This is a genomic window from Burkholderia cepacia (genome assembly GCF_001718835.1).
Lineage (GTDB): Bacteria > Pseudomonadota > Gammaproteobacteria > Burkholderiales > Burkholderiaceae > Burkholderia > Burkholderia cepacia_F.
This window is the reverse complement of the sequence record NZ_CP013444.1, coordinates 2,240,793-2,702,165: the sequence shown is the minus strand read 5'-3', so window position 1 is coordinate 2,702,165 and position 461,373 is coordinate 2,240,793. Positions and strand designations below refer to the sequence as shown.

402 protein-coding genes and 19 pseudogenes (2 of these 421 running past the window's edge) are annotated in these 461,373 nt (G+C 65.4%); 229 read left to right on the top strand and 192 right to left on the bottom strand.

Annotation, left to right across the window (positions count from 1 at the left end):
• From WT26_RS31895 to WT26_RS31870, 6 genes and pseudogenes are all read left to right on the top strand, one after another.
• Nucleotides 1-734, top strand: partial view of a choline ABC transporter substrate-binding protein gene (locus WT26_RS31895; RefSeq protein WP_069274806.1) — the 3' portion only. 220 nt of this gene lie to the left of the window's left edge; the window shows 734 of its 954 coding nt (coding positions 221-954); its start codon lies beyond the left edge, outside the window; its stop codon occupies nt 732-734.
• 79 nt (nt 735-813) lie between these two features.
• Nucleotides 814-1,743: a 3-keto-5-aminohexanoate cleavage protein gene (locus WT26_RS31890; protein ID WP_059904867.1), complete on the top strand. Its 930-nt coding sequence runs from the start codon at nt 814-816 to the stop codon at nt 1,741-1,743.
• A gap of 78 nt (nt 1,744-1,821) precedes the next feature.
• A complete protein-coding gene (locus WT26_RS31885; protein ID WP_069274805.1) occupies nt 1,822-2,787 on the top strand; it encodes an L-carnitine dehydrogenase in 966 nt (321 codons plus the stop codon).
• A gap of 2 nt (nt 2,788-2,789) precedes the next feature.
• Nucleotides 2,790-3,270: pseudogene (locus WT26_RS31880) on the top strand (thioesterase family protein).
• A gap of 15 nt (nt 3,271-3,285) precedes the next feature.
• Nucleotides 3,286-4,221: an alpha/beta hydrolase gene (locus WT26_RS31875; RefSeq protein WP_069274804.1), complete on the top strand. Its 936-nt coding sequence runs from the start codon at nt 3,286-3,288 to the stop codon at nt 4,219-4,221.
• 22 nt (nt 4,222-4,243) lie between these two features.
• Nucleotides 4,244-5,431: a TauD/TfdA family dioxygenase gene (locus WT26_RS31870; protein ID WP_069274803.1), complete on the top strand. Its 1,188-nt coding sequence runs from the start codon at nt 4,244-4,246 to the stop codon at nt 5,429-5,431.
• Between the two features lie 163 nt (nt 5,432-5,594).
• Here the strand turns inward: WT26_RS31870 and WT26_RS31865 are convergent, their stop codons facing one another.
• Both WT26_RS31865 and WT26_RS31860 read right to left on the bottom strand, forming a co-directional pair.
• The gene (locus WT26_RS31865; protein WP_069274802.1) at nt 5,595-5,897 is read right to left on the bottom strand and encodes a DUF4148 domain-containing protein; all 303 of its coding nucleotides are present in this window, start codon (nt 5,895-5,897) and stop codon (nt 5,595-5,597) included.
• Between the two features lie 319 nt (nt 5,898-6,216).
• Complete coding sequence (locus WT26_RS31860; protein WP_069274801.1) at nt 6,217-6,507, bottom strand: DUF3331 domain-containing protein; 291 nt, start codon at nt 6,505-6,507, stop codon at nt 6,217-6,219.
• A gap of 593 nt (nt 6,508-7,100) precedes the next feature.
• Here WT26_RS31860 and WT26_RS31855 point away from each other — a divergent pair.
• From WT26_RS31855 to WT26_RS31815, 9 genes are all read left to right on the top strand, one after another.
• Complete coding sequence (locus WT26_RS31855) at nt 7,101-7,865, top strand: SDR family oxidoreductase (RefSeq protein ID WP_069274800.1); 765 nt, start codon at nt 7,101-7,103, stop codon at nt 7,863-7,865.
• A 53-nt stretch (nt 7,866-7,918) separates the two neighbouring features.
• Nucleotides 7,919-8,761: an ureidoglycolate lyase gene (locus WT26_RS31850; protein WP_069274799.1), complete on the top strand. Its 843-nt coding sequence runs from the start codon at nt 7,919-7,921 to the stop codon at nt 8,759-8,761.
• Between the two features lie 23 nt (nt 8,762-8,784).
• Complete coding sequence (locus tag WT26_RS31845) at nt 8,785-10,062, top strand: L-fuconate dehydratase (protein ID WP_069274798.1); 1,278 nt, start codon at nt 8,785-8,787, stop codon at nt 10,060-10,062.
• 39 nt (nt 10,063-10,101) lie between these two features.
• Nucleotides 10,102-10,878 (top strand): SDR family oxidoreductase, encoded by a 777-nt coding sequence (locus WT26_RS31840; protein ID WP_059666599.1) that lies wholly within the window; start codon nt 10,102-10,104, stop codon nt 10,876-10,878.
• Between the two features lie 12 nt (nt 10,879-10,890).
• Nucleotides 10,891-12,429 carry a sugar ABC transporter ATP-binding protein gene (locus WT26_RS31835; RefSeq protein WP_069274797.1) on the top strand — a complete coding sequence of 513 codons (1,539 nt, stop codon included), beginning with the start codon at nt 10,891-10,893 and terminating at the stop codon, nt 12,427-12,429.
• Nucleotides 12,430-12,450: 21 nt separating this feature from the next.
• Nucleotides 12,451-13,488 (top strand): ABC transporter permease, encoded by a 1,038-nt coding sequence (locus tag WT26_RS31830; protein WP_069275217.1) that lies wholly within the window; start codon nt 12,451-12,453, stop codon nt 13,486-13,488.
• A gap of 39 nt (nt 13,489-13,527) precedes the next feature.
• Nucleotides 13,528-14,469: an ABC transporter substrate-binding protein gene (locus WT26_RS31825; protein WP_069274796.1), complete on the top strand. Its 942-nt coding sequence runs from the start codon at nt 13,528-13,530 to the stop codon at nt 14,467-14,469.
• 32 nt (nt 14,470-14,501) lie between these two features.
• Nucleotides 14,502-15,374 carry an amidohydrolase family protein gene (locus tag WT26_RS31820; protein WP_069274795.1) on the top strand — a complete coding sequence of 291 codons (873 nt, stop codon included), beginning with the start codon at nt 14,502-14,504 and terminating at the stop codon, nt 15,372-15,374.
• Nucleotides 15,375-15,485: 111 nt separating this feature from the next.
• Complete coding sequence (locus tag WT26_RS31815; RefSeq protein ID WP_069274794.1) at nt 15,486-16,244, top strand: FadR/GntR family transcriptional regulator; 759 nt, start codon at nt 15,486-15,488, stop codon at nt 16,242-16,244.
• Between the two features lie 27 nt (nt 16,245-16,271).
• Here WT26_RS31815 and WT26_RS31810 read toward each other — a convergent pair whose 3' ends face one another.
• Nucleotides 16,272-17,513 carry an NAD(P)/FAD-dependent oxidoreductase gene (locus WT26_RS31810; RefSeq protein ID WP_069274793.1) on the bottom strand — a complete coding sequence of 414 codons (1,242 nt, stop codon included), beginning with the start codon at nt 17,511-17,513 and terminating at the stop codon, nt 16,272-16,274.
• Nucleotides 17,514-17,800: 287 nt separating this feature from the next.
• On the opposite strand from WT26_RS31810, the pseudogene WT26_RS36810 reads away from it, so the two are divergent.
• From WT26_RS36810 to WT26_RS31800, 3 genes and pseudogenes are all read left to right on the top strand, one after another.
• A pseudogene (locus WT26_RS36810) lies at nt 17,801-18,340 on the top strand (contractile injection system protein, VgrG/Pvc8 family); the annotation flags it as partial.
• Nucleotides 18,341-18,342: 2 nt separating this feature from the next.
• Nucleotides 18,343-18,477 (top strand): annotated as a pseudogene (locus WT26_RS31805) (ATP-binding protein); the annotation flags it as partial.
• A 90-nt stretch (nt 18,478-18,567) separates the two neighbouring features.
• Nucleotides 18,568-19,146 carry a hypothetical protein gene (locus WT26_RS31800; protein WP_069271582.1) on the top strand — a complete coding sequence of 193 codons (579 nt, stop codon included), beginning with the start codon at nt 18,568-18,570 and terminating at the stop codon, nt 19,144-19,146.
• A 125-nt stretch (nt 19,147-19,271) separates the two neighbouring features.
• On the opposite strand, the gene WT26_RS31795 is transcribed toward WT26_RS31800, so the two are convergent.
• Together WT26_RS31795 and ampC are read right to left on the bottom strand one after the other, a co-directional pair.
• Nucleotides 19,272-19,985 (bottom strand): hypothetical protein, encoded by a 714-nt coding sequence (locus WT26_RS31795; protein WP_060016061.1) that lies wholly within the window; start codon nt 19,983-19,985, stop codon nt 19,272-19,274.
• A gap of 48 nt (nt 19,986-20,033) precedes the next feature.
• The gene (gene ampC / locus WT26_RS31790; protein ID WP_069271581.1) at nt 20,034-21,209 is read right to left on the bottom strand and encodes a class C beta-lactamase; all 1,176 of its coding nucleotides are present in this window, start codon (nt 21,207-21,209) and stop codon (nt 20,034-20,036) included.
• Nucleotides 21,210-21,718: 509 nt separating this feature from the next.
• Here ampC and WT26_RS31785 point away from each other — a divergent pair.
• The 4 genes from WT26_RS31785 to WT26_RS31770 all read left to right on the top strand — a co-directional run bounded on the left by WT26_RS31785 (nt 21,719) and on the right by WT26_RS31770 (nt 24,939).
• Nucleotides 21,719-22,417 carry a YfiR family protein gene (locus WT26_RS31785; RefSeq protein ID WP_069274792.1) on the top strand — a complete coding sequence of 233 codons (699 nt, stop codon included), beginning with the start codon at nt 21,719-21,721 and terminating at the stop codon, nt 22,415-22,417.
• Complete coding sequence (locus WT26_RS31780; RefSeq protein WP_069274791.1) at nt 22,414-23,682, top strand: diguanylate cyclase domain-containing protein; 1,269 nt, start codon at nt 22,414-22,416, stop codon at nt 23,680-23,682. The genes WT26_RS31785 and WT26_RS31780 overlap by 4 nt, the downstream gene beginning before the upstream one ends.
• A gap of 87 nt (nt 23,683-23,769) precedes the next feature.
• Nucleotides 23,770-24,279: an OmpA family protein gene (locus tag WT26_RS31775; RefSeq protein WP_069274790.1), complete on the top strand. Its 510-nt coding sequence runs from the start codon at nt 23,770-23,772 to the stop codon at nt 24,277-24,279.
• Nucleotides 24,280-24,480: 201 nt separating this feature from the next.
• Nucleotides 24,481-24,939, top strand: coding sequence for a DUF6623 family protein (locus WT26_RS31770; protein WP_010089873.1), 459 nt, complete (start codon nt 24,481-24,483; stop codon nt 24,937-24,939).
• A 39-nt stretch (nt 24,940-24,978) separates the two neighbouring features.
• On the opposite strand, the gene WT26_RS31765 is transcribed toward WT26_RS31770, so the two are convergent.
• The 4 genes from WT26_RS31765 to WT26_RS31750 all read right to left on the bottom strand — a co-directional run bounded on the left by WT26_RS31765 (nt 24,979) and on the right by WT26_RS31750 (nt 27,667).
• Nucleotides 24,979-25,608, bottom strand: coding sequence for a hypothetical protein (locus WT26_RS31765; RefSeq protein ID WP_069271579.1), 630 nt, complete (start codon nt 25,606-25,608; stop codon nt 24,979-24,981).
• Between the two features lie 298 nt (nt 25,609-25,906).
• Nucleotides 25,907-26,446, bottom strand: a complete 540-nt coding sequence (locus WT26_RS31760; RefSeq protein ID WP_042588437.1) for a hypothetical protein — start codon at nt 26,444-26,446, stop codon at nt 25,907-25,909.
• A 16-nt stretch (nt 26,447-26,462) separates the two neighbouring features.
• Complete coding sequence (locus tag WT26_RS31755) at nt 26,463-27,065, bottom strand: hypothetical protein (protein WP_231130496.1); 603 nt, start codon at nt 27,063-27,065, stop codon at nt 26,463-26,465.
• Nucleotides 27,062-27,667 (bottom strand): hypothetical protein, encoded by a 606-nt coding sequence (locus WT26_RS31750; protein ID WP_059718921.1) that lies wholly within the window; start codon nt 27,665-27,667, stop codon nt 27,062-27,064. Before WT26_RS31750 ends, WT26_RS31755 begins: the two co-directional genes overlap by 4 nt.
• An 866-nt stretch (nt 27,668-28,533) precedes the next feature.
• On the opposite strand from WT26_RS31750, the gene WT26_RS31745 reads away from it, so the two are divergent.
• From WT26_RS31745 to WT26_RS31720, 6 genes are all read left to right on the top strand, one after another.
• Entirely contained in the window at nt 28,534-29,652 is a 1,119-nt protein-coding gene (locus WT26_RS31745; protein WP_027789675.1) for a branched-chain amino acid ABC transporter substrate-binding protein, read from the top strand.
• Nucleotides 29,653-29,823: 171 nt separating this feature from the next.
• On the top strand, nt 29,824-30,750 hold the full coding sequence (gene livH / locus WT26_RS31740; protein WP_027789674.1) for a high-affinity branched-chain amino acid ABC transporter permease LivH: 927 nt from the start codon (nt 29,824-29,826) through the stop codon (nt 30,748-30,750).
• 11 nt (nt 30,751-30,761) lie between these two features.
• Nucleotides 30,762-32,033, top strand: a complete 1,272-nt coding sequence (locus WT26_RS31735; protein WP_059525370.1) for a high-affinity branched-chain amino acid ABC transporter permease LivM — start codon at nt 30,762-30,764, stop codon at nt 32,031-32,033.
• Nucleotides 32,030-32,803: a high-affinity branched-chain amino acid ABC transporter ATP-binding protein LivG gene (livG, locus tag WT26_RS31730; protein ID WP_027789672.1), complete on the top strand. Its 774-nt coding sequence runs from the start codon at nt 32,030-32,032 to the stop codon at nt 32,801-32,803. Before WT26_RS31735 ends, livG begins: the two co-directional genes overlap by 4 nt.
• Nucleotides 32,803-33,504, top strand: a complete 702-nt coding sequence (locus WT26_RS31725; protein WP_011694813.1) for an ABC transporter ATP-binding protein — start codon at nt 32,803-32,805, stop codon at nt 33,502-33,504. The genes livG and WT26_RS31725 overlap by 1 nt, the downstream gene beginning before the upstream one ends.
• Nucleotides 33,505-34,416: 912 nt before the next feature.
• Nucleotides 34,417-36,120, top strand: a complete 1,704-nt coding sequence (locus WT26_RS31720) for an ATP-binding cassette domain-containing protein (protein WP_069271578.1) — start codon at nt 34,417-34,419, stop codon at nt 36,118-36,120.
• A 12-nt stretch (nt 36,121-36,132) separates the two neighbouring features.
• Here the strand turns inward: WT26_RS31720 and WT26_RS31715 are convergent, their stop codons facing one another.
• Nucleotides 36,133-36,960, bottom strand: coding sequence for a hypothetical protein (locus WT26_RS31715; RefSeq protein WP_060142276.1), 828 nt, complete (start codon nt 36,958-36,960; stop codon nt 36,133-36,135).
• Between the two features lie 76 nt (nt 36,961-37,036).
• Complete coding sequence (locus tag WT26_RS31710) at nt 37,037-37,510, bottom strand: MarR family winged helix-turn-helix transcriptional regulator (RefSeq protein ID WP_059588948.1); 474 nt, start codon at nt 37,508-37,510, stop codon at nt 37,037-37,039.
• Nucleotides 37,511-37,606: 96 nt separating this feature from the next.
• Here WT26_RS31710 and WT26_RS31705 point away from each other — a divergent pair, with 96 nt between their 5' ends.
• Complete coding sequence (locus tag WT26_RS31705; protein ID WP_059626506.1) at nt 37,607-37,975, top strand: antibiotic biosynthesis monooxygenase family protein; 369 nt, start codon at nt 37,607-37,609, stop codon at nt 37,973-37,975.
• Between the two features lie 4 nt (nt 37,976-37,979).
• Here WT26_RS31705 and WT26_RS31700 read toward each other — a convergent pair whose 3' ends face one another.
• The 7 genes from WT26_RS31700 to WT26_RS31665 all read right to left on the bottom strand — a co-directional run bounded on the left by WT26_RS31700 (nt 37,980) and on the right by WT26_RS31665 (nt 44,437).
• Nucleotides 37,980-38,612, bottom strand: a complete 633-nt coding sequence (locus WT26_RS31700) for a LysE family translocator (protein ID WP_069274789.1) — start codon at nt 38,610-38,612, stop codon at nt 37,980-37,982.
• Nucleotides 38,613-38,713: 101 nt separating this feature from the next.
• Nucleotides 38,714-39,511, bottom strand: coding sequence for a LysR substrate-binding domain-containing protein (locus WT26_RS38200; RefSeq protein ID WP_059953368.1), 798 nt, complete (start codon nt 39,509-39,511; stop codon nt 38,714-38,716).
• Nucleotides 39,512-39,531: 20 nt separating this feature from the next.
• Entirely contained in the window at nt 39,532-39,927 is a 396-nt protein-coding gene (locus WT26_RS38700) for an MFS transporter (RefSeq protein ID WP_069271576.1), read from the bottom strand.
• Between the two features lie 180 nt (nt 39,928-40,107).
• On the bottom strand, nt 40,108-40,695 hold the full coding sequence (locus WT26_RS31685) for a hypothetical protein (protein ID WP_231130495.1): 588 nt from the start codon (nt 40,693-40,695) through the stop codon (nt 40,108-40,110).
• A 905-nt stretch (nt 40,696-41,600) separates the two neighbouring features.
• The gene (locus WT26_RS31675) at nt 41,601-42,095 is read right to left on the bottom strand and encodes an SRPBCC family protein (RefSeq protein ID WP_069274787.1); all 495 of its coding nucleotides are present in this window, start codon (nt 42,093-42,095) and stop codon (nt 41,601-41,603) included.
• 59 nt (nt 42,096-42,154) lie between these two features.
• A complete protein-coding gene (locus WT26_RS31670; RefSeq protein ID WP_069274786.1) occupies nt 42,155-42,454 on the bottom strand; it encodes a 2Fe-2S iron-sulfur cluster-binding protein in 300 nt (99 codons plus the stop codon).
• Between the two features lie 78 nt (nt 42,455-42,532).
• Nucleotides 42,533-44,437: a sigma-54-dependent Fis family transcriptional regulator gene (locus tag WT26_RS31665; protein WP_069274785.1), complete on the bottom strand. Its 1,905-nt coding sequence runs from the start codon at nt 44,435-44,437 to the stop codon at nt 42,533-42,535.
• A gap of 246 nt (nt 44,438-44,683) precedes the next feature.
• Between WT26_RS31665 and WT26_RS31660 the strand changes: the two genes are divergently transcribed.
• Together WT26_RS31660 and WT26_RS31655 are read left to right on the top strand one after the other, a co-directional pair.
• Nucleotides 44,684-44,911 (top strand): DUF2964 domain-containing protein, encoded by a 228-nt coding sequence (locus WT26_RS31660; protein WP_069274784.1) that lies wholly within the window; start codon nt 44,684-44,686, stop codon nt 44,909-44,911.
• A 240-nt stretch (nt 44,912-45,151) separates the two neighbouring features.
• Entirely contained in the window at nt 45,152-45,439 is a 288-nt protein-coding gene (locus WT26_RS31655) for a DUF1488 domain-containing protein (RefSeq protein ID WP_069275216.1), read from the top strand.
• A gap of 172 nt (nt 45,440-45,611) precedes the next feature.
• Here WT26_RS31655 and WT26_RS31650 read toward each other — a convergent pair whose 3' ends face one another.
• Entirely contained in the window at nt 45,612-46,913 is a 1,302-nt protein-coding gene (locus tag WT26_RS31650) for an NCS2 family permease (RefSeq protein WP_059525437.1), read from the bottom strand.
• 701 nt (nt 46,914-47,614) lie between these two features.
• Between WT26_RS31650 and WT26_RS31645 the strand changes: the two genes are divergently transcribed.
• Complete coding sequence (locus tag WT26_RS31645) at nt 47,615-47,893, top strand: hypothetical protein (RefSeq protein WP_069274783.1); 279 nt, start codon at nt 47,615-47,617, stop codon at nt 47,891-47,893.
• 139 nt (nt 47,894-48,032) lie between these two features.
• Here the strand turns inward: WT26_RS31645 and WT26_RS31640 are convergent, their stop codons facing one another.
• From WT26_RS31640 to WT26_RS31585, 12 genes are all read right to left on the bottom strand, one after another.
• Nucleotides 48,033-48,407 carry a DUF2917 domain-containing protein gene (locus tag WT26_RS31640; protein ID WP_069275215.1) on the bottom strand — a complete coding sequence of 125 codons (375 nt, stop codon included), beginning with the start codon at nt 48,405-48,407 and terminating at the stop codon, nt 48,033-48,035.
• Between the two features lie 252 nt (nt 48,408-48,659).
• Nucleotides 48,660-48,947, bottom strand: coding sequence for a hypothetical protein (locus tag WT26_RS31635; RefSeq protein ID WP_069274782.1), 288 nt, complete (start codon nt 48,945-48,947; stop codon nt 48,660-48,662).
• A gap of 70 nt (nt 48,948-49,017) precedes the next feature.
• The gene (locus WT26_RS31630) at nt 49,018-49,923 is read right to left on the bottom strand and encodes a metal-dependent hydrolase (RefSeq protein WP_069274781.1); all 906 of its coding nucleotides are present in this window, start codon (nt 49,921-49,923) and stop codon (nt 49,018-49,020) included.
• Nucleotides 49,924-49,953: 30 nt separating this feature from the next.
• Nucleotides 49,954-51,741 (bottom strand): SDR family oxidoreductase, encoded by a 1,788-nt coding sequence (locus tag WT26_RS31625; protein WP_069274780.1) that lies wholly within the window; start codon nt 51,739-51,741, stop codon nt 49,954-49,956.
• Between the two features lie 45 nt (nt 51,742-51,786).
• Nucleotides 51,787-52,683 carry a M24 family metallopeptidase gene (locus WT26_RS31620; RefSeq protein ID WP_069275214.1) on the bottom strand — a complete coding sequence of 299 codons (897 nt, stop codon included), beginning with the start codon at nt 52,681-52,683 and terminating at the stop codon, nt 51,787-51,789.
• A 220-nt stretch (nt 52,684-52,903) separates the two neighbouring features.
• Nucleotides 52,904-53,575: an MlaC/ttg2D family ABC transporter substrate-binding protein gene (locus WT26_RS31615; protein WP_069271573.1), complete on the bottom strand. Its 672-nt coding sequence runs from the start codon at nt 53,573-53,575 to the stop codon at nt 52,904-52,906.
• A 69-nt stretch (nt 53,576-53,644) separates the two neighbouring features.
• The gene (locus WT26_RS31610; RefSeq protein WP_069271572.1) at nt 53,645-55,246 is read right to left on the bottom strand and encodes a GMC oxidoreductase; all 1,602 of its coding nucleotides are present in this window, start codon (nt 55,244-55,246) and stop codon (nt 53,645-53,647) included.
• Nucleotides 55,243-56,775 carry a patatin-like phospholipase family protein gene (locus tag WT26_RS31605; protein ID WP_230461668.1) on the bottom strand — a complete coding sequence of 511 codons (1,533 nt, stop codon included), beginning with the start codon at nt 56,773-56,775 and terminating at the stop codon, nt 55,243-55,245. The genes WT26_RS31610 and WT26_RS31605 overlap by 4 nt, the downstream gene beginning before the upstream one ends.
• A 41-nt stretch (nt 56,776-56,816) precedes the next feature.
• Complete coding sequence (locus WT26_RS31600; RefSeq protein WP_059718960.1) at nt 56,817-57,197, bottom strand: hypothetical protein; 381 nt, start codon at nt 57,195-57,197, stop codon at nt 56,817-56,819.
• A 2-nt stretch (nt 57,198-57,199) separates the two neighbouring features.
• Nucleotides 57,200-57,688, bottom strand: coding sequence for a DUF1772 domain-containing protein (locus tag WT26_RS31595; protein WP_059534809.1), 489 nt, complete (start codon nt 57,686-57,688; stop codon nt 57,200-57,202).
• Complete coding sequence (locus WT26_RS31590; RefSeq protein WP_230461667.1) at nt 57,685-58,569, bottom strand: acetoacetate decarboxylase family protein; 885 nt, start codon at nt 58,567-58,569, stop codon at nt 57,685-57,687. Before WT26_RS31590 ends, WT26_RS31595 begins: the two co-directional genes overlap by 4 nt.
• A 26-nt stretch (nt 58,570-58,595) precedes the next feature.
• Nucleotides 58,596-59,615, bottom strand: coding sequence for an esterase/lipase family protein (locus WT26_RS31585; protein ID WP_080485795.1), 1,020 nt, complete (start codon nt 59,613-59,615; stop codon nt 58,596-58,598).
• A gap of 155 nt (nt 59,616-59,770) precedes the next feature.
• Between WT26_RS31585 and WT26_RS31580 the strand changes: the two genes are divergently transcribed.
• Together WT26_RS31580 and WT26_RS31575 are read left to right on the top strand one after the other, a co-directional pair.
• The gene (locus WT26_RS31580; RefSeq protein WP_059953351.1) at nt 59,771-60,868 is read left to right on the top strand and encodes a DUF6765 family protein; all 1,098 of its coding nucleotides are present in this window, start codon (nt 59,771-59,773) and stop codon (nt 60,866-60,868) included.
• Nucleotides 60,869-61,153: 285 nt separating this feature from the next.
• Nucleotides 61,154-62,431 (top strand): haloacid dehalogenase-like hydrolase, encoded by a 1,278-nt coding sequence (locus WT26_RS31575; protein WP_059666638.1) that lies wholly within the window; start codon nt 61,154-61,156, stop codon nt 62,429-62,431.
• 28 nt (nt 62,432-62,459) lie between these two features.
• On the opposite strand, the gene WT26_RS31570 is transcribed toward WT26_RS31575, so the two are convergent.
• The 3 genes from WT26_RS31570 to WT26_RS31560 all read right to left on the bottom strand — a co-directional run bounded on the left by WT26_RS31570 (nt 62,460) and on the right by WT26_RS31560 (nt 65,978).
• Nucleotides 62,460-63,233: a slipin family protein gene (locus tag WT26_RS31570; protein ID WP_069274779.1), complete on the bottom strand. Its 774-nt coding sequence runs from the start codon at nt 63,231-63,233 to the stop codon at nt 62,460-62,462.
• Entirely contained in the window at nt 63,230-64,780 is a 1,551-nt protein-coding gene (locus tag WT26_RS31565) for an NfeD family protein (RefSeq protein ID WP_069274778.1), read from the bottom strand. The genes WT26_RS31570 and WT26_RS31565 overlap by 4 nt, the downstream gene beginning before the upstream one ends.
• 163 nt (nt 64,781-64,943) lie before the next feature.
• Entirely contained in the window at nt 64,944-65,978 is a 1,035-nt protein-coding gene (locus tag WT26_RS31560; RefSeq protein ID WP_069274777.1) for an AraC family transcriptional regulator, read from the bottom strand.
• A 137-nt stretch (nt 65,979-66,115) separates the two neighbouring features.
• On the opposite strand from WT26_RS31560, the gene WT26_RS31555 reads away from it, so the two are divergent.
• The 6 genes from WT26_RS31555 (at nt 66,116) to WT26_RS31530 (ending at nt 73,552) form a co-directional block, all read left to right on the top strand.
• Complete coding sequence (locus WT26_RS31555; RefSeq protein WP_059525827.1) at nt 66,116-67,249, top strand: acyl-CoA dehydrogenase family protein; 1,134 nt, start codon at nt 66,116-66,118, stop codon at nt 67,247-67,249.
• A 124-nt stretch (nt 67,250-67,373) separates the two neighbouring features.
• A complete protein-coding gene (locus WT26_RS31550; protein ID WP_059525456.1) occupies nt 67,374-69,080 on the top strand; it encodes an AMP-binding protein in 1,707 nt (568 codons plus the stop codon).
• Between the two features lie 99 nt (nt 69,081-69,179).
• On the top strand, nt 69,180-70,709 hold the full coding sequence (locus WT26_RS31545; RefSeq protein ID WP_069274776.1) for a CoA-acylating methylmalonate-semialdehyde dehydrogenase: 1,530 nt from the start codon (nt 69,180-69,182) through the stop codon (nt 70,707-70,709).
• Between the two features lie 13 nt (nt 70,710-70,722).
• The gene (gene mmsB, locus WT26_RS31540; protein ID WP_069274775.1) at nt 70,723-71,625 is read left to right on the top strand and encodes a 3-hydroxyisobutyrate dehydrogenase; all 903 of its coding nucleotides are present in this window, start codon (nt 70,723-70,725) and stop codon (nt 71,623-71,625) included.
• On the top strand, nt 71,625-72,416 hold the full coding sequence (locus WT26_RS31535) for an enoyl-CoA hydratase (protein ID WP_059525464.1): 792 nt from the start codon (nt 71,625-71,627) through the stop codon (nt 72,414-72,416). The genes mmsB and WT26_RS31535 overlap by 1 nt, the downstream gene beginning before the upstream one ends.
• A complete protein-coding gene (locus WT26_RS31530; RefSeq protein WP_069274774.1) occupies nt 72,413-73,552 on the top strand; it encodes an enoyl-CoA hydratase/isomerase family protein in 1,140 nt (379 codons plus the stop codon). The genes WT26_RS31535 and WT26_RS31530 overlap by 4 nt, the downstream gene beginning before the upstream one ends.
• A gap of 9 nt (nt 73,553-73,561) precedes the next feature.
• Here WT26_RS31530 and WT26_RS31525 read toward each other — a convergent pair whose 3' ends face one another.
• Nucleotides 73,562-74,467 carry a LysR family transcriptional regulator gene (locus WT26_RS31525; protein ID WP_069275213.1) on the bottom strand — a complete coding sequence of 302 codons (906 nt, stop codon included), beginning with the start codon at nt 74,465-74,467 and terminating at the stop codon, nt 73,562-73,564.
• A 121-nt stretch (nt 74,468-74,588) separates the two neighbouring features.
• Here WT26_RS31525 and WT26_RS31520 point away from each other — a divergent pair, with 121 nt between their 5' ends.
• Nucleotides 74,589-76,115, top strand: a complete 1,527-nt coding sequence (locus WT26_RS31520) for an MFS transporter (RefSeq protein WP_069274773.1) — start codon at nt 74,589-74,591, stop codon at nt 76,113-76,115.
• 43 nt (nt 76,116-76,158) lie between these two features.
• Here WT26_RS31520 and WT26_RS31515 read toward each other — a convergent pair whose 3' ends face one another.
• From WT26_RS31515 to WT26_RS31495, 5 genes are all read right to left on the bottom strand, one after another.
• Nucleotides 76,159-77,544 (bottom strand): efflux transporter outer membrane subunit, encoded by a 1,386-nt coding sequence (locus WT26_RS31515; RefSeq protein ID WP_069274772.1) that lies wholly within the window; start codon nt 77,542-77,544, stop codon nt 76,159-76,161.
• A 5-nt stretch (nt 77,545-77,549) separates the two neighbouring features.
• The gene (locus tag WT26_RS31510) at nt 77,550-79,589 is read right to left on the bottom strand and encodes a MacB family efflux pump subunit (protein ID WP_069274771.1); all 2,040 of its coding nucleotides are present in this window, start codon (nt 79,587-79,589) and stop codon (nt 77,550-77,552) included.
• Between the two features lie 2 nt (nt 79,590-79,591).
• Nucleotides 79,592-80,782 carry a macrolide transporter subunit MacA gene (gene macA / locus WT26_RS31505; protein ID WP_069274770.1) on the bottom strand — a complete coding sequence of 397 codons (1,191 nt, stop codon included), beginning with the start codon at nt 80,780-80,782 and terminating at the stop codon, nt 79,592-79,594.
• Nucleotides 80,783-80,936: 154 nt separating this feature from the next.
• Nucleotides 80,937-81,518 carry an HD domain-containing protein gene (locus tag WT26_RS31500; RefSeq protein ID WP_069274769.1) on the bottom strand — a complete coding sequence of 194 codons (582 nt, stop codon included), beginning with the start codon at nt 81,516-81,518 and terminating at the stop codon, nt 80,937-80,939.
• A gap of 100 nt (nt 81,519-81,618) precedes the next feature.
• Nucleotides 81,619-82,176: a helix-turn-helix domain-containing protein gene (locus tag WT26_RS31495; protein WP_069274768.1), complete on the bottom strand. Its 558-nt coding sequence runs from the start codon at nt 82,174-82,176 to the stop codon at nt 81,619-81,621.
• A gap of 256 nt (nt 82,177-82,432) precedes the next feature.
• Between WT26_RS31495 and WT26_RS31490 the strand changes: the two genes are divergently transcribed.
• Together WT26_RS31490 and WT26_RS31485 are read left to right on the top strand one after the other, a co-directional pair.
• Nucleotides 82,433-83,164, top strand: coding sequence for a ribonuclease T2 (locus tag WT26_RS31490; protein WP_069274767.1), 732 nt, complete (start codon nt 82,433-82,435; stop codon nt 83,162-83,164).
• A gap of 332 nt (nt 83,165-83,496) precedes the next feature.
• Entirely contained in the window at nt 83,497-83,913 is a 417-nt protein-coding gene (locus tag WT26_RS31485) for a fascin domain-containing protein (RefSeq protein WP_045563786.1), read from the top strand.
• A 163-nt stretch (nt 83,914-84,076) separates the two neighbouring features.
• On the opposite strand, the pseudogene WT26_RS36800 reads toward WT26_RS31485, so the two are convergent.
• Nucleotides 84,077-84,420 (bottom strand): annotated as a pseudogene (locus tag WT26_RS36800) (isochorismatase family protein); the annotation flags it as partial.
• Nucleotides 84,421-84,789: 369 nt separating this feature from the next.
• On the opposite strand from WT26_RS36800, the gene WT26_RS31480 reads away from it, so the two are divergent.
• From WT26_RS31480 to WT26_RS31455, 5 genes are all read left to right on the top strand, one after another.
• The gene (locus tag WT26_RS31480; RefSeq protein WP_155123273.1) at nt 84,790-85,539 is read left to right on the top strand and encodes a hypothetical protein; all 750 of its coding nucleotides are present in this window, start codon (nt 84,790-84,792) and stop codon (nt 85,537-85,539) included.
• Nucleotides 85,540-86,236: 697 nt separating this feature from the next.
• Nucleotides 86,237-86,959, top strand: coding sequence for a hypothetical protein (locus tag WT26_RS31470; RefSeq protein WP_069274766.1), 723 nt, complete (start codon nt 86,237-86,239; stop codon nt 86,957-86,959).
• Nucleotides 86,960-87,209: 250 nt separating this feature from the next.
• Nucleotides 87,210-88,148, top strand: a complete 939-nt coding sequence (locus WT26_RS31465; protein WP_069271560.1) for a S1C family serine protease — start codon at nt 87,210-87,212, stop codon at nt 88,146-88,148.
• Nucleotides 88,149-88,167: 19 nt separating this feature from the next.
• Nucleotides 88,168-88,836, top strand: coding sequence for a response regulator transcription factor (locus WT26_RS31460; protein WP_069271559.1), 669 nt, complete (start codon nt 88,168-88,170; stop codon nt 88,834-88,836).
• Nucleotides 88,837-88,982: 146 nt separating this feature from the next.
• Entirely contained in the window at nt 88,983-90,614 is a 1,632-nt protein-coding gene (locus WT26_RS31455) for a hypothetical protein (RefSeq protein WP_069271558.1), read from the top strand.
• A 127-nt stretch (nt 90,615-90,741) separates the two neighbouring features.
• Here the strand turns inward: WT26_RS31455 and WT26_RS31450 are convergent, their stop codons facing one another.
• Complete coding sequence (locus WT26_RS31450) at nt 90,742-91,656, bottom strand: glutaminase (protein ID WP_059525536.1); 915 nt, start codon at nt 91,654-91,656, stop codon at nt 90,742-90,744.
• A gap of 223 nt (nt 91,657-91,879) precedes the next feature.
• Between WT26_RS31450 and WT26_RS31445 the strand changes: the two genes are divergently transcribed.
• From WT26_RS31445 to WT26_RS31435, 3 genes are all read left to right on the top strand, one after another.
• Nucleotides 91,880-92,599: a response regulator gene (locus WT26_RS31445; RefSeq protein WP_069274765.1), complete on the top strand. Its 720-nt coding sequence runs from the start codon at nt 91,880-91,882 to the stop codon at nt 92,597-92,599.
• A gap of 282 nt (nt 92,600-92,881) precedes the next feature.
• A complete protein-coding gene (locus tag WT26_RS31440; RefSeq protein WP_059957868.1) occupies nt 92,882-93,238 on the top strand; it encodes a hypothetical protein in 357 nt (118 codons plus the stop codon).
• A gap of 5 nt (nt 93,239-93,243) precedes the next feature.
• The gene (locus tag WT26_RS31435; protein WP_059803331.1) at nt 93,244-93,624 is read left to right on the top strand and encodes a hypothetical protein; all 381 of its coding nucleotides are present in this window, start codon (nt 93,244-93,246) and stop codon (nt 93,622-93,624) included.
• Between the two features lie 185 nt (nt 93,625-93,809).
• Here the strand turns inward: WT26_RS31435 and WT26_RS36790 are convergent, their stop codons facing one another.
• Complete coding sequence (locus WT26_RS36790; protein WP_080426150.1) at nt 93,810-94,214, bottom strand: lipocalin family protein; 405 nt, start codon at nt 94,212-94,214, stop codon at nt 93,810-93,812.
• A gap of 574 nt (nt 94,215-94,788) precedes the next feature.
• Between WT26_RS36790 and WT26_RS31430 the strand changes: the two genes are divergently transcribed.
• Nucleotides 94,789-95,919 carry an ATP-binding protein gene (locus tag WT26_RS31430; protein ID WP_069274764.1) on the top strand — a complete coding sequence of 377 codons (1,131 nt, stop codon included), beginning with the start codon at nt 94,789-94,791 and terminating at the stop codon, nt 95,917-95,919.
• Nucleotides 95,920-95,955: 36 nt separating this feature from the next.
• Here WT26_RS31430 and WT26_RS31425 read toward each other — a convergent pair whose 3' ends face one another.
• The gene (locus WT26_RS31425; RefSeq protein WP_069274763.1) at nt 95,956-98,346 is read right to left on the bottom strand and encodes a patatin-like phospholipase family protein; all 2,391 of its coding nucleotides are present in this window, start codon (nt 98,344-98,346) and stop codon (nt 95,956-95,958) included.
• A gap of 258 nt (nt 98,347-98,604) precedes the next feature.
• Between WT26_RS31425 and WT26_RS31420 the strand changes: the two genes are divergently transcribed.
• From WT26_RS31420 to WT26_RS31405, 4 genes and pseudogenes are all read left to right on the top strand, one after another.
• Nucleotides 98,605-99,639, top strand: a complete 1,035-nt coding sequence (locus tag WT26_RS31420; protein ID WP_069274762.1) for a rod shape-determining protein — start codon at nt 98,605-98,607, stop codon at nt 99,637-99,639.
• A 752-nt stretch (nt 99,640-100,391) separates the two neighbouring features.
• Nucleotides 100,392-105,169, top strand: a pseudogene (locus tag WT26_RS31415) (autotransporter outer membrane beta-barrel domain-containing protein).
• A gap of 169 nt (nt 105,170-105,338) precedes the next feature.
• Complete coding sequence (locus WT26_RS31410; protein ID WP_069275212.1) at nt 105,339-107,561, top strand: amylo-alpha-1,6-glucosidase; 2,223 nt, start codon at nt 105,339-105,341, stop codon at nt 107,559-107,561.
• A 106-nt stretch (nt 107,562-107,667) separates the two neighbouring features.
• Nucleotides 107,668-107,919, top strand: coding sequence for a hypothetical protein (locus tag WT26_RS31405; protein WP_069274761.1), 252 nt, complete (start codon nt 107,668-107,670; stop codon nt 107,917-107,919).
• Nucleotides 107,920-108,426: 507 nt separating this feature from the next.
• On the opposite strand, the gene penR is transcribed toward WT26_RS31405, so the two are convergent.
• Nucleotides 108,427-109,317, bottom strand: a complete 891-nt coding sequence (gene penR / locus WT26_RS31400) for a beta-lactamase transcriptional regulator PenR (protein WP_069274760.1) — start codon at nt 109,315-109,317, stop codon at nt 108,427-108,429.
• A gap of 114 nt (nt 109,318-109,431) precedes the next feature.
• On the opposite strand from penR, the gene blaPEN-bcc reads away from it, so the two are divergent.
• Nucleotides 109,432-110,325, top strand: coding sequence for a PEN family class A beta-lactamase, Bcc-type (gene blaPEN-bcc, locus WT26_RS31395; protein ID WP_069274759.1), 894 nt, complete (start codon nt 109,432-109,434; stop codon nt 110,323-110,325).
• Between the two features lie 801 nt (nt 110,326-111,126).
• Here the strand turns inward: blaPEN-bcc and WT26_RS31390 are convergent.
• The 3 genes and pseudogenes from WT26_RS31390 to WT26_RS31380 form a co-directional block, all read right to left on the bottom strand.
• Nucleotides 111,127-112,498: pseudogene (locus WT26_RS31390) on the bottom strand (ATP-binding protein).
• Nucleotides 112,495-113,157 carry a response regulator gene (locus tag WT26_RS31385; RefSeq protein WP_021159887.1) on the bottom strand — a complete coding sequence of 221 codons (663 nt, stop codon included), beginning with the start codon at nt 113,155-113,157 and terminating at the stop codon, nt 112,495-112,497. Before WT26_RS31385 ends, WT26_RS31390 begins: the two are co-directional and overlap by 4 nt.
• Nucleotides 113,158-113,250: 93 nt before the next feature.
• A complete protein-coding gene (locus tag WT26_RS31380; RefSeq protein ID WP_060020247.1) occupies nt 113,251-114,297 on the bottom strand; it encodes a PDDEXK nuclease domain-containing protein in 1,047 nt (348 codons plus the stop codon).
• A 245-nt stretch (nt 114,298-114,542) separates the two neighbouring features.
• Between WT26_RS31380 and WT26_RS31375 the strand changes: the two genes are divergently transcribed.
• The 5 genes from WT26_RS31375 to WT26_RS31355 all read left to right on the top strand — a co-directional run bounded on the left by WT26_RS31375 (nt 114,543) and on the right by WT26_RS31355 (nt 118,692).
• Entirely contained in the window at nt 114,543-114,896 is a 354-nt protein-coding gene (locus tag WT26_RS31375; protein ID WP_069274758.1) for a YgiW/YdeI family stress tolerance OB fold protein, read from the top strand.
• A 55-nt stretch (nt 114,897-114,951) separates the two neighbouring features.
• Nucleotides 114,952-115,812, top strand: a complete 861-nt coding sequence (locus tag WT26_RS31370; RefSeq protein ID WP_011354378.1) for a MurR/RpiR family transcriptional regulator — start codon at nt 114,952-114,954, stop codon at nt 115,810-115,812.
• A 125-nt stretch (nt 115,813-115,937) separates the two neighbouring features.
• The gene (locus tag WT26_RS31365; RefSeq protein ID WP_069274757.1) at nt 115,938-116,798 is read left to right on the top strand and encodes an isocitrate lyase/PEP mutase family protein; all 861 of its coding nucleotides are present in this window, start codon (nt 115,938-115,940) and stop codon (nt 116,796-116,798) included.
• A 332-nt stretch (nt 116,799-117,130) separates the two neighbouring features.
• Complete coding sequence (locus WT26_RS31360; protein ID WP_069274756.1) at nt 117,131-117,397, top strand: YodC family protein; 267 nt, start codon at nt 117,131-117,133, stop codon at nt 117,395-117,397.
• A gap of 116 nt (nt 117,398-117,513) precedes the next feature.
• A complete protein-coding gene (locus WT26_RS31355; RefSeq protein ID WP_069274755.1) occupies nt 117,514-118,692 on the top strand; it encodes a cytochrome P450 in 1,179 nt (392 codons plus the stop codon).
• Between the two features lie 21 nt (nt 118,693-118,713).
• Here the strand turns inward: WT26_RS31355 and WT26_RS31350 are convergent, their stop codons facing one another.
• Together WT26_RS31350 and WT26_RS31345 are read right to left on the bottom strand one after the other, a co-directional pair.
• Nucleotides 118,714-119,040, bottom strand: a complete 327-nt coding sequence (locus tag WT26_RS31350; protein ID WP_069275211.1) for a superinfection immunity protein — start codon at nt 119,038-119,040, stop codon at nt 118,714-118,716.
• A 90-nt stretch (nt 119,041-119,130) separates the two neighbouring features.
• A complete protein-coding gene (locus WT26_RS31345; protein ID WP_069274754.1) occupies nt 119,131-119,550 on the bottom strand; it encodes a rhodanese-like domain-containing protein in 420 nt (139 codons plus the stop codon).
• Between the two features lie 106 nt (nt 119,551-119,656).
• Here WT26_RS31345 and ftrA point away from each other — a divergent pair, with 106 nt between their 5' ends.
• Nucleotides 119,657-120,625: a transcriptional regulator FtrA gene (ftrA, locus tag WT26_RS31340; RefSeq protein WP_069274753.1), complete on the top strand. Its 969-nt coding sequence runs from the start codon at nt 119,657-119,659 to the stop codon at nt 120,623-120,625.
• Nucleotides 120,626-120,634: 9 nt separating this feature from the next.
• Here the strand turns inward: ftrA and WT26_RS31335 are convergent, their stop codons facing one another.
• Nucleotides 120,635-121,489: a DUF1460 domain-containing protein gene (locus WT26_RS31335; protein ID WP_069271551.1), complete on the bottom strand. Its 855-nt coding sequence runs from the start codon at nt 121,487-121,489 to the stop codon at nt 120,635-120,637.
• Nucleotides 121,490-121,710: 221 nt separating this feature from the next.
• Between WT26_RS31335 and WT26_RS31330 the strand changes: the two genes are divergently transcribed.
• From WT26_RS31330 to WT26_RS31310, 5 genes are all read left to right on the top strand, one after another.
• Entirely contained in the window at nt 121,711-122,844 is a 1,134-nt protein-coding gene (locus tag WT26_RS31330; RefSeq protein WP_257786180.1) for an NAD(P)H-dependent flavin oxidoreductase, read from the top strand.
• Nucleotides 122,845-122,926: 82 nt separating this feature from the next.
• Nucleotides 122,927-124,381: a M20 family metallopeptidase gene (locus WT26_RS31325; protein WP_059525586.1), complete on the top strand. Its 1,455-nt coding sequence runs from the start codon at nt 122,927-122,929 to the stop codon at nt 124,379-124,381.
• A gap of 40 nt (nt 124,382-124,421) precedes the next feature.
• The gene (locus tag WT26_RS31320) at nt 124,422-125,531 is read left to right on the top strand and encodes a malate/lactate/ureidoglycolate dehydrogenase (RefSeq protein ID WP_059663055.1); all 1,110 of its coding nucleotides are present in this window, start codon (nt 124,422-124,424) and stop codon (nt 125,529-125,531) included.
• Complete coding sequence (locus tag WT26_RS31315; RefSeq protein WP_069275209.1) at nt 125,528-125,932, top strand: TfoX/Sxy family protein; 405 nt, start codon at nt 125,528-125,530, stop codon at nt 125,930-125,932. Before WT26_RS31320 ends, WT26_RS31315 begins: the two co-directional genes overlap by 4 nt.
• Nucleotides 125,933-126,043: 111 nt before the next feature.
• Nucleotides 126,044-126,622 carry an NnrU family protein gene (locus tag WT26_RS31310; protein WP_069274752.1) on the top strand — a complete coding sequence of 193 codons (579 nt, stop codon included), beginning with the start codon at nt 126,044-126,046 and terminating at the stop codon, nt 126,620-126,622.
• Between the two features lie 54 nt (nt 126,623-126,676).
• Here WT26_RS31310 and WT26_RS31305 read toward each other — a convergent pair whose 3' ends face one another.
• The 4 genes from WT26_RS31305 to WT26_RS31290 all read right to left on the bottom strand — a co-directional run bounded on the left by WT26_RS31305 (nt 126,677) and on the right by WT26_RS31290 (nt 129,968).
• On the bottom strand, nt 126,677-127,414 hold the full coding sequence (locus WT26_RS31305) for a sulfite exporter TauE/SafE family protein (RefSeq protein WP_069274751.1): 738 nt from the start codon (nt 127,412-127,414) through the stop codon (nt 126,677-126,679).
• A 151-nt stretch (nt 127,415-127,565) separates the two neighbouring features.
• Entirely contained in the window at nt 127,566-128,174 is a 609-nt protein-coding gene (locus tag WT26_RS31300) for a DUF488 family protein (protein ID WP_069271548.1), read from the bottom strand.
• Nucleotides 128,171-128,398, bottom strand: a complete 228-nt coding sequence (locus WT26_RS31295; protein ID WP_060198861.1) for a DUF2945 domain-containing protein — start codon at nt 128,396-128,398, stop codon at nt 128,171-128,173. The genes WT26_RS31300 and WT26_RS31295 overlap by 4 nt, the downstream gene beginning before the upstream one ends.
• 31 nt (nt 128,399-128,429) lie before the next feature.
• Nucleotides 128,430-129,968: an FAD-dependent oxidoreductase gene (locus WT26_RS31290; protein ID WP_069274750.1), complete on the bottom strand. Its 1,539-nt coding sequence runs from the start codon at nt 129,966-129,968 to the stop codon at nt 128,430-128,432.
• A 168-nt stretch (nt 129,969-130,136) separates the two neighbouring features.
• On the opposite strand from WT26_RS31290, the gene WT26_RS31285 reads away from it, so the two are divergent.
• Nucleotides 130,137-130,535: a LysR substrate-binding domain-containing protein gene (locus WT26_RS31285; RefSeq protein ID WP_157650993.1), complete on the top strand. Its 399-nt coding sequence runs from the start codon at nt 130,137-130,139 to the stop codon at nt 130,533-130,535.
• An 87-nt stretch (nt 130,536-130,622) separates the two neighbouring features.
• Here WT26_RS31285 and WT26_RS31280 read toward each other — a convergent pair whose 3' ends face one another.
• From WT26_RS31280 to WT26_RS37830, 3 genes are all read right to left on the bottom strand, one after another.
• Entirely contained in the window at nt 130,623-132,656 is a 2,034-nt protein-coding gene (locus WT26_RS31280; RefSeq protein ID WP_230461666.1) for a hypothetical protein, read from the bottom strand.
• A 169-nt stretch (nt 132,657-132,825) separates the two neighbouring features.
• On the bottom strand, nt 132,826-133,080 hold the full coding sequence (locus tag WT26_RS31275; protein ID WP_230461665.1) for a hypothetical protein: 255 nt from the start codon (nt 133,078-133,080) through the stop codon (nt 132,826-132,828).
• A 339-nt stretch (nt 133,081-133,419) separates the two neighbouring features.
• The gene (locus WT26_RS37830) at nt 133,420-133,665 is read right to left on the bottom strand and encodes a hypothetical protein (protein ID WP_155123269.1); all 246 of its coding nucleotides are present in this window, start codon (nt 133,663-133,665) and stop codon (nt 133,420-133,422) included.
• Nucleotides 133,666-133,818: 153 nt separating this feature from the next.
• Here WT26_RS37830 and WT26_RS31270 point away from each other — a divergent pair, with 153 nt between their 5' ends.
• The 4 genes from WT26_RS31270 (at nt 133,819) to WT26_RS31255 (ending at nt 138,542) form a co-directional block, all read left to right on the top strand.
• Complete coding sequence (locus tag WT26_RS31270; protein ID WP_069271545.1) at nt 133,819-135,054, top strand: peptidoglycan DD-metalloendopeptidase family protein; 1,236 nt, start codon at nt 133,819-133,821, stop codon at nt 135,052-135,054.
• A 138-nt stretch (nt 135,055-135,192) separates the two neighbouring features.
• Nucleotides 135,193-136,482, top strand: coding sequence for an NAD(P)/FAD-dependent oxidoreductase (locus tag WT26_RS31265; RefSeq protein ID WP_069274749.1), 1,290 nt, complete (start codon nt 135,193-135,195; stop codon nt 136,480-136,482).
• Between the two features lie 16 nt (nt 136,483-136,498).
• Nucleotides 136,499-137,056, top strand: a complete 558-nt coding sequence (locus WT26_RS31260; protein ID WP_021163465.1) for a helix-turn-helix domain-containing protein — start codon at nt 136,499-136,501, stop codon at nt 137,054-137,056.
• Nucleotides 137,057-137,195: 139 nt separating this feature from the next.
• On the top strand, nt 137,196-138,542 hold the full coding sequence (locus WT26_RS31255) for a glutamine synthetase family protein (protein WP_069274748.1): 1,347 nt from the start codon (nt 137,196-137,198) through the stop codon (nt 138,540-138,542).
• 18 nt (nt 138,543-138,560) lie between these two features.
• On the opposite strand, the gene murI is transcribed toward WT26_RS31255, so the two are convergent.
• The 5 genes from murI to WT26_RS31230 all read right to left on the bottom strand — a co-directional run bounded on the left by murI (nt 138,561) and on the right by WT26_RS31230 (nt 142,109).
• Nucleotides 138,561-139,382, bottom strand: coding sequence for a glutamate racemase (gene murI, locus WT26_RS31250; RefSeq protein WP_069271544.1), 822 nt, complete (start codon nt 139,380-139,382; stop codon nt 138,561-138,563).
• A 6-nt stretch (nt 139,383-139,388) separates the two neighbouring features.
• Nucleotides 139,389-139,778, bottom strand: a complete 390-nt coding sequence (locus WT26_RS31245; RefSeq protein ID WP_069275208.1) for a lysozyme inhibitor LprI family protein — start codon at nt 139,776-139,778, stop codon at nt 139,389-139,391.
• 50 nt (nt 139,779-139,828) lie between these two features.
• Entirely contained in the window at nt 139,829-140,584 is a 756-nt protein-coding gene (locus WT26_RS31240; protein ID WP_069274747.1) for an N-acetylmuramoyl-L-alanine amidase family protein, read from the bottom strand.
• A 209-nt stretch (nt 140,585-140,793) separates the two neighbouring features.
• Nucleotides 140,794-141,585, bottom strand: coding sequence for a lysozyme inhibitor LprI family protein (locus tag WT26_RS31235; protein ID WP_069274746.1), 792 nt, complete (start codon nt 141,583-141,585; stop codon nt 140,794-140,796).
• Between the two features lie 71 nt (nt 141,586-141,656).
• Entirely contained in the window at nt 141,657-142,109 is a 453-nt protein-coding gene (locus WT26_RS31230) for a type II toxin-antitoxin system RatA family toxin (protein ID WP_069274745.1), read from the bottom strand.
• A gap of 185 nt (nt 142,110-142,294) precedes the next feature.
• Between WT26_RS31230 and WT26_RS31225 the strand changes: the two genes are divergently transcribed.
• The 3 genes from WT26_RS31225 to WT26_RS31215 all read left to right on the top strand — a co-directional run bounded on the left by WT26_RS31225 (nt 142,295) and on the right by WT26_RS31215 (nt 145,282).
• Nucleotides 142,295-143,335: a bifunctional nicotinamide-nucleotide adenylyltransferase/Nudix hydroxylase gene (locus tag WT26_RS31225; protein WP_059728964.1), complete on the top strand. Its 1,041-nt coding sequence runs from the start codon at nt 142,295-142,297 to the stop codon at nt 143,333-143,335.
• Between the two features lie 74 nt (nt 143,336-143,409).
• Nucleotides 143,410-144,843 (top strand): nicotinate phosphoribosyltransferase, encoded by a 1,434-nt coding sequence (locus tag WT26_RS31220; protein WP_069274744.1) that lies wholly within the window; start codon nt 143,410-143,412, stop codon nt 144,841-144,843.
• Nucleotides 144,844-144,922: 79 nt separating this feature from the next.
• Entirely contained in the window at nt 144,923-145,282 is a 360-nt protein-coding gene (locus WT26_RS31215; RefSeq protein WP_042588352.1) for a glyoxalase superfamily protein, read from the top strand.
• On the opposite strand, the gene WT26_RS31210 is transcribed toward WT26_RS31215, so the two are convergent.
• A complete protein-coding gene (locus tag WT26_RS31210; protein ID WP_069274743.1) occupies nt 145,277-146,761 on the bottom strand; it encodes a PLP-dependent aminotransferase family protein in 1,485 nt (494 codons plus the stop codon). The two genes, WT26_RS31215 and WT26_RS31210, sit on opposite strands and share 6 nt — an antisense overlap.
• A 126-nt stretch (nt 146,762-146,887) precedes the next feature.
• Between WT26_RS31210 and WT26_RS31205 the strand changes: the two genes are divergently transcribed.
• Complete coding sequence (locus tag WT26_RS31205; protein ID WP_069274742.1) at nt 146,888-147,775, top strand: DMT family transporter; 888 nt, start codon at nt 146,888-146,890, stop codon at nt 147,773-147,775.
• A gap of 118 nt (nt 147,776-147,893) precedes the next feature.
• On the opposite strand, the gene WT26_RS31200 is transcribed toward WT26_RS31205, so the two are convergent.
• From WT26_RS31200 to WT26_RS31165, 8 genes are all read right to left on the bottom strand, one after another.
• Nucleotides 147,894-148,511 carry a hypothetical protein gene (locus tag WT26_RS31200; protein WP_059534699.1) on the bottom strand — a complete coding sequence of 206 codons (618 nt, stop codon included), beginning with the start codon at nt 148,509-148,511 and terminating at the stop codon, nt 147,894-147,896.
• 65 nt (nt 148,512-148,576) lie between these two features.
• The gene (locus tag WT26_RS31195; RefSeq protein ID WP_042588349.1) at nt 148,577-149,194 is read right to left on the bottom strand and encodes a hypothetical protein; all 618 of its coding nucleotides are present in this window, start codon (nt 149,192-149,194) and stop codon (nt 148,577-148,579) included.
• 122 nt (nt 149,195-149,316) lie between these two features.
• Nucleotides 149,317-149,937 carry a hypothetical protein gene (locus tag WT26_RS31190; RefSeq protein WP_059772215.1) on the bottom strand — a complete coding sequence of 207 codons (621 nt, stop codon included), beginning with the start codon at nt 149,935-149,937 and terminating at the stop codon, nt 149,317-149,319.
• On the bottom strand, nt 149,934-150,476 hold the full coding sequence (locus tag WT26_RS31185) for a hypothetical protein (protein ID WP_069271541.1): 543 nt from the start codon (nt 150,474-150,476) through the stop codon (nt 149,934-149,936). The genes WT26_RS31190 and WT26_RS31185 overlap by 4 nt, the downstream gene beginning before the upstream one ends.
• 65 nt (nt 150,477-150,541) lie before the next feature.
• Nucleotides 150,542-151,669, bottom strand: coding sequence for a PHB depolymerase family esterase (locus WT26_RS31180; protein WP_059718637.1), 1,128 nt, complete (start codon nt 151,667-151,669; stop codon nt 150,542-150,544).
• A 150-nt stretch (nt 151,670-151,819) separates the two neighbouring features.
• Nucleotides 151,820-152,266 carry a lysozyme gene (locus tag WT26_RS31175; RefSeq protein ID WP_042588345.1) on the bottom strand — a complete coding sequence of 149 codons (447 nt, stop codon included), beginning with the start codon at nt 152,264-152,266 and terminating at the stop codon, nt 151,820-151,822.
• Nucleotides 152,250-153,098: a DUF2589 domain-containing protein gene (locus WT26_RS38695; RefSeq protein WP_230461664.1), complete on the bottom strand. Its 849-nt coding sequence runs from the start codon at nt 153,096-153,098 to the stop codon at nt 152,250-152,252. Before WT26_RS38695 ends, WT26_RS31175 begins: the two co-directional genes overlap by 17 nt.
• An 18-nt stretch (nt 153,099-153,116) precedes the next feature.
• Complete coding sequence (locus WT26_RS31165; RefSeq protein ID WP_059851631.1) at nt 153,117-153,815, bottom strand: DUF2589 domain-containing protein; 699 nt, start codon at nt 153,813-153,815, stop codon at nt 153,117-153,119.
• A gap of 266 nt (nt 153,816-154,081) precedes the next feature.
• Between WT26_RS31165 and WT26_RS31160 the strand changes: the two genes are divergently transcribed.
• On the top strand, nt 154,082-154,768 hold the full coding sequence (locus tag WT26_RS31160; RefSeq protein ID WP_042588343.1) for a helix-turn-helix transcriptional regulator: 687 nt from the start codon (nt 154,082-154,084) through the stop codon (nt 154,766-154,768).
• On the opposite strand, the gene WT26_RS31155 is transcribed toward WT26_RS31160, so the two are convergent.
• The 4 genes from WT26_RS31155 to lysA all read right to left on the bottom strand — a co-directional run bounded on the left by WT26_RS31155 (nt 154,740) and on the right by lysA (nt 158,558).
• Complete coding sequence (locus WT26_RS31155; protein WP_059851629.1) at nt 154,740-155,612, bottom strand: DUF4239 domain-containing protein; 873 nt, start codon at nt 155,610-155,612, stop codon at nt 154,740-154,742. The two genes, WT26_RS31160 and WT26_RS31155, sit on opposite strands and share 29 nt — an antisense overlap.
• A 4-nt stretch (nt 155,613-155,616) precedes the next feature.
• Complete coding sequence (locus tag WT26_RS31150) at nt 155,617-156,669, bottom strand: hypothetical protein (RefSeq protein WP_155123267.1); 1,053 nt, start codon at nt 156,667-156,669, stop codon at nt 155,617-155,619.
• A gap of 1 nt (nt 156,670) precedes the next feature.
• Nucleotides 156,671-156,991: a hypothetical protein gene (locus WT26_RS31145; RefSeq protein WP_069271540.1), complete on the bottom strand. Its 321-nt coding sequence runs from the start codon at nt 156,989-156,991 to the stop codon at nt 156,671-156,673.
• 328 nt (nt 156,992-157,319) lie between these two features.
• Nucleotides 157,320-158,558, bottom strand: a complete 1,239-nt coding sequence (gene lysA, locus WT26_RS31140; protein WP_069274741.1) for a diaminopimelate decarboxylase — start codon at nt 158,556-158,558, stop codon at nt 157,320-157,322.
• A 109-nt stretch (nt 158,559-158,667) separates the two neighbouring features.
• Between lysA and WT26_RS31135 the strand changes: the two genes are divergently transcribed.
• Complete coding sequence (locus WT26_RS31135) at nt 158,668-159,597, top strand: LysR family transcriptional regulator (RefSeq protein ID WP_069274740.1); 930 nt, start codon at nt 158,668-158,670, stop codon at nt 159,595-159,597.
• Between the two features lie 49 nt (nt 159,598-159,646).
• The gene (locus WT26_RS31130) at nt 159,647-160,246 is read left to right on the top strand and encodes a GNAT family N-acetyltransferase (protein WP_069274739.1); all 600 of its coding nucleotides are present in this window, start codon (nt 159,647-159,649) and stop codon (nt 160,244-160,246) included.
• Nucleotides 160,247-160,335: 89 nt separating this feature from the next.
• Here the strand turns inward: WT26_RS31130 and WT26_RS31125 are convergent, their stop codons facing one another.
• Together WT26_RS31125 and WT26_RS31120 are read right to left on the bottom strand one after the other, a co-directional pair.
• Complete coding sequence (locus WT26_RS31125; RefSeq protein WP_069274738.1) at nt 160,336-160,932, bottom strand: DUF4142 domain-containing protein; 597 nt, start codon at nt 160,930-160,932, stop codon at nt 160,336-160,338.
• Nucleotides 160,933-161,154: 222 nt separating this feature from the next.
• A complete protein-coding gene (locus WT26_RS31120; protein WP_069274737.1) occupies nt 161,155-161,778 on the bottom strand; it encodes an HAD hydrolase-like protein in 624 nt (207 codons plus the stop codon).
• Nucleotides 161,779-161,966: 188 nt separating this feature from the next.
• Here WT26_RS31120 and WT26_RS31115 point away from each other — a divergent pair, with 188 nt between their 5' ends.
• From WT26_RS31115 to arsB, 6 genes are all read left to right on the top strand, one after another.
• A complete protein-coding gene (locus WT26_RS31115; RefSeq protein WP_069274736.1) occupies nt 161,967-162,914 on the top strand; it encodes an aldo/keto reductase in 948 nt (315 codons plus the stop codon).
• A 174-nt stretch (nt 162,915-163,088) separates the two neighbouring features.
• Nucleotides 163,089-164,021 carry a LysR family transcriptional regulator gene (locus tag WT26_RS31110; RefSeq protein WP_069274735.1) on the top strand — a complete coding sequence of 311 codons (933 nt, stop codon included), beginning with the start codon at nt 163,089-163,091 and terminating at the stop codon, nt 164,019-164,021.
• Nucleotides 164,018-165,298 carry a C4-dicarboxylate transporter DctA gene (gene dctA, locus WT26_RS31105; RefSeq protein WP_069274734.1) on the top strand — a complete coding sequence of 427 codons (1,281 nt, stop codon included), beginning with the start codon at nt 164,018-164,020 and terminating at the stop codon, nt 165,296-165,298. Before WT26_RS31110 ends, dctA begins: the two co-directional genes overlap by 4 nt.
• Nucleotides 165,299-165,358: 60 nt before the next feature.
• Nucleotides 165,359-165,694, top strand: coding sequence for an ArsR/SmtB family transcription factor (locus WT26_RS31100; RefSeq protein ID WP_010093897.1), 336 nt, complete (start codon nt 165,359-165,361; stop codon nt 165,692-165,694).
• Complete coding sequence (locus tag WT26_RS31095; protein WP_059538071.1) at nt 165,691-166,185, top strand: arsenate reductase ArsC; 495 nt, start codon at nt 165,691-165,693, stop codon at nt 166,183-166,185. Before WT26_RS31100 ends, WT26_RS31095 begins: the two co-directional genes overlap by 4 nt.
• A 27-nt stretch (nt 166,186-166,212) precedes the next feature.
• Complete coding sequence (gene arsB, locus WT26_RS31090) at nt 166,213-167,283, top strand: ACR3 family arsenite efflux transporter (RefSeq protein ID WP_069274733.1); 1,071 nt, start codon at nt 166,213-166,215, stop codon at nt 167,281-167,283.
• 46 nt (nt 167,284-167,329) lie between these two features.
• On the opposite strand, the gene WT26_RS31085 is transcribed toward arsB, so the two are convergent.
• The 3 genes from WT26_RS31085 to WT26_RS31075 all read right to left on the bottom strand — a co-directional run bounded on the left by WT26_RS31085 (nt 167,330) and on the right by WT26_RS31075 (nt 170,005).
• A complete protein-coding gene (locus tag WT26_RS31085) occupies nt 167,330-167,782 on the bottom strand; it encodes a DUF805 domain-containing protein (protein ID WP_069271536.1) in 453 nt (150 codons plus the stop codon).
• Nucleotides 167,783-167,852: 70 nt separating this feature from the next.
• Nucleotides 167,853-168,644 (bottom strand): substrate-binding domain-containing protein, encoded by a 792-nt coding sequence (locus tag WT26_RS31080; protein WP_069274732.1) that lies wholly within the window; start codon nt 168,642-168,644, stop codon nt 167,853-167,855.
• A 71-nt stretch (nt 168,645-168,715) separates the two neighbouring features.
• Complete coding sequence (locus WT26_RS31075) at nt 168,716-170,005, bottom strand: MFS transporter (protein WP_069274731.1); 1,290 nt, start codon at nt 170,003-170,005, stop codon at nt 168,716-168,718.
• A 191-nt stretch (nt 170,006-170,196) separates the two neighbouring features.
• On the opposite strand from WT26_RS31075, the gene WT26_RS31070 reads away from it, so the two are divergent.
• The 8 genes and pseudogenes from WT26_RS31070 (at nt 170,197) to WT26_RS31035 (ending at nt 176,698) form a co-directional block, all read left to right on the top strand.
• The gene (locus WT26_RS31070; protein ID WP_069274730.1) at nt 170,197-171,171 is read left to right on the top strand and encodes a chromate resistance protein ChrB domain-containing protein; all 975 of its coding nucleotides are present in this window, start codon (nt 170,197-170,199) and stop codon (nt 171,169-171,171) included.
• Nucleotides 171,171-172,349 carry a chromate transporter gene (locus tag WT26_RS31065; protein ID WP_069274729.1) on the top strand — a complete coding sequence of 393 codons (1,179 nt, stop codon included), beginning with the start codon at nt 171,171-171,173 and terminating at the stop codon, nt 172,347-172,349. Before WT26_RS31070 ends, WT26_RS31065 begins: the two co-directional genes overlap by 1 nt.
• Nucleotides 172,350-172,495: 146 nt before the next feature.
• Entirely contained in the window at nt 172,496-173,764 is a 1,269-nt protein-coding gene (locus tag WT26_RS31060) for an MFS transporter (protein ID WP_059953640.1), read from the top strand.
• A 23-nt stretch (nt 173,765-173,787) separates the two neighbouring features.
• On the top strand, nt 173,788-174,828 hold the full coding sequence (locus WT26_RS31055) for a hypothetical protein (RefSeq protein WP_088509975.1): 1,041 nt from the start codon (nt 173,788-173,790) through the stop codon (nt 174,826-174,828).
• A 56-nt stretch (nt 174,829-174,884) separates the two neighbouring features.
• A pseudogene (locus tag WT26_RS31050) lies at nt 174,885-175,097 on the top strand (TIGR03118 family protein); the annotation flags it as partial.
• A gap of 61 nt (nt 175,098-175,158) precedes the next feature.
• Nucleotides 175,159-176,001, top strand: coding sequence for a Fic family protein (locus WT26_RS31045; protein WP_069274728.1), 843 nt, complete (start codon nt 175,159-175,161; stop codon nt 175,999-176,001).
• Nucleotides 175,974-176,417, top strand: a complete 444-nt coding sequence (locus WT26_RS31040; RefSeq protein WP_069274727.1) for a GNAT family N-acetyltransferase — start codon at nt 175,974-175,976, stop codon at nt 176,415-176,417. The genes WT26_RS31045 and WT26_RS31040 overlap by 28 nt, the downstream gene beginning before the upstream one ends.
• 62 nt (nt 176,418-176,479) lie before the next feature.
• The gene (locus WT26_RS31035) at nt 176,480-176,698 is read left to right on the top strand and encodes a DUF1653 domain-containing protein (RefSeq protein ID WP_048989428.1); all 219 of its coding nucleotides are present in this window, start codon (nt 176,480-176,482) and stop codon (nt 176,696-176,698) included.
• Nucleotides 176,699-176,725: 27 nt separating this feature from the next.
• On the opposite strand, the gene atpC is transcribed toward WT26_RS31035, so the two are convergent.
• Both atpC and atpG read right to left on the bottom strand, forming a co-directional pair.
• The gene (gene atpC, locus WT26_RS31030) at nt 176,726-177,181 is read right to left on the bottom strand and encodes an ATP synthase F1 subunit epsilon (RefSeq protein WP_059589812.1); all 456 of its coding nucleotides are present in this window, start codon (nt 177,179-177,181) and stop codon (nt 176,726-176,728) included.
• Between the two features lie 21 nt (nt 177,182-177,202).
• Complete coding sequence (gene atpG / locus WT26_RS31025) at nt 177,203-178,069, bottom strand: ATP synthase F1 subunit gamma (protein ID WP_042588322.1); 867 nt, start codon at nt 178,067-178,069, stop codon at nt 177,203-177,205.
• 160 nt (nt 178,070-178,229) lie between these two features.
• Between atpG and WT26_RS31020 the strand changes: the two genes are divergently transcribed.
• From WT26_RS31020 to WT26_RS31010, 3 genes are read left to right on the top strand one after another with little or no spacing between them, the layout of a single operon-like run.
• Nucleotides 178,230-179,240 (top strand): phosphate acetyltransferase, encoded by a 1,011-nt coding sequence (locus WT26_RS31020; RefSeq protein ID WP_081333783.1) that lies wholly within the window; start codon nt 178,230-178,232, stop codon nt 179,238-179,240.
• Nucleotides 179,237-180,424 (top strand): acetate/propionate family kinase, encoded by a 1,188-nt coding sequence (locus WT26_RS31015; RefSeq protein WP_069274725.1) that lies wholly within the window; start codon nt 179,237-179,239, stop codon nt 180,422-180,424. Before WT26_RS31020 ends, WT26_RS31015 begins: the two co-directional genes overlap by 4 nt.
• 27 nt (nt 180,425-180,451) lie before the next feature.
• On the top strand, nt 180,452-181,573 hold the full coding sequence (locus WT26_RS31010; protein ID WP_060153991.1) for an alpha/beta fold hydrolase: 1,122 nt from the start codon (nt 180,452-180,454) through the stop codon (nt 181,571-181,573).
• Nucleotides 181,574-181,863: 290 nt separating this feature from the next.
• On the opposite strand, the gene WT26_RS31005 is transcribed toward WT26_RS31010, so the two are convergent.
• Both WT26_RS31005 and WT26_RS31000 read right to left on the bottom strand, forming a co-directional pair.
• On the bottom strand, nt 181,864-183,075 hold the full coding sequence (locus tag WT26_RS31005) for a winged helix-turn-helix domain-containing protein (protein WP_069274724.1): 1,212 nt from the start codon (nt 183,073-183,075) through the stop codon (nt 181,864-181,866).
• Nucleotides 183,076-183,420: 345 nt separating this feature from the next.
• Nucleotides 183,421-184,809, bottom strand: a complete 1,389-nt coding sequence (locus WT26_RS31000; RefSeq protein ID WP_069274723.1) for an MFS transporter — start codon at nt 184,807-184,809, stop codon at nt 183,421-183,423.
• Nucleotides 184,810-185,053: 244 nt separating this feature from the next.
• On the opposite strand from WT26_RS31000, the gene WT26_RS30995 reads away from it, so the two are divergent.
• On the top strand, nt 185,054-185,662 hold the full coding sequence (locus tag WT26_RS30995) for a TetR/AcrR family transcriptional regulator (protein WP_069274722.1): 609 nt from the start codon (nt 185,054-185,056) through the stop codon (nt 185,660-185,662).
• Nucleotides 185,663-185,829: 167 nt separating this feature from the next.
• Nucleotides 185,830-187,500 carry an alpha,alpha-trehalase TreA gene (treA, locus tag WT26_RS30990; protein ID WP_069274721.1) on the top strand — a complete coding sequence of 557 codons (1,671 nt, stop codon included), beginning with the start codon at nt 185,830-185,832 and terminating at the stop codon, nt 187,498-187,500.
• A 97-nt stretch (nt 187,501-187,597) separates the two neighbouring features.
• Here the strand turns inward: treA and WT26_RS30985 are convergent, their stop codons facing one another.
• A complete protein-coding gene (locus WT26_RS30985; RefSeq protein ID WP_069274720.1) occupies nt 187,598-189,037 on the bottom strand; it encodes a carbohydrate porin in 1,440 nt (479 codons plus the stop codon).
• A gap of 70 nt (nt 189,038-189,107) precedes the next feature.
• Nucleotides 189,108-189,377 (bottom strand): hypothetical protein, encoded by a 270-nt coding sequence (locus WT26_RS30980; RefSeq protein WP_069274719.1) that lies wholly within the window; start codon nt 189,375-189,377, stop codon nt 189,108-189,110.
• A gap of 1,076 nt (nt 189,378-190,453) precedes the next feature.
• Here WT26_RS30980 and WT26_RS38190 point away from each other — a divergent pair.
• Both WT26_RS38190 and WT26_RS30975 read left to right on the top strand, forming a co-directional pair.
• A complete protein-coding gene (locus tag WT26_RS38190; RefSeq protein WP_196774811.1) occupies nt 190,454-190,591 on the top strand; it encodes a hypothetical protein in 138 nt (45 codons plus the stop codon).
• Nucleotides 190,592-190,703: 112 nt separating this feature from the next.
• The gene (locus WT26_RS30975) at nt 190,704-192,350 is read left to right on the top strand and encodes an Nramp family divalent metal transporter (RefSeq protein ID WP_069275207.1); all 1,647 of its coding nucleotides are present in this window, start codon (nt 190,704-190,706) and stop codon (nt 192,348-192,350) included.
• Nucleotides 192,351-192,363: 13 nt separating this feature from the next.
• Here WT26_RS30975 and WT26_RS30970 read toward each other — a convergent pair whose 3' ends face one another.
• Nucleotides 192,364-193,269 carry a helix-turn-helix transcriptional regulator gene (locus tag WT26_RS30970; protein ID WP_069275206.1) on the bottom strand — a complete coding sequence of 302 codons (906 nt, stop codon included), beginning with the start codon at nt 193,267-193,269 and terminating at the stop codon, nt 192,364-192,366.
• A gap of 288 nt (nt 193,270-193,557) precedes the next feature.
• Here WT26_RS30970 and WT26_RS30965 point away from each other — a divergent pair, with 288 nt between their 5' ends.
• The 15 genes from WT26_RS30965 (at nt 193,558) to asnB (ending at nt 209,879) form a co-directional block, all read left to right on the top strand.
• On the top strand, nt 193,558-194,391 hold the full coding sequence (locus WT26_RS30965) for an autoinducer binding domain-containing protein (protein ID WP_069275205.1): 834 nt from the start codon (nt 193,558-193,560) through the stop codon (nt 194,389-194,391).
• Between the two features lie 269 nt (nt 194,392-194,660).
• Entirely contained in the window at nt 194,661-196,847 is a 2,187-nt protein-coding gene (sctV, locus tag WT26_RS30960) for a type III secretion system export apparatus subunit SctV (protein WP_059635537.1), read from the top strand.
• Nucleotides 196,844-197,122: a type III secretion system export apparatus subunit SctS gene (gene sctS, locus WT26_RS30955; RefSeq protein ID WP_010093947.1), complete on the top strand. Its 279-nt coding sequence runs from the start codon at nt 196,844-196,846 to the stop codon at nt 197,120-197,122. The genes sctV and sctS overlap by 4 nt, the downstream gene beginning before the upstream one ends.
• Nucleotides 197,122-199,161, top strand: a complete 2,040-nt coding sequence (gene sctC, locus WT26_RS30950) for a type III secretion system outer membrane ring subunit SctC (protein WP_069271527.1) — start codon at nt 197,122-197,124, stop codon at nt 199,159-199,161. Before sctS ends, sctC begins: the two co-directional genes overlap by 1 nt.
• Nucleotides 199,142-200,446, top strand: a complete 1,305-nt coding sequence (gene sctD, locus WT26_RS30945) for a type III secretion system inner membrane ring subunit SctD (protein ID WP_059913249.1) — start codon at nt 199,142-199,144, stop codon at nt 200,444-200,446. The genes sctC and sctD overlap by 20 nt, the downstream gene beginning before the upstream one ends.
• A 142-nt stretch (nt 200,447-200,588) precedes the next feature.
• Nucleotides 200,589-200,798, top strand: coding sequence for a hypothetical protein (locus WT26_RS30940; RefSeq protein WP_042588308.1), 210 nt, complete (start codon nt 200,589-200,591; stop codon nt 200,796-200,798).
• Between the two features lie 112 nt (nt 200,799-200,910).
• Nucleotides 200,911-201,387, top strand: coding sequence for a hypothetical protein (locus tag WT26_RS30935; protein ID WP_059718558.1), 477 nt, complete (start codon nt 200,911-200,913; stop codon nt 201,385-201,387).
• Between the two features lie 67 nt (nt 201,388-201,454).
• A complete protein-coding gene (gene sctJ / locus WT26_RS30930) occupies nt 201,455-202,336 on the top strand; it encodes a type III secretion system inner membrane ring lipoprotein SctJ (RefSeq protein ID WP_059626437.1) in 882 nt (293 codons plus the stop codon).
• Nucleotides 202,333-203,124, top strand: coding sequence for a SctK family type III secretion system sorting platform protein (locus WT26_RS30925; RefSeq protein WP_230461661.1), 792 nt, complete (start codon nt 202,333-202,335; stop codon nt 203,122-203,124). Before sctJ ends, WT26_RS30925 begins: the two co-directional genes overlap by 4 nt.
• Nucleotides 203,106-203,735 (top strand): type III secretion system stator protein SctL, encoded by a 630-nt coding sequence (gene sctL, locus WT26_RS30920; protein WP_059806397.1) that lies wholly within the window; start codon nt 203,106-203,108, stop codon nt 203,733-203,735. Before WT26_RS30925 ends, sctL begins: the two co-directional genes overlap by 19 nt.
• The gene (gene sctN / locus WT26_RS30915) at nt 203,732-205,108 is read left to right on the top strand and encodes a type III secretion system ATPase SctN (protein WP_069271526.1); all 1,377 of its coding nucleotides are present in this window, start codon (nt 203,732-203,734) and stop codon (nt 205,106-205,108) included. Before sctL ends, sctN begins: the two co-directional genes overlap by 4 nt.
• Nucleotides 205,101-205,769 (top strand): hypothetical protein, encoded by a 669-nt coding sequence (locus tag WT26_RS30910; protein WP_069271525.1) that lies wholly within the window; start codon nt 205,101-205,103, stop codon nt 205,767-205,769. Before sctN ends, WT26_RS30910 begins: the two co-directional genes overlap by 8 nt.
• The gene (gene sctT, locus WT26_RS30905; RefSeq protein ID WP_059955071.1) at nt 205,763-206,572 is read left to right on the top strand and encodes a type III secretion system export apparatus subunit SctT; all 810 of its coding nucleotides are present in this window, start codon (nt 205,763-205,765) and stop codon (nt 206,570-206,572) included. Before WT26_RS30910 ends, sctT begins: the two co-directional genes overlap by 7 nt.
• Nucleotides 206,573-206,582: 10 nt before the next feature.
• Nucleotides 206,583-207,614, top strand: a complete 1,032-nt coding sequence (locus WT26_RS30900) for an EscU/YscU/HrcU family type III secretion system export apparatus switch protein (RefSeq protein WP_059869404.1) — start codon at nt 206,583-206,585, stop codon at nt 207,612-207,614.
• A gap of 297 nt (nt 207,615-207,911) precedes the next feature.
• Nucleotides 207,912-209,879, top strand: coding sequence for an asparagine synthase (glutamine-hydrolyzing) (gene asnB / locus WT26_RS30895; protein ID WP_069274718.1), 1,968 nt, complete (start codon nt 207,912-207,914; stop codon nt 209,877-209,879).
• 45 nt (nt 209,880-209,924) lie between these two features.
• Here the strand turns inward: asnB and WT26_RS30890 are convergent, their stop codons facing one another.
• From WT26_RS30890 to WT26_RS30870, 5 genes are all read right to left on the bottom strand, one after another.
• Nucleotides 209,925-221,459, bottom strand: coding sequence for an LWXIA domain-containing protein (locus WT26_RS30890; protein WP_069271523.1), 11,535 nt, complete (start codon nt 221,457-221,459; stop codon nt 209,925-209,927).
• 208 nt (nt 221,460-221,667) lie between these two features.
• Nucleotides 221,668-222,408 carry a lytic transglycosylase domain-containing protein gene (locus WT26_RS30885; RefSeq protein ID WP_059851565.1) on the bottom strand — a complete coding sequence of 247 codons (741 nt, stop codon included), beginning with the start codon at nt 222,406-222,408 and terminating at the stop codon, nt 221,668-221,670.
• Nucleotides 222,405-223,079, bottom strand: coding sequence for a type III secretion system export apparatus subunit SctR (gene sctR / locus WT26_RS30880; protein ID WP_069271522.1), 675 nt, complete (start codon nt 223,077-223,079; stop codon nt 222,405-222,407). The genes WT26_RS30885 and sctR overlap by 4 nt, the downstream gene beginning before the upstream one ends.
• A 3-nt stretch (nt 223,080-223,082) precedes the next feature.
• Complete coding sequence (sctQ, locus tag WT26_RS30875; protein ID WP_059814221.1) at nt 223,083-224,231, bottom strand: type III secretion system cytoplasmic ring protein SctQ; 1,149 nt, start codon at nt 224,229-224,231, stop codon at nt 223,083-223,085.
• Nucleotides 224,232-224,475: 244 nt separating this feature from the next.
• Nucleotides 224,476-224,874 (bottom strand): winged helix-turn-helix domain-containing protein, encoded by a 399-nt coding sequence (locus tag WT26_RS30870; RefSeq protein WP_069274717.1) that lies wholly within the window; start codon nt 224,872-224,874, stop codon nt 224,476-224,478.
• A gap of 413 nt (nt 224,875-225,287) precedes the next feature.
• Here WT26_RS30870 and WT26_RS30865 point away from each other — a divergent pair, with 413 nt between their 5' ends.
• Nucleotides 225,288-226,490, top strand: coding sequence for a Fic family protein (locus WT26_RS30865; protein ID WP_069274716.1), 1,203 nt, complete (start codon nt 225,288-225,290; stop codon nt 226,488-226,490).
• A gap of 147 nt (nt 226,491-226,637) precedes the next feature.
• Here the strand turns inward: WT26_RS30865 and WT26_RS30860 are convergent, their stop codons facing one another.
• Both WT26_RS30860 and WT26_RS30855 read right to left on the bottom strand, forming a co-directional pair.
• Nucleotides 226,638-228,845 (bottom strand): xanthine dehydrogenase family protein molybdopterin-binding subunit, encoded by a 2,208-nt coding sequence (locus WT26_RS30860; RefSeq protein WP_069274715.1) that lies wholly within the window; start codon nt 228,843-228,845, stop codon nt 226,638-226,640.
• Between the two features lie 2 nt (nt 228,846-228,847).
• The gene (locus tag WT26_RS30855; protein ID WP_021162969.1) at nt 228,848-229,309 is read right to left on the bottom strand and encodes a (2Fe-2S)-binding protein; all 462 of its coding nucleotides are present in this window, start codon (nt 229,307-229,309) and stop codon (nt 228,848-228,850) included.
• Between the two features lie 181 nt (nt 229,310-229,490).
• Here WT26_RS30855 and WT26_RS30850 point away from each other — a divergent pair, with 181 nt between their 5' ends.
• The 7 genes from WT26_RS30850 (at nt 229,491) to WT26_RS30820 (ending at nt 240,189) form a co-directional block, all read left to right on the top strand.
• Nucleotides 229,491-230,414, top strand: a complete 924-nt coding sequence (locus WT26_RS30850; protein ID WP_069274714.1) for an AraC family transcriptional regulator — start codon at nt 229,491-229,493, stop codon at nt 230,412-230,414.
• Nucleotides 230,415-230,727: 313 nt separating this feature from the next.
• Nucleotides 230,728-232,383: a sialidase family protein gene (locus WT26_RS30845; RefSeq protein ID WP_155123265.1), complete on the top strand. Its 1,656-nt coding sequence runs from the start codon at nt 230,728-230,730 to the stop codon at nt 232,381-232,383.
• Nucleotides 232,384-232,720: 337 nt separating this feature from the next.
• Nucleotides 232,721-235,492 (top strand): type VI secretion system Vgr family protein, encoded by a 2,772-nt coding sequence (locus tag WT26_RS30840; protein WP_069271521.1) that lies wholly within the window; start codon nt 232,721-232,723, stop codon nt 235,490-235,492.
• Between the two features lie 2 nt (nt 235,493-235,494).
• Nucleotides 235,495-236,982 (top strand): hypothetical protein, encoded by a 1,488-nt coding sequence (locus WT26_RS30835; RefSeq protein ID WP_155123264.1) that lies wholly within the window; start codon nt 235,495-235,497, stop codon nt 236,980-236,982.
• A 37-nt stretch (nt 236,983-237,019) separates the two neighbouring features.
• The gene (locus tag WT26_RS30830) at nt 237,020-238,090 is read left to right on the top strand and encodes an Imm72 family immunity protein (RefSeq protein ID WP_069271519.1); all 1,071 of its coding nucleotides are present in this window, start codon (nt 237,020-237,022) and stop codon (nt 238,088-238,090) included.
• Between the two features lie 49 nt (nt 238,091-238,139).
• Entirely contained in the window at nt 238,140-239,216 is a 1,077-nt protein-coding gene (locus WT26_RS30825; protein WP_069271518.1) for an Imm72 family immunity protein, read from the top strand.
• 49 nt (nt 239,217-239,265) lie between these two features.
• Nucleotides 239,266-240,189 (top strand): Imm72 family immunity protein, encoded by a 924-nt coding sequence (locus WT26_RS30820; protein ID WP_069271517.1) that lies wholly within the window; start codon nt 239,266-239,268, stop codon nt 240,187-240,189.
• 574 nt (nt 240,190-240,763) lie between these two features.
• Here WT26_RS30820 and WT26_RS30815 read toward each other — a convergent pair.
• Nucleotides 240,764-242,650 carry an SAM-dependent methyltransferase gene (locus WT26_RS30815; RefSeq protein ID WP_069271904.1) on the bottom strand — a complete coding sequence of 629 codons (1,887 nt, stop codon included), beginning with the start codon at nt 242,648-242,650 and terminating at the stop codon, nt 240,764-240,766.
• 213 nt (nt 242,651-242,863) lie between these two features.
• On the opposite strand from WT26_RS30815, the gene WT26_RS30810 reads away from it, so the two are divergent.
• Nucleotides 242,864-243,385: a hypothetical protein gene (locus tag WT26_RS30810; protein WP_059656586.1), complete on the top strand. Its 522-nt coding sequence runs from the start codon at nt 242,864-242,866 to the stop codon at nt 243,383-243,385.
• Nucleotides 243,386-243,445: 60 nt separating this feature from the next.
• On the opposite strand, the gene acs is transcribed toward WT26_RS30810, so the two are convergent.
• From acs to WT26_RS30785, 5 genes are all read right to left on the bottom strand, one after another.
• Complete coding sequence (acs, locus tag WT26_RS30805; RefSeq protein ID WP_059806441.1) at nt 243,446-245,506, bottom strand: acetate--CoA ligase; 2,061 nt, start codon at nt 245,504-245,506, stop codon at nt 243,446-243,448.
• A gap of 207 nt (nt 245,507-245,713) precedes the next feature.
• On the bottom strand, nt 245,714-246,292 hold the full coding sequence (locus tag WT26_RS30800; RefSeq protein ID WP_010089794.1) for an acetate uptake transporter: 579 nt from the start codon (nt 246,290-246,292) through the stop codon (nt 245,714-245,716).
• Between the two features lie 218 nt (nt 246,293-246,510).
• The gene (locus WT26_RS30795; RefSeq protein ID WP_069274713.1) at nt 246,511-248,088 is read right to left on the bottom strand and encodes an efflux transporter outer membrane subunit; all 1,578 of its coding nucleotides are present in this window, start codon (nt 248,086-248,088) and stop codon (nt 246,511-246,513) included.
• Nucleotides 248,085-249,263 carry an efflux RND transporter periplasmic adaptor subunit gene (locus tag WT26_RS30790; protein ID WP_069271515.1) on the bottom strand — a complete coding sequence of 393 codons (1,179 nt, stop codon included), beginning with the start codon at nt 249,261-249,263 and terminating at the stop codon, nt 248,085-248,087. The genes WT26_RS30795 and WT26_RS30790 overlap by 4 nt, the downstream gene beginning before the upstream one ends.
• An 18-nt stretch (nt 249,264-249,281) precedes the next feature.
• Nucleotides 249,282-252,428, bottom strand: a complete 3,147-nt coding sequence (locus WT26_RS30785) for an efflux RND transporter permease subunit (RefSeq protein ID WP_069271514.1) — start codon at nt 252,426-252,428, stop codon at nt 249,282-249,284.
• A gap of 103 nt (nt 252,429-252,531) precedes the next feature.
• Between WT26_RS30785 and WT26_RS30780 the strand changes: the two genes are divergently transcribed.
• A complete protein-coding gene (locus WT26_RS30780) occupies nt 252,532-253,182 on the top strand; it encodes a TetR/AcrR family transcriptional regulator (RefSeq protein WP_230461660.1) in 651 nt (216 codons plus the stop codon).
• 28 nt (nt 253,183-253,210) lie between these two features.
• On the opposite strand, the gene WT26_RS30775 is transcribed toward WT26_RS30780, so the two are convergent.
• Nucleotides 253,211-253,699 carry a hypothetical protein gene (locus tag WT26_RS30775; protein WP_069274712.1) on the bottom strand — a complete coding sequence of 163 codons (489 nt, stop codon included), beginning with the start codon at nt 253,697-253,699 and terminating at the stop codon, nt 253,211-253,213.
• Nucleotides 253,700-253,965: 266 nt separating this feature from the next.
• Between WT26_RS30775 and WT26_RS30770 the strand changes: the two genes are divergently transcribed.
• A complete protein-coding gene (locus WT26_RS30770; RefSeq protein WP_069274711.1) occupies nt 253,966-254,862 on the top strand; it encodes a patatin-like phospholipase family protein in 897 nt (298 codons plus the stop codon).
• 175 nt (nt 254,863-255,037) lie between these two features.
• Nucleotides 255,038-255,718: a response regulator transcription factor gene (locus WT26_RS30765; RefSeq protein WP_069274710.1), complete on the top strand. Its 681-nt coding sequence runs from the start codon at nt 255,038-255,040 to the stop codon at nt 255,716-255,718.
• 66 nt (nt 255,719-255,784) lie between these two features.
• On the opposite strand, the gene WT26_RS30760 is transcribed toward WT26_RS30765, so the two are convergent.
• Nucleotides 255,785-257,338 (bottom strand): methyl-accepting chemotaxis protein, encoded by a 1,554-nt coding sequence (locus tag WT26_RS30760; protein ID WP_069274709.1) that lies wholly within the window; start codon nt 257,336-257,338, stop codon nt 255,785-255,787.
• A gap of 123 nt (nt 257,339-257,461) precedes the next feature.
• Here WT26_RS30760 and WT26_RS37825 point away from each other — a divergent pair, with 123 nt between their 5' ends.
• Nucleotides 257,462-257,659 carry a hypothetical protein gene (locus WT26_RS37825; protein WP_155123263.1) on the top strand — a complete coding sequence of 66 codons (198 nt, stop codon included), beginning with the start codon at nt 257,462-257,464 and terminating at the stop codon, nt 257,657-257,659.
• A gap of 8 nt (nt 257,660-257,667) precedes the next feature.
• Here WT26_RS37825 and WT26_RS38185 read toward each other — a convergent pair whose 3' ends face one another.
• The 3 genes from WT26_RS38185 to WT26_RS30750 all read right to left on the bottom strand — a co-directional run bounded on the left by WT26_RS38185 (nt 257,668) and on the right by WT26_RS30750 (nt 259,322).
• Complete coding sequence (locus WT26_RS38185; RefSeq protein ID WP_196774810.1) at nt 257,668-257,817, bottom strand: hypothetical protein; 150 nt, start codon at nt 257,815-257,817, stop codon at nt 257,668-257,670.
• Between the two features lie 92 nt (nt 257,818-257,909).
• Nucleotides 257,910-258,512 carry a nucleotidyltransferase family protein gene (locus WT26_RS30755; RefSeq protein WP_069274708.1) on the bottom strand — a complete coding sequence of 201 codons (603 nt, stop codon included), beginning with the start codon at nt 258,510-258,512 and terminating at the stop codon, nt 257,910-257,912.
• Nucleotides 258,513-258,641: 129 nt separating this feature from the next.
• Nucleotides 258,642-259,322, bottom strand: coding sequence for a M15 family metallopeptidase (locus WT26_RS30750; RefSeq protein ID WP_231130492.1), 681 nt, complete (start codon nt 259,320-259,322; stop codon nt 258,642-258,644).
• A gap of 187 nt (nt 259,323-259,509) precedes the next feature.
• On the opposite strand from WT26_RS30750, the gene WT26_RS30745 reads away from it, so the two are divergent.
• From WT26_RS30745 to WT26_RS30740, 4 genes are all read left to right on the top strand, one after another.
• Nucleotides 259,510-259,932, top strand: coding sequence for an ACT domain-containing protein (locus tag WT26_RS30745; RefSeq protein WP_010089446.1), 423 nt, complete (start codon nt 259,510-259,512; stop codon nt 259,930-259,932).
• A 321-nt stretch (nt 259,933-260,253) separates the two neighbouring features.
• Nucleotides 260,254-260,607: a PAAR domain-containing protein gene (locus tag WT26_RS39210; RefSeq protein ID WP_080485793.1), complete on the top strand. Its 354-nt coding sequence runs from the start codon at nt 260,254-260,256 to the stop codon at nt 260,605-260,607.
• Nucleotides 260,591-260,779 (top strand): hypothetical protein, encoded by a 189-nt coding sequence (locus WT26_RS37820; RefSeq protein ID WP_155123262.1) that lies wholly within the window; start codon nt 260,591-260,593, stop codon nt 260,777-260,779. The genes WT26_RS39210 and WT26_RS37820 overlap by 17 nt, the downstream gene beginning before the upstream one ends.
• A gap of 77 nt (nt 260,780-260,856) precedes the next feature.
• Complete coding sequence (locus tag WT26_RS30740; protein ID WP_059801632.1) at nt 260,857-261,084, top strand: hypothetical protein; 228 nt, start codon at nt 260,857-260,859, stop codon at nt 261,082-261,084.
• Nucleotides 261,085-261,335: 251 nt separating this feature from the next.
• Here the strand turns inward: WT26_RS30740 and WT26_RS30735 are convergent, their stop codons facing one another.
• The 5 genes from WT26_RS30735 to WT26_RS30715 form a co-directional block, all read right to left on the bottom strand.
• Nucleotides 261,336-261,731, bottom strand: coding sequence for a type II toxin-antitoxin system VapC family toxin (locus tag WT26_RS30735; RefSeq protein ID WP_059663276.1), 396 nt, complete (start codon nt 261,729-261,731; stop codon nt 261,336-261,338).
• A complete protein-coding gene (locus WT26_RS30730; protein WP_011659184.1) occupies nt 261,728-261,967 on the bottom strand; it encodes a type II toxin-antitoxin system Phd/YefM family antitoxin in 240 nt (79 codons plus the stop codon). Before WT26_RS30730 ends, WT26_RS30735 begins: the two co-directional genes overlap by 4 nt.
• Before the next feature lie 91 nt (nt 261,968-262,058).
• A complete protein-coding gene (locus WT26_RS30725) occupies nt 262,059-262,742 on the bottom strand; it encodes a Fe2+-dependent dioxygenase (protein WP_059525718.1) in 684 nt (227 codons plus the stop codon).
• A complete protein-coding gene (locus WT26_RS30720; RefSeq protein ID WP_059525720.1) occupies nt 262,739-263,506 on the bottom strand; it encodes a tetratricopeptide repeat protein in 768 nt (255 codons plus the stop codon). The genes WT26_RS30725 and WT26_RS30720 overlap by 4 nt, the downstream gene beginning before the upstream one ends.
• A 3-nt stretch (nt 263,507-263,509) precedes the next feature.
• Nucleotides 263,510-265,747 carry a TonB-dependent receptor gene (locus WT26_RS30715; RefSeq protein WP_069274707.1) on the bottom strand — a complete coding sequence of 746 codons (2,238 nt, stop codon included), beginning with the start codon at nt 265,745-265,747 and terminating at the stop codon, nt 263,510-263,512.
• 309 nt (nt 265,748-266,056) lie between these two features.
• On the opposite strand from WT26_RS30715, the gene WT26_RS30710 reads away from it, so the two are divergent.
• Both WT26_RS30710 and WT26_RS30705 read left to right on the top strand, forming a co-directional pair.
• A complete protein-coding gene (locus WT26_RS30710; RefSeq protein ID WP_069274706.1) occupies nt 266,057-266,296 on the top strand; it encodes a FitA-like ribbon-helix-helix domain-containing protein in 240 nt (79 codons plus the stop codon).
• Entirely contained in the window at nt 266,293-266,712 is a 420-nt protein-coding gene (locus WT26_RS30705; RefSeq protein ID WP_069274705.1) for a type II toxin-antitoxin system VapC family toxin, read from the top strand. Before WT26_RS30710 ends, WT26_RS30705 begins: the two co-directional genes overlap by 4 nt.
• Nucleotides 266,713-266,722: 10 nt before the next feature.
• Here the strand turns inward: WT26_RS30705 and WT26_RS30700 are convergent, their stop codons facing one another.
• From WT26_RS30700 to WT26_RS30680, 5 genes are all read right to left on the bottom strand, one after another.
• On the bottom strand, nt 266,723-267,040 hold the full coding sequence (locus tag WT26_RS30700) for a hypothetical protein (protein ID WP_059477386.1): 318 nt from the start codon (nt 267,038-267,040) through the stop codon (nt 266,723-266,725).
• Nucleotides 267,041-267,189: 149 nt separating this feature from the next.
• A complete protein-coding gene (locus WT26_RS30695; protein ID WP_069274704.1) occupies nt 267,190-268,485 on the bottom strand; it encodes an aspartate carbamoyltransferase in 1,296 nt (431 codons plus the stop codon).
• Between the two features lie 114 nt (nt 268,486-268,599).
• Nucleotides 268,600-269,172: a permease gene (locus WT26_RS30690; protein ID WP_069275203.1), complete on the bottom strand. Its 573-nt coding sequence runs from the start codon at nt 269,170-269,172 to the stop codon at nt 268,600-268,602.
• A gap of 189 nt (nt 269,173-269,361) precedes the next feature.
• Entirely contained in the window at nt 269,362-270,303 is a 942-nt protein-coding gene (locus WT26_RS30685; protein ID WP_069275202.1) for a DMT family transporter, read from the bottom strand.
• Nucleotides 270,304-270,389: 86 nt separating this feature from the next.
• Nucleotides 270,390-271,190, bottom strand: a complete 801-nt coding sequence (locus tag WT26_RS30680) for an AraC family transcriptional regulator (protein ID WP_069274703.1) — start codon at nt 271,188-271,190, stop codon at nt 270,390-270,392.
• A gap of 170 nt (nt 271,191-271,360) precedes the next feature.
• On the opposite strand from WT26_RS30680, the gene WT26_RS30675 reads away from it, so the two are divergent.
• Both WT26_RS30675 and WT26_RS30670 read left to right on the top strand, forming a co-directional pair.
• A complete protein-coding gene (locus WT26_RS30675; protein WP_069274702.1) occupies nt 271,361-272,194 on the top strand; it encodes a molybdenum cofactor biosynthesis F family protein in 834 nt (277 codons plus the stop codon).
• On the top strand, nt 272,191-272,994 hold the full coding sequence (locus tag WT26_RS30670; protein ID WP_069274701.1) for an SDR family oxidoreductase: 804 nt from the start codon (nt 272,191-272,193) through the stop codon (nt 272,992-272,994). The genes WT26_RS30675 and WT26_RS30670 overlap by 4 nt, the downstream gene beginning before the upstream one ends.
• Before the next feature lie 17 nt (nt 272,995-273,011).
• Here WT26_RS30670 and WT26_RS30665 read toward each other — a convergent pair whose 3' ends face one another.
• On the bottom strand, nt 273,012-273,686 hold the full coding sequence (locus WT26_RS30665; protein ID WP_069274700.1) for a dihydrodipicolinate reductase C-terminal domain-containing protein: 675 nt from the start codon (nt 273,684-273,686) through the stop codon (nt 273,012-273,014).
• 216 nt (nt 273,687-273,902) lie between these two features.
• On the opposite strand from WT26_RS30665, the gene WT26_RS30660 reads away from it, so the two are divergent.
• The 6 genes from WT26_RS30660 to WT26_RS30640 all read left to right on the top strand — a co-directional run bounded on the left by WT26_RS30660 (nt 273,903) and on the right by WT26_RS30640 (nt 279,177).
• Entirely contained in the window at nt 273,903-274,616 is a 714-nt protein-coding gene (locus WT26_RS30660) for an SDR family NAD(P)-dependent oxidoreductase (RefSeq protein WP_069274699.1), read from the top strand.
• A 113-nt stretch (nt 274,617-274,729) separates the two neighbouring features.
• Nucleotides 274,730-275,431, top strand: coding sequence for a two-component system response regulator CreB (creB, locus tag WT26_RS30655; RefSeq protein ID WP_069274698.1), 702 nt, complete (start codon nt 274,730-274,732; stop codon nt 275,429-275,431).
• Between the two features lie 16 nt (nt 275,432-275,447).
• Entirely contained in the window at nt 275,448-276,902 is a 1,455-nt protein-coding gene (gene creC, locus WT26_RS30650; protein ID WP_069274697.1) for a two-component system sensor histidine kinase CreC, read from the top strand.
• 103 nt (nt 276,903-277,005) lie between these two features.
• Entirely contained in the window at nt 277,006-278,409 is a 1,404-nt protein-coding gene (creD, locus tag WT26_RS30645) for a cell envelope integrity protein CreD (protein ID WP_069274696.1), read from the top strand.
• 100 nt (nt 278,410-278,509) lie between these two features.
• Nucleotides 278,510-278,707, top strand: a complete 198-nt coding sequence (locus WT26_RS36770) for an oxidoreductase-like domain-containing protein (RefSeq protein WP_081333782.1) — start codon at nt 278,510-278,512, stop codon at nt 278,705-278,707.
• Nucleotides 278,708-278,856: 149 nt separating this feature from the next.
• A complete protein-coding gene (locus WT26_RS30640) occupies nt 278,857-279,177 on the top strand; it encodes a DUF7660 family protein (protein ID WP_069274695.1) in 321 nt (106 codons plus the stop codon).
• Nucleotides 279,178-279,268: 91 nt separating this feature from the next.
• Here WT26_RS30640 and WT26_RS30635 read toward each other — a convergent pair whose 3' ends face one another.
• Nucleotides 279,269-280,168, bottom strand: a complete 900-nt coding sequence (locus WT26_RS30635; protein ID WP_069274694.1) for a LysR family transcriptional regulator — start codon at nt 280,166-280,168, stop codon at nt 279,269-279,271.
• A gap of 98 nt (nt 280,169-280,266) precedes the next feature.
• Here WT26_RS30635 and WT26_RS30630 point away from each other — a divergent pair, with 98 nt between their 5' ends.
• Both WT26_RS30630 and WT26_RS30625 read left to right on the top strand, forming a co-directional pair.
• Nucleotides 280,267-281,247 carry an NAD-dependent epimerase/dehydratase family protein gene (locus tag WT26_RS30630; protein WP_069274693.1) on the top strand — a complete coding sequence of 327 codons (981 nt, stop codon included), beginning with the start codon at nt 280,267-280,269 and terminating at the stop codon, nt 281,245-281,247.
• A gap of 354 nt (nt 281,248-281,601) precedes the next feature.
• Complete coding sequence (locus tag WT26_RS30625; RefSeq protein ID WP_231130491.1) at nt 281,602-282,849, top strand: RtcB family protein; 1,248 nt, start codon at nt 281,602-281,604, stop codon at nt 282,847-282,849.
• Nucleotides 282,850-282,876: 27 nt separating this feature from the next.
• On the opposite strand, the gene WT26_RS30620 is transcribed toward WT26_RS30625, so the two are convergent.
• Nucleotides 282,877-283,668 carry an SDR family NAD(P)-dependent oxidoreductase gene (locus WT26_RS30620; RefSeq protein ID WP_069274692.1) on the bottom strand — a complete coding sequence of 264 codons (792 nt, stop codon included), beginning with the start codon at nt 283,666-283,668 and terminating at the stop codon, nt 282,877-282,879.
• Between the two features lie 391 nt (nt 283,669-284,059).
• On the opposite strand from WT26_RS30620, the gene WT26_RS36765 reads away from it, so the two are divergent.
• From WT26_RS36765 to WT26_RS30545, 17 genes are all read left to right on the top strand, one after another.
• Complete coding sequence (locus WT26_RS36765; protein WP_080432148.1) at nt 284,060-284,524, top strand: immunity 26/phosphotriesterase HocA family protein; 465 nt, start codon at nt 284,060-284,062, stop codon at nt 284,522-284,524.
• 377 nt (nt 284,525-284,901) lie between these two features.
• Entirely contained in the window at nt 284,902-285,312 is a 411-nt protein-coding gene (locus tag WT26_RS37815; RefSeq protein WP_155123261.1) for a hypothetical protein, read from the top strand.
• Complete coding sequence (locus tag WT26_RS30615; RefSeq protein ID WP_230461780.1) at nt 285,288-286,592, top strand: IS4 family transposase; 1,305 nt, start codon at nt 285,288-285,290, stop codon at nt 286,590-286,592. Before WT26_RS37815 ends, WT26_RS30615 begins: the two co-directional genes overlap by 25 nt.
• Nucleotides 286,593-286,606: 14 nt before the next feature.
• On the top strand, nt 286,607-286,828 hold the full coding sequence (locus WT26_RS30610; RefSeq protein ID WP_069271503.1) for a hypothetical protein: 222 nt from the start codon (nt 286,607-286,609) through the stop codon (nt 286,826-286,828).
• Between the two features lie 142 nt (nt 286,829-286,970).
• Entirely contained in the window at nt 286,971-287,255 is a 285-nt protein-coding gene (locus WT26_RS30605; RefSeq protein ID WP_060313434.1) for a hypothetical protein, read from the top strand.
• A 48-nt stretch (nt 287,256-287,303) separates the two neighbouring features.
• On the top strand, nt 287,304-288,179 hold the full coding sequence (locus WT26_RS30600; protein WP_069274691.1) for a neutral zinc metallopeptidase: 876 nt from the start codon (nt 287,304-287,306) through the stop codon (nt 288,177-288,179).
• Nucleotides 288,180-288,352: 173 nt separating this feature from the next.
• Nucleotides 288,353-289,084, top strand: coding sequence for a helix-turn-helix transcriptional regulator (locus tag WT26_RS30595; RefSeq protein WP_069275201.1), 732 nt, complete (start codon nt 288,353-288,355; stop codon nt 289,082-289,084).
• Nucleotides 289,085-289,135: 51 nt separating this feature from the next.
• Complete coding sequence (locus WT26_RS30590; protein ID WP_069274690.1) at nt 289,136-289,798, top strand: hypothetical protein; 663 nt, start codon at nt 289,136-289,138, stop codon at nt 289,796-289,798.
• A gap of 159 nt (nt 289,799-289,957) precedes the next feature.
• The gene (locus tag WT26_RS30585; protein WP_069274689.1) at nt 289,958-291,460 is read left to right on the top strand and encodes an aldehyde dehydrogenase family protein; all 1,503 of its coding nucleotides are present in this window, start codon (nt 289,958-289,960) and stop codon (nt 291,458-291,460) included.
• A 44-nt stretch (nt 291,461-291,504) separates the two neighbouring features.
• A complete protein-coding gene (locus WT26_RS30580) occupies nt 291,505-292,845 on the top strand; it encodes an aspartate aminotransferase family protein (RefSeq protein ID WP_059525778.1) in 1,341 nt (446 codons plus the stop codon).
• Nucleotides 292,846-292,966: 121 nt separating this feature from the next.
• Nucleotides 292,967-294,469, top strand: a complete 1,503-nt coding sequence (locus tag WT26_RS30575) for an APC family permease (protein ID WP_069274688.1) — start codon at nt 292,967-292,969, stop codon at nt 294,467-294,469.
• Complete coding sequence (locus WT26_RS30570) at nt 294,466-295,053, top strand: DUF3156 family protein (protein ID WP_069274687.1); 588 nt, start codon at nt 294,466-294,468, stop codon at nt 295,051-295,053. Before WT26_RS30575 ends, WT26_RS30570 begins: the two co-directional genes overlap by 4 nt.
• Before the next feature lie 71 nt (nt 295,054-295,124).
• Nucleotides 295,125-296,093 carry a helix-turn-helix domain-containing protein gene (locus WT26_RS30565; RefSeq protein WP_069275200.1) on the top strand — a complete coding sequence of 323 codons (969 nt, stop codon included), beginning with the start codon at nt 295,125-295,127 and terminating at the stop codon, nt 296,091-296,093.
• A gap of 127 nt (nt 296,094-296,220) precedes the next feature.
• On the top strand, nt 296,221-297,438 hold the full coding sequence (locus tag WT26_RS30560) for a porin (protein ID WP_069274686.1): 1,218 nt from the start codon (nt 296,221-296,223) through the stop codon (nt 297,436-297,438).
• A gap of 154 nt (nt 297,439-297,592) precedes the next feature.
• Nucleotides 297,593-298,831, top strand: a complete 1,239-nt coding sequence (locus WT26_RS30555) for an ABC transporter substrate-binding protein (RefSeq protein WP_069274685.1) — start codon at nt 297,593-297,595, stop codon at nt 298,829-298,831.
• A 34-nt stretch (nt 298,832-298,865) separates the two neighbouring features.
• Nucleotides 298,866-299,735, top strand: coding sequence for a carbohydrate ABC transporter permease (locus WT26_RS30550; RefSeq protein ID WP_059525788.1), 870 nt, complete (start codon nt 298,866-298,868; stop codon nt 299,733-299,735).
• Complete coding sequence (locus WT26_RS30545) at nt 299,732-300,592, top strand: carbohydrate ABC transporter permease (RefSeq protein WP_059729079.1); 861 nt, start codon at nt 299,732-299,734, stop codon at nt 300,590-300,592. Before WT26_RS30550 ends, WT26_RS30545 begins: the two co-directional genes overlap by 4 nt.
• A gap of 94 nt (nt 300,593-300,686) precedes the next feature.
• On the opposite strand, the gene WT26_RS30540 is transcribed toward WT26_RS30545, so the two are convergent.
• Nucleotides 300,687-301,721, bottom strand: a complete 1,035-nt coding sequence (locus WT26_RS30540) for a LacI family DNA-binding transcriptional regulator (RefSeq protein ID WP_069275199.1) — start codon at nt 301,719-301,721, stop codon at nt 300,687-300,689.
• 3 nt (nt 301,722-301,724) lie between these two features.
• On the opposite strand from WT26_RS30540, the gene WT26_RS30535 reads away from it, so the two are divergent.
• A complete protein-coding gene (locus WT26_RS30535; RefSeq protein WP_155774709.1) occupies nt 301,725-302,603 on the top strand; it encodes a phosphatidylinositol-specific phospholipase C in 879 nt (292 codons plus the stop codon).
• Between the two features lie 23 nt (nt 302,604-302,626).
• On the opposite strand, the gene WT26_RS30530 is transcribed toward WT26_RS30535, so the two are convergent.
• Nucleotides 302,627-304,552: a potassium transporter Kup gene (locus tag WT26_RS30530; protein ID WP_060087898.1), complete on the bottom strand. Its 1,926-nt coding sequence runs from the start codon at nt 304,550-304,552 to the stop codon at nt 302,627-302,629.
• A gap of 202 nt (nt 304,553-304,754) precedes the next feature.
• Entirely contained in the window at nt 304,755-305,624 is an 870-nt protein-coding gene (locus WT26_RS30525; protein WP_069271499.1) for a hypothetical protein, read from the bottom strand.
• A gap of 83 nt (nt 305,625-305,707) precedes the next feature.
• Here WT26_RS30525 and WT26_RS30520 point away from each other — a divergent pair, with 83 nt between their 5' ends.
• Nucleotides 305,708-306,280, top strand: coding sequence for a GNAT family N-acetyltransferase (locus tag WT26_RS30520; RefSeq protein WP_069274683.1), 573 nt, complete (start codon nt 305,708-305,710; stop codon nt 306,278-306,280).
• Here the strand turns inward: WT26_RS30520 and WT26_RS30515 are convergent.
• The 7 genes from WT26_RS30515 to WT26_RS30485 all read right to left on the bottom strand — a co-directional run bounded on the left by WT26_RS30515 (nt 306,253) and on the right by WT26_RS30485 (nt 312,451).
• The gene (locus tag WT26_RS30515; protein WP_069274682.1) at nt 306,253-307,314 is read right to left on the bottom strand and encodes an alkene reductase; all 1,062 of its coding nucleotides are present in this window, start codon (nt 307,312-307,314) and stop codon (nt 306,253-306,255) included. The genes WT26_RS30520 and WT26_RS30515 overlap by 28 nt on opposite strands.
• A gap of 45 nt (nt 307,315-307,359) precedes the next feature.
• Nucleotides 307,360-307,668, bottom strand: a complete 309-nt coding sequence (locus WT26_RS30510; RefSeq protein ID WP_027789442.1) for an ArsR/SmtB family transcription factor — start codon at nt 307,666-307,668, stop codon at nt 307,360-307,362.
• Nucleotides 307,669-307,914: 246 nt separating this feature from the next.
• A complete protein-coding gene (locus WT26_RS30505) occupies nt 307,915-308,370 on the bottom strand; it encodes a hypothetical protein (protein ID WP_060156560.1) in 456 nt (151 codons plus the stop codon).
• A gap of 59 nt (nt 308,371-308,429) precedes the next feature.
• Nucleotides 308,430-309,491 carry an ABC transporter ATP-binding protein gene (locus WT26_RS30500; RefSeq protein WP_059739095.1) on the bottom strand — a complete coding sequence of 354 codons (1,062 nt, stop codon included), beginning with the start codon at nt 309,489-309,491 and terminating at the stop codon, nt 308,430-308,432.
• Nucleotides 309,488-310,432, bottom strand: a complete 945-nt coding sequence (locus WT26_RS30495; protein ID WP_059589581.1) for an ABC transporter permease — start codon at nt 310,430-310,432, stop codon at nt 309,488-309,490. Before WT26_RS30495 ends, WT26_RS30500 begins: the two co-directional genes overlap by 4 nt.
• 86 nt (nt 310,433-310,518) lie before the next feature.
• Complete coding sequence (locus WT26_RS30490) at nt 310,519-311,343, bottom strand: ABC transporter permease (RefSeq protein WP_060156558.1); 825 nt, start codon at nt 311,341-311,343, stop codon at nt 310,519-310,521.
• A gap of 106 nt (nt 311,344-311,449) precedes the next feature.
• On the bottom strand, nt 311,450-312,451 hold the full coding sequence (locus WT26_RS30485) for an ABC transporter substrate-binding protein (protein ID WP_230461779.1): 1,002 nt from the start codon (nt 312,449-312,451) through the stop codon (nt 311,450-311,452).
• A 439-nt stretch (nt 312,452-312,890) separates the two neighbouring features.
• Between WT26_RS30485 and WT26_RS30480 the strand changes: the two genes are divergently transcribed.
• From WT26_RS30480 to WT26_RS30465, 4 genes are read left to right on the top strand one after another with little or no spacing between them, the layout of a single operon-like run.
• Complete coding sequence (locus tag WT26_RS30480; RefSeq protein WP_059531807.1) at nt 312,891-313,883, top strand: ABC transporter substrate-binding protein; 993 nt, start codon at nt 312,891-312,893, stop codon at nt 313,881-313,883.
• Nucleotides 313,880-315,592 (top strand): ABC transporter permease, encoded by a 1,713-nt coding sequence (locus WT26_RS30475; RefSeq protein WP_080485792.1) that lies wholly within the window; start codon nt 313,880-313,882, stop codon nt 315,590-315,592. Before WT26_RS30480 ends, WT26_RS30475 begins: the two co-directional genes overlap by 4 nt.
• On the top strand, nt 315,580-316,602 hold the full coding sequence (locus tag WT26_RS30470) for an ABC transporter ATP-binding protein (protein WP_059531809.1): 1,023 nt from the start codon (nt 315,580-315,582) through the stop codon (nt 316,600-316,602). The genes WT26_RS30475 and WT26_RS30470 overlap by 13 nt, the downstream gene beginning before the upstream one ends.
• The gene (locus WT26_RS30465) at nt 316,599-317,393 is read left to right on the top strand and encodes a phosphodiesterase (RefSeq protein WP_060020420.1); all 795 of its coding nucleotides are present in this window, start codon (nt 316,599-316,601) and stop codon (nt 317,391-317,393) included. Before WT26_RS30470 ends, WT26_RS30465 begins: the two co-directional genes overlap by 4 nt.
• A gap of 106 nt (nt 317,394-317,499) precedes the next feature.
• Here the strand turns inward: WT26_RS30465 and WT26_RS38965 are convergent, their stop codons facing one another.
• The 4 genes from WT26_RS38965 to WT26_RS30445 all read right to left on the bottom strand — a co-directional run bounded on the left by WT26_RS38965 (nt 317,500) and on the right by WT26_RS30445 (nt 321,422).
• Entirely contained in the window at nt 317,500-318,795 is a 1,296-nt protein-coding gene (locus tag WT26_RS38965) for an IclR family transcriptional regulator (protein ID WP_335622468.1), read from the bottom strand.
• Nucleotides 318,796-318,948: 153 nt separating this feature from the next.
• Nucleotides 318,949-319,758 (bottom strand): GntR family transcriptional regulator, encoded by an 810-nt coding sequence (locus tag WT26_RS30455; protein WP_080485791.1) that lies wholly within the window; start codon nt 319,756-319,758, stop codon nt 318,949-318,951.
• 40 nt (nt 319,759-319,798) lie between these two features.
• The gene (gene murQ / locus WT26_RS30450) at nt 319,799-320,704 is read right to left on the bottom strand and encodes an N-acetylmuramic acid 6-phosphate etherase (protein WP_059886598.1); all 906 of its coding nucleotides are present in this window, start codon (nt 320,702-320,704) and stop codon (nt 319,799-319,801) included.
• Nucleotides 320,705-320,918: 214 nt separating this feature from the next.
• Nucleotides 320,919-321,422 carry a GNAT family N-acetyltransferase gene (locus WT26_RS30445; RefSeq protein ID WP_335622467.1) on the bottom strand — a complete coding sequence of 168 codons (504 nt, stop codon included), beginning with the start codon at nt 321,420-321,422 and terminating at the stop codon, nt 320,919-320,921.
• Between the two features lie 111 nt (nt 321,423-321,533).
• Here WT26_RS30445 and WT26_RS30440 point away from each other — a divergent pair, with 111 nt between their 5' ends.
• Together WT26_RS30440 and WT26_RS30435 are read left to right on the top strand one after the other, a co-directional pair.
• Entirely contained in the window at nt 321,534-322,184 is a 651-nt protein-coding gene (locus WT26_RS30440) for a GntR family transcriptional regulator (protein ID WP_042588253.1), read from the top strand.
• Nucleotides 322,181-323,428 carry a dicarboxylate/amino acid:cation symporter gene (locus tag WT26_RS30435; RefSeq protein WP_059589477.1) on the top strand — a complete coding sequence of 416 codons (1,248 nt, stop codon included), beginning with the start codon at nt 322,181-322,183 and terminating at the stop codon, nt 323,426-323,428. The genes WT26_RS30440 and WT26_RS30435 overlap by 4 nt, the downstream gene beginning before the upstream one ends.
• A 487-nt stretch (nt 323,429-323,915) precedes the next feature.
• On the opposite strand, the gene WT26_RS30430 is transcribed toward WT26_RS30435, so the two are convergent.
• Entirely contained in the window at nt 323,916-324,191 is a 276-nt protein-coding gene (locus WT26_RS30430) for a DUF4148 domain-containing protein (protein ID WP_059772404.1), read from the bottom strand.
• A gap of 59 nt (nt 324,192-324,250) precedes the next feature.
• Nucleotides 324,251-324,595: a DUF4148 domain-containing protein gene (locus WT26_RS30425; protein ID WP_059589472.1), complete on the bottom strand. Its 345-nt coding sequence runs from the start codon at nt 324,593-324,595 to the stop codon at nt 324,251-324,253.
• 201 nt (nt 324,596-324,796) lie between these two features.
• Between WT26_RS30425 and WT26_RS30420 the strand changes: the two genes are divergently transcribed.
• On the top strand, nt 324,797-325,333 hold the full coding sequence (locus WT26_RS30420) for a sigma-70 family RNA polymerase sigma factor (protein WP_069271495.1): 537 nt from the start codon (nt 324,797-324,799) through the stop codon (nt 325,331-325,333).
• Nucleotides 325,333-326,118, top strand: coding sequence for an anti-sigma factor family protein (locus WT26_RS30415; protein WP_069271494.1), 786 nt, complete (start codon nt 325,333-325,335; stop codon nt 326,116-326,118). The genes WT26_RS30420 and WT26_RS30415 overlap by 1 nt, the downstream gene beginning before the upstream one ends.
• Nucleotides 326,119-326,212: 94 nt before the next feature.
• Here WT26_RS30415 and WT26_RS30410 read toward each other — a convergent pair whose 3' ends face one another.
• The 4 genes from WT26_RS30410 to WT26_RS30395 all read right to left on the bottom strand — a co-directional run bounded on the left by WT26_RS30410 (nt 326,213) and on the right by WT26_RS30395 (nt 329,480).
• Nucleotides 326,213-326,554 carry a cupredoxin domain-containing protein gene (locus WT26_RS30410; RefSeq protein ID WP_069274681.1) on the bottom strand — a complete coding sequence of 114 codons (342 nt, stop codon included), beginning with the start codon at nt 326,552-326,554 and terminating at the stop codon, nt 326,213-326,215.
• A 17-nt stretch (nt 326,555-326,571) separates the two neighbouring features.
• Complete coding sequence (locus WT26_RS30405) at nt 326,572-327,516, bottom strand: metallophosphoesterase family protein (protein ID WP_069274680.1); 945 nt, start codon at nt 327,514-327,516, stop codon at nt 326,572-326,574.
• Between the two features lie 225 nt (nt 327,517-327,741).
• Nucleotides 327,742-328,131 carry a DUF3331 domain-containing protein gene (locus WT26_RS30400; RefSeq protein ID WP_069274679.1) on the bottom strand — a complete coding sequence of 130 codons (390 nt, stop codon included), beginning with the start codon at nt 328,129-328,131 and terminating at the stop codon, nt 327,742-327,744.
• A gap of 47 nt (nt 328,132-328,178) precedes the next feature.
• On the bottom strand, nt 328,179-329,480 hold the full coding sequence (locus WT26_RS30395; protein WP_069274678.1) for an NAD(P)/FAD-dependent oxidoreductase: 1,302 nt from the start codon (nt 329,478-329,480) through the stop codon (nt 328,179-328,181).
• 145 nt (nt 329,481-329,625) lie between these two features.
• Here WT26_RS30395 and WT26_RS30390 point away from each other — a divergent pair, with 145 nt between their 5' ends.
• Together WT26_RS30390 and WT26_RS30380 are read left to right on the top strand one after the other, a co-directional pair.
• Complete coding sequence (locus tag WT26_RS30390) at nt 329,626-330,297, top strand: TetR/AcrR family transcriptional regulator (protein ID WP_069275198.1); 672 nt, start codon at nt 329,626-329,628, stop codon at nt 330,295-330,297.
• A 455-nt stretch (nt 330,298-330,752) separates the two neighbouring features.
• Nucleotides 330,753-331,829, top strand: coding sequence for a DUF3466 family protein (locus WT26_RS30380; RefSeq protein ID WP_069271491.1), 1,077 nt, complete (start codon nt 330,753-330,755; stop codon nt 331,827-331,829).
• Nucleotides 331,830-331,880: 51 nt separating this feature from the next.
• Here the strand turns inward: WT26_RS30380 and soxR are convergent, their stop codons facing one another.
• Nucleotides 331,881-332,351, bottom strand: a complete 471-nt coding sequence (soxR, locus tag WT26_RS30375; RefSeq protein WP_069274677.1) for a redox-sensitive transcriptional activator SoxR — start codon at nt 332,349-332,351, stop codon at nt 331,881-331,883.
• A gap of 79 nt (nt 332,352-332,430) precedes the next feature.
• Between soxR and WT26_RS30370 the strand changes: the two genes are divergently transcribed.
• From WT26_RS30370 to WT26_RS30360, 3 genes are read left to right on the top strand one after another with little or no spacing between them, the layout of a single operon-like run.
• Nucleotides 332,431-333,624, top strand: a complete 1,194-nt coding sequence (locus WT26_RS30370) for an efflux RND transporter periplasmic adaptor subunit (RefSeq protein ID WP_069274676.1) — start codon at nt 332,431-332,433, stop codon at nt 333,622-333,624.
• A gap of 14 nt (nt 333,625-333,638) precedes the next feature.
• Nucleotides 333,639-336,812, top strand: coding sequence for an efflux RND transporter permease subunit (locus WT26_RS30365; protein WP_069274675.1), 3,174 nt, complete (start codon nt 333,639-333,641; stop codon nt 336,810-336,812).
• Nucleotides 336,809-338,269: an efflux transporter outer membrane subunit gene (locus WT26_RS30360; protein WP_069274674.1), complete on the top strand. Its 1,461-nt coding sequence runs from the start codon at nt 336,809-336,811 to the stop codon at nt 338,267-338,269. The genes WT26_RS30365 and WT26_RS30360 overlap by 4 nt, the downstream gene beginning before the upstream one ends.
• A gap of 182 nt (nt 338,270-338,451) precedes the next feature.
• Here the strand turns inward: WT26_RS30360 and WT26_RS30350 are convergent, their stop codons facing one another.
• Nucleotides 338,452-338,931 carry a nuclear transport factor 2 family protein gene (locus WT26_RS30350; protein WP_069274673.1) on the bottom strand — a complete coding sequence of 160 codons (480 nt, stop codon included), beginning with the start codon at nt 338,929-338,931 and terminating at the stop codon, nt 338,452-338,454.
• A gap of 272 nt (nt 338,932-339,203) precedes the next feature.
• Here WT26_RS30350 and WT26_RS30345 point away from each other — a divergent pair, with 272 nt between their 5' ends.
• Nucleotides 339,204-339,590, top strand: coding sequence for a winged helix-turn-helix transcriptional regulator (locus WT26_RS30345; protein WP_069274672.1), 387 nt, complete (start codon nt 339,204-339,206; stop codon nt 339,588-339,590).
• Nucleotides 339,591-339,666: 76 nt separating this feature from the next.
• Here WT26_RS30345 and WT26_RS36755 read toward each other — a convergent pair whose 3' ends face one another.
• Complete coding sequence (locus WT26_RS36755; protein WP_081333781.1) at nt 339,667-340,041, bottom strand: YXWGXW repeat-containing protein; 375 nt, start codon at nt 340,039-340,041, stop codon at nt 339,667-339,669.
• Between the two features lie 591 nt (nt 340,042-340,632).
• Between WT26_RS36755 and WT26_RS30340 the strand changes: the two genes are divergently transcribed.
• Nucleotides 340,633-341,754, top strand: a complete 1,122-nt coding sequence (locus tag WT26_RS30340) for a porin (RefSeq protein ID WP_069274671.1) — start codon at nt 340,633-340,635, stop codon at nt 341,752-341,754.
• Nucleotides 341,755-341,921: 167 nt separating this feature from the next.
• Here the strand turns inward: WT26_RS30340 and WT26_RS30335 are convergent, their stop codons facing one another.
• Nucleotides 341,922-342,320: a GreA/GreB family elongation factor gene (locus tag WT26_RS30335; protein WP_069274670.1), complete on the bottom strand. Its 399-nt coding sequence runs from the start codon at nt 342,318-342,320 to the stop codon at nt 341,922-341,924.
• A gap of 514 nt (nt 342,321-342,834) precedes the next feature.
• On the opposite strand from WT26_RS30335, the gene WT26_RS30330 reads away from it, so the two are divergent.
• Entirely contained in the window at nt 342,835-343,161 is a 327-nt protein-coding gene (locus WT26_RS30330) for a DUF4148 domain-containing protein (protein ID WP_069274669.1), read from the top strand.
• Nucleotides 343,162-343,322: 161 nt separating this feature from the next.
• Here the strand turns inward: WT26_RS30330 and WT26_RS30325 are convergent, their stop codons facing one another.
• A complete protein-coding gene (locus WT26_RS30325; protein WP_069274668.1) occupies nt 343,323-343,784 on the bottom strand; it encodes a CBS domain-containing protein in 462 nt (153 codons plus the stop codon).
• Between the two features lie 176 nt (nt 343,785-343,960).
• Here WT26_RS30325 and ribA point away from each other — a divergent pair, with 176 nt between their 5' ends.
• The 6 genes and pseudogenes from ribA (at nt 343,961) to WT26_RS30290 (ending at nt 350,468) form a co-directional block, all read left to right on the top strand.
• The gene (ribA, locus tag WT26_RS30320; RefSeq protein WP_059522380.1) at nt 343,961-344,611 is read left to right on the top strand and encodes a GTP cyclohydrolase II; all 651 of its coding nucleotides are present in this window, start codon (nt 343,961-343,963) and stop codon (nt 344,609-344,611) included.
• Nucleotides 344,612-344,833: 222 nt separating this feature from the next.
• Nucleotides 344,834-346,108, top strand: a complete 1,275-nt coding sequence (locus WT26_RS30315) for a tyrosine-type recombinase/integrase (RefSeq protein WP_069271896.1) — start codon at nt 344,834-344,836, stop codon at nt 346,106-346,108.
• Between the two features lie 322 nt (nt 346,109-346,430).
• Nucleotides 346,431-346,793, top strand: coding sequence for a helix-turn-helix transcriptional regulator (locus tag WT26_RS38960; RefSeq protein ID WP_335622466.1), 363 nt, complete (start codon nt 346,431-346,433; stop codon nt 346,791-346,793).
• Between the two features lie 982 nt (nt 346,794-347,775).
• Nucleotides 347,776-348,120 (top strand): hypothetical protein, encoded by a 345-nt coding sequence (locus WT26_RS30305; RefSeq protein ID WP_155123259.1) that lies wholly within the window; start codon nt 347,776-347,778, stop codon nt 348,118-348,120.
• A 169-nt stretch (nt 348,121-348,289) separates the two neighbouring features.
• Nucleotides 348,290-349,151, top strand: a pseudogene (locus tag WT26_RS37810) (DDE-type integrase/transposase/recombinase); the annotation flags it as partial.
• A gap of 57 nt (nt 349,152-349,208) precedes the next feature.
• Nucleotides 349,209-350,468 (top strand): annotated as a pseudogene (locus WT26_RS30290) (IS256 family transposase).
• Between the two features lie 100 nt (nt 350,469-350,568).
• On the opposite strand, the gene WT26_RS36740 reads toward WT26_RS30290, so the two are convergent.
• Nucleotides 350,569-351,252 (bottom strand): TetR/AcrR family transcriptional regulator, encoded by a 684-nt coding sequence (locus WT26_RS36740; protein WP_080485788.1) that lies wholly within the window; start codon nt 351,250-351,252, stop codon nt 350,569-350,571.
• 767 nt (nt 351,253-352,019) lie between these two features.
• On the opposite strand from WT26_RS36740, the pseudogene WT26_RS39205 reads away from it, so the two are divergent.
• From WT26_RS39205 to WT26_RS30275, 4 genes and pseudogenes are all read left to right on the top strand, one after another.
• Nucleotides 352,020-352,142 (top strand): annotated as a pseudogene (locus WT26_RS39205) (ESPR domain-containing protein); the annotation flags it as partial.
• 582 nt (nt 352,143-352,724) lie between these two features.
• Nucleotides 352,725-358,064, top strand: a complete 5,340-nt coding sequence (locus WT26_RS37805) for a YadA-like family protein (protein WP_420480957.1) — start codon at nt 352,725-352,727, stop codon at nt 358,062-358,064.
• Between the two features lie 593 nt (nt 358,065-358,657).
• Nucleotides 358,658-358,957 (top strand): H-NS family nucleoid-associated regulatory protein, encoded by a 300-nt coding sequence (locus WT26_RS36720; protein WP_080485786.1) that lies wholly within the window; start codon nt 358,658-358,660, stop codon nt 358,955-358,957.
• A gap of 502 nt (nt 358,958-359,459) precedes the next feature.
• A pseudogene (locus tag WT26_RS30275) lies at nt 359,460-359,985 on the top strand (integrase core domain-containing protein); the annotation flags it as partial.
• A gap of 24 nt (nt 359,986-360,009) precedes the next feature.
• On the opposite strand, the gene WT26_RS36715 reads toward WT26_RS30275, so the two are convergent.
• From WT26_RS36715 to WT26_RS36700, 4 genes are all read right to left on the bottom strand, one after another.
• Nucleotides 360,010-360,459, bottom strand: a complete 450-nt coding sequence (locus WT26_RS36715; RefSeq protein ID WP_080485785.1) for a hypothetical protein — start codon at nt 360,457-360,459, stop codon at nt 360,010-360,012.
• Nucleotides 360,460-360,561: 102 nt separating this feature from the next.
• The gene (locus WT26_RS36710; protein WP_080485784.1) at nt 360,562-361,818 is read right to left on the bottom strand and encodes an ATP-binding protein; all 1,257 of its coding nucleotides are present in this window, start codon (nt 361,816-361,818) and stop codon (nt 360,562-360,564) included.
• Nucleotides 361,802-362,527, bottom strand: a complete 726-nt coding sequence (locus tag WT26_RS36705; protein WP_080485783.1) for a response regulator — start codon at nt 362,525-362,527, stop codon at nt 361,802-361,804. Before WT26_RS36705 ends, WT26_RS36710 begins: the two co-directional genes overlap by 17 nt.
• A 305-nt stretch (nt 362,528-362,832) precedes the next feature.
• Nucleotides 362,833-363,951 carry a porin gene (locus WT26_RS36700; protein ID WP_080485782.1) on the bottom strand — a complete coding sequence of 373 codons (1,119 nt, stop codon included), beginning with the start codon at nt 363,949-363,951 and terminating at the stop codon, nt 362,833-362,835.
• A 646-nt stretch (nt 363,952-364,597) separates the two neighbouring features.
• Between WT26_RS36700 and WT26_RS37800 the strand changes: the two genes are divergently transcribed.
• Nucleotides 364,598-364,759: a hypothetical protein gene (locus WT26_RS37800; protein ID WP_155123258.1), complete on the top strand. Its 162-nt coding sequence runs from the start codon at nt 364,598-364,600 to the stop codon at nt 364,757-364,759.
• A 305-nt stretch (nt 364,760-365,064) separates the two neighbouring features.
• Here WT26_RS37800 and WT26_RS39200 read toward each other — a convergent pair.
• From WT26_RS39200 to WT26_RS30255, 4 genes and pseudogenes are all read right to left on the bottom strand, one after another.
• Nucleotides 365,065-365,181: pseudogene (locus WT26_RS39200) on the bottom strand (IS66 family insertion sequence element accessory protein TnpB); the annotation flags it as partial.
• 214 nt (nt 365,182-365,395) lie between these two features.
• Nucleotides 365,396-368,497: an efflux RND transporter permease subunit gene (locus WT26_RS30265; protein WP_069271481.1), complete on the bottom strand. Its 3,102-nt coding sequence runs from the start codon at nt 368,495-368,497 to the stop codon at nt 365,396-365,398.
• On the bottom strand, nt 368,494-369,621 hold the full coding sequence (locus tag WT26_RS30260; RefSeq protein WP_069271480.1) for an efflux RND transporter periplasmic adaptor subunit: 1,128 nt from the start codon (nt 369,619-369,621) through the stop codon (nt 368,494-368,496). Before WT26_RS30260 ends, WT26_RS30265 begins: the two co-directional genes overlap by 4 nt.
• Before the next feature lie 26 nt (nt 369,622-369,647).
• Complete coding sequence (locus tag WT26_RS30255) at nt 369,648-371,123, bottom strand: efflux transporter outer membrane subunit (protein ID WP_069271479.1); 1,476 nt, start codon at nt 371,121-371,123, stop codon at nt 369,648-369,650.
• Nucleotides 371,124-371,292: 169 nt separating this feature from the next.
• Here WT26_RS30255 and WT26_RS30250 point away from each other — a divergent pair, with 169 nt between their 5' ends.
• The 6 genes from WT26_RS30250 to WT26_RS37790 all read left to right on the top strand — a co-directional run bounded on the left by WT26_RS30250 (nt 371,293) and on the right by WT26_RS37790 (nt 377,263).
• Nucleotides 371,293-371,979 carry a response regulator transcription factor gene (locus WT26_RS30250; RefSeq protein ID WP_060293156.1) on the top strand — a complete coding sequence of 229 codons (687 nt, stop codon included), beginning with the start codon at nt 371,293-371,295 and terminating at the stop codon, nt 371,977-371,979.
• Between the two features lie 3 nt (nt 371,980-371,982).
• Nucleotides 371,983-373,083, top strand: a complete 1,101-nt coding sequence (locus WT26_RS30245) for a HAMP domain-containing sensor histidine kinase (RefSeq protein WP_069271478.1) — start codon at nt 371,983-371,985, stop codon at nt 373,081-373,083.
• 649 nt (nt 373,084-373,732) lie between these two features.
• Complete coding sequence (locus tag WT26_RS36695; protein ID WP_080485781.1) at nt 373,733-374,494, top strand: response regulator; 762 nt, start codon at nt 373,733-373,735, stop codon at nt 374,492-374,494.
• A gap of 126 nt (nt 374,495-374,620) precedes the next feature.
• A complete protein-coding gene (locus tag WT26_RS36690) occupies nt 374,621-375,439 on the top strand; it encodes a MipA/OmpV family protein (protein WP_080485780.1) in 819 nt (272 codons plus the stop codon).
• A gap of 237 nt (nt 375,440-375,676) precedes the next feature.
• Nucleotides 375,677-376,606, top strand: coding sequence for an SDR family NAD(P)-dependent oxidoreductase (locus WT26_RS36685; protein ID WP_080485779.1), 930 nt, complete (start codon nt 375,677-375,679; stop codon nt 376,604-376,606).
• A 282-nt stretch (nt 376,607-376,888) separates the two neighbouring features.
• On the top strand, nt 376,889-377,263 hold the full coding sequence (locus tag WT26_RS37790; RefSeq protein WP_155123257.1) for a hypothetical protein: 375 nt from the start codon (nt 376,889-376,891) through the stop codon (nt 377,261-377,263).
• A gap of 127 nt (nt 377,264-377,390) precedes the next feature.
• Here WT26_RS37790 and WT26_RS30240 read toward each other — a convergent pair whose 3' ends face one another.
• Both WT26_RS30240 and WT26_RS30235 read right to left on the bottom strand, forming a co-directional pair.
• Nucleotides 377,391-378,698 (bottom strand): ATP-binding protein, encoded by a 1,308-nt coding sequence (locus WT26_RS30240; protein WP_069271477.1) that lies wholly within the window; start codon nt 378,696-378,698, stop codon nt 377,391-377,393.
• The gene (locus WT26_RS30235; RefSeq protein WP_069271476.1) at nt 378,698-379,423 is read right to left on the bottom strand and encodes a response regulator; all 726 of its coding nucleotides are present in this window, start codon (nt 379,421-379,423) and stop codon (nt 378,698-378,700) included. The genes WT26_RS30240 and WT26_RS30235 overlap by 1 nt, the downstream gene beginning before the upstream one ends.
• A gap of 406 nt (nt 379,424-379,829) precedes the next feature.
• Between WT26_RS30235 and WT26_RS30230 the strand changes: the two genes are divergently transcribed.
• The 3 genes from WT26_RS30230 to WT26_RS30220 are packed head-to-tail and all read left to right on the top strand — an operon-like array spanning nt 379,830 to nt 385,540.
• The gene (locus WT26_RS30230) at nt 379,830-380,942 is read left to right on the top strand and encodes an efflux RND transporter periplasmic adaptor subunit (protein ID WP_069271475.1); all 1,113 of its coding nucleotides are present in this window, start codon (nt 379,830-379,832) and stop codon (nt 380,940-380,942) included.
• A 9-nt stretch (nt 380,943-380,951) separates the two neighbouring features.
• Entirely contained in the window at nt 380,952-384,128 is a 3,177-nt protein-coding gene (locus tag WT26_RS30225; RefSeq protein ID WP_069271474.1) for an efflux RND transporter permease subunit, read from the top strand.
• Nucleotides 384,125-385,540: an efflux transporter outer membrane subunit gene (locus tag WT26_RS30220; RefSeq protein ID WP_069271473.1), complete on the top strand. Its 1,416-nt coding sequence runs from the start codon at nt 384,125-384,127 to the stop codon at nt 385,538-385,540. Before WT26_RS30225 ends, WT26_RS30220 begins: the two co-directional genes overlap by 4 nt.
• A 1,116-nt stretch (nt 385,541-386,656) precedes the next feature.
• Here the strand turns inward: WT26_RS30220 and WT26_RS36680 are convergent.
• On the bottom strand, nt 386,657-387,280 hold the full coding sequence (locus WT26_RS36680) for a TetR family transcriptional regulator (protein ID WP_080485778.1): 624 nt from the start codon (nt 387,278-387,280) through the stop codon (nt 386,657-386,659).
• A gap of 1,039 nt (nt 387,281-388,319) precedes the next feature.
• Nucleotides 388,320-389,792, bottom strand: coding sequence for an ISNCY family transposase (locus WT26_RS30215; RefSeq protein WP_069271472.1), 1,473 nt, complete (start codon nt 389,790-389,792; stop codon nt 388,320-388,322).
• A gap of 124 nt (nt 389,793-389,916) precedes the next feature.
• Between WT26_RS30215 and WT26_RS30210 the strand changes: the two are divergent.
• From WT26_RS30210 to WT26_RS30205, 3 genes and pseudogenes are all read left to right on the top strand, one after another.
• Nucleotides 389,917-391,038: pseudogene (locus tag WT26_RS30210) on the top strand (diguanylate cyclase); the annotation flags it as partial.
• Between the two features lie 250 nt (nt 391,039-391,288).
• Complete coding sequence (locus tag WT26_RS36675) at nt 391,289-391,573, top strand: RcnB family protein (protein WP_080485777.1); 285 nt, start codon at nt 391,289-391,291, stop codon at nt 391,571-391,573.
• Nucleotides 391,574-392,067: 494 nt separating this feature from the next.
• Complete coding sequence (locus WT26_RS30205; protein ID WP_059807745.1) at nt 392,068-393,090, top strand: IS30 family transposase; 1,023 nt, start codon at nt 392,068-392,070, stop codon at nt 393,088-393,090.
• Nucleotides 393,091-393,126: 36 nt separating this feature from the next.
• Here the strand turns inward: WT26_RS30205 and WT26_RS36670 are convergent.
• Nucleotides 393,127-393,972 (bottom strand): annotated as a pseudogene (locus WT26_RS36670) (LysR substrate-binding domain-containing protein); the annotation flags it as partial.
• 162 nt (nt 393,973-394,134) lie between these two features.
• Between WT26_RS36670 and WT26_RS30195 the strand changes: the two are divergent.
• The 5 genes from WT26_RS30195 (at nt 394,135) to WT26_RS30175 (ending at nt 398,507) form a co-directional block, all read left to right on the top strand.
• Entirely contained in the window at nt 394,135-394,986 is an 852-nt protein-coding gene (locus WT26_RS30195) for an ABC transporter permease (protein ID WP_069271470.1), read from the top strand.
• Nucleotides 394,987-394,993: 7 nt separating this feature from the next.
• Nucleotides 394,994-396,037, top strand: a complete 1,044-nt coding sequence (locus tag WT26_RS30190) for an ABC transporter ATP-binding protein (protein WP_069271469.1) — start codon at nt 394,994-394,996, stop codon at nt 396,035-396,037.
• A 26-nt stretch (nt 396,038-396,063) separates the two neighbouring features.
• Nucleotides 396,064-397,152 carry an extracellular solute-binding protein gene (locus WT26_RS30185; RefSeq protein WP_069271468.1) on the top strand — a complete coding sequence of 363 codons (1,089 nt, stop codon included), beginning with the start codon at nt 396,064-396,066 and terminating at the stop codon, nt 397,150-397,152.
• 10 nt (nt 397,153-397,162) lie between these two features.
• Nucleotides 397,163-397,993: an ABC transporter permease gene (locus WT26_RS30180; RefSeq protein WP_069271467.1), complete on the top strand. Its 831-nt coding sequence runs from the start codon at nt 397,163-397,165 to the stop codon at nt 397,991-397,993.
• Between the two features lie 61 nt (nt 397,994-398,054).
• Nucleotides 398,055-398,507 (top strand): lysine decarboxylase, encoded by a 453-nt coding sequence (locus WT26_RS30175; protein WP_155123303.1) that lies wholly within the window; start codon nt 398,055-398,057, stop codon nt 398,505-398,507.
• Here WT26_RS30175 and WT26_RS39195 read toward each other — a convergent pair.
• The 3 genes from WT26_RS39195 to WT26_RS30170 all read right to left on the bottom strand — a co-directional run bounded on the left by WT26_RS39195 (nt 398,425) and on the right by WT26_RS30170 (nt 399,500).
• Nucleotides 398,425-398,715, bottom strand: coding sequence for an integrase core domain-containing protein (locus tag WT26_RS39195; RefSeq protein ID WP_155123256.1), 291 nt, complete (start codon nt 398,713-398,715; stop codon nt 398,425-398,427). The two genes, WT26_RS30175 and WT26_RS39195, sit on opposite strands and share 83 nt — an antisense overlap.
• A gap of 192 nt (nt 398,716-398,907) precedes the next feature.
• Nucleotides 398,908-399,243, bottom strand: a complete 336-nt coding sequence (locus WT26_RS38685) for a hypothetical protein (protein ID WP_155123255.1) — start codon at nt 399,241-399,243, stop codon at nt 398,908-398,910.
• Nucleotides 399,243-399,500 carry a transposase gene (locus tag WT26_RS30170; RefSeq protein WP_080485776.1) on the bottom strand — a complete coding sequence of 86 codons (258 nt, stop codon included), beginning with the start codon at nt 399,498-399,500 and terminating at the stop codon, nt 399,243-399,245. The genes WT26_RS38685 and WT26_RS30170 overlap by 1 nt, the downstream gene beginning before the upstream one ends.
• Nucleotides 399,501-400,011: 511 nt before the next feature.
• On the opposite strand from WT26_RS30170, the gene bamA reads away from it, so the two are divergent.
• Nucleotides 400,012-402,324 carry an outer membrane protein assembly factor BamA gene (gene bamA, locus WT26_RS30165; protein ID WP_080485775.1) on the top strand — a complete coding sequence of 771 codons (2,313 nt, stop codon included), beginning with the start codon at nt 400,012-400,014 and terminating at the stop codon, nt 402,322-402,324.
• Between the two features lie 735 nt (nt 402,325-403,059).
• The gene (locus tag WT26_RS30160) at nt 403,060-403,551 is read left to right on the top strand and encodes a hypothetical protein (protein ID WP_069271464.1); all 492 of its coding nucleotides are present in this window, start codon (nt 403,060-403,062) and stop codon (nt 403,549-403,551) included.
• A gap of 330 nt (nt 403,552-403,881) precedes the next feature.
• Here the strand turns inward: WT26_RS30160 and WT26_RS36660 are convergent, their stop codons facing one another.
• Complete coding sequence (locus tag WT26_RS36660; RefSeq protein WP_080485773.1) at nt 403,882-404,529, bottom strand: LysE family translocator; 648 nt, start codon at nt 404,527-404,529, stop codon at nt 403,882-403,884.
• A gap of 293 nt (nt 404,530-404,822) precedes the next feature.
• Between WT26_RS36660 and WT26_RS37775 the strand changes: the two are divergent.
• Nucleotides 404,823-405,530: pseudogene (locus WT26_RS37775) on the top strand (IS66 family transposase); the annotation flags it as partial.
• Between the two features lie 118 nt (nt 405,531-405,648).
• Nucleotides 405,649-405,936: an IS66 family transposase gene (locus WT26_RS30150; RefSeq protein ID WP_196222170.1), complete on the top strand. Its 288-nt coding sequence runs from the start codon at nt 405,649-405,651 to the stop codon at nt 405,934-405,936.
• 141 nt (nt 405,937-406,077) lie between these two features.
• Here WT26_RS30150 and WT26_RS36650 read toward each other — a convergent pair whose 3' ends face one another.
• From WT26_RS36650 to WT26_RS30135, 3 genes and pseudogenes are all read right to left on the bottom strand, one after another.
• Nucleotides 406,078-406,347, bottom strand: coding sequence for a DinB family protein (locus WT26_RS36650; protein WP_080485771.1), 270 nt, complete (start codon nt 406,345-406,347; stop codon nt 406,078-406,080).
• A 20-nt stretch (nt 406,348-406,367) separates the two neighbouring features.
• Nucleotides 406,368-407,509, bottom strand: a pseudogene (locus WT26_RS30145) (IS3 family transposase).
• Nucleotides 407,510-407,587: 78 nt separating this feature from the next.
• Complete coding sequence (locus tag WT26_RS30135; RefSeq protein WP_069271461.1) at nt 407,588-407,890, bottom strand: DinB family protein; 303 nt, start codon at nt 407,888-407,890, stop codon at nt 407,588-407,590.
• Nucleotides 407,891-408,030: 140 nt separating this feature from the next.
• Here WT26_RS30135 and WT26_RS38680 point away from each other — a divergent pair, with 140 nt between their 5' ends.
• The gene (locus WT26_RS38680) at nt 408,031-408,447 is read left to right on the top strand and encodes a TetR/AcrR family transcriptional regulator (RefSeq protein ID WP_230461654.1); all 417 of its coding nucleotides are present in this window, start codon (nt 408,031-408,033) and stop codon (nt 408,445-408,447) included.
• A gap of 149 nt (nt 408,448-408,596) precedes the next feature.
• Here the strand turns inward: WT26_RS38680 and WT26_RS39190 are convergent.
• Both WT26_RS39190 and WT26_RS37770 read right to left on the bottom strand, forming a co-directional pair.
• Nucleotides 408,597-408,920: pseudogene (locus WT26_RS39190) on the bottom strand (EamA family transporter); the annotation flags it as partial.
• A 322-nt stretch (nt 408,921-409,242) separates the two neighbouring features.
• Complete coding sequence (locus WT26_RS37770) at nt 409,243-409,440, bottom strand: hypothetical protein (RefSeq protein WP_155123253.1); 198 nt, start codon at nt 409,438-409,440, stop codon at nt 409,243-409,245.
• A gap of 521 nt (nt 409,441-409,961) precedes the next feature.
• Between WT26_RS37770 and WT26_RS30120 the strand changes: the two genes are divergently transcribed.
• Entirely contained in the window at nt 409,962-411,353 is a 1,392-nt protein-coding gene (locus tag WT26_RS30120) for a sigma-54 dependent transcriptional regulator (RefSeq protein WP_059530461.1), read from the top strand.
• Between the two features lie 24 nt (nt 411,354-411,377).
• Here the strand turns inward: WT26_RS30120 and WT26_RS30115 are convergent.
• A pseudogene (locus WT26_RS30115) lies at nt 411,378-411,611 on the bottom strand (glycoside hydrolase family 2 protein); the annotation flags it as partial.
• A 1,152-nt stretch (nt 411,612-412,763) separates the two neighbouring features.
• Between WT26_RS30115 and WT26_RS30110 the strand changes: the two are divergent.
• Nucleotides 412,764-413,039 carry a DUF883 family protein gene (locus WT26_RS30110; protein WP_080485769.1) on the top strand — a complete coding sequence of 92 codons (276 nt, stop codon included), beginning with the start codon at nt 412,764-412,766 and terminating at the stop codon, nt 413,037-413,039.
• Nucleotides 413,040-413,309: 270 nt separating this feature from the next.
• Here the strand turns inward: WT26_RS30110 and WT26_RS30105 are convergent, their stop codons facing one another.
• The 8 genes and pseudogenes from WT26_RS30105 to WT26_RS30070 all read right to left on the bottom strand — a co-directional run bounded on the left by WT26_RS30105 (nt 413,310) and on the right by WT26_RS30070 (nt 425,808).
• Nucleotides 413,310-414,476 (bottom strand): polysaccharide biosynthesis/export family protein, encoded by a 1,167-nt coding sequence (locus WT26_RS30105; RefSeq protein ID WP_069271457.1) that lies wholly within the window; start codon nt 414,474-414,476, stop codon nt 413,310-413,312.
• A 922-nt stretch (nt 414,477-415,398) separates the two neighbouring features.
• Nucleotides 415,399-416,958, bottom strand: coding sequence for a DHA2 family efflux MFS transporter permease subunit (locus WT26_RS30100; protein WP_069274663.1), 1,560 nt, complete (start codon nt 416,956-416,958; stop codon nt 415,399-415,401).
• A 28-nt stretch (nt 416,959-416,986) separates the two neighbouring features.
• Complete coding sequence (locus WT26_RS30095; RefSeq protein WP_059526464.1) at nt 416,987-418,201, bottom strand: efflux RND transporter periplasmic adaptor subunit; 1,215 nt, start codon at nt 418,199-418,201, stop codon at nt 416,987-416,989.
• Between the two features lie 52 nt (nt 418,202-418,253).
• Nucleotides 418,254-419,741 (bottom strand): efflux transporter outer membrane subunit, encoded by a 1,488-nt coding sequence (locus WT26_RS30090; protein WP_069274662.1) that lies wholly within the window; start codon nt 419,739-419,741, stop codon nt 418,254-418,256.
• 62 nt (nt 419,742-419,803) lie between these two features.
• Entirely contained in the window at nt 419,804-420,319 is a 516-nt protein-coding gene (locus WT26_RS30085) for a MarR family winged helix-turn-helix transcriptional regulator (protein WP_069274661.1), read from the bottom strand.
• 1,290 nt (nt 420,320-421,609) lie between these two features.
• Nucleotides 421,610-423,919: an LPS-assembly protein LptD gene (locus WT26_RS30080; protein WP_155123252.1), complete on the bottom strand. Its 2,310-nt coding sequence runs from the start codon at nt 423,917-423,919 to the stop codon at nt 421,610-421,612.
• 64 nt (nt 423,920-423,983) lie between these two features.
• On the bottom strand, nt 423,984-424,379 hold the full coding sequence (locus WT26_RS30075; protein WP_069271451.1) for a hypothetical protein: 396 nt from the start codon (nt 424,377-424,379) through the stop codon (nt 423,984-423,986).
• A gap of 315 nt (nt 424,380-424,694) precedes the next feature.
• A pseudogene (locus WT26_RS30070) lies at nt 424,695-425,808 on the bottom strand (porin).
• Nucleotides 425,809-426,726: 918 nt separating this feature from the next.
• On the opposite strand from WT26_RS30070, the gene WT26_RS30065 reads away from it, so the two are divergent.
• Nucleotides 426,727-427,218, top strand: coding sequence for a GNAT family N-acetyltransferase (locus tag WT26_RS30065; RefSeq protein WP_230461653.1), 492 nt, complete (start codon nt 426,727-426,729; stop codon nt 427,216-427,218).
• A 31-nt stretch (nt 427,219-427,249) separates the two neighbouring features.
• Here the strand turns inward: WT26_RS30065 and WT26_RS30060 are convergent, their stop codons facing one another.
• Entirely contained in the window at nt 427,250-428,128 is an 879-nt protein-coding gene (locus WT26_RS30060) for a LysR substrate-binding domain-containing protein (RefSeq protein WP_069271450.1), read from the bottom strand.
• A 125-nt stretch (nt 428,129-428,253) separates the two neighbouring features.
• Here WT26_RS30060 and argH point away from each other — a divergent pair, with 125 nt between their 5' ends.
• The 7 genes from argH to WT26_RS30025 all read left to right on the top strand — a co-directional run bounded on the left by argH (nt 428,254) and on the right by WT26_RS30025 (nt 435,457).
• Nucleotides 428,254-429,687 carry an argininosuccinate lyase gene (argH, locus tag WT26_RS30055; protein ID WP_069271449.1) on the top strand — a complete coding sequence of 478 codons (1,434 nt, stop codon included), beginning with the start codon at nt 428,254-428,256 and terminating at the stop codon, nt 429,685-429,687.
• Complete coding sequence (locus tag WT26_RS30050) at nt 429,681-430,574, top strand: amino acid ABC transporter permease (RefSeq protein WP_069271448.1); 894 nt, start codon at nt 429,681-429,683, stop codon at nt 430,572-430,574. Before argH ends, WT26_RS30050 begins: the two co-directional genes overlap by 7 nt.
• Nucleotides 430,571-431,374 (top strand): amino acid ABC transporter ATP-binding protein, encoded by an 804-nt coding sequence (locus WT26_RS30045; protein WP_069271447.1) that lies wholly within the window; start codon nt 430,571-430,573, stop codon nt 431,372-431,374. Before WT26_RS30050 ends, WT26_RS30045 begins: the two co-directional genes overlap by 4 nt.
• 82 nt (nt 431,375-431,456) lie before the next feature.
• The gene (locus WT26_RS30040) at nt 431,457-432,290 is read left to right on the top strand and encodes an ABC transporter substrate-binding protein (RefSeq protein WP_080430818.1); all 834 of its coding nucleotides are present in this window, start codon (nt 431,457-431,459) and stop codon (nt 432,288-432,290) included.
• Between the two features lie 7 nt (nt 432,291-432,297).
• Nucleotides 432,298-433,170 carry a polysaccharide deacetylase family protein gene (locus WT26_RS30035; protein WP_069271446.1) on the top strand — a complete coding sequence of 291 codons (873 nt, stop codon included), beginning with the start codon at nt 432,298-432,300 and terminating at the stop codon, nt 433,168-433,170.
• A complete protein-coding gene (locus WT26_RS30030; protein WP_069271445.1) occupies nt 433,167-434,075 on the top strand; it encodes a polysaccharide deacetylase family protein in 909 nt (302 codons plus the stop codon). The genes WT26_RS30035 and WT26_RS30030 overlap by 4 nt, the downstream gene beginning before the upstream one ends.
• Nucleotides 434,072-435,457: an MmgE/PrpD family protein gene (locus WT26_RS30025; protein WP_069271893.1), complete on the top strand. Its 1,386-nt coding sequence runs from the start codon at nt 434,072-434,074 to the stop codon at nt 435,455-435,457. Before WT26_RS30030 ends, WT26_RS30025 begins: the two co-directional genes overlap by 4 nt.
• A gap of 223 nt (nt 435,458-435,680) precedes the next feature.
• Here the strand turns inward: WT26_RS30025 and WT26_RS30020 are convergent, their stop codons facing one another.
• The 5 genes from WT26_RS30020 to WT26_RS30000 form a co-directional block, all read right to left on the bottom strand.
• The gene (locus WT26_RS30020) at nt 435,681-436,712 is read right to left on the bottom strand and encodes an ABC transporter ATP-binding protein (protein ID WP_069274660.1); all 1,032 of its coding nucleotides are present in this window, start codon (nt 436,710-436,712) and stop codon (nt 435,681-435,683) included.
• Nucleotides 436,713-436,725: 13 nt separating this feature from the next.
• The gene (locus WT26_RS30015; RefSeq protein WP_059527385.1) at nt 436,726-437,616 is read right to left on the bottom strand and encodes an ABC transporter permease; all 891 of its coding nucleotides are present in this window, start codon (nt 437,614-437,616) and stop codon (nt 436,726-436,728) included.
• Nucleotides 437,617-437,626: 10 nt separating this feature from the next.
• Nucleotides 437,627-438,451: an ABC transporter permease gene (locus tag WT26_RS30010; RefSeq protein WP_059527382.1), complete on the bottom strand. Its 825-nt coding sequence runs from the start codon at nt 438,449-438,451 to the stop codon at nt 437,627-437,629.
• 18 nt (nt 438,452-438,469) lie between these two features.
• Nucleotides 438,470-439,474, bottom strand: coding sequence for an ABC transporter substrate-binding protein (locus WT26_RS30005; protein ID WP_069274659.1), 1,005 nt, complete (start codon nt 439,472-439,474; stop codon nt 438,470-438,472).
• Nucleotides 439,475-440,611: 1,137 nt separating this feature from the next.
• A complete protein-coding gene (locus WT26_RS30000; RefSeq protein WP_069271440.1) occupies nt 440,612-441,430 on the bottom strand; it encodes a response regulator transcription factor in 819 nt (272 codons plus the stop codon).
• 176 nt (nt 441,431-441,606) lie between these two features.
• Here WT26_RS30000 and WT26_RS29995 point away from each other — a divergent pair, with 176 nt between their 5' ends.
• Both WT26_RS29995 and WT26_RS29990 read left to right on the top strand, forming a co-directional pair.
• The gene (locus WT26_RS29995) at nt 441,607-442,452 is read left to right on the top strand and encodes a carbon-nitrogen hydrolase family protein (protein WP_069271439.1); all 846 of its coding nucleotides are present in this window, start codon (nt 441,607-441,609) and stop codon (nt 442,450-442,452) included.
• Nucleotides 442,453-442,582: 130 nt separating this feature from the next.
• Nucleotides 442,583-443,923, top strand: coding sequence for an APC family permease (locus tag WT26_RS29990; RefSeq protein WP_069271438.1), 1,341 nt, complete (start codon nt 442,583-442,585; stop codon nt 443,921-443,923).
• 376 nt (nt 443,924-444,299) lie between these two features.
• On the opposite strand, the gene WT26_RS29985 is transcribed toward WT26_RS29990, so the two are convergent.
• Nucleotides 444,300-445,607, bottom strand: a complete 1,308-nt coding sequence (locus WT26_RS29985; protein WP_069271437.1) for an MFS transporter — start codon at nt 445,605-445,607, stop codon at nt 444,300-444,302.
• 402 nt (nt 445,608-446,009) lie between these two features.
• Here WT26_RS29985 and WT26_RS29980 point away from each other — a divergent pair, with 402 nt between their 5' ends.
• Nucleotides 446,010-446,453 carry a MarR family winged helix-turn-helix transcriptional regulator gene (locus tag WT26_RS29980; RefSeq protein ID WP_010099627.1) on the top strand — a complete coding sequence of 148 codons (444 nt, stop codon included), beginning with the start codon at nt 446,010-446,012 and terminating at the stop codon, nt 446,451-446,453.
• 22 nt (nt 446,454-446,475) lie between these two features.
• Here the strand turns inward: WT26_RS29980 and WT26_RS29975 are convergent, their stop codons facing one another.
• The 5 genes from WT26_RS29975 to WT26_RS29955 form a co-directional block, all read right to left on the bottom strand.
• Nucleotides 446,476-448,758 carry a xanthine dehydrogenase family protein molybdopterin-binding subunit gene (locus WT26_RS29975; protein ID WP_069271436.1) on the bottom strand — a complete coding sequence of 761 codons (2,283 nt, stop codon included), beginning with the start codon at nt 448,756-448,758 and terminating at the stop codon, nt 446,476-446,478.
• Nucleotides 448,759-448,891: 133 nt separating this feature from the next.
• Nucleotides 448,892-449,539: an isochorismatase family protein gene (locus WT26_RS29970; protein WP_060050325.1), complete on the bottom strand. Its 648-nt coding sequence runs from the start codon at nt 449,537-449,539 to the stop codon at nt 448,892-448,894.
• Nucleotides 449,540-449,555: 16 nt separating this feature from the next.
• Nucleotides 449,556-450,596: a 2,5-dihydroxypyridine 5,6-dioxygenase gene (locus WT26_RS29965; RefSeq protein WP_069271435.1), complete on the bottom strand. Its 1,041-nt coding sequence runs from the start codon at nt 450,594-450,596 to the stop codon at nt 449,556-449,558.
• A 32-nt stretch (nt 450,597-450,628) separates the two neighbouring features.
• Nucleotides 450,629-451,459 carry an alpha/beta fold hydrolase gene (locus tag WT26_RS29960; RefSeq protein ID WP_069271434.1) on the bottom strand — a complete coding sequence of 277 codons (831 nt, stop codon included), beginning with the start codon at nt 451,457-451,459 and terminating at the stop codon, nt 450,629-450,631.
• 30 nt (nt 451,460-451,489) lie between these two features.
• Complete coding sequence (locus tag WT26_RS29955; RefSeq protein WP_059910810.1) at nt 451,490-452,242, bottom strand: Asp/Glu racemase; 753 nt, start codon at nt 452,240-452,242, stop codon at nt 451,490-451,492.
• Between the two features lie 288 nt (nt 452,243-452,530).
• Between WT26_RS29955 and WT26_RS29950 the strand changes: the two genes are divergently transcribed.
• The 3 genes from WT26_RS29950 (at nt 452,531) to WT26_RS29940 (ending at nt 456,782) form a co-directional block, all read left to right on the top strand.
• Nucleotides 452,531-453,688 (top strand): FAD-dependent monooxygenase, encoded by a 1,158-nt coding sequence (locus tag WT26_RS29950; RefSeq protein WP_059860380.1) that lies wholly within the window; start codon nt 452,531-452,533, stop codon nt 453,686-453,688.
• Nucleotides 453,689-453,814: 126 nt separating this feature from the next.
• Nucleotides 453,815-454,318: a (2Fe-2S)-binding protein gene (locus WT26_RS29945; protein ID WP_059771135.1), complete on the top strand. Its 504-nt coding sequence runs from the start codon at nt 453,815-453,817 to the stop codon at nt 454,316-454,318.
• Nucleotides 454,308-456,782, top strand: coding sequence for a cytochrome c (locus WT26_RS29940; protein ID WP_069271433.1), 2,475 nt, complete (start codon nt 454,308-454,310; stop codon nt 456,780-456,782). Before WT26_RS29945 ends, WT26_RS29940 begins: the two co-directional genes overlap by 11 nt.
• Before the next feature lie 78 nt (nt 456,783-456,860).
• Here the strand turns inward: WT26_RS29940 and WT26_RS29935 are convergent, their stop codons facing one another.
• The 4 genes from WT26_RS29935 to WT26_RS29920 form a co-directional block, all read right to left on the bottom strand.
• Entirely contained in the window at nt 456,861-458,003 is a 1,143-nt protein-coding gene (locus tag WT26_RS29935) for a trypsin-like serine peptidase (RefSeq protein ID WP_230461652.1), read from the bottom strand.
• A gap of 572 nt (nt 458,004-458,575) precedes the next feature.
• Complete coding sequence (locus WT26_RS29930) at nt 458,576-460,048, bottom strand: alginate export family protein (protein WP_080485767.1); 1,473 nt, start codon at nt 460,046-460,048, stop codon at nt 458,576-458,578.
• Nucleotides 460,048-460,959 (bottom strand): VOC family protein, encoded by a 912-nt coding sequence (locus WT26_RS29925; RefSeq protein ID WP_069274658.1) that lies wholly within the window; start codon nt 460,957-460,959, stop codon nt 460,048-460,050. The genes WT26_RS29930 and WT26_RS29925 overlap by 1 nt, the downstream gene beginning before the upstream one ends.
• Nucleotides 460,960-461,013: 54 nt before the next feature.
• A protein-coding gene (locus WT26_RS29920; protein ID WP_177309694.1) for a DoxX family protein crosses the window boundary here: on the bottom strand, nt 461,014-461,373 show its 3' portion. Its footprint extends 105 nt past the window's final position; only the last 360 of its 465 coding nucleotides appear in the window; its start codon lies off the right edge, out of view — the gene reads right to left on this strand; its stop codon occupies nt 461,014-461,016.

The window sequence follows — 461,373 nt, the reverse complement described above, 5'->3', positions numbered from 1 at the left end:
TCGCAGGTCTCAAGAGCAAGCAGCTCGACGTGTCGCTCGGCTACTGGTGGCCCGTGCAGCAGAAGCAGCTCCAGCCGTTCCTCGACAGCAAGTCGATCAACGTCGTCGAACCGCCGAACCTGGCGGGCGCGAAGGCGACGCTCGCGGTGCCGAGCTACGAATACCAGGCCGGCCTGAAGACCTTCGAGGACATCGCGAAGCACCGTGCCGAACTCGACGGCAAGATCTACGGGATCGAGCCGGGCAGCAGCGCGAACGCGACGATCCAGAAGATGATCGACACGAACCAGTACGGGCTCGGCGGCTTCAAGCTCGTCGAATCGAGCGAGGCCGGGATGCTGGTGACGGTCGAGCGCGCGATCCGCGAGAAGAAGTGGGTCGTGTTCCTCGGCTGGGAACCGCATCCGATGAACATCCAGCTGAGCATGAACTACCTGTCCGGCGGCGACGCGGCGTTCGGGCCGAATTACGGCGAAGCGCGCGTGTACACGCTGACGGCGCCCGACTTCATCGCGCGCTGCCCGAACGCGGGCAAGCTCGTCACGAACCTGCGCTTCTCGACGCAGCTCGAGAACCAGCTGATGCAGTCGGTGATGAACAAGACGAAGCCGGCCGACGCCGCGAAGGCGTACCTGAAGAAGAACCCGCAGGTGCTCGATCCGTGGCTCGCGGGCGTCAAGACGTTCGACGGCAAGGACGGGCTGCCGGCCGTGAAGGCGTATCTCGGCCTGTGACGGCCCGCGCGCCGCGCGCGGCGCGCCCTGACGAAACACCCGCAATGCGACACAACCCGAGTCAAGCGAGGCAACCAGCATGAACCACGAAGTCATCATCACCTGCGCCGTCACCGGCGCGGGCGATACGGTCGGCAAGCATCCGGCGATTCCGGTCACGCCGAAGGAGATCGCGGCCGCCGCGATCGAGGCCGCGAAGGCCGGCGCGACGGTTGCGCACTGCCACGTGCGCGATCCGCAGACGGGGCGCGGCAGCCGCGACCCGAACCTGTACCGCGAGGTGGTCGACCGGATCCGCTCGGCCGACGTCGACGTGATCATCAACCTGACGGCCGGCATGGGCGGCGATCTCGAGATCGGCCCGGGCGAGGACCCGATGCGTTTCGGCAAGGGCACCGACCTGGTCGGCGGCCTCACGCGCCTCGCGCATGTCGAGGAGCTGCTGCCCGAAATCTGCACGCTCGACTGCGGCACGCTGAATTTCGGCGACGGCGACTACATCTACGTGTCGACGCCCGCGCAATTGCGCGCCGGCGCGAAGCGCATCCAGGAACTCGGCGTGAAGCCGGAGCTGGAAATCTTCGACACGGGCCATCTCTGGTTCGCGAAGCAACTGTTGAAGGAAGGGCTGCTCGACGATCCGCCGCTGTTCCAGCTGTGCCTCGGCATTCCGTGGGGCGCGCCGGCCGATACGGGCACGATGAAGGCGATGGTCGACAACCTGCCGCCGGGTGCGCACTGGGCGGGCTTCGGGATCGGCCGCATGCAGATGCCGATGGTCGCGCAGGCGATGCTGCTCGGCGGCCACGTGCGCGTCGGCCTCGAAGACAACATCTGGCTCGATCGCGGCGTGCATGCGACCAACGGCACGCTCGTCGAGCGCGCGCGAGAGATCGTCGAACGGCTCGGCGGCCGTGTGCTGACGCCGGCCGAAGGCCGCCGCAAGCTCGGCTTGCCCGCGCGGGGCGAGCGTCCGCTCGAACGCCGAGCGGTCGTCGAGTTCGCCTGACCTTTCCATTGCAGGACGGCGGCGGCTTCGACGCGAAGCCCGCCGTCTCACTTCACCCGATTTCAAGGATGCGTTGACATGGCTGTGAAGACCGACATCAAGACGTTCGCCGCCATCGGCACCGGCGTGATCGGCAGCGGATGGATTTCCCGCGCGCTCGCGCACGGTCTCGACGTGGTCGTCTGGGACCCCGCGCCGGGCGCGGAGGAACGGCTGCGCGCGAACGTCGCGAACGCGTGGCCCGCGCTCGAGCGCGTCGGCCTCGAGCCCGGCGCCGATCCCGCGCGGCTGCGCTTCGTGGAGACGATCGAGGCGTGCGTCGCCGATGCCGATTTCATCCAGGAAAGCGCGCCCGAGCGCGAGGCGCTGAAGCTCGAACTGCACGAGCAGATCAGCCGCGCGGCGAAACCCGACGCGATCATCGCGTCGTCGACGTCGGGCCTGCTGCCGACGGATTTCTACGCGCGGGCGACGCATCCGGAGCGCTGCGTGGTCGGCCACCCGTTCAATCCCGTCTACCTGCTGCCGCTCGTCGAGGTGCTCGGCGGCGCGCGCACGTCGACGGAAGCGGTCGAAGGCGCGATGGAGATCTATCGCAAGCTCGGCATGCGGCCGTTGCACGTGCGCAAGGAAGTGCCGGGCTTCATCGCGGACCGGCTGCTCGAAGCGTTGTGGCGCGAGGCGCTGCACCTCGTCAACGAAGGCGTCGCGACGACCGGCGAGATCGACGACGCGATCCGCTTCGGCGCGGGCATCCGCTGGTCGTTCATGGGCACCTTCCTGACCTACACGCTCGCCGGTGGCGACGCGGGCATGCGACACTTCATGCAGCAGTTCGGCCCCGCGCTCGAACTGCCGTGGACGAAACTGGTCGCGCCCACGCTCACCGATGCGCTGATCGACAGCGTCGTCGAAGGCACGACCGAACAGCAGGGCACGCGCAGCATCAAGGAACTCGAGCGCTATCGCGACGAGTGCATCACCGAGGTGCTGAAGTCGATCGCCGCGGTGAAGGCGCGGCACGGGATGCGATTCGAGGACTAGATATGACGGATACTCCGCTGACGATATACCGCGACGTGGTGCGGCCCGAATGGGTCGACTACAACGGCCACCTGCGCGATGCGTTCTACCTGCTGATCTTCAGCTTCGCGACCGATGCGCTGCTGGATCGCATCGGCCTCGACGATGCGTCGCGAGCGGGGCCGCTCGGTCTACACGCTCGAAGCGCACGTGAACTACCTGCACGAGATCAAGGAGGGCACGCAGGTGCGTGTCGATGCGCGCGTGCTGGCGCATGACGCGAAGCGGCTGCACCTGTATCTCGAGCTGTTCGCGGACGGGCATGAGGATGCGGTATCGGCGAGCGAGCAGATGCTGCTGCACGTCGATACGCGCGACGGCGCGAAATCGGCGCCGTTCGACGACGACGTGGCCGCGCAGCTCGCCGCGCTGCATGCGTTGCAGCGCGAGTGCGCGGCTCCTGCGTATGCGGGCCGCGTGATCGGCTTGCCGCCACACCGCTAGCGCGGCGCGCGAACGATGCTCGAACCGGAAATCGCGGCGTTCGTCGCCGCCGTCGACGCGTGGTATCCGGCCGACGCGGCCGTACGCTCGCCGGCCGAGCAGCGCCGCCTCTACGACCGCTTCGCGGCCGAGTGGACGCCGGCCGCGCTGCCGCCGGGAATCGTGCAGGACGACGGCGCGTGGCGCGCGCCGGACGGCCGTGTCATTGCACTGCGCCGCTACCGGCACGCGCACGCGGCGCCGCGCGGCACGGTGCTGTTCTTTCACGGCGGCGGCTTCGTCGTCGGCTCGCTCGACAGTCATGCGCTGATCACCGCGCACCTGGCGGCCGATACGGGGCTCGACGTGATCGCGGTCGACTACCGGCTGGCGCCCGAGCATCGCGCGCCGGCCGCGCTCGACGATTGCGTTGCCGTCGTCCGCGCGGCGCTCGCGGAACGGCTGCCGTTCGGGCCGTGCGCGCATCCGCTGACGCTCGCGGGCGACAGCGCGGGCGGCATGCTCGCGGCGGCCGTCGCGGCAGCGCTGCGTGATGCGGGGGAGGAGGGCATCGACGGCATCGCGCTCGTCTATCCGATGCTCGGGTTCGAACCGCAATCGCCCGCGCGCGAAACGGAAGCGCACGCGCCGATGCTGACGCTCGACGACGTCCATCGCTATCGCGCGCTGTACTGGAGCGGCCAGCTGGACGGCCGGTCGGACGTGGCCGCGCCGCTCGACGCCGCGCGTTTCGACGGCCTGCCGCCCGTCCTCGCGATCGGCGCGGAACACGATCCGCTGCGCGACGATGCGCGCGTGTACGTCGAACGGATTCGCGCGGCCGGCGGTGCCGCGCACTACTGGATGGGAGAGGGGCTGGTGCACGGCTGCTGGCGCGCGCTCGGAACGAGCCCGCAGGCGGCGCGGATGCACCGGACGGTCGGCGATTTCCTGCGCGCGCCGTGCGCGTAGCGTTCGATTCGAGGAGGCAACGATGCAGGCAGCGCAACAGCGTATCGAGGACTGGCGGACGTTTTCCACCGACGTGACGATCGCGGCCGCGACGCTCGGCGACGGGCTGGTGAGCGTCGCGTGGAGCGACACGCGACGATCGCCGTTTCATTTCGACTGGCTGCGCGACACCTGTTCGTGTCCGGCCTGCGTGCATGCGCAGACCCGCGAGCAGGTGTTCGAGATCGTCGATGCGCCCGACGCGCTCGCGGTGCGCGGCGTGCAGGTGGGCCGCGACGGCGCGCTGCACGTCGAATGGCGCGACGGCCACCGCAGCGCGTGGCCGCCCGGCTGGCTCCGGGCGCACGCCTACGACGACGCGTCGCGCGCCGAGCGTCACGCGGCGCAGGGGCGCCATGTATGGAGCGGCGACGATCCGGACGCGATCGCGGGATTCGCGTGGCGCGACGTGATGCACGACGACGCGGCGCTGCGCGCGTGGCTCGGCGCGCTCCAGCGCACCGGGCTGACGCTCGTCGAAGGCGTGCCGGCCGAGCGCGGGCGCGTCGACGCGATCGCGCGCCGCATCGGCCTGATCCGCGAGAGCAATTTCGGTGTGCTGTTCGACGTCGAATCGAAGCCGCGCCCGGACAGCAATGCGTATACGTCGCTGAACCTGCCGCCGCATACCGATCTGCCGACCCGCGAGCTGCAGCCGGGCGTCCAGTTCCTGCATTGCCTGGCGAACGATGCGACCGGCGGCGACAGCGTGTTCCTCGACGGCTTCGCGCTCGCCGACGCACTGCGCGACGCATATCCGGACGATTTCGCTCTGCTCGCGTCGACGCCGTTCGAGTTCTGGAACAAGAGTGCGAACAGCGACTATCGCTGCTCGGCGCCGGTGATCGGGCTCGATGCGCGCGGCAACGTGACCGAGGTGCGCGTCGCGAACTTCCTGCGCGGGCCGCTCGATGCGCCTGCCGCGTCGATGCCGGCGATCTACCGTGCGTACCGGCGGTTCCTTGCGCTTGCGCGCGAGCCGCGCTTTCGCGTGCAGCGCCGGCTGCGGGCGGGCGACATGTGGGCGTTCGACAACCGGCGCGTGCTGCATGCGCGCACCGAGTTCGATCCGTCAACCGGCCGCCGGCATCTGCAGGGCTGCTACGTCGATCGCGACGAATTGCTGTCGCGGTGGCGGGTGCTGTCGCGCGCGGCGACGCCCACGGCATGAGCGGTCGCGCCGGCGAAAAAGCGCCCGGACGCAAGGCGCCCGGGCGAAGCCACCCGCTGCCGGGCGGCGGAGGTATGTCGTTCACAAAAAAGACGAGCCCTGTTCGAGGGCTCGTCCGGATGCGGATCGCGCGACGCGCGGCGCCCGCCGGGGGCGCATCGGCTTACTGGCCGAAGAAGATCGAGTCGCGAGCGTTCGACGACGTTGCGGCGGCCGGGCTGCCTGCGCGGACGACCGGCGCGGCTTGCGCGCCGTAGCCGCTGGTGTCGGCACCATGAACACGCGCTTCGGCGCTCTGGATGTCGTTCGGGTAGTACGGGCTCGACAGGCCCGGCTTGTAGCCTGCCTTCTCGAGCTGGACCAGCTCGTCGCGCACTTGCGCGCGGGTCACGGTGCTTTGGGCGAATGCGCCGAACGAAGCGGACAGGGCGGCAGCGGCAACGACTGCGGAAACGAGCGATTTCATGATGACCTCCGGTGTTTTATTGAGTTCGCTCTCGACACCATGTCTTAAGCGATTGATCAAATCTTAGTCATCGGAAGGTTCAGGGTAAACGCTGATTTTGACGATAGATTGTTTCCTGGGCGGTAAAAATAAAGCGTCGAACTACGCTTTCAATGAGCTTTCGTTTCAAACGGCGCAACAAGCATGACGAAAACGCGCGCCGGCGGCGCCATGCGCCGCACCGCGCAATCATTACATTGTTCGATGTAACGATAATGCGCGTCCGCGGGACAGACAAACGAGGGAAATGGATCGGCGCTTCCAACGCCGGATCGGGGCGTTACTTGCCGCCGGCCAGCGCGAGCACTTCGGCGGCGGAGATCATCGCGGCCGCGTTCGCGGGCGCGGGGCGTTCGGCCGGGCGGAAGACTTCGTCGCCGCGCTGGATGACCTGGCGCGACAGCGCGCATGTGCCGGTGCGTTGCGCGAAGCGGCGGCGCCAGCGCTGCTCACCGTAGTGACAGCGGCCGGGCTCGACCCAGCGGACGACGAGCAGCGTATCGGAACGTTCGAGGATTTCGACGTGGACGTCGGCGGGATCGAGCACAGGCAGGGATTTGGAGGCCTTCATTTTGCCGTTTCCTAAAGCTCGTGCGGTTCGGCCGTGGCAGTGGATGTCACTACCCGATGGCGAATCCGTAGCGGTTTCCATGAGTGGTGCGCTAAATGTAAGCGTCTGTGACCGGAAAAAACATCCTGTCTGGCTCAAATTACCTTTTGCCGATTTAGAAACAATCCACGCTTATTTTCTTGGAAAACCATAGACAAAAACGCCCCGGACCTGAAGTCCGGGGCGGAAAAAGCGGGTTGCGCCGCCGCGTCTGCTCGCTCAGACGCGGGCGGAGCCGCGCAGGACGGAGTGCCCGCGACGATCGTCGGCGGGCGGAAAAGCGCGGCGTCGCCGGCAGCGCGACCCGGCATCGGCATGATCGCGCGGCGCGCCCGTTGCGACGCTGACGCCAACATGACGTTTCTGACAGGTTGACGCGGCGGGCCGCTGCGAATAAGGCGAATGCCCGCCGAAATCCCCATTTCCGTCCCCGGGAAAACACTGAATCCCATTTCCGTGACAAATCGCCGATCGCTTCCTATGATTGGTTGGACCTTTAGTCCTTTGTGCCAATCAGCCGGCCGCGCTGCCGGCCTCCATCGGGAGAGTCGCTCATGAGATTGCAGGGCAAACGCGCGCTGGTGACGGCGGCCGGGCAGGGTATCGGCCGCGCGACCGCGCTGCGGTTCGCGAGCGAGGGCGCCGACGTGCTGGCGACGGATATCGACGAGGCGTCGCTGGCGCGGCTCGCGGCCGACGCGCAGGGCGCGGGCGGCGCGCTGGCGACGCAGCGGCTCGACGTGACGAGCGCGCGCGACGTGGCCGGGCTGGCGGCCGCGCAAGCCCCGTTCGACGTGCTGTTCAACTGCGCGGGCTATGTCCACCACGGCTCGATCCTCGACTGCGACGAGGACGCATGGGCGTTCTCGCTGAACCTGAACGTCACGTCGATGTACCGCCTGATTCGCGCGCTGCTGCCCGCGATGCTCGACGCGGGCGGCGCGTCGATCGTCAACATGGCGTCGGCCGCGTCGAGCGTGAAGGGCGTGCCGAACCGCTTCGTCTACGGGACGACCAAGGCGGCCGTGATCGGCCTGACCAAGGCGGTGGCCGCCGATTTCGTCGAGCGCGGCATCCGCTGCAACGCGATCTGCCCGGGCACGATCGAATCGCCGTCGCTCGAGCAGCGGATCGCCGACCAGGCGCGCATGCGCGACGTGTCGGCCGACGAGGTGCGCGCAGCGTTCATCGCGCGCCAGCCGATCGGCCGCATCGGCACCGCGGACGAAGTGGCCGCGCTCGCGCTGTACCTCGCGTCCGACGAAGCGTCGTTCACGACCGGCGCGATCCATTTGATCGACGGCGGCTGGTCGAACTGACCGTGTCTAACTGACCGCACGTCGCAACCTTCACCTTCCTCATACCCGACGACATGAAACTGCTCCGATACGGCGCGAAGCACCATGAAAAACCGGGCCTGCTCGATGCGCAAGGCCACATCCGCGACCTGTCGGGCGTGATCGACGATCTCGCCGGCGATGCGCTGGCGCCCGCGTCGCTCGCGCGCCTCGCGGGCATCGACCCGGCGACGCTGCCGCTCGTCGGCGGCGCGCCGCGGCTCGGCGCGTGCGTCGGCCGCGTCGGCAAGTTCATCTGCATCGGGCTCAACTATTCCGACCACGCGGCCGAATCGGGGATGGAAGTGCCGAAGGAGCCCGTCGTGTTCGGCAAGTGGACGAGCGCGATCTCGGGGCCGAACGACGACGTCGAGATTCCGCGCGGCTCGGAGAAGACCGACTGGGAGGTCGAGCTCGGCGTGGTGATCGGCCAGGGCGGTCGTTATATCGCGGAAGCCGACGCGCTGTCGCACGTGGCGGGCTACTGCGTCGTGAACGACGTGTCGGAGCGTGAATTCCAGCTCGAGCGCGGCGGCACGTGGGACAAGGGCAAGGGCAACGACACGTTCGGCCCGCTCGGCCCATGGCTCGTGACGGCCGACGAAGTGCCCGATCCGCATGCACTGCGGCTGTGGCTCGACGTCGACGGCCATCGCTACCAGAACGGCACGACCGCGACGATGGTGTTCCGCGTGCCGCACCTGATCAGCTACCTGAGCCGCTTCATGAGCCTGCAGCCGGGCGACGTGATCTCGACCGGCACGCCGCCGGGCGTCGGCCTCGGGCAGAAGCCGCCCGTCTATCTGCGCGCCGGGCAGGTGATCACGCTCGGTATCGACGGGCTCGGCGAGCAACGCCAGCGCACCGTGCAGGCCTGATTCCCTTTCGCGGACGATTCGTCATGCCTATCATTCGATCGATGCGCGTCCTCGACGTGCGCTTCCCGACCTCGCGCCAGCTCGACGGCTCCGATGCGATGAACCCGGACCCCGATTATTCGGCCGCGTACGTCGTACTCGAAACCGACCGCGACGGGCTCGAAGGTCACGGCCTCACGTTCACCATCGGGCGCGGCAACGAGATCTGCTGCGCGGCGATCGACGCGATGCGTCACCTCGTCGTCGGCCTCGACCTCGACTGGATTCGCGCGGACATGGGCCGTTTCTGGCGGCACGTCACGTCGGACAGCCAGCTGCGCTGGATCGGCCCCGACAAGGGAGCGATTCATCTGGCGACGGGGGCCGTCGTCAACGCGGTGTGGGATCTGTGGGCGAAAGCCGAACGCAAGCCGCTATGGCGGCTCGTTGCCGACCTGTCGCCGGAGGCGTTCGTGCGCGCGATCGACTTCCGCTACCTGCGCGACTGCCTCACCGAGGACGAGGCGCTCGCGATCCTGCGGCGGCAGGCGCCGGCCAGGGCGGAACGCATCGCCACGCTGGAGCGGGAGGGGTACCCGTGCTACACGACGTCGGCCGGCTGGCTCGGCTACAGCGACGACAAGCTGCGGCGGCTGTGCCGCGAAGCCGTCGAAGCCGGGTTTGACCACGTGAAGCTGAAGGTCGGCGCGAACCTGGAAGACGATATTCGCCGCGTGACGATCGCGCGCGAAGTGATCGGCCCGGACCGCAAGCTGATGATCGATGCGAACCAGGTGTGGGAAGTGGACGAGGCGATCGACTGGGTGCGCGAACTGGCGTTCGCGCGGCCGTGGTTCATCGAGGAGCCGACGAGCCCCGACGATGTCGAAGGGCATCGCACGATCCGCGAAGCGATCGCGCCCGTGCAGGTCGCGACCGGCGAGATGTGCCAGAACCGCGTGCTGTTCAAGCAGTTCATCGCGCGCGGCGCGATCGATGTCGTGCAGATCGACGCGTGCCGGCTCGGCGGCGTGAACGAGATTCTCGCGGTGATGCTGATGGCCGCGAAGTACGGGTTGCCGGTGTGCCCGCATGCGGGCGGCGTCGGGCTGTGCGAATACGTGCAGCATCTGTCGATGATCGACTACGTGTGCATTTCCGGCACGAAGGAAGGGCGCGTGACCGAATACGTCGATCACCTGCACGAACATTTCGTCGAACCGTGCGTCGTGCGCGGCGCCGCCTACATGCCGCCGACGGCACCCGGTTTCTCGATCGAGATGAAGCCCGAATCGCTGGAGCAATACCGGTTCCGGGGCTGACGCGGCACGCGGCGACAACATGAACGACGGAGACGCGAAGTGGATTTGAATCTGCAACACAAGGTCGTGATCGTGACCGGCGGCGCGTCGGGCATCGGTGCCGCGATCTCGATGCGGCTTGCCGAAGAAGGCGCGATTCCGGTGGTGTTCGCGCGCCACGCGCCCGACGACGCGTTCTGGCGCGCGCTCGTGCAGAAGCAGCCGCAGGCCGCGTGCGTGTCGGTCGAGTTGCAGGACGACGCGCAATGCCGCGACGCGGTTGCGCAGACCGTCGCGCGCTTCGGTCGTCTCGACGGCCTCGTCAACAACGCGGGCGTCAACGACGGCGTCGGGCTCGATGCCGGCCGCGATGCGTTCGTCGCGTCGCTCGAGCGCAACCTGATCCACTACTACGCGATGGCGCACTACTGCGTGCCGCACCTGAAGGCGACGCGCGGCGCGATCGTCAACGTCTCGTCGAAGACGGCCGTGACCGGCCAGGGCAACACGAGCGGCTATTGCGCATCGAAGGGCGCGCAACTCGCGCTGACGCGCGAATGGGCCGTCGCGTTGCGCGACGACGGCGTGCGCGTGAACGCGGTGATTCCGGCCGAGGTGATGACGCCGCTTTACCGGAACTGGCTCGCCGGTTTCGACGACCCCGACGCGAAGCTGGCGGGCATCGCGGGCAAGGTGCCGCTCGGCAAGCGCTTCACGACGGCCGACGAGATCGCCGACACGGCCGTCTTCCTGCTGTCGGCACGCGCATCGCACACGACGGGCCAGTGGCTGTTCGTCGACGGCGGCTATACGCATCTCGACCGTGCGATCAGCTGAGGGCAGCGCGCCATGCAACCCGACCCGAACCAGACTGCCGTGCCGCCGCTGATCGCATTGACCGGCATCGGCAAGCGCTTCCCGGGCGTGCAGGCGCTCGACGATTGCCGTTTCGACCTGCGTGCCGGCGAAGTGCATGCGCTGATGGGCGAGAACGGCGCCGGCAAGTCGACGCTGATGAAGATCCTCGCGGGCGTGTACCCGCGCGACGACGGCGAGATCCGGATGGACGGCCGTGCGGTGGAGATCGCCGATCCGCGCGCCGCGCAGGCGCTCGGGATCGGCATCATCCATCAGGAACTGAACCTGATGAACCACCTGAGCGTCGCGCAGAACATCTTCATCGGCCGCGAGCCGCGCGGGCGCTTCGGCATGTTCGTCGACGAAGACAAGCTGAATCGCGACGCCGCCGCGATCTTCCAGCGGATGCGGCTCGATCTCGACCCGCGCACGCCGGTCGGCCGGCTGACGGTCGCGAAGCAGCAGATGGTCGAGATCGCGAAGGCGCTGTCGTTCGACTCGCGCGTGCTGATCATGGACGAGCCGACCGCCGCGCTCAACAACGCGGAGATCGCGGAGCTGTTCCGCATCATCCGTGACCTGCGCGCGAACGGCGTCGGCATCGTCTACATCTCGCACAAGATGGACGAGCTGCGCCAGATCGCCGATCGCGTGACCGTGATGCGCGACGGCAAGTACGTCGCGACCGTGCCGATGGCGGATACGTCGATGGATACGATCATCTCGATGATGGTCGGCCGCCAGCTCGCGACGGAATTCCGCACGCCGCCCGATACGTCCGCGAACGACGTCGCGCTCGAAGTGCGCGGGCTGTCGCGCGGCCGTGCGATCCGCGACGTCGGCTTCACGCTGCGGCGCGGCGAGATCCTCGGCTTCGCCGGGCTGATGGGCGCGGGCCGCACCGAGGTCGCGCGCGCGGTGTTCGGCGCGGACCCGGTCGATGCCGGCGAGATCCGCGTGCACGGCAAGACCGTGACGATCCGCACGCCGGCCGATGCGGTGAAGCACGGCATCGGCTACCTGTCCGAGGATCGCAAGCACTTCGGGCTCGCGGTCGGGATGGACGTGCAGAACAATATCGCGATGTCGAGCATGCGCCGTTTCGTGCGCCGCGGCGTGTTCCTCGACGCGCGCGCGATGCGCGACGCCGCGCATGCGTACGTACGGCAGCTCGCGATCCGCACGCCGTCGGTCGCGCAGCCCGCGCGCCTTTTGTCGGGCGGCAACCAGCAGAAGATCGTGATCGCGAAGTGGCTGCTGCGCGACTGCGACATCCTGTTCTTCGACGAGCCGACGCGCGGCATCGACGTCGGCGCGAAGAGCGAGATCTACAAGCTGCTCGACGCGCTGGCCGCCGACGGCAAGGCGATCGTGATGATCTCGTCGGAACTGCCCGAGGTGCTGCGCATGAGCCACCGGATCCTCGTGATGTGCGAGGGGCGCGTGACCGGCGAACTGCGCGCGGCCGACGCCACGCAGGAAAAGATCATGCAGCTCGCGACGCAGCGCGAGTCGACCGTCATCCCCTGAATCCGACGCTGACCGATGACCATGTCCAACGATACGCATCCCGTTCCTCCGATCGCCTCCGGCGACGCGCCGGCCGGCGCGTCCGGCTTGCGCGCACGCTTTTTCAACCCCGCCGCGCGCCAGAAGCTGCTCGCGTTCGCGAGCCTCGTGCTGCTGATCGTGTTCTTCAGCTTCGCGTCGCCGAACTTCCTCGAAGTCGACAACCTCGTCACGATCCTGCAGGCCACCGCCGTAAACGGCGTGCTGGCGGTCGCGTGTACCTACGTGATCATCACGTCGGGCATCGACCTGTCGGTCGGCACGCTGATGACGTTCTGCGCGGTGATGGCCGGCGTCGTGCTCACCTATTGGGGGATGCCGCTGCCGGTCGGGATCGTCGCCGCGCTCGGCTTCGGCGCGCTGTCGGGTTGCGTGTCGGGCTTCGTGATCGCGAAGATGAAGGTGCCGCCGTTCATCGCGACGCTCGGCATGATGATGCTGCTCAAGGGGCTGTCGCTGGTGATCTCGGGCACGCGGCCGATCTACTTCAACGACACGCCGGGCTTCGCGTCGATCGCGCAGGATTCGCTGATCGGCAACCTGATTCCGGCGCTGCCGATCCCGAACGCGGTGCTGATCCTGTTCCTCGTCGCGATCGGCGCATCGATCGTGCTGAACCGCACGATCTTCGGCCGTTACACGTTCGCGCTCGGCAGCAACGAGGAGGCGCTGCGGCTGTCCGGCGTGAACGTCGACGCATGGAAGATCGCCGTCTACACGTTCAGCGGCGCGGTGTGCGGGATCGCCGGGCTGCTGATCGCGTCGCGACTGAACTCCGCGCAGCCGGCGCTCGGGCAGGGCTACGAGCTCGATGCGATCGCGGCCGTCGTGATCGGCGGCACGTCGCTGTCGGGCGGCGCGGGCAGCATCGTCGGCACCATCATCGGCGCGTTCATCATGAGCGTGCTGACCAACGGCCTGCGCATCATGTCGGTCGCGCAGGAATGGCAGACGGTCGTGACGGGCGTGATCATCATCCTGGCCGTCTACGTCGACATCCTGCGCCGGCGGCGCCGTTGACCCGACGCGCAATACCGCAATACGACAAGGAGACGCGAAGTGATCAGGAGCAAGGTGTTGAATGCGATCGTCGGGCTGACGTTCGCCGTCGGCGTCACGGCCGGTGCGCGTGCGCAGGAAACCTACATCCCGCTGATCTCGAAGGGCTTCCAGCATCAGTTCTGGCAGGCCGTGAAATCGGGCGCGACGCAGGCCGCGAAGGACTACAAGGTGAAGGTGACGTTCGAAGGGCCGGAAACCGAGGCGATGGTCGACAAGCAGATCGACATGCTGTCGGCCGCGATCGCGAAGAAGCCGGCCGCGCTCGGCTTCGCGGCGCTCGACAGCAAGGCCGCGCTGCCGCTCCTGAAGAAGGCGCAGGCCGAGAAGATCCCGGTGATCGCGTTCGACTCGGGCGTCGACAGCGACATCCCGGTGACGACGGCCGCGACCAACAACAAGGCCGCCGCCGCGCTGGCCGCCGACAAGCTCGCCGCGCTGATCGGCGACGAAGGCGAAGTGGCCGTGGTCGCGCACGACCAGACGAGCCGCACCGGCATCGACCGCCGCGACGGTTTTCTCGAGCGGATGAAGTCCGCCTATCCGAAGATTCGCGTCGTGACCGTGCAGTACGGCGAAGGCGACCAGCTGAAATCGACCGAGGTGACGAAGTCGATCCTGCAGGCGTACCCGAAGCTCAAGGGGCTGTTCGGCACCAACGAAGGCTCGGCGATCGGCGTGGTCAACGGCGTGCGTGAAATGAAGCGCAAGGTCGTGATCGTCGGCTACGATTCGGGCAAGCAGCAGAAGGACGCGATCCGCAGCGGGCTGATGGCCGGCGCGATCACGCAGAACCCGATCGGGATCGGCTACAAGACGGTCGAGGCGGCCGTGAAGGCGATCAAGGGCGAGAAGCTGCCGAAGGTCATCGATACCGGTTTCTACTGGTACGACAAGACCAATATCGACGATCCGAAGATCGCGGCGGTGCTGTATGACTGAGCGGGACCGATAGGGAGCACACCGATATCGCCATGACCGACTTGCGCATCGATGCTCATCAACACTTCTGGCGTTATCGCGCGGCCGACTATCCGTGGATCTGCGCGGGCATGAACGCGCTCGCCCGCGATCGCCTGCCGGACGAACTGCATCCGCTCCTGCACGCGCACGCGCTGGACCGGTCGATCGCGGTGCAGGCGCGCGCCGGGCGCGACGAGACCGCGTTCCTGCTCGATCTCGCCCGCGACGACGCGCACATCGCGGCGGTGGTCGGCTGGGAGGATATCGGTTCCCCGCGGCTCGCGGACCACGTGGCCGAGTGGGGCCGGGACAAGCTGCTCGGTTTTCGGCATCAGGTCCAGGATGAAGGCGACGTCGCCGCGTTCGTCTCCCGGCCCGCGTTCGAGCGCGGCGTCGCGTGGCTGCAGGCGAACGGGTACGTGTACGACGTGCTCGTGTTCGAGCGCCAGTTGCCGGACGTGCAGGCGTTCTGCGCACGGCACGACGCGCACTGGCTCGTGCTCGATCACGCCGGCAAGCCCGCGCTGGCCGAATTCGAGCGCGACGAATCGGCGCTCGGGCGCTGGCGTGCCGCGTTGCGCGAGCTGGGCGCGCTGCCGCACGTCGCGTGCAAGCTGTCGGGACTGGTGACGGAGGCGGACTGGGCGCAGGGCCTGAGGCCGCAGGACTTCAGCCGGATCGAGCGTTGCCTCGACGCGGCGCTCGACGCGTTCGGCCCGCAGCGGCTGATGTTCGGTTCGGACTGGCCGGTGTGCCTGCTGGCCGCGTCGTATGACCAGGTCGTCGCGCTGGTCGAGCGATGGGCGGCGACGCGCTTGTCGGAGCCCGAGCGGTGCGCGGTGTGGGGCGGCACGGCGGCGCGTTGCTACGGGGTGGCGGTGTGACGCGCGGCCTCGATGCCGGCATATAGAATTACAGAATTACGATAGCGTTTGCGGCCCGGGAATGTGTCCCTGCCGCTCCGCTCCACCCAAACCGACGACCCGCTTCAGCGTATGTCCATCCAGCCGATCCAGAACCGCCGCCTGTACCAGCAGATCGCCGACAAGCTCAGTGCGATGATCGAGTCCGGCGATTTTCCGCCGGGCAGCTACCTGCCGCCCGAGCGCGAACTGGCCGAACAGTTCGGCGTATCGCGCACGTCGGTGCGTGAAGCGCTGATCGCGCTCGAAGTGAGCGGGCTCGTCAGCGTGCGCGTCGGCGACGGCGTGAAGGTCCGTCATCCCGAAGCGGCCGGGCTGCCGCCCGAACGGAGCGCGCCGCCCGGCGCGCTCGCGGTGATCGAGATCGATCCGGAACTCGGCATCGCACTCGATCTCGATACCGAAATCCCGCCGTTCGCACTGTTGCAGGCGCGCCGGCTGATCGAGCCGGAGGCTGCGGCGCTGGCCGCGACGCACGGGTCGGACGCGCAGCTCGCCGGCATCCACGAGGCGTTCCTGCGCAACCAGGAAGACAACCGCAGCGGCTCGCTCACGCATCCGGGCGACCGGCTGTTTCATATCCGCATCGCGGAAGCGAGCGACAACGCCGCGTATGCGCTGATGATCAAGCAGTTGCTCGCGCACAAGTACGACCTGATGTTCCAGCGGCTGCAGTCGCTGTACATGCCGAACGACATGCCGCACCGGTCGGAACTGGAGCACCGCGCGATCCTCGACGCGATCCGCGCGCGCGATCCGGACGCCGCGCGCCGCGCGATGGCCGAGCATCTGGATTCGGTGATCCGCATCTTCGGGCGAGCCTGCGATTGAGCCTGACGCGGCGCTGCCGCGCGCCGTTCAGAAGCGATCCGCGCGATACGGCGCCGGATCGGTGAACGGCGCTTCGCCCGTCATCATCTCGGCCAGCAGGCGGCCCGTGACGGGCCCGAGCGTCAGCCCGTGATGGTTGTGCCCGAACGCGAACCACAGCCCGCGATGCGCGGGCGCGGGGCCGATCACCGGGCGCATGTCGGGCGTGCACGGCCGGAAGCCGAGCCACGGTTGCGGGTCGAGCCGCTCGCCGAAACCGAACACGGGGCGCGCGACGCGTTCCGCCCGTTCGAGCTGCACGCCGGTCGGCGGCACGCGGCGGCGCGCGATCTCGACGCCGGTCGTCAGCCGCAGCCCGCGCTTCATCGGTGCGATCACGTACCCGTATTCGCGATCGACGATCGGCGCCGACGGCACGCCGCGCGCGGACGGCGCGTAGTGCATGTGATAACCGCGCTTCTCGCGCAGCGGGATCTTGTAGCCGAACTTGCCGAACACCGTGTCGGACCACGGGCCGAGCGCGACGACGACAGCCGGCGCGGCGGCCGTGCCGTCGTGCGTGTTGACTTGCCAGCCGGGCGAGCGTGCGTCGAGGCTCGCGGCGTCGCCGGTCAGCAGCGTGCCGCCGCCTTGCACGAACAGGTGTGCATACGCTTTGACGAGCGCGGCCGGATCGACGACGCTTTTCGGATCGAGCCAGTGCAACGCGCCGCAGAAGCCGGGTGCGAGGCTCGGTTCGTGCGCGAGCAGCGCGGCGGCATCGAGCGGCGTGATGCCGAGCCCGTGGCGGCGCGCGGTGAGCTGCGCGTCGGCAATGCCGCGCTCGAATGCGGCCGGCGTGCGGAATGCTTCGAGCCAGCCGTTCGCGCGCACCAGCGCGTGGGCGCCCGCGCGCGCGATCAGCGCGTCGTGCTCGACGATGCAGCGCTCGATCAGCGGCAGCATGTCGCGTGACGCCGCCGCGTGGCGCAGCGGCGCCGATTCCCACCAGAAACGCGCGAGCCACGGCGCGAACGCGGGCAGCGACGTGCTGTGCCAGTAGAGATCGGTCGAGCGGTTCAGCGCGTAGCGCATCAGCGTGAACGGGCTGCGCGGGAACGGATACGGCTCGACCGACGAGCGCTCGATCAGCCCCGCGTTGCCGAAGCTCGTGCCTTCGCCGGGCGCGCCGCGATCGACGAGGGCGACCTTGCGCCCGCGATCCTGCAGGTGCAGTGCGACGGAGACGCCGACGATGCCGGCGCCGAGAACGATGACGTCGAAGTCCATCGATGTTTGCTGAAGCGAGTGGTCGGAAGACGGGGGGCGAAGAGCCCGTGTGGCGATCAAGCATACCCGGGACCGGGGCGGAGGGCCAAGTGTGCCCGATAGCGGATGCCGATACTGTTTCTTCATACAGTTGTCGGCCGGCGGCCCCGATGTTCTAATGGGCCGCCATTTTTCCTGCCTGCCCACCGCCATGTCGTTGTTCGAGCCCGTCACGCTGACCACCGCCCGCCTGAACCTGCGGCCGCTTCAGGAGGATGACGCACACGCATAAAAACGAAAGGCTAACAATGAACGTGCAGAACCTGGCTGCCGCATTGCGCGGCGGCCTGATTCAGCAGGACCGGTTGTTGAAGCTCGACACGCCGCTGGGACCGAACGCCCTGGTCGTGCAACGGGCGGTCGGTCATTCGACGATCGGTCGGGACTACATTTTTACGCTGGATGTCGTGTCGCTTGACAGCACGATCGAGCTGAAGGAGCTCATCGCCCAGCCCGTTACCCTCTGGATCCAGCAGGCAAGCGGCGGCTATCGCTCAATCCACGGCTATGTCCATACCGCGCGTCGGTTGGGCGCCGATGGCAGTCTCACAACGTATCAGATCACGCTGCAAGCGTGGATGCACGTACTGAAGTTTCGACGGGATCAAAGAATCTGGACCGACAAGGCGGTCGAGGACATCGTGTCCGATGTGTTGAACCAGCATCCCGAGGCTCGAGGCCGGTTTCGATTCACGCTATCTCAGCCGTTGCCGAATCGCTCGTACACCCGGCAAAGCGAGACGGACTGGAACTTCATGCACCGCCTGTTCGAGAGCGAGGGGCTGTTCGGATAACGGCCGCGATGCTCGACAGGCTGCTGCATCACGCGCACATCGTGCAAATCAGCGGTGAGAGCTACCGCTTGAAGGACAAGCGCAAAGCAGGACAAACGAGCACGCGGGCGGGCGCGAAGGCAGCCGCGTGACAGGAGCCCGGGTGGGCCAGTTTTACTTCGGCGATTCGCCGGAAAGTGGGTCCGATTTAAATCGGCGTTGACAATGAGGAAAACAACGACATGAAAGCACATCGCTTCACAGGCACATTGATGCCTTTATCCCTGCTTCTATTTTGTGCCGGTGCAGCCCATGCGACGGCAGACGAGGTATCGCACATGAGCGACGTCGTCTACAAGACGTCGGTTTCGTTTTGCTCGTACGTTGCGGCAACGGAGAAGGGCACGTGCCAAAACGACATGATTGCTGCTGGGAGTCGTGTGGTCGCAGCCTTTGGTGGTCTGCCGCCATCTTCCGCCGGGCGAATCCAAGAAGCTGCGTACAGAAAACTGCCAGTGGCGGAGCAGAAGGGGTTCGCGCTGGTTTCGTCAGCCCCGATAGACAAGGACGATGATCTGGCCGGCCTCGCCGGCATGGTTCGTATGTGTGACGTATACGAGTCGGAGCCGGCGTCCCGTGCGCGCCACCATGCGTTCCTGAAGCAACAGGCGCCGGATGTGGCGCCGCGAGTTGATGCCTTGCTTGCCGCTACGTCGACAGAGGAGCGTCAGCGCGTTAGCGTTGGCGTGTGGCAGATCCTCGCGGTGCAGGGACCGGAAATGGCCGCGAGCGCGTGCGCGCAACTCGGCAGCGCACCCTGACCGGCGGGGCGCGCCTCGGTTCGAGTTTATACACGACCTGCTGGAAGGCGAAATTTCAGGGGAAGCTCAATAGCCGTCTTCATCGATGAGTGACAGCGGGCCGGCACAATCCAGACAACGCCGCATCACGACTTGCTGTAATAGATCTTGACCGCGTATCGATAATCCCGCCCTTGCGCCGCGCACCATTCGGGAAACGAGCCGACCGGATTCCGTGACCACGCTTGCCAGTCCGCTACGAGTTGGGCGAAATGGTCCACTTCCGACGCGAGGCGAGCGAACGCGGCGGCATCCGGCGCATCGGCGATGAGGCGCCTTGCGCGATCCAGACTTTCAAGCACGTGATCGACGCTGCCGATGAAGCGCGACTCGTCGAGATGATGGGTCGCGAAGTCGACGGAGTCGAGCGCATGCCCGATCAGCATTTTCCGGACCGGCGCGTCGTCGGGGCACATCGCGAGCGCGCCGGCCAGCAGTGCATCGTCGCGCTCGAGGATGCCAAGCCACCGGACCGGCAGGTTCGCATCCGGCTCCTCGTGCATCCACGTCTGCAACGTCGGCAGCAGGAATCGGGCCGTCAGCGGTTGCGCGAGGAACTGATGCGCTTCCGAAGTCCGCGCATTGGCCTCGAGGATGTCGATGGCGGCGCGCCGGGCCGTCGTGCTGTCAAACGAGCGCGAAGCGTCGAGAAAGCGTTCGAGCGCGGCGAATGCATATCGACGCAGCCCTTGCTCGCGGAAGCGGCAATAGTCCGCGAGCGGCTTCAGTTCGGGGCGTGCATCGAACGCTTCCGCCAGCTTCAAGAGCCCTTCGAAATTGTGCTGGTTCCAGTAGTACACGGCGGCAAACGTCGAGAAGAAACGGGACAGTATATTCGGGGTGTGCGCTTATCGACCGTCAAGGCCAAGCGACGTCAGGATCCGGTACGCGGCCGTGACCCGTTCCTCGTTCGGGTAGTGCCGGTTGGCCAGGATGACGATGCCCATGTGCCGGGCAGGAACGAAAGCCACGTATGCGCCAAACCCGTCGGTCGAACCGGTCTTGTTGATCCAGACCTGCTGCTGAGGCGCTCGAGGGGGCTTGATCTCCTCGACCGGCATTGCATTGAGTGCCATCGACAAGGAATTGCCTTCGGTCAGCGTCTTCAATGCGACCGGATACGGATACTGCTCCCAGATCAGGTCCTGGGTCATCGGACCTGCGTTGAAGTAGCCGGTGTGCGTGTCGGTGATTGCCTGCTGAAGCGGTTTGTCCAGCTTGACTTCGCCCATGTTGGCTTGCACGAAACGAAGCAGGTCGGCGGCGGTCGTCTTGATCCCGTACGTCTTCGAAGACAACACGTCGGTGGTCATCCTGGTCGGCGCGCCGTCCTTTGTATAGCCTTGTGCGTAATCGGCCATACGCGAGCGCGGCACGTCGACGTAGCTGCTCTTCATCCCCAGCGGCGATAGCAGATGACGGGACAACGGCACGGCGAAGTCCTGCTGCCCCATGCTGGTCGCCGTAATCAGGCCAAGCGTCCCGATGCTCACGTTGGAATAGGTTCGATAGGCGCCCGGCGAGTAGGTGGGTCGCCAGTCCTTCAGATACCGCATCAACTGATCTTCGTTCCGGATGTTGCCTGGAACCTGCAAAGGCACTCCGCCAGGCGTGTGTGTGCCGAGTTCAACGAGGGTGACGTTGCCGAACGGGCTGCCTTGCAGGTTCGGCAGGTACTTTCCGGCCTTGTCCGTCATCGAAAGATGGCCGGTGACTTGCGCCCAGGATGCAAGCGTTGCGGTGAACGTCTTGCTGACGGACCCGATCTCGAACAGCGTATCGCGCGTGACGGGCCGCCGGGATTGCCGCGATGCGACGCCGTAGTTGAAAACGTACGTCTGCCCGTCTGCAACGATTCCTACTGCCATCCCCGGGATGCCGTATTTCGCCATGATCGGCAAGACGACGCTGTCCGATACGCTCTTGACGGTGTCCTGACGATCATTGGCCGCGTAGCCGATGGTTGCCGTTGCACACGTGGAAAATAATGCGGCCGCCATGATGCGCTTGATCCCGTGCTTCATATTTTTTGGATTCCTTTGGATTGCTGCCAGGTTGGAAATTGCGCGACGGCTTGCCAAATTCACGATGCCGTATGGGGAAAATCTGGAAAGCCGTTATCTTGCATCCCTGCTGATGCCGGTTTCTGATTCAACGAACTCCTGAGGCATGCGGCGGATGGGTGATTGTCATGTGGGGAGTGCACGACGACAAGCGAGGATATTTTGTTGGAGACAAAAGAAATTCTTGCTCGTGCGTCCCGAGGCGCGGAACGCCAGATACGGGCGTCCAATCCGCTGAACAATTCGCCGACGTCTGGACCGGGTCGACGGCGGGTCCGGCATTCGCCTGTATAAATCGCGCACCGCACTTGTTCAACGTGCTATCCGACGCTTGGGGCGGGTGTTTCTCACTGGTCGTCCGCGCGACTTTGTACCTAAGATGAAGCAATCGTGCGCGTGATACGGTGCCTGCTCGCGCACGGAGGGAGGCGGGAGGCAGCGCCGGAGCGACGCCAGCGGATGTTGCCATCATGGATGCGAAAGTGTGCGCGGCGGCTGCCGGTTTTGCGACGGCAACGACGCCAACGTGCGCGGCGGCGATCGCCGCGCGGAAGACGGGCCGGCCCGGCCGTGCCGCTTCGCTGCGCCGCCAAGCGTTGCTCACGGTGGCTTGCGTGCTGGGCGCGGCGCCCGCCGTACTCGCCGGGGCTCCCGCCGGTGCGGACGATTCGGCCGACACCGTGCGCATCGTCGCCGCCGCGAGCCGCGCCGATCCCGCCATTCCGACACTCGACGCCGCCGTGCGTCAGGTCGTGCTCGGCATCGTCAGCTTCACGCGCTGGCCGACCATGCCCGTTCGTCTGCACCTGTGCGTCACCGGCCGTCCCGACTATGCGCGCGGCCTGACGGATACGCTGCAGGCCGGCTCGACGCTGCTCGACGTGCAGCACGTCCGCTTCGACGATCCGTCGCTCGGCATCGCGTGCGACGTCGTGTATCTCGGCACCTTGAACAACGACGAGAGAACGCGCGTCAGGAGCGCGCTGGCCGGCCATCCGGTCCTGACGATCGCGGAGCACGATCCGTCCTGCACCGCGGGCGGCATGTTCTGTCTCAATGTCGATGGCGAGCGCGTGTCGTTCGACATCAATCTCGATGCGGTGGCGCGCAGCGGCGTACGCGTGCACCCGAACGTGCTCAACCTTGCGCGGCGGCCGGTGACGCCATGACACGGTCCGCGCTCCCCGTTTCCCCTTCGCGCATGCCGCGACCCACGCTGCAAAGCGTGCTGCGCCGCGCGCACCTGCGCCTCGCGTTCGTCGCCGTCGCGATGGCGGCCGTGTCGTTGATCGTGGTCGCCGTGATCGCATTGCGTGCGTATGCCGGCAACAACCTGAACCTGCTGGCCCGCTCGCTCGGTTATACGGTCGAGGCGGCGCTCGTGTTCGGCGATCGCGTCGCGGCGAACGAGGCGATCGGGATGATCGCGAGCGAGGAAGACGTCGCGCAGGTCGTCGTCACCGACAGCAACGGCCAGCCGTTCGCGACGTGGCAGTTGCCGGCCGGCAACGGGATCGCGCGGCTCGAGCGCATCGTGGCCGACGTCGCGCTGCCTGGGCCGGTGACCATTCCGGTCGTGCACGACGGCATCGTCGTCGGGCAGGTCGTCGTGCGCGGCCGCGGGCACCAGTTCTTCGGCTTCCTGCTCGGCGGCATCGGCGGCATTCTCGGCTGCCTGGCCGTCAGTGTGTTCGGCGCCTACGTGAGCTCGAAACGCCTGCTGCGCAATATCGTCGCGCCGCTGCGTGCGCTTGCCGGCGTCGCGCACGCGGTGCGGCGCGAGCGGGCATTCGCGCGGCGCGTCGAGCCGGCGGCGATCGCGGAACTGAACGAGCTCGGCGACGACTTCAATGCGCTGCTCGACGAATTCGAAGACTGGCAGAACACGCTGCGCGACGAAAACGCGTCGCTCGAACACAAGGCGACGCACGATGCGCTCACCGGGCTGCCCAATCGCGCGCAGTTCGAGTCGCGCCTGGCGCGCGCGCTCGGCGACGCGAATGCGACGGGCCAGCGGGTCGCGATCCTGTATCTCGACTGCGACCGCTTCAAGGAGATCAACGATTGTCTCGGTCACGATGCCGGCGACGCGGTGCTGATCGGCGTCGCGTCGCGGCTGCGCACGCAGGTGCGCGAGACCGATCTGGTCGCCCGCCTCGGCGGCGACGAATTTGCGGTGATGCTGGCGGCAGTGCCCGAAGCGGACAGTGTCGTCCGGATCGCCGACGAGATATTGTCCGGCATGGCGCCGTCGATCGAGCTGTCCGACGGCCGCAGGGTGGCCACCATGATGAGTGCCGGCGTAGCGCTGTATCCCGACCACGCGTCGGACGCGAGCGGTTTGCTGCGCGCGGCGGATGCGGCGATGTACCGGGCCAAGCGCGCCCGGCCGGGGTCGTGGCAGTTGGCTGAAGGGGTCGCCGGGCCGGCTTGAGGGTTATCGCGTCGTGCAGAGGGCGGGGTTGTCGCAGCGGTTTGAAACCGTGCGTGCATGGCGGGCGCGTTTTAAGGGGATGCGATGATGGAAAACCCGTTTCCTGTGAGCATTGGGCGGATGTGCATCGGCGGCGCGCTGCTGCTGTGCATGGTGCTGGGCGGTTGCAAGACGCCGCCGCTTCATCGCGGGCTGACGCAGACGCAGGTCACGGCGCTCAAGTCGGCCGGTTTCCAGGAAACCCAGCAGGGTTTCGAATTCGGTTCGACCGGACCGATCCTGTTCGATTTCGATCGCTACAACCTCAAGCCCGATGTGCGGCGGATCGTCGAGCGGATCGGACGCACGCTCCATTCGGCCGGGATCAACGGGGTGCGGGTCTATGGTTACTCGGACGACGAGGGGGCGGATGCATATAACGTGGAATTGTCCAGGCGTCGTGCCGAGGTGGTGGCGATCGAGCTCGTCGATATCGGGCTCGATCCGAAGCGCATCGCGGTCGTCGGGAAAGGGAAGCTCGACCCGGTGGGCGACAACCGGACACCGGCGGGCCGCGCGCAGAACCGGCGGGCGGCCATCGTGGTTTCGCCGAGGTGAGGTTTTAATATGGCGTTCGGTGATGATATTAAATCGATAATTTCGAATCGCGTAATTGTTTCGGAATGGCGATAAAAGATTTCGGCAAAAATAATGCCTGAAACATTGAATTTTTGATTCGGGAAAATGCTGACTGTATTGGCTGTGCGTAGCCACTACTGTTTATCTCAATTAAATGAATACAAGACGAGGTGACACGACATGGCTCTTCATGCGAGTTGGATTCACGGTAACGCGCTGACAGTCGAGAACCCGGGCAGCCTTGACCGCGTCGGGCATTTCGGCTGGGGCGCAGACATGGCGATAAAGCCCGGCCAAAGCAGCTGGTTTCACATTCCGCTAGCCACGCCCGTTATCGTCGGCGATGTGCGCTCGAAGGTGCAGCGCCTGTTTCTCATGTTCTCGGCCACCTCTGGCAGCATCCGCAATGTCCATATCTACGACGGCTCGGGCAAGGTGCAGGAATTCAACAACCTGCTGCTGTCGGGCGAGCACCGGACTGAACTCGATAATGCGAATACGTTCGATCTGGCAGCGCCACACACCGTCGTGTGGGGGATGGGCGTATCGTTTTTCTTTGTGGCCGACATCGGCTTCGACACGCCGATCCCTGACGCGCGGTTGATCGTCTCGTCTGCCGGCGGCGACTTTTTCGTCTGAGCAGGACCGGCCGTCGTAGAACGTGCGCCGCGCGAGTCATCACCACCGGAGATCGCACGACGATCGCGGCGTCCCCGCACCACCCGTCGCCGTGCAGCGCGTGCCGGCACCGTTGTCGTAGAACGCGCGCGTCTCGGGCTGCGGCACCGACGGGTCGTACGGATTCGGCACGCCGGGGAGCCCGTGCGCGCGGCCGTATGGACGCATCGGCATGCGCGGGTACGGCGGCGGGAACATCGGCGTCGCGTGCAGACCGGTGCCGTACGGCGTCCCGTTGGCCTTCAGATACGCATCCCAATTGAGCGTGCGCCGTTCATGCTCGGGCACGCGGCGGCCGAGACCGTCCGCGCCGGGTGTGATGCGGTTCGCGGGCCAGTGCGAATCGCCGGCGCGCTTGTCCGGCGCACGGGGCACGAGGCGGCCGCCGGACATCCGAAGCTCGCGGGTATCGTTCGTCTCGAACGGGCCGCGCGTCGTGGACGCGGCGTAGCGCCCGGCGTGCGCGTCGCGCGGGACGCGCACGCCGTTCGCCGCGCGCCGCTCGGCACGGAACACGTTTGTGCCGGCCACGTCCCGGTTGGGGACGTCCTGGCTCCACGCGCAGGCAGTCATGGCGAACAGCGCACCGGCGAGCGCAGCGGCGGGAACGAAGCGAAAGGCGTGATTCATGGGCGATGCAAGGCAAGCGACATGCGTTGAAAGAAACGGGCAGATCGCTGGCTGGCGGCAGGCGCGCATCGCGGCGGGGGCTGGCTGGACTGCGGAAACGGGCGCACATTATTTCATAAAAATAAAAGTGAGCTTTCTAATCAACGCCTTGGGTTGACCTGCACGCAAACTTGCCTTTTTAAGTCCTCTTCTCCGCCATCGCTACCGCACTCCGATTTCGCTTATGTGCTTTTCCTTGGCTGGTCGGTGATTTTTCCGCGCAATGCAGCGAAAGCAGTTTCAACCGTGTTCGTCGCTGTCAGCGCATAAGCGACGCTCCGGTCGCGTAGTCAAACCGATAAATATCGTGATTGAAATCGATGGCCTCGATACAGTCGGGCAGCAAGCGGACGCGTTCGGTGAAGATGTCTGCACCGGATGCCGACCACATGACATTACCCTGCAGCGACAGGCGCGCAATCTCGAGTTCCCCGTGCGAGATCAGGGTCGCCCGGTCGCTTTCCCAGTAAATGCCGAAGCAGGTCGCGATATCGACGCAGGTCGACCAGACCAGCGGGTGCGGTGAACTCAACGACAGGCAGGCGACATGATTGCCTACCGCCAGGTACAGCTTGTCGTCGATCGCGACAGCCGAACGCGCATGTACTGCCGTGCATCCGCCATCCGCACCGACGACCGCAACGCGACATCCATTCAGCTCGACTCCATGAACGGAAGACGGTCCGTAGTTCCCAAGAAGTAATTCGAGAGGATAGGCGCGAATATTGTCTTGCGATCGGAATGTATAAGTCGGCTCATTCACGATCGTGACTACGCCAAATTGTGTGTCGAGTTGCATGCCAAGTGCCGCCCTGCTATTGGATCTTGGCCTCGGCGTTCGCCACGCGCCGGCCTGCGGCGGCGAACTCGGGGTCATCGAACAGCTGGCGCAGCAGGCTCTGGAAGATCGCAGACGCCTGATTGAGTCCGTCCGCCGCGGCGAGCATGCCGATGAAGTGCGTATCCCACTGCGCATTCGCGCGCAATGCCTTGTCGTAGACGATCGATTGATCGCGTCGGATGACGAACCGTCCGCCCAGTTCAGCCTGACCGTCGGATACCCGGACGTCCGTCAACGTCGCATCCAGCGTGGCCAGTGCGTTCGCATCGTAGTGTCCGGCCGTCGTCAGCTCGGTACGGATGGCCTCGTTCAGATAGTCCGACCAGGAACCGTTGCCGGGCGCGGCGTAACGCATCGACCGGACCTGGGCCTGTATGCCGGCCGGGTCGGGGCCGGTCGTCACGCGAAAGCGCGCGTCCCGCGGCAGCCTGGCTAGCGTCATCTGGTTGGCGACGCTCGCCTGATAATGCGGCACCGGCTGCGTGACGCAGCCGCCCAAAGCCAGCGTGACGGCCAGAACTGCCGGCGCGGCGAGCGCGCCGACGACGCTCCGGCATGCAATCCGGACCGGCATCACTGCGCGAGATCCGACGATTGATCGATTTCCTCGAGGCTCTTCGCGACGATCTGCCGGATCATCGTGCTCGATGCATCCTGCAGGGTCATCGATTTCAGCCCCTCGGGCCCGGACGCATTGCCGATCGTCGTGTAGATCGCATGCTTGACGACCTTGGTCACGGCGTCGTGCCCGGGTGCGGCATAGGTGGCCGTGCAGACGTAGCCGTCGGTGACCATCGTGCCGACGAGGCCGAACGTGAGGCCGGTGCCGAACCCCTGGGCGCTCGCGTTTTCGGTCTGTGGCAGGTTGTTGATCGTGATTGACAGCTTGCGGCCGGACGCGACCGGCTCATACGACACCTGGCTGAACAGGCCAGATTGCGACACCTGCTCGTACACGCGCGGCTTGAAGGCCTCGGTGGCGCGTGCATTGGGAACGCCCTTGGTCTGGAATTCGACCAGCAGCTGGACGGGTTGCGGGCTGGCCGGCTTCTTCAGGTCGGAGTAGTGCGGCTCCCCGAGCGACGAATCCACGTAGGAATGCATCGACATGCAGGCGGACAGCGACAGCGCAAGGCAGAACGTGCCGGCAACGGTCATCAGGCGTTTGGTATTGAACATAAAGGTCTCGTGTTTCTATTGTTGTCAGCGAGCGAGCTCGCACCCCGGAATGCGCCGATCGAGCAGGGGCGCGCCGATGCAAGAATCGACCACGCCACGAGATGGCGTCTTGTAGTTAACGGTGGGCGTCGGGGGTTCTTTAGCGGACGGATACGGAGTGCCGATCGAGGCTGCGCCGCGCGCGTCGGGAGTCGGCCGGGCTGCGGTTTCAAATCATTTCAATAAAACAACAAATATCTTTCTAAACAACGCCTTCGGTCTGCAAATCGTATGGCTGCCGGTCCGGCCCCGATTCCCGGAAATGGTGCGTCACACGCCTGCCGTTCGGTTGTCCTGTCCGCCCGATATCTCCCTTTAAATCACGTCCCCGCGCGGTCGAATGCCACGGATTCCCGAACGCCTTGCCCCGCCTCGCTGAACGGCGAAATCCCGCTCGCTGTCGCAACCCGATTGCACTCCACGCAAGCGTGCCCTTTTAAATACGGTTGCTCCCTCATCGCTACCGCGCCCCGTTTTCGCCTACGTGTTTTCCCTCGGTCGACCGGCATTTTTGACAGACGATTTAAAAACGCCCATATAATTTCGACTGCCTTGCCAACGGCTGTCGGACCACCCCTCCGGTCAAGCGGTTTGGCAAGCGGGGCAGGCGAAACGCTTGCGCAATGCAAGACGCATCACGATGTCTTTCCGAACCAGACGTCCCCTTCGGGGACTGCAAGAGCCGGGCCCCGCTACGCAACATTCCGCCGGAGTTCCGTCTTCTATGTGTCTCGGGCGTGTCCCATGTCCTCGCCCCGGGTGCTGTTCGATTGCGCAAGTCATGCCGCCTTTGCCCGTATGACTAAACAACATCGAGGAGCTCCTAGATGACGCTGTCCCGTCTTACGTCCATTTCCGTCGCCGCCGTGCTGTTCGCCGCCGGCGCCGCCACCGCGCAAGCGGAAACCGTGAAGATCGCCATCGCTGGTCCGATGAGCGGCTCGGTCGCCCAATACGGCGACATGGTGAAGGCCGGCGCGCTGACCGCGATCGAGCAGGTCAACGCAGCAGGCGGCGCGGGCGGCAACAAGTTCGAAGTGGTGATGATGGACGACGCATGCGAACCGAAGCAGGCCGTCGCCGTCGCCAACAAGATCGTCAGCCAGAAGATCAAGTACGTGATCGGCCACGTGTGCTCGGGGTCGACGATTCCGGCCTCCGACATCTACGAGAACGAAGGCATCGTGATGGTCACGCCGTCGGCTACCGCACCGCAGCTGACGGAAGGCAAGAAGCGTCACTTCATCTTCCGCACGATCGGCCGTGACGACCAGCAGGGCCCGGCCGCCGCGCACTTCATCATCAACAACGTGAAGCCGAAGAAGGTCGCGGTGCTGCACGACAAGCAGTCGTACGGCCAGGGCATCGCATCGTCGGTGAAGAAGGACCTCGAAGCCGCGAAGATCCCGGTCGTGCTGTTCGAAGGCATCAACGCCGGCGATTCGGACTACTCGGCGATCATCACGAAGCTGAAGTCGCAAGGCGTCGATTTCGTCTACTTCGGCGGCTACCACCCGGAAATGGGCCTGCTGCTGCGCCAGGCGCGCGAGCAGGGCGTGAAGGCCACGTTCATGGGGCCTGAAGGCGTGGGCAACAAGGACGTGACGGCGATCGCCGGCCCGGCCTCGGAAGGCATGCTCGTCACGCTGCCGGCCGACTTCTCGGCCGATCCGGCCAACGCGGCGCTCGTGAAGGCGTTCGCGGACAAGAAGCGCGATCCGAACGGCCCGTTCCAGATGCCGTCGTACGCCGCGGTGAAGATCATCGCCGACGCGATCGCCGGCGCGAAGACGACCGACCCGACCAAGGTCGCCGCGTACATGCACAAGACGACGTTCGACACGCCGATCGGCAAGGTCGCGTATGACGCGCAGGGCGACCTGAAGGCGTTCAAGTTCGTCGTGTACACGTGGCACAAGGACGCGACGAAGACCGCCGCCAAGTAATACGGAGTACCCGCCCACGCATCCGCCCTGTCCGAAACCCGGACGGGGCGGGTGCGTATTTGGCCGCGCGAGCGGCCATCGGGCGGCTCGTGACGACACCGTGCGTTGCCCGCAGCCCCGCCGCGATCCGGCGGCGGCGCCCGGCGCGGCGCTACCGGGAGCTTCCCGCACATGACTGACTTCTTTCCGCAATTCGCCCAGCAGCTGGTCAACGGCCTGACGCTGGGTGCGATCTATGCGTTGATCGCCATCGGCTATTCGATGGTCTACGGCATCATCGGCATGATCAACTTCGCCCACGGCGAGATCTACATGATCGGCGCATACGTGGGCCTCGTGACCCTCACGGCCATCGGCATCTCCGCCGGTTATCCGCTGCCGCTCGTGCTCGGCGCCGCACTGATCGTGTCGGTGATCGTCACCGGGCTGTACGGTTTCGCGGTCGAGCGCGTCGCGTATCGGCCGCTGCGCGGCGGCCCGCGCCTCGTGCCGCTGATCTCCGCGATCGGCATGTCGATCTTCCTGCAGAACTACGTGCAGATCGGCCAGGGCGCGCGCGACGTGTCCGTGCCGGTGCTGATCTCCGGCGCGTTCGACATTCATCTCGGCGGCGACTTCGACGTGACGATCCCGTATGCACGCCTGCTGATCGTCTGCGTGACGGTCGTGCTGATGATCGCGCTCACGCTGTTCATCTCGCATTCGCGGATGGGCCGTGCCTGCCGCGCGTGCGCCGAGGACATGAAGATGGCGAACCTGCTCGGCATCGACACGAACCGCGTGATCTCGTTTACGTTCGTGCTCGGCGCGATGCTGGCGGCCGTCGGCGGCGTGCTGATCGGGCTGACGATCGGCAAGCTCAACCCGTATATCGGCTTCGTCGCAGGTATCAAGGCGTTCACCGCCGCGGTGCTCGGCGGGATCGGCAGCATCCCGGGCGCGATGCTCGGCGGCGTGCTGCTGGGCCTCGCTGAAACCTTCGCCGCAGGCTACATGCCGGCCGAGTACAAGGACGTCGTTGCGTTCGGCCTGCTCGTGCTGATCCTGCTCTTCCGCCCGACCGGCCTGCTAGGCAAGTCGGACATCGAAAAGGTTTGAGGGAGACGCAGATGAGTACAGTCATTTCCGTTCGCCGCCCGGCCGCCGACGCCTCGATCGGCCAGGCGCTGAAAAATGCCGTGGCCGCCGCGTTCCTGACGGCGATCCTCACGATTCCGGTGCTCGGGCTGCAACTGAAGCTCGACGGCTATCAGGTGGTGCTCACGCCGCACTGGCGGCCGGTGTGGATCGCGGTCGCGGCCGTGTTCCTGTTCCAGCTGTTCAAGCCGTGGCTCGTGCGCGCGAAATCGGCGGTGAAGCTGCCGGCGATGCCCGCGATGGGCGCGCGGCAGCAGCGCGCGGTCGTATGGGGGCTGCTCGCGGTCGGGCTCGTGTGGCCGTTCTTCGGCTCGCGCGGCGCGGTGGACGTTGCAACGCTCGCGCTGATCTACGTGATCCTCGGCCTCGGGCTGAACATCGTGGTCGGTTTCGCGGGGCTGCTGGATCTCGGTTATGTCGGGTTCTACGCGGTCGGCGGCTATACGTACGCGATGCTGAACCAGTACTTCGGGCTGTCGTTCTGGGAGTGCCTGCCGCTCGCCGCGATCGCGGCCGCGACGTTCGGCTTCCTGCTCGGCTTCCCGGTGCTGCGGCTGCGCGGCGACTATCTCGCGATCGTCACGCTCGGCTTCGGCGAAATCATCCGCCTGCTCGCGAACAACCTGACGAGCCTCACGGGCGGCCCGGACGGTATCTCGGGCATCCCGAAGCCGACCGTGTTCGGCTACGAGATGGCGCGCAGCGCGAGCGTCGAAGGCGCGAAGACGTTCCACGAACTGATCGGGCTGGAATACAGCGGCGACCACGTGGTGATCTTCCTGTACCTGCTCGCGCTCGTGCTCGTCGGCTTCACGCTGTTCGTCACGAGCCGCCTGATCCGCATGCCGATGGGCCGTGCGTGGGAAGCGCTGCGCGACGACGAGATCGCGTGCCGTTCGCTGGGCCTGAACCCGACGCGCATCAAGCTGTCGGCGTTCACGCTCGGCGCGGCGTTCGCGGGCATCGGCGGCGCGTTCTTCGCGGCGCGCCAGGGTCTCGTGAATCCCGAATCGTTCACCTTCATCGAATCGGCGCTGATCCTCGCGATCGTCGTGCTCGGCGGGATGGGCTCGCAGCTCGGCGTGATTCTCGCGGCGATCCTGCTGACCGTGCTGCCGGAAGTCGCGCGCGGCTTCGCCGAGTACCGGATGCTGATCTTCGGTCTGGTGATGGTGTTGATGATGATGTGGCGTCCGCAGGGCCTGTTGCCCGCGAGCCGTCCCCACGTGGAGCTGCCGCAATGAGCGCACATGCAGAACTGTTGAAGGTTGCCGGGCTGCAGATGCGCTTCGGCGGGTTGCTCGCGGTGGACGGGATCGATTTCGACGTGCGCCGCGACGAAGTGTTCGCGATCATCGGGCCGAACGGCGCGGGCAAGACCACGGTGTTCAACTGCGTCGGCGGCTTCTACAAGCCGACCGGCGGCGACGTCGTGCTCGACGGCCACGCGATCGCGGGGCTGCCGAGCCACAAGATCGCGTTGAAGGGCCTCGTGCGGACGTTCCAGAACATTCGCCTGTTCAAGTCGCTGACCGTCGTCGAGAACCTGCTGGTCGCGCAGCATCGCAAGGTGAAGGCGGGGTTGCTGCCGGGCCTCTTCTCGACGCCCGCGTATCGCCGCGCCGAGAAGGAAGCGCTCGAGCGCGCGGCGGTGTGGCTCGACCGGATGGGGCTGACGTCGGTCGCCAACCGGCCGGCCGGCACGCTGTCGTACGGGCACCAGCGGCGCCTGGAGATCGCGCGCTGCATGATCACCGAGCCGCGCCTGCTGATGCTCGACGAGCCGGCGGCCGGCCTCAACCCGCAGGAGAAGGTCGAACTGCAGCACCTGATCGACAAGCTGCGCCGCGAGTTCGGCGTGTCGGTGCTGCTGATCGAACACGACATGAGCCTCGTGATGGGCGTGTCCGACCGCATCCTCGTGATGGAGCACGGCCGGCCGATCGTGATCGGCACGCCGGAAGCGGTCCGCAACGACCCGCGCGTGATCAAGGCGTATCTGGGGGAAGAGTGATGCTGAAGCTGGAACAGGTCCATACGCACTACGGCGCGGTCGAGGCGCTCGCGGGCGTGTCGATCGAGGTGAACAAGGGCGAGATCGTCACGCTGATCGGCAGCAACGGCGCCGGCAAGACGACGCTGATGATGACGGTATGCGGCACGCCGCGCGCCTCGTCGGGCCGCGTGCTGTTCGAGGGCAACGACATCACCGCGATGTCGACGCATCAGATCATGCGGCAGGGGATGGCGATCTCGCCGGAAGGGCGGCGCGTGTTCCCGAGCCTGACGGTGCTCGAGAACCTGAAGATGGGCGGCTTCTTCGCGAGCCGTCACGAGATCGACGACGGCATCGAGCACGTGTTCAAGCTGTTTCCGCGCCTGAAGGAGCGCGCGACGCAGCGGGCCGGCACGATGTCGGGCGGCGAGCAGCAGATGCTGGCGATCGGCCGTGCGCTGATGAGCAAGCCGCGCCTGCTGCTGCTCGACGAGCCGACGCTCGGCCTCGCGCCGCTCGTGATCGCGCAGATCTTCGACATCATCAGGACGATCCGCGACGAGGGCGTCACGGTGTTCCTCGTCGAGCAGAACGCGAACAAGGCGCTCGGTGTGGCCGATCGCGGCTACGTGCTCGAAACGGGGCGCGTGGTGCTTGCCGATACGGGCGCGAACCTGCTCGCGAACGACCGGATCAAGCAGGCGTACCTCGGCGGTTGACGAAGGAAGCCGCCGGCCTGCAACGGGCCGGCGGCCTGGCCGGGGTGTTTGCTTGAGCAATCTTGCTGGCGGCGCGTCGGCACGGCGCTCCATTGCGCGCGTCATCGAACGAGGTGTCGATTGCACGCGCCGTTTCCGATCACTGTCAGATCGAGCATCGAACCTATCCACTGCTTGCGCGCCTGCGCGTTCACGCCGGTCGAGCGTGCGCCGGCGGTGGCGATCCCGGCGACGAAGCTGTGCTTTCTCGCGCATGCGAATGGTCTTGCCGAATCGGGCTTTCCCGGTGACGGCAGACTCATGCTGAACGGGCATGGCGGCGATGCGCTCTATCTGGCGCAGCCGCCGTTTGGCGTGCTCGTCGATGCGGCGTCGAGTCTGCGGTTCGGGCGTGTCTGGAGCGCGGCGCGCGATCTCGCGATCCATTACCGGGTGCCTGTGTGGGCCGTGCGTGCGCAGGCCCGGGCCGAGGTGTCCCGCCATCTGGGAGCGCCTGCGGTCCAACCGGCGTTGGGGGCTGTCGTGCCGCCCGGAGCGCCGCGACCCATGACAGACCTGAACGGAGATATCATGCGCAGGCTATTGTTGAGGCTCAAGCCGGCGCGGCGGTACCAGATCGCGGCGACAAGCGTGATCATCGACGACGCGCTCGTGCAGACTGCAAATGCGCGTCCCGTGATGCCGTTTCTGACCCAACCCATTGTGAAACACGCACTGACCGCCCGAATCGACGAGATGTTCCGAGCTGGGCTTTCCGGACGGCCTGGTAGAGATCACCCGCATTTACGCGGCCGAAATGTTCGTTCGAACGCTGAAAGATCCGACTCATGCGACGCGCGATCGCCCTGTATCCGATGCGCAGGCCGGACCGGGGAACGCGCAGCTGGCGGTGGACGTTTCAAGAGGAATGCAATGCCCTTCGTAACGGAACTGCTCGATGACTACGTCACGGCCTACCGGATCACGGTCAGCCGCTATCCCCGGCTGCCGGTGCATTTCATCCTCGCTACGTTGTTCATGGCGCTCGTTGCGACGTTGTACACACTCGTGCCGTATCTGTTGCGACAGGCGACCAATGCGCTGTCGCTCGGCGCGGTGCACGGCTATGCCGCGTCGGCGGTCGTGCTGACGGGCGCGTACGGCGTGACGTGGACAATCGCCCACGCGTGCGAGTGGCTGAAGCACATGATTTCGGCGGCGGTTCTCGCGCGATGCGACGCGGCGTTTCATCACGCGATCTACGCGCGGTTGATCCGGGTCGACTATGCCCGGCTGACGGAAATCGACCCCGGCACGCTGGTATCGATCGTCGCGCGCAGCAGGGACGCGTTCAGCGCAATTTCGTTGACACTGTTCTGGATCATTGCGCCGACGTTGTTCCAGCTGGTGCTTTCGGGTGCCGTGCTGTGGCAAGTGGCGAACGGAGCATTCGCGCTCGCATTCGTCGGCGCGATGTTCGCCCTGTTCGTGGTGACATGGGGCATCGCGAACAAGAGCAAGGGCGCGCACGCCGAGGTCTTCAGCGCGGCCGACATGCTGTCGAGCCATCTCGTCGAGAAGCTGGGTTTCATGCTCGACATCAAGCTCAATAACGCATACGTGCGCGAGGATGCGGCGCTGCACCGGATTCTCGGCGTCTACACGGCCAAGCTGACCCGCGGCAACGCCCGCCTGTCGTTGCTGCTCGCCGTGCAAACGGTGTGCACCGGGCTGCTGCTGACGGTGTTCACCGTGGTCACGGCGGTCGAAGTGACGCGCTCGACGTTTCAGGTTGGCGACTTCGTGATGATCGTCGGCTATATCGTCGCGCTGACGATGCCGTTTTCGAGTCTCGCCGCTTCGCTGTCCGACCTGCGCCGCAACCACATCGCATTGCGCGACGGCTTCGGCCTGCTGGATCTTCCGGCCGAGCGAACGGATACGCGGGCATCGTTCGATCGTTCGAGATCCGAAGTGTATCGTCTCGAACACGTCGACGTTGCGTGGCGCGGGCGGACGATGCTGCGCGACGTGAACATGAAAATCGATCGGGGCGAACTGGTCGTCCTGATGGGACCGTCCGGCGGCGGAAAATCCAGCCTGGCGAACCTGATGCTGGGTCTCGCGAAGCCGGCGCACGGCACGGTGACGTTATACGGTGCAAACGTGTGCGACGTGGCGGTCGGCGACATCGCGAGCGAAGTGGCCGTTGCGCCGCAATCGCCGCTGATCCTGACCGGAACGTTGCGTGACAACCTCGCCTACGGCTGCGACGACGCGCCGCCCGATTCGGCGCTGCGCGAGCTGGTCGACATGCTGGAGCTGCACGAGCTCGGCAATGGCAGCGACGGTGACGCGCTGGACCGGCCGCTCGGCATCCAGGGCAGGGCGCTGTCGGGGGGCGAGCGCCAGCGCATCGCATTGGGGCGCGCGCTCGCAAGGCGCCCGTCCGTCGTGATTCTCGACGAGCCGACGTCGTCGCTCGACGGCGCCCGCGAAGCGCGGATTTTCGCCCGCCTCCGGCAACACGTGCCGACGCTGGTCGTCATTACGCACCATCACTCGCTGTTGAAGGTCGCCGACCGGGCCTATCGCCTCGAGGGCGGCACGGTCCGCGAATTCGTTCCGCTGTCGTGAGCCGGATGCGCGTCAATGACAGAGAATGTGCAACGCCGCCGCATCGTCCCGCGATTTCATCTCGGGATTGACGTAGTTTTCCTCGTGGTGTCGCAACCGTGCAAACAACGCCGGTAGGCCGTTGCGCGACACGAAGTCGATGACGTCGCGCTGATCGACCAGACCGTAGTATTCCCAAGCACGCGATACGCCGTCGGTCCCCAGCAGCACCTGGCATGGCGCGGCGAAGGTCTGCCGCACGTGAGTTCCGTTCGCTGCGCTGTCGGGATTGAGCGTCAGCGCGGTCGTATTCCGGTTGTGCTGTTGCTCGATGCGGCGCTCGCGCTGACGCGCCAGTTGTTCGCCGGAGAATCCCGAACGCGGCCGCCATTGAAGCCGCGACGCGTTCGACCGGAAGTCGTCGACCGCGGGCGTCGGCTCGCCGGTGCGGCCCGCGCCGAACAATGCGAAGCAGTCAGCGTACTGGTGAATGTCCGCGACGACCTGGTCGCCGGAGCGTTGCAGCTCGACGATCGTGCACGCCGCGGCCGGATAGGCCCACAGCGGCGTATCCGGGGACAACGCCAGATAACGTTGGCGCAAATCCTCCAGCACGGGGCGAAGACGGGCGGCGTCGAATTCCCGTTTGCTCAGCTCGCGGGCGAGGAACGCGGAGAGTTCGGCCGCGAACCAATGCGCATCGGAGCGATCGTCGAACGTGGTGAACGGGTGGTCCGTCAGGAACGAAGCGCCGTCGATCGCCCATGCGTTGAAGCGGTCGCCGCACTGTACGTGACCGAGGACATCTTCGGACGCGATGCACGCGCATGGGTCGGAAAGCGTGGAAAGAATTCGGTACATGTCGAGTATCGGTATGCCGTCATGGAAGGGGGCCGCGCCGTGCAGCGCCGCCGATGCGCGTTGCGTCGCTATGGCACTAGGTGGATTCGCCGCCGTCGGTCTCGTCCAGATTCCTGCGCAGTCCGGCGATGACGCGCCGCGTTGCCTCGAGATCGTCCGCTGACAACCCGTCCGACAGGCGGTTCACCCATGCGGCCTGCAGGCCCATCGCCGCGTCGAACGCCCGCTTGCCGCTGTCGGTCAGTACGACGAGCTGCGCACGCCGATGGTGCGGGTTCACTTCGAAGCGCACCAGTCCTTCCGCTTCCAGATCATTGACGATGCGCTGCACATTCTGACGGTTCGCGCCGAGATCGCGCGCGATCCATGCAACCGGCTGCGGCTGCCCGGCGCCGGCGATCGCGCCGAGAATCTGCCAGCGCGCGCTCGTCAGCCCGAGCCCGGCGACCAGTCGGTCGCCGGAAGCCAGCATCCGGCTGTTGAGCCGGAAGAAATCGAGAATGAAACCGGTCAGGATCTCGCCCGCCGGCGTTCGTTTCGTCTTTTTCATCTGTCACCATCGATCCAAATTGACATCATGGTGTCAATGATCTATACCTGTGCCATGTCGAATTGACATCATGCAACCAAATTGATGGAGCCGATCATGCCACAGTTTCGCCCGCTCGATCCCGCGTTTCCGATCGACCGCCAGCTCGCCGAGGAGGCCGCGCCGGTCGTTCTCGTGAACGTCTTCACGCTGGAACCGGAGGATGAACAGGCGTTCCTGCGGGTCTGGCAGGACGATGCCGCGTTCATGAAGCGGCAGCCGGGTTTCATCTCGACGCAACTGCATCGCGCGGTCGGCGAGCGTCCGACGTATCTGAACTACGCGGTGTGGGAGTCCACCGCGCACTTTCGCGCGGCATTCACGGATCCGGCGTTCCGGGCGAAGCTGTCCGCGTATCCGGCGTCGGCGGTCGCGTCGCCGCACCTGTTCCGGAAGGTGGCGGTGGAGGGAATCTGCGTCGCGTGAGCGCTCAGGCCTGCCGGGCTGCGAGCAGCCGGATTCCCAGCCCGACGAACAGCAGCCCGCTGGCGCGCTTGAGCGCACGCACCGCGCGGCTCATGCCGAAGCCGCGATGGAACCGGCGCACGCCGGCCGAATAGACGCCGTGGACGAGCATCACCATGCACGCGATCGTCGCGTACATCACGACGAACTGCAGCGCGAGCGGGCGGTCGTGCACGATGAACTGCGGCATGAACGCCGACAGGAAGATCATCGTCTTCGGATTGCTGCCCGACACGAACAGCGCTTCGCGGAACAGCTTGTTCCGGTCCGGCATCTCGTGCGGCTGCAGGCCGTTGCGCGCATCGGCGCCGGTACGCGGGCTGCGCAATTGCCGGATGCCCAGCACCATCAGATACAGCGCGCCGACGATCTTCATCGCGACGAACAGCGGCGGCATCGCGGCGAGCACCGCACCGACGCCGAGCGCGACGAGCACGACCACGAACAGTTGCGCGACGAGATTGCCCGCGATCGTCGCGGCCGTGCCGTGCGTGCCGTAGCGCACCGTGTTGCGGATGACGAGCAGCACGTTCGGCCCCGGCGACAGCGTCGTGGCGAGATAGGCTGCGGCAAACAGCATCCAGGTCTGAAAGGACATGCGGCGCTCCGTGAAGTCGATACCGCGCGTGTAGATGCAGGGATGATGCCACGCCGGCGCCGAAGCCGCGCGGCACTGCCCCGCATCGCCGCGATGCGCGTTCAGTGTTCCGCGCAGACGGCGCGCAACGCGTGATCCAGGAACTCCAGCGTCGCGCCCACCTTCGGCAAGCGTTCCCGGTGACGCGCCCAGATCAGGCTGACGGGCAATCCCGCCGTCGCGCATGAAGGCAGCACATCCACCAGCTCGCCGCTGCGCAGCGCGTCGCGGATCATCCAGGTCGCGAGCTGCGCGATCCCGTAACCGGCCTTCACCGCCTGGAGCTGCGCTTCGCCGCTGCCGACGACGATCCGGCCGTTCATCGGTCGGCGTTCGATTTGCCCGTTCGGCCGGGCCATGACCCACGGACTCACGCTGCCGTCCGCGCGGCCGTAGGTCACGCAATCGTGGCGCTCGAGATTCGCCGCCTCGCGAATCGCCGGACGCTGCTGCAGATGGCGCGGCGCCGCACAGAAGATCACGCGGTCCCGGTCGATGGCCCGATGCGCGAGCACGCCGAAAAGGAATTCGACGCTGCCGATCCGCACCGCGACGTCGATGCCTTCCTCGACCGGATCGACGAAGCGGTCGGTGAACGACGCATGCAGCTTCAGGCGCGGATGACGCTCGGCGAAATCGAGCAGCAGCACGAACACGGCGGTTGCGCCGGCCGGATGGCGATCGACGTAGCGTCCGCCGAGCCAGTTGCCCGCGAGCCCGACCGCGCCGAAGCCCATCAGCCACCAGCCGACCCGCGCGGGCGGCACGTGTGCGACGCGTTCCAGCAGATCGGCGAGACAGGTGCAGGCCGTGAACATCGCGGTGAACACGACGACCGACAACGCGACGTTCGCGATCACGCGCTGATCGCCGAGGATGCTCAGCTGCGCCGCGATGCGCAGGCTTTCGGGCCGCGGGCGGGCATGAAGGCGGCGACGAGTGCGGTCATCAGGAGCGACTGCATCGCGAGTCCGGCGAACGCGCCGCACCAGCCGATCGCATGCGTGTTGGCGGCGGCGAAGACGAGCATGATCGCGATGAACGGGCGCTTGCGCTCGACGTGCGACAAGGCTGCGGTCAGGAACGGGCCGAACAGCATCACCGTGAACGCGAACAGCGTAACGAGTTGCCCGGCGGTTGAGATCGAAATGCGGAGGTCGCGCGCGAGCGCGGGAAGCAAGCCGACGATCAGGAATTCGGTGGTGACGATGACGAATGCGGAAATCGCCGGCAGCGCGGTGGACAGGGGGCGGGGCGGAGCAGCGAGGTCGGGCATGGGATACGGGCTCGTGAGGCGGGAGGGCCTCACAGCGTATTCACTGTCCCGAGTCTTATCTCGGGTGAATGTTCATCGCTGCGTTGACGGCGGGGAAACAATCGCACAAGCCGGCGCGCGGCTTGTGCGACAACGGGATGCGTACTGCTGCGGGCAGTGCGCATCCCCCGGTGTCGGCGATCAATAGGCCGCGACCTCTTCGGTGTTGTGACGCTCAACGGCCTTCCTGGATTTCGCCAGCGCCGTGATGAACAACATGGTGGCGATTCCGCCGGCAATCAGTGCCGGGTAGGCTGCGAGGATCTGGAACAACGAATACTTCCAGCTCAACGGGCGCCCGACGCCCAGCATGGCCGCGTAGAACCACGAGACTGCGGAAACCACGCCCAGGAAAATCGCAACCATGCGTCGTTCAAAGGAAAGCTTCAGCAGGGAGCCCGCTTTCTCCAGTGCCGGGAGGACCGTGGAGTGCAGAGCGATGCCGTTGAAAGTCAGCAAGGCGACGATGGCAATCTTGGCCTGCAGCTTGGGATTGTGGAGATACGTGAGCCCCTGGGTCCGCATATCGAACGCAACGATCGCAATGCCGGTGACCCAAAGCACCATCAGCGCCAACGAGATGGTGCGCTGCAGGCTGGGCAGGTGGACCTGGGCAAGATCGGCGGGCGCATCAGAATCCAAAAGCCGTTTGACCATCGCAATGTCACTGGTCAGCACGAGACCAATCGAGACACAGCAGGCGATGAGATGAACAAAGACGATTCCCATCCGTACAAATTCCATTTTCTGTCCTTTTCCTTTCGCGAGTTGCGCAAAGTTGATTTATGCCGATCGAAAGTCGGGTTGAGTCTCCCAAATATATTGGTAGGAGTGCGATGCAAATATCATGATTCGACCATGTCCCACCCTGTCACGCGGGCTTCGTCCGGAATGACAGGAACGACTCGGCGAGCCTGCTACGGCGCGTCGGGTTCGATTGGTCTACATGTTGTCGAATCGATACTCAGTGCGAGTTCGACCGCTTGAACAAGTCCATACGGCGTGCGGACTTGCAGTGTCGGATGGCGGGCCATCCAGGTATCCGGCATGCGAGATATGCAGAATGAAACATCGCCCAACTGCCGGATGCCGCCGGACGACCTACAAAATTTACGGTAGGTGGCCTCGACGAATCAACCCAACTTGTTACGAAATGCAAAGGCGGTTACGGGCGAGAAACGAGGGCGGCGAAGGGACCGACCCGGGCGCGGTTCCCACGATCAGGAGTGCAGCGTAGTGTCGCCATTTCGATCGGGGCGCCGATCGGTGAATCGCTCCTTTTACATTTCCACGGAAAATGCTGAAGGGGTCGCAGGCAACAATGCACGTCGCGAAATTTTCATATGTGGAATGGAGCCATTTCGGCTGATCAAAGCATAGTCATACTTTCGTTTTTACAGCCATTGGTAATAACAATCCCGGTAGCTGACCATGCGGTCGCGCGTTTTCCGGTGGAACGCGGGATTTTCCCGAATGAATGCGCCGTGCGCGTCGCGATCGACGCGCGGCAGGCGTTGCTCGACGTCATCGAGAATCTCGATGACGCACTTGCCGCAGAGTTGACTGATGAAAGGCGTGATCCAGTCCGGGGGATTAGGCCGTGAGTCTTTCGATTTGCCGCCGCCGTCCGAACCTCACGCGTGCTTCGTCAGGTATTTCGCGATCAGCGTCATCTGCGCGGCCCAGCCCTGATCGTTCATCTCGCGCGCCTTCGCGCGGCGTTCGGCGAACAGCTGGTCGAACCCGGCCTCGGTAATCGTCAGCAGCGTGCCGTCCGGCCTCGCGTCGAGCGTGAACGTGATCAGCGTCATCGGCTCGCTCGAATAATCGATGCCCGGATTGATCGCGAACGGATGCCAGCGAAAGGAGAACAGTTGCTTCGGCTCGACGCGATCGACGACGATTTCGAACACGGTGCCCGCATAGGGCTCCTGCGCCTTCGCGACGTCCGCGTCGACGGTCGTCGGCGTGATCCGTCCAAACAGCCGCTGGCCGGCGACGAACGGCCCGTCGAAGGAGACGCCGAACCACTGGCCGAATTCGCCGGAATTGCTGACGGCTTCCCACACGCGCTCCAGCGGCGCGGACAATACGGCCTGTTTTTCGATGCGATCGGTTTGCTGGGTCATGACGACCTCCAAGGGGGTGTGAAGCGTTGCCGTTGCGCACGGATCGCGCGCCGCGCACGTCAGGCCATGACCGCGTCGGGCACGTCGAGCACGAGGTCCGACGTCGCGACGGCCACGCACGGCAGCGTATAGCCGTTGGCCTTTTCCTCGCGGCTCAGCCCCGGCCATTCGATCGTGTAGCGTACGCTGCCGCTGACGATCCGGCAAAGGCAGCTTCGGCACGTGCCGTTGCGGCACGAACGCGGCAGCGACACGCGCGCGAACGCGGCGGCTTCGAGCAGCGTGAGCGAATCGGGCGCATCGAAGGTCGCGCCGAGCGGCTCGATGCGTACGAGGGGAGGACGTTCGGAATCGGTCATGTCGGAAGAAAACGGCGGATCACAACGGCAAGCCGCCAAGCATACCCGATGCCGTCCGCGCGTTCGCCGCGTTCGTCGTCAATGCCGGCGCAGGTGCCGGTATACGGTATTGCGGGCGAGGCCGAGCTCGCGCGCGGCCGCCGACACGTTGCCGCCATGCCGCGCGAGCGCGGCATCGATCACCGCCGTCTGGTGGTCCTGCAGCGTCGCCGCTTGACGCAGCGGTTTCGCCGGCGTTGCCGATGCCTCCGGCGCGTCGTGCGCCGCGTCGCAGTCGAGCCAGAAATCGTCGGGCAAATGGGCGAGCGTGATTTCGTCTTCGTCCTCGGCCAGCATGCCGGCCGTGCGCAGCACGTTGGTCATCTGGCGCAGGTTGCCGGGCCAGCGGTGGCGCGTGAACGCGTCGAGCACGTCGGCCGCGATGCGGCGCGGCATCGGTTCGCTGCGCGCGAGCCGCGCGAGAATCCGCTCGACGAGCGCGGGCAGGTCGGTGCGTGCCGCGAGCGCCGGCAGCGTGACCGCGAGCCCGTTGATCCGGTAGAACAGGTCTTCGCGGAACGTGCCTTCCGCGATCATCGCGCGCAGGTCGCGATGGGTCGCGCAGACCACGCGCACGTCGACCGGCACCGCGCGCGCGCCGCCGAGCGGCATCACCGCGCGTTCCTGCAGCACGCGCATCAGCCGGACCTGTTGTGCGAGCGGCATGTCGCCGATTTCGTCGAGAAACAGCGTGCCGCCATCGGCCTGCACGATCTTGCCGGGGCTGCCGCGCTTGCGTGCGCCGGTGAATGCGCCGTCCTCATAACCGAACAGCTCGGCCTCGATCAGCGAATCGGGCAGCGCGGCGCAGTTGACCGCGACGAACGGGCCGTCCGCGCGTGGCGATGCCTGGTGCAGTGCACGGGCGAGCCATTCCTTGCCGGTGCCGGTCTGGCCGAGGATCAACAGCGGCAGGTCGCGCCCGCGGATCTTCGCGACGCGTTCGAGCACGGCGGCCATGCGTGCGTCGCCCGTGTCGAGCGTCGCGAACGTGATCGCATCGGGATCGGTCGCGGGGGCGCGTGCGACGGACGGCGCGGCTGGCGTGACGGCGACGGCCGTTTTCTGTGCGTCGGCGAATTCGCAGCGCGCCAGCACGCGTACGCCGGTCGACAGCGTCAGCCGGAACGTCGCGCCCGGCGCGCGGGCAGCCTGCTGCGCGAGCAGGCCGAACGACATGCCGAACAGCGCATCGCAACCCTGGTGCCGCAGCGCGTCGAACGACGCGCCGAGCTGGAATTGCGCGCTGCGGTTCGCGGCGATCAGCCCGCCGTCGGGGCCGAAGGCGACGAGCCCGGCGAACAGCGAATCGACGCATTCCTCGTGCGCATGAAAGCGCAGCCGCAGCGCTTCCGCGCACTGGTTCGCGAACAGGTGGTTCTCGATCAGTTGCGCGGACATCCGCACGAGCGCGAGCGTGTGCGGGCTCGAGCCGCGCGGATCGCCGCTGACGTCGAGCGTGCCGAGCGTGCGGCCGAACGGGTCGAAGATCGGCGCGCACGAGCAGGTGAGGATGTGGTTGGCGAGCAGGAAGTGTTCGTCGCCGTGCACGGCGACGGCCTGGCCCGACGCGAGCGCGGTGCCGATCGCGTTGGTGCCGCGTGCGCCTTCCGCCCACGAGACGCCCGTGCACAGCGCGACGCGGTTGGCTTTCTCGATGAAGTCCGCGTCGCCGATGCTGTGCAGGATGACGCCGTCCGCGTCGGTCAGCACCACGAGACTTTGCGTGTCGGCGATTTGCGCGTGGAGGTTCTCCATGACCGGGCGGGCGTGCGTGTAGAGCGAGTGATGGGTCGAGATCAGTTCGCGCAGCGCGATGCGCGACAGCGGCGAGAAATCGGGACGTTCGTGCGCGCGCAGGCCGACCGCGGTCGAACGCGCATGCGCCTGCGCGAGCAGGTCGGTGCGACCCGCGGTGGCGGGCAGCACGAAAGGTTGCGGCATGACTTGTCTCCAGTGACCGGAGGGGGCGCGGTGGCGCGCGCTCCGATCTCATGCTGATCTGCAGCCGCCGGCGGGGTGCGTTCCCCGCTCGCGCGACGTCCGGCGCAGGCCGGCCACGCAGGAACGCTCCATCATACAAGCGCCGCGCGAGATGCGCGACTGCGGGCAAATTCTGCTTGTTTTTAAGCGGGCGCATGCAATCATGAAATTGGATCACGCCGCGCTTTGTTCCGCATTGCAACATGCATGCGACGCGACATGCATCCGTTCGGGAGACGCATCATGGTTCGGACGGAACTGAGAGTCGTGCTGGCGGCCATCGCCACATTCATCATGCTGGGCGGCATTGCCGTGGCGATCCACGGCCTGCTCTTCGATATCCAGGACGCGCTGCTCTACGGCGCGGCGGCGATCGGGCTGGGCGTCGCGACGACCGCGGTCGCGCTCAACGTGTGGCCGAAAGATCCCCATTGATGCCGGACCTGATTCGGCTCGCCCGGCGCGGGATTGACCAGACGAAAACCGCGGCGGAACGCCGCGCGCGCAAAATTTGCCTCCTGCGCCAAACCGTCTAAAGTGGAAAGCAACCGGCATGCATTGTCCGCGCCAAACGCCGCGGCCCGTGTCGTTGCCGGCGAGCCCGCGTACATTTCGTCCGGCCGGTGGCGGACGACGGACGCGGTCATTCGTTTTCTACCGGTCGAGGCGGGTCCCATGCAAATCCATTTCACGAACGAGAAGCCCGAGTATTCGGGGCGCGACCTCATGCTTGCGTTCACGGCGTTGGTCAATGGCGAGCGCGTCCAATGCCACATCACCGCGGAGGCGATGGAAGACCACTTCGGCGCGGCATCCCCGCGTTTCGAGGACATGGTCGGCGCATTCGACCAGCACCGCGACCGTATCGAGGCGGCTGCACGGCGCCTGCTGTCGGAGACGCGCGCGCAATGCGTGACGCTGCGCAGCGGCTACGTCCGCTTCTACGAGGCCAACTGCCGCTGAACGCCGAGCGCGTGTCGAGCGGGCGCCGCTGAGCGCAGCGGGCCCGGTCGCCGTCGAGTCCGCGCGCGCCGGAGGTTTGCCGTCGCCGTCTCGCGTCCACCCGATGCCCGCGCACCAATGAAAACGCCACTCGAAAGTGGCGTTTTTCGTTATGCGGCGGGTTGCGCGACGCTCATTCGCTGCCGAGATAGAAGAAGCGGAACAGGAACACGGCCGCGATGATCCACACGATCGGCTTGACCGAGCGGGCTTGGCCCGTCAGCAGCTTGAGGCCGCCGTATGCGATGAAACCGAACGCGACGCCGTTCGCGATCGAGTACGTGAACGGCATCAGCAGCGCGGTGAGCGCGGCCGGCACGGCTTCCGTCGCATCGTCCCACGGCACCTCGACCATCTCGCGCAGCATCAGGCACGACACGTACAGCAGCGCGGGTGCCGTTGCGTAGCCCGGCACGACGCCGGCGAGCGGCGCGATGAACAGGCACGCGAGGAACAGCACGGCGACGGTGATCGCCGTCACGCCCGTGCGGCCGCCGGCCTGCACGCCCGACGCGCTTTCGATATACGCGGTGGTCGACGACGTGCCGAGCACCGAGCCCGCGACGATCGCGGTGCTGTCGGCGAGCAGCGCCTTGTTCAGGCGGTTCATCTTGCCTTCGACGAGCAGGCCCGCGCGGTTCGCGACGCCCATCAGCGTGCCGGTCGCGTCGAACAGCTCGACGAGGAAGAACACGAGGATCACGTTGATGATGCCGGTCGACAGCGCGGCGCCGATGTCGAGCTTGAACAGCGTCGCGTCGATCGACGGCGGCGCGGAGAACACGCCGTGGAACTGGTTGCCGCCGAAGAAGAACGACAGGATCGTCACGCCGATGATGCCGATCAGGATCGCGCCGCGCACGCGCAGGTGGTCGAGCGTGACGATCGTGAAGAAGCCGACGATCGCGAGGATCGTGGTCGGCTTGTGCAGGTCGCCGAGCGTGACGAGCGTGGCCGGGCTGCCGACGATCACGCCCGAGGTCTTCAGCGAGATGATGCCGAGGAACAGGCCGATGCCGGCGGTGATCGAGATGCGCAGCGATTTCGGGATGCCGTTGACGATCGCCTCGCGCACGCGGAACAGCGTGACGAGCAGGAACAGGCAGCCGGAGATGAACACCGCGCCGAGCGCGGCCTGCCACGTGAAGCCCATTCCCTTGACGACCGTATACGCGAAATACGCGTTCAGGCCCATGCCGGGCGCGCACGCGATCGGGTAGTTCGCGTACAGCCCCATGATGATCGACGCCAGCGCCGCGACGAGGCAGGTCGCGACGAACACGGATTCCTTCGGCATGCCGGCATCGCCGAGGATCGCGGGGTTGACGAAGATGATGTAAGCCATCGTCAGGAACGTGGTGACGCCCGCGAGTATTTCGGTGCGGAAGTCGGTGCCGGCTTCAGCGAAGCCGAAATACCGCTTGATGGATTCCATGAAGGCGTTTCTCCGGTCGGGTTGTCGTGTTGCTTGTTACGTTGATTTTTTGTAGCGGCGCAGCCAGCCGGGCGCGGCGGGCTTACTGTAACCAGCCACTATTGGCCGGCTATCGGCGGATTGTAATAGCGCGGATAGCTCGGACGATATAGTGGCGGGGCGCGATCAGCGGCTGGCCGGGCACGGGCGGTCGGCGGGGCCGGCTGCGGGAAGGCGCGCATTTTACCGGTTCGGACGGGAAAGGGCGGCGAAACCGGACGAAACGGGACAAAACGAGGGGGGAGCGGCGCCGACGTGCGGGCGAAACGGAGCGTGCGCATGCTGCACGCGAACTGTGCATGCGCCGCCTCGTGTGCATGTGTGGCGACGCGAGTGCACGGGTGAATCGATTCGTCAGTCAAGCGCCGAGCGGGCATCGGGCTATCGTGCGCCGAAGCCGTCCCGTCCGCAACTGTCATCGCGTATTGCAATGCGGACTGTGGTTTCTGTGTAAAAGATTGCAAGACCCCATCGCATAAACCGGCAAGTCTTTCTAGGATAGATACACCGCGCATGCGCACCGGGCCGATGGTCGTTGACGCGGGGAGTCGGCGGCCCGTGGCGCGCCTGGTGGTAAAGCACGGCGGCCGTTGCGCACGCGGGCGCCGGGCGGCCGATTGCGATTGCCCGATGCGGGTTCGTCCGTAATCACGGAGGTCAGCATGTTGAACTGGATCAGCCGTTGGGCGATGCGACACGCCCCCACGCCGGAAAAAACCGCAGCGTCGATGCTCGTGACGGCGCGCATGGAACTGTTCGCTGCCGAACAGCGCGTCATCGACGCGAAATTACAAGCGGATTACTGGCGCACACGTGTGTCATTCCTCGAGGAGGTGCAGAAGCAGGGCATCGATCCGTGGGTGAGCGCGCAGCCGTCGCAACGACCTGAAATCGAATCCAGTCCGCGCGGCACGGGCCCGCGTCTCGCCGCCAGCACCTGATGGTCGCGCGCGGCGCGCGATCGCTCGCGGCACGCACCGGCGTGCCGCGTCATTCGATGCGCACCTGCGATGGGTTGAGCCGCAGGCGCGCACGTTTCCTCACGTCGCTCATGTTGGATCGCGCGTGACGACGGCCGCATCATTCCCGACTTCGCCAGGGCCCGCGCAGCATGCGCCGCATCTGCGCGAGCGCGCGTTGCAGCCGCTCGCCGCGCTTCACGTACGCGGTCGTGATCGATGCTTCGGCCGGGCGGGCGCCGTCGGTGCTCAGCCAGATGCGTTCGCCGCGCGGGATGCGCAGCACGTCGCCGGGGCGTATCCAGTAATCGTCGACGCTGCCCAGCCGCGTGACCCACAGCGTCGCGTCGTGCACGCGGATCTCGGCATCGTCCGGCGCGCGCCACGTCAGCGTCCTGCGCGGCGCGACCGCGAACTGCATCACGACCCGCGGCAATGCGATCGCATCGGTGCGGCACCGATCGGGACGAACAACCAGCCGGCTTGCTTGGTCCATCGTCATCTCCATCCGTTGAGCCGGACAGGATGACGCGTACCCAAACAAAAAAGGCCTCATCCGAATCCGGCGAGGCCTTGTGACATGCAGTGCTGCTCTGGATGCTAATGCACAAGCGCCTCCGGTGATCGCCACGTATGGGCGTTCACTCGGTGATTGATCGCGATGGCGATTGGCTTGAACGTAGGCATGCGAACGAGTTTGTCGTGGCAGCGCGGCAATGTCAACGGAAATTTTCGAGACAGGCGCGGGTCACGCGTCGCGTTGCGCGAGGCCGTTCACGAGCAGCTCGGACAGCAGGCCCGTCATCCCTTCCGGGTGCGTGGACGCGCGCGCCTTCAGCTGTTCGACGAGTTCCGCGTTGAGCTTGCATGCGAACGGCACGAGGCCTTGTTCCTGGTCGAGCTTGCGCTGCGCGCGGCGGTCGAGCTTGGCGGCGTCTTCGGCACCCTTGCCGAAACGCGCGGAGCTCGACTGCTTCATCGCGTGCGTCAGCTTGAGCGCCTTGTTCTTTTCGAGATCGGTTTTCTTCATGGCCATCGCGGCACCTCCGGGAAATTGAAGCCGCGATTGTACGCATTTCGGCGCGGGCCGCGCGCGCCGCCGCGCGTCACGCGCCCTTCGTCGTGCCCCAGTTGCCGCCGTGCGCGGCCGCCTGCGCGGCCGGCGAGCGGGCGAGGTAGGCGAGCGCCTGTTCGGTCGAGCCTTCGTGGTGCGGCGTATAGCCGGGCTTGAAATAGCGCAGCGCCGCGCCGATCACCTTCCAGAACGACGGCAGGTGCCCGCGCCGCGAGCCTTGCCACCACGCGAGCACGAAACCCGGGTAGCGGCCGGCGTCCGGGTCGCGCCGGTACATGAACTTCGCGCCCGTCGTGATGTAGTAGAGCAGCAGCAGGATCACGAACGCCATGTGCACGCAGCGCTCCGGATAGGTGCCGCCCATGTGCCGGTAGATGTCGAACGCGACCGTGCGGTGCTCGACCTCCTCCGCGCCGTGCCAGCGCAGCAGGTCGACCATCGTCGGGTCGGCTTTCCCCGCGTCGAGCCCGTGCGCGTTGAGCACCCAGTTGCCGAGATAGCCGAAGAAATGCTCGAGCGACGCGATCACCGCGAGCTGCTGCCGCAGCCAGAAACGCGTGTGGCCGATCTTCAGCCCGAGCGGCTGTTCGCCGAGCACGCGCGTGAACAGCCGGTTGAGCTTTTGCGTGAACGGCTTCGTGTCGATCCCGTGCCGGTCGTAGTAGTGCTTCAGCACGCCGCCGTGCGAACGCGAATGCACGGCCTCCTGCCGCAGGAAGCCTTCGGCCTCGTCGCGCAGGCGCGCGTCGGTGATCAGCGGCAGCGCCTTGTTGTACACGCGGCAGAACCACAGCTCGCCTTCCGGGAACAGCAGGTTCAGCGTGTTGATGATGTGCGTGCTGCCCGGGTCGTTCGGCACCCAGGTGATCGGCGTGTCGCTGAAGTCGAACTTCACGTGCCGGGCCTTGATCTTGTGATAGTCGGCGGTATCGGTCATCCTTGTCTCCCTGTGCGGCGTCGTGCGCCGTCAATGCGATGCCATGCTGACGCGGGCGATCATCCGGCCGAGCCACGGCATGAAGCGGCCGACGAAGCGCATCGCGTGCGCCTCGCCGCCGACGGCGACGACGGGGCGGTTGCGCAGCACGCCGTCGACCATCGCCTGCGCGACGGTTTCGGGTTTCAGGCCGCGCATCTGGTACAGCTTCGTCGCGCGCTTGCGCAGCCGCGCTTCGTCCTGTGCATTGGCGCCCGCGTATTGCGTCGACGCCATGATTCCCGTCTCCGCGAAGCCGGGGCACACGGCCGTCACGCCGATGCCTTTTCCCGCGAGCTCCGCGCGCATGCATTCGCTGAGCATCAACACGGCGGCCTTCGTCGTCGCATACGCGGGCAGGTCGCGCGACGGCCCGAACGCGGCGGCCGACGCGGTGTTGACGATGTGCCCGCCGGTGCCGCGCGCGGCCATCTGCTGCGCGAACAGCCGCGAGCCGTGGATCACGCCCCACAGGTTCACGTGCAGGATGCGCTCCCAGTGCCGCGTGCTCGTGTCGAGGATGCCGCCGGCCATGCCGATGCCCGCGTTGTTGATCACCACGTCCGCGCCGCCGAGTTCGCCGCCGACCCATGTCGCGAGCGCTTCCATTTCGTCGGCGGACCCGACGTCGACGCGTTTCGCATGCGCCTGCGCGCCGGTCAGCCCGATCAGCAGCGCGGTGCGTTCGGCGCTCGCGAGATCGATGTCGCACGCGACGATCGTCGCGCCTTCGCGCGCGAACGCGAGCGCCGCGCAGCGGCCGATGCCGCTGCCCGCGCCGGTGACGACCGCGACCTTGCCGCTGAAGCGGCCGCTCGTTGCGCGGCGGCGCGCGTTCGCGAGCGCGGGCGGCTCGTTGCCTGATTCGACCGCGTCGATCAGTTGCCCGGCCAGATCCGCGAAGCGCGCCGGATCGGCGAGCGGCAGCCAGTGGCCGGCCGCGACCTCACGGCGGTAGTACTGCGGCACCCAGCGCGACAGGTGCTCGGACAGCGCGGGGCTCACGTACTTGTCGCCGAGCGGCACGATCGTCTGCACCGGTGCATGCGCATGGCGTTCGCGCGGTGCGAACAGGCAGCGAATGAAGTTCGCGCGATAGAGGCGCACGCCGCGCGCGCCGTCGTCGGCTTGCGTCGGGCGCGGCGCGACGGGCGTTTTTTCGAGCCGGCGCAGCAGGCGCGGCCACGCGCGGCCGAGCCACAGCCGCCAGCCGAGCTCCGGGATGAACGGCAGGTGGAACAGGTACACGTACCACGAGCGCACGAGCTGGCCGCCGAGCCTGGCGAGCGACGCGGGCGTCGGGTGCAGCACGCGTTCGCGCAGCCAGAAACCGACATGGTCGAGGCACGGCCCCGAGCACGACGTGTACGACGCGATGCGGCCGGAAAGGCGCGGATCGGTGACGAATTCCCAGCCCTGGATCGAGCCCCAGTCATGCGCGACCAGATGCACGGCGCGACCGGGGCAGAGCGCGTCGATCACCGCGACGAAATCGTCGGTCAGCTTCGCGAGGTGGTAGTCGGCCGTGCGCTTCGGCACGCCGGACAGGCCCGCGCCGCGCACGTCGTACGCGATCACGTAGTGCTTGCGCGCGAGCAGCGGCGCGACGTGCTGCCAGACGCTGCTGTCGTCGGGATAACCGTGCACGAGCACGACCGGCGAGCGGGCCGGGTCGCCCCAGGTCCTGACCGCGAGCGTCAGGTCGCCGGAGGCGACCGCCGTTTCGCTATGAACCGATTCGAACAGGGCCAGCGGCGCTTCGTCGGAAAGAGGCTGCATCGTGAGTCCGTCGTTCAGGGAGTCGGAAGGAAAGGCGGGTTCGCGTCAGGCGGCGGCCGGCACGGTCGCGACGGCCTGCGCACGCTCGGCCAGGCGGCGCTGCCAGCGGCGCACGTGCGGCAGGTCTTCGTCGAGCCAGTACGCGTCGTCTTCGGTGATCACGAGCAGCTCTTCGAATTTCGCGCCGACGCCGGCGAAGCCGAGATGCGGCTCGACGGCCCACAGGCCCGGCACGGGTGCATGCTCGGAGCGGCGGTCGATCGACCACAGCGGCGACCAGCCTTGCTGTTTCGCCGCGCGCCCCTGGTCGAGCAGCAGGTTGCGCGTCGCGTTCAGCCCGAAGCGCGCGACGAAGCGCGGCTTCGACAGCTTGTGGATCTTCGCGACGCGATGCGCGAGCACCTTGAACGGATAGGCCTTGTGGCGCGGCTCGACGCCCTGGCGGCGGCACAGCGCGTCGACTTCCTGCGCGACCTCGGCCATCGGCCGGCGCGCCTTCACGAGCCGCACGATCAGGTCGCGATGGTCCATCAGGTCGTCCTGCAACTGCTCGAGGATCGGGTTCTGGCCGAGGCAGTGCGCGTAGCCGACGTCGGCCACGATGCCGTCGAGCACCGGCGCGACGTCGAGGATCACCGGCATGTCGGTTTCGAGCTGCCGGTTGCTCGGGAAGAACGCGAGATTGAAGCCGCCCATGTGCTTGAGGCCCGAGAAGCCCTGGAAGGCGGTGCGGTCGCCGAACCACGCGAACGGCTTGTGCAGCCAGTCGTGCACGCCGTTGTCCTGCAGCCATTCGGTCAGCAGGCGCGCGGCTTCCTTTTCGGTGATGCCGGGGTAGAGCATCGCGCCGACGGTCTCGACACAGCGGTAGGCAAGCTGCTGGACCGCGCGGAATTGCGGCAGCTCGTCGAGGTGGACTTCCGGCAGGGGATGGTCGGTCATCGTGGCGTCTCCGGTTTCGTGCAAGCGTGTCGTCGCTGATCCGGAACGCGCCCGCCGGGCGTCGTCGCCGCCGCCGCCGGGTTATTCAGTCAGCATTTAATGTGTCATTGATTGATGTAACGATCATAGACGGTTTCGCCGGACGCGCCAGCCCCTGGAGATGAGGATTTCTCCCAATGGAGCGGGGAATTGGAGGGGGTGCTCTAGGCTAGGCCCTGGGTCACTGCCACGATCGCGGCGACACGGAGAGCCGCTTGTTCTGCTCGGCAAGCGCCTGGATCAGCCCGTCGACGCCCTTCTGCTGGATGATCTCGTTGAACTGGTGCCGGTAGATCTGCACGAGCCACACGCCCATCACGTTCAGGTCGTACACGCGCCAGCCCGTCGGCGAGCGGTAGAGGCGGTAGTTGATTTCGACGGGTTCGCCGTTGTAGACGGCCACCGTCCTGACGACGGTGTCGGTCGCGTCGGCCGGCGCGTGGGACGGCGGATACCGGAATTCCAGGTTGGGCGTCACGAGTCCGAGCGCGCCCGAATACGTGTGGATCAGCAATTGCTCGAACTGTTTCGTGATCGCGTCCTGTTGCTCGGGCGTCGTCTTTTTCCAGGACGGGCCCATCGCCAGTCGGGTCGTGCGGCGCAGATCCGTGTACGGAAGGATGTTGCGATTGACGATCTCCATGATTCGCGCGGTGTCGTTCGGCGCGATCGCGCGGGCGCGCATTTCCTGCTGGATCTCGCGGGTGACGGTCTGGATCAGCGACTGTGCGGCGGACTGATCGTCGATATGAACGTCGGCCGTTTCGCAACACGCCGGTGTTGACCAGGCAACCAGTGGCGCGGCCAGAACCAATGCCGTGGCGAACGTGATGATTCGTGCATGATTCGACATGTTTGATCCGACGAGTGGCTCACCTGCTTGAGCATACTAAAAATGTCGTCGCCGGATGTGTTCGTGAAATCAAGCTTTGCTCGCGGCGAGCAGCCGGGCGACATTGCGCTCGGCCAGTGCGGCGATCGTGCGCGAAGGATTCAGTCCCAGCGCACGCGGGATCGTCGCACCGTCCATCACGTACAACCCGTCGTAGCCGAATACTTTTCCGTCCGCGTCCACCACGCCGTCCGCGCGCGTCAGCCCCATGTTGCAGCCGCCGAGCGGATGCGGCGTGATCAGCTTGTGGAAGGCGCTCCACGTCGGCGGGACGAACGGTTCGCCGCCGGTGGCGGCCGACAGGCGCCGGTGGACGTCGACCATCGCGTCGACGACAGGCTTCGATCGCGCATACGACCAGTCGAGCCGCAGCTCGCGGCGCCATGGGGCAAGCCAGCTGCGACCGAGACGCATGCGTCCGTCCCCCGGATCGATCGCCTGGCCGAACCACGGCATCATGTTGTCGACCGGGTCATCGCAATCGAAATGGCGCGCAAAGGCCCGCCAGAACGTTCGCATGACCCTGCCATGCGAACGCTGCAGGCGGCTGCGCACGAAGTCGTGCGCGAGATCGGGCACGCCGCCGTCCTCCACGAACAGCGCCTGACCATTGGCGGCGCTCCGGTCGAGCAGGTCGATCGCGGCGGAAATGGTGACGCCGTGCGACGGCGAGATCTTGCGGCGGTTGTAGAAGGTGGGGGTGACGAAGTCGCCGTTGAAGGCCCAGCCCCAGCCGAGCCGAGGCGACAGATTCGGCAGCGTGCGATGCTCGTCACGGCAGCGGAGCAGCAATTCGGTGCTGCCGATCGAGCCGGCGCCAACGATCACCTTGGCCGCCGTGGCGGTGCCGGGTGCGCAACTGCCGGCGGCGGGATCGATGACGTCGAAATGCACGCGCCATCCCTGGTCGAGCGGCTCGAGTTTTTGCACCACGTGCAGCGGCAGGATTCTTGCGCCGTGGCGCTCGGCCACGGCCAGGTAGTTGAGGTCGAGCGTATTCTTCGCCGACACCTGGCATCCGATGTCGCAATTGCCGCAGTGCACGCACGTGCCTTGCGTGACGCCGTGGACGTTGACGTACTTGACTGAATGCCGGTCGTCGCGCGCATCGGGCAAGGACGGATCGTAGGTCGGCGAGAAGGACACCGCGAGCGGCAGCTTGCGAAAGCGATCGCCCCAGCCGCAGGCGTCGGCGGCATCGCGCAGCAAGCGGGTGCGTTCGCTGATCTGGTTGTCGGGCACCTCCTGGACCGACAGCATCCAGCCCACACGCTCGTAGTAAGGCTTGAGCGCGTCGTAGGTGATCTCCGGCGGCCAGCCTCGGTCGAAGACGTCGGGTTTGGCCTCGACCGAGACGTTCGCATAAATCAGGGAGCCGCCACCTACGCCCGCGGCCGCGACCACCGACATATTGGAAAACACGCGCAGGTCGGCCCAGCCGTGGAATCGTTGCGGGTGCAACTGGTTCCAGAGCCACGGGTCGGACTCGTCTCGCGGATACGTATCGGGCGTCCAGCGGTGACCGCGCTCCAGCACCAGCACGCTGCGTCCGGCCTCCGCGAGACGGCAGGCCGCCACCGCCGCGCCGAAGCCGCTCCCGATGACGATGACGTCGTATTCCATCGCGCTCATGACGGCGATCTCCTGACATAGGTGCGCCACAGTTCCGATGCGAAAAACCGGAAGAACCGCCAGATCGCATTCGCCGCCCGACCCGACGTCCTGGCGTTCGTCGCATGCACCGTGCCCATCAGCCGCACGAGCTCGGGCACGCCGAGATGCAGCACGCCGGCGCCGACCACCTTGCCGCTCGCGTCGCAGCCCTCGTGCAGCGTCGTATAGAGCGTCGTCGTCTCGCTCCACATCCTGAACGGGCTGCCGATGCGCACATGTTTCTTGCCCGCGAGGTAGTACGAGCGGCCTTCATGGCGAAAGCCGATCTCGTAGACCATATAGGTCAGCCGCGGATCGCCGCTCGGCGTAAACAGGCCGAAAACACCGGACTCCGAAGGCATCGCGGCGCCCAGCGGCGCGAAGTCGATGTGGCCCGTCAGGCCGCCCACGTGCCGGGGATCGTCGATGAAGGCCGCGATATCCTCGATGTGGATCGTCGCGTGCAGGGTCAGCACGAACGCACGGCCATCGCGTTCGCCTGCTTGCGGGTCCGTCGCGCCGAGGCAAAAGCCGCCCGCCATCGTCTCGCGGAAGCCGAGGCCCACGCCCGGCTCGCGCATCGCGGATGCCGTCGGGTCCAGCGGCGCCGACGTACCCGCGCGCAGCGTGCGCCGCGCGTCGCGGTAGCCCATGTCGATCAGCGTCGCGGCATCGATCCGGCCGCGGTAGAAATCCGGATCGAGCGGCAGCGGCACCTCCGGCTTGATCACGTGCACGACGATCGGCTGGTCGTGACCGAACACGGTCTCGCCCCGCGCGATGCGTCGATTGATGTCGGCAATCATGGCCAGCTCCCCGTTCAGCGCGCCCACGGCGCTCATTTCGATCATGTGCACGTACTGGTTGAACGCGCCGTTGTGGTAGGCGGGCGTGTCGCCGATGCACCAGACGAGCCACAGTTCGCGCGCGCCGCGCTCGACGCAGCTCATCAGGTTGGCGTCCTTGATCCACACCGCGTCGGTCCAGGTCTTGCCGTCGGCCATCACGGCCGGCATGAAGATGGGCAGCGACGCGGCCGCGACCAGACGCTGCAGGTCGAGGTTCGGGTGCGGGATCGGCACCACGGTCTTGTCGTCGAAGCAGCAGACGCTGAACGAGCCGTCGATGCCGACGGCCGCGCGGATGCGGTCGACGGCGATTCCGAGCGCCGGATACACGTGCTCCGTCAGACCCGACGCGCTGCCCAGCGCGCTCATGTCGGCCACATGCAGATATTCGGTCACGGGCCTGAGCGCGGCGAACGCCTTGACGGGCAACGCGCGCCAACGCGCGCAGAGTTCGTCCGGCAGCACGCCGGACAGCAGCGCGGACAGGTTGATCGTGCCGCCCGACGCGCCGTCGGCGTGACTGAATCGCAGGCCTTCGTCGAACAATGCCTTGATCGCGCCGGCCTGATAGGCGACGCGCATGCCGCCGCCCGCCAGCACCAGCGCGCGCCGGGCCATCGGATCGTCGGCGGCGATCGGGGGACGATGCGCGGGGCTCATGACGACCTTCCGCGAATGAACGTGCGCGAGCGCTTCACCGGTCATCCCCCTCTGCGTCGCAAGTCGAGATAGAGCAGGCCGCTGGCGCCGTCGAATGCCGCCACCAGCAGCGCCGCGTAAACGAATACGCCGTGCATCACGCCCCAGGCCACGAACGCCGCCGCAAGCAGCTTCTGGCATGCGCCCCACAGCAGCACCACGGAAAGCGCTCCCGTGGCGCGCTGCGCATGCAGCAGGCTGCCCCCGAACAGCACCATGAACATTCCCACTGTCGCAAACAATTGAGCCCCGAGTCCATCGGGCGGCGCGGCCGCGATGAGCGCCGCCAGCACGGCCGGTACGAGCACCTGGGCCGCGCCGGTCAGCACGGTGATGGCGGCGATCGCGGTCGTCATTCGGCGCTCGACGCTCAGGACGTCCATCGTCACCTCAGCGCGGAATAGCGGGAGCGATTGGCCCAGCGGGCGAAATACCAGGCCAGCGCGGACCACTGAATGCACCATAGCGCGACGCGCAGCCGATTGAGCCGCATCCAGTCGTCCAGCACCTGCCGCAGTCTCGCCGCATCCTTGATGTGGCCGGCCAGTTCGGCATTGAGCGGGAAGATCCACTCGAGCGTGACGAACGTGGCGACGAGCACGCCGAGCAGCACCACGATCGGCACCCAGCGCGTGGGCTGACGCCATTCGGCCACCAGCATCACGCTGCCGCTCGCGAGCATCAGCTTCGTCATGACCGTGAAGAACGCGGTGGCCGCCGTAACCTGGGGAACGAACTGCAGGTAGTAGTTGTCGGTCGTGAGCTGCGGTGCGACGGGAAACGAGAACAGCACGAGCGAGGCGCCCGTGCCCAGGTAAATCGACGCGCACAGCAGCAGGAACGCGTGGTTGGCGATCAGCAGGCGGCCGCTCATGGCGCGGATTCCCAGTCGGCCGGGCGGGCCGGCGGTGCGAGCCATTGCTGCGACGGGGCGAGCGGGTAGGTGGTCTCGAGGCCCGGCATCGGCTGTGCAGGCGGCTCGGCCTCGGTCACGAACCAGCATTCGAAATAGTCGTCGAGCACACCCGCCGTGGACGGGAAGAACCCGGTGGCGATCGGCGTCGGATCGATATCCAGCGTCTTCAGCCATGCCATCCGCGGGTGGTCGCCGATGAACAGGCGTGCCGAGCCGGGTGTGAACAGCGAGAAGCCGAGCTTGCCCTTGAAATAGATGTAGGACTTCATGAGCATGCCGCGAAAGCAGCAGTAATTGACTGCGCCCGTGCTGACCGGCAGCCATGCCGATTTCGGCTTCGTCACGTCGATGCGCATCATCATCTGGCCGTCGAGGTCGTACTGGCTGCTCACCCAGCGCTCGCCGATCACGAAGTCGAGATTGGCCTGATGCTTGGGCATGCCCCAGATGCCGCGGCCGCCCTTCACCGAAATATCGGTCGACACGGGCAGGTCCACGACGTATTGCCCGGTGCCGAAGGGCTTCATCAGCAGGCCCGGCAACAGGCGCGGGGGCGGGCGCCGGCCGTGCGTGCACGCGATGGCGATCGAGTACTCGACGTAGCGGCCGATGTTGGTGACGACATAGTCGATCACCGTCACGACGAGCAAGCCGCGGCGCCAGAGCTGAAACGGATGCACCTCGTTGCCCGGAATCACGCGGCGCGCCGCGTCGAGATCGATCGAGAACACCGCCATCAGCGCCGGCGACGTGTCGGAGGCGACCGGCATCCGGAACGGGATGTCGTCGACCAGCGCATGGCGGCCCGCGAGCCGCGTCTGTCGCATCGGGATAGCCATCGCCGGCCTCCTTGGTTTGCCGTGAGTCAGTGACGCGCAGCCAGCGCCGCCAGCATGACGGGAAATACGTCTCGCGCGGCGTGCTTTCCAATGAAGACGTCGAGGTGGCCGTAGCCGCCCAGCACGTGAAGCTCGTGATAGTTCGGCCGGTGCCGCTCGAACCAGTCGAACGTGGCCTGCTGGCTCTGCCACTTGAAGCAGTCGTTGAGCTCGCCGGCGATAAACGCGAAGCGCGCCTGCGTCCGCGGCGGCTGCGCCGTCGGGTCGGCCTGCAGCCCGGGCAGCTTCGACACCAGGTGGCCGGCGTCCAGGCACCGGGTCATCTGCCGGAAGAACGAGATCGGGACCTTCGCGAATTCCTGCCGGATCCAGTCGTGCACCGCGTCGCTGAGGTTTTCGTGGCGCCACAGCACGGGAAAGCCGGTGCCGTAGGTGAAACTGGAAAAGCGGCAGACGCCGTTTGTGCATTCGTGGTGCGTGAGCAGCACGAGGGCCTTGAGCAGGTTCGGCACGACGCCGGTGGCGTGCTCGCCCCATCGAGGGTCGAGGTAGTCGGTCATCGCGCCGACGACGGGCAGCGCGTAGCGCCCCTTGAGATGCGAGATCGTCGAGACCTGCGGATGCAGCGACACGGCGTTGGACACGATGGTGTCGACTTGCGGAACGAGGCCGCCCACCGCGGACAACATGAAACTGGTCGAGCCCTGGCAGTGCACCACCGCCTTGATCGAGGGCGCGCCCGTCAGTTCGACGACCTTGCGCACCGCGGCCGGGTGGTCGTACAGGGCCGCGTCGTCCAGCGTCCACTCGCATGGCGGAAGATCGATGCTGGCCCGCCAGTTTTCCAGCCAGACGTCGTAGCCCTCGTCGATCAACGCATCGACGAAAGTCGTGTTGTTAGGTGGACGAAAGATATTGGCGCGAACGCCGGCGCCGTGAACCAGGAGGACAGGGGGCTTCGTCGGCCGGCCGGCGCCGAGGACGTGAACGAGGTTGCACCCGTGGCCGTCGTCAGCGCGAAAAGCAACCACTTCTTCTCTCGGCATGGGAGCCCCCTTCTTACTTCTTATCTGGACAGCATTGTCCATATATTTGACAATGTCAAACGCGCCGTGTAGTGCCTCGATCGGTGCCTCGATTCACGCACGCGACCGTGCCGGCGTGTTCACTCGTGCTTGTCGTCTCCGTCCCGGAGGACCGCATGCAAATCGACTTCCATCACGCCGTCACCTACGTGGCCGCCCGGCTCGGCGGAATGCCGCACGATCAGGCGAGCACGGTGGCCCACGCCGCCCAATACGTCGACGACGCAACCTGCGACGGCCCGTTGCAGTTCGACAGCGGCGAGCGCTACGTGCGGGTCACGTCCTCGCACAAGATGCAGGACATCACGAAGAACGCCGAAGCGGCGGACAACCGGCTGGTCTGGCTGCCGTTCCACTTTCTGCCCGGCAATGCCGCGCCGCCGCCGGGCTGCACGCCCGAAGAGGCTTTTCAGCATCGGCTGATATGCAAGCCGGATAGCGAAATCGCGCGCGCGATGGTCGCGGACTGCATCCGTCACCGCGACCTGCCGTTTGCGCTGCACCGGTTCGGCGTCGCGCTGCATACCTACGTCGATACCTGGGCGCACCAGCAGTTCGTCGGCGGCTTGTGTGATCTCAACGACCTCGCGGATGTCGGTGTCGACGACGATCCCGCCTACAACGGTTCCCACGCCTATGCCGAGATGACGGGCCTCAAGCAGAAGCTGGCGGAATTCCTCGCCGACTTCCTTCCCGTGGGGCACGCGGCGGCCACCACGTTTCCCGACATCCCGTTCATTCGATGGCACTTCACGCGCAAGAACGGCGAAACGGTGCAGCGCGACAACCCGGCCGACTTCCTTGCCGCCGCGGGCGGCGCCTTCAATATGGTGCGGCGCTACGTCGCCGGTGACGAGAAGTTGGCGGACGTGGCGCTGCCACCCGCTGACGCCGCCGCGATCGACAGTTTGCTGCGCGGCACTCAGGAGATCGATGGCGAAGCGCGGCACCAAACCTGGATTGCCGCGATCGCGAAAGGAACGTTCTCGTTCGGCGCGGCGCAGATCACCTACGCCAGCCAGGGCCCGACCTCGTGGAAGATGCTCGCCCTCGGCAAGGACCCGCAGGACCCCGAAGCTGAAGAAGACGAGACTTTCACATTCACGCCGGGCTTTCTCACTTCCAACTGGAAACGCTTCCACGACGCGGTGCAATACCAGCGGCTGTTCGTGTTGCACGACCTGCTGCCGCGCTTCGGCTTGTGCGCTTCCTGATTGACGCCGGCTTTCGAAATTTCGGCTTCCGTGTTCAATGCGCCGGAGTGTTGACTCATGTGCGCCGCCGGATCGTGGCGCACACGTGTCGTTTCGGATCAACTCGACGTCGCGTCGTGACGAGACGCTGTCAAATTGCCGAAATAATTTCGTCACATCATTCGCCCCCGATTCGAAGCCGCCCCGGCTTCGCCGGGCCGATGAGCCGCCGTGCGCCGCGATGCGCGCCGCGCGACGCGCAGGGTAGCGACCGGATCCGAATCGTCACTTCCACGGAGAGAGACCATGCAACGCCGCCAGTTCATGAACACCCTTGCCGCGGCGACCGCTGCGACGTCGCTGATGCTCAAGGCCGGCACCGCCGACGCAAAGAGCGCAACCGCGCCGGACGCGCTGGACCCGGGCCGCTGGTCGCCGTTCAACGCCGCGCGCCTGCAGGCGGTGCTCGACCAGCATGGCGTCGCGAGCGCACGCTACGATGAGAAGCGCCGCCCGTACGCGGTGTTCGACTGGGACAACACGTGCATCATGAACGACTGTGAAGAGGCGTTGCTGATGTACCAGATCAACCATCTGCAATACAGGCTGACGCCGGACGAATTCGTCGCCGTGATGTGGAAGGACGTGCCGAAGGGCGCGTTCATGAAGGACTACACGACGGTCGACGGCAAGCCGGTGACGATGGAGGATCTCGCCGCCGACGTCGAATCCGACTACCGCTGGCTCTACGCGAACTACCAGGGTTTCGGCGGCAGCAAGAGCCTCGACGAGATTCGCGAGACCGACCAGTTCAAGGATTTCCGCGCGAAGCTGTACTTCATGTACGACGCGATCTGCGACACGCATCCGCTCGAAGTCGGCTACAAGTGGATCATCTATTTCTACAAGAACATGACGACCGCCGAGCTGCAGGCGATGGCGGAAGCGTCGGACAACTACGGGATCGGCGACGCGCTGCGCAAGGTCCGCTACGAAAGCCCGAAGACGCTGCCGGGCAAGGCCGGCGTCGTGGCCGACACGCATTTCCACGGCATTCGCATCCATGAGGAAATCCGCGCGGTGATGCACACGCTGCGCGCGAACGGCATCGACGTGTACGTGAGTACCGCGTCGCTCGACGATGTGGTGCGCGTGTTCGCCGGCCATCCGAACTACGGCTACGGCGTGCCGCCGGAGAACGTGATCGGCCTGCGCCTCGACATGCAGGACGGCAGGTACACGAGCACCTATCCGGCCGGCTGGCATTTCAACTGGGGGCCCGGCAAGACGGTGGGCATCCGCAACGTGCTCGAATCGAAGAAGGGCTACGGCCCGCTGCTGGTGTTCGGCGACAGCGACGGCGACGCGTGGATGCTGCGCGACTTCAAGGACACCGCGGCCGGCGTGATCGTCAACCGGATGAAGAAGGGCGAGATCGGCGCGGACAGCAAGCTCGCGGCCGGGCAGATCGGCCAGCCGGACGCACGCTTCCTGCTGCAGGGCCGCGACGAGCACACGGGCCTGATGATTCCCGACGAGAAGTCGATCAAGTACGGCAAGAGCGAGCGCAAGCTGCTGGCTTGAAGCGCGGCGGGCGCGGAGCGCCTTGCGCTCAGCGCTCGCGCGGCGGCCCGAAGCGCTCGAGCAAGGAACTCAGCAGGTCGACCGGCAGCGGAAACACGATCGTCGAGTTCTTGTCCGCGGCGATCGTCGTCAGCGTCTGCAAATAGCGCAGCTGCATCGCCTGCGGCTGCAGCGCGAGCCGCTGCGCGGCCTGCAGCAGTTTCTCCGACGCCTGCAGTTCGCCCTCCGCATGAATCACCTTCGCGCGCCGCTCGCGTTCGGCCTCGGCCTGCCGCGCGATCGCGCGGATCATCGTCTCGTTCAGGTCGACGTGCTTGATCTCGACGGTCGATACCTTGATCCCCCATGCGTCGGTCTGCGCGTCGAGCGTTTTCTGGATGTCGGCGTTCAGCTGCTCGCGCTCGGCGAGCAGCGCGTCGAGTTCGTGCTTGCCGAGCACCGCGCGCAGCGTCGTCTGCGCGAGCTGGCTCGTCGCCTCGAAGAAGCGCGCGACCTGGATCACGGCCTTCTCCGGATCGACCACGCGGAAATACACGACCGCATTGACCTTCACCGACACGTTGTCGCGCGTGATCACGTCCTGCGCGGGCACGTCGAACACGACGGTGCGCAGGTCGATCCGCACGACCTGCTGGACGATCGGGATGATCAGCACGAGCCCCGGCCCCTTCACCTTCCAGAAGCGGCCGAGCATGAACACCACGCCGCGCTCGTACTCGCGGAAGATGCGGATCGACGACGCGACGAGCACGACGACGAAGACGATCAGGACGCTGCTGAAGCCGAACGTATAGCCAATCATTGTTGTTCTCCCTTTACGACCGAAGTCGGCGGCGTGTCATAGAGCGGGGCGACGGTGAGCAGCAGCCCGTGGCGCCCGGTGACGCGCACGCGGCAGCCGGCGGCGAGCGGCGCGCTGCTGGCCACGCGCCAGCGCTCGCCGTGTACGCGCGCCCAGCCCGCGGCGGACGGTTCGGGGCCGCCGGCCGTTTGCGGCTGGTCGGGCACGAGGCCGTCGTCGAGCACTTCGCCGATGCTGCCGACCATCGCCTCGGCACCCGTCACGACCGGGCGCCGCCGCACGCGCAGCGCCACGCTCGACACGCCCGCGACGAGCAGCCCGCCGCCGAGCGCGAGGCTCGCGATCACGGGCCACGGAATCCCGTAGCCGGGCACGTCGGTGTCGATCAGCATCAGCGCGCCGATCGTGAACGACACGATCCCGCCGAAACCGAGCACGCCGAAGGTCGGCAGGAACGCCTCGGCGACCAGGCAGCCGAGGCCGAGCAGCACGAGGCCGAGGCCCGCGTAGCTGATCGGCAGCAACTGCATCGCGAACAGCCCGACCAGCAGGCAGATCGTGCCGGCGACGCCCGGCAGCACGAAGCCGGGGTTCGCGAACTCGAAGAAGAGGCCGTAGATGCCGATCGTCAACAGGATCAGCGCGACGTTCGGATCGGCGATGATCGCGAGGAAGCGGCTGCGCCAGTCGGGTTCGACGATGACGAGCGGTGCATGCGCGGTCGCGAGATGCCGCGCGCCCGCGGACGTCGTCACGGTGCGGCCGTCGAGCTGGCGCGCGAGGTCGGCCGGATCTTGCGCGATCAGGTCGACGACGTGCTGCGCACGCGCCTCGCTGGCCGACAGGCTGACGGCTTCGCGCACCGCGCGCTCGCCCCATTCGGCATTGCGCCCGCGCAACTGCGCGAGGCCGCGGATGTAGGCGGACGCGTCCTGCATCGCCTTGCGGATCTCGGTCGATTGCGTGTCGCTGGGCAGCGTGCCCGATGCGCCTGACGCGCCCGACGCGGGCGACGCTCCTCCTCCGCCGGTCGGCGACGGCGGGGTGCCCCCGGGCGCCCCGCCGATGCCGAACTGCACCGGCGACGCCGCGCCGAGATTGGTGCCGGGCGCCATCGCCGCGAAGTGGCTGGCATAGACGATGTAGGTGCCCGCGCTGGCGGCCCGCGCGCCGCCCGGCGCGACGAACGCGGCGACCGGCACGGGCGAGCCGAGGATCGCCTTGATGATCTGCCGCATCGACGTGTCGAGGCCGCCGGGCGTATCGAGCTGCAGGATCGCGAGCGGCGCGTGCTGGCGTGCCGCACGGTCGAGCGAGCGCACGATGAAATCGGCGCTGGCCGGCCCGATCGCGCCGTTGATCGGGATCACGATGATGGGGGGATGGGCCGCGGGCACGTTCGCGGCGCGCGGCGCCGCGGCGACGGCGCACACGACGAGCAGCGCCGCGAACAGTGCGGCGCGCGCGACCCGCGCGGACAGCGGGTGGTGGGAATGTCGGCCCGACGCGTCGGGCGTCGGCAGATGCCAATGGCGTTGGAAGCGCATCGACCGTCCGGACGGCGCGCGGCTGCGCGCCGTCCGGCCCGCAGGAAGGGCGCTGGCCCGATGCTTAAAGATTAGGCGGTTTCGGCGGAAAGCGCGATGGCGGGGCCGGAGTGGCGCTCGCCGCTCGCCGCTCACCGCTCGCCACTGGCCGTGCGCCACGAAATCAGCGCGCGTCGGCCCCGCGCGCGAGCACTTCGTCGCGATAGTCGGCCGGGCTGCGCCCGCTCCATTTGCGGAACGCGCGGTAGAACGCGCTCGGTTCCGCGAAACCGGTTGCAGCCGCGACGTCGGCGATCGTGCGCGCGGGGTCGGCCAGCGCCTCGAACGCGAGGTCGCGCCGCAGCGTGTCCTTGATCGACTGGTACGCGTGGCCTTCCTGGTGCAGCTTGCGGCGCAGCGTGGCCTCGGCCACGTGCAGCCGCGCGGCCATCCCGCCCGCGCCCGGCCACGCGGCGGGCGGCATCCCGCGCAGCACCGCGCGCACGCGCTGCGCGAGCGCGTTCGGGTTGCGGTACTTGACGATGAAGCTGGCCGGCGCGTTGCGCAGGAACGTCTTCAGCGACTTCGCGTTCTGCACGACCGGCAGCGTCGCGAATTCGGGATCGAAATCGACATACGAATCGGGTTCGTTGAAACGCATGTCGTCGCAGAACATCGACGGGTATTCGTGGTCGGCGGGCGGCGTATCGCAGCGGAAGCTCGCATGCAGCAGCGGGATGCGCCGCCCGATCAGCCAGCAGGTGAGCCCGTAGACGATGATGAAATAGGTCGCGTACGTGAACATCGCCGGCGTCGCGCCGTTGTTGCGGTGCACGAAGCGCAGCCGCACGCGCTGCGGGTTCGCGTCGAGCTCGGCGTGCAGGTCGTCGAGCACGCAGTGCATGAAATTCACCGCGCGCGCCATCGCGTGCAGGCCGTCGCGCGCGGTGAGCGCCGCCTGGCTCATCGCGATGAAGCTGCCGCTGCGCATCGGGTGGCGATCCTGCCCGAAAAACTCGTCGTCGAGCGTGCGCGCGATCGCGTTCCACAGCGCGCCGTATTGCTGCGCGGACACGCGTGCGCGCGGCTGCCCGAGCAGCGCCGGGGCGATGCCGGCCTGCGCGAGCAGCGGTTCGGCCGCGACGCCGCGCCGGGTCGCGAGCGCGACGCTGTAAGCGACGAGACTGATCGCGACGGTTCCCTTGTCTTCCTGCTTCATCCGTGCCGCCGGTATGGCAAAAACGCTCAGTGTAAATGAGCGGCGCGAGCATCGAACAGTCGCGCGTGCTTGCCTACACTTGTTGCATCGAAACGCAAGGACGGTCGCGCCCGGCGGCCGCGGGAGACAGCAGCACCATGGACGAGCTTTACACCGAAGACCAGCGGATGATCCGCGATGCCGCGCGCGCCTTTGCCACCGAGATGCTGGCGCCGAACGCGGCACAGTGGGACCACGACGCGCACCTGCCCGACGCGATCGTCGCGCAGCTCGGCGAACTCGGCCTGCTCGGGATGATCGTGCCGCAGGAGCTGGGCGGCTCGTATACGGACTACGTGGCCTATGCGCTGGCGATGGAAGAAGTCGCCGCCGGCGACGCCGCGTGCGCGACGATGATGAGCGTGCACAACTCGGTCGGCTGCGGGCCGATCCTCGGGTTCGGCACGCCCGCGCAGAAGGATCGCTGGCTGGCCGACATGGCGGCGGGCCGCGTGATCGGCGCATTCTGCCTGACCGAGCCGCAGGCCGGCTCCGAGGCGAACAACCTGCGCACGCGTGCGGAGCTGCGCGACGGCAAATGGGTGCTGAACGGCGCGAAGCAGTTCGTGACCAACGGCCAGCGCGCCGGCGTGGCGATCGTTTTTGCCATGACCGACCCGGAAGCCGGCAAGCGCGGCCTCTCCGCATTCCTGGTGCCGACCGACACGCCGGGCTTCATCGTCGGCAAGCCCGAGAAGAAGATGGGCATCCGGGCATCGGATACGTGCCCGATCACGTTCGAGAACTGCGCGATTCCGGAAGAGAACCTGCTCGGCAATCGCGGCGAAGGCTTGAAGATCGCTTTGTCGAATCTCGAGGGCGGCCGCATCGGCATCGCCGCGCAGGCACTCGGCATCGCGCGCGCCGCGTTCGACAAGGCGCGTCGTTATGCGGGCGAGCGCGTGCAGTTCGGCAAGCCGATCGCCGAGCATCAGGCGATCCAGCAGAAGCTCGCCGACATGGCCGTGCAGATCAACGCCGCGCGCCTGCTCGTGCATCACGCGGCGAAGCTGCGCACGGCCGGCTTGCCGTGCCTGTCGGAAGCATCGCAGGCGAAGCTGTTCGCGTCCGAGATGGCCGAGCGCGTGTGTTCGGACGCGATCCAGATCCACGGCGGCTACGGCTACCTGGCCGATTACGAAGTCGAGCGCCACTATCGCGACGCGCGCATCACGCAGATTTACGAAGGCACCAGCGAAGTGCAGCGGATGGTGATCGCGCGGCAGCTTTGAGCGCCGCGCCGGTTGCCCGGTGACAGCAGCCAGCCCCAGAGACCGAAAAATGGCCGGGGCATCGCGAAGCGCGGGGGCTTGTGAGTCCGTCGCGCCGCGCAACATGGAGACAGGAGACGAAACGATGACGGTACAGGCATTCCTGAACGCACGCGACTTTCTGCTGCGCTATCGCACCGACTACGAAACCGCGTACCGCGATTTCGAATGGCCGGTGCTCGACGCGTTCAACTGGGCGCTCGACTACTTCGACCCGATGGCGCGCGGCAACGACCAGCCCGCGCTGTGGATCGTCGACGCGGCCACCGGCACGGGCGATCCGTATTCGTTCGCGCAGATGTCCGAGCGTTCGTCGCGCGTCGCGAACTGGCTGCGCTCGATCGGCGTCGTCCGCGGCGACCGCATCCTGCTGATGCTGCCGAACCGGGTCGAGCTGTGGGACGCGATGCTCGCCGCGATGAAGCTGGGCGCGATCGTCCTGCCTGCCACCACGCAACTGTCGCCCGACGACGTGCGCGACCGCGTGCAGATCGGCGGCGCGAAATACGCGATCGTCGACGAGCACGAAACCGCGAAATTCGACCAGCCCGACCTCGGCCTCGCGCAGAAGATCGTCGCCGGCGCGCCGCGCGCGGGCTGGCTCGCGATGAACGACGGCTATGCGGCGAGCGCCGAATTCGCGCCGGACGCCGTCACGCACGCGAACGATCCGATGCTGCTGTACTTCACGTCGGGCACGACGTCGAAGCCGAAACTCGTCGAGCATACGCACCGCACCTATCCGGTCGGGCACCTGTCGACGATGTACTGGGTCGGCCTGCAGCCGGGCGACATCCACTGGAACATCAGCTCGCCGGGCTGGGCGAAGCACGCGTGGAGCTGCTTCTTCGCGCCGTGGAACGCGCAGGCCTGCGTGTTCGCATTCAACTACGCGCGCTTCGAGCCGAAGGTCGTGCTCGATGCGCTCGTCAAATACCAGGTGACGACGCTGTGCGCGCCGCCGACCGTGTGGCGCATGCTCGTGCAGCAGCCGCTCGCGTCGTTCGACGTGAAGCTGCGCGAGATCGTCGGCGCGGGCGAGCCGCTGAATCCCGAGATCATCGAGCGCGTGAAGAAGGCGTGGGGCATCGCGATTCGCGACGGCTACGGCCAGACCGAGACGACCTGCCTGATCGGCAACTCGCCGGGACAGCCGGTGGTCGCGGGCTCGATGGGCCGGCCGCTGCCCGGCTACCGGATCACGCTGCTCGACCCGGACGGCGCGCCCGTGACCGAAGGCGAGGTCGCGCTGCCGATCGGCGCCGACGTCACGCGCCCGGTCGGCCTGATGAAAGGCTATGCGAACAACCCCGATGCAACCGCCTACGCGATGCGCGACGGCCACTACCGCACGTCGGACATCGCAATGCGCCGCGACGACGGTTATTACGTGTACGTCGGCCGCGCGGACGACGTGTTCAAGTCGTCCGACTACCGGCTGAGCCCGTTCGAACTGGAAAGCGTGCTGATCGAGCATCCGGCGATCGCGGAAGCGGCCGTCGTGCCGAGCCCCGACCCCGTGCGGCTGTCGGTGCCGAAGACCTTCATCACGCTGCGGCAGGGCTACGAGGAAAGTCCCGAGCTCGCGCTGGAGATCTTTCGTTTCTCGCGCGAGAAGCTCGCGCCTTACAAGCGCATCCGCCGCCTGCAGTTCGCCGATCTGCCGAAGACGATCTCGGGGAAGATCCGCCGCGTCGAGCTGCGCCGCCGCGAGATCGAGCGGGGCGACGACGCGAGCGCGCGCATGCCCGGCGAATACTGGGAAGAAGATTTTGCCGCCGAACTGAAATGACGTGACCGCGGGCCGCGCGCGTCGCGCGGCCCGCCGATGCATCGAACCGGCCGCCCGCGCGCTGCGTCGCGCGGCGGCACTCCCAAGGAGAATCAAGCGATGAACGCGAATCCGACGCCCCACGCGGGGCAAGACGTGCCGACGGTCAAGCTGCTGATCGACGGCGAATTCGTCGAATCGAAGACGCACGAGTGGCGTGACATCGTCAACCCGGCGACGCAACAGGTGCTCGCGCGCGTGCCGTTCGCGACCGTCGCGGAAGTCGACGCGGCCGTGCAGGCCGCGCACGCCGCGTATGCGACGTGGAAGAACACGCCGATCGCCGCGCGCATGCGCATCATGCTGAAGTTCCAGGATCTCGTGCGCACGAACCAGCAGCGCATCGCGAAGACGCTGACGGCCGAGCAGGGCAAGACGATTCCCGATGCAGAAGGCGACATCTTCCGCGGCCTCGAAGTCGTCGAGCACGCGTGCTCGATCGGTTCGCTGCAGCTCGGCGAATTCGCGGAGAACGTCGCGGGCGGCGTCGACACCTACACGCTGCGCCAGCCGCTCGGCGTGTGCGCGGGCATCACGCCGTTCAACTTCCCCGCGATGATTCCGCTGTGGATGTTCCCGATGGCGATCGTCTGCGGCAACACGTTCGTGCTGAAGCCGTCCGAGCAGGATCCGATGTCGACGATGGAGCTCGTCGAGCTCGCAATCGAGGCCGGTGTACCGAAAGGGGTACTGAACGTCGTGCACGGCGGCAAGGAAGTCGTCGACGCGATCTGCACGCATCCGCTCGTGAAGGCGATCTCGTTCGTCGGCTCGACCACCGTCGGCACGCACGTGTACAACCTCGGCAGCGCGCACGGCAAGCGCGTGCAGTCGATGATGGGCGCGAAGAACCATGCGGTGGTGCTGCCCGATGCGAACCGCGAGCAGACGATCAATGCGCTCGTCGGCGCCGGCTTCGGCGCGGCCGGGCAGCGCTGCATGGCGACGTCGGTCGCGGTGCTGGTTGGCGAAGCGCGCGACTGGCTGCCCGATCTCGTCGCCAAGGCGAAGCTGTTGAAGGTGAATGCGGGCGCGGAAGCCGGCACCGACGTCGGCCCGGTCGTGTCGAAGGCCGCGAAGGAGCGCATCCTGTCGCTGATCGAAGCGGGTGTGAACGAAGGCGCGAAGCTCGAGCTGGACGGCCGCGACGTGAAGGTGGCCGGTTACGAAAGCGGCAACTTCATCGGCCCGACGATCTTCTCGGGCGTGAAGACGGACATGTCGATCTACACGCATGAAATCTTCGGCCCGGTGCTCGTCGTGCTCGAAGCCGGCACGCTCGACGAAGCGATCGCGCTCGTCAACGCGAACCCGTTCGGCAACGGCGTGGGCCTGTTCACGCAGAGCGGCGCGGCGGCGCGCAAGTTCCAGAGCGAGATCGACATCGGCCAGGTCGGCATCAACATCCCGATCCCGGTGCCGGTGCCGTTCTTCAGCTTCACGGGCTCGCGCGGCTCGAAGCTCGGCGATCTCGGCCCGTACGGCAAGCAGGTCGTGCAGTTCTACACGCAGACCAAGACGGTCACCGCGCGCTGGTTCGACGACGACACGACGGCCGGCCCGGTGAATACGACGATCCGTTTGCACTGACAAGGGGCTGAACATGAAAATCGGTTTTATCGGCCTCGGCCACATGGGCGCGCCGATGGCGCTGAACCTGCTGAAAGCCGGCCACGACGTGCACGCGTTCGACCTGAGCGCCGACGCGTTGCGCGCACTGCAGGATGCCGGCGCACAGGTGGCCGGCTCGCCGCGCGACGCGGCCGCGCGCGGCGCGGCGTTCGTCATCACGATGCTGCCGGCCGCCCCGCACGTGCGCTCGGTGCTGTCCGGCGAGAACGGCGTGCTCGCCGGCCTCGGCGCGGGCGCGACCGTGATCGATTCGAGCACGATCGACCCGGCGAGCGCACAGGCGTTCGGCGCGCTCGTGCGCGAGCACGGCGGCGCGTTCGTCGATGCACCCGTGTCGGGCGGCACCGGCGGCGCGGCGGCGGGCACGCTGACCTTCATGGTCGGCGGCAGCGACGCGGACTTCGAGCGCGTGAAGCCCGTGCTCGCGGGCATGGGCAAGAACATCGTCCACTGCGGCGCGACGGGCATGGGGCAGGTCGCGAAGGTCTGCAACAACCTCGTGCTCGGCATCTCGATGGCGGCGGTGTCGGAGGCGATGTCGCTCGGCGTCGCGCTCGGCATCGACCCGAAGGTGCTGGCCGGCATCGTCAACACGTCGACGGGCCGCTGCTGGAGCTCGGACACCTACAACCCGTATCCGGGCGTGATCGACACCGCGCCGTCTTCGCGCGGTTACTCGGGCGGCTTCGGCACCGACCTGATGCTGAAGGATCTCGGTCTCGCGAACGACGCCGCGAAGCAGGCGCGCCAGCCGGTCTATCTCGGCGCGCTCGCGCAGCAGCTGTACCAGACGATGAGCAGCCGTGGCGACGGCCAGCTCGATTTCTCGGCGGTGATCCGCCTGTACCAACCGGCCACGAAGAAGGACGCGTGATGATCGAACTGGACTACGTCGGCGACGGCGCGATCGCGTGCGCGACGCTCAAGCGTCCGCCCGCGAACGCCTTTACCGCCGACGGGCTGCGGCAACTGCAGGACACCGTCGCCGAACTGAATGCGAACCCGCGCGTGCGCGCGCTGGTGATCACGGGCGATGGCCCGAAATTCTTCAGCGCGGGTGCCGACCTCAACACCTTCGCCGAAGGCGACCGCGCGGTCGCGCGCGCGATGGCGTCGCGTTTCGGCGCGGCGTTCGAGGCACTGCACGACGCACGTGTCGTGACGATCGCGGCGATCAACGGCTACGCGATGGGCGGCGGCCTCGAATGCGCGCTCGCGTGCGACCTGCGGATCGCCGAGACCCATGCGCAGATGGCGCTGCCCGAGCCGTCGGTCGGCCTGCTGCCGTGCGGGCTCGGCACGCAGACGCTGCCCTGGCTCGTCGGCGAAGGCTGGGCGAAGAAGATCATCCTGACCGGCGCGCGTGTCGACGCGGCCACCGCGCTGCGCATCGGCCTCGTCGAGGACGTCGTGGAGACGGGCGCGTCGCGCGATGCCGCGCTGGCGCTCGCGCACAACGTCGTGCGGCAGAGCCCGCACGCGGTCGCGTACAGCAAGGAGCTGATCGGCCTCGCGCGCCGCGGCGTGCCGCGCGGCGCGGCGCTCGCGGTCGAGCGCGAACGCTTCGTCGACCTGTTCGATACCAGCGATCCGCGCGAAGGCGTGGCCGCGTTCCTCGGCAAGCGTGCGCCGCAGTGGCACACCGATGGGGAGGGGCAACGATGAGCACGCCGGTCACGAATCACGACGCGTTCGCCGACGCCGCGCCCGAGGTGCTGTTCCGCGTGGTGAATCGCGTGGCGCTGATCACGCTGAACCGGCCGGCCGCGCTCAACGCGCTGTCGTACGCGATGATCGGCGAGCTGGCCGCGCTGCTCGAGCGCTGCCGCCACGACGACCAGATCGTCGCGGTCGTGCTGCGCGGGGCGGGCGAGAAGGGCTTCTGCGCGGGCGGCGACGTGCGCGCGCTCTACAAGATGGTCGCGCAGCGCGAAACCTGGCTGCCGTTCTTCGTCGACGAATACCGGCTCGACTACGCGATCCATACGTTCCCGAAGCCGGTGGTCGCGCTGATGGACGGCGTGACGATGGGCGGCGGGATGGGCCTTGCGCAGGGCGCCGCGTTGCGCGTCGCGACCGAGCGCAGCAAGATCGCGATGCCGGAAACGCGCATCGGCCTCGTGCCCGATGTCGGCGCGACGCATTTCCTGTCGCGCATGCCGGTCGAACTCGAGCTGTACGTCGGGCTGACCGGCGCGATGCTGTCGGGTGCCGACGCGCTGACCGCGAAGCTCGCGGATCTGTGCGTGCCGTCCGCATGGCTCGACACGTTCGAGACGCGCATCGAGAACCTCAAATGGGACGGCGACGTGCTCGCCGCGCTGCGCCGGGTGTTCGAGCCGCCGTGCAACGTGGTGCCGCATGCGGCGCTCGACGGCCAGATGCCGTGGATCGTGCGTCACTTCGACAAGCGCTCGACCGTCGAGCGGATCGTCGCGACGCTGAAGCAGGAACTCGCGCGCGACGAACTGTCGCGCGAGCACCGTCAATGGCTGCAGGCGACGCTCGATGCGCTCACCGGCCATTCGCCGACGATGCTGTACGTGACACGCGAGGCGCTGCTGCGCGGCCGCCAGATGACGCTCGCCGAATCGTTCCGGATGGAGCTCGGCATCGTCGCGCGAGCGATCGAGGAAGGCGACTTCTGCGAAGGCGTACGCGCGCATCTCGTCGACAAGGATCGCAAGCCGCGCTGGGCGCCCGCGTCGCTCGTCGAGCTGCGCGCCGAACGCGTGCGGCATTTCCTCACGTCGCCGTGGAAGCTGTTCGCGCATCCGCTCGTCGAGCTGGGCAACGCGTAAACACCGACCCTAGTCGGTGAACAGCGGCACGAGCGCGTCGACGAGCGCGTCGATCACGCAGCGCGTCTTGCGCGGCAGGTAGCGGGTCCGGGGCCAGACGACGTTGATCTCGCCCTGGTCGACGAAACAGCGTTCCCGCAGGACGACGAGTTCGCCGCGGCGCACGTATTGCGCGAGCAGCCAGCTCGGCAGCCAGGCGATCCCGAACCCCGCTGCGCCGGCCGCCGCGATCGCCTGCACGTCGTCGAAACTGAGCTGATGCCGGACGTCGACGCGCACCGCGCGTCCGTCCGCATCGCGCACTTCCCACGGCCGCGGCACGCCGCCGCGCGAATAAGCGATCGTCCGGTGCTGCGCGAGCGCGTCGAGCGTCGCCGGCGTGCCGTAGCGCGCGAGATACGACGGCGCGGCGCCGAGGCTCCCGTATTGCGTGCCGAGCCGCCGCACCGCGAGGCTCGTGCTGTCCGCGAGCGTGCCGATCCGCACCGCGAGGTCGATGCCTTCCTCGACGAGATCGACGAAACGGTCGGTGATCGACAGGTCGATCTGCAGATGCGGATAGGTATGGGCGAGCTCCGTCAGGATCGGCGCGACGCAGTGGTGCCCGAACGCGAGCGGCACGCTCAGGCGCAGCTTGCCGCGCGGCTCGTTGCGGCCGCAGTCGAGGTCGGCCTCCGCCGCTTCCAGTTCCGCCAGCGCGCGCACGCAGCGGTCGTAGTACGCCTGGCCGTCGTCGGTCAGGCTCTGGCTGCGCGTCGTGCGCTGCAGCAGCCGCGCACCGAGCCGCTTCTCGAGCCGCGCGACCGCCTTGCCGACGGCCGAACGCGTCATGTCGAGCCGCTCCGCCGCGAGCGCGAAGCTGCCGGCCTCGACCACCTGCACGAACACCGCTACCCCTTCCAGTCTGTCATCCATCGGATCGCTCGTTTGATTGGTGCCTTGCATTCCCGGGTCATGCGAATTGCATGAGTCAATGGGGAGTGAGGTTCCCAATATAGTACCGACTCCCGTTCATTACGCGACGCCACGACTCCCCATGACGCTATCCGACTCCCGCAGGAATGCGGTCGCGCTCGCGGCCGTCTGTCTCACGTCGCTGATGTTCGGCCTCGAAATCTCGAGCGTGCCGGTGATCCTGCCGACGCTCGAACACGTGCTGCATGGCGATTTCAACGGCATGCAGTGGATCATGAACGCGTACACGATCGCGTGCACGACCGTGCTGATGGCGGCCGGCACGCTCGCCGACCGGTTCGGCCGCAAGCGCATGTATGTCGCCAGCACGCTGCTGTTCGGCGCGACGTCGCTGCTGTGCGGGCTCGCGCCGAACGTGCCGGTGCTGGTCGCGGGCCGGCTGCTGCAGGGCGCCAGCGGCGGCGCGATGCTGATCTGCCAGATAGCCGTGCTGTCGCACCAGTTCCGCGAGGGCCGCGAGCGCGGCCGCGCGTTCGGGATCTGGGGGATCGTGTTCGGCATCGGGCTCGGCTTCGGGCCGATCGTCGGCGGCGCGATCGTCGCGCTGGCGAACTGGCCGTGGGTGTTTCTCGTCCATGCGCCGCTCGCGGCCGTCGCGCTCGCGCTGATCGGCGGCGCGGTGCAGGAGTCGCGCGATCCGCACGCGGGCAGCCTCGACGTGGCGGGCATCGTCACGCTGTCGCTCGCGGTGCTGGGCCTCGCCTTCTACATCACGCAAAGCGCCGCGATCGGCCTGACCAGCGCGACCGGGCTCGCGGTGCTCGGCGCGACCGCGCTCGCGCTGGCCGGCTTCGTCGTCGCCGAGCGCTGCAGCGCGCGGCCGATGTTCGACTTCTCGGTGTTCCGGATCCGCGCGTTCACCGGCGCGATCTTCGGCTCGATGGGGATGAACTTCAGCTTCTGGCCGTTCATGATCTACCTGCCGATCTGGTTCCAGGTCGCGCTCGGCTACGACAGCGTGACGGCCGGCCTCGCGTTGCTCGCGTACACGCTGCCGACGCTGGTCGCGCCGCCGTTCGGCGAACGGCTCGCGCTGCGCTACGGGCCGGGCGTCGTGATCCCGGGCGGCCTGTTCACGATTGCCGCCGGTTTTGCGCTGATGCGGATCGGCAGCGCGGCCGACCACGCGAGCTGGATGACGATGCTGCCCGGCTGCGTGATCGCCGGCATCGGGCTCGGGCTCACGAACACGCCGGTGACCAACACGACGACGGGGGCGGTGCCGAGCGCGCGGGCCGGGATGGCGTCGGGCATCGACATGAGTGCGCGGATGATCTCGCTCGCACTGAATATCGCGGCGATGGGCTTCGTGCTGGTCGCGGGGATCGTCGCGAGCCTGAAGGGCGGTGTCGCGGGCACGATCGGCGACGGGGCGCTGCGCCGGCTCGCGCAGGAGATCGCGGCCGGCCGCGTGGACGGATGGCGTGCGCTGGCCCAAGCCGACCCGACCGGCGCGGCCTTGCATGCGGCGCTCGTACACGGGTTCGGCTGGGTGATGGTGTACGGCGCGGCCGGCGTGGCCGTGCTCGCGACGGCGAGCGCGGTGGCGTTCGCGCCGGCGCGGCGGCGGGCAGCGGTGGCGGAGTGACGGGCGCGGGCGGCGCGGCCGTCGCATCGCGACCGACGACTTGCTACGCGCCGCCGCCGAGCGCGCGGTACAGCGTCATCTGGTTGTCGAGCCGGTCCAGCCGCGTCTGTTCGTCGGCGCTTTGCGCGTCGCGCAGCCGCTGCTGCTGGTCGAGCCACGGTTGCACGGCGGTCGCGCCGGCCGCGAACTGCGCGGCGGCCAGCGTTTCCGCGCGCCGCGCCTGCGCCAGCGCCAGCGCGCGCTGTTCGGCCTCGCGTTCGAGCTGGACGCGCGCCGACAGCGCGTTCTCGACTTCCGCGAGTGCCGTGTAGAGCTTCTGCCGGAACCCGACGACGGCTTCCTCGTACTGCGTCTTCGACACCTTGATCTGCAGCTGCATCGTGTTCCACTGGATGAACGGCAGGGCCAGGCCGAGCCCGAGCGTGCCGACCGGATTCGCGAGCACGCGCTCGAGGCTCGTGCTCGACGTGCCGGCCGCGCCCGTCAGCGTGAAGGTCGGGTAGAAACTGGTACGTGTCGCGTCGACCTGCGCGAGCGATTCGCGCAGCCTGAATTCCGCCGCGCGCAAGTCGGGGCGCCGGCCGAGCAGGCTGGCCGGCAGGCCGGCCGCCACTTCCGGCGGCGGCGCGTCGGGGAGCGCCGGCGGTTCGGCCGCAAGCTGTTGCGGCGGCCGGTCGAACAGGATCGCGAGGGCGTGACGGTTCTCGGTACGCTGCTGGATCAGGCGTGTCTGCGCGGCCCGTTGCGTGGCGAGGCTCTGTTCGGCCTGCGCCAGGTCGAGCCCGGAAGTCGCGCCGGCCGCGTGGCGCGAGCGCACCAGCGCGACCGTGCGCGCCGCATACGCGATGTTCGCGTCGCCGAGCGCGATCTGCCGGTTCAGAAAGCCGATCCGCCAGTACAGCGACGCGGTCGTGCCGATCAGCGACAGCCGCGCGGCCTCGAGATCGGCGGCCGTCGCGTCGGCTTCCCAGCGCGCGGCGTCGCGCAGCGCGGCCAGCCGGCCCCACAGGTCGAGCTCGTAGCTCAGCGCGCCGGTGACGCCGCTCGCGCGGCCCATCTGGTGCGTATCGAGCGTGCGCGACACGGCACCGTTCGCGCCGAGCGTCACGTTGGGCGTCAGGTTCGTGTTCGCGAGCCCGGCTTGCAGTTGCGCGCGGTACACGCGGATCGCCGCGATCGCGAGATCGTTGTTGGCGCGCAGCGCGTCGTCGATCAGCGCGTCGAGTTGCGGATCGCCGAAGCTGCGCCACCAGTCCGCCGGCGCGGCGGGCGCGTTGGGCGCGTCCGGCGGCACGGGCGATTCCCAGTGGGCCGGCATCGCGACCGGCGGCGGCGGCCGGTCGCGCGTGGCCGCGCAGCCGGCGATGAGCGCGGCGGCGCAGGCGAGCGCGCCCAGGCGGCGGATCGGGTAGGGCAGGGTCTTGGTCATTTTTGTCAGTCGCGCGCGAGCGCATCGATCGGATCGAGCCGCGATGCATTGCGCGCGGGCATGAAGCCGAATATCACACCGGTGAGCGTCGAGCAGACGAACGCGGTCACGATCGCGCCGGCCGAGAACACCATCTTCCACTGCGCGACGAACATCGAGAACAGCACGCCGAGCCCGAACGACAGCGCGATGCCGATCGTGCCGCCGAGCAGGCAGACCAGCACGGCCTCGACGAGAAACTGCTGCAGGATGTCGGACTGGCGCGCGCCGACCGCCATCCGGATGCCGATTTCGCGCGTGCGCTCGGTGACCGACACCAGCATGATGTTCATCACGCCGATCCCGCCGACGACGAGCGAGATCACGGCGATCAACGACAGCAGCAGCGTCAGCGACTGGCCGGTCTTCTCGACGGTCTTCACGACGCTGTCCATGTTGTACGTGAAGAAGTCCTTGCGGCCGTGGCGCTGGGTGATCAGCTTCGTCAGGCTCTGCTCGGCGGCCTGGCTCGGCTGCCCGTCGCGCACGCGCACGGTGATGCTGTCGAGATAACGCTGCCCGAAGAGGCGCCCGCTCGCGGTCGTATACGGCACCCACACGTTCAGGCTCTTCACGCTGCCGAACGCGCTTTTCTTGTCCGCCGTCACGCCGATCACCACGCACGGCACGTTGTCGACCAGGATCACTTCGCCGATCGGGTTGCGCGTCGCGCCGAACAGCTTGCGGCGCGTGTTCTGGTCGATCACGGCCACCTGCACCTGACGGCGCACCGCGTCCTCGTCGAACGCGACGCCCAGCGCCAGCTTCATCCCGCGCGCCTGGAAGAAGCGGTCGCCGACGCCGCTCACGAGTGCGTTCACGTCGACATTGCGGTAGCGCAGCAGCAGCGTGCGCGACGTTTCGGGCGTCGCGCTGTCGACGTACGGCTGCTCGGCGAGCGCGGCGACATCGGCCGGCACGAGCGTCTGGATCGCATCGGCGCGGCTGTCGCCCCAGTCGGTGCCCGGGTAGATGTTGATCGTGTTCGTGCCGATGCTGCCGATCTCGTCGAGCATGTAGCGCTTCGCGCCTTCGCCGATCGCGACGATCGACACGACCGACGTGATGCCGATGATGATGCCGAGCATCGTCAGCAGCGTGCGCAGCCGGTGCGACACGAGTGCGATCCATGCCATCCGGCAGGCCTCGGCGAAGCGGCCGGAGCCGGCCGACAGGCGGCGCGCGGGCCGCGCGGGTCGTGCAGGTTGTCCGGCGTCGACGGCGAGCGCCGGATCGGCGCCGGCGTGCGCGAGCAGCACGGGCGTCGCGTGCCACGCGGTATCCGGCTCCGCCGCCGTTTCGGCGGCCGCGGCGTAGTGCGGGTTCGAGCGGTCGGCGACGATCTCGCCGTCGCTGATCTCGATGATGCGGCGCGCGTGGCGCGCGACGGCCTTGTCGTGCGTGACGATGACGATCGTATGGCCGAGCGCGTTCAGCTCGTGCAGGATGCGGATCACGTCCTGGCCGCTTTTCGTGTCGAGCGCGCCGGTCGGTTCGTCGGCGAGGATCACGTGGCCGCCGTTCATCAGCGCGCGCGCAATGCTTACGCGCTGCTGCTGGCCGCCGGACAGTTGCCCGGGGCGATGGTGCGCGCGATCCGCGAGCCCGAGGCGCGCGAGCAGGCGCTGCGCGCGTGCGCGGCGTTCGGCCGGCGCGCTGCCTGCGTAGATCGCCGGCATCTCCAGGTTCGCGACCGCGCTCAGGTGCGGCAGCAGGTGATAGCGCTGGAACACGAAGCCGAAGTGCTCGCGGCGCAGTTGCGCGAGCTCGTCGCTGTCGAGCATGTGCGTGTCGCGCCCGCCGACCGTATAGGTGCCTTCGCTCGGGTGGTCGAGGCAGCCGAGGATGTTCATCAGCGTCGACTTCCCGGAGCCCGACGCGCCGACGATCGCGACGATCTCGCCCGCGTGGATCGACAGGTTGACGTTGTTCAGCACGACGACGTCCTTGTCGCCGGCCGGAAAGCGCCGCGTGACGTCGGTCAGCTGCAGCAGCGGCCGCGTCATCGTCACGCCCCCGTCGCCGACGCGGCTTGGGAGTCGGCGTCGGCGTCGCCGATCACGACGCGTTCGCCGTCCTTCAGGCCGGACAGCACCTCGACGCGCACGTTGTTGTTGATGCCGATGCGGACGTTGCGCGTTTCCGTGCTGCCGTCGGCGCGTAGCACGCGCACCGCGTAGGTGCCGTCCTTGCGTTTCTCGCCGAGCGCGGCGGCCGGAATGCTGAGCGCATTGCGCGCGTCGCCGAGCACGATGTTGACCTGCGCGGTCATCGAGATGCGCAGCCGGTGCTCGGGATTCGGCACTTCGAACAGCGCGTTGTAGAACACCGCGGAATTCGGTTTCGCGCCGCCGCCTCCACCGCCGCCGAGCCCGGCCTGCGATTCGAGGAAGTTCTGCGGCGCCGGTTCGATCGCACGCAGCTTGCCGTAGTGGCGCTTGTCCGGCTCGCCCAGGATCGTGAAATACGCGGTCTGGCCGGCGTTGACACGAATCACGTCGGCTTCCGAGACCTGCGCCTTCACGGTCATCGTGTCGAGATCCGCGAGCTTCAGGATCACCGGCGCCTGCTGTTGCGCGATCACGGTCTGGCCTTCCTGCGTGACGATCGCGACGACCTGGCCGTCGATCGGCGCGACGATGCGCGTGTAGCCGAGGTTGGCCTGCGCGGTCTCGATCTGGATGCGGGCCGAGCGGATCTGCGCGGCGAGCGACGCGAGCGTCGCCCGCTGCACGTCGAGCGTCGCGCGCGCGGCTTCGAACGACTCGCGCGATGTCGCGTCGTCGGGCAGCATGGCCTGCTGGCGCCGGAACGCGAGTTCCGCCTGCGTGAGTTGCGCGGCGGTCGATTGCTGCTGCGCGCGCAGGCTTTCTTCGCTGGCGCGTGCCTGGCGCAGCGCGTTCTGCGAGATGACCGGATCGATTTCCGCGAGCCATTGCCCCTTCTCGACCTTGTCGCCGAGCTTGACCTTCAGCGACTTCAACTGCCCCGAGACTTGCGCGCCGACGTCGACCTGCCTGAATGCCTGCAGCGCACCGGTGGCCAGCACCGCGTTTTCGAGATCGCCGCGCGAGACGGGCGCGCTCAGGTAGCGCGGATGCCGGTCGGGCGAGAGGTAGTGGAGCGACAGGCCGCCGGCGATCGCGACGACGACAATACTGGCCAGCGCGATGCGCCAGCGGCGACGGTTCTGTTTCATGTGGACACGGCGAAGATGAATCGGGCGTCGGCGACGCGTGCGGCCGATCGGGCGCCCATGATAAGCGAATTCATCTGAGGAAATCGTGCCGAACTGTGCGCGATTGTGGGTAATCGTTACCGCGCCGCGGCGGCCTGCGCCCGCCGCTGCCCGATCACGCGTGCCGCCCGCCCGCGTCGATCCGGCGTTGCGTGTCGGCGTCGACGATGTCGCGGATCGCGCTGAACAGCGGTGCGGCGTCGGTATAGCGGCGGCCATAGCCGAGATTGAACGCGTAGTCGAAATCGGGCGGATTGCTGCCCTGGGTGTGCTGCAGGATCGTCTCCAGCTTGTCGAGCGCCTTGACGGCCTTCGCTTCGGGCGACGCGGCCGCGTCGTATTCATCCCACAGTGCGACGATTTCGTCGCGCCGCGCGGGATCGAGCGACGCGGTCAGCGTCAGCAGGTCGTCGCGTTCGTGCGCGCGCTTGTCGGGGTGCGCGGCCTGTTCGATCGCCGGGATGTCGCCGTGCAGCGCCTCGCCGAGATCGTGGACGACGCACAGCTTCAGCAGCTTCAGCGTGTCGATGCCGGGCAGCGCATCGGCGAATACGAGTGCCATCAGGCACAGCCGCCAGCTGTGTTCGGCGGTGCTTTCCGCGCGCCCGGCCGACGTGTAGCCGCTGCGCAGCACATCCTTCAGGCGTTCGGCTTCGCGCAGGAACGCGAGCCGCGCGTGGATCGTGTCGGGAGTCATCGGTGAGGTCCGCAAGGTTCGCAAGGTCCGGGTTGGGAGCCGTCAAGCTTAGGCCGGACGCCGGCGCGCCGTCCACGCATGAAATATGCGCGGGGTCGTACTACAGCGTTTCCACGAGCCGCGCGGCCGTCCCGTCCGACAACGTCATCCGTGTCCACCGGCACATGCTGCCGCGGATCGGCACGACGCGCGACGCATTCGCGCCGGTCTCGAATTCGACGCTCGGCGGCCCCGCGCGATCATGCCAGCCGAGCGTATCGAGCGCGGCTTCCATGCGGACGATTTCCGGCGTCGCGTAGCGCCACAGCGACGTGCCGAGCATCGTCGGCAGCGGTTTCGCGAACTCGGCGGCGCGCAACGACGAGCACGCCAGCAGCCGGTGCGTGAGGTCGCACACGAGATGCATGCGGCCGGGATGGTCGCAGATGAGCCGCGCAAGCGCGTGATCGCCCGCGGAATCGAGGCGCGCGGCGAGCAGCCGTTCGGCCGTCGCGCGCTCGCCGGGCGACATCTGTTGCAGGCCGGCTTCCCAGCGCGAGATCGTCGATTGCGCCACGCCGAACAGTTCCGCCGCGTGGCTCTGCTTCACGCGGTGCAGCGCACGCCAGCGCTTGAGTTGCGGGCCGAGCGGCGGCGTTTGAAGCGGCGAGTCGGTCATGTGGGGGCTCCGGTTGCGTCCGTCGCGAACGGTCAGGGGAGGGGGAGTCCGCGTTGCGCGGTCAATAGTGGCTTTCAGCGGCTTTCAGCGGCTTTCGCCCTCGGAGCCGACGATTCTGGCGCAAGTGCCGGGCCTTGTCGAACTGCGGCGCGGCATTCATATTCGTGCCATGTTGTTGCGGCAACAATCGCAGGCAGACGTACGACAATCTCGCGGCGCATCCCGCGACCGCATGCCTTTTCCGAGGAAACACGCCATGCTCAAGACGCTCGCCCGCGCCGCGACCGCGCTCGCTGTTACTGCCGCCTCGATGCACGCCGCCGCGCAGACCAGCTACGACTACCTGTTGCTCGCCGCATCGTGGGAGCCCGGCTTCTGTGCGTCGCACGACACGCCCGAATGCACGAACCTCGCCGGCTCGTATGCGGCGACGAGCCTGTCGCTGCATGGCCTGTGGCCGAACCGCTATGACGGCAACCAGCCGTTCTACTGCGGCGTGCCGCAGAACGACATCGACCTCGACAACGCGCACCAGTGGTGCAGCATGGACGCCTATCCGATCAGCAGCGCGACCCGCAACACGCTGTCGACGTACATGCCGGGCGTCGCGTCGTGCCTCGACAAGCACGAATGGTTCAAGCACGGCACCTGCTCGAACTCGGCGACGCCCGATGCGTACTGGAACCAGGCGTCCGGCATGATCAGCCGGCTCGGCAATACGTCGTTCAACGCGTTCCTGCAGGCGAACGCGGGCAAGACGGTTACGCGCAACCAGTTGCTGTCGGCGTTCGAAGGCGCGTTCGGCAGCAACACGCGCAGCGCGGTGTCGCTGAAGTGCACGAAGACGAACGGCGTCAGCTATTTCACCGAGGCGTGGATCGCGGTGAAGACGAATGCGACCGCGCAGTTCCCGAGCGCCGCGTCGCTCGTGACCGACGGCAATACGCAGGGCACGTGCCCGACCTCGGGTGTGTATATCGCGAAGTAGGCGAGGTGGGCGGCGCGGGCCGGCGGCCGGCGCCGCGCCCCGTCGGCCGGCGGATGCGAACGGCCGGATCGTTCGGTCAGGCCGAGCGACGAAATTCCGCTGGATAAATGGCTGAATTATTCGAATTAATTAAACGGTGCCATTATTCAGTAATGGAAAAACATCGATGCTGTCGATCAACTTTATTTGATTTTACGGTTTCATATTTGAAAATCAGGTTTTGTAAGCTATTCTCGAATGGCTCGAATCAGGCTGGTTCGAGCCAGGCAGGGCGGTTCAATCCGATGCAGGAAAATCCGACGTGTTGAAGCCAACTTTGACAGGAGTGGATCATGTCTTCTTCGGGCTATATCGCAATTGCATTGCAGGCAGACGATGGGCTGTATCTGAGCCGCATCAATCGGGGCAGTGAAAATCCGATCGAGGCGGCAAAGAAGGAAATCGATGTTTTTTCGAAATTCCGGGTGGTGACCGTCGGTCCGCAGCAGATCGCGCTGCTCGCCGATAACGGCCTTTACCTGAGCCGGATCAATCGCGGCGCGACCAATCCGATCGAGGCCGCCAAGCAGAACGTCGACGTGTTCTGCTTGTTTACCGTGTCGAACGTGGGGCCGAACAAGATCACGCTGCGCGCCGACAACGGGCTGTACCTGAGCCGGATCAATCGCGGCAGCATCAATCCGATCGAAGCGGCCAAGGAGCGGCCGGACGTCTTCTGCGAGTTCGCCGTCACGACGTTCTTCGAGTAAGCACCGGCCTGCATGGAGCCCGGCGGCGATTCTGTCGCACGGCTCCATGAACAGCTTGCCGACGTTGCGCGGCGGACTGGTCGATCGGTTCGTCGCGCATCCTCCCGCCCATCGTGGCGAATCCACAGCTGAATGCGGGCGTTGTGTCCGAACTGCGGCAATAATACGCGTCCGACGACTGTACGACACCGGTCGATGCAATGCCGACCATGATTAGCGAATCGACACCTTGTGCGGAAAGTCGTGCCTCTAGGTCAGTGCCAAAGAACACGCTGGCGCGATGCGCGATGATGAGCGGCTCATTGACCTGCTGGCCTAACTCAGACGATGTCGAGGAGTCGACAAAGAGACTCAGTCGTTTGATTCCCTGCCCGTTCTTGTTCAATGGGCTGACTTCCAGATAGTCCGGACTGAACCGGAGGTTGGTGAAATAAACGCCGACACCTTTGGCCCGCGCTGCGTCGCATAGTTGCGCGTATTGGCAAGCGAGGCCTGAGCGATTGCTGGAGCCGGCGAACTCATGCTGATGCCGCTCTCCTTTATGTCGACACGCGGTTCATATTCACAACCTGAGAACGTCGAACGCAGCGAAGCATCCTGTTGCCAAAACGACGCTTCGCTACCGCGGAAATAGTACTTCATGCCGTCAGGCGGATGTCCAAAGGTCAGTTCCTCACGCTGCAATCGATCATCGGGCTGCGAACCGACGGTGAGGTTGGGCCTACTGCAGAAATGGGGCGTTGCCCCATACCATAGTTCATCGCTCGTTTGCACAATTCGAATACGCACAGCGTAGGTACGTACACACGGAGCGTCACATTGACGTAACGATTTGAAGGCGTTCGTTCAGGTTAAACCTTGACACGGGAGATCGAAATGGCAGAGACATCGAAAGAGCGTATGCACGGCCTTTATGGCAAGGCCAACCCACAGTTCCCGGTTGGACTGAAGGATTTGAGGGCGTACGTGAAGACAGGGGCAGCGCTGCCACCTGCGCCACTATCTGTAGATGACTACAGCGAAGTGACAAACTGGCCGATGGACGGCAACAACCAATATGGCGATTGCACCATGGCTGCGGCAGCCCATTCGATTCAGGCGTGGAACGCGGTGGTCAATCGAACCGATCCGGTGCCGAGCGAACCCGCGGTTGTTACCGAGTACCTGAAATTGACCCACGGATTGGATTCAGGGTTGGTCGAGGCAAATGTATTGAAGACGTGGCGCAGTGCCGGACTGTGGGGAAACAAGATTGTCGGCTATGCCCCGGTCAACGTGCACGACTTGAACCAGATCAAGCAGGCAGTCCATCTTTTCGGCCTTGCTTATGTCGGGATGCAGGTCCCGGCGAATGCAGAAACGCAGTTCGACGATGGGGAGGCGTGGACTCTGGCTCCCGGGTGGCAGTCGCAACGTATCGTGGGTGGGCATGCCGTCCCCATCGTCGGTTACGACGAGACCTATTTCTACGTCATCACCTGGGGTGCCGTGCAGAAAATGGCGTACGACTGGTGGCAAACCTATGGGGATGAAGCGTGGGCGATCCTGCCGCAGGAGTTCAAGGAAGCCGGTGGCTACGACAACCTGAATTTGCCACAGCTCATGGCTGATCTGCACAACGTCTAGAGGGCTGAATCGACCATGCGAAGCCCAAAATCGAGGCGTGGTGAAAGCACATTGCTACGCCTAGGTGACGTGTCAGTGCGATGGCTGGAGGGCCGTTGAGCCTGCTTTTCATCGCGACGGCTTTCGCGTGCAATCGGTCAGGGCTTCGGGCTGGCCGAGGCTCAAAAGTCCTCTCTCATTTTGTGAAACAGGTCACCGGCCGATTCATGCGTGTTCACCGCGTTGATGATGTCGGTAGGAGAAACCAGGACAGGTTCAGTTGCGTGCCGGAATCGCCGACGCATACGCGAAACGACGGGGCTTTGACGGGAGAGCGGGGGCTCGGCGTCGCGTCAACGGAGGCCGCCGGAACGCAATTTCCCGTGTCTGCCGGAACCGATGGGATGGTGCTCGGGCTTGCGCCAGAGGCCGCCGGCAAGCTCGCAGCGGCAAGCATAATTGGTGCGGCGGTGGAGCCAAGGCGCTTCATGCATGCCCCCGATGAGTTCCATTGGACAAGGCGGCCGCTTGTGAGTTGTGAGTTCGATGATGTGTGGTGAGCGCTGCCATCACTGTTGCAGTGAGCCCGATGCGCGAAGGTACTGCCTTGAGCAGGTACTCGCGGGACGTGTTCTGCGACGCGCATTTGGCCTGCGCCTCGATATTCGTTTTACCTATCAATGATGCGGCTGATAGCTGAGCGGAAGTGAGATTGACCATGAGCACTTATGCGCAAAAATGGAACGTGGCAACGCCGCACGGGCGAATCCTGGCGGTCATCGTCACAGTGTTGGCTGTTTCTCTGCTAGTCACGATAGCGTTCTTAATCTGGCCATCGGCCATTGAGAAGAATATCGGGAACGATGAGATATTCAAGTTGACATATCAGTTTTTTCTAATCGTTGTGCTCGGTGGTGCACTGTCGTTCGGATTCAGCCTACTTCAGTATGAACGAACGGTCCGCGAAACGGAGCGAGCATTGCAGAGCCAGATTTTGCGTGAGGTGGTCCAAGCCTACAACGCTGCTAAGAAAGTCAGGCGGCTACTTCGAGCGAAGGCTGTCCAATGCACTGATCAAGCTGCCAGCAGTTTTATTATCTGTCAGGAGTCTTACGATAAGCAGATGCAAGTACTTGTGGACATCCAGCTTGATTTCGAAGCATTCAAAATTCGTGTCGAGAATAATCCTAGGATTTTCCCGTCAGATTCCGGTCTGGCAGAGGTTATGAATTCCATTGAGCAGTACCTAGGCAATGTTGTCGGCGAATATGAGGAATACTCCTGGTCGTTTGGCGGGCAGTCGCCTACCCGACCGCTGACATCCCTCCAACACCTCCATGAGTTCGTGATGAAGTTTAAAAGGGGCGGGGCGTTCGACATGGAGTTCAAGAAACCATTTCACAAGGTAGTCGGCGCTCTACAAGACCTCATTATCAAATGAAGGGGCCGACCGCCGGACGATCGCTTTTGGGAAGCATGTATGGTCGCTCCGGATCGACTTCGGCCGCTCGCATGGCGCGGATGCCGCCCATGTGCAAACGGCCCAACATGCAGGCTACCCATCAGGGTGGTGCGCGTGCGTCGCGCGCCTGTCATCGTGAATCCACTCGTCTGCGCTTGCCTGCCCGTCGTCTCGGGCAGGGCGGCCGAGCGAGACATCGATTCACGCAGCACATGGCAGGAGTCGTCACATGGAAACCCCAACCCCCAGCGGAAATCTGCTGCAGGATCTTTCCGCCAACCTGGCGGCCATCGCCGAGCGCGTTGGCCGGAGTGTCGTCGCGGTGCACGGCCGGCACCGCTTTCCGTCCAGTGGAGTAATCTGGCAACCGGGCGTGGTGGTCACGGCGGCGCATACGCTCAGGTACGAAGAAGGTATTGAAGTCAGCCTGGCCGATGGCCGCACCGTGGCGGCCGTCTTCGCCGGACGGGATCCCGGCACCGACCTGGCCGTGCTGAGGATGGGCGACGTGGCGTCGAGCCCGGTCGAGACCGGCGACGCGCGTTCGCTCAAGGCCGGCCATCTGGTGCTCGCGGTGGCGCGCGTGGACCGGTTCGGCGCCAGCGCGGATTTCGGCGTCGTGGGCACGGCAGGCGGTCCATGGCGGACCTGGCGAGGCGGCCAGTTCGATGCTTTCGTGCGACTGGATGGCGGACTGCGCCCCGGTTTCTCCGGTGCAGCTTTGACGGATATGCAGGGGCGGGTGATGGGGCTGTGCACGTCGGCGCTCGCGCCTGGCGCGGGCATGCTGATTCCGGCCTCGATCGTGGCGCGCGTGTGCGACGAGTTGTCGAGAAAGGGGCGTGTCTCGCGCGGCTACCTTGGCGTGGGCACCCAGACGGTGAACCTGCCGCAGGCATGGGTGACGAAACTGAATCTGGCTTCCGGGCGCGGGCTGCTGGTGGTGTCGCTTGCGGCGGGCGGGCCTGCGGAGCAGGCCGGGGTGCTGATCGGAGACGTGCTGATCGAACTGGACGGCCAGCCGTGCCGCGACATGGACGACGTGCATGCCGCACTTGGCGGCGAGCGCATCGGACAGTCGTTGAAGATCGGGCTGATCCGCGGCGGCGAGCGCAGCGAGTGCACGGTCACGGTGGGCGAACGCCCGCAACGGAATTCATGCTGCTGAGAATCGTGTAAGGCGTCGCATGCCGAATGCCGGGATGACACCGATGAGTCCGCTCAGGGTCGCCGTCGTCGCCGCCTCGTCGCAGGCGCGCGCAAGCCTGCAGGCGCTCGTCGATGCCACGCCGACGCTGGATTTCGCGGGAAGCGCGGCCGACGCCGCGGCGATAGCCGACCGTTTTGCCGGCGAATCGCCGGATGTGGTCCTGGTCGAGCTGGAGCCGCAGGCCGGCGACTGGCCGATGTCGGGAGCGGACCGTCATCCCGCGGTGCCGGCGCTCGTCCTGCTCACGGACGACGCGGACGGCGACTGGATCCATGACGCGCCGGCGGGCGGCGCCACCGCGCTGCTGCCGCGCGGCGCGACGCCCGGCGAAATCACCGCCGCGATCGAGGCCGTGGCCGCGGGCCTTTGCGTGCTGTCCCCGGAGACCCTCGCCCGGCTGCTGGCGGAGCGCAAGGCGCCTCGCCAGACGGCATCCGCGGCGCTGGTCGAAATGCTCACCCCACGCGAGATCGAAGTGCTGACGATGCTTGCCGAAGGGCTCGGCAACAAGGAGATCGCGCGCCAACTCGACATATCGGACAACACGGTGAAGTTTCACCTGTCGTCCATTTTCGGCAAGCTCGGCGCGAGCAGCCGCACCGAGGCCGTCATGCAGGGGATGCGGCACGGTCTCATCATGGTGTAGCCGGTCATCAGGCCGATGCTGGCCTGCGCGTTTGATCCGTGCGTGAGCATGTGAACGATCTCAGGGTTTCCGAGCGTGTTGGCGGTTACCGGCGTTGACTAGAAACAAAAGAGTCTCGTCACACCCTTCGCCCTGCGGAGGAGGTCATGATGAATCACAAGCAGCGAATCAGCGCATGCGTGCTCGCGATCCTCGCAGCCGCTCCCGTGCTCGCCCAGCACGAAGACCACGTCGCTGGGCAGCCGCAGGGCGGGAAGTTCGGCACGGTGAAGTTCCCGACTTCATGCAGCGCGGCGGCACAAGTCCAGTTCGAGCAGGCATTGGCGATGCTGCATTCGTTCTTTTACCCTGCGACGCTCAAGGCGTTCGAGGCCGTGATCAAGACCGATCCGCAATGTGCGATCGCGTATTGGGGCCTTGCGATGGCCCAGCCTCCCAATCCGCTGGTTCCGCCTTTCGACGAGGCGGCGCTCAAGCGCGGATCGGATGCGGTGGAGAAAGGCCTCGCGCTGGGCCCCAAGACCGAACGGGAGCGTGACTGGCTGCTCGCGGCCGAGGCGTTTTACAAAGATTACGACAAGATCCCCCAAAGTCAGCGCACGTCGGCATACGAGCACGCCATGGCGCGCTTGACGCAGAAATATCCCGGCGATTCGGAGGCCGCGATCTTCTACGCGCTCGCACTCAACGAGGCCGCGCCGCCCAGCGACAAAACGTACGCCAATCAACTCAAGGCGGCGGCGATCCTGGAGAAGATCTACCGTGAGCAGCCCGACCATCCCGGCATTGCGCATTACCTGATCCACAGCTACGACTATTCACCGCTCGCGCAGCGTGGATTACCGTTTGCCGACAAATACGCGCAGATCGCGCCGGCCGCGCCGCACGCCGTGCATATGCCTTCGCACATCTACTCGATGCTCGGCATGTGGGCCGCGTCCGTCAGATCGAACGAAGCGGCGCTGAAGGTGATGCGCGAAGAAGCCGCCAGGAGCTGGCCGGGCGCCACCCACCCGTCGGCGCCCCATTCATGGGACTTCATGGAGTATGCGTATCTGCAGCTGGGCCAGGACGCACGCGCAAGGCAGGTCCGCGACGACGCCGATGCCGCCACGAAATTTCCGTTCGACCGACTGGTGACCTATACCGGGCTGGAAGCCATCCCGGCACGCTATGCGCTCGAGCGCGGCGCCTGGCAAGAAGCGGCTGCGCTGGAGCCGCGCGGCAGTCGCTGGCCGCAGGCCGAGGCAATCACGTACTTTGCCCGCGCGCTGGGCTGCGCTCGCGGCGGCAAGGCGGACATGGCGCAGACGAACATCGACATGCTCACGCAGTTGCGCGCGAAACTCGAACAGTCAGGCCAGCCTTACTGGGCCGAGCAGGTCCAGGTTCAGATCCTGGCCGCTTCGGCGTGGCTGGCTCATGCCCAGGGCAAGGACGACGACGCGCTGAAGCAGATGCGCGCCGCGGCCGACCTGGAGGACGGGAGTGAGAAGAATGTTGCGATGGAGAATCGGCTTTACCCGATGCGCGAACAACTGGGCGAGATGTTGCTTGATCTGAAGCGGCCCGCCGATGCGTTGAAGGAATATGAAGCATCGATGCAAGCGACTCCCAACCGCTTGCGCGGACTGTATGGTGCGGCGACGGCGGCGGATCTGGCGCAGGAGAGACAGAAGGCGAAGCTTTACTATGGAAAGCTCGTTGTGCTCACGCGAGACGCGGACACCAATCGGCCGGAGGTTCGTCAGGCGAAGCTGTATCTTGATCAGCATTGAGGTGATCGGTGCCGACCGATGCACATTGGAAGCTGCCGAAGGGCGAATTTTCCGTTGCGCTTGCCGACGCGCGCCGCTATCGACCCGCCGCCGTTGCGCCGGATCAGTCGCGCTTGACTTCCGCACTTCAAAAAATCGACCGCCCCGAATAGGTCGTCAACCATTCCAAAGCCAACGTCCCCGCCAACGAGTTCCCATTGGCATCGAGCCCCGGCGCCCACACACAAACCGCCATCTCCCCCGGCAGCACCGCAACGATCCCGCCACCGACGCCACTCTTCGCCGGCAACCCGACGCGATACACGAAATCCCCCGCCGCATCGTAGGTGCCGCAGGTCAGCATCAACGCCGACAGCCGCTTGGCGGAACTCGAGTCGACGATCCGCTCGCCGGTCACCGGCGCGACACCGCCATTCGCGAGAAACAGCGCCGCGCTGGCCAGCTCGACGCAGTTCATCGTGATCGCGCACTGTCGGCAATACGCATCGATCACCGTGTCGGGCGGCATCTGCATGTTGCCGAAGCTCGCCATGAAGTGCGCCATCGCGCGGTTGCGCTCCGCGTGCTGCAGCTCCGACTGCGCGACGCGCGAATCGTAGTCGATGTCGTTCGTGCCGATCAGACGCCGCACGAATTCGACGAGCGCCGTCTCGGCCTTCACGAAACGGCGGCACAGCACGTCGGTGACGACCAGCGCCCCCGCATTGATGAACGGGTTGCGCGGCTTGCCGCGCTCGCTCTCGAGCTGGACCAGCGAGTTGAACGCGTTGCCGGACGGCTCGCGGCCGACCCGTTCCCACAGGTCATCGCCCAGCAGCTGGAACGCGAGCGTGCACGCGAACAGCTTCGAGATGCTCTGGATCGAGAAGCGCTCGTATGCGTCGCCGACCGTGCAAACGTTTCCGTCGAGTGTCACGACGGCCATCCCGAACTTGTCGGCGGGCACTTTCGCGAGCTCGGGAATGTAATCGGCGACCCGTCCCTGGCCGATCCAGGGGGCGAGTTCGGTGTGGATGCGTTCGAGGATGGTTTGGTAATTCATGGCGTGAGGCGAGGGCGGCGCGGCGCCCGGATTCAGGCGAGCCCGTATGGAACCGTCCCGGCGCCGATTCGTCAAGCGCCATGCGCCGCCGGTCGGCCTTTGCGCCCTCATTTTTCGAAACAAGAAGGTGCGCATCCGGCAGGCGCAGTATCATGCGGTACGTTTCGGCTGCCGAACCTTGTCCGTTCCTGCGCCGCTTCCCTGTTGAACCGATTGTGTGCCCATGTCTTTTCGCATCCTGCTCGTCGAAGACGACACCCGCCTGTCCACGCTGATCGCCGGCTACCTGCGCAAGAACGACTATGAAGTCGACACTGTGCTGCATGGTGACGCCGCGGTGCCGGCGATCCTGTCCATTCGTCCCGATCTCGTCATTCTCGACGTGAACCTGCCGGGCAAGGACGGCTTCGAGATCTGCCGCGAGGCGCGCAAGCAGTACGACGGCGTCATCATCATGGTGACGGCCCGCGACGAGCCGTTCGACGAGCTGCTCGGCCTGGAATTCGGCGCGGACGATTACGTGCACAAGCCGGTCGAGCCGCGCATCCTGCTCGCGCGGATCAAGGCCCAGCTGCGCCGTGCGCCCGCGCGCGCGGCCGACAGCTCGGCCCCGCAGCCCGAGCGCTACGCGTTCGGCAAGTTCTCGATCGACCGCACCGACCGCTCCGTCGTGCTGCCCGACGGCAGCACGCCCGACCTGACGTCGGCGGAATTCGACCTGCTGTGGGCGCTCGTGTGCCATGCGGGCGAAGTCGTCAGCCGCGACGACCTGATGCTGCAGTTGCGCGGCGTCGAATTCGACGGCCTCGACCGCACGATCGACGGGCGCATCTCGAAGCTGCGCCGCAAGCTGCGCGACGACGCGAGCAACCCGCAGCGGATCAAGACGATCCGCAGCAAGGGCTACCAGTTCAGCAAGCACGCGTGGGGAGGGGACGAGTAAATGTGCATAAGTTGTTGATTGTTAATATATTGTGTTGTGTGTCAGTTGGGGGCAGCAACATAGCGGTTAAAAAGGGCTATGAAGAAGTCAGGCTATTTGGGATCCCTTTTGGCGGAATTTGACGCCTGAAGCGCGAGACGCCTACATCGGAAATCGTAGTGCGGCTGCGCTTTCGTATATGTCGGAAGAGGAATGGGGCGATTGGTGCATTCAGTACGTAAGAACGATCCCGAGTACAAGCAGTGTCACGGTCTTTAATATTTTTGGCGAGCCAAGCTATCGATGAAGCTGAAAGAAGCCATGATTGCCATGGTCCTTATGCTCGTCGCCTGCTATATCGGGGCGGGCGCACCTCCGCTGGAGTTGCTTCTTAAGCCGTCCGTCGTGTTGGATGGCTTGGCGTTGAAGTCGGGTACTTGGCACTACAGGAATCGCGAGGACTATGCCGCGCCCGCGTCAGAATTTCTGGCAAGCCGATTTTATACACTGATCATTGCAACGTTGTGCGCGGTGTGTGGTGTAGCGGTGGCTACGGTACGTGTGACGTGGAAGCGCTTAGCTTTTCTTATCGCAGTGGCGGTAGCGCTTCAGTTTGTTTTCTGCTACGCCAAAATGCGGGCCTTCTATTTTCCGTGGTGAGGGCTATGTCGATTCGAAAGACCGTTGCCCTCCTTGTGGCTGCCGCACTCTCGTGTTTTATCGGATACGCCGTGATTGTGTCGACACTGCTGCACGTGGAAACACTGAGGCAGTTGGATCGGCTTGTCAGTTTTGGCTACTTGAGTTTCGTTGACAGCTTAGAAATTGGCGATGCAGACGGCCCCGCAGACTTTTTTTTCGGTGGCGTCGGACTTGTTTTGCTTGGCAGTCTCCTGCTGACGAAAATTCCAAGCGTCGAACGAATCGCGCGGGGCGTTGCGTGTGCACTGTTTCTGTTCCTGGCCTCCTGTCTTGTCTACGCGTGCCTGCATTCGCGAGTTGGCGAGGTGCCCGACTATCTCCGCTCCGCGCCTACAGCGAAGTAGGCGGGGCTATCAAGAAATTCTGGAGTGTGTGATTGACATGTCCGGTCGCGGCAATGAATAGCGGGTATGCGTGCCATTGCTACCGGTGACGGTCGGGGGGCGATCCGGAGCGGGCGTTCGGGGCACGACCAACTCAGCGTTTCTTGCTGAAGGTATACCGCTCGCTCCGAGAGTATCGGTGATCTTTACGGTTTAACCCGATGATCCGTGAATTCATAATCGGCCATGCAATCGACCGAAGGGTCTCGCTCAATAGCCGAAAGATGAACCGTATCGTTATCTGTAAAAGTGTAGGTGTAGACATCGGGTGTAGGAACGCCCTCCGTAATGAGTGAAATCTTGTCGCCCTTTGTTTCCCACTGGCCCCGCTCCTCATTCAAAAGCTGAGTCTTTTCAGGATTTTTGTAGAATGCAATTTCGAACTTGCCGTCCAATGATCTTTTCATAGTCCACGACATATAGGAACATTTTCCATCCTTGTCCCTCTGACCCTGCCAGTTACCAACCAAACGATCATCGAGGGCCGAAGCGAGATTGGATGCGGAGAGAAGAACTGCAGCAAGCAAGAAATTTCGATTTATGAGTTTCATAGTGAATTTCAATACATAGGGCGATCACACCGGCTCTACGGCAACTGGGCGTGAAACTTGAGAGGGCGACTGAACGATCTCTCTCGGAGAGTCGCTGAAGTCTGAATGTCCGACCGACGCTTCTGGCGAACGACGCTTCCCGGCCAACTCCCTGGGGAGGAGACTGAGTATCGTACTCACCCCGTGCGGCGCCACTGATCAAGAGGACTGGAGGCTGTTTGTTCCTGGCAGTGGCGGAAGGCACTCGGCGATCGAAGGCGGCCGAGCCGATCCCGAATCGCCGCTCTGATCAGTGAAAAAAGCCCGCGCAGCGCGCGCGGCCGAAAGCTCGCACAGTTCCCATAAAACACATCTGGCGAGGTACTACCTCGACGATATGACCGACACGCCAGTCGGGGTAAACTCGCGCTTTTGAATGGGTGCGCAAAAGTGCACCAATCCATCGCTAAGTGATTGATTGTGTTTCTTTATTTTTACAGAAAGCATGCGTGGGACTGACGCTGCGCGGGCCGGCGCGGCTGCCCATCCGGCGCGGGCCGGCCGCGTCCGCCCCACCCGATAGCCGAGACCCGCGATGATCAAACGACCCGCCGCGCATCCCGATGCGCCCCGCCTGTCGCCGCTGCGCTACGTCAAATGGCGCTGGCTGCATTTCCGCCGCGCGTGGACCGATACGCGCGCCGACCGCATTCCGAGCTGGTCGCGCCTTTACGTACGCACCTACCTGCATCTGCTCGGCCTCGTGCTGCTGACCGCGCTCGTGCCGGCGCTTGCGCTATGCGTCGAATTGTCGCCGCAGGTCGTGTGGCATGCGTTCGATTCGCTGCCCGGCGACATCTGGATCGTGCTCGCGTTCGTGTTCGCCGCACCCGCGCTCGCGGCGTACCGGTGGATGCGGCCGGTGTGGTCGGATCTCGTGATGGTGCGCGAGCGCGCGATCGACTTCACCGGCGGGCGCTTCAACACGCGCGCGCGCGAATCGCACAGCGTGATCATCGGCCCGCTCGCGCGGACGCTGAATGCGCTCGCGATGCGGATGGAACGGCTGATCGCCGCGCAGCGCGACCTGACGAACGGCATTTCGCACGAGCTGCGCACGCCGCTCGCACGCGTGCGTTTCGCGCTGGAAATGCTGCGCGAGCCGGGTTCCGCGGCCGAATACCAGAGCGCGCTCGAGAGCATCGCGCAGGACGTGACCGAGCTCGAGGAACTGATCGACATGAGCCTGACGTTCGCGCGGCTCGAATACAGCTCGCTGCAGTCGAACCTCGAGCCGACGGCACTGGCCGCATGGCTCGAGCATCAGGTCAACGACGCCGCGCTGCTGTATCCGGAGCGTGCGATCGAGTCGCGCATCGCGATCGCGTCGGACCTGCGGGTGAGGATGGACCGGCGGCTGATGTCGTACGCGATCCGCAACCTGCTGCGCAACGCGAGCAAGTACGCGCGTTCGCGCATCGTGGTCGGCATCGCGATCGACCACGGCAACATCGGGATCTTCGTCGAGGACGACGGCCCCGGCGTGCCGGAGAGCGAGCGCGAGCGGATCTTCGACGCATTCGTGCGCCTCGACCGCCGCACCGGCGGCTACGGCCTCGGCCTGTCGATCACGCGGCAGGTGCTCCATGCGCACAACGGCCGGATCGCGGTCGTCGATCCGGTCGAGCTCGGCGGCGCACGCTTCGAGATCAGCTGGCCCGCGTGACCGGCGCCCGCCGCCGGCCGCCGGCCGCGCGGCGCATCAATACGTACGGCCGAGCTGCAGGTAGAAGTTGCGGCGGCCGCCCGGCGCGAGCGCCACGCCGATGTAGACGGGCCCGAACGCGGTCGACAGGCTCGTGAAGAACGTATAGCTCTGCTTGAGCGCGCCGCCGCCGATCCTCGCGCCGCCCGCCCACACGTTGCCGACCTCCGCGCTCGCACCGATGAAGAGCGCCTTGACGGGCGACGAACTGAACGTCGCCAGCTGGTTCATGTAGGTCATCTGCCCGTAGACGAGCGAATCGCCGTTCAGCTGGTCGGCCGCATACGCGGACAGGTGCTGGAAGCCGCCGAGCGTGAAGTTGAACGCGTTGATCAGGTTGGTGCCGCCGATGCTCTTGCCGCCTTCGATCGTCGCGCTGACGCTGTGGCGGCCGAACTGCTGCGCCACCATCGCCTTGCCGTAGATCTCGGTGTAGGGCGCGTCGGTGGTCCTGGTATCGACCGTATCCGACGACGCGCCGTTGCGCGACACCAGCGAGCGCTCGACGCGGAACTCGGTGAAATAGCCCTTGCGCGGGAACAGCGGATCGTCGAGCTGGTCGATGACGAGCCGCGCACGGGCCGACAGCGCGTCCGCGGAGTAGCTGGGGAACAGCAGCGCCGTCTGACCGGTCACGTCGGGGTCGAGCAGCTGCAGCGGCAGGTTGTAGGTGGGCGAACCGTGGCTGTGCGTATACGCGAGGCCGATCCGGAAATCGCCGAGCCGCGCGATCGGCAGGCCGAAATCGAGCCCGGCGCGCGCGGTCTGCATCAGGTACTGCGTGATCTTCACGTTGCCGCTGTCGTCGTACAGGTTCGCGTAGCGGCGCTGGTATTCCGCGTAGGGCGACAGATAGACGCCGTACGCCATCGACAGCGGCTGGCGGAATTCGACGCGCGCCGATTGCAGGTCGCTGCCGATCGTCGTGTCCGCGCGGAACTCGAGCCCCGATTCGGTGAGCCACGGGCGCCGGTAGCCGACGTGCAGGCGGAAGCCGCCTTCGTCGGTCGAGCTGCTCGACATGCCGAGCCCGAACAGCAGGAAATTCGGCCCCCAGTATTTTTCGCGCGCGTCGATCTCGAGCACGTTCTCGTCGCCGTGGCTCACGATCTGCTGCGTGACGCTCTCGAAGTTGCCGCCCGTCGTGAGCCCGAGCAGATCCTGGCTGACGGTGTTCGGATCGTACGTGTCGCCCGGCTTCACGTGCAGCGCGTTGCTGACGACCCGCTTCGGCACGCCGCCGGAGGTCTTGATCTCGATCCGGGTGATCCGGATCGGCGGCGGCAGCGGCTGCGCGTGCGCGGAGCGGTACGCCGCATATTGTTCCGGCGTGAGTGCGAAGCGCTGCAGCTTCGGCAGCGCCGCAGTCGCGGCGGCCGCGCCGGCGGCGATCGCCTGCTTCGCATTCTGGAAGTCGGTGAACGCGAGCGAGCCGAGGTCCGGCGTGAGCAGCACGTCCTGCGCGCCGAGCTGCTTGCGCTGGGCGGTCACGTTCTGGCGGATCAGGATGCCGACCATCTGCTGCATCACGTCGGCAGGCGACGCAAGCGCGTCGAGCGGCCGCAGTTGCGAGCCGATGTCGACCGCGATCACGACGTTCGCGCCCATCTGCCGCGCGGTGTCGACGGGCAGGTTGCTGACGAGCCCGCCGTCCACCAGCGCGCGCCCGTTGATCTCGGCCGGCGCGAACAGGCCCGGCATCGCCATGCTCGCGCGGATCGCGAGCGGCAGCGAGCCGTGGTCGAGCACCACCATCTGGCCCGTCTGCAGGTCGGTCGCGACCGCGCGGTACGGGATCGGCAGGCGGTCGAACGGCTGGTTGGTCGGCACGGCGGCCGTCCAGTTCGCGAGCAGCGCCTGCAGCCGGTTGCCCTGCACGAGGCCGACCGGCGCCTTCACGCCCTTGCCGCTGAAGCCGAGCGTCGCGCCGTTCGCGTACAGCCGCTCGTCCTCGCGGCGGCTCTGCGGCAGGTCCGCGCGGTCCGTCACGTCGAACGCGATATCCGCGAGATTGACCTCCGACAGCCGTTTCTGCATCTCGCTGGCGGCCATGCCGCTCGCATACAGGCCGCCGACCACGGCACCCATGCTGGTGCCCGCGATGCAGTCGATCGGGATGCGGTTGTCCTCCAGCACCTTCAGGATCCCGAGATGTGCATAGCCGCGCGCGCCGCCGCCGGACAGCACGAGGCCGACCGCCGGCCGGCCATCGGGGCCGCCATCGGGACGGCAGGCGTGCGAAGTATTCGGGAGCGCGGCGGCGTCAGGCGCAGCGGACGCGCCGGCGGCCGGCGCGGGTTGCGCGATGGCGGCGCAGCACCACAGGGCGGCGAGCATCGGGCCGAGGCGGCGCACCTCCCGCCAGCGGTAAGAATCGGGCGCTGTCATCGTGATAAGCAGGCGTGATCGGGCGTCTGAGGCCTGCCGGGAGCAGGCAAGACCGAGAGATTACCGTGTTTTGCGGGGTCGGAGCGAGGGCCCGAACCCGTTACCGGATGCCGTCGGCGCGCCGCAAACGATATCGTCGCGAAAAAATCACGAGAATTGTCTAAAGTGCCGGCATAATTTGCCGCTAAGTCGGGGATGGGCCGGCACGCGCCGTGCGTCGCCGGAAACGTTTTTTTCCCCGCTCGTAAAGGTTTGCTCATGTCGACACCGCTGTTCGGAAAGTTGTTTGCGCAACCCGTTGCGATCGACCCTGGAACGGCGAGTACGCGGATTTATACGCACGAACGCGGCGTGGTGCTGAACCAGCCGTCGGTCGTCTGCTTCCGCAAGGCCGGCGCGACCGACGCGCGGCCGACGCTCGAGGCCGTCGGCGAGCGCGCGAAGGCGCTGCTCGGCCGCGAACCGGGGCATCTCGAAGCCGTGCGGCCGATGCGGCATGGCGTGATCGCCGACGCGCACGCGGCCGAGCAGATGATCCGCAGCTTCATCGACATGTCGCGGACGCGGTCGCGTTTCGGCCGCCGCGTCGAGGTCACGCTGTGCGTGCCGTCCGATGCGACGGCCGTCGAGCGGCATGCATTGTCCGAGGCGGCGCTCGCGGCGGGCGCGGCGAGCGTCACGCTGGTCGACGAGGCGCTCGCCGCCGCGTTCGGCGCGGGGCTGCCGGTGACCGAGCCGGTCGGCTCGATGGTCGTCGATATCGGCGGCGGGACGACGGAAGTCGCGGTGATCGCGCTCGGCGGCATCGTCTACCGTGAGGCGATTCGCGTCGGCGGCAACCAGTTCGACGCGGCGATCGTCAACCATGTCCGCAACCTGTATGGCGTGCTGCTCGGCGAGCAGACCGCCGAGCACGTGAAGAAGACGATCGGCACCGCGAGCGCCGGCGTGCCGCGCGAAACGATGCGGGTGGTGGGGCGCAGCGCCGTCGACGGCCTGCCGCGCACGATCGAGCTCAGCAACCACGACGTCGCCGATGCGCTCGCCGCGCCGCTGAACGCGGTGGTGAGCGCGGTCAAGCGCACGCTCGAGAACGCGCCGGCCGAGCTCGTGACCGACATCGCGAATCGCGGCGTGGTGCTGACGGGCGGCGGCGCGCTGCTCGCGAACCTCGGCAAGCGGCTGCGCGACGAGACCGGGCTTGCGGCGCGGGTCGCCGATGATCCGCTGACCTGCGCGGTCCGCGGCGCGGCGGCGGCGATGGGCCGCGTGCCGATGCGCGCCGCGGCCTGACGCGCGGCGCGTTCCGCTTCCTTTCTTTCTTCCTTCCGTTCTTTCCGCGCGGCCCGGCTTCCGGTGCTCGCGCCGCCGGCGTCGGCCGGCGATCTCCATCTCTCGTCCACCGGCTTCCCGCCGCTTCCTGAATCCGTGTCGGCCATCGCGACAGCAGATTCCATGCCATCCGATTCAAGCGAATCGAAAGCGGAAATGATCCAGATCAAATTGAACGAATGTAATGGATTTTGATGCGGTGCATCGTGATGTTTATTCTGGAGGTATTTAATAATTCGATGGGCATTGATTTCTTGCACTGCAAGAATTCAGAAAATAGTTCAATCAATCGAGTTTTGAAATTCTTCCATTTTCCTGTTGAAGCCGGGGCGCAGCGCCGAGCAAGGCCTATAGGTACGGGGAAATCATGTGCGGGAAAATACCGACGTATTCTAATTTTCACGCCGATAACGACATATCGTTTGGCAAATCGGGCCTCTTTGATATACCTTGTCTGACAATTAGCAGGCAGTCATCAAATCAACCAGAACGTCGCTGCCAGAGGGCCACCAACATGTCATTCGGCTAACACCGTTTCTCGCGTTTACGGGCTGATTTTCCGCATTGCAACCTGAATGAATCCGACTCCATTCCGGAGCATCGGAGGGGCCTCGTTCGTCCTGCGTTTTCGCTTGCCGCGGTAGCCCGCAGTTTTCGTTTCGCGCCGTCGATTCGTTTCGTGCCGTCCGTTTCCGACTGAGGGAGAGAAAAGCATGAGCAGCGTGCGTTCGAGAAAAACCAGAGAGCCGTTTCCGCGATTCCTGCTGCCGACCGGCGTCGGCCTCGCGCTCATGGGCGCGGGCATCATTCCGGCGCATGCGACCTGTTCCACGGCAGGCACGACGGTGACCTGCTCCGGGGTCGCCAACCCGCTTGCGCCGAGCTATGCGAACAGCGCGAACAACATCCAGGCCACCGTCAATCCCGGCGCGAGCGTCGGCGTGCTGCTCGGCGTCGGCGGCACCGCGATGTCGCTGACGGGCAACAACAACTCGCTGACCAACAACGGCACGATCGACCCGTCCGCGCTCGGCTCCGGGCTCGGCGTGCTGTCGAGCGGTGCGGTGATCGGCAATGCATCGGCGAGCGTCAACACCCGCGTCACCAACAACGGCACGATGAACGGCTCGACCGGCGTGGCGATCAGCGGCGTGACGGGCATGGCGCTGTCGGTCCAGAACGGCACGGGCGGTACGTCGACGATCAACAACACCGGCACGATCGGCTCGAACCCGCTGGTCGGCGCGACCCTCGCCGGCGCGGACGCGCCCGTGGTGGCCGCGTACGGCGGCGCCACGGTCAACATGACGAACAGCGGGACGATCAACGGCCGCGTGTCGCTCGGCTCGAACGGCACGCCCGGGGAGGGCAATACGTTTACCAACTCGGGCACGATCAACGGCGGCGTGTCGATGGGCGCGAACAGCACCAACACGTTCAATGCCGTGACGGGCTCGTCGGTCAATACGGCGGGCGGCACCGGCGGCGCGTTCAACATCACGATCGGCCCGAACACGATCAACGTGGCGGCGACGGGCACGGTCGACGGCGGCGCGGGCGGCAACAACACGCTCAACCTGCAGCAGGGCACCGGCGCGAACGGCACGATCGCGGTCAACAACTACGTCAACTTCAATCACGTCGACGTCCAGAGCGGCAACTGGACGATCAACGGCGCGTCGACCGCTCAAGACACGACGCTGGCGGGCGGCGTCGCGATCATCGGCAACAACGCGTCGCTCGGCACCGGTAGCGTCACGGCCAGCGGCGGCGCGCTGCAGGCGGGTGCCGCCGGGCTCGACGTCGGCAACACCGTGACCCTCGGCGCGGGCGGGCTGACGGTGCAGGGCGCGACCGGGCTCACGCTGTCGGGCGCGGTGACGGGCGGTGGCGCGCTGACGAAGAACGACGGCGGCACGCTGGCGTTGACCGGCGCGAACAGCTACACGGGCGGCACGAACCTGAACGGCGGCGGCCTGGTGGTCGGCAACAATACATCGCTCGGCACCGGCACGTGAACGTGAATGCGCCGGCGTCGCTCGACGCGAGCGCCAACGTGACGCTCGGCAACGCGGTCAATCTCGCCAACAGCTCGACGCTGACGCTCGGCGGCAGCAACGCGCTCACGCTGAGCGGCGGCATTGCCGGCGCGGGCGGTCTCGTGAAGAACGGCGCGGCGACGCTGACGCTGACGGGCACGAACACCTACACGGGCGGCACGACGATCAATGGCGGCACGCTGGCGATCGGCGCGGGCGGCAGCCTGTCGGCGACCGGCACGGTGAACCTGGCCAACGCGGGCGCCGTGTTCGACATCGCCGCAGGCGGCGCGCAGACGATCGGCGCGTTGACCGGCGCGGCCGGCACGAACGTGAACCTCGGCGGCAACACGCTGACGCTGGGCGGCAACGGCAGCGCGACGTACAACGGCGCGATCGGCGGCACCGGCGGCCTGACGCTGGCCGGCACCGGCACGCAGACGCTGAACGGCGCGAGCACCTACACGGGCGGCACGAACCTGAACGGCGGCACCCTGATACTCGGCAACAACGCGGCGCTCGGCACGGGCGCGCTGAACGTCGGCGGCGCGGCGACGCTCGACACGAACGCGAGCCTGTCGGTCAACAACGCGGTCAACCTCGGCACTGGCGCGACGCTGACGCTCGGCGGCAGCAATGCCCTCGGGCTGGGCGGCCCGATTTCCGGCGCGGGCGGCCTCGTGAAGAACGGCGCGGCGACCACGACGCTGACCGGTGCGAACACCTACACGGGCGGCACGACGATCAACGGCGGCACGCTGGCGCTCGGCGCCGGCGGCAGCCTGGCGTCGACCGGCGCGGTGAACCTGGCCAACGCGGGCGCGGCGCTCGACCTGAGCGCCGCGACGGGCGCGCAGACGATCGGCGCGCTGTCGGGCGTCGCGGGGACGAACGTCAACATGGGCGGCAACGGGCTGACGCTGGGCGGGACCGCCAGCGGCACCTTCGGCGGCACGATCGGCGGCACCGGCAGCCTGACGCTGGCCGGCACCGGCACGCAGACGCTGACCGGCGCGAACGTGTACACGGGCGGCACGAACCTGAACGGCGGCAGCAGCGTGGTGCTCGGCAACAACTCGGCGCTCGGCACGGGCGCGTTGAACGTCGGCGGCGCGGCGACGCTCGATACGACCACGAGCATGACGCTCGGCAACGCGGTCAACCTCGGCACGGGGGCGTCGCTGACGCTCGGCGGCAGCAACGCGCTCACGCTGAGCGGCACGATTTCCGGCGCGGGCGGTCTCGTGAAGAACGGCGCGGCGACGACGACGCTGACGGGCGCGAACACCTACACCGGCGGCACGACGATCAATGCCGGCACGCTCGCGCTCGGCGCGGGCGGCAGCCTGGCGTCGACGGGCGCGGTGAACCTCGCCGGCACGGGCGCGACGTTCGACGTGAGCGGCGCGACGGGCGCGCAGACGATCGGCGCGCTGACCGGCGTGGCCGGCACGAACGTGAACCTCGGCGCGAATGCGCTGACGCTGAACGGCAACGGCGCCGCGTTCGGCGGCACGATCGGCGGCACGGGCGGCGTCACGGTGGCGAGCGGCACGCAGGTGCTGACCGGCAGCAACACGTATACGGGCGGCACCACGATCGCGGCCGGCGGCGCGCTGCAACTCGGCAACGGCGGCACGTCGGGCAGCGTCGCGGGCGACATCACCAACAACGGCGCGCTGATCGTCAATCAGTCCGGCAACGTGACGATCGCGAGCGTGCTGTCCGGCGCGGGCTCGCTGACGCAGGCCGGCAGCGGGCAACTGACGCTCACCGGCACGAGCACGCTGTCCGGGCCCACGACGGTCGGGGCCGGCACGCTGGCCGTCAACGGCTCGCTGGCCGCATCGACCGTCACCGTGCAGAACGGCGCGACGGTCACGGGCACCGGCACGATCGGCGGCCTCGTCGTCGCGAGCGGCGGCACAGCGTCGCTGTCGCAGCCGGGGCAGGCGCTGAACGTGGGCGGCAACGTCACGTTCCAGCCGGGCTCGACGTTCCAGGTCGCGGCTTCGCCGCAGCAAAGCGGCAGCCTCGCGGCCGGCGGCACGGCGACGCTGAACGGCGGCACCGTGCAGGTGCTCGCGAGCCAGGCGTCGTACCAGGCAGGTACGCAGTACACGATCATGAGCGCGGGCGGCGGCGTCCAGGGGCAGTTCGCGGGCGTGAGCTCGACCTATGCGTTCGTCACGCCGACGCTCAGCTACGACCCGAATCACGTGTACCTGCAGCTGTCGTCGAACGGCACGTCGTTCATGTCGGTCGCGACCACGCCGAACGAGGTGGCGGTCGCCCAGGCGATCGGCTCGCTGAAGGCCGGCAATGCGGTGTACGACTCGGTGCTCGTCGCGGACGCGCCCACCGCGCGCACCGCGTTCCGGCAACTCGACGGCGAGTTCTACGCGAGCGCGAAGAGCATGCTGCTGCTCGACAGCCGCTATGTGCGCGACGCGGTGACCGATCGCGTCCGCCAGGGCCTCGCGCCCGGGTCGGGCCCGCTCGCCGCGCTGTCGTCGGGCGGCGCCGCGCTGTGCGGCGACACGGGCGCCGCCGCGGCGCGCGACAACGCGCTGCCGCCCGAGCGGCGGCTCGGCTCGCACGCCGGCTGCGTCAGCAACGTGCCGTATCGGCCGGTCGTGTGGGGGCAGGCGTTCGGCGGCCGCAGCCGGCTCACCGGCGACGGCAACGCGTCGACGATCAACCGCAGCATGACGGGCTTCATCGCCGGTGCCGACATGGCGCTCAACGACCGCACGCGCGTCGGCCTCGCGGCCAGCGTCACGCACGGCTCGCTCGACAACGCCCAGAGTTCGTCGGCGTCGGTGAACAGCTACTACCTGTCGCTGTACGGCGGCGCGCAGTACGGTGCGCTCGGCGTGCGCGGCGGCGCGTCGTACACGTGGTACCGGATCAACGCCGACCGCCATCCGTCGTACGCGGGCTTCAGCGACAGCAACTCGGCCAGGTACGACGCGAACACCGCGCAGGTGTTCGGCGAAGTCGGCTACGCGCTGCCGGTCGGGCCCGTGGCGATCGAACCGTTCGCGGGCCTCGCGTACGTGAACCTGCATACCGACGGTTATACGGAAACGGGTGGCGCGGCCGCACTGCGCGCCGGCGGCGAGACGACCCACGTCGGCTTCTCGACCCTCGGCGTGCGCGCGGCGTCGCAGCTCGGCGTGCTCGCGAAGGGCACGTTGACCGCGCGCGGGACGGTCGGCTGGCGGCATGCGTTCGGCAACGTGCGGCCGTCGTCGGCGTTCACGTTCGCGAACGGCGGCACGTCGTTCCAGGTGTCGGGCGTGCCGATTGCTCGCGACAGCGCCGTGCTCGAGCTCGGGCTCGATGCGAGTGTCACGAAGAACCTGACGCTCGGCCTCACGTACAGCGGCCAGTACGGCAGCGGCGTGCGCGACAACGCCATTCTCGGCAACATCCTGTGGAAATTCTGACCCTGCGCTGACCCGCGCCTGGCGCGGCGTCGCGGGAGCGCGGCCCCGCACGGCATCGACGCCGTGCGGGGCCGCGGTTCGTGTGTCGCTGCGAACGCGGCGCAATCTGGCCTATCCTGTGCGGAACGAGCGACGCGCGCTGCGCGTGCTGCCCAACACAGGAGCATCGATGCCGAATCACGCCGACGAGACAACGACGCGCGCGCCGCAAGTCGCGCCTGTGCCCCCGACCCCCGCGTCGGGCCCCGCATTCATCGCGCCCGAAGCCGATCCGCAGGCACTGGCGCGCAACAACCAGTACGTGCTGAAATCCGGCAACGCGTTCGTGGTCGGCGATGCGCTCGGCGACATCGGCGGCCATGACGACGGCCTGTTCGTCGACGACATGCGCGTGCTGTCGACGTGGCGGCTGACGTTCGGCGGCCGCGCGCCGTCGCTGCTGTCGGGCGCGACGAGCGCCGACAACGCGTCGTTCACCGCCCACCTGACGAACCGCCCGCTGCCGCCGCTCGGCGGCCACGAAACGCCCGAGGGCGTGATCCACATCGAGCGGATGCGCGTGCTCGCGGGCGACGTGCTTTACGAAGCGCTGACGCTGACGAACTACGGCTCGAGCGAGGCCGAGGTGCCGCTGTCGCTGTCGTTCGCGGCCGATTTCAAGGACATGTTCGAGGTGCGCGGCACGCACCGCGCGCGCCGCGGCACGATCGCGCAGCCGCGCGTCGACGCGGGCGCGGTGCGGCTGCGCTATGACGGCCTCGACAGCGTCGAGCGCAACGTGACCGTGCACTTCTCGCCGGCGCCCGACGCGCTGTCGGTCGATCGTGCCGATTACACGCTGACGATCGCCGCGCAGGCGTGCGTGTCGATCTACCTGACCGTCGATGCGACCGTCGGCGCGGCGCGCGGCGAGACGCCCGGGTGCGGCCGCGTCGCGCTGCGCACCGCGCTCGTCGGCGTGCACCGCGAAATGCGCGCGCGGCGCGAATCGATGGCGCGCGTGAACACCGGCAATCCGCTGTTCGACGCGTGGCTCGACCGTTCGCTCGCGGATCTCGGGCTGCTCACGACGCAGCTCGACACGGGGCCGTACCCGTATGCGGGCATTCCGTGGTTCTCGACGCCGTTCGGCCGCGACGCGGTCATCACGTCGTTGCAGATGCTCTGGCTGCAGCCGTCGCTCGCGCGCGGCGTGCTACGGTTCCTGGCCGAGCACCAGGCGCGCGAGACGTCCGCGTTCCGCGATGCGGAGCCCGGCAAGATCATGCACGAGTTCCGCCGCAGCGAGATGGCCGCGACGGGCGAGGTGCCGTTCGCGCTGTACTACGGCGGTGTCGATACGACGCCGCTGTTCATCGTGCTCGCGGGCGCGTATGTCGAACGCACCGGCGACGATGCGTTGATCGACGAACTCTGGCCCGCGCTCGAGCGCGCCGCGCAATGGGTGATCGACAAGTGCGACCGCAATCCTTACGGACTGCTCGATTATCAGCGCACGTCGGAGCGCGGTCTCGCGAACCAGGGCTGGAAGGACAGCCACGATTCGGTGTTCCATGCGGACGGACGCTTTCCGGACGGGCCGATCGCGCTCGTCGAAGTGCAGGGGTATGCGTGCGCGGCGCTCGATGCGATGTCGATGTGCTCGCACCGGCGCGGCCACGCGGCCGACGCCACGCGTTATGCATTGCGCGCGAAGACGCTGCGCGAGCAGGTCGACGCGCTGTTCTGGATGCCGGAAGGCGATTTCTACGGCATCGCGCTCGACGGTCATGGCGACCTGTGCCGCGTGTTCGCATCGAACGCGGGCCACCTGCTCGCGTTCGGGCTGCCCGACGCCGAGCGCGGCGCGGCGGTGGCCGGCGTGCTCGGCTCGGCGCTGTTCCAGACGGGCTGGGGCATCCGCACGCTGGCCGCCGGCCAGCCGCGCTTCAACCCGATGGCGTATCACAACGGCTCGGTGTGGCCGCACGACAATGCGCTGATCGCGCGCGGGCTCGCGCGCTACGGCGACAAGACGGCCGCGGTGAACCTGCTGCGCGCGCTGTTCGAGGCGGCGGTGAGTTTCGAGATGCGCCTGCCCGAGCTGTTCTGCGGGTTCCCGCGCCGGCGCGGCGAACCGCCGACCGCGTATCCGGTGGCCTGCCTGCCGCAAGCGTGGGCGGCGGGCGCGCCGTTCATGATGCTGCAGGCTTGCCTCGGCGTGAGCATCGACGCGTCGCGCCACGAGGTGCGCGTCGAGCGCCCGGCGCTGCCGGAAGGCGTCGACTGGCTGCGGATCGACGCGTTGCGCGTCGGTGACGAAACCGTGTCGCTCACGTTCCGCCGCGTCGACGGCCAGGTCGTCGCGTCGGCGGAGCAGCCGGGCCGCGTGAAGGTGGTCGCGGTGCTGTAGGGGACAGGCCGACCGCTGCGCGCGAACGTTGCGCGATGTCGCGCCACGTTCGCGCGACGCGGCATAGAATCGTGACATGACCCTTGAACGATGGCGGAGGTAGACGATGACGACCGACAACCGGCCCGACGACGGCGAGCACAAGCTCGAGAATCTGGAAGCGGCGGTCGACCACCTGCACAAGTCGATCGAATCGCAGAGCATCGCGGTCGGCGCGGCGAAGGGCATTCTGTTCAGCCTGATCGAAACGCTCGGTGCGCTGATCGGCGATCCCGACTTGCCCGAGCACGCGCGCTCGGGTTACGAGGCGCTGCGCGACAAGGCGAGCGAACTGCGCGGCTCGCTCGACAAGCACTGAGCCCATCCGCGGCGGCGCGCTCGCGCCGCCGCACTTCCATGCGGTTGCCCGCCGCGCTGCACAATCGTGCGCGCGCGACACAAAATGCCGTGCGCTCAATGAGTTAGGTGGCCGATGCGCAGGATATCCACAAGCTTGCCAACACAATCTGTGGAGAACGCACGCGCCGCCGGCGCGGCGCGCGGCGATCCAGTCACGCGTGCCTCATGCGTGCCGCCCGGGTGGTGTCGGATCGAATTCCCTGTTGCGTCAAATGCTTACGCGCCGCGTCAGCAGGATATCCACAGGCTTGCCAACATATTCTGTGGACAAGTTGCGAGCAATTGCATCGCCGAGGTTGGCAATGCGGGGCCGCCGCGCATTCGTCGCGGCGCCGCGCGGGCGAACTGCCCGATCCGTGCATCGCAACCGGAAATCGTGCGGGATCAATGAGTTAGGGGTCGGGTACCCAGGATATCCACATCCTTGCCAACACAAACTGTGGACAAAGCGGGCGCCGTCGCGCGATCACTCGACCGGCGCCGCGCCGGCCGCTTCGCTCGCGATCCAGTCGCGAAAGAGCGTCATGGCCGGCGTGAGCGGCTTCGACTTCAGCGAGGTGAGCCAGTAGCCGCCGGCGCGCACGTCGACGTCGAGCGGCCGCGCGAGCAGGCCGAGCTGCAGTTCGCGTACGAACATGCACGCCGGCGCGAGCGCGACGCCCGCGCCCTGCATCGCGGCCTCGACCATCAACCGCGACGAATCGAACACGGGCCCGTTGACCGCCCATGGCGCGAGCTGCGCGGCGTCGAACCAGCCGAGCCATTCGTCGGTGCGGTACGAGCGCAGCAGCGTTTCGTTCGCGAGATCGGCCGGTTGCGCGAGGCGCCGCGCGATGTCCGGCGCGCACAGCGCGGTGAGCGGCGCGTCGAGCAGGTGCTCGTTGCGCGTCGCCGGCCAGCTGCCTTCCCCGAAGCGGATCGCGAAGTCGAGGCCCTCGGCGGCGAGATCGACGACGTTGTTGTTGGTCCGCAGCCGCAGCTCGACGAACGGATGCGTATCGCCGAACTGCTTCAGGCGTGGCATTAGCCAGCCTATGGCAAAGGTGCCGACGACGCCGAGCGACAGCACCTCGTGGAAGCGCCCGCCGTCGAACTGCTTGAGCACCGTCTCGATGCGGCTGAACGCGTCGCTCAGCACGGGCAGCAGCGCGCGCCCCTCGTCGGTGAGCCCGAGGCCGCGCGGCAGCCGTGTGAACAGCGTGCAGCCGAGCCGCTCCTCGAGCGAGCGCACCTGCTGGCTGACCGCGGCCTGGGTCACGCTCAGCTCGAGGCCGGCGCGCGTGAAGTTCAGGTGGCGCGCCGACGATTCGAACGCGCGCAGGGCATTGAGCGGAAGATGAGGGCGGAGCTTGGTCATAAGAATTTCTTTCGTCAGCGCTCAATTATCGTTGCTTGTCAGACAAACGTAAAGCCGGGATATTGCGTGTCGCCGGGCCGGCATCCTGATCCCATCCATCACGAGACAACCGACATGACCTACTCATCGAAACGTCGAACCCTGTTGCTGGCCGCCGCGACGGCGCCGCTCGCGCTGACCCTGAGCGCGTGCGCGTCGCCGCTGGCGAATGCTTCCTCCATGGGGGCGGCGACCTCGCTCGCGGAACTCGAACGCGCCGCGGGCGGCCGCCTCGGCGTGCACGCGCTCGATACCGCGACCGGCCGGCGTGTGCAGCATCGCGCCGACGAGCGGTTTCCGTTCTGCAGCACGTTCAAGGCGATGCTGAGTGCGGCGGTGCTCGCGGAGTCCGTCGCGCGTCCGGCGCTGTTCACGCAGCGCGTGACGTACCGGCAGGCCGATCTCCTGGAGTGGTCGCCGGTGACGGAGAAGCACGTGGACACGGGCATGACGGTCGGCGAGCTGTGCGAGGCGACGGCCCAGTACAGCGACAACGCGGCCGCGAACCTGCTGATGAAGCTGCTCGGCGGCCCGTCGGCGGTGACGGCCTTCGCGCGTTCGATCGGCGACGACACGTTCAGGCTCGATCGATGGGAGACCGAACTGAATACCGCGCTGCCGGGCGACCTGCGCGACACGACGACGCCGGCCGCGATGGCCGCGAGCATGCGCGTGCTGATGCTCGGCGATGCGCTGCCGGCCGCGCAGCGTGCGCAGCTCGTTGCGTGGATGCGTGGCAACAAGGTGGGCGACAAGCGGCTCCGCGCGGGCGTGCCGGCCGGGTGGACGGTCGGCGACAAGACGGGCACCGGCGACTACGGGACGACCAACGACATCGGCGTGCTCTGGCCGCCCGCACGCGGGCCGATCGTGCTGACCGTGTACTACACGCAGGCGCGTGCCGATGCGAAGGGGAAGGACGACGTGATCGCGGCGGCGACGCGCATCGCGATCGCGGCGCTCGGTTGAGTGAAGCGCGACGCGGGGCGAGGCCGTGCCGCATGCGTGGCGCGCGTGCCGAAGTGTTGTGCGATCAACGACTTAGGTCACGCATGCTCAGGATATCCACATGCTTGCCAACAAAAATTGTGGACAAGCGGCCGGCTCAGGCCCGCGTGCGTGGCATGTCGTGTGAACGGGCGGCGAGCGCATCGCGTCGATGCGCCGCGTGCCTCATTCGCGACCGCGCGAGGAAAGTCTTTCGGATCAAGCGCTTGGTCGCGGTATGCGCAGGCTATCCACATGCTTGCCAACACAATCTGTGGACAAGCGGTCGGCTTGTGCGTGCCTCATTCGCGACAACGCAAGGAAAGCCTTTCGGATCAAGTGCTTGATCGGGGTATGCGCAGGCTATCCACATCGTTGCCAACAAAATCTGGGGAAAAGTCGGGCCGCACGCGATCGCGCGATCGCGTGGCGACGCACGGAGACGGCGTGCGTCGCGCCGCGGTGCCGCATCCGTGACGCGCAACGTGTTTCGCTGCGCGATCAACGGGTTAGCGCACGCGTGCGCAGGATATCCACAAGCTTGCCAACAAAATCTGTGGGTAAATGGCGCGATGCGGCGCGTGCGCCGGGCGCGGCATCGGCAGGCGCGGAACGGGCGTGGTGTGGGCGGCGAAACAATCGCACGCGGCGCGCCGCTGCCGCGCGCCCGCCCTGCATCACGCATGCCAAAGCCCGCCGGATCAAGGGCTTAGCGCGATGATGCGCAGGATATCCACAAGCTTGCCAACACAATCTGTGGAAAAGCCGGGCATCGCGACGGCTTCAGGCTGGTGCATTGAAGCGCACCGTGACGGTCAGCCCGCGCCCGCCGCGCGTCGTGCCGAGCGCGACCGTCGCGCGATGCTGTTCGGCGATCCGCTTGACGATCGACAGCCCGAGCCCGCTGCCCGACGACGTGACGGCCTGCGCGCCTTCGCCGCGATAGAAACGCTCCCACACGTCGGTGCGTTCTGCTTCCGGAATGCCGGGGCCATCGTCCGACACTTCGAGCACGGGCGTCGCACCGTCGACGCGCGCGCTCACGTCGATGCAGGCGCCGTCGCCCGCATAGCGGATCGCGTTGTCGACGAGGTTGTTCAGCAGCACGCGCAAGGTATCGGCGTTGCCGGCGACCGTGACGGGCGACGCGCCGATCGCGCCGAGATCGATCCGGTGCGCGTCGGCGACGCGCGTGCGGTCCGATACCACCGACCGGCACAGCGCGGCGAGATCGACGGGCGCCGACGCGGCCGTCTGCGCGTCCGGCTCGATGCGGGCGAGCGTCAGCAGTTGCTCGGCGAGGTGGCCGAGCCGCGTCGTGCCGGCGTGGATCTGCGCGAGGATGTGCTCGCGTTCCTCGGCGGACGACGCGCGCCGCAGCAACTGCGACTGGATCGACAACCCCATGATCGGCGTGCGCAATTCGTGCGCGGCATCGGCAATGAAGTGCCGTTGCAGCGTGAACGAGCGGTCGAGGCGCGCGAGCAGGTCGTTGATCGCTTCGGCGAGCGGACGGACTTCGTTCGGTATCGCGCCGACGTCGACCGGCTCGAGATTGTTCGCATTCCTGCGCTTGAGGCCGGATGCGATCGTGCGCAGCGGCCGCAACCCCGCGCCGATGCCGAACCACAGGCCGATCGCGAGCAGCGGCAGCATCGAGAACACGGGCCACAGCAGGTGCACGGCGATGCCCGCGATCGCTTCCCAGCGCGCATGGCGTGCCTGCGCGAGGCGGATCGTCGTGCCGCCGCGTTCGGTCACGTAGGTGCGCCACGGCTGGCCGCCCACGTCGACGCTCGCGATGCCTTTCTGCTCGGGCGGCGGCAGTTTCGAATCGCGATCGGTCGAATACACGAGCGTGCCGTTGCGCCAGACCTGCAGCAGCACCGCGTCGGGGTCGCCTCGCTTCGAAGCCGTGCTTGCCGTTGGCGTGGTTGCTGAACGACAGCTCGCCGTTCGGGCCGACGACGATCTGCCTCGACATGCTGCGCATCTGGTCGTCGAGCAGGTCGTCGAGCTCGCGCAGCGCGCCCCAGTAGGTGCCGGCACTTGCGACGAGGCCGATCACGCACGCGGCCGGAAGCAGCCACATCAGCAGGCGTCGCCGCAGCGACGCGTTGCGCCAGCGCGCGATCGCGTGTTGCATGCGCGTCATGCGCCGTCACCGATCCGGTAGCCGACGCCGCGCACCGTGCGGATCATGTCGTGGCCGAGTTTCTTGCGCAGGTTGTGGATGTGCACCTGCACGGCGTTGCTCTCGATTTCCTCGCCCCAGCTGTACAGCCGCTCCTCGAACTGCTCGCGCGAAATCACCGCGCCCGGGTCGCGCATCAGCTCGTGCAGCAGCACGAACTCCTTCGGCGACAGCGTGACTTCGTCGTCGCCGAGCCAGACGAGGTGCTTGACGGGGTCGAGCCGCAGCGGGCCGATCGCGAGGGTCGTCTGCGCGCGGCCCGCGTGGCGGCGGTTGACCGCGCGGATGCGGGCGAGCAGCTCGTCGAGCTCGAACGGCTTGACGAGATAGTCGTCGGCACCGCTGTCGAGGCCCGCGATGCGGTCGGGCACGCCGTCGCGCGCGGTGATGATGATCGCGGGCAGGTTTTCGTCGCGGCGGCGCAGCGCGGCGAGCACGGACAAACCGTCGCGGTTCGGCAGCCCGAGATCGAGCAGCAGCAGGCCGTAGCCGGTCGCGCGCAACGCGAGCGACGCGGCGTCGCCGTCCTTCACCCAGTCGACCGCGAAGCCTTCCTGTTTGAGGCCCTGTTCGAGCCCGCTGCCGATCAGCGGATCGTCCTCGACGAGCAGTACGCGCATGGATTCGTGTCTCTCCGTGAGGGCGCAAGGCCGCGCCCGATGCGCCCATGATAAGCGCGTGCGGCTTAGGGGGAGCTTAAGCGGGGCGCGCCGTCATTCGACTTCCGGCAGATCCGGACGCAATTCGGCTTCGATTCGGTCGATCGACGGCAACCCCGATTCGAGCGATTTCGGGATTTGTCGGAGGAGTTGATATTCGGCGACGCCCATCGGATTGGCCATGCCGCGCAGCGCATATTCGGCGACGAGGCGGTTCCTTTCCCGGCAAAGCAGCAGGCCGATCGTCGGTTGATCTTCCGGCGCTCTCAACTGGGCATCGACTGCGGACAGATAGAAGTTGAGCTGGCCGGCGTAGTCGGGCCGAAAGGGCGTCGCCTTGAGTTCGACCACGACGTAGCAGCGCAGCTTCAGGTGATAGAACAACAGGTCGATGAAGAATTCGTCGCCGCCGACCTCGAGCCGGTACTGGCGGCCGACGAACGCAAACCCGGCGCCGAGCTCGAGCAGGAACCGCGTGATGTGCCGGGTGAGCGCCTGTTCGATGTCGCGTTCCTGCGCGTCCTCGGTCAGGCCGAGAAAGTCGAAGACGTACGGGTCTTTCAGGGCTTCGCGCGCCAGATCGGATTGCGGTGGCGGCAGGCGTGCGTCGAAATTGGTCACCGCGCTGCCGGCACGAGTATGCGCCTGCGTGTCGATCTGCATCGCCAGCACGTTGCGCGACCAGCCGTGTTCGAGGGATTTGCCGGCGTACCAGTCTCGCGTGGCCGGATCCTTGAGCTTGTCCAGCAAGGTTACGACATGGGACCAGGGCAATTGTGCAACGGCCTGTTGCACAAATTCCGGCGCCGGCCACGCCTGTGCGAGCGCCCGCATGTATTTGAGGTTGCGCGGCGAAAATCCGCGCATGTCGGGAAAGGCGTCCTTCAAGTCGCGCGCGAGCTGGTCGATCACTTTCGCGCCCCATCCCCGCCGCTGCTGCCGTTCCAGGATGTCGCGACCGATCTGCCAGTACAGCGTGACAAGCTCGCGGTTCGCGCTTGCGGCGGCGCGTTGCCGTGCGTGCTCCACGCGTTGCTTGAGGTCGGTCAGCCAGCTTCGATAATCGTCGCCCCAAGGGCCGGCGGATAGGGTGTCGGTCATGTCACGCAAAGCGGCGGCGCGCTTCAATCAGGTCGGGACATTATCCCGGGGCGATCATCTTCGGGCAACGTGCCGTCAGCGATTGGTCTCCATGCCGATGCGCGGCCGCAGAGATTCGTACCAGTCCAATGCGTCTCCATGTCGCGTCGCCGTGACCTTCAGGTTTGCTTAATCTTACGGTCCGTAATCTGGGGCCGTCGCGTTCAACGGAGCGCGGCGTTACGCCAAGAAAAGGAAACGACATCATGAAGCAACTGGCCAGAATCCTGACGATCGCGCTCGCCGTGCTGCCCGCCGCCGTGTACGCGGAATACACCGGGCCGTCCACGCTGACCACGACGACCGTGAAGGAACTGCTCGCGAACGGCAAGGACGACCAGCACGTGCAGTTGCAGGGGCGCATCGTCAAGCATGCCGGCGGCGAGGACTACGAGTTCGCCGACGCGACGGGCACGATCCGCGTCGAGATCGACCCCAAGCTGTGGGCGGCCGGCCAGCCCGTCAGCGACAAGAACGAGGTGAAGCTGACCGGCGAGTTCGAGCGCAAGTGGTCGGGCCGCGTGAAGGTCGACGCCGACCGCATCGACGTGGTGCGCTGACGGGCGCGTGCGGGGCCGGTGATACCATGGACGACCGGTTCCCGTTCCCATCAAGATGGCCGCCAATTTCGACGAACTCGCGTCCCGGATCCGGGCGCAATTTTCCGAGCTGAGCCCGCAATTCCAGGCGGGCGCCGCCTTCCTGCTCGATCATCCCGACGAAGTCGCCACCTCGTCGATGCGCAAGGTCGCACAGCGCGCGCAGGTGCAGCCCGCGTCGCTCGTGCGGCTCGCGCAGCAATTCGGCTTCCCCGGCTGGAACGAGCTGCGCGACCTGTGTGTCGCGCGCGTGCGCACGCGCCCCGAGCCGCTCACGCAGCGGGCGCGCTCGCTCGTGCGGCCCGATGCGAAGGCGTCGCTCGCGCACGACCTGCTCGCCGCGCAACAACACAACCTGTCGGCCACCGCCGCGCAGAACGAGCACGCGCTCGCCGATGCCGCGAAACTGATCCGCAAGGCGTCGCACGTGCATGTCGCGGGGTTTCGGTCGTGCTACCCGGTTGCGTTCGGCTTCGTGTACGGCTACCGGCTGTTTCGCCCGACCGTGTCGCTGCTCAACGGCGTCGCCGGGTCGCTCGAAATGGAGCTGCGGACGATCGCGAAGCAGAGCGTGACCGTCGTCGTCAGCTTCGCCCCGTATTCGGCGGAAGCGACGCGCGTCGCGCAGGCCGCGAAGGCGCAGGGCAGCCGGATCGTCGCGATCACCGACAGCGCGGTATCGCCGATCGCGCTGCACGCGGATGCACAGCTGATCTTCACGCACGACAGCCCGTCGTTCTTCCCGTCGCTGGTGGCCGCGCATGCGATGGCCGAAGCGCTGGTCGCGCAGCTGCTGGCGCTCGAAGGCAGCGATGCGATCGCCGCGCTCGAGCGCACGGAAGCGGAGCTGCATGCGAAGGGCGCTTACGTCGTCTGATTCCGATGGATCGCGAAGCGCGGCCGTCCCCGTCCGCTTCGCGCACCCACATTTCAACGCAAGCCGTATCGTCGCCGCACGCCACGCGCGTATGCTGGGGCTTCCTCATTCCGACGGAGCCCTCGATGACCCATCCTGACCTTCAGTCCCGCCACGCGCACGCATTCCGTGCGCTGCATGCGCAGCCCGGCGCTTTCATCATCCCGAACCCGTGGGACGCCGGTACCGCGCGCCTGCTCGCGATGGCCGGTTTCGAGGCGCTCGCGACCACGAGTGCCGGCTATGCCTATGCGCGCGGCCTGCCGGACAACGCGGTCGGCCGCGACGCGATGCTGGCGCACATCGCCGAGATCGCCGCCGCGGGCGGCCTGCCCGTGAGCGCCGATCTCGAGAACGGCTTCGGCGATGCGCCCGACACGGTGGCCGAGACGATCCGGCTCGCGGCCGAGGCCGGCGCGGTCGGCGGGTCGATCGAGGATGCGACGGGCCGCGCCGACGCGCCGATCTATGCACACGAAGCGGCGGTCGAGCGCATCGCGGCGGCCGTCGGCGCGGCGCGTGCGCTGCCGTTTCCGTTCACGCTGACCGCGCGCTGCGAAAACTACCTGCACGGCCGCCACGACCTCGCCGACACGATCGCGCGGCTCGTTGCCTATCGCGACGCGGGCGCCGACGTGCTGTATGCGCCGGGCCTGGCCGATCCCGACGAGATCGCCGAGCTCACGCGCGCGGTCGATGCGCCGGTCAACGTCGTGATGGGGCTGCAGGGCGGGTTGCTGAGCGTCGACGCGCTGGCGGCGCTCGGCGTGAAGCGCGTGAGTGTCGGCGGCGCCCTGGCGCGGGCCGCGCTCGGCGCGTTCCTGCGCGCCGCGAAGGAAATGGCGCAGGACGGCACGTTTACGTTCGCGAATGCGGCGATTCCGTCGCGCCAGCTCGATCGTTGGTTCGCCGCGGAGAATAATCTGCCGCTTTCGTTCGAAAGCTGACGCCGAAATAAAGCATGGGATCGTTTCCAGCCGAAATTCCGATTGACGCTAATCAATCGCTGCGGCTTTCGATTAAATAACCGCTCGCGAACCGGGGGCGCTGAAATTCCGGCCCCCCGTCTTTTCGATCACTTTTTATAAGAAGATGCTGTAAATTCCCGCCGATCGTTCCGGGAAATCGACCGTCCGGCGGGCGTTTGCGGGATGCATTTTGTGTTTTTTTCGCACGCGGCAGTTGCCGGTTTTTATTGTGATTGATAGTCTTCGTGGCGACGTAAAAATACCGGCGGAAGTGTGCCGGATAATGAATATATAAATTTTCTGAGAGAGCGATGACGATCCGAGATATGCACCGTACCCGGTTTCGCGTCGGCGATGTCGTGACGCTGAAGACGGGCGGGCCGCGCATGACCGTAACCTATGCCGGGCCGGTCGTATTCGACGACGGCGACTGGCTGATCTGCCAGTGGTTCGACGAAAACGGCGAGTTCCGGCAGGAAATGTTCCCTCACGACACCGTGGTGCCGGAGCCGCGCGCGATTTCGGCCGGGCGTGTACGCATGCGCATGCAGTCGCATCGCTACCGGTCCGCCGCGTAACGCGCACCGGGGGCGGTTCGCACAGTCGGCGGGCCGGCGAGGGGGCGTCGCCGGCTGCATCGACATTTCACGCCGGGCCGAAACATGCGGCGCGCGGCCGGGTCGATACTGTCTGCATGAACCCGACCGATCCCATCGCAGCGGTTACGCACCGCGATCCCTATCCCTACTATGCGGCGCTCGTCGACGGGCCGCCGCTCGCGTTCGACGCCACGCTCGGCCTGTGGGTCGCGAGCCGCGCCGCGACCGTGAGCGCCGTGCTCGGCCATCCGGCCTGCCGCGTACGGCCGCTGGACGCGCCCGTGCCGCCCGCGCTGCGCGGCACGACGGCCGGCGCGCTGTTCGGCGAGCTGGTGCGCATGAACGACGGCGCGTTGCGGCACGACGTGCCGAAACGGGCGATGCAGGCGGCGCTCGCGTCGGTCGACGCGCTCGCGTTGCGCCGCCGCACGGCCACGCTCGCCGCGCAGCGCTTGCCGGCGCATGCGGCGCCCGATGCGCTGAACACGTGGTGCATGACGGTGCCCGTCTGCGCGGTAGCCGATCTGCTCGGCTTCGACGACGCGCGGCTCGACGACGTTGCCGCGTGGGTGGCCGACTTCGTCGCCGCGCTGTCGCCGCTGTCGACGGCGGCGCAACTGGCCGGTGCAAGCGCCGCGGCCGGGCGGCTGCTCGACCGGATGACGGAAATCGTCGCCGCGACGCGCGCGGACGACGGCAGCCTGGTCGCGGCGGTGCAATGCGCCGCAGGCGAGGCCGGCTGGCAGGCAAGCGGCGCGCTGGTCGCGAACCTCGTCGGGCTGCTGTCGCAGACATGCGAGGCGAGCGCCGCCTGGCTCGGCAATACGGTGGTCGCGTGGCTCGATCCGGCCAAGCGTCCCGCCGGCGAGCCTTGTGCGACGGACGATGCGACGCTCGACGCGTTCGTCGCGGAAGTCGGGCGCTTCGATTCACCGGTGCAGAACACGCGCCGTTTCGTCGCATCGCGCACGACGATCGAAGGCGTGACCGTCGAAGCCGGCGACGCGATCCTCGTCGTGCTCGCCGCGGCGAACCGCGACCCGGCCGTGCATCGCGATCCGCACCGTTTCGTGCCGGGCCGGCCGCCGGGGCCCGCGTTCGGCTTCGGCACGGGGCCGCATGGCTGCCCGGGCGAGCGGATCGCACGGGCGGTGACAGCGGGGGCGTTCGGGGCGCTGTTGCGCGGCGGCGGGTTGCCGCCGGGCGACGCGCCGGGCTGGCGCTACCGGGACTCGACCAACGTCAGGATGCCGACGTTCGAGCCGGCGCGATGAGGAAACGAAAGGGGACAGGGTTCAGCGGCAGCCTTGCTTTTCCGCCCATTGCTCCTGGGCGGCGACACGGCGCTGCACGCGCTCGACGAGACCGGTTGAAAAGGTCCGCATGCTGATGCCGCGACGCTTGGTGAGGATCGTCTGCGCGACATCGCTGCGCGGGTTCGGCTGGCAGGCCCAGTACAGCGTCATCAGCCAGCCGATGCCGGTCCACCCGAACAGCGCGTTGAACATTGCGACCGTCAGCTTGTCGTGCCGGCCGCGCCGGTCGGCAACGACCGCTGGCAGAAAATAGATCGCGATCGCGGCCACCGAACCGGCCACTTGAATCAGGACTGCGTTCTGCATGTTGCTGCTCCATCCGAACTGCAATGGAGCCGATTGTCGCGCTTTTTCCGTTGACGTGCAGACAATTGATTGTTGCGTTTTTGGATTCGATCAGTCGGCCGGATGATCCGCCGGGGCGGCTTCGTTACACAACGCGAAACCTTCGTCGCGCCAGCCCGTCACGCCGCCGATCATCAGCTTGACCGGCCGGCCGAGGCGCGCGAGCCGGATCGCCGCGCGCGCGGCGCCGTTGCAGTGCGGGCCCGCGCAGTAGACGACGAACAGCGTGCCGGCCGGATAACCGGCGAGCTTGCTCTCGACGATCTTGCGGTGCGGCAGGTTGCGCGCGCCGGGCACATGGCCGGCGGCGAACGGGGCGGGGCCGCGCACGTCCAGCAGCACGAAATCGGGCGCGCCCGATGCGAGTGCGTCGTGCACGTCCCAGCAATCGGTCTCGAAGCGCAGCGAGGCCTCGAAATGCGCGAGGGCGGCGGGGCTGTCGGCGGCGGGAACGTCGGTGACGTGGGACATGCGAGGTTTCTCCAGGTGGCGATGCGCGATGAACATGGGGCCAGTATCGCGGTTCGGCGGCCGTCGCGGCAGTGGCGCGATCGACAAGTTCCGGTAACATCGCGCCATGAAAAATCATCTCGTCGTCGCGCTCGCCTACGATCGCCTCTGCACCTTCGAATTCGGCTGCGTGGTCGAACTGTTCGCGCTCGAACGTCCCGAACTCGGCGTCGACTGGTATCGCTTCGCGGTCTGCGCGAGCGAGCCGGGGCCCGTGCGCGCGGCGGGCGGCATCACGGTCGCCGCGCCGTATCGGCTCGCGACGCTCGATCGCGCCGATACCATCGTGATTCCCGGCTGGCGCGATCCGGACGAACCGCCGCCGGCGCCGTTGCTGAAGAAACTGCGGGCCGCGCATCGCCGTGGCGCACGGCTTTGCTCGATCTGCTCGGGCGTGTTCGTGCTGGCCGCGGCCGGCGTGCTCGACGGCCTCACGGTGACGACCCACTGGCGCTATGCGGAGAAACTGCAGGCGCGCTATCCCGCGCTGCGCGTGAACCCCGATGCGCTTTACGTCGACGAAGGGCAGGTCGTCACGTCGGCCGGATCGGCGGCGGGGCTCGACATGCTGCTGCATCTCGTGCGCCGCGATCACGGCGGCGCGATCGCGAACCGGGTCGCGCAGCGCCTCGTGCTGCCGCCGCATCGCGACGGCGGCCAGGCGCAGTTCGTGCCGCGCCCGGTCGCGCCGGGCGGCACCGACCGGCTCGCGAAGCTGATCGACTGGATGCGCGCGCACGCGGCCGAGCCGCACACGCTCGCGTCGCTCGCCGCGCAGGCCGCGATGAGCACGCGCACGCTGCAGCGACAGTTCGCGGACGCGACGGGGATGTCGCCGCTCGCATGGCTGATCCGCGAACGCGTGAACGTCGCGAAGGACATGCTCGAAGCGCATCCCGCGCTGTCGCTCGCGCAGGTGGCCGCGCGTGCGGGGTTCGGTTCCGAAGAGTCGCTGCGCCGGCATTTCCGGCGCGTCGCGGCGACGAGCCCGGCCGCGTACCGGCGCGGGATGGATCGTGGCGTGACGGCGCGCTGACGCCGTCGCTCACGCGCGCGGCCGCAGCACCACGATGCCCGGCGTGTTCCTCACGTATTCGAGAAACGGCGAATCGACGACTTTCATGTTGGCCTTTTTCGACGACGCATTGCGCAGCATCGGCCCGTCGCGCGTTTCGACGAAGAAGCCGACGTGCGTGACGTCGAGGCCGTCCGCCTTCGCGTAGATGCCGATGAAGTCGCCGGTCCGAAGCCGGCTGACGACGTAGTCGTCGACGAACTCGCCCGGGATATGCACGACGTCGCGCTGGACGACCGGCAATCCCGGCAGATACGCGCCGCCGTCGGCTTTCCGGTTGAGCTGCTTCGTGACCGTGGCGGCGCGAGCGCTGATCGACGCGGTCACGTCGTCGGCCAGCACCTGCGGCCGGGCGGCCCAGTCGGTGAAGAAATGACGGCGCTGCCCGAAGCCGATGTCGCCGTTCACGTAGCGCGTGCGCACGAGCCGGCTCGCGTAATCGGTTCGCGTCGTCGCCGTCCTCGCGGCCTCGACATAGTCGAGATAGGTGAAGCAATCGAGTCCGCTGAAGTCGATCACCAGGCGTTCCGGCGTGGTTGCCGATCCCTCGAGCATGCCGTCGCGATAAGGTATGCCAATGAATTCGCGGGATAGCGCTTCGACGAGCCGGCCGGCATCGCCGTCCCGATGCGCCGCGCGTATCGCCAGCAACGCGTCCAGCTTGCCGGAGGTCGCTTCGTTCAGGTTCGCCAGCGCGGCTTGTTGCTGCGTCGTCGTTTCATCCGGTTGCGGCAAGGATGAGACGGACGTGTCACCGCCGCAGCCGGCCAAGGCCAGGGCGAGCACGAGCGGCGCCAGTTTTCCGAGAGTCTTTTCAATCGCCATGAGCGGGTTCGTTCCGAAAAAATGCGGTTCAACGGGAGCGGTCGCCGGATGCGGCCGGCGCTGCACGATATTGAATGGACGAACGAGCCGCAAGAAATCTCAACGAAATCTGAATTTTCCCGAGTGCCGCGCCGGCTTTGCGGGCTGCGCAAACCCGCCAGCGCCGATTTGCCCCCCGGCGTATCATCGTGCGTTCCTTGACCGCGATTCCGGTTTCACCCATGAACATCGTCGATTCCGCTGCTTCCGGCCACGACACGCGCACGGCGCTCGGCGCACCGCTGCCTTCCCCGCTGCCTTCCCGTTTGCCGCTGATCCAGGCCCCGATGGTCGGTTCGCTGAGCCCGCTCGCGATCGCCGTATGCGAGGCCGGCGGGCTCGGCTCGCTCGCCTGCGCGGCACTCGGCCCGCAGCAACTGCGCGACGAGATCGCGGCGATCCGCGCGCGCACGCCCGCACCGTTCAACGTGAACTTCTTCTGCCATACGCCGCCGGCGCCCGATGCCGCGGTCGACGCGCGCTGGCGCGCGGCGCTCGCCGGCTACTACGCGGAGGCCGGACTCGATCCGTCGACCGGGAAGGGCGGGCTCGGGCGCGCGCCGTTCGACGATGCGATGTGCGCGGTCGTCGAGGCGTTGCGGCCGGCCGTCGTGAGCTTTCACTTCGGGCTACCGGACGATCCGCTGCTCGATCGCGTGCGGCGCACGGGCGCGCAGGTCGTCTCGTCCGCGACGACCGTCGAGGAAGCGCGCTGGCTGGATGCGCGCGGCGTCGACGCGATCGTCGCGCAGGGCGCGGAGGCCGGCGGCCATCGCGGCATGTTCCTGACCGACGACATCCACGCGCAGCCGGGCCTGTTCGCGTTGCTGCCGCAGATCGTCGACGCGGTGCGTGCGCCGGTGATCGCCGCCGGCGCGATCGCCGACGGGCGCGGCATCGCGGCCGCGTTCGCGCTCGGCGCGCGCGCGGTGCAGATCGGCACCGGTTACCTGCTGACGCCGCAGGCCGGCCGCTCGGCGCAGCATCGCGCGGCAGTGCGCGCCGCGCGCGACGACGGCACGCGCATGACCAACCTGTACACGGGCCGACCCGCGCGCGGACTGCTGACGCGCTTCATGCGCGAACAGGGGCCGATGAGCGCGCTCGCGCCGGCGTTTCCGCTTGCGACGGCCGCGGTCGATCCGCTGCGCGGCGCGTTCGAGCGGCAGGGCCGCGACGACTTCTCGGTGCTGTGGTCGGGCGAGGCCGCGGCGCTCGCGCGTGAGGAGGATGCGGGCGAACTGACGCAGCGCCTTTGGCGCGATGCGCTGGCATGCGCGGCGGGGCTGCGCGACGCGTTTCCGCAGGCGCTCTGATCGACCGGGAAGGGGGCGCCGGCGCGGGAGCATCGGCGTATCATCTGGGTTTTCGTCAGCCCGATCCAGGCACCCCCACACCATGACCTCCGTCGACACTACCCCCGTCCTCGACCATGACAAGCTCGTTACCTTCATCGAGCGCAAGTGGAACGATGAAATCCTCCACGCACTGACCGACTACATCGCGATCCCGGCGAAGAGCCCTGCATTCGACCCCGACTGGGCGAAGCGCGGTTATCTCGAGCGCGTCGTCACCGATGCCGCGCAGTGGGCCGAGCGCCAGCCTGTGAAGGGCCTGAAGCTCGAAATCGTGCGCCTGCCGGGCCGCACGCCGGTGATCTTCTTCGAATCGCCCGCCACGCGCTCGGGCAGCACCGACACGATCCTGCTGTACGGCCACCTCGACAAGCAGCCCGAGTTCGACGGCTGGCGCGCGGACCTCGGCCCGTGGACGCCGAAGTACGAGAACGGCAAGCTGTACGGCCGCGGTGGCGCGGACGACGGCTACGCGATCTACGCGAGCCTCGCCGCGCTCGGCGCGCTCGACGAGCAGGGCATCGAGCGGCCGCGTTGCGTCGGCCTGATCGAGACCTGCGAGGAGTCGGGCAGCTACGACCTGCTGCCGTACGTCGACGCGCTGCGCGACCGGCTCGGCCAGGTGTCGCTCGTCGTGTGCCTCGATTCGGGCGCCGGCAACTACGACCAGATGTGGCTCACCACGTCGCTGCGCGGGCTGGTGTCCGGCGACCTGCAGGTCGAGGTGCTCGAGGAAGGCGTGCATTCGGGCGTGTTCGGCGGCATCGCGCCGTCGAGCTTCCGCGTGATGCGCCAGCTGTTCGAGCGCCTGGAAGATGCGAAGAACGGCAACCTGCTGCCGGGCGTGTTCCATTGCGAGATTCCCGACAGCCGCGTGCGCGAAGCGGCCGCGGCCGCCGAGATTCTCGGCGACGCCGTGTGGAAGGGGCTGCCGTGGGCCTGCGGCGCGGACGGCAAGCCGGTGCTGCCGACCACGACCGATCCGCGCGAGGCGCTGCTGAATTCGACGTGGCGCCCGTCGCTGTCGGTGACCGGCGCGGCCGGCATGCCGGCGCTCGCGGATGCGGGCAACGTGCTGCGTCCGCGCACCGCGTTCAAGCTGTCGCTGCGCCTGCCGCCGCTCGTCGACGCCGCGCAGGCCGTGCAGCAACTGAAGGAACTGCTCGAACTCGACCCGCCGTACAACGCGAAGGTCACGTTCAAGCCGGACGCGGGTGCCGCGACGGGCTGGAGCGCGCCGGACCTCGCGCCGTGGCTCGCGTCGTCGCTCGATGCCGCGTCGCGTCGCCACTTCGGCGCCGATTGCGCGTACATGGGCCTCGGCGGCACGATCCCGCTGATGAACGTGCTGCAGGAAGGTTTCCCGTCCGCCCAGTTCATGGTGTGCGGCGTGCTCGGGCCGAAGTCGAACGCACACGGCCCGAACGAGTTCCTGCACGTGCCGTACGCGAAGAAGCTGACGGCGGCGGTCGCGGACGTGATCGCGACCGCGCGCTGAGCGCCACGACTGCCCGACCCGACCTGACGGAACCTTGCCGATGACCGCCCTGCCGACGCCCGATACCGAACCGCTGCGCATGCGCGCCGAACCGCTGCATGCATTCGTCGCGGCACTCTGGGAACGGGCCGGCAGCAGCGAGCGGGAGGCGAGGCTCGTCGCCGATCACCTGGTCGGCGCGAATCTCGCGGGCCACGATTCGCACGGGATCGGGATGATCCCGAACTACGTCGCGTCGTGGCGGGAAGGGCAGTTGCAGCTGAACGGGCACGCGTCGATCGTCCGCGACGGCGGCGCGGTGCTGACGATCGACGGCGGGCGCGGCTTCGGCCAGGTGATCGCGTTCGAGGCGATGGTCGAAGGGATCGAGCGTGCGCGGCGCATGGGTATCTGCGCGATCGGGCTGCGCGACGTGCATCATCTCGGACGCATCGGGCACTGGGCCGAGCAGTGCGCTCGCTCGGGCCTCGTGTCGTTCCATTTCGTCAACGTGCCGGGCGACCTGCTGGTCGCGCCGCTGCACGGCACCGATCCGCGTTTCGGCACGAACCCGTTCTGCGCCGCGTATCCGCGTGCGGGCAGGCCGCCGCTGCTGCTCGATTTTGCGACGAGCGCGATCGCGTACGGCAAGACGCGCGTCGCGTACAACCAGGGCAAGCGCGTGCCGGCCGGGTCGCTGATCGACCATCGCGGCCAGCCGACCGACGATCCGGCCGTGATGCACGAACAGCCGTTCGGTGCGCTGCTGCCGTTCGGGCTGCACAAGGGGTACGCGCTGGCGGCGATGTGCGAGATATTCGGCGGTGCGCTCGTCGGCGGGCATACGACCTACGGCGACACGCTGCAGAAGACGAGCGCGATCGTCAACGGGATGCTGTCGGTGCTGATCGACCCGAAGGCATTCGATGCGGCCGATGCCGAGCGTGAAGCCGATGCGTTCGTCGCATGGGCCAAGGCATCGCCGCGGGCCGGGGATGCGCCGGTGCAGGTGCCCGGCGAACCGGAAGAGGCGAGCCGCGCGGCGCGCGGGGCCGGCGGCATTCCGGTCGACCGGGCGACGTGGCGGCAGATTCGCGCAAGCGCGGCCGCGGTCGGCTTCGACGACGCGGCGCTCGATACGTGGACGCAACGCTGCACGGAGCGCGCATGAGCTGGCAGTCGGAGAAGGCGCACGGCGAGGAGATCGCGTATCAGCTCGCGCCGCTCGGCAAGGTCGAGGTCGCGCGGTTCTTCAGCGGGGCGGCGATGCGGCTCGATGGCGTGATGTTCGGCTTCATGTCGCGCGGGTCGCTGTTCCTGCGTGTCGACGACGTGAACCGTCCGGCGTTCGTCGCGGCGGGGATGGGGCCGTTTTCCTATTCGGGACGCACGCGCACCGTCAATCTCGAGGGCTACTACGAAACGCCGGCCGACGTGCTCGAGGATGCGGGTGCGCTGTTCGACTGGTGCCGCAGTGCGTATCGCGCGGCGCTGCTGGCGAGGCCGCCGAAGCGCAAGACGAAGCGCGGGGCGGCGTCACGCGCGCGTCAAGTTTTCTGCGCGCCCGCTTAGGGCGTCGGCTTGCCGCAGCGCGCATGCTTCACAACGGCGGCCCCGGCGTTTATGATCGGCGCGTTTGTCCTGGCGCACGCTTCCCCACTCACGTCCAGACGGAGACAACCGATGCTCGTCCTGATTCTCGGTTTAGCGATCTTCCTCGGTGTGCACTCGATCCGGATCGTCGCGGACGGCTGGCGGTCGGCGACGATCGAGCGAATCGGCGAGAAAGGCTGGAAGGGCCCCTATTCGATCGCATCGATCATCGGCTTCGTGCTGATCGTCTGGGGTTACGGGCTCGCACGAGCCGACGCCAGCTTCCTGTGGGCGCCGCCGGTCGGTGTGCGCCACCTCACCGGCATGCTGACCGCGATCGCATTCGTGCTGATCGCCGCCTCCTACGTGCCCGGCAACCGCATCAAGACGCTCGTCGGCCATCCGATGGTGGCCGGCGTGGCGGTATGGGCGATCGCGCACCTGCTCGCGAACGGCACGCTGCACGCCGTCGTGCTGTTCGGCGCCTTCTTCGCGTGGTCGCTGGCCGACTTCCTGGCATCGCGTGCGCGCGACCGCCGCGAAGGCGTTCGCTATCCGGCGGGCAACACGTCCCGCAACGTGGTCACCCTTGCCGTCGGGCTCGTGGCGTGGGCCGTGTTCGCGCTGTTCCTGCACGGCTGGCTGATCGGGGTGCGGCCGTTCGGCTGAACGGGCGGAGCGCGGCGTACGCGGCGGGCGCTGCGTATGTCGCACCAGCGGCCGTCACAGCGGCCTGACGAACAGCCCGATGGTCAGCAATGCGCCGATGCAGACGATCCCGATCCGCAGCATGCGTTCGTTCACGCGATGCAGCGCCCACGTGCCGAGCAGCCCGCCGACGATCGCGCCGCCGCCGAGCGCGAGCGCCTTGCCCCAGTGCAGGTGCGGCGACGTCAGGAACAGCACGACGGCCGATGCGTTCATCACGCCCGCGAGCGCGTTTTTCGTCGACATCGCGTGACGCGGCGACAGGCCGGCCATCGTCAGCACGGCCATCATCAGGAAGCCGAGCCCACCGCCGAAGTAGCCGCCGTAGACCGCGATCGCGAACTGCGCGACGGCGGTCGTGACGGGGCCGAGATGGACCGTCTCCTCGCTCGGCTTGCGGAAGAAGCTGCCCCACGCGAATACGATCGTCGCGAACAGCACGAGCCACGGCACGAGGCGCGAGAAGATCGACGAAGGCGTCTTCAGCAGCAGCAGCCCGCCGAGCGCGCCGCCGACCACGCTGATCAGGAACAGCGCGCGAAACGGCAACTGGCCCGCGCCGCGCACATGATGGCGGCTCGCCCAGCCGGTCGTGACCTGCGCGGGAAACAGCGCGACCGTCGACGTGATGTTCGCCGAGAGCGGCGACATGCCCGACACGATCAGCGCGGGCAGCGTGACGAACGAGCCGCCGCCCGCGAGGGTGTTCTGCAGTCCGGCCCACAGGCCGGCGAGGATGACGAGCGTGAGCATCGATGCGGGAGCGGAAGGTTGGCCTGGGTGTCGGCGCGCGATGCGCGGCCGGGCGAGGCGGACGCGAGATGGTAATGCAGGATCGCGGACGCCGGAAGGCCCGGCTGCGGCGGGTTCGCGCGCGCGTCGTGCGGCCGGGCGCGCGCCGGGTTCATTCGGTTCGGCGCGAGCCCGCGTCCGGCGCCCCGATGTCGGCGTTGGCATCGGCGTTGGCATCGGCGTCGGCATCGGTGCGCGGATAGACGATCGTTCCGTCCGGTTGAACGGCGGCGCCCGGCGTGAGGCGTGCAGGCTCGACGCGGTTCGGCCCGATGATGTGGAAGACCGTCTCGCCGCGCGCGATCAGGTAGTCGGCGACGATGCGCCGATGACAGCGCCACCACACGGCTTCCGCGCACATTACGGCGCAGCGCCGCCGACGCCCTTGTTCGACCAGGTGATCGAGGCCCGCGCGAAATGCCGCGGACAGCGCGTAATCGGCGTAGCGATGGAAGCTGTCGTCGGTCCAGAAGCCGTTGACGTCGTCCGGCACGGCCCGCGACGGGCCGCGCAGGCCGCCGAGCGCGGCGACGTGCTCATAGGCGATGTCGAACGGCGCCAGCGCGACCGGCAGCGTCGCTTCGTTGAACTGCGGATTGGTGCGCGACCTCGGCATCTTCCTGACGTCCGCGAGCAGCGCGATGTCGGCGTCGTTCAGCAGGCCGATGAAGGCTTCGAGCGAGCGGTCGGAATGGCCGACCGTGAAGAACGGGAGCTTCATGCGTCGTCCTCGCCGGCGATGAGCGTGAGCACGCGGCCCCGATGCGCGGCGACGTGATCGGTCCGGTCGCTTTTTATTTCGTATTGCGGATCGTCCGGCGACGCATGATGCCGATGCCCCTTGTAATCGAAATCCTGCGTATGGATCGCGACGATCCTGCCCGTCACGCGACCGGCCTCGGAATTCCAGCGGACCCGGTCCCCCAGTTTGAACGTCGTCGCCATCGTGAGCGTCCTCCTGTCGTCCGGTTCGCGATCATGCCGGCGTCGCCTGCTCGAACGCGGCTTCCGCCTCGAGACTCGCCCGGTCGCGCCCGACGGTGGCGACCGCAAGCTGCTTGCCGTCGCGCCAGTAGGTGACCGTGCAGTCGTGCGCGGCCGGATCGCCGTCGACGTCGACGCGATCCCATTGCGCCGCGTGGCCGACGTAGTTGATCGCGACGTCGTAATGCTGGCTCCAGAAGAACGGCACCGCCGCGAAGCGCTGCCGCTCGCCGAGGATGTTGCGCGCGGCCGTCGCGCCCTGCCGCTCGGCGACGACCCAGTGCTCGACGCGAATGCGCTCGCCCGTCAGCGGATCGGGCCAGCGTGCGATGTCGCCGGCCGCGTAGACGTCCGGCGCGCTCGTCTGCAGGAACGCGTCGACCGTCACGCCGCGATCCGTCGCGAGGCCGGCGTCCTCGGCGAGCGCGAGGTCGGGGCGCACGCCGATTCCGGCCACGACCAGATCGGCGGGCAGCGCGACACCGGTCGACAAGGTCACGCGATCCACTTCGATCGCGGCGACCGTCGCCCCCAGATGAAACACGACGCCGTGCGCTTCATGCAGCGCCCGGACCATGTCGCCGAGCGCTTCGCCGAGCACGCGCGCCATCGGATGCGCATCGGGCGCGACGACCTGCACGTCGAGCCCGCGCGTGCGCAACGCGGCGGCCGCTTCGAGCCCGATGAAGCTCGCGCCGACCACGACGCAGCGGCGTGCGGCGCCAAGCTGCGCGATCAGCGCATTGCAGTCGGCCAGCGTGCGGAGCACCGCGACGTGCGCCAGCGTGGCGCCGGGGACCGTGAGGTGCACCGGTTCGGCGCCGGTGGCGAGCAGCAACGCGCCGTACTCGAGCTGACTGCCGTCCGACAAGGAGAGGGTTTTCCGGCCGGGCTCGAGACTGACCGCGCGCATGCCGCAGTGCATCGAGATGTCGTGATCCGCGTAGAACGTCGGAGGATGCAGCGGCAGCCAGTCGGCGTCGGCCGTGCCGGCGAGATAGTCTTTCGACAGGTTCGGCCGGTCGTACGGCATCGCGCGATCGGCGCTCAGCAGCGTAATGGGGCCCTGATACCCTTGCCGCCGCAACGTGCTGGCCGCCGCGTTACCGGCCGCGCCGCCGCCGACGATCACCACCGATTCGGGGTGCGCCGCCGACGACGTTGCCGACGAGATCGGCGCCTTCGCTGCCGGCTGCGCGTCGCGCACGAAGACCTTGTCGCCTTGCTGCTCGACGCGCCGGCATGTCAGGTCGGTCAGCGCCGGCGCGCCGAGCACCTCGCCGGTGCGGACGCTGAAGCACGCGTGATGCCATGGGCAGTGGATCGTGTCGCCCTCCAGCAGGCCGTCGGCGAGCGGCGCGCCGTAATGCGTGCAGGTCGCGCCGACTGCAAAGCACGTGCCTGCGCGGCGCACGAGCAGGACCGGCTCATCGCCGACGTGGCCTGCCACCATGCCGCCGTCCGGAATATCGGCCAGCGGCACGCCTTGAGCGAGATCGGGATCGCCGGGTGACGAAGCGTGTTCGGTCATGGCTGCGCTCCTCTCGGGTCGGGAACTCCAACATTATCAACCTCGATTCCGCGGCGGGAAAGACACAGTCACGAAGCGGGGCGGGGTGTTCGAGACCCGTTCGAGACCCAGGCGCGGGAAGCCGATTTTCCCTATCGGTGATGCCGTAGTGCATCACGGCGCATACCGTTGCGGTGTTCGTTCACGCGCGCCCGGTGCGCAGCAGCCGGAGATAGGCCGTGCATCACGACCGTCGGCGCGCTGGATGGCAGGCCATGGCGTTTCCTGGGCGCGGGCGGGCGCGTGATCACGCTGCGTGTGCAGGAGCGGCTGCGTGTCGACAGCGGCACGCTTGCGGTGGCGGCCGCGCTGCGCGGCGTCGGCTTTGCGATCGTCGTCGAGGCCGCGTGCCGCGGCCTGATCGAGCGCGGCGAGCTGGTGCCGATCGCGCTCGACAAGCCGGCCGCGCCGCTGGAGCTGTATGCCGCTTATCCGCAGCGCAGGCACCTGCCGGCAACGGTGCGGGCGTTTATCGATCATCTGACGGACGCGGCGGGCACGCTACACGTCGCGCGATCGGGCCAGTAGCAAGTCAAGCGAAACGCCCGCCTTGCGGCGGGCGTCCACCCTGTGAAGCGCTTTCGCGGGTCGCGTGCTCGCAGCAGGGGCGGCAGATTACTGCCACGCCGGCGCCGGCGTGATCTGCGTCGTATAGGCGGTTGCCGGCAGCAGCGTGAGGTTGGAAATCTTCTGCCCGCCGTAGGTTTCGGTCGACGAGCCGAACGTGACGCCCGTCACCGGCACGGCGACCGACCGCCCGTCGGAGCGCGACGCGCTGACGACGATCGACTTGCCGGGCGTGAGCGTCGCCGCGACGTTCGACGAGTTGTACACCATCCGCTGGTTCGCGAGCGTGCCGATCGTCAGCAGCGAAGGACTCTGGATCGGCAGGTTCTTGTAGTACGTGTTGTACTTCTTGAACGTCGCGTTCAGCAGGTCGCCCAGCAACGTGCTCGTGCCGCTGTACGCGCGCAGGTTCGACTGGTGGAACATCATCGGCCGGTTGTCGAACGTGAGCAGGTAGACGACGAGCTGGTCGGACACCTTGTCGAGCACCTGCGCGTAGGTGAGGTCATAGCCCCAGCGGGTCGGGTCGATCCCGTTCGCGCCATAGAAGTAGTTGTATTCGGCGACCCATTCCGCCGGCTGCGACACGTTGTAGAACAGCGCGGTCGCATAGCGCGGCACTTCGAAGATGCCCTGGTTCACGCAGTTGTACTTGCCCGCGTTGAATGCCGGCAGCGACCACGCCACGCCGTTGTTGTTGGTCGGGCAGCCGGCCGTGCCGACGGGCGGCGTCGGCTTCGAGCTGTCGGACACGAGCACCTGCGTGCCGAACGCGACGAGCGCGCCGAGCGTCGTCGGGTTGTACAGCCCCGAGATTTCCGGCGTGATGAGCGTCCACTTGCTGAAGTTCGTGAACCTGAACCTGTTCGAGACCTTCACGTTGTTCTGCATCTCGGTCTGGACTTGCGCAGCGGTCGTCGTAAACGGCGGATCCAGCAGTTCGTGGTCGTAAGTGTGGCTGACCCATTTGAAACTGCCCTGCTGCAAGGCCGTCTGCAGCGACAGCGAATCGATGCCGCCCGGCGGGTAGGGGCCCTGGCCGCCATACGCCGTGCTGTAGCCTTCGCCGTTGAATGCCAGCGTGAGCTTGACCGCGGACGCGTTCGCCGTCGTCAGGTTCAGGAGCGACTGCCAGGTCACGGCGTTGGCGAAGTCCGCGCCGGTGGTCCGGTATTCGCACGCGGTGAGGCCGGTCGACGGGTTCGTCGAACCGAGCGGGCACTGGCCGGGCGGGTTCGTGCTGGTCGTGGCGCCGGTCCTCACGTCGTACCACAGGCCGGTGTACGCGGATTGCGCGTACGGAAAGATTTCGTCGGGAATGCCGTTGTCGTCCACCTGCGGATCGACGTACACGTGACGGCTGCCGAGGAACAGGCCGCGCGTGAGCCAGTTCGCGATCCCGTAGGACAGCGTGATCGAGTGCGTCAGGTACTGGCTGTTGTCGAACATCAGCGACATCGTCTCGCGCGACGTGCTGTCGCCGGCCAGCGGCGTCGTGTTCGCGAACAGGCAGGTCGCGCCGATCGGGTAGGTCGTGCTGCCCGGGGCGGTGGCCTGCACGATCGGCGTGACGGTCGTGCCGGTCGGCAGCGGGCTGGCCGGGGATGCGAAATACGTCCATGCGTTCGCGATCGTCAGCGGGTTGCCCGAGGACGTGCCCGCGTTCATGTACGGGAACAGGCTCTGCCCCGTCGACGTCAGCGTCGACGACAGCGGCGTCGCGGTCGTGTCCTGGTAGTTGACGTACTGCAGGCAGCCGCTGTCGCTCGGCCACGTGTAGAAGCTCGCGAGCCGCACGTTGTACTTGAACTGGTAGCGCGCGAGCGTCTGCGCGAGCGCGCCGCCGGCGAACGGGTTCATGTAGCGGTAGTCGCTGATCGGCATGATGATGCCCTGGTACAGCGCGTGGTCGCCGTTTTCCAGCGGCGGCAGGGTCGGGTTGCTGGTGTCGTACGAGTAGACCGTGTACGGAATGCCCACGCGATCGAGGATCGACTGGGCGGCGGCCAGTTCGGGCGAGCTGCCGGCCTGCTGGCTCGCGACGATCAGGATCTTCAGGTCGATCTGGGCATCGCTCGGCACTGCATGGCAGACGCCGGCAGCCGCAAGAAGTCCTGCAGTGGCCGCACAGTGCGACAGCATCCCGAACCGGCTGGATAGGGTTCGCAAAACGCTCATGTCAAACCTCACGCGTCGTGTCCGATGGTTCGGACGAGTCCCCCGACAATCGAGAAAGGTGTGGCGTCTGTCGTTATTGATTCGAAGTCCGATTCTTCGGCGTCGACTTGTTGACGGTGTCGTCCGGATGCGGGCCCGATGGCGGATAGGCCGGCTTGCCCCAGCCTTCCTTTCCGGACGGGAGCTGGCCGTGACCGTGCGGTGGGGGCTTGCCGTCCGCGTAGGCGCTCGGCGGCGCGAGCGCGGCCGCCGCGACCAGCCCCGAGAAAACGCCGCAGAGCACGACGCCCGGCCAGCGCAACGGCCGTTTCGGTCCAAGGGTTTGCATGGTGTCCTCCCGACGCTGCCGGTGTCATGCGGCGCGTTTCATAAATGATCAGATGGGCGGCGCGGACGGGCCGGCATGTCGGGCCGGGCCGTTGCCGCGAACGCCGCGGCGTTCGGACCCGAGCGCTTCCGTGCAGGTCAGGTCTTGCGATCGGGCCTGACGAACAGGGACGGGAACGGGCGACTGCGGACCGATTGCGCATGCAGGCGGGGATGACCGCCCGGCATGCGTTCGCATCCGGTTGATCTGCAAAGCGAACTATGTGCCAACGGCCGGAAACCCTTCATTCCGTTGAAGTAACGTTACGTAATGAAAGCTGACCGGCTGAAAATGTTTCATTCATGATCGATTGCGCGGCGATCCGCCGGAAAGACGTTTCGCCCTTGCAACAAGGGAGCGGCCGTTCAGCGGCGAAGGGCAGCGAACCGCTCCGGCTCCGAGCGTCAAGCCGGCCTGCGTCGGACGGTTGTCTTGAACCCGCCGGTTTCCATGATCCCCGGTGCGGTCCAATTCAAGAAAGATGAATGGAAAAAGAATTTGTGAATTGTTCAGGAAATATGGAATTGCAATGAGGGTGTTTTGCAAAAAAATTCCAAAATGATCTTTTATATGATGTTTGCTAGAGTTGGGCTGGCGGTGCCATGCGTGGCAAAAAAGACAATCGCCAATAGCGAATGAATCTGAAATTTATTTCAATTTGTTGATTATCTGAAGGTCATCGATATGGGGAATTTGCATATGCGTAATTTCGCCGGTCGTCATGCATCGAAATCGATCAAATGCCTCATCGGAATTCAGCTCGTCGCAGCCTGCCTCGTCAACATCGTCCATGCGGCGCCCATCGAGGCGTCGTTGCAACGCTCGATCGAGCAGGCGCTTGAATCCCGATCGAGCGGAAAGTCGGCGCTGCCGGCCCAGACGGGCGGCAACCTGGTCGAGGTATTGAAAACGGATGAAGCTTCCGGGTGGGTATTTGGCGCTGCTACCCAAATCCTGCGCGAAGACGAATCCGCCGATCCCGTCACGAAGCTGTTCCTTGCGCGCAATGCCAATGGCCGATGGATCGCAGGTGTCGAGGGCAGCAGCAAGTTTGGAGAGTTACTCAACTCGGCGCCGTCAACGCTGCTCGCTGCCGACGAACGGAAAAACCTGGCGGTAAGGCGCTCATTCGCACCACGGTCGGCGGCATTGCCGCAGCCGGGCCTTGCGTTGCCGTGGCAACTGAATGCCGGATGGTATTGGACGGGCGGAGCGCACGGCTGGTCCGGACAAAGCAGGCCGTATAACTCCCTCGATTTCTCGGGCGGCAACGGTCGCGTGCTGGCGGCTCGGGACGGCTATCTTTACAAGAGCTGCGAGCGAAACGGCAGTGCAATCGTCAAGCTGGTTCACGACAACGGATACGCGACGACCTATTACCACATGGTCCAGTTGACCTCGCTCAATAGCGGCACGCGGGTCCGTCAGGGCGATTATCTCGGCAGCGTCGGAAACGGGCTGCCGTGCGGCGGACAAACGACGGGGCCGCATGTTCACTTCTCGCTGAGCAAGGACGGCAATGACGTTCCGATCAACGGGATCACGATCGGCGGCTGGCAATTTTTCGCGGGCGCCGAACCGTACGCCGGATACGCCGTTCGCAATCAGCGGCGCGTCTCCCCGCAGGCATGGCTCGTCAACTACGGGGGCGAAGATTCCGGCGGTCCGGTCGACCCGTCACCGCCCGTCAGTGCGCGTGTACAGGCGCCGAGTCAGGCGAATCTGCGCAGCGCGCCTTCTTTGTCGGCAGCGATTGTCGGTTCGGTCGAGAACGGCCGCACCGTGCAGCTCGCTTGCTACAAGTACGGCGACCCGGTGGAGGGCAACTGGGGCGTCACACGGCTTTGGTATCGGCTCGACTCGAATCAATGGATATCGGACGGATTTGTCTACACGGGCAGCAACGACCCGGTGGTGCCGGAATGCGTGAGCTAGCGAGGGTGCGCCGTCACGCATGAAGGTGTGCACGGCCGCCACGGTGCAAGGGGGCACGACAACCGCACGCTTGCCCCCGTGAAATTGTCATGCTAGTTTTTCATGAAATTTCTCGACAGGAATTTCACGGGAGTCCGCATGTTCGTGCAGTCCGACCGTCACGTCGCAAGCTACTACGCCGGTACGTACCCGGAGCCGATCCCGGTTCGCCCGGTGCTGGAGTCGCGTGTCGACGCCGACGTGCTCGTCGTCGGCGCGGGGTTCAGCGGGCTGCATACGGCGCTGCGCCTTGCGCTCGCCGGCAAGCGGGTCGTCATGCTCGAAGCGAGCCGCGTCGCGTGGGCGGCGTCGGGCCGCAACGGCGGGCAGGCGCTGCTCGGCTGGTCGTGCGACATGCAGCCGCTCGAGGATTCGCTCGGCCGCGACGGCGCGCGCCTGCTGTGGGACAGCATGCGCTGGGCCGCGACCGAGGTGCGGGAACTGCCCGGGCGGCACGGTTTCGACATCGACTATCGGCCCGGCAGCCTGTGGGCGGCGGTGCGGCCGCGCCGCGTCGCGATGCTCGCGCAGGCCCGCGACGAAGCGGCCGAGCGCTGGGGCTACGACCAACTGCGCGTGATCGAGCGGGCCGACATGCCGGAATGGATCGGCGGCTCGCGCTATCTCGCGGCGCTCTACGATCCGGAGGCCGGCCACCTGAACCCGCTGAAGCTCGCACTCGGCCTTGCCCGGACGATCGAGCGCGCGGGCGGCCGTATCTTCGAGCAGAGCCGTGTGCTCGACCTGAGCGAGACGGCCGGCGGCTACGTCGCGCGCACCGCCGCCGGCGAAGTGCGCGCGGACGTCCTCGTGCTGGCCTGCAACGCGTATGTCGACCGGCTCGATCGCGACCTCGCGCGCCGGCTGCTGCCGGTCGGCACGTACCAGGTCGCGACCGCGCCGCTCGCGCCCGACGTCGCGCGTTCGCTGCTGCCGCGGAACAGTTGCGTGATCGACAACCAGTTCGTGCCCGACTATTTCCGGCTGAGCCCCGACAACCGGCTGCTGTTCGGCGGCGGCTGCACGTATCTCGGCGGCATTCCGGCCGATATCGCGGCGGCCACGCGCCCGCACCTCGAACGCGTGTTTCCGCAACTGGCCGGCGTGCCGCTCGATTACGCGTGGGGCGGCCATATCGACATCAGCATGCGCCGCACGCCGGACATCGGCCGCCACGGGCAGCGTTTCTGGCTGCAGGGCTTCTCCGGGCACGGCGTGCTACCGACGCTCGCGGGCGCGCGCGCGGTGGCCGACGCCGTGCTCGGCGACGAACGCCTGCTTGCGCAGTACCAGCGCATCCGCAACCCGCGATTCCCCGGCGGCGACCGGCTCGCCGCGCCGCTGGAAGCGATCGGCAAGGCCTGGTACCGTCTGCGCGATACCGTTTGACTGCACGGAACCCACCATGAACGAACAGGAAGAGATAGAAAGCCTGGCGATCCTGATCCGCGACCTGCGCAAGCATCGCAAGGTCACGCTCAACGATCTCGCGGAACGGATCGGCCGCTCGGTCGGCTTTCTGTCGCAGGTCGAGCGCGGGCTGTCGCGCCCGACGGTCGCGGACCTCACCGCGATCGGCGAGGCGCTCGGCGTGCCGACCACCTATTTCTACAGCCTGAGCAAGCCGCGCAGCGTGCCCTGGGTCACGCGGCCAGACGAACGGCGCACCGTGTATTACGCGGCCGGCATTACCGACATCCTCGTGTCGCCGAACATGCGCTCGCGCTTCTCGATCCTCGAAAGCCATCTCGCGCCGGGCGCGAGCAGCGGCGAGCGGCCCGTCGACGACAGCGACGAGCAGGGCGGTTTCGTGCTCGAAGGAGAACTGACGATCTGGATCGACGGCGACGACACACCCGTCACGCTCGGCCCGAACGACGCATTCCAGCTCCCCGCGCACAAGCGCTTCCGTTATGCCAACCTGACCGACGCGCCGACGCGCGTGATCTGGGTATTCACCTGAGTCGTCGTCGCGGCGGCATGCCGCGTTCGAAGCAGATGGTTTGACGTACTGATCGATGGGGACGTGAGGCGCTGCACAGGCCGTTCGGCCCCGATTCGCCGCGACGCGGCATCGTCACACTCGAACGAAGGGACGAATCATGACTAACGTCGTTTCCGCGCTGGTCGGTGAGGTCCGCGCATTCCGGCAGGCGCACCCCGAGATCCGTTATGTCGACCTGATCTGCCTCGACCTGCCCGGGCATTTCTACGGCAAGCGCTATCCGATCGACGCGCTCGAAAAGGTCGCGTCGGGCTCGTTGCTGAAGCTGCCGCAGAATTGCGTGCTGCTCGGCACGCAGGGCGGCCTCTACAAGATCGGCGACTACTGCTTCAACGACGGCGACCCGGACGCGCCGCGCCGCCTGATTCCGGGCACGCTGAAGCCGGTGCGCTGGGAGCGGCAGCCGCTCGCGCAGATGCTGATCAGCTCCGACGGCACCGATTCGCCGATCGAGTTCGAGCCGCGCGAGGTGCTCGCGCGCGTGCTGCGGCGCTTCGCGGCGCGCGGCATCCGGCCGGTCGTCGCGTTCGAGCTCGAGTTCTACCTGTTCGCCGCGCAGCTCGCGGACGGGATGCCGCAATATCCGCGCGACCGCCTGAGCGACGATCGCGACGATCAGCCGAACATGCATATCGAGCGCCTGTCGCGTTTCTCCGACGTGCTGCACGAGATGGTCGAGGCGGCGTGCGAGCAGGGCGTCGATGCGACGGTGATCACGGCCGAGCTCGGTCCCGGCCAGTTCGAGATCAATTTCGGACACACCGACGATGCGTTGCGAGCGGCCGACTGGTCGGCGCTGTTCTGCCGCAGCACGCGCGGCGTCGCGTTGCAGCACGGCTATCGCGCGAGCTTCATGGGCAAGCCGTACCTGCATGCGCCGGGCAGCGGGATGCACGTGCACGTGAGCCTCTACGACGATGCCGGGCGCAACCTGCTGGCGGCGGACGGGCAGCGGCCGCTGCGGCACGCGGTGGCCGGATGCCTTGCGCTGCTGCCGCACTGCATGCCCGTGTTCGCACCGAATCACAACGCGTTCCGGCGTTACGGATCGATGGTGAATGCAGCGAGCCGCGCGAGCTGGGGCTTCGAGGATCGCGATGCGTGCATCCGGATTCCCGAGTCCGACGCGCGCAACCTGCGGATCGAGCACCGGCTCGCGAGCGCGGACGCGAATCCGTATCTGGTGCTCGCGGCGATCCTGACCGGGATGGAATACGGGCTCGACGCAGGCAAGGAGCCGATCGCGCCGCTCAACGAGGATCGCGGCAGCGGGATCGATTTCCCGAAGGAGATGCTGTCGGCCGTCGCGGCGATGCAGGATCATCCGGCCGTGCGCGAAGGGCTCGGCAGCGAGTTCGTGATGGTGTATTGCGAGAACAAGCGGCAGGAGCAGATCGATTTCATGAACGAGATCGGCGCGCGGGAGTATCGGTGGTTTCTGTGACGCGGGCCGGACGATCGGTCAGCTCGTCTCGATGTCGATGGCGGCCACCCGATGTCCGGCCAGCGCAAGTCCCTGAGCGAGTCTGGCCAAAGGCGCCCGTTGCTCTGCCGATGTCGCGGTCGAGCACAATTGCAGCGGAGCGTTGGCGGGATTCGCATCGTTGCGCAGCCGGAACTCGGCAAGCTGATGCTCGACCCGCCGCGCGATTGCGGTCGCGGTCTCGATCAGGCGGAACCGTGAACCGAAGATCCTTCGAATGCTCGGCATGAGCAACGCGTAATGCGTCGAGCCCAGCACGAGCGTATCCGCGCCTTCGTCGATCATCGGCGTCAGGTACGCTTCGAGCAGCGACTCGACGGCCGATCCCGTGGCTTCGCCTTGTTCGATGCTTTCCACGAGGCCATGCCCTGCCTGACACACGAAGCGGCACGCGTGATCGTTCTCTGCCAGCAGCGCCTGCAATCGTTGGCTGCGCAGCGTTGCGGCAGTCGCGAGCACGCCGACGACTTTTGAAACCGACGCCTGCACGGCGGGCTTGATCCCGGGCTCCACGCCGATGATCGGGATCGCGAACTGACTTCGGAGATGCGCGATTGCGTGCGTCGTTGCCGTATTGCATGCAATCACCAGCATTTTCGCGCCGTGCTGTACCAGCCAATCCGTGAGTGCCTGGCTGCGCGCCCTGATGAACGTATCGGACTTTTCGCCATAGGGTGCATACCTGGAGTCCGCGATATACAGGATGGCTTCGCCCGGAAGGCGCTGACGGATCGCCTCGACGACCGACAATCCGCCCAGGCCCGAATCGAATACGCCGATGGGGGCGACGCCGTTGTGCATGAAGCGTTACTGCCCGATCTTCGACGCCACGCACCCGGTGCTCGAACACTCGCGATCGCGCTCGCGCAGGAACGACAGCCGCGACTGCGTCATGTCGTTCGCGCATTCGAGGTTCACGTAATACCCGTCGTCGCGCGTGGTGCTGCACTTGTCGTCGCGCTGCTTCAGCCACGCGAGCTGGCCGGCCTTCAGCGCGGCCTGCTGGTCGCCGCTCAGCTGCTTGCGCAGGCGGCCGTATTCGTCGTTCAGGTCGCGATCGGACTGAGAGAACTGCGTGCTGGTGCAGTACACCTGGTCGAACGCGCTGCGCGGTTTCCCGCAGCCGGCCGCGTGCGCGGCGAACGGAACGGCAAGCGCGAGCAGTGCGCAGGCTGCGAGCAGATTCTTCTTTTTCATGGTGATGCTCCTGACTGGGTAAAAGCCGATGACGCACGTGCGCCGCGTCGTCATTCGGACGCGGTGCACGCGTCGATCCCGCCCGCGATCGCAGCGGACAGGCGCTGGATCGTGTCGTGCTGCGCGAGCCGCTTCTCTTCGTCCGGGTTGACGATCACGCCGGCCTCGACGAGCACGGCCGGAATCGGTGCGGTACGCAGCACGACGAGATCGTCGAAGCGGTGGATGCCGAGTGGCGGGTCGATCAGCGGGCGGTTCTCGCCGCGGATCGGCTGCGCGTGATACAGCGACGGCCGTTCGCCGGCCGCGACCAGCCGCTCGGCGATCGCCTTCGCGCAACGCAGGCTCTGTTCGTAATGCGGATTGCGTTCCGACACGAACACCGAGAAGCCGCGGAATTCGCGCTGCCGGCCGGCGTCGATGAACTGCTGCTGCATCGAGTCGTGATGGATCGACACGAACAGGTTTGCGTCGGGCGCCTGCGTCGAACGCTGGTCGAGCGCGATCTCGCGGCCGTCGGCCGACGTGCGCAGCACGCGGGCGCCGTCGTCGCTCAACCGCTTGGCAACGGCGCTCGACAGATCGAGGTTGTACAGGTATTCGACGCGGCCGCTCGCGCCGGTGGAGCCCGGGTGAGCCGGCGTATGGCCGGTGTCGATCACGATGTACGGAGCGTGTGCGCTGGCGGCCGGCGCGGCGTCTGCGGCGCGCAGCGCGAGCGGCATGCCGAGCAGGGCCGCGCAGGCGAGCACGCGCGCGGCGGCACGCGCGAACGGGCGAAGGCGTCGGATGGTTCGGTTCGTCATTGTTGTTGTCGCGTGAATGCGGCTGCGCTCGACGAAGCGGCGCGCGGCCGTCGGCCTGCATGATGCAGTCGGAATGTCGCGCGATTATAGCGGGTGGCGGCGGCGCCGCAATGACAAAACCGCGGGTGCAAGCCCGGCTGAAAGCGGGTTGTAAAACATGCGGCGGCGCGCGTTGCGCGAGCACGCGCCGCGTCGCCCTTCCGTTCCCGTCAGCGGTCGAACCGGAACGTCGACACGCTGTGCAGCGTCGCGTCGTCGGTGCCGACGAAGCCCTGCGTCCCCGCGACGGCCGAGCGCTGGCCGTTGCTCAGCACGGCCCAGTAGCATTCGCCGGCTGCCGAATAAAAGCCGGTTTTCGGATCGCTGATGCGGCACATGATCGTCGCGCTCATGCCGCGCCAGCCCGGGCCCGTGAAGCGCTCGACTTCCTGGGGCGTGCCGCGGCCGAACGTCGACATCCATTTGCCGTCGTCCTGCTTCACGAATCCCGCTTCCTTTTCCGCGACCGGCTCCAGCGCGCCGTCGACGATCTCGAATGCGATGAAATAGTTGCTGTTCGTCATGTTGCGGCCGACGATCGCGACGCAAGGGTCGCTGCCGCCTTCCGGGCACGGCTTTTTCACCTGCCGGTTCGCGAGGTATTCGAACGAGATGCCGAGCGCCGGGTCGCGATAGGTTTTCCAGCCTGCGTGTTTCACCTGCTTCAGCGCCGCCGTGCGGTCGCGGTATGCGGCGGCGATGCAGGCGGCATCGGCGCACGCATCGCGCTGCTTGAGCCACGCGCGCTGCGACAGGATCACCGCGCGCGGGTCGGCGGCGGCGTCGACGGTTGCATCGTAGGCGCTCGCCAGTGCGCTGTCGGCCGACATGAGTGCCTCGTCGGCGCAGATCAGGTGCTCGGTGCGCGTCTTCGAGGCGGAACAGTCGATGCCGGCGGCATGCGCGGAAAGCGTGAAGCTCATCGCGGCAACCGCGAGATAAAGATAACGGAAGCTGAACACGTACTCGTCCTCGTCATGGGGAAATCGGCGAACCGGATGGCGTTGAAGTGTCCGGCCGGTTTCCGCCCCTGTCAACGCGGCGCGGCCTCCGCTTCGGCCCAGCGCTTGAACGAATCGAGACGCCGGCGCGTCTGCACGAGATAGAACGCGCCGATCAGCGGTTCGAGCAGCCAGCGCAGCCAGGCCGGCTGGGCGCGGAAGTGGTACGTGAATTTCACCTCGGTCGTGCCGGGCGTGTGCTCGGTGAAGTTCCAGCTGCCGCTGAAGCGTTCGAGCACTTTCGGCCCGTCGACCATTTCGACGGCCGCGACCTGCGGCGGACGGTACGAGATGTAGCGCGACACCATCGTCGCGCCCGACTGGCTGCGGCAGAACGCGTCGACGCCGACGTCGGCCGTCATGCCGTCGAGCAGATAGGCATCGGTGAGGAAGCTGTCCCACACGAGCCGCCGCGCGTAATCCTGCGACCACGTGAAGAGGCGCCTGCGATCGACGCCGACGGTCCGGCTGACTGAGATCCTCATGATAGGGGGCGCGTCCGCGCAGGTTGGGATGGAGTCGAACGAGTGTAGCGCGCCAGTCTCGCGATTTCCGTCAGGCATCGTCAAGTCGAGCATGGGTTCGATTGACGCATCTCAAAAAAAGGCCTACGATCCGTTCCATGCCTTCGGGAAAGACCCGAAGCGTTTCAATCTCTTGAGGGAGCCTCATGAGTACGCAACAGAACCGGCGCTTCGACGCGCTCGTTTTCATTGGTCGTTTCCAGCCTCCGCATCGTGGTCACCTGAACGTGCTGAAGTCGGCACTGAGCCGGGCCGAGCGCGTGTGCGTGCTGATCGGGTCGACCGACAAGCCCCGCACCATCAAGGATCCGTTCTCGTTCGACGAGCGCCGCCAGATGCTGGCTTCGCTGCTCGACGCGTCCGAGCGCGACCGCGTGACGATCGCGCCGTTGCAGGATTCGACCTACAACGACGGCGACTGGGTGCGCTGGGTGCAAGACGCCGTCGCGTCCGCGCTCGGTGATATCGCACAGCGCAAGGTCGGGCTGATCGGCCACGAGAAGGACGCCACGTCGTATTACCTGCGGATGTTCCCGCAATGGGAGCTCGTCGATGTCGACGCGACGGAAGACATTTCCGCCACCGAGATCCGCGACCAGTATTTCGCCGAACGCCCCAACAGCTTCGTGCAGTGGGCCGTGCCGGAACCCGTGTTCGGCTGGCTCGAGCGTTTCCGCACGCAGCCGGAATTCGCGCAGCTGAAGTCGGAAGCCGAATTCATCGCCGCGTATCGCAAGGCGTGGGCGGCCGCCCCGTATCCGGTCACGTTCGTGACGGTCGACGCGGTGGTCGTGCACTCGGGCCATATCCTGCTGGTGCGCCGCCGCAGCGAACCGGGCCGCGGCCTGTGGGCGCTACCGGGCGGGTTCGTGAACCAGGACGAGCGGCTCGACGCGGCCTGCATCCGCGAGCTGCGCGAGGAGACCGGCCTGAAGCTGCCGGAACCCGTGCTGCGCGGCTCGATCAAGGATCGCCAGGTGTTCGATCACCCGACGCGCTCGTTGCGCGGCCGCACGATCACGCACGCGTGCCTGTTCAATTTCCCGACTGGCGAGCTGCCGCGCGTGAAGGGCAGCGACGACGCCGACAAGGCGCGCTGGGTGCCGCTGAACGAATTCGCGCAGATGCGCAACGTGATGTTCGAGGATCACTTCGACATCGCGTATCACTTCCTGGGGAAGCTGTGATCCGCTGATTCCCCGCATTCCGGTCCGCCGCGACAGACGCGGCGGCACTTCAACGGCCTAGAGGAGCTCTAGCCATGCAAAACGATCCCGGCGGCTTTGCCGCGGTTCTCGCCAATCCGATCCTCAACACGGATTCGTACAAGGCTTCCCACTTCCTGCAATATCCGCCCGACGCGCAGGCGATGTTCGCGTACGTCGAATCGCGTGGCGGCCGCTACGACCGCACGGTGTTCTTCGGTCTGCAGATGCTGCTGAAGGAATATCTGTGCAAGCCGATCACGCACACGATGATCGACGAGGCGCGCGATTTCTTCACGGTGCACGGCGAACCGTTCAACGAAGCGGGCTGGCGTCATATCGTCGAACGCTACGACGGTTATCTGCCGGTGAAGATCCGTGCGGTGCCGGAGGGTTCGGTCGTGCCGGTGCACAACGTGCTGATGACGGTCGAATGCGACGATCCGCAGGTGTTCTGGCTCGCGTCGTATCTCGAGACGATGCTGCTGCGCGTCTGGTATCCGGTGACGGTCGCGACGCGCAGCTGGCACCTGCGGCAGACGATCCGCCGCTTCCTCGAAAAGACCGACGACGATCTCGCGCAACTGCCGTTCAAGCTGCACGACTTCGGCGCGCGCGGCGTATCGAGCGCGGAGTCGGCCGCGATCGGCGGCGCGGCGCACCTCGTGAACTTCATGGGCTCGGACACGGTGCTCGGCGTGCTGGCCGCGAACCGCTTCTATCGCGAGCCGATGGCCGCGTATTCGGTGCCGGCGGCCGAACACAGCACGATCACGTCGTGGGGGCGCGAAGGCGAGGTCGACGCGTACCGGAACATGATTGCGCGCTTCGGTTTGCCCGGCGCGATCGTGTCGGTCGTGTCGGACTCCTACGATCTGTTCGCCGCACTCGACCTGTGGGGCGGCGAGCTTCGGCAGGCCGTGCTCGAGTCGGGCGCGACGCTGGTCGTGCGTCCCGATTCGGGCGACCCCGTGAAGATCGTGATGCAGACCGTGCGCGCGTTGGACGCGTCGTTCGGCTCGACCGTGAACGGCAAGGGGCGGCGTGTGCTGAACCGCGTGCGCGTGATCCAGGGCGATGGTGTCGACGCGAATTCGATCGAGGCGATCCTGGCCGCGCTCGACGACTCGGGTTACGCGGCCGGCAACGTGGTGTTCGGCATGGGCGGCGCGTTGCTGCAGCAGGTGAACCGCGATACGCAGCGCTTCGCGATGAAGTGCTCGGCGATCCGGCGCGGCGGCGAGTGGCACGACGTTCGCAAGGATCCGGTCACCGATCAGGGCAAGCGCTCGAAGAAGGGGCGGCTCACGCTGCTGCGCAATTACCGCACCGGCGAGTATCGGACGACGACGCTGCCGGTTGCGTGGGATGATCGTGCGGTCGAAAGCGAATGGGACGATGCGCTCGAGACGGTGTTCGATACGGGGCGGTTGCTGGTCGATGTGTCGCTGGCCGACGTGCGGGCGAGGGCGCACGCGGGGGAGGTGTGAGGTGAGGGGCGGGGCGGCCGGCGCGTTATCATGTCCACCCCCGCCACCGTCCCGTCCACTCCGTCACGAGGCCCGAACGATGCCGTTGCTTCACGCGATTCCCATCCTGCGCATCTTCTCGATCGAGAAGGCGTACTGCTTCTATCTGGACTACCTCGGATTCACGCTCGACTGGGAGCATCGCTTCGAACCGGGGCTGCCGCTTTACGCGCAGATCAAGCGCGATTCGGTGGTGCTGCATTTGAGCGAGCACCACGGCGACAGCACGCCCGGCTCGGCGACCTTCGTGCCGGTCAGCGACATCGACGCGCTGCATCGGGAACTGCTCGAGAAGAACTACACGTACGCGCGGCCCGGCGTCGAGACGCTCGACTGGGGCCGGCAGATGCAGATCACCGATCCGTTCGGGAACCGGCTCCGTTTCTGCGAGCTGTCATAGGTCACCGGTCGCGCGCGCACTGGCGCGCGCGTCAACTTTCGGCGCCGCCGTGCCTTCATCGCGCCGCGCCGCCTCCATCGCCCGCGCCAGCGCATCGAACACCGCCGGCCCCTTGCAGCGCGACACGTTGAAGCGCATGAACGAGGTCGCGCCGTGCGACGCACTGAACACGTTGCCAGGCGCGAGCACCACATCGTGATCGAGCGCATGGCGTGCGACACGCGCGGCGTCGAGCCCGTCGGGCAACTCCGCCCACACGAACAGGCCGCCGCGCGGCTCCGTCCAGATCCGGAGGCCCGCGCGCGCGAGGCGCCGGATCGTCTCGCCCATTGCATCCGCGAGACGCGCGCGCAGGCTGTCGAGATGGCGCCGGTACGTGCCGTCGACGAGCAGCCGGTGCACGACGTTCGCGCCGATCTGCGCATGGCCGAACGACGTCGCGAGCTTCAGGTCGATGAGCGCCTCGATCCATTCCGGGCGCGCGGCGACGTAGCCGCAGCGAACGGCGGCCGACAGCGTCTTCGAGAAGCTGCCGATCGACACGACGCGCGACAGCCCGTCGAAGGCCGCGAGGCGCGGCGCGGGCGTGCTCTCGAAATCCGCGAAGATGTCGTCCTCGACGATCAGCAGGCCGTGCTCGGCCGCGAGCGTCAGCAGGCGGTGCGCGACGGGCGGCGCGAGCGTCGCGCCGGTCGGGTTGTGCAGCGCCGCGTTGGTGATGTACAGGCGCGGCCGGTGCTCGGCCAGCACCTGCTCGAAGCGCGCGAGATCGGGCCCGTTCGGCGTGTACGGGACGCTGACGATCCGCGCGCGATGCGCGCGCAGCAGCGCCTGGAAGTTGAAGTAGCACGGATCGTCGAGCACGACCGTGTCGCCCGGCTCCAGCAGCAGGCGGCACACGAGATCGAGCGCATGCGTGCCGCCGTCGGTCAGCATGATCTGCGCGGGTTCCGCATGGACGCCGTGCTGCGCGAGCCGCCATGCGAGCTGCTGGCGCAGCGCGGGCAGGCCGAGCGGCGTCGCGTAATCGGTCAGCGCGTCGGATTCGTCGCGCGACACGGCGCGCAGCGCGCGGCGCAGGCTCTCGTCCGGCAGCCACGACGGCGGCAGCCATCCGCAGCCGGGCTTCACGGTCGTCGGCGCAGCCTCGAGCGACTGGCGCGACAGCCACAGCGGGTCGAGCTCGCGATCGAGACGCGGGCCGAGATCGGCGAGCGCGAGCGGCGGCGCGTGCCCCGACACGTAGAAGCCCGAGCCGCGCCGCGCGACGAGCACGCCTTCGCTCGCGAGCCGCTCGTATGCATCGACGACGGTCGATTTCGACATGCCCAGCCCGTCGGCCATCATCCGGATCGACGGTACGCGCGCACCGGGCATCAGCGCGCGGCTCGCGATCCGCGCGCGCAAGGTGTCCATCACGGTTTCCACGCGCGTGCGCGACGGCGCGGGCGGAACGGGAGACGGGGCGGAACGGTTCATGGCGAAGAATGAACTGTACGGACGGTTGTCCAGTACAGTTTGTCGAAATTGTATTGCGCTGTAGCTTACGCACTTTTCGCGGGCGGCGGATCATCGGTGATCCACTTTCCACGTTCAGGATTTCCCGTGCAAAAGACGACCGACGGATGGCTCAGCGGCCTGCTGGGCGTGATCATCTTCAGCGGCTCGCTGCCCGCGACGCGTATCGCGGTGCAGGGGCTCGACCCGCTGTTCCTCACGTTCGCGCGCGCGACGATCGCCGGCGCGCTCGGCCTGCTGCTGCTCGTCGTGCTGAAGCAGCGGCGGCCGACCCGAGCCGAGGCCGTGTCGCTGGCCATCGTCGCGCTCGGGGTCGTCGTCGGCTTTCCGTTGCTGACGGCGCTCGCGCTGAAGCACGTGACGTCCGCGCACGCGATCGTGTTCGTCGGGCTGCTGCCGCTCGCGACCGCGCTGTTCGGTGTGTGGCGCGGCGGCGAGCGGCCGCGGCTGCCGTTCTGGATCTTCTCGATCGTCGGCAGCGGTGCGGTGGCCGCGTTTGCGTTGCGCAACGGCGGCCAGGCATCGGTGGTCGGCGATGCGCTGATGCTGGCCGCGATCGTCGCATGCGGGCTGGGCTACGCGGAAGGCGCGCGCCTGTCGCGCCAGCTCGGCGGGTGGCAGGTGATCTCGTGGGCGCTCGTGCTGTCGCTGCCGCTGATGCTGCCGCTCACGTGGCTCACCTCGCCCGTGTCGTTCGACGGTGTCGATGCCGCCGCGTTGTGGGGGCTCGCGTACGTGTCGCTGTTCAGCATGCTGATCGGCTTCGTGTTCTGGTATCGCGGGCTCGCGCTCGGCGGGATCGCGGGTGTCGGCCAGTTGCAACTGCTGCAGCCGTTCTTCGGCCTGCTGCTGGCGGCCGGGCTGCTGCACGAGACGGTACCGCCGTCGATGATCGCAGTGACCGCGATCGTCGTCGGGTGCGTGGCCGGGGCGAAGTATTTCTCGCGGGGGATGCCGGTGCGGCGGGCGGGGTGACGCAAGCGTCGCTCCGCCTTCCACGCTTCGTACGCGCGTTCGACCTCCGCATCGCCGTCGACCATGAACGCCAAGCTCAGTGCGATGGCCAGCGCCGTCCCGCCGGCGCCGGCCAGGCTCAGCCCATCACGACGTTCGCGAGCTTGAACTGGTACGACGTCGCCGTCGTGCCGCCGCCGCCGCCCGTCATCACGATGTCGGCGCTCTTGATGCCGAGCAGCGACAGCTCGGTGTTGATGTCGGAGATCACCGCCGAGTTCATCACCGCACCTTGCTCGATCTGCGACGCGGTGCCGATCCACAGCGTCGGCTTGAACTCGAACACCGCCTTCTGCCCCGGCACGATGCCGGTCTTGCGCGCGAGCAGGCGGCTGTCCTTGAAGACCGACGCGGTGATCGCGCCCTGGCGCAGGTCATTGCGCAGCTGGATCTCGCGCGACGTCGGCGCCGGGCCGGCGAGCGCCAGCACGTTGCCCGACGTCGAGCGCGACACGCTGAACAGCTGACCGTTGTCCGCGCGCTTCTGCGGCATGTAGTTGCCGTCCGCGTCGCTCGCGGAAACGGTCGTCAGCAGCGGAAAGACGAACGGATGATTGTCGCCGCGCCCGCAGTTCGTGATCACCTTCCACGCGATCGCGAGCTCGTCGAAGTCGGTCGACACGTTCTTCTGGAAGATCACCACCTGGCTGTTGTTGACGTCGTTCGACAGATTGACGAAATTGAGCTTGATGTCCATGAGTCACCTTGATTCGGATGCCTGATTGAAAGCGGCCGGCGGAGCCCGCCGGCGCGCGTCGGGTGTTACGCCATCACGACGTTTTCGAGGCGGAACGTGAACGGCTGCGAGCGCGGGCCCGGGCCGCCGCCGGTCATCACGATGTCGGCGCTCGCGATGCCGAGCAGCGACAGTTCCGTGTTGATGTCGGAGATCACCGCCGAGTTCATCAGCGCGCCCTGCTCGATCTGCGACGCGACGCCGATCCACAGCGTCGGCTTGAACTGGAACACCGCCTTCTGGCCCGGCGCGATCGACGTCTTGCGCGCGAGCGCGCTGCCGTCCTTGTAGATCGTCGCGTTCACCGCGCCCGCCGGCAGGTCGTTGCGGACCTGCACCTCGCTGCTCGCGCCCGGGTCGCCGCCGAGCTGCAGCACGTCGCCCGAGCTGGAGCGCACGACCTGGAACACCTGGCCGTTGGCCGCGCTCTGCTGCGGCATGTGGTTGCCGTAGGCGTCGCTCGCGCTCACGCTCATCGTCATCGGGAACTTGAACGGATGGTTGTCGCCCTGTCCACAGTTGCGGATCACCTTCCACGCGATCGCGAGCTCGTCGAAATCGGTCGCGACGTTCTTCTGGAAAATCACGATGCTGGAGTTGTTCGCATCGTTCGAGCGGTTGATCAGGTTCAGTTGAATATCCACGTCGTTGCTCCTTGAGTTGAAAGACGGCAATCGGTTTGCCGCGCACCTTCCCACCGGCCTGGCCAGGAAGCCAGGCCGTCAAACCAGGCAAAAAACGGATCGCAGAAAAAACGCGCCGGACGCTACCGCCGCTCGACCTGCTCGAGCGCGAAGCCGAACGGCTGGGCATCGGCGCCAGTGCCGCCGCCCGTCATCACGATGTCCGCGGCGGCGACGCCCGCGAGCGGCAGCAGCGTGTTGGCGCTCGACAGCACCGCGGCGTCCAGCGCGTGGCTTTCCTGCACCTGCGACGCGACGGCGATCCACAGCGCGGGCGTGAAGCGGAACACGGCCTTCTGGCCCGGCGCGACCGCGTGCTTCGCGGCGATCAGCCGGCCCGCGCAGAACGCGTTGACGTTCACCGCGCCGCGCGTCAGGCGGTTCACGACTTCGACGTCGCCGCCCGCGGCGTCCGCGGTGTCCGGTGCGAGCCGACCGCGGCCGCTCGGCAGCGGGTCGATCGCGAAGCGCGCGCCCGCCGGCGCGGCGACGCGCGGCGAGAAGTTGCCGTGCTCGTCGCCGAGCGCGACCTCGATGTCGGTCGCGTACTCGAAAGGATGGAAGCAGTCGCGCCCGCAATAGCGGATCACCTTCCACGCGATCGCGAGTTCGTCGAAATCGGGCATCACGTCGCGCTGGAACAGCACCACCTCGCTGTTGCCGCAATCGTTCGAGCGGTTGATGAACCGGAGCCGGATGTTCATGACGTGTGCTCCGTCGCGCCCGCGTCGGGGTCGTCGCGCAGGTTGCGGTCGGCCCATTGCGCGAGGGCCGGCGCGATGCCCGCGGTCAGCGACGACACGTGCAGCGCGTGCGCGCGGGTCTGCGCGTGCAGGTCGCCGGCGAAGCGCCCGAGCGCCATCGCGGCGTCGCCGGGGCCGCGCGTGCGGCCGAGATCGTCGACGCATTGCGCGGCGGCGTCGGCGAGCGCGCCCGCGTGCTGCAGATGGCTCTGCATGAAGCGCGTCGCGAGGTCGGCATTCAGCGCGGCCAGCTCCTTGACCGCGGCGGCGGATTGCTTCAACCCGAAGCGCTCGACCTGGTCGCGCCACAGCGTGTTGGTGGCGGCCTGGCAGGCGTCGAGATAGTGATGTCCGGTCAGCAGCGCGGTGTGCGCGAACGCGCGCCACGCGGGACCGCGGGTCGCGCTGCCGGCGCCGGTCGTCTGCGCGACGACCTTGCCGAACAGCTCGAGCGCGCCGAGGTTCGCGCTTTCCCATTGGGCGATCAGCGAAGAAAACATGACGGGTCCTTGTCGTGTGAATCGTGCGAGGTTCGTGGAAGCGGCGGTCCGTGACGGCATGCGGCTCACGGGCGCGCGGCGCCGAGGCGCTGCACCATCTGCATCACGGCGGCCATCTGCGGCGCGTCGCGGCGATAGAAGCCGGGCCGGGTCGGCTCGGCGTTCGTATAGCCCCAGAAGTCCCAGCAGCCGAGCGGGTTCGCCGCCGACTTCGCGACCTGCGGATAGAGCACGATCAGCCGGTTCGTGTCGGCGATCTCGTTGTAGCCGGTGCCGCGGATCATCCGCTCGCCGACCGTCGCGACGTTCTGCACGCAGCCGTGGAACACGACGTGCACCGCGCACGTCTCGCGCTCGCACGCTGCCGGGACATACGCGTAGCCGGTGTCGTCGAGCGACGCGCGCCGCTGCGGGTCGAACGCGCGCTGGTCGAACGCGAGCAGCTTGCCGCCGGCCTGCGCGGCCGGTGGGTTGAGCGGCTTGTCGGGCGTTGCGTAGATCCAGCGGACGATGTCGTGCGCCTGCTCGAAGCCGCAGTTGTCGATGTACGGGCTCGCGTTCGCGCTGCACGCGGCATCGCCGGGGCGGCTCGTGACGAACGCGTGGCCGGCGTCGGGGTGGCGCCGGTACTGGAGGTTCGCGGCGCTCACCTGCGCGAGCTCGTAGAAGCGCACGGTCTGGTCGACGACGCGCGTCAGCACGACCGTGTCCTTCGCGCCGCTGAACACGTAGATGCGCTGGCGGCGCAGGTTCGCCGGATCGTCGATCTCGCCGCGCTGCGCGAACGTCCGCGCGTTGCGCCACGCGTCGGTCGCGGACGGCGCCGGGCCGACCGGCTGCATGCACAGCGTCATCGCGGCGATCGCCGGCTCGATCAGCTCGTTCGCGCCCGCGCAGTAGAACGGCCCGCCGGCGACGATGCCCGCGCCGATCAGCCGGCTCGAATACGCGACGTCGAACTGCGCCGCCATGAAGCCGCCGGACGACAGGCCGGACACCGACGTGCGCGTCAGGTCGGCGGCGTAAGCGGGCAGCGGCGCCGCGCCGGCCGCGCAGGCGGCTTGCGGCGCGACTGCCGCGACCGCCCCGGCGACGAGCGCGGCCGCGGCAACGGCGGCGCGCGCGGCGCGGGACAGGCGCGGAAGGGCGAAGCGGGGCGGCGCCGGGCGGCCGGGCCGGGGAGTGACGTTCATGCTGGGCTCCTGTGGTGACGAATCGTTGAGGTGCGGGGACGCGGCTTCGTAAGGCGACGGCTTCAGCTTAGGTGCGGCGCGCGGCGCGGTGAATGGCGCGAACGGCACGGTCGGCGACCCGTGACGATCGTTGCGCGCCGCATGTGCCGTTCACGACAGGAACAGCGCGCGTTCGGCCTGGCGGCGCCGCGTGAGGCCCGCGAGCGGCCGCCCGCCCGCCTTGTTCCAGACCAGGAACTGGTCGGCCGCGCGGGCCGGCGCGCCGGCGTTCAGGTAGCGCAGCAGCGTCGACGAGCGCAGGCGGCCCGAGCCGAGGTTGAAGACGAACGACATCAGCGCGTCGAACTGCTGCTGCGTGACCGGCACGCGCAGCAGCTTGCGCAGGCTCAGCTCGGCGCTGCGCAGGTCCTGCCGCAGCAGCGCGTCGGCTTCGGCCGGCGTGAGCGGGCGGGTGAAGCGCTCGTGCGGCAGGATCAGGTGGCCGTAGCCGATGGTCGGCTTGCCGACCGCATCGAGATACCGCGCGAGCCGCAGGCCCTCGAAGTGCTTGATCAGCTCGATGCCTTGCGTGCCGGTGCGTTCAGGCTGGTTCGCCATCGTGGTGCTCCTCGTTGCCGTGCCGTGCGCGCGGCACCAGGCGGTGCGTGTATTCGTCGATCACGCGCATGATCGCTTCGGGCGGCGCGAGCGCCGCGAACTGCATTTCGATGTCGATGTGCTCGGTGTCGCGGCGCCCCGCGTTGCCTTGCGCATCCTTGTTCGCCGTGCGCGGCGCGAGCGTCACGTAGAAGCGCCCGCGCTGGTCGTCGCCGGCGAAGCCGCCGGCCGGATGCGCCTCGGTGAAATCGCCGCGCACCGTCAGGTGCACGACCATCCGCTCGAGCGCGAGGCCGCGCGGCGTCGCGAGCGCGACGAGCGGCACCGGCATCGTGTGCTCGGCGTCGAGCGCGACCTGGACTTCGCGCGGCGCGAGCAGGCCGTCGTCGCGCCGGTCGAAGAACTGGTCGAGCACGGCCGTGTACTGATGCGCGAGCAGCTGATTCGCGGCCGCCGCGGCGTGCTGCATGCCGCGCGCGATCTCGTCGAGCGCGAGGCCGCGCGGCGGCGGGCGGTCGGCGTCCGCCGGCTCGCCGGGCGGCGGGGCGCACGCGTGGCCGTCCGACGCGCCGGATGCGGGACCGGGGGGCGTCCCCGGCGCCGCGTCGGGCAACGTGCCGGATGCCGCGCCGGACGACGACGCGCGGACGGCAGGCGCGGCTTCCGGCGCGGCGAACGGCGCGGCCGTCGCGCCCGGCTGCCCGCCCTGGGCGGCGCTCGCCGGTGACGGCGGCGGCCCGCCGGCGTCGGATGGCCCGCCCGCCGCCGCGTCGGCGGCCGGCCGGTCAGCGCGCGCGGCCGCGTTGCGCCGCCGTTTGAAGAGCCTGAACATGGCCGGACCCGGGCGCGCTTACGCGTGCTCGCCGGCCTGCGCGGGCGCGCCCGCCGCCGCTGCGCCGTCGCCCGACGCGCCCGTGCCCGCGCTCGACGTCTCGCCGATCAGCTTGCCGTCGGTCGGCGTCGCGGGCAGCGGCTTCACGTCCTTCGCCTTGTCCGCGGCGACGACCGGCTTGGTCGCCGCTTCGGTCAGGAAGTCGATCACGCGCATCAGCGCTTCGGGCGGCTGCTGGCGCTTGACCTGCGTGTGGATCGAGTATTTCGCGCGCGTGTCGGTGCTGCGCGTCTGCTCCGACTTGTGCGACACGCGGCCGGACAGGTTGACGCTGACGGGGCCCCAGCCGATCTTCGCCTTGAACTCGCCGCCGGCCTCGGTCGACGACGACGCCTTCTCCGACTGCGTGATCTCCATCTCGAAGTCGATCGTGCCTTCCTCGATCGCGATGATCGGGTGGACGATCGCGGCGAGCAGCGGGATGCGCATGGTCTTCTGCACGACGCCCTTCGATACGCCGCTTTCGTCGACGAGCGTTTCGTCGTAGTCGAACTGCACGGCCACCGCCTTGCCGCCCTGGATGCAGACCTGCATCAGGAAATCCGCATAACTCTTTGCGGCTTGCGTTTGCGCGCTGATCATCGCCTTTAATGGCCCGGCGATCATTTGGTCCATCGGTAAAGCGTTAATCACCGAACCAATGAAATTAGCGTCCATGAATAAACTCCTCTGCCTGTTGAAGACAACGGACATTCGCTGTCGTTAATCAAGTTAGGCAATGGGAAGTGTCCGGAGAAGATGACGGTCGTCACGCTCGATGCCCGGGGAAGACCGTTGTAATGGAATGAAATGCCGGAACCGGGCCGAATTAGGACATTCTTCCCGGATCGACGAGCCTAGTGCGCGGCGAAACAAACAGCGGTAAAAATCCGGCGGAAGGGAAGTAAAAAAACCTAAATCCCGCTTTCGAGGAAACCGCGCAAATGAACGTCCTGATGATCGACAGTCCGCCGTTGTTCGTGGCGGGCGTGGCAGACGTAATGTGTAAACGCGACATGAGCTGGCATGTGTGGTCCGCCCAGCGCCCCGAGGACGTTCGTCGCTTGCGCGACGCGCTGCTGCCCGACACGGTCGGCGCAGTCACGATCGAATGCGACGACCATGCACCGCCCACGATCTGGCCGAACGTGCTGCACGAGACGTTCGGCGCGACGCCGTGGCTGTGCGTCGTCGGCGGCGTGTGCCGCCGGACGATCGCCGACGCGCTGCTGGCCGGCGCCGCCGGCATCATCGACCGGCGCGCGAGCGCGGACGAGTTCGCGGACGCGCTCGCCCGGGTCGCGGCCGGCGCGATCTACGTGCCGGCGGGCGAAGGCGGGGCGGGGCACGCGCGCGCGGCCGGCGCGCCGGCCGGCGACGACCGCGCGTTCGAGCGGCTGACGCCGAGGCAGCGCGAGGTGCTGCGGCTGCTGGCCGAAGGCAAGTCGAACAAGCAGATCTGCCGCGTGCTGAACGTCGCGGAGGGCACGATCAAGAACCACCTGTATGCGCTGTTCCGGCAGATCGGCGTGAGCAACCGGACCGAGGCGGCCTTGTGGCTGTCGCGTCACGTGCCGGCCGATCCGTCCCCCGGCTATATGTTCACGCCCGCCTGCACCCCGCCAGGCTGACGTGCTCCGCCGGCCCCGGACCGGCCGGCGCGGCGTCCAGCGCCGCGCGCCGCGGGGCGGCCAGCGTGGCGCGCAGCCCGTCGAGCGCGTGCCGGATGGGCGTGGCGCGCACGCTCACCTCGCCGGCGAACGGCCGGTCCACCGCCAGCACGAAAAAGAACGCGAGCCCGAGCGTGACCGCCCAGATCGACACGAGACCGACATTGAAGCGCGTGCCGGGCAGCGCATACAGCAACAGCAGCGACAGGCTGCTCGACACCAGCATCACGGCCCAGAGCGTGCCCGGCATCGCGGACTCGAGATTCTGCAGGCGGGCCTGCCGGTACTTGACCATCTCGTTCGCGCGCGCCATCGCCTGCGCGAGCAGCACGCGTTCGCGCTCGTCGGTCGGCGTGACGCGATTGATCGCCGCGAACATCCGGTCGAACGCGGCTTCGGCGCGCGGGTCGGCACGGCCGTGCTGCTGCATCTGCGGCCACTCGTCGTCGACGACCCGCGCGAGGTAGTCGGCGAGCGCGCGGCGCGCGGGATCGGCGCCGGTGCCGGCGACGCGGAACGCGGCGAGGTCGCGCGACAGCTCGGTCGCGCAGGCGGCTTCGGCCGCGACGGTATCGGTCGCGGCCTGATAAGAACTCCACACCGACACGGCCGAGAACGCGACGAGCAGCGAGTTGATCGTCGTGACCGCCGACAGCATCGCGACGATCATGCCGCGCTGTTCGGCGTCGATTCGTGCGGGCAGCACGCGCCGGAACGCGGCATAGCCGAGCAGCGCGGCCGCGAGCGTCGCGGCCACGATCAGTGCACCCATCGCGGCGGCGGGAATGTTGTAGAGAAACAGCATGTCGCTACTCCTGATGGTCGTTGGGCGGCGTGGGGGAAAGCGGCGCGCCGTGCTGCGCGGGCGACGGATCGGCGGCGAGCATCGCGCGCGTGAACGCGGCAAGGCGCGCGCGGATCGCGTCGGCGGACGCGGACGTGTCGAGCGACTGCTGCAGGTCGAGCAGGCTCGCCGCGAGCTCGCCTTGCCAGTGCGCGCGCTCGCTGGCGGCGCGGGCGCGGGTGGCGACGAGCGTCGCATCGACGTCGGCCGAGCGGTCGCCCTGCACGAGGGTCTCGAGCGTGTCGACGAGCCGTTGCAGCACGCGGTGCACGGCCGTCGCGGAGAAGCCGCCGAGCATCGCGAGCGCCGGCCGGCCGAAGCTGTGCATGCTGCCCTGCGCAAAAAGCTGGGACGGCAGCATTTCGACGAGGATCAGCCCGGCGATCACGCCGAGGATCAGCCGCGCGCCGTACGACGCGTCGTACTTCGGGTCGTAGGTCGACGCGGCGACGTAGCGGTGTGCCTGGAACAGCGTCGCGAACGACGCGCCGAGCCCCGCGCAGCACAGCAGGAACAGCGTGTTCCACAGCAGCAGCGTGCCGTCGGACTGCAGGAAGCCGCGGTCGATGTTCTCGCTCGACACGTGCGGCGACAGGCTCGTCGCGATCACCGCGAACAGGAAGCCGAGCGCGGAGAAGGTCAGCAGCCGGATCAGCGGCACCGGGCCGAGCCATGCGAGCGGATGCGCGTTGCGGCGATGCAGGTCGAGCAGCGTGACGGCCTGCGGCGTGGCGGGCGCGACGAGCGCGGCGAGCTTGCGGTGGAGCGTCGCGAGCGCGCGCTGCTGCGCGGGGGCGAGCGGCGGGTCGGCCGGCGAGCGGCCGTTGGCGATCAGTGTCGCGAGCTGCGCGACGGCGTCCGGCTCGACGGGCAGCCCGTGATGCAGCGCGAAGCGCGCCATCGCCTCGCATTCGTCGCAAAGCTGCGCGGCGAGCCCGTCCGCCGCGCGCGGCGCGGGCGGCGGCACGGGCGGGCGGCGCCGGCCGTCGAGCCAGCGCGCGAAGCGGAACGCGTCCATTTCATTGCGCTCCGCCCGGGGCCGGCGCGTCGGCCGTGAATTCGCGGATCGCGACCCGCTCGCGGGCATCCGCGCCCGGATCGTGCATGCAGGCGGCCGGTGCGACGCGCGTCCGGCGCAGCCGCGTGCGGTCGACCTCGAACGCCGCGACCTGCCTGGCGGCGTGGCCGTCGTCGTGCGCGATGTATTGCAGCGACCGCGGCGCGGGGAACGCGACGTCGGTGGGCGGCACGAAGTCGATCAGGCAACGCGGCGCGTCGGGATGCGTGCGCTTGGCCGCGCAGTCGTGGCGCACGGAGATGACGCGGACGAGCTGTTTCATGGCGGGATTCCTTTGAGCGGCGTCGCGCGTCGTGCGCGGACCCGTGCTGGCACTTTGCGGGGCGCGCGTCGCGCGGGCAATGCGGCAGTCGTCATGGACCGCGGCGTGACGAACGGCCTATGGCGCCGTGCCGGATGCGCGGTTGACGTGGGCGGGCACGTGATGCACGTGCGCAGCGGATATCCCGAAATGAAATGAAGAGGAATGCGATCAATGAGGCTGATCGCTTACCGCGCGTGCGAATGGCGATAAGGGGAGGGGAGATCGGCCGCCGCATGTGTGCGGCAGCCGTTGCGATGCGATCTTGCGACGAGGTGGAACGATCCGCTTACGCGTCCAACTCCAGCGCGAGCAGCTCGGCGACCGTCTGCCGGCGGCGGATCAGCCGCGGCGTGCCGCGATCGACGAGCACTTCCGGCGCGAGCGGCCGGCTGTTGTAGTTCGAGGACATCGACGCGCCGTACGCGCCCGCGTCGTGCAGGAACAGCAGGTCGCCGATCTGCGGCTGCGCGAGCTTGCGGTGCGTGACCACGCCGCCTGCGTCCTGCGTAAACACGTCGCCCGATTCGCACAGCGGCCCCGCGATCGCGAGATCGACCAGCGGCCGGCCGGCCGGCAACGCGCCGTCGTGCGCGTGCACCGATACCGCGTGGTAGCTGCCGTACATCGACGGGCGCATCAGGTCGTTGAAGCCCGCGTCGATCAGCACGAAATCGTGCTTCGGCCGGCGGTTGACGGCCTGCACTTCGGTGACGAGCGTGCCGGCTTCGGCGACGAGGAAGCGGCCCGGTTCGATCTCGATGCGTACCGGGTGGCCGAGATGCCGTTCGATCCGCTTGCGCGCGGCGTCCCACTGGCTGAAGTAATGACCGACGTCGACACGCGGCTCGCCGTCGCGATACGGGATCGACAGGCCGCCGCCGGCCGAGATCGCGTCGATGTCATGGCCGAGCGACGTGACGAGATCGACCATCGCGTCGCACACCTGCGACAGGTGGCCGTAGTCGACGCCCGACCCGATATGCATGTGGATGCCGACCAGCTTCAGCCCGTACTGGCGCACGATCTCGATCGCGCGCGGCACGTCGTCGATCCAGATGCCGTGCTTGCTCTGCGGGCCGCCGGTGTTGGTCTTGTTGCTGTGGCCGTGGCCGAAACCGGGGTTGACGCGCAGCCACACCCGGTGGCCGGGCGCGTGCTCGCCGATGCGCGCGAGCATGTCGAGCGAACCGGCGTTGACGGTCACGCCGTGCTTGAGCACCGCCGCGAGCGTCGGGCGGTCGATCAGGTCGGCCGTGAACACGACGCCTTCCGGCTCGCCGGCCGGGCTGAACCCCGCCGCGAGGCTGCGCTCGATCTCGCCGAGCGACACGGCATCGACGCACGCGCCTTCCTCGCGCATCAGCTTCAGGATATGGACGTTCGAGTTCGCCTTCTGCGCATAGCGGATCACGTCGAACTGACGCAGTTGGGCGATACGGTCGCGGATGACGTCGGCGTCGTACACCCACAGCGGGGTGCCGTATTGCTGAGCGAGCGTCGCGAGTTGGCGGGAATCGAGGGACATGGCGGATGCATCGGGTCGAATGAACGGATAACGTGAATGATGCGCCTGTTTGTCTATGCAGTAAAATGCTCGTTTATCGAAATTCAATTCACGTTTGATATAGAAGAACATGCTCACGCACCGCCATATCGAGGTCTTTCGCGCGCTGATGGTCACCGGCAGCACGACGCGCGCGGCCGAGATGCTCTATACGTCGCAGCCGACGATCAGCCGCGAGCTCGCGCGCATGGAGCAGGTCGTCGGCTTCGCGCTGTTCGAGCGCGCGCATGGCCGGTTGCGGCCGACGATGGCCGCGCTCACGCTGTTCGACGACGTGCGGCTCGCGTATGTGGGGCTTGAACGCGTCGCGGCCACGGCCGCGCGCCTGCGCGAGTTTCGCGACGGTCAACTGTCGGTGATCGCGCTGCCGGCGTTCTCGCACGCGATCCTGCCGGGCGCGTGCCGGCGCTTTCATGCGGCGCATGCGGGCGTCAGCCTGTCGGTCGAAACGCAGGAATCGCCGATGCTCGAAGAGTGGCTGACCGCGCAGCGTTACGACCTCGGGCTGACCGAGCACGACGTCGCGCCGGCCGGCACCGTGCTCACGCCGCTGCTCGAAGCCGACGAAGTATGCGTGCTGCCCGACGGCCATCCGCTGCTCGCGCAGGATGCGATCGATCTGCTGGATCTCGCCGATCGCCCGTTCGTGAGCCTGTCGCTGAACGATCCGTACCGCGTCCTGATCGACGAGGCGTTTGCGCAGCTCGGCGTGGCGCCGCGCTCGGTCGTCGACACGCCGTCGGCCGTGTCGGTGTGCGCGTTCGTGCGGCAGGGGCTCGGCGTCGCGATCGTCAATCCGCTGACCGCGCTCGATTTCGTCGGGCGCGACCTGCACGTGCGGCCGCTCACACGCTCGTTTCCGTACCGCGTCAGCGTGATCGTGCCCGAGCACCGGCCGAAAAGCCTGCTCGTCGATGCGTTCGCCGATGCGCTGCGCGCCGAGGCGAAGGCGATCCGCGGCCGGCTCGCCGCGCATCTCGGCCGGCGTGCGGCCGTATGATGGATGTTTCGCCCTCTTTTCCCTCCGTAACACGACCCCGGGAATTCTCATGACCGCTTCACCCGTCCTGCCTGAACAGCCGACCCTTACCGGCGAACACGTCGAATTGCAGCCGCTGCACGCATCGCATGCGCCGGCGCTGCTGGCCGCCGCCGCCGACGGGCAGCTATGGAACCTGAAGGTCACGGTCGTGCCGGGCCCGGACACGATCGACGCGTATCTCGCGACTGCATTGCAGGGGCGCGCGGAGGGCACCATGATGCCTTTCGCGATCGTCGAGCGCGCGACCGGCCGGGTCGTCGGCAGCACGCGTTTCTGGAAGATCGATCGCAAGAACCGCAAGCTCGAGATCGGCCATACGTGGCTGAGCGAATCGGCGCAGCGCACGCGTGCGAACACCGAAGCGAAATGGTTGCTGCTGGGTCATGCGTTCGACGTGCTGCAGTGCGTGCGCGTGCAGTTCACGACCGACGAGCTGAACGAGACATCGCGCGCGGCGATCCTGCGGCTCGGTGCGAAGCAGGAAGGCATCGTGCGGCACGAACGGATCATGCCGGATGGCCGCAAGCGCAATTCGGTGCGCTTCAGCATCATCGACGACGAATGGCCGGAGGTGAAGGCGCGGCTGCAGGAGAGGCTCGCGCGGTAACGCGCGGCGAGGCCGCCGCCGGGAGAGGGGGCCGGCGGCGGCGAGACAGGGAAGCAGGCAGCCGCGCCGCGCGCGGCATGCCCGGCGCGTTACTGCGCCGATGCGAGGTGGTGGCGCTCCGCGAGCTTCTGCGCGTCGGCGTAATGCTTCTGCAGGATCGGCAGCGACTGGCGTGCGACTTCCTTCAGCTTCGTGTCGCGGCCCGATGCGATTTCGGCCTGGAAGGCCGAGATGGCCTTCTGCTGGCCGGCGAGCGCGACCTGTTCGATGTACGCCTTGTCGAACTCGGCACCGCGCAGGGTCTTGATGCTGTTCAGCACGGCCGTGTCGGGGTCGTTGGCGGGCACGTCGACGCCGCGCGGGCTCGCCGCGCGCATTGCCTGGATGATCTTTTCATCGTCGGTCGACACGCGTTGCGCGAACGCCTTGACCTGGCTGTCCGACGTGCGCGAATCGGCGATGCGTGCCGCGTCGTGCTGCGTCGACACCGTTTTCGTGCCGTCCGTGATGAACGCCTGGTCGGCTTCGTGGAGCCGCGGCGCGCCGGCCGACGGCGCGGTTTGTGCCGGTTCGGCCGGCTGGCCGGGTTGAGCCGGTTGTGCGGTTTGCGCGGTCGCCGTCACGGCGACGAGAAGCAGGCCAGCGGCAGACAAGGCAAGGCGCGAGACTTGGGGAAAGCGGTTCATGGGACCTCCTTTCAATCGGGGCTCTGGTTGAAAAACGGATCGGATGATCCGTCGCTGTGCGAGAGACCGGGCGCGCCCGGGCCGGATTCGACCGCCGCTCTGCCGCGGCGCCGGTCGAAGTGTTTCCCGGCCCGACTGATTCTAGGAGAGGGGTTTTCCCGCAGGTGCAACCGCGCTGTGGTTTGTGTAACGGTTGGTAAGACGATTGGACGCGTGCGCCGGTTACACGATGTCGAGCAGCGCGTCGAAGCGGGCCAGCAACGGCGTCGCGCAATGTGCCTGCAACGCGTCCGGCGCAGTGTAGCCCCACGCGACGCCCTGGAACGCGACGTTCGCGCGGCGCGCCGCGTCCGCGTCGCGGATCTCGTCGCCGACGTACAGCACGTCGGTGGTGCGCAGCCCCGCGTCGTGCGCGAGCGCGCGCAGCCGGCGCGACTTGCCGAACAGCGGAATGCCGCACGCGAAGTGCCCGACGTGACGGCACGCATGCGGGCCGAGCCGGTCGCGCACGATGTCCTCGGTGTTCGACGTGGCGATCGCGATGCGGATGCCGCGCGCGGCGAGCGTGTCGAAGGTCTCGGCGACGCCCGGAAACAGCGTCACGTCGGCGATGCGCGGCCGCATCAGGCGACGCATGTCGATCGTCACGCGCGGCACTTTCCACATCGGCACGTCGAGCGCGCGAATGATGTCGCGCGCCGACATCCCGCGCAGCGTGGCGACGAGCGTATCGTCGACGTCGCGAAAGCCGTGCATGCGCGACGCCTCCGACAGCGCCGCGAGAAAACTGTCGAGCGAATCGGCGAGCGTGCCGTCGAAGTCGAATGCGATGAGGCGGTAGGTCATGGCAGATAGTGCAACAGTGGCCGCGATTGTAGTCGGTTCGTCATTCCGTCATGCGCTTTGCGCGAAACATGCATACCTTATTGCGCGAATTCGCTTGGAGCCCGTGTCGCGCGTCCACTAGCATGACCGCTCCGATCGCGGCGGAGCGCGCCGCGAGATTTCTCGACAGGTATTCAAGGGGGCTCATCATGGCATTGCGTTCGCTCGGCACGTCTTCGATCCAGGTTTCGCCGCTCGCGTTCGGCGGCAACGTCTTCGGCTGGACCGTCGACGAGAACACGTCGTTTGCGCTGCTCGACGCGCTCGCCGACACCGGCATCAACTTCATCGACACGGCCGACGTCTATTCGGCCTGGGCTCCCGGCAACAGCGGTGGCGAGTCGGAAACGATCATCGGCAAGTGGCTCAAGCGCTCCGGCAAGCGCGAACAGGTCGTGATCTCGACCAAGGTCGGCCTGCTGGCCGCGCGCGCGGGGCTGGCGAAGGACAACATCCTGAAAGCCGCCGACGATTCGCTGCGCCGCCTGCAGACCGACTACATCGACCTGTATTTCTCGCACGCGGACCTCCCGGATTCCGCGCCGCTCGAGGAAACGCTCGGCGCCTACCAAACGCTGATCGACGCAGGCAAGGTGCGGATCATCGGTGCATCGAACTACAGCGGCGCACGCCTGCGCGAAGCCGCCGACATCAGCCGGCGCGACGGCCTGCCCGCGTACCAGGTCATCCAGCCCGAATACAACCTGTTCGATCGCGCGGACTACGAACGCGATCTCGAGCCGGCGGCAACGGAGCTGACGCTCGGTGTCGTCAATTACTACGCGCTCGCGAGCGGCTTCCTGTCGGGCAAGTACCGGTCGGTCGACGACCTGACGAAGAGCACGCGCGGCGAGCGCGTCGCGCGCTATCTCGAGGCGCGCGGGCTGCGAATTCTCGCCGCGCTCGACGCGGTGGCGGACAAGCACCGCGCCACGCCGACGGCCGTCGCGCTCGCCTGGCAGATCGCGCGGCCGACGATCACCGCGCCGATCGCGAGCGCGACGTCGCTCGAGCAGCTTCACGATCTCGGCGCGGCGATCCGGCTTGCGCTCGACGCGGACGACGTGAAGCGGCTCGACGAAGCCAGCGCGTACTGACCGGCGCGCGCGGCGTACTGTTGCATCTGTAATCGTTTCGTCAGCTTTCGTCGCGCCGGATAGCGGATGAACCCGCGCGATCCTGCGCGCGCATTTGCAGCGCCCGCGCACAGGCCCCAGAATAGCCGCACCTGGCCGCACCAAGCGGCATTCAGACCAGCATACGGGCAGCGCGTGGGCATCAACTTCGATCTTGCCGACTTGCAGGCTTTCCGGGCGGTGGTTCAGCTCGGCAGTTTCCGCAAGGCGGCGGACGCCATCAACATTTCGCAGCCGGCATTGAGCCGGCGCATCGAGAAGCTCGAGGAGGCGCTCGGCGTGCGGCTGTTCGAGCGCACCACGCGCCGCGTCACGCTGACGACGGTCGGTCGCGTGTTCGCGCAGAGCGCCGAACAACTGCTCGACGATCTCGACGCCGCCCTGCTCGGCATTCGCGACGTTTCATCGAGCCGCCTGGGCCACGTGACGATCGCATGCGTGCCGTCGGTCGCCTACTACTTCCTGCCGAACACGATCGCGCGTTTCCGCACCCGCTATCCAAAGATCCGCATCAAGCTGATCGACGCGAGCGCGAACGAGGTGCTCGACGCGGTGGTGAGCGGCGAGGCGGATTTCGGCGTGAGCTTCATCGGCAGCCAGGAGGCGGAGGTCGAGTTCACGACGCTGCTCGAGGAGCGCTTCGTCGCCGCGTGCCGGCGCGACCATCCGCTCGCCGCGAAGAAGCGCGTGACCTGGCGCGAGCTGTACGAATACGACTACGTGTCGGTGGACAAGACTTCCGGTAACCGCCTGCTGCTCGACCAGGCGCTTGCCGCCGTGGCCCCGCGTGTACCGAGCGTCTGCGAGGCGCGCCACGTGACGACGATGCTCGGGCTCGTCGAGGCGGGCCTCGGCGTTGCGGCGGTGCCGTCGATGGCGATGCCGCTGCCGACGCATCCGATCCTGACGAGCGTGCCGCTCGTCGAGCCGGTCGTCACGCGGCGCGTCGGCATCGTGCGGCGGCGCGGCCGCACGCTGACGCCGGCCGCGCAGGAATTCCTCCAGCACGTGATCGAGGACCGCAAGCCGGCCGCGGGCCCCAGGCGCGCGGCGGGGAAGCGCGCATGACGCTGCTGCGGCCGCTCAGGCTGCTGTACGTGCAGGTGCTGATCGGGATGGCGCTCGGTGTCGCGGTCGGGCACCTGTTTCCGCAGGCGGGCGTCGCGCTCAAGCCCCTCAGCGATGCGTTCGTCGCGCTCGTGCGGATGATGGTCGCGCCGATCGTGTTCTGCACGATCGTGACCGGCATCAATGCGCTCGGCGACGGCGCGCGCATCGGCCGCACGATCGTCCGGGCGCTGGCGCTCTTCTATGCGCTCACCGCGGCCGCGCTCGCCGTGGGGCTCGCGATCGCCTATGCCGCGCGGCCGGGCGACGGCCTGCATGTCGCGGCACGCCATCTCGATGCGTCGGCGCTCGCATCGTTCACGGCGCGCGCGCCGGCTGCTGGCGTCGCGTCGTTCCTGCTGCAGATCATCCCCGATACGCTCGTCGGCGCGTTCGCCGCCGGCGAGGTGCTGCCGGTGCTGCTGGTCGGCCTGCTGTTCGGCTTCGCGCTGGCCGCGACCGAAGGGCGCGACGGCATCGTGCATGCGTTCGTCGAGGGCATCGCGCGCGTGCTGTTCCGCATCCTCGCGCTCGTGATGCGGCTCGCGCCGCTCGGCGCATTCGGCGCGATGGCGTTCACGGTGGGCCGCTTCGGCATCGGTTCGGTCGGCTCGCTCGGCAAGCTGATCGTCGCGATGTATCTCGCGTGCGCGCTGTTCGTCACGCTGGTGCTCGCACCGCTCGCGCGACTGCACGGTTTCGCGCTGTGGCGGCTCTTGCGCTACATGCGCGAAGAATTGCTCATCGTGCTCGCGACGTCGTCCACGGAACCCGTCCTGCCGCGCCTGATCGTCAAGCTGGAGGCACTCGGCTGCGACAAGGGCATCGTGGGGCTCGTGCTGCCGGCGGGCTATTCGTTCAATCTGGACGGGACCGCGATCTATCTGACGCTCGCGGCATTGTTCATCGCCCAGGCGTGCGACGTGCCGCTCTCCGCCGCGCAGGTCGCGACGCTGCTCGCGGTGATGCTGATCACGTCGAAGGGCGCGGCGGGCGTGTCGGGCAGCGGGCTCGTCGCGCTGATCGCGACGCTGACGGTGGTGCCCGACCTGCCCGTCGCCGGCGTCGCACTGCTGGTCGGCATCGACCGCTTCATGTCCGAGGCCCGCGCGCTGACCAGCGTGATCAGCAATGCCTGCGCGGTCGTCGTCGTGTCGATCTGGCAGCGGGGCTGCGATCGCGAGCGGCTGCGCGACGTGCTCGAAGCGGGGACGCGGGAGCCGGTTCAGCGCGTTTAGCGGCTCGGGCAGCGCGCAGTACGGCTTCTCACGATTCGATATTTCGACTATTATCGAATAATGGAAACGAACCAGACCATTGCCGCGCTCGCGGCGCTCGCGCACGAATCCCGGCTCGCCATCTTCCGCGCACTGGTGCAGGCGGGGCCGCAAGGGCTGCCGGCCGGCCAGATTGCCACGCTGCTGGACGCGCCCCCGTCGTCGCTGTCGTTCCACTTGAAGGAGCTGGCGCATGCGCAGCTCGTCACCAGCCGCCAGGAGGGCCGCTTCGTGATCTATTGCGCGAACTTCGCGACGATGAACGGGCTGCTGGCGTACCTCACGGAAAACTGCTGCGGCGGCAATCCCTGCTCGCCGGCGGCCGCGTGTTCCACGACCGGCGAGCGTCGCCCATGACCACCAACGTACTGATCCTCTGCACCCACAACTCCGCGCGCAGCGTGCTCGCGGAAGGGATGCTCAATCACTGGGCCGCGAAGCTCGGCAAGGACGTGCGCGCGTACAGCGCCGGCAGTGCGCCGAGCGGGCGGCTCAATCCGTTCGCGCTCGACGCGCTGACGCGCGCGGGCGTCGACGTCGGCGGCTGCCGCAGCAAGAGCTGGGACGAATTCGTCGGCGACGGCGCGCCTGAAATGCGCATCGTCATCACGGTGTGCGACAGCGCGGCGGCGGAGACCTGCCCGTACTGGCCCGGCAGTCCCGTCAACGTGCATTGGGGCTACGCCGATCCGTCGAACGCGCCGGGCGGCGACGACGGCAAGCGGCTCGCGTTCGAGCTCACCCGCCAGGCGATCGGCTATCGCATGCTGCAGATGCTGATGCTGCCGCTCGATCGCATGGGCGATGCGGAACTCCGGACGGCCCTGGCCGACATCTCGCAAAACTGATCGGATACCTGAGCATCGAGCCGTCCCATGAACACGTCCAACGTCGCCCCGCCGGAAAGGGCAGTCGCCAAGCCTGGCATCAACTTCTTCGAGCGCTACCTGACCGTCTGGGTGGCGCTTTGCATCGTGCTCGGCATCGCGCTCGGCCAGGCGCTGCCTGACCTGTTCCAGCGCATAGCGCGCATGGAATACGCTCAGGTCAACCTCCCCGTCGGGCTGTTGATCTGGGTGATGATCGTGCCGATGCTCGTCAAGGTCGACTTCGGCGCGTTGCATGAGGTTCGCCAGCACGTGCGGGGGATCGGCGTCACGCTCGTCGTGAACTGGCTCGTCAAGCCGTTTTCGATGGCCTTGCTCGGCTGGCTGTTCATCCGGCAGCTGTTCGCGCCGATGCTGCCGGCCGACCAGATCGACAGCTACATCGCCGGCCTGATCCTGCTGGCCGCCGCGCCGTGCACGGCGATGGTGTTCGTATGGAGCCGGCTGACCGGCGGCGATCCGCTGTTCACGCTGTCGCAGGTCGCGCTGAACGACAGCATCATGGTGATCGCCTTCGCGCCGCTGGTCGGCCTGCTGCTGGGGATGTCCGCGATCACGGTGCCATGGGCGACGCTGCTCACGTCGGTCGTGCTCTACATCGTGATCCCGGTGATCCTCGCGCAGATCTGGCGCAAGCTGCTGCTTGCGAAAGGGCAGGCGGCGTTCGACCGCGCGATGGCGAGGGTCGGCCCCTGGTCGATCGCCGCGCTGCTGGCCACGCTGGTGCTGCTGTTCGCGTTCCAGGGCGAGGCGATCCTGAAGCAGCCGCTGGTGATCGCGCTGCTCGCGGTGCCGATCCTGATCCAGGTGTTCTTCAACGCAGCGCTCGCCTACGGGCTCAATCGCATCGTCGGCGAGAAACACAGCGTCGCGTGCCCGTCGGCGCTGATCGGCGCGTCCAATTTTTTCGAGCTGGCCGTGGCGGCCGCCATCAGCCTGTTCGGCTTCCACTCGGGCGCGGCGCTCGCGACCGTCGTCGGCGTGCTCATCGAGGTACCGGTCATGCTGCTCGTCGTGCGCGTGGTCAACCGTTCGAAGGGCTGGTACGAGCGGGCTTGAGCACCGAGGGCTTGGGCGCCGTGGTCATGCGATGCTGGCCGCACGCTCAGAGGCCGGCGGCGAGCAGATAGCGTGTCTGAACATACACGCCGAGCGCCCAGCGCGCGGTCACGACAGCGATCGCGAACAGGATCAGCGCGGCCGCGATCTTGACGAACCCGGACGGCGCGGGCGCCGGCCCGAACTGATTGTCCCAGCGGTGGCCGGACAGGAAGCACAGCACCGGCAGCACGATCACGCCGATGAGCGGAAACGCGAGCACCTTGACGGTCCAGCCGGGGAAGTTCAGGTCGCGCAGGCGTCGGGTCGACGCCGCGTAGAACGCGATGCCGAGCGCCGTGCCGAGCAGCGACACGATCCTGTTCAGCTCGGCGAGCCCGAGCTTCCCTTTCGCGGCGAAGCCGATGCAGGCGAACCCGGTCAGCAGCGACCATGCGATCAAGCCGAGCGACATCAAAAGCAGGTAGCTGCCTGCGCCGAGGCGAAGGTTCTTGGACATCCGGTGCGTGTGGTCGGTGAGCGGAGATCCGAGGACGATACCAGAATCGCGCGTCGCCGCGTCCGGCACTTCAGCGCGTCGTCACCGAATCGAGCCCGGTCGCGCGCACGACCGGCTGCGCCTGCGGCGACGCCAGATAGTCGAGCAGCTTCCTCGCGTTCTCCGGATGCGCGGCGCCGACGGGGATGCCGGCGGCGAAGCGCGTGACGGACTGCAGCGATTCGGGAATCTTGCCGACGTACGTGACGCCCGGCACCGGCAGCAGCTCGCTGACCTGCTGGAAGCCGATTTCGTAGTCGCCGTTCGCGACGACCGACGCCACCGGGATCTTCGGCACCATCGCCGCCTTCGGGCGAACCTGCGCATCGATGCCGAGCTTCCTGAACAACTCGCGTTCGATATACACGCCGCTCGCGCTGTCGGAGTAGGCGATCGATTTCGCGTGCAGCAGCGCGTCCTTCAGCCCGTCGACGGTGCCGATGTCCGGTTTCGGCGCGCCCGCGCGCACGACCATGCCGATGCGCGAATCGGCCAGCTCGACGCGGGATCCCGGGATGACCTTGCCTTGCTTGATCAGATCGTCCAGCGCGTAGCCGACCATGATCACGGCGTCGGCGGGCTCGCCGCGCGCGAGCCGGTTCGGAATCGCTTCGGGCGACTTGCCCATCGACGGGCCGCGGATCGTGTCGAGCGTGTCGCCGGTCGCGGCGGTGAAGCCGGGGCCGAGCTGCTGGTAGGCGGCGGTGAAGCCGCCCGAGCTCATCACGTGCAGTTCGGCGGCGCGGGCCTGGAGCGCGGTGGCGGCGAGCGCGGCGGCGGCGAGCCAGATTGCCGCGCGGCGGGTGAATGGTCGATGGTTCATCTTGCGGATTCCGGAAGTCGGGAGAAAGCGCGGCGCGCCGGCGCCGCGCGTGAGTGGGCAGCGGGGGCCGGTCACGCGGCGCGCAGCGCGTCGCGGCGGCGGCTGTACAGCAGCACCGTCGCGCCGAACGCGCACGCGGCGGCGAAGCTCATCCAGTAGCCGGGTGCGGCCTTGTCGCCCGTCATGTGAATGAGCCCGGTCGAGATGGCCGGCGTGAAGCCGCCGAACACGGCCGTCGCGAGGCTGTACGCGAGCGAGAAGCCCGCGACACGCACCTGCACCGGCATCACTTCGGTGAGCGCGACGACCATCGCACCGTTATAGATCCCGTACATGAACGAGAGCCAGAGCAGGACGAGCAGCATGTTGACGAACGACGGCGCGTGCGCGAGGAACGACAGCGCGGGGTACGCGGTCAGCACGTTCAGCGCGGTCATCGCGAGCAGCACCGGGCGGCGGCCGAAACGGTCGGACAGCGCACCGCCGATCGGCAGCCACACGAAGTTCGACACGCCCACGCAGAGCGTCACGAGCAGGCTGTCGGCGGTGCTCAGATGCAGCACGGTCTTGCCGAAGGTCGGCGCGTAGACGGTGATCAGGTAGAAGCTCGTGGTGGTCATCGCGACCAGCATCATGCCGGCGACCACGACGCCCCAGTTGCGCGCGAGCGTCGCGAACACCTCGCGCATCGACGGGCGATGGCGGCGCTGCGCATATTCTTCGGTTTCCTCCAGGTTGCGGCGCAGCATGAAGATGAACGGCACGATCAGGCAGCCGACGAGGAACGGCACGCGCCATCCCCACGCGGCGATGGTCGACGCGCTCAGCCACTGATTGAGCGCGAAGCCGAGGGCCGCCGCGATGACGATCGCCACCTGCTGGCTCGCCGATTGCCAGCTCGTGAAGAAGCCCTTGCGGCCGGGCGTCGCCAATTCGGCCAGATAGACCGACACGCCGCCCAGTTCCGCGCCCGCGGAGAAGCCCTGCAGCAGCCGGCCGGCGAGCACGGCGGCCGGCGCGAGCAGCCCGATCGTCGCGTAGCCCGGCACGAACGCGATCAGGATGGTGCCGCTCGCCATGATCGACAGCGTGACGATCAGGCCCTTGCGGCGGCCGACCTCGTCGATGTACGCGCCGAGCACGATCGCACCGAGCGGCCGCATCAGGAAGCCCGCGCCGAACACCGCGAAGGTCATCATCAGCGACGCGAATTCGCTCGTCGACGGGAAGAACACCGACGCGATCTGCGTGGCGTAGAAGCCGAACAGGAAGAAATCGAACTGCTCGAGAAAATTGCCGGCCGTGACGCGGAATACGGCCGCGGCCCTGGACGGGGAAGGGGTGGCCACGGAATGTGACATCGGGTTGTCTCCGGATATTTCATTGGATGACGTCCGGGTGGGGCCGGGACGAGGTGCTCATGGTGGTCCGGATCGGCGGCTGCGTGAAGTGCATTTTTTCGAAGGATTGATGCGTGTGGGCTATCAATCGGGCGGGCAAGCCGCTCAAAGTAAATTTGTAGATGTCGTAACGCGTGAGTAGCATTCACTACATGAAAGCTGTTTCCACATGGTCGCTGCTTGTTCTGACCCTCCCGACGGAAAACGCGACGGCCCGCATGCGGTTCTGGCGCGCGCTCAAGGCGAAAGGCTGTGCCGTGCTGCGCGACGGCATTTACCTGTTGCCGTACACGGAGGAGCGGGAACGCATGCTGCGCGAGCTCGCGGGTGCGATCGCCGAAAGCGGCGGCACCGCCCACCTGTTGCGTGCGCCGAGCCTCGACGCGTCGCAGGAAGGGGAATTCCGCGCGCTGTTCGATCGCGACGAGGAGTACGCCGCCTTCAACGGGGCGCTCGCGGACGCCCGCAAGACGCTTGCCGGGCAGTCCGCCACGGAACTGGCACGGCTGCTGCGCCGCCTGCGCAAGGATTTCGACGCGATCCGGGCGATCGACTATTTCCCGGGTGATTCGGCCACCCGCGCCGAAGTCGCTCTGCAGGATTTCGGTGCGCTGGTCGACACGGTGCTGTCGCCGGGCGAGCCGCATGCCGCGGACCGCGTCATTCGTCCGCTCGCGATCGGCGAGTACCAAGGACGCGCCTGGGCGACGCGACAGCGGATGTGGGTCGATCGCGTCGCCAGTGCGTGGCTGATCCGCCGATTCATCGACGCGCAAGCGCGCTTCATCTGGCTCGCGTCGCCGGCGGACTGCCCGGCTGACGCGCTGGGCTTCGATTTCGATGGCGCGACTTTTACGCACGTGGGCGAGCGCGTGACATTTGAAGTTCTGCTGGCCAGCTTCGGACTCGACAAGGATCCGGCATTGATGCGCGTCGGCGAGATCGTGCACGCGCTCGATGTGGGCGGTTCCGCCGCGCCTGAAGCAGCGGGCTTCGAGGCCGTGATGGCCGGCACGCGCCAACGCGCCGAAAGCGACGAACAATTGCTGGAGCAGATGGGCGCGGTGCTCGACGCGCTGTACGTGCACTTCGCATCGAATGGAAAGAGCGAAACCGGGGGACGTTGATGACCACGACGATTGCCACGAATGCGCCGACCTACTCGCTTGGCAAACTGGTCGCCTACATGCTGCGTCTCGGCACGTTCGGTTTCGGCGGACCGGTCGCGCTCGCAGGCTATATGCGTCGCGATCTGGTCGAGCGACGCGGCTGGATCACCGAGGCCGATTACAAGGAAGGGCTCACGCTGGCCCAGCTCGCACCGGGGCCGATGGCGGCCCAGCTCGCGATCTATCTCGGGTTCGTCCACTACCGCCTTCTCGGGGCGACACTCGTCGGCATCGCGTTCGTGCTGCCGTCGTTCCTGATGGTGCTCGCGCTCGGGTTCGCGTACGCGCATTTTGGCGGGCTGTCGTGGATGCAGGCCGTCTTCTACGGCGTCGGTGCCGCGGTGGTCGGCATCATCGCGATGAGCGCTTACAAGCTCACGACCAAGACAGTCGGCAACGACAGGCTCCTTTGGGCGATCTTCCTGACGCTGGCTGCCGTGACCTTAATCACGGAATCGGAAATCGCATGGCTCTTCATCGTCGCCGGGCTGATCGGCTGGTTCCGGCGCGCGCCGCCGAAATGGCTGCACAAGGGCGGGCTGAACGCGCTCGCCGGCGCGAACCTGCCGGCGGCAACCGGCCTGCTGAGCGGCATCGACCTGCCGCAGCTCGTCCAGATCGGTGCGTTCTTCATGAAGGCCGGCGCGTTCGTGTTCGGCTCCGGACTCGCGATCGTGCCGTTCCTCTATGGCGGCGTCGTTACCGAACATCACTGGCTGAACGACAAGCAGTTCGTGGATGCCGTTGCGGTCGCGATGATCACGCCGGGCCCGGTCGTGATCACCGTCGGCTTTATCGGGTACCTCGTGGCGGGCCTGCCTGGCGCATGCGTCGCCGCGCTCGGGACATTCCTGCCGTGTTACCTGTTCACGGTCATTCCCGCGCCCTACGTGAAGAAGTACGGGCACCGTCCGGGCGTCAAGGCATTCGTCGATGGCATTACGGCTGCAGCAGTCGGCGCGATCACGGGCTCCGTCCTCGTCATCGCGAAGCGGTCGATCGTCGACGTCCCGACCGCACTGCTCGCCGTCACGACCGTGCTGCTGCTGTGGCGCTTCAAGAAGCTTCAGGAACCGGTGATCGTGATCGCGGCGGCACTCTTCGGGCTGGTGGCTTACCCGTTGCTCCATCGTTGACGCGCATGGCCGGGAGGCGAGCATGACGTATCGGATGAAAGCCGTACAGCGCATTCGGACCGGATTTGGCGACGTGTCTGACGTCGAACTCGGACGCCACGACGAACATTGCGGCTTCTATGCGCTCCATGCGTGGTGCCGGCGCGATGCATGAGCCTGGCGGCCGCACGGCCATCCCGTTCGCGTTGCGACTCTCGCGCTGGCTGCTTCCCGCCGAGGTCGAGCATGCCGCGTGGCTCATCCTCGCGAGCCGCGGCTTGCGCGGCTTTTGCGACGGTTTCATCGCGGTGCTGCTCCCCGCGTACTTGCTCTCCCTTGGTTTCGCGCAAATCGACGTGGGGCTGATCAGCACCGCGACGTTGATGGGTTCGGCCGTCGCGACGATCGCGGTCGGCACAGTGGCCAGCCGCTTCCCGCACCGTCGGATGCTGACGCTCGCAGCGGCGCTGATGGCCGCGACCGGCATCGGCTTCGCCAGCCTGTCGACCTTGTGGCCGCTGCTCGTGGTGGCCTTCGTCGGCACGCTCAACCCGAGCTCCGGCGACGTCAGCCTGTTCCTGCCGCTCGAACAGGCGCGTCTTGCCGAATCGGCAACCGGCGACGCGCGGACCGCGCTGTTTGCCCGCTACAGCCTCGTCGGCGCGGTTTCGGCCGCATTGGGCGCGCTCGCGGCGGGCCTGCCGCCTTGGCTTGCTTCGCATGCCGGGGTGCCGCTGCTCGCCGCGATGCGCGCGATGTTCGTCGTGTACGCGTTGACCGGCGTGACGGTTTGCGTGCTGTACGGCCGGCTGCCCCACGCCGGAGCGCGTCCGGCGACGGCCGCGCCGCCGCTCGGGCCATCGCGGCGCATCGTCACGCGGCTTGCGCTGCTGTTCAGCGTCGATGCGTTCGCGGGCGGTCTTGTCGTCAACTCGCTGCTGTCGCTATGGCTGATGCTGCGTTTCGGTCTTTCACCCGGTGCGGCGGGCCGGTTCTTTTTCTGCGCGGGACTGCTCGCCGCAGGCTCGCAACTTTTGGCGGCGCCGCTATCGCGCAGGATCGGCCTGCTCAACACGATGGTGTTCACGCACATTCCGTCGAGCGTCTGCCTGATCGGCGCGGCGCTGGCGCCGACACTGCCGCTGACGTTGACGCTCCTGCTGATGCGCAGCGCGATGTCACAGATGGACGTGCCGACCCGAACCGCCTACGTGATGGCCGTCGTCACGCCGGCGGAGCGCCCGGCCGCGGCCAGCTTCACCTCCGTGCCGCGCAGCCTCGCGGCGGCGATCGCGCCGACGCTGGCCGGCGGCCTCTTCGGCCTCGGCTGGCTCGGCGCGCCGCTCGTTGCGTGCGGTGCGTTGAAGATTGCCTATGACCTGTCGTTGCTCGCTGCTTTTCGCCATATCGGGCTCCATGAAGGGGCGCGGCGATAGCGGCGTGGTCGCAGGAGGAAATCGTGAAACACCTTCGAAACCGGTGCGTCGTACTTCTGCTGCCGTTTGTGCTGTCCGCAGTACTCGGGGCGTCGGGCGTGCTCGTCCATCGCGTTTTCGCGGCCGGCGACCAAGCCTCGCTCGGCAGCCTGCCGTTGAAGCACGTCGCGGACATTCCGCTGCCCGGCCGCCCGACGCGGCTCGACTATGCGAGCCTGGACGCGCGCGGCAACCTGCTGTTCATCGCGCACCTCGGCGATGGGGAAGTCGTTGTCTTCGACACGCGTGCGTCACGCGTGACCGCGCAGATTGCGGACGTGTCTTCGGTGCACGGCGTCCTCGCCGTTCCGGAACTGTCGCGCGTATACGCATCCGCGACCGGCACCGACGAGATCGTCGCGATCGACGCCGCGACGCTGAAGATCGTCGCGCGCATGCCCGGAGGACACTACCCGGACGGGATGGCCTACGCCCCCGACGTGCGCAAGCTGTACGTCTCCGATGAATACGGGAAGACGGAAACCGTCATCGATGTCCGGAGCAATCGGCGCGTCGCCACGATTCCGCTCGACGGCGAGGTTGGCAATACGCAGTACGACCCGGTTTCGCGTCACATCTTCGTGAACGTCCAGACGCGCGGTCAGCTGGTCGAAATCGACCCCGCGACCGATCGCGTCGTCGGCCGCTTCGATTTGCCGGGCGCCAAAGGCAATCACGGCCTGTTGATCGATGCGCGCGACAGTCTCGCGTTCATCGCGTGCGAAGGTAACGACAAGCTGATCGTGTTCGATTTGCATACGAAGCAGGTTGTCCGGTCATTCGATGTCGGAGCCGATCCGGACGTGCTGGCGCTGGATCCGGGGCCGGGCACGCTTTACGTCGCGGGTGAGGCCGGCACGGTTTCGATGTTCCGCGTGCAGGGCGCCAACGTGGCCAGGATCGGCGAAGGCCGCGTCGGACCCAATGCGCATGTCGTCGCGGTCGACTCGACTACGCACCGCTCGTATTTCCCGCTGAAACGGGTCGACGGGGGGCCGGTGCTGCGCATTTTCGAACCTCGATAAGTCGGTGGTGACGGCGGCCGATTTGCGAGGCGACGATTTGTCGGAGCAGGAAATGCGGCGACGGCATGATCCACGCGTTCGATGCGACTTCCGGGATCGTGCTCGGGACCCTCGAGCAAGGTGACGGCGGCGCGATCGTCGAGCCGGGGCTGTGGGGCATGGCATTCGGCAATGGCCTCGACAGTCAGCCCGCCAACACGCTGTTCTTCGCCGCGGGGCCAAACGGCGAGGCCGACGGCCTCTACGGTCGCATCGACGTCGGTCCATGATCGCGAGCGTGTCCGCCGGGAGATATACTGGCTGACGTCAAACGCGGTTCCGGAACGCCTGATGTCCAGCCAGTCCGCCACGCTCCTGAAATTCCTGAAATCGATCGACGCCGACAAGGCGACGCTCGATGCCGCGCGTCCGCTGTCGCAGCAGGCGGTTGCGTCGTTGCGCGACACGCTCGTGCGGGAATGGGCCGGTCAGGCAAGCGTGATCGAGGGCGGCGCCCCGACGCCGCGCGAGACGCGGGCCGTGCTCGAATGCATCACGATCGACGGGACGACCCTGCGTGAACATCTCGACGCGACGCATCATCGCGACGCAATCGGCTATGTCGAAGACATCGTGTCGAAGCGCGAGGCGCTGTCCGAGCGGCAGATCCGCAATCTTCACCGGCTGGTGCTGAACCGGATCGGCGACGGCGACGTGCGGCGCTACCGCCACGAGAACGTCGCGATCGCGGGCGCGAGCACGGTGCCGCCCGGCTTCCTGGACCTGCCCGCCGACATGGCGGCGCTGATCGGCTGGTATCGCGAGGCCGGCGCGATGCATCCGGTCATGCGTGCGGCCGAACTGCATGCGCGGCTCCTGAAGATCCATCCGTTCGTCGACGGCAACGGCCGGACCGCGCGGCTGCTGCTCGCTTTCGAACTGATGAAGGACGGCTATCCGCCCGCGATCATTCGCAACGAAGACCGGCCTGCCTACCATGACGCGCTGGACCGCGCGTGCGCCGGCGGCGAGTTCGACAACATCGCGCGCGTGGTCGCGGAAGCGGTGCGGCGCGCGCTTCATCTGTATCTCGACGTGCTCGGGCTGCCGTATGCCGCGAAGCCCGACGCCGATCATTTTCCCAACCATCCGAACGGAGAACCGACGTGCCTGCTGCCACCCCCGCCACGCTGAGATTTTCCACCGACAAGCGCGAACTCGACATCGACGCGATCTTCGATTTCCTGCATCGCGACGCGTACTGGTCGCAGGGCATTCCGCGCGACGTGTTCGACCGCTCGATCGACGGCTCGCTGTGCTTCGGCGCCTACGTCGGCGCGCGGCAGGTGGGGTTCGCGCGGCTCGTGACCGATCACGCGACGTTCGCGTACCTCTGTGATGTGTTCGTGTTGCCTGCCGAACGCGGCAACGGCTACGGCCGCGCGCTGATCGACCACGTGTTCGCGCAGGAGATGGTGCAGGGCCTGCGCCGCATCATGCTCGTGACGTCCGATGCGCACGAGCTGTACCGGCCGGTCGGCTTCGAGCCGCCGTCGCATCCCGAGCGGATGATGGAATTGCGGCGGCCCGACATCTACACGGCGCGCTAGGTGTTGAGTCCCGGCGGCGCGCATACAATACGCGCTTTTCGCCACGCTGAAGGAAGCACGCCATGACCGAACAGGAAGCTGAACAGCTCGCGACGCATCGCCATTACAAGGGCGGGCTGTATCGCTACATCGGCGTTGCCCGCCATTCCGAAACCGAGGAATCGGTGGTCGTGTACGAACACCTGTGGCCGCATGCGCGCGGGTTGTGGGTGCGGCCGGAAGCGATGTTCAACGGCAGCCTCGAAGACGGCACGCCGCGTTTCCGCAAGCTGCGCGACTGACCGTGCCGCGCGGGCGGCTTGCGGCCCTCAGCCGGCGCCGCCCGTCCGTTCCCCCGCCGCGCCTTGCCGCAGCGCCAGCAGGAAGAACCGCCGAATCTCGTCCATCAATTCAGCGCGCGCGGCCGCGAAATCGAACGCGCGCCGGCTCTCCTGCGCGTAGCGCCGGCGCCAGTCGTTCGCCGCATTGCGCGCCTCGCGGGCCCGCAGCGCGTCCAGTTCGGGCGTGCGCAGCGCGTGATCGGCGATCAGCGTCACGCCGTCCCGGCTCACTTCCAGCACGCCGCCCGCGACGAGAATGCGGCGGTGCTCGCCGGTCTTCGCGTCGGTGACCGTCACGACGCCGGGCCGCAGCCGCGTGAAGAGCGGCGCATGATGCGGATGGATGCCGAGTTCGCCGCTCTCGCCGGGAACGGTCACGGCGCGCGCGACGCCGGAAAACAGCACGTCGTCGATGCTCAGGATGTCGAGCTGCAGCACGGGGATGGGTTCCACGATGCGCCTCCTTCAAACGGCTGCCGCGCCGGCGACGATCTCGCACAGCTCGGTGGTGATCTGCGCCTGCCGGGTCTTCTGGTACAGGTTGCGCAGGTCGCGCAGCACGCGGTCCGCGTTGTCGGTCGCGGTCTGCATGCTGAACATCCGCGCGCATTGCTCGCACGCGTAGTTCTCGACGACGGCCTGATAAAGCACCGCCTCGACGTAGCGCAGCAGGACGGTGTCCGCGACGGGGCGCGGCCCCGGCTCGTACAGGTAGTCGGACGACATGCCGCCGGCGTGCGGCGCGTCGTCGAGGCCGACGACCGGCAGCACCGTGTCGATCCGCGGTTCGTAGGTCAGCGCGCTCGTCAGCCGGTTGTACGCGACGCGCACTTCGTCGAGCTCGCCGTTGATGAACGCGGTCAGCGGCACGAGCAACGCGCCGAGCAGCGCGTCGAAACGCGGCTCGCCGGCGAGACTGCCGGTGCGGGCGGTGATGTGCGCGCCGTAGCGCGACAGCGGCGCGACGCCGCGCGCGCCGATCACGCTCAGTTCGAACTCGATGCCGGCCTCGTCCCATTGCTCGAGCGCGTCGACGCAGTGGACGAGGAGCCGCGCGTTGAGCGGGCCGCACAGCCCGCGATCGGTGCTGACGACGATCAGGCCGATGCGGCGCACCGGGTCGCGCCGCGCCATCAGCGCCGACATGTAGTCGGGCCGGTCGCGGATCAGGCGCTCGGCCATCGCTTTCACCTTGGCGGCGTAGGGGCGGAAATCGCGCGCACGCTTCTGCGCGCTCGCCATCTTGGTGCGCGCCATCATCTCCATCGCACGCGTGATCTTGCGCGTGGACGAGGTGCTGGCGATCTTCGAGCGGATTTCACGGATATGCATGAGCGTCCCGGCGGAAAGGGTGCGGCGGTTGCGGTGCGCATGCCGTCGCGGACGAATCGATGCTATCGGGACTTCTCCTGACCTATCTGACCAATGTCAAAAAACCGTCGTGGAATTCGCACAAGAATGCATTGCAGCATGCAGCACGTTCCCCGCCCACATGACAAGGGAGCCTTGCCCGATGTCCGATTCCGTCGATTCCCGCCCGCACCAGAAATACGACGCGCTGATCGCGCGTTGCCGTGCGCTTCCCCCGGTCAAGGTCGCGGTCGCGCATCCGTGCGACGACGTCTCTCTGCGCGCGGCCGTCGATGCCGCGCGCGCCGGCATCATCGAGCCCGTGCTCGTCGGCCCCGAGGCGCGCATCACGGCGCTCGCCGCGTCGCTCGGCATCGGCCTGTCCGGCTACCGGCTCGTCGATGCGCCGCACAGCCATGCGGCGGCGGCCCGCGCGGTCGAGCTGGTGCGCATGGGCGAAGCCGACGCGCTGATGAAGGGCAGCCTGCACACCGACGAGCTGCTCGCCGAGGTCGTGCGCGACGGCGCGGGCCTGCGTACCGAGCGCCGTCTCAGCCACGTGTTCATCATGGACGTGCCGACCTATCCGAAGCCGCTGTTCATCACCGATGCGGCGGTCAACATCCGTCCGACGCTCGAGCAGAAGGCCGAAATCACGCAGAACGCGATCGATCTCGCGCGCGTGCTCGGCGTCGACCGGCCGAAGGTCGCGATCCTGTCGGCGGTCGAGACGGTCACGTCGAAGCTGCCGTCGACGCTCGAAGCCGCCGCGCTGTGCAAGATGGCCGAGCGCGGCCAGCTCACGGGTGCGATCGTCGACGGCCCGCTCGCGCTCGACAACGCGATCAACCTGGAAGCCGCGCGGCTCAAGCATCTCGGCTCGAGCGTCGCGGGCGATGCGGACATCCTGCTCGCACCCGATATCGAAGCCGGCAACCTGCTCGCGAAGGAGCTGACGTTCCTCGCGAACGCCGATGCGGCGGGCATCGTGCTCGGCGCGCGCGTGCCGGTCATCCTGACGAGTCGCGCCGACAACGAGCGCACGCGGATGGCGAGCTGCGCGGTCGCGGCGCTCTACGCGCACGCGACGCGCGCGTCGGCCGGCCGCGCCGGCATCGCCGGCCTCGCCGACATCGATGGGGCATCGCGATGAAACATCCGGTTCTGGTGTTGAATGCCGGCTCGTCGAGCATCAAGTTCTCCGTGTACGACACGCTGGAAGACCGCTCGCTCGGCGCGGGCGTCCACGGCCAGGTCGACAGCCTGCACGACGCGCCGCACCTGGTCGTGAAGGACGCGCGCGGCGCGACGCTGGCCGACCACCCGGTCGCGGGCACGGGCCACCACGGCGCGATCGACGCGCTGCATGCATGGTTCGCGCGCCATGTCGGCGACGACGCGGGGTTTGACGGCGTCGGGCACCGGGTCGTGCACGGCGGCCGGTATTTTTCCGCGCCGGTGCGGATCGACGACGACGTGCTCGCGAAGATCGCGTCGCTGTCGCCGCTCGCACCGCTGCACCAGCCGCATCACGTCGATGCGATCCGCGCGGTGAGCGCGCTCGCGCCCGATCTGCCGCAGGTGGCGTGCTTCGACACGGCGTTCCATCACACGCTGCCGGCGCTCGAACGCGAATTCGCGCTGCCGCGCGCGCTGACGGAGCAGGGCATCATGCGCTACGGGTTTCACGGGCTGTCGTACGAATACATCGCGACGGCGCTCGCTGCGCTCGATGCGTCGTGGACGCAGCGCCGCACGGTCGTCGCCCACCTCGGCAACGGCGCGAGCATGTGCGCGCTTGCGGAAGGCCGCAGCGTCGCGAGCACGATGGGGTTCACGGCGCTCGACGGGCTGCCGATGGGCACGCGCACGGGCGCGCTGGACCCGGGCGCGATCCTGTATCTGCTGCGCCACGAAGGACGCACGATCGACGAGGTCGAACACCTGATCTACGAGGAGTCCGGCCTGCTCGGGGTGTCCGGCCTGTCGAGCGACATGCGCACCCTGCTCGCGAGCGACTCGGCGGCGGCCGCGCATGCGGTCGACCTGTTCACGTATCGCGCGGCGCGCGAGCTCGCGGCGCTGGCCGGCGTGCTGGGCGGCCTCGATACGCTGGTCTTCACCGCCGGCATCGGCGAGAACGCGCCCGCGGTGCGCGAGCGCATCTGCCGCGCGGCAGGCTGGCTCGGCATCGAGCTCGACGCCGCCGCGAACGCCGGCAACCGGCCGGTGATTTCCGGCGGCGCATCGCGCGTGACGGTGCGCGTGATCCCGACTGACGAGAACCTGATGATCGCGCGGCACACGCGCGGCCTGCTGGACCGCTTGTCCATTTGAACCGCCCGTTCCGCTTCCGGAGAACCCATGACTCGTACCCCGCCCGCCGGCGTGCCGTTCCCGATTCCCGCGCTGCCGATCTTCTGGCCGATGGCCGCCGCCACCGCGATGTTCGAGGCCGGCACGGAACTGACCGCGCGCAACCTGCGCTTCCTCGCCGAAGAGGAAAAGCTGCATTTCGAGATGCATCCGGCACTGGCGTCCGCGAACCGGCCGCTGCTCGAACTGCGCACGATGATCTTTCGCGACTATTCGGACGGCGCGGCGCGCGGGTTGCCGACGATCGTCGATGCGCCGTACGCCGGGCACAGCGCGATGATCGCCGACTACCAGCCGGGCCAGAGCCTGATGCAGACGCTGCGCGAGCACGGCGTGAGCCGCCTGTACCTGACCGACTGGCGATCGGCGACCGAGGACATGAAGGATCTCGAGATCGACCAGTACCTGGCGGAGCTGAACGTCTGCGTCGACGAGCTCGGCGGCCGCGTCAACTTCGTCGGGCTGTGCCAGGGCGGCTGGATGGCGGCGATGTACGCGGCGCGCTTTCCGCACAAGGTCGCGAGCCTCGTGCTCGCGGGTTCGCCGATCGACACCGACGCGGGCAACGGCCCGATCCGGCAGATGGTGCACACGTATCCGACGTCGTTCTACGACGAGCTCGTGGAAATGGGCGGCGGGCTGATGCGCGGGCGCTTCATGCTGCGCGGCTGGAAGAACATGCATCCGGACCAGCACTACCTGGCCGAGCACGTCGACCTGTACGAGCACATCGACGATCCGGACTACCTGCGCAAGCAGGAGGCGTTCGCGAGCTGGTACGAAAGTCCGATCGACCTGCCCGGGCGCTGGTACCTGCAGGCGATCGTGCAGCTCTTCAAGGAGAACCGGCTCGCGAAGGGCAGGTTCGTCGCGCTCGGCCGCACGCTGAACCTGAAGGACGTGACCTGTCCCGTCTACCTGCTCGCGGGCGAAGCCGACGACATCACGACGCCGGAGCAGGTGTTCGATGCGGTCAAGTATCTCGGCACGCCCGCGGCGCAGGTGACGAGCCGGCTCGTGCCCGGTGGGCACATCGGCCTCTTCATGGGCTCGCGGACGCTGAAGGACGCGTGGCCGGACATCGCCGCGTGGATCGCGGCGCAGGCGTAGGGCCTGTTTACATACGGAACGCGCATGCGTTGCCACGAGAACGGCCGCTCGCGAGGCGTGCGACGCCGCGAATACTGGACGTATTCGCAAGGAGCACAACGCGGCGAGCGGCCGTTCTCGTGGCAACCCCAAATTGAAAACCCATTCCAGGGGAATGCCCGAAATCGCCCGTATGGCGGCGTCGCGCGATTTCGGGCATTCGCATGCGCGTTCCGTATGTAAACAGACCCTGGTACGGGTAAATCGTCGTTGCAGCGGAGAAACGGACGTTGCAACGACGCGGCCGTGCGTCAGCCGCCCGCCAGCGCGCGCGCCAGTTCCGGCGGTGCGCTGCCGACCCGGACGTCCGGCGTGCCGTGCCATGCCGCGAGTTTCTTCACCGCCTTCGCGACGTCGCTCGCAAGCCCCGAGCCGAACCGCACGCCCGGCTCGACATGCACGGCCTTCAGTTCGAACACCTGCTGCGCGCGATGCGCCTTCGCGTCGACGCGCCCGACCAGCCGGCCGCGATGCAGCACGGGCAGGCAGAAATAGCCATAACGCCGCTTGTGCTCGGGCGTATAGCATTCGATCGTGTAATCGAAACCGAATAGTGTCGATGCACGCCGCCGGTCCCATACGACCGGGTCGAACGGCGACAGCAGCGTCGTGACCGTCGAGCGCAGCGTGTCGGCCCCGGCGGCCGGCAATAGCGCGTTCAGCGAATGGTGCGCGTACGCCGGCTCCTTCCAGTCGCCGACCGCTACCGGGATCAGGTCGCCCGCGTCGGCGAGCTGTTCGAGCTCCGCGCGGTACGAGCGGCGCGGCAGCCGATAGTAGTCGGCCACCCAGTCCGCGCGCACGACGCCGAGTGCACGGCACGTGTAGTCGAGCAGCGCGGGCAGCACGGCTTCGCGCGGCGGCAGGTCGCGCGTGTCGTCCCAGCCGGGCAGCACGCGTTCGCGCACGTCGTACACGCGCTGGAAATTGCGCCGTTCCGACACCATCAGGTCGCCCGTCGTGAACAGCACTTCCAGGTGGCGCTTCTCCGGCTTGCGATCCCACCAGCCGTTGCCCTTCACGCCATCCTCGCGGACGAAGTCCGCCGAGCGCACCGGGCCGTCCGCGTGAATCCGCGCGAGCAGCCGTTCGATGTCGGCGCGATGCCGCGCATGCCACTCGGCCGCGTATTTCCAGCCCATCCCCGACGGATCGAGCATCTTGTAGCGCATCAGGCCGAACTGCTCGACCGGCAGGAAGCACGCTTCGTGCGACCAGTATTCGAACAGGCGCGCCTCGGCGAGATGCTCGTCGAGCCACTGGGGCGAGAAATCGCCGAGACGGCTGAACAGCACGAGATACGGGCTGCGCGCGACGACGTGGATGGTATCGATCTGCAGCTGCGCCATCCGGCGGATCGCGTCGAGCACGTCGGATTTGGTCGCCTTGCGGCGGGGCGGTGTCAGCAGGCCCTGCGCGGCGAGATGCAGGGCGCGGGCGGCGGCGGGCGAGAGCGTAAGCATCGGAAGGGCGGCCGGGAGTGATGGTCGGGAACCACTTTAGCGCGAAAGCGGCGCGCGCGCTCGACGCGCGCCTGCAACGTATCCGCCCCGCATCTGACAATCGTTGACAGATGCGCGGCCGAAGATTCCTTATAGTGCATTCCAGAGCGCGCTGCAGTGTGCGCGCCGATTCTGCTTCCGACGCACATATGTCCATGGCACGCAGGAAGCGAATCCGGAGTGCTTGCCCCCATTAAGCGCTCCGTAGCCCTGAGCGGACATCCATGCGGCTGTGCACCGGCCCCGTGTGGATGTCCGCTGATTTTTTTCTGCCGCGCCTCTTCCGCCGATTCCCGACCGTTGTTCCTACTGGCGCCTGCCGCGCGCGACTTCGTCGCCGGCGCCGGGCGGCAGCCGCCGGGTGATCGGAATCGACGCGAACGAGCACAGCCCGACCACGACGAACGCGGGCCAGAAATCCGACCACACCATCGTCTTGTGCCCCTGCGCCCAATGCGACAGATGCAGCACGAGCCCCGCGACGGTGACGCCCAGGCCGAGCGACATCTGCTGCACGACGCTGCCGAGGCTGGTCGCGCGGCCCGCGTCGCGCGGCGAGATGTCCGCATAGATCATCGAGTTCAGGCTCGTGAACTGCAGCGCGGGGAAGATGCCGCCGACGAGCACGATCAGCCAGATCGCCCAGGTCGCCATGCCGGGATGGAACACGCCGTACGCGGCGATCGCGAGCCCCGCGAAGGCCGCGTTGTAGATCAGCACCGTGCGGAAGCCGAAGCGACGCAGCGTATGGGTGGCCGTCGAGCGGCTCATCGCACCGCCGAACGCGGACGCGCACGTGATGAGCCCCGAATGGAACGCGCTCATGCCGAGCCCCTCCTGCAGTGCGAGCGGCAGCAGGAACGGCACCGCGCCGAGGCCGATGCGGAACAGCGACCCGCCGACGACGCTCGCGTGATACGTCGGGATCTTGAGGAAGCTGAGGTCGAGCACCGGGCGTTCCTTGCGGCGCGCGTACGGCACGTAGAGCGCGAGCAGGACGGTGCCGGCCACGCACATGACGAGCGCGTTCGCGCGTGACGTGAGCGCGCCGTCGATCAGCGTGAGGCCCATCAGCAGCAGCGCGGCACCGCTGGCCGACAGCAGGAAGCCGAACCAGTCGAGCGGGCCCGGATCGGGCTCGTGCGTGTTCGCGATGTGCTTGCTCGCGAGGTAGATCCCGTAGATGCCGATCGGGACGTTGATGAAGAAGATCATCCGCCAGTGCAGGTAGGTCGTGATGAAGCCGCCGACGAGCGGCCCGACCGTGGGCCCGAACAGCGCGGGAATCGCGAGGTAGTTCATCGCGCGCACGAGATCCGAGCGCGGCACTGCGCGGAAAATGATGATGCGGCCGACGGGCACCATCATCGCGCCGCCGACGCCCTGGATGAAGCGCGCGAACGTGAGCACGCCGAGCGAACTGGATGCCGCGCACATCAGCGAGCCGACGACGAAGATGCCGATCGCGGTGCGGAACACGGAGCGTGCGCTGAAGCGGTCGGCCAGCCAGCCGCAGATCGGAATGAATACACCGAGCCCGACCACATAGGCCGTGATCGCAATGTTCAACGTGACGGGGCTGTGCCCGAAGTCCCTCGCCATCGCGGGCAGCGCGGTGACGATGATGTTCGCGTCGACGCTTTCCATGAACAACGCACAGGCAACGATGAGCGGTGCTAGAAAGACGGGCGACATGGGCTGGGCGCGCGGTAAAGACGCCATTATGCACCGTTTGCTCCCGGCGCGTCACGCGCGGCAACGGTTGTTCCGAATGTTGCAACAGTTGTTCCTTCGGCGCGGCGCGCGGAAGAGACGACTTTGCGCGCGCGCCGATGGTTGCGCGGTCATCGAACGTCCCCCGAATATCCCGTTTGACGGTGTGGAAATCGCGTTTCTAGAATGTGAGCATCGACTCGCATTCTCAATCCGCCTCCGCGCCATGTCCCGCACGCCTGCCCGAACGCCGCTCGCTCCTCGCAAATCGCCGCGCCAGCAGCGCTCGGCGGCCACCGTCGACGCAATCGTCGAGGCGGCCGCGCGCATTCTCGAGCGCGACGGCTTCGACGGCTACACGACCAACGCGATCGCCGCGCATGCGGGCGTCAGCATCGGCTCGCTCTATCAGTACTTCCCGAATCGCGACGCGTTGACCGCCGCGCTCGCCGAACGCGAAAGCGCGGCGCTGCTCGACGACGTCGCGCGCGCGGCGTCGTTGCCGTCGTGCGATGCGATCCTGCATGCGCTGGTGCGCGCGGCGGTCGCGCATCAGTTGCGCCGTCCGGCGCTCGCGCGGCTGATCGACTTCGAGGAGGCGCGCCTGCCGCTCGGCGCGCAGGCGCAGCGGGTCACGGACCGCATCCATGCGGCGGTGCTGCTCGCGTTCGGCCGGGACGACGCGCCGCGGCTCGCGGCGCCGGAAGTCGTCGCGCACGATCTGCTCGCGATGATCAAGGGCCTCGTCGACGCGGCGGGCCAGCGCGGCGAGACCGATGCGGCCGCGCTCGACGCGCGCGTGTGGCGCGCGGTGCGCGGCTATCTGCGCGAATGACACGAATGGCACGAACCGGGTGACGCGTCGCTTGCATGACGCGCGCGTTTCGTGCGAAAGTCGGGCGCACATAACGACGCGCTTCGATCGACGGCCATCGAATCGGACGCACCGCGCGAACGAGACCTCGTGCCGACCCACTCACCATCGAAAGGAGGGGACACGTCATGACGTCACGTCGTGCCGCACCGATTGCATCATCGCCGCTCGCGCCGCCGGCGCGGCGCATCCGCTGGGCCGCCGCGCTGGCCGTTATGTATCTCGCCGTTGCCGGCTGCGCCGCGCAGGCCGACAACGCGAACCGGGCCGCCGTCCAGTCCGTATTGCCGGCGGCGAATGCGGTGCTGCCGCCGCCGAGCCAGCTCTACGGCGACCTGTTCGTCGCGGTGCAGACCGCGCAGATCTATCCCGACCAGAAGACCTTCGTCGACGCCACGCCCGACAGCGATCCCGCGACGATCCTGCAGTTGTATCAGCAACAGAAATCGCAGCCGGGCTTCTCGCTGAAGGCGTTCGTCGGCCAGCATTTCACGCCGCCCCCGGAAGGCGGCGTGACACCGCCGCCGAACCAGACGCTGCGCCAGCACATCGACTGGCTGTGGCCGCAACTCACGCGGTCGAGCACGACGGTGCCGCCGTACAGTTCGCTGATCCCGCTGCCGAAGCCGTATGTCGTGCCGGGCGGCCGCTTCCGCGAAGGCTACTACTGGGATACCTATTTCACGATGCTCGGGCTGCAGGTGTCGGGCCGCGAGGATCTCGTCGACGACATGCTCGACAACTTCGCCCACCTGATCGACACGATCGGGCACATCCCGAACGGCAATCGCACGTACTACGCGAGCCGCTCGCAGCCGCCGTTCTTCGCATACATGGTCACGCTCGCCGCACAGGCCGAAGGCGACAAGGTCTACCAGAAATACCTGCCGGAACTGCGCAAGGAGCACGCGTACTGGATGCAGGGCGAAACCACGACGCCGCGCGGGCAGGCCGCGCGCAATGTGGTCGCGATGCCCGACGGCGCGGTGCTGAACCGCTACTGGGATGCGAGCGATACGCCGCGCGACGAGTCGTATCTCGAGGACGTGACGACCGCGAAGTCGGCGCCGGGGCGTCCGGCGAACGAGGTCTACCGCGACCTGCGCGCGGGTGCCGAAAGCGGCTGGGACTACAGCTCGCGCTGGTTCGGCGACGGCAAGACGCTCGCGACGATCCGTACGACGTCGATCGTGCCGGTCGACCTGAACAGCCTGATGTTCCATCTCGAGACGACGATCGTGAAGGGCTGCACGGTCGCGCGCGACGTGGCCTGCGTGACCGATTTTTCCGGGCGCGCGGCGCGGCGTGCGGCCGCGATCAACCGCTATCTGTGGAACCGTCGCGGCTACTACGGCGACTACGACTGGCAGCTGCGCAAGCCGCGCGACGCCGTGACGGCCGCCGCGCTGTATCCGCTGTTCGCGGGCGTGGCGTGGCCCGAGCGCGCGAAGGCGACCGCGCGCGAGGTGCGCAAGACGCTGCTGCAGCCGGGCGGCCTCGCGACGACCACCGAGAACACGGGGCAGCAGTGGGACGCGCCGAACGGCTGGGCGCCGCTGCAGTGGATCGCGATCGACGGGCTGCGGCGCTACGGCGAACCGGCGCTCGCGAAGGACATCGGCACGCGTTTCCTGTCCGACGTGAAGCACGTGTATGCGACCGAAGGCAAGCTCGTCGAGAAGTACGTGGTCGAAGGCGCCGGCACGGGCGGCGGCGGGGGCGGCGAATATCCGCTGCAGGACGGCTTCGGCTGGACCAACGGCGTCACGCTGAAGCTGCTCGGGCTGTACGGGGAGTGACGCGCGGCACGGGCCACGCGCTCGCATCGCGAGAGAAACGCACGGGCCGGACTGTCGCGCGAGCGGCCGTCCGGCCCGTGTTTGCATCCGGCGTGCGTCAGAACGTGATCGTCGTGCGCACGCCCACCACCGTTTCGTCCCCGATGCGTGCCCCGGCCGCGTTCGGGTTCGGGATGCCGCCGCCCGGACGGAAGAAGTGCTGCAGGTCGGCCTGCCATTGCCACCACGGCGTGACCTGGTACTGGTAGGTCGCCTCGACGACCGTCTCCGCACGGCGCACCGGATAGTCGGGTGTCGTGTACGCGCCGGTGTCGCCGTCGAGGCCGCGCGCATGCGAGCCGATCTTCGCGTAGCCGACCGCGAGCCCCGCGACGTCGTTGTCGCGTCCCTTGAACGGCGCCTTCAGCGTCACGCCAGCGTTGGCGGCGAAATCGACGATATTGCGATCGCCCGGCGCACCCATCACGCGCGCGAACACGCCGACCGAGCGCGGGCTGTCGGCCGAGGGCCGCCACACCATCTGGTCCGCGACCGCGTAGAACCCGTAGTTGCCGCGATGCGCAGCCGGCATGCCGTTGCTCGCCGGATTCGCGAGCGACAGGCCGTCGGTGCCGTAGCGCGGATCGTTCGCATGCTGCGACTGATACCAGACGCCGAGCTTGTACGTGCCCGGCAGGCCGGCCGGCTGCGGCGCTTTCGGATCGGCGGGCGGCGCGTTCAGCGCATACTGCACTTCGCCGATCACGAATGCGCCGCTGCGCAGGTTGAAGTTGGTGCCGTGCGCGTTCAGCACCTGCGCATCGCCGTCGGTGCGGCCGGCCGGGTTGCCGTCGAACACGCCGACCATCGCGGTCCACGCATCGGCCGGCTTCACGCGCAGCCGCACGCCGAGCGACGACAGCGGATACGCGGGGCCGCCGGCCGGCAGATCGGTCGACGGCAGCACGGGCCAGCCGAACGTGGCGTTCATGAAGGTCGACGCGTTCTGGCTCACCATGAATTCCTGGTCGACGCTCTGCTGGCCGACCTTCACGTCGACCTTGTCGTCGAGCAGCGACTGCTGGTACCAGAGCTCCCACAGGCGCGTGGTCGAATTCGCCTCGATGCCGGTCGCGGTCTGCAGCGTCTGCAGATAGCGCTGCGTGAGGTTGGTGCCGTGAATCTGCAGCGCCGACACGTTGAACGTGCCGCCCGGCAGGCCGATCGCCTTGCCGGTGTCGACGTTGAAGCCGAATTGCGTGAGCCCCTGGTAGGCGCCGCCGCGCCCCGTGCCGCCCGACGTGTTGTACAGGTACTCGCTGGTCTCCTGCAGGCTCAGCGTGATGCCGTGGTCGCCGAGCACGTCGCGCAGGCCGCCCATGTTGCCGAGCAGGTTCGAGCGTTCCCGCAAGCCGGTGGGAGCGGGCGCGGCGGCGGCCGGCTCGGCTGCGGGCGATGCGGGTTGCGCGAACGCGGGCGCGGCCGCAAGCGACAGCAGCAGCGTCGCGCACGCATGGAGACGGGTCTTGCGCGGAGTGGGCTCGAAGTGGTTTTTCATGCGAGTCTCATTGAATGATTGATTAGTTTGGCTAATGGAATGAACCGGTGACGCGAGCGAGGCGATGCGCTTACGGCAGCCAGCCGCCGATGCGCCACACCTGCGCGAAGCCGAGGCGCGGCGCGGCCGAGCACAGCAGCGCGACCATCGCCACGGCGGCGGCCATGCCGCCGAGCACGACGCAGTCGGATGCGCGGGCCGGGAGCAGCGCGTCCGCGAGCGCGGCGCCGCGCCAATTGCTGGCGGCGTGCGCGAGCGGCGACAGCGCCGAGACGAGCGAGCGATTGCAAGCGACGTGCACGTATCGCTTGAGCCTGACCGAGAACGATTGAAGAAACATGACGCTGCCTCCGTCCGGTCCGGCGAAGGCCGGACGACGTGATGGATCCCGGGCGCGCGCGGTGCGGCCTGCGATCGGCGTTTGAAACTTGACGGAGCGTGCAACGGACGAACCGGCGATGGCCGGCCCGGGAGGAAGCGCGCTAACCCGACGAATGCGAGCTAGCGGCGTAAGACATGCGTCTGCCGGCTATCTCGCGATGGCTTGGCCGGCCTGGACCGGCATCGAACTGCAACTAGAGCATGTGTCCACGAAGGGACTCCCGTGATGAATTGCGGCGGATTGTATTCGCGTCGTTTGCTGCAGCGCAAGTAAAAATCGCACAAAAGCTTGCATGCGTTGCGCGCACGTCGCGGCGGCGGGCAAGGGTCGTTTCAACGCGTGCGAGCCACCCGCGCGGTTGCCCGGCGCCGTTGCGCCTGCGCATCGGCCGGGAAGCATTCGCGCCTACGCTGAAAGGTTCGGGCGCGCGATTTCGAGGGCGAGTCTTTCAGCGCCCGAGCCCCGGAAATATTTTTCCGATAACGGGGATTCCAGGGGTTGACTTCACTTTCGGGCCGTCCATAGAATCCGGCATCTTCACTCTTGGGGCCGCCGCCTTGGACGCCTGCAGTAGTCGATCTTCGAACGAAATTTCCGCCTGAGCGACCGACGTCCGCGCCTCATCGAAGCCGCCGTTTGTCCCCCGGGCAAACGGTGCGCGCAGCAGTATTCCGCAGCAAATTCCTACGTGCACCCTGATTCGCGCCAGTAACGCGTGATGCCGTCGCGCATGCGCTATCTGGTTTCACCGCCGCCTGGCAGGCGGCCGCGCTCGCGCACGCCTTTCGCAGGCATGCGCACGCGGTGTCCCGCATGCAGGACGGCGGTCAACCGTGTTCTCCGGAACACCGCACAGGAGCCGCCATGAACGACAGTGACAGTTGTCCCTTATGCCCGTTGCAAGCACAGACCCTTTTGAACCCGGGTCGCAGGGACAATCCGGCCGACTAGCCTGACACGTCGTTCAGGCCCCGGACTGGCCCCGCGCCCACCACGCGGCCGGCACGCCTGCCGTCGCCGCACGGAGCCAGACCATGAACTTCGGCCTTCTGCTGTCGAATCTCCCGCACGTCACGGAATCGCGTTCGAACTACGACGCGATGCTGTCGCTCGATACCCATCAGCCGGTATTCGTCCGCCTGTTGAACCGGCTGAAATCGTTGATCCACTGAAAGAAGCGCCGAGCGCGTCTCGGCATGCGCACGCGCGGCTGCCGCCACGCAGCTGCGGCTCATGCCAAGGTTGCACGCTTGACAGATAACCATGAGCCGTACGGAACACATCATGTCCACGCCATCCAACGTTTCTCCACCGATCGCCGTCGAACGCAGCGCCGTGCTCGACGATGCCCACCTGGGCGACATCCGCGGTGCGCTCGGTACGATCGCGCATCACGACACCGGCACGCGCGGCTCGTGGTGGGCGCGCCTGCGCACGCTGCTCGCGATCATCGGCCCGGGCCTCATCGTGATGGTGGGCGACAACGACGCCGGCGCATTCGGGACCTACACGCAGGCCGGCCAGAACTACGGCACGACGCTGCTGTGGACGCTGCTGCTGCTCGTACCTGTGCTGTACGTGAACCAGGAAATGGTGCTGCGCCTCGGCGCGGTGACGGGCGTCGGCCATGCGCGGCTGATCTTCGAGCGCTTCGGCAAGTTCTGGGGCGCGTTCAGCGTGATCGACCTGTTCCTGCTCAATGCGCTCACCATCGTCACCGAGTTCATCGGCATCACGTTCGTACTCGATTTCTTCGGGCTGCCGAAGGTTGCCGGCGTGTGCGTGGCCGCGGCGCTGACCATGGCCGCGGTGAGTACCGGGGATTTCAGGCGCTTCGAGCGGTTCGCGATCGGGCTGTGCGTGCTGAGCCTGCTGCTCGTGCCGGTGCTCGTGTCGATCCATCCGCCCGCCGCGCAGATGACGCGCGATTTCTTCGTGCCGAACTGGCCCGCGCACGCGAAGCTGTCGGACGTGATGCTGCTCGTGATCGGCATCGTCGGCACGACCGTCGCGCCGTGGCAACTGTTCTTCCAGCAGAGCTACGTGATCGACAAGCGCATCACGCCGCGCTTCATGAAGTATGAAAAGGCCGACCTGTGGATCGGCATCGTGTTCGTGCTGATCGGTGCGGTCGCGATGATCGGCTTCAGCGCCGCGCTGTTCAACGGGCATCCGGAAGCCGGCAACTTCACCGACGCGGGCGGCATCATCGCGGGTCTCGAGAAGTATGCGGGCCGCACGAGCGCAACGCTGTTCGCGGTGGCGCTGCTCGACGCGTGCATCATCGGCGCCGCGGCCGTGTCGCTGTCGACGGCCTATGCAATCGGCGACGTGTTCAAGATCCGCCACTCGCTGCACCGCGGCGTGTCCGATGCGAAGGGTTTCTATCTCGTGTATTTCGGCATCGTCGCGGCCGCGGCCACGCTCGTGCTGATTCCGGGCAGCCCGCTCGGCCTGCTGACGGAAGCGGTGCAGACGCTCGCGGGCGTGCTGCTGCCGAGCGCGACGGTGTTCCTGCTGGTGCTGTGCAACGACCGCCAGGTGCTCGGCCCGTGGGTCAACTCGACGAAGCTCAACGTGTTCACCGGTGCGGTGATCTGGGTGCTCGTGCTGCTGTCGATCATCCTCACGGCGTCGGTGATGTATCCGGACATCAGCGGCGAAGCGATCGTCGACGTGCTGGTCGGCGGCACCGTGCTCGCGATCACGGGCTATATCGCGACGGTATTGATCCGCCGCAACAAGCGCGTGGTCGAACCGGCCATCGATCGCACGCTGCGCGACACGTGGCGCATGCCGCCGCTCGATACGCTCGAGCCGCAGAACATGACGGTTGCAACGCGAGTCTGGATGGCCGTGCTGCGCGGCTATCTCGTGATCGCGGTCGGTCTCGTGATCGTCAAGGTGGTGCAGATGACGCTGCTCAGGTAACGCCGCATCCGGCTCAGATCAATTCGAGCTTCGACGTCAGGTACGTGAGCTGGATCCGGTTCGCGACGCCGAAGCGCTTGCGCAGCTTGCGCAGGTGATAGTCGACGTTGTGCGCGCTGGTGTCGAGGCGCCGGCCGATCTCCTTGTCGGATGCGCCTTCGGCGATGCCGAGCAGCAGTTCCTGCTCGAACGGCGTGAGCCCGTTCACCGCGCGCTCGCGCGACGTCGAGATCAGCTGCGGCGACGCGAACTTGTGCACCGACAGCCCGATCGACAGCGCCTGCTCGATCGTCGCCGGCGTGATCCATTCGCGCGTGCGGCGCGGCGCGGTGAAGCTCATGAACGCATGCAGCCGCGTGCCGGGCACGGCCATCGAATACATGATGCCGCTGCACATCCCGTCGTCCTGCATCGTCTGCAGGAAGCCGTCGAGCGCGCCGGACGGCACGCTCGCGCCGTCGACGCGTTGCCGGTGCTGGCGGCGCAGTTGCTGCAGGTCCCACACGATCGGCATGTTGCACACGCGTGCGCCGAGCGTGCGCGGATCGACGTCGTGATGGTGGTGGCGCACATAGTCGCCGCGATAGGTGGACGGTGTGAATGCTTCGTGCAGGTAAAGACTTTCGACGCGCTCGTGCGCGAATTCGAGCGCGAAGTACGCGAATGTCGAGAAACCCGTCAGGTGCAGCAGGCTTGCGACGATCCGGCTGCGCTCGGCCGTGCTCTGCGCGTGCGCGAGCGTATCGGCGACGCCGAGTTTCGGCGCGTGCGGCTGCGTGACGTCGCCGCGCTTCACGTCGTCGCACCAGACGACCTGCACGGGGCGGGGGCGCTGCGCGCCGTCGCGGCACGCCAGGTCGCCTGACGGCAATGGAAATTGTGGGGCGACCGCTTCTTCATGCAATGCAATGTCGGACATGTGCCATCCCTCGGAATCGACGCGCACCGCCGCGGCGGCCGCATCGTGAATGGCCGGTCGCGGCATTGCGATCGAAGCATTGTTGTTCATGGGCGCCGATCGACATCCCGATTCAGCGCGGGGGCATTGTACAAAAACGCCTGTGTACGCGTAATATGCCGTAATACTAATCGCGTCGAATATTTCATGCAGAGGCGCGAAGACGGATCGTAAAGAAACCATAAAGAAAAGACCAAGTCGTGACGGGGCTGCTGGATTCACAACATTGAGAAAATGGGCGGGCTCCTCATGACATATGCTGACGGCGCACCACGCGTCGAGTGGTTTTCGCAGGCCGACCTGGCGGCCGCCTTCGCCGGTTCGGCCGAATGGCAGGCGGCGAGCCGGGAGGTTTTTACCGTCGTTCAATCGGCGTCCGGTAAATCCGACCCGGGCGCATTCGATTTCGCGTTATGCCATGCGCGCTTGCGGCAAATCGGTTTCAGCACGCTCGGTTACGGCGCGTTCGAAATGATCGGGCGGCGCATCCTGTGCGCGCACCTGCTTCGCGACCTCGCCCCCGCGACGTTCATGCAGCCGTTTTTCGAAGGCATGCTCTACGAGAGCGACCCGCGGTTCGCGCAGGTGCGGCAGAGCGGCTTTCCGGTCGCGTGGCAGCTCGGCGAGATCGAGGCGGCCGCGCAGGGCAGCGGCGACCGCAAGATGCTGGCGCTCGCCGGCCATCTGCGTGCGCACGCGATGAACAGCGGCGTGCTGTTCGGCCTGTCGGCGCCGCGCCTCGACCTGCGGGTCGCGGTGAACGTGACATCGGAGACGCACGGCACCGAATGGATCGACGATCGCGTGATCGGCGGCGCGCTGTCGGTCAGCCTCGCGGTGCATCGTGTCGCGCTGCCGTTCCTCGAGGCGCGCATCGCGCGCATGCGCGGCTTCGCGCTCGGCGACGAGCAACAGCAGGTGCTCGACCGGCTCGTGCACGGGCTGTCCGACCAGGAGATCGCGAGCGCGCTGCGCACGTCGCTGCACAAGGTCGGTCACCATATCCGCTCGCTCGAAAAGCTCTTCAACGTGCAGAACCGCGCGCAGCTCGCCTATCTGGCGGCCCGCCGGCTGCGCGCGTAGCATCGATCGCGGCGATGCGCAGGCCGGCGGATCGGCGTCGAGCAGGATGCCGGCGGCGATGGGAGCGGTTTCGGCCGCGCGCATTCGAGCCGTCCGCGAGGGTTTCGTAGTCCGATTCGTCCGTCCCTGAAAAACCGCCTTCGACGCTACGAGGCGGGTCCGTTTTTCCGCGGTACCGCATCGCTACACTCGTCGCATTCAATGCACCGCGCGGCGCGGGGGGCCGCGGTTGCCCCGTTCGCGCGCGATACCGAGAGGGCGACGACACGATGGCAGAACCGAAGGCGCTTCCCCGCGACTGGCAGCGGATGTTTTCCGCCGGCCGCGGCGTGTCCGGTCGTCGCCTCGGCGCGTCGCCGCGCGCGGACCTGTTCCTCGCCGCGTTCATCGTCGCGGTCGTCGCGCTGTTCATCCTGCCGCTGCCGCAGATCGCGCTCGACGGGATGATCTCGCTGAATCTCGCGGTGAGCGTCGTGCTGCTGACGGTGTCGACCTACGTGCCTTCGGCGGTCAGCTTCTCGTCGTTTCCGGCGCTGCTGCTGTTTACGACGCTGTTCCGGCTCGCGCTGAACATCGCGTCGTGCAAGCTGATCCTGCTGCACGCGAACGCCGGCCACGTGATCGACGCGTTCGGCCGGCTCGTCGTCGGCAACAACGTCGTCGTGGGCGGCGTCGTGTTCCTCGTGATCGCCGTCGTGCAGTTCATCGTGATCGCGAAGGGTTCGGAGCGGGTCGCCGAAGTCGGCGCGCGCTTCTCGCTCGACGCGATGCCGGGCAAGCAGATGAGCATCGACGCGGACCTGCGCGCGGGCATCATCAGCGCCGACGAGGCGCGCGAGCGCCGCGAGAAGCTCGAGCAGGAATCGCAGATGCATGGCGCGATGGACGGCGCGATGAAGTTCGTCAAGGGCGACGCGATCGCGGGGCTCGTGATCGCGTTCATCAACATCGTCGCGGGGATCGCGGTGGGCACGCTGATGCACGGGATGGGCATCGGCGACGCGCTGCAACGCTACGCGATCCTGACGGTCGGCGACGGGATGGCGTCGCAGATCCCGTCGCTGCTCGTGTCGATCGCGGCGGGCATCGTGACGACGCGCGTCGCGACGCGCGATGCGCGGCAGCGCCAGCTCGGCGAGCAGCTGGGCGAACAGCTCGGCGCGCATCCGCGCGCGCTCCTGATCGCGGCGCTCGTGCTGGCCGGCTTTCTGGTGGTGCCCGGCTTCCCGAAATGGTCGTTCGCGCTGATCGCGGCCGGGCTCGGCGCGTTCGCGTTCACGCAGCTCAAGCGCAAGACCGCCGCGCCGAGCTTCAACCTGATACACGTCGCGGGGCGCGTCGGCGCGGCCGACGACGGGCAGCCGGCGAAGGCGGCGCACGCGGCCGGCGTCACGTCGCTGATCGCGGTGTCGCTGTCCGACGACCTGCGCACGAGCCTGAACCTCGCGCAGCTGCAGACGGCGCTGGCGAGCGCGAAGGCGCGCGTCGACGCGGACGTCGGCACGGTGTTTCCGCGCCTCACGCTGAACGACGACGAAGGCGCGGCCGCCGGCACGTACCGGATCTATCTGCAGGACGTGCTCGCCGCGAGCGGCGCGCTGAAGCCCGGCTGGCTGCTGTGGGACGGCGCGTCGCCGCTGCCGGAGCGCGCGGAGCGCCAGCCGGCCGAGGCGTTCGGGCCGTTCCCGACCGCGCTGTGGATCAAGCCCGACGGCGCGGCGCCGGACGCCAAATGGCTGACGAGCGAAGCCGCGCTCGCCGCGCACGTCGAGCAGATCGTGCGCCGGCACGCGGACGAGCTGCTCGGCATCCAGGAAACGCAGGCGCTGGTGCATCTCGTGCGGCGCGACCACCCGGAACTCGTCGGCGAGCTGACGCGGCTCGTGCCGCTGCAGCGCGTCACCGACGTGCTGCGCCGGCTGCTCGCCGAGCAGGTGCCGATCCGCAACCTGCGCGTGATTTTCGAGAGCCTGATCACGTGGGCGCCGAACGAGCCCGACGACGTGGTCGCGCTGGTCGAGCTGGTGCGCGTCGACCTGCGCCGGATGATCACCGACCGCCACGCGGGCGCGGCGCGCCAGCTGCGCGTCGTGCTGTTCGAGCAGAACCTGCAGGAGCGCATCGAGAGCGCGGTGATGCGCACCAAGCAGGGCAATTTCCTCGCGCTGTCGAGCGCGGTGAAGCAGGACATCTGCGAACAGGTGCGCGCGATCGTGCAGGCCGCGGGCGCGAACGGCCCGCACGGCGCGGCGCGGCTCGCGGTGATGGTCGCGCTCGGCGCGCGCCGCTACGTGAAGACGATCCTGCAGCCGGTGCTGCCCGAACTCGCGGTGCTGTCGTACCAGGAGGTCGAGGAGGACGTGCAGCTGCACACGATCGGCTGGGTGAAGAACCCGCCCGACGACGGCACGGTCGGCGCGGGCGCCGAGGTGCGCGCGCCGGGAGCCGCGCGATGACGGGCTCGACGATTCTCGATCTCACCCGGCAGGCGCTGATGCTGGTGCTGCTGCTGTCGCTGCCGATCGTCGCGATCGCGACGGTCACGGGCCTCGTCGTCGCGATCCTGCAGGCGGTCACGCAGGTGCAGGACGCCAACCTCGGCATGGCGGTGCGGCTGATCGCCGTGATGGTCGCGCTCGTGCTGCTGTCGGGCTGGCTCGGCGGCGAGGTGCTGCGCTTCGCGCAGCAGGCGCTGGAACGCATGTTCGTTTCTTCCACAGGAGTCTTTTGATGCGCCGACGCGTCGCTTCGGTCTGGTTCCAATCCCGCGGCCTGCAGCGGGCCGCACTCGCGCTGTGCGCGACGGCGCTGCTGTCGGCGTCGCTTTGCATGACGCTCGCGCAGCCCGCGCGCGCAGCGGATCTGCGCTGGCGCAACAAGCCGTTCACGATCGTCGCGAACGGCAAGAAGATCGCCGATTTCATCCGCGAGCTGGCGGCGTCGCAGGGCGTGACGGCGGTCGTCGATCCGAAGGTGGACGGCGTGATCAGCGGCCGCTTCTCCGGCACGCCGCAGCAGACGCTCGACACGATCTGCTCGACCTACGGGCTCACGTGGTACTACGACGGCTCGTTCCTGTACGTCGATCCCGCCGACCAGTCGCAGACGCAGATGATCCCGATCCCGCCGAACGCGGCCGGCGAGATCGGCCGCGCGCTGCAGGCGATGCAGGTGGCCGACAAGCGCTTCACGCTCGTGATCAACGACCGCGCGAACAGCGTGTACGTAGCGGGGCCGCGCCGCTACGTCGAGCTCGTGCGGCAGGCGATCGGCACGGTCGGCGACCCGGCGGCGAACGGCCAGCACGCGGACGTTCGCGCGTTCCGGCTGAAGTACGGCTGGGCGTCCGACGTCACGATCAACCGCTCGGGCAGGGAAGTGGTGGTGCCGGGCGTCGCGACGATCCTGCGCCGGCTGTTCGGCAAGGGCGGCGGCGGGACGAATCTCGTGCCGGCGAGCGCGCCGCTCGGCCAGGCGGCGCGCCAGGTGAAGCTCGGCTCGGGCCTGACGATCGCGGTGCCGCGCCTCGATTTCCCGGACATTTCCGGCGGCCCGCGCTCGGGCGGCTACGGCGGCGCTTACGCGAGCGACGGGGCCGGCGCGTTCTCGCCGTTCGCGAACGCGGGCGGCGGCGACACGCTGCCGCAGATCGAGGCCGATCCGGCGATCAACGCGGTGATCGTGCGCGACCTGCCGGAGAACATGTACCGCTACCAGTCGCTGATCGGCCAGCTCGACGAGCGGCCGCGCATCGTCGAGATCAACGTGACGATCATCGACATCAACGAGGATTCGCTCGACAGTCTCGGCATCGACTGGCGCCTGCACACCAAGCACGGCGACGTGCAGATCGGCAACGGCGCGAACCCGCTGACCGGCAACACGCAGTTCGGCGGCGCCGGCAATCCGCCGCTGACGTTCGGCATCGACACCAGCGAGGCGGGCCAGATCGGCGCGTTCATGCCGACCGGCATCGCGCTCACCGCGTCGATCGGCGGCTCGCTGCGCAACTACCTGCTGACACGCGTGAACGCGCTCGCGCAGAAGGGGCAGGCGCAGCTCCACTCGAAGCCGAAGGTGCTCGCGCTCGACAACACCGAGGCGATCCTCGAGAACCTCACGCAGTTCTACGTGCAGGTGCAGGGCTACCAGGATTCGTCGCTGTACAGCGTGACGACCGGCACGAGCATCAAGGTGACGCCGATGATCGTCGACGAAGCCGCGCGGGCCGCGGCGGCCGGCAACCCGCAGAGCGTGATGATGTCGATCGACATCCAGGACGGCAACATCGTGCCGGGCCAGGCCGTGTCGAATGTGCCGGTGATCCAGCAGCGCAACATCGTCACGAAGACGATGATCGACGAGGGCAAGAGCCTGCTGATCGCGGGCTTCAACGACGACGAGGTGCGGCTGAACAAGAGCGGCGTGCCGTGGCTGTCGGACATCCCGCTGATTGGCAACCTGTTCAAGTACACCGACAAGACCGGCAACCACATGGAGCGCTTCTATCTGCTGACGCCGCGCGTGGTCACGACCGCGTCGATGTATGCGCCGGACGGCTCGCCGGTGAATCCGGGGCTCGCCGTGCCGCCGAATCCCGACGGGCTGTCGATGTATCGCCCGCCGGACAACGACGTCGCGGTGCCGCTGACGCCGAAGCCGCTGCCCGGCACGAAGTTCGGCCCGCCCGCGTTGCCGCCGCCGAAGGACGCGGCGGCGCAGCCGGCGCTGACCGCAGGAGCGCCAGCCCATGTCGACGACCGCCATTGATCCGCACGGCGACGGCGCGTTGCCCGGCGGCGCGGCCGCGCTCGCGTCGCCGTGGAACCTGTGCTTTCTCAGCGGGCCGATGTACGGCCGCACGATGTCGCTCGCGCGCGGCGCGAACTGGATCGGCACGTCGGCCGACTGCGAAGTGATCCTGCCCGATCGCGAGATCGGCGCGAAACAGGTGTGCCTGCAGGTCGGCGCGCTCGCGGTGACCGTGCAGAACCACGGTGGGGACGCGCTCGCGCCGGTGCTGTTCAACGACGCGCCGCTCGGCGCGAGCCGCCGCTCGCTGACGCCGCAGGACGTGGTGACGATCGGCACGATCAGGCTCGGCATCGCGCGGCATGCGCAGGCGAGCGTCGCGGTGCCCGACGAGACCGGCGCGCCGGAGGCCGCGCGCGAAGCGGCGTGGCTCGGCTGGCTCACGGGCGGGCTGCGCCGGCTCGGCAGCCGGCGGCTCGTGATCGCGGTCGTCGCGCTGTGGGTCGGCGTGCTGCTCGGCGCGCTCGGCTACGGGCTCGTCGCATGGTCCGGCCGGCTGCCGTGGCAGCACGAGTCGGTGCTCGCGCGCACGCACCGGCTGCAGCGGCTGCTGCATGCGTATCCGGAGCTGGCCGTGTCGCCGCGCGACGACGGCGCGCTCGTGTCCGGCTACGTGAGCGACGCGGCCGCGCGCGAGCGCGTCGCGCAGATCGTCGCGGGCGTGGACAACGCGGCGCTCGGCAATCTGTACGTGGTGAGCGACCTCGTCGCGACCGCGCAGACCTATTTCAGCGACACGGCGCTGACGGTGACCTATCTCGGCCGCGGCCGGATCGAGCTGACGGGCGCGGCCGCGCGCGCGCAGATCGAGCCGCGGATCCGCAACTACATGAAGGATGCGCGTCCGGCGCTCGAGGTCGTCGATCACGTGCGCGACGCGGAGGCCGCCGCGCCGCGCACGACGGCCACGCTCGGCGGCTCGGCCGGGATTCCCGAGATCACGACCGTGTTCGCCGGCGACGGCGACCAGCGCTACATCGAGACCGTGGACGGCAGCCGCTATTTCGAGGGCGCGAAGCTGAAGGAAGGGCCGACCGTCGTGTCGATCGGCGCGGACGAAGTGGTGTTCGAGCGTAACGGCCAGCGCATCACGATGCCGCTCGGCGTCGCGCCGGCGCCGCCCGTGCCGCCCGTGCAGCCGGTAGCGAGCGGCGCCGCGGCCGGCGTCGCGCAGCCGGTGCCGGGGCCGGCGCTGCTGCCGGACGCGAATGCGCCGGCACCGGCGAGCGGGGCGGCGCGCTAGGGCCGCAGGAAATCAGGCGCGGCGCGCGGGTGCGCGCCGCGCGGCAAACGCGAGACGTCGCCGTGGGGCGGCGGCTCACGTCGCCGGCGGGGCATGGGGCTGCCGCCGGAATGTGGGTGAACTTCACGTAAAGGAGCGAAGCATGGGTGCCTCGACAGGTGGTGTGACCAATACGGGCGATGTCCAGAAACAGGCGGACGACCTGACCAAGACGCAGCTGGAGCTGACGAAGATCAACTTCCAGGTTCAGCAGTCGACCGCGACGTTCGAAACCAGCAACGCAGTGACCGCGCAGGAAGGGACGGCGAACGCCCAGGTTGCGCAACACCTGAGTTCCGCCGGCCGCGCATGACGCCGGGCGCCGGCGCCGGCCGGCGCGGCGTGCGCGCGTGCCGGCCGGCCCGTTCCGGCGCGCGCGGCGCGCGCGGTCCATGCGGTCAGATATGCAGCAAGGAGAACAGACCATGTCAGTGACAGGCGTAAGTGTCGCGCCGGGCGCGGCCGCGCTCGCGAGCGGCGCGCAGCAGCAGGCGGGCGCGGCGTCCGATCCGGCGCAGGTGCGGCAGTTCGATGCGCTGATGCAGCCGGGCGCGTCGCCGGGCGCTGCAGCGTCGGCGGCGTCGGCGGCGCCGGCGAGCGTGCCGTCCGACGCGGCGCCGGCAGTGCGGATGACGCCCGCGCAGGCGAACCATTCGTCGCTCGTCGAGCGGCTGCGCACGTACGGCAACGACCTCGACGCGCGCTACGCGAACATCGACAAGCATCGCACCGAGATGCTGACGTCGATGGCGGACAACCGCAGCGATCCGCTGATGACGATGGTGAAGGCGATGGACTTCCAGTGGACGGCGACCACCACGATATCCGAATACCAGTTGAGCCTGTCGGTCGCACAGGCGGCGAACGGCTTCACGCACACGGTGCTGAAGACGCAGGAGTGACGCACCGCGGCGCGCGCGGCGGGAGCGCGGCGCGCGCCGGAAACATGGACGCAAACGCGGACAAACGATGACGACGATCGATTCGACGCCGCGCGCTGCCGCGTGGCGCAGCCGGGCGGCGCGTGCGCTGCTCGCGGGCCTGCTCGTGCTGCTCGCCGGCTGCCAGAAGGAGCTGTACTCGGGCCTGTCGGAGGCCGACGCGAACCAGATGATCGCGGTGCTCGGCGACGCGGGCATCGGCGCGTCGAAGGACAACGACGCGCGCGACACGTCGGACCGCGACGCGTGGCAGGTCAGCGTCGCCGACGGCGACCTGCACGCGGCGCTCACGGTGCTGCGCGCGAACGGACTGCCGAAGCCGCGCCATGCGAGCCTCGGCGAGCTGTTCCAGAAGCAGGGGCTGGTGTCGACGCCGGCCGAGGAGCGCGTGCGCTACCTGTACGGCGTGTCGCAGGACCTGTCGCGCACGCTGCAGGACATCGAGGGCGTGGTGGTCGCGCGCGTGCAGGTCGTGATTCCCGAGAACGACCCGCTCGCGGACAAGATCCGGCCGTCGTCGGCCGCGGTCTACATCCGCTACCGGCCCGGCGTCGACCTGCGCGCGATGGCGCCGATGGTCAAGGATCTCGTCGCGCACAGCATCGAGGGGCTGCAGTACGACAACGTGTCGCTGTTCCTGCAGCCGGCCGCCGAACGCGCGGCGCGCGTCGACGGCATCGGCAGCGCGCTGGCCGACATCGTGCGGCTGCGCTCGCCGCTCGGCTGGCTCGTGTTCGCGTTGATCCTGCTGACCGGCGCGGTGATCGCGCTGTCGGCCGCGCGGCGCGGGATGTTCGGCGCGCGGCTCGCTGGCCTGCTCGGCGTGGCGCGCGGCGCGCAGGCGAACGCGAACGGCGGCGCGGGCGGCGGTTCGCTGCGCACGCCGGACGGCGCGCGCGACGGCGCATGAGCGATCCGCGCACGTTTGTGGCGGCCGGCGATCCGGCGGCAGGCGATCCTGCGGCCGGCGATCCGGCGGCAGGCGACCCTGCGCCCGGCGCCGCGCCGCTGCCGTGGCTGCAGCCGCTCGCGCCGCCGCCCGCGGCGCGCCGCGCCGCGTTCCACCGGCTCGTATGCGACTTCAACCTGCGTCCCGACCGTTATCTGCACGTGACGCGCGTGCCGGCCGACTGGCCCGCGCGCTACCGGTCGCCGGACGCGTTCGGCCCGGCCGGGCAAAAGCTGGTCGCGCGCCACTTGCTCGACGCGCACGACGTGGCCGGCCGCCACGACTTTGACGCCGCGAACCCGTGCGCGCGGCTCGCGCTGCTGCCCGGCGCGGCGCTCGAGCAGCTTGCTTCCTATGCGGGGCTGCTGCTGCATCGCGCATGGCTGCGCGACGCGCTGGCCGGGCGGCGCATTCGCGCGGAAGTCGCGGCGCGGCTCGGCGGCGATGCGCTCGAACTCGTGCTCGAACGCGCGCCGGAATTCGGTGCGCTCGCCGAAACGCTCGAACCGTGGCGCGCCGATCCCGCCGCGCTGCCGGTCGTGATCCGCGCGCGCGGCGGGCGGCTGCTCGCGGATTTCATCGGCGTGGCCGGCGACGCGGTCGCGCGGCGCGTGCGCCTGAAATTCAACCGCGCGATCGACGACGAGGCGCCGTACTGGCTGAACCGCGCGCAGCGCGACCAGTTCGGCGAACTGCTGTTCCTGTTTCTGATTCCCGAGAGGCTTGCGTCATGGGACTGGCTTTTCTGATCACGAGCGACAACCTGCAGCTGCTGTCGGAGCGCAAGGTGCTGAAGGAGCGCGAATACGCGGCGCTGCTCGACGCGTCCGCGGTGATCGCGACCGCGCATGAAGAGGCGGCGCGCATCGTCGCCGACGCGCAGCGCGAATTCGACAGGCGCCAGGCGGCCGGCTACGACGAAGGCATGCGCCGCGCGCAGCGCGAGCAGGCCGCGCAGGCCTACACGCAGGCGCTCGCCGCCACGCGCACGATGGAGACGATGAAGGATGCGATGGCCGATATCGTCGTGAAGGCCGTGCGCGCGATCGTCGGCGAGATGAGCACGCAGAAGCTGTACGAGGCCGCGCTTACGCGGATCGCGCCGCTCGTGCGCGACGAGGCGTTCCTGGTCGTGCACGTCGCGCCCGGCCGCAAGGACGAGATGAGCGACGCGCTCGACGGCGCGTTTGCCGGGCAGTCGAACCGGCAGAAGATCCGCATCGTCGAGGACGCGCAGCTCGAACGCCACGCGTGCACGGTCGAGACGCCGTCCGGCCGGATCGACGCGAGCCTCGACCTGCAGATCGACGCGCTGCGCCAGGCAATCCGCCGCGATGCGCTGACGGGCGCCGCGCGATGAACGCGCCGCTCGACGATCAGCAATCTTCCGGCGACGACGACGGCGCAACGTTCGATCGCGGCCGCCTCGTCGGCGAGCTCGACGCGGGGCTCGCGTTCTTCTCGCCGGTGTCGGTGCAGGGGCGCGTCAATCACGCGGTCGGGCAGATCCTGAACGCGACGGGCATCCGTGCGCGGCTCGGCGAGATCTGCGAGCTGCGCACGCCGAACCAGCCGACGCTGCTCGCGGAGGTGGTCGGCTTCTCGCGGCAGACGACGTTGCTCACGCCGCTCGGCGATGTCGCCGGGCTGTCGCCGGAGACGACCGTCGTGCCGTCCGGGCGCGAGCATGTGTTTCCGGTGGGCGAAGGGCTGTTCGGCCGTGTGCTCGACGGGCTCGGCCGGCCGCTCGACGACCGCGGGCCCGTGACGGGCGCCGCGTGGGTATCGACGCAGCAGGATCCGCCGAATCCGCTCGCACGCAAGATGATCGACACGCCGTTTCCGACCGGCGTGCGCGTGATCGACGGCCTGATGACGCTCGGCGTCGGGCAGCGCGTCGGCATCTTCGCGCCGTCCGGCGTCGGCAAGAGCACGCTGCTCGGGATGATCGCGCGCGGCGCGCAGGCCGACGTGAACGTGATCGCGCTCGTCGGCGAGCGTGGCCGCGAGGTGCGCGAATTCATCGAGCACAGCCTGTCGCCGGAGGTGCGCGCACGGTCGATCGTCGTCGTGTCGACGTCCGATCGCCCCGCGATGGAGCGCGTGAAATCCGCACTGGTCGCGACCGCGATCGCCGAGCATTTCCGCGATGCGGGCAAGCGCGTGTTGCTGCTCGTCGATTCGCTGACGCGGTTCGCGCGCGCGCAGCGCGAGGTCGGCCTCGCGAGCGGCGAGCCGCCGACGCGGCGCAGCTTTCCGCCGTCGACGTTCGCGGTGCTGCCGCGCCTGCTCGAACGCGCGGGCCAGGGCGCGCACGGGTCGATCACCGCGCTCTACACGGTGCTTGTCGAAGGCGACGAGGAATCGGACCCGATCGCCGAGGAAGTGCGCTCGATCCTCGACGGCCACATCGTGCTGTCGCGCAAGATCGCGCTCGCGAACCGCTATCCGGCGATCGACGTGCTCGCGAGCCTGTCGCGCGTGATGCCGCTCGTCGCGAGCCGCGCGCACCAGCATGCGGCCGCGCGCGTGCGCGAGCTGATCGCGAAGTACCAGGAGATCGAGCTGCTGGTGCAGATCGGCGAGTATCGCGAAGGCAGCGACCGGCTCGGCGATCTCGCGCTGCGGGCGCGCGACGCGATCGCCGCGTTCTGCGCGCAGGCGTCGGACGAGGACGTGCGCTTCGACGCGCTGCTCGCGAAGCTGACGAGGCTGGCGAGCGAGCATGTCTGAAGCCGACGACCGTCTCGTGCTTGCGACGCTCGCCCGCCTGAAGCGCATGCGCGAGATGCGCAGCCAGATCGCGCGCGTCGCGGCCGCGCGCCAGCAGGGCATCGCCGCGCAGAGCCGGCGCGCGCTCGCGGCTGCGCAGGCGCAGCTCGCGCAGCAGGTCGCCGCGAAAGCCGCGATCCAGACGCGGCTCGCCGACGACGTGCGCGACGCGCGTGCACTGCAGAACGCGGCGGCCGACACACGCACGTTCGACCGGCATATCGGCACCGCGCATGCGTCGGTGAGCGAGGCCGCGCACGTGCATCGCGGTCACGAAGCGACGCTCGCCGACCTGCAGCGCGCCGCGCGCAAGGCGAAGGCCGCCGAGGACAAGCTTGAGAAGGCCGGCGAGAAGGCGCTGCTTGCGCTCGCCGCGCGGGTCGAGCGCGACGCCGACGACGTCGCGGACGGCTACGCGGTGCGACGCTTCTCGACGGGCGGCACCTGGGTGGCCGGCGCGGGCGACGCGTCCGGGCATGCGTCCACGCCGACGGAGGCCGCGGCCGCGTTCGATGCGGCCATGACCGAAGCGGAAACGGGCGCCGATATCGCCGCTGAAGCCGACGCGTCCGCCGCGCCCGACGATCCCGTTCCGCCCGCCGCCGCGGAGCGCCGATGCTAGACCAGGCCGCGGGCTTCAACGACGTCGCCGGCATGCTGCGGCCGCTGCTCTACGTGATGCCGCGCCTGTTGCCGATCATGTTCGTCGTGCCGGTGTTCAACGAGCAGATCGTCACGGGCCTCGTGCGCAACGGGATCGCGGTCGTGATCGCCGCGTTCGTCGCGCCGACGATCGATGCCGCGCAGGTGGCCGCGCTGCCGTTCCTGATGTGGTGCCTGCTCGTCGCGAAGGAGGCGATGGTCGGCATGCTGCTCGCGGGGGCGTTCAGCGCGGTGCTGTTCGCGATCCAGGGCGTCGGCTACCTGATCGACTTCCAGACCGGCAGCGGCAGCGCCGCGTTCTTCGATCCGATGGGCGGGCACGAGGGCGGCCCGACCTCTGGATTCCTGAATTTCGTCGCGATCGCTCTGTTCGTCACGGCGGGCGGCTTGCAGGTGCTCGTGCAACTGCTCGCGCAGTCGTACGCATGGTGGCCGATCGGCTCGCTCGGCCCCGATTTCTCGTCGATGCTGCAGACCTTCGTGGTGCGTCAGACCGACACGATCTTCGACTGGATGGTGAAGCTCTCGGCGCCGGTCGTGATCGTGCTGGTGCTCGTCGAGCTCGGCATCGGCCTCGTCGGGCGCGCGGTGCCGCAGCTCAACATCTTCGTGTTCGCGCAGCCGGTGAAGAGTGTGCTAGCGATGCTGATGATGATGCTGTTCCTGCCGGTCGTGTATGCGTCGCTGCATGCGCTGCTGAGCCCCGACAGCGGATTGATGGCGCTGCTGCGCGCGCTGTTCGCGCCGCACGGCGCAACCTGACGGCGCGCACATGGCCGAGAAGGACCAGAAGCCGACCGCGAAGCGCCTGCGCGAGGCGCGCGAGAAAGGCGACGTGCCGAAGAGCGCCGAGACGATCTCGACGGCGTGTTTCGTCGGCACATGCGTCGCGCTCGCGGTCGGGCTCGGCGCGCTGTTCGGGCGCCTGCAGGGGCTGTTCCGGCTCGTGTTCGATGCGGTCGGCGCGGCCGATCCCGGCGCGCGGCTCGCGGCGCTCGTCGGCGGCGCCGCGCGCGACTGGATGACGCTGTCGGCGGAGATCGTCGGGGCGGGCCTCGCGCTCGGGCTGCTCGCGGGTTTCGTGCAGGTCGGCGGCGTGATGGCGTGGAGCCGCCTCGTGCCGCAGCTGTCGCGGCTCAACCCGGCCGAAGGGCTGAAGAACATGGCGTCGCTGCGCAACGTCGTCAATCTCGTGAAGATGCTGCTGAAGACGGTGCTGCTCGTCGCGACGCTCGGCTGGCTGATCGTCGAGTCGCTCGATCCGGCCGTGCAATCCGGCTTTACGCGGCCGATGTCGATCCTCGCACTGATCATGAAGCTGCTGATGCTGCTGTTCGGCTGGGCGGCGCTCGTCTATATCGTGATGGCGATCATCGACATCGTTCACCAGCATCACGAGTTCAACAAGAAGATGAAGATGTCGATCGACGAGGTGCGGCGCGAGCACAAGGAAGACGAGGGCGATCCGCACATCCAGGCGAAGCGGCGGCAGCTCGCGCGCGAACTGCAGTATGCGTCGCTGCAGGACCGGATCGATTTCGCATCGGTGGTCGTTTATTCGTCGCGCGTCGCGGTCGCGCTGTACTACGGCGGGATGGGCTCGCTGCCGTGGGTGCTCGCGCGCGGCGAGGGCGAGGCGGCCGAGCGGATCGTCCGGCTCGCGCGCGACGCGCTGCGCCCGACGCTCGCGAACGTCGGGCTTGCACAGGCGCTGTACGACTCGACGCCGGAAAACGGCACGATCCAGCCGCGGCATTTCCGCGAAGTGGCGGCGCTGCTGAAGTGGGCGACGGGCGCGAATTGAGCGGCCGAAATTTCGGAATTCGAATCGGTTGCCGTTTTTATGTTCATTGCCGTTGCGGTTTCGCCATCCGTATCGTTTACGGTTTCGTTACAGGATCTGCCCGGCGCGCCATCCGATGTGGCCCTTTCTCCATTTCCGCATGCGACGCTTGACGCCGATTTTTTTCGATGGCTGCCAACGGCCACCCAGATTTATTGATGAATAATTTCTCCGTAACATGGCCCGACCATCTCGCCCGACGGCGTGCCGCGACGTGGCGCCGAGCGAGACGGGTTCGATCAATACACGGGCAAGAACATGTGCGGAATCGACGGCTTTCTGAATAGCGTCGCCATCGATGAGGAGACAGCGCGCGGCACGCTCGCGCGCATGACGGCAAGCCTCGCGCATCGCGGGCCGGACGGGCAGGGGATCTGGGTCGACCCGGAAGCCGGCATCGCGCTCGGCCACCGGCGGCTCGCGATCGTCGACCTGTCGGTACACGGCCGACAGCCGATGGCGTCCGCGTGCGGTCGCTATGTCATGGTCTTCAACGGCGAAATCTACAACCACCGGGCGCTGCGCGAGGAGCTGGAGCGCACCGGCCGCGCACCGGCGTGGCGCGGCCACTCCGACAGCGAGGTGCTGATCGCGGCGATCGTCGCGTGGGGTGTCGACGCGACGCTGCGGCGCGCGACCGGCATGTTTGCGTTCGCGCTGTGGAACCGGGCGTCGCGGGTGCTGACGCTCGCGCGCGACCGGATCGGCGAAAAACCGCTCTACTACGGCCGGATCGGCGACACGCTCGTGTTCGCGTCCGAACTGAAGGCACTGCGCGGCTATCCGGGCTTCGACGGCGCGATCGATCGCGACGCGCTGTGCCTGTACCTGCGCCAGTCGAGCGTGCCCGCGCCGCATACGATCTATCGCGGCATCCACAAGCTGCCGCCCGGCACGTATATCCAGTTCGAGCATGCGCGCGACACGCCGCGCCAGCGTGCGTACTGGACGCTCGAACAGGCGATCGAGGACGGTCGCGCGCAGCCGTTCGAGGGCAGTGCCGACGACGCGGTGGGCCAGCTCGACGCGGTCCTGCGCCAGGCCGTCGCGCGGCAGATGGAAGCCGACGTCCCGCTCGGGGCGTTCCTGTCCGGCGGCATCGATTCGTCGACGATCGTCGCGCTGATGCAGGCGCAATCGTCGACACCGGTCGATACGTTCACGATCGGCTTCCACGAGGCCGGCTACGACGAGGCCGGTTATGCGAAGGCCGTCGCGCGCCATCTCGGCACGCGCCATACCGAGCTTTACGTCACGGCCGACCATGCACTCGGCGTCGTGCCGAAGCTGCCGTCGATCTACGACGAACCGTTTTCCGATGCATCGCAGATCCCGACCTTTCTCGTGTCGGAGCTGACGCGCCGGCATGTGAAGGTGAGCCTGTCCGGCGACGGCGGCGACGAGCTGTTCGGCGGCTATACGCGCTACTTCCTGACGCCGCGCCTGTGGCGCAAGCTGCATCGCGTACCGGGCGCCGTGCGCGCGCGGATCGCCGCCGCGCTGCATGCGTTGCGGCCCGATCACGCGGACCAGCTGGCGGCCGTCGCGCAGGGGGCGTGGGGCGGCGTGGAGGCGCGCGAATCGGCGGCGCGCATCGGCGATCGCCTGCACAAGCTCGGCCACGTGATGACCGCCGAGAGCCGCATCGGGCTGTACCGGCTGCTGATGTCGTCGGTGCATCATCCCGAGCGCCTCGCGCTGTCGGGGCAGGAGCCGGCCACGCCGCTCGACACCGTATCCGCGTGGCCCGCGCACCTGAGCTTCGCCGAGCAGGCGATGGCGATCGATACGCTCACGTACCTGCCGACCGACATCCTCGCGAAAGTCGATCGCGCGGCGATGGCGGTGAGCCTCGAAACGCGCATGCCGTTCCTCGATCATCACGTCGTCGAATTCGCGTGGCGCGTGCCGGCGCACGTGCGCTTGCCGGAAGGGCAGTCGAAGGCGCTGCTGCGCCGGCTGCTCGACCGGTACGTGCCGTCCGCGCTGATCGACCGGCCGAAGCAGGGTTTCTGCGCGCCCGTCGATCACTGGCTGCGCGGCGCGCTGCGCGACTGGGCGCAGACGCTGCTGCATCCCGCGCGGTTGCGCGAGGAAGGTTTTTTCGATGCGGACGCGGTCGAACGCCTGTGGCGGCAGCACGTGACCGGCCGGATGAACTGGCAGCACCAGTTGTGGACGGTGCTGATGTTCCAGGCGTGGCTGGAGGCGCAACGCGCGGCGTGACGGCATCGTCGCGCTCGCCGCCCGTGATGCGCGGCGGGCCGACACTCATCCGATCACCAGCGGTGTGCCGATCGGCAAATGCGCGGGATCGCGCGCGGCCGACGGATTGAGCTGCAGGATCTCGTTCAACGCACGCGCATCCTGTTCGCCGCGCGTCATCGCCTGCTGGTCGGCGCGCGATACGTGCGCGGCGTCGAGCAGCGACTGGCGATGCTGGTCCGCGATCACCCACAGCGAATCGCCGTCGACGACGATGTAGGGCTGCGGCGTGTTCGACGGTGACGGCGGGTTCGACGGCGTGCCTTGCGACGGCTGCGGCTGCGACGACGGGGCGCTCGCCGAAGGCGACGGCGACGCATTCGACGATGCGCTTGGCGAGGCACTCGACGATGCGCCCGGCGCGACGTTCGACTGCGACGATCCGCCGCCGGAAAGCCAGTTGAAGGCCCCGCCGATCACGGGCGCCATGCCGATGACGAACTTGTAGCCGTATGCGGCGACCGGAATCATGATCACCGCGGTCGGGATCTTCTTGACGAAAGGCGTCGCATTCGGGAAGTGCGTATTGAGCCGGCCGGCGAGCAGCAGCGAGGTCATGGTGCCGGTCGCGATCGCGAGATCGTATTCGCCCTGTCGCCATTGGGACACGGCGGAGAGTCCGCCGAGCGCGACCGACGTGAAGTCGCCCGTCGAATCGAGCAGGCGCACGACGCGACTGCGTTTGTCCGCGTTCACGCGTCGCGACACCATCAGGAGCGACGTACCGGCGTAGGCGGTGCCGATCACGCCGCTGGCGATGGCCGTCCAGCCCAGCGTGACGTCGAACCCGGTGAGCGGGTGCGTCGGATAGAAGGTCTTGAGGACGCCGGTCGCGATCGTCGCCACCGACGCGACGGTCATGCCCGCGCGCGCCGTGATGCCCAGCCCGCTGCGCGGATTGCCGGCATGCAGTTGCTGCAGCGACGTGCCGCCGACGAACCCCTGCATTTGCGTGAGCACGTCGTCGGCGAGCGCGGTGATGTTCGTCTTCGCGTCGTCGAAGCTCATCGTCCCCTGCTGGTATTGCTCGACGTATTGAGTGGCCTTCGCTTGCGCGTGACGCACCGCGGCGTCGAGCTGGCGAAGCCGATGTTCGCCGTAGTCGTGCGTCGTCGAGTTGAACTGACGGGCGAGCGTGGTGCCGAGGTGCGTGATGGCCGCCACCGCAGCCTTCGGATCGCCCGACTGCAGGCTGCGGATCGCGCCCTGATGCATCACCTGGAACACGCGTCCGAGACGCGACGCGAGCAGAAACGACGACGATGCATTACCCAGTGCGGTCGTATCCAGCAGATGCCTCCAGGCGCCCAGGCCGATCAGGCTGGATGCGCCCAAGACGATCCCGCCCGCGATCTTCGTCTTCCGCAGGTCGGCCGGATCTTTCGACAACCGGTGCACGCGCAGCGCGTTGAGCCGTGCGCTGGCCTCGTCCATCGTGGCGCTCGGCGTATCAGGCTGCGCGATGGCCTTGCGTGCGGCGCCGATCGGTAGCGACGCGTCATACTGCAGCGCTTTCTGGCCGGTGACGTTCTTCCAGTACGCGCGGCTGTCGGCCGCCGATACCGGTGCGAGCGACGGTCGCTCGGGAACGCTGTCGCGATAGCGGTCGAGCCATTTCTTGCCGGCCTCGTGGGCCCGCTTGGCGAGCCGGTTGTGGGGCGCCTTGCCGTTCCATCGCGTTTGCGACGTCTCGTTCGTCGCCCGGCGCGCCAGGTTCAGCAGCGTCGACGTGTTGCCTTCGTACAGCGCGTCGCGTAACTCCACGATCTCGGCGTCGGACATCTGGTGCGCCTTTTTCGCGATGCGCTCGATTTCCGAGAACAGGAATCGTTGCTGGTTCGCGAAATCCTGCGCCCCGACCGGTTCGAACACGCGCGTCAGCGCATCGCCGCCGTGCAGTCTCGCGAATTTTTCAGGGGCGTTTTTACTGTAGTCGGCGATCTTCGCCGCCAGCGCGCGCGTCAGATCCGCATTCGCGATGAAATCGTCGCCGTGCGTGCCCCACGACAGGCCGACATGCACCCAGTCGAGCTGCTTGCGGCTCAGGATCGCGTCGAGCAACGCGACGTGGCCTTCGCCCGGCACCGGCTCGAGCACGGCGTCCGAACCGTGGAAGGTCAGCAGCACGAGCGGCGCGGGTTTGCCGCCGTTCTGCTCCGCCCACACTTCGAGCGCCTCGCCGATGCGCCGGATTTCCGCGTAGCCGTTGTTCGTGCCGGCCATCGCATGGCCGTCTTCCAGCGATACGCGCGGCCGTGACGGTGCCGCTTCGATGCGCAGCAGGAAGCCGTATTCGGAGGCCGCCGTGAGCCACTTGTGCAAGTGGGCGAGATCGTCGAGTTCGAGCGTGTGCTGCGTACCGTCGGCGTCCGTGCGTGTGAGCGTCGCCGTCTCGTCGTCGTAGCGCGCACCGGACGGATCGCCGAAGCGTTTGGCGCGCTGGATGAACCCCGGATCCTGCAGGGCGCCCATCGCGGCGGCGAGCGAATACGGATCGACCTGCAGCGCGACGGCCGGCAGCGCGCCGCCATACCGCTTGATGTAGCGCTTCATCTGCTCGGGATCGTCGCGCAGCGAGAACGAGCGCGACATCGGGACGAAGCGGTCGGCGAGACCGGCCAGCTTGGCGTGCGTGGCCAACTTCACGTATCGCCGGATCAGCTTTCTGTCCGTGCTGCGCGCCGCGCCGATCCATTGCGCGCCCCGCATGACCAGATTGCGCTCAGCCGGGGCCCGGGTGAAAGCGCCGTGCGGGTGCAGGCTCGATGCTTCACGCCACATGTGCAGCGTTCCGAAGATCTTCTTCGCCAGCACGGCATCGGCGAGGATGGCCTTCGGCGAGTCGGTGAACGTGAGGCCGTTGCCTTCCTTGCGCCCGACGTCGCGCTTGCCCCATTCGGTGAGGCGCTCGAGCGTCGACGCGAAATCGGCGATCTTCGCGTTGCCGTAGCGCGTGACCGATTCGACGATCGAGCCCGATACGTACGCGGGCTGGAACGGCCTGAGTGCGATCGGTTTCGGGGGCGGCGCAGCAGGCGCGGCGGCCGGCTGCGCTCGCTGGCTGCCGTGCGCGGCCTGCTTGCCTTTGCGACCTTTTCGGCCGGCCTTGCCGCGTTTGCCCGCATTCGTGCCTTTGCCGCTTTGGCTCGCAGCGGGCGGCGTTGCCGCCGCCGCCGGCTGCGCGGCTTGCAGAGCGGCCGCCTTGAGCGCGGCGGCGCGCGGCTCGAACATGTCGGGGGCGAGCCTGGAAAGCAGGAAATGCTGATTGCCGCCATACGGGCCGCGGCCGATCGTCGCCCGCTCCAGCGGCAGGCCGGGGTTGTCCGGGTCGCGGAACTGGCCGACGTCGTCGTACCAGCGCACCGTGCCGTTCTCCACCGCGATGAGGCCGGTCAGCGACCCGGTCAGCACATCGGTGACCGTGCCTTCGTGGTCGTATACGTACACGTAGTGCCCGTCGGGAATCTTGCCCATCTCGAGCGCGCGTTTCAGCGCGTCCGCGTGGTGCGCGTTGAAGTCGAGCGCGCTGTCCGCCGCCGTCGGGAGGAGGTCGGGCGGGGCCGCCTCGGCCGCCGCGCGGTTCTGGCGCCGCAGCGACGGATGCGTGCTCCCGAGCACGTGCTGCACGTACGCATCCGGCTTCGACAGCGGCGCCTTCGGCTTGCTGATCGGGCGGCGCATCTTGGCCGGCGCGAAGCCGCCGTAGCTTTCGACGACGTCGTGCGCAACCTTCGTGACGACGAACTGTACGCCGCGACGCCCGCCGGGCAACGCCCGGTTACGGCGCCGGAACGCGGCGGCGAGCTCGCGCGATTCGATCGTGGCATCGCCGAGCGACGTCGTTTCGACGTATGTCCATTTCCCGGCGCCATCGCGCGTCGCGTAGCCGAGCACCGTGCCGGTCTTGCGTTCGACCGCATAGACCGTCGTTCCGGCGCTGGGATCGTGTCGCGCCGCCGGTTTCGGCCGCAGGAAGCGCGGCGCGCCGTCGAGCTTGTTCACGTTTTCGACGACTTCCGCGTCGACGCCCGTGTCCGACGGCTCGACATCCCACGCGCGGCGTTCGCCGAAATACGCGTCGATGCGCGCGGCGCCGCCGAACTTGCGCAACTCGGCGAGCGCGACGGGCGACACGTAGTAGTCGTAATCCCCGCGGCTCGCGGCGCCTTTGTCCTTCAGTGCGAGAAACGCGTCCTGCAACAGGTGCGGATCGATATCGGCCGATGCCGCCGTCTTGTCGACGAACTTGCCCTGTGCGTTGGTCCGGAAGCTTGCGATGAATTCGGGCTGCGGATGGATCGCGTCGCGCCGGTCGGCGGGGCGGTCGGTGCGCAGCGCGATCAGCACATGCGCGTCGGTGCCGAACGCTGCCTTCATCGCGTCGATGCTGTCGAGCTGGTCGCCGTCGACGCGCAGCAGGTCGCGCTTGCCGTGCGACGCGAGCAGATCGAGCGCGCGCTGTTCGCGCTTGGCGGCCTTGCGGGCGGCGAGCCCGCGCGCCGGCCGATGCGCCGGGGAGGCCGGCCCGGCCATTTCGCGCGGCACGCCGCCGGCCTGCATGCGCGCGATCTGGCTCGCGTAGTAGTCGCGATAGGTCGCGTAGCCGGGCACCGACGGCTCGGCGTCGCCGAACGCATCCGCGAGCCGGCGCAGGCCGGCTTCGTCGTCGGGCATCACGCGGTCGGCTTCGCGCGCGATCGCGTCGGGCAGGAGGACATCCTGCGAGATGTCGATGCCCATGTCGTCGATGAGCTCGCGGCGCACCGCGAACGCGTTCGCCTGCGCACGCGCTTCGGCCATTAGCGCGCGGTCGACCAGCGTGTCGCCGGGCGCGCCGTCGAGCAGCAGGCGTCCGGCGATCGCGTCGACCGCATGCTGCGCTTCGTGCGCGAGCGCGTACACGAGCGTACCGGTGTGACGCATCCGGCCGTCGAGCACGATGCGCTGCTTGTCTGTATCGATCCGGCTGCCGCGCCCGGGCCGGCCGACCACGACCTTCCAGCCGGCGGCCTGCGCCTGTGCCAGTTGCCCGCTCAGCAGCGTCGAGCGATCGACGAGCGCGAGCGCTTTCTTCGACAGCGGTACGCCGCCGAACCGCATCCGGATCTGCGTGATGACAGACGGCTTCTGAACGAACGCGTCGGGCGGCAGCGTGTCGGCGATGACCGGGCGCGCGATGGCGATGTCGCCCTGTTCGAGGCCGTGCGAGAGCAGCCGTTCGAGTTCGGTGAGCTTGTCGAGCGTGTGCTGGTGTTCGATCGGGTCGCGCGAGACCGGGCCGGGATCGCTCAGCAGGAAGTCGCCGTTGCGCGTAAAGATGCCCTGAAGGTCGAACGCGAGGCGTTCGCGTTCGACGACCGCGCGAATCTTCCGGATGTGTTCCAGTGCGGCCCGCGTGACGACGCGCGGTAGCGTGCCGGTCGCGACCATCGTGTGCGTATGCAGGACGCCGAGCGGGCGGTACAGGACGCCGACGCGGCCGAGCACCGAGAACGGGCCGCTCATCGTGACCGTCTGCAATCCGTAAGAACGCAGATCGTCGAGCGCGAGCCGTTCGTCGACGGCCGCGCGCACGTGACCGGATTCCGGGTGTGCGTGGCGATCGTAGAGGCCGAGTGCGGCGTCGTCGCCGAGCGCGAATACGGTTTTTTCGCCGCCGGCGCCGAGCAGTTCGCCGGCTTCGTATGCGACGTCGACCCGCGCGTTGCGGTCGCCGTGCGCATAGACGCCGAGCGGGTCGGCGTTCAGCGGGCCGAGATCGTGCGGCGCGGCGGGCGCGGGATCGAAACGGTGGAACGTGCCGGTATCGAGCAGCGCGCCGTGCGCGCCGACCGCCTCCGCGGGTGCGGCATACACGGGCCGTTGCCACAGGTTCGCGAGCCGCGCCGCATGCGCGGCGCCGTCGTGCTTCGCGGCGAGCACGATCGCATAGCCCTCCTGCACCACGAACGGCGGCGCCATCTCGAGCAGGTATTCGTGCGCGCCGACCGGCTGGCCGTCGACGAGCAGGGTGCCGTCCGCGCGCGTGTAGGCGTGCAGCACGACCACGCGGCGCCCGGGGTCGATCGTGAAATGACGCGTGCGCGCGGCGGCCAGCTCGGCGGCATCGGGGCGCTCGCCGGCGCGGTACGGCGACGCGATCTCGGCATGCGCGCGACTCCAGGCGACGCGCGCGTCGAAGCGGGCGACGCCGCGCGGCGCGGCGCCGGTTTCGTCCATCCGCGGCGCGGGCATCCGGCGCGGCATGCCGCCGCGCCCCTTCTGGCGCGACCGCGCGTCGTTGTAGAACGCGCGATAGGTCGGGCCGTCCGCCCCCGACGTATGCACGCCGCCCAGCGTGCTCGCCAGCCGGTCGACCGTGCCTGCGTAGTCGTGCGACCGTCCGCGCCAGTTCGCGCCTTCGCGCGCGATTGCGTCCGGGTGAACGAGGTGCGCGGCAATGTCGGTGCCGCTTGCCAGCTTGATTTCGTAGCGGGCCTCGAACGCGCTGATCTGCGCGCGTGCCTCGGCCTCGAGTGCCTTGCGCGTGAAGCCGCCGCGCTGCCCGGAGTCGTGGTCCAGCACGCCGGCCATCGCCTCGACGGCCTTGCGCGACTCGCGCGCGAGCACGTACGTGATGCTGCCGGCATCACGGAGGCCGCCGTCGATCGTCACGCGGCGCTTGCGCGTATCGACGTGGCTGCCGCGGCCGCGTTTGCCGATCGTCACGCGCCAGCCGGCGTCCTGCAGCATGCGCAACTGCGTCGCGAGCGTGCCCGACTGCATCGCGAGCGCTTGTACGGCTTCCGGCAGCGGTGCGCCGCCCAGCCGCATCTGCATCCGCGTGATCCAGCCGGGATGCGGGGTGGCGTAATCGGGTGTCGCGGTGCCGGGCGTTTCCGCGGGCGCCGCGCGCGCCGGATCGTCGGTCGGCAGGGGCGTGCGTGCGTCACCGGCCTGCGTGCGGACGGTCTTGCCGCCGGCGGCTTCGGCGGGCGTCTCGTCGCGCGCAGAGACGGCGGCCGTACCGCGATCCGCCACGGGTTCGGCTGCTGCTTCGGCAATGGCGGGGTGGTCCGGTTTGACCACCACGAGCACGCGGTTCGGCGCGCTGAAGATGCCGTCGTGCGCGGTGACGGGTTCGGGCGTCGCGACCGCGCGCGGCATCGCCGGCTCGTTCGGGCCGCGCTTGCCGGCCAGCACGATCACCGTTTCGTCGGGCGCAGCGGGGCGCGACGACGCCGGCGATGCTTCGTCGGCCGCGGCGGCTCCGGAAGGGCCGTTTTCCATCGCCACCGCTTCCGGTTCCGGGTCGAAGCGCAGCACCCGCGCATCGGCGCGCAACTGGCCATCGGCGCCGAATGCGTCGGGCGCGGCCGCATAGACGGGTTTCTGCCAGCGGTTCGCCAGCTCGGGCGCAAGTGCCGCGTCGTGCTCGCCGGCGACGACGATCACGGGCTCCTCGAGATCCTGCGGACGCGGCGCACGCGCGCCCGGATCGTGTGCCGCACCGTTGCGCACGAGATAGACCGTGCGCTCGCCGACCTGCATCGGCTCGACGCTCGGCCCGCGCGGCACCGCGATGCCGGCCGGGTCGGAGGTCGCGGGCCGCGTGGCGGGCGCTTCGTTCGTCAGGTCGACGACCCGCACATTGACGCGCGGCGGCGTGCCGTCCGGCTTCGTGCGCGTGCCGGCGCCGGCCGCTTCGTCGATATCGGCGGCGCGTGCAGTGGCGCCGCGGGTGGCCGTCGTGCGGTCCGCGCCGAGGTCGTCGTGCTGCCGGTCGGCCTGCGCGCGCGCCTCGCTCGTGCGCTGCGTACCGTGGGCGTCGTGTGCCGCATTCGCGCTTTCGCCTTCGGCGGCGGCCTGCTGGATGCGGCGCGTCTCTCTCGCTGCGGTGTCGCGCAACTGGCGGTGCAGGTCCTTGCCCTGGTCGATGACCTCGTCCAGCCTGTCGAGCCGCGACTTCGCGACGATGTTCGACGTCGTGCCGATGGCGCCGTCCGGGCCGAACGTCATGCGCTCGCCGGTGTCCGTCACGCTGTCGATCCGCGTACCGTGGGTCCAGGCTTTCGGTGAAGCCGACACGACGGACAGCGTGCCGTCCTGGCCGAGCATCACCGACTTGCCGGGCGGCATCTGCTTGGCCGAGACCTTGTCGAGCACGCGGATCGGCTGGTCTTCGTAGGTCAGCACCTTGTCGCCGACCATCAGGATACCGTTGGGCGCGACCTTCACGGCCTCGCCGTCGAGCGTCGCGCGGGTGCGGCCGGCCGACAGCGACGCGGGGCCGTCCTTGTTCAGGATTTGCCCGATCGTCTGGTCGTCGACCTTGACGACGTTGCCATCCGTCGTGTGCGCGGCAATCGGCCGTCCGGTGCGGGTGCGGATGCCCGTGACCGCGCGTTGCTTCGCGACGCCCGCGCCCATCAGCGCGGTATTGATGAAGCCGGACTCGAACGCTTCGCCGGCCGCCTTCGTATTGCCTTGCAACAGGTCGACACCGGATTCGACGAACGCCTCGCCGGCGCCGGCGACACCGGTCACGAACGCCGTCCGTTCCGCTCCCTTGGCGATGACCGATGCGACCTTGGTCGTGACCGCGCGCTCGAACAGCTTCGTGCCTGCGAGTTTCGCGGCCCCGCCGGCCGCCATCGGCACGAGGTTGATGTAGTCGGCGCGGGCGCCGGCGTCGAACGGACTGATGCTCTGGTCGTGCTCGACGCGGTTGGCGAGATCGAGGCCCGCCTTCGTCATCGCGGAACCGATCGCCGTGTAGGTCATCCCCGCGCCGATGACGTTCAGCGGCACGCCGATCGCCGCGCCGACCACCGTGCCGTCGAGCGCAGTGCCGATCACCTCGAGCGCCATCCCGCCGAGCAGCATCCCCATGTTGACGCCGGTGCCCGTGAGGAAATTCAGCGCGGAGTCGAGCGGACTGTCGTGGTGCGCGGCCTTCGACACGAGCTGCTGCGAGCCGTCCTCGTTGTGGCCGGTCAGGATGTCGACGGTGCCGTCCGACGACAACTGGTTGCTGTCGAGATAGTCGTCGATGCTGTCGTAGTTGCCGGCCGATTCGTCGATGTAGTGCGTTTTGCCGTGCTGGTCCGTTACCTTGAACAGCGCGCTCGTCGTGGTCCCGGTTTCCTTCGCGGCATACACCATCGGCAGCACGCTGATCTGCGTGTTCTTGCCGCCGCCGACCGACAGCAGTTTGTCGCGCACGGTGTCGATCGCCGACAGCTTGTCCTTGTCGACGAAGCGCGCACTCGAATCGTCGGCGGCCGATACGGATGGCGACGATGCATCGGCCGGCACGTCCGGCTGTTGCCCGAGCGCGATGCCGATCAGGTTGCGCTGCTGGTTCTCGCTGAGCGAGCCGAACGCGATCGTGCCGCCGTTCTGCGTGCTCAGGCTTGCCGCGTCGAGCATCGAATTCGACATCTCGGTGCGATGCGCTTCGTAGAAGTCGTGCATCGCCTTCTTGTAGTCGTCCGCCGCGTCGGACTTCGCGTCGACATAGCGCAGCCGCTCGTCGAGGCCCGCGTCGAACTGATCGAGCAGGACCTGCTGGCGCGACGTGTCGCGCAGCAGCTGCAGTTGCGCAACGGCGTTCTCCGCCTTCGTGACGGCGGCCCGCGCGTCGTTCAGCTCGGATTGATACAGGTTCGGGCGATATGACGGCGCCGGCATCACGTCGCCGTCCGGCAACGTGCGCAGCCGCACCGGCGCCGGGTTGGCGGCGGCCCATTCGTCGTACTGCTTCTGCTTGGCGGCGAGCGCGCGCTTCGCCTGATCGACGCCGTCCTGCGCGTTCTTCAGTGCGACGTCGGCTGCACGCGCATTGACGTCGTCCGACAGCCGGTTGCTGGCCATTCGCAGCGCGCCGGCGACCACCTGCAGGCGCGTGGCATCGAGCTGCGTGGGGCCGCTCGGCGCAGCCGGCAGCGGCGTCGTCGATCGCGACGGGTCGAGCAGCGGCAGGATCGGCTGCGACGACGCGGGATGCTTGCCGGTCGGCTCAGGAGGCGGGAAGGCCGTGAACGGGCTCGTGCCCGGCGCGGCGCCGGCGGCGGCCGACGTCAATTGCGGCGGTTGCTGGAAAAACGGCTTCAGCAGCGGTTGCTGCGCCTTCACCTGCGCGCTGATCTTCGTCGCCTGATCGTCGTACTGTTGCGCGAGCGTCGCACCGTACGCGGCGACGAAACTGTCGTGCGCGATGCTTGCCTGCTGCTTCGCCTTGTCGAGCTTTGCGTACGCGTCGGCGAGATCGAGATCGACCTTCGCGTCGACGGGCGGCAGGTGCGGCGGCTGCGGGTTGTCCTTGTGCCACTTGTCGGACGCCTGCTGGGCGGCCGTGCAGTCGTTCTGTGCCTGGTCGACCTGTTGCTGCGCGGCGAGCATCTGCAGATAGCCGCCGCTCGTGTTCGCGGCCGTCTGCGCGCGCTTGAGCGCGGCGTTCGCGTCCGATACCGAGTTCGGCGCGACGATCACCGTTCCCTGCTTGCCAGCGACCACGTCGAATTTCTGCTGCGCCTGCGCGAGCGCGATGGCGTCGTTGGCCGCGGCGACCGCCGCGTTCGTGCTGTTCGCCGATTTCGCCGCGGCCGTGACGGCCTTTTGCGCGGCGTCCACCGATTCGGGGGCCTCCGGCAGGTTCACCTGCAGTTTCTGCTCCGCCAACGCGGTGTTCAGCTGGCCGATGCCTGCGTCGAGTGCCGCCTTGTAGTCGGGGGCGACGAGGTACGACTGGAGCTGCGTACGGGCGAGGTACGCGTTCGACAGATCCGCAAAGTATTTCGCGGTACCGGCGGCCGCGTGCGCGTCGGCGCTTCGCCAGTCGTCGTAAAGCTTCGATTGCTCAGGGGTCTTGCAGTCACCCGGCTTCGGTACCCACTTCGGGTCGTTCGCGTGGTCGGGAAACGTGGCCTGCAGCGTCTTGAGCTTGTCGTTGGCCGCGTTCTGCGCGTCGCCCGGGTTCGTCACGTTGCCGTCGTCGTCGATCTGGATGCCTGACGGCTTGTCCGCGTCGGCCTGTTCCTGGTACAGGATCGTGTAGCCGGCGTCGGTCGTCACGTTCAGTTCGCGCTGGGCGGAGTCGGCCGCCGTACGCGCTTTCGCATAATCGGCCTGCGCGGCCTTGCGGGCGTCGGGCGTCGATTCGGGATCGCGGTTGACCACGTGCAGCACGTTCTGCGCGCCCTGCAGCGCTGTCGATGCGTCGTCGTACTTCGTCTGCGCGTCCTGGATTGCCTGCCGTACTGCTTGCGTCGTCTTGTTCTCGACGGTGATGTCGGGCGGCGGCGCCGTGTATTGCGCGACCATGCGCCGCATCAGCGACGTCGCGTCGGCGATCTCCGCGTTGGTCGGCTTCGACGGATCGGTGAACACCGACGCGTTGACGGGAATCGGCGGGGCGATGACCGGGTTCGCGGGGCCGGCTGCCGGATCGTCCTGTTTCGGCGGTGGCGGCGGGGGCGGGGGCGCGACGACAGGATTCAGCGTTTCCGACAGGAAGCGCTGCCAGTTGACGCCCAGTCCCAATCCATCGATCAACAGCATGCTCGTCTCCGTTGAGCCGCGCGACGCGCGGGGCACCCGGCGCACGGTACGCCGCGCCGCCAGCGTTCAAGTGTAAGGAGACGCATCGCGGCCGGCATGCCGCTGTTTCGTAGCGTGGCGGCGCGGTCGGGACGCGCGCGCGACGCGTGCTACGAGGCGCGCGCGGCCTGGTGTTCGATCGGCGCACGGCGGCCCGCGCCGCACGTCGTCACTGATCGAGACACCGCACGCAGAGCCGCTTCGCCTGGTTCGCCGGCAGCCCGCGGCACATCATCACCACCGGGCGCGCATGGCACGACGGCGCATCCGCGAACGCGGCGGGCGGCGGCAGGCGGCGCGCGCGTTCGGGCGGCGGCGTATCGCTCACGACGGGAATCGGTTCGACGCCGCCTTCGCGCGCGTTGCGCTGCGCACTCGCGACGACGCGGCTCACGTAGCCGCTCGAGAAGCCGGTCGTGAAGTTGCCGCTGTAGTAGCACGACAGCGCCGCGCGCAATGCGGCCTGCGTGGCGCGGCCGGTGCCCGACGAGCGCGCGAAGCATTCGGTCAGGATCGCGCCGCCGGCCTGCAGGTTGCGGCACGGCTCGAACATCGTCGCTTCATCGAGCCCGTATTTCGCGAAATTGCGTTCGTTCACCTGCGCGAGGCCGACGCTGTAGCTGAAGCCGCGCGACGACAGCTCGCGCGCGGTCGCGCGCGCCTCGTCGAGCGACGCGGGCTGGCGCGTCAGGTGCCCGCCGACCACGCCGATCGCATACGGATTGAAGCCCGACTCGGTGCGCACGAGCGCGGCGAGCGTCGCGGGATCGACGTTCGGCGCGCAGGCGCGCGCCAGTTGCGCGAAAGCGGCGCCGCCGCCGGCTGCCTGCGCGACGCGCGGCGGCAGGCACGCGAGCAGGGCCAGCGCGCACAGGCACGCGGCGAATGTTCGCAGGCGGCGCGCGTTCATCCCGCGCCTGCCACCCGGTACGACAGCACGAGCCCGTGCACGAGCATCGCCCAGCCGTCGAGCGCGACGAACAGCAGCAGCTTGAACGGCACCGAGATCGTCGTCGGCGAGATCATCTGCATGCCGAGCGCGAGCAGGATGTTCGCGACCAGCAGGTCGACGACGATGAACACGATGTAGATCACGAAGCCGATCTGGAATGCCTTCGTCAGCTCGGCGAGCGTAAAGCTCGGCACCAGCACGAGCAGGTCGTCGTCCTTCACGCCGTCCGCACGGTTCTTCGGCCACACCGACGTCGCGGTGCGCACGAAGAATTCGCGGTCGCGCTGCCGCGTGTGCGACACCAGGAAATCCTTGATCGGCGGCAGCGCGGCGTCGGCGAGCGCGCCGACGTCCGCGGTCGACAGCTGCCCCGACGCATCGAAATGCCGCTGCTGCAGCGCGTCGCGGATCGACATGCCGACCGGCGCCATGATGAACAGCGACAGGATCAGCGCGATGCCGTTCAGCACGAGGTTCGGCGGCACCTGCTGGATGCCGAGCGCGGAGCGCAGCAGGCCGAGCACGACGACGAGCTTCGTGTAGCTCGTCACCATCAGCGCGGCGAACGGCGCGATGCCGAGCGCGGCGATCACCGCGATCAGCGCGACGGGATTCGGCAGGCTGCCCATCGGTCAGCGCTCGCGCGGCGCGGGTTGCGTGAGCGTGACGACGCGCACGCCGAGCTTCTGGCCGACCGCGATCAGGTGGCCGGTGCCGATCAGCATCCCGTTCGCGACGAGATGGATCACGCTCTGGTTGATGCCCTGCTGCAATTCGATCACCGCACCCGGCTGCAGCACGGCGAGTTCGCCGAGCGGCATCGACGTCGACGGCAGCTCGAAGCGCAAGTCCACCGCGAGCGCGTCGAGCGTGCGCGGCGCTTCATGTGGCGGCGCATCGGGCGACAGGGTGGGCGGGGTGTCGGTGCGGGTTGGTTCCAAGGGCATCTCCCTGATTCGTTCGACGGTCAGCCGGTTGCCGGACGGCCGTCCGGTGATTTCCCACGCGGGCGCGGCCGGCAGCCGCGCGACGCACAGCAGGTTCTGTTCGTGCGCGCGCCAGTGCTCGATTGCGATGATGTCGCCGGCGACGACGTCGGCCAGCTCGGCCGTCGTCAGTTCGGTGCGGCCGATCTCGAACACGAGCGGCACCGGCAGGCCGGCGTAGACGGCGCGCGCGTCGGGCCGTGCGGCGGGGCGCTCGGCGAAGAACACCGCAAGCGCGTCCGGCGCGTCGAACAGCACCGCGCCATGGCAGCGCCACGCGCCGTCGGCGCGGCGCAGCTCGAAACGCAGCGCGGCCGGGGCCGCGCGCCACGCGGGCGGCGACGGCGGCGGAGGCAGCAACTCGACGCGCTGCCGCGTCGCGGCCTGCAAGGCGGCGCTCAGCGGTGCGCCCAGATCGGCGAGCAGCGCCGCGCGGATCACGGCCGGGACGGCGGGATCGGCCGCGTCGCCGAGCCATTCGGCTTCGGCGGCGGGATCGATCCACAGCGTGCCGGTCGCCGGGCCGACGACGAAGCGGTACGCGTGCGCGTCGGCAGCGGGTTGCGCATCGACGCGCCACCGCGCCTCGTACGCGTGGTCGCCGAGCGTGAGCGGCACGGCGGCCGTCGCGCCGTATGCGTACGACAGCCCGCGCGCGGCGGCTGCGGACAGGCGCGGCAGATGCGGCGACGCGTCGAGCGGGACCGCGGCTGCGGTGGAAGGCGCGGGGGCGGGAGGCGAGGCCCGATCGGCGGCGTCGTCGGCGTCGGCATTCGTCAGGGACAGCGCGTGCACGGCGGGATCGGGGCGGTTTCGGCGTCGGGACGACGGGTTGTGGGAAGGCCGGCGGCGCGGGGTGCGTGCGGCAGCTGCGACGATTGTAGAGACGGGCGGGGCGATGCATCGCGACGGAATCCGTAGTCGCGCGTGGCGGGCGGCGACGGGAGCGGCGCGGATTTACGAAGCAGGACGCGATGCGGCGGCCACCGCGCCTCGCGCCCGGATTCCGCAGGCGCGCGGCGCGGTGGCCGGGGAGCGCTCAGACGTAGTCGGCGACCCTGTCGTGCTGCGACACGGCGCGCACGGCGGGCGCCGGGTCGTGGCGCTCGACGTGCGTCATCGCCGCACCGAACAGCACCAGGCGATAGCCGACCGCGTAGATCGGAATGATCCGCAGGTTCTTGTCGTGATCGAGTTGCAGCTTCGAGCGGATACGCGAGATATGGGTGTCGAGCGTGCGCGACGACACGCCGAGTTCACGGCCCCACACGGCTTCCTGGATTGCCTGCCGCGGCACGATCTTGTTCATGTTGTCGAGCAGGAATTCGACGACGTCGAATTCACGCGGCGTGACGTCGACGATCTTGTTGTCGATTTCGATCGTGCGGCGAACGAAGTTGATTTTTATGTTGTCGATGTACAGGTATTTGCAATCCATGGTGGCCCTCGCATGTCCGTTGAAGGAGTGTTTTTGCCAATGGATTACTGCAAATATCGGGCCATGCCGGTGAGCGACGGCGGCACGGCACTGCGCCGGGCGGCGGGAAGGCACGCGGGTGTTGAATCTCAAAGAATTTTTAACGCGGCGTGGACGGGCGGGGCGCGATGCGCTGCTGAAGGATTGTTACGTAGCATCGGCGGCCGACGTTACGGGCGTTACGTCTGACGTAACGCGGGGGGCGGGATGAGTGGGAGGAATTGAAGCGACGCGAGGCAATTCGCGGCAACCGACATCGCGCAACATGAAACCCTACATTCAACTCTGAGCTATCTCGATAAAATCGATGTAAATCAATGGATTGGACCTTATAATTGCGACCATTGAACCATACATGAAACCCGACGGCCGCCGTGACAACAATCGTTTCGTTCGAACCGCTGTTTCCCGAGGATCGCATGCTCGATCCACTACTCGAACGCACGGCCGAACTCGTCGGTTCGTCGCAGCAGCTTCTTGCCGTGCGAGGGACACCGCTCGGCGCCGCGCTGGTGCCGCAGTTGCGTGCGATGAATTCGTACTACACGAACAAGATCGAAGGCCAGCACACCACGCCGGCCAAGATCGAGGCGGCGCTGCATCGGGATTATTCGACTGACCTCGTCGAGCGCAAGAAACAACGCTTTGCCATCGCGCACATCGCGACGGAGGCGGCGCTCGAAGAAGAGTGGGGGGCACTCTCCGTGCCCGCCTTGTTCGATCCGATGCGTATTTCGACGCTGCACGCGCGATTCTTTTCCTGTTTGCCTGCCGACGAGCGAATTACCGGCGAAGGTCATCCGATCGTGCCGGGGGAATTTCGCAAGACCGACGTGACGGTGGGGCGTCATTTGGCGCCGGAACCCGAAATGATCGAGCCGCTGCTTGCAGCCTGGGCTACGCGATACGCACGCATCCGGGCCAAGGAATACCAACTGATCGGCATTGCCTGTTCGCATCATCGTCTCGCGTGGGTGCACCCGTTCATGGACGGCAACGGTCGCGTCGCACGCTTGCATTCGCATCTCGGATTGCGCGCGGCCGATCTGACCCACGGTCTCTGGTCACCCCTTCGGGGTTTGGCGCGCGAGCACGGGCAATACTACGCAACGCTGAGTGGGGCCGATCAGAGTCGCCGCAATGATCTGGATGGTCGGGGCAGTCTTTCCCAGGAGGGCCTGGTTCAATTTGCCCGGTTCTTTCTCGATTGCTGTCTGGATCAGGTCAGCTTCATGATCCGCATGACCGATTTCGACGGAGTCGCCGGCCGCATGCTGGATCTCCTGCGCTATCTCGATGCGAATCCGTGGACAATCGGCTCGGAGAAATCGGTCATCAAGCCGGAAGCATCGGCGCTGGCCATGGAGTTCGTGATGCTGCGGCGAAGCGTTACGCGAGCGGAGTTTACCCAAATGCTTGGCGTCAGCGACGTTCTGGCGCGCCGTATTGCGCGCTCGCTGCTCGACTTCGGCTTGCTGGGTTCGCCTTCGCATCGCGGTGAACTTTCGTTCGGATTGCCGCTGAGCAGCCTCCGGTTTCTGTTTCCGAGGCTTTGGCCGGAAGTCGAGCAGGAGTGAGCGGCGGCAGGCCGGCAGCGTCCCGAACGACGCAGGCCGAGCATGAAACCTGTCGGGCCGGGCGAAGGCGTCGGAGTCGACTCGACTCGACGAAAGGCGCCGGCGGCGGGACGCTCATCGGCTCCCGCAACCGGCGTCTCTACGCCGTCAAGCCTTCGCGCTATCCGCCGAATCGAACGGCAGCACGTAGTGCCGCTTGCCCGTTGCCGCGAAGATCGCGTTCGCGACCGCGGGCCCGACCGGCGCGACGCCCGGCTCACCGACCCCGGTCGGCGCTTCGGCCGACGGCACGATATGCACCTCCACCTTCGGCATCTCCGCGATGCGCAGCACGTGGTAGCCGTCGAAGTTGCGCTGCTCGACCTGGCCGTCCTTCAGCGTGATCGCGCTGTGCATCACCGCGCCGAGCCCGAAGCCGATGCCGCCCTCCATCTGCGCGGCGACGATGTCGGGATTGATCGCGATCCCGCAATCGACCGCGCACACCACGCGCTCGACCTTCACCTTGCCGTCCGCGTCGACCGACACCTCGGCCACCTGCGCGACATAGCTCTTGAACGCCTCGGCGACGGCGATCCCGCGCCCGCGGCCCTTCGGCAGCGGCTTGGCCGGATCCCAGCCGGCCTTCTGCGCGGCCAGGTCCAGCACCGCGCGCATGCGCGGCTCCTTCGCGAGCAGGTCGCGGCGGAATGCGTACGGATCCTTGCCTGCCGTGTGCGCGGCTTCGTCGATGAACGCCTCGACGGCGTACGCGGTGTGCGAACTGCCGACCACGCGCCACCACAGCACGGGCAGGCCCACCTTGGTGGTGGTGAGTTCGACCGATACGTTCGGCACCGCGTACGGCAGGTTCGCCGCGCCCTCGACCGAGGTGGCGTCGACGCCGTTCTTGACCATGAACGCTTCGAACGGCGTGCCGGCGAGAATCGACTGGCCGACGATCCGGTGGCGCCAGCCGACCAGCTTGCCGTCCGCGGTCAGCCCCGCGTCGAGCTTGTGGAAGTACATGGGCCGGTAGAAGCCGCCCTGGATGTCGTCCTCGCGCGTCCATTGCAGCTTGACGGGCTTGCCGTCCGCGCCGAGCGCCTTCGCGATCGACACGGCCTCGACCACGTAGTCGGACCACGCGTTCGCGCGCCGGCCGAAGCTGCCGCCCGCGTACAGCGTGTGGATCTGCACCTGTTCGGGCTTCAGGCCGGCCGTCCTGGCCGCGTTGGCCTGGTCGACCGTCTGGAACTGGTCGCCGGCCCAGATTTCGCAGCTGTCCGCCGTCAGCTTGACGACCGCGTCGAGCGGCTCCATCGGCGCGTGCGCGAGATACGGGAATTCGTACGTCGCGCCGATCTTGCGCGCGGCGCCCGCGATCGCGGCGCCGGCGTCGCCGTCGGTCCGGGCCGGCGCGCCGGGCTGGTTCGCGAGCCGCCGGTATTCGCGCATGATCTCGTCCGAGCCGCGCTTTTCGGCATGCGCTTCGTCCCATTCGACCTTCAGCGCGTCGCGCCCCTGTTTCGCCGCCCAGAAGCCGGTTCCGACGACCGCGACGCCGCCCGGCACCTGCACGACCGACACGACACCCGGCACGGCCTTGGCGGCCGTCGCGTCGAACGACTTCACGGTCGCGCCGAAGCGCGGCGGACGCTGCAGCAGCGCGACCCGCATGCCGGGGAAGGTCGTGTCGAGCGTGAAATGCGCGGTGCCGTCCGATTTCGCCGGCGCGTCGACGCGCGGGATCTTGTGGCCGATCAGACGGAACTCCGCCGGCTGCTTCAGCACGACCTTGTCCGGCACGGGCAGCTTCGCGGCTTGCGCGACGAGGGTGCCGTAGCCGGCCTGCCGGCCGGTCTTCGCGTGGATGACGAAGCCGTCCTTCGTCGTCAGCTCGCCGGCCGGCACCTTCCAGCGGGCCGCCGCGGCCGACACCAGCATCGCGCGGGCCTTGCCGCCCGCTTCGCGCAGTTGCTGCCACGAGTTCGCCATCGCCGAGCTGCCGCCCGTGCCCTGCATCGTGCCGAACGCGAGGTTCGCATAGCGCTTCGCATCGGCCGGCGCGCTTTCGACGCGCACGCTCGACCAGTCGGCGTCGAGCTCCTCGGCGACGATCGTCGCGATGCCCGTATAGGCGCCCTGGCCCATTTCGACGTGCTTCGCGATGACCGTGACGGCGCCGTCGGGCGTGATGCGCAGGAATGCGTTCGGCGCGAAACCGGCGGCGGGCGCGGTCGCGGCCAGCGCGCGGCGGCCGAAGCCGGTGAAGTCGAAGCCGATGGTCAGGCTGACGGCGGCGGCGCCCGCGGCCTTCAGGAACGTGCGGCGCGACGGACGCACCGACCCGGTGTTGTCGAGTTCGATCGTCATGGTCAGGCTCCCAGCGTCGCGGCCGCGTCGTGGATCGCCGCCCGGATGCGGGCGTAGGTCGCACAGCGGCACAGGTTGCCGTTCATCGCGGCGTCGATGTCCGCGTCGGTCGGCTTCGGGTTCTGTTCGAGCAGCGCGGTGGCCGACATGATCTGGCCGGACTGGCAGTAGCCGCACTGCGGCACCTGCAGCTTGACCCAGGCGGCCTGCACGGCCTGCGCGGGCTTGCTCTGCAGTCCTTCGATCGTCGTGATGTGCTTGCCCGCGATCCCGGCGAGCGGCAGCACGCACGAGCGGACGGCCTGGCCTTCGAGATGCACCGTGCACGCGCCGCACTGCGCCATGCCGCAGCCGAACTTCGTGCCGGTCAGTCCCGCGTGTTCGCGGATCGCCCAGAGGACGGGCATCGACGGATCGGCGTCGAGCGTGACGTTCTTGCCGTTCAGGACAAACGAGGTAGGCATTTTGATTGTCTCCGTGGGGAAAACCCGGCATGCGCCCGGTTAGCGGGCAGTGTGCGCGAGCGCGAGAAGTTTGCGTCTACCCAATCCTGCAAATTTATTGAACAATCCTGCAAATCCCCGGCAGGCTCCGGGTGGTTTCGCTATGCTCCCGCGACATGAGGAAATCTATCGAGGAAGTGTCATGGACATGACCGATATCGTGGCGTCGCGCGAATCCGGGCGGCGCGAGCTGGCGACGCTGATCGGCCGTTTCGCGCCGGCGGACGGCTCGCATTCGACGGCCGTGCCGGGCCTGATGCTGCACCGGCACTCGCGGCCGGTCGATCTCGGCTGCGGCGTGTCGCGGGCCGCGCTCGTGATCGCCGCGCAGGGCGCGAAGCGCGTGATCGTCGCCGGTCAGGCTTACGAGTACGACACGCAGAATTGCCTGATTTCGTCGATCGACTTGCCGATCCTGTCGCGCGTGACGCACGCGTCGCCGGAAGCCCCCTACCTGTGCCTGTCGCTGACGCTCGATCCGCAGCGCATCGTCGAGCTCGCGGCCGAGATGCGGCTGCCCGAACCCGACGCGGGCCCCGAAGGCGAGGGGATCGCGCTCGCCGAGCTCACTCCGCCGCTGCTCGATGCCGCGCTGCGGCTGACGCGGCTGCTCGATACGCCGGCCGACATTCCGGTCGTCGCGCCGCTGATCGAAAAGGAACTGCTGTACCGGCTGATGACGAGCGGGCAGGGCACGCGGCTGCGGCACATGGCGATCGCGGGCAGCCAGACGCACCGGATCGCGCGCGCGATCGAATGGCTCCGCGATCACTTCGCGGAGCCGATGCGCGTCGAATCGCTCGCGCAGGCGGTCAACATGAGCGTGTCGTCGCTGCACCACCATTTCAAGCACGTGACGACGCTGAGCCCGCTGCAGTACCAGAAGCAGCTGCGGCTGCACGAGGCGCGGCGGCTGTTGCTGCGGCAGGGCGGCGACGTCGGGTCGGTGGCGGCCGTGGTCGGCTACGAAAGCGCGTCGCAGTTCAGCCGTGAATACAGCCGGCTGTTCGGCGCACCGCCGATGCGCGACGTCGTGCAGTTGAGGCGGAAGGAATTGCTGGGGTGACGTCCATTCGCCGCTGTATTGCGCGCGCCCGGGGCGTTCGCGCAATTCCTGTTGGAAGCGAATTGAAATTCGAATTCCGCTATTGAAGCGCTTTCGGAAAAAGGCGGGAAATAAAGACGTCGCGCTTATTCACGCATGCGGCACGCCAGTCCGTCTGTCGACGACGTGACACGGCTGGCGACTGGCCAGGCGTCCTTGCTCCGATGTGCGTTATCTCCTATGTTGAGTCAGGCGTGGATGTGCGAATCTGCGCGAATGCCAGTTTTGCGTTGCGCATTGAATCCAGGCCGTGAACAAATGGTTGGAGGCGCTCATGTCGAACACCCAGGTCACGCACGATGTCAACCTGAATAACGCACGCAGCGAAAGCAACGTCGCCATTAACCCGAATCAGCCGATGCAGATCGTCTGCGGGTCCAAGAAATTCAGAGACATTCACACCTACGATTTCACGCTCGCAACCGCGTATTCGGCGGACGGCGGCTACTCGTGGCACGACTCTTCCGATCTCCAGTTGCAAGGTGGTACGGTGCTCACTGATCCTGCGCTTGCATGGGACGACCTGGGCGGCGTGTATCTCGTCGGGCTGCTCGGCAACAACCCACCGACGTTTGATACCGTCGGCATCGTGATCTACAAGTCGTCCGACGGCGGCCAGACCTGGGGGGCGCCGCGCCTGATCCACAGCAGCGCGGGAGATGACAAGCAATGGGCAGCAGGAGACGCGAATCCGACGAGCCCGTATCGCGGTCGCGTCTATGCGGTCTGGGACGACGGTGCCGACATGCGCTTCGCCCGCACCCTGGATCACGGAGTCAGTTGGGTGGGAGCGGGGACCGGCCCGACACCCGCAGGCACCGTGCTGGTCAGCGACTCTTTTTCTCCCGACATCAGGGTGGCGGAGAACGGTGATATCTACATCGTCTGGATCGCCGGCAGCGAGATCAAGATGATCGTGTCGACGAACGGCGGCGACAGTTTTTCGGCTGCGCCGTCGCCTGCCACCGGCGTGACGACGCTCGGGCAAGGGTTGCCCGCGCCTAACGGCTGGCCGGTGTTCACCGGCGGGAGCTTTCGCGTATTGACGATTCCGTCGATGTGCGTGCACAAGAAACAGATCGTCGTCGCGTGGGCGGATTTTCGCGAGAACGTCTCGCGCATCTATTGCGCGGTGTCGCATAACAGCGGCGGCAACTGGCTGACCGGATCGTCCGGAAAGCCGCTGCTTGCAGGGCCGCTGCCAGCCAGCCTTCAGCACTTTCATCCGCAAATGGCGGTCGATTCCAGCGGGCGGATCGGTTGCGCGTTCTACGAGTTCGGCCCCAAGCCGGCGACGCCGCTGATCGATGTGGTCATTGCACAGTCGATCGACGGCGGGAATTCGTTCGATGCGGCAGTCGTGACCGATCAGCCGTGGGATCCGTCCGTCGATGCGCCGTGGTCGCATGGCAATTCGAACGTCACCTTCATCGGCGATTACTTCGGACTGGACGCCAATCCCCAGGGCTTCCATCCGGTCTGGACCGACACGCGAACAGGCATTCAGGAACTGTGGACCGATATCGTCCACGCGCTGCCGGCATTCAGCATTCCGCCCGGTCTTTACGGGCAGGTCGCGCAGATTCTGGCCGGCATCATTCAGGACGGTGGCGGCATCGAAACCGTCGGCGGACACATCATTCATGTTCCGCCGTGGGGGCCCGAAGTGGATATCCTGGTGGGCGTCGCCATTCAGCGAATCGCGACGCTCGTGTCCAATCCGGCGGGCATCGAAATTCAGAGGTCTGCGATGGCGATGATTGCGCATGTCGCTCAACGGGAAGTGCAACGGTTGGCGCGAGAGCAGCATGGAGAATTGTCAGGGCGTCAGGCGATGACACGGCCCTCGCTCATCACGCCGGCGCCGGACGCCGGCGAACGAAGTCCGGAAACGGCGCGTTCGCCTGAAGCGCAAGAAGCAGGTCGATGACCCGATCGGCGATGCAGGTGACGCCACCTCCGGCAACCTGCACGTAGCTGCCGGCAAGTCCGGGCAGCGCACCGCCTCCGATATGCCCACACAGGGCCGCGAACGAACAGTCGCGGCCCTTTTTCATTGCACTGACCGGAGCATGACGCACGACTGCGTTGTCGGCCAGCATCCGGTCAAGCGCCGGGCGCAGCCCTGGCGCGTGGACGGGCGTGTGCCTCGCTCGTCCCGTCGTTCACTGGGTGTTCTCATCACGCAGTGCAGCATCGCAGGTAAAATCGCGCCGCATTCCTCTGACGCTATCCGAGAGCGTCGTAATAAAAACGAAAGGCTAACAATGAACGTGCAGGACTTGGCTGCCGCGTTGCGAGGCGGCTTGATTCAGCAGGACCGGTTGTTGAGGCTCGATACCCCGCTTGGGCCGAACGCGCTGGTGGTACAGCGGGCCGTCGGGCGTTCGACGATCGGCCGGGACTATACGTTCACGCTGGACGTCGTGTCGCCGGATGGCGCGATCGAATTGAAGCGGCTCATCGCCCAACCCGCCACCCTCTGGATCCAGCAAGCGACCGGCGAGTATCGCCCGATCCACGGCTACGTCTATACTGCGCGCCGGCTGGGCGCCGATGGCGGCCTCACGACGTACCAGATTACGCTTCAGGCATGGATGCACGTGCTGAAGTTTCGGCGCGACCAGAAGATCTGGATCGACAAGACGGTCGAGGACATCGTGTCCGACGTGCTGAACCAGCACCCGGAGGCCCGCGGCCGGTTCCGCTTTGCCCTGTCGGAATCGTTGCCGAACCGCTCGTACACGCGGCAAAGCGAGACCGACTGGAATTTCGTGCACCGCCTGCTCGAGAGCGAGGGGCTGTTCGGCTACTGGGAACAGGCGGACGACGGCCGATCCCATACGCTGGTCATCACGGATCGGCCGGACACTTTCCCGCAGCTGTCGCCGAAAACCGTTGCGTTCTACCGCTCGGACACGCATGCCGAGGCCGACGCGTTTACGCAATGGTCGGGGACGCGCACGCTGCAAAGCGTCACGCTCACCACACGGACGTTCGACTACAAGAGCCCGTCCGTTGCCGCGAACCCGAAAGGCACGATGGTGCCGACGGCCGGAAACCGGGGCGCCTTGCCGAATCAGCTCGAAGTCTACGAATATACCGGCGCCTACACGTTTCCGGACCAGCAACGCGGGGACAAACTGTCCAGCGTTCGCATGGAGGAGTGGGAGTCGCGTGCGAAGCGGTTCCACGGTGTCGGCGCGATCCGCGCGATGGATGCGGGCCGGCGTTTCGTGCTGACCGACCATCCGGCGCACGACGGCGACAGTGACGCGCAGCGCGAGTTCGCGACGATCGAGGTGTCGTGGTGGATCGAGAACAACCTGCCGGTCACCCGCGCGCCGAGCTTCCCGCACAGCCTGTACCGCGACATTGCCGACGCACGCGCCGGCCGCTCGGCCGACACGTCGTTGCAGGTTTCGCACGCCGACGGCTCCGTCGGCTTCTATCTCGTCGAAGTCGAAGCGCAGCGCGCGACGGTGCCGTACCGCAGCCGATTCGAGCACGCGAAGCCGGAGATGTATCTGGAGACGGCAATCGTCGTCGGGCCGCAGGGCGAAGAGGTGTACACCGACGAGCTGAATCGCATCCGCGTGCAGTTCGTCTGGGATCGCGTGAATCCGGGCAACGAGAATGCGTCGTGCTGGGTGCGTGTCGTGCAGTCGGATGCCGGCGGCGGCTATGGCGGCGTGCATATCCCGCGCATCGGCGAGGAAGTGCTGATCGACTACGTCGGCGGCGATTGCGACCGCCCGCTCGCGGTGGGCCGCGTGTACAACGGCGCAGCGAAGCCGCAATGGCATAGCGACGGCATTCTGTCCGGGTACCGGTCGAAAGAGTATTCGGGCGGCGGCTACAACCAGCTCGTGATGGACGACGCGACCGGGCAGAACCGCGTGCAGCTGATGAGCAGCAGCGCGAACAGCCTGCTGCATCTCGGCTATCTCATCGACCAGAACGGCAACACGCGCGGGTCGTATCTCGGCAGCGGGTTCGATCTACGTTCGGATGCGCATGGCGCGGTGCGCGCGAGCCAGGGCCTGTACGTGACGACACATCCGAAAGCGCCGAACAGCCAGCCGCTCGACGTGAAGGAGACGCAGCAGCAGCTCGTGAACGCGGAGAGCCTCGTCGAGGCGCTGTCGGGCGTCAGCGAACAGCATCAGGCGGAAAGCCTGAAGGACGCGCACGATACGCTGCGCGCGTTCACCAAGGCGACGCAGGAAAGCGCGTCGGGCGCGGCGTCGGGCGGGCGCACGGCGGGCGGAGGCACCGGCGACGCGAACGCGTTCAAGGAGCCGGTGATGCTGTTCGGCAGCCCGTCCGGGATCGGGATATCGACACAGGAGTCGGTGCATCTGGCGGCCGAGCAACAGGTGAACGTCGTCAGCGGACAGAGCACGCATATCGCGAGCGGCAAGTCGCTGCTCGCGAGCGTCGCGGAGAAGTTGAGCCTGTTCGTGCAGAACGCGGGAATGAAGCTGTTTGCCGCCAAGGGAAAGGTCGAGATCCAGGCGCACTCCGACTGCATCGAGCTGACTGCGCAAAAGTGTGTGAAGCTGCTGTCCGCGACCGAGAAGATCGAGATTGCCGCCGCGAAGGAAATCCTGCTGACGTCGGGCGGCGCATACATCCGCATCAAAGGCGGCGACATCGAAGTCCACGCACCGGGCAAGATCGACATCAAGGGCAGCCAGCACGCGTTCAGCGGTCCTGCGGGACAGGACTATCTGCTGCCGATGCTGCCGACGTCGCGGCACAACGCCGCGCTGCAGTACCTCTACCACGACGACGAGCCGGTTCAACACGCGAAGTATGTCGCGACGCTGTCGGACGGCAGTACCCGCGAAGGCGTGCTGGACGCGCAGGGCCGGATGCATCTGGAAGACGTGCCTGTCGGCAACGTTCAGGTGGCGCTGGGCCCGGATGCGCGCGCTTATGCACGGAAGAACCAGACGAAGAATCCGGACTTCAGGAACGAGTCGCTGTCCGAAGGCGACATCGATTCGCTGATCAAGAAACACGGGGGAGCGTGAGCGTGAGTTGGAGCCTTGAGGATTTCAAACAAACTTCGATGGAAGTGGGGCAATGGTGCTGGGGAACGATGCAGGGGGCGTTCAACGAAAAACAGACCATCAGCCAGATCCTGACCGATGCGGCAATCGGCATGATCCCGGGCGTCGGCGACGTGACGGCCGTGCGCGATCTGCTTGCCGTCAGCATCGGGATGAGCACCGATCCCCGGAAGCGGCACGAAGTCTCGGAGTGGATTCTGCTCGTCGTGCTGCTGTTCGCGCTGATTCCGGTATACGGCGGCGTGATCAAGGGCGTGGGGCGGTTGGCGCTGCGTGTCACGGGCGACGCGGCGAAGGATCGGAAGTTGCTCATCGAGGTGGTGCATTTCCTGAACCGCATGGGACACGGTGATGCGCTCAGGTGGTTGCGCTCGCTCGACGTGCGGAAATACCAGAAGCCGCTGCTCGACAAGCTGAAAAGCTTCTGCGAGAGCATGCATCGCACGATCAAGCAGGTGCTCGACGCGCGAGTCGGCAAGATGCTGCCGAATCCGTGGCAGCTGCAGCTTCAGACGGTCGCGGGCGGATTCGACGAGTTGCCGAAACTGGCCGACAAGATGGTGCCGAAGGCGCTCGATGAACTCGAGAACAAGATTCGGGTGCTGCAGAACACCGCGTATGAAGGGGAGAAGCGGTCGGTCGCGACGGGCGGGAAGCCCAGGGTCGAGCGGGAATCGGAGGCGGTGCTCGAGGAGAAGGTTCGGGTGCGGAAGTTGCCGCAGGGGCGGTATAGTGCAAACCGCGCAATTGTCGCAAACGAAAAGCAGATTGCGAAACTGCGGGCGAAATACAGCGAATGGATCGCGAAGGGCTGGCCGGATCTGTTCCGCAAGAAAGACGTCATGCCGGTGTTCGACGACAAGGAAATCTATGCAAACATCGCATCGTTTCACGGCGAGCTCGCCGCGTGGGATGCTGCCAAGCTAGCCGGAAAGAAGGTATTTCGAGTATTCGGCAATGCACTCGACATCGGTGGCGAGTCCTATGCTGGCGGCATGTACTGGGGTTTGGGCAAGGTTCCAGAAACGCCTGAGGAATGGCGTGAGCTGTGCGCAGTGCTCGACAAATTCAACGCGAACGGATACATCACGGTCGCACACCTGCCTGACAATCTTGCCGAGCTTTGGCCCGAAGCCAAGGCGTGGATGGGCAAGGTGGCCGAACAATATGACACGGATGCGGGGCGCCTTCAGTATCTCGAAGGAGGGGGCGATCAGTTGTTCGCCAGCTTCGGCTCAGGAATAAACGAAAAAATTAATGCCATCGGCGATAAAATAAAGAAAGGAGATCTCGGTAAATATTGCGAGGAAAAAATCAACGGCGTCCTCTTCAAGTTCTATAAGACAAACTGGGAGAACGTAGAAAAGGTGTTCGGCTACGGGAAAAATGCGGAAGATGCCAGTGCGGCTTCTACTCGCAAATTGGCCAAGGATGAGGTCCGTGGCAAATGATGGCTTGTAGGGGTTTACAGAAGAAGGGGGCAGCGTGATGAACGAATACGACATGCAGGACGACGTGACACGTCGCAAGGTTTTCTGGTTGCTCCAGCGCTTGACCAGTTGGTCGCTCTGGAAAGCCAAATACGACGCCTTCAAGGTATTCGCGGATGCGTACGAGACCGCGATCAAGACGTGGCCGGCGAACGACCCGGACGTCATGGAGGCGGACCACCTCAAGACCATTTATGAAATCCTGAACTGCTACGACAAGGGGCTTGCCGAGCTTGCGCACGGCCGCCGCTTCGTTTGGCGCGCCGGCCAGGCGTTCAAGGAAATGGTTCGCAATTTCAACGCTCTGGGAAGCAGTTTTTACCGTAATCCGAAGTACTGGGAACGTGGCCAGATCGCGCCGTATCCGCCCAAGGTCGATGCGCTCTACAAACTGATGCGCGCCTCCCAATTCCACATGGACTATGCGCCATTGGAGGTATGGACGACCGACAACATTGCGAATCTGGAATGGCCCAGCGCATTGCTGGATCCTTCGCAATATGACCATGGCTTCTATGAACTCGCGTACCCGACGTTTCCCGCGGCTTTGTCCGACGTGCCCGATTCGCCCGGGCCGGTGATTCAATCCGGGCAGGCGGTTCCGTGCGACGGTATCTGGGAACCCGTCACCATCGAGCAAAGCCGCGTGCTTGGGGCTATTCCGATTGGCGCAAAACCATTCGGGAACGACGGCTGCTTCAATTATCTGGTAGCAGATACTGAAGCGCCCTTCCTCTCCAGCGACGACGAGTCATTCGATATCGCGTCGCGGCCGACTCATTGGCGTTTGCTTTGGGAGGACCGGCGCTACCTGGATGGCGTCATTCCTGATGAATCGCAATACTTCCTCGAACCGCCCAGGAAATCAGAGCCACTGGCGCCTGAAGCCGTCGCGCCCGTTCGTACCAGCGAGGTCTGCCCGGTGTCCGGTGAGTGGCGCACGGACGAATGCGGTGGCAAGACCGTTCAAGTCGAACGCGGCGCGACGATGCCCGATATGCTGGTTCGGGATAACCTGGGCGAGTTGAAGGCGCACTGGGTGACGTGGCGTCTGGTGAAAAGGGTGTAGCGGTTTTGTCGATGCGCTAGCGATTTCATCGGGAGGCGAAGTGACGCCGATGAACGAATATGACATGCAGGATGACGTGACACGTCGAAAGGTTTTCTGGTTGCTCCAGCGCTTGACCAGTTGGTCGCTCTGGAAAGCCAAATACAACGCCTTCAAGGTATTCGCGGATGCGTACGAGACCGCGATCAAGACGTGGCCAGCGAACGATCCGGACGTCATGGAGGCGGACCACCTCAAGACCATTTATGAAATCCTGAACTGCTACGACAAGGGGCTTGCCGAGCTAGCGCACGGCCGCCGCTTCGTCTGGCGCGCAGGGCAAGCACTCGAACAGGCGATCGATCGATTCGACGAGCTAGGCGGCTACTTTTACCGCAATCCGAATTACTGGGAGCGCGGTCAGATCGAGCCCTATCCGCCCAAGGTCGATGCACTTTACAAGCTGATGCGTGCGTCCCAATTTCAGATGGATCACGCGCCACTGGAAGTAGTAGGGTCGAGCTATCGTTTCGCGCGTTTGAGATCGCCTGACGCACTGTTGGATCCTGCTGACTACAAGCACGGGTTCTATGAGCTTGCTTACCCGACATTTCCCGAGATCTTGCCAGCTGTACCCGATTCGTTTGGACCGGTAATTCAGTCCGGTCAGACGGTTCCGTGCGACGGCATCTGGGAGCCCGTCACGATCGAGCAAAGCCGCGTGCTCGGTGTCATCCCGATTGGCGCGAAACTGTTCGGAAGCGACGGCTGTTTCAATTACTTGGTCGCTGACACCGAAGCACCCAATCTCTCGCTTCTCGATACGGCGAACCTCACCGTTGTACCGAGACCTACGCACTGGCGCCTGCTGTGGGAAGACACACGCTACCTGGATGGCGTCATTCCTGATGAATCGCAATACTTCCTCGAACCGCCCAGGAAATCAGAGCCACTGGCGCCTGAAGCCGTCGCGCCCGTTCGTACCAGCGAGGTCTGCCCGGTGTCCGGTGAGTGGCGCACGGACGAATGCGGTGGCAAGACCGTTCAAGTCGAACGCGGCGCGACGATGCCCGATATGCTGGTTCGGGATAACCTGGGCGAGTTGAAGGCGCACTGGGTGACGTGGCGTCTGGTGAAAAGGGTGTAGCGGTTTTGTCGATGCGCTAGCGATTTCATCGGGAGGCGAAGTGACGCCGATGAACGAATATGACATGCAGGATGACGTGACACGTCGAAAGGTTTTCTGGTTGCTCCAGCGCTTGACCAGTTGGTCGCTCTGGAAAGCCAAATACAACGCCTTCAAGGTATTCGCGGATGCGTACGAGACTGCGATCAAGACATGGCCGGCGAACGATCCGGACGTCATGGAGGCGGACCACCTCAAGACCATTTATGAAATCCTGAACTGCTACGACAAGGGGCTTGCCGAGCTAGCGCGCGGCCATCGCTGTGTTTGGCGTGCCGGTAAGGTGTTAAAACATGTGGTAAGTAAATTCGGTAATCTGGACAGTTACTTTTACCGCAATCCGAAGTACTGGGAACGCGGTGGTCAGTTCGAGCCTTATCCACCCAAGGTCGATATGCTGTATCAGTTGATGCATCGATCTGAATTTCAAATGGAGAGTGCACCGCTGGAAATCATGGCGAGCGACAATGTTGCACGCTTGGAGTCGCCTGGCTCGTTGCTGGATCCCGTGTACTACGATCACGGTTTCTATAAGCTTGCATACCCGATATTGCCCGATGACCTGCCCGAAGTGCCGGATCCCCTCGGACCGGTAATTCAGTCGGGACAGTCTGTTCCATGCGACGGCATCTGGGAGCCGGTCATCATTGAACAAAGTCGCGTGCTCGGTGTCGTGCCGATCGGTGCCAAGCTTTTCAAGAACAATGGATGTTTCAATTATTTCGTGGCGGACGTCGATGCCCCCGTTTTCGCAAGCGTTGACGTCACAACGTTCGACGTGACGCTTCGACCTTCCCACTGGCGCCTGCTGTGGGAAGACAGACGCTACCTGAACGGCGTCATCCCTGACGAATCGCATTACTTCCTCGAACCACCCGGAAAATCGGAACCGCTTGCGCCTGAAGCTGTCGCGTGCCGTTCGCACCTGACGTGAGATGATGGTGCGTGTAGATTCTGCAAGAGCGATCGCGTCAGTCAGGTTGCAGGTGTTGCACCGATGCAGGATCGTCGCTGGGAGTGGTTGATGATGCGAACCTATCAAGGCTCATGCCACTGCAAAGCAGTGCGCTTCGAGATCGACGCTGACATAGATCATGTGCGGGTCTGCGACTGCTCCGTCTGCTCAATGCGGGGCGCGTTAATTTATCGCGTTCCTGCTGATGCGTTCCGCCTTCAAACGTCGTTAGACAATCTATCCGTCTATCGGTGGGGTTCACAAACCGCTGTGGACTATTTTTGCCCCATCTGCGGGATTTTGCCGTTTCGCAAGCCGAGTGCTCCTACTGTCGAGGAAGCACCAATCGGCATGGCCCCCTTCGATGGCTGGGCCGTGAACACTCGTTGCCTAGAAGGTTTCGATCCATCTGGCGTGCCAGTGAGGAGGGGGCTAGGAAGCGCACTTGTCATCGGGTAGTCCGATAGATAGCATCGCCGATCAAGGAAAGCGCCAACTGAAAACCGGTACCACTCACTGTGCCAACTTCGGCTGTTCCAACTTCGGCGGTTGTTCAGACAATGGCGTGCATCAGTCTCGACGAGCCCCCCATCCGAAAACCATCCTTGCGCCCCGTCATGTAAATATCATTCAGGCTTTCCGGGCTGACGTTGTTCGCTTCGCTGAATCCAAGCGAGCGAATCTTGTCGACCAGCGATGCCGGATCAAAATCGGTTTTCCACGGCTCTCCATTTTCTGCAACTCTCGCGCGTACCAGTTCCATGCCCAGCCGCTCCATCGGCGCGAGCAATGACGGCGTTACAACGTAATCGAAGACCACGGCGCTTCCCGGCGCGCACGATGCGATGAACCGCAAGGTCTCCAGGATTGCTTCTTCCTCGAGATACACCGAGACGCCGAGCCATGAGAAAAATGCGGGCTCGTCTTTCCTGAATCCGGCTTCGGCTAGCGCTCGTGCCAAGGTATCGTGTTCAAAATCCATTGGCACGTACGTCAGGGATGCCGGAATCTCGATGTCGGCGGCACTCAGGCATTCCCGCTTCCATTGCTGGGTTGCAGGAAGATCGACCTCGAAGATGCGTCGGGCTTGATGGTTCTCGCGATAGGCATAAGTGTCCAGCCCCGCGCCCAGAATGACATATTGGCGGACGTCATTCCGCGCAGCCTTGCGCCACTCGTCTTCGGCATATCGGCTGCGCACCACGACGGACATCCTGAGTCCCTTGGACAACGGATCATCGTAGTGGCCCGGGTTGCTGCGGACGGCGGCTTCATTCGCGCCGCCCAGTATTTTCAGCGCAAGCCGGTCTTCCAGAATCAACGGGTCATCAAGGAACTGATGTGCGGCCCTCAAGGTCGCGACGCGTTGCGCGCTCGGCTTGGGGCCGGCGTTGATTGATCGATGTCCGGACCCGTTCAAAGCCAGGATCGCCTTTTGAATAAACAAGATCAACGGCATATCCAGGCCCACACCGACCGACAGATCAGGTTCGGTTCGGAGCGCGAGATGAATTTTACTTTCGAGTGCGACATCGTCGCCGCAGTACGAGTCGCGAAAAAGCGCTTGCCATCGACGGGCCAATGCCTGAACGTCTGGATCGGTTACATCTGCACCTGCCTCCATCTGTGCGCGTACCTCCGCGAACAAAAGTGGCCAATCGTCTGCACGAGCGATCATGCGTCGCCGGACTTCTTCAAATTCAACGGGTGTCAGGTACTTGGCAAACAGTCTTGCCCTGGCATTGACGATCGATAGTGAGATCCATTGATGCATGTCCGGCGTGAAGCCGATAATTTCCTGGGCTCTCGGCTCCCGTTCCTGCATGCTCTTCAATCCGGATGCCAGCCGAGCGTTATTCCCTGTCACATCCTTCATGTGCTGAATCCAGCGCCAAGCCAGTGCCTGCGCTTCCTGGTTTTCCGGAAGCAGCCCCATGTCAATTGCGCTTCTCGTCTCGGCAATCAATTCGATTCTGCGTGCGTCCAGGTGCGCACCTGATTGCTGTTGCTGCGCCCGCAAATGATCGAGGTCTTCGCGGGTGAGGTGTCTTTCGTACATGGTCATCATTTCCAATAGGTTCAGCCAGTCTGCCGTTGCGGTTTCACCGCCGCTGGCGATCTTGCCCGCCAAATGCTGAAGACCATCCCGCAGCGCCAGTGCGCGCCGAGCCTGTTCGTCAAGCACGCTGATTTGTCGATGAATGATTTCAACCGGTTCAATTCCGGAATCGTCCAGATACGTCTTGATGTCCGACAGCGAGCAGCCTAAATGCTTGAGCGCCTGAATCCGGTGAAGGCGAATCACATCGTCATGGCTATATTGCCGAGAACCGCCATCCGAGCGGGCGGAAGGGGACAGCAACCCGATTGCGTCATAGTGGTGCAGCGCCCGGACCGTCAGGCCCGCCCGTTTTGCGAGTTCTCCAATTTTCAACGCCATCGCCATTCCTCCGCTTGAACGCACAATAAATCGTGACGTAACGTCAGGTTCAAGCGCAAAAGGATGGATTTCTTCGGGAAGCGGGCAAGTATCTGCACGATCCAAAGAAGCCTGTCATCAAAATGTCGTTCAAGACTCCCCGCCGCATGCCGATAAATCACGTGTCGATCGAGGTTAATCGCGCACGACATAAAAAACGCATCCGGGGGTAACGTGGCAGAGTGCAGCAACTGCGGCAAGACATTCTTCATCGGCGGCCAGACGATCGACCGTCACCGCTATTGCGGCGCGCAATGCGCGCAGGCGCACTCGGTGCTCGTCGTCGCCGAGCGCCTGCCCGCGGTCACGGTGCATCAATACGTCGACGACTGCCGGCACGGCCCATGCCCGATCTGCAAGCGCGAGGACGGCCCCGTCGACGTCCATGCCGACCATCGCGTGGTGTCGCTGGTGTTCGTCACGCAATGGGCGACGCGCCGTCATGTCTGCTGCCGGCGCTGCGGCCGCAAGAAGCAGGCGATGGCGATTCTCACGTCCGCCGTCTGCGGATGGTGGGGGCTGCCGTGGGGCGTCGTGTTGACGCCGATCCAGATCGTGCGCAACGTCCTCGGCTTCGCGCGACGCGAGCCCGCTACAGCGACGCAGCAATTCGAGCAGGCGGTGCGGCGCAAGCTGGCCGCGCATCACCTGCGGCGCGCGCAGCACGCCGTCGAGCCGAGGCCGGAGATGGCATGACGGCATCCCGCCGTGCCCGCACGACGAGATGCCGATCGATCAAAACCTTCTCGATGACTTCTACTTCACGAGTGTCCTCAGGCTGTCGACGATTTCCGGGTTGGCGAGCGTCGATACGTCGCCGGGGTCCTGATGGTTCGATAGCGCCGCGAGCACGCGTCGCATGATCTTGCCCGATCGGGTTTTCGGCATGTCCGGAACGATCAGCACCCGGTGCGGCTTCGCGATCGAGCCGATCCGCCCGACCACCGATTCCGACACCTGCCTGGCGAGCTGCTCCGACGCTTCCACGCCGGGCTTCAGCGACACATAGAGTTCGGGCACCTTGCCCTTGATCTCGTCGGCGACCGGCACGACCGCCGCCTCGACGACGTCGGGCACCAGCAGCGCCGCCGACTCGATCTCCTTGGTGCCGAGCCGGTGGCCCGCGACGTTGATCACGTCGTCGATGCGGCCGAGGATCCGGAAATAGCCGTCCGCGGCATCGACGGCGCCGTCGCCCGCCATGTACGGCCAGTCGCGCCAGTCCTTGCTCTTCGGGTCCCGGCAGTAGCGGCTGTAGTACGTCTGTACGAAGCGCTCCGGGGCTTTCCAGATGGTCTGGAACGCGCCCGGCCACGGGTTGCGGATGCAGATGTTGCCGGCCTTGCCGGACCCCTGCGGCAGCTCGTTGCCGTCGTCGTCATAGATCACCGGATGAATGCCCGGAATCCCCGGGCCGGCGCTGCCCGGCTTCATCTTGTGCAGCGCGGGCACGGTGCTGCACAGGAAGCCGCCCGTTTCCGTCTGCCACCACGTATCGACGATCACGGCCTCGCCCTTGCCGACCGTCCGGTGATACCACTTCCACACTTCGGGCTCGATCGGCTCGCCGACGGTCGTCATGTGCTTGAAGCGATAGTGGTACTTCGCGGGCTCGTCCGGCCCGGCGCGCCGCAGCGCGCGGATCGCCGTCGGCGACGTATGGAAGATGTTGACGCCGAGCTGCTCGGCAATGCGCCACGGCCGGCCGGGATCGGGGTAGACCGGCACGCCTTCGTAGATGACCGTCGAGGTCGCGAGCGCGAGCGGGCCATAGACGATGTACGAATGGCCGGTGATCCAGCCGATGTCGGCCATGCACCAGTACACGTCCTCGGGATGGATGTCCTGGATGTATTTGGAGGTCCACGCCACATACGACAGGAAGCCGCCGGTGGAGTGCTGGCAGCCCTTCGGGCGTCCGGTGGTGCCGCTCGAGTACATGAGGAACAGCGGCGCTTCCGCCGGCATCTCGACTGGGTCGATCAACCTGCCGCGGAACGGCTTGAGCGCGTCGTTGACGATCACGTCGCGGCCTTCGACGAGCGGCGTCGGGCTCGAGTACTTGCCCGGATAGCGCTGCCAGACCAGCACCTTCTCGGCCTGGTGGCCTTTGCCGGCCGCTTCGGCGAACGCGATGTCCGCCTTTTCCTTGTGGTCGAGCAGCTTGCCGGCGCGGTAATAGGCATCCATCGTGATCAGCAGGCGGCTTTCCGAATCGAGGATGCGGTCGGCGCACGCCGCGCCGCTGAAGCCGCTGAACACCTGCGAGTGAATCACCCCGAGCCGCGCGCAGGCGAGCATCGTGATCGGCAGTTCGGCCACCATCGGCATGTGCAGGGTCACGCGATCGCCGGCCTTCAGGCCGAAGACGTCGCGCAACAGGGCGGCGAATTCGTTGACGCGGACATACAGCTCCTGGTACGTGACGTGCTGGACCGCCTCGGATTCGAGTTCGGGCACGAAATGGATCGCGGTCTTGTTGCGGTACTTCGGCAGGTGGCGATCCACGCAGTTGTGGCACGCGTTGAGCCTGCCGCCGACGAACCAGCGCCAGAACGGCGGATGGCTTGCGTCGAAGGTCGTCTCCCAATACTTGTACCAGTCGAGCAGGTCCGCGAACTCCTTGAAGCACTCGGGAAACCTGTCGAGGGAGAAGCGCTCGAACACGCCCGGGTCGGTCAGGTTGGCTTGGCCGATGAACGAGGCGGGCGGCAGGAAGTAATCCTCCTCGGGCCAGTGGACGGCGATTTGCGCCTCGGAAACGTCGGCCGCGTGCGATTCGGCGGCAGCGCGGTGCGACGGCTTGTCTCGTGACATGACAGATCCTCCTTGCTCCCAGGTGCCCGGAGCACGAAGCGAACGTGCTGCCGACGGCGGCGCGTCATGGGTCCGTCTTTCACGGGTCGAGGCACCAGGTGCGATGGTGTGCGTATGCGATAGGACGAATTCCGGTTCGGGGACCGATGCGATGGCCGGCGGCGCCGGCCGGCGCGTCCGATGCGCGCCCGCCGGCCCGCCGGTGGGTCACGCCGCTCGCGGATGGCTTTGCGACCAGTCGTGCGTCGGAAGCACGGTGTGGCCGTAAGCTTCGTTGATGATCATGGCCGCCGACGCGTAGAACGCCAGCAGCGCGGTCACGAGGCCCGTGTAGCCGCCGATCTGCGTGGCCAGGCTCGACCCGGTCCACGCGCCGATCGCCAGCATCAGGAACGTGATCCACAAAGACAGGAACACCAGTTGCACGGACGTGCTCGTGTGCAGCGAGCCGATCCACATGTAGAACGTGAAGACGCCCCACGCCATCAGGTACCAGCCGACGAACGATTCCGGCACCTTCGTGCCCAGGAATGCGACGAACAGCGCGAAGGACCACCAGAAGGCGCCATAGCTGAGGAACGCCACCGTGCCCAGCGTGTTGCCGCGCGGAAACTCCATCACGCCCGCGATCATTTGCGCGGTGCCGCCGAACGCGAACGCGACCGCCAGCACGAGGCCCAGCGCGTCCGCGCTATACCAGCCGGCGTTCACCATGCTGAGCATCCAGGTCGTGAGTGCGAACCCGGCCAGTCCGAGCGGTGCCGGGTTGGAAAGCTTACTGTTCATAAACCGCCTCCGTGGTGGTTTGCCCTCGAAACGGTTCCGGAGACGATACGAATTCTTCGGTCGCCGCCGAACGCGACCGTGCGGTGCTCGCTATCGATGGCTGCTGGCTCGGAAAATAAGTTCGACCCCTTTCGTGGCGCAGCCTCGTGCCAGCCTGCGCGGTTCAACTTAAGTGTAGGCCGCGTGGCGCAAAGCGGAGCCGGTCGGCATCGGATTCGCTATCGGGCGACGGCGTTGCCGCCGTCTTCCCGCACGTCGGTGCGGTTCCACCATCCGCCGCCGAGCGCCTGAAACAGCGCGACGACGTCCGAGTAGCGCGCGACCCGCGCCTGGATTTCGCCGATGCGGGCCTGCTGGTAGGTCCGTTGCGCATCGAGCAGCGCAAGATGGCTGATCTCGCCGATGCGGAACTGGCGTTGCGACGCGGCGAGGCTGTCCGCGGCGGCGCGTTCGGCGGCCGCCTGCGCGTTGACGGCGTTCGCGTCCGATTGCAGCGCCCGCAGCGCATCCGCGACGTTCTGGAACGCGGTGACGACCGTGACGCGATACTGCGCCGCCGCCGCATCGTAAGCGGCGATCGCCGCGCGCCGGCGATGCAGCAGCGTGCCGCCTTCGAAGAGCGGCTGCAGCAATCCGGCGCCGATGTTCCAGACGGCCGTTCCCGGTCCGAACAGCGTTTGCGCGGTCTCGTTGCCGTAGGCGGCGCTGAGCGTCAGCTGCGGCAGCAGGTTGGCGGTGGCGACGCCGATTTCGGCGCTCGCGGCATGCAGCAGCGCTTCCGACGCGCGAATGTCGGGACGCTGCGCGACGAGCTGCGACGGCAGACTGACGGGCAGCGTAACGGGCAACTGCAGCGATTCGAGCTCGAACGTTTCCGTCGGCGCGTCGTTCGGGAAGCGGCCGAGATAGGCGGCGAGCTGGTTGCGCGTCTGCGCGAGCTGTTTCTGCAGCGGCGGCAGCGCGGCGCGCGCCTGGGCCAGCGCGGCGGCCTGCGCGAGCACCGCGGTATTGGCCGCGGCGCCGATCGCGAATTCGCGCTTCAGCCCGGCGAGCTGCTGCGTCTCGATGTCGACGATCTCCTGCGTCGCGGCGACCTGCGCGCGCAGCGACGCGTCCTGCAACGCGGCTAGCACGACGTTCGAGATCAGCGTCAGGTAGCTGGCCTCGAGTTCGAACCGCTGGAATTCGGCCTGCGCGGTCAGCGCTTCGACCTGCCTGCGCGTGCCGCCCCACACGTCGAGCAGATAGGTGACGTTCACCGACGCGCTCTTGAGCGTGAAGGGCGGGATCGTGCTGCCGCTGCCGCTGCCGCTGCCGCTGCCGCTGCCGCTGCCGAGCGACGCGGGCGCCTTTTTTTCGCGCGTGACCGACGCGCCGGCGCTGATCGTCGGAAAGAGGGCGCCTTCGCCCGCGACGCGCGTTTCGTTCGCCTCGCGCAGCGCCGCCTGCGCGGCTTGCAGGCTCGGGTTGGCCGCCAGCGCGCGCTCGATGATCGCGTTGAGCGCGGGTGAGCGGAACAGCGTCCACCAGTCGCCGGGAAGATCGAGCCCCTGCACGAAGTGTTGCGCTTCGCCGCCGTGGATATCGGACGCGACGGTCTGCGCCGGCAGCGGCTCGCGCGCATAGCCGCCGGCCTGAGGCGGCGCCGGCCGCACGAAGTCGGGCCCGACCGCGCAGCCGGCGAGCCATGCCGCCGCGAGCACGACGCAGGCGAGGCCGCGACCGGGGACGGCAACGCCAGGTTCGAAGCCGGGTTCGAAGCCGGCTACACGCGGGCGGGCGCGACGGGCGGTCATGGCGCGCGGCTCCCGGTGGGCGCGGCGGGCGCTTTGGTTGGCGGTGTGCCGGCCGGCATCGGCCGCACCAGCGTGCCCGGGCCGAGCTTCAGCAGATTGCCGACGACGACCGTTTCGCCGTCGGTCACGCCCTGGCGTACCGCGACGAGCGGCGGATAGTCTGCGCCGAGCGTGACGTAGCGCTGCTCGAGCCGGTTGCCTGGGCCGACGACGTACACGTACTGGCCGAGCTGGTTCGAGCTCACGGCGACCTGCGGCGCCAGCAGGGTGGCGGGCTGGTCGGCGACGTGCAGGCGCACGTGGATGAACTGCCCCGGCAGCAGCGTATGGCCGGGGTTGTCGATCGTCGCGCGCGCGGTGATCGTGCCGGTGCCGCGCACGATGCCGTTGTCGAGCAGGGTCAGCGTGCCGTGGTATTGCGGCGCGCTCGCCTGGCCGACGGCGACCTCCGCCGGTATCGCGCCCTGCGACTGGCGCGCCTGGATCGTGGGCAGGTCGGTGTCCGGCGGATTGAAGGTCGCGTAGATCGGGTCGAGCTGCACGAGGGAGTTCAACTGCGTGCCCGCCGTGCTGATCAGCGCGCCCTCGTGGACGAGGCTCAGGCCGAGACGGCCGGCGAAGGGCGCGCGGATTTCGGTGAACAGCAGATTGAGCCGCGCCGCCTCGATCTGCGCGCGGTCCGCCGCGACGGCCGCGCGGTCTTGGCGCTCGGTGCTCGCCGATTGCTGCAGCGTGTCGGTCGAGACGTCGCCGGTCCGGTTCAGGACCGCATTGCGGTGATGGCTCGCCATCGCGTAGTCGAGCGCGGCCGCGTCCTTGGCCGCCTGCGCGGTGGCCGCGTCGAGCGTCGCCTGATAGGTGCGCGGGTTGATCCGGTACAGCAGCGTGTTGGCGGCCACGTCGGCGCCGTCCGGCGCGGCCTGCTTCAGCAGGTAGCCGGTGACTTGCGCCTGGAGCGTGACGGCGCGAATCGCATCGGTCGTGCCGACATAGTCGAGATAGACGGGCACCGTCCGCGTGACGATCCGCGTCACGGGCACCTCGATCGCGACGGCGGGCGGGGCCGGCGGCGGGTCGACGGCGGCGCGCTGCGCGCCGCGCGGGACGAGCAGCGCCACGCCCAGCGCGACGGCAATCGCGGCGGCGGCAACCAGCGCGAATCGGTGGGCTTTCATCGTCGCCTCGCGCGTCGGTCATGCCGCGGGCGGCGGGCCATGCGGCCCGTGTGCGCGCGCGAGCTTCTCGCGCATCGTTTCGCGCAGCCGCTCGATCACCGCGTAGAAGATCGGCACGAAGCCGAGCGACAGCAGCGTCGCCGCGAGCATGCCGCCGACCACCGTGGTGCCGATCGATTGCCGGCTCGCGGCGCCGGCGCCCGTGGCGACCATCAGCGGGAGCGCGCCGAAGATGAACGCGAACGCCGTCATCAGGATCGGACGCAGCCGCAGGCGCGCCGCCTCGGTCACCGCGTCGACGATGTCGAGGCCGGCCTCGCGGCGCCGCTTCGCGAACTCGACGATCAGGATCGCGTTCTTCGCCGCGAGCCCGATCAGCAGCACGAAGCCGATCTGCGCGTAGATGTCGACCTGCATGCGGCGCAGCCACAGCAGCCCCAGCGCGCCGAACAACGCGAGCGGCACCGTGAGGATGATCGTGAACGGCAGCGACCAGCTTTCGTACTGCGCCGCGAGGAACAGGAACACGAACACGATCGCGAGCGCGAACACGATGCCGGCGACCGAGCCGGCCTGCAATTCCTGATAGGTGATGCCGGTCCAGTCGTAGCCGAAATCCGCGGGCAGCACGCGGGCGGCGCGCTGCATCGCGGCGATCGCCTGGGCCGAGCTGTAGCCGGGCGCCGCGCTGCCGGTGATCTCGGCCGCGCCGTACACGTCGTAGCGCGGCACCGTCTCGGGGCCGACCATCGGCCGGAGCTGCCCGAGGGTCGCGAGCGGCACCATGCCGCCCGCGGCATTGCGCACATACAGGCGCGACAGGTCGTCCTTGCTGCCGCGCGCGCGGCTGTCCGCCTGCACGACGACCTGGAAATTGCGGCCGAACAGCGTGACGTTATTGACGAACAGCGAGCCGAGATAGATCTGCATCGTGCGGAACACGTCGTCGACGTTCAGGCCCAGCAGCTTCGCCTTGTCGCGGTCGAGCCGGAAATCGAACTGCGGCGTCGACGTGTTGAAGCTGGTCAGCAGCGTGCGCGCGTCGAGCTCGGGCTGCCGGCGCGCCTCCGCGAGAAACGCGTGCGTCGCCTCGTCGAGCGCGACGCTGCCGCGGCCCGTCAGGTCCTCGATCTCGAAATCGAAACCGCCGAAGGTGCCGAGCCCGGAAATCGCCGGCGGGTTCAGCGCGAGCGACAGCGCTTCGGGAATCCGCGCGAGCTTGGGCTGCACCTGCGCGATCAGGCGGGCGACGCTCTGTTGCTCGCCGCGCTCGTCCCACGGCTTCAGGATCACGAACTGGGCGGCGCTGTTCGGCGCGGTCGCGCGCGTCACGAAATTGAGGCCGCTGATCGACAGCACGTTGGCGACGCCCGGCGTCGCGCGCAGCAGCGCGCGGGTTTTCTCGATCACGGCTTCGGTGCGTTGCAGCGACGCGCCGTTCGGCAACTGCGTGATCACGTAGAAATAGCCCGGGTCCTCGACCGGCAGGAACGCGTGCGGAATCGTCGCATTCAGCAGCCAGGTGACGGCGAGGCCGCCCGCAAACAGCGCCAGCGCGAGCCAGCGCGCGGCGATCAGCCGGCGCACCGAACCGGCGTAGCGCTGCCGCGCCCAGTCGAAGCCGCGGTTGAACGCGCGGAACAGCACGAAGCGCCGCGCTTGCCCGTGGCGCAGCAGCACCGCGCACAGGGCCGGGCTGAGCGTCAGCGAATTGAAGGCCGACAGCATCACGGAGATCGCGATCGTCAGCGCGAACTGATTGTAGAGGCGGCCCGTGATGCCCGGCAGGAACGCGATCGGCACGAACACCGCGCCGAGCACCGCCGAGGTCGCGACGATCGGCCCCGTCACTTCGCGCATCGCCTGCTTGGCGGCCGCCATCGGCGCCAGCCCGCTCTGGAGCTGGCGCTCGACGTTCTCGACCACGACGATCGCGTCGTCCACGACGAGGCCGATCGCGAGCACCATGCCGAGCAGGCTGACCGTGTTCAGCGAGAAGCGCAGCACCAGCATGATCGCGAGGGTGCCGACGAGCGCCACCGGAATCGCGATCATCGGAATCACCGTCGTGCGCCAGCTCTGCAGGAACAGGTACACGACGCCGAGCACGAGCAGCAGCGCGAAGCCGAGCGTCTTCGCCACTTCGGTCATCGACGCGGAGACGAACATCGTGGTGTCGTAGGTGATGCCCCACGCCATGCCCTTCGGGAAGCGCCGCGCGAGCGCTTGCATCGTCGCCTTCACGCGCCGGTCGAGATCCAGCGCATTCGCGCTCGGGAGCTGGAACACGGCGATCAGCACCGCCGGGTTTTCGTTGACGGACGCGCTCGACGTGTATTGCTGCGCGCCGAGGTCGGTGCGCGCGACGTCGCGCAGGTGCACGGCGGCGGCGTTCGCGGTGCCGGCGCGCAGCACGATGCCGCCGAATTGCCGCGCGTCGGCGAGCTGGCCCTGCGTGTTGACCTGATACTGGAACGGCGTGCCGGGCGGCGCCGGCGCTTCGCCGAACTTGCCGGCCGCGACCTGCACGTTCTGGTCGAGGATCGCGTTCTGCACGTCGGTGGCGGTCATGCCGAGCGCGGCGAGCTTGTCCGGGTCGAGCCAGATGCGCATCGAATAGCGACGCTCGCCGAAGATCGTGACGTCGCTGACGCCGGGCAGGCGCTTGAGCGCATCGACGACCTGCAGATACGCGAAGTTGCTGAGCGTGACCGGGTCGATCGAATGATCGGGCGAATAGAGGTTCACGGCCAGCACGAAGTTCGGGTTCTGCTTCTGGATCGTGATGCCGGTCTGCGTGACGATGCCGGGCAATTGCGCGGTCGCCTGCGACACGCGGTTCTGCACGTCGACCGCGCCGATGTTGATGTCGTAGCCGACGTCGAACGTGACCGTGATCGTCGAGCTGCCGTCGTTCGCGCTGACCGACGAGAGGTAGCTCATGCCTTCGACGCCGTTGATCTGCGCTTCCAGCGGCGTGGTCACGGTGTCTGCGACGACCTGCGCGCTGGCGCCCGTGTAGGTCGACTTGACGAGCACCTGGGGCGGTGTGATCTGCGGAAAGCGCTCGACCGGGAGGTTGAACCACGCAATCAGACCCGCGAGCACCATGACGATGGCGATCGATGACGCGAAGACCGGACGCTCAATGAAGAAGTCGACCATTGACCGCGCCCCCGTGGGTCGGGTAGGTTTGCCGTGCGTGGAACAGGAAACGCAACGGTATAGTTTCCGCCGCGCATCCCGAATGTCAATAGGATCGATCGGAATGCGAACAGTCCGGGTTCCCGGGGCGAGATCCGGCGGCCGCCCGACGCAGCAGGAAGCGGCGGACCGCGTGCAACGCCTGCTCGACGTCGCCCGGCGGCAATTCCTGAGCGCGGGCTATCGCGAGACGAGCATGGAAAGCCTCGCGCGCGAGGCGGGCGTCGCCAAGAAAACCCTCTATAGCCGATTCGGCAGCAAGGCCGGCCTGTTCGCGACGATCCTCGACGCGCTGCGGCGCAAATGGGTCGAGGAGCTGCGCGGGCTCGTGGTCGAATCGGATCGTCCCGAAACGGTGCTCGAGACGGTCGCGCTGCACCTCCTCGAAGTCGGCACGCGGCCCGACATGATCGAGCTGTACCGCCTGCTGCTGCTCGACGCGTATCGCGTTCCCGGGCTGATCCGCGGGTACTACGACCAGCAGGGCGGCCTGAGCGGAATGGAGCCGCTTGCCGATTACCTGCGTACGGCGGTCGACGCAGGCGAACTGGCGCTCGACGACGTGCCCGTTGCGACCGAGCAGTTCGTCCATCTGGTGCTCGGCGGTATCCGGACCCGCATGCTGCTCGGGGCCGCGCGGCGCCCCAATGCGGCGGCGCGCGCCCGTCTCGCGCGGCAAGCGGTGCGGATTTTCCTGGCCGGGTGCGCCAGGTAGCCGGGCCGGCAGCGAGGCGCGCGACCGCTCAGGCGGGCCGCCCGAACCCCGACTCGACCCAGCGCTCGGCACTGGCCTTGTTGAGCTTGAAACCGGCCGACACCTTGGCTTCGGCCAGCAGCTCGCCGAAGCGGTCGAGCGCCTTGAGTTCCGCATAGGGCTCGAATTCGTCCGGCACGATGTCGAGCGTCACCGACACTTCGTCCTCGCCGGCCCAGACCGTCACTTCCTTGTGCAGCATCGCGCGCCGCTGCTGCGCGTGGCGCATCAGCACCTCGGTCGCGGTCTTCACGAGCGTGCGGAACGCGTTCGCGTCCATCGGCTTCGGGTTCTTCTTGTCGCGGCCCATGGTCCACGGCCCGACGAGCGCGGGCTCGGACTCGCCGTCCTTGATCATCTCGACGGCCCAGCCGTCGTCGTCTTCGTTCTTGATGATGCGGGCCGTCCAGCCGTTGTCGCGCCAGAGGCCGTCTTCGTGGATGGAGGTGTCGTCGGATTGCAGGTCGGATTCGGTCATGAATCGGTCGGAGAAAACGGGCGAGGGCGCATGCGGCACGTGAACGGCGCGTCGCCCGGGGTGGCATTCGCAGGCCGCAATTTTACCCGCAGTGCCGCCAGTCGCATCGCGCCGGCCGTCACGTTGGCCTCAACGTTGGCCGAACGGCCGGCCGCGCGCCCCGCCCGGCAGGGTTTTCAGCAACACCCGATTGCGCCGGCCCGGTCCATCATCATGCATGACGGAGCCGACGCCCCGCGCCGCGCCCACCCGCACGGAGTCCGATCGTGCCGCCCGACCCCATCCCGTCAACCGCCTTCGTGTTCGCCGGCGGCGGCAGTCTCGGCGCGATCGAGGTCGGCATGCTCCGCGAACTGGTCGCGAGCGGCGAACGGCCCGATTGTGTCGTCGGCGCGTCGGCGGGCGCGATCAATGCCGCCTATTTCGCCGGCCGGCCCGATGCGGACGGCGTCGCGATGCTCGCCGCGCTGTGGTGCCGGATCCGCCGCCAGGACATCATGCCGTTCTCGATGCGCAGCCTCGTCGCGATGCTGCTGCGCAACCGGCCGCATCTGGTCGAGGCCGATGCGCTGCGCCTGCTGCTGGAACGGAACCTGCCGTACCGGCGGATCGAGCAGGCCGCGTTGCCGCTCCACATCGTCGCGACCGACGTGCTGAACGGCCAGGAAGTCGTGCTGTCCGCCGGCCCGGTCGTGGATGCCGTGCAGGCCAGCGCGGCGATTCCGGGCGTGTTTCCGTCGGTCAGCATCGGCGGCGTGGAGCTCGTCGACGGCGGCGTTGCGAACAATACGCCGATCTCCGTTGCGATCGCGCTCGGCGTCAGGCGGATCGTCGTGCTGCCGGCCGGGTTCGCCTGCGCGTTGCGCGTACCGCCGCGCAGCGCGATCGCGCATGCGACGCACGCGCTGACGCTCGTGATCGCGCGGCAACTGGTGCGCGATCTGGAACTGTACGGGGCACGCGCGCAAATCCATGTCGTGCCGCCGCTGTGTCCGCTCGAGGTGTCGTCATACGATTACTCGCAGTGCGCGCAACTGATCGACAAGGCCGCGCACCGGACGCGTCAATGGATCGACGGTGGCGGACTGTCGGACCACACGATCCCGGGTGCGCTGCGCGAACACCACCACACATCCGCGGCGTTACGCGCCAGCCAAATATAAAACTCGTACCACCGCTCGGCGGTGCATTTAAGTTCCTGTCCGATATCTCCCGAGCCGCCGGATTCATAGAATGGCGATCGGGCTATAAGTAGCCTGATCGGGATAGCCGAACCGGACTGGCGGGGGGCGGCGCCGATGCAATTGGTCGAATCCGCCGGAACCGAGGGAAACGCGTATGGGGAAATTCAATGTTCGCATCGTCTTCGCGTACGACTGGCCGTTGACGCTGGCCGGCATCGAGCAGGTCGCAGGCAGCGCCTGCGCGATCGATCTGGTCGGCGTCTACCAGCGCGCCGGCGACTTGGTCGCGTCGATCGGCGACGTAGTCTGCGACATTGTGCTCATCGATTATGCGATGCGCAGTGACGGGCAGATGGAGATGCTGAAGCTGCTCGACTTCCTGCGGGTCGCGCGTCCGGGCGTCGGCATCGTCGTGCTGGTCACGCACGAGAGCCCGGTGATCATCCGCTCGATCCTTGCGCGGGGCGCGCTGAGCGTCGTCAGCAAGTTCGACGAGGTCGGCCATATCGTCACGGCCATTCATTCGAGCTACAGCGGCGGGCGCTACCTGTCGCCGGCGGTCAAGCGCACGCTCGCTTCGGCCGACGACGATGGCCACGGTGCGCCGAAGCTGTCGCAACGCGAGATCGAAGTGATCCGTCTTTACCTGTCGGGTGTGCCGATCAAGACGATCGCGCAGCGTCTGAGCAAGGGCAAGCAGACGGTCAGTGCGCAGAAGATCAGCGCGATGAAGAAGCTCGGCGTGAACAACGACGTCGATCTGGTCCGGCGGGCGGCGACGCTCGGCCTGCGCCACGATGCGAGCGCGAACGCAAGCGTTGCGGCATCGGCGTGAGCTCCGGGGCGGAGCGGGGCGGCGCAGCGTGCGCCCGCCCGTCCGGAGGGGGCGGCGCGAACCGCGTCAGGCCGGCAACGCAAACCGCGTCACCGCGTCCCGCAGCGCCTCGGCCTGATCGCGCAGCGAATGCGCGGCGGCCGCCGCTTCCTCGACGAGCGCCGCGTTCTGCTGCGTGACCTGGTCCATCTCGCCCACCGCGCGATTGACCTGCTCGATGCCGGCGCTTTGTTCGCGCGACGCATGGCTGATCTCGTCGAGGATCTCGTTCACGCGCCGCACCGACTGCACGATCTCGGCCATCGTCTCGCCCGCGTGCGTGACGAGCGCCGCGCCTTGCTCGACGGTCTCGTTCGACGACACGATCAGCGACTTGATTTCCTTCGCGGCCGTTGCCGAGCGTTGCGCGAGCGAGCGCACTTCGGCCGCGACCACCGCGAAGCCGCGGCCCTGTTCGCCCGCGCGCGCGGCTTCGACGGCCGCGTTCAGCGCGAGGATGTTGGTCTGGAACGCGATCCCGTCGATCACGCCGATGATGTCGCCGATCTTGTGCGAGCGGTCGGTGATCTCGTTCATCGTGCGCACGACGTCGTCGACCACCGCGCTGCCGCGCGTCGCGACCTGCGCGGCCTGGCCGGCGAGCGACGCGGCCTGGGCGGCGCTGTCCGCGTTCTGCTTCACGTTCGCGGTCATCTGGTCCATGCTCGACGCGGTCTGCACGAGCGCGGCCGCCTGTTCCTCGGTGCGCTGCGACAGATCCGTGTTGCCCGACGCGATCTCGCTTGCGCCGACGTTGATGTTCTCGGTACCCGTCCGCACGCGCGACACCATGTCGATCAGCCCGCCCTGCATCGTGTGCAGCGCGTGCAGCAGGCTGCCGCGATCGTCGTGCTTCACGGCGACGTGCGCGGTCAGGTCGCCCTGCGCGATGCGCTGCGCGGCGTCGAGTGCCACTTCCAGCTCGCCGCCGAGGTTCGCGCGCACGCTTTTCAGCACCAGCACCATCACGGCGGTCGCGATCCCGCCGAGCACGGTCGTCATCGCGAGCCAGCGGCCGACGCTTTCGAGCACGGCGGTGCGCACGTCGTTCATGTACATGCCGGTCACGAGATACCAGTCCCACGGCGCGAAGCGCTGCACGGCGCTGGTTTTCTCCTGCGGCTTGTCGGCGCCCGGCTTCGGCCACAGATACTCGACGAAGCCCTTGCCGCCGCTCTGGTCCGCGGCCTTCACGATCTCGACGAACAGGTGCTTGCCGTTCGGGTCGGTGAAATTCGACACGTCCTTGCCGTTGAGGTCGGACTTGATCGGATGCATCACGATCACGGGCTTCGAGTCGTTGATGGAGATGTAGCCGTCGGCGCCGTAACGCATCGCGGCGATCGCCTCGAGCGCCTTCTGCTTCGCGTCGGCTTCCGGCAGCACGTTCTGCTGAGACAGCTTGTAGTAATGGTCGGTCACGCTCGCGGCCTGCGCGACCAGCGACGCGAGCTGGTCGCGGCGGTCCGCGATCATCGACGTGCGCGTCTGCCAGGCGCCGAGCCCGGCGATCACGAGCAGGCCGAGCCAGAGGATGACGATCATCGAGGCGAGTTTCTGATTCAGGGAAAGGTTGCGCATGGTCGGTTCGGTCGGTCGATCGGAGAAACGCGCCGCTCGCGGCGTGACGGGATAACTTCTTGTCGGCGCAGATGGCCGGCGACCGTAGGCGGGAAATCCCTAGGAGACGAGGTCGATCAAGGTTTGCGGTCGAACGTGGTGTCGGTGGGGGGGCGTGACGGGGCGGTGTCACGAATCGAAGCGGTGAAACAAGGCAAGCGAATTGACGAGCCGATGCTTGCGGCCACGGCGACCGGCCGGCTCGGCGATGCGGCCACCCGCGCGCTGCCGCGCACCAAGCCGGTGCGTCCGGCGATGCGTGCGGGAATACGCGGCGTCTGAACCGACGCCTAAACCGGGTCCTTGCTCGGCGGCCCGTCCGGTTGCTGCGGATTGTCCGGATGATGTCCGGGCGACGGCGGCACGAGCGGATCGCCTTCCGGATCGCGGGTCGGGTCTGCCGGGGGCTCGGGCAGCGGAGTCGTGTGATCGTCGGTCATGGAGCGCTCGCGAATCGTGACGGCCGCCGCGCGGTGCGCCGGCGCCTCGTCTCCGTTATAGGCAATCGGGCACGCGTTTGCACCCGGATTCGTCAGCGGTCGCCGCGTCCGCGCGCGAGGTCCGCGGGCGTATCGACGTCGCGCACGATGCCCGGATCGTCGACGTCGAGCAGCCTGACCGGTGCGCTGGCGAACAGTGCGCGGGCGCCGGTGTCGCCGTCGAGGGCGGCGAGCGTATCGAAGTGGTGCGCGGCAAAACCGACCGGGTGGCCGCGCACGCCGCGGTGCACGGGTGCGACGATCGACGCGTCGTGGGCGTCGAGTGCGCGTGTGACGCTTTCGTAGGTGGAAGCCGCGATCCACGGCATGTCGCCGAGCGCGACGAGCCAGCCGTTCGCGTCGGGCGTCGCGCGTACGCCGGCCGCGAGGCTCGCGCCCATGCCGCGCACGGCGTCGGGTGCGTAGACGACATGGCAGCCGGATTCGTTCAGCAGCATCGCGAGTTTTTCGGCACCGGGGCGCACGACGGCGATCACGTCGGCCGTGGCCGCCGCGAGACGGCGGGCGGCCGCGACCGCAACCGGCGTGCCGTCGGGAAGCAGCGCGAGCAGCTTGCTGTGCAGGCCGCTCGGGTCGAAGCGTTGACCGAGGCCGCCGGCGAGGAGGACGCCGGTGGCGAGTGACGCATAGGACATCGGCGCGGGGGAGAGTGACGCAGGTGCCGGGATTGTGCGGGAGCGGGCGGCGATGGGCAAGTGCGGATTCGCCCGCGGGCGCGCGTGCCGCGGCGGGGCGTTGCACCGTTTTCGTGCAGGAGGTTCGCGTCAAACGGTCCATTCCTGAACGACGTGTTCGTCGACGGGACCGTAGATGGCGTTCGGCTGGCGTTGCAGGACGGCCCAGTATTTGTCGCCGAACGACCAATGCCACCATTCCGACGGATAGTTGACGAAGCCCGCGGTCGTCATCGCCGCCGACAGAATGTGCCGATTGCGCACCGCGTCGCGGCTGATGAATTGGCTGCCGGTGTAGCAGGCGCCGGACGATTCCTGATCGGTGGCATCGAGCACGCAGCCCATGTCCGCTTCGGTTCCGTCAGCCGAGACCAGCGTCAGGTCGACCGCCGCGCCCGTCGGATGGGCGGCGACTTCCGGCGGCGCGACGTAGCGGCTCGCCAGTTCGAGCAGTGTTTCCTCCGGCGTGTCGGACGGCAGCGCGCGGCGCAAATCGGCGAGATGCTTGTCGAAATATGTGCGTTGCAGCGCCAGCGGGCGATAGCCTTCCTTCACCAGCAGGCGCAGGTTGTCCGGAAGGGTGCTCGCGGCGACGACGAGCCGGTCGGCCACGCCGCGGCGGACCTTCAGGAAATGTTCGCTGTCGCCCGGCACGATGCTGCGGGTAAGGTCGACTGCGACGCGATGATGCAGGGTCGCGAGGTCGACGAAGCGTTCATGCGATTCGATCAGCGTGACCGCGCGAACGACGGGATCGGAAAGTGAGATCACGATGGCTGGAGGAAACGATGAAATGGAAAGTCGTCGGTCGCGATTCGGCAACGCGCACCGCGCGCGACGCGTCGATTCGGCAATATGCCAGAGTTTCGAAGTGGCGGGATGCGCCGCTCGCCTTGCCCGAGTGCCCCCGGTGAAGTAGATTTTTTTTATCGACGTGCATCAGGCAGGAGGGACTGCCATGGAACTGAGCGTAGAACGTGTCGATGTCTGGGCCGCCACCATCGAAGACAAGCCGGGCGGCCTCGCGAACGTATTGAGCGCGCTGCGGGATGCCGGCGCGGACTTGCAGTTCATCGTCGCGCGCCGCACGTCGGAGGCGGCGGGCAAGGGCGTCGTGTTTGTCGCGCCGCTGCTGGGAGATGCGGTGATCCGCGCGGCCACGCAGGTGGGGTTCAACGTCACCCCGAGCCTTCACTCCGTCCGCGTGATGGGGCTGGATCAAATGGGGATCATCGCGCAATTGACCCAACTGCTCGCCGACGGGGGAATCAATCTCCGCGGCGTGTCGGCTGCCGTGCTGGGCACCCAGTTCATCGCGTACATCGCGGTCGACTCGCTGGGCGATGCCGAAAAGGCGATCGATATCTTGCAAAGGGCATGAGGCGCTTTCGGCAGCCGTGCCATCGGCGGTGATGCGTCGATGGCCGGAGTTTCCGCGTCGAGCGTTCTCGATTGCGCACGTCAGCATGAGCCGTTAAAGCAGCCATTCGGACGTCTGCTGTAGCCCGCCTTTTGCTTCGTCGTGGGGCTTCAATTCCAGTTCCTCGGCGTAGACGAACTCGACATTCGTATGTACATGGTGTCGCCAATCGGCAGATTTTCGCTGCAGGAACTGCTGCCGGCACTGGGCTCGCAGATGTCGTGTCTCGCGATGAAGCGGCATGTCGCGGCGATTGTTGTCAAATATTGCGGAGTTTGACGCGTGTTTTCGGTAATTCGTGGAAAATGCGCTCGGCATTCGTCGAACAAAAAATCGAGAAGGCCGAAAGCGGTGAAAAGACATTATCTGAGAGTGGGTGACAAGTCGACTGCCGGAGGCGTAGTGACCGACGGCATTGCCACTACGTCAGTCATGGGGCAGCAGTTGACGCATATTGGCGCGTCGGTGATGTGCCCGGCATGCAGTTCGGTTGGCCATATCGTTCCAATCGGGCCGCGGTTCCCCGATGGCTGGATGGGGCAGAAGGTAGCTCTTGAGGGCGACAAGGTTTCGTGCGGCTGCTATCCGATGCCGACCATGCTCCCCCTCGCAAAGCGTGATGTTCGAGCAATATGACGGCGACGGGCTGTCAAGCATGGGATTTGCGGCGACCGATGTTGCGGCGTTGACGAAGGCTGATCCCGAACACTGGGTAAGGTTCAAGCTGGACGAACAAGGCAGTTGCGAAGGGCTGCGTTGCACTGCTCACTTTACAGATGGATCGGCAGCACTATTGCGGGCGGCATGATCGGTGGTGCACTGGATGAGCTATATCAGATGGAACTCGAAATTTTCACGCGTTGGAATGCTCGTTGATAGGTCAGTATGTCAACTATTCAGGAAATTGTCCTCTTCGTGCTGTTCGTAAGCTCAGCTGCAGTGTTGCTGCTCAACGTCGCGCATACTCCGTGGATGTTCGACTACTGGAATCTGGACAACGAAATCGAGGAAGAGCCAAGCAAGCTTGACTTCCTTCGCAACCAACTAGCTTTTTATACTGCCGCAGTCGTATTGGCGGCTACGGCGAGCTACTATTTCTGGCTGAATAGATAACTTGGTCGAGATGCAAAGGCACGTCGCGTCGTGCGCATGCCTATATGAATTTGAGGGCGCCGTGCGAGCCCTCATTTTTTCCAGATCGTTGTTATGAGTCGGGTACGGCGGCAGTGTTATTCTCCTTGCTCCGGCGGGCACGCCGTTGCGCCATGCGTGGCCGGCCGAGGTCGTTTTTGTCAGACGATTCGCCAATATGCCAGAGTCCGGCGGAGCATGTGTCGCGGTTTGGCCCGCAGCCCGTGTGCGGATTACCAGAGCGTCTTGACGTGCGCGTAAGCGCGGATTTTTTCGTCGCGCGTGACGAGCGGCGCGCCGAGCCGTCGTGCGGTCGCGACGATCATGCGGTCGGCCGGATCCTTGTGGAACGCGCCGGGGAGGTCGGTGGATCTTGCGGCGATGTCGGCGTCGACGGGCACGAAGCGCATCCCGTCGATCTGCGCGACGGTGGCGAGCCATGCGTCGACATCCATCGTCAGGGCGAGGCGGTCGTTGCGCACCAGCATCGCGATCTCCCAGGCGGAGATCGCGGATGCGGCAAGCGCGCCTTCGCTCCGTGCGCGATCGATCGCGCTTCTCGCCTTCCTGCTGAGCGACGGGTCGCCCGCCACCCACCACACCAACGCATGCGTATCCAGCACGATCACCGCGACGCCTCCCAATCATCTTCCGCAATCGGATCGAGAGGATTGTCATAGCGCATGACCGAGCCGCGCAATATGTCCAACGGCTGAGCTTCGCGTGCGTGATACGGCCGGATCTCGAGCGTCGGCTTGCCGTGATCGGTGACGATCAGGCTTTCGCCCGACGCCTCGACGAGCCGGAAGTATTCGAGTGCGCGAGCCTTGAATTCGGATTTCGATACGGGAGCGTGCGGCATCATGATATGAGCATGGTCACTTGACGATGGTCATTTTATCCATGGAGTCCGACGTGGCGCAAGCGCCGGGGGCGGGTAGCGCTACCCGTTCACGCTACGCATCGGCCCACTTCCTCAACAGGTTGTGATAAATCCCCGTCAACGCAATGACCGCCGGGTCCTTCGCGCCTTTCTCGGCGGACAGTGCCTGGATCTGCGTATCGAGCTGGAACAGCAGCGTGCGGTCGCCGTCGTCGCGCACCATGCTCTGGATCCAGAAGAACGACGCGACGCGTTCGCCGCGCGTGACCGGCGTCACGTGATGCAGGCTGGACGCCGGATACAGCACGAGGTCGCCTGCCGGCAGCTTCGCGCGGTGGGTACCGTACGTATCCTCGACACACAGCTCGCCGCCGTCGTACGCTTCGGGCTCCTCGAGAAACAGCGTCGCCGACAGATCGCTGCGCACGCGGAAATCCGTGCCGCGCAGCAACCGGATCGCGTTGTCGACGTGCGTGCCGAACGTCTCGCCGCCTTCGTAGCGATTGAACAGCGGCGGAAACACCTTGAGCGGCAGCGCCGCCGAAAAGAACAGCGGGTGGCGCGCGAGCGCGTCCTGGATCGCATCGCCCACCGCACGTGCGGCAGGCGAGCCTTCCGGCAATTGCCGGTTGCGTTTCGCGAGCGCCGACTGCGTGCCGGACGTCGCGTTACCGTCGACCCATTCGGCCGCATCGAGGTGGTCGCGGCATTGCGCGACCTGCGTCTTGGTCAACACGCCGGGGATATGAAGCATCATGATGCGGATTCCATGCAGTGTGGCTGCGACCGGGGTTGCAACTGCAGCGCCGCCGCACGGAACGCGTCGATCGGCGACGACGCGAGATACGCGCGCATCTTCGCGACGAACGCGGGGGTGGCGGTGGCCGGCACGCGCGCGAGCCAGCCGAGCGCTTCGTCGATGCGCCCGCGCTCGGCAAGCAGCCGCGCATAGTTGAACTGGCCGCGGAAGTCGCCGGCGACGGCGGCTCGGCGATAGTGGTCGAACGCGGCGTCGGCATCGGCCGGTACGACCCAGCCGTCTTCGTAGAAGCCGCCGATCAGGTTGATCGATTTCGCATGGCCGAGCGCGGCCGCGCGGCGGAACCAGTCGAGCGCGTCGGCGCGGTTCTCGTCGATGCCGTTGCCGAGCGCGAGCGCCGTCGCGTAGTTGTACATGCCCCAGTCGAGCCCCGCCTGCGCGGCAAGCCGATACCAGTACACGGCGACCGGCGCGCACGCGGCCGTGCCCCAGCCGAACTCGTAGCAGCGGCCGAGCATGTTCATCGCCATCGCGTGGCCGGCCCGCGCCGCGTGCCGGAACCAGTTGAACGCGGCCGCCGGGTCGCGCGCGACGCCATGCCCGTCGAGCAGGTACTGCCCGTAGACGGCCTGGGCATCGACGATGCCGTTGTCGGCCGCCGCCGCGACCCACGCAGCGGCGCGCTCGGGCGGCCCGGCCAGGATGTCGGCGAACTCGCGCGGCGACACCGACGCGAGCGCCTTCAACGACACGGCCTCCATCGATCAGTAGCGCGCATTCAGCGTGACGAACGCCGAGCGGCCCGGTGCGATCGACGCGTAGTGCGCCGGGTACGCCTGGTCGAAGTAGGTGCGGTTGAACAGGTTGTTCACGTTCAGCTGCAGGTCGAGCTTCTTGTTGATCCGGTACTGCGCCATCGCGTCGAAGCGCCAGTACGACGGCACCGCTCGCAGGTTCGCGGGATCGCCGAACACTTCCGACATATAGAACGCACCGCCGCCGACCGTGAACTTCGGCGTCACGTCGTAGTTCGACCACATCGTGAGGCTGTGCTTCGGCGTGTTCGGGAAGCGGTTGCCGTTGTTCGCGCTGTCCTTGCCGTTGTCGCGCAACGCGCTCTTCATGTACGTATAGCCGCCGAACACCTGCCACTGCTTCGTGATCTGGCCGGCGACCCCGAGCTCGAGACCCTGCACGCGCTTGTTGCCGACCATCGCGTACTGGTTGTTCGGCAGCGTCACGCGCGCGTTCGTCGTGTCGATCTGGAACAGCGCGGCGGTGAGCGCGAGCTTGTCGTTCAGCACGTTCCATTTCGTGCCGAACTCGATGCTGCGGTTCTTCTCCGGCGACAGCTGATCGGCGTTCGGACCGACGCCGCCGCGGCCCGGCGTGAGCGACTGCGTTTCGCTGCCTTCGCCGAGCAGCATGCCGGCCGGCGTCGACGACGTCGCGTACGACGCGTAGATGCTGCCGTTCTGCGCGGGCTTGAACACGAGGCCGGCCTGCCAGTTCACGAGCGTGTCGTCGCGCGTGGTGGTTTTGCCGCCATTGGCCTTGGTGTCGGTGAAGCGGGTCGAGTAGTCGTCGACGCGCACGCCGGCGTTGACCTGCCAGCGCGGCGTGATCTCGATCGTGTCGAAGCCGTAGATCGACTTCGTCGTGGTGCGTGCATGCGCGTAGTCGTTGTTGCGCGTGATCGAACCGGCCCACGGGTCGTTCGGGTTCGGCGACCACAGGCTCGTGCAGTTGTAGCCCGATGCCGCGCCGATGCCTTTCTGGCAGATCTTGCCGGTGTCGGTCGCGACGGTGTAGCTGTCGCGCTTGCCCCACTCGCGCGACAGCTCGATGCCGGTCGTGAAGCTGTGCTTGAACGGGCCGGTGCGGAATTCGCCGAACAGCTCGGTCAGGTTCGCCAGGCTGTTGATCGAGCTGTCGCGGTTGTTGTTGCGGCGCCAGACCTTGCCGTTCACCACGTTGCCCTGGCTGTCGTCGGGCTGGGTCCAGATGTAGTCCTGCGTCGATTCCGTATAGCGCGTGGTGTTGCGGACCGTCAGCGACGACGTGATGTCGTGCTCGATCTTGATCGTGCTGATGTCCGACGTGGTCTTGCGGAAGTCGCGGTCGATCAGCCCGTAGAAGTTGTGGCGGTCGACGTTCGCCGGGCCGTCGGTGACGCCCTTCGGGATGTTGAAGCCGTAGACGTACGGGATGCCGCCGTCGGGCATGTCGTCGGTCGACAGGTGGTAGTAGCTCGCGGTTACGCGCGTCGGCGTGCCGAGGCCGAACGCGATCGACGGTGCGACGCCCCAGCGCTCGTTGTTGACGGCGTCGCGGCCGGCGACGTCGTTGTTGTGGCTCATCAGGTTCAGGCGGAACGCGGCGTGATCGGCGAATTGCCAGTTGCCGTCGGCCGTGAAGCGGCGATAGCGGTCGGTGCCGAGGCCCGCGCTCGCGGCGGCGGTGGTGCCGAGGTGCGGGGCCTTCGTGATCAGGTTGATGCTGCCGCCCGCGCCGCCGCGGCCGCCGTATGCGCCGTCGGAGCCCTTGGTGATCTCGATGCGCTCGGTGTTGAAGATCTCGCGCGTCGTGGCGCCCGTGTCGCGCATGCCGTCGACGAACATGCTGCCCTGCGTGTCGTAGCCGCGGATGAACGGACGGTCGCCGAGCGGGTTGCCGCCTTCGCCGGCGCCGAACGTGATGCCGGGCACGGTGCGCAGCGCTTCCGTCAGCGTCGACGCGCCGCTGTTCTGGATCAGCTCCTGCGGAATCACGGTGACGGATTTCGGCGTGTCGACGAGCGGCGCGGTGAATTTCACGGAAGCGGAGAAGTCGGCCTTGTAGCTGTGCTCGGCCTTGCCCTGCACCTCGATCGGCGCGAGATGGCCGTCGTTGTTCGCGGGGGCCGGCGGCGGCGCGCTGTCGGCGAACGCGGGGCCTGCCGCGAGCACGCTGCACAGGGTGGTGAATTTACCGAGCTTCAGCTCGTCAGGGCGGGACTTCATCAATGCAACGACCTCGACTGGTGTGGCCCCGGAAGCGACCGATGCGCAAGCGTGAACGCCGTCGGGAATTATTACGATTTGTTTTCAGGCGGCATTCTATGTAATTTCTTGTTGAATGAGAAGCGTTCTTGTTTGCGTTTGAGCGAGGAATGTTGACAAATGTTGCGAGGGGTGGGCAAGGGGCGGCTGTCCAAATGGCTAGCTGGGAAGCGGCGTGCGGCGGCGGTAGATTCTTCCTGTCGTGGCACTCCTTTGGTGACAGCAAAATGCTAGGATGACTGCATTGAAGTCAATTTTGGAAAATGCATCATGCCGGTGATCACCGTTCGAAATTTGCCTGACGAAGTGCACCGCGCACTTCGGATTCGCGCGGCCCAGCACGGACGCAGCACCGAAGCCGAGGTGCGTGACATTCTCGAGAAAGCGGTTCAGCCGGAAGGGCGCGTCAAATTGGGAACGTTGTTGGCGGAAATCGGGCGGGAAATCGGGGGTGTCGATCTCGACATTCAGCGCGACAAGACGCCAGCCGATCCGATGGGCTTCGAATGATCCTTGTCGATACGAACGTCATATCCGAACCGCTGCGGCCTGCGCCGAATGTGTCAGTGCTCGAGTGGCTCGATGCGCAGAATGTCGAAACGTTATTTCTCGCGGCAATTAGTCTGGCCGAGATGAGATTCGGCATCGCGGCCATGCCGGAAGGCAAGCGGCGAGACTGGCTGCATCGCAGCATCGAACAACGCGTGGTGCCGGTGTTTCGCGGCCGGATTCTGCCGTTCGACGCGGCTGCGAGCGAGGCCTATGGCAAGCTTCGCGCCCGCGCGCGGGCGGCCGGCAGCGTGATCGCGCCGGCCGACGGCTATATCGCCGCGACTGCCGAAGCAAATGGATTGATCGTGGCGACGCGCGACGTCGCGCCGTTTGAAGCGGCCGGCCTGCGGGTGATCGATCCGTGGGCGGCCTAGTTGTGGGGCGCTACCGCGCGCCCGGAAAGTGGTCGACGAACTCCACTTTCAGATCCGGATAGTGATCGACGAACTGGATCTTGAAATCGGGGTGCGTGTCGACGACCTGCCATTTGCCGCAACTGGTCGGGTATGAGTCGACGCGCTGGACCTTGAGATCGGGATAGCTACGGACGGCCTGTATCTTCAGGTCGGCGGACGAGCTCACGACCTTGACCTTGCCTTGCAGGCGAATGCCCTTGTACGTGCAGCTCGAGTCGAGCTTGCCCGCGCTGGCCAGGCACGGGGCCACCAGCAGCGCGAGCGTCATCGCGGTTTTGAGTTTCATGTGGATGGAATTGGAAAGGTGGAGCGGCGCGCGGCAAGCAGCAAGCGATACGTAAGTTGCGCCGGGCATTTTGCCTGATGATTCGAATGGCTGCCGGCGATTGGGTCAATCGCGTGCGCCGCCGTGCCCGTCCGTGCCGCTCGCTCCACTCAATCGATTCCGTGAAACACCGCATCCTCCGGCCCGAGGTAGGCCGGCGGGCGCCACGTCGCGTCGCGCATCGAATGCTGGACGAGGTTCTCGACGCCGAGCAGTACCGCGAAGATCGCCATCCGCACCGGAATGCCGTTGTCGGTCTGGCGGAAGATCGCAAGGCGCGGGTCGCGGTTCAGGTCGACCGACAGGTCGTTCGCGCCGGGCCGGCTGTCGCGCGGCAGCGGGTGCATGATCAGCGTGTCGGGCTTGCACACCGTATCGACGAGCGCCTGGTTGATCTGGAAATCGGGCGTGTAGCCTTCGAACGACTCGTCGGTGAAGCGCTCCTTCTGGATCCGCGTCGCATAGACGACGTCCGCGCCGCGCAGCCCGGCCGCGAGGTCGGTGGTCTGCTCGATCACGTGGCCGTTCGTCGCGATCTGGTCGACGATGTAGGCCGGCATCTCGAGCGTCGGCGGCGACACGAGCGTGAACTTGAGCCCGCGGTACAGCGCGAGCAGCTTGACGAGCGAGTGCACGGTGCGGCCGTACTTGAGGTCGCCGACCAGTGCGATGTGCGCGCCGTCGACGATCTTGCCGAGCCGCGAGAACTCGCGCTGGATCGTATAGAGATCGAGCAGCGCCTGGCTCGGGTGCTCGCCGGGGCCGTCGCCGCCGTTGATCACGGGCAGGTTGGTCGCGCGCGCGAACTCGGCCACCGAGCCTTTTTCCGGGTGGCGGATCACGAGTGCGTCGACGTAGCCGGCCATCACGCGGCTCGTGTCGTAGATCGATTCACCCTTGGCCATCGACGAGAACGTGAAGCCCGTCGTGTCGCATACCGAGCCGCCGAGCCGGCAGAAGGCGGCGCCGAACGACACACGCGTACGCGTGCTGGCTTCGAAGAACAGGTTGCCGAGCACGGCGCCTTCCAGTACGCGCGAAATCTTGTGGCGGCGTGCGATCGGCTGCATCACGTCGGCCACGCGAAACAGCGCCTCGACCGATTCCCGCGAGAACTGGTCGACCGACAGCAGTTGCGGCTTGCCTTCGAAAAAGAACTGCTTGGCGAGTCCTTGATTATCTACGCTTTGCGTATAGCCGCCGCCTTCCGGTGCCGAGCGCTCGACGATTTCCGACACGAAGCGTTCGACGATCTCGGGCATCCCGCGCGATTCCTGCGAATCGTCGGGCAGCAGCCAGGTGTCCAGCGCGCGCCGGCTGACGCCGATGCGATTGGCGAATGCTTCGCGGGTCATGTTGAGGCGGCGCATCGCGTCGCGGAGGAAGGCTTGCTGGGGAACGGTCATCGGCGGCTCCTGGCGGAAAATATACGCGGTGCGTATATTAGTTCCTGGCGCGTTGAAGTCAAGGAAAACTTGCGCGAGGGTGCGCGAAGCTCGGGGCGGGCGGAGACGACTGCCTCAGGCGTGTTCGACGAACGCGTAGCGGTTGTCCACCTTGCGCGGCCGGAACCCCACGTAATCGGGAAACAGGCGGTTGCGGACGAAATAGACGTAAGCCACGAGCGCGATCGAGATCGCCAGGCCGGCCAGCGAAGGGCCGGGGGTGGCAGCCAGGCGCCCGATCTGCTTGGGCATCTGCACGATCAGCAGCAGGATGAACGCGTGATATGCGCCGACGCGATGCGTCGCGAAGCCCCAGATGAACAGCAGGGAGATCGGCACCGTGATCGCGAGGAACAGCCCGATCACCGCCCAGTCGCTCGAGGTCACCGGGCCGATCGTGGCGGCGTCGGTCGCGAGCGTGACGGCAACCCACAGGCTGAACAGCAGATGCAGGATGCCGAGCCCGACCAGGATGCAGACATGCAGCTTGTTGCGTCGGCAGCGTTCCGGGTCCGGGCGGGATGCGATCAGGTTCGCCAGCACGCGATCCTTGACGCCTTGTCCGGAGAGGGAGGCAAACACATCGCTCTTCGTCGAGCCCGCCGACAGCATGGCCGCGATTTTCGTCCTGGCTTCTTTCCTGTTCATGGTTTTCGTTTTGTTTTTCGAGGTGCGCGGAGACGCGAATATTGCATCTTGCGCGATGGCGCGCAACGGTTTTTGCGCCGGGCGGACACATTCCTGCAGGGCATGCGTGAGCGTGTCATGCCGCTTGGCGAGCGGCATGCGGGCGAACGGGGATGCCGGACTTTCATGCGATTGGGTGCGCGCCGCAGGTCATGCGGACGACCGGATCGAGCGCCGCGCGCGCGACGTCGCCGCCCGCCGCCGCGTCGCGCCGACGAGCATGCCCGCGACGACGAGCGCGATGCCGGCAAGCCGCGCGGCGTTCAGCGTCTCCCCGAACAGCGTCACGGCGAACAGCACGGCCGAGACCGGCGCGACCGCCGTGAACAGCGCGGCCTCGGTTCCGCTGGTGCGCGCCGAACCCGCGTACCAGCACAGGTAGCCGAGCACGGTCGGCACCAGCGCGTAATAGACGACCGAGACGACTGAGACGACTGCCGCGATCGCGCCCGAGGTCCAGCCGGCCGTGGCCGCGTGCCATTCGAATGCAGCCGGCACGAGCGCGAGCACGAAGCCGAGGCCCGACATCGCGGTGGACAGCGTCAGCGGCGCGAGCGGAACCGCGAGCCGCCGGTTGAGCAGGATAAACACGGCTTCGCATGCGACGGCGGCCAGCACCAGTGCATCGCCGGCGAGCGTCTGGAGCGACGGCAGCGCGTGGCCGGGGGCGAACGTGACGAACAGCACGCCGGCCGTGGCGAGCGCGGCGGCCGCCCAGTCGCGCGGCGTCTGCCGCTCGCGCAGCACGACGGCCGCGATCAGCGTCGACATGGCCGGCAGCGTGCCGAGCATCACGCCTGCGTCGAGCGGCGACGACAGCTTCGTGCCACTGATCAGCAGCACCGTATAACCGACGCCGCCCGACGCCGCCTGGATGACGAGCAGCCCCGCGTCGCGCCGCGACAGGCGCGGCCAGCGCATTCGCTGCGCGCGCATCAGCGCGAACAGCAGCGGTGTCGCGATCAGGAAGCGCAGCGCCGTGGCCGCGAACGGCGGCAGGCCGCCGGCCGCGAGGCGGCTCGCGATGACGGTGCTGCCGACGCCCGCCATCGCGGCGGCGAGATAGAGATAGCCGATCAGTCGTGTCTTCATGCGCCGCATCGTCGCGTACGGCGGCATCGCGCGTCTTGAACGAAATTGCAGCGTGCCGGCGCGCGGCTCGCCACGCGCTGCATCGCCTATCGCATCGCCTGTGCGAACTGTCCGGGCGTGATCCCGAACTGGCGCGCGAACGCACGCGTCAGGTGGCTCTGATCGGCAAAGCCGGCTTCGGCCGCGGCATCGGCGATCGGCAGGCCGCCGGCGAGCAGCGCACGCGCCAGCCGCGCACGCGACTGGATCAGATAGGCGTGCGGCGTGATGCCGAGTTCGCGGGCAAACCCGCGCAGCAACTGGAAGCGGCTGACGCCGCTCAGGCCGGCCAGCTCGGCGAGCGAAACGGGGGCGGCCGGTGCCGCGTCGAGCCGCTCCCGTGCGGCGCGGATCGCGGGCGTGGCGCCGGGCGCGGGCAGCGTGCGGTTCGCGTGCCGGGCGAGCAGCCCGGCGACGAGCATCACGAGTGCCTCGTCGCGGGCGAGCGACGTGCCGTCTTCGTCGCCGACGATGCGCGCGTAGAGCCGGCTCACGGCGGCGGCCAGCCGCGCGTCGCGCACTGCCGGATGCGCCAGTTCGATGCCGCCGAGGCCTTCTTCCGCCGCGACGCCCGCGACCAGCGCGGGCGCGAGGTACAGCATCCGCCAGCTTCGGCGTGCATCGCCGCCGAGCGGCGAGCCGTCGTGCATTTCGCCCGGATTGACCATGATCGCGTCGCCGGCCAGGGCGTCGACCTGCCCGCGCCCGCTCCACGACCGGTGCGCGCCGCTGACGATCACGCCGACCCCGAATTCGTCGTGCGCGTGGCGCGGAAACGCCCGGTCGGATTCGAGGCTGATTGCCTCGATGCCTTCGCCGGTCCGTCGGTAGTGGGTGACGCGGTGCATGTGCGCTCCTCGCGCGCCGGCCCGGCGCGGATCAGACGCACTTTAGCGCGTTCCGGCGCCGCGCGCCCTTCATCCTTTTGGCCGATACCGCACGCCGCGCATTGCAAGCACCATGTCGGACGAGCAGCGTACACGGCCCGCCGGGCCTGAAGCTGCGCGGGAGACGGCAGGTGGAACGACAGGATCCGGTATTCATTCAGGTTGGCGCGCTCGCGGACGGCTTCGCGCCGGAAGCGAACGTTCTTGCGCCCGCCGGCGCGCTCGCGGGCGAGACCCTTGAACTCGACGATGCATCCGGCGCATCGCGCGTCTATACGTTCGGGGCGCGCACGCTGCAGTGGCGTGACGCGGCAACCGGCGAGGAGGGCCATGAGCCGTGCCGCGTCACGCGGTTGCGCAACGGGCTGTACTTCGTCGACTACATCGATTCGGCCGCCCGCGCGACGTCGGTGAGCCTCGTGATCGACACGGACCGCGGCGTATGGACGTCGGTCGTCGGCACGCTGCCGACCGAAGCCGACACGCGCATCGACGCATTCACGCGCGTCGTGCACGGGTTGCCGCTGACCGGGGTCGCCGTCGCATTCCGGCACGGCACGCTCGGCGGCCATACGCAGCCGGGGCCGCTGCACGCGCCCACGCGTGAGCTGATCGGCAAGCGGACGATGTACCGCTACAGCCCGACCGAATGCTACGAGCACATCTACCTGAACGAGAACTTCTACGCGTGGCAGTGCCTGCAGGGTGTCGAAGGCGGGCTGGCCGATGTCGATCGCTGCCACTATTTCAAGCTCGCGGACGCGCTGTATCTGTTCGTGTGGCGCGAAAAGGTGGTGCCGACGCTCGGCGTCGTGCTGATCGACCTCGCGCAGCGCAAGACCGACGGCAAGATCTTCGGTTACCAGGGCGGCGATTTCGGCACGCTGTCGAACTTCCCGATCGGCGCGCACGCGCAGGTGCTGAACGACACCGTGCATCCGTGCGGCGGCGAGGCCGGGCAATGAGCGCCGCGCTCGGCAGCGGCCGGCTGAACGCGGATTTCGCCGGACGGGTCGTGCTGGTCACGGGCGCCGCGCAGGGGATCGGCGCGGCGATCGCGCGCCGTTTCGCGGAGTCCGGCGCGTTCGTCGCGCTCGCCGACCTGCAGCAGGAGGCTGCCGCCGCGCAGGCGGCGGCAATCGCCCAGGCGGGCGGAACGGCGCGTGCGTATCACGTCGATGCGGCCAGCCGCGACGAACTGGTCGCGCTGGTCGCGGCAGTCGAGCGCGACGGTGGCCGGCTCGATGTCGTCGTCCACAATGCCGCGTATTTTCCGCTGACGCCGTTCGCAGGGATCGACGAAGCGCTGCTCGAACGGACGCTGTCGGTCAACCTTGCGGCGCTGTTCTGGCTAGCGCAGGCGGCGTTGCCGGCCTTCGGGCGCGCGGGGGCGGGGCGGCTGCTCGTCACGTCGTCGGTGACGGGGCCGCGTGTCGTGTATCCGGGGCTCGCGCATTACGCGGCGTCGAAGGCCGGCGTGAACGGCTTCATTCGCGCGGCGGCGCTGGAACTGGCGCGCAGCAACGTGACGGTGAATGGCGTCGAGCCGGGCATGATCCGCACGCCGGCGGCAGGCAATCTCGGCGATGCGTCGGTCGCCGCGCAGATCGCACGCGACATTCCGCTTGCGCGGATGGGCGAGCCGGAAGATATCGCGAACGCGATGCTGTTTCTCGCGTCGGCCGATGCCGCGTACATCACGGGGCAGACGATCGTCGTCGACGGCGGTGCGACGTTGCCCGAGAGCGGGGCGGTGCTCGCGTGAACAGGCCCTGGGCGCGGCTACAGCCAGCCGTTGCGCACGAACTCCATCACCGGATAGCGGCGATTTTCGAGCGCGTGGCGGCCCACCGCCTCGACGATGCGCGATACGCCATCCGCATAGGGCGACGCACCGTAGACGCGCGATTCGAACTGCAGGCTGCATGCGCCGTCGTCGATGCGTATCCGGTGAATCGCGTGGCGGCCGAGTTCGTCGTCGGGAATGTGCAGTTCGCGGCGCTGCGCGTCGGGGTCGCGCACCGAGCGGATGTCCTGCGGCGGCAGGCCGAGCGATCGGCCGATGCCGACCGCGGTGCCGGGCACGGACGTCTTCGTTGCCTGGTGCGATTCGACGAGGCTGATATCGCAGTGGCGAAACAGGTGGCCGCTGGTTTCCAGCATGCTCATGAACTTGAGCATCAGGATGTTCGTGTTCGGACACAGCACGATCGGGAATTCGTGAGACCCGGTTTCGAGATCGGAGCCCGTGGAAAGCTCGACGAGCGGCGAACCCGTCGCGCGGCAGAAGGCGATCGCGGCGGGGAGTTCCCGGCCGGACCCCGCGTGCACGACGATCGATGCGACGTCCGCTCGCGCGCTGTCCGACCACGACACGACCTGATACGTGTTGTCCAGGTTGTGCGAGCCGAGCAGCTCGGTTGCCAGCTTGCCTGAACCAACGACGATGACTTGCATGTGATTGACTGGATGAGATTCGATGAACGACCGGGCGTTTCGCGCACCGTTGCCTTGACGGATGAAGCGGTTCGGTGCGCAAGCAGGCCGATTTGATCGACGCATTATGCACGGACATCGGCACGCGCGCCGGCCGGTGGCGCGCCCGCATGCCAGAATGACCGAGGGCGGCGCGCGTATCGTGCACCGCAATCAACCAGCCAGGAGGTGGAAGCGATGGAAACCGGCATCAACGGATCGGTGGTGGCGATCACGGGCGGCTTTGGTCATCTCGGCCTCGCAACGGCGGCGTGGCTCGGCGCGCGCGGCGCGCGCGTCGCGCTGATCGGGCGGGGCGCGGCGCCGGCGGCGGAAACGCTGCCGGCGGGGCTCGCCGGCGCGCGCTGCATCGGCGGCGCCGACCTGGTCGACGAGCAGGCCGCCGCGCGGGCGCTCGATACCGTGCAACGCGAATTCGGCCGGGTCGACGCGCTGCTGAACATCGCGGGCGCGTTCGTGTGGCAGACGATCGCCGACGGCGACGCCGCCACGTGGGACCGCATGTACGAACTGAACGTGAAGACCGCGCTGAACGCCTCGAAGGCCGCGCTGCCGCACCTGCTGGCGAGTCCGGCCGGGCGTATCGTCAATATCGGCGCGGGCGCGGCGTTCAAGGCCGGCGCGGGAATGGGCGCCTATGCGGCCGCGAAGGCCGGCGTCGCGCGGCTCACCGAGGCGCTGGCGGCCGAACTGCTCGACCGTGGCGTGACGGTGAACGCGATCCTGCCGAGCATCATCGATACGCCGCCGAACCGCGCGGACATGCCGGACGCGGATTTCACGCGCTGGGTGCGGCCGGAACAGATCGCGGCGACGATCGGGTTCCTGCTGTCGGCCGACGCGCAGGCGATCACCGGCGCGTCGATTCCGGTGACCGGCCGGGTCGAGTAGGACGGCGTCGCGTCGCGCACCGGTACGGACACCCGCCGCCGGCGTTTTTCGATGGGCCTGCCGACGCCGTGCGTAAAATACCGGACCGCATAGTGCGAGCAGACCCGAAAACAATGAATCAGCCCCATATCCTGATCGTCGAAGATGAAGTGGCGATCGCGGACACGATTGTCTACGCCCTCGGCACCGACGGCATGCAGACCGTCCACTGCACCCTCGGGCAGGCGGCGCTCGACCGCCTGCGCGATGCGCGCTTCGACCTCGTCGTGCTCGACGTCGGCCTGCCGGACCTCAGCGGCTTCGAAGTATGCCGGCGGCTGCGCACGTTCTCCGACGTGCCGGTGATCTTCCTCACGGCGCGGCACGACGAAATCGACCGGATCGTCGGGCTCGAGATCGGTGCCGACGATTACGTGGTCAAGCCGTTTTCGCCGCGCGAGCTGGCGGCCCGGGTGCGGGTCATCCTGCGCCGGCTCAACCGGCCGGCCGCGCAGCCGCGCGTGCAGGGGCCGGGCACGCCGGACGTGGCGCAGGGCTTCGAACTGGATGCGGACGGCGCGCGGCTCGCGTGGCTCGGCCACGCGCTGGATCTCACGCGCTACGAATTCGGGCTGCTGGCGCTGCTGGTCCGGCATCCCGGGCGCATCTATTCGCGCGAGCAGCTGATGGATCTCGTGTGGCACGAAGCATTCGATTCGGCCGACCGCACGGTCGACACGCACATCAAGACGCTGCGCGCCAAGCTGCGCGCGATCGACCCCGAGCGCGACCCGATCCGCACCCATCGCGGGATGGGTTATTCGCTGCAACCGTAACGCGGGCCATCGACTCATGCATATCGGCCTGCGCATCTTCTTCGGCTTTTTCCTGATCGTCGGGCTGGCCGCGCTGATCACGCTGCGCGTGTTCGTGCAGGAGGTGAAGCCCGGCGTGCGCGAAGCGATGGAGGACACCCTCGTCGATACCGCGCAAGTGCTCGCGACGCTGGCCGCCGACGACATGGCCAGCGGCCATGTCGCCGACGGCGCCTTTGCCCGGCAGCTCGAAAAGCTGCATGCGAGCCCGCTCCGCGCGAATGTCTGGGGCATGCGCAAGGACACGATCAGCTATCGCCTCTACATCACCGACGCGCACGGCATCGTGCGCTACGACTCGTCCGGCCGCGCGCTCGGGCAGGACTATTCGCGCTGGAACGACGTCTACCGGACGCTGCGCGGCGAATACGGCGCGCGCAGCACGCGCAGCGATCCGAACGACGACAGCAGCACCGTGATGCACGTGGCGGCACCGATCCGGCGCGGCAACGAGATCATCGGCGTGCTGACGATCGCGAAGCCGAACCAGACGGTCGCGCCGTTCATCGCGCGCAGCCAGCGCAAGATCATGCTGTATGGCGCGCTGCTGATGGGCGGCGCGATCCTGATCGGCGTCGCGTGCACCTGGTGGCTGGTGGTTGGGCTGCGTCGCCTGCAGCGTTATGCGCGCGCGATTGCGGCGGGCGAGCGGGCCGACATGCCGCTGCAGGGCGCGAGCGAGCTGGCCGAGCTCGGGCGCGCGGTGGAAAGCATGCATCAGCGGCTGGAGGACCGGCAGTACGTCGAGACGTACATCCACACGCTCACGCACGAGATGAAAAGCCCGCTGGCGGCGATCAGCGGTGCCGCCGAACTGTTGCAGGAAGACATGCCGGTTGCGAACCGCCGGCGCTTCACCGAGAACATCCGCCGCCAGGCCGGCCGCCTCGAACAGATGATCCGCAAGCTGCTCGCGCTCGCCGAAGTCGAACAGAAACAACGGCTGTCGGTGCGCGAACCGGTCGCGCTGCGGCCGGTGCTCGAACAGCTGCTGGAGGATGCAGAGCCGCGCGCGCGCCAGTGCGGGGTGACGCTGCAACTGGAGCGGCCGTCGGCGAGCGGGGACGCCGCGGTCGTGGCGGGCGATCCGTTCCTGCTGCGCCAGGCGCTCGGCAACCTGCTCGACAACGCGCTGGATTTCGCGCCGCGGGGCAGCGTGGTCAAGGTCGCGCTCGAGCGGCAGCCGGCGGGCAGGACGCACGTCATCGCGATCCGCGTGACGGATGACGGCCCGGGCATTCCCGACTACGCGCTGGCGCGCGTGTTCGAGCGCTTCTATTCGCTGCCGCGCCCCGACGGGCAGGATCGCAGCACGGGCCTCGGGCTGTGTTTCGTCCGCGAGGTCGCGATGCTGCACCACGGCAGCATCGCGCTTGCCAACCGCGCGGAAGGCGGCGCGTGCGCGACGCTCACGCTGCCGTCGGCGGCCTGACCTCGCTTCACGTTCGCCACACGTTCGCTTCACGTCCGCTTCGGCGGCGCTTCACCCGGCACGATCATGCTGAGCGGACTGTTCCACTCCGGTATCCGCTCACATGAATCGAGTCCTGTTGTTCAAGTCCCTGATCACGGCGTGCCTCGTGCTGCTGATCCTGATCCCGCTGCATCTGGTGAGCAGCATCGTGCAGGAGCGCGCGTCGTACCGCGAAGACGCGTTGAGAAGCATCTGGTCGAGCTATGCGGGGCCGCAGACCATGACCGGGCCGATCCTGGTCGTGCCGTACACGGAAGTCACCCGCATCCGGACCGAGGCGGCGCCCGGCCAGCCGGCGAGCGAGCGCGTGCAGACCGAAGCGAAGCGCCTGCTGGTGTTCCCGAAGACCCTGAGCGTCAAGGGCGGCGTTGCGACCAGCGTCCGCTATCGCGGCATCCACAAGGCGCTGGTGTACGACCTGCAGAGCCGCTGGGAGGGCACGCTCGCGTTGCCGGACCTGAAGAAGCTGCCGCAGGCGGACGGCCACGTAAGCTTCGCGATCGGCAATCCGTACCTCGCGTTCGGCATCAGCGACATTCGCGGCCTGATGGCGCAGCCGGTGCTGGTTCTCGGCGGCAAGCGGCTGACGATGGAGCAGGGCGCGCAGCTCCCGAGCCTGCGCCAGGGCGTGCACGCGAACGTCGACCTCGGCGCGTTCCCCGCCGCGTCCTCCGCCACGTCCGCCGAAAACGTCGTGCCGTTCAGCATCGACCTGCCGCTGCGGGGCGCGGAATCCGTCGCGTTCGCGCCGGTGGGCGACCAGAACGATTTCTCGCTGAAGTCGACGTGGCCGCATCCGAGTTTCGACGGTGCGTTCCTGCCGAACAGCCGCACGGTCGATGCCGGCGGCTTCGCGAGCGCATGGAGCCTGACGTCGTTCAACACGAAGGCGCGCGAGCAGATCGCGGCGGGCAGCGGGGACGAGGCGCTCGAAGCCGCCTCGGTCTCGCTGATCGAACCCGTGAACGTCTATCTGCAGGCCGAACGCGCCACGAAGTACGGCGCGCTGTTCGTGATGCTCACGTTCGCGAGCTTCTTCATGTACGAGCTCGTGAAGCGGCTGCGCATTCACCCGATCCAGTACACGCTGGTCGGCCTGTCGCTCGCGTTGTTCTTCCTGCTGCTGCTGAGCCTGTCCGAACACATCGCGTTCGCGTATGCGTATCTCGCGGCGAGCGGCGCATGCATCGGGCTGCTCGGCTTCTACCTGTCGTTCGTGCTGCACAGCGTGAAGCGCGGCGCGGTGTTCGCGGTGCTGCTCGCGGTGCTGTACGCGGCACTCTACGGGCTGCTGCTGTCGGAAGACAACGCACTGATGCTCGGTTCGCTGCTGCTGTTCGCGATCCTCGCCGGCATCATGACGCTCACGCGCCGCGTCGACTGGTATTCGCTCGGCGCCGCGTGGCAACCGCTGGCCGACGAGCCGGAGGCGGGCGCGGCGAAGCCGGACGCGCCGGCGCAGTGATCGCGCGCAATCGAGGGAAGCGGCCGGCGGGGATCGTCCCGGCCGGCAGGTCGCGCGACATCCACTTATACTGGGTGTTCCCCGTCACTCGATCCGTGCCGTGCCCAAGCCTGCCTCTCCGGATTCATCCCCCGACGATCCGCGTCCGACCCCGCCTCAGCAACCGGAACTGGAAGACTGCTGCAACAGCGGTTGCTCGCCGTGCGTTTTCGACCTGTACGAGGACGCGATGGAGCGCTATCGCGTCGAGCTGGCCGAATGGGAAGCGCGACAGGCGAAACGCAAGCGGCGGCGGTGAGCCGCCGGCTCACGCGGTCGCGTGCAGCCGCCGCTGCCCGGGGAACGGGAAGCGGTGACGCAGGCGCGGGAGGTGCTGGCGAGGCAGTTGCTGGTGTGACGCGCGGCATCGCGCGGATGATTTCGGCATGAGGCAAGGCGGGATGACGGATGAATGACGACCTGAAACAGAACATGGCGGACACATTGCAGGCCGCGCTGGAGCGCGTGGTCGACGAGCGGTCTTTCGTCGATTTCCTGGGCGTGCTGGGCCGCGACTGGAAAGCGGAACGCGAGATCGCGGCCAGGACGACGTCGTTCCCGCATGACGGGGGCGCACTGGGATGGGAAAACGACTCGATCGGGACGTTCCTGGAAGCGGCTGTCGACTGGGCCGATGCGTCGACGGATGGGCTTCGCTTCTATCAAGTTCCCGACAATCCGTGGCGGAGGGCGGCGGATATCCTGTTCGCCGGGAAAATCTACGAGTAGCAGCTGTGCGCAGGCGGCCATATCAGGGCCGCGCACCGGCTGGCAGTGTGCAGCGGCGGTGGCGGTTCGTGACCACCGGCCGGCGTCGCCGTCAATCCGGCTTTGCTCCGACGTACGCCAGCAACCCCCGCACCAGCGCATCGAACACCGCGCGGCAGCGCGGGCTCGTGCGCAGGTCCTCGTGCATCACGACCCAGGTTTCCAGCTGCATCGCGGGCCCGTCCGGCAGCACCCGCACGAGCCGTGCGTCCCGTCTCGCGAGCCCGGTCTGGCAGAAGCCGATTCCGTAGCCGGCACGGATCATCGCGAGCTGCGCAAGGTTGCTGTCGGTGCGCAGCGAGAACGCGTCACGGTTCCAGACGGGCAGCGCGTGCGCCGCCGCGCGCAGGAACGGCGTCATTGCGTCGAAGCCGATCAGCGCGTGATGCGCGAGTTCGGCCAGCGCCGCCGGCGCGCCGTGCTCGGCGAGATAGTCGTCACGCGCATACATGCCCAATTCGATGTTCCCGATGCGCCGCGCAACGAGCGCCTCCTGCGCGGGCGGCGCCATCCGGATCGCGATGTCGGCCTCGCGCTTGAGCACGTCCTGGATGCGGTCGGTCGGCACCAGCTCGATGACGAGCCCGGGATGGTCGCGCCGCAATTGCGCGAGAACCGGCGGGAGCACTTCGACGGCGATCACGTCGCTGGCCGAGATCCGCACGATGCCGCTGACGCCGCTGCCGTGACTCGCCGCCGCGCGTTCGAACGCGGCGGCCGCGCTGCGCAGCGCCTCCGCATGGCCGCGCAGCGCGAGCGCCGCCTCGGTCGGCAGCAGGCCGGACGGCGAGCGCGTGAACAGCGTCTGGCCGAACCCGGCCTCGAGCGCCGCGACGTGGCGGCCGGCCGTCGGCTGCGTGATGCCGAGCGCCCGTGCCGCGCCGGACAGCGAGCCTTCCGTCAGCACGGCAAGGAAGGTTCGAATCAGTTCCCAGTTGAGATCGGAGGTCATACGAAAATGTATAGCAGATCGATCATGTTCGCCAATTCCTTGCTATCCCGATGCGGCCCAGAATGCGCTCACGACGGATTCATTTCAGGAGAGCGGCAATGACGACGGAAGGTCAACACGCGGAACGGCTGGCGCTGGTGCTCGGCGCGACGGGCGGGATCGGCGGGGAAGTCGCGCGGCAGCTGCGCGATGCGGGCTGGCAGGTGCGCGCGCTGAAGCGCGGGCTGACGGACGCCACGGCGCAGCGCGACGGGCTGGCCTGGGTGCGCGGCGACGCGCTCGACCGCGATGCCGTGATGCAGGCGGCGCGCGGATGCGCTGTGATCGTGCATGCGGTCAACCCGCCGGGCTATCGCCACTGGTCCGAATGGGTGCTGCCGATGATCGACAACACGATCGCGGCGGCGCAGGCGGAGCAGGCCACCGTCGTGCTGCCGGGCACGGTGTACAACTACGGCGCCGACGCGTTTCCGGTGCTGCACGAAGATGCGCCGCAGCATCCGTCGACGCGCAAGGGCGCGATCCGCGTCGAGCTGGAGCGCCGGCTGCAGGACGCGGCCGGGCATGGTGTTCGCACGATCATCGTGCGCGCCGGCGATTTCTTCGGGCCGCGGGCCGGCAACAACTGGTTTTCGCAAGGGCTGGTGAAGCCCGGGCAGCCGCTCGGGGCCGTGAGCCTGCCGGGGCGGCGCGGCGTCGGCCATCAATGGGCGTACCTGCCGGACGTGGCCCGCGCGATGGTCGAGCTGATCGAGCGGCGCGACACGCTCGAACCGTTCGCGCGCTTTCACCTCGGCGGGCACTGGGACGCGGACGGCACGCAGATGGCGGAGGCCGTGCGCCGCGTCGCGCAGCGGCACGGGCTGCGTCCGGCATTGCGGCGCTTTCCGTGGTGGCTCGTGCGCGCGGCGTCGCCGTTCGTCACGACGCTGCGCGAATTGCTCGAGATGCGCTACCTGTGGCGCGAGCCGATCCGGCTGGACAACACGCGGGTGACCGCGGTGCTCGGCCGCGAGCCGCATACGCCGCTCGACGCGGCTGTCGAGGCGACGCTGGCGGGGCTCGGGTGTTTGCGGTGATCGATGCATCGACGACGTCCGGCATGCCGATCGGGAGAGGACGTGCCGCCGTGTTGGCGGCTCGCGACAGCGCGCTCGTTACCGCCTTCCTGTCTTCAATGCGCTTCTGCTATGATCCGCGCTCCCTTCCTCGACGCTGCTGCAGGAAGGTACCCACGACCGCCGGAATGCCGGAGGTCGCGTCGTACCTTTTTCATTTTCAGCAGCGATGTCTACCTTTCCTCGCTTGAAAAAGGCCTTGCAACGGCAAGGCATCCATGTCGACCATCACGCCGGCATCTATCACCTGCGCAATGAACTGGCGCAGGCGTCCGTCCTGTTGCCCGCTTCGCCTTGCCGCTCGAGGAGAAGGCGGTGCGGCAACTGCTGTCCTTCGCGGCGGTGCGTTCGCCCGATCATCGCCACGGCGTCTGCAAGGCCTGCGCGACGCCCGATTTTCATCCGGGCGGGGTCGCGCCCGTCGGCTCGATCGTCGCGACCGACGACGCGTTCGTGATTCCCGCCGCGATCGGCACCGATATCAACTGCGGGATGCGCCTGCTGACGACCGGACTCAAGCGGTCGTCGCTCGCGCCGCTCGAATCGCGCATCGTCGAGCGTCTGACCCGCGCGATCCTGGCGGATCACCGGGACGTGCCCGTCAACGGCGATGCCTTCCGCGCGCTGTTCGACGCGGGCCCTGACGCGTTCATCGATCGTGTCGCGCCGCACGGCATCTGGCAGCAGGTCGATCGAGACCGGCTCGTGCGCGAGCTGTCCGCGTGCATCGGCCTCGACCGGTTCGACGGCAGTTCGACGTATGCGCCGCACGCGCACGTCGGAGCCCGCGAAACGTTTCGCGATCCGTGCCTCGGCACACCGGGCTCGAGCAATCATTTCGTCGAACTGCAGGTGGTCGACGCCGTGTTCGACCGCCATGCGGCCTACCGGGCGGGACTCGCGAAGGACGATGTCGTCGTGATGATCCACAGCGGTTCGCGCGATGTCGGCTTCTACGTCGGGCGACGCTGGATGGACCGGGCGCGCGCGGCATGGCCGGCGGGCGTCAGGCATCCGGAAAGCGGCCTGTACGGTCTTTCCGGCGAACTGGCGCGCGACTATCTCGTCGCGATGGGCACTGCCGCGCGTTATGCGTGGCTCAACCGTGTCGTGCTCGCCGAGATGGTTCGCAAGGCGCTCGCCGAGCTGACGGGCGGGACGCATTCGACGCTGGTCGTGGACGTGCCGCACAACGTCGTGCTTCAGGAGGACGGCATGAATATCCATCGCAAGGGCGCCACGCCGGCCCGCGAAGGCGACCTCGCGTTGATCCCGGGTTCGATGGGCGATGCGTCGTTTCTCGCGACCGGGCTCGGCCATCCCGACTGGCTGTGGTCGTGCAGCCACGGCGCCGGCCGCAGCGTGCGCCGGCAGGCCGTGAGGCGGCTTCGCACGGAGCGTGCGCCGGGCGCATGGACGTGCGTCACGCTGCGCGACGAGCGCCGCATCGAGGAAGCGCCGGAAGCCTACAAGCCGATCGGGCCCGTGATCGATGCGCAGGAGCAGGCCGGCCTCATTCGCAGCGCGGTCCGGTTGAAGCCGTGGGTCACGTTCAAGGCATGACGGAGGCCGGCGTTGCACGTCACGACATCACGGGCCGGCGAATGCCAGCGTCGGCACGTCGACGACCATCGCGCCGCCGTCCGCGACGAGCGTCGCTCCGGTCACGAACGACGCGTCCGGCGACGCGAGGAACGCACACACGGCCGCGATCTCGTCCGGGTCGGCCGCGCGGCGCAGCGGCACGTCGGCGCTGACGCGCGCATACGCCGCGTCGAGCGATTCGCGGTGGCGTGCCATCAGCGGCTCCATCTCCGCATCGGCCATCGGCGTGCGGACCCAGCCGGGGCACACCGCGTTCGCCCGTACGCCGCGCGGCCCGTAGTCGCGCGCGAGCGACCGCGCGAGCCCGAGCAGCGCATGCTTGCCGACCGTGTAGCCGCACACGCCGGGCCCGGCCGCGAGCGCGGCGATCGATGCGACCAGCACGATGCTGCCGCGCTGCGCGATCAGGTCGGGCAGGCACGCGCGCGCGCTCACGAACGCGGTGTCGAGGTTCGCGTGCATCGCGTCGCGCCACTGCGCGTCGTCGGTTTCGTCCGCGCGGCCGAGCCCGTGCCCGCCCGCGCACGCGATGAGCGCGTCGACGCGGCCGAAGCGTTCGGCGATGTGCGGCAGGAAGCGGGCCCAGTCGGTGGTGTTCGCGGCATCGCCGGCAAGTGCGAGGCCGCCCGTTTCGGCGGCCAGTGCGTCGAGCGGCGCCTGACGCCGCCCGATCAGCACGACGCGGTCGCCGCCGCGTGCGAAGCGGCGCGCGCACGCGGCGCCGATACCGGTGCCCGCGCCGGTGATCGCGATCGTGCGGGGCGGCGGGTGGGGCATGTCGGTCTCCGGTAGGGGCGATTCCGGATACTGTAGGCGGCGCGAGGCCGCGCGGGTATCAGCCGAATGGGTGAATGTGAAGGGGATGATCGTGAACGGCGGGGAATAGCCGTCGCGAACAGGGCTGGCGCTTATGATCGGGCTGAAATGGCTTACCTGGCAGGTGGATTCGCCATCTTCGGCACGTAGGTGAATTCCCACTGCCTTAAAGGACTTGGACTTTTTTGCGGTGCATCGAACCGACGTAAGAGCCGAGCAGCGAGGGCTTGAACAGATGTTGCATGGCCAGTACAACCCGCCTTTGAATGCGATTCGTCCTATTAGTCCGGCCAATCCAAGACTCAATGAGTACATGGATGCGGCTCGACGTTTCCTAGGGGGGAAATAACCAATGAAACGTCTTCCATACTCTGAAGGCACTTGGTTTGCTGTTCCACTGCGCACTGGTGGTTATGCCATCGGTGTGGTGGCGAGGATGGCACCTAAAGGCAAGATCGTTCTCGCGTACTTCTTCGGCCCGAAGTGCGATGCTGTTCCTGCCCTGTCAGAAGTTGAAGGCCTGAAGCCAACAGATGCTATCAAGTGTGTTCGTCTGGGTGATCTGGGAATGATGAATGGCGAGTGGCCAATCATTGGTGCTTCGCCGGGTTGGGCACGAGAGGATTGGCCGATGCCTTCATTTATCAAGCAAGACCCGCTATCGAATCGTGTGTGGCTAGTCCGGTACGCTGATTCCGATCCGAGTCAGATTGAACAAGAGAAACTTGTGTCTGAGGAGGTCGGCGGCCTTGAGGAAGACAGTCTTTGCGGGTACGGGTCAGTAGAAATAAAACTAACAAAGCTGCTTAGCAGCTAAGAAAACAAAGGGCCGCTGACGGCGGCCCCCAGATTGCTGACGAACCCTTCGTTTTTCGGAACGAGGGGTTTTTTCTTTTTAGCGAAGGCGAATGGTGATCTGCTTCAGCAAATCCGGACCGAAATTGATGTTGGTGTTTCACCCGAGCTTCGCATTTACGCATGGGAAGATCTGCACGAGACGCGAGGTATGACGAGCGGACTATTTGGCGCACCCAGTCGAGCGGCTAGTGTTGAACCATCAGCGGGCCCCGGATCGATTCCATTTTTGCGAGCCTCAGCTGATACCTGCGTATTTTGGCCCAAGCAGCGGTAGCGGAAGGCACTGAATGTTCCGAATCCGCCGCTCCTGCTTGACAGGACAATAGGAGCAATATCATGGCTGGGGATTTGTTGATTATCGATATGCCCTTCGAAACGAAGGCGACCTTCCAGGCTGCTGGTGCCACAGTGGAGCAAAAGATTTTTCACTCTGATCGAAGCTGGGGCACCAATCGCGACATTCTGGAACAACGTTTGCCCTTGACGTTGGCTGGCCCCGCCAATCGGGCGGGCCTGCCTGCCCACGCGTACGTCATTTTTGCTGCGGCGAAACGTCAACAGGTCGCGACATATTGCGCCAACCCGGTTCAAATCATTCCATTACACACAAGTCGGCGAGAGCGGCTTGTAAACTGTCGCGGCTTGCCGTTTACTCTTGCTTTTTGCGCGGCACGCGAATGGCACGAGCAACGGAGAGCTGGGCAGCAATGGAATTCAAGGGCATCGATCTGGGCGACAAGCGGCTGAACCGGCGGGCGATCCTGCTGGCCGAGCAACTGTCGAGCAATCCGACGGCGAGCATTCCGCTGGCGTGCGGCGGCTGGGCTGAGACGGCGGCGGCTTATCGGTTCTTCGCGCAGGACAAGCTGGAATGGACCGACGTCATGGAGCCGCACTGGCAGAGCGCGACCGAGCGGATGCGGGCATGCGAGGTGGTGCTGTGCCTGGATGACACGACCGAGCTGAACTTTAACGGGCAGGAGATCGCTGGACTGGGGCCGTTGTCGTATGAAGCCCAGCGCGGCATGTACGTTCATGCGACCTACGCGGTCACGCCACAGCGTGAACCGTTGGGCGTGCTCAATGCCTGGATGGGGTCGCGTGAGCGCAAGGACGCCCGAGGCAAGCGGGGCGGTATCAAGGAAAGCATGCGCTGGATCGAGGGATACGAACGGGTGGCCGAGCAGGCGGTGGATCTGCCCGGCACACGGTTGGTGTATGTCGCGGACCGGGAGTCGGACATTGTCGAGCTGATGGCCAAAGCGCGCGATTTGGGTTACCCGGCCGACTGGCTGATTCGCGCCCAGCACAATCGCGTGTTGCCCGAGGGTCAAAGGCTCTGGGATCACGCCACGCAAGCTGAGCCGCTCGGTGAAATCCGCTTCACATTGCATGGTCGCCAGCGACAGAAGGCGCGGGAGGTTCAGCAGCAAATCTGGAGTCGTCGGATCGACGTGCCCGATGGCCAGGGCGGTGTGGTGTCGATCAATTGCCTTGTTGCGCGCGAGCTTGACGCGCCCGCCGGGGTGACGCCGATCGAATGGCGCTTGCTGACCAATCGCGACGTGCCGGATATGACCGAGGCCGCACGGCTGATCGATTGGTACCGCGCCCGCTGGGAGGTGGAAACCTTCTTTCATGTGCTGAAGAACGGTTGCCGAGTCGAGGCGCTACAACTGAGCACGATCGAGCGCATCGAGCGGGCGCTGGCGGTGTTCATGGTGGTGGCGTGGCGCATTGCTCGTCTCATGCGGTTAGGTCGAACGTGCCCGGACCTCGATGCCGGACTGCTATTCGAGCCCGATGAATGGAGGGCCGCCTTCATCCTCAACAAGAAGGCCCCACCCGACAAACCGCCGCGGCTAAACGAAGTGGTACGGCTCGTCGCCAGGCTCGGCGGCTTCCTCGCCCGCAAAGGCGACGGCGAGCCTGGCGTCAAAACCATCTGGCTAGGCATGCAGCGAGTGGTGGATTTTGCTGCCGGCATCACATACGCGCGCGAGCTTGAGCAGCAGACTTGTGTGTAATGGAATGGGTTCAAATGGCGAAATTGAACAACCATCTGGTCAAGCTCTGCCGGCCGCTGAGGGTGGTGACGGCCAATCCGCATCTTGCTCAGTGGCCTGGGGGCGGTGTGAATGGTGCTGCGAATCTGCTGCTGGCTGCCTTGAACCAGGGCAACGTTGTGATCGAATACTACAAGCAAGACGGTAGCCCAGTCATCGACGTGTTCGGTAAGACGTGGCAACTCAATCAGGAATAGACGCGGCAGTTTCACGTTGGTGAACCGGTCGACTATCAAGGCAACGACCAAGGCGCCGTTGGCGCCTCAGACTGCCGACAAACCCTCGCCCTTAAAAGCCGGATACTGAAGAATCCGCTCCCCGTCGCAGCACGAACTTGAGATGGTGACGCTCGACGACCTTGTGCCCAAGGACCATCCTCCGAGCCAGATTTTGCAAAAGCTTACGATCTCGTGCGGCAGATCGCTCTATGCTTGGTACTTTTGCGATAAGTGGCCGAAAGTCGGCAAAATTGTGCCGGCCGCGCATCTGCGCCAAGGCAGTGCCAGCATCGATGCGATGAATCAGTGTGACGATTCGCCGGTTCGGTCGCCGCGCAGCAGCATGTTCGAGCAAGTGCACATGCCCGGCTGCCCGGCGCCGCATGCCACGATGATTGTTACTTGACCGGCGGATCCATTGGGCCGGCATAACGACAGGGAAGGGGAGCCCGCAATGAGGCTGGACGACGAAACCGAAAGCCAGAACGTCGAAGACCGCCGCGGCGGCGGGTTCGGCGGCGGGCGCGGGGCGACGATCGGCATCGGCACGATCGTGATCGCGTTCGCCGCGTCGTATTTCTTCGGGATCGACCCGCGCGTGGTGCTCGAAGGCGCATCGGCGCTGCAGGGCCGCCAGCAGCAGGCGCAGCATCAGGCACAGCAGCAGGGCGCGCCCGCGACCGACGCCGGCGCGGTATTTACGCGCAAGGTGCTCGGCAATATCGAGCGGACCTGGACGACGATCTTCTCGACGCAGTTGCACGAGCAGTACCAGCCGCCGACGCTCGTGATGTTCACGAACTCGACCCCGACAGCATGCGGCACGGGCCAGACTGCGATGGGGCCGTTCTATTGCCCGGCCGACCGCAAGGTGTACATCGATCTCGGTTTCTACGACGAGCTGCGCCAGCGTTTCGGCGCGGGCGGCGATTTCGCGCAGGCTTACGTGGTCGCGCACGAAGTCGGCCATCACGTGCAGAACCTGCTCGGCATTTCCGACAAGGTCGACGCCGCACGCCGGCGGTCGAGCGAAGCGCGCGCGAACCAGCTGTCGGTACGGATGGAGCTGCAGGCAGACTGCTTCGCCGGCGTATGGGCGAACAACGCGCAGCGCGCGAACCAGCGGCTGATGGAACCCGGCGATTTCGAGCAGGGGCTGAAGGCGGCCGCCGCGATCGGCGACGACCGGCTGCAGCAGCAAGGGCAGGGCTACGTCGTGCCGGAGAGCTTCACGCACGGCACCAGCGACCAGCGCGTGTACTGGCTGCGGCGCGGGATGGAATCGGGCGAACTGAGCGCCTGCGACACGTTCGCCGCGAACGCGCATTGATGCGGACGGCACTGCGCGGAAGCGCGTCGCAACGCTGAAGCCAGCCGGTTCGCAGAGCAGCCACGTGCAAGTCGTCATCGCGGCGAATTGCCAATTTGCGCTCACGCAACGCTTGCCGCCTCTCGTAGGCTCCGCTGACGTTCGATGCGTCTGTCCGCTCGCCGATGCCCATCATGCCGACCTCATCCGCTTCGTCCGATCCCGCTGCCGACTGGTGTCGTGCGCTGCGCGCGTGCGTGGACGCGTTCGATGCGTTCGCGAGCCCGTCCGCGATCGTGTTCTACCGGCTCGACCAGAGCGGCGAGCCGGCCGATTTCGAGTTGTTCGGGATGCCGGAATCGATGCATCGCGTCTATGTCGCGCGCTACCGGATGCTCGATCCGCTGCATCCGTCGCGTTGCGCGGCGGGCGAGCGCGCGGTCGTCACGCTCGCGTCCCAATTGCCTGACGAACGCCGCGAAGCATCCGCCTATTGGACGCGCTTCCTGTGCCGGCATGATGTCGCCGATGTGGTCGAGATCTGGCTGCGCGACGCGGGCCGGACGGTCGGCGCGTTCTCGCTGTTGCGCTTCGGTGCGACCGGCGAAGGCGCGGCCGGCGAAGGCGCGGCCGGCCGGTTCGTGCCAGGCGAGATCGACGCACTTGTGCGTCTGCAACCGGTCGCCGAGGCCGCGCTGAGCCCGCTGCTGCGTGCGCGGCGCGGGATCCACCGGATCGGCTGCGAGGAGCGGCTGACCTATCGCGAGGAGCAGATTGCGCGCCTCGTGCGCGACGGCCGCTCGAACAAGGAGATCGCGCGCGATCTCGCACTCGGCCAGCCGACCGTCAAGACGCACCTGATGCGCATGTACCGCAAGCTCGGCGTGTCGAACCGCACCGAACTGGTGGGCGCGCTGTTCCTGTAACTCAGCCGATAATCGCGATCCCGACATCGAACCTTTGGCAATCGCGGATCCATGAATACCAAATCGCTGCTGGCCGTCCTGCTCGCCGTGCTTTATTCCTCAGCGGCGTCTGCTCAAGAGGGCGGCCACGACACCTGCGTCGTGCTGCCGCCGGCCCGGTTTACGGTCGCTGACGTTGGCGATGCCGGCGACTATCCAAAGGACGGATGGCTCGGGCTGCTACCGAACCGAAACCACTGGGAACTGGCGCCGGCACGCGTCCGGTTCGAACCGGTGCAAGGGTATGACGAGGTGGTCGATGTTACTTCCGATCAGGACAAGTCCATCGTGCTGCTTCATTGCGAGCTGCTCAAGGCGGGCAAGGTCGAGACGGCGACCATGCCGTTCGCGAACAATGAAAGAACGATCGAACCTCACGCCAAGCCGCTGCGCATCGGTTTTCACGGGCACCAGTACGATCTGCGCTACACGGCATCCGGTTCCGTGACCGCCGAAGGCGACGGCAAGCGATCGATCCTTCATGACTTTGGCGGGAGCACCCCGCCGTTCCGCGCGTCCTTGATATGGGCGGGCGACATCGACCGGGATGGCGGCCTGGATTTCCTGATGGAGTTTGAAAGCGATATCGGCGCCAATTTCTGCCTGTTCACGTCGGGCCGAGCCAGGGAACGGGAACTGGTCGGCCGTGCCGGATGCATGGAGGTCAGCGGCTGATCCTTGGCGATCGGCGCCGGCCGCGGCACACACCGCCAGCCCCCATCCGCCACGCGCTTGCCAATTTGCGCTCACGTCCTTCCCAACGCGCTCGATACAGTGGTCCGACGCCCGCGTGCCCCGGCACGCGGCCTCGCCAGGACCTTCATCGAGACGCCCATGACCTCATCGACCTTCGTCGCCGTCAGCGACACCGTGCGCACTTTCGTTGCGCGCGATTTCGGCCTCTTCATCGACGGCGAAATGCAGCCCGCCCACGCGGCCGCACGACTCGACGTGTACGACCCCGCGACGGGCGAGCGGCTCGCGACGGTCGCGGACGCCGACGAGCGCGACGTCGACCGCGCGGTCGCCAGCGCGAAGCACGCGTTCGACACGCGCGCATGGAGCGGCCTGCGTCCGGCGGACCGCGAACGCATCCTGCTGAAACTCGCCGACCTGATCGAGGCCGACGCCGAAACGCTCGCGCAGCTCGAAACGCTGAACCAGGGCAAGTCGATTCACGTGTCGCGCGCGATCGAGGTCGGCGCGAGCGTCGAATACGTGCGCTACATGGCCGGCTGGGCGACCAAGATCACCGGCCAGACGCTCGACGTGTCGATCCCGTTCCCGCCCGGCGCGCGCTACACGGCCTATACGCGCAAGGAGCCGGTCGGCGTGGTCGCCGCGATCGTGCCGTGGAATTTCCCGCTGATGATCGCGGTGTGGAAGCTGATCCCCGCGCTCGCGGCCGGCTGCACGATCGTGCTGAAGCCGTCGCCGGAAACGCCGCTCACCGCGCTGCGCCTGGCCGAGCTCGCACGCGAAGCCGGCGTGCCGCCCGGCGTATTCAACGTCGTCACCGGTGGCCGCGTGTGCGGCGCCGCGCTCGCGAGCCATCCGTCGATCGCGAAGATCTCGTTCACGGGCTCGACCGCGACCGGCAAGCTGGTCGGCGCGGCGGCCGTGCAGAACATGACGCGCTTCTCGCTCGAGCTCGGCGGCAAGAACCCGATCGTGATGCTCGACGATATCGACGTCGCGCAGGCGCTCGACGGCGTCGCGGCCGGCGCGTTCTTCAACCAGGGGCAGGTGTGCGCGGCCGCGTCGCGCATCTATGTGCACCGCAGCAAGTTCGCGCTGCTCGCCGACGGCCTCGCGGGCGTCGCGCAGTCGATGAAGCTCGGCGCGGGCCTAGACACGACCGCGCAGATCAACCCGCTGGTCTCCGCGCACCATCGCGACAAGGTCGTCCAGCACATCGAACAGGCGCGCCGTGACGGCCACACGTTCCTCGCGGGCGGCACGCCGGCCGACGGCCTGCCCGGCTACTACGTGAAGCCGGCCGTGATCGCCGATCCGCATCCGGACAGCGCGATCGTGCGCGACGAGGTGTTCGGCCCGGTGATCGTCGTCGTGCCGTTCGACGACGCGGCCGACGCGGTGCGTCTCGCGAACGCGTCGCCGTACGGCCTCGCCGCGAGCATCTGGAGCAACGACCTGAAGCGCGTGATGAACCTCGTGCCGCAGATCGAGGCCGGCACCGTGTGGGTGAACTGCCATATCCCGCTCGATCCGTCGATGCCGTTCGGCGGCTACAAGCAATCGGGTATCGGCCGCGAATTCGGCCAGTACGCGATCGAAGGCTTTACCGAAACCAAGTCCGTCTGCATCGCGCACTGACGCGCGGCGCGGCCCTGCACACCCATCCCAAAGCGGAGACTGCAATGAGCTACAACGAAGCAAAATTCTGGCACCCGATGCTGCACCCGAACGAGATGAAGCAGCGCAAGCCGATCCGCATCGTGCGCGGCGACGGCTGCTACGTGTTCGACGAACAGGGGCGCAAGCTCGTCGACGGCGTCGCGGGCCTGTGGAACGTGAACGTCGGCCACAACCGCCAGGAAGTGAAGGACGCGATCGTGCGCCAGCTCGACGAGCTCGAATACTTCCAGCTGTTCGACGGGATCTCGCATCCGCGCGCGGAAGAGCTGTCGAAGAAGGTGATCGACCTGCTCGAGCCGGAAGGGATGCGCCGCGTGCTGTACAGCTCGGGCGGCTCCGATTCGATCGAGACCGCGCTGAAGATCGCGCGCCAGTACTGGAAGGTGCGCGGCCAGGCCGACCGCACGAAGTTCATCTCGCTGAAGCAGGGCTATCACGGCACGCACTTCGGCGGCGCGTCGGTGAATGGCAACACGGTGTTCCGCCGCAACTACGAGCCGAACCTGCCGGGCTGCTTCCACGTCGAGACGCCTTGGCTGTACCGCAACCCGTTCACGCAGGATCCCGAAGAACTCGGCCGGATCTGCGCGGAAATGCTGGAGCGCGAGATCCAGTTCCAGAGCCCGGACACGGTGGCCGCGTTCATCGCGGAGCCGATCCAGGGCGCGGGCGGCGTGATCGTGCCGCCGGCCAACTACTGGCCGCTCGTGCGCGAGGTGTGCGACCGTTACGGCGTCCTGTTGATCGCCGACGAGGTCGTGACGGGCTTCGGCCGCAGCGGCAGCCTGTTCGGCAGCCGCGGCTGGGGCGTGCGCCCGGACATCATGTGTCTCGCTAAGGGGATCTCGTCGGGTTACGTGCCGCTCGGCGCGACGGTCGTGAACGCGCGGATCGAGGACGCGTTCGCCGCGAACGCGGACTTCGGCGGCGCGATCATGCACGGCTATACGTATGCGGGCCACCCGGTCGCATGCGCGGCCGCGATCGCGAGCCTCGACATCGTCGTGAAGGAAGACCTGCCGGCGAATGCGGCGAAGCAGGGCGCGTATCTGCTCGAGGCGCTGCAGCCGTTCGCGGAACGCTTCGCGGCGGTCGGCGAGGTACGCGGCAAGGGGCTGATGCTCGCGCTCGACCTCGTCGCGAACAAGGACACGCGCGAGCCGATCGATCCGCTGTCCGGCTATGCGAACGCGGTCGCGGAAGTCGCACGCGAGAACGGCGTGCTGGTGCGTCCGGTCGGCACGAAGATCATCCTGTCGCCGCCGCTCGTGATCCAGCGCGAGCAGCTCGACCGGATCGTCGACGCGCTCGCGGCGGGCTTCGAGGCCGTGCCGTTCGCGTGACGGCGTCAGGCGCCGGGGCGGGCAGTGCGTGCGCCGCCCGCCGGTTTGCCGATTTGCGCTATGACCGGATTATTTTGCCTGCGTATTTTTTCGACATCGATTGATCAAACCGGAGACAAGGATGTCGGGATCGTCAGGGTTTACCAGCGCGGCAACGGACGCATCGGCCGGCGCGCCGGCGGCGGAGGCAGGCGGCACGGCACTGAAGACGGGCGCGGTCGGTTTTCCGACCGCGCTGGCGAGCGCCGTCGGCCTCATCATGGCAAGCCCGGTGATTCTCACCGCGACGTCGGGTTTCGGAATGGGCGGCTGGGCGTTCGCGGTCGCGATGATCATCGCGTTCGTGATGATGCAGGCGCAGGCGACCACGTTCTCCGAAGCCGCCGCGATGCTGCCGACGGCCGGCTCGGTTTACGATTACCTGTCGTGCGGGCTCGGCCGCTTCTGGGCGATCACCGGCACGATCTCCGCGTATTTCCTCGTGCACGTGTTCGCCGGCACGGCGGAAACGATCCTGAGCGGCATCATGGCGCTCGTCAATTTCGAATCGCTGAATGCCGCGTTCGAGAAGCACAACAGCTCGTGGCTCGTCGGCGTCGGCCTCGTCGTCACGTTCGCGATCACCAACATCATCGGCATCAAGGTGTTCAGCAAGCTCGAGATCGTGCTGACGGCCGGCATGTGGCTGTCGCTGATGATCTTCGGGATCCTCGGGCTCGCGGCCGCGCCGGCCGTGCATCTCGACGGCTGGTTCGGCGGCTCGGAAGTCGGCACGTCGGTGCCGGCCGTGCTGTCGCTGGTCGGGATGGCGATGTTCATGTTCGTCGGCTGCGAGTTCGTCACGCCGCTCGCGCCGGAGATGAAGACGCCGGGCAAGACGATTCCGCGCGCGATGGCGCTCGGCCTCGTCGGCGTGGCGATCTGCATGTTCCTGTACGGCGCGGCGATCCGCCGCCAGGTCGCGAACGTGCCCGTGAGCCCCGACGGCCTCACGCACCTGCTCGACACGCCGGGCGCGATTCCCGCGTTCGCGCTGCAGGTGCTCGGGCCCTTCGGCCGCGTGTGGTTCGGCATCGCGTTCCTGTGCGCGGGCGCCGCGACGATCAACACGCTGATGGCCGGGCTGCCGCGCATCCTGTACGGGATGGCGATCGACGGCGCGCTGCCGCGCTGCTTCGCATACCTGCATCCGCGCTTCAAGACGCCGGTGGTCGGCATCGTCGCGGCGGCGGTCGTGCCGATCTTCCACGCGTGGCTGATCAACGGCAACCTCGACAGCATCCTGCACCTCGTGCTCGCGGCGACCTGCGCATGGGGCACCGCGTATCTGCTCGTCACCGCGTCGGTCGTGATGCTGCGGATTCGCCGGCCGGACCTGCCGCGCCCGTATCGGTCTCCGCTGTTCCCGCTGCCGCAGATCGTGTCGAGCGTCGGCATCGTGCTCGCGATCTGGTACATCACGCCGCCAGGCATGAACGCGCGCGACATCTACGTGCCGTTCGGCGCGATGCTCGGGCTTACCGCGCTGTACGCGCTGTTCTGGACGCTCGTCGTGCAGCGCCGGCATCCGTTCAAGCCGGTGCCGGTGGAAGAGGTGCTGCGCAACGAGCACGTCGCGTCGTGAAGGCCGCGCTCGCCCGCTGGCGCGCGGCGCCCGACGCACCGCCGCCCGGCCATCGGCCCGGCGCGATCGCCGCGCGCGTGCTGGCAGACCTGCGCGCGGCGCGCGAAGGCGACGGCGGGGCGAGTGGGGTGGCGAGGCTGCCGAACGGCGTGCGGGTGCGCGTCGCCGAGGAGGTCGCGCGGCAGTTCCTGATGCATACGGTCAGCGTGCGGATTGCAGCAACCGTGCGGGGCCCGGCCGCGCACGGCAGCGCGCGCATCGCGCAGACCGGCTGGCTGCGGCGCACCGGCGTGCGCGCCGCGCTCCGGGATGGCTGTGCCCCCGGTTTCGTGCGCACCGTCGCGGCGCTGGTGGCCGAGCCGTCGCTGGCCGACGCGCTGCGGCCGCTGCACCTGACCGACTGCACGATCGACGCGCATGACGGACGCTGGACGTTGACCGTCGTGCCGTTCGGCGGCAGCGAGGTCGTGAACCGGATGCCGTCGTTCCGCCGCTACGTCCGGCTGACGGGCGAGCAGGCCGCCGCATTGTCGGCGGCCTTGATTGCGTTCGAGCGCGCACTGCGCGGTTTTTTGCGAGGGTAAGCTGTGGCGTCGCGTGCCGCCGCACGATGCCGGCGGCGTGCAAAGGGACCAGGGTTTTACCGGAGATGCCGATGCTGTTCCAGTCACGCTCACACGAAGACGTGCACGATCACGGGCTCGCGATCGCGGGCTGGCATCAGGTCTACCGCCAGATGACGCCGGGCCGCTTCAAGGGCACCGTCACGCAGGTGCTGTACGACGATTTTCACTTCTTCCGCGAGACGACCAACCGGCGCGTCGCGCAAACCGGGCTCGCGCCGGCCGGACGCACGTCGCTCGCGGTGCCGCTGTCGGTGCCGCTCGCGGGCACGTTCCAGGGCCAGCCCGTCGACGGTTATGCGCTGCTCGCGCTGCGCGCCGGCGAGGATTTCGAATTCCACACGCCGGAAGGGATGGGGCTCGTCGGGATCAGCGCGGCGTCCGACATGGTCGACGAGCTGTGCGAAGCCGAATTCGGCGCGGCCGGCTCGGGTGTGGGCGTTTCAGGCGCGGCCGGCGCGCGCAAGCTGCGCCACGTGACGCGCCTGTCCGACGAGCAGGGCGTCGCGCTCGGCGTGCGGCTGTCGTCGTTGATCGACGATGCGCAGCGCAACCCGGGCCACCTCGAATACGCGGCTACCCGCAAGATGTTCCGCGACGCGATGCTCGGCATGTTCCTCGACGCGCTCGAGCAGGGCATCGGCGTCGAGCGCCGCGACATCACGCACGCCACCTACAGCGACATCGTGAGCCGTTGCGAGAAGCATCTGCGCGACCGCCCCGAGGAACCCGTCACCGTGCTCGAGCTGTGCCGCGCGCTGCGTTGCAGCCGCCGCACGCTGCAGACGAGCTTTCAACGCGTGGCCGACGTCACGCCGGTCGGCTATCTGCGCACGATCCGGCTGAACGCGGTGCGCCGCATGCTGCGCACGACATCCGTGCAGCAGCTCGGTGTCGGCGAGGCCGCCGCGAGCTGGGGGTTCACGCACCTCGGTTATTTCGCGCGCGAGTATCGCGACCTGTTCGGCGAGCTGCCGTCGCAGACACTGCGCCCCGCGTGAGCGCCATACCCCGTTCGTTTGCCGATTTGCGATAGAGGTCCTGAATTTTCGCTGGATAGAGTCCTGTCACCACATCATCAATCCCATCGATTCGCTCTGCGAAGCGATGGACGAAAGAGGACGGGACATGACGATCGGAACGAGAAGACTGGCTGCCGCCGCCGTGGCAGCAGCGGTTTCGTGCATGCACGCACACGCTCAGACCTCCGGCAGCGTGACGCTGTACGGCACCGTGGACACCGGCATCATCTACTCGACGAACCAGCAGTTCACGCGCGCCGACGGCAGCACGGGCGGCGGCCATGCGTGGCAGATGGGCGGCGGCAACCTCGTGCCGTCGCGCTTCGGTTTCCAGGGTGCCGAGCCGCTGGGCGGCGGGCTCGATGCGGTGTTCACGCTCGAGCAGCAGTTCCTGTCCGCGAACGGGCAGGCGCTGCAGGGCGGCACGGCGTTCAGCCGGCAGGCGTGGGTCGGGCTGCGCCGGGACGGCATCGGCACGCTCGGCCTCGGCCGCCAATACGACTCGTACACGGACATGCTCGGTGCGTACGTATCGAGCAACAACTGGGCGACGCCGTACGGCTCGCACCTCGGCGACGTCGACAACCTGAACGCCGCGTTCAACTTCAACAACGCGGTGAAGTTCACCAGCGCCGATTTCAACGGGCTCACGTTCGGCGGCACGTTCAGCTTCGGCGGGCAGGCCGGCGATTTCTCCGCGAAGCGCGGCTATGCGGTGGCCGCGACGTACACGCGCGCGCCGGTGGCGTTCTCGGTCGGCTACCTCGACCTGCACCAGCCGCTCGACGCGGCGCTCGGCGGCGCGAGCGGCTATATCGGCGATTTCGCGTGCAGCAACGCGGGCGCGATGTACTGCCTGCTCCAGGACGCCGGCTCGATGCGCGCGTTCGGCGCGGGCGGGTCGGTCACGCTCGGCGCGGCGACGATCGCGCTCACCTATACGCATACGCGCCTTGGCGACAGTCGCTACTTCTCGACCACCGCGCAGCCGCGCACGCAGGCGTTCACGTTCGATATCGGCGAGCTGAACCTGTCGTACATGTTCACGCCCGCGCTGCAGGGCGGTGTCGCCTATATCTTCAACGCCGCGCATACCGACGGACGCGGCACGACGCGGTTCCACCAGGTGAACGTCGGCACCAACTACAGCCTGTCGAAGCGCACGGCGCTGTACGCGGTCGCGATCGGCCAGATCGCGAGCGGGACGGGGCTCGGCACCGACGCGAGCGGGAACGCGGTGAACTACGCGCAGATTCCGGTGCTCGCGAACAGCAACTCGAGCCGGCAACTGGCGGTGATGGCCGGAATCCGCGTGAATTTCTGACCGGGTGCGGCGGCGGCACGTGGCCGCGTGCCATAAATTCTTAACGATCGGCGTGAACAATGGCGTTCGCTTCAGGCGGCTCGATCCGCCGCCCGCGTTGCACACGTGTGCAACGCCTGGCCGTCCCGCCACCACGCCGAACGAGAGAGACCTCATGACCTTGCTGAGCCGCCTGCGCGCGCTGTCCGCCGCCGTTGCGCTGTCCGTTGCCGCCTCGCACGCCTTCGCGGCGGATCTCGTCATCGCGGGCCGCGACGACATCTACGGAAAGGGGCTGGCCGATGCCGTCGCCGGCTTCAACAAGCTGCACCCGGGCACCGAGATCGAGCTGCTCAAGCTGCCGAACGCGAACCTGTACCAGAAGCTCAAGCTGTCGATGCGCGAAGGCACGGGCGCGTACGACCTCGTGATGATGGACGACACGTGGGCGCCCGAATTCATCGGCAACGGCTGGCTGAAACCGCTGCCGGCATCGCTGGCCGACGCCGACCTCGTGCCGTCCGCCGTCGCGCTCGGCCGCAACGCGGCCGGTGCGCTGTACGCGCTGCCGATCGTCGGCAACGTCGAGATGTTCGCGTACCGCAAGGACCTGCTCGCGAAATACAAGCTGCAGCCGCCGCGCAACTGGGACGACGTGCTGAAGATCGCGCAGACCGTCGGCGGCGCGGACAAGAGCGTATCGGGCGTCGTGTTCCGCGGCACGAAGGGCAACCCGGTCGTGACGGGCTTCCTGCCGATCCTGTGGGCCTACGGCGGCGACGTGTTCGACCGTGCCGGCAACGTGACGATCGATTCTCGCGAGGCGCAGGCCGCGCTGAAGATCTTCCTCGCGCTGAAGGCATCCGCGCCGAAGGACGTCGACGTCTACGGCGCGGCGGAAGTGCGCGACGCGCTGCAGCGCGGCACGGCCGCGCAGTCGATCGAGGTGTGGCCGGCATGGGTGCCGGCGCTCGACGATCCGAAGCAGTCGCGCGTGGTCGGGCAGATCGCGCTGCAGCCGCCGCCCGGGCAGACTGCCGGCCCGGCGCCGATGCTCGGCATCTGGCAGATGGGCATTCCGAAGGACGCGCCGCACGCGAAGCTCGCGCAGGACTTCCTCGCGTACCTGACCAACCGCGACACGCAGACGCGCCTCGCCGGCATCGGCATTCCGCCGACCCGCCGCAGCGTGTTCAACGATCCGGCGCTGGTGCGCCAGTATCGCTGGTATCCGGATCAGCTGAAGGCGCTCGAGGCCGGCCGTGCGCGGCCGCGCGTGAAGGACTGGCAGCAGGTCGAGAGCATTCTCGGCGACCAGCTGCAGCTCGCGCTGACGGGGCAGGCCGCGCCCGATGCCGCGCTGCGCCAGGCGCAGCAGAAGATCGCGCAGGCGACGGCCACGGCCGGCAAGTGACGGCCCGTCTCGTGATGTCGTCTGGAACCCGCGCATGAAGCCCTTCGGCCGCAGCCTGCCGTTCGTCGCGCTGCTCGGGCCCGCGCTGCTGGTGCTTGCCGCGCTCGCGCTGTATCCGGTCGTGCAGGTGCTGATCGATTCGTTCTGCCACGTCGACTACGCGGCCGGCCGCCGCGCATTCGCGGGGCTCGCGAACTATCGCGCGGTGCTCGGCGACGACGCGTTCACCGCCGGTTTCGGCAATACGCTGCGCTTCACGATCGTCGCGTCGCTCGTCGAAGTCGCGCTGGGTTTCGGCCTCGCGCTGCTGTTCGTGCGCGCGTTTCCGGGGCGGCGCATCGCGCTGCCGCTCGCGATCCTGCCGATGATGCTGTCCACGCTCGTGTGCTCGGCGATCTGGCGCAACTGGCTCAACTTCGACGGCTTCCTGAATGCGCTGCTCGCGGCGTTCGGCGTCGAAGGCGTGCGCTGGCTGTCCGATCCGCACCTCGCACTGTGGTCGCTCGCGCTCGTCGACGTATGGCAGTGGACGCCGATGGCATTCCTGATCGTGCTGGCCGGGTTGCAGTCGATCCCGCAGGAACTGTACGAAGCCGCGCGCACCGACGGCGCGAGCGAGTGGCAGTGCCTGCGCGACATCACGCTGCCGCTCGCGGCACCGCAGATCGGCCTCGCGCTGCTGCTGCGCTCGATCGACACGTTCAAGCTGTTCGACAAGGTCTACGCGCTGACGGGCGGCGGCCCCGGCAACGCGACGCAGACGCTGTCGACCTATATCTACGACACGGGCTTCCGCTTCTTCAACGTCGGGCCGGCGAGCGCCGCGTCGGTGCTGATGCTCGCGGCGTCCGCGGTACTGGTTTCGGGGTACGTATGGCAGACGGTTCGCAAGCGGCGCGCATGACGGCGCATCCCGCAGGCATCACGGGCGCGCGAACGGGCGCCGCATTCGGCCGGGCGCTGCCGTGGGCGCTGCGCTTCGCCGCGCTCGCGCTGTTGCTGCTGCCGTGCCTGTGGATGGCTGGCGCGGCGTTCATGCCGACGCTCGAACGCCTCGACCATCCGATGCGGATCTGGCCGGCCGCGCCGACCTTCGAGCATTTCACGTCGGTATGGTCCAACGGCATCGGCGCGCCGCTCTTCAATTCGCTGCTGGTCGGCTTCGGCACGACGCTGCTCGCGCTGGCGCTCGCGTTTCCGGCCGCGTACGCGCTCGTGCGGCTGCGGTTTCCGGCACGGCTCGACCTGCTGTTCCTGGGGCTCGTGCTCGCGTTGAAGCTGATGCCGCCGATCACGATCGCGGTGCCGCTGTTCGCGCTCGCGAAGCGGCTGCACCTGCTCGATTCGACGCTCGGCCTGATGCTCGCGTACCAGATCTACGCGCTGCCGATGGCGATCTGGATGCTGCTCGCGTTCGTGCGCGACGTGCCGATCGAATACGAGGAAGCGGCCTGCATCGACGGCGCGGGGCTGGCCCGACGGCTCGTGCAGATCGTGCTGCCGCTGTGCGCGCCGGGCCTGATCGCGACCGCGATCTTCGTGTTCATTGCCGCGTGGAATGAATTCCTGATCGCGCTGCTGTTCGTGTCGACGCCGAGCCGCTTCACGCTGCCGCTCGCGATTGCCGGCTACGTGACGGAGAACGGCATCGACTGGGGCGACCTGATGAGCGCGGGGCTGATGGCGTCGCTGCCCACGCTGGCCGTGGCCGGCTACGTGCAGCGCTACCTGTTGCGTGGGTTCGCGGGCGGGCTGAAGTGACGCGGGCGGGCGCAGCGTGCACGTCGCGGCGTCGTGACGGCGACAGGCCGGCACGCGATCGCGCCGCCCATGCCGCGCGCCACCGCGCCGGGCGCTATTCGCAACTGTGACGCCGCACGCATTCGACCGGCACGATGCGCGTGCGCGATTTGCCGTCGGTCATGCCGTCCTGCGCGTCGATCCGCTCCGACAGCATGTCGATCGCGGCGTTTGCGAGTGCTTGGGTGTCCTGCCGGAGCGTCGTCAGCCGATACGCATCGTATTCGGCGGCCGGAATGTCGTCGAAGCCGACCACGCGCAGGTCGTCCGGCACGCGCAACCCGAAGTCGCTGCGCGCGACGTCGATCACGCCGAGCGCGAGCAGGTCCGACGAACAGAACACCCCGTCCGGACGCGCATCGCCGGCGAGCAGGCGTTGCGCGGCCTCGACGCCGCATGCATAGGTATCGGACGACGTGTTGTGAATGCGCACGAGCGCCGGGCCGCCGGGTTCTCCGCGACGCAGCGCTTCGGCGAACGCGGCGGCGCGCGATTGCGCGCTGTAGCTCGCGCCGCGCGGGCCGACGAACGCAAGCCGGCGCGCGCCTGCCTGCGCGAAGAGACGCGCGGCGTGGACGGCGCCCGCCGCGTTGTCGCTGACGACGATGTCGGCACCCGGCAGGTTCGCCTCGCGGTTGATCATCACGACCGGAATCCGGTGCTCGAGATACTGCTGCGCGACCGACAGCGGCGGCGACGCGGACGTCATCACGAGGCCCGCGATCCGGTAGCTGAGCAACTGTTCGAGCGATTGCCGGACCTGGCGCGGGTCTTCCGCATTGGTCACGAGCGGCGTGAGCGCGCGCTGCCCGAGCGCGGCCATCAGGTCCGACAGCAGCCGCGCGCGAAACGGATTCTCGAACCCGGCCGTCACGACACCGATCATGCTGCTGCGCTGCGTGATCATGTCGCGCGCGATCAGGTTGACCTGGTAGCCGAGCGCGCGCGCGGCGGCCATCACGCGCTCACGGGTTTGCGGTGCGATGCTCGCCGTCGGCGAGAATGCACGCGACACCGCGGAGCGCGATACGCCGGCGCGCGCCGCGACGTCGGACGCGGTGATCCACTGTTTTTTCTGTCTGTCTGTCATCCAATGATCCATTCGCACCACGACCCACGCCTGCCGCCTGCCGACTGGATGTCGGCGCTCGACGACGCGCGGCCGCTGCATACGCTGACCCTACCGGGCAGCCATGACACCTGTGCGTATACCGTCGACGATGCGCTCGTTCGCACGCAATATGCGCCGCTCGACGCACAGCTGATGCACGGCGTGCGGCTGCTCGACATCCGCTGCCGGCACGTGCGCGATGCGTTCGACATCCATCATGGCGGCATCGCGCTCGGCATGACGTTCGACGACGTGCTGGCGACCTGCGCGGATTTTCTTGCCGCGCATCCGCGCGAATGCATCGTGATGTCGGTGAAGGACGAGTGGCCGGCGCATGCGTGCACGCGCAGTTTCGATGCGACGTTCGATGCGCATCGCGCGCGGCATCCGCGGCTGCGCTGGCATGCCGGCGGCACGCTGCCCGCGCTCGGCGACGTGCGCGGCGCGATCGTGCTGCTGCGACGCTTTCGCAGCAGCCGGCCGCTCGGCATCGACCTGACCGCGTGGCCCGACAACGCGACGTTCACGATCGATCATCCCGACGGCGCGTTCGTGATCCAGGACGAATATCGCGTGCCGGTGGCGGCGTCGATCGAACACAAATGGCAGGCGATCGACGCGCTGCTGACGGACCTGCCGTCGCCGGACAGCGGCCGCTGGGCGATCAACTTCTGCAGCGGAACGGGGATGGGGGCGAATCCGTCACGCGTTGCACGCGGCGAAGGCGAGATGAAGGGGATTCATGCGAGGCTCGCGCAACGGTTGCGCACGCATTACGGGCCGTGCGGGATCGTGCTGCTCGATTTCTGCGATGACGACGATTGGGCGCTGGTGCGCGCGCTGGCCGCCCGGAACGGGTAGCCGTGCCCGGCGCGCACAGGGCGCTAGATCTCGACCTGCGCGCCGACTTCGATCACGCGGTTGGCCGGCAACTTGAAGAATGAGGCGATATTGCCGACGTTGTGCAGCATCACCGCGAACAGGCGTTCGCGCCACAGCGCCATCCCGTGGCCGGGTGTCGGCACGACCGACGCGCGGCTCAGGAACCACGACGTCTCCGCCGGTACGAACGCGAGCCCCGCTGCGTTGCTCTCGCTGAGCGCCTTCGGCAGATCGACTTCGTCCTTGAATCCGTACGTGATCGTCACCTGATGACAGCCGGGGCAGAGCAGCTGCGCCCGCACGCGCTCGCTGTCGGGCACCCATGGCACCTCCGCGGTGATCACCGTCACGAACATCACGCGTTCATGCAACACCCGGTTATGGATCAGGTTGTTGACCAGCGCATGCGGTACCGCCTCCGGTGTCGGCGTCAGGTAAATTGCGGTGCCGCCCACGCGAGCCGGCGAGCGCGCGAGCAGCGCGTTCAGGTAGGGCTTGAGCGGCGTCGTGCCGGCGCGCACGCGCGCTTCGGCCAGCAGCATTTCCCAACCGCGGCCCCAGGTCGCCATGATCGTGAACACCACCGTGCCGATCGCGAGCGGGAACCAGCCGCCCTCGACGATCTTCAGCAGGTTCGCGGAGAAGAACATCGCGTCGATCGCGAAGAAGAACGCGGTCGCGAGCACGCAGAGCAGCCAGTTGTAATGCCATGCGTAGCGGACGACGAAGAACGTGAGGAACGTCGTGATCAGCATCGTGCCGGTGACCGCGATGCCGTAGGCGGAGCCTAGCGCGGTGGACGAGCCGAAGCCGAGCACCGCCGCGACCACCGCGGCGAGCAGCGTCCAGTTGATGCCGGGCACGTAGATCTGACCCATTTCCTGCCCCGACGTGTAGACGATGTTCATCCGCGGCAGGAAGCCGAGCTGCATCGCCTGCTTCGTCATCGAGTAGGTGCCGGAGATCACGGCCTGCGATGCGACGACCGTCGCGATCGTCGCAAGCGCGATCATCGGCGGGATCGCCCATTGCGGAAAGAGCCGATAGAACGGGTTCTGCAGCGCGCCGGGATGGGCGAGCAGGAGCGCGCCCTGGCCGAGGTAATTGAGCGCGAGTGAGGGGAACACGACGCCGAACCATGTGACGCGAATCGGCCGCTTGCCGAAATGGCCCATGTCCGCATAGAGCGCTTCGGCCCCTGTCAGCGACAGCACGACGGCGCCGAGCGCGACGAACGCGAGCCAGCGGTGATGCAGGCAGAAGGCGAGGCCGCGCAGCGGATCGAGCGCGAACAGAATGGCCGGCATCTGGGCAATGTTGACGGCCCCCGCGATGCCGATCACGACGAACCACGACACCATCACCGGCCCGAACACGGCGCCGATCCCGCTCGTGCCGTGCTTCTGCATGATGAAGAGCGCGATGAGCGCCGCCAGGGTGACCGGAATCACATAGGTTTTCAGCACCGGCGCCACGACCTCGAGGCCTTCGACGGCGCTCAGCACCGAGATGGCCGGCGTGATCACGCTGTCGCCGAAAAAGAGCGACGCACCCATCACGCCGACGACGAGCAGCGCGCGGCGCAGCCGCGGACGCGACGCGACCGACGAGGCCGCGAGTGCGAGCAGCGCCATGATGCCGCCTTCGCCATGGTTGTTCGCGCGCAGGATCAGCGCCACGTACTTGAGCGAGACGACCACCATCAGCGACCAGAAGATCAACGACACGATCCCGACGAGATTGAATGCGTTGAGCGCCAGCCCGTTGACTGGATCGAACACGGTCGACAGCGTGTAGAGCGGGCTCGTGCCGATGTCGCCGTAGACGACGCCGAGCGCGGCAAGCGCGAGCGCCGGGAGGGCCGGCTTGTGTGGACCGGGCATGCCGGGCCGGTCGGCGTCGGACGCGGCGGATGCAGAATGTTCCATCTGTCCCTCCGGATTCTGTCGCGCGGCAGCGAAACCGCTGCATGGGCCGTTGTGCATCGTCGGTCGCGGCTCCGGGCGCTGCGGTTACAGAAAGTATAGGAACTGCCGACAAAACATTGGGAAAGGGGGGCAGCCTGATCGACGAACCGCTGCAGGCGCGTCTCGCGAGCATTCTCGCGAGACGGAAGGCCAAGGGGCTGCGTCAGCGAGCGAAAAAGCGCCGGAATTTCGCAAGCAATCCCTCCTTCGGGGGCGGCGGCGCGATGCTCGCCCAGAGCCGACGGTTGTTGGCGCTGTCCTTGGGCGTGACCAAGGCATCGGGCCGAAACGCGATTGCGCGGCCATGCTCGTGAAACTGAATGGCCGCCACGCTTGGCGGCAGTCGCGCGTGGAGATGGTGGAGGGGTTGCGTCAGGAGACCAAGGTGCGTACGTAGCACCCAGCCGTCATATTCGAGTTCGATCAATGCGCCGCGGTCATGGTGGTCGGCGGACGACTTGTCGATGCCCACGTAGCGGATGTCCTTTTCCGAAACGAAGCCCTGAGTCTTCTGGCCCGTCGCGCCGGGCGGCAATAGCTTGCCGTCAAGCTTGATCTGGTTGGCACAACCGGGCGTGGTCCCGTGAAAGAGGACGTCCTGCGTGGTCATCCTGTAGACCGGGTAGATCAGATAGAACTTGCTGGACGGGTCTTCCGGCCAGCCGGCCAGATGGTAGTGGCCGGCTCCCCATGCGCATCCGTCGAAGCAGACGGCGGGCTCGGTGTGCTGTTCGAAGACCGTGGCGTCGACGAAAGCCGGAAAATCCGAAGGAGGCGCCAGAAAGGTGACGCCCGTGCCGGCCAGAAGCGATTTCTGCTCATCGTTCAGCGGATTCCACACCATGATTCCTGCATGTCTTCGCAGGCGCGGGCACAACTTGAATTCCGGCTGGATTTGCCATCCTTCGATGGCGATCTGCGACTTCGAGCACGAAGCGCACGTGAAGATTTCGCCGGGTGTCAGTGTGACCGGCGACAGGCACGAATGGCAAAGCGTATCGAGTGACATATCGGCGAGCGCGGACAACGTCATGGGGACCTCGTGCGCAGGGCGTTCGAAACGTATGAGGTTTCGATTATAGTGACGCGTCTTGCAATCCGCCTACGCCCGACACCATGACCGCACCTGTCCGAATCCGCCTTGCCACCCGCGACGATGCCGCCGCGATGGCCGCCGTCGAAGTCGCCGCCGCGCAGCGGTTTCGCGAAATCGGCATGACCGACATCGCCGATGGCGAGCCGACCGATGCGGCCGACGTGCTCGCGCGCATCGACGCGGGGCGTGCATACGTCGCGACCGACGCGCACGGCGCGTGCGTCGGGTTCGCGTTCTACCGGCTGCTGGATGCGCGGCGGCTCTATCTGGAAGAACTGGATGTTGCGCCGTCGCATGCCGGACAGCGGATCGGCGCGCGCCTGATCGAACAGGTGACCGCGCGCGCCGCGCAGGAAGGCCTCGCGGAGGTCGTGCTGTCGACGTTTCGCGATGCGCCGTGGAATGCGCCGTATTACCGCCGCCTCGGCTTCGCGGAGATCGACGAAGCCGCGCTCGACGACACGCTGCGTACGATCCGCGCGCACCACGTCGCGCTCGGGCTCGACGAGACGCAGCGCGTGTTCATGCGCCGCGACCTGCGCGATGAACACGCGGCGGGCGGCCGTCAGGCCGCGTCGCTCAACGCCGGGTAATCGGTATAACCCGTTTCACCTTCCGCGTAGAACGTCTCCGGCACCGGCTGGTTGAGCGGTGCGCCGATCTCGAGGCGGCGCGGCAGGTCGGGGTTCGCGATGAACAGCTTGCCCCATGCGATCGCGTCGGCGTCGCCGCGTTCGAGCGCTTGTTGCGCGGTGTCGAGCGTGAACTGCTCGTTGGCGATCAGCGGGCCGCCGAACGCTTCCTTCAGGCGCGGGCTCAGGTGGTCGCCCGAATACGACTCGCGCGTGAAGATGAACGCGATCTTGCGGCGGCCGAGTTCGCGCGCGACATAGCCGAACGTTGCCGCCGGATCGGAATCGCCCATCGTGTGCGCGTCACCGCGCGGTGCGAGGTGCACGCCGACGCGGCCGGCGCCCCACACGTCGATCGCGGCGTCGACCACTTCGAGCAGCAGGCGTGCGCGGTTCTCGATCGGGCCGCCGTACGCATCGGTGCGGTGGTTGGTGCTGTCCTGCAGGAACTGGTCGAGCAGGTAGCCGTTCGCGCCGTGGATCTCGACACCGTCGAAGCCGGCGGCCTTCGCGTTCTCGGCGCCCTTGCGGTACGCGGCGACGATGCCCGGGATCTCGTCGAGTTCGAGCGCGCGCGGCGTCACGTACGGGCGCTGCGGACGCACGAGGCTCACGTGGCCGCCCGCGGCGATCGCGCTCGGTGCGACCGGCAGGTCACCGTTCAGGAACACCGGGTCGGAGATCCGGCCGACGTGCCAGAGCTGCAGCACGATGCGCCCGCCGGCCGCATGCACGGCCTGCGTCACCTGCTTCCAGCCTTCGACCTGTTCGTCTGACCAGATGCCGGGCGTGTCGGCATAACCGACGCCCTGCGGCGCGACCGACGTCGCTTCGGTAATGATCAGGCCGGCCGATGCGCGCTCGCGGTAATAGCGGGCCATCAGGTCGTTGGGGACGCGCACGTCGCCCGCACGGGCGCGGGTGAGCGGCGCCATCACGATGCGGTTCGGCAGGGTCAGGTCGCCGAGGATAACGGGGTCGAACAGTGTAGGCATGGCGATTTCCTTTTCATGGAAGGCGGGACGGAGGCCGGCGCGCGCTCAGAGTTCGCGGCGCAGTGCGTCGTGAAATGCGTCGATGACGGCCTCGTTGCGCTGGAAAAACGCCCACTGGCCGATCCGCGTCGACGTCACGAGCCCCGCGCGCTGCAGCGTCGCGAGGTGCGCGGAGACGGTCGATTGCGACAGCCCGCAGCGCGCGTCGATCTGGCCCGCGCAGACGCCGTGTTCATACGGCAGCGTCTGGTTCGGGAAATGCACGTCCGGCGTTTTCAGCCAGGCGAGGATTTCCCGGCGCACGGGGTTCGAGAGCGCTTTCAGGATCGCTTCGATGTCGAGTTCGGTCGGCATGGGTGAGGTTTGTTCAGGCAAATGAGGATCGTCGATGGGCGAATCTTATATCGGAACTTGACGATATGCACAAAGACACTGATCTCGATGGGGGCGATAGCCGTGATCCGTGGGAATGAAGGGTGTCTTGCGGAGGGTAACGCCTATGCGGACGGGAATCCGGTCAGCCGGAGGCCGCAAGCTGGAGCAATTCGTCGAGTGCGGCCGGGCGGTGAGCGCTCGGTCATGTCCTTTCTCCGTCGTTCGCTAACCGGTCTCAGCCGCCGGAATCGGCGAGCGCCGCCTGCCGGCGATGAAGCGCCGCAGTCGATCGCAGGCCTCCAGATAGCGAAACTTCGGCACCGCCGCAAGCTGTTCGTCGTGCAGCACCAGCACGCGCTCGACCGCCGTCTGCTCCTGGTCCAGCAAAAGGCAGGCTTGATCGTGCTCGATGCGTTCGATGCACGCGTCGAGTGCCGCCTCCGCCCGGCGATAGGGTTCGACATCCACGCCCGCGGCGGTCTCGCTCCGCATGAGGTACGCCAGATAGACGACCCGCAACAGGCGGCAGACCTGATCGAAATCGCCGCGACCCGTGCGAACCGTCGCCAGCGCGAGGTGGTTTTCAAGCGAGAGCGATCGCACCTTGGCGGTGGAGAGCGGCAACAGCGCATCCTTCGTGCGCGCGGGCCGCGTAGCGCCGGGCGAGGTTTGCTTTTTCATGCAGGACCTGGTGTGCAAAGCACCTGACGCGCTCGAGTGATCGGCTCGTCGGGCAGCCATTACCCGAGCGCGATCAGCGCTTGCTCCGCGAGCGAGATGCCCACCGGCGTACCGCGCGCGAGCTCGATGCGTCCGGCCACGTCGACGACGATCGAATCCGGCGCCGCGCCGCCGATCGTGAGTCGGGTGCGCTCGCCCAGAAACGCAGCGTGCTCGATGGTGCCGCGCAACTGCGCCTGGGACGGATCGACGAGGTGCGCGTCCTCGGGCCGGAAGAACAGCTCGCCTTCCTGCAGCGCCGCCGCACCCGAGCCGGACGCGAGGTCGGCCGGCACGGGAACGGCGCCGCCCGTGGTCGCGAGCAAGCCGTCTCGCCACTGTCCCGCAAGACGGTTGAGCGTGCCGACGAACTGCGCGACCGCCCGGTTCGCCGGGCGATAGTAGATGTCGCGCGGCGTGCCGGACTGCTCGATGCGGCCTGCGCTCATTACCACGATGCGATCGCCGAGCTCCATCGCTTCGGCCTGGTCATGCGTCACGTACACCGTGGTCACGCCGAGCCGGCGCAGCAGCGCGTTCATCTCGCTGCGCAGCGTGTCGCGCAGCCGGGCGTCGAGCGCCGTGAGCGGCTCGTCGAGCAGCAGCACGCGCGGCTGCATCGCGAGCGCGCGGGCGAGGGCGACGCGCTGGCGCTGGCCGCCCGAGAGCTGGGCAATGGGCTTGTCGGCGTGCGCGTCGAGCCGCATCATCGCGAGCAGTTCGTCGACGCGCTTGCGCGCGGCCGCGGCCGGCATGCGCTGGATCTTGAGCCCGTAGCCGACGTTGCCCCGCACGGTGAGGTTCGGAAACAGCGCGTAGCTCTGAAACACCATGCCCACCTTGCGCCTTTCGATGGGCAGCGCCGTGACGTCCTCGTCGCCGAACGCAACGGTGCCGCCCGCGTCGGGCGTTTCGAGGCCGGCGATCATCCTGAGCGTCGTGGTCTTGCCGCAGCCCGACGGCCCGAGCAGCACCAGCGTTTCGCCCGCGCCGATCGACAAATCGAGCGGCTCGAGCACGCGCGTGCCGCGAAATGTTTTCGAACAGCGCGTGAGCGTGATTGGAATGGAGTCCAGTTTCATTGCGGGTTTCCTTGGTGCGTATGGTCCGGTCCGGCGCGCCGCGCCTTGCGGGTATCGCGTGCGTGGCGCATGCCGGAGGCGTCGACACCGAGCCGTTGCATCGCAACGAGCAGCGGCATCGTCATGATGAAGAACAGAATCGTGTACGCGCTGCCGATCTCGATGCGCAGCGACGCATAGGTGTCGGCGAGGCCGACCGGCAGCGTCTTGGTGTCGGGCGTGTGCAGCATCCACGTGAGGTTGAATTCGCCGATCGACAGCGTGAGCACCGCGAGCGCGCCGGCGACGATGCCGGGCCACGCATTGGGCAGCACGATCGTGAAGAAGCGCTGCGCGAAGGTGGCGCCGAGGCTCGCCGCGCCTTCCTCGAGCGTCGGCAGGTCCGACGCGGCGCATACGGCGGCCACGGCGCGCACCATGAAGGGCAGCGTGAAGACCACGTGGCCCGCCACGATGAACGCCACGCTCGTGCGAAACGGCGTGAAGCCGCCGTAGACCACGAGCAGCGCGAGCGCGGATGCGAGCCCGGGGAGCGCGATCGGCAGCACGAGCAGTTCTTCGACGACGCGCGAGAGCCGCGTGCGGCTGCGCGCGAGCACGTAGCCGGCGGGCACGCCCGCGATCAGCGTGACGACGAGCGTGGCCGCGGCGACTTCGAGCGACAGGAACACGGACGCGTGATATTGCGTCCAGACGTGCGCGAGCCAGCGCAGCGTGAGGCCGCTCGCGATGCCCTGGAAGTAGTTCACCGTGAGGCCCGCGACGATCGACATCACGATCGGCACGATCAGGAACGCACACAGGAGCAGCGTGACGGCCCATTGCCCGCAGGCGAGCAGCGTGCGCGTCGAGGGGAGCGGCAACCCGCGCCGGCGGGCGGACCGCGGCGGCGTGGGCGTTGCCGGTGTGGCCGGCGTTGTCAGCGTGGTGGGTGAGTTCATCTGAATTTCCTCGAGGCCGAAGCTCGTGCGAAGGCCATCGCGATGGCCTTCGCCGCGCGCGGCGTGGACGACCGGTTCAAGCACGTTCATGCGGTGGCCGCGACGGCCGAGCCCGTCGCGCTGCGCGCGCAGGCGAGCACGGCCCACGTGACCAGCCCGAGCACGATCGACAGCCCCGCGGCCGTCACCATGTTCGCGTTCAACGTGAACTCGGTGTAGATGGTCATGGGCAGCACGTCGATGTCGGTGGCGAGGGTGAATGCCGTGCCGAACGCGCCCATCGCGGTCGCGAAGCACACGGCGCCGGCCGCGATCAAGCCCGGCGAGAGCGCGGGCAGCACGACGTCGCGCATGATCTGCCACGGCGATGCGCCGAGCGAGCGTGCGGCCTCTTCGAGCGACGCGTCGAGCTTCGTCGCCGACGCCATCACCGTGACGATCACGCGCGGAATCGAGAAATACAGATAGCCCACGAACAGGCCCGCCATCGAATACGCGAATACCCAGCGATCGCCGGTGAGCTTCAGCGCGAGCGCGCCGACGAGCCCCTGGCGGCCCGCGAGCATGATCACCATGAAGCCGACCACCACGCCCGGAAACGCGAGCGGAAACGTGAGCAGCGCGACCAGCGTGCGCTTGCCGGCGAACTCCCGGCGCGCGAGCAACAGGCCGGTGATGACGGACAGCGCCAGCGTGGCCGCCGTGACCGCCGCCGACAGCAGCACCGTGGCGGCGAGGCTTTTCATGTAGCGCGCGTTGGCGAGCAATGCGCCGTAGGTGGCGAAGAAGTGATGATCCGCGCTGATCTGCAAGAGCGCGACCATCGGCAATAGCCAGAAAGCGATGAATACGGCGAGCGCGGGCGCCAGCAGCGCGATGCGCCAGCGCAGCGGAAACGTGATGTCGTGCATGGCGGTGACGAGGTCGGGTCGGGGCTTCGGTCGGGTGATGGAACCGGGCTCGCCCGCTCACGCAGGGTCAACCCGTGCGTGAGCGGGCGAGAACGGGATCGCTCAATCAATGCATGATCTGCAGATATTGCTCGCCGAAGCTCTGCTGCTTCTCGGCCATCTTCGCGAAGTCGACGGACTTCGCGCGCGCATAGTCGCTGGCCGGCAGGAACTTCGCGGCGGTCGCGGGCGACAGCGCGCCCGCGCGCACCGGGCGCAGATACGCGTTCGCCCACAGCTTCTGGCCTTCGTCGGAGAGCACGAAGTCGAGCACCTTCCTGCCGTTCGCCTCGTGCGACGCGCCCTTCACCAGGCTCATCACGTACGGCACCGAGATCGTGCCTTCGCGCGGAATCACGAATTCCACGTTGGCGCGATCCTTGTACTTCGCACGATAGGCGTCGAAGTCGTAGGAGAGCAGGATCGGAATCTCGCCCGACAGCACGCGCGCGTAAGCCGTCTGCTTCGGCACGATCGGCGCGTTGGCCTTGAGCTTGCGGAACCAGTCGAGGCCCGGCTGGAAGTTGTCGAGCGTGCCGCCGAGAGCCTGATTCACGGCAACCGCGCTCGCATAGCCGACGAACGCGCTCGACGGATCGAGATAGCCGACCATCCCCTTGTATTCGGGCTTGAGCAGGTCGGCCCATGAGCGCGGCACCGGCTTGCCTTCCAGCGCGTCCTTGTTGACGAAGAAGCCGGGCGTGCCCGAGTGGATTGCGAACCAGTAGCCCTGCGGGTCCTTCAGGCCTGCGGGAATGTCGTCCCAGTGCGCGGGGCGGTACGGCTGGACGACGCCCTTGTCCTTCGCCTGGAACGCCGACGAGACGCCGAGATAGGCCACGTCCGCGACGGGGCTCTTCTGCTCGGCCACCAGTTGAGCAATGGCCTGGCCTGAATTCTTGTTGTCGAACGGCACGCGAATGCCGGTCTTCTGCTTGATCGCCGCGATTTGCGCTGCCCAGTCGGCCCACTCGGGCGGGCAGTTGTAGCAGATCGCGGTTTCTTCGGCATGGGCGGCCTGCGGCGCCGTGAACGCAAGGGCCGAGGCGAGCGCGGCCGCGGCGGCAATGAGGGCGCCGGCGCTTTTGCTCGCGGCGCGCCCGAGCTTGGTGGCAGAGGCGAAAGGGCGGGTCACTGCGGGTCTCCTTCGTGCGGGGACAAGGGGGAATCGATGGGTCGCTGGCGCGAGCGGCGCTGCTGCGACGCGTGTCGCGTGAGTACAGCGATGGCTGGCGCACGTTGTCGTGACGGACGCAGTGTGCGAATGCGACGTGGCGTCGTCATGAAAAAAACGGACAAAGTCCGCATCGATCTGTGCGCTCGAGGAATAGTCCGCCATGACTGCATTGTTCGGTGTACGCACAGTACGATGCGCATTTTGCGCATCCGTTTCATCTGCCCGCAATGTGTCGCCCGCACACTGCGACCCGCGTGTGACCGGACCGTCCTGAGCCACGTACCGTGAGCGTGGGGCCGTTTCATTTCATCGACCTCGGAGAAGCGATCAGATGCGCAACATCCTCATGCCGGCCGTCGCGATCGCGTGTTGCGCGCTGTCCGCCGCACGCCACGCGCAGGCCGCCGACGACGCGCTCATGCTGTACACCAGCCAGCCGAACAGCGACGCACGGACCACGGTGGACGCATTCAGGAAGGCGCACCCGGAAATCCGCGTCGAATGGGTGCGGGACGGGACGTCGCAGCTGATGACGCGGCTCGCGGCCGAGACGAGCGCCGGCGTCGTCAAGGCGGACGTCCTGCTGATCGCCGACAGCCTGACGATGCAGGCACTGAAGCAGCGGGGCGCGCTGCAGCCCTACCTGAGCCCGGCGCGCACCGCATACGCGCCGGCGCTGTACGAGAAGGACGGGTACTACTACGGCACGAAGATGATCACGACCGGCATCGCGTACAACACCGGCGCGACGTTCAAGCCGACGAGCTGGAACGATCTGGCGCAGCCTCAGTTGAAGAACCAGGTGACGATGCCGAGCCCGCTCTATTCGGGCGCGGCGATGATCCACCTCGCCGCGCTGACGTCGCTGCCGTCGCTCGGCTGGCGGTACTACGAACAGTTGCATGCGAACGGCGCGAGCGCGCAGGGCGGCAACGGCGGCGTGTTGACGGCGATTGCGTCCGGCACGAAGAGCTACGGGATGCTGGTCGACTTCATGGCGATCCGCGAAAAGAACAAGGGCGCTCCGATCGATTTCGTGTTTCCGAAGGAGGGCGTGAGTGTCGTGACCGAGCCGGTCGCGATCCTGAAGCAGGCGCGGCACGTGCAGGCGGCGCGCGCATTCGTCGATTTCCTGCTGTCGCCCGACGGGCAGGCGCTGGTCCGCACCCAGGGCTACATTCCCGCGCTCGCGACGCTGCCCGTGCCGGCCGGCTTCCCGAGCCGCGATCAGCTGAAACTGCTCGGCTTCGATCCCGCCAGGGCGCTGGCGTCGAACGAGGCGGACAAGGCGCGCTTCGGCGCACTGTTCGGCGTGTCGAAATGAACGGCGTGCGCGCCTGTGCCGCGCCTGCCCGGGGCGCGGCGGACTGGCCGTTCCTGCTGCCGCTGCTGTTGGTCGCCGTGCTGGGCGTCGCGCCGACATTGCGGTTGCTCTGGGAGGCGGGCGTGGGCCTGCGGTGGAGCGCGGACGCGCCCGCGTTGCGCGTGCTGCGCGATGTCGCGACGTGGCAGGCGATCGGCCATAGCGTCTACACGGGCGTGGCGGGCACGCTGATCGCGGTCGCGCTGGGCGGGCTGTTCGGTTTCGTATTGACGCTGACGGACGTGCGCGGCAAGGGGCTCTGGGCGTTCGGTTTCATGTTGCCGATGATGATCCCCCCGCAGGTGACGGCGCTCGCGTGGCTGCAGTTGAGCGGGCCGTCCAGCCCGCTGCTGAAGACGCTCGGGCTCGCGCCGCCGCTCGGGAGCCCGCAGCCGCTGTACTCGGCGGGCGGGATCGCGCTGCTGCTCGGCATCCAGCATGCGCCGCTCGTGTTCCTGTCGCTGCGCGCGAGCCTGCTCACGCTGCCTGTGGACCTGATCGAGGCGGCACGACTGGCGGGCGCGGACCGGGCGCGGATCTGGCGCGACATGGTATTCCCGCTCGCACGCCCCGGTCTCGTCGCGGGCAGCGCGCTCGCGTTCGTGTCGTCGCTCGGCAACTTCGGCATTCCGGCGCTGCTGGGCATTCCGGCCGGCTACTACGTGCTGCCGACGCTCATCTACCAGAAGATGGCGGGCTTCGGCACGCAGACGTTGCCGCAGGTGGCGGTGCTGTCGCTGCTGATCGGTGCGATCGCGCTGGCGGGGCTCGGCCTGCAGTCGCGCATCCAGGCGCGCCGCGCGCTGCGGCTCGCAGGCGCCGCGGGCCGGCCGGCGCGCCTGCCGCTCGGCCGCGCGCGAGGGACGGTCGAGCTGCTGCTGGCGCTCGCGCTCGTCGCGACGCTGCTCGCGCCGCTGGCGGCCCTGCTCGTCAGCTCGCTCGTGCCTGCGATCGGCATCGGGCTCAGCGCGCACACGCTGACCTTGCAGGCGTACGCCGAGATGCTCGCGAAACAGGGCGCGGCCTTGCGCGCGCTGCGCAACAGCGTGATGCTGGCCGGCGCCGCCGCACTCGCGCTTGCGCTCCTCGCGCTCCCCGTCGCCTGGTGGCAGGTGCGACGCCCGGGGCGCCTGCTCGCCTGCCTCGGCGCGGCGATCGAAATCCCCTACGCGGTGCCCGGCGTCGTGCTCGCGATCGCATGCATCCTGTTGTTCGCGCGACCGGTACCGGTCATCGGCGTGCCGCTGTACGGCTCGCTCGCGATCATCCTCGTCGCCTATCTCGCACGCTTCATGGTGGTCGCGTTCAAGCCGGTCCATGCGAGCCTGAACCAGCTCGACCCGTCGCTCGAGGAAGCCGCGCAGCTCGCGGGCGCGCCGCTCGGCCGGCGGCTGCGGGAGATCCTGCTGCCGCTCGTCGCGCCTTCCGCGTTCGCCGGCGCGCTGCTGGTGTTCCTGAGTGCCGTGAACGAACTGACCGTATCGGCGCTGCTCTGGAGCGCCGGCAACGAGACGTTGGGCGTCCTGATCTTCAATCTGAACGAAAGCGGCGACAACGTGCTTGCGGCAGCCGTCTCGGTGCTGATCGTCGCGATGGTGGCGGCGCTGATGGCGGTACTGAGCATGCTCGCGCGGCGCCTGCCGCAAGGAGTGGTGCCATGGCGGAACTGACGCTTGAGGGTGTGCGCAGGCAGCACGGCGACACGCGGGTCGTCGACGATCTGGATCTGGCGATTCCCGCCGGCGCGTTCGTCGCGCTTCTTGGGCCGAGCGGCTGCGGGAAGACGACCACGCTGAGGATGATCGCCGGATTCGACCCGGTCGACGCAGGGGAGATCCGGCTTGGCGCGCGCGTGCTGTCGGATGCGCGCGGCCAGGTGCCGCCGGAGAACCGCGGCATGGGCATGGTGTTTCAGTCGTACGCGCTGTGGCCGCACATGAGCGTCGCGGAGAACGTCGGTTATGCGCTGAGGCTGCGCGGCATACGGGGCGCGGCGTACGCGAGCCGCGTGCGCGAGGCGCTCGAATGGGTGCAACTGGCCGAGCGCGGCGATGCGATGCCGCAGGATCTGTCGGGCGGCCAGCGCCAGCGCGTCGCGCTCGCCCGCTGCCTGGTCGGCGAGCCCGAAGTCGTGCTGCTCGATGAGCCGCTGGCGAACCTCGACCGCCATCTTCGCGCGTCGATGGAACACACGTTCCGCGAATTTCATCGGCGCACGGGCGCGACTTTCGTCTACGTGACGCACGATCAGGAAGAGGCGATGGCGCTCGCCGATCGCGTCGCGGTGATGCAGCGCGGCCGGCTCGTCCAGTGGGCGACGCCCGAGACCTTGTATCGCTGTCCGCGCACCGACTGGCTGGCCGGCTTCATCGGCCAGGGCAGCGTGCTCGAGGCGGCGGGCGCGCTGGCCGGGCAGGTGGACGGCGCGGCGCTGATGGCGGCGCTGGCGCACGATGCCGGCCTGCGTTCGCCGGTGCTGGTGCGCCCGGAGCATGTGCAGGTCGCCGAGCGGGGGATCGCGGGCGAAGTGCGGGACTGCGTGTTCAGGGGGGAGCGCTACGAGGTGACGATGCATCTCGCGGACGGGCAACCGCTGCTTGCCTACCATTCCGTTGCGCTCACGGCCGGGCAGCGCGTCTGCGCGCAGATCAGTCACGGATGGGGGCTGGAGCGATCATGACGGCGACAGCGGGTGTGGCGAAGCTGATCCACCTGTCGGATCCGCATCTGGTGCCGCCCGGCGAGCGCCTGTTCGGGCTCGACCCCGCCGCGCGGCTGCGCTTCGCGATCGACGATATCAATCGTCGGCACGCGGATGCACGGCTATGCGTGATCACCGGCGATCTCGCACACGACGGCGACCCGGCTGCGTACCGCGTACTCGCCGGCTGCCTGACGCGCCTGATTCCGTCGGTGCGCCTGCTCATCGGCAATCACGACCGCCGTGACGCGTTTTGCGCGGCGTTTCCGCACGCGGGCGTCGACCGCCACGGATTCGTGCAGTCGGTGCAGGACTTCGACTTCGGCCGCTGCGTATTTCTCGATACGCTCGATCCCGGTGTGTCGGCGGGGCGGCTGTGCGCCGCGCGCGTCGACTGGCTCCGCGCGATGCTTGACGAAGCGGCGCGGCGGCCGGTGTTCCTGTTCGCGCATCACCCTCCGTTCGAGCTCGGGTTGCCGTCGACGGACCGCGCGCGACTTGCCGATGCCGACGCCGACGCGCTGCGCGCGCTGATTGCCGCGCATGGCGACGTGCGACACGTCTTCGCGGGACACGTCCACCTGCAGACGTCCGGAGGCTGGTACGGCACGCCGTTCTCGACGGTGCGAGGGACGAACCATCAGTTCTCGCGCGAATTCACATCGGAGCCGGCGCGCATCACGCTGGATCCGCCGGCCTACGCAGTCGTGCTCGTTCGCGACAGCGGCGTGGCGATCCATCACCAGACGTTCGACTGTGTGGATGACTGACGGCCGGATTGTCGAGGATTCACGGAGAAAATGGGCGTGTGCCGTTTGGCCGATGCGGAATGGTTTTCCGCCGGGGCGGGTGCGATTGTCGCGGCCCGCGTCGCGACTACGGCCCGGGACGCACGTCGCGCAGCAGTGTAGCCAGCTCGATCGCGGCCTGCTTGAGCGCCGGCGCGATGCGGCGCCGGATCGCGTCGACATCCGGTTGCGGCTCGACCGCGCCGCAGCTCAGCGCCATCAGCGTCTTCGACAGCCCGACGCGGACCGGCAATGCCATGCTCCACGCATCGCGCTGATTTTCGCCGAGCGACAGGCAGACGCCGGTCGCGCGCAGATCCGCGAACGCGGCTTCGATGCCGGCCGCGATCGCGTTGGCCTGCGGGCCGGCCGCCTCGGTCAATTGCGCGATCTGGCGTCGCCGCAACGGGTCCGGCAGCCCGCACAGCCACGCGCGCCCGATCGCGGTCGTGCCCATCGGCACGAGCGAGCCGACGCCCATCCGCGGCGTGGCGATCCGCGCGCCGGAGCGGTGCGCGACATACAGCATGTCCAGGTGGTCAGGCACGGCGAGCCCGACGGACGCGTCGAGCCGGTCGGCCAGTTTCTGCATGAACGGCTGGGCGAGCGGCGTGACCGGATTGGCCGCGAGGTATGCCTGCCCGATGCCGAACACGTTCGAGCCCAACTCGAAACGTGCGTCGCCCGCTGCGCGGCGAAGGAAGCCGAGGTCGATCAGCGCCGAAGTCAGAGCTGATACGGCCGATCTCGGCAAGCCGGTCCGCGACGCCAGTTCGCCGTTCGTCAGCGGCGCGCGGTCGGCGTGAAACGCGCGCAGCACCTGGAGCCCGCGATCGAGGGTCAGCGTGACGGGGCTGGATGGGGATATGGCGATTCCCGGCTTGCGCGGCGAGGCCGACGCCGATGCGTGCGATCGGGCGCTTACTCGCTGGTCGCGAGTCGCGCCTGCGGCACCTGCGCTGTCCGGGGCGAGCACATCGACGTGGTCCCGCGCGCTGAGCGGCACGCCGGTATCGGCCGCGTCTGCCTGGATGCCGGGATCGGCGACGGCCGCGTAGCCGAGCGACAGCGCGGCGGGCGCGAGCGCGTACTTTCGGCTCGAGTCGTCGTGATGCAGGTAGCCGAGCGCGACCAGCGACTGCAGCAGCCGCGACACGGTCGGCGCGGGAATGCCGGTTTCCAGCGCGATTTCCCGGTTTCCGAGCCAGCCCTTGTCCGGACCGAACGCGCACAGGATCGCGAAGCCGCGCGCCAGCGGTGTCGCCGTCGCGTCGCCTTCCGCGCGCTTGTCCCGGGGCCGCTTCGGCCGGGCAGGGTCGACACCGTGCGGACCATTGCGCGACCGCGTGCCGGCGTCGTGCGACAAGGGCCTGTCGGAATGCATGACGGTCTCCGTATTCTCCGTCCGGGCCGGCCCGTGAGCCGGCGCGGCACTATGTGCGAGTAATCCTCGAATCCTACTATGGCATCGGCGGGTCGGGCCGCGTGCTAGGGGATGCCCCATCAGGGTTCGCGCGCGCATCGCGCCCCTCGGCGTTCACTCGTGATCGAGCACCGCGACGTAGTCGTAACGGTCTGCTCGATACAGCGTGCGCGTCAGTTCGAGCGGGCATCCGTCGCTCGAGAACGAGCGGCGCTCGATGGACAGCACGGGGTCGCCCGCGCGGATGCCGAGCAGCTCGGCGTCGCGGGCCGACGCGAGTTCCGCGCGCAGCCGCTGGACCGCGCGCACCGGATGGACATCGGCATCCTGCAGCGCGCGGTACAGCGAGTCGCCGAAGTCGACGGCGCCGCTCAGCAGGTTGGCGGGCAGCGTCGCGCGTTCGATGGCCATCGGCACCGCATCGGCCGTCCTGACGCGTTCCAGGCGAATCACGCGCGCGTGCGGCGCGAGCCCGAGCGCGAGCAATTCGTCGGGCGACGGCCGGTCGAGCTCGCGGCGCAGCCACTGCGAACCGGGTTGGAGACCGCGCCGCTGCATGTCGTCCGAGAAGCGGGTGACCGGCGAAAGCTGCTGCTCGACCCGCGCGGCGACGAACGTGCCGGCGCCGCGCCGGGATTCGATCAGGCCCTGTCGCGTCAGCTTGTCGATCGCGCGCCGGACCGTGTCCCGCGACACCTGGAAGCGCTCGGCGAGGTCGCGTTCCGGCGGCAGGCCCTCGCCGGTCTTCAGCTTGCCGTCGACGATGGCCGCGCGCAGCAGGCGGGCGAGACGCATCGATATCGACGATTCGGTGCCGTTGCCGGGCGCGCGGAGCGCCGCCACCTGCTCGGCGTCGAACAATTCGGCGCGGTCGGCCGCTCGCGCGCGCGGTCGGCCGCGCGCATTCTGATTCGAAGGTTTCATGTCGGCGATCGGGGATCGGGTGGGCGGTGCGCAGCGCACGTCAAGCGGGCCCGGTTTGCGGGAGCGATGCGAGCGCCTTGCGGATCGAGCCGCCGGCCGCGCCGGCGAGCCGCTCGGCACCGGCGCGGTCGATGCCGGCGACCAGCATCAGGATCGCGATGCGCGGACGGTTGCCCGCCTGTTCGAGCGCACGCTCCGCCGCGTCCGGCGGCACGCGGGCCGCCTGCGACACGATGCGGATCGCGCGTTGCCGGAGCTTGTGGTTGTGCGCTTGGACGTCGACCATCAGGTTGCCGTACGTCTTGCCGAGCGCGACCATCGAGATCGTCGACAGCATGTTGCAGATCATCTTCTGCGCGGTGCCGGCCTTCAGGCGCGTCGAGCCCGTCAGCACTTCCGGGCCGCAGTCCACCTCGATCGCGACGTCGGACAGCTTGCCCGCCTCGCTGCCGACGTTGCACGCGACGCAGACGGTGCGGCATCCGGTGTCCCGCGCATGGCGGAGCGCGCCGATCACGTAGGGCGTGCGTCCGCTCGCGGTCAGCCCCACCACCACGTCGTTGCGCGTGAGGCCGATCGCTTCGAGATCGCGGCGCCCGAGCGCGTCCGAATCCTCGGCGGATTCGTTGATGCCCGCAAAGCCGCCCGCGACGATGCCGACGATGTCGCCGGGCCGCGTGCCGAACGTCGGCTGGCACTCGAGCGCATCGAGGTAGCCGATGCGCCCGCTGTTGCCGGCCCCGATGTAAATCAGCCTGCCGCCCGCACGCAGCGCATCGGCGATCGCGGCCACGGCGGACGCGATCGCGGGCAGCGCACGCGCGACGCACGCCGCGACGCGCGCGTCCTCCCGGTTCATCAGCGCGAGCGCTTCGCCGATGCCGAGCGCATCGAGATTCGCGCTTTGCCCGTTGGGCTGCTCGGTGACGAGGTGCTCGAGACGCATGGCGGTGTGCCCTTCCTGAAGCAATCCGTCAAATAATAATTGGTATGGGTGAACTTGAAAACAGGTATGGCGACGGCAGCGCGATACGCGGCTGCGCGAAACGATGCCCGTGAGTATGTCGATATTTGGTACGGTCCAATTTTTGCGAATGCAATCCAGCCGGCGCCGGCATGGCGACGCGGATCGATGCACGCGCCACGTCGTCGTCGCGGTGTCAACGCGTCACGGGATGCTTCATCAGATAGAACTTCAAGTCCGGGCGAGTCGGCATCGAGAACGGCGGCGAATCCGCGACGAAGCCCAGCGCACGGTAGAAGTCGCGCGCGGATTCGCGCGCCGTGCACCACACCAGCTCCGCGCCGGCCTGCCGGGCCCGGCGGATGCTCAGGCGCACGAGAAGCTGGCCGAAGCCGAGCCCGCGCATCGGCGGGGCGACCGCCATCCCGCGAAGGCGCCACGCGCGCGGCGCCGGGTCGTCCTTCAGGCGCTCCTCGCAGATCGATGCGACCGCAACGATGTTCGCGTCGTCGCGAACGGCGAAATGCACGGTCGTCGGATCGTGATCTCCCGGCAACGCGCACGCATGTTCATCTCCGACCAGCAAAACCGCAGCCCGAAGCGGGTAGGTCTGTTCCGCCAGAATCTCTGCAATAGTGAACAATGCTCCTTTTGGGGGCATGGGTTTTTCCTTTTTTTCGGCACTGGTTTTCAGCCACACTACGAAATTTACCGCACTCGCATAAATTACAGTTGCCGGAATTCGAGCGGAAGGATAATCTCACACCCGGCCGATTCGATTTAAAAACAACCAGTGAAACTGTGATCGCAGATGACGGGGAAAATATTGACCAATGCCGAGAGCGCCTACGAGGAGATTCGCACGCGAATCTTTGACGGCCGGCTCACGCCTGGACAAAAGATTTCTCATCGCGGCCTTGCCGACGAGCTCGGTTTCGGTCAGATGCCGGTTCGCAGCGCGCTTCATCTGCTCGAGGCCGAAGGGCTCGTCACGGTGGTGGGAAAGAGCGGGACGTACGTCACGTCGCCCACCAACGACGACCTGCGGGAAATCTACGAAATGCGGCTGGCGCTCGAAAGCACCGCGGCCTATCTGGCGGCCCAGCGCGGGGCGACCGACGGGCTCAGGGAGTCGGCCGAACGCATGAGCCGGATTCTCGAGGCGGACAGCGGTGACATCATGCTCGAACAGCGCGTGGGATGGGTATTCCATCAGGAGCTGTTCGCGGCGGCGAAGAACCCGCGAATCTCGACGGCATACGAATTATTGCGCGGGCAGACTCTCGCTCTCAATGAATTGCCGCGCGGCGATGCGGAAACGGTGCGTCGCGGCACGATCGAGCATCTCAGGATATATCAGGCGATCGTCGATAAAGACGGCGAACTCGCGCGGCGGCATATGTGGAATCACATCATCGACGGAACGCCTGCGCGAATCAAACTAATCCGGGCACAACAATGAATAACGAGACCAATAAATCCTTGCTTCCGATCAAGATGTTCGCCGGCCTGGTGCTCGGGGGCGCATGCGGCGTATTCCTGCCGGACGTGGGTTCGAAGCTGGGATTCGTTACGGCGATTTTCGGGCATGCGATCAAGATGGTCGTCATGCCGCTGATTTTCCTGTCGGTGACGGTCGGCGTGTTTCGCGCAAGGCAGCAGCGCGGCCGGCTCGGCACCGTCGCGACGCTCAGCGTCGTGTTCTTCGTCGTGATGACCGCGCTGGCCGCGGCGCTCGGGCTGCTGCTCAACTGGGCGTTCCGCCCGGGGCTCGGTGCGAGCCTGGCCCAGACGGGCACGATGCCGGCGCATCTCGCGTCGTCGATCGACTGGCTGCAATTCGTGGTCGACCTGATTCCCGCCAACATCGTCGCCGCGCTCGCCGCGGGCAATTCGCTGCCGGTGCTGGTGTTCGGCGTGTTGCTCGGCTCCGCGCTGGCCGCGGTCGCGGATCGCGCGGAACCGGCGATCGCGGTGTTCGAGGCGCTGCTGGCCGGCCTGTTCAAGCTGGTCGAGTGGGTGATCGCGTGGTCGCCGCTCGCGATCTTCGCGGCGCTCGCGCTGCTGTTCTCGACCAAGGGCATCGCCGCGCTCCATCCGCTCGTCAAGCTGCTGGGCGTCGCGTACCTCGGCATGGCGATCCTCGCGATCATCCTGACGGCGGTCATCAAGGCCACCGGCCATTCGCCGCTCGCCGTGATCAGGAAGGTGCGCGAGCCGCTGATCCTGGGCTTCACGACGCGTTCGTCGGAGATCACGTTCCCGCTTCACCTGAAGAAGCTGACCGAGATGGGCGTGCCGCGCGGCGTCGCGTCGACGATCCTGCCGCTCGCATACATCTTCAACCGCGACGGCGCGGTGCTCTATACGGCGCTCGCGGTCGCTTACCTCGGGGACGCGTACCACATCGTCTGGACGTGGCCGGTCGTGCTGATGATCGTGGTCCTGACGATCATCACGATCGACGGAGCGGCCAACGTGCCGTCCGGCGCGATCGTCGCGATCACCGTGATCCTCACGTCGATCGGCCTGCCGGCGGATGCGGTGCTGCTGATCCTCGGCGTCGATGCGTTCTTCGACATGGGGCGCACCGCGCTGAACGTCTATGCGAGCACCACGGCCGCGACCGTCGCGGTGCGGCTCGCGGGCCCGGACCACGCACAGGGCGAGGCCGAGCTGCGGCAGCGGAATCGGCAGCATGCGTGACGCCGACGTCACGATGGACAACCTGATGCAGGAAGCAGGAAGGATGTAACGAGGCAGGACGGTCGTCGCTCGCGTTGCGAGCGCAGGCGACGACCGGAAATGAAACGGCCGACGGACATGCGTCTGTTGGGCGGCAGCCCCCGGATCGTTGCGGATTGCCGGGAGCGCGCGCGAGTCGTATCGACGCGGCCGGGACGTTGCCATCTGCGATCACAGTTTTTTTTGGAAGTTTCACCGGTTCTCACTCGGCACGGGTTCCATGTCTCGTGTCCCGCCTGACGGCGTTTACTTGCCTGGTTGGCGCCTCGGATTCGTCAGGCGGCTTTACCGCGCGCTTCTTCTCCTCGGGAGAAGCGCGCGTCTTTTATACCGATCTCTTCGAGCGCCGTAGCACGGCTGCTCGGGGAGACGCCTCCGTGAACAGGAATCGACCCGGCGGAACGGCCGGGTCGGACCTGTGAATCTCCGTCGCCGGCGTCACGTGCCGCTACCTGCCGGCTTGCGCGGGCAGGCCGGCTGACGGCGCACTTGCGTCGGCCGCCGCCGATCCGGCTGCCCGCTGCGCGGCGACTTTCGCTTCCGCCGCCTGAATGTCCGCGGGGTACGTGCCCTGGTCGCCGGCCGACGGATCGTAGCCGGCGGCTTCCAGTTGATAGAGTTCCTCCAGCACCTGCGCGCGCGTGAGCGGCGCGGGTGTCTGGGCCGATGCCGCATCGCCGGCAAACAGCGCGGCGACGATCAGCAAACCGATCGGGTGTTTCATGATGGTGCTCCAGAAACCGTGAATGCAATGGCGGGCAGGCGACGAACGACGCGCGCGTCTCAGCTGCCGAAATACGGCGTGCAGAAGCTGACGGGTCCGACGCACGCCGCGTCGCGCGGTGTCGCGGGCGCGAGCGCGCGTTTGCCCGCATCGGTCGAACCCGCGGCCTGACTGCCGGTTCCGCTGCGTTCGGGCGCGGCCTGCATCCGGTCCACCTGCGTTTGGTATAGCGGGCTCACATCGGGATACGACGCGTCGGTTACGAAACGCAGACCGTGGTTTTCCGCGTCGATCAATTCCTGACGGACTTCCGCGCGCGTCCTGCCTTGCGCCGAAGCCTGCGTGGCAAAACCGGCGGCGCAAAGCATCGCGATGGAAACGCCGACCAGCAGAGGCTTGTTCATGATGAGCTCCTTCGAAAGTGAAAACGGTGCGTGCTGCAATCGTTCCAACTTCGCGGCGGGCGCGTTTATTCCACTCGTACGGAATCCTTGAAAAAAATCGCCCGCATCCGCACGGCATGCGGACGACGGGAATAGAAACCGCGTTTCGGGAGTCATCACTTGTGCGGTGTGGTGTCGATCAAGTGACGATCCGGGTGCGGAATGGACGAGCAGACTTCTGTCAGGCGCTTCGATGCGCTGATGTCGCCTCACATGCATGCCGCGTACAACGTCGCCCGATGGCTTGCCCGCAACGACCAGGATGCGCAGGACATCGTTCAGGAAGCGTATGTTCGCGCGTTCAGGTTCATCGACAGGTTCGACGGCGACGATGCGCGCGCGTGGTTGCTGAGCATCGTCCGCAACGTGTTCTTCACGTGGTATCGGCAGAACCGGCGCCGCACGGCCGAATCGCTGTCGCTCGACGATGACGGCGCCACGCCGGAATTGAGCGACGAAGGCTGCCTCAGCCCCGAGACCCTGCTGATGCGCGCGCAGGACCGCCGGCAGGTCGTCAAGGCGCTGGAGAGCCTGAGCGTCGAGCACCGCGAGGTCGTCGTGTTGAGGGAGATCGAAGGGTTCTCGTACAAGGAAATTGCGAGCATCGTCGGCGTGCCGATCGGCACGGTGATGTCGCGCCTCGGGCGCGGGCGCCGGCAGCTCGCCGCGATTCTCGTGAACATGGGCCAGGAGGCGTGATGGATCATCAGCAAGCATGCGACGTGCTCGCGGCATACGTCGACAACGAGTTGAGTCTCACCGAAAGTGTGGCGCTCGAGCGTCACCTGGCCCGCTGCAACGCATGCCGGAGCGCACTCGAGATCCAGCGGCGCGCGAGCGCGCTGCTGAAGTCGGCCGACCTTCGGTTCGGCGCGCCTGACGCATTGCGCGTGCGGATCGCGGCGGATCTGCGTTCCCGTCGATCCGTGCGCCGGCGCCTGTCCGATTGGCTGCGGCCGCGCGCGGCGACCGGCATGCCGATCTGGGCGCCGGCGGGCGCGCTGGCCGTCAGCGCGCTGGCGCTGGCGTGGAGCGGCGTGCTATGGCTGTCGGTTCCGACGGCCGACGAGCAGCTCCGGACGGAACTCGTCGACAGCCATGTGCGCTCGCTTCAGCTGGATCATCTGACCGACGTCGTGTCGACCGACCGGCATACGGTCAAGCCCTGGTTCGACGGGAAGATCGATTTTGCGCCGCCGGTGCGGGATCTGGCGCAGGACGGCTATCCGCTCGTCGGCGGGCGGCTCGATTACGTGGGCGGGCGGACCGTCGCGGTGCTCGTGTATCGGTATCAGCGCCATCCGATCAACGTGTACGTGTGGCCGGGAAACGGCGCCGCCGGGCAGCCGCGCATCGACGAGCAGCAGGGTTATCACGTCGCGCGCTGGTCGGCCGGGCGAATGAATTACCGGGCCGTCACCGATGCGGGCGCCGCCGAGCTCGGCGGGTTCGTCGAACGGTTGCGCGCGGCGGCCGGATCGTAAACATTTCCAGGCGTTCGCAGGCGCACGACACGTGCGCCGCGACGCATGCCCGATTGCGGCATGCGTCGTCCGGCATGGATTGCGGTGAAGCGGCTTACTGCACCGTGATGGTCTCCTTCATGTACGGGTGAATCCCGCAGAACACCTTGTAGACGCCCGGCTTGTCGAATTTATAGGAGTACGTGTCGCCCTGGTCGAGCGCCGACGAGTGAAAGATGCCGGCGTCGTTGACGACCGTATGCGGTTCCCCGTCGAGGTTCTTCCACGTGACCGTCGTGCCGGCCTTGATCGTGGTCGACATCGGCGAAAACATGAAATTGCGGATCGTCACGAGCGGGCCGCCCGGGCCCTGCGCGAATGCCGCGCCGGGCGACACGGATGCGGCCGCGCAGAGCGCGAGCGCGACGAGGGTGCGGGGCAGTGCACGATTCTTCATGGTGGTCTCCTTGCCGCTTACGCGAGCGTGGCGTCGTGAAGCGCCGACGCCGCGGGATGGCCCGCGAATTCGACGGTCGTCACGCCGAGCATCGCGGGCAGCCGGTCGCGCGGCACGGTGAGCGGCACGGGGCCGGGGCCGTTGCCGGCCGTCGGCTGCGGGAACGCAGTGGAGCGCGCGGTATGGAACGTCACGTTGCCCTCGACCTTCGACACGATCTGGTGGATGTGCCCGTTCAGCACGGTGACCGAGCCGAAGCGGCGCAGCATCGCCATCGTCTGCGGCGCGTCGCCGGTGCCCCAGCCCCACGGTTCGTAGATGGTCCACATCGGCATGTGCGAGAACACGACGATCGGCGTGCTCGACGAGCGGCCCTTGAGGTCCTGCGCGAGCCACGCGAGCTGGTCGTCGCCGAAGCTGCCGAGCCCGTTCGGCTTGAAGTGCATCACGTTGACGAGGCCGATGAAGTGCACGCCCGCGTGATCGAAGCTGTAATACCCACGGTTGTCAGACGCCTTGCCGAACCGGCTGAAATATTCGGCGCCCGAACCGTCGGTGACGTCGTGCTCGCCGGGCACCGTATGCAGTTCGGGGATGGGCAGGCCGGACAGGAGCTGGGACGCGAGATCGAATTCGGACGCCTTGGACAGGTGCGTGATGTCGCCCGTGTGGATGGCCAGCGCGGGTTTCGCGGACATCCCGTTGACGAGCGCGATCGTCTGCTTGAGCGTGCTGGCGACGTCGGGATTCGCGTCCTTGTTGAAGCCGATGTGCGTGTCGCTGACCTGCACGAACAGCGGTCGCCCCGCATCGGCAGGGCGGGCGCCGCTGTCCTGCGCGAGCGCCAGGTCGAACGGCGTCAGGATGCCGCCCGACAGCGTAAACAGCGTGCCGAGGCCGCCGAAGGCCATGCATTGCAGCGCTTTCCGGCGGGACGGACTGGAGGGATTCGATGACGACATGGGGGCCTCGCAGGCGAATGAGAACTACGGACGGCCGGATCGTCCTGGAATAAACCGGCGCTTTCAGCCGGGTATACCTGCGAGGGCGGGGATTTATTCCCGCAGCGTGAGCGGAGCGGGTTCGGGAAATGGCGGATGCTTGCGGGACGTCGTCATGTCAGCCGATCGCAAGCATGGGGGGGGCGTTGCGACGGGACGGGAGGCGCAGCGCACGCGGCCGTACGATCACGCCGCGTCGACCGCGTCCAGGCAGTCTGCCAGGATCATCGCGGCGGCATTGCCCGGCGTCGAGCCGAGCAATTGCGGCGCATAGACGCTGTCGCCGATCTCGATCGCCCGCCCGGACAGCACGCAGACGCCGCGGCGCCGAGTGTTGAACAGCCGCCATTTCTGGTAGCCGTATCGGCCGCTGCACGCGTCGCACCACGAAATCACCACGGAGTCCCGCGTCGGCCGCTCGAGCACGCCGATCGTCGGCAGGCTCGTCGCGCTCCAGTCGGGCAGCTTGTCGCGGGTGGTGCTGCGTCGCCGGCCGGTGGCCCACGAGGCCGTCGGCATGTCGAAGCTGCCGATCGCGGCGACGGTTTGAAGCCAGGGGGCTGCATTGTCATCCAAGATGTCTGTCCTCCCGATGCGATGCGGGATGCTGGGCGGGGCCTGAATCACGACAGGCGGATGCGCGGCCGCGCGCAGCCGTTGATCCGTTCGGCGATCCACAGCAGGCTCGCCTTGGAGAAGCCGTGCAGCGCCTGCTGGTGCCGCCGGTAGAGCATCAGGTGGCTGAACTGCGCGAATCGCCCCTGGATGAAGCCGCCGCGAAAGAACCCGAACTGGCCGAGCGTGCCGAACGCGTCGTAGTCGCTGATCGACACGAGCGCGCCGAAATCGTGGAACGCGAACGGCGGCATCGGCTTGCCGTCGAGCCACGCGGGCAGGTGCTTCGCGAGATGCTCGGCCTGCTGCGTCGCGACCTGCGCGGTGGGCGGCAGCGGCCGTTCCTGGCCGTCGGGCAACAGGCTCGCGCAATCGCCGATCGCGAACACGTGCTCGTCGCCCGTTGCCTGCAGCGTCGGGCCGACGACAATCTGGTTCGCGCGATTCGTGTCGAGGCCGCCGAGCGCCTGCATGAAATCGGGCGCCTTCACGCCGGCCGCCCACACCATCAGGTCCGCTTCCGCAAACGACCCGTCGCCGTAGTGAAAGCCGTTCGCGTCGGCGGACGTGACGCGGGTCGACGTCAGCACGTGAAAGCCGATCTGTTCGAGCCGTTGCTGTGCCGATGCGGAAATCTTCGGCGGAAATGCGGCGAGGATGCGCGGACCGCTTTCGAGCAGCGTGAGTTGCAGCCGGTCGCGTACCGTTTCGTCGCCATAGGCCTGTGCCACTTCCAGCAGGCGGCTCAGCTCCGCGGCAAGCTCGACGCCCGTCGCGCCGGCACCGACGATCGCGACGCGGAACGGCTCGTCGCGCGCGATGCTGCGAAACACGCGCATCCGCAGCGCTTCGTTGAAGGTCTCGGCCTGCGGCTGGCTGTCGATGAAATAACAGTGCTCGCGTACGCCCGGCGTGCCGAAGTCGTTGGCCTGGCTGCCGAGCGCGAGGATCAGCACGTCGTATTCGAGTTCGCGGGCGTCGAGCACGAGTTCACCGTCCTGCGAGCGGATCTCGCCGAGCTGCACGCGGCGCCGCGCGCGATCGAGCCCCTTCAGTTCGCCGGGCTGGTACGTGTAGCCGTGATCGCGGGCATGGGCGAGGAAGATCACCTGCTGCTGCTGCACGTCGCGCGTACCGGCCGCAATCGTGTGCAGCATCGGTTTCCAGATGTGGGTCGGGCTGCGGTCGACGACGGTGACCTGCGCGCGCCCGGGCCGACCGAGACGCTCGCCCAGACGCGTGGCGAGTTGCAGTCCGGCGATGCCGCCGCCGACAATGACGATACGCACGGGTTCGGAGACTGTGAACATTGTTAAATCATCACGTGATGAATAAGGTATGATCCTAGCGCCGCGCCGCTTGGCGTGTCAACCGGGGACGGAGACCGTCCGGTTCCGGGAATCGGGGCCGGCGGATGATCAGGGCAATCGAATCGTGGAAGGGAGCAAGGACAACGTGGCTGGAGTTTCTGGGCGATCCCCGTCGAAGCGGCGCACGCGTGGGCGGCCGTTGCCGGGCGCGTCCGTCGGACCGGACGTGATATTGCGGGCCGCGCGCCGCACGTTCGCGAAACGGGGCTACGACGCGACGAGCGTGCGCGAGGTCGCGCGCGAGCTGGGCATCGACGCGGCGCTGATCGCGCATCATTTCGGAACCAAGGAGACGCTCTGGAACGCGGTCGTCGAACAGATCTCGGAACTGGTGGCGCCGTTGCTGGCCGAGGTGGGTGCGCTGAAAACGTCGTCGCTGTCGTACCGGGCGCGCGTCGAGCGCGCGCTTGCGCTGGGCATCGACCTGACCTTCGCCGAGCCGGACATCGGCATGTTCTTCTCGACCGCGACGACGGAGCAGGGCGAACGGCTCAACCTGCTGCTGGAGAGGCTGGTGCGGCCGTACCGCGCGGTGTTCATCCCGCTGCTGGTCGATGCGGCCGATGCCGGCGAGATCAGGATGGCGGATCCCGACGTGACGTTCTTCATGATCGAGAACGCGATCAACATGACTGTGTCCTACAGTCACCTGGTGCGGGAATTCACACCGCTGCCGTCACGGCCCGAGCAATTCAAGGCAGCCGTGCTCGCGACGGCATTCGACCTGCTGGGGCCCGGCGCGCCGGCGTCGCGATGACGGCCGGCGCAACCGGGCGGTCGCGTCGCCGACGCGGCGCGACGCTTGCGGTGAGCGGGGGCCGTCGGCCGGGGTGAGGGCGCGGCACCGGCGTTTCTTCCGAGATACGTTTTTTTGCGGCGGCGCGGCTTCGCCCGCACGCCTGCGCGCGCGTGCCTGGGCCGCACCGGGCGGGAGCAGGCCGCGTCGCACACGCCGCCCGCGCGCCTGCCGCGATTCGCGATGGCGTTTCTCCGTTGCAACCACTCCCGCACGAACGTCGCGTGCAGCCAGCGGAAACCGCTGTCCGACGGCCGTGGAGCGATTCATGCGTGATGGTCGGGCTTTCCCGCCCTGTCGGCCGGGAAGCGAGCCGGCCCGACGCCGGGCGTCGGCTTGTCGCGTCGCACTTGCGCGCGCATCCGGCGCCCCGCGCCGCCATCCCCGTGTCAAGCATCCACCCGAAGGAGTGCACAATGCGATCCGCATGCAAGCCGCTCGTCAGGCGCGGCGGCGTTTTCCGCACCATTGCGATTCTTGCGCTGTTGTCCGTCCACGCGTTCCAGCCCGCCGGCGCGCAGGGTTTGGCGATACATGACCTGGGCACGTTTCCCGGCGCAACCTACAGCTCGGCCACCGCGATCAACAACCGGGGCCAGGTGGTCGGCGAGGCGAACCTCTCCGGCACGCAGTTCTTCATCACGCACGCGTTTCTCTATCAGCAAGGCGCGATGTCCGATCTCGGGACCATGCAAGGCGGCGACATCAGTTCGGCGTCGGGCATCAACGACCGCGGCCAGGTCATCGGAAGCGGAGACGTCGGGCTGAGCACGCAGGGCCGCCAGCCTGGCCACGCGTTCCTGTACGACGGCGGCGTCATGGCGGATCTCGGCGTGCCGCCGGGTTTCTTCGCGACGGGCGCCGCCGGTGTGAACCAGCACGGTCACGGGCAAGTGGTGGGCGTGATGGTGAACGGGGCAAGAGGGGAGGGGCGTGCGTTCCTGTACGAAAACGGAACCTTCACCGACCTCGGCACGCTGCCGGGCGATCTCGACAGCACCGCCGCGGCGATCAACAACCAAGGACAGATCGCCGGCGCGGCCGGGTTCCTGGCCCATCACATCGAGCCGCTGCATGCGTTTCTGTACGACAAGGGCGTGATGAAGGATCTCGGCACGCTTCCCGGCGGCCAGTTCAGCGAGGCCTACGGGATCAACGATCTCGGCCAGGTCGTCGGCGACGCAACCGCCGCGAACGGCTACTTCCACGCATTTGTGTATCGGGACGGGACCATGATCGATCTCGGCACGCTTGCCGGCGGCCATACGAGCACGGCGTACGCGATCAACAACCATGGGCAGGTCGTGGGCACGTCGGACGCCGCGGACGGCCAGACCCACGCGTTCCTCTTCGAAAACGGCGTGATGACCGATCTCGGCAATCTGCCGGGCGGCAGGAGCAGCGCGGCGTTCGGGATCAACGAACATGGCCAGGTCGTCGGCGAGGCGACGACGTCGAGCGGGCAGACGCACGCCGTGATGTGGACGCGATAGACGGCAAGCCGGCAGGGCCGATCCCGGCTGGCGACGGACGCCCGCCGGCAGTCACACCGGCGGCGGATCGCCGAGCCACCGACGCGCCCCGGGCCCGCGCCGGCCTGCGCGATCCTCGGGGTTCGTCAGCTTGCAGCGCTTCAGCGACAGGCAGCCGCAGCCGATGCATTCGTCGAGGTTGATGTAGAGCCGCTGCAGCTCCTCGATCCGGCTCGCGACGCGTTGCTTCCAGCCGCGCGACAGCCGCTGCCAGTCCTTGTTGCTCGGCGCGGTGTCCTCGGGCAGGCTGACGAGCTGCTCGGCGATCTCGTCGAGCGAATAGCCGATCTTCTGCGCGAACACGATGAACGCGATCAGCCGCAGCACCGCGCGCGAATAGTGCCGATGGCTGGAGCCGTTGCGGTGCGACTTGATGAGCCCGCGCGTTTCGTAGAACCGCAATGTCGACGCCGGCACGCCGCTGCGCGCAGCCACTTCGCGAATCGACATCAGCGGCCATTTCGGTTCTTCGGTAGTACCCATGTCGTGCTCCTGGAAAGCTTGACTTGAAGTTAACTTCAACTTTTATGCTACGCGGCAGTTTAACGTACCGCGAGGCTCCATGCTCTCTCTTCCCGTTCACAGGACGGCGCCGCTGGGCGCCGTCTGCGTGCTGCTGCTTGCGTTGTCCGGCTGTCATGACGGCCGGGGCGACCCGCCGGCCCAGCCTCCCCCCGAAGTCGGCGTCGCGACGATCGCGCCGCGCACCGTGCGTCTTGCCGACGCGTTCAACGGACGCGTCGAAGCGGTCGACGCGGTCGAACTGCGGCCGCGCGTGAGCGGCTACCTGCAGCGCGTCGCCTACGAGGAGGGCGACCTGGTCGCGCAGGGCGCGCTGCTGTTCGAGATCGACCCGCGCCCGTACCGGATCGCACTCGATCGCGCGAACGCGCAGCTGCAGCGGGCCCGCGCGGCCGCGAGCCTCGCGAACGTGCAGCTCAAGCGCGTGCAGACGCTGATCGATGCGCATGCGACGTCGCAGGAAGAACTCGACAACGCGCGCGCCACGGCCGAGCAGGCGCGTGCGGACCTGCAAGCGGCCGATGCGGCCGTCGCCGATGCGAAGCTCAATCTCGGTTTCACCGAAGTGCGTGCGCCGATCGCGGGCCGCGTCGGCCGCGCGGTCGCCACCGTCGGCAACCTGGCGCGCGCGGACGACACGCTGCTGACGACCGTCGTGTCGCAGAACCCCGTCTACGTGTATTTCGACTGCGACGAACAGAGCTACCTGCGCTACAACGCACGGCGTGCCGATCCGAAGCATCGCGCGATCGGCGCCGATCCGGTCCGCGTGGGCCTCGCGAACGAGACGGGCTTCCCGCATGCGGGCACCGTCGATTTCCTCGACAACCGTCTCGACCCGCAGACGGGCACGATCCGCGCGCGCGTGCGGCTGCCGAATGCGGACCACACGTTTACGCCGGGCCTGTATGCGCGTGTGCAACTCGTCAGCGGCCGCGATCAGGACGCGCTGCTCGTCGACGACAAGGCCGTGCTCACCGACCAGGACCGCAAGTACGTGTACGTGATCGGGCCCGGCGACAAGGCGCTGCGCCGCGACGTGACGATCGGCCGCGGGCTGGACGGCGAGCGGATCATCGAGAAGGGGATCCAGGCGGGCGACCGCGTGGTCGTCGACGGCATGCAGCGGATCTACTATCCGGGCGCGCAGGTGAAACCGAAGACGCTGGCCGTGCGACCCGTCGCCGGCGTGCAGGCCGCGTCCGTCGAAGCCGCCGCGCCCGCGGCGCAGTAACGGGAGGCCGAAGCATGGATTTCTCCCGATTCTTCATCGACCGGCCGATCTTCGCGGTCGTGCTGTCGATCGTCATCTTCGCGATCGGCCTGATCTCGATTCCGATGCTGCCCGCCGGCGAATACCCGGAAGTCGTGCCGCCGAGCGTCGTCGTGCGTGCGACGTACCCGGGCGCGAACCCGAAGGAAATCGCCGAGTCGGTCGCAGAACCGCTCGAAGAGGCGATCAACGGCGTCGAAGGCATCATGTACATGAAGTCGGTCGCCGGTTCGGACGGCAGTCTGCAGGTGGTCGTCACGTTCCTGCAGGGCGTCGATCCCGACACGGCCGCCGTGCGCGTGCAGAACCGCGTGAGCCAGGCCCTGTCGCGCCTGCCCGACGAGGTGCGCCAGTACGGCGTGACCACGCAGAAGCAGTCGCCGACGCCGCTGATGTACGTGAGCCTCTATTCACCGGACAACAGCCGCGACTCGCTGTATCTGCGCAACTACCTGACGCTGCACGTGAAGGACGAACTGTCGCGGCTCACCGGCATCGGCGACGTCGGCGTGTACGGCTCCGGCGATTACGCGATGCGCCTCTGGCTCGACCCGAACCGGCTCGCGTCGCGCGGGCTGACCGCGAGCGACGTGATCGCGGCCGTGCGCGAGCAGAACGTGCAGGTGTCTGCCGGCCAGCTCGGCGCGGAGCCGACGCCGAAGAAAAACGACTTCCTCCTGTCGATCAACGTGCGCGGCCGGCTGCGCACGGCGCAGGAGTTCGGCGACATCGTGCTGCGCAACGGCGACGACGGCCAGGTCGTGAAGCTGTCCGACGTCGCGCGCGTCGAGCTCGGCGCGGGCGACTACACGCTGCGCTCGTACTTCAACGACAGGCAATCGGCCGTGGTCGGCATCTTCCTGTCGCCGGGCGCGAACGCGCTCGAGGTCGCGAAGGCCGTGTATGCGAAGTTCGACGAACTGTCGAAGCGCTTCCCGCCCGGCGTCGCGTACCGTCCCGTGTGGGATCCGACGGTATTCGTGCGCGAATCGATCCGCGCGGTGCAGCACACGCTGATCGAGGCGGTCGTGCTGGTCGTGCTCGTCGTGATCCTGTTCCTGCAGACGTGGCGCGCATCGATCATTCCGCTCGTCGCGGTGCCGGTGTCGGTGGTCGGCACCTTCGCGTGGCTCTATCTGCTCGGCTATTCGATCAACACGCTGACGCTGTTCGGGCTCGTGCTCGCGATCGGCATCGTCGTCGACGATGCGATCGTCGTGGTCGAGAACGTCGAGCGCAATATTGCGCAGGGGCTGAGTCCGCGCGATGCCGCGCACCAGGCGATGCGCGAGGTGTCGGGGCCGATCGTCGCGATCGCGCTGGTGCTGTGCGCGGTGTTCGTGCCGATGGCGTTCATGTCGGGGGTCACGGGGCAGTTCTACCGGCAGTTCGCGGTGACGATCGCGATCTCGACGGTGATCTCCGCGATCAACTCGCTGACGCTGTCGCCCGCGCTCGCCGCGAAGCTGCTGCGTCCGCACGGTGCGCCGAAGGATGCGCTCACGCGCGGGCTCGACCGCGCGTTCGGCTGGCTGTTCCGTCCGTTCAACCGCTTCTTCGACCGCAGTTCCGATCGTTATCACGGCGTCGTCTCGCGCACGCTGAAGCGGCGCGGGGTGGTGTTCGCGGTCTATGCGGCGCTGCTCGGGGCGACCGCGCTGCTGCTCGACGCGGTGCCGGGCGGCTTCATCCCGGTGCAGGACAAGCTGTACCTGTTCGCGGGCGCGAAGCTGCCGGAAGGCGCGTCGCTGGCGCGCACCAGCGAGGTGACCAAGCAGATGACGAAGATCGCGCTCGGCACCGACGGTGTCGAGATGGTGCCGGCATTTGCCGGGCTGAATGCGCTGCAGGGCGTGAACACGCCGAACGTCACGAACTCGTACGTGATCCTGAAGCCGTTCGACCAGCGCCACCGCAGCGCCGCGCAGATCAACGCGGACCTGAACGCGCGCTTCGCGACCATCGGCGGCGGCATCACCTATGCGCTGATGCCGCCGCCGATCCAGGGCCTCGGCAACGGCTCCGGCTACTCGCTGTACCTCGAGGATCGCGGCGGGCTCGGCTACGGCGCATTGCAGAACGCGCTCGCCGCGTTCCAGGCCGCGGTCGCGAAGACGCCGGGGATGAGCTACCCGGTCAGCTCGTACCAGGCGAACATCCCGCAGCTCGAGGTGAAGGTCGACCGGATGAAGGCGAAGGCGCAGGGCGTCGCGCTGACCGACCTGTTCAGCACGCTGCAGGTCTATCTCGGCTCGATGTACGTGAACGACTTCAACCTGTTCGGCCGCGTGTACCGCGTGATGGCGCAGGCGGATGCCGGCCACCGGCAGACGGCCGCCGACATCGCGAACCTGCGCACGCGCAACGCGAAGGGCGAGATGGTGCCGATCGGCTCGATGGTGACGGTGGCGCCCGCGTACGGGCCCGACCCGGTCGTCCGCTACAACGGCTATCCGGCCGCCAACCTGATCGGCGACGCCGATCCGAAGGTGATGTCGTCGTCGCAGGCGATCGGGAAGCTGCAGCAGATCGCGAAGGACGTGCTGCCGCCGGGGATCGTGCTCGAGTGGACCGACCTCAGCTACCAGCAGGTCACCCAGAGCAACGCGGCGATCGTCGTGTTCCCGCTCGCGGTGATGCTCGTGTTCCTCGTGCTCGCGTCGCTGTACGAGAGCTGGACGCTGCCGCTCGCGGTGATCCTGATCGTGCCTGTGTGCATCTGTGCGGCGCTGTTCGGTGTGTGGCTGTCGGGGGGCGACAACAACGTGTTCGTGCAGGTCGGGCTCGTCGTGCTGATGGGGCTGGCGTGCAAGAACGCGATCCTGATCGTCGAGTTCGCGCGCGAGCTGGAAATCCAGGGCAAGGGCGTGATCGAATCCGCGCTGGAGGCGTGCAAGCTGCGGCTGCGTCCGATCGTGATGACGTCGGTCGCATTCATCGCGGGTTCGGTGCCGCTCCTGATCGGCGGCGGTGCGGGCAGCGAAGTGCGGGCCGCGACCGGCATCACCGTGTTCGCGGGGATGCTCGGTGTCACGCTGTTCGGGCTGTTCCTGACGCCCGTGTTTTATGTGGCGATCCGCAAGCTCGCGGGCGGCACGCCGGCCGTGTGGAGCGAACACCACGGCACCCTCGAAGGAGAAAACCGATGAGCGCCGCTTTCCGTCTTTCCGCGCTCGCGATGTCGGTGACGCTCGCCGCATGCGCGGTCGGCCCCGACTACGAGCGGCCCGCGTCGGCGGTTTCCGCGCGGTTCGCGCGCGACGAATCGCAGGCGATGCAACATGACGCGGCGCCGGCCGGCACGTCTGCGGACGCGGACGCCGCGTTCTGGCGCGGTTTCGGCGATCCCGCGCTGACCCGGCTGATCGACACGGCGCTCGCGGCGAACCAGGATCTCCAGGTCGCCGTGTCGCGCTACGACGCATCGAATGCGCTGCTGCGCGAGACCCGCTTCGACCAGATTCCGACGATCACCGCGAGCGGGCAGATCGGCCATCAGCTGATGAGCAAGGATCAGGCGTTCGGGGCGCCGCGCAGCCAGCGCGATACGCCGACGTCCAGCGTCGGGATCAATGCGGCATGGGAGCTCGACCTGTTCGGCCGCGTGCGGCGCGCGGTCGAATCGCAGCGCGCGGAAACGGCTGCCAGCGCGGCGGACGTGCGCGCGGTGCGCGTCGCGATCGCCGGCGAGGTGGCGAGCACGTACGTCGACCTGCGCGGCTCGCAGGAGCGGCTGCGGATCGCACGCGAGAACGCCGACAACCAGAAGCAGACGCTCGCGCTGATCAATGCGCGCGTCGGCGCGGGGCGCGGCTCCGAACTCGATGCGGCGCGGGCGCGCGCGCAGTACGAATCGACGACGTCGCGGATCGCCGTGTACGAAGCGGCGATCGGCGTCGACGAGCACCGGCTCGCGGTGCTGACCGGGCAGACGCCGGATGCGCTGATCGGCGAGCTCGATGCGCCCGCGCCGTTGCCCGCGCTCGTCGCGGACATCGATCCCGGCACGCCGGGCGACCTGCTGCGGCGCCGGCCCGACGTCGCGGCCGCCGAGGCGTGGCTGCACGCGGCGACCGCACGCGTCGGCGTCGCGACGGCCGACCTGTTTCCACGCTTCACGCTGTCGGGCCTGCTCGGCAGCGCGACGAGCAGCTACGGGTTCTTCCGTGCGGGCAGCGACACGAACCTGATCGCGCTCGGCATCGACTGGTCGTTCCTCGACGTCGGCCGCGTGCGCGCACGGATCGCCGCGAGCGATGCGGAAGCGGCCGGGCAGCTCGCGCAATACCGGCAGACCGTGCTCGGGGCGCTGGAGGAAACGGAGAACGCGCTGCTGCGCGCGGCACGCACGCGTGACGAGACGGACCATCTCGTGCGGGCCGCGACCGACAGCGCGCGCGCCGCGCAACTGGCGCAGGCGCGTTTTGCGGCGGGCGCGATCGACTACTACGAAGTGCTCGACGCGCAACGCACGCTGCTGCAGGCGCAGGATGCGGCGGCCGACGGGCAGATGCGCAGTGCGGCGTCGACGGTCGCGCTGTACAAGGCGCTGGCGGGCGGCTGGCCGTCGGGCGCGGGGCTGGATGCGCCGATTGCGCGGCGGTGATGCGGGATGAGACGGCGGGCCGCCGCCTTGGCGACGCGTTCCCGTCGCGCGGCCCGACACTGGCGCTTCGCGGCTTGCGCCGAGAATGGCACGGCCGGCGCAGGCCGGACGATGCCGTCTCGTTTCCCATCCCCGTTCTGACGATGGAACAGGTGCTGAAGCTCGACCTGATCCGATGACGGTCAGAACATCGTGTTCGCGTTCGCGGACGTTTCGGGTACCGGCTGGATCACGTCCCAGTGTTCGACGATCTTGCCGTCCTTCACGCGGAAGATGTCGACGACGGCTTCGCCGCGGTCGCCCGGGCGCTCGGTCGAATGGACGTGCAGGTAGACGAGGTCGCCGTCGGTTGCGCTGCGCACGATGCGCGCGCGCGATTGCGGATTGTCCTTGAAGGCGCCGGTGAAATACGAGACGAACGGCTTCTTGCCGTCCGGTACGTGCGGGTTGTGCTGTTTGTAGTCGTCCGCCACGACGGTCGCCGCTGCTGCGATGTCGTGCTTGTTGAAGAAGCGGTCGTAGAACGTCAGCACGAGCTGGCGGTTGGCTTCCTCGGCGGCCAGGTTGCGCGACGTCGACGGATCGGCCAGCGCAGCCGTTGCGCCGGCCAGCAGGCCGATGCCGATGGCGAGGAAGCGAAGGGGCCAGCGGGATGAGGTCATGAACGTGTTCCTTGTTTGTTTGCGAATGCTGTTGTCGACCTCAACGCGAAGGTCTCCTGATGAAGTCGTGGGCGTCGTTGTCTGCAGCGGTTCAGATACGGCGTGAATGCGGCTCCGGGCGTTGTCGACATGCTTCGTAGAACAGGCGAAACCGGCCGGATTCGAGTCGCCGGAATGGTACAGTTGCCGCGAACCCGTCACAAGAAGTCAGCGCGGTGTGAACAGGTCACACCGCGCTGACCGCGTTCATTCCCGTGAAAGACATTCAGGCATTGCCGACCTCCCCGGCCGACGATCCGGTCGCGTTCGACCAGCCGTGCCCGATCCGCGATGTGCTCGACCGCATCGGCGACCAGTGGAGCCTGCTCGTGCTCGAGGCGCTCGCCGACGGAACCTTGCGTTTCAATGAGCTCGGCCGTGCGATCGGCGACATTTCCAGGCAGATGCTGTCACGCACGCTCAAGCGGCTCGAGCAGGACGGCTTCGTCAGTCGCACGCTGTTCGCCGAAGTGCCGCCGCGCGTCGAATATGCGCTGACCGCGCTTGGCCGGTCGTTTCTCGGTCCTATGCGCACGCTGATCCGGTGGGCGGACGAACATCATCGCGCGATCTGCGACGCACGCCGTCACGCGCGTGAGCGTGACGGCGACGTGCGCTAGAGGTCATTCCGGCGGCGGGGGCAGATCGGTTTCGTCTTCGAGACTTTTGCGTAACGCACGCGCGGCTTCGCCACGGCTAGCGCCAATAGCCGTCGACGTACACCCATGTCGGCCCCTGCCGCCGCCAGTAGCCGGGAATCCAGCGATGACCGGGGCGTCGCGCGATCCAGCGGCCGGGGACCCATCTATATTGCCCGCCTTGCCAGCGCCAGTAACCGTCTGTCCATATATAGCCGTGCGGCCGTGGCGGTGGCGGGCGGCGGTCATGGCGCAACGGCGGCGGCGCGACGCCCGGGCGGTTGTCGTAGGGCGGGCCGCCGGGCACGCGGTGGGGGCCGGACGGCCGGTAGACGGGCGCAGCGGGCTGGGCCGAGGCGGCACGGAGCCATGCGGCGCTGCCGGCAAAGGCGGCGGTCAATCCGATGGCGCGCAACAAGGAGCGTCGATTCATTGGCGTGTCCTGTTCTGCTGTCGGGTTCGTCGTACCTTAGCCTGCCTGCGCATCGGTCGGGTTACGCGCCCGGTCAATGCAGTTACGGCATGTCACGGCCGCCGCGATCACCGGGATGACGCCGTGGGTCGTGGATAGGGGAATCACCGGCGTTGCGACCATTCGTCGGAAGTTTGCCGTCCGTGCGCCCGTTCCGGACGCCGGAAGCTCAATATTTGAGATTGAGTCAGGTAAAAATTGCCGAATTTGTGTCATTTGTACGATTCTGCTTGTTGTTTCTATGCAACCGTCAAGACGATGACATGAAAGAATGGTGCGATGAAAGCCTCCAAAAAGCCCCCGTCAAGAAGTCAAAAACAAACGTCAAAACAAATACTTATAACTCGGCCCCACTTTCATTATTTCTAGTTCTGGAAAAGCTTATTTCTTTATTTGCGGATCGCTCCCCTAGGGTACACCCCTAAACTCACGGTTCCCAAACGGGCAACTATCCGGGTGCGGCCAGCAGGATCGATGGCGCTCCCGGGCGGTTGCAGACCGTTTATGAACAAGGTCGCGAGACCTGCCTCTTTTTAGAAGGGAGCTCCACGAATGAACAAGACTCTGATCGTTGCAGCAGCTGCAGCATCGTTCGCAACCGTCGCTCACGCGCAAAGCAGCGTCACGCTGTACGGCGTGCTGGACGCAGGCATCACCTACACGAGCAACGTGATTCCGGCAGCTGGCCAGGCTGGCAAGTCGAAGTGGGCAATGGGCAGCGGTATCGATCAAAGCCGTTTCGGCCTGCGTGGTTCGGAAGACCTCGGTGGCGGCCTGAAGGCAATCTTCACGTTGGAAAGCGGCTTCGGTATCGGTAACGGCAAGTTCCGCAACAACAACGGCATGTTCAACCGTCAAGCATTTGTCGGTCTGTCGAGCCAGTACGGCACGGTTACGCTGGGCAAGCAGTATGACTCCGTTCAAGACTATCTGGCTCCGCTGACCGCAACGGGTTCGTGGGGTGGTACGTACTTCGCGCACATCGGTAACGTCGACCGTCTGAGCACGAGCGGCGACATCTCGGTGAACAACACCGTCAAGTTCACGAGCGCAAACTACGCTGGCCTGCAATTCGGCGGCACGTACTCGTTCTCGAACGATACCAACTTCGGCAACAACCGTGCATATAGCGGCGGCGTGTCGTACCAGTACCAAGGCTTGAAGCTGGGTGCAGCGTACGCACAGGCGAACAACGCAGGTCTGAACACGACGGGCGCTAGCTCGACGCTCTTCAACCTGAACGGTCGCCCGGTCGGCATCTCGACCCGTAGCCGTACGTACGGCGTTGCTGCTGCGTATGCATTCGGCCCGGCGCAAGTTGGCGCAGCGTGGACGCAAGCGCGTGTTGACAATCAGGTTGACGGCACGCCGTCGGTTCGTTTCGACAACTACGAAGTCAACGCGAAGTACAACCTGACGCCGGCTCTTGGCCTGGGTGCTGCTTACACGTACACGAACGCTAAGCAAGCTGGCGATGGCGCTCACTGGAACCAATTCGGTCTGCAAGCTGACTACTCGCTGTCCAAGCGCACGGACGTGTACGCACAAGCTGTGTACCAGCGTGCATCGGGCAACACGAACGCGTCGATCTTCAACGGCGACAACGCGAACCCGGCAATCAGCTCGTCGATCAACCAAACCGCAGCAACGGTTGGTCTGCGTCACCGCTTCTAAGCGTGACGGCGGGGTAACCCGCTTCGCAGCATCGAAAAAGGCGCCTTCGGGCGCCTTTTTTTCGTCCGTTGACCCGGACAAAAAAAAGCGAGGCATCAGTCAGGAAGCCTCGCTTTTTCCATTTGCGGCAGACGGCGCAGCCGCCGCCTTCCGCGCACCGAGCCGTGTCAACGCGTGTATTCGCCGTTGGCTTCCGGCTGGAACACGATCGCGGCGACCTTCATCAGCTTTTCGGCGCCGCTTGGCTGCATCACCTTGACCATCTGGCCGCGCTGGGTACCCAGCAGTGCCATACCGACGGGCGAGAAGACGTTCAGGCGTCCTTGCTCGAGATTGGCTTCCTCCGGATAGACGATCGTCCAGGTCGTCTTTTCGTGGCTCGTCTCGTCAAGCAGCGTGATTTGCGAATTCATCGTGACGACGTTCGCCTTGATGGCATCGGGCTGGACGATGTCGGCGCGTTCGAGCAGCGTATCGAGCATCGTCTGGAAGCGCGGGTTGTGTTCGGCGTGCTTCTCGAGGCGAGCAACGTCGAGTTCGGTCAACTGGTAAAGGCGTTGTTTCATGGCTGTTCTCCAAATGATCGGCAGGGGCAGGCGTGGCGTGCCTATGAGGATCGCCCGGAGCCTGTCTGACCTGGCTCCGGGAGGAGGCCGAGCCGTCAGATCAGGCGCCGGGCAGGGGCGAGCGGCGCCTGGGCCGTGCGTCGAGCGAGGGGATGCGCCGGATTGCCGGCGAACGCGCGCATGCCGCCCGGACGGGACGGCGAAACAGCGGAAAGCAGGCGTGCGCGCATGGTGGGTGAGAATTCGTCAGTCGTATAAGACCTTACGATTGTACAACACCCCGGAAAGCCGTTGATCGAAGTGTCAGCGATTTGTCAGGGATTGTTGTCGAATTGGCGTAAGTGAGTGGGTGACAGCACCCGAGAAGCGTCCGATATTTTCCAAAAACGCAACGCTGTATGTTCAAACTAAGGGTTTCCCCTTGGTCGTTCGGCGACTAGACTGAGCTCAATCGCTTCAGACATCCCTGCCGGAAGCGACGTGAAAAACAGAACGTACTCGGAGGTAAGTCATCATGAAGTCGATCATCTACGCAGCTATCGCCGCATCCGTCCTTGCCGCACCGATCGCATCGTTTGCACAGTCCGAGCAGGGGCTGACCCGCGACCAGGTCAAGGCCGAGCTCGTCCAACTCGAACAGAATGGCTACAAGCCCCAAGCTACCGATTCGCAGTATCCGGCCGACATTCAGGCCGCAGAGCAGCGGATCCAGCCGAGCCAGCCGATGCTCGCCCAAGCCGATACGAGCGGCTATGGTGCCGTGGCGACCGGCGCGGCGCAGTCGGGCCGCCCGATGCGGGAAGCGCCGAACCCCGTGAACTCGGTCTACTTCGGCAACTGAACCGACTATCCCGGGTCTGCCCGCACGCATCCAACATCGCCAAGCGACGCGCGCGCGACACGCGCTTCGCACGCAAGCAGGAGCAGAACCTCCGTCGCCGCATGCCGGCGGCTTTCCGCCCAGACGCTCACGCGTTTGGGCCTTTTTTGCCGGGAGCGCCGTCAGACGGACGTGACGGCCGGGGTTCCGTGAATGTAGTGTTCGAGCTGGCTGATCGTGAACTGCTGATCGGCAATCACGCTCTTGACGAGGTCGCCGATCGAGATGAGGCCGACCAGCTTGCCGCCGTCGAGGACGGGCAGGTGGCGCATCCGGTGTTCGGTCATCAGCGCCATGCACTCGTCGGTGGATTGCGACGGTTCGACGTAACGCACCTTCGCCGTCATGATTTCCTCGACGCGGGTGGCTTTCGACGAGCGATCCTGCAGGACGACCTTGCGCGCGTAATCGCGCTCGGTGACGATGCCCGCGATGTCGTCGCCGTCCACGACCAGTAGCGCACCGATGCCCTTTTCCGCCATCAGCTTGATGGCGTCGTAGACGAGATCGGTCTTCGTGACGGTATAGATGGTGCGGCCCGAATCCGGCTTGGCCTTGAGAATCTGCGCGACAGTCGTGCTCATTCGCTTTCTCCGTGTGCAGGTCGATGCTGGGCAGGCAGGGCGTGATGCGTGTCACCCGATTGATCCAGTATAGACGGGTGCGTGGCAGCGGCGCGTGACGATTCCAGATTAGCGGTAAACTCCCGTCACGCACTATCCACACAACTCCTACATTCCTGAACGTTTCGATTGAATTCATGATGTCTTCGCGTCCCCAATCGCCCACGCCGGGCAATGGCCAGGCCGACGAGTGCGTGACGCTCGTCGCCACCGCGTCGCTGCCCACGCGCTACGGTACGTTCAAGTCGTACGCTTTCCGCGTATCGGGCAGCGATGCCGAGCATCTCGCGCTCGTGATGGGCGACGTCGCCGGCGAGCAGTCCGTGCTGACGCGGCTGCATTCCGAATGCCTGACCGGCGACGTGTTCGGCTCGTACCGTTGCGACTGCGGCGAGCAACTCGATCTCGCGTTGCGCTACATCGCGGCCGAAGACCGCGGCGTGCTGCTGTATCTGCGCGGGCATGAAGGGCGCGGGATCGGCCTGAGCAACAAGATTCGCGCGTACGCGCTGCAGGAGCAGGGGCGAGACACCGTCGAGGCGAACCTCGATCTCGGCCTGCCCGACGACGCCCGCGAATACGACTCGGCCGCCGCAATCCTCCGGATCCTCGGCGTGACGTCGGTGCGGCTGATGAGCAACAACCCGGCGAAGTTCGACACGCTCGCGAAGCACGGCATTCCCGTCTGCGAGCGCGTGGCGCTTGCGGTGCCCGTGCGCGAGGAAAACGAGCGTTATATCCGTACGAAGCAGGCGAAGTTCGGGCATTACTTCGAGGAAAACGAGTAGGGGAAATTATGGGCTAGTCCAGGCTGGTCCCAGTTGATCCGGGAATGTCTTTAGGTGATTGAAATATAAAGACAATTAAGGAATTCCCTGCGCTCCTGTCGTCGCATCGACGCTTGTCTCTGCTTGGCTAAACTTGCCGCATCGGCGTAGGTTTCTGTGGCGTTGTGCAGAAAACCTACGCCGCGTATGCTGCTCTTGGAAAAAACCTACGCCGAGGGAAGAATGCGTTTCGATGCCCGCATCGTCGCCAAGCTGCCGAACGGCGAACACATGACCTTTGAGGGGTTTCCGGGGCTTCGCCTTCAAGCCTCGGCGAGTCGCAAATCCTGGACGTATCGCTACAAGTCGCCGGTCGACGGTCGCATGCGGCAGGTGAAGCTCGGCGAGTGGCCGGCGATGGCGTTTGCTTCAGCAATCTCCGCGTGGGAAAAGAGTCGCGCCGAGCGCGATTCTGGCGCCGAGCTTTCCACTCCATGTCGAAAGCGGGAAGAGGCGGTCGCTCGTCCATCTCCGACCAGCTACACGGTCAGGGAGCTGTGCCGCGACTATCTGGAAGGCCATGTGGAACCAAATCGGAAAGCCAAGGGGGCGGTCGAGGTCGCCCGCATGTTTAGGGCGATGCTGGGGCCTATTGCGGATGCTAGCGCCGTGACCATCACACGTGCCCAGGCGTTCGATTTCCTCGATTCGTACCGGTCGACGCCCATGGTTGCGGCGCGCCTTCGCATGGAGCTTGGTGGTGCCTGGAACTATGCGCTTGATGCCGGGCGCCTTCCCGAGAATACGGCGAATTGGTGGAAGGATGTTTTAAGAGGGCGCTTAAAGAGCAAAGGTCGCAAGGTCGAGGGCAAATACACCGGGACGCAAAAACGAGTGCTTTCGGTTGACGAACTCGGCACGTTGATCCGGTGGTTGCCGAATTTCAGTTTGACAGTTGCTGACGCATTGACGCTCTATCTTTGGACTGGCGCGAGGGGTGGCGAGATCGTCGCCATGGAGAGCACCGAGGTGGTGGAGGAAGCCGACGGCCTTTGGTGGACTATCCCGAAACACAAGACCAAAGGGCTGCAAAACGATAGGGCAACCGATCTGCGCGTACCGCTCGTTGGTCGTGCTGAGGTCGTTGTGCGACGGCGCCTCGATCAGGCTAGGGGCGCGTTTTTGTTTCCTTCGTCGCTTGGAACGTCGATGGACCAGACCGTAGTCCAGCACGGTGTCTATTATCATCAACCATATTGCAAGATTGCGCCGAAACATGAGCGGCCGCGTTTGCCTGTCACGCATTGGTCAGCCCACGATCTTCGACGTACGGTGCGGACGCTGCTTGCAATGTTGGGATGTCCTAATGAAGTCGCCGAGGCAGTCCTTGGACATGTACAGCCAGGAATCCTCGGCGTCTATAACAGACACACCTATGACAGAGAGCGACGCGAGTGGCTCACGCAGTTGTCGCATCGCTTGGAGTCCATTGCTGGGACGTATTCCGCGAGGAAATAGGTGGTGAATACCGATAGTGACTGCTATTCGACGGTGGCTGGACGCTGGCATCCGAGCTTAATTTCGACAGTCAACTAGCAAATGTGTGCAGCGATATCCCAATAAGTAGGGCGCGAAATGGCGCTTCTCCCTTGACATGTCATTCCCATGCGCTCTTTATCGTCCTTGAATCGAGTAGAATCAACGCACTGGAGCCGGGCTGCAAGAAAGTTTGGCTCAGCCTCTTTTGGTAGAGGACTACGGCGGAACTTCGCGGAAACCCATCGTGCCAATGGAAGTACAGCTAAACGGAATTTGGTTGCTGTGAACGCTTTTGCTGCACGTGACATTAGTGATTAAATTTGTATATGCGTGGCCAATCGTTTGCACGAAAGGCTTGCTGCACATCATCGACTCCCTGTTGTTCGTGTTGACAAAGCCTGCGCGCAGACAAGGTGTCGATGGCATTGGCCTGGAGGTGACGTCCGTGTTGAAGATTTGTTTCTCGCTGAAAGAAGTGGCGGAGGCGCTCTCGCTATCTCCGGCAACGGTACAGAAGCTCGTACGTGAGAAAACCTTCCCTGAGCCTCGACTGCTATCGGGTCGGCGGGTGGGATGGCTCGTACATGAGGTTCAGGCGTGGGCGGACACTCGCCCGGTTGCTGACCTGTTGCCGCCCGAGAATACGGCAGCTAGAAGGCGCTAAGTTTGCCGACGTCTCCGTACTGGTCAAAAATTCGGAACGGCGATTCAACCGCGGTAGCGGGTACCACGTCGGTGACATCGGAGAGCTTAGGCGCGAGAACGGAGGGGAAATATAGCGACGATCGCGCGGCAGTTGGGCCCAGCTTGTTGGCTATCGCACACGCCACCACGTTTAAGTGACGTCAAATCGCAAGCGTGAGGGCCGAATCCGCACAATGACCGGTTCGCGTCTCCGGGCATCCCATGTAGGCGCGAGCGCACTGGCGAGCAGACATCGGAATGTTTGTCGCCGCGTCGGCTGATCCAGAGAAGGTGGAACCCGCTGACCCTTGGTAGGGCCGCAAGCCTGCCGTGAACGAAGTTCGTCGGTCATGCGAAAGCGTTGAAAGGACTCGGTGGCTGACCTGCAGCCATCGTCGAACCCCTTCGCCGGGCATAAAAAAGACGGCCGGAGAGCCTGGAGCACAGGTTAGAGCAACGCCGGCAGGTGGAGATTAGCCACTTCACGAGCACCAGAATTCCAGTACTGAATGACGAGACAGCGCTCTGAATTGCGCTGGAACTCACGATGTGCGGTCCTCGATGGTTGGTTAGATCCGCAAGCACATGTCTCGACACGGACAAAATATCTGACAGAAAGCAATCAGGAAGCGTAGGTGATGTGAAGGGCTCGTCAAGCTGCTCGTGGCGCGGTGGCCGAGGTCGATGCGCTGCGTGCAAGGTCGAGCGATTGGCCGCCGTTGTTGCGGAACGCGGCGCGAATCAGGGGACACGTGATTTCCGAGCGATTTTACGGTTCGGGCGCGACACAACGAGTTCTCTGCCGGCCGGTGACCGAAATCGGATGCAATGTACACTCAGCGCTGTTGTCTTCTAATTGAGCGAAAAGCCGAAACATGCGGAAACATTCTCGGTCTGGTCGCAGACCACTCAGGAAAGCGCTATTGCTACCTCTGCCCATGGACCAGGTGCGCAGCCTTTCCTTGAAGCACCACCTTGCGCTTGCCGCGCTCGATACTGGCCGCGGCGACATCGCCACGATCGTCATATTGTCTAACGTACTGCAACTCTCGGTCTATCTAGATGTCAGCGGTGATCTTGAATTGTTTCGGCGCTCTGAGGTCGCACTCGATGAGTGCGTTGCGCGCGCTGGGCAGGGTGGGCCGTGGATGTTGACGGACGACGAGCGGACCGCGCTCAAGACATTAGTTGTCGCTCATGATCGACAGCTTGCCACAGTCCCCACCCATCGTTACCTCGACGCGCTGGAGCGGGCTCAGCGTGCAAACACGCTGGACTTTCGCGTACCCGCTCATTCGCAAGGGTGATGGGTTGCGAGCTGATTTGGGCCGCGCTACGTACAGCAAACGCGCACCAACCGGTTGACCGGAGACATTTCTTGTTGCCATCCGGCAAGTGAGTTCTCTTTTATAAGTGAGTTCTCTTTTATCCTAGGGACACGAGGACTCGGTAAAGAAGCGATTTACCGACGAGTAGATCATCCGCATCTTGCGCGAGGCCGAGAGCCGGGATGAGCCGGTGAAGGATCGATGCAAGCGGCACAACATTTCGGAACAGACGTTCTATCGTGGGCGCAACAAGTTCGGCGGGATGGACGTGGCTGATGCGCGTCGGCGCAAGGAACTGGAATCGGAGAACGATCGGCTCAAGCGCTTGATCGCCGAACAGATGCTGGTAATCGACGGCCTGAAGGAGTTCAGCCGTAAAAAATGACCACCCGACGGGCCGGCGCGAAGCGCTGGAAGTCCTGACTCCGGCGGGGCTCTCGCAATGCAAGGCATGTCGTTACCTGGGACTGAGCCGCCGAGGGGTGACTTATACGCTCAAGCAACCGGAGAAGGATCGAAGTTTAGGCGAGCGGCTGATGGCGGCCTGGCTGGCGTTGGGCGAATCGCGCGTACGGCGAATGTGGCGAGCCCTGCAGCTCAACATTCCGCGCCGACGTCCTCGCCGACGTCGTTGCGGTGACGGCATACGCGTGCCAGGCGCCACACAGCCGAATTCGGTTTGGAACTATGACTCCGTGCACGATTAATTGGTGGATGGCCGGGCCTTGAAGATGCTATGCGTGATCGATGAATACACCCGCGAGTGCCTGGCGATTGAGGTTGACGCCAGCCTGCGGTCGCAGGACGTGATCTTGACGCTATCGCGACTCATGCGGCTGTACGGTAAGCCCGCGTTTGTCCGGTCAGACAACGGCGCCGAATTTACTGATGCCAAGGTCATGCGCTGGCTGCTAGACGCTACAATTGGTCCGGCCTTCATTGAACCTGGCAGTCCATGGCAAAACGGATTCGTCGAAAGCTTCAACGGCAAACTGCGAGACGAATTGCTAAGAGCCTATCCGAATCTTTGTGTGTGAGGCATAAACTGATGGCCAAGGAGCCACTTTATGCCACGCAAACGCAAGGAGGAAGTGACGATTGAGCCGGGCAAGGGCTTGAACCTGGACCCGGAACTCATCAAGCAACTGGTACCCGGAACGCTGGATCGGGCGACGATCAACGAGCAGCTCGCGGCGCTCAAGAAGGCAAACTTCGAGCGCGCGCCGGGCGGCGAACTGACCCACCACTTGGGGTACGAGAAGGGCGAAGCCAAGCCGGTAGGCCGCACGAACCATCGCAACGGCACCAGCCGCAAGCGCATTGCGACCGACGATGACCTGCTCGACGTCGAGATTCCGCGCGACCGCGAAGGCACCTTCGATCCGGTGCTGATCGCCAAGGGCGAGCGGCGCTTCACCGGCTTCGACGACAAGATCATCGCGATGTACGCACGCGGCATGAGCGTGCGGGAGATTCAGGGTTTCCTGCTGGAGATGTACGGCATCGAGGTATCGCCGGACTTCATTAGCACGGTGACCGATGCCGTGATCGATAAGGTACGCGAATGGCAGCAGCGGCCGCTCGAGCCGATGTACCCGGTCGTGTTCTTCGACGCTTTGCGCGTCAAGATCCGCGACGAAGGCGTCGTGCGCAACAAGGCGATCTACCTGGCGCTGGGCGTGCGGCGCGACGGCACGCGTGATGTGCTGGGCCTTTGGATCGAGCAGACCGAGGGGGCCAAGTTCTGGCTGCGGGTGGTGAACGACCTGAAGCCGCGCGGCGTGCAGGACATCCTGATCGCCGTGGTCGACGGCCTGAAGGGCTTCCCGGAAGCGATCAACACGGTGTTCCCGGAAACGACGGTCCAGACCTGCATCGTGCATCTAATCCGGAACTCACTGGACTTCGCCAGCTGGAAGGACAGGAAATCGGTCGCAGCGGCGCTCAAGGAAGTCTATCGGGCGCCGTCAGCTGAAGCGGCCGCCGTGGCGCTGGACGCGTTCGATACGAGCCCGTGGGGTAGGAAATCCCCTCCGATTGCCGCGCTCTGGCGCCGAGCCTGGGATCAGGTGATTCCGTTCTACGCCTTCGCGCCTGACATCCGGAAAATTGTATATACGACCAACGCGATCGAGTCGTTGCACATGCAGCTTCGGAAGATCATCAACGCGCGCGGCCACTTCCCGTCGGACGAGGCCGCGCTCAAACTGATCTGGCTGGCGCTGCGCAACGTCGTGGCCAAGTGAACCGGCTCTCGGCACGATTGGAAGAGCGCCATGACGCAGTTCGCACTGCTTTACCCGGAACGATTCAACATTGGAATCTGAATCTCAACCCGCCTCACACACGAAATTCCGGATACCTCCATTGCTAAACCGCGAATGGTTCCGCAGCCGCGCCGAGGCCATATCGGCTTGTCGGCTACCCCTATACTTCGAAGTCGGGAACTGATTCTCTGGCAAGAGTCGCGGCTTCTGATGCTGGCACGCCGTACATCCGTAGCATCAATTCCGTTACTTCGTACATTGCGGTTGGGCCTGCGCGATCTTCCAGGATGCTCTTCGTGGTTGCAACAAGGGAGCAAAGTGTTATTTTTACTGCAGTGTCGATGCAGTCACCACACGTAAATCGATGCAACACCACGCCGTCGAGTATATCTTTTTTTGCTCGCTCGAAAAACGTCTTTTCCATCTGTTGTAAGGCTGATTCAGCGTGGACTTGGAACCAACCCCAAACCGTATCTGCGATTGATCTCTGGATGTAAGTGCGTTGTATGTATGCGATCCGTCGCGCAGGATCGCTGACGTTCCGACTGATTTGATCAAAAACGCTTGCTAGTTCCTCGGCGCGGGACTCAAAAACAGCTCTTGCAAGTTCATTTTTGCTGCTGAAGTGATTGTAGAACGTGCCGATGCCGACATCTGCTGCTTCTGTTATTTCTTGAATTGTTGATCCCTCCACTCCGCGGCGTGCCATCACTGCTTCTGCAGCTGAAATCAATCGCGAGCGCGAGCGAATCCGAGCACGGCTCTCCCCAGTGGTTTTACGTCGCCGGCCAGAGTCGGAGGCCTCATTATTTTCTTTCTTACTTGCTCTGCGCAGCGATCGCATTAAATTTTCCCTTTGCTAAGTGATTGATTTATTAAAATCAGTCAGGATGTTATCTATTTTTGAAACAATTGCATAGCAGTCTTCGCTTGGTCAGTTTGATCAAATAGCGCCATTCGAATCTGCGGAACCATGTCAATGCATCGTTAGAAGGAACGTACCACAGACCTACCAAGAGAGGCGATATGGTCGGGACAAACTAGATGGCGAGATCGTTGGGATTGCAGTTCAGAATTGTAACGTCCCTTCGAAGGCTGGCATGCTTACAAATTGCATTCAGCCTGGTATGTGACAACGTACTCAGTGTGAGCGTTCCGTTGCGCTGCGCATTCGTCTACAGAAACGCTACCAGGACGTATTTTACCGTCTTCCGATTGTTGGCTACCCGCGCATGCGGCGTTCGTGTCGGCCTCGTTGTTCTCCACTAGCGCAGCCCGTATGCCCCTCTTTTGTTGCTGCCTCGGGAAAACCCGCGAGCGCTCTCCTTCTGACAATGGTTTACGTTTGAGATATCTGAATCAATATCCAAATTTGTTAGCATCAACCAAAACTGAATTCAGATTCAGTTTTGGGCGCGCGTTGGCGACCGTGCGGCCGTGATCGAGTTGTCGAATAAATGGGGTCGCATCGATATCACGGCAGACCTCACGTATAGGGTGGGGGCGCTACTGACGGGATGTTGCAAAGCTGAGCATGTCCGATCGGATCGGTGGCGAAGGCAAATCAATATATTAGGTAGTACGAAATAATTAACTGTTACGGGTGACATAATGAACAAAATATATAGAAAGGTTTGGAACAAGCGGCGTGGGCAGATGATGGTCGCTTCGGAATTGACAAATGGACGATCAGGTGGCTCTCCATCTCGCGGTGCCGCTATTGTGATTGCCGTCGGGTTGGCAGCGGTGCAACTGGCCTCGATGATGTTGGCATCAAGCGCATTTGCGGCTATTGCAGTGTCCGATAGCGGCACGAACACGAACCCGGCTGGTACGGCTCAAGAGGGCGGAAGCGCCGGCGGGCTCGGGGCATCTGCGTCGGCGAATTCGATTGCAATGGTGGGTGATGGCGACTGTAATCGCTTAACGTCAGGGCCGTTTACCGCGAGTGGGGTGTATGGGACGGGCGCGAACTTTACAGGAGGGATTTATGGATTTGGAGTTCAAAATAGTGCTACCAGCTACAACGATCCAACGAATGCTGGTCCAGGACAGACAACAGGAATGCAGGGTTATACAGCCAACAATAGCGCGACTGGAAACGTTGTGCAGAGTGCCAATGGCGTAGCTAGCACGACGGCCTATGGCCTTCAGTCTACGGCGATGGGATGCGATGCGCACGCGAACGGTTGGGCCTCGCAAGCGTATGGTTGGGGTGCTAGCGCGAGTGGCGCCGGCTCTGTTGCAATAGGGGTCTACGCAACTGCATCAGGTCAGGGGGCAATTGCGTTCGGAATTGGTGCTGTCGCTTCGGCGATGGATACCTTTGCCGTCGGCACGCTCGCCACGGCAAATGGGCAAGGCGACATCGCGATCGGCGCCCAGTCGGTCGCAAATTCCGGTATTACGTCGGGGACATCGGAGCAATCTGCCGTCGCGCTGGGCCACGCAGCGACTGCGAACGGGCAGAATTCGGTTTCTATTGGGAACGTAGCAGTAGCAAGTAGCGCCGGGTCGATATCGATTGGTGGAGGGGCTAGCTCGGTGACCAACGCGATCGCGGTGGGCACAACCGCATCGGCTAGCGGAGCAAACTCAAATGCGATCGGATATGCGTCTACCGCGGTTGCCAGCGGAGGAGTCGCTGTTGGTGCGAGTGCCATCGCAAACAATGCAAATGATGTCGCACTTGGATCCGGGTCTGTAACGGCTGCTCCGAACGCAGTGTCGGGCACGACGATCGGAGGGATAGCTTACTCGTTCGCGGGAACGAGTCCGTCGAGCGTGGTTAGTGTTGGTGCGACAGGTGCTGAGCGTCAGATTACAAATGTAGCAGCCGGGCGTGTTTCCGCAGCGAGCACTGACGCGGTCAATGGTTCTCAACTATACGCAACTGTTACTGCAATTAATTCACTGTCGACTTCGACATCGACAGGCATCAACTCGTTGTCAACGGGCTTGAGCTCGACCAACAGCTCGGTGACTTCACTTTCGACCTCGACATCGACCGGCTTGTCGTCGGCCAACAGCTCGATTTCTTCGCTGTCCACGTCGACCTCGACGGGCATCAACTCGCTGTCGACGGGCTTGAGCTCGACCAATAGCTCGGTGTCGTCGCTGTCGACCTCGACGTCGACTGGCCTGTCGTCGGCCAATAGCTCGATCACGTCGCTGTCCACGTCGACCTCGACGGGTATCAACTCGTTGTCGACGGGCCTGAGCTCGACCAATAGCTCGGTGTCGTCGCTGTCGACCTCGACGTCGACCGGCCTGTCGTCGGCGAACAGCTCGATCTCTTCGCTGTCCACGTCGACCTCGACGAGTATCAACTCGTTGTCGACGGGCCTGAGCTCGACCAATAGCTCGGTGTCGTCGCTGTCGACCTCGACGTCGACCGGCCTGTCGTCAGCGAACAGCTCGATATCTTCGCTGTCCACGTCGACCTCGACGGGTATCAACTCGTTGTCGACGGGCCTGAGCTCGACCAATAGCTCGGTGACTTCGCTGTCGACCTCGACATCGACCGGCCTGTCGTCGACGAATAGCTCGATTAGCTCGCTGTCCACGTCGACCTCGACGGGTATCAACTCGTTGTCGACGGGCCTGAGCTCGACCAACAGTTCGGTGACTTCGCTGTCGACCTCGACATCGACCGGCCTGTCATCGGCGACCAGCTCGATCAGCTCGCTGTCCACGTCGACGTCGACGGGTATCAACTCGTTGTCGACGGGCCTGAGCTCGACCAATAGCTCGGTGACTTCGCTGTCGACCTCGACATCGACCGGCCTGTCGTCGACGAATAGCTCGATTAGCTCGCTGTCCACGTCGACCTCGACGGGTATCAATTCGTTGTCGACGGGCCTGAGCTCGACCAACAGTTCGGTGACTTCGCTGTCGACCTCGACATCGACCGGCCTGTCATCGGCGACCAGCTCGATCAGCTCGCTGTCCACGTCGACGTCGACGGGTATCAACTCGTTGTCGACGGGCCTGAGCTCGACCAATAGCTCGGTGACTTCGCTGTCGACCTCGACATCGACCGGCCTGTCGTCGACGAATAGCTCGATTAGCTCGCTGTCCACCTCGACCTCGACGGGCATCAACTCGTTGTCGACGGGCCTGAGCTCGACCGATAGCACGGTGTCGTCGCTGTCGACCTCGACATCGACCGGCTTGTCATCGGCCACCAGCTCGATCTCCTCGCTGTCCACCTCGACTTCGACGAGCATCAGCTCGTTGTCGACCGGCCTGAGCTCGACCAATAGCTCGGTGTCGTCGCTGTCGACCTCGACGTCGACTGGCTTGTCGTCGGCGAATAGCTCGATTTGCTCGCTGTCCACGTCGACCTCGACGGGCATCAGCTCGCTGTCGACGGGCCTGAGCTCGACCAATAGCTCGGTGTCGTCGCTGTCGACCTCGACGTCGACGGGCATCAACTCGTTGTCGACGGGCCTGAGCTCGACCGATAGCACGGTGACTTCGCTGTCGACCTCGACCTCGACCGGTCTGTCGTCGGCGAACAGCTCGATCACGTCGCTGTCCACGTCGACCTCGACGGGCATCAACTCGCTGTCGACGGGCCTGAGCTCGACCGATAGCACGGTGTCGTCGCTGTCGACCTCGACGTCGACCGGCCTGTCGTCGGCTAACAGCTCGATCACCTCGCTGTCCACGTCGACCTCGACGGGCATCAACTCGTTGTCAACGGGCCTGAGCTCGACCGATAGCACGGTGACTTCGCTGTCGACCTCGACATCGACCGGCCTGTCGTCGGCGAATAGCTCGATCAGCTCGCTGTCCACGTCGACGTCGACAGGTATCAACTCGTTGTCGACGGGCCTGAGCTCGACCGATAGCACGGTGTCGTCGCTGTCGACCTCGACGTCGACCGGTCTGTCGTCGGCGAACAGCTCGATCAGCTCGCTGTCGACTTCGACGTCGACAGGTATCAACTCGCTGTCGACGGGCTTGAGCTCGACCAATAGCACGGTGTCGTCGCTGTCGACCTCGACGTCGACTGGCTTGTCGTCGGCCAACAGCTCGATCTCCTCGTTGTCCACGTCGACGTCGACCGGTATCAACTCGTTGTCGACCGGCCTGAGCTCGACCGATAGCTCGGTGTCGTCGCTGTCGACCTCGACGTCGACTGGCCTGTCGTCGGCGAACAGCTCGATCACGTCGCTGTCCACCTCGACGTCGACGGGCATCAACTCGTTGTCGACGGGCCTGAGCTCGACCGATAGCACGGTGTCGTCGCTGTCGACCTCGACATCGACCGGCTTGTCGTCGGCCACCAGCTCGATCAGCTCGCTGTCCACGTCGACGTCGACAGGTATCAACTCGTTGTCGACGGGCCTGAGCTCGACCAATAGCTCGGTGTCGTCGCTGTCGACCTCGACGTCGACCGGCCTGTCGTCGGCGAACAGCTCGATCTCTTCGCTGTCCACGTCGACCTCGACGGGTATCAGCTCGCTGTCGACGGGCCTGAGCTCGACCAATAGCTCGGTGTCGTCGCTGTCGACCTCGACGTCGACCGGCCTGTCGTCGGCCAATAGCTCGATCACGTCGCTGTCGACCTCGACGTCGACAGGTATCAATTCGTTGTCGACTGGCCTGAGCTCGACCGATAGCACGGTGTCGTCGCTGTCGACCTCGACGTCGACCGGTCTGTCGTCGGCGAACAGCTCGATCAGCTCGCTGTCCACGTCGACGTCGACAGGTATCAACTCGTTGTCGACGGGCCTGAGCTCGACCAATAGCTCGGTGTCGTCGCTGTCGACCTCGACGTCGACCGGCTTGTCGTCGGCCACCAGCTCGATTTCTTCGCTGTCCACGTCGACCTCGACGGGCATCAACTCGCTGTCGACGGGCCTGAGCTCGACCAATAGCTCGGTGTCGTCGCTGTCGACCTCGACATCGACCGGCTTGTCATCGGCCACCAGCTCGATCAGCTCGCTGTCCACGTCGACGTCGACGGGTATCAACTCGTTGTCGACGGGCCTGAGCTCGACCAATAGCTCGGTGACTTCGCTGTCGACCTCGACATCGACCGGCCTGTCGTCGGCGAATAGCTCGATCAGCTCGCTGTCCACGTCGACGTCGACAGGTATCAACTCGTTGTCGACGGGCCTGAGTTCGACCGATAGCACGGTGACTTCGCTGTCGACCTCGACCTCGACCGGTCTGTCGTCGGCGAACAGCTCGATCACCTCGCTGTCCACCTCGACGTCGACAGGTATCAACTCGTTGTCGACGGGCCTGAGCTCGACCAATAGCTCGGTGTCGTCGCTGTCGACCTCGACGTCGACCGGCTTGTCGTCGGCGAATAGCTCGATCACGTCGCTGTCGACCTCGACGTCGACAGGTATCAATTCGTTGTCGACCTCGACGTCGACTGGCCTGTCGTCGGCGAATAGCTCGATTTCTTCGCTGTCCACGTCGACCTCGACGGGCATCAACTCGTTGTCGACGGGCCTGAGCTCGACCGATAGCACGGTGTCGTCGCTGTCGACTTCGACCTCGACCGGCCTGTCGTCGGCGAACAGCTCGATCACCTCGCTGTCCACGTCGACCTCGACGGGCATCAACTCGTTGTCGACTGGCCTGAGCTCGACCAATAGCTCGATGACATCATTATCGACGGCGACCTCAACGAGCTTCTCTTCTGCATTCAGCTCAATTGGCTCGCTGTCGACTGGACTTGTTGCGACAAACAGTTCGCTCACTTCCTTATCGACATCGACGACCAACTACGTAAACTCCCTTTCCACAGGGCTGAGCGCAGCAAATAGCAATATTGGATCGCTGTCGACATCAACTTCCACTGCTATCGCCACCACTAATAGCAGTCTATCTTCGCTGTCGACATCGACTTCAACCTCCGTCTCATCCCTTTCTACGGGACTATCGACTGCAAATAGCGGTGTTGCTTCGTTGTCGACCGGATTATCGTCCACGAATAGTAATGTTGCGTCGCTCTCCACGTCGACGTCCACAAGCGTCACATCTCTATCAACAGGGCTGTCAACTACGAACGCCAATGTGACATCGTTGTCAACGAGCGTTACCAACATTAATACGCAGCTGACGTCGCTGTCTACGACTGTCAGCAATAATGCTACGCGAGCCGCGAATTCGACCGGCATAGCGGCAGATTTAAGCGGAAGTGGCGCGAGTGCTCCAAAGGTGACTGCTGGATCGAATTCGGTCGCAATCGGTGCGAATTCGACCGATGAAGGGCGTTCTAACGTCGTATCAGTAGGAAGTTCTGCGCAACAGCGCCAAATAACTAACGTCGCGGCTGGTACGCAGGGCACCGACGCGGTCAATCTGAATCAACTCAATACACTATCGACGTCCGTATCGCAATCGATGCAGAACCAGCAAACACAAATCAACAGCCTGGGTAGCGCGCTTCAGCAGACGGATACTATGGCCCGACAAGGGATTGCAGCGGCGACCGCTTTGACGATGCTGCCGCAGGTCGAACCGGGCAAGGTGATTAACGTTGCGGTTGGCGTCGCGCGATTTGCAGGGCAGTCAGGAATGGCCTTCGGGGCAAGTGCGCACCTTACGACCAATGGCATTCTCAAGTTGGGGGTTGGTGTAGCAGGCAGTAATCGCACATTTGGTGCCGGATATGGCTACAGCTGGTGATCCCAAGCGCGACGTGACATTGTGTGCTCTATCGAATGCGTGCCTGACCGGTGGGGTGTGCACAGTGTGGTAAATGGGGGCGTTCGGTGCACCACTAGCAAGTAATGCGTCGCTAGATTTCTTAAAGGTGTTCACGGACGCCTACGTTGTTCGTCAAGCTGGCAGAGTTACCTAACGTACTGTGTGGTTGGGCAGCAAGCGCGGTGTTGCACCGTTGGAAAAAACGACGTGTGCTGAGACAAAGCCGATGCTTGCGGAAATCTGTGAGTGAGGTAGGGCCGCCAAGAGGCACGCCTTAGGGGAGGTAGAAATTAATAAGCCAGGGCCTCGGTAACTAGGTGCAAGAGTCAGCCAGCGAAGCGAGTGGTCGATTCTGGACCACGAATCTCAGAGCTAAGCTTGGACCTTGCGCCTGGTTAACGAGGCACGGCGATAGTTTCGCGATTATTGGCGCTGGAGCGCGAGGAGCAGGAATGTCTTGTAATGCGGAATGAAAAATGACAGGGTCGAACAGCAGTATCGATGGGAGGCGCGATCCGACGAGGAGTAAAGGGCTATTCGAAATATTGATTGAATTTTCGTAAGGAACTGTTATGACTACATTGAAGGAACTCCTCACTCGAAGGGAGGAAATCGATGCCGAAATCGAACGTATCAGAGACCGTGAGCGCACCGGCGTAATAGAGGAAATTCGGCAGAGAATGATCGACTACGCGATCACGGCGGCGGAGCTTACGCAAGCAAGCTCGGAACCGGAATCGTATGGAAGCCGTTCTCGCAAACCTGCTCGGATCAAGTACTTGAATCCCTCAACCGGAGAGAAGTGGTCGGGGCGCGGTCGTGAACCCGCTTGGATCAGGAATGTTCCTGACCGGAACGCTTTCCTCGTGTGAGATCAGGATGAGATATTGCAGTAACGTAGAAAAAATATGTTCGATTTGAGTGTCAGCGTTGGTCGAATGTATGGGGGATCGGCTTCTTTGCATTCGATAGTGATCATCGTGCGCAACGGATTCCACAGTAAAGGAAGATAGATTTTAATGTTCGTTTACGCAACTTTCCGGATAAACGCCTTTTCGCGCCGAGGCCACACCGGCAGCCGCGAGCCGATATCGGGCGCTAAAGGAGAGGGAGCGACGCACCACGCGATGAATTATGCCGGATCGCAACCTGGATCGTTGTCGAACCGACCGCAACGTAGCGATGACACCACATACTGCCTATGAGACGAAGTTCACATGGACGCAACTTTTTACACTCTTCCACGCGACGCGAGAGCAAGAGCCACGATGAGAGATGCGACGCTGACTATGACAACCCATATACCTATGACGACTTGAGCGTCGCGCTCATGGACGAGTCCGTACACGCTAAGCAAAGTGCCAAGTAATAAATGTGGTGAGCACGCCCGCTCGACGCCAGCAGGTCACCTACGCGAAAGCACGGGGCCTGTCAGAGCGGCGTGCGTGCGCGCTAATGTCGGTCGCTCGATTGACGCTGCACTACTTCGACGTGGCCAGATCAGTACGCTCGGCGCGAGTCATCGAGTTTCTGTCGCGACTGATTAGCCTGTATGGCGCACCGCGCTATCTGCGCTCGGACTACGGGCCGGAATTCGTGTCGCGTGCCATCCTGAAGTGGGCGGCGCAGAACGGCATGGATATGGCGCTCAGCTCCCGGCAAGCCTTGGCAGAACGGCGCGGATGAGCGCTTCAACCGCAAGTTACGTGACGAATGCCTGAGCCTTGAATGATTCCGCACCCGCACGGAAGCAAAAGTTGTGATCGACCGATGGCGGCGTCACTACAACGCTGTTCGGCCAAACTCGAGTGTGGCCTACATGACACCCAGCGAGTTCAAGCAGCGATATTGTTCAACTGAAAGCCAGGACCGTTCAACCGAAGCCGTTCTCCAAGATTGAAATGGTCCGGAGTAGTCAGGCAGGTCAGTCGGATGCTGATATCGGCGATTTCTCATTAGTTTTAGCAAATTGATGTAGTCGTTCGATTGCTGTCAGATAGCGATGCTTTGGTACAGTAGCGAGTTGTTCGTCGTGTAGAATCAAGATTCGCTCTATAGCCGATTTTTCTCTATCTAAAATCACATATTCTTCCCCGTCTTCCGCACGTAGAATGCAGCGCCCGATAGCGGCTTCCGCTTGCTTAAACGAACGAGCATCGTCATGTCGCTGCGTTTTGTCGCGTAAATAAAATGCCATATAAATTGTCTTAAGCAAGCAAAGCAGTAAATCCAGGTTGGCGTGCCCTTTGACGATAGTTGCCAGCGCCAAATGATATTCAAGCGACACGGCTCGAAAGTGGCTGGCTGGTAGAGGTAGAAGCATTGCCTTGCTTAAGCGGCAGACACGATGGTGTGGGGACGATTTTCGATTCATCACTGCACATCAACGAATATTGAATTTTACGTAGGGCCATGCAGAAGGAGCGCATCGATGACGGAGAGGGCGTATCTCGCTAAGTCTCCAAAATCAGTTCCATTACTTTGCCGCACACGGAAAACGGACCGTTGCCACGAGACCTCCGCCCGTGACGTTATCCAGCGAAAACGCTCCACCGTGACGATGCACGAGACGTTTAACTATAGCAAGACCCAATCCGCAATGCGCATCGCCTCCGCGAGCAGGATCAAGGCGTACAAACGGTTCGATCGCCCGCTCCACTTGAGATGATGGAATGCCCGGGCCGTGGTCAAGAACCATAAGTGAGTAGCTACCTCTTGAGCGGCGTGTCGAAATTTCTATCGGAGGATCACCATAGCTCAAGGCGTTTTCGATGAGGTTTGATAAAATCCGATCGAGATCAGTCAGCGGAAGTTCGAATTCAGGGCCGGCTTGAAGATCTAGTTTGATGAGTGTTTCATCTTCGAAGTTCTGTCTATAATGCTGAAGGCAATAGGCGTCTACATTACTACGTGGAGATTCATCTCTCTGTTCGGGTAGGTAATCCAAAAACTGGTCAACGATTCGAGAAAGTGATTCTACGTCACGCAGGAGTCCGGTTCTTATGGATTCGGAGGACATCAAATCGGCACGTACTTGTATTCGCGTTATTGGTGAGCGGAGGTCATGTGCGAGACCGGCTAGCATAATTGCTCTATCTTGTTCCGCATGTGCCAGATTTCTTACCATATCGTTAAAGTAGCCGATTAATTCGCGAATTTCTTGCGGGCCGCTTTTTTTTACAATGGTCGAGCTGCCTCCAATTCGGAAATCCCGCGCGGCTAGGGCCAGTCGGCGCAGTGGTCGCTGAATTTGCCATGCTCCTACAATGGCCAGCAAAATGGCGAGCGTGACCATAAAGGAAGACGCTTCGATGTAGTGAGAAATAGACGGCATTGCCCCAGGAAAAGTGGCCCACTCAGTTGCATTCGGGTAACGGACCCACAATGTTCTCGAGTGTGTGTCCAGGGCTACGTTGCTCCCTTTCGGAAGAATGTGGCGTAAATCAGTTTCAACAGGGCCATAGGTATCCGTGCACGGCGATGTACATGAGGCAATTTCAGCATTCTCAGTCGGGACGAACTTCAAGCTAAATGCAGAGGCAACTGCTCTGCCGGCATCGGTCTTAATCGCATTGGTTTGTGTAGATAGGGCGACGATGAGCGCTGTTTGTCTAGCCTGATAAACCAAATGTTCGCGTTCGATCTGCAACAGACTCGTCACATGAACAGCGGCAATGAGGCCAATAGTTAAAATAGCGAGGCGACTGAATAACGTATCAATGGATATCTTCATACATTTCTCCCGGAACGAACATATATCCTATTCCACGCATCGTGCGGATATAGCGCGGATGCCCGGGACTTTCCTCGAGAATGCGTCTAAGCCGCCATATAGGCACGTCGATGCTGCGTTCGGTCCATTCAGAATCGGGTCCGTGCAGTAGGTCGAGAATTTGCGCCCGTGAAAGAGCGACCATAGGATGGCGGGCGAAAATTTCAAGTAGTGAGTATTCGCGACCTGTGAGTCGAATTATTTGACCTGCACGCTGCAAAGCGCGGGAGCTGAAATCAAGGACGAAAGGCCCGAATCGTACTGGGTTAGTGGTTTCGGTCTGCGTCAACGGCGACGTCTGCCTCCGAAGTACTGCACGGATGCGCGCAAGCAATTCTTGCGGAAGGAACGGTTTGCCAAGGTAGTCATCAGCGCCGAGTTCAAGGCCGACCACCCGGTCTGGGCCATCAGCGCGCGCCGTGAGCATGATGACAGGAATTCTGTCCCCATTTGCTCGCAATTCCTTCAACGCCGTCAGTCCATCGATTCCAGGCATCATGACGTCCAGCACAATGACATCCGGACGTTCTCGCTCCAGTCGACGACTGAGCGCCGTGGCATCGTGAAGGACTGATACATCAATTCCCAGTCGATGAAAGAAAGTTCTTAGTAGATCACGTAATACGTAATCGTCATCAATCAGCAATACGTGGAGCGGGCAGTCTGGCATAAGCGAACACATGATGATTGAGCCGTGCGGTTTAGACATCGGCAGGTGCCACCTTGAGCCTGTAAAGTATATGCGATCGAAATTTTACTTGTGCGACGGATTCTTCTGATTTGTTACGAAATATTTACCTCGGCGACGTGAGTATTATTCTGCGGTATTGAAGTGTTTGGTGTTATTGAAAACTCCGGAATCGAATCAAGGGTGAAACGCTCGATGCGGAAAATAATCGAAAGGCGCGGCATTTGAGATGCCGCGCGCTTTAACGGCACTTCTCTCAATAGATGTTTCGAGAAATGCTGCGTCTGTTAGAATCTATGGCGCAAGCCAACCGATATAGATGTTTGATGATTTGAATCAGAGGCGCTTAGCCCATTAATGTCCGCAGTAATGCCGCTGTTGCCTGTGCCATGAACGTGCTGGTAGACTCCCATCAGATATACATCCGTTCTCTTTGATAGCGCATAGTCAGCCATGAGGCTAACTTGATTCCATTTCGGGCTGGCGCCCTTGAGCTTTCCGTCCGTGAATGTATAGGCGGCAGTCATACTCAAGGCCGGAGTGAAGTTGTATTTTCCCTGGAGTTCATAGTTATTAAATCGAGCACCGCTTCCGTTGTTTGAGAGGCCACTCGATGTTCCTGATGCGGACGAACTGATTCCCGTGAGATTGGTCAAGTGCGTCTGAGTGACAATGGCGCCAACCTGAGCCGGACCAAAGACGTAATTGGCGCCCACCCCCCATGTCCGCTGAGAGCTAGCCTGGAAAGTATAGTCGCTGCTAACGGCACCGCTGGAGTTGGTCGATGAGCCGCTATTGTTCAATTGCAGGTAGCCAGCTCCGATGGCTAGGCCATAGAGATTGTATGATGCACCGAGACTGTACGCGCGGTTATTGGCGAACCCCCCTGATGAGTTCGAAAATCCATACAGTGCACCGAATTTCAAACCGCCATAATTGACGCTCTGATATTTCACGGAGTTGCTGATTCGGAACGAGTTTTGCAAGTTGTCGTTGTCGTACGGGTGTGCAACGCTGGACATTTCCAGTGCACCGACGTAATCAACTAGCGAATCATATTGTCGTCCGAGCGTTAGAGCTCCGAAGCGCTCATCGGATAGTCCAACAAAAGCTTGTCGGTTGAATGTGGTCCCGCTCTGGCTCTGTTTGCCATTCATGATGTTGAAGCCTGCTTCCAGAGTGAAGATCGCCTTCAGCCCACCTCCGAGCTCTTCATTTCCCTTCAATCCATACCGACTGCCATTGAGTGTCCCACTCCGTGCTTTATAGCTGCTATTTCCCCCCTCGTTATTCACGTAGGTCAATCCTGCATCAATCAGTCCATAGAGGGTGACGCTGTTTTGAGCGTGTGCACCTATTGAGGCGAATGTGCTTAGTACGCCGATGGCGAGAGCCATTTTTTTCATAAATCTCTCCTAAAACACGGTGTGGCTGCGAGTAACCTACCCATATTGAAGCGAAGGCTGCCCGTGCAAGAACGATCGGTGAGGTGAGTTGATCGATCCGAACTGAATTAGACATCAAGATTAAATATGTCGCGTTGTTTTGCTGCGACAAAACCGAATGCGAATGCTTCCAGTATCTTTCGATTGGCCATGTACGATTACATATTCTTTCGAGGAGTGTTGCGTTCTTGTGATCTGCGAATCGGCGCTGGAGTGTTTGAAGGGTGTCATTAAGGTAATTAATAAAAAATATGATGTGAGAATTGATGATGTGTGAGGAATTGTGTTGTAATTTGATCGCAGTGCTACTATCAATCTGCCGCCAGGGGAGTGGGTGAGGGGGGCTGTGCGATGGATGTGTCGATGATAATCGTTACGATTTACGCCAGCAGTTCCGTAGGCGAGTTCGCGGAAAGGGTATTTTGGTGAGTGGAGACCCTTCCGCGGTATTCTTGGGTACGGGCGTGTGGGACTGCTTTAAGTTGGATCTCGTCGCTGTTTTGTTAGAAACTAATGGTGTAATGAAAATTGGCTGCGGTCGGCAAGCCAACGCGCCTTAACGAGCGAGTTTAGGCGGCGGTCGACGGGGACTGCCAGCAGTGCGTCGATGTCGCTGGCGTTGGGGGGCGGCGAGAGCGCGGAAGTCCTTCAGATTGACGAACTGCCTCTGGTTCAGTCGTCGTGCTGTCAACCGGATGCCGATTCCGTCGTGAAGCAGGACCGTGATGCGGTTGGTGCTCTGACCGGGGAGCAGCTTGACATGGTGTGAGGGAGCGAGGCTGAATACCTTGGATCCACGACATGCCAAGGCGTTGCGAAACCGGCGTGCATGTCCATCGGATCGGTCGCCTGACGGATATCGTTGACACGGAGCACCGTATCCACTCACAAAAGTCAGGCGGCACACGTGGCTGCCTAGGGCTCCGGCCAACTTATCGTGATCGGCTGGTCGCCACCGCGCCCCTCGACGCGAATCTCTGGTGAATGTGGCCCCAGTGCTCCCGATGCCAACAGCACAACGGCCGGCAATGACCGTAGCGAGGGCATTTGACGGGCCAACGATCTCTTGGAAATTCAACCTTCCGCTTGATTGATCCAGCACCGCAGCGGATTCGCGTTGAGCCCATGTTTCAGCACGACCTCAGCAACCGATACTCCGAAGCCTCGGCAGGCAGTAACCATTTGAGCCTTGAACGCGTCACTTTAGTGTCGCAGCCGGCGACGATCCGACACGACTTCCGATCTGATAGTGCTCACGTGTCCGCTTACTCGTCAAGTGAAGTGAATACGATATTAAGCGTCTGTGGAAAAATGCTGCAATTGGATGATGGCACTACTCAATTTGATCTGTTTGAATGGCGCGATCCCCGGAATTCCGTGCGTCACTCTGCAAGCGGGAAGTTATTCACGGCGATCTCGCATCCATTGCCGGAGCGGTAATATCGGTTCGCCTCTGTCGTTTGAAAAGGCGCCGTAGTCGACGCTCGAAATTGTCCACGTAGGTATAGCCGACAGGAATGATGACGAGGCTTAACAGGGTTGAAGCGAGTAAACCGCCGATCACTACAATGGCCATCGGCTGACGAAAGCTCGGCTCCGCACCGAATCCGAATGCATTGGGTAGCATGCCTGCTGTCATGGCTATGGTCGTCATTAGAATGGGCCGAGCCCGTTTGCGGCAAGCGTCCATTACTGCCTGTAGCCGGGATAAGTGGTGTTCACGCCTGGCGATCACAACATAGTCGATCATTAGAATAGAATTTTTCGTAACTATACCCATCAGCATCAGAAGACCGATGAGCGCGGGCATAGAGAAACTCATGTGTGTTGCAAGCAGCGAGAGCAAAGCGCCGCCGAGTGACAAGGGGAGCGCACCCAGGATGGTGATCGGCTGTGCGAAATCGTGAAATAGGAGCACGAGCACTGAGTACACACAGAAGATGCCAATCGCGATGGCAGTACCGAAGCTGTCGAACAATTCAACCATACGCTCGACTTCACCTTGCTGTACCTGATGGACGCCAGTTGGCAGATGCTGAAGCGCGGGCAATTGCTGCGCTTCCTTGTTGACTTCGCCAAGCGTTCGTCCATTAAGCTCGACCGATAGCGTGATATTGCGCTCACGATCGATGCGGTCAATTTGCGACGGCCCACTGCCAATGGAGAATGAGCCTACCGAGTCCAGCGCTACACTCCCATGGGTGCCGGGAACGCGTAGCTGGCCGATAGTGGCCAGATTTTGCCGCAAAGTCGGATTGACGAGCGCGCGTATGGCAATCTGTCGTCCAGGTAGATTCAGTTTTGGCAACATCGTCGAGTAGTCACCGTAGGTGGCGATCCGGACTGCATTTGCTGCGGCCTCAGCCGTTACGCCGAGGGCGGCGGCACGTGCGGGATCGATCAGGAACTGCACTTCGGGGCGCTGCAATGCAGCAGTGGACGTAACGTTACCAATGTCGTGAAGTGATCGTAGTTGGGTTTCGAGTGTAATGGCTGCTGCCTCTAGGGAGACGGGATCACTACCTGCAAGTGCGATCTGCAATTTCTCGCCGTTTCCGCCATTGTTCACTGAGATTCGAGTGCCAGGCAGCTCGCGTAACCGCACGCGAATCGCCTCCTCAACCTCCGATTGCTTATGGTTGCGCTGGTTGCGCGGAACCAGATTGACTATAAGCGTCGACGTGCGTGCGTCTGGCGCGCTACCGCTAATGCTGATGGGACTGACGTTGTCACTGGAACTGCCCACGGAGGCGAAGATACTCGCGACCTCAGGTAATTCACTAATGAGTCGGCTTGCGTGCAATACCGCGGAACGGCTTTGCTCCAGGGTACTGCCCGGCGCCAGCTCAAGCTTGACCTGTGTCTGCGAATTGTCCTGTAGCGGGATGAAGCCGGTTTTCAACACCGGAACCAATCCAAAAGAAAACAACAGGAACACGACGACGGAGATCATCGTCTTCCGTCGCTCGCGGAGGCACGTGCGAATGCAGCACAGATAGCGCTGCAGCAAGACTCCATCACGCTTCATATTCCCGGTACCCTGCATCAGGTAGGCAGCCATCATCGGGGTGAGCAAGCGTGCGACTAAGAGCGACATCACCACGGCTGCGGACGCAGTTACCCCGAATTGCCGGAAAAGCAGCCCGGGAATACCTGGCATAAAGGCTGTCGGTAAGAATACGGCCACCATGCTCATCGTCGTGGCGATGACGGCCATGCCGATTTCCTGGGTCCCATCCATGGCCGCCTGGAACGGCGTTTTGCCCATCCGCAGATGGCGCTCGATGTTCTCGATCTCGACGATCGCATCGTCGACCAGAATACCGACAACTAGCGAGAGTGCAAGGAGGGTTATCGTATTCAGAGAATACCCGGCCAGATGCATGACGCCGAACGTAGGGATGACCGACAGCGGAAGGGCCGCTGCGGAGACTAGTGTGGCCTGGCGGTCGCGCAGAAACCACCAGACCACGACGACGGCAAGCAGGGCACCCTCGATTAGCATGCTCATCGAGCCTCTGTAGTTGTCTTCAATCGGAGCTACAGTATTGCTTGCCTCGACGAGATGCACCTGCCGATGCGCAGCGGCAAACGCGGCTATGGTCCGGCGTACTTCGTTCGTTACGGCCACATCGGAATTGCCTTTGGCCCGTGTAATCTGCACGCCGATGATCGGCTGTCCGTTTGAGTAGGCGTACGTTGTGCGCTCCGCCGCGCCGTCGGTGACACGTGCAATCTGGTCGATCCGTACTCGGCGCGCATCTCCGGTAGCGATTGTTAGCGCCGCAACGTCCTGCATGGTATTTACGCCAGTCAGCGTGCGCGCGGATTGTCGCTGGCCGCCGATGTCACCCTGACCGCCGGAGCGCTCACGCTGCATGGCCTTAAGCTGGTCGGAAATTGTTTGTGCTGTGATGCCGAGACCAGACATCGCCGCAGGGTCCAGCTCGATACGTATCTCGCGGTCGATACCCCCAATTCGCTCAACCTTCGATACGCCTTTGACCGCTAATAGCGACTTGGATAACTCGTCATCGACAAGCCAAGAAAGGTCCTGCTCGTCCAGCGTAGCGGAGCTGGCCGAATAGGTAAGAAGGGGCGACCCGGCCGTGTCGAGTTTTGACACGGTCGGTGCAGCCATCTCAGCTGGTAAATCGGCGCGCGCACTATCCACGGCGTTACGCACCTCCGTCAGTGCGGCTTGTGGGTCCTTCTCCAGCTTGAACGTCACGCCGATACTCACGCTACCGTCGACGATCTTCGTTGTGATATGGTCCAGCTTAGAGAGTGAGGTTAACTTATCCTCAATCTTTCGGGCTACTTCGTTCTCCAGTTGCGACGGGGCCGCACCTTCGAGCGTCGCTGAGATGTTGACGGTGGGCAGGTCCATTTCCGGAAAATCCTGGACTTGCAATTTGTGAAAACCGACTAGGCCGCTGATCATCAGCAAGATAAAGCAAAGTACTGCTGGAACGGGATTCCGAATTGACAAAGAAGAGATGTTCACCGACTACCTCTTGGCGGCGTCGTGGAGGCCGTAAGCGATCGCTCGGTGTCACCACTGTGTTTTCGAGGCTGGGCAATATCGACGATCGAGCCGTCGGACAAAAATTCACCGCCGCTTTCGACTACGCGCACGCGAAATGGAAGATTCGTCAGGATCTCGCAGCGACCGCCGCGATGGCGTCCCGCCACAACGGGGAGTCGTGCAACTGTCATGCCGTCTGAATTGAGCGCGTAGACGTACGTACGACCGTCGCGCGACACCAGCGCAGACTCTGGCAACGTCAACCGTCGCGTCTCGCCAAGCTCGATGTCGCCACTTGCGAACATGCCAGGTTGTGCATCATGCCCGTTGAGCGCGACATATACGATGGCTCGGCCAGTGTTGGTCGAGATCGTGGGCGACACCAGACGGACTTTTCCGTTGACCACCGTACCGCCTGATAGCGTTATGCGAGCCGCTTGACCGGCGCGAATGCGGGGCAATTGCTGCGGGCCGACCTCGGCTTGCCATTCGATGCGTCCTTTGCGGATGATGCGGAACAGCTCGCTGCCGGCGCTTACAACATTGCCGAGTAGCGCCGAACGCGACGAGATGGTGCCCTCATCTACGGCGATGATGCGAGTCTGCGAAAGTGTGATTCGCTTGCTCTGTAACTCGGCTTCTGCTGAGTCGAGGGCGGCTCGATTGACGGCCTCGGTGTTGCGATATTCGTCGATTTTCTGGTTCGATATGGCTCCACTTTCGGCAGCCAGCTTTGTACGTTTCACGTCGGACTCGGCCTGCGCCAAATTGGCCCGAGCCTGTGCAACTGCTGCCTGCTGCTTGTGCAAGTCCGCAGTGGCTGCGGCGTCTGCAAGCTGTGCGAGTAGTTGGCCTCGCTTTACTTCGTCACCGACGTCCGCGTGAAGTTCGGTGATGCGCAAGCTGCCCGTCTCGGCGCCAATCACTGCTTCTTGCCAGGCGGCCGTGTTCCCGTTGGCCTCGATGGTATCGGGCCATTGCATGTACTGCGGTTCGACCACGCTTACGGTCAGCGCGGCGCTACGCCTTTGTGATGTAGCCGCGGGCGGAGCACTGGGTTTCAGCAGCCATACGGAGCCACAGGCTGCGAGAACGATTGCCATCGATGCGACGCGTCGTGATCTCGGGTTCACTGCGAGGGCCCTCGTAGTGCGACGGATGCTACGGCCGCAGTGGATGTCGTGGCGTCGCTGGGCTGCCAGCCGCCGCCTAGCGCCTTGTAGAGTGAGATCCAGTTGCGGACGCGGTCCCGACGTAATTCGATATAGCTGATCTCGGACGTAGTTAACGAGCGGCGTGCCTGCTCGCGGGTCAGAAGCGTGTCGAAGCCGGCCTGCCAGTTGATTTCGATAGCCCGGTCGTACAGACGGTATTGTTCGGCGGCGCGTCGAGCATCGTCGCTGCGGCGCGCGGCGCCTTCCAAGTCTGCGAGCGCTACCTCTACTTCTCTAATCGCGCTGCGCACCAAGCTGCGGTAGCTGGCGAGTTTCTTGTCGTAACTCGCTTGTGCCGAATCTACGGCGGCCTTGCGCTTGCCTGCGTCGAACAGTGGAACAGACAAGCTCGGTCCGAACGACCACGTAGACAGTGGGGACGTTAAATTCGTAGCTGAGAGTTCGATCGAGCCGGAAAGTGAGAGGCTCGGGAGGCGCTCGGCACGTGTTTGCCCGATCGTGGCGTAAGCGGCTGCGACTGCACGCTCGGCCGAAGCGAGGTCGGGCCGCTTCCTGACCAGGTCAGCAGGAGTAGTTCGTATGATGAATGCCTCAGGCTGTGGTAAATCCGGTGCATCCGGCCTGTCGACGAGCGCGCGCAACTTTGACTCATCAGTACCAGTGAGTTCCACCAGGGACTTAACAAGTTCATCGCAGGTCACTTGCTGCTGCGTGGCCGTGGCACGGGCACTAGCCGTGCTGGCTTGCGCGAGATAAGCGTCGGACAAAGGCGACATACCGGCGGCGACCGATTTCATAGTTACATCTTCCGTCTTCGCGTACGATGTTGCGGATTCTTGGTAAGCGTTAGCGAGTCTGCGGCATGCCCGGTACTGGACATAGTCATCCGCAACCTCGGCCGCAAGCGAAACTCGTGCGTCGTGCCAGTCGTCAATACTGGCTTCGAACTGCGCTCGCGATGATTCGCGGCTTGAGCGCACTTTGCCGAACAGGTCGAGCTCCCACGTGGCGTCCAATTTGCCGCTGCGAGTGGTTGCAAGACTCGTTTCGACGACATTACCAATTGCAAAGGAGGACTTGGCACGCGTCAGCGAGCCGCTGCCGGTTAGTGAAGGCGACGCCTCGGAGTTTTTGGACGTCAGTGTGGCTCGCGCGTCGTCGATATTGGCTACTGCTTTCATGAGCGTCGGACTGTCGATTTCGGCCAAGCGTACCAATTCCGCAACTGCTGGATCGTTGAAATGACGCCACCAGTCAACTAGATTGGTCATGCTCCCACCATGCGGCAGTTCAGCTTGCCAGCTAGCAGCTGCGGCGACTGACGGCGTTTGATATTGCGGTTGCAGTGAGCAGCCGCACAGTGCGACGCAATCGACAGCAGCGATCACAATAATCCAGGTGCGAAGACACCGGATATGCTCTAGTTCCATTGGTGAACAACTCCCTGGCTCAGTCCGGGCGGAGGGATACCATTGTCCAGATGGCCCAATCCGGCGCGGTATGATTGGGTAAAGTTGTGTAAAGGTTGGTGGGTGAGACCTTCCCGCGCTGTATTTGCTACGCCATACTCAACGAATGATGAATCCCCCGCGATACTCGATGACGCCGGTGTTGTTGGTAGACGACGACGTCGAATTGACTGGCATGCTGGTGCAATACCTTGCACATGAAGGTTTTGCCGCGACGGTCGCGCACGATGGCGAGGCCGGTGTAGCACGTGCGCTGACCGGAGACTTCTCCATTGTGGTACTCGATGTGATGATGCCGCGTGTATCGGGTATTGACGCGCTGCGACGAATTCGTGCGGCCAGCCACGTGCCGGTGTTGATGTTGACGGCGCGCGGTGACGACATCGATCGTATTTCGGGCCTTAATCTTGGCGCCGACGACTATGTGCCGAAGCCTTGTACGCCCGGAGAACTTGTTGCTCGGTTGCGGGCTATTCTGCGTCGCGCTACAAGTATGGGCGAGGCATGTCCCGCCGTACCGCTGCAGGCAGGGTCATTGGTCCTTTGGCCTTCGAGTCGCCGCGCAACTTGGCAAGGAGAATTGCTCGAACTGACGGGGGCGGAATTTAACCTACTAGAAATTCTGACGCGTCACGCCGGGCGATTAGTTAGCAAAACCGACATTTCACTTCAGGCTTTCGGACGGCCGCTGGCGCGCTTCGACCGCCGCATCGATGTACATATCAGCAGCATTCGCCAGAAGCTGGGCCAGCGCCCTGACGGGCAACCTTGGATCATCAGCGTACGTGGCATGGGTTACCAATTGCTGACGGGCTGATTCATGAAAGTGCCGCTTGGACGTTTGTTCTGGAGATGTTTCTTAATGCTTTGGCTTTCCATGGTGGCGGCCTTTGCGTGTGCCGGATTCTATATCCACGTAGTCGGTCGTACCCCACCTCCGCCGGGACAGTTTGCACCCGCGCTTCTGCTTATCCCAGTGCTGTCCGGCGGCATGGTCGCTTTGCCGGTGGCTTTTTCGCTGGCGTGGTATCTGTCTAAACCGTTGCGGCATTTGAGTCTCGCGCTGCGCGACGCGGCGCGAGCGCGCTTCGAAGTGCGGGTCTCACCGGTGCTGGGATCCCGATACGACGAATTCGCATTTCTGGCTCAAGAATTTGACGATATGGCCTCGCGTTTACAGCACGGCCAAATGCTGCAACGGCAGCTGTTTCATGATGTATCGCACGAACTGCGTTCCCCGCTGGCGCGGATCCAGGCTGCGATAGGTTTGATGCAGCAAGATCCAAAGATGGCGATAGCGATGGCGGAGCGCATCCGGCAAGAAACGGAACGGCTGGATAGGTTCATTGAGGAATTGCTGACGCTCCACAAGCTGGAGGCTGGCGCCATGGACCCGGTGCGCGAGCGCTTGGATGTGATTGAACTGTTAAACGATATTGTGCAGGACGCAGCATTCGAAGCACGGGCACGGGGCTGCAGGGTCCAGTTGGAGGCACCTTGTAGCTTTGTCGCGGATGTGGTCGGTGAGCCGATCTATCGGGCTTTAGAAAATATTGTACGAAATGCCGTCAGATATACGGCGCCGAATACTGTCATTGAGATTCGGGCGCATACGACGAAGACTCTCGCCACAACGGATAGCGGTGTCCCTTGGCTTGAAATTTGCGTGGGTGACAGGGGGCCTGGCGTGCCACTGGAATTGTGCGAAGAAATCTTCGAGCCATTCCGGCGCCTTGATCAATACCACCACGCCGCACCGGCACACTCGATTCCCGGCAGTGGCCTTGGGCTGGCAATTGCTCGGCGCGCATTCGGTTTGCACGGCGGGGATATTTGTGCAACGCCTCGCGAGGGAGGAGGTCTCCTGGTTATCGCACGTTTGCCGGGCGGTGCGGCGGCAGGCAACGCAGCGGCGTATTAGAGCGACGCAACGGACTTTGCCTGCGACACAGTCGCAGCGCGCTCGATCTAGCCAAAGTGTGGTGCTCCGATTCACCGGCATGCTGGATCTTCATCCAGTGTCCATGCCTTCCAGTCATTATCGACTTCTGAAAATTCAGTGCCTTAACGGCTTTGGGGAATCGGCGACGTTCGCAATGACAGTAATCGCGAACGAGGCGGTATGGCTCTTGGACAGAGACACGCTGTAGCCACCGACTCAAGAGATATGGGCATATAGCGGCACAATCTCGGCTCCAGGTCTTTGCATTCAAGCCATAATACAGTAAGGGGGGGTGCCACGTGGCGTATTTTGGGACGTAGATATTGAGATTATGGTGCGTTCGAGCTTGCAATGTCCTAGATGCGATGCTGGTGCAATGAGATATCTATGAGTATATCGTGCACCACCGAGTAATATTTCGGCACCAGATCGGAGCAAAATCGTCGGGTTATTCTCGTCCCTATTGTATGTCCATAATTTCGCCTTGGTAACGATATGTAATTGTGGCGAACAATGAGAAACCTACGGTGAGAATTGTGCGGTTACATTGACCAGTGTGACGTCCGCCTTTGAAGGAAAGATTGGATAAAAGGGCGTTTTATCCCGGCTCCTGTCTTCGGGTTTTACGATGGTTGAGGTTCAAATGAACGTCTTGCTGATTGATGATGATGAGGCATTGCGAGATCTTCTGAGGGAATTTTTCCAGCAGAATCGGATCGAGTTGTCCGTATTGCATCAAGCAACTACGCTGCAAACGCGACTCCAGAGAGAGCGACCTTCAATTATTGTGCTGGACGTAATGTTGCCCGGAATAGATGGACTTACAGCGCTAAAGCAGTTGAGAATGTCCGGCGATAATATTCCCGTCATTTTACTAACGGCAAAGGCGGAAGGCGTCGATCGTGTCGTGGGTTTGGAGTTGGGTGCGGACGACTATCTAGGCAAGCCCTTTATGCCTCAAGAGCTCCTGGCGCGTATCAAGGCGGTGCTTCGACGTCATATGTTTCCCGCGGGGAAGGGGAGGCCGAATCAACCAAGTCCGGTAAAATTTGGAGACTATGTTCTTGACTTTAACGCACGAACTCTCTGGCGCGGAGAAGAGTCAATTAAGTTAACGACTGGGGAATTCGCGTTACTTGAAATATTTGCTCGAAATCCCTTGCAGGCACTATCTCGATCTGAAATTCTGACATTGCTTCACGGTTATGAGGGGCGATTCACCGAGCGCGGAATTGACGTACCAGTTTGGCGGCTGCGTCGACTGATTGAGAAAAATCCGACAGACCCGCGTTTTATTCAAACTATTCGTGGTATTGGATATATGTTCGTCCCGTCGGGAATGCCGGGTGAAATGGATCTTTCCGAGCCTGTGCGGACAGGAGGTTGTTAATAGAGGGAATGAATGGCGGTGCTTGTTTGATGGAGTCAGAGCGCACTGATGGTAAATTGTTTCCGCTACTGTGGATGCTGATTTGCTGATGTGCCGTTTAATTGAGGATATGGGTGTAGGAAACGTATGAAAAGAATGAATCCAGTTAGATCGCTAAGTTTGTGCGTCGGTGCTTGGTTTGTATTGTTTTCGGGCCAGACATATGCGACCGATGAATTCGATGTAAGTCCGAGTTCGGAGAATTCGGGGTTTACGATTCTGAGCAATGCTACGAACGTGACGCACTGGGGACTGGGAGCTGGAGTCGGTGTCGTCGCGTCACCATACAAGCAGTATGGCAGTAAGGTATCGCCGCTTCCAATGATAAACTTTGATAACAAGTGGGTTCGGCTATTCGGGACCTCTGTAGAATTAAAGGTTGGCCAATGGGGCGGTGTAGGGTTGGGATTACGAGCACAGTATGCGATATTCGACGGCTACAAAGCTTCAGATTCGCCGGTTCTTGAGGGTATGCAGAAACGCAGTGGCGCTTTTTGGTATGGTCCTGCAATGGTGTGGCGTACCGGATTTGGCATATTGTCGAGTGAGTATCTGGTAAGTGGAAATAAGGGGCAACGAGCGAACATTGGATTCGGCACTCCATTTTCGTTCGGAAGCATTTCTGTAGAGCCGCACGTGAATGTGCAATGGTTGAGCGGCAAGTATGTTAACTACTATTACGGTGTCAGATCGGATGAGTCTAGGTCGGGGCGGGCTCAGTACAATGGCGCGTCGACGATAAATGTGTCACTTGGTAGTCGATTTGCGTATAACATTGACAAACATCAGTCCATTACGCTCGATGTCGGCGTCACACGGCTCGGTAGTGGTATTACCGACAGTCCGCTAGTTGGCAAGCGATTTGTTCCTCAATTGATGGGCGGGTATGTATATCAGTTTAAATGACCGATCGCCTTGCTGCGTTGCCTTCATGGAAGTTATGAAATTCTAAAGAAAGGTCGATTTCGGATCGATCCTGGTAATATTATTCTCACTATACGTGAAGAGTCCGGAGGAGATATGTATTCGATTTGTCGAGTGTGTGCGCGAGGGTAATTGGGGTGGTGATTTTTGAGTCCGCTGATTACTTGTTATGTGAATTTACAATTTTATTGTGCTTGATGTCATATTTATTGGGTGGCAATGCATAGATTGTTTGAAATGGATGTGTGTGATCTTGAAGGAAAGGTTGCGGTTGTGACGGGGTTGGATGGCCAATCAGGATGGCGGATAGCTCGCGAATTGTCGGATCGCAATGCGAAGGTTATCCTGGCCTACCGAGATGCGGATAAAGTACCGTTTGCCGCAGATAAAGATTTAATGAATAATGTAACGAGGAATATTTACTTGATTTCGCTTGATATCGCAAAGCGTTCTTCGATTGCGCGATTTGTAGAGATGCTGTACGCAGAAGTGCCGTGGATAGACTTTCTTGTTAATGCCGTAGATGTTGTGCCGAAATCATTGAGTAGAACCGAGGGCGGGTTCGAGGAGAGTTTTTGGATCAATCATCTTGGCATATTCATGCTTACCGGGTGCTTGATTGGAAATGTCAAGGCGGGCGGTCGCGTAATATGTATTTCAGGACATGCTCATCGTCATGCCAAGGGTATTGATTTTTTGGATCCGAATTGGGAAATGCGTCCATATGAGCCATGGCGAGCATACTGTGACAGCAAGCTAGCAAATCTATTGTTTATTTTAGAACTTGCTCGCCGCCTAAATAGGCAGGGCGTCGCCGTGTCTGCGGTTTCGGTTCCTGCTGATTGTATTTCTACCTATCCTCGATACCTTATATGGTCAATGAAAAATTCGAGACTGGGAAGCTATTTCAGACGGATCGCCCGTACATTATTTGAACGAATGGCTGGACTAGATGCATTGCTTCAGCTAGATACTGTGATTTCTTCATGTGTTCGCAGCGTTGACTACATTGTTTGTAGCGGGCACTTCGACATTCTTGAACATCCAAGTCGAGTTAACTGCGTGCCAACAGCGCTAGATCTAAGAAGTGCGCGACAGCTATGGAGCCTTTCGGAGCAGTTGACCGGGGTGAGATTTTTATCAAAATAAAATTAGCTGAAGCAGTGTGTTTCGCTGTTTGTAGAGCGGACGCTTGTTGCCGCTGACGATTCGCGCGACGCTTCTTCAGTAAATTATATTCGTGTTTGCGACGCCATAGCTTGTTCCGTCGGGTGAGTGGTTGGTTGCGTGGATTGAGTTGAGTGACTATGCTCAGGTTTGAGTGTGAGCGGATATAAAGATAAAGAAGAAAAATAAATTGAAAACTATTGTAATCGAAAAAATCCGCGATCAATGTGAGAATGGTGCCTCATGTTATTGAGGTATCTTGATATGAATAGTCTGAATTTGGAACATCGTATCTCTCAAAGTGGTGAGCATTTTCTCGTGTTAACTGTTCCAGATGGAGCGTTTATCATGGGGCCGGAGAATGTCGAAGCACTAATGGCTGCACTAGCCGAATATCGTACAATCATGCTGCCGGCGGTGAGTGGAACGGCGCCCACTGGCATGTTAGATGCACTGATCGATCCATTGTGTCGAATGACGCCAGATTCGCTCTTCGGGGGCGCGGTATTGCAGATACGGCATCCCGGACTCGGTTGGCTAACGATCAGATTGCCGTCGGATAGTCTGAGGGAGTTGAGCCGTATATCAAGGGTTGTGATGGAGGCGGATTCCGCTGCAGCGGCGTTAAGCGCGCATTGATTCCTACGGCTTCAGGAAGGGACTCGATATACCTCCGTCTCCCTTACGAGGAAAACGAGCGGGATCGAGCATGCAAGTCATGTGCGATCGCGACGAGTCACTCTTTTGAAATTGTCAGAATTTCGGTTTATTCGATTTGTGCGGAGGGGAACATTATTGTGGCGACGAGTCCGGACGGTTTGCGATTGGAGAGGCTGAATGTTCCGCCGTGCGCACGGACTATTTCTCGCACAATCGACAATCCGAGTCCAACGCTGCCCGGGCGATCACCGCGCGCCGGATCGAGTCTTACGAATGGTTCTATTACGTCTTGCAGCTTCTGCTCTGGAATGCCTGGACCATTGTCGATAACTTGAATCGTTATGCGATTGTCAACTTTCCATGCAACGATCTCTACGCTGCTCCCAAAATGGATTGCGTTTTCGAATAGATTGGTGAGAGCGCGCTGCATTGCAGCGGGTCGGCAGAAAAAGGGAATCTTCTCCGGTCCGTCGTAATGAATTGTGGCGCCTGCCTCGTCGTACTCGTCGCAAAGAGTGGCAATGAGTGCGCCAAGGTCAAGCCACTCCTTTTCTTCGAGCTCTTTCCCGCTGCTGAGAAACGCCAACGCAGAAGAAATCATTGACTGCATTAAATCTATATTGCGAATCAGCTTCTCTCGTATAATCTCGGTCTGTTCCATTTCTAATTGAAGGCGCATTCGAGTCAGAGGTGTGCGAAGATCGTGACTAATCGCTGCCAACATTCGCGTGCGATTCTGGATAGACTGCGTAATGCGTTCTTGCATGAGATTAAACGCGTGCGCGGCGCGGCGGACCTCCAGTGGACCTTCTACCTCGATAGCGGCGGCCGACATTGCGCGACCGAACTCTTCGGCTTGTTCGGACAATCGTCGCAGCGGCCGAATCACACGTGCAATTGCCCAAGCCGACATGGCCGCGACACCGACGCACATAAAAATCAGCGCCCCATAAAATGGAAATGTGTATTGCGGCGTCGCGCTTGTCCTCCGGTCCGTTCGGATCTCCAGCGTTCGAGTACCGAGGGGGACAAGTACCTGGATAGAGTGGCGCTGCGTAGCATTGGGGCACATACGGACAGTCAAGTTACGGGTGTTCGACAATTCGGATTTCAGTGCCATCTCCAGATCGCGGCTGTCCTGGGTGACGACATCGCAAGTCCGGGGGTTCTGATCAAGACGTGCCGAGAGTTCAGGTCGCAGAACGGTGGCGATGACCTCGTCGCGGGCGTAATCCGGAATTGGCTGGAGTGTCTCCACGAGACTGGCGATCCGATAGGCCCTTTGCCAAGGCCAAGGCGGAGTGGGCGGTGAATGATATGACAACAACACGATAAAGAGCAGCGCCGTGATGATCGACGCGCATCCGAGAATCGTGAGGATTTGTCCAAGTGTTGTGGAAAGCAGTCGGCGCATTAGACGAACTTCACGTCGGCTTGGAATGCGTAGCCGTCCGCTCGAACGGTGCGAATCGTTTCTTCGAGGGGGTCGTCGCCAGCGAGTTTCCGACGCAATCGGCTTACAAGCAGGTCTATCGAGCGCTCTGAAATTGGGAAATTCCCTCCCCTCGTGAGACGAATGAGCTCTTCACGCGTGAGGACCTGGCGTACATGTTGGCAGAACACGAGAAGCAAATCGGTTTCCGCACCTGTGAGGGGAATACGTAAGCCCGTGGGCGAACGAACGAATCGCCGGTATGGGTAAAACGTACGGTGCGAGAACTGTAAAACTAATTCAGCTGACGACTGGCGTGTATCGTCCGGGGCGGTATTCGGTCGTCGCAGAACAGCGCGAATGCGCGCAAGCAATTCGCGCGGGTCAAACGGTTTGGGCACGTAGTCGTCGGCACCCAGCTCGAGGCCGACGACTTTATCCGTGGGATCATCGAGAGCGGTCAGCATGATGATGCGTGGGCCATCCTTCATCGCATGCAATCGGCGACACAGGCCTAGCCCGTCTTCTCCCGGTAGCATCACGTCAAGTAAAACCAGATCGACATCGACGGAAGCAAGCAGAGCATCAGCCTCCTCGGCACTGTCGGCTACGTGCGTAATGTAGCCCTTTCCCGACAGAAATGTGGCTAGTGGAGAGCTTATATCTATATCGTCTTCGACGATTAGGATGATAGTCGTACCGGTCAATTCGCGTCACCGTGATTGCAACCTTGCTTTGTCCATTCCCTGTCCCCAAGTGGCAGCGCTCGGCACATGTTGGCATGCGCATTGTCGACAAATGTACTACTCCTAGCGCGATTGTTCTGTGTCAATTTAGACATAATATGTAAATTGTCAAAAGAATCAACAACTTAGGTGATATTTGCATTATCGTGCATCACTTCGTCTAAACGTGATGGTTGTACACATGAGCAAACTAGCCGAGCAGTGGATGGGGCGGTGGTTCGCACCAAATTCCGTACTGACGAGCACGACGTTGCGTCTCCGGCATGGCGCTGCGGATCGCCGCCCTCCAAATCGGTTGACAGCATTGCGGTGCGAATCTAGGCGTGCCCCATGCAGGGCAATATCGCTAGTCCTTATTGCATCGCTCATGATCGCTGGCTGCAGCGATCGAAGCGACAAGCTCGGGCTTGCCGGGGCAGCACCTGTTGCGGAGGTCGGGGTTGTGACCGTTGCACCACAGCGGATCGTTGAGCAAACCGAGCTATCTGGACGCCTCTCGGCACTACTTGTGTCAGATGTGCGCCCTCAGATCGGGGGGATTGTCCGCAAGCGATTGTTCACCGAAGGGGCCAACGTAAAGGTTGGGCAGGCGCTTTACCAAATCGATGCTGAATCGTACCAGGCCGCCTATGATCAGGCTCGCGGGACGCTCGCCAAGGCCGAGGCGGCGCTAGCTTCTGCGAGAACGAAGGCCGCTCGCTACGCGGATCTGGTGAAGATCGGCGCGATAAGCGCACAGGACAACGATGACGCGATTGCCGCAGTGCGCGAGGATGAGGCGGATGTACTGGCCGATCGTGCGTCGCTGGAATCAGCTCGCGTCAACCTGAACTACACGCGAATCACCGCGCCGATTTCAGGGCGGATCGGTGCGTCGTCCGTGACCGAGGGTGCGCTGGTGACGGCAGATCAAACCACGGCGCTGGCAACCATTCGCGCGTATGACAGGATGTATCTCGACGTGACGCGCTCGAGCACGGAATGGTTGCGGCTGCGCAAGGCGTACGAGTCGGGGCGCTTACACGGCACTAGCAGGGACGCTGCTGTGCGGCTGAAGATGGAAGATGGCACTGCGTATTCGCACGATGGCGTTCTGCAGTTCTCGGACATTACCGTCGATCAGACAACCGGATCCGTAACCTTGCGCATCATATTTCCAAACCCTGACGGCGAACTGCTGCCGGGGATGTTCGTGCGAGCGCAGCTTGATGTAGGGGTCAACGAAAATGCGTTGCTCGTGCCGCAGATTGCCGTTATCCGTGGGTCCGATGGAGGTGCAAGCGTTTGGGTTGTTGATTCAACAGGTCACGCGAAGCAGGTCGCTGTACGCGCGGAGAATGCATATCGCGACAGTTGGATTGTGTCGAGTGGACTGAAGGCGGGTGATCGCGTGATTGTCGACGGGCTGCAGCGGGTACAAGCGGGTATGGCGGTTCACGTAGTGAGAGATTCGGCTCGTTCCGCGGTGGCGAAGTCGTAAGGAGCGAACATGGCACGATTTTTCATACAACGTCCGATTCTCGCGTGGGTCATTGCGATCGTAATCATGTTGGTCGGTGCTGCGGCAACGACGACATTGCCGGTGGAACAGTATCCGACAATAGCGCCACCGTCAGTGCGGGTGACCGCGACGTATCCGGGCGCCTCGGCTGACACGATTGCCAAAACAGTTACGCAGGTGATCGAACAGAAGCTTTCCGGTATCGATAACCTGATGTACATATCGTCGACTAGCAGCAACGCCGGACAGGCAACTATCACTCTGACGTTTGCGCCCGGCACCAACCCTGACATCGCTCAGGTGCAGGTGCAGAACAAAGTGACTCAAGCGTCGGCGTCGCTACCTGAAACGGTGCAGGAACAGGGCGTGCAAGTGGCAAAGGCCACAGACGCCTTTCTGCTGATTGTGGCCCTCTCGTCACCCGGTGGCTCTCTGAACTCTATTGATCTCGGCAACGTAATTGCGACGCAGATCGAAGACCCGCTGACGCAGCTGACTGGCGTGGGGGATGTCACGCTATTTGGTGCCGAACATGCGATGCGGATCTGGCTGAATCCAGTGCAACTGAAAAGTGTCGGGATGACCGCATCCGATGTGACGACCGCTATCACTAATCAGAATGTGCAGTTGTCAGTTGGCGAACTAGGTGGCGCTCCTGCGACGGGGTCTCAGGCGATAAACGCGACCATCTCGTCATCAAGCTTGTTGACGACGCCAGAGCAATTCGGGGAGATCTTGCTGCGTGTGAATACGGATGGCTCGAAAGTGCGACTAAGGGACGTTGCGCGTGTCGAAGTCGGCGGTGACTCATATGCCACTTCCTCACGGCTGGATGGAAAGCCCACTGCTGCGCTGGCGATCAAGTTGTCGACGGGCGCAAACGCAATGTCGACTGCGAGCAAGGTCCGCGCAAAGCTAGCTGAACTACAACCTCAGCTACCGAAAGATGTTGTGATCAGCTACCCATACGACTCGACACCATTCGTTCGAATCTCGATCGAGGAAGTGGTGAAGACGCTCATCGAGGCCGTGATCCTGGTGTTCTTGGTCATGTACCTATTCCTGCAGAACTTGCGTGCGACGCTGATTCCGACGATCGTCGTGCCAGTTGCCTTGCTTGGAACGCTGGGTGTGATGTCGGTGATAGGTTTTTCGATCAACGTACTATCGATGTTCGCAATGGTGCTGGCGATCGGCCTACTCGTTGACGACGCCATCGTCGTTGTCGAGAACGTCGAGCGGATCATGACGGACGAGCAACTTGATCCCAAGGCCGCGACGGAGAAGGCCATGGGTCAGATTACGGGCGCACTCATCGGCGTTACGATGGTGCTGACCGCCGTGTTCATCCCAATGGCATTCTTCTCAGGCTCGACGGGCGCGATCTACCGGCAGTTCTCGGTGACGATTGTTTCAGCAATGGTGCTGTCCGTTCTGCTTGCAATGACGTTGACGCCGGCACTTTGCGCGACATTGCTTGCGCCCGCTTCACTTGTGCATCACGAGCGCAAGGGATTTTTAGGTGCATTCAATCGATTATTCGAAAAGGCTAACAATGAATACAGTACATCCCTCGCACGTGTCGTCGCGAAGCCGGTGCGCTGGATGATTGCATACGCGCTGGTCACCGGTATTGTTGCTCTGCTATTCGTAACGCTGCCGTCGTCGTACCTCCCGGAGGAGGATCAAGGTTCAATCATGGTCACTATCTCGGCCCCTGTGGGGACTCCGGCATCGAGCACGCTCAAGACTGTCGAGGCGCTCGAGCAGTATTTCTTGAAGCAGCCGGCAGTCGCGCATGTGATGGTCATCAATGGCTTCAGTTTTAATGGACAAGGGCAGAACAATGCGTTTGCGTTCGTGCAGTTGAAGGACTGGAGTCAGCGTGGGAGCGATAGCGCGCAGGCGGTGATTCGCCGAGCCAACGCCGCGTTCTTCAAGCGCCGCGACGCACAGATATTCGTTATGAATCCGCCGGCTATTCAGGGGCTTGGTACACAGAGCGGACTCGACTTCGAAATCGAGGACCGTTCCGGTCTGGGTCACGATAGGCTGCTGAGTGCTCGAAATCAATTTATGGCACTTGCTGCGAAGAGCCATTTTCTTTGGATGACGCGTCCGGCGGGACTGGAGGATACGCCGCAACTCTATGTTGATATAGACCGTGAGAAGGCAAGTGCGTTAGGTCTGTCCATATCGGACGTGAATACGACGCTCTCGACCGCGTTCGGCTCATCGTATGTGAACAACTATATTGATGCGGGGCGCATCCAGAAGGTTTACGTACAGGCCGATGCGCCGTACCGGATGATGCCAGCCGATATTGGTCAGTGGTATGTCCGTGCCAATTCGTCGTCGGGCTCGTCATCTAGCTCTTCGTCAGGTACGTCGACAACGTCGTACGATGGTGAAATGGTGCCCTTCTCCGCATTCTCGACCGCGCGTTGGACGTTTGGACCGCCGCAAATCGAGCGCTACAACCGGGCATTGGCAATGCGAATGAGCTCGCAGACGCTACCCGGTGTCAGTACCGGACAGGCAATGAATGCGGTCGAGAAGCTGGCTCAGCAACTACCCCCTGGTATCGGTATCGAATGGACCGGCCAGTCGTATCAGGAGAAGCTCGCTGGCTCGCAGGCGATCTATCTATACGCAATCTCGTTGCTTGTTGTTTTCCTTTGTTTGGCGGGGTTGTACGAGAGCTGGTCGGTGCCGCTGGCGGTTATCCTCGTAGTGCCGGTTGGTGTGCTGGGGGCGCTGGTGGCCGCTCACCTGCGCGGTCTCGAGAACGACGTGTATTTTAAGGTTGGCCTACTCACAACAATTGGTTTGTCAACGAAGAATGCAATTCTCATCGTCGAATTCGCGAAGGAGCTGCAGGCACAGGGACGAACTGTCATCAACGCGACGCTGGAAGCGGCACACCTCCGGCTGAGACCGATCCTGATGACATCGTTGGCATTCGTGTTCGGGGTACTGCCGCTTGTGATCAGCACTGGCGCCGGTTCGGCGGCGCGACATGCGATTGGGACAGGTGTTGCAGGCGGAATGATCGCCGCGACGGTGCTGGCAATATTCTTCGTACCGGTGTTTTTCGTCGTCGTACGCACCCTGTTCAGGGAACGCGGGAAGAACGATGGCCAGCATGCAGGGGAAGGTGCATGAAAGTTAAAATCCTCGCATTGATTTGCATGGCGGCGCTTGGCGCCTGTTCTCTCGATCCTGTCTATCAGCGTCCGGCTGCGCCCGTTGAGAATTCGTGGCCGACAGGTCCTGCTTACGGCGGCGCGGCGACGTCGATATCGGCAAGGCCCGTCACGAGTGGAGAGAATACGGTACCCGCGGCGGAGATTGTCTGGCGTGACTTCTATCGAGACCCGAATCTGCGCAGACTGATTGCGCTCGCCCTCGAGAACAATCGCGATCTTCGTGTCGCAGCGCTGCAAGTAGCACAGTACGAAGCGAAGTATCGCGTCACGCGGGCCGCGCTCGCACCATCAATTGACGTGAGCGGATCCGTAACGAATAGTTACAGTGGAGGTGCGATCAGCAGATCGAACAGTGTTTCTGTCGGTGCTACATCGTGGGAGATTGATTTCTTCGGGAGATTGAGCAGTCTTAAGCGGCAGGCACTCGAAAACTATTTGGCAACTGATGCGTCTCGTACGAGCACGCAACTCTCGCTGATCGCGACGGTCGCAACCGACTATCTGCAACTTCGCGCTGATGAAGCATCATTGAAGATTGCAACCAATACTGCAAAGGCTGACCAAAAGACTTACGACCTTACGGTTGCCAAAATGAAGGCTGGAAGTGCTTCATTGCAAGATGTGCGGGAGGCGCAGACCTCGCTTGCATCAGCGAAGGCAGATGTTGCATCCTACACGCGCGCGGTTGCACAAGATCTTAACAATCTTGCCGCGGAAATTGGCTGCCCACTGCCGGAAGGATTGGACGATGGTCCGACACTGCTGGACAGCGATGCGATGTTCGCTGACGTTGCCGCTGGGATGCCGTCGGATTTGTTGACACGACGGCCGGATATCATAGAAGCTGAGCACTCGCTGAAGGCGGCGAATGCGAATATCGGTGCGGCGCGGGCTGCATTCTTTCCAAAGATCGAGTTAACTGCTACAGCGGGTACGTCCAGTACGAGCTTGTCGCGATTGTTCAAAGCCGGCACTGGCGCATGGACATTCGCTCCGTCGCTTTCAATTCCGATTTTCGATTATGGAAGTAACAAAGCCACGCTGGACGAGGCGAAAGTCGAGAAGAGCATTTACATAGCGGACTATGAAAAGGCGATTCAGACCGCGTTCAAAGAGGTATCGAACGCGTTGGCCGGACGCGAGACGTATATGATGCAGGTCGAAGCAGATCGCGAGTATGTCAGATCTGCTCAGGGATACTATGACCTTGCGCAGGTGCGCTATCGTATCGGCACTGACAGCTTCCTAACCCTGCTAACCGCTCAGCGCACGTTGTATTCCGCGCAACAGCAACTCGTTACTGATCAGTTGGCGAAGCTATCGAACCAGGTCACGCTTTATAAGGTTCTGGGCGGCGGATGGTCGTAAGCGAAGAATCTGGCTGATATTTGGGGATTGCTATACCCTGTATTGCACAGGAGGCTGGTGCGAGAGAATCGGTGGGCTGTGCAAATTGATTGGTGATCCGGCCGAAGGTCCGCCGCGAGCGCCATTGCAGGGTGCACGACGTCTGCCACCACTCGAGCTGCCACATACTCGACATTCCGACGGATTGAGCGCGTTTGTTCTCGATCTAGGGGGATCCTACCGTAGGCAATTTTAGCCGTGGCGCTGGCGGATTAACTTGACGTAACCGTTGACCTGCCAGCGCGCTTTGATTGTTTGGGCTCGCTTGAGCGCGGCGACGAGCGCGAGCGCCATGTTGATGCGGTGCGATCTACAATGTTGACGTGTTTGAGCGCGGGGGCTCTCTGTACTTGCAACAGGTGTTCGATCTGTTGCACGAGGACGAGTAATGGCCCATAGCTCGTATTGGCCCGCTTGTTCACGAGGTAGCATATTTGCTGACGAAGCCGCCACTGGATTCGTGTAGCTTGATGCTGACGCAAGGAGTGGTGCAAAGCTGGCAGTCCAAGACCGGTTGACTGAAGCCGTTGAAGCAGCCGACGGACAAGTCATCGTGGACTCGAACCCGAACGGAGTGATTGTCGACGCGACGGTGACTGGGGAAGCGATCGACTCCGACTTATTCGCGTCTACTTGAGCGCAGCAGTAGCGTAAGGGCGTCCGACCGAACTGTTTCAAGCGACGACTGAACTAAGATCGCGAGGCGCCAACTTCGACTAGCCACTGCAGCGGGGCAATACTTGCTACGATCACGCTGCGGATAATGCGTTGGCATGTGTGCACAGTGTGATTATCGCGGGCATCACCGTAGGGAAGTTGGAAAGATGATCCGGGCTATGTATCGCTCGGGCGATACACCGAATTCTATACCGTTTACTTTCACAGAGTGGACCCTCGGCATTGATTCCACGGGCCAGTAGATCTACGACACATGCAGTGTCCACTGCGACGTGAGAGAGAATCGGGCGCTTCGTTCGGACGAGCCCTCCGGCAACCCATTTCCGGAGAAATGTCACGGTTTAAGGGGGTAACCGTCGATCGAGCGATTATTTGCAGTTTGATGAACGGTCATTGTCATCAGTCCTCGTTGTTCTGGATACAACGAAATACCAAATCGACAACTTCTCGAGCGTCATTGACCGTTCCGAATGTCGGTGTGGTGTCGCGTAAATTGGACAAGGCAATTCCCATCAATGAGGAGTGGATGAAGTAAGCTGAGTGCCGAGTTTCGGTGTGGTGGGGTATTTGCTCGTATAAAACAGCCTGCTTCAAATAGCGCTCGATAATGTGCTCGGAATTTCGATTCTCAGTTTGAATTCTTGTCGAAAATTCTGAAATACCAGGGGAATACCCGCATTTAATATAAGCGATAGTATAGAGCAATCGCGGCTTTCCTATGCAAAAAATGCTTGATAGTCGCTTTGCCAGTTGGTCTTTTAGAGTGCTGAGTGGGTTAATGCCTTTATCTTCAATTAACTCCATGATGAAAGGGGCGAGAGATAGTCCGGCCCGCTCGAAAATTGCATCAAAGACTGCAGACTTGTTGCGGAAGTGTCCATAGATTGCGCCGCGTGTGACTCCTGCCGTAACCGCGATGTCGCTAAGAGATGTATCAATCACTCCATTGCGGAAAAAGGCAATTTCTGCTGAATCGAGTATCCGTGAGCGCGTATCGATCGCTGATTGTCTGGTTCGTTTCATTCCGCTCACTCCAGGTCGGATGTGTGTCAATGTTTTCAGTAGCGCCTATGAGGGCGATAGTATGAAGATATGGTGTGGTGTGACGTAATTTGAGTTCGTGGCGTTGCTCCGGTGCCTCACGTACTGCGTGTAATGCGACGCTGGTGAACTTGGATTTTATCAAAACCAAGTGCGCCGTGTGAAGTTGGAATATTATAAATTTAATGTAATGATGGGAAATTTTATGAAATTGAATATTGTGAGATGGGCTCCTACTATATACGTGCAGCTTCTCCTATAACCCCCGGGAGGAGCGCCCTCTGACCTCATCCCTTTGCGGGGATGAGGTTTTTTTTTGATGTGTTTTTACCTCGGGTTGGGAGGGCGATTGGGCTGTTCGTGATATGGTGTCATTCTGTATTTAAGGCTGCTGATTTATGGGTGGTGTTAATATGGGGTTGGCTATTTTGTGTTTGCTAAATTGATGGGGTGTTTATTGGATATGATTCGTTGGAGAGAGTTATTTTCGGCTTCGGTTTGTTGATGGCGAATTAAATTTCTGACTATATTTTCATGTTTTATTTGAATAAAGGCCTATGTGGTGAGTAATGATATTTTTGAGTAGATTATTAAGGAAGGGTCGGGGAGGCGAATTTTTCGCGACATTCGATGATTGTGCGTCTTTGTTGATGAGATTTGCGCAATTAAAATCGGTTGTCTGTTATGAAAATGTAATAATCTGCATTGCAATCGCTGGAGCTATGGTGGTTTTGTGTATGCTACAGTTGCTTTAGAGTCGCCGCGATACACTCGACTGTGCTCGCGAAGCCTCACGAAATCTCGGCGTGGTAGCGAGCCGCGATGTTGTGCGTATTCTCGACTTATATGACTTTTCCCTGCAGACGACGATTCATGGTCTACGACACACCGACGTAATGGCGGCTCCGCCAACGCTCCGGTTAGGTGCCTTATTCCGCGATCTTTCGAAAGCGCACATTTCTAGATCGATCTTTGTGCTTGACGCGACTGTTCCCGCTAAGTTCAATTGTCGAGTTTCCCGCTAAATTGAAATGTCGCGGTGTTTGGGCTTTGTCTTGTCCTTGTTTATGGTGTTGGGGTGGGGCGGCGAAGCCGCCCCCCGTTCCCTGATTCCTTTGCCGCTGACTCCAAGAATCGCTTGATTCAGGTCAGCAAGCTCGATGGCACGCTGCTTCTTCAGCCCGATGAGCGCCTTCTTTGCCTGGACCTCGGCACCGCAATGGGTGCGCGACGGTGAGCCGGAAGCGCGGCGATCGTCACGCATATTCTGGATGCGCCGTGCGACTTCCAATGCGCTGGACAGCCGCTTGTTCTCGACCTCGGCGCCTTGATCGATACGCGTGATGCGATCGTATTGCTGACATGACAGCACCGCACCGTTGGCCTGTACTTCGATCATCCCGTCCGGATATTCGACGACCTCGACGTATTCATGCACGAGGCTCCGATTTGCCTCCGAATCGGCGAGCAGATACATCACGCGGTCGTACTGCACTGTCAACGCGTTGGATACCTTGCGCGGCACGCGATACGACAGGATCTGTCTCAGATACTCATCCGCACGCAGTGGCCTGTGTGCGTCGTGATCGCTTTTCGGCGGTTTGCCGAAGCGACGATTGAAATCGGCGATGAAGGAGGGCGCATACGCGTTAGCGGCCTCCCATGTGCTGATTCCACGCAGTCTAAGCTCTTTGACGAGCCGATCCTGCAGTGTCAGGTTGGCCCGTTCCACATGCCCCTTGGCCTGGCTCGTGTTTGCACAGAACGCGTCGATATTGAGCTCGTACAGCGCTCGGCCAAACTGCGTGACGCCTTTGCCTGCGGTCTCCGAGCGCTTCTTCACGTAAAAGACGCTGGCCTTGTCGCTATAGAACGCCATCGGCTTGCCGTGCGAATCCAGATACTTCGACAGCGCCTCAAAATAGCTGAACGTCGATTCGGTCGCCGTGAAATGCAGCGCCATTAACCGTCCGGTTGCATCGTCGATGAACACCAACAGCGTGCAAGCTGGCGCACGGTCCTCGAACCAACGGTGGTCGCTACCGTCAATCTGAATCAGTTCGCCGAGGCATGCGCGACGGTTGCGCGGTTGGTAGACCTTCGGCAGGCGTTGTTTGCGTGGAATCGAGAGGCCAGAAGCCCTCATCAGCGTACGAACCGTCTCGACAGCCAGATCAATGCCATGACATTCGTGCAGTTTCTCGCACGCCAGCGTCGGTCCGAAATCCCCGTAGCGCTCGCGGATCAACGCCAGCGCCCGCTGCGCCTTTCCAGCAGGCAGTTGATGGTTACTCGGGCGCCCACGCTTGCCTGACACCAATCCGGCCACGCCGGCCGCGCGATAGCGCAATACCAGACGCTCAATCTGCCGCACGCTCAACTTCATCCGTTCGGCCGCCTGGCCGGGCTTGAGCCTACATTCGGCTGCAGCCTCAATGACCTTCAGCCGATCCACTTCACGCATCGTCATGGTGATCGTCCCAGTCGCGTTCATCGCTGGCGCTCCCAAGGGTGCAGGCGATCAACCTACAGGCCAAAACACGACATTTTTATTTGGCGGAAACGCGACATCTGAACTTGGGACCTACAGCGACCGGAAAAATTATAAGAATTATGTCAATAATTCGCTCAGGTACGGTAATTCCGCAGACTGCAAATGCTTTGCCATCCATCGCGACAACCCGAACGCGGGTTTATACATTAGCGATCCGATTGCATCACGATTCAGGGTGGGCGGATCAAGCATTGTGTTGTAACGACGGATCGCCAATCCGGACGGTTCATTCGCAGGCGTCGCAATCACTGAGGTGAATATCGAGTATTTCCATTGGTTATTAGCGGAACTGTCAGTTGGTCACAACGGTTTGATCACGCTCATCGGTAGGGATGGTGTCATAATCATGCGTGAGCCGTATAACGCTTCCGCTATAGGTCGTGACTTCGGTAAATTCTCAGCCTTTAGATCGTTTCAGGCGACAGTAGAGGGATGGCTCTTCGACACGTCTGCGGACGATGGAAGCCGCCGTTTCTACTACATCAGCAACCTGCCCAACCTGCCCAACCTGCCGCTCGCCATCGTGGTGGAGAAGAAAGAAGGGGATATTTTTTCGGCATGGCGAAACCACGCCGTGATTATCGGCGTGCTGATAGCAACGTTCGGGAGCACCTTCGTTGTGGTCACTGTCATGCTTTTTAGACAACTACGGCGCCGGACGCAATCGGAATCTCAATTCGCTCTGCTGGCGCGTACCGACGGCCTTACCGGCTTACACAACCGTCGTAGCTTCGATGACGCGCTCGACCGGGAGTGGCGTCGCGCGCGCCGCATACGTTCCATATTTTCGCTGTTGTTCATCGATGTCGATCGCTTCAAGGCGTACAACGACTCTTATGGCCACCGGGCTGGGGACGATGCTTTGGCTGCGGTGGCACGTTGCATTGCCGGACATATCCGGCGACCGGCAAATACCGCGGCGCGCTATGGCGGAGAGGAATTCGTGGTGTTGCTGTCGGATACGCCGTTAAGCGACGCTGCCCAAATTGCCGAGCGAATTCGAACGGCAGTCAGCGGATTGGAACTTGAGCACGCGGCCAGCGAATGTGGTCGTGTTACCGTCAGTATTGGCCTTGCAAGTTGGACTCAGTGCCAGGATGGTGGGGCCGATTCCGTAGTCAAGGCGGCCGATGAGGCACTTTACTATGCCAAGGCGACCGGCCGCAACAAAATCGCTGGTTTTTAGTCTGGTGTGTGAAAAAAATCGTTAATATGTCTAAATTATAAGGCGTGTTGATGATTGTGTCTAGAAATGGAGATCGTGGGATCAATTGCGCGACCTATCTCTGGTGTAGGGAAATAGTGTCACAAATGACAGCGACTGAACCAATTTGCAAGATATCGTAAGCACGTCATCTAAGTCCTCTGCGATTATTGTTCGTACTTTTCAAAGGAGGAACGAGGTGAAAATTAGGGTCATCGCATTTGCAATTGAAATGAGCCTACTGGGGCTGTTGGTACCAGGATTTGCGCAGGGATTGCCTGGTCCGGGTGCTGCAGCGGTAGGTCGGAGCTTCCCCGTACCCCATAGCGACTGGCGTCGCGGTGGTCTTGTTCCGCCGGACTATCGCGGGCCACAGTACATTGTCGGCGATTGGCAGGCTTACAATCTTCCGCCGCCACCCCCAGGTTTTTACTGGCTTGAGGTAAATGGTGACTTCGTTCTAGCGACTCTCGCGACTGGCGTGATTGCGAACATCTTGCTGGCGCCACCTCGTTGAATTTATGGCGCTCGCGACGCTGAAGATGTCCCGTGTTTCGATAAATCGAGGTGTGATATGCGGAAACGTGTAAAGAAGGCGTTCATGGGCCTGGTATTGGTTGTGTTGACGTCTAGTCTAGGCGCATGTTACTGGGGAAGGCCGACTTGTGGATTTCCTGGTGAAGGAGGTCCAGGTGGCCTCGATCCGGCTGGCCTTCGCTGACTTTACAGCGCAATATGCCAGATGGGCTGCGTTTTTTGTCGAACGTAAAGGACTGGCGTGGGATGGTATAGCGCTATTGCGCAGCATGGCAAACAGCGCGCGGTAGCGCGCAATGCTCGAGTAGCGAGTAATTGCACCGTGATAATAAGTCCCCAAGAGACGGCGAAGACGAGAGGAGACCAATCTGCTACCGTTGAAATGCTTCCAATATCCATTCGCGGAATCGCCGCAACGCTGAGGCGGCCTCAAATCTGAAGTGCAACACTCTCGCCATCCGGTAATGTCCGCGAATGGCAAAGAGAACGTACCAACAACTGCAACCTGAAGAACGTATGCGAATCGATTTCTGGCGGGACGAAGGCTTGAGCTTGCGGGCGATCGCCCGCAAGCTCAAGCGCGCGCCGTCGACGCTCAGTCGCGAGTTGGCCCGCAATACCCAATCCAACGGCCTGTACTGCCCGCGCGCCGCGCAGGCATCTCGCGACGCGCGCCGACAGGCTGGACGGCCGGATCCGAAGCTCGCACCAGATTCGATCCTTTGGGGCCTCGTTCGTCGCTTGCTTTGCGAACGTCAGTGGTCGCCGCAGGAAATCGCCGGTACTCTGAAGCGTGTCTTTCCCGACGACCCGAGCCTGCACGTGTCCCACGAAACGATTTACAACGCCATCTACGCCCAGCCTCGCGGCGAGTTGCGCCGCGAACTGATTGCCTGCCTGCGCCAGCATCGCAACAAACGCCTGCCGCGATCGCGTGGCGCCGATCGGCGCGCGACGATTCCCGACATGATCAGCATCCACGTGCGTCCGCCCGAAATCGATGATCGCCTCATGCCGGGCCATTGGGAGGGCGACCTTATCAAGGGTGCCGAGAACAAATCGTCGGTGGCCGTGTTGGTCGAACGCATGAGCCGCGCCGTCCTGCTGGCGAAGATGCCCGACGCGACGGCCGCTTCGGCGCTGGCCGCGTTCACGACCAAGCTGCAATCGCTCGTCGAACCGCTGCGCCAGACGCTGACCTACGATCAAGGTCGCGAGATGGCGCGACACGCCGAACTGAGCGCCGCGACCAATGTGCGCGTCTATTTCTGTGATCCGCACAGCCCTTGGCAACGCGGCACCTGCGAAAACACCAACGGCCTGCTGCGGCAGTACCTGCCAAAAGGCACTGATTTGTCCGTCTACTCTCAAGATGACCTCGACGCCATTGCCGACAAACTCAATACCCGACCGCGCGCCACACTGAACTGGCACACCCCTCTGGAAATCCTTGCCCAAGTCCTGGCTAACCCCATAGACCGGCTTCCCGTTCAGTAACCCGCGAGGTGTTGCACTTCGCCCTTGAAACCGCCCTGAGCTTGCGCCGAGCCTATCTGTAGTACAACATAGATAATGTCCTTGATTATCTAGCTCTACTGGCGCATCGATCGGCTGCACAAGCAAGGCAGTGTCGATCAGTGTTCCAATCAAGAAAACCGGTACCAGTGCGAGTCCGAGCCCCGTTTGTGCTGCCTGGATGAGTACGGAGTATTGCTCGAATCGCGGGCCGGAGAATGGATTCATGTGTGTAACGCCATATCTCTTCGCCCAATCGGACCATGCGTCTTGGGCTTGTTCATGAACAAGCCGTGGGACGGTAGCAGTATCGGCCGGGGTGCGCAGCACATACTTCGACGCGAATTCCGGCGAGCAAACTGGTACGAAAGTCCGTCCATCCAAATAGTCGCTCCGTACACCATCCCAGAGGCCATCGCCGTAACGGATAGCTGCGTCGAGTTCGAGAGGAAAGGGGTCGCCGTGTGCTAGATGACGTCGAAAGCTCAGTGTCACGTCTGGGGCGGCAGCGAGGAACTCAGTCAGGCGAGGCACGAGCCACTTGGTCGTGAACGTCGGCACGCTCGCGATCGTCAGCAGGTCGCTGTTTTCGCGGGCGCTCAGCAGCTCGATCGACGCGTTGCCGATTTCGCGCAGCGGGCCGACGACGCGCGCGTGATACACCTGACCGGCACGGGTGAGCGCGAGGCCGCGTCCCTCGCGCACGAACAGCTTCACGCCGAACAGCGCCTCGAGGTTCGCGATCTGCCGGCTGACCGCGCTCGGCGTCAGGCCCAGTTCGCGGGCCGCGTAGGAGAAGTTCAGGTACTTCGCGGACGTGGCGAATGCATGCAGTTCCGCCACGTTCGGATACAGGTGCTTCATGGCGAGCTGTTCCGTCCTTGCACAGGTCGATGCGCGCTTTTTACGTTTTTTTCATGACGATGCCATGTCGGAACCGCACACTGCGCCGGCTTCGACAACGCATGCGGGCCTCGTCCGGCGGGCGTTGCGCGAGGATTTTTCCGATCGTCAGCGAGTGTGTTCATGCCTGCGTCAACCGCCCCGGCCGTGGCCGACGGTATTCCGATTCGTCGTAACAAACCGGCCCGGCCGCCCGTCGGGCGCCTGCTGCTGCAGGCGCTGCTCGCGGTGTTCGCGCTCTACCTGCTGTTGCCGATCGCCTTGCTGCTGATCGGCGCGGTGGGCGAATCGTGGACGAACACGTTGCTGCCCGCCGGCGTCACCGGGCACTGGTTCGCCGACCTGATCGCGAACCGGAGTTTCACGCGCGCGTTCGGCGTGAGCTTCATCGTCGCGCTGGCGTGCTGCGCGCTCAACGCGGCGATCGGCCTGCCGCTCGCGTATGCGCTGCATCATCGCGCGCAGGCCGGCGGCGGTTTCGCGACGCGCGTCGTGATGCTGATGCCGGTCGCGGTGCCGGCGCTGACGCTCGGCTTCGGCTACATCGCGATCTTCAGCGGCGACGCGCTGCCGTGGCTCGGCACGTTGCCGCTGATGGTCGCGGCCCACGCGGTGCTGACGCTGCCTTATCTGCTGCAGACGCTGCTGGGAGACTTGCGCCATCTCGATCTTGCGCGCCTCGAAGCCTGCGCGGCGACGCTCGGTGCGACGCCGCTGCGCCAGTTCGTCACGATCGTGCTGCCGAACCTGCGCCATAGCCTGTTTTCCGGACTCGTGATGGTGGCCGCGCTATCGATCGGCGAATTCCAGATCTCGAACCTGATCGCCGGTTTTCGCTACCGGAATTATCCGATCGTGCTGCTGCAGGCGTTCTACGGCGCGACCGGGATGGCATGCGCGGCGACCGTCGTGCTGCTCGTTCTCGCCGTGCTCGCGACGCTCGTGTCTGTCGGCACCGTCCAACGTCTGAAATGAGTCCTTCATGAGCCTCGAATTCGAACACGTCAGCTTTCAGTATCCCGGTGCGCGTCACGGCGTCGACGACGTCACGTTGTCCGCCGCGCAAGGCGAGCTGCTCGCGGTGATGGGACGCAGCGGCTCCGGTAAATCGACGCTGCTGCGCCTTGCCGCCGGGCTGCTCGACGGCTGGCACGGGCGCATCGCGATCGGCGGCGACGACGTGGCCGGCGTGCCGGTATGGCGCCGCGAAGTCGGGATGGTGTTTCAGCACTATGCGTTGTTTCCGAACCTGTCGGTCGTCGACAACGTCGCGTACGGGCTGCGGATGCGCGGCGTCGCGGCCGGCGTGCGGCGCCAGCGCGCGCTGGACATGCTCGAGCGGGTCGGACTGGCCGCGCATGCGACGCGCGGCGTCGCGATGCTGTCGGGCGGACAGCAACAGCGCGTCGCGCTGGCGCGCGCGCTCGTGATCGAGCCGAAGCTGCTGTTGCTCGACGAGCCGCTGGCCGCGCTCGATGCCGGCATCCGTCATCAGTTGCGCGACGAGATCCGCGCGCTGCAGCGTGCCTGCGGCGCGACGACGCTGTTCGTCACGCACGATCAGGACGAAGCGCTGAGCATGGCCGACCGCGTCGCGATCGTCGACGGCGGTCGCGTGCTGCAGGCCGGCACGCCGCGCGACCTGTACGAGCGCCCGGCGACCGCCCAGGTCGCGCGCTTCGTCGGACATTCGACGCTGCTGCGCGGCCGCGTGCTCGCGCACGGCACCGTCGACGTGCGTTTCGCGACGCTGCGCGCGGAAACGGGCGAGCACCGGCCGGGCGCGGAAATCGAGGTACTGGTGCGGCCCGAACACGTGCAGGCCGATCCGCCGGAACACAGCGCGAACCGCATCGACGGCCGCCGCGGGGACGTGCGCTACTTCGGCGCGACGCAGCGCTACGACTTCATTCCCGACGGCTCGGCCGACGTGCTGCTGTGCGAAGGGCGCGAGCCCGCCGCGCGCAGCATCGCGATCGACCCTTGCCATCTGCTCGTGCTGCCGGCGTCGCCGGCCGCGCAATGACCTCTTTCGTTCAACGGAGATTCACGATGCTTGCAGGCTCCCTTTTTGTGAAGGCCATGCGCGCCCGCGTGCTGGCGCTGTGCGCGCTCGCGGCGCTTTCCAGCGCGGCGGCGCACGCCGCGCCGCTGTACCCGGGCGAAGACGCGCTGTACGCGAAGGCGGCCGACGAAGGGCTCGTCGTGTCGTTCGATACCGGCCCCGAATGGGCGAACTGGAAGGCGCTGTTCGCCGAATTCCGCAAGCGCTACCCGAAGGTCGAGATCACGTACAACGACATCGGCTCGGCCGCGACCGTCGTCGCGCTCGACAAGTCGCGCCGCCGTCCGCAGGCCGACACCGCGTACTACTTCGCGGCGTCGGCGCTCGATGCTGCCGGCAAGGACGTCGTCGCGCCGTTCCGGCCGATCAACTTCGACAAGCTGCCGGGCGTGTTCCGCGCGACCGACGCTCGCTGGTTCGCCGTGCATTCGCTGAACATCGCGTTCCTGGTCAACCGGAAGCTCGTCAAGAACGTACCGCAGCGCTGGTCCGACCTGCTGAAGCCCGAGTACCGCAACGCGGTGGTCTATCTCGACCCGCGCTCGACCGGACAAGGCCAGGTCGCGGTGTTCGCGGCCGCGTATGCGAACGGCGGCGGCGTCGAGAATCCGAAGCCGGGCGCCGACTTCTTCGGCAAGCTGAAGCAGGCCGGCAACGTGCTGCGCGTGGAGGGCACGACGCCGTACGCGAAGTTCGTGAAGGGCGAGATCCCGATCCTGATCGGCTACGAGAACGACGGCCTCAAGGCGAAGTACGCGGACGGCATGGGCGACGCGGCCGACGTCGTGATTCCGCAGGACGGCAGCGTGTCGGCACCCTACGCGATGAGTCTCGTGAAGAACGGCCCGAATCCGTCCGCCGCGCAGCTCTGGCTCAACCTCGTGATGAGCGACGTCGGGCAGGCGCTATTCGCGCAAGGCTACGTGCGTCCGGCGGTGCCGGGCACGCCGGTCGTGCCGGAAGTCGCGGCGAAACTGCCGAACGCGCCGCAGGTGCGCCCGCTCGATGTCGCGAAGGCGGCGGCGCGCAAGGCCGAGGTCGACCAGCTCTGGTCGCAGGCCACGCTCGGCCAATAAGGGGCGAGGGATGCAGGCTTCCTTACCCGAACGCGGCGTGCTGCGCCGCTTCGGCGCGCTTCTAGCGGCGGCATTGCTTGCCGTGTGCTTCGTGCTGCCGCTGGCCGCGCTCGTCGACGCGGCATGCACGGGCGGCGGCCGCGCGTTCGCGGCGGTGTGGCGCGATCCGCTCGTCGCCGATGCGATCGTGCGCTCGCTGGCGCTGGCTGTCGGCGCCGGCACGCTGTCGGTCGCCGTCGGCGTGCCGGTCGCGTTCGCGCTGGCCGGACAGTCGCCGGCCCGTCGTCACTGGTCGCTCGCGTTGCTCGGCGTGCCGCTGGCGTTTTCCGGGCTGGTGATCGCGTACGGCTTCATCCTCGCATTCGGCCGCTCAGGCTTCGTGACCACGCTGCTGGCCGCGCTGGGCGCCGATCCGACCGTGATCGGCGGCGCGATCTACACGATGCCGGGGCTCGCGGTCGCCTATGCGTATTACCTGATCCCGCGCGTCGCGCTGATGATCTACCCCACGCTCGCGAATCTCGACCGGCGGCCGCTCGAGGCGGCGCTGACGCTCGGCGCGCGGCCCTGGCGCGCGTGGCTCGACGTCGCGTGGCGCGAGCTGTGGCCGTCGGTCGCATCCGCATGGTGCCTCGTGACCGCGATCGCGCTCGGCACGTACGGCACGGCGCTGGCGCTGGCCGGCACGCAGATCAACATCCTGCCGCTGCTGATGTATTTGAAGCTGTCGGACGGGCAAACCGATTTTTCGCAGGCGGCCGTGCTGTCGATCGGGCTGACGGCCATCTGTACCTGCGTTCTGGCACTGGGGGAAGGTCTTGTTCGCCAACGACGTCATTGAATGCGCGTGGTCCGAACCGGCCCGCGACGCGCTCGCGCGACTGGCGCAACGGCAACGCGGCATGCACCGGCACCGGATGCCGGTCGGCGTGATCGGCCCGCGCGACGCGACCGACGAACAGATGCGGGTCGCGGAACGGATCGCGCACGCGGTGGCGGCCACGGGTATCGCGCTCGTCGGCGGCGGCAAGCAGGGCGTGATGGCGGCCGCCGCGCGAGGCACGCATGCGGCCGGCGGCTGCGCGATCGGGCTGTTGCCCGAAGACGACGCCGCGCTGGCGAATCCGTACCTGAGCGTCGCGTTGCCGACCGGCCTCGGGATCACGCGCAATGCGCTGGTCGCACGCGCGTCGGTGTGCCTGATCGCGGTGGGCGGCGGGCTCCGCACGCTGTCCGAAATCGCGCTCGGGTTGCAGTGGGGCAAGCCGGTGTTCACGATTTGCGGTGCGCCGCAGGTCGCGGGCGTCGAGTGCTTCGACGAAGCGGATCGGCTCGTCGCGGGGGTCGTGCAGTAGCTAAGCGAGCTTGCCTGATACGACAGAGAGTTGCGTTAGAGCAAATTTCAATCAGCCGCTTGGTGTGGTGTATGGGGACGAACCCGTGCTGGTTCAGGCATCTATCACGGAACCGCCAGTTGAAGCTCTCGATATAGGCGTTCTCCACAGGTTTGCCAAGCCGAACGAAAGACAGCGTGGCACCGGCTTCGTAGGCCCATACGTCCATCACCTTACCAGCGAACTCCGGTCCGTAGTCCACAGTGACGGATGAGACAAGCCTCGCATTTTCTTGAGCCGTTCGAGCACTTTCTGCACTCGTAAGCCCGGCAGCGATGTATCGACCTCGATGACCAAGCCTTCACGCGTGCAATTGTCGACCACGCTCAGACATCGAGACCGCAGACCATAGGCCAGCCCGTCAGAAAATCCGTCGACCAACGCTGAACCGAGCCCATTGGCAATGGCAGCGCCGTGCGCTCGACAGCCGCAATACGCGTGCGTCGCCGCTTGCGCATGCTCGGGCTCCCTTGCTGTGCAGGCGCCAGATGCGCTTGCGGCTGGCAACGCCGCCATCCCGCTGCAACAGCACGTGAATTTGGCGATAGCCGTCGCGGCGTTTCTGCGCGGGGATGGCCATCCTCCGGCCAGTCAGTGCTTCGTCGTTAACGCGGCGGCGTGATTCGTAGCGGAACGGCGACCGCGAAATCCCTACCAGTCGGCTGGCGCGGGTAGTACCCATGGCGCGTTCGGTCATCAATACTCGGACCGCTTAGCGCTGGACTTGCGGGCTTGCTCCTTTTGGGCCAGCAGGTCCCTCAGCGAGGCGTTCCCTGGCACCGATTCGGCCAACAGGCGCTTGAGCTTGTTCTCCTGCCCCAGTTCCTTCAGATGCTGCGCTTCGGAGACCGTCATCCGACCGAACGTCGCTTTCCACCTGTCGTAGATCGCGTCGGAGATGCCGTATTGGCGGCACAGCTCCGCCGGCTTCAGGCCCGCCTCGGCTTCCTTCAAATGCCATGATTTGCTCCTCGATGAATCGCTTTTTTCTTCTCTGGAACGGACTCTGAACCTTCACCATACTAAACGCGCATGCGGGTCAAAGAAACTACCCATTAGGAGCGGATCTTCTCATTCACCGCTCCCAGCAATTTGAAGCGAAAAGACGGGTTATATCGTCACGGTGACTGCTCCGACGTGAAACCTGCCTTGGCGATGAAACTCGAGGCGCATTAGATCGTAACGGAAAATTCGGTGATGTACGTAGCCGTGTAGAGATGTTTCCGCACGTTACGAGCAGTGTTCGGCCCTCTATGCGCACGCGATGTACCATCGCTCCGGTCGCCTCCATATCTGATATGACACACAACATGCGTATGCGCCGGTACGAATTCCGCATTGCGCAGACTAAGCGATCAAGTGGGAAATATTTAGAAAGTAAACGTAATGGGTTTTAATGGAGGGGTAACCGAAGCGGTGCGGATGAATTCTAAACTTGACAGCTCGACTCTCATCGACCAACCGCATGTCCAATCAACCACTGAAAAGATTTGCCACCCTGGGGGTGCTGCTCTGCGGCGGAATCGTGCCCAGCTATGCACATAGTGCGCAGTCGGCAACGATTCGCGATATCCGAGTCAACGGACTGAAGCGCATCGAAGTGCGTACGGTCGATTCGTACCTGCCGGTCAGAATCGGCGACACGTTCACGGAAGATCAGGGAACAGCGCTTATTCGCGCATTGTATGCGACGGGCTTCTTCAGCGACGTCAAGGTATCGATCGATGACGGTGTGCTGGTTATTGATGTGGTCGAGAGGCCAACAATCGCCGAAGTCGGTTTCAACGGTACGCGCGAATTCGATAAGGACAACCTGACCAAGGCGATGAAGTCCGTCGGGCTAGCGGCGGGTATGCCCTACGATCGTGTGCTGCTTCAACGAGCCGAGCAAGAACTGAAACGCCAATATCTGACACGCGGCTACTACGCGGCTGAGGTGAAAACCACAGTCACACCGCTCGACGCGTACCGCGTATCGTTGTTGTTCTCGGTCGCGGAAGGCCCGAATGCAGAGATCCGCCAGATCAACTTCATCGGCAACAAGGTGTTTTCCACGAGCACGCTGCTCGGAGAAATGCAGCTATCGACACCGACGTGGTCGAGTTGGTACACGAAGAACGATCTTTACTCGAAGGAGAAGCTGACGGGTGATCTCGAAAACGTTCGTGCGTACTATCTGAATCGCGGCTATCTCGAGTTCACCATCGATTCAACTCAAGTGTCCATCTCGCCGGACCGTAAGAACATGTATCTGACGCTTTCCGTTCACGAAGGCGAACCCTATACCGTATCCGACATCCGACTGTCAGGTGATCTGCTCGGCCGCGATGCTGAGTTGCGCAGGCTGATGATCGTGAAGGCGGGGGACAGCTTTTCCGCGGAAAAGCTGCAACGGACGACGAAGGCCATCGTCGACAAGCTCGGCGAATACGGATACGCGTTTGCGAAGGTGAATGCGCAGCCAGACATCGACCAAGCGGCGCACCGGGTCGATTTGACGCTTGCGGTTGATCCGGGCAAGCGCGTCTACGTGCGCCACGTGAACATCGTCGGCAACTCGCGTACGCGCGATGAAGTGATCCGCCGCGAGATGCGCCAGTTCGAGGATGCATGGTTCGACTCGAATCGCATCGCACTATCGAAAGAACGGATCAGCCGGCTCGGTTATTTCACCGATGTCGACGTGTCGACCGTGCCGATCGAAGGAGCAACGGATCAGGTCGATCTGCAGATGAGGGTTGCCGAGAAACCAACTGGATCGTTGACGCTTGGCGGTGGCCTATCGTCGTCGGACAAGGTCGTGTTGACGGCCGGAGTGACACAAGACAACGTATTCGGTTCGGGCACGAACCTCGGCGTGAGTGTGAATACTGCGAAGAGTTACCGGACGCTGACAGTCACGCAGACAGATCCGTATTTCACGATCGACGGCATTCAGCGGATTACCAGCGTCTATTATCGGACGACGTTTCCGCTCTATTACTCGTCATCGAGCGACACAAGTTTCCGAATCATCACGGCCGGTGCGAACGTTAAGTTCGGGATTCCGTTCTCCGAGACGGACATGGTGTATTTCGGCATGGGCGTTGACCAGCATAGGCTGCGGACCGACTCAAGCACACCGCAAAGCTACATTGACTATGTCAACTCCTTTGGCAGCGTGTCGAACACCGTGCCGATATCGGTCAGTTGGTCGCGTGATGCGCGCGACAGTGCGTTGATGCCAAGCCGCGGCTACTACATGCAGGCATCGTCGGAATATGGGATGCCAGTTACGAAGACCCAATACTACAAGGCCGACGTCAACGCTCAATATTACTATTCGTTCGCGCGCGGCTACGTGCTCGGCTTCAATTTTCAGGGTGGCTACGGCGCTGGAATCGGCGGGAAGCCATATCCGATATTCGAGAACTACTATGCTGGCGGGATCGGCTCCGTGCGCGGCTATGAGACGAGTTCGCTCGGTCCGCGCGACACGAAGACCGGAGACTCGATCGGCGGATCGAAGCTTGTCGTGGGTAATATTGAATTATCGATTCCACTGCCAGGATCGGGGTACGATCGCACACTGCGCGTATTCACATTTATTGATGGCGGCAACGTCTGGGGTAACGAAGGCAACAGCACGGGCGCGAACGGATTGCGATATTCGTATGGTGCGGGATTGTCCTGGATATCGCCCATTGGGCCGTTGAAGTTAAGTCTCGGTTTTCCGATCGGGCACCATGTCGACGATAAATATCAGAAATTCCAGTTTCAAATCGGCACATCGTTTTGATGCAGGCCGGGAAGGCGCCTGGAGGTGAGATAATTTTTGAAGGGTGACGATGGTTTCAGAAGATATTGTTAGAGTCCTGGAATATACCGATTTCCCAGATGCGATCAGCGCTTATAAGTCAAGGTATTTAATAACTCTCTTTGATGGGGTGGATTTGGCCGTGGATTGGGCTCCGCTGTCTTCGGTTTCGCTCTTGTTAATCGCTGATCTAAAATCAATTTCCGATTGTCGAGACGCACACCGTCCGACGGTGACTAGCGTGATTGTTATTTTGAGCTATCGGCAAGCTCACGATCCCGTCTGTGGTGCGGACGCGTACAGGTAACCCATGCAATATGAAATGACCATGAAGCGAGTAATGCGTACACGTGGGCACGGACTGATGCACGCCCGTCAGGGACTCGAGCTGCTGTTGCGGGGCGCTATGAGGCCGTTTCTTAGTTCCGTAAGGCTCGGTAATTTTATTAATTTGGATGACAAATAGACAGTCATTCGTGGGGGGTAGAATGTGGCGCTCATGGGCACGGCTCATCGTAGACCAGATTCCGCCGAGCCTGCGGGGGCGGGTTGATTTCCTTCGCCTGCCCGACAGTAAGGCGGGATCGAGCATTCCGTTCTTACGGTGGTGAACATGCGATCCATCGTTGAGCTGTCGCCGGTTCTGACAGGGCAACCCGTCCGTCATCGGCCATCGTTGGATAGAGTTCGGCAGGCACATAACGCATCCTTCAGAATATGACCCGGAATCCCCGCATCAAGCGCAAGCGCCGCACAAAAGCTGAGTTGTTACCCTTGAGTAACGCCGACGTTCGTGCACTGTCGTTGGAAGGGCACGTAGCACTCGCTGCGGTCCGCAGTGGCCATGGTGGGGCGGTACAGCTCGGATACCTCGCGAAGACCGTCTACTTGACGTTCTTTCTTCAAAACCTAATGGCGCAAGAAGTTGATGTCGTATTGTTTCAGGAGGCGGAAGCTATTATCGATCGATGTATCGATCGGGCCTCGACGGTCGGGAGATGGTCATTGCTTGAGCAGGATCTCGTAGTGCTCGAAAGACTATTGATCGTGTATGACACCCAGCTTGAAGCGGTGCCCGCCTATCTGTTCTCAGAGGCGTGGGAAAGGTTCCAGCGCGCGATGGTATCCAGCCTTCAACGTCCGTTTGACTCCGTGGAAACGGGAAAGCTCGAATTCACGATCAGTGAACTTCGAGCGCAGATGAAGTAGCGTGATCGCCTGTTTCCGACTTCAAGATAGTTACGTCTTTGGGATGGCGTCTGACGCGAGAGGTAGGCTAGGGTGCTGAGGATTGGATTCTAACGTAATCTCGGGCACTCACTGCAGTCTCGACAAAAGCCGCGGCAGGCCGAGCAACTAGGGCTATTCAGTCAGAGAATGCCCGGCGCACCAAATAGTATGGTCAACGAGCACGACGCGCAGTTGAAGTCCCCTCGCAGGCGTTAGCGGTGCACTTTGACGAAACGGTTGCGGCATCTGTCTCTTGATGAAGCAATTTTGATACGATTCATTCTGCTAGTCGACCATGTTTCTGCAAACTCAGTGCAGTAGGTCAGTCCACCTATGCGCGGTGAGTATCAGGCGGAATCCGAGTACACCGATTGCTGCCGAAGCACTGCGATCGATCCAAACCTTCGATTTCAGGTAGCGGTGTCGAAGTCCATGCCCGGAGAAGCACATTGCGACAGTTGCGTACCACCCAGCTTCGACTACAAAGACGAGCGGTGGTAACACGATATAGCACCACAATGGCGGTTCTTGCGGCAATAGCGCCGCGAAAATGCTGCCGTAAACAATGGCTGTTTTCGGGTTAGTCAACTGGGTGGTCAACCCCGCCCAGACTGATCTCCCGAAATTCGGCGCTGCCTCGGACCGGTCACCGTCAATCACAATTGGCGCCGATGATCCGCGCCAGATTTTCAGAGCGAGATATAGCAAGTATGCACCGCCGGCCACCTTGAGTCCGCCATACAGCCATTCCACACTATTCAGCAGTGTGTATAGACCCGCTAGGGCTACGCCACTGAAGCATACTCCCCCAACGCCCATTCCAATCGCTGTAGCAAGCCCGTCCCTTCGAGACAAACCAAGCGAATTCCTGACAACCAGAATGAAGCTTGGGCCCGGGCTTATGGCGCCGACCAAGAGTGCCGCGAGTATGGCAATGAGCGCCGATGAGATATCCATGGAACCTCCTGAAAGCAAGGGAAAAGATCCGGAAGGCCATATTGTGTCGGTTGCATGCCTGATAAGCTAGCGCACAATTCGATAACGAGGTGTGAATTTGAATCACAGCTAGAAGGTATAGGCACCTCTTGCCAAGCTCTGAACCGTATGGCTGGTTGCTCAAACGGGATCCGGAGATCCCTACTTCCGACCGGTGCTAATTCTGCTGCAGGGTCAGATCGATCAATGCAGCAGCAGCTAGCCGCGTCACGCATGAGGTAGTTACGCATGGGCAGTTACGTGCTGATCGGTAACAAGTCCACGCGGATGACACGCCGCTGCCGATACTGGCGCACGGTAATGTCCGCACGAAGACCGGACGTCTCTGGGTCTACATGCGCGATAAGCGCTCGACTGGCTTCGACGAACCGCCGGCGGTCTGGTGCGCCTATACACTTGATCGCCGTAGCGAGCATCCGCAGCCGCATCTCGCTCACTTCGCCGGCATGCTGCAGGTCAACGCGTTCGCTGGCTAAGCCGAGTTGTATCGCGATCGTGTCATCCAGGAAGCTGCCTGTATGGGCTCACGCACGACCCGCACGCCGTTCGTCCCAGCGCGGTGACGGAGCAGGCATTGCGCCGGATCGACGCCCTCTACAAGCTCAGAGCAGATTCGCGGCACGCCGCTGGACGAGTGCCGACGCGTGCGCAAGCACAAGCCGTACTGCTTCTCGACAACATGAAGCGCTGAGTCGAAGCGACGCTCGCCACATTCTCGGCGAAATCCGATACAACCAAAGCGATTCAGTGCACGCTGAGCCAGGGGCCGGCGTTCGTCTACGATTGCAGTGATGGGCGTGGGGAAATCGACCAACTTAATCATCGACAGAGCGCTGCGCGGCGGCGCCCTCGAGGACCGAATTATCTGTTCGCTGGTGCCGACTCTGGTGGCGAACGTGCCGCCGGCGATGTATAGCCTGATCAACGCTGCGCGCCTGAACAGTCTTGATCCCGCGGCGTACCCGAGCTGCAGGCGGCGCGCCCAGTAATGTTATCCTTCAAGCCGTTCGCATCTGAAGCGCATAGTTTGCAATGGAAGCTGGAGCGAAGACTGCGATTGCGTGCACGAGACAGGGCTGTGTGCTTGCTACCGTCGAACACGTGCCGATAGAGCCTCTGCCGAACTTCTTGCCGTCGTGCCTGCCGGGCGGGGCGATGCAATACATGAGCAGTTATTGGCCGAAATTGGCCAGCTACGTCGAGAACGGTAACTGGCCGATATTCAACGATCAGTGTGAGAACGTGATTAGACTGTTTGCTTTCAGTCGCAAGGGCTGGCTATTTTCTGATGCGGTCGCCGACGCATGGACCAGTGCCAATTTCTACTCTTTCGAGACCTGCAAGGCGAATGGAATCGATACGTGCTAGTAACCTGTATGCGGCTTCACGATACTGCCAACGTGTAAATAATGCAGATGATTATGTTGGAATCGTGCCGCGGAACATCGCTCACAAAATTGAGATGGCAGACTAATGTTTAGTTGGCGACACACTGGGCTATACAAAGCGTTAGGAATGTCGCCTATGAGTAGCTGCTTCCGTTGCATTCGCCTTTCCCTGTAGTCTGTGCATGGGTTCTATTCTATGAAGGTGGGCCGCGTAAGTATCCCATGACAATTTTATTCCCTGTCCCGATCGGGAGGCAGCCAAGGTCATGAGCCTTCCCAGTTCGCCTCGGTGATAACCGCCGTGAGTGATGAGATGAGTCAGCATTTCTTCGCACGTCATGTACCCATTGTCACCATCGGTAAAGACGAAGGGCACTGATTGGGACAGCATCGTCTGACCCTGAACCAGAATTAGTCCCGGTCGGAAGTGGAGATTTCCGGCTTGGTTGAGTTGTCAGACGAGGCGGATTCTCTTGCCTGACGGGCGAATTCGGCGGGTGTCATCCACTGCAATGCGGAGTGGGGACGAACCTCGTTATAGTACGTGCGCCAGTCGTCGATTTTGCTCTGCGCGTCAGCCAATGACAAGAACCAATGTGCGTTCAGACACTCCTGCCGGAAGCGCCCGTTGAAGCTTTCAACCTTGGCGTTGTCAGTGGGCGTGCCCGGTCGGCTGAAATCCAGTTCAACGCCATGTTCATAGGCCCAGCGATCCATTGCCTTAGAAATGAACTCGCTGCCATTGTCGACCTTGATCGTGGCGGGGTGCCCGCGCATGGCAGTAATACGCGTCAGCGCTTCGACTACATGCTCCCCCTTCAGACTTTGTCCGACCTCGATGGCCAGGCATTCCCGGGTGTAGTTGTCGACGACGGTCAGTGTCCGTAGACGTCTCCCGTCGAACAGTGCATCCGCAACGAAATCCATGCTCCAGATTTCGTTGATCGCGGTCACGATATGCTTGGGCTGTCGCAGCCGAGCCGATTTGTTACGTCGCGGCCGCTTATGCCGCAGTGAAAGGCCCTCCGCCCGATACAGCCTGTAGACGCGCTTGCAGTTATCTCGCCAGCCTTCCCGTCACAGGACCACGTGAACGCGCCGATACCCATAGTGCACGCGCGTGGCGGTGATTTCCTTGATACGCATGAGCAGCGCCGACGAATCACGCGCAACCGACTGATACCGATACAGCGAACGAGACATGCCAAACAACGCGCAAGTCTTCGTCAGGCTGGTTCGATAGCGATCACGCAATTCATCGATCAACATGCGCCGACGGGCAGGCTTCAGAGCTTTTTTGCGAGTACGTCCTGCAGCATGGCCTTGTCCAGGCTCAGGTCCGCCACAAGCCGTTTCAGCTTCGCGTTTTCTTCTTCGAGCTGGCGCAAGCGGCGCAGCTCAGAAGGCCCCAACCCTCCGAATTTCTTCTTCCAGTTGTAGAAAGTCGCCTCGCTTATTCCGAGTTTGCGGCAGATCTCCTCGACCTTCGTACCCAGCTCGGCTTGCTTCAGGGCAAATGCGATCTGCTCTTCCGTAAATTTGCTCGTCTTCATGGCATGGCCTTCGTGTCCGCTTGGACACATCATGCCGAATTTCTCTACTTTTGCACCGGACTATTTCTTGGGTCAGGGTCACGTCTGCGTAGCCATTTTCACGTAATCGAGATACCAACGGTCGAGGATTGCGACTTCTATACGCAACTCATTGAGCTTGGGCGTCTCGGGTGTTTTGTCGGCGGCAAAGCCGTGACGATCGCCAACCAGATGCGCTGCGAAGATTTTGTTCACGACGAGGCAATGGTTCATCAATTTGAGCGCAGATTGGCGCTCCTCGGCATACTGCCCGGCATCGAGTCCCTTCATTGCCTCGAACATTTCATCATTCGCCCAGGCCTGGTAGTGGAGCATTTTGAACAAGAGATTGTTCGAGTCCATACAAGCCCCCCTTTCTTGTGTCCAATAATATGTGAGCTTGGCCTACATTATTTTCGGTTGGAGTTAGCATGTCTACTCGCGTTTCTGACGCCACATCCGCAAGGCGGAAAGCTCCGAGCCAAGCGCGTTCACGGGCGACGGTGGAAGTGATTGTCAAAGCGGGTGCTCACGTTCTGGATGCTCTAGGATGGTCGGGATTTACAACCAATGAGTTTGCCAGGGTTGCCGGTGTCAGTATTGGCTCCGTGTATCAGTACTTCTCCAACAAGCTCGCCCTGGTCGATGCAATCCGGCGTCAGCATTTTGATGACGTACTGGCCGTGCTGCAGCGTGCACGGGATCGTCGTTCTTCGCCCGAGCGTCTGATCGAATACCCCGTGAACGACCTGATCGCTGTTCACCGGGATTACCCATACCTGCACAGGACGCTGCTTGACCTGCCCAATCCTGAAGGAACGAAGGCTGCCTACGACGCATTCCAGAAGGAGTATCTCCGCAGGTATGCGCTTATCGGTGCGGCCTATCGTGGAGGTGCCTTGGCAAAGAGGATGGGATGACAGCCCAGGTGCTATCTTCCGCCAACGAGGGCGTTATCCACAACGCGGCCCGACCCGGGGCTGTTGACACGTCCACAATTCAGGCGCGAACTCTTCAGAATGGTCCGCAGCTACTTGGGAAATCCTAATGTGGTCATAGCAAACTCATGTCAGCGAGACGTTTTCAAACGATCGCATACAGCGATCGCACGAGCGCGCCAACAGGGAAGGGAGAGGGCGGAATCCTGCGTTAAGACCAGCCTCATAAGGCCCGACGCGACAAATATGCGCCACAAGATCAAACACAATGCCAGCAGCATTGTCGCGGAAAGAGTCTCGGAGAGAAGCGTCGCTACGATGATGAAATTGATGACCGGCTGATCGAATTGTAATAGCGCGATCAAGACAACTCCGCCCTTGTCGAGAGCCCAGAACAAGGCCACGAATCCGGTGAGGGTGCAAAACACCGCCAGAAACGCAAGAGCGGTCCATCCGTTCCAAGTGACTGGCGGCCGTCATATTGGCACAATACGCACGAGGATGTCGCGCTCTGGTCCGGTACCGGTGAAGCGCTGCGCTTGCGTGGGCTGCACGCCATGTATAGCCTGTAAAGTAAAAAATTACTTTCAAAATATTACCATCCCAAAATGGATCGGCATCGAATTGATGTATGTCAATTTAAGGGGGAATGTGCGACCATATTCTAAGACGACATTGCATGGAGCTTCAGTATGAATAACCGTATGCAAGATGCGTCGTGCCAGTTACGGTTGAACTAATCATGCTGGCAATTTCCTGGCGAATGCTCATCGGAGATCAGGGAAAATATTTCGGCATCGATTTTTCGCTCGCCGTTACCACGTTGTTGACCACACAGCGGACTGCAACGCTGGTTGCAGTCCTGCGATCAACGACGACCTTCGTCGCCAGATTCAGGGCATCGATATGTGGGTGATCGACCTTCATTCCGAGTATGTTGACGATATCAAGGCGATGGGCGATATCGCGGTTCATCGGATGCGAAGCGTGTCGGGCGAGACATGGAGCCCCGACGGGCGGCCCATCGGAGTCGCGGCCAATAGCTCCAGCTCCGTTTCCGCTGATTCCTGTGCTGTGGGGCTGTGCGCGCTATTAGTCGTATGAGGTTTTTGAATCCCAGCGCTATTGGACTATTCACATCCCGCCGGAAGTTCAGAATCCCGGAAGAAGGAGACGCTCCCCGGTCTGTTCGCAGCCTGCGGGTTCAATCGGTTCACCGGTGTGCAAACGCGCAACGGCATATGCAAACCCTGCTGATCAAGGGGGCGCGCAGGTTCGCTGCAATACGCGCGGGCGGTCCAGTACGATGGCGGCGATCACGCCATCTTTTTCCGTTCGAGTTCGATGACAACGAGGCCGGATGACATCCGGCTCGACCTCCGGGGGCTCTCGCCGTGTGCAGTTTCGATCTTCGCTAAAGTGCGGCAATGCAGTCGTGCGCCGCCGGCCGCAGCGCACGCGAACGGTTCGCGGAGTGGAGAAAGTGATGGTTCGTTATGAATATGCCAATAACGCGCGATAAGAGCGCCGGCGCGGGGAGTGGTAACGGGCAGCGTCCGCTGATTTACTGGACGCAGTCGCCGTCCGTCATGCTGCGAAAGGAACTGGCGCGACGCGACTGGAAAGTGTCGATCGTCGCGCAGGCGAGCGAGCTGCGCGACACATCCGGCGAGATCACCTGCGGCATCCTCGACCTGAGCGGCGGCCACGCCGACGCGATCGGCAGCATCGCGTCGACCTGCGCGTCGATGCGCGACGTCGTCTGGGTCGCACTCGTGGACGTCGGCCAGACTGCTTCGCCGAACGTGCGCGCGCTGTTGCGCGACTATTGCTTCGATTACGTCACGTTGCCGGCGTCGCACCAGCGGATCGCCGATACGGTCGGCCATGCGTACGGCATGGAATGCCTGTTCGCGCGCGACCGCGAACGGCTCGAATCGGAAGAGAAAGGCATCGTCGGCACCTGCAGCGCGATGCTGCGGCTGTTCGATACGGTGCGGCGCTTCGCGCGCACGGACGCACCGGTGTTCGTGTTCGGCGAAACGGGAACCGGCAAGGAGTTGACCGCCGTCGCGATCCACCGCCATTCGGAGCGCCGCAACGGCCCGTTCGTCGCGGTCAACTGCGGCGCCATTCCGCCCCATCTGCTGCAATCCGAACTGTTCGGCTACGAGCGCGGCGCGTTTACCGGCGCGAACGCGCGCAAGATCGGCTATGTCGAAGCGGCGAACGGCGGCACGCTGCTGCTCGACGAGATCGGCGACCTGCCGCACGAGAGCCAGGCAAGCTTGCTGCGTTTCCTGCAGGAGCGTGCAATCCATCGCCTTGGCGGCAGCGATCCGGTGCCGGTCGATGTCAGGATCGTGTCGGCGACGCACGTCGACCTGCGCGACGCGATGGAGGAAGGGCGCTTCCGGGCCGACCTGTTCCACCGGCTGTGCGTGATGCGCATCGACCAGCCGCCGCTGCGCGCGCGCGGCAAGGACATCGAGCTGCTCGCGCATCACATGCTCGAACGCTTCCGCGGCGACGCGCGCCATCGCGTGCGCGGCTTCTCGACGGATGCGATCACGGCACTGTACAAGCACGACTGGCCCGGCAACGTTCGCGAACTGATCAACCGCGTGCGCCGCGCGGTCGTGATGACGGAAGGACGCCTGATTACCGCTCAGGATCTCGAACTCGAATACTGTCTCGATGCGGCGTCGCCGTCGGTGGCCGACATCCGCAAGTCGATCGAGCGCGAGGCAATCGAAACGGCGCTGCTGCGCACGCGCGGGCGCGTCGCGGCTTCGGCGCGCGAGCTCGGGGTGTCGCGCGCGACGCTGTACCGCTGGATGGAGGCATACGGGATCGAGCGGCCGCGCGGGACGGGCTCGTCCGACTGATACGCGGCGGCCGCGAGCGCCGCGTCAACCGGCCTGCGTGGCGCGTACCGCGCGCGCGGCGTTCACGGCGCGGATTTCCACCACGGGCGGCGCATGGTCGTCGGCCGCCGCGGGCTTCCCGTCGATTCGTAATGGAACGAGCGCGATGCGCGCCGGTGTGCCGGGCGCGAGATGGAACCAGTCGTCGCGCGGCACGAATCCCGGCGCATCGATCTGCACGTGTCGTGTGTCGATGTCGACATGCCGGGTCTCGCCGGTGCAAGTCGGAAATCTCCACTTTCGACCGCGACTAATTCTGGTTCAGGTTCACTCACCGCACTATTGGATCAGGGAATTTTTAAGTTTTACTTGACATTGCGCCGGATCCGGTGTCGGTTGCTGGATAAATCGCATCCTATCTGACACAAATCGGATATTGAGTGGCGATCGGACAGTGATTGGTTCGATGTGCGGTCCGCAGTATGCAGATATTGCACGGTTTCCAGTCCAAATTTGCATTGCCTATTGCCATCGTAATTTTCTCGATTTATTTTTCCCAATGGTAGGTGGTGTTCATCGGGCACGACGGGAGCCGTCGTGTGCACTGACAGATTGGAATACGCTGACAGGCAAAGGATGAATTCATGACATCGGTTTCAGTACAGCCGTCGAACGGTGCGAAGAGCGGCCCCGACAGCAGGAAAGTTAGCTGAAGTACCATGAAGTCGATTGTCACAGGACGCTCTGTAACCGGCACGTATAGACGATCGCGATCGGAACGGGTCTGTTTCTCGGTGCCTGGACGTCTGAGGTGGCACGAGCGTCGCTCGGGGGCGCTCACTTGTCTGGGGCGCATTCTCATTCCGGATTCTCCGTGCACTCGGGGAACGAGTGATTGGCCGGCCGAGCCGCGCGGACGACATTACGCGGATCATCGATTAGCAATGCAAAGCCGATGAATATCGCCAACTACCTGATCCTGGGCGGTCACATGTAGTGTTCGATGTGCTACTAGTTCGAGTTGAAAGTCGTTTGCGCTTCTCAATTGGACCGAGGATTGCGATTCGACTACAGACCACTCGTACGACACGGTATACGTACGAGGCGTCGATCTAATGCACGCTGCAGCACTTGCTACCGTCGATGAGTCCGGGGTAGAAAGTGAGCGCTGGGACCTGTGGGACGGCGGGCGGGCGCTGGATCTGAGCGATGCCGATGGAACTGGCAACTATGTCGATCTGCGATGTCGAGGTTGAGATCAGCGAACTGACGAAGTGAGATGCATGGGGGTGACGACACCGGTTCGTCAGATTTCTCGGCCGAGTTCCGGTTTGGCTTGCGTCGGCGATTTCTGCCACTTACCCTATATTGCGTCGCGTGCACATGAACGCGGCGTGTTGCTTGAACCACAATGATTAAGGAATTCGAAGTATGTCGACCATCTCGAATGTAGATAACGAACGGATTAGTGACGAAGCCCGTGCCGTTGAAACGGAAGCGCTGAAACAATCCGCGTTCCAACGCAAGCTCGGCGAACGGCTCAGTTATGCGCGCAGGCGGGCCGCCGACGCGAAGGTCATCGTGGTCGAACGAGGAATGAAGTCCGCACGAGCTGCGGATACGTATGTGCACGACCGCCCTTGGACGACCGCAGCCGCCGCGCTGGGCGTGGGTATGCTGATTGGACTGCTTATCGGCCGCAAGTAACTGGCGATCGAAATGCGGGCTGATCTGCTGGGTTTGCCGGAGAGGGTTGAGTGTCGTGAGTCATGAGGTGGATCCGCTTGGGTTTTCAGTCAAGTTTTCGTAGAGCAAGATCAGCGCGCGGTTTCCGCTTCTTCAAAGCCAATCTGCTGCCCCGTCGCTGTGGGGCCTACCCGCGATTCTTGCTGCAACGTACTCGATAGTCCGTGCCCGCTGAGCCTGATAAATCAGCTTCCTCATTTCGTCAGATTCTCCCGTGGACGCGGATTAAAATCAGTGCGTGATCTGCTTCATATAATAAACCGACTGAATTGTTGGAAATATTTGCTGCAACAAACGGTTAAAGTAGACGGAGCTAGCCGTTCCGACATATACGACGTCCAGCGGCTTCAACTGGAACCGGCCCGATAGCATGAGTGTATACGGCTGCGTCATGTCGAGTCGAAAGACGTTCAGTGTATCTGGATTGTCCTGTTGAGTGCGCAGAACGTACACTTGACGTGGATTCGCATCAGTATCAAGAATCCCGCCACTTGCGGTCAACGCATCAGCAATCGTCAGGTGTCCCTTATTCATCGATACCGTGAGCGGGGTTTTCACTTCACCCATCACAAACACACGGCTATCAGTGCGGTCCGGAATGTTGAGGATATCCCCGGACTGTAAAACCACATTTTGCCTAATATCCCCGCGGTCGAGTATCCCATATGCGTCAAGCTCATAGAATTGACCATCGCGAGTCAAGCGAACGCGCTGCAGATCTGCTTCGGCTGACGCTCCCCCTGAGCGTGCGATTGCATCGATAAGCGTAAGCGGGACGTCAGTGATGGCAAGTGGACCGGGGGCTTTCACTTCTCCTGTCACCTGGATCTTTTGGCTACGATACGCCAGCACTCGCACGTCGACCTGTGGGTTCCTGACATAATGTTCAAGTTTCCTGGAAAGTATATTACGTATCTCGCCGATAGTTTTCCCTGCAACAAATAATTGACCGACATACGGGAAATAGATCGAGCCATTAGCGTCAACTGTTTGGCCGGAAGGATTATTTGGGAAACCACTGGTATATGGTTGTTGCAATGCACTCTCATTTGTTGACGTAGTGCTGCTGACACCCGAATTCTGCGGCGTCGTCAGTTCAGGGTGGTCCCAGACGATCACACCAAGGATATCCTGCGGTTCGATCCGATATACATATTGTGACAGATCGTGATAGCGCGACACCGGCAACCGAGGCGGCTCCATTTTCTGTTGCTCCTTGACCTGAGAAACAATGAGTTCACCCGTGACAAGTCGTACTTTGTAATGAGCGCCCTGTGGCAGCGCGTTGTCATCGAGCCGTGTTGTGTTCAGATAATTTCCCGGTGATGTCGAACAGCCATCGAGCATCAATACGAGTATGACGATTTTCTGCAAAACCGTAGGCGAAAAGTTTCTCATGTCAATTTGGTCATCGGTTAAGTAAATATATTTACAAATATTTAAAAGTGTCATGAATCAAATTTCTTTGAATGGTGTTTATCGTTGAGGTGGTATGATCGAAAATCGATATTGAAAATATATGTAAGAGAGGTTGGACGAAGTACTTATCATGCGACGCCGGATTGCACAGCCATTTTCGATCGCGCTCAATGAACCGCTGCCGTTCCGGCCGATGTGACGGCCGTGGCGCTCATGCGCGTCAATATCGATGTTGACGGTCCGTTAGCTAGGCGAATGAAAGGCAATGCGGAATTTTCCGGACTGATGCGGATGGGATTCCACATCTGGAGCCGATTTCTCGTGAATATGCGTCGACGTGAGCATGTAGGTGATTTTGACATCCGCCGTGTCTGAGAAAATTACAATCAAATTAATAAAATTAATGCAGATTCATATGCATTACAAAATTAATAATCTTAAGGCGCGGAGGTCTTGGTGAAATTTTGCGAAAACGGTGTGAATTTTTATTGAATTTATTGTGTCGTTTTAGGGGTGAGGTGCCACTTGCGGGCGCGGGGTGTTTTTGAGTTCGATATAATTATTTTATCTATAAAGTGTTCAATGCTTTGCGAGGCCGGGGTTGCTTGATAATCAGTAAATTCAAACTGTAACTGCCCAGATGGGCGGCTGTAGGTTTCGCGCCTCAGTGGCAGATTCAAAAATACAGTAGATATGTCAAAAATTTTCCAATAAAAAGTGGAGCAATTGAGTGGGTGGCGAAAATTTTGGAGGGGGCATTTTAATTCGGAAGTCAAACGGTATTTATCGAATCCGCTTCAAAGTACGGTCCGGCGCTTTGAGATCTCTGGCTGGATGCCGCGCTGCCGCGCCACGGATAAAGAAATCCCTATAGCGGCATGAATATGTCGACACAGTACTATTAATGCGCTGCCGACGCCGTCGCACCTGCATCGCCACCGCCCGAGCGCTCGGGCTTCGTGATCCAGATCAGCCCGATCAGCAGCACGAAGATCGCCGCCGAGATGTAGAACAGATCGTTCACGCCGAGTTGCGCGGCCTGCTGCGTGGCCAGGTTGTTGATCAGCCCGTGTGCCTGGTCCTGCGTCAGCCCGAGGTTGCCCATCTGCGTGACGGCCTGGTTGAACGTCGGGTTGTAGACGTTCGTCTGCTCGACCAGCTGCGCGTGATGGAAGTTGTTGCGATGATCCCAGGCCGTCTGGAAGATCGACGTGCCGATGCCGCCGCACATGATCCGCACGAAGTTCGACAGGCCCGATGCCGCGGGAATGCGGTGGCCGGGCAGGCCGGACAGCGTGATCGATACCAGCGGGATGAAGAAGCCGGCCATCGCGATGCCCTGTACGAGCGTCGGCAGCGTCAGCGACCATTCGTCGACGCCCGTCGTGTAGCGCGACCGCATCCAGAAGCACAGCGCAAACGTCAGGAACGATGCCGTCGAGATATAGCGCGGATCGGTGCGCGGCAGGTACTTCCCGGTGAGCGGCGACAGCAGGATCGCAAACAACCCGACCGGCGCCATCACGAGGCCGGCGTCGGTCGCGGTGTAGCCGATCTGCGTCTGCAGCCACAGCGGCAACAGCACGAGGTTGCCGAAGTACAGGCCGTACCCGATCGACAGCGCGACGGTGCCGCCGGTGAAGTTCCGCATGCGGAACAGCGACAGGTCGACGACCGGGTGCTCGGCGGTCAGCTCCCAGATGACGAAAAACGCGAACGCGATGACGGCGGTCAGCGCGAGCACGATGATGGTCGTCGACGCGAACCAGTCGAGATCCTTGCCCTTGTCGAGCATGATCTGCAGCGAGCCGACCCAGACGACCAGCAGCGCGAGGCCCACGCCGTCGATCGGTGCGCGGCGCACGGCCGATTCCCGATTGCGGTAGATCGCCCAGGTCGCGGCGGCGGCGGCGATGCCGACCGGGATGTTGACGTAGAAGATCCACGGCCACGAGTAGTTGTCCGAGATCCAGCCGCCGAGGATCGGGCCGGCAACGGGCGCGATCAGCGTCGTCATCGCCCATAGCGCGAGCGCCATCGGCGCCTTGGCACGTGGATAGCTCGACAGCAGGAGCGCTTGCGACAGCGGAATCATCGGGCCCGCAACCGCGCCTTGCAGCACGCGCGACGCAAGCAGGAACGGCAGGTTGGGCGAGAGCCCGCACATCCACGACGAAATCACGAACAGGATGATCGACGCGAGGAACAGGCGAACCTGCCCGAAGCGGTCGGTCAGCCAGCCGGTCAGCGGCACGGAAATCGCGTTCGCGACCGCGAACGACGTGATGACCCACGTGCCCTGGTCGGACGACACGCCGAGGTCGCCCGAGATGGTCGGGATCGCGACGTTCGCGATGGACGTGTCGAGCACGTTCATGAACACCGCGAGCGATACCGCGATCGTCCCGAGCAGAAGTTGCCCGCCTTGCAGCGGCGGGTGAGAGACAGGTGCCTGTGCCATGTCGGTTGTCTTTCCGGAGTCGGAACGGTTACATCATCTTCGCGACGGCGTTCGACTTCGCCGCGGCCGGCGCCGGTGCGTTGCCGCCGGCATTCTCGGCGACGATGCGGGCGATTTCGGCGTCGGCTTCGTCGCCGTACTTCGCGAACACGTTGGTCTCGTAGACGGTGTTCGGTGCGTTCACAAGCTGGTCGCCGCGTTCGTCCTTGATGTCCACGTCGACCTGCATCGACAGGCCGATGCGCAGCGGGTGCTTGTCGAGATCCTTCGGATCGAGTTCGATCCGCACCGGCAGGCGCTGCACGACCTTGATCCAGTTACCCGTCGCGTTCTGCGCCGGCAGCAGCGAGAACGCCGAGCCCGTACCAGCCGAGAAGCCGACCACCTTGCCGTGGTAGACCGCCGACGAGCCATAGATGTCGGCCGTCAGTTCGACCGGTTGGCCGATGCGCATGTGCTTGAGCTGGACTTCCTTGAAGTTCGCATCGACCCACACTGCGTTAAGCGGCACCACCGACATCAGCGGCGTGCCCGGCGACACGCGCTGGCCGACCTGCACCGAGCGCTTCGCGACATAGCCGGTGACCGGTGCGGGCAGCACGTTACGCGCGTTCGCCAGGTATGCGTCGCGAACCTTCGCGGCGGCGGCCATCACGTTCGGATGCGATGCGATCGTCGTGTTTGCGGTCAGCGCGCGGTTCGACGCGAGTTGCTGCTGCGAGGCGTCGAGCGATGCCTGGGCGGCGCGCACCGCGTCGCGCGCGTGCGAGATTTCTTCCTGCGACACGGCGCCCGTCTGCGCGACGGCCACACGGCGACGGAGGTCGTCCTCGGCCTTCGACAGGTCGGACTGGCGCAGCGCGACTTGCGCGCGATACTGGTCGTCGTTGACGAACAGGCCGCGCACCTGGCGTACCGTCTGCGCGAGATTGGCTTCGGCCTGCTGCAGCGCGACCTGCGAGTCGGCCGGGTCGAGCACGACGAGCGGATCGCCGGCCTTCACCGTCTGCGTGTCGTCGGCCTTCACCGCGATCACGGTGCCGGTGACCTGCGGCGTGATCTGCACGACGTTGCCGTTCACGTACGCGTCGTCGGTCCCTTCATGGAAGCGGGCGACGAGGAAGTAGTACAGGCCATACGCGATGGCCGCGATCACGATGACCGCGACGAGCAGCGTCATCATCCGTTTGCGCTTGCCGTTGTTCTGCGGCTGCGCGCTGGCGGCGTTTTGTTGGTCGCTCATGGCGATTTTCTCCGTCCGTTATTTCGAGTGTCTGCGTAGTGGTGGCGCCGGATCAGTTGGCGGCCTGTTTTGTCGGCTTGTCGGTGTCGGGCGCGGCAAGCGGCGTGCCGGTCGCGTCGAACCCGCCGCCCAGCGCCTTGATCAGTGCAAGCTGCATGTCGCGCCGGCGCATCTTCAGGTTGGTCACCGTCTGCTCCGATGCGAGGCGGTTGCTGTCCGCGGTCAGTACCTGCAACTGCGGCGACAGGCCGGCCTTGTAGCGGATGACCGCGAGGTCGTAAGCGCGCGTCGATGCGTCGAGGGCGCGTTGCGCATCGCCCATCTGGCGATCGACTGCGCGGATCGACGCGACCTGCGTCGCGACGTCGTTCAGCGCGCTGATCAGCGTCTGGTTGTAGTTCGCCACCGACAGGTCGAAGTCCGCGTAGCGGCCCTTGAGCTGCGCGCGCAGCGCGCCGGCGTCGAAAATCGGCAGGTGGATCGCCGGGCCGAATTGCGCCTGGCGGCTCGCGAAGTTCAGGAATTTGCCCCAGCCGAACGCATCGAAGCCGAAACCGGCCGCAAGGTTGACGTCGGGGTAGAACTCGGCCTTCGCTTCCTTCACGTCGTGCATCGCGGCTTCGACCTGCCAGCGCGCGGCGACGATGTCGGGGCGGCGCGAGACGAGATCGGCCGGCAGGTTGCCGGGCAGTACGACTTCGCCGCTCGGGTTCATCACGGGCGCCGCGATCTGCAGCCCGCGATCCGGGCCCTTGCCGAGCAATGCCGCGAGCTGGTAGCGCACCGTCGTGATCTGCCCGTCGAGATCGGACAGCGAAGCCTGGGTCGTCGCGATATTGCCGCGGGCCGTCTGGCGTTCGACGTTGGTGTCGAGGCCGGCCGACACGCGGCCGTCGGTGATCTTGCCGACGGTCTCGCGGTTGGTGATCTCGCGTTGGGCGATATCGCGCAGCGCATAGAGCTGCGCGAGCGAGTTGTAGGTGCGTGCGACCGACGATGCGAGCGTGATGCGTGCCTGCTGCATGTCGGCTTCGGCCGCCTTTTCCTGCGATACGGCGGTGTGCAGGCGCTCGCGGTTCTTGCCCCACAGGTCGAGTTCCCACGACGCGCTCGCGAGCGCGTTGTTCTCGCTGTACCAGTTACCACCATAGGACGAGTAGATCGTGTTCTTAGAAAATATCACGCGACTTAAGGAATAACTGGCATTGACCTTCGGATAGAGCTGTGATTCCGACGTCCCGATGTACGACGACGCCTTTGCGATGCGCGCCTGTGCCTGCGCGATCGACGGATTGCCCTGCAGGGCTTCGTCGATCAGCTTCGGCAACTGCGGATCGCCGAACTGGCTGGCCCAGTCGAGCGCCGGCCACTGGCCGCCCTGGGCCGGCAGGCTCTGCGTAGTTTCGAATTGCGACACCGGGACGACCTGCTTGTCGCTTTTGGTGCCGATGTAATTCGCGCAGCCCGCCAGCACTAGCGTGACGATCGCGACGGCTACGTAGCACGCACCGGCGCGTATGGACAACAGGGAGGATTTCATCACGCTAATCCCCGATTCGGAATGGAGAATAAACACTGCAAGGATTTTCTGGCATTAATCTGTCAAGAGTGACTATTACGGCAACTATTCCGTGACACCGCCGCCGGAGCTTCGTAATAGTTGCTGAGAATGCGGCGCAGCATGCTCTTCAGGAACCCGACTTCTTCCGGCGTAAATCCATCCAGCAGTTGGTCGAGCACGCTGCGGAAGATCGCCGGTAGTCCTTCGGCAAGTGCGCGGCCTTCGTCGGTCAGTTCGAGGCGGACGACGCGCCGGTCCTCGATGCTCCGCACGCGAGACAACAGGCCGCGTTTCTCGAGCCGGTCGAGCATGCGCGTGACGGCACTCGCTTCGATTCCGTATTCGCGCGCGAGCTCGGCGGCCGTCGAGCACTTGCCGACCGCGATCATGAACAGCATGCTCGCCTGCGTGCCCGTGATGCCGAGCTCTTCCTGCGTGCGTTGCGTGACGAGGTTGGTCATCACCGACTTCACGCGCGACATCAGATAACCGACGCTGTCGTTCATTTGGAACGCCGACAGTTGGGAAATAGGAGATCGCGAAGAGGAATCCGACATAAATTATTGAGAGAACAGTGGTTGCCGTGGCAACATTACGGATATAACTGCATGCATTCGTAAACTTTAATAAAAATGGTGTGTGCCGTGTGTGGAGTGATCATCCATCTCATGGAGAGTCTTGCGACCCGTGCATATGAGGATGGCGCGATGAAGATTTCAAGGATATTTCGACTGTTATCTGCTTCCTTGGTTGTGATCTTCAGTGAGGCGTCAATCCGAAAATTTCCTAATGCGAGCAGATGGAGTGGGTGGTTGAATATGTCAATTTTGATGTCGAAGTGGGATGATTTCCCGCGGAATCGTCAATCGTAGAACCAAACCTTCTTGAATTCGATGCTTCTGCTTCATTGCAGACATGGATGGCCTGCGCATATTAGGATGCGGATCTCTAGCGCCATTAATAAGTGCATGATTTGAGACGGTTAAATTTCAATAAATCATAAGGGAATCAATGGAAATGAGGGGTGAATCGTTGGATTTTCGATATATGAATCGAGCAATAGTAACGAGTATGCGTCAATCCTGTCAATTATTCAGAGCCAATGATCGACCGCAGAGCAAGCTTGTATAGTATGAAACCGTCCATGATTTGCCAATCCGGTGAATTCATCCATGCGCATCCTATATGATAGCTTCACCTTTTGAGCTTAGGATTATTGTGCGACAATTTCAATTTCGATAAATTTTAAATTGTTACTTATTATTAATAACCACATTTTGTGCGTGTACTGATTTGTTGTATATCAAGCGGAGGTATGAAATAGAGTCCATAGTTTTAATGATATTGAAGATAAAAGGTTAAGGCGATGTGGTGGTATTTTCATGGTGCGCCGAAATTTCATATCCATTGTTAATAAATTCGTCCTCTTTGGTGCTATTTTGGGATGCTCCAAACTATATCTTGCCTCTTCGTCATGAGGTTGAATGATGGCTGCGGTGTCGATCCGATCGGCGATACTCACATGTCATCCAACTAGGGTAGCTATATCATTTATGAAGTTTCGAGCGGTTGTCGCCAGTAATGTTTCTCTCGGAAGTGCTTCGTGAGTCACGCGATTGACGCGCTCGTGGAGTGTTGATTAATATATAATTTATAACCTGCGCTCATAGGAATTGCGCCATAGGCGCGATTGCTGCCTATATTGGGAGTCGAAGGTGGTCAATCACGAAGCCCGGTGCAATATGGTGTGAGTATAGACGCCAGCCTAGCGTTTTTAATCAATAATCAAGGTGCTGGAGTATTGATTGGCTTCACGGGGGAGTGGGTGGATAACAGTTGTGGATGCCTCACGGAAGATCGGTGAACCTGTCGTTGCTATCCTGTTGCACGAAGGGAGACGAGTAACCCGGAACTGCGGCTGAAAGTTTCTTCTTCAATCCACTATCGGCCGCACCGAGCCCTTTCAATTGCAACTGAACCGTGATCCGTGTGCCGGACGTGGCACTGGTCGAACTGGTCGCGTACAAGTACTTTTCACCGGCCACGCTAAGGTTCCAGCATGACGCGTCGTACTGAATACCGACCAGTCCGGTTCGCAGGCGGCGGGAGTGCAGATCGTAGTCGAGCCGGGCGACCGCTGAGAAGTGACTAGTCAGCGGCCACTGCGCAGCGAGCACCGCCTGACTGACCGGCTCGACGTCTTCGCCCGCATATGAATAATCGACAGCGCGGTTGTACCGATACGACATGTTCAGCACTCGCAGTTCACCGGGTGCCCAGCTAAAGCCGATCGATGCACGCCGCAGATAATCGTCGATATCGTCGTACTGCGCGGCCTGCTCGGCGTTGAAGCCGGCGCCGATCTTGTACGATGCGCCGAGCACAAGCCCCGTGCGCGAGAACGTTGCCGTCGAATCGCTCGATGTCAGCGTGACCTTGGGCGTCTTGAAATCGTACTGTTGCCCGAGGACGAACCGCGCACGCTCGTCGCCGTTCGAAGGCTCGATCAGGCGGGACGTGAGCGCCACGGTGACCCGGTTCGCATCGGCTATGCGATCGTGCCCGACGAACGTATTGTCGGAAAAGAGTTCCCCGATCCCGAAGTCCGTCACGGTCGTGTCGAACAGCGGTGCATGGTACTGGTTGCGATACGGTGTATAGACGTAAAAGAGGCGCGGTTCGAGCGTTTGCAGATAAGCGTGCCCGAACAGGCTCATGCTGCGCTCGAAGCGCAACCCGGTATCGATGGTAAGGGTCGGCACGTTTACGTCGAACTGATTCGGCTGGCCGCTCGGCACGCCGCTGCCGATCGACGTGAGGTTGTAGCTCGCGAAATGCCATTTCAGTTTCGGAGTGAAAAACCAGCTGGAGCGCTCGACCGAATACGCGACGTACGGATCGAACACGAAGCGATTGCCGTGTGTCGCATTGGAGACGGTCGGCCGGAATCGTGTTGCATCGGTCTCCATGCCGAAGTCGAAGCCGCCGACGTTGTACCGCGCATAGCGTACGTTCAATTGTGGCTCGCGGGCGTAGATCGTCGTGCTGTCGAAGGATTGCAAGTGCTGAACCCGGAACAGAACGTACCACGGTGTGCGCGAATAAGTCAGCCCGGCTTCCTGACGGTACAGCGTCGACGAAGTGACCGTACCGGACGATGCAAGCGTCGACGCCGCGGACGCATCCGACACGCGGTCACCATACAGGTAGAACCCGAAGCCGTTGCCGATGTTCCAGTCGTGCTTGAAATGTAGCGAGTAGCGGTTCGCGCGAGCCAACCGGTCATCAGGCAGGTATGCTATTGCCAGTTCGCCGCTATAAGAGGACGACAAGTAGCGATAGTCGGCGCCAAGCATCGTACCGCGTCGCTGCATGGTATGCGCCGTCAGTGTCAAATCGTAGTTTGGCGCGAGATTCAAGTAGACTGGCTGGGTAAACTCGACGCCATTGGTCGAATCGTATGAGATGGTCGGCGACAGGAGACCAGTTCGTCGTGCGCTCGACAGAGGAAACGACAGCCATGGACTCGCGAAGATCGGCACTCCCTGAAAGAAGAGCACGCCGTTGCGCGCGACCCCGGTATCGTCGCCGTTGTCGATGTTGAAGCGTGACGCCTTCAGGTACCATCCCGGCCGGTCTCCGCACGCACAGGTCGTATAGGTACCGTGCTCGACGGAGGTGTGCTCGACGTCGACGACGTTGATCCGCGCCGCGCTGCCGCGGCCACCGTTCGACGTGAAGCGGTATGTCGGCGCCACGATGTAGCCTTGGTTCGCTTCGACGCGGAAATGAGCTTCCGGCCCGAAGAAGAGGCGTCCGCTGTCCGCGAGCACGACGCTGCCGTATGCGTCGGCGACATCGGTGTCGAACGCGTAGTGAATTGCGTCACCCTTGACGATCGAACGATCGCGGCGCAGTTCAGCATGGCCCTTGAGGGCGATGTCCGTGTCGGCGGAGGTGCTCGCCACGTCGCCGATCGCAATCGTTGCGGGTCGTTGCTCGGGTGAAGGAGGATGATCGGTAATCGTGACAGCGGAGCGCAGAGTCCAGTCGGGCCCCAATTCCGTTTGTGCCTGCACGATGCACCACGGCAGTTGAAGCAGCAGCCATACGACCGGTCCCGCCCACAGACGGCACGGCAGAAAACTTGAATTCAAGAGAAACGATCCGGCGAGAATGCGTATGCAGTGACGTGGCGCCTAAAGTCCGTGCTGGTCGGCATCACTGGAAGGTCGCGCCCGGTGGCGGTGCCAGAATGGATGCGATACCAGCTGCCTTGCAGAGTGCGTCGAGCATGGCCGGAACTTGGTCGCCGGGAACGGAGAAGCCGAGGGCAGGTCCGCCTTGCAGATGAAAGCGAACAAACACGTGCGGCGTGTCATCGATCCGGCCGATCTCCCAGGCCGTCGTCGGGAGCACGAAGCGTGCACTATCGTTCCCGTTGGCGAGCCGCGCCGAGTGCTCGATTGCATTTGGCAGCGCGACCAGCAACGCATTGAACGTCGAACGATGCAGCGAGAGGGTTGAATGTGCGCCGTGTATGAGCAGGAATTCGCCGTCCTCCGACATTTCCATTGCACTGACCGCGCACATCTTGAGCGCCGCGAATTCAGTCATGAGGTGCTTCTCCGGACGATGCCGTGCATGCAGTCGGTGTTGACGAGGACTGCGCGGACGTTGCAATCCGTGTGACGCCGCATGTTTTCTGCAGCAACACGAATGCAGCCAGCGACGGACTGCTTTTGAGCACCGCGGCAAGGATGCTCGGGGAAAGATATAGAGTCATAATCGACCTCGTCTCGCATATCTGAGAGAGTGGGAAGCTGCCCTCACATATCGCGAAGGCGTGATCGTTCCGTTGTCCGTTCGGCACGGAGCAGGGACCAGGGGCGATCAGCATCGGCGCCAGACCGTGACATATGCGTTAGCCGATCAGTAGTTGTGCCGCGGGCCGACCGTGACGATGACCTGACGATTCGAGGTCGACGCGCTTAATCCATCGATCGATGCGGTAATGCCGCTGTCGCCCGCACCATGTACGTACTGATACGCGCCTCTCAGACAAACGTCCGTGCGCTTCGACAGAACGTAGTCGTGCCGTCAGGCCGACTTGATTCCACTTCGGCCGCACGCCGTCGATGTAACCGTCGGTATTCGTATAGGCCCCGGTCACGCTGAACGAGGATATGAAGTTGTAGCGCAACTGCGCTTCATAATTGTTGAAGCGTGCGTTACCGCTGCTGAGTGACAGGCCATCCGATGTACCCGATGCCGAGGGACTGATGCCGATCAGACCGTTTAGGCGTGTCAGCGTGAACAGCACGCCAACCGCCGACGTGCCAAGCGAGTAGTTCGCGCCCCGCCCCCATGTCCGTCGTCGGCTGGCCGTGAACGTCGTGTCATCGGACACCGCGCCGCTTGTGGTGGTGGCCGAGCCGGAATGGCCGAGATTCAGGTATCCCATACCGACGTTGAGGCAGCCGTAGTGATAGGTCACGCCGACGCTGTACACGCGATTGTTTGAGAGGCCAGTGGAATTCGAGGAACCGTACAGACCACTGAACGTCAGGCCACGGTATTCCACGCTCTGATACTTGACCGAGTTGTCGATGCGGAACGAATCCTGGACGTTCTCGTTGTCGTACGAGTGGGAAATCCGCGACATTTCCAGTGCGCCAAGCGTATCGACGATGGAATCGTATTGACGGCCCAGCGTCAGTGTGCCGAACCGGCCGCTCGGCAGGCCGATGTACGCCTGGCGACCAAACAGGTGGCTGTTCTGGCCCGGCTCGCCGTTCACCACGTCGAAGCAGCGTTCGAGCGCGAAGATAGCATTCAGGCCGCTGCCGAGCTCTTCGCTGCCTTTCAGGCCGAAGGGGCTGCCGCTTAGCACGCCGCTCGTGGCCGCTACCCTGCTTTTGCCGTCCGCATTGCTGGCGTACGTCATGTCCGCGTCGATAATGCCATACAGCGCCACCGAACTTTGTGCGTATGTGTTTGTAGCGATCGGGCCGACAATGCCAGCGGTAAGAAATTTTTTCTTCATTTGACTATTCAAAGCAATTGGAAGCGGGAAAACAGGTTCCATCTCTGTGGTGCCCGTTTTGCGATGAGGCTGGTATTGGCAATCCAGATTGATGTGCATTAGATCGCAACCGATAGTTCTTTAGATTGACATAGCCATGCATTGATGTTTCCGTACGTTACGGCGGCGATTGGCCGTCGATGCATTTGTGGCGCACCGCCGCACCGGACCTTCCGTATCGGGTACGCCTTGCAACGTACTGCGCGCACCAGGACAGCTGCCGTATATCCCCGTGCAGCTTTCGCGCTGGAAACATTTGGAAATCGAAAGAAATGCGCGCCTAAGCGCGGTGTAACGGAAGCGAGACGGCCGACTCCTGCATTTGGCCGCTCGAAATTCGTCGGTCATCCGTATGTTCAAAAGCACTGAAGAGATTTGTCGCACTGCGCGTGCTGCACTCCGGCGGAATCACGTCCGACTATGCGCATGGTGCGCAACCAGCAACAATATCGCGATATCCGTATCAATGGGACCAAGCACATCGAAGCTCGCACGATCGCATCGTTCCTGCTCGGTCAAGATCCGCGAAACATTCTCGGAAGAACGGGGGATGGCATTCATTCGCGCGCTGTACACGACGGGCTTCTTCAAGCGATCTCAAGGCTTCGATCGGCGACGGCGTGCTAGTGATCGACGTGACCGACCGGCCGACGATCGCCGAGATCGTTTTTTACGGCACGCACGAATTCGACATGGCAACCTGAACACGGCGATGAAGTCCGTCAGACCGACTCCGCGCATGCCTACGACCCCGCGTTGGTTCACCGTCATTCGACATCGCGGCCCGGATCGTCGAGACTCCGTTCATGCAAACCGCGCACAGCCGCCGAAGAGAGTCGCCAATGACTGGAATTTCCATCAGGCCCGCCGATATCGACGATGCGCAAGCGATCGCCGATTTTCACGTCAAGGTGGCGGCATACCTATCGCGATCTTGCACCGGTGCGGGTGCATGCCGTCCTCGACGAGCATTATCGTGGCAGGAAATGGCGGGAGAAGCTGGCGTCGAACGAGCGCGACCAGCTGGTGCTCGTCGCTGAAACCGATGGCAGGATCGTCGGCATCGGAGCGGCCGGCGCGCCGTCGGAACCGACTTTCGGTGGCCGTGGCGGGATCAAGTTGCTGTACGTCGATCGCGAATTCAAGCGTCGCGGCATTGGCCGACAGTTGCTGGCACGGCTCGCGACACACCTGGAGGCATCGCGGTATCCGGGCGCCGCGTTGAGCGTGGTCAAGGGAAACGCGGCCGCGATTGCGTTTTACGAGGCGCTGAGCGGCCGGTGCGCCGGCGAGTACGTCGATGCGGGGCCGATTTGGCGCTCGCAGAACATCGTCATGGTGTGGGACGACTTCGCGAGTCTCGTTTCCTGACTTCGAGCCTCGTCACAAACAAGCGCGCGCATTACGCGGGGCGTGCGCGTAGCCATGCCGTGAACGCGGTCACGAGCGGCGTCTCGGTCATCTCGTGACGCGTGACGAGATAGTACGCATGACGTGACGGCACCGTTGCGCTGAATGGCCGCACGAGCGTGCCGTCGATCAGGTCATCGCGCACGGACAGGCTGTCGCCGAGCGCGACGCCTTGCCCGTGCACAGCGGCTTCGACACCGATGTGCGCGTTGCCGATTTCGAGGATGCGGATGCCCGGCAGCTTGTCGGCGTTTGCTTCCGCCAGCCAGCGCATCCACGAGCCCGCATGCTCGCAGAACAGCGTGCGCCCCGCGAGATCCTGCACCTTGCGGATCGCATCGGGCCCGTTCATCAACGCCGGGCTCACGACCGGGAACAGCGCCGGATGCTCGAGCAGCTCGACGTGCCGGTTGCGCCAGGTGCCTTCTCCGTAGCGGATGCAGACGTCGACGTCCGGTGAATAGATCTCGCGCTCGTCGTTCGACGGAATCACCTTCAGGTGGACGCCCGGATAGCGCTCTAGAAAATTGCCGATGTGCCGGGCGAGCCAGCGCGACGTTAGCGACAGCGGCGTTGACACGACGAGATCGCCGACGGCGGACGGCGAATCGAGCCTGACGGTGGCGTTCGCGATCAGGTCGAACGCGGCGCCAACCGGTTCCAGCAGCGCCTCGCCTTCGGGCGTGAGCTTCACGCGGGCCTTTGATCTGACGAATAGCGCGACGCCGAGCGTGCTTTCGAGAATGCGGATCTGGTGGCTGACCGCGCTCGCGGTCACGTGCAGTTCGTCGGCGGCGGCCGACACGCTGCCGCGCCGGGCGGCGGCCTCGAATGCGCGAAGCGGGTTCAGCGGGGGCAGGCGGTTGCGCATCGGCGGGCACGTCGAAGGCGACGGTGCTGAGAAAAACTTCATTTAAGCGGAGCCAATTTCTCGCTACAACAAAAAAATTGAATGCCTACAGTTGGGGGCATCCAACCGAGTCGAGGTCGACCGCAATGAGCCTTACCGAACCGATCGAACGCCTGTGGGGCGGCCGTTTCCAGTCCGAACCGTCCGACGCGTTGCAGAACCTGTCGCGTTCCGATCCGAGTTTCTACCGTCTCGTGCCGTACGATCTGGCCGGCTCGCGTGCGCATGCGCGCGAATTGAACCGCGCCGGCATCGTGAACGACGACGACCTCGCGCAGTTGCTGGCCGCGATGGACCGCATCGCGCGCGACTACGCGGCCGGTGCGATCGCGCCGTCGCTTGCCGACGAGGACGTGCACACCTTCCTCGAGCGCGTGCTCACGCAGCGGCTGCCGGCGCTCGGCGGCAAGCTGCGCGCCGGGCGCTCGCGCAACGACCAGGCGGCGAACGACCTGCGCCTGTACCTGCGCGACAAGGCGCGCCAGCTCGTGCGCGGCGTGCTCGACCTGCAGGATGCGCTGATCGGCCAGGCGAGCCGGCATGTCGACACGGTGACGGCCGGCTTCACCCACCTGCAGCCGGCGCAGCCGATCGTGTTCGGCCATCAATTGCTCGCCCACGCGCAGTCGCTGTATCGCGATGCCGATCGCCTGGTCGACTGGGACCGTCGCACCGCGCGTTCGCCGCTCGGCGCGGCCGCGCTCGCGGGCTCGGCGATCTGCGTGCGGCCCGAGCTGTCGGCGCGGGAGCTGGGCTACGACGCGCCGTGCGAGAACTCGATCGACGCGGTGGCCGCGCGCGATCACGTCGCCGAATTCGCATTCGTCACGAGCATGCTCGCCGTGAACCTGTCTCGCCTGTCGGAAGAAGTGATCCTGTGGACGTCGCGACAATTCCGCTGGGTGGAACTCGACGACGGCTACGCGACCGGCAGCTCGATCATGCCGCAGAAGAAGAACCCGGACATCGCGGAACTCACGCGCGGCAAGGCGGGGCGCCTGATCGGCAACCTGACGGGGCTGCTCGCGACGCTGAAGTCGCTGCCGCTCGCGTACAACCGCGATCTCGCGGAAGACAAGATCGCCGCGTTCGATTCGATCGACACGCTCGAACTCGTGCTGCCCGCGATGGCGGGGATGATCCGCACGATGCGCGTGAACGTCGACGAGATGCGTCGCCAGGCGCCGCTCGGCTTCACGCTCGCCACCGAGGTCGCCGACTGGCTCGCGCTGACGGGCGTGCCGTTCAGCGAGGCACACGAGATCACCGGCACGCTCGTGCGAGCGTGCGAGCGGGACGGCGTCGAGCTGGCCGACGCGAGCGCCGAACAGTTGCAGGCCGTCGACACGCGCCTCGCACCGGCGGTGCGCGCGCATCTGACGCTCGACGCGGCCGTCGCCGCACGCGGCGGGGCGGGCGGCACGTCGCCCGCACGCGTGCGCGAACAGATCGACCGCCTGAGCGAGGCAATCGAGCGCCAGGCCGCGTGGGCGGCCGATTACCGGGGGCCGTCATGCTGAGCGCATCCGATTCCCGCCGCCTCGACGGCGCACCGTCGGCGGCCGATGCGGCCGCGGACGACACGGCCGCCCTCGTGCGTGTGCGCCGGCGCTACTGGGGCCGCTACGTCGCATCGGTCGCGATCGTTGCCGCGCTCGCCTATATCGCCGCCGCGTTCGCGCGCGGACAGATCGAATGGCGTGTCGTCGGCCAGTTCCTGACCGCGCGCTCGATCCTGACGGGGCTCGCCAACACGATCGTGATGACCGTCCTCGCGATGACGGTCGGTGTCGTGCTCGGGGTCGTCACCGCGGTGATGCGGCTGTCGTCGAACCCGGTGCTCGGGGCGATCGCGCAGGGCTACATCTGGCTGTTCCGCGGCACCCCGGTGATTCTGCAGTTGCTGCTGTGGTTCAACCTGGCGCTGGTGTTTCCGACGCTCGGCATCCCGGGCATCGCCGAATACCGGACCGTCGACGTGATGACGCCGTTCCTCGCGGCCGTGCTCGGACTCGGCATCAACCAGGGCGCGTATACGTCGGAAGTCGTGCGGGCCGGGCTGCTGTCGGTCGATACAGGCCAGTACGAGGCCGCGAAATCGATCGGCATGGCGCGCCTGCAGGCGCTGCGCCGCATCATCCTGCCGCAGGCGATGCGCGTGATCGTGCCGCCGATCGGCAACGAACTGATCGGCATGGTCAAGCTGACGTCGCTCGCGAGCGTCGTGCAGTACGCGGAGATGCTGCATAACGCGCAGAACATCTACTACGCGAATGCCCGCGTGATCGAGCTGCTGATCGTCGCCGGCATCTGGTATCTCGCGGTCGTCACCGTGCTGTCGCTTGCACAGGCCGGCGTCGAACGGCGCTTCGCACGCGGCGCCGGGCGCGCGGCGGGCCGCAAATGAACGACACGATCCAACCCCATCGGGAGAACGTCATGACCAACGCGGTCGTTCGCGCGGTAGATGTACGCAAGTCGTACGGCGATTTCCAGGCGCTGCACGGCATCACGCTCGACGTCGAGCAGGGCGAAGTGCTCTGCATCATCGGCCCGTCGGGCTCGGGCAAGAGCACGTTCCTGCGCTGCATCAATCAACTCGAGGCGATCAGCGCGGGCGCGCTGTGGGTCAACGGCGAACTGGCCGGCTACCGGCGCACGGGCAATCGGCTCCACGAGCTGTCCGAGCGCCAGGTCGCGCGCCAGCGGCTGGCGACGAGCATGGTGTTCCAGCGCTTCAACCTGTTCCCGCACAAGACCGCGCTCGAAAACGTGATCGAGGGCCCCGTGCAGGTGCTCAAGCGCCGCCGTGCGCAAGCGGACGAGGAGGCGCGCGCGCTGCTCGCCCGCGTCGGGCTCGCTCACAAATGCGACGCGTTTCCGGTCGAGCTGTCGGGCGGCCAGCAGCAGCGCGTCGCGATCGCGCGGGCGCTCGCGATGCATCCGCAGTTGATCCTGTTCGACGAACCGACGTCGGCGCTCGATCCCGAACTCGTCGGCGAAGTGCTGGCCGTGATGCGCGATCTCGCGAAGAGCGGGATGACGATGATCGTCGTCACGCACGAGCTCGGCTTCGCGCGCGAGGTGGCCGACCGCGTCGTGTTCATGGACGGCGGCCGGATCGTCGAAAGCGGGCCGCCGGACCAGGTGCTGTCCGCACCGGCACATGCGCGCACACGCGACTTCATTTCGGCGGTGATTGCTTGAGCGGGCCGGGCGCCCCGTGCAGAAACGCCCGAACGATTCCTCCGTCAACGATACAAGCCCGCAACGACAAGGCGACACCCCCATGAAAGCATCCCTCCTGACCCGCACGCTGGCCGCCGTCGCATTCGGTGCGCTCGTGTTTCATGCACCGTACGCCGCCGCGCAGGCCGCGAGCGCGAAACGCACGCTGAACGTCGCGATCGTGCCGAACTATCCGCCGTTCGAATACAAGGATCCGGCGACCGACAAGCTCGCGGGCTTCGACGTCGATCTCGGCGAGGCGCTTGCCGCGAAGATGGGCGCGAAACTCAACTGGGTCGAGACGAGCTTCGACCAGATGATGAGCGCGGTCGCGACGCAACGCGTCGACATGATCCTGTCCGGAATGACCGACCTGCCGACGCGCCGCGATGTGGTGACGTTCGTCGACTACATCGAGACGGGCCCGCAGTTTTACGTGCTGAAGGCACGCGCCGGCGAGTTCACGCAGATGAGCGCGCTGTGCGGCAAGCGCGTGGGGTCGAGCCGGCGCACGTCGTTCCCGGACAATACGACCGCGTGGAGCGCGGAGAACTGCGTGAAGGCCGGCAAGCCGGCGATCGTCGTGGTGGGCACCGACGGCTCGTCGGATGCGCGGATGCAGCTGCGCCAGAACCGCATCGACGCGGCCGTGCAGGGCGGCGAGACGCTGCCGTACCAGAACAGCCTCGAGCAGAACGCGTATGCGCCGGTCGGCAAGCCGTTCCTGTCGCAATACACGGGCATCGGCGTCGCGAAGAGCAACACGGCGCTGAGCAGCGCACTGACGGCGGCGCTCGACCAGTTGATCGCGGACGGCTCGTACCGGAAGCTGCTCGCGAAATGGGGGCTGCAGGAACACGCGGTGGCGAAGGCGATGATCAACGGCACCCACTGAGCGCGCGATGACGGACCAGGCTCCCCGCTGGCCGGACGGGAAGCGCGCATGCGTCGCGCTTGCGTTCGATCTCGACGGCCCGACCGGCGACGCGATGCTGAACGGGTCGATCTGGCGCAACCCCGCGTATTTCACGCTCGGCAGCTACGGGCCGTGGCGCGCGCTCGGCCGGCTGCTCGACATGCTCGCGTCCTTCGCGCTGCCCGCGACGTTCTTCGTGCCCGCCTGGGTCGCGCGAACGTGGCCCGCGCAATGCGCGGCGATCGTCGAGCACGGCCACGAGATCGGCTATCACGGCTATCGGCACGAAGCGTTCTGGACGCTTGCGCCCGATCGGCAGCGCGAGATCATGGCGCAATCGGCCGATATCTTCGCGCGCACGCTCGGCGTGCGGCCGGTGGGGTTCCGCACGCCGTCCGGCGACTGGAGCGCGGCGACGGTGGCCGTACTGCGCGAGGCGGGCGTGTGCTATTCGAGCTCGATGCGCGGCGACGACCGACCGTACCTGCTGCACGGCGAGGACGGCGAGCCGCCGCTCGTCGAGATTCCCGGCCGCTGGGAGACCGACGACTACGCGTCGCTCGCGTATTACCGCAACCCTGACTACCCGGCCGGACTCGACCGGATCGCGGGCTACGGCGCGACGCTCGACAACTGGACGCGCGAATTCGACGGCGTAGTCCGTGAAGGGCTGTGCCTGACGACGCTCCTTCATCCAAAGGTGTGCGGCAAACCGGGACGCATCGCGCTGCTGGAGGCCTGGCTCGATCACATGTGCGCGCAGGACGGCGTATGGTTCGCGCGCTGCCGCGATGTAGCCGAGTGGCGGCTCAGACAGGCCGCGCGAGATGCGGTGCCCACCCAACGGAGCGGCACGTGACCCACCTTCCTGTATGGCCGGGCGGCGCGCGATACGCGGTCGCGATCACGGTCGACTTCAACGACATTCATGGCATCCAGACGCGCGAACCGCGTATCGTCGGCCGCGAGAAATCGCTGTCGGTCTGGCGTTACGGCGCGACGCGCGGTGTCGACCGGCTGCTTGCGGCGTTCGACGCGTTCGGCGTGCCGACGAGCTGGTTCGTGCCCGGCGCCGTCGCCGAAACGCATCGGGGCACGGTATGCGAGATTGTCGCTGCCGGCCACGAGCTCGGCGTGAACGGCTATCGCTGCGAGGATTTCGATGCATTGCCGCTTGCCGGCCAGATCGACGCGTGCCGCGCGGGGCGTGCGGCGCTCGCGGACGCGACCGGTCGCGACGCGAACGGCTTTCGCTCGTTCACCGGCAACTGGGCCGACGGCTTTGCCGAATTTCTCGTCGCGGAAGGTTTCACGTGGTCGTCGTCCTGGCGCGGCGACGATTTGCCTTACGTGCATCCGCGTAGCAGCGGCGACGTGAACGGCGCACGGCTCGTCGAACTGCCGCTGCACTACGAACTGGAGGACGAACCGTATTTCGAGTTCAACCTGTCGCCGCCCGTGCCGGCAGGCCAGCCGCGCATCGCCGCGTACCGCGACGTGCTCGACAATTGGCAGCGCGACGTCGACGGGTTCAGGCGTTTCGGGCTGTGCTGCGTGTTGCGCCTGCATCCCGAGATCATCGGCACGGCCGGGCGGATCGATCTGCTGCGCGCGTTGCTCGAGTACGTGCGCGGTACCGGCGATGCGTGGTTCGCGACGGGGCACGACATCGCGCGCTGGTGGCATGCGCACGCACCGGTCAACGCCCCGGGCCATCCGGTCGACGTGTTCGCACGATGCGTGGCGGACGAGGCGGCGCGGTGACGACGGACACGCAAGCGCGCGCGACACGGCTCGCGGCATTCGTCGCACGGACCTCCGCCGCTGCATTGCCGGACGACGTCGTCGCGAAAGCCAAGCGTCATGTCCTCGACACGTTCGGCGCCGCGCTGGCCGGCACGTCGGCCGCCGAGACGCGCAGTGCCCGTGCGCTCACCGGCGTCGTTGGACGAGGCGGTGCATCGCTATGGGGCACGCGACGGCGTGCGAGTGCGCGCGACGCGGCGTTCGTCAACGGCATCGCCGCGCACGCACTCGAGCTCGACGATTCCGGCGGCTGCGATCATTCGGGCGCGGTCGTGCTGCCCGCCGTGCTGGCCGCGCTGTCGTGCGCCGGTGAACCCATCGCGGGCCGAGAATGCGTGATGGCGATCGCGCTCGGATACGACGTCGGTCGGCGCGTGCTCGAGGCGGCGGGCGGGTACTCGGCCCATAACGGCGCGGGCTGGCATTCGACGCTCAGTTGCGGCGTGTTCGGCGCGGCCGCCGCGAGCGCGCGCGTGCTCGGACTCGACGCCGCGCGTACGCGCGACGCGTTGGGCCACGCGGCGAGCTTCGCCGGCGGCCTGTGGAGCTTCATCCACGACGGATCGCAGACCAAGCGGCTGCACGCCGGGCGTGCGGCCGAAGGCGGCGTGCTGGCGGCGTTGCTCGCCCGGGAAGGCGTGAGCGGCCCCGCCCGCGTGTTCGACGACGTGTGGGGCGGCTTCTTCAACACGTTCGCCGCGCGATCGCACGAGCCGGACGCGTTGACCGACGGTCTTGGCACGCAGTGGAAGCTGATGCGCTGCTCGATCAAGCCGCACGCGTCGTGCCGCAGCGCGCATGCGGCGGTCGACGCGGCGCTGCTGCTCGCCGACGGCCGCACGTTCGCGGCGGGCGAGATCGAACGGGTGACGGTGCGTGCAAGCGCGTTCGTTGCGCGGATGTGCGGCGGCCGCGACTTGTCGACGTTGTCGTCCGCGCAGATGAGCCTGCCGTACGCGGTTGCGGCGGCGCTCGTGTTCGGCGACACTGGGATCGACGCTTATCGCGCGGACCGGCGCACCGACCCAACCGTGACTGCGCTGCTCGCGCGCATCACGGTCGATGTCGATCCGGCGCTCGGCGATCTCGACGAGCCGACGGTGATCCTGCAACGCGCGGACGGGACGCGGGAATCGCGGCACGTTCCGATCGCCCTCGGCGATCCGCGCAATCCGCTGCCGGATGCGGCGCTGCTGGCGAAATATCGTGCGCTGGCGGGCATCGTGCTCGTCCCTGCGCAGGTCGATGCGTTGAGCGATACATGCCTGTCGCTTGAGCGAAAGGCGGACGCACGCGTGCTGAACCAACAGCTCGCCGGCGATGCCGAAACTCGCAGATGAATGTCCCGGTGCGGCATGCGTTGCCGTCGCCCGGAAATTGGATATGACGGCCACTGCCCGCGCTGCGGTGCCGGGGCGCTGCCCATGGGGCCACCGGCACGAACCAGCCGCTGATGGCGGCCGCGCGCGCGTCAGTTGCGCTCCTGCTCTTGAATCACCTTATCGACACCGAGAGACGCGTGCGCATGATCGTACGGGCCATACGCCTAGCATTGACATGGCGTCACGCGCCGAGCGCGATCAGGCCTTCCGGTGCGATCGCGAGGCCGACCGCCGTACCGCGTGCGAGCGCGATGCGGCCCGGCACGTCGATCACGAGGGCATCGGGGGCCGCGTGCTCGATCGTGAGCCGCGTGCGCTCGCCGAGGAACGCGCATGCGCCGACCGCGCCGCGCAGCGGCGCATGCGCGGGATCGGCGAGTTGCGCATCCTCGGGGCGGAAGAACCATTCGTCGGCCGCGTGCGGCGTGGCGATCGCGCCGCCCGTGGTCACCAGCGTGCCGTCGCGCCACTGCCCGGCGAGCCGGTTCAGCGTGCCGATGAACTGCGCGACCGTGCGGTTCGCCGGGTGGTAGTAGACGTCGCGCGGCGTGCCGATCTGCTCGATGCGGCCCGCGCCCATCACGACGATCCGGTCGCCGAGCTCCATCGCTTCGGCCTGGTCGTGCGTCACGTAGACCGTCGTCACGCCGAGCTCGCGCAGCAGCGCATTCATCTCGCGACGCAGCACGTCGCGCAGCTTCGCGTCGAGCGCGGTCAGCGGCTCGTCGAGCAGCAGCACGCGCGGCCGCACTGCCAGCGCGCGGGCCAGCGCGACGCGCTGGCGCTGGCCGCCCGACAGCTGGTCGACCGGCTTGTCCGCATGCGCGTCGAGCCGCATCATCGCGAGCAGCTCGTCGACGCGTTCGCGCAGCGCGCGCGGCCCGGTCTTGCGGATCTTCAGCCCGTAGCCGACGTTGCCGCGCACCGTCAGGTTCGGAAACAGCGCGTAGTTCTGGAACACCATGCCGACCTGCCGGCGCTCGATCGGCAGCGCGGTGACGTCGTCATGGCCGAAGGCGATCGTGCCGCCGGCGTCCGGTGTGTCGAGGCCCGCGATCAGGCGCAGCGTCGTCGTCTTGCCGCATCCCGACGGCCCGAGCAGCACGAGCGTTTCGCCCGCGCCGATCGACAGGTCGAGCGGTTCGAGCACGCGCGTGCCGCGGAACGTCTTCGCGCAGCGGGTCAGGGTGATGGGAGTGGAATCGAGTTTCATGTCTGCGGGAAAATCAGCGCGGGCGCTTCTTGAGCGCGCGCGTGCCGGATGGATCGACGCCGAGCCACTGCATCGCGACGAGCAGCGGCAGCGTCATCAGCAGGAACAGGATCGTGTACGCGCTGCCGACTTCGAGGCGCAGCGACGCATAGGTATCGGCGAGGCCGACGGGCAGCGTCTTGGTGTCGGGCGTATGCAGCATCCACGTGAGGTTGAATTCGCCGATCGACAGCGTGAGCACCGCGAGCGCGCCCGCGACGATGCCGGGGCGCAGGTTCGGCAGCACGATCGTGACGAAGCGCGTGACGAACGATGCGCCGAGGCTGGCCGCGCCTTCCTCGAGCGTGCGCAGGTCGGCGCCGGCCGCGACGGCGGCCACCGCGCGCACCATGAACGGCAGCGTGAACACGACATGGCCGGCGACGATGAACCACAGGCTCATCCGGAACGCGGTGAAGCCGCCGTACACGACCAGCAGCGCGAGTGCCGACGCAAGGCCGGGCAGCGCGACCGGCAGCACGAGCGCTTCCTCGATCGCGCGTGCGATGCGGCTCTTGCTGCGCGCGAGCGCGTAGCCGGCCGGCACGCCGGCGACGAGCACGATCGCGAGCGTCGCGAACGCGACTTCGAGCGACAGCGCGACCGAGCCGTGATACTGCTGCCACACCTGTTCGAGCCAGCGCAGCGTGAGGCCGCTCGACAGGCCGCGGAAATAGTTGACGGTCAGGCCCGCGAGCACGGACATCACGACAGGCACGATCAGGAACGCGCACAGCAGCAGCGTGACGCCCCATTGCAGCGCGGCGATCGCGCGCGCGCCGGTGACGCGCGGCGCGCGCCGGGCGACGCCGTGCGCCTGCGCGGGCGCCGGCGACGGCGCGGAAGAGCGGGAAAGCGATGGCATGCGGGAATCCTCAGGCCGCGGCGGCGGCGGTGTGGCCGGTGAAGCGGCGCGCAAGCGCGAGCACGGCCCAGGTGACGATACCGAGCACGATCGACAGGCCGGCCGCCGTCGCGATGTTCGCGTTCAGCGTGAACTCGGTATAGATCGTCATCGGCAGCACGTTCAGGTCGGTGGCGAGCGTGAACGCCGTGCCGAACGCGCCCATCGCGGTCGCGAAGCAGATCGCGCCGGCCGCGATCAGCCCGGGCGCGAGCGCGGGCAGCACGATGTCGGCGAAGATGCGCCACGGCGACGCGCCGAGCGAGCGCGCGGCTTCCTCGAGCGACGCGTCGAGCTTGGACGCGGCCGCGATCACGGTGACGATCACGCGCGGAATCGAGAAGTACAGGTAGCCGACGAACAGGCCGGCGACCGAGTACGCGAACACCCACTTGTCGCCGGTGAGCTTCGCGGACAGCATGCCGATCAGCCCCTGCCGGCCGGCGAGCATGATCACCATGAAGCCGACCACGACGCCCGGAAACGCGAGCGGAAACGTGAGCAGCGCGAGCAGCACGCGCTTGCCGGCGAATTCGCGGCGCGCGAGCAGGAGGCCCGAGATCGTCGACAGCGCGAGCGTCGCGAGCGTGACGCCCGCGGACAGCGCGACCGTCTCGCCGAGGCTCTTCATGTAACGCGCATTGCCGAGCAGCGCCGCGTAGTGCGACAGGAACGCGCCGTCGGCGGACACCTGGACGAGCGCCGCCATCGGCAGCAGCCAGAACGCGGCGAACACCGCCAGCGCCGGCGCGACGAGCGCGACGCGCCAGCGCAGCGGGAAAGTCAGGTCGAGCATCGGTTGCGTCCTGCCGCTTTACTGCATCACCTGCAGGTACTGCTGGCCGAATGCCTGCTGGCCGGCCGCCATCTTGCCGAAGTCGACCGGTTTCGCGCGGGCGTATTCGCTCGCCGGCAGGAACTTCGACGCGATGTCGGCGCCGAGCGCCTGTGCGCGCACCGGACGCAGGTACGCGTTGGCCCACAGCTTCTGGCCTTCGTCGGACAGCACGAAATCGAGCACCTTCCTGCCGTTCGCGTCGTGCGGTGCGCCCTTCACGAGACTCATCACGTACGGCACCGCAATCGTGCCTTCCTTCGGAATCACGAACTCGACGTTCGCGCTGTCCTTGTACTTCGCGCGATACGCATCGAAGTCGTAGTCGAGCAGGATCGGGATCTCGCCCGACAGCACGCGCGCGTACGCGGTCTGCTTCGGTACGATCGGCGCGTTCGCCTTCAGCTTCCTGAACCAGTCGAGCGCCGGCTTGAAGTTGTCGAGGCTGCCGCCGAGCGCCTGGTTCACGGCCACCGCGCCCGCATAGCCGACGAACGCGCTCGACGGGTCGAGATAGCCGACCATGCCCTTGTATTCCGGCTTCAGCAGGTCGGCCCACGAGCGCGGCACCGGCTTGCCGTCGAGCGCGTCCTTGTTCACGAAGAAGCCGAGCGTGCCCGAGTGGATCGCGAACCAGTAGCCTTGCGGGTCCTTCAGGTTCGCGGGAATGTCGTTCCAGTGCGCGGGCTTGTACGGCGCGATCACGCCCTTGTCCTTCGCCTGGAACGCCGACGACACGCCGAGGTAGACGACGTCGGCGACCGGGCTCTTCTGCTCGGCGATCAGCTGCGCGATCGACTGGCCCGAGTTCTTGTTGTCGAACGGCACGCGGATGCCGGTCTTCTGCTTGATCGCCGCGATCTGCGCGGCCCAGTCGGCCCATTCGGGCGGGCAGTTGTAGCAGACCGCCATTTCTTCCCCGCGCGCGGTTGAGGCACCTACGAGGAGCGCGGCGCAGGCGAGCCGCACCAGCGGTTTGATCATTGCGCGAAGCAAGGGTGGTAGTGGAACCGTCACGGTGTGGCCTCCGGCTGAGCGGGTCGGATGTGGCTGCGCATGCTCCGTGGGGCGTTCAAGTTTCGTGCATGCGACGCTCGGGTTGACGTTCGTCAGAAACAGTGCGCGACTCCCAAACCAAAGGCGACTTGGCTGCATTTTGATACGGTGTGCTTCCACAACGCCACCGAGCGACGGTGTCATGATGATCCCCTTGTTGTCGCCGACAACGTATCGCTGTTGGCGCGCTGATACGACTCAAATGAAGCTTGCCATTGCGATGACGAGCACCAGTGTGCGTTGGCGGCATGGCACTGCCATGAAAAGAACGGACTTAGTGCGCATCGTTCTTTGCGAATTCGGAACATCAAGCAATGAAGCAACCGTATCCGAATGATCTCTCCGTAGTGGCAAGACCTCAGGCCAGGAACGAAGCGGCCGGGACACGGACGACCGAAAGCGCCATGGATTTCATCTAGGTCTTCGGGCAGGTAGAAATCTCGCGTTTGCTGTTTCACTACGAATTACACCCGAGTCGGTGATGAAGTACTGACTAAGCGGATGGTGGTCATCGCTGCATACAAGCGCCGCTATGGCTTCATGTGCCGTTGTAATGGAAAGAGCCTGGCTGGCCGGACAGGCGCGTCTGGCGGCTGTACAACAAGGCGGGATTGAGCGTGCGCAAGCGGCGACACCGGTGTTGTGGCCGTCGAACGTCGCTTCCAATGAACACTTACCTGAGTTGGTCGATGGGCTTCTTCCCCGACGGGATGGCCTATGGAACGTTGTCGACGATTACACGTGCGAGCATCTAGCCATTGAGATTGACGCCTCTTTGCCAGGCTTGATAGTAAAGTAAGCGCTTTGACGACTGAAGCAAATGCGAGGCTTACGCATGTCGATCATGATGGACAACAGTCCGGCGTTTGCAGGTAACGTGCTAGGTACATGGGCCTACGAAGAAGGTGTCTTGCTATCGTTCATTCGACCGTGCCAGCCGTAGGGAGAACGCGTACATCAAGTGGCTTCAACCGGCACTTCCTGGATACTTGTCGTTCTGCGGTAACGATCAAAGTACGACGGGGGGCGCTTGCGGGTGTCCGAGCAGCGACGCCCCAACTCACATCACGCAGATTTGCCTGCTCTCGCCGGATCGTAGAACAACGCAAAGAGTTCGGACTGCGACCCGACACCGAGCTTTGCATAGATATGCTTCTTGTGCGCGCGTACGGTCTCGAACGAGATCGATAGCTTCTCCCCGACCGCCCGCGTGGAGAAGCCACTCAGCGACAGCATCGCCACTTCGATTTCACGCGTCGTCAATGCTCCGCGCCCGTTCTTTCCGGTCAGCATGCCGAAGCGCGTGTGCGGATCGGGCGCTTCGTTTGCCGCGGCGCGTGGCGCTTCCTTCGCGACGAACGTCTCGAAGTGCAGGCGCTGCTGCATCAGCGATAACACCCAGGGTGTATACAGCGTGAGCAATGCCATTTCGCGCTCGTCGTACTTGCTTGTCTTGCCGAGCGAGAAGCCCAGCGTGTGGTCGCAATCGATCACGACGTTGAAATGCACTTCGTCGCCGACGATGTTCTTCTGGAAGTACCGCTGGTAGTACTCGGTCATCCGGAAGTTATCCGGTGCGACGTCGGCAAGTGTATAGAAACCAGACGCCTGTGTTTCGAATGCGGCGAGATAGAACGGATCGAACTGATAGAGCGCGGCCAGGTAGTCCTGGAACATGAAGTCGATCTTACCGTCGGGCATCGCCTGTTCGGCGAGCATGAGTGGGGCGTCGTCGCGCGCGAAGCGTAGCGCAACCCAGTTGTCGAAAGCGACGTGCTGTTCGAGCACGCGCGTGAGGCGCGCCCAGAAATGCGGGCCATCGAGGGCGTCGATGGCCGAGCCAATCTCCCGATGAAAAGCGAGATCTCGCCATTCGAAGTCCATCGTGTGCTCCGGTGAGGGTAACCCTGGCGGGGAATTTCACGTCAAAAATAATAACCCGATAATCGGCCTCACTTCGACAGGCAGCGCGCCATGCACCGCTTTGCTCGTCGAGTGTTATATGTCGCACGTAGCACAAATGACATCAAAATGAAAGGCGATTGGAAGGAGGTAGCTTCATGCAGGTAGAACTCGCGCAACTGACGCTCGTCGACGGCGACGTCGCGCACAACACGCACAAGGTGATCGACACGATTGAGCGCGTCGACGCGACTGGCGGCACGAAACTGATCGTGTTCCCCGAAACGACGCTGTCGGGTTTCCCGACGCGGGACAACATCTCGGACGTCGCCGAGACGCTCGACGGTCCCACGCTGCTGGCGGTACGCGATGCGGCACGCCGAAAGGGTGTCGCTGTCGCGGTTGGCCTCGCGGAGCGCGACGCAGGACGGTTCTACAACACGACCGTACTCGTCGACGAGCAGGGCGACATCGTCCTGCGCTATCGCAAGACGCATCTGTGGGCGTCGGATGTCGGTGTGTTCACGCCTGGCGACCGCTTCGCGACCTGCGTCTGGAACGGTCTGACCGTCGGCCTGCTGATCTGCTACGACATCGAATTTCCTGAGACGGCGCGCGCGGTCGGTGCGCTCGACGCCGATCTGCTGATCGTCACCAACGGTAACATGGATCCGTTCGGGCCCGTACATCGCCGGGCGATCGCGGCACGTGCGATGGAGAATCAAATGTTCGCGGCGATGGTGAACCGCTGCGGCTCCGGTGACGGCAACCTGACATTCGCCGGCCTTTCCGCGCTCGTCGATCCGTTTGGTGACACGGTGATCGAACTGGGCCAGGACGAGGCGGTCGCGCAGGCGAGCCTTGATCTGACGCGCCTCGAAGCGAGTCGCGAGCATTACAGCTATCTCCACGACGCACGCGTGGCGCTCGATCTCACGCCTGTCGAACAGCCTGGCGGGCGTCGCGTACTTACGATCGACGCGCGCCGTCACCGCGCTGAGTAGTTCGAATAGGCAGTCCATCCAACGCATGGAGAAGGCGCGATGGCCTGCACATGCTGGTTGGTTCCATTGAAATGCCGGCCACACGGCACACAGGAATTCGTATCGCCCCCAAGGCTCAGGAGAAAAAAACATGCAAGCGTCGTCAACCCATGAACCCGCACGCCTGAAGCGCACCCTCGGCCTGCCGTCCGTGCTGTTGTTCGGCCTCGCCTATATGGCGCCGCTGATCGTCTATGGTACTTACGGCGTGCTCGCCAAGGCAAGCGACGATACGGCCGCGCTTGCCTATTTGCTCGCGCTGGTAGCCATCGCGTTCACCGCGCTCAGCTACGGCAAGCTCGCGCGGCTCTATCCGGCCGCGGGCTCCGCCTACACGTACACGCGCAAGACGTTCAACCCGTACCTCGGCTTCATGATTGGCTGGGCGACGTTGCTCGACTATTTCTTCCTGCCGATGGTGATCTGGCTGATCGGCGCGGCGTACCTGAACGCGGCATTTTCGCACGTGCCGACCTGGATCTGGATCGTCGCGTTCATAGTGCTGACGAGCGGGTTGAACATCGTCGGCATCGAACTGGCCGCGCGCTTCAATATCGTGCTGATGGTCGTGCAACTGGCAATCGTCGCGATGTTCGTCGTGCTGTGCTGGCACTATGCGTCGGCCGCGGCGGGCCCGGGCGGCATCGCGATGGCGGAGCCGTTCTTCAAGCCGCACGTGCCGTTCGGCGCGACGATGGCAGGCGCCGCGATCGCCGCGTATTCGTATCTCGGTTTTGACGCCGTCTCGACGCTGACCGAGGAAACGATCGATCCGAAAAAGAACATGCCGCGTGCGATCCTGCTGATTGCGCTGATCGGCGGCGCGATTTTCGTGATCGCGGCATATACGATGCAGCTCGCGCATCCGGGCGTCGAATTCAAGGATACGGATTCGGCCGCTTTCGAAGTGGCGAAGATGATCGGTGGCGATCTATTCGTCACTGTGTTCCTCGCAGGACTGATCCTCGCCCAGTTCGCGTCTGGCATCTCCGCGCAAGCGAGCGTCGGCCGGCTGCTCTATGCGATGGGCCGCGACGAGATCCTTCCGAAGCGTATCTTCGGTTTCATTCATCCGCACTTTAAGACGCCCGCGATCAACATCGCACTGGCCGGCAGTGTCGGATTGATCGCGCTGAAGCTGGATGTCGCCACCTCCACGTCGTTCATCAACTTCGGCGCGTTTCTCGCCTTTACCGCCGTCAATCTATGCGTGATCCGTCTGTACCTCACGGGCCGTCATGGCGAGCGCCGGATCGGCGTGTTCGGCGGAGTCGTTTTTCCTGCAATCGGCGCGGTATCCGATATCTGGCTGCTAGTCAGCCTCGAGAAGGCCGCGCTCGTACTCGGCGTCGGGTGGTTCATGCTTGGGCTCGTGTATCTGTGCTGGATTACGCGGCTGTTTCGCCAGGCACCGCCTGAAGTGGCGATTTGATTGAGCCGCCCCAGGGTCTAAACTGGCACGTGGTAATGCAACGCCGCGCGTTCGTGGCTTTCATCTGCTAAGTGGGTAACGCAAGCGTGCTCTAGTCGGATACCCCAAGGCAGCCCTGTGGCGGCTTGCTGCGAGACCCCAAACGTAACGGTGGCCGGGGGCAAAGTTGGAAGCGGCATGTCGTCGGGCATCTAGTCGGCGTCCGTCGGCGATCAAGATCGTGTGGCGGATATTTGATTACCCCTGACATAAATGGGTAGGATCGTGGGTAGCGAGCCATCTGCGACTGCGGGAGTCGTACCTGGCGGGTCTGCGCGACCGATGGTTGTAGTTTGCTGCCTTCCGCCACGAGGCTTTTAGCCAACGTCATCGTCGATCAGCGGTTGACCAGCCTGGCCGGATACGCGAGCGCCAGCGCGCACCCGACCAGCATGCACGCGGCGAAGCCATACAGCCCCGCGCTTTGCGAATGGAACGTGTCGCGCAGCCAGCCGATGAAATACGTGCTGCCGAACCCGCCGAGGTTGGCGATCGAGCACGCGAACGCGATCCCGCCCGCCGCGGCGGACCCTTTCAGGAAGGTCGACGGCAGCGCCCAGACGACCGGCATCGCGGCAGCCGCGCCGGCGTTGATCAGCGAGAACAGCAGCACCGTCGCGAGCGTGCCGTGCGAGCCGGTTGCCGCGGCGGCCAGCGCCGCGCCCGAGACGAGAAACGGCACGACGATGTGCCAGCGCCGCTCGCGCGCACGGTCGGAGCTCGCGCCGCAGTACAACGTGCCGATCACGGCGGCGGCGTTCGGGATCACCATCAGCCAGCCGATCTGGTACGCGTCCTTCACGCCCGTGTCGCGCAGGATGCTCGGCAGCCAGAAGCTGACCGCATACAAGCCGAGCAGCACGCACAGGTCGATGAGGCCGAGCGCCCAGACCTTCGGGTCGGTGAACGCCTTGCCGAGCGCGTGGTTCTTGTTGCCGGACGGTTCGCTGTCGAGATTCGCGCGCAGCACCTTCTTCTCGTCCGCGTCCAGCCACGACGCCGACTCGATGCTGTTCGGCAGCCAGCGCAGCACCGCGAAGCCGAGCAGGATCGACGGCAGCGCTTCGAGCAGGAACAGCCACTGCCAGCCGCCGAGCCCGTGCACACCGTCGAAAAAGCGCATGATCCAGCCGGAGATCGGGCTGCCGATCATGCTCGACAGCGGCAGGCCGACCATGAAGAACGCGACGATCCGCGCACGGCGCGCGTCCGGAAACCATTGCGTGAGATACAGCAGCACGCCGGGCAGGAAGCCCGCCTCGGCGACGCCGAGCAGGAACCGCACGACGTAGAACTGCATCGGCGTGTGCACGAACATCGTCGCGCCGGACAGCAGCCCCCACGTGATCATGATGCGGGCGATCCAGAACTTCGCGCCGACGCGCTGCAGGATCAGGTTGCTCGGGACTTCGAACAGAATGTAGCCGGCGAAGAACAGGCCGGCGCCAAGGCCGTACACGGCGTCGCTGAACTTCAGCGCATCGAGCATCTGCAGTTTCGCGAGGCCGATGTTGATGCGGTCGAGATAGGCCGCGAAGTAGCACAGACAGAAGATCGTGATCAGCCGGATCGCGACCTTGCGGTACAGGTCGCCGTGCTGCGCGTCACGCGCGGGGACGGCGGCGCTGGAATGTACGGTAGACATGGGATTACCCCTGTTCTGATGTGGCGGTTGGGAAGAATGCCGGTCGACACGGGCGCGTGCTGAACGCGCGCTGGAGTCTGTATAGCACGCCAATTAAGTAGCGTACACACTATAAAATGCGATTCGATCGAAACGCTTTGGAGCAGGCTTGCCGGGTCGGGTTGACGAGCCTGATTCCATATGAATAAAGGTGTTTTTATCGGAATCCGGGACCGCGCGACGGTGCGGGGCGAGACGGGGTGATACGCACGTGAATGGTGCGTGTGCACTTCAAAACCCGGGTGCCGCCGAAGCGGCCATGAGCTTCCGCAAGACCGGGCGGGGTACGCGGGCGATGCATTCAAGTTCAGGGTGTACACTCGTTACCTTTCTGTTTCAGGCCGCGCCGGCCCCCTTACTTTCATGGCGTCTTCCAAGGATTCCTACGACTTTCACGACCAGATCGGGCATTTGCTGCGCCGCGCGTATCAGCGGCACGTCGCCATCTTTCAGGAGGCGATTCCCGATTCCGATCTCACCGCCGCGCAGTTCGTCGCGCTGTGCGCGGTCAAGCAGCAGCAGGCGTGCTCGCTCAACGACATCGTCAAGGCGACCGCGATCGATCAGGCGACGATCCGGGGCGTCGTCGACCGGCTCAAGACGCGCGCGCTGATCGAGGTGCTGCACGATCCGAACGACGGCCGAAAGCTGCTGGTGCGCGCGACGGCGGCCGGCCTCGCGCTGATCGACCGGACGGTTCCGTTCGCGAAGCAGGTGACGGAGCGCACCTATGGCGCGCTGAACCCGGGCGAGCGTGTGGCGCTGCAATTCCTGCTGCGCAAGATGATGGAATCCGAAGAGGAATGAGCGTTCGCCCCCCGCGCGACGCTCAGGCGCAACCCGCCACCGGTCCGGTCGCTTCGGGCGCGAGCAGCCGGCCTGCCGCACGCAGGCCCGCGCGGATCGTCTCGGGCGTAAAGGGCGGCGCGTAGAAGCGCACGCCTGTCGCATCGAAGATCGCATTCGCGAGCGCCGCCGGGCCGGGCAAAGATGCGGACTCGCCCGCGCCGAGCGGCGGCTCGCCCTGCCTCGGCATCAGCACGACGTCGACGGCCGGCACCTCGTCGAACGTCAGGATCGGATAGCTCGCCCATTCGCGCGACGCGACCTTGCCGTCGACGAACCGCACGCGCTCCTTCAGCGTGCGGCTCAGCACCTGGATCACGTTGCCGTGGACCTGGTGGCGCACGCCGTCCGGATTGATCATCGTGCCGGTATCCTGGCCGACGGTGATCCGCTCGACGCGGATCTCGCCCGTCGCGTGATCGACCGTCAGGTCGACGACCCACGCGGACCAGGCCGCGCCGAATCCCGGAAAGCGGCTGTGCACGTAGCGCGCATACGCGATGCCGCGGCCGTACGCGACGCGCGCGGCGTCCGGCGCGCGGCGCGGGCGGGGCGTCCATCCCGCGCGCGCCGCAACCGCTTGCAGCAGTTCGGCGGCACGCATGTCGTTCAGATGGCGCAGGCGGAATTCGAGCGGATCGACACCGGCGATTGCCGCGCATTCGTCGGCGAACGCATCGTGCGCGAACGAATTCGGCAGCGCCGACACGCCGCGAAACCACGATGCGCGGACGAGCGGCGCGAGATCCTCGCAGACGAAGCGGCGACTCGGGCAAGCATAGGGCGACACGGCGGTCCGGTCGCCCATCTCGAACACGCGCGGCCCGGGCGCGACCACGCCGGTCAACAGCGACGCGAGCAGCGGCGCGTCGTTCGACGGATAGCGGGTCGAGAAGTCGTAGCCGAGCAACCGGCCGTCGCGGCTGACCGTGCCGGTCACCTGCATCACCTGGCCCGCGCCTTTCGGTTCCCACACATGTTCGTCGGCGCGCGACAACTGCACGCGCACCGGTTGCCCGACCGCGCGCGACAGCAGCAGCGCGTCGCCGCACACGTCGTCCGCGCCGTTGCGGCCGTAGCAGCCGGCCGCTTCCATCCGCACGATGTCGAAGTCGGCTTCGTCGCGCACGACGAGAGTCGCGAGGTCGCAGCGCAGCGACGCCGGGTTCTGCGTGCCGGACCACACGGTGATCCGGCCGTCGCCCGGCGCGCGATAATCCGCGACCGCGCACGACGGGCCGATCGAGCCGTGCATCTGGTACGGCCACGCATACGTGCGCGACAGCGTGATCGCGCCGGGCAGCGCGCGGGCGGCGTCGACGTCGCCTTCTTCCAGCAGCGGGCGGCGCCGCGCCGGCGCGGCCGAGATTGCGGCGGCGGGGGCGTCGAGCGGCGGCAGCGCGGGAAGCGGGCGCCACGTCACGCGCAACTGGCGCGCCGCGCGTATCGCGTGTTCCTCGCGTTCGGCGACGACGCCGACGAAATCGCCCTCGACGACGACGGCGCGCAACCCGGGCACGTCCGCGACCGACGCGCGATCGACGTCGACGAGCGACGCGCCGACGAACGGGCCGCTGTCGATCCCGGCATAGGGCGGCCTGACCACGCGGCCGTGCAGCATCCCGGGCACGCGCACGTCGTGCACGAACGTCAGCGCGCCGGTTGCCTTGGCCGGAATGTCGACCCGCGGCGACGCGCGGCCGACGATCCGGTACGTCGCCGGATCCTTGGTGGGCGTGTTCAGGTCCAGTTCGAGCGCGATGCGCCGCCCGGCGACCAGGTCGGCGAACGTCACGCGGCGCGCATCCGGCTCGCCGGTCGCGAAGATGCAGCCGTCGTCGCTCGACAACCGCGCGGCGGCGACGCCGAGGCGTTCGGCCGCGAGCTGCAGCAGCGCGTGTCGCGCCTGCGCGGCCGCGCAGCGCAGCGGCACCGCGGAAATCTGGATCGTCGCGCTGGCGATGGTCGGGCCCTGGTTCGGTGTCGTCGCGGTGTCGCCGAGCACCATCGAGACTCGCGCGGCGGGCACGTCGAGCTCCTCGGCGACGATCTGCGCGAGCGACGTGCGGATGCCGGTGCCGAGATCGACGTGGCCGTTGAACCCGAGGATGCGGCCGTCGTCGAGAATCGCGACGAACGCCTCGGGCCGGTCGGGCACGTACGACGACAGGCTGCCCGGCTGGCCGGGCGCGGGCTTGACGGGCGGCGCGGGCTGCCGGATCAGGGCCAGGCAGCCGTCGCGCACGAGCAGTTCGGAAGGGTTCACGGTCAGGCGTTCCAGTCGGGCCGATAAGGGGCGGCATCGGCGCATGACGCGCCGCGATGCCGCCGTGCCGCCGCATTCGACGCGAACGAATTTAGGCGGCCAAAAGCGGCGCGTCAATCGCGCGGCGGTTGCCCTAGCGCGCGTGCACCGCATCGATCGCCGCGATCGCGGCGTCGAGCGGCATCACGGCCGCGTACTTCTGCTGCATGTCGAACAGGTTCGCGTCGTGCGGCGCGATCGCGCGGTCGCCGACGCAATCGGACAGCACGAGCGGCCGAAAGCCGTGCGACATCGCGTCGACGACGCTCGCGCGCACGCAGCCGCTCGTCACGGCACCCGCGACGAGCAGCGTCTGCACCGCGCGCTGCGTGAGCCACGCGCTCAGTTGCGTGCCGAAGAACGCGGACGGCACGGTCTTGCGCACGACGAGCTCGCCTTTGGCGGGCGTGAGCTCGGGCACGATCGCGCTGTTCGGGTGATCCTCGGTCAGCGTCGCCATCCCGGGCACCTTCAGCGAGAACACGTTGTCGTCGCTGCCGTCGGCCGCGTACACGATGCGGCTGTGCGCGACCGGCCAGCCGCGCCGGCGCGCGAGCGCCAGCACGTGCGTCGTGCGTGCGATCGCCGGCGCGATGTTGCCGCCGCCGAACGTCGCGGGATCGGCGAAGCCGACGACGAAGTCGACGATCAGGAGACCGATGTTGCCATGCGGCGGCAGCGGCGTGCCGAAGCCCTGCTGCTGGTAGACGTGCGCTTCGGCGTGGCGGGAAAGGTCGTTCATCGCGGGTCTCGGTTCGTCAGGCGGGTTGATCCATCACGCGGCCGTCGCGCACGACGGTCTCGCCGTCGAGCGCGACCGTGCAGCGGCGCAGCGGAATGTCGATGTGACAGGCCGTCGTGCGGCTGCCGCCGCCTTCGTTGTTCGGGCCGAGCGAGAACAGGAAGTTGCCTTCGAACGCGCGCGCGTCCATCCCGATCGTCGCTTCGCGGTCGTACAGGCCGAGCGTCGACCAGCGCGCGCGCGGCTGCAGCCCCCAGCCGATGTGCGAGATCGCATAGCCCTCCGGGTCCGCGAAGGTCTCCATGTAGTCGCGCAGCAGGTCGGCGTCGACGCCGCCTTCGATGCGCGTCGCGTAGCCGCCTTCGACGGTGAGCGTGATCGGCTCGCTGACGTAGTGCTTCTGCGGCAGCAGGATGTCGCCGCGGTCGATCACGATCGTGCCGCGCGCGGTGCGGTCGTTCGGGTAGGTCAGTGCGAAGCCGCTCGGCCAGTGGTCCCAGCGGCCCGGCGCGTCGACGAAGCCGTATTCGGCGGTCGGCGGGAAGTCGCCGAGCGGGCAGGTGAGCGCGGTGCCGGCCGCCGAGGTCACGCGCATCTCGCGCGCGGCGGCGATTTTCGTGGCGGCGGCCAGCACGCGCGTGCGGTCGGCCTGCGTCGGCACCATGCGCGCGAGCACTTCCGGCGGCTCGACCGCGAGCAGGATTTTCGTGCCGGACTTCAGGATGTCGTGCTGCTCGGGCGAGAACAGCAGCGTCATCAGGTCGAGCACGAGGTCGCTCGCCTTCAGCGCCGCGATCGCCGCGCGGTTGCCGGTGAGCGGCGTCGTGCCGAGGTACGCGAGCGGATCGCGGCTGAACGCCTTGTCGCCGTTGACGGGCGGCAGGTCGAGCCGGTTCACGATCGCGCCCATCATCTGCGTCGCGATCAGCGCGCACGACAAGGTTTGCGGGTGGGTGGCCGGGCTCGTCAGGATCGTGACGGTCTGGCCCGGTTCGAGGCGCGACAGCGTGAGCACCTGCTTCCACGCGTCGATCAGTTGAGTATCGCTGACTGGCATCGTCGGCTCCGGTATGTGCGTGAAGGAAAGGGTCAGGCCGCGAGCGGCGCGCCGAGGAACGCGCCGAACGCCGCGTAGAAGCCGGCCGCGTTGTCCCATGGGATCATGTGGCCCGCGCCGGGCACGCGCACGTGCCGCAGCGACGGCGTTGCGCGCTGCAGCTCCGCGACGTCGTCGTCGCGCACGACGTCGCCGTGCTCGGCCGTGATCAGCAGCGCGGGCACGTCGAGCCGCGCGGCGTCCGCGTGGAAATCATCGGTATGGAAGCCTTCGTACGACGCGCGCACCGCGCGCTCGTCGCACGTATGCAGCCACTCGGCGCGCAGTTGTCGCTCCGCGTCGGTCCAGGTCGGGCAGAACGCGCGCATCCCCTCGGCGTCGGTGCCGGTGCGCGCGAGCGCCATCGAGTCGATGTACCACGGCAGCTTGCCCGGATACGGGCGGCGGCCCGGGCCCGACACAGGCGGATCGACGAGCGCGACCGCTTCGAGCCCGCGCGGGCGGCGCAGCGCGGCGCGCGCGGCGATCCGCGCGCCCATCGAATGGCCGACGAGGCTGAAGCGCGACAGGCCGAGCGCGGCCGCGAACGCCACGACGTCGTCGGCCTGCGCGTCGAGGCCGTAGTCGAGCGCGGGCGACGCTTCGGACAACCCGCGGCCGCGCACGTCGAGCACGTAGGTGTCGAACGCCGCGCCGAATACGTCGCCGACGAAGCCCCACGTGATCGCGGGGCTCGTGATGCCGGGGATCAGCACGACGGCGGGCCGTGCCGCGCGCGCGTGAGTTGCGCCGCCGTAGCGCAGGTAATGCTGGCGGATGCCGTTCGCATGAACGTTCGCGCCGTACAGGAAGGTCGAGGGCATGGATGGGCTCCGTTCGAGAGGTGGCGCGCGTCAATACGCGCCGGACAACAGTGCGCCCGCGCCCGGCACGACCGGCTCGAGGTCGAGCTCGCGCAGCATCGCGTAGGTCGTCGCGATCGCGGCCGTGATCACGGGCTTGCCCGTCATCGCCTCGACCTTCGCGACCGCCGGCAGCGACGGCATCTGCACGCATGCGGACAGCACGATCGCGTCGGCGTCCTGCCACGGGAGCGTCTTCACGATGTCGGGCAGGCGCGCGGGATCGTGGCGGCCGACGTCGAGGTTGTCCGGAATCTCCAGCGCGCGGTACGCGAGCACGTCGAAGCCTTCGTGGCGGATGTAGTCGACCACCAGTTCGGTGAGCGGCAGCATGTACGGCGCGACGACCACGATGCGCTTCGCGCCGATCACCTTCAGCGCGTCGACGAGCGCGCCCGCGCTCGTCAGCACGGGCGCCTGCGCGCCGTTGTCCGCGGTGTGCTTCGTCAGGCGCGCCTGCGACACGCGGTGATAGCCGTGGCCCATCGCCATGATCGCGACGAGGCATGCGTAGCCGAGCACGTCGACGCGCGCGTCGCTCAGCTCGAGCGCGCAGCGGTCGGATTCGGCGTCCATCGCCGCGAGTTCCTCCTTGACGACCTTCTTCATCCGCATCCGGCTCGAGTGATACGTGAAGCGTTCGGGGCGAATCGTTTCGCGCAGCCGCAGCATCGCGGGAATCTCGGTTTCCATCGTCGTGTTGGAACTCGGCACGATCTGGCCGATGCGGTAAGTCTTGCTCATGGCGGAAGGCTCCGTGGCGGGTAAGGGCGGCGAGCGCACTCGGGTTCGATCAAAGTCTAGTGTGTACGTTTGAAAACTGCAACGTATCAAAAACCCGGCGGCATGCTTGGTTAACCATTTGATGCTCTATTGAAGGGATTTGTACGTGTTTTACAGTATGTGAAGGCAGCAGCAAACAATCTCCTTGTTGGAATTATTATGAGTGTGTACGCTACATGGACGCATCATCAACCAGCCCGCTCGAGGACCTTCGACACAGCGGGATCACGTCACGTTCAGGAGATCCGCATGAGCAAACCCCGTATCGCAATCATCGGCGCCGGTCTCGGCGGCACGGCCGCCGCCGGCCTTCTGCAGCGCAGCGGCTACGACGTCGCGTTGTACGAGCAGGCGCCCGCGTTCTCACGCCTTGGCGCCGGCATCCACCTTGGCCCGAACGTGATGAAGGTCATGCGGCGCATCGGCTGCGAGGACGCGCTGAACCGGATGGGTTCGCACCCGGATTGCTGGACCAGCCGCGACTGGCGGACGGCCGACGTGATCGCGCGGATTCCGCTGGGCGACTACGCGCTGAAGACCTACGGCGCGAGCTACTTGACCGTGCATCGCGGCGATTTCCATGCGCTGATGACGCAGGCCGTGACGCCCGGCACGATCCGTTTCGGCAAGCGCCTGGCGTCGGTCGACGACACCGGCGACGCGGTGCGCCTGTCCTTCGCGGACGGCAGCGTCGAGACCGCGGACATCGTAATCGGCGCCGACGGGGTGAATTCGCGGATCCGCGAGCACCTGCTCGGCGCCGCGCCGCCGCGCTACACGGGGTATGTCGCGCACCGGGCGGTGTTCCCCGCGTCGCTGCTCGGCAACAAGCCTTACGACATGTGCGTGAAGTGGTGGTCGGAGGATCGTCACATGATGGTCTACTACGTGACGGAAAAGCGCGACGAGTACTACTACGTGACCGGCGTGCCGCAGGCCGAGTGGCCGGAAGGCGTGTCGATGGTCGACAGCAGCCGCGACGAGATGCGCGAAGCGTTCGCCGGCTTTCATCCGGATATCCAGCACCTGATCGACGTCTCGCCGTCGATCACCAAGTGGCCGCTGCTCGAGCGCGACCCGCTGCCGCTGTGGAGCCGCGGCCGCCTCGTGCTGCTCGGCGACGCGTGCCATCCGATGAAGCCGCACATGGCGCAGGGCGCGGCGATGGCGATCGAGGACGCCGCGATGCTCGCGCGCTGTCTCGACGAGGTCGGCGCCGGCGATTACCCGGACGCGTTCGCGCTGTATGAGGCGAACCGCGCGGCGCGCGCGTCGAAGGTGCAGCGCGTGTCGCACGACAACACGTGGCTGCGCGCGAACGAAGATCCGTCGTGGGTGTTCGGGTACGATGTGTTCGACGTGCCGCTCGTGTCGCCGTCGCACGACAAGGTGGCGGCGACCACCTGACGAGCGCGGCGCGGCCGCCGGCGCGTGTACGATCCCTGACTGCGCGCAGCGGCCTCGCGCAATGCCGGGCGCTGTCGGCGGCACGGCGTGCTGCGAGGCCCCCAGGCCCATTTTCTGGATCAGCCCATGTCGCATTCCACTTCCGTCGCGGGGCCGCTCGCGCTTTGCGTCAACGGCGTGCAGCGCGCCGTCGACGAAGCCGCGCCCGATACGCCGCTGCTCTACGTGCTGCGCAACGACTTCGCGCTGAACGGCCCGAAGTACGGCTGCGGGCTCGGCCAGTGCGGCGCCTGTACGGTGCTGATCGACGGGCAGGCGACGCGCTCATGCGTGGTGCCCGTCGCCGCGGCGGCCGGGCGGACGGTCACGACGCTCGAAGGGCTCGGCTCGCTCGATGCGCCGCACCCGATCCAGCGGGCGTTCATCGACGAACAGGCAGCGCAGTGCGGCTACTGCCTGAACGGGATGATCATGAGCACGAAGGCGCTGCTCGATCGCAACCCGGCGCCGGACGACGACGCGATTCGCGACGCGCTGCGCTTCAATCTGTGCCGCTGCGGCACGCATCTCGAGATCATCCGGGCGGTGCATCGCGCCGCGCGGTATCTGCGACACGACGATGAACAGTGAACCGACGACGCACGCGCACGGCGCGCCCGGCGGCGCGGACGTCGACGCGGCCAGCCCGGGCGGCGATGCGTCCCGATACCGGCACGCGCAATATCGATGGCCGACGGACGATCCGGACGCGCGCGCGGCGCTCGACGTCGAAACCCGTACCGCCTATGACGGCCGCATGACGACGTGGCGCTACCGCGCGCAGCTCGATCGCCTGTCTGACGAATTGCGTGCGCCGGTTGCCGCGAATTGCGCGGATGCGCCGGCGACGTTCGTCTATCGGCACGCGCACGCGTCGGTCGAGATCGACGATGCAGGCCGTGCGATTCCACCGCATGCGCACGTGTTCGCGCGCGAGTCGTTCATCGACGAACTGGCGGGCGACATGGGGCGCGATCCGGTTGTGCTGCGTCTCCAGCATCTCGATCCACGCGACGATGCCGGTCCGCGCGAAGTCATCCGAATGGTCGCGGAGCGGGCGGCATGGGGCGCGTCGGCCGGATCGGCGAGCGAACGGCCGTCATCCCGGCTGCGCGGGCGCGGCTTTGCTTTCGACGGCGCGGTGGCGGCGATGGGTGGGGCAGGCGTCGAGCGGGCCGGAGCCGGCAATGACGACGCGCACGCCTTCGCCGCGACCGTTGATGGCGGGTCGGCAGGCAAGAGCGAGACGACCGACAGGCAGGCAAGCTGGACCGCGTGGGTCGTCGACGTGGACGTCGACCGTTCGACCGGCGACGTCGCCGTGCGGCGCGTCGTGGCCGGGCGGGGCTCGGGGCAGCCGGGTAGCGCGACGCTGACGGGATTGCCCGCGTCGCAGATCGAGGCGACGATCTCGCGCGTGATGGGCGCGCGCCTGTCCGCGCGTCCCGCTCATGACGAGGCGGACGGGCACGCGCGGGCGGCCGTCTCGCACGAACTCGTGGCGATGCGCGACGTCGCGGCGGACGCGCGTCCGCTCGCGCTGTCGGCACGGGATGCACAACGCATCGACGAGGCCGCCGCGCCTGCGGCGGCAGCGATCGCGAATGCGCTGTACGACGCGACCGGCGTCCGGTTTCGTGCGCCGCCGTTCGATGCCGAAAGCATTCGCGCCGCGTTGATGCGTGCCATACCGGTCGACACGCACGAGCGCGCGTCGTCGAAGTCCGCGATGCGTTCCGCAATGCCGCGCTGGCGTCGCTGGCTCGGGGGCGGCGGCATGGTCGGCGGGCTGATCGGCGTGGCGTGCACGCTGCTGCCCGGCCCCGCGCCGATCGCGCCGGTTGCGGCGGGTGGGGTGGGCGGGGCGGACGGCGCGATGTGGAGCGCGGCGACGCTCGAGCGCGGCCGACAGATCGCGCTCGCCGGCGATTGCGCGGTATGCCACACCGCGCCGGGTGGCCGGGTCAACGCGGGCGGCCTTGCGCTCGATACGCCGTTCGGCACGATCTACACGACCAACATCACGCCCGATCCGGAAACCGGCATCGGCGCATGGACGTATTCCGCCTTCGCGCGGGCGATGCGCGAAGGCATCGCGCGCGACGGCACGCATCTGTACCCGGCGTTCCCGTATACGGCGTTTGCGCGCATGAGCGAAGCGGACCTGCTGGCGTTGTATGCGTACCTGATGTCGCAGCCCGCCGTGAAGCACACGCCGCCGAAAACGAAGCTGCCGTTCCCGCTCGACCAGCGCCGGCTCGTCGCGGGCTGGAACTGGCTGTTCCACGACGCGCGGCCGTTCGCGCCGGCGCCGGATCGCTCGGCGATGTGGAATCGCGGCAAGTACCTCGTCGACGGCGCCGGTCATTGCGGTGCGTGCCACACGCCGCGCAACGCGCTCGGCGCGGAGAAGGGCGGGCTCGCGTATCTGTCGGGCGGCGTCGCGGAAGGGTGGACGGCGCCGTCGCTGGTCGCGTCGAAAGCGTCGCCGGTGCCGTGGACCGAGGATGCGCTGTACGACTATCTGCGCACCGGGTTTTCGGCGCAGCACGGCGTTGCCGCGGGGCCGATGGCGCCGGTCGTCGCCGGACTGGCGGCGCTCCCCGAGTCGGACGTGCGCGCGATCGCGCACTACGTCGCGTCGCTGTCGCCGCACGTCGACGCCGCGGCCGTCGCCGATGCGGCCGCTCGCCAGGCGCGCGGCGCCGAAGCGGCCGCGACGCTCGGCCTCGAAAACGGCCGCCGCGCGTTCGACACGGCCTGCGCGGTATGCCATGCGGAGTCGGGCGGCGTCGGCCATTTCGGCGTGCGCCCGTTGATGGGGCTGAATACGAGCGTGAGCCAGGACGCGCCGGACAACCTGTTGCGCGTGCTGCACAACGGCATCGATCATCCGGCGACCGCCGGGCTCGGCTACATGCCGGGTTTCGGCGACGCATTCGACGACCGGCAAATGGCCGAGCTGGCCGCCTACATTCGCGCGCGCTACGCGCCGGGGCAGCCGGCCTGGCGCGATCTGGAGGCGGCGTCGGCGCGGATTCGGCGGTCAGGCTAGCCGAGCGGCAGGCGAGTCCGCGGCCCGCGCAGGACGGGCGCGGGCCTGCCCGCCGTGTCGCTCGGTTGATGACGGCATTCAACAGGCCGCCGGCGAGCTGGTGCACACGTTATTCACGAGGGGCACGATGTTGCCGCTCGTAAACGGCGACGCGCCTTGTTGCTTGATCGACGGATCGGTATATCCCCAACTCGTCACGCCGACCACGGTGTTGCGAGCGGGCGCACTGCCGAAGCTCGTGCCGTTGAGCACCGGCGCCATGCCAAGATTGACGTGCCACGGCCCGCCGCTCGAACCGCCGGTCATCAGCGAACCGATGATCGTATTGTTCGACGAGCCGGAGGCGACGAATCCCTGGGAGTCGTTGCGCTGCATGAGGCCGCCGCCATCAAGCGCAACCGGGTAGCCGAGCTGGTTGATCAGCGTCGTTCCGGACGGAGTAAAGCCGTAGCCGTTCCAGCCGTAGCCGAACCAGCCGGCACTGTTTCCCGCATACGAGCCTGCTTGCGGGACCAGGACCAGCACGGCCACGTCGTCCTGGCAAATGACGCCCGGCTGCGCACATGGGTCGGTGCCGTTGTAGTACGACGTCAAGACGGTCGCGGACGCCACGCTCCAGACGCCATAGGGCGCCGTTCCATTGCTATATGCAGGCGTGAACACCCAGTTCGAGTAGAACTGCTGCTGACCGAAATTCGCGACGCAATGCGCGGCCGTGACGACGATTCCCGGCTTGATCAGCGAGGCGGAGCACACGTAGGTTGCCGAGCCGATATTGAAGAACAGTTTCCCGGCGGCCCGGAACGGGTAGTAATACTGGGTATTGTCTCCGTTGGCGTTGACCCGGTTCGTCGTGAACGGGTGATTCGACGTGCCGAATTCCTGCGGCTCCACGCCAGGTTGACTCGAATCGCTGGCAGGGGCGAGCTGCACGGGCCGCAGCTTGCCGTCTCCCGTGCCGCCGCGTTCAGCGCCCGGATTCCCGGGGAAGCGCGGTGGCCCGTACAGCATCGAATCGGTCAATGAGGCGGGCGCGACTCTCGGCCGCGGCAGCGGCATCGGCAGCGCATTCTTGAAATCGAGTGTGGCCCTCTGCAGTTTCTGTTCCGGCATGGTGATCTGCGTGATATTGCCTTGGATTTTTATTTGCTGCGCATGAGGGCTCGTCGAAATTAATGAAATTGATGCTATCAAAATGAGTTGATGCCCGGTCCTGTTCATGTCGATCTCCTGCGATCTTGCAATCCGGCGCTTTGTATGGGGACGACCATTGGTCGAAATTTAAAGGCGGTGCTCAATGGGAGAGCAAGGTTGATGCTTGACGCCGTCGAGGTGTCGTCCCGCGGGAATCTGGAATGCACCCCGTTTCGTGATGCGACGAACGCGTGTCGCAAAAAGATGGAATTTACTGTCGGTGTTATTGGTTTTCGAGTGACGGAATTTTTGTGATGTGTTGTCGTGCGCTCGAAACGTTGCGGGTGAATTATTGGAGTAAATTTTTAATTTGAATTCCAGTTTTATGTTGCTTGAGTTGCGTTGAATGGATTCTATGGCAGATTTTGAGGTTTGGAGGGATTTAAATGTGTGATTGATTTGTTGTGGTCGATTGCATTTTATTGTGGTTGTGTGTCTCGTTTTTAATGTCGATTATTGTTGAGGTTTTGCGATTTCGTTTTGATTTTATTGATGATGACGCTGATTGTTTGATTGATCGGTGCGTCAAGGGGCCGAGCTGGAGATTGCGCGGTTGCCGCTTGCCGATCGAATGATCCGGCAAGGACGGCACACCGCGCTCACCATCCAAACTTCAGCTCGACGCCCAGGTACTCGCTGTTGTGGCCGCCCGCGGCCCGGATCGTGTCGCCCACCGCGTAGTACACGCCTTCGACGGCCCCCGTCAGGTGGCTGTTGAACGTGTAGTCCGCGCGCACCTGCGCATACGCGCCGGTCCAGCGCGTGCCGTGTCCGGCCGTGCCCGCGACCGGGTTGGCCGGCTGCGTGTAGACCGCGTCGTCCGTCGTCGCGCGCCACTGGAGCGCCAGCGCGCCGAGCAGCGTGAGCTTCGGCATCGGCTTGACCGTGATCGACGGCTTCACGTGAATCAGGTTCGAGTAGCCGGTGAAGCCGGCGAGCGTGAAATAGTAGCCGTTCGGAAACAGCGGATTGAACGTGCCGAGCGTGCCGTCGCCCGGGTGCCGGTCGCCGGACGCCGCGTCGATCTGCAGCCCGATGCGGGGCGTCCACGCAGCCTTCGCGAACGTGTAGCCGATGCGCGAGCCCGCCGCCCACGCGCGCACGTTCGCGGGGCCGACGCGGCCGGTCTGCCCCATCGCTTCGAGATCCCAGTCGATGCCGTTGGCCGCACCCGCGAAGCGCGCGTCGAACACGTTGCGGCGTTCGTTGCCGCGCGCGCCGACGTAGTGCGCGTTGTCGCGCTCGTACAGCGAGTAGTACGCGGATAGCTCGTTCTTGCCGAGCACCTGGCGCTCGATCCGGATCGTATGGAAGCGCATGTGCGGGTTCGACGTGTCGTCGAACGGCTTGTCGTCGCGATACTGGACCGGCTGGCTGACGAAGCCGATCACGCGCCACGGGCCGCTGACCCAGTTCGCCCAGACCGCGTCGAACGACTGACGCACGTTCGGGCCGTCGCGCGACGACACGAAGCGCTGCAAGTCGAACAGGAAATCCTGCCGCCCGACGCGGAACTTGAGCGTGCCGGCGTCGAACGGCTGCACGAACGACACGAACGCGAGCCGCAGGTCGAGCGGGTTCTTGTCGGTGGGCGTCACGGTGTTCTTGCCGAACGCGCGCGCATCCTCGAACTCGGTGTACAGCTCGACGTGCCGGTTGAGGTGCACGTCGACGTTGAAGTGAAAACGCTGGATCAGGTACGAATCGCCCGCCGTATGCCCGACGCCGAAATTGCCCGCGTCGGTCGATTCGAAACGCTCGCGCAGGCTCGCGCCCAGCGACACGTAGCTGTACGGATCGGTCGACGACAACGGGATGTACTTGAGGCTGTCGAGCGGCTCGGTGCGCAACGCCGGATTCGCGAGCGCATACCAGCGTTCCTGCCAGCGGTTCGTCATGATCGCGGGGCGCTGCGTCGGCAGCGCGTCCGGCACGATCGGCGCGTCGGTCTCCTGCGCGGCGGCCGGCGTCGGCGCGAGCGCCAGCGCCGCGAGCAGGGGTGCGCCGAGCAGCGCGGCGCAGACGCCGGCCGATGCGCGAGGCGGTCGAAACACGGCGTCGGCTTTGCGCATCACGGCTGCGTCACCTGATGAATCTCGGCGACGTAGCCGCCGGGGAACTGCACGATCGCGGCGTCGCGCCCGTCCGCCGCGTACGGCGGCACGAGCACGGTCACGCCCGCGGCCTTGGCCTTGTCGAGCGTTTGCGCGAGGCTGGCGACCTCGTAGCCGGTGGTGTCGCGGCCGTACGGATAGGGCAGCTGGCCGTCCGTCACGAGGACGACCATTTTGCCGAACGGCGATTCGATCCGGACCCGGCGATAGTGGTCGTCGGGTCGGCCGATCTCGACGCCGGGCGCGCGCGCGACGTCGGACACCACCTTGCCGTTCGAGAAGCGCACGAACCCGCGGATCAGCGCGTTGGCGACGTCGCGCGGCACGTAGACGCGGTTCTCCGGCACGCGCTCGAACGGCGCGTAGTCCGGCTTCGTCGTATGGACGTAGAGCTGCATGTTGACGCCGCCCGGCCACTGGATCACGGCGTCGCGGCCGATCGGGTCCGGGAACGTCTCGACCAGCACGCTCGCGCCGGCCGCGCGCGCATCGCGGATCGCGCGGTCGATGTCGCTCACGAGGTAGCCGGTGCGTTCCGCGCCGAACGGGTAGGGCACGGGCGTCTTGAAGCCGAACAGCGAGACCGTGCCGACCGGCGTCTGCAGCAGTTGCGACGTGGTCGAGCTCGGCGTCGGCGTGACGGTCGCGACGACCTGCGGCGTGCTCTTGCCGCCGAAGGTCGCGAGGAAGCTCGCGACGAAGCGGTCGACGTCTTCGGGGGCGACGTACACGTGGGTCGTGTCGTACTGCGGCGCGACCGCAACGGTTTGCGCCGCGACGGGCGGCTGGGCGGCGTACGACGTGCCGGTCGCGCCGATCGAAACGGCCAGGCCGAGTGCCGCGGACAGGAGAAGCGCGTTGAGTTTCATGACGGGTTTCTTTGCTTGGTTTGACATGATGGTTGGAGATACGGGGTGAGCCCGCTATTGGGGGCCGGCGGCGTGATCGTCTGCGCCGCGCTCGTGCAGATCGTGAAGCGCGAGCAGTACGAACGCGCACGCGAGGCCGACGTGTTCGAGGAACGCGGCCGTGGCCCCGAAGCGCGCATCGGGCGGCGCGTGCCAGAACGCGTTCGCGACGTACGCGGCGAACAGCGTGAAGCCCGCGAGCACGCCGGCGCCGAGCCAGCGCAGCACGCCGGTGAGGATCAGCAGCGGCGCGACCAGCTCGACGGCGATCACGAGCGCGGCGACCGGCGCGGCCGGCTCGACGCCGAAGTGCCGCATCTCGGCGACGGCCGCGCCGAAGTCGCCGGCCTTGTGCAGGCCGCCTTGCAGATATGC

Bases quoted from the DNA above. Each gene is read 5' to 3' on its own strand.
- WT26_RS30370 (WP_069274676.1), top strand. From the start codon at position 332,431: ATGCTCTCTCTTCCCGTTCACAGGACGGCGCCGCTGGGCGCCGTCTGC.
- WT26_RS30220 (WP_069271473.1), top strand. From the start codon at position 384,125: ATGAAAGTTAAAATCCTCGCATTGATTTGCATGGCGGCGCTTGGCGCC.
- WT26_RS37820 (WP_155123262.1), top strand. From the start codon at position 260,591: ATGTTCGAGCAATATGACGGCGACGGGCTGTCAAGCATGGGATTTGCG.
- WT26_RS29965 (WP_069271435.1), bottom strand. From the start codon at position 450,596: ATGCCAGTCAGCGATACTCAACTGATCGACGCGTGGAAGCAGGTGCTC.
- WT26_RS31620 (WP_069275214.1), bottom strand. From the start codon at position 52,683: ATGACCGACCATCCCCTGCCGGAAGTCCACCTCGACGAGCTGCCGCAA.
- WT26_RS30800 (WP_010089794.1), bottom strand. From the start codon at position 246,292: ATGAACAGTAAGCTTTCCAACCCGGCACCGCTCGGACTGGCCGGGTTC.
- WT26_RS31015 (WP_069274725.1), top strand. From the start codon at position 179,237: ATGAAACATCCGGTTCTGGTGTTGAATGCCGGCTCGTCGAGCATCAAG.
- WT26_RS30425 (WP_059589472.1), bottom strand. From the start codon at position 324,595: ATGAACAAGCCTCTGCTGGTCGGCGTTTCCATCGCGATGCTTTGCGCC.
- WT26_RS31370 (WP_011354378.1), top strand. From the start codon at position 114,952: ATGGCCGCCAATTTCGACGAACTCGCGTCCCGGATCCGGGCGCAATTT.
- WT26_RS30060 (WP_069271450.1), bottom strand. From the start codon at position 428,128: ATGCGCAACCGCCTGCCCCCGCTGAACCCGCTTCGCGCATTCGAGGCC.
- WT26_RS31640 (WP_069275215.1), bottom strand. From the start codon at position 48,407: ATGGACCAAGCAAGCCGGCTGGTTGTTCGTCCCGATCGGTGCCGCACC.
- WT26_RS31850 (WP_069274799.1), top strand. From the start codon at position 7,919: ATGAAACTGCTCCGATACGGCGCGAAGCACCATGAAAAACCGGGCCTG.
- WT26_RS30015 (WP_059527385.1), bottom strand. From the start codon at position 437,616: ATGCCATCGCTTTCCCGCTCTTCCGCGCCGTCGCCGGCGCCCGCGCAG.
- WT26_RS36755 (WP_081333781.1), bottom strand. From the start codon at position 340,041: ATGAATCGACGCTCCTTGTTGCGCGCCATCGGATTGACCGCCGCCTTT.
- WT26_RS30215 (WP_069271472.1), bottom strand. From the start codon at position 389,792: ATGAACGCGACTGGGACGATCACCATGACGATGCGTGAAGTGGATCGG.
- WT26_RS30050 (WP_069271448.1), top strand. From the start codon at position 429,681: ATGCTGAGCGCATCCGATTCCCGCCGCCTCGACGGCGCACCGTCGGCG.
- WT26_RS31735 (WP_059525370.1), top strand. From the start codon at position 30,762: ATGAGTACAGTCATTTCCGTTCGCCGCCCGGCCGCCGACGCCTCGATC.
- WT26_RS37790 (WP_155123257.1), top strand. From the start codon at position 376,889: ATGAATAGTCTGAATTTGGAACATCGTATCTCTCAAAGTGGTGAGCAT.
- WT26_RS38185 (WP_196774810.1), bottom strand. From the start codon at position 257,817: ATGACCGACGATCACACGACTCCGCTGCCCGAGCCCCCGGCAGACCCG.
- WT26_RS31815 (WP_069274794.1), top strand. From the start codon at position 15,486: ATGTCCATCCAGCCGATCCAGAACCGCCGCCTGTACCAGCAGATCGCC.
- WT26_RS31080 (WP_069274732.1), bottom strand. From the start codon at position 168,644: ATGAACCATCGACCATTCACCCGCCGCGCGGCAATCTGGCTCGCCGCC.
- WT26_RS31365 (WP_069274757.1), top strand. From the start codon at position 115,938: ATGACCCATCCTGACCTTCAGTCCCGCCACGCGCACGCATTCCGTGCG.
- WT26_RS31005 (WP_069274724.1), bottom strand. From the start codon at position 183,075: ATGCTTACGCTCTCGCCCGCCGCCGCCCGCGCCCTGCATCTCGCCGCG.
- WT26_RS31500 (WP_069274769.1), bottom strand. From the start codon at position 81,518: ATGACTCCCGACACGATCCACGCGCGGCTCGCGTTCCTGCGCGAAGCC.
- WT26_RS36685 (WP_080485779.1), top strand. From the start codon at position 375,677: ATGCATAGATTGTTTGAAATGGATGTGTGTGATCTTGAAGGAAAGGTT.
- WT26_RS30495 (WP_059589581.1), bottom strand. From the start codon at position 310,432: ATGAACTCACCCACCACGCTGACAACGCCGGCCACACCGGCAACGCCC.
- sctD (WP_059913249.1), top strand. From the start codon at position 199,142: ATGTCGACGACCGCCATTGATCCGCACGGCGACGGCGCGTTGCCCGGC.
- WT26_RS30330 (WP_069274669.1), top strand. From the start codon at position 342,835: ATGAAGTCGATCATCTACGCAGCTATCGCCGCATCCGTCCTTGCCGCA.
- WT26_RS30505 (WP_060156560.1), bottom strand. From the start codon at position 308,370: ATGAAAAAGCAAACCTCGCCCGGCGCTACGCGGCCCGCGCGCACGAAG.
- WT26_RS31770 (WP_010089873.1), top strand. From the start codon at position 24,481: ATGGCTCTTCATGCGAGTTGGATTCACGGTAACGCGCTGACAGTCGAG.
- WT26_RS31835 (WP_069274797.1), top strand. From the start codon at position 10,891: ATGCAACCCGACCCGAACCAGACTGCCGTGCCGCCGCTGATCGCATTG.
- WT26_RS30985 (WP_069274720.1), bottom strand. From the start codon at position 189,037: ATGAAAAACCACTTCGAGCCCACTCCGCGCAAGACCCGTCTCCATGCG.
- WT26_RS36675 (WP_080485777.1), top strand. From the start codon at position 391,289: ATGAGCCTACTGGGGCTGTTGGTACCAGGATTTGCGCAGGGATTGCCT.
- WT26_RS31315 (WP_069275209.1), top strand. From the start codon at position 125,528: ATGAGCTGGCAGTCGGAGAAGGCGCACGGCGAGGAGATCGCGTATCAG.
- WT26_RS31665 (WP_069274785.1), bottom strand. From the start codon at position 44,437: ATGCCGCAACCTTTCGTGCTGCCCGCCACCGCGGGTCGCACCGACCTG.
- WT26_RS30940 (WP_042588308.1), top strand. From the start codon at position 200,589: ATGGGTGCCTCGACAGGTGGTGTGACCAATACGGGCGATGTCCAGAAA.
- WT26_RS31855 (WP_069274800.1), top strand. From the start codon at position 7,101: ATGAGATTGCAGGGCAAACGCGCGCTGGTGACGGCGGCCGGGCAGGGT.
- WT26_RS30315 (WP_069271896.1), top strand. From the start codon at position 344,834: ATGCGTTTCGATGCCCGCATCGTCGCCAAGCTGCCGAACGGCGAACAC.
- WT26_RS31845 (WP_069274798.1), top strand. From the start codon at position 8,785: ATGCCTATCATTCGATCGATGCGCGTCCTCGACGTGCGCTTCCCGACC.
- WT26_RS30100 (WP_069274663.1), bottom strand. From the start codon at position 416,958: ATGGCACAGGCACCTGTCTCTCACCCGCCGCTGCAAGGCGGGCAACTT.
- WT26_RS30600 (WP_069274691.1), top strand. From the start codon at position 287,304: ATGAGGCTGGACGACGAAACCGAAAGCCAGAACGTCGAAGACCGCCGC.
- WT26_RS30240 (WP_069271477.1), bottom strand. From the start codon at position 378,698: ATGCGCCGACTGCTTTCCACAACACTTGGACAAATCCTCACGATTCTC.
- sctL (WP_059806397.1), top strand. From the start codon at position 203,106: ATGGGACTGGCTTTTCTGATCACGAGCGACAACCTGCAGCTGCTGTCG.
- WT26_RS29945 (WP_059771135.1), top strand. From the start codon at position 453,815: ATGTCGCATTCCACTTCCGTCGCGGGGCCGCTCGCGCTTTGCGTCAAC.
- WT26_RS31600 (WP_059718960.1), bottom strand. From the start codon at position 57,197: ATGGACGTCCTGAGCGTCGAGCGCCGAATGACGACCGCGATCGCCGCC.
- livG (WP_027789672.1), top strand. From the start codon at position 32,030: ATGAGCGCACATGCAGAACTGTTGAAGGTTGCCGGGCTGCAGATGCGC.
- WT26_RS30660 (WP_069274699.1), top strand. From the start codon at position 273,903: ATGGAAACCGGCATCAACGGATCGGTGGTGGCGATCACGGGCGGCTTT.
- WT26_RS39195 (WP_155123256.1), bottom strand. From the start codon at position 398,715: ATGGACGTATGGGCCTACGAAGCCGGTGCCACGCTGTCTTTCGTTCGG.
- WT26_RS30435 (WP_059589477.1), top strand. From the start codon at position 322,181: ATGAATAACGAGACCAATAAATCCTTGCTTCCGATCAAGATGTTCGCC.
- WT26_RS30695 (WP_069274704.1), bottom strand. From the start codon at position 268,485: ATGACCGTTCCCCAGCAAGCCTTCCTCCGCGACGCGATGCGCCGCCTC.
- WT26_RS31035 (WP_048989428.1), top strand. From the start codon at position 176,480: ATGACCGAACAGGAAGCTGAACAGCTCGCGACGCATCGCCATTACAAG.
- asnB (WP_069274718.1), top strand. From the start codon at position 207,912: ATGTGCGGAATCGACGGCTTTCTGAATAGCGTCGCCATCGATGAGGAG.
- WT26_RS30825 (WP_069271518.1), top strand. From the start codon at position 238,140: ATGAACGAATATGACATGCAGGATGACGTGACACGTCGAAAGGTTTTC.
- WT26_RS30010 (WP_059527382.1), bottom strand. From the start codon at position 438,451: ATGCTCGACCTGACTTTCCCGCTGCGCTGGCGCGTCGCGCTCGTCGCG.
- WT26_RS30230 (WP_069271475.1), top strand. From the start codon at position 379,830: ATGATCGCTGGCTGCAGCGATCGAAGCGACAAGCTCGGGCTTGCCGGG.
- WT26_RS31675 (WP_069274787.1), bottom strand. From the start codon at position 42,095: ATGACCCAGCAAACCGATCGCATCGAAAAACAGGCCGTATTGTCCGCG.
- WT26_RS31785 (WP_069274792.1), top strand. From the start codon at position 21,719: ATGGATGCGAAAGTGTGCGCGGCGGCTGCCGGTTTTGCGACGGCAACG.
- WT26_RS31560 (WP_069274777.1), bottom strand. From the start codon at position 65,978: ATGAAGCAGGAAGACAAGGGAACCGTCGCGATCAGTCTCGTCGCTTAC.
- WT26_RS29950 (WP_059860380.1), top strand. From the start codon at position 452,531: ATGAGCAAACCCCGTATCGCAATCATCGGCGCCGGTCTCGGCGGCACG.
- WT26_RS31720 (WP_069271578.1), top strand. From the start codon at position 34,417: ATGCCCTTCGTAACGGAACTGCTCGATGACTACGTCACGGCCTACCGG.
- WT26_RS29935 (WP_230461652.1), bottom strand. From the start codon at position 458,003: ATGAACAGGACCGGGCATCAACTCATTTTGATAGCATCAATTTCATTA.
- creC (WP_069274697.1), top strand. From the start codon at position 275,448: ATGCATATCGGCCTGCGCATCTTCTTCGGCTTTTTCCTGATCGTCGGG.
- macA (WP_069274770.1), bottom strand. From the start codon at position 80,782: ATGAAACAGAACCGTCGCCGCTGGCGCATCGCGCTGGCCAGTATTGTC.
- WT26_RS31300 (WP_069271548.1), bottom strand. From the start codon at position 128,174: ATGAAGCTCCCGTTCTTCACGGTCGGCCATTCCGACCGCTCGCTCGAA.
- WT26_RS31470 (WP_069274766.1), top strand. From the start codon at position 86,237: ATGAGCACTTATGCGCAAAAATGGAACGTGGCAACGCCGCACGGGCGA.
- WT26_RS36650 (WP_080485771.1), bottom strand. From the start codon at position 406,347: ATGCTGTCCCAATCAGTGCCCTTCGTCTTTACCGATGGTGACAATGGG.
- WT26_RS30520 (WP_069274683.1), top strand. From the start codon at position 305,708: ATGACCGCACCTGTCCGAATCCGCCTTGCCACCCGCGACGATGCCGCC.
- WT26_RS31455 (WP_069271558.1), top strand. From the start codon at position 88,983: ATGATGAATCACAAGCAGCGAATCAGCGCATGCGTGCTCGCGATCCTC.
- WT26_RS31750 (WP_059718921.1), bottom strand. From the start codon at position 27,667: ATGTTCAATACCAAACGCCTGATGACCGTTGCCGGCACGTTCTGCCTT.
- WT26_RS30415 (WP_069271494.1), top strand. From the start codon at position 325,333: ATGGATCATCAGCAAGCATGCGACGTGCTCGCGGCATACGTCGACAAC.
- WT26_RS31765 (WP_069271579.1), bottom strand. From the start codon at position 25,608: ATGAATCACGCCTTTCGCTTCGTTCCCGCCGCTGCGCTCGCCGGTGCG.
- WT26_RS31160 (WP_042588343.1), top strand. From the start codon at position 154,082: ATGAACGTCCTGATGATCGACAGTCCGCCGTTGTTCGTGGCGGGCGTG.
- WT26_RS30670 (WP_069274701.1), top strand. From the start codon at position 272,191: ATGAGCGCCGCGCTCGGCAGCGGCCGGCTGAACGCGGATTTCGCCGGA.
- WT26_RS31440 (WP_059957868.1), top strand. From the start codon at position 92,882: ATGAAGCTGAAAGAAGCCATGATTGCCATGGTCCTTATGCTCGTCGCC.
- WT26_RS31310 (WP_069274752.1), top strand. From the start codon at position 126,044: ATGCTCGTCCTGATTCTCGGTTTAGCGATCTTCCTCGGTGTGCACTCG.
- WT26_RS30465 (WP_060020420.1), top strand. From the start codon at position 316,599: ATGACGGCGACAGCGGGTGTGGCGAAGCTGATCCACCTGTCGGATCCG.
- WT26_RS30680 (WP_069274703.1), bottom strand. From the start codon at position 271,190: ATGCACCGCGTCACCCACTACCGACGGACCGGCGAAGGCATCGAGGCA.
- WT26_RS31545 (WP_069274776.1), top strand. From the start codon at position 69,180: ATGAACGCGAATCCGACGCCCCACGCGGGGCAAGACGTGCCGACGGTC.
- WT26_RS30890 (WP_069271523.1), bottom strand. From the start codon at position 221,459: ATGCTGTTGATCGATGGATTGGGACTGGGCGTCAACTGGCAGCGCTTC.
- WT26_RS31135 (WP_069274740.1), top strand. From the start codon at position 158,668: ATGCTCACGCACCGCCATATCGAGGTCTTTCGCGCGCTGATGGTCACC.
- WT26_RS30075 (WP_069271451.1), bottom strand. From the start codon at position 424,379: ATGACTGAATTCGCGGCGCTCAAGATGTGCGCGGTCAGTGCAATGGAA.
- WT26_RS30490 (WP_060156558.1), bottom strand. From the start codon at position 311,343: ATGCACGACATCACGTTTCCGCTGCGCTGGCGCATCGCGCTGCTGGCG.
- WT26_RS38190 (WP_196774811.1), top strand. From the start codon at position 190,454: ATGAACTTCGGCCTTCTGCTGTCGAATCTCCCGCACGTCACGGAATCG.
- WT26_RS30090 (WP_069274662.1), bottom strand. From the start codon at position 419,741: ATGAAATCCTCCCTGTTGTCCATACGCGCCGGTGCGTGCTACGTAGCC.
- WT26_RS30195 (WP_069271470.1), top strand. From the start codon at position 394,135: ATGCCTGCGTCAACCGCCCCGGCCGTGGCCGACGGTATTCCGATTCGT.
- WT26_RS36790 (WP_080426150.1), bottom strand. From the start codon at position 94,214: ATGAAACTCATAAATCGAAATTTCTTGCTTGCTGCAGTTCTTCTCTCC.
- WT26_RS31225 (WP_059728964.1), top strand. From the start codon at position 142,295: ATGAGTACGCAACAGAACCGGCGCTTCGACGCGCTCGTTTTCATTGGT.
- WT26_RS31355 (WP_069274755.1), top strand. From the start codon at position 117,514: ATGAACCCGACCGATCCCATCGCAGCGGTTACGCACCGCGATCCCTAT.
- WT26_RS31775 (WP_069274790.1), top strand. From the start codon at position 23,770: ATGGAAAACCCGTTTCCTGTGAGCATTGGGCGGATGTGCATCGGCGGC.
- livH (WP_027789674.1), top strand. From the start codon at position 29,824: ATGACTGACTTCTTTCCGCAATTCGCCCAGCAGCTGGTCAACGGCCTG.
- WT26_RS37805 (WP_420480957.1), top strand. From the start codon at position 352,725: ATGGATACCTTTGCCGTCGGCACGCTCGCCACGGCAAATGGGCAAGGC.
- WT26_RS30640 (WP_069274695.1), top strand. From the start codon at position 278,857: ATGAATGACGACCTGAAACAGAACATGGCGGACACATTGCAGGCCGCG.
- WT26_RS37800 (WP_155123258.1), top strand. From the start codon at position 364,598: ATGTCGCTGGCGTTGGGGGGCGGCGAGAGCGCGGAAGTCCTTCAGATT.
- WT26_RS31420 (WP_069274762.1), top strand. From the start codon at position 98,605: ATGTCGACACCGCTGTTCGGAAAGTTGTTTGCGCAACCCGTTGCGATC.
- WT26_RS31715 (WP_060142276.1), bottom strand. From the start codon at position 36,960: ATGTACCGAATTCTTTCCACGCTTTCCGACCCATGCGCGTGCATCGCG.
- arsB (WP_069274733.1), top strand. From the start codon at position 166,213: ATGAACACGTCCAACGTCGCCCCGCCGGAAAGGGCAGTCGCCAAGCCT.
- WT26_RS29995 (WP_069271439.1), top strand. From the start codon at position 441,607: ATGCAGGTAGAACTCGCGCAACTGACGCTCGTCGACGGCGACGTCGCG.
- WT26_RS29970 (WP_060050325.1), bottom strand. From the start codon at position 449,539: ATGAACGACCTTTCCCGCCACGCCGAAGCGCACGTCTACCAGCAGCAG.
- WT26_RS36740 (WP_080485788.1), bottom strand. From the start codon at position 351,252: ATGCGATCGCTGCGCAGAGCAAGTAAGAAAGAAAATAATGAGGCCTCC.
- WT26_RS30765 (WP_069274710.1), top strand. From the start codon at position 255,038: ATGGGGAAATTCAATGTTCGCATCGTCTTCGCGTACGACTGGCCGTTG.
- WT26_RS31820 (WP_069274795.1), top strand. From the start codon at position 14,502: ATGACCGACTTGCGCATCGATGCTCATCAACACTTCTGGCGTTATCGC.
- WT26_RS31375 (WP_069274758.1), top strand. From the start codon at position 114,543: ATGAAGCAACTGGCCAGAATCCTGACGATCGCGCTCGCCGTGCTGCCC.
- blaPEN-bcc (WP_069274759.1), top strand. From the start codon at position 109,432: ATGACCTACTCATCGAAACGTCGAACCCTGTTGCTGGCCGCCGCGACG.
- WT26_RS31185 (WP_069271541.1), bottom strand. From the start codon at position 150,476: ATGTTTTCTTCGCTGATCGCCCAATGGGAAAGCGCGAACCTCGGCGCG.
- WT26_RS31065 (WP_069274729.1), top strand. From the start codon at position 171,171: ATGACCACGACGATTGCCACGAATGCGCCGACCTACTCGCTTGGCAAA.
- WT26_RS29940 (WP_069271433.1), top strand. From the start codon at position 454,308: ATGAACAGTGAACCGACGACGCACGCGCACGGCGCGCCCGGCGGCGCG.
- WT26_RS30045 (WP_069271447.1), top strand. From the start codon at position 430,571: ATGAACGACACGATCCAACCCCATCGGGAGAACGTCATGACCAACGCG.
- WT26_RS31290 (WP_069274750.1), bottom strand. From the start codon at position 129,968: ATGACCGAACACGCTTCGTCACCCGGCGATCCCGATCTCGCTCAAGGC.
- WT26_RS30720 (WP_059525720.1), bottom strand. From the start codon at position 263,506: ATGGAGGCCGTGTCGTTGAAGGCGCTCGCGTCGGTGTCGCCGCGCGAG.
- WT26_RS29960 (WP_069271434.1), bottom strand. From the start codon at position 451,459: ATGCCCTCGACCTTCCTGTACGGCGCGAACGTTCATGCGAACGGCATC.
- WT26_RS31425 (WP_069274763.1), bottom strand. From the start codon at position 98,346: ATGACAGCGCCCGATTCTTACCGCTGGCGGGAGGTGCGCCGCCTCGGC.
- sctC (WP_069271527.1), top strand. From the start codon at position 197,122: ATGCGCCGACGCGTCGCTTCGGTCTGGTTCCAATCCCGCGGCCTGCAG.
- WT26_RS30970 (WP_069275206.1), bottom strand. From the start codon at position 193,269: ATGTCCGACATTGCATTGCATGAAGAAGCGGTCGCCCCACAATTTCCA.
- WT26_RS30095 (WP_059526464.1), bottom strand. From the start codon at position 418,201: ATGAGCGACCAACAAAACGCCGCCAGCGCGCAGCCGCAGAACAACGGC.
- WT26_RS30980 (WP_069274719.1), bottom strand. From the start codon at position 189,377: ATGTTTCTTCAATCGTTCTCGGTCAGGCTCAAGCGATACGTGCACGTC.
- WT26_RS31575 (WP_059666638.1), top strand. From the start codon at position 61,154: ATGCAACGCCGCCAGTTCATGAACACCCTTGCCGCGGCGACCGCTGCG.
- WT26_RS30595 (WP_069275201.1), top strand. From the start codon at position 288,353: ATGCCGACCTCATCCGCTTCGTCCGATCCCGCTGCCGACTGGTGTCGT.
- WT26_RS30855 (WP_021162969.1), bottom strand. From the start codon at position 229,309: ATGCCTACCTCGTTTGTCCTGAACGGCAAGAACGTCACGCTCGACGCC.
- WT26_RS30440 (WP_042588253.1), top strand. From the start codon at position 321,534: ATGACGGGGAAAATATTGACCAATGCCGAGAGCGCCTACGAGGAGATT.
- WT26_RS30120 (WP_059530461.1), top strand. From the start codon at position 409,962: ATGAATATGCCAATAACGCGCGATAAGAGCGCCGGCGCGGGGAGTGGT.
- WT26_RS36705 (WP_080485783.1), bottom strand. From the start codon at position 362,527: ATGCCAGACTGCCCGCTCCACGTATTGCTGATTGATGACGATTACGTA.
- WT26_RS31565 (WP_069274778.1), bottom strand. From the start codon at position 64,780: ATGCGCTTCCAACGCCATTGGCATCTGCCGACGCCCGACGCGTCGGGC.
- WT26_RS30325 (WP_069274668.1), bottom strand. From the start codon at position 343,784: ATGAGCACGACTGTCGCGCAGATTCTCAAGGCCAAGCCGGATTCGGGC.
- WT26_RS31385 (WP_021159887.1), bottom strand. From the start codon at position 113,157: ATGCGCGTACTGCTCGTCGAGGACGATCCGCTGATCGGCAGCGGGCTC.
- WT26_RS30555 (WP_069274685.1), top strand. From the start codon at position 297,593: ATGACCTTGCTGAGCCGCCTGCGCGCGCTGTCCGCCGCCGTTGCGCTG.
- WT26_RS38700 (WP_069271576.1), bottom strand. From the start codon at position 39,927: ATGCCCGACCTCGCTGCTCCGCCCCGCCCCCTGTCCACCGCGCTGCCG.
- WT26_RS30175 (WP_155123303.1), top strand. From the start codon at position 398,055: ATGCACCGGCACCGGATGCCGGTCGGCGTGATCGGCCCGCGCGACGCG.
- WT26_RS31145 (WP_069271540.1), bottom strand. From the start codon at position 156,991: ATGAAACAGCTCGTCCGCGTCATCTCCGTGCGCCACGACTGCGCGGCC.
- WT26_RS31535 (WP_059525464.1), top strand. From the start codon at position 71,625: ATGATCGAACTGGACTACGTCGGCGACGGCGCGATCGCGTGCGCGACG.
- WT26_RS31350 (WP_069275211.1), bottom strand. From the start codon at position 119,040: ATGCAGAACGCAGTCCTGATTCAAGTGGCCGGTTCGGTGGCCGCGATC.
- WT26_RS31780 (WP_069274791.1), top strand. From the start codon at position 22,414: ATGACACGGTCCGCGCTCCCCGTTTCCCCTTCGCGCATGCCGCGACCC.
- WT26_RS30860 (WP_069274715.1), bottom strand. From the start codon at position 228,845: ATGACGATCGAACTCGACAACACCGGGTCGGTGCGTCCGTCGCGCCGC.
- WT26_RS30590 (WP_069274690.1), top strand. From the start codon at position 289,136: ATGAATACCAAATCGCTGCTGGCCGTCCTGCTCGCCGTGCTTTATTCC.
- bamA (WP_080485775.1), top strand. From the start codon at position 400,012: ATGTCCAATCAACCACTGAAAAGATTTGCCACCCTGGGGGTGCTGCTC.
- WT26_RS31360 (WP_069274756.1), top strand. From the start codon at position 117,131: ATGACGATCCGAGATATGCACCGTACCCGGTTTCGCGTCGGCGATGTC.
- WT26_RS30260 (WP_069271480.1), bottom strand. From the start codon at position 369,621: ATGGCAATCGTTCTCGCAGCCTGTGGCTCCGTATGGCTGCTGAAACCC.
- WT26_RS36720 (WP_080485786.1), top strand. From the start codon at position 358,658: ATGACTACATTGAAGGAACTCCTCACTCGAAGGGAGGAAATCGATGCC.
- lysA (WP_069274741.1), bottom strand. From the start codon at position 158,558: ATGTCCCTCGATTCCCGCCAACTCGCGACGCTCGCTCAGCAATACGGC.
- WT26_RS31265 (WP_069274749.1), top strand. From the start codon at position 135,193: ATGTTCGTGCAGTCCGACCGTCACGTCGCAAGCTACTACGCCGGTACG.
- WT26_RS30995 (WP_069274722.1), top strand. From the start codon at position 185,054: ATGTCCCGCACGCCTGCCCGAACGCCGCTCGCTCCTCGCAAATCGCCG.
- WT26_RS31010 (WP_060153991.1), top strand. From the start codon at position 180,452: ATGACTCGTACCCCGCCCGCCGGCGTGCCGTTCCCGATTCCCGCGCTG.
- WT26_RS30730 (WP_011659184.1), bottom strand. From the start codon at position 261,967: ATGATGCCGCACGCTCCCGTATCGAAATCCGAATTCAAGGCTCGCGCA.
- WT26_RS31260 (WP_021163465.1), top strand. From the start codon at position 136,499: ATGAACGAACAGGAAGAGATAGAAAGCCTGGCGATCCTGATCCGCGAC.
- WT26_RS30585 (WP_069274689.1), top strand. From the start codon at position 289,958: ATGACCTCATCGACCTTCGTCGCCGTCAGCGACACCGTGCGCACTTTC.
- WT26_RS31125 (WP_069274738.1), bottom strand. From the start codon at position 160,932: ATGAACCGCTTTCCCCAAGTCTCGCGCCTTGCCTTGTCTGCCGCTGGC.
- murQ (WP_059886598.1), bottom strand. From the start codon at position 320,704: ATGCGTCTCGAGCACCTCGTCACCGAGCAGCCCAACGGGCAAAGCGCG.
- WT26_RS30535 (WP_155774709.1), top strand. From the start codon at position 301,725: ATGATCCATTCGCACCACGACCCACGCCTGCCGCCTGCCGACTGGATG.
- ftrA (WP_069274753.1), top strand. From the start codon at position 119,657: ATGAAAAATCATCTCGTCGTCGCGCTCGCCTACGATCGCCTCTGCACC.
- WT26_RS31240 (WP_069274747.1), bottom strand. From the start codon at position 140,584: ATGACGAACCGAACCATCCGACGCCTTCGCCCGTTCGCGCGTGCCGCC.
- WT26_RS30840 (WP_069271521.1), top strand. From the start codon at position 232,721: ATGAACGTGCAGGACTTGGCTGCCGCGTTGCGAGGCGGCTTGATTCAG.
- WT26_RS31865 (WP_069274802.1), bottom strand. From the start codon at position 5,897: ATGAAATCGCTCGTTTCCGCAGTCGTTGCCGCTGCCGCCCTGTCCGCT.
- WT26_RS30830 (WP_069271519.1), top strand. From the start codon at position 237,020: ATGAACGAATACGACATGCAGGACGACGTGACACGTCGCAAGGTTTTC.
- WT26_RS30760 (WP_069274709.1), bottom strand. From the start codon at position 257,338: ATGCGCAACCTTTCCCTGAATCAGAAACTCGCCTCGATGATCGTCATC.
- WT26_RS38695 (WP_230461664.1), bottom strand. From the start codon at position 153,098: ATGTTCAGGCTCTTCAAACGGCGGCGCAACGCGGCCGCGCGCGCTGAC.
- WT26_RS31245 (WP_069275208.1), bottom strand. From the start codon at position 139,778: ATGAAAAAGAAGAATCTGCTCGCAGCCTGCGCACTGCTCGCGCTTGCC.
- WT26_RS30525 (WP_069271499.1), bottom strand. From the start codon at position 305,624: ATGACGTTGTCCGCGCTCGCCGATATGTCACTCGATACGCTTTGCCAT.
- WT26_RS30430 (WP_059772404.1), bottom strand. From the start codon at position 324,191: ATGAAACACCCGATCGGTTTGCTGATCGTCGCCGCGCTGTTTGCCGGC.
- WT26_RS30500 (WP_059739095.1), bottom strand. From the start codon at position 309,491: ATGAAACTGGACTCCATTCCAATCACGCTCACGCGCTGTTCGAAAACA.
- WT26_RS30685 (WP_069275202.1), bottom strand. From the start codon at position 270,303: ATGAAGACACGACTGATCGGCTATCTCTATCTCGCCGCCGCGATGGCG.
- WT26_RS30815 (WP_069271904.1), bottom strand. From the start codon at position 242,650: ATGGCGTTGAAAATTGGAGAACTCGCAAAACGGGCGGGCCTGACGGTC.
- WT26_RS30205 (WP_059807745.1), top strand. From the start codon at position 392,068: ATGGCAAAGAGAACGTACCAACAACTGCAACCTGAAGAACGTATGCGA.
- WT26_RS31800 (WP_069271582.1), top strand. From the start codon at position 18,568: ATGAAAGCACATCGCTTCACAGGCACATTGATGCCTTTATCCCTGCTT.
- WT26_RS36695 (WP_080485781.1), top strand. From the start codon at position 373,733: ATGGTTGAGGTTCAAATGAACGTCTTGCTGATTGATGATGATGAGGCA.
- WT26_RS31485 (WP_045563786.1), top strand. From the start codon at position 83,497: ATGTCTTCTTCGGGCTATATCGCAATTGCATTGCAGGCAGACGATGGG.
- sctN (WP_069271526.1), top strand. From the start codon at position 203,732: ATGAACGCGCCGCTCGACGATCAGCAATCTTCCGGCGACGACGACGGC.
- WT26_RS36700 (WP_080485782.1), bottom strand. From the start codon at position 363,951: ATGAAAAAAATGGCTCTCGCCATCGGCGTACTAAGCACATTCGCCTCA.
- sctJ (WP_059626437.1), top strand. From the start codon at position 201,455: ATGACGACGATCGATTCGACGCCGCGCGCTGCCGCGTGGCGCAGCCGG.
- WT26_RS30335 (WP_069274670.1), bottom strand. From the start codon at position 342,320: ATGAAACAACGCCTTTACCAGTTGACCGAACTCGACGTTGCTCGCCTC.
- WT26_RS31220 (WP_069274744.1), top strand. From the start codon at position 143,410: ATGCAAAACGATCCCGGCGGCTTTGCCGCGGTTCTCGCCAATCCGATC.
- WT26_RS30110 (WP_080485769.1), top strand. From the start codon at position 412,764: ATGTCGACCATCTCGAATGTAGATAACGAACGGATTAGTGACGAAGCC.
- WT26_RS36680 (WP_080485778.1), bottom strand. From the start codon at position 387,280: ATGAAACGAACCAGACAATCAGCGATCGATACGCGCTCACGGATACTC.
- WT26_RS30725 (WP_059525718.1), bottom strand. From the start codon at position 262,742: ATGATGCTTCATATCCCCGGCGTGTTGACCAAGACGCAGGTCGCGCAA.
- WT26_RS30225 (WP_069271474.1), top strand. From the start codon at position 380,952: ATGGCACGATTTTTCATACAACGTCCGATTCTCGCGTGGGTCATTGCG.
- WT26_RS30340 (WP_069274671.1), top strand. From the start codon at position 340,633: ATGAACAAGACTCTGATCGTTGCAGCAGCTGCAGCATCGTTCGCAACC.
- WT26_RS30395 (WP_069274678.1), bottom strand. From the start codon at position 329,480: ATGTTCACAGTCTCCGAACCCGTGCGTATCGTCATTGTCGGCGGCGGC.
- WT26_RS29955 (WP_059910810.1), bottom strand. From the start codon at position 452,242: ATGAGCAAGACTTACCGCATCGGCCAGATCGTGCCGAGTTCCAACACG.
- treA (WP_069274721.1), top strand. From the start codon at position 185,830: ATGACGTCACGTCGTGCCGCACCGATTGCATCATCGCCGCTCGCGCCG.
- WT26_RS31150 (WP_155123267.1), bottom strand. From the start codon at position 156,669: ATGGACGCGTTCCGCTTCGCGCGCTGGCTCGACGGCCGGCGCCGCCCG.
- WT26_RS31480 (WP_155123273.1), top strand. From the start codon at position 84,790: ATGGCAGAGACATCGAAAGAGCGTATGCACGGCCTTTATGGCAAGGCC.
- WT26_RS30545 (WP_059729079.1), top strand. From the start codon at position 299,732: ATGACGGCGCATCCCGCAGGCATCACGGGCGCGCGAACGGGCGCCGCA.
- WT26_RS31630 (WP_069274781.1), bottom strand. From the start codon at position 49,923: ATGACCGATACCGCCGACTATCACAAGATCAAGGCCCGGCACGTGAAG.
- dctA (WP_069274734.1), top strand. From the start codon at position 164,018: ATGACGCTGCTGCGGCCGCTCAGGCTGCTGTACGTGCAGGTGCTGATC.
- WT26_RS31345 (WP_069274754.1), bottom strand. From the start codon at position 119,550: ATGTCCCACGTCACCGACGTTCCCGCCGCCGACAGCCCCGCCGCCCTC.
- WT26_RS30580 (WP_059525778.1), top strand. From the start codon at position 291,505: ATGAGCTACAACGAAGCAAAATTCTGGCACCCGATGCTGCACCCGAAC.
- WT26_RS30710 (WP_069274706.1), top strand. From the start codon at position 266,057: ATGCCGGTGATCACCGTTCGAAATTTGCCTGACGAAGTGCACCGCGCA.
- WT26_RS30185 (WP_069271468.1), top strand. From the start codon at position 396,064: ATGCTTGCAGGCTCCCTTTTTGTGAAGGCCATGCGCGCCCGCGTGCTG.
- WT26_RS30565 (WP_069275200.1), top strand. From the start codon at position 295,125: ATGCTGTTCCAGTCACGCTCACACGAAGACGTGCACGATCACGGGCTC.
- penR (WP_069274760.1), bottom strand. From the start codon at position 109,317: ATGACCAAGCTCCGCCCTCATCTTCCGCTCAATGCCCTGCGCGCGTTC.
- WT26_RS31875 (WP_069274804.1), top strand. From the start codon at position 3,286: ATGCTCGAACCGGAAATCGCGGCGTTCGTCGCCGCCGTCGACGCGTGG.
- WT26_RS31655 (WP_069275216.1), top strand. From the start codon at position 45,152: ATGCAAATCCATTTCACGAACGAGAAGCCCGAGTATTCGGGGCGCGAC.
- WT26_RS31890 (WP_059904867.1), top strand. From the start codon at position 814: ATGAACCACGAAGTCATCATCACCTGCGCCGTCACCGGCGCGGGCGAT.
- WT26_RS31165 (WP_059851631.1), bottom strand. From the start codon at position 153,815: ATGGACGCTAATTTCATTGGTTCGGTGATTAACGCTTTACCGATGGAC.
- WT26_RS36660 (WP_080485773.1), bottom strand. From the start codon at position 404,529: ATGGATATCTCATCGGCGCTCATTGCCATACTCGCGGCACTCTTGGTC.
- WT26_RS31460 (WP_069271559.1), top strand. From the start codon at position 88,168: ATGCCGAATGCCGGGATGACACCGATGAGTCCGCTCAGGGTCGCCGTC.
- WT26_RS30780 (WP_230461660.1), top strand. From the start codon at position 252,532: ATGCGAACAGTCCGGGTTCCCGGGGCGAGATCCGGCGGCCGCCCGACG.
- WT26_RS30160 (WP_069271464.1), top strand. From the start codon at position 403,060: ATGACCCGGAATCCCCGCATCAAGCGCAAGCGCCGCACAAAAGCTGAG.
- WT26_RS30180 (WP_069271467.1), top strand. From the start codon at position 397,163: ATGCAGGCTTCCTTACCCGAACGCGGCGTGCTGCGCCGCTTCGGCGCG.
- WT26_RS31100 (WP_010093897.1), top strand. From the start codon at position 165,359: ATGGAAACGAACCAGACCATTGCCGCGCTCGCGGCGCTCGCGCACGAA.
- WT26_RS31650 (WP_059525437.1), bottom strand. From the start codon at position 46,913: ATGGAATCCATCAAGCGGTATTTCGGCTTCGCTGAAGCCGGCACCGAC.
- WT26_RS31095 (WP_059538071.1), top strand. From the start codon at position 165,691: ATGACCACCAACGTACTGATCCTCTGCACCCACAACTCCGCGCGCAGC.
- WT26_RS31325 (WP_059525586.1), top strand. From the start codon at position 122,927: ATGACCTCCGTCGACACTACCCCCGTCCTCGACCATGACAAGCTCGTT.
- WT26_RS30870 (WP_069274717.1), bottom strand. From the start codon at position 224,874: ATGGATTGCAAATACCTGTACATCGACAACATAAAAATCAACTTCGTT.
- WT26_RS30900 (WP_059869404.1), top strand. From the start codon at position 206,583: ATGGCCGAGAAGGACCAGAAGCCGACCGCGAAGCGCCTGCGCGAGGCG.
- WT26_RS31405 (WP_069274761.1), top strand. From the start codon at position 107,668: ATGACGACCGACAACCGGCCCGACGACGGCGAGCACAAGCTCGAGAAT.
- acs (WP_059806441.1), bottom strand. From the start codon at position 245,506: ATGTCACGAGACAAGCCGTCGCACCGCGCTGCCGCCGAATCGCACGCG.
- WT26_RS30365 (WP_069274675.1), top strand. From the start codon at position 333,639: ATGGATTTCTCCCGATTCTTCATCGACCGGCCGATCTTCGCGGTCGTG.
- WT26_RS31705 (WP_059626506.1), top strand. From the start codon at position 37,607: ATGCCACAGTTTCGCCCGCTCGATCCCGCGTTTCCGATCGACCGCCAG.
- WT26_RS31295 (WP_060198861.1), bottom strand. From the start codon at position 128,398: ATGGCGACGACGTTCAAACTGGGGGACCGGGTCCGCTGGAATTCCGAG.
- WT26_RS31275 (WP_230461665.1), bottom strand. From the start codon at position 133,080: ATGCAAACCCTTGGACCGAAACGGCCGTTGCGCTGGCCGGGCGTCGTG.
- WT26_RS29930 (WP_080485767.1), bottom strand. From the start codon at position 460,048: ATGCGCAAAGCCGACGCCGTGTTTCGACCGCCTCGCGCATCGGCCGGC.
- WT26_RS31120 (WP_069274737.1), bottom strand. From the start codon at position 161,778: ATGACCTACCGCCTCATCGCATTCGACTTCGACGGCACGCTCGCCGAT.
- WT26_RS31830 (WP_069275217.1), top strand. From the start codon at position 12,451: ATGTCCAACGATACGCATCCCGTTCCTCCGATCGCCTCCGGCGACGCG.
- WT26_RS30700 (WP_059477386.1), bottom strand. From the start codon at position 267,040: ATGAAACTCAAAACCGCGATGACGCTCGCGCTGCTGGTGGCCCCGTGC.
- ampC (WP_069271581.1), bottom strand. From the start codon at position 21,209: ATGAAGCACGGGATCAAGCGCATCATGGCGGCCGCATTATTTTCCACG.
- WT26_RS30630 (WP_069274693.1), top strand. From the start codon at position 280,267: ATGACGACGGAAGGTCAACACGCGGAACGGCTGGCGCTGGTGCTCGGC.
- WT26_RS30665 (WP_069274700.1), bottom strand. From the start codon at position 273,686: ATGCAAGTCATCGTCGTTGGTTCAGGCAAGCTGGCAACCGAGCTGCTC.
- sctS (WP_010093947.1), top strand. From the start codon at position 196,844: ATGACGGGCTCGACGATTCTCGATCTCACCCGGCAGGCGCTGATGCTG.
- WT26_RS30035 (WP_069271446.1), top strand. From the start codon at position 432,298: ATGACGGACCAGGCTCCCCGCTGGCCGGACGGGAAGCGCGCATGCGTC.
- WT26_RS31330 (WP_257786180.1), top strand. From the start codon at position 121,711: ATGAACATCGTCGATTCCGCTGCTTCCGGCCACGACACGCGCACGGCG.
- WT26_RS31515 (WP_069274772.1), bottom strand. From the start codon at position 77,544: ATGACCAAGACCCTGCCCTACCCGATCCGCCGCCTGGGCGCGCTCGCC.
- WT26_RS31860 (WP_069274801.1), bottom strand. From the start codon at position 6,507: ATGAAGGCCTCCAAATCCCTGCCTGTGCTCGATCCCGCCGACGTCCAC.
- WT26_RS31445 (WP_069274765.1), top strand. From the start codon at position 91,880: ATGTCTTTTCGCATCCTGCTCGTCGAAGACGACACCCGCCTGTCCACG.
- WT26_RS31595 (WP_059534809.1), bottom strand. From the start codon at position 57,688: ATGAGCGGCCGCCTGCTGATCGCCAACCACGCGTTCCTGCTGCTGTGC.
- WT26_RS30925 (WP_230461661.1), top strand. From the start codon at position 202,333: ATGAGCGATCCGCGCACGTTTGTGGCGGCCGGCGATCCGGCGGCAGGC.
- WT26_RS30480 (WP_059531807.1), top strand. From the start codon at position 312,891: ATGCGCAACATCCTCATGCCGGCCGTCGCGATCGCGTGTTGCGCGCTG.
- WT26_RS31745 (WP_027789675.1), top strand. From the start codon at position 28,534: ATGACGCTGTCCCGTCTTACGTCCATTTCCGTCGCCGCCGTGCTGTTC.
- WT26_RS31335 (WP_069271551.1), bottom strand. From the start codon at position 121,489: ATGGCGATTGAAAAGACTCTCGGAAAACTGGCGCCGCTCGTGCTCGCC.
- WT26_RS30350 (WP_069274673.1), bottom strand. From the start codon at position 338,931: ATGACCTCATCCCGCTGGCCCCTTCGCTTCCTCGCCATCGGCATCGGC.
- WT26_RS31435 (WP_059803331.1), top strand. From the start codon at position 93,244: ATGTCGATTCGAAAGACCGTTGCCCTCCTTGTGGCTGCCGCACTCTCG.
- WT26_RS30885 (WP_059851565.1), bottom strand. From the start codon at position 222,408: ATGAACGCGCGCCGCCTGCGAACATTCGCCGCGTGCCTGTGCGCGCTG.
- WT26_RS36715 (WP_080485785.1), bottom strand. From the start codon at position 360,459: ATGAATCGAAAATCGTCCCCACACCATCGTGTCTGCCGCTTAAGCAAG.
- WT26_RS31410 (WP_069275212.1), top strand. From the start codon at position 105,339: ATGCCGAATCACGCCGACGAGACAACGACGCGCGCGCCGCAAGTCGCG.
- WT26_RS30250 (WP_060293156.1), top strand. From the start codon at position 371,293: ATGACGCCGGTGTTGTTGGTAGACGACGACGTCGAATTGACTGGCATG.
- WT26_RS30975 (WP_069275207.1), top strand. From the start codon at position 190,704: ATGTCCACGCCATCCAACGTTTCTCCACCGATCGCCGTCGAACGCAGC.
- WT26_RS30005 (WP_069274659.1), bottom strand. From the start codon at position 439,474: ATGATCAAACCGCTGGTGCGGCTCGCCTGCGCCGCGCTCCTCGTAGGT.
- WT26_RS31870 (WP_069274803.1), top strand. From the start codon at position 4,244: ATGCAGGCAGCGCAACAGCGTATCGAGGACTGGCGGACGTTTTCCACC.
- WT26_RS36690 (WP_080485780.1), top strand. From the start codon at position 374,621: ATGAAAAGAATGAATCCAGTTAGATCGCTAAGTTTGTGCGTCGGTGCT.
- sctR (WP_069271522.1), bottom strand. From the start codon at position 223,079: ATGGGCAGCCTGCCGAATCCCGTCGCGCTGATCGCGGTGATCGCCGCG.
- WT26_RS29980 (WP_010099627.1), top strand. From the start codon at position 446,010: ATGGCGTCTTCCAAGGATTCCTACGACTTTCACGACCAGATCGGGCAT.
- WT26_RS31810 (WP_069274793.1), bottom strand. From the start codon at position 17,513: ATGGACTTCGACGTCATCGTTCTCGGCGCCGGCATCGTCGGCGTCTCC.
- WT26_RS31155 (WP_059851629.1), bottom strand. From the start codon at position 155,612: ATGCTGTTTCTCTACAACATTCCCGCCGCCGCGATGGGTGCACTGATC.
- WT26_RS31625 (WP_069274780.1), bottom strand. From the start codon at position 51,741: ATGCAGCCTCTTTCCGACGAAGCGCCGCTGGCCCTGTTCGAATCGGTT.
- WT26_RS31605 (WP_230461668.1), bottom strand. From the start codon at position 56,775: ATGAGCCCCGCGCATCGTCCCCCGATCGCCGCCGACGATCCGATGGCC.
- WT26_RS31610 (WP_069271572.1), bottom strand. From the start codon at position 55,246: ATGAGCGCGATGGAATACGACGTCATCGTCATCGGGAGCGGCTTCGGC.
- WT26_RS31495 (WP_069274768.1), bottom strand. From the start codon at position 82,176: ATGACCGACTCGCCGCTTCAAACGCCGCCGCTCGGCCCGCAACTCAAG.
- WT26_RS37815 (WP_155123261.1), top strand. From the start codon at position 284,902: ATGGCTGGGGATTTGTTGATTATCGATATGCCCTTCGAAACGAAGGCG.
- WT26_RS30380 (WP_069271491.1), top strand. From the start codon at position 330,753: ATGCGATCCGCATGCAAGCCGCTCGTCAGGCGCGGCGGCGTTTTCCGC.
- WT26_RS38965 (WP_335622468.1), bottom strand. From the start codon at position 318,795: ATGCATTCCGACAGGCCCTTGTCGCACGACGCCGGCACGCGGTCGCGC.
- argH (WP_069271449.1), top strand. From the start codon at position 428,254: ATGAGCCTTACCGAACCGATCGAACGCCTGTGGGGCGGCCGTTTCCAG.
- WT26_RS30745 (WP_010089446.1), top strand. From the start codon at position 259,510: ATGGAACTGAGCGTAGAACGTGTCGATGTCTGGGCCGCCACCATCGAA.
- WT26_RS31020 (WP_081333783.1), top strand. From the start codon at position 178,230: ATGACAAGGGAGCCTTGCCCGATGTCCGATTCCGTCGATTCCCGCCCG.
- WT26_RS30455 (WP_080485791.1), bottom strand. From the start codon at position 319,758: ATGAAACCTTCGAATCAGAATGCGCGCGGCCGACCGCGCGCGCGAGCG.
- WT26_RS31175 (WP_042588345.1), bottom strand. From the start codon at position 152,266: ATGGCGAACCAGCCTGAACGCACCGGCACGCAAGGCATCGAGCTGATC.
- WT26_RS30360 (WP_069274674.1), top strand. From the start codon at position 336,809: ATGAGCGCCGCTTTCCGTCTTTCCGCGCTCGCGATGTCGGTGACGCTC.
- WT26_RS31510 (WP_069274771.1), bottom strand. From the start codon at position 79,589: ATGACGCGGCCGCTGCTGCAGCTGACCGACGTCACGCGGCGCTTTCCG.
- WT26_RS30690 (WP_069275203.1), bottom strand. From the start codon at position 269,172: ATGAACAGGAAAGAAGCCAGGACGAAAATCGCGGCCATGCTGTCGGCG.
- WT26_RS31530 (WP_069274774.1), top strand. From the start codon at position 72,413: ATGAGCACGCCGGTCACGAATCACGACGCGTTCGCCGACGCCGCGCCC.
- WT26_RS31190 (WP_059772215.1), bottom strand. From the start codon at position 149,937: ATGAACATCCGGCTCCGGTTCATCAACCGCTCGAACGATTGCGGCAAC.
- WT26_RS30775 (WP_069274712.1), bottom strand. From the start codon at position 253,699: ATGACCGAATCCGACCTGCAATCCGACGACACCTCCATCCACGAAGAC.
- WT26_RS30785 (WP_069271514.1), bottom strand. From the start codon at position 252,428: ATGGTCGACTTCTTCATTGAGCGTCCGGTCTTCGCGTCATCGATCGCC.
- WT26_RS31085 (WP_069271536.1), bottom strand. From the start codon at position 167,782: ATGTCCAAGAACCTTCGCCTCGGCGCAGGCAGCTACCTGCTTTTGATG.
- WT26_RS30420 (WP_069271495.1), top strand. From the start codon at position 324,797: ATGGACGAGCAGACTTCTGTCAGGCGCTTCGATGCGCTGATGTCGCCT.
- WT26_RS31430 (WP_069274764.1), top strand. From the start codon at position 94,789: ATGATCAAACGACCCGCCGCGCATCCCGATGCGCCCCGCCTGTCGCCG.
- WT26_RS31380 (WP_060020247.1), bottom strand. From the start codon at position 114,297: ATGACCGACACCCTATCCGCCGGCCCTTGGGGCGACGATTATCGAAGC.
- WT26_RS31305 (WP_069274751.1), bottom strand. From the start codon at position 127,414: ATGCTCACGCTCGTCATCCTCGCCGGCCTGTGGGCCGGACTGCAGAAC.
- WT26_RS30040 (WP_080430818.1), top strand. From the start codon at position 431,457: ATGAAAGCATCCCTCCTGACCCGCACGCTGGCCGCCGTCGCATTCGGT.
- WT26_RS30935 (WP_059718558.1), top strand. From the start codon at position 200,911: ATGTCAGTGACAGGCGTAAGTGTCGCGCCGGGCGCGGCCGCGCTCGCG.
- WT26_RS30560 (WP_069274686.1), top strand. From the start codon at position 296,221: ATGACGATCGGAACGAGAAGACTGGCTGCCGCCGCCGTGGCAGCAGCG.
- WT26_RS31490 (WP_069274767.1), top strand. From the start codon at position 82,433: ATGCTCAAGACGCTCGCCCGCGCCGCGACCGCGCTCGCTGTTACTGCC.
- WT26_RS30965 (WP_069275205.1), top strand. From the start codon at position 193,558: ATGACATATGCTGACGGCGCACCACGCGTCGAGTGGTTTTCGCAGGCC.
- WT26_RS31585 (WP_080485795.1), bottom strand. From the start codon at position 59,615: ATGCCGAGAGAAGAAGTGGTTGCTTTTCGCGCTGACGACGGCCACGGG.
- WT26_RS31590 (WP_230461667.1), bottom strand. From the start codon at position 58,569: ATGGCTATCCCGATGCGACAGACGCGGCTCGCGGGCCGCCATGCGCTG.
- WT26_RS31465 (WP_069271560.1), top strand. From the start codon at position 87,210: ATGGAAACCCCAACCCCCAGCGGAAATCTGCTGCAGGATCTTTCCGCC.
- WT26_RS31320 (WP_059663055.1), top strand. From the start codon at position 124,422: ATGACCGCCCTGCCGACGCCCGATACCGAACCGCTGCGCATGCGCGCC.
- creD (WP_069274696.1), top strand. From the start codon at position 277,006: ATGAATCGAGTCCTGTTGTTCAAGTCCCTGATCACGGCGTGCCTCGTG.
- sctT (WP_059955071.1), top strand. From the start codon at position 205,763: ATGCTAGACCAGGCCGCGGGCTTCAACGACGTCGCCGGCATGCTGCGG.
- WT26_RS29985 (WP_069271437.1), bottom strand. From the start codon at position 445,607: ATGTCTACCGTACATTCCAGCGCCGCCGTCCCCGCGCGTGACGCGCAG.
- WT26_RS37770 (WP_155123253.1), bottom strand. From the start codon at position 409,440: ATGAACCGCGATATCGCCCATCGCCTTGATATCGTCAACATACTCGGA.
- WT26_RS31200 (WP_059534699.1), bottom strand. From the start codon at position 148,511: ATGGACATCAAGCTCAATTTCGTCAATCTGTCGAACGACGTCAACAAC.
- WT26_RS30610 (WP_069271503.1), top strand. From the start codon at position 286,607: ATGGCGAAATTGAACAACCATCTGGTCAAGCTCTGCCGGCCGCTGAGG.
- WT26_RS30065 (WP_230461653.1), top strand. From the start codon at position 426,727: ATGCGCAAGCGATCGCCGATTTTCACGTCAAGGTGGCGGCATACCTAT.
- WT26_RS30635 (WP_069274694.1), bottom strand. From the start codon at position 280,168: ATGACCTCCGATCTCAACTGGGAACTGATTCGAACCTTCCTTGCCGTG.
- WT26_RS31255 (WP_069274748.1), top strand. From the start codon at position 137,196: ATGACTAACGTCGTTTCCGCGCTGGTCGGTGAGGTCCGCGCATTCCGG.
- WT26_RS31070 (WP_069274730.1), top strand. From the start codon at position 170,197: ATGAAAGCTGTTTCCACATGGTCGCTGCTTGTTCTGACCCTCCCGACG.
- WT26_RS31450 (WP_059525536.1), bottom strand. From the start codon at position 91,656: ATGAATTACCAAACCATCCTCGAACGCATCCACACCGAACTCGCCCCC.
- WT26_RS31550 (WP_059525456.1), top strand. From the start codon at position 67,374: ATGACGGTACAGGCATTCCTGAACGCACGCGACTTTCTGCTGCGCTAT.
- WT26_RS30845 (WP_155123265.1), top strand. From the start codon at position 230,728: ATGTCGAACACCCAGGTCACGCACGATGTCAACCTGAATAACGCACGC.
- WT26_RS30190 (WP_069271469.1), top strand. From the start codon at position 394,994: ATGAGCCTCGAATTCGAACACGTCAGCTTTCAGTATCCCGGTGCGCGT.
- WT26_RS31075 (WP_069274731.1), bottom strand. From the start codon at position 170,005: ATGTCACATTCCGTGGCCACCCCTTCCCCGTCCAGGGCCGCGGCCGTA.
- WT26_RS31520 (WP_069274773.1), top strand. From the start codon at position 74,589: ATGACGCTATCCGACTCCCGCAGGAATGCGGTCGCGCTCGCGGCCGTC.
- WT26_RS31570 (WP_069274779.1), bottom strand. From the start codon at position 63,233: ATGATTGGCTATACGTTCGGCTTCAGCAGCGTCCTGATCGTCTTCGTC.
- mmsB (WP_069274775.1), top strand. From the start codon at position 70,723: ATGAAAATCGGTTTTATCGGCCTCGGCCACATGGGCGCGCCGATGGCG.
- WT26_RS30470 (WP_059531809.1), top strand. From the start codon at position 315,580: ATGGCGGAACTGACGCTTGAGGGTGTGCGCAGGCAGCACGGCGACACG.
- WT26_RS30245 (WP_069271478.1), top strand. From the start codon at position 371,983: ATGAAAGTGCCGCTTGGACGTTTGTTCTGGAGATGTTTCTTAATGCTT.
- WT26_RS30540 (WP_069275199.1), bottom strand. From the start codon at position 301,721: ATGACAGACAGACAGAAAAAACAGTGGATCACCGCGTCCGACGTCGCG.
- WT26_RS30515 (WP_069274682.1), bottom strand. From the start codon at position 307,314: ATGCCTACACTGTTCGACCCCGTTATCCTCGGCGACCTGACCCTGCCG.
- WT26_RS30550 (WP_059525788.1), top strand. From the start codon at position 298,866: ATGAAGCCCTTCGGCCGCAGCCTGCCGTTCGTCGCGCTGCTCGGGCCC.
- WT26_RS30255 (WP_069271479.1), bottom strand. From the start codon at position 371,123: ATGGAACTAGAGCATATCCGGTGTCTTCGCACCTGGATTATTGTGATC.
- WT26_RS30575 (WP_069274688.1), top strand. From the start codon at position 292,967: ATGTCGGGATCGTCAGGGTTTACCAGCGCGGCAACGGACGCATCGGCC.
- ribA (WP_059522380.1), top strand. From the start codon at position 343,961: ATGATGTCTTCGCGTCCCCAATCGCCCACGCCGGGCAATGGCCAGGCC.
- WT26_RS31885 (WP_069274805.1), top strand. From the start codon at position 1,822: ATGGCTGTGAAGACCGACATCAAGACGTTCGCCGCCATCGGCACCGGC.
- creB (WP_069274698.1), top strand. From the start codon at position 274,730: ATGAATCAGCCCCATATCCTGATCGTCGAAGATGAAGTGGCGATCGCG.
- WT26_RS30000 (WP_069271440.1), bottom strand. From the start codon at position 441,430: ATGGACTTCGAATGGCGAGATCTCGCTTTTCATCGGGAGATTGGCTCG.
- soxR (WP_069274677.1), bottom strand. From the start codon at position 332,351: ATGGGTACTACCGAAGAACCGAAATGGCCGCTGATGTCGATTCGCGAA.
- atpG (WP_042588322.1), bottom strand. From the start codon at position 178,069: ATGCATATCCGTGAAATCCGCTCGAAGATCGCCAGCACCTCGTCCACG.
- WT26_RS31060 (WP_059953640.1), top strand. From the start codon at position 172,496: ATGCATGAGCCTGGCGGCCGCACGGCCATCCCGTTCGCGTTGCGACTC.
- WT26_RS30740 (WP_059801632.1), top strand. From the start codon at position 260,857: ATGTCAACTATTCAGGAAATTGTCCTCTTCGTGCTGTTCGTAAGCTCA.
- WT26_RS30620 (WP_069274692.1), bottom strand. From the start codon at position 283,668: ATGCCCCACCCGCCGCCCCGCACGATCGCGATCACCGGCGCGGGCACC.
- WT26_RS31725 (WP_011694813.1), top strand. From the start codon at position 32,803: ATGCTGAAGCTGGAACAGGTCCATACGCACTACGGCGCGGTCGAGGCG.
- WT26_RS30850 (WP_069274714.1), top strand. From the start codon at position 229,491: ATGGACATGACCGATATCGTGGCGTCGCGCGAATCCGGGCGGCGCGAG.
- WT26_RS30605 (WP_060313434.1), top strand. From the start codon at position 286,971: ATGGTGACGCTCGACGACCTTGTGCCCAAGGACCATCCTCCGAGCCAG.
- WT26_RS31130 (WP_069274739.1), top strand. From the start codon at position 159,647: ATGACCGCTTCACCCGTCCTGCCTGAACAGCCGACCCTTACCGGCGAA.
- WT26_RS30135 (WP_069271461.1), bottom strand. From the start codon at position 407,890: ATGGACTCGAACAATCTCTTGTTCAAAATGCTCCACTACCAGGCCTGG.
- WT26_RS31670 (WP_069274786.1), bottom strand. From the start codon at position 42,454: ATGACCGATTCCGAACGTCCTCCCCTCGTACGCATCGAGCCGCTCGGC.
- WT26_RS30530 (WP_060087898.1), bottom strand. From the start codon at position 304,552: ATGGAACATTCTGCATCCGCCGCGTCCGACGCCGACCGGCCCGGCATG.
- WT26_RS31700 (WP_069274789.1), bottom strand. From the start codon at position 38,612: ATGTCCTTTCAGACCTGGATGCTGTTTGCCGCAGCCTATCTCGCCACG.
- WT26_RS36710 (WP_080485784.1), bottom strand. From the start codon at position 361,818: ATGAAGATATCCATTGATACGTTATTCAGTCGCCTCGCTATTTTAACT.
- WT26_RS31525 (WP_069275213.1), bottom strand. From the start codon at position 74,467: ATGGATGACAGACTGGAAGGGGTAGCGGTGTTCGTGCAGGTGGTCGAG.
- WT26_RS31230 (WP_069274745.1), bottom strand. From the start codon at position 142,109: ATGAGGATCTCAGTCAGCCGGACCGTCGGCGTCGATCGCAGGCGCCTC.
- WT26_RS38685 (WP_155123255.1), bottom strand. From the start codon at position 399,243: ATGACCGAACGCGCCATGGGTACTACCCGCGCCAGCCGACTGGTAGGG.
- WT26_RS30910 (WP_069271525.1), top strand. From the start codon at position 205,101: ATGTCTGAAGCCGACGACCGTCTCGTGCTTGCGACGCTCGCCCGCCTG.
- WT26_RS31645 (WP_069274783.1), top strand. From the start codon at position 47,615: ATGTTGAACTGGATCAGCCGTTGGGCGATGCGACACGCCCCCACGCCG.
- WT26_RS30405 (WP_069274680.1), bottom strand. From the start codon at position 327,516: ATGTCGTCATCGAATCCCTCCAGTCCGTCCCGCCGGAAAGCGCTGCAA.
- WT26_RS31760 (WP_042588437.1), bottom strand. From the start codon at position 26,446: ATGCAACTCGACACACAATTTGGCGTAGTCACGATCGTGAATGAGCCG.
- WT26_RS31660 (WP_069274784.1), top strand. From the start codon at position 44,684: ATGCGACGCGACATGCATCCGTTCGGGAGACGCATCATGGTTCGGACG.
- murI (WP_069271544.1), bottom strand. From the start codon at position 139,382: ATGCACAACGGCGTCGCCCCCATCGGCGTATTCGATTCGGGCCTGGGC.
- WT26_RS30795 (WP_069274713.1), bottom strand. From the start codon at position 248,088: ATGACCGCCCGTCGCGCCCGCCCGCGTGTAGCCGGCTTCGAACCCGGC.
- WT26_RS31215 (WP_042588352.1), top strand. From the start codon at position 144,923: ATGCCGTTGCTTCACGCGATTCCCATCCTGCGCATCTTCTCGATCGAG.
- WT26_RS31580 (WP_059953351.1), top strand. From the start codon at position 59,771: ATGCAAATCGACTTCCATCACGCCGTCACCTACGTGGCCGCCCGGCTC.
- WT26_RS30020 (WP_069274660.1), bottom strand. From the start codon at position 436,712: ATGAAACTCGATTCCACTCCCATCACCCTGACCCGCTGCGCGAAGACG.
- WT26_RS31710 (WP_059588948.1), bottom strand. From the start codon at position 37,510: ATGAAAAAGACGAAACGAACGCCGGCGGGCGAGATCCTGACCGGTTTC.
- WT26_RS31635 (WP_069274782.1), bottom strand. From the start codon at position 48,947: ATGGCCATGAAGAAAACCGATCTCGAAAAGAACAAGGCGCTCAAGCTG.
- WT26_RS29990 (WP_069271438.1), top strand. From the start codon at position 442,583: ATGCAAGCGTCGTCAACCCATGAACCCGCACGCCTGAAGCGCACCCTC.
- WT26_RS30755 (WP_069274708.1), bottom strand. From the start codon at position 258,512: ATGTCCTATGCGTCACTCGCCACCGGCGTCCTCCTCGCCGGCGGCCTC.
- WT26_RS36765 (WP_080432148.1), top strand. From the start codon at position 284,060: ATGAAACGTCTTCCATACTCTGAAGGCACTTGGTTTGCTGTTCCACTG.
- WT26_RS29925 (WP_069274658.1), bottom strand. From the start codon at position 460,959: ATGAAACTCAACGCGCTTCTCCTGTCCGCGGCACTCGGCCTGGCCGTT.
- WT26_RS31045 (WP_069274728.1), top strand. From the start codon at position 175,159: ATGTCCAGCCAGTCCGCCACGCTCCTGAAATTCCTGAAATCGATCGAC.
- WT26_RS31115 (WP_069274736.1), top strand. From the start codon at position 161,967: ATGGCATTGCGTTCGCTCGGCACGTCTTCGATCCAGGTTTCGCCGCTC.
- WT26_RS30705 (WP_069274705.1), top strand. From the start codon at position 266,293: ATGATCCTTGTCGATACGAACGTCATATCCGAACCGCTGCGGCCTGCG.
- WT26_RS31000 (WP_069274723.1), bottom strand. From the start codon at position 184,809: ATGTCGCCCGTCTTTCTAGCACCGCTCATCGTTGCCTGTGCGTTGTTC.
- WT26_RS31270 (WP_069271545.1), top strand. From the start codon at position 133,819: ATGCGTAATTTCGCCGGTCGTCATGCATCGAAATCGATCAAATGCCTC.
- WT26_RS31685 (WP_231130495.1), bottom strand. From the start codon at position 40,695: ATGGGAATCGTCTTTGTTCATCTCATCGCCTGCTGTGTCTCGATTGGT.
- sctV (WP_059635537.1), top strand. From the start codon at position 194,661: ATGGCAGAACCGAAGGCGCTTCCCCGCGACTGGCAGCGGATGTTTTCC.
- WT26_RS30790 (WP_069271515.1), bottom strand. From the start codon at position 249,263: ATGAAAGCCCACCGATTCGCGCTGGTTGCCGCCGCCGCGATTGCCGTC.
- WT26_RS31210 (WP_069274743.1), bottom strand. From the start codon at position 146,761: ATGAACCGTTCCGCCCCGTCTCCCGTTCCGCCCGCGCCGTCGCGCACG.
- WT26_RS31555 (WP_059525827.1), top strand. From the start codon at position 66,116: ATGGACGAGCTTTACACCGAAGACCAGCGGATGATCCGCGATGCCGCG.
- WT26_RS30820 (WP_069271517.1), top strand. From the start codon at position 239,266: ATGAACGAATATGACATGCAGGATGACGTGACACGTCGAAAGGTTTTC.
- WT26_RS30085 (WP_069274661.1), bottom strand. From the start codon at position 420,319: ATGTCGGATTCCTCTTCGCGATCTCCTATTTCCCAACTGTCGGCGTTC.
- WT26_RS30410 (WP_069274681.1), bottom strand. From the start codon at position 326,554: ATGAAGAATCGTGCACTGCCCCGCACCCTCGTCGCGCTCGCGCTCTGC.
- WT26_RS30715 (WP_069274707.1), bottom strand. From the start codon at position 265,747: ATGAAGTCCCGCCCTGACGAGCTGAAGCTCGGTAAATTCACCACCCTG.
- WT26_RS30105 (WP_069271457.1), bottom strand. From the start codon at position 414,476: ATGAGAAACTTTTCGCCTACGGTTTTGCAGAAAATCGTCATACTCGTA.
- WT26_RS30475 (WP_080485792.1), top strand. From the start codon at position 313,880: ATGAACGGCGTGCGCGCCTGTGCCGCGCCTGCCCGGGGCGCGGCGGAC.
- WT26_RS30510 (WP_027789442.1), bottom strand. From the start codon at position 307,668: ATGCCGACCGAACTCGACATCGAAGCGATCCTGAAAGCGCTCTCGAAC.
- WT26_RS31180 (WP_059718637.1), bottom strand. From the start codon at position 151,669: ATGAACGTCACTCCCCGGCCCGGCCGCCCGGCGCCGCCCCGCTTCGCC.
- WT26_RS31615 (WP_069271573.1), bottom strand. From the start codon at position 53,575: ATGTCGAATCATGCACGAATCATCACGTTCGCCACGGCATTGGTTCTG.